This is a genomic window from Pseudoxanthomonas sp. OG2 (assembly GCF_014192765.1).
In the GTDB taxonomy this organism is placed as follows: domain Bacteria; phylum Pseudomonadota; class Gammaproteobacteria; order Xanthomonadales; family Xanthomonadaceae; genus Pseudoxanthomonas_A; species Pseudoxanthomonas_A beigongshangi.
In genome coordinates, this window is sequence record NZ_JACHYM010000002.1 from 570,528 (window position 1) to 1,025,581 (window position 455,054).

435 protein-coding genes, 7 tRNA genes and 2 pseudogenes (2 of these 444 cut by a window edge) are annotated in these 455,054 nt (G+C 65.6%); 198 read left to right on the forward strand and 246 right to left on the reverse strand.

Annotation, left to right across the window (positions count from 1 at the left end):
* The 10 genes from FHW78_RS15625 to FHW78_RS15670 all read right to left on the reverse strand — a co-directional run.
* Positions 1-1,239 carry the 5' portion of a helicase HerA-like domain-containing protein gene (locus FHW78_RS15625; RefSeq protein WP_183642647.1) on the reverse strand. It extends 639 nt beyond the left edge of the window, so 1,239 of the gene's 1,878 nt are visible here — the first part of the coding sequence; it begins with the start codon at positions 1,237-1,239; the stop codon falls past the left edge of the window.
* Positions 1,217-1,981 (reverse strand): ankyrin repeat domain-containing protein, encoded by a 765-nt coding sequence (locus tag FHW78_RS15630; protein ID WP_343205574.1) that lies wholly within the window; start codon positions 1,979-1,981, stop codon positions 1,217-1,219. The genes FHW78_RS15625 and FHW78_RS15630 overlap by 23 nt, the downstream gene beginning before the upstream one ends.
* Before the next feature lie 122 nt (positions 1,982-2,103).
* Positions 2,104-2,192: transfer RNA gene (locus tag FHW78_RS15635), tRNA-Tyr, on the reverse strand.
* A gap of 172 nt (positions 2,193-2,364) precedes the next feature.
* A complete protein-coding gene (locus tag FHW78_RS15640) occupies positions 2,365-2,562 on the reverse strand; it encodes a hypothetical protein (protein ID WP_183642653.1) in 198 nt (65 codons plus the stop codon).
* Between the two features lie 150 nt (positions 2,563-2,712).
* On the reverse strand, positions 2,713-3,231 hold the full coding sequence (locus tag FHW78_RS15645) for a hypothetical protein (RefSeq protein ID WP_183642657.1): 519 nt from the start codon (positions 3,229-3,231) through the stop codon (positions 2,713-2,715).
* A gap of 83 nt (positions 3,232-3,314) precedes the next feature.
* Positions 3,315-6,491, reverse strand: a complete 3,177-nt coding sequence (locus FHW78_RS15650) for a TraM recognition domain-containing protein (protein ID WP_183642660.1) — start codon at positions 6,489-6,491, stop codon at positions 3,315-3,317.
* Between the two features lie 15 nt (positions 6,492-6,506).
* On the reverse strand, positions 6,507-6,842 hold the full coding sequence (locus tag FHW78_RS15655; protein ID WP_183642663.1) for a hypothetical protein: 336 nt from the start codon (positions 6,840-6,842) through the stop codon (positions 6,507-6,509).
* A 65-nt stretch (positions 6,843-6,907) separates the two neighbouring features.
* Positions 6,908-8,101 carry a hypothetical protein gene (locus tag FHW78_RS15660; protein ID WP_183642666.1) on the reverse strand — a complete coding sequence of 398 codons (1,194 nt, stop codon included), beginning with the start codon at positions 8,099-8,101 and terminating at the stop codon, positions 6,908-6,910.
* A gap of 61 nt (positions 8,102-8,162) precedes the next feature.
* Complete coding sequence (locus FHW78_RS15665; RefSeq protein ID WP_183642669.1) at positions 8,163-8,807, reverse strand: hypothetical protein; 645 nt, start codon at positions 8,805-8,807, stop codon at positions 8,163-8,165.
* A gap of 30 nt (positions 8,808-8,837) precedes the next feature.
* Entirely contained in the window at positions 8,838-9,236 is a 399-nt protein-coding gene (locus FHW78_RS15670; protein ID WP_183642671.1) for a hypothetical protein, read from the reverse strand.
* Positions 9,237-10,007: 771 nt separating this feature from the next.
* Here FHW78_RS15670 and FHW78_RS15675 point away from each other — a divergent pair.
* Positions 10,008-11,069: a hypothetical protein gene (locus tag FHW78_RS15675; RefSeq protein ID WP_183642675.1), complete on the forward strand. Its 1,062-nt coding sequence runs from the start codon at positions 10,008-10,010 to the stop codon at positions 11,067-11,069.
* Here FHW78_RS15675 and FHW78_RS15680 read toward each other — a convergent pair.
* The 5 genes from FHW78_RS15680 to FHW78_RS15700 all read right to left on the reverse strand — a co-directional run bounded on the left by FHW78_RS15680 (position 11,066) and on the right by FHW78_RS15700 (position 14,286).
* Positions 11,066-12,262 (reverse strand): ATP-binding protein, encoded by a 1,197-nt coding sequence (locus FHW78_RS15680; protein WP_183642677.1) that lies wholly within the window; start codon positions 12,260-12,262, stop codon positions 11,066-11,068. The two genes, FHW78_RS15675 and FHW78_RS15680, sit on opposite strands and share 4 nt — an antisense overlap.
* A 17-nt stretch (positions 12,263-12,279) precedes the next feature.
* The gene (locus FHW78_RS15685; RefSeq protein WP_255443323.1) at positions 12,280-12,849 is read right to left on the reverse strand and encodes a hypothetical protein; all 570 of its coding nucleotides are present in this window, start codon (positions 12,847-12,849) and stop codon (positions 12,280-12,282) included.
* A gap of 35 nt (positions 12,850-12,884) precedes the next feature.
* Entirely contained in the window at positions 12,885-13,484 is a 600-nt protein-coding gene (locus FHW78_RS15690) for a ParA family protein (protein ID WP_183642683.1), read from the reverse strand.
* A gap of 98 nt (positions 13,485-13,582) precedes the next feature.
* Entirely contained in the window at positions 13,583-14,101 is a 519-nt protein-coding gene (locus tag FHW78_RS15695; RefSeq protein ID WP_183642686.1) for a hypothetical protein, read from the reverse strand.
* Complete coding sequence (locus FHW78_RS15700) at positions 14,098-14,286, reverse strand: hypothetical protein (protein ID WP_183642689.1); 189 nt, start codon at positions 14,284-14,286, stop codon at positions 14,098-14,100. The genes FHW78_RS15695 and FHW78_RS15700 overlap by 4 nt, the downstream gene beginning before the upstream one ends.
* A gap of 174 nt (positions 14,287-14,460) precedes the next feature.
* Between FHW78_RS15700 and FHW78_RS20110 the strand changes: the two genes are divergently transcribed.
* Positions 14,461-16,386: a type 4 pilus major pilin gene (locus FHW78_RS20110; RefSeq protein ID WP_183642692.1), complete on the forward strand. Its 1,926-nt coding sequence runs from the start codon at positions 14,461-14,463 to the stop codon at positions 16,384-16,386.
* A 4-nt stretch (positions 16,387-16,390) separates the two neighbouring features.
* On the opposite strand, the gene FHW78_RS15710 is transcribed toward FHW78_RS20110, so the two are convergent.
* The 13 genes from FHW78_RS15710 to FHW78_RS15770 form a co-directional block, all read right to left on the reverse strand.
* Positions 16,391-17,176: a hypothetical protein gene (locus tag FHW78_RS15710; protein ID WP_183642695.1), complete on the reverse strand. Its 786-nt coding sequence runs from the start codon at positions 17,174-17,176 to the stop codon at positions 16,391-16,393.
* Positions 17,173-18,090: a hypothetical protein gene (locus FHW78_RS15715; protein WP_183642698.1), complete on the reverse strand. Its 918-nt coding sequence runs from the start codon at positions 18,088-18,090 to the stop codon at positions 17,173-17,175. The genes FHW78_RS15710 and FHW78_RS15715 overlap by 4 nt, the downstream gene beginning before the upstream one ends.
* Positions 18,091-18,177: 87 nt before the next feature.
* A complete protein-coding gene (locus FHW78_RS15720; RefSeq protein WP_183642701.1) occupies positions 18,178-18,618 on the reverse strand; it encodes a DUF6573 family protein in 441 nt (146 codons plus the stop codon).
* 259 nt (positions 18,619-18,877) lie between these two features.
* Positions 18,878-19,363, reverse strand: coding sequence for a hypothetical protein (locus tag FHW78_RS15725; RefSeq protein WP_183642704.1), 486 nt, complete (start codon positions 19,361-19,363; stop codon positions 18,878-18,880).
* Positions 19,364-19,437: 74 nt separating this feature from the next.
* A complete protein-coding gene (locus FHW78_RS15730; RefSeq protein WP_183642707.1) occupies positions 19,438-19,761 on the reverse strand; it encodes a hypothetical protein in 324 nt (107 codons plus the stop codon).
* A 122-nt stretch (positions 19,762-19,883) separates the two neighbouring features.
* Complete coding sequence (locus FHW78_RS15735) at positions 19,884-20,123, reverse strand: hypothetical protein (protein WP_183642710.1); 240 nt, start codon at positions 20,121-20,123, stop codon at positions 19,884-19,886.
* A 144-nt stretch (positions 20,124-20,267) separates the two neighbouring features.
* Positions 20,268-20,540: a hypothetical protein gene (locus FHW78_RS15740; protein ID WP_183642713.1), complete on the reverse strand. Its 273-nt coding sequence runs from the start codon at positions 20,538-20,540 to the stop codon at positions 20,268-20,270.
* Positions 20,541-20,786: 246 nt separating this feature from the next.
* A complete protein-coding gene (locus FHW78_RS15745; RefSeq protein ID WP_183642716.1) occupies positions 20,787-21,284 on the reverse strand; it encodes a hypothetical protein in 498 nt (165 codons plus the stop codon).
* Positions 21,271-21,615, reverse strand: a complete 345-nt coding sequence (locus FHW78_RS15750; protein ID WP_183642720.1) for a hypothetical protein — start codon at positions 21,613-21,615, stop codon at positions 21,271-21,273. The genes FHW78_RS15745 and FHW78_RS15750 overlap by 14 nt, the downstream gene beginning before the upstream one ends.
* Positions 21,616-21,845: 230 nt before the next feature.
* A complete protein-coding gene (locus FHW78_RS15755) occupies positions 21,846-22,049 on the reverse strand; it encodes a hypothetical protein (protein ID WP_183642723.1) in 204 nt (67 codons plus the stop codon).
* Between the two features lie 263 nt (positions 22,050-22,312).
* Positions 22,313-22,780, reverse strand: coding sequence for an ABC transporter permease (locus FHW78_RS15760; protein WP_183642726.1), 468 nt, complete (start codon positions 22,778-22,780; stop codon positions 22,313-22,315).
* A 60-nt stretch (positions 22,781-22,840) separates the two neighbouring features.
* A complete protein-coding gene (locus FHW78_RS15765; RefSeq protein ID WP_183642729.1) occupies positions 22,841-23,203 on the reverse strand; it encodes a hypothetical protein in 363 nt (120 codons plus the stop codon).
* Complete coding sequence (locus tag FHW78_RS15770) at positions 23,200-24,057, reverse strand: hypothetical protein (protein WP_183642732.1); 858 nt, start codon at positions 24,055-24,057, stop codon at positions 23,200-23,202. Before FHW78_RS15770 ends, FHW78_RS15765 begins: the two co-directional genes overlap by 4 nt.
* Positions 24,058-24,200: 143 nt before the next feature.
* Here FHW78_RS15770 and FHW78_RS15775 point away from each other — a divergent pair, with 143 nt between their 5' ends.
* Positions 24,201-24,551, forward strand: coding sequence for a helix-turn-helix transcriptional regulator (locus FHW78_RS15775; RefSeq protein WP_080354571.1), 351 nt, complete (start codon positions 24,201-24,203; stop codon positions 24,549-24,551).
* 301 nt (positions 24,552-24,852) lie between these two features.
* Here FHW78_RS15775 and FHW78_RS15780 read toward each other — a convergent pair whose 3' ends face one another.
* Positions 24,853-26,310: a DUF6035 family protein gene (locus tag FHW78_RS15780; protein WP_183642735.1), complete on the reverse strand. Its 1,458-nt coding sequence runs from the start codon at positions 26,308-26,310 to the stop codon at positions 24,853-24,855.
* 234 nt (positions 26,311-26,544) lie between these two features.
* Here FHW78_RS15780 and FHW78_RS15785 point away from each other — a divergent pair, with 234 nt between their 5' ends.
* Positions 26,545-27,675 carry a hypothetical protein gene (locus FHW78_RS15785; RefSeq protein WP_183642738.1) on the forward strand — a complete coding sequence of 377 codons (1,131 nt, stop codon included), beginning with the start codon at positions 26,545-26,547 and terminating at the stop codon, positions 27,673-27,675.
* 147 nt (positions 27,676-27,822) lie between these two features.
* On the opposite strand, the gene FHW78_RS15790 is transcribed toward FHW78_RS15785, so the two are convergent.
* The 5 genes from FHW78_RS15790 to FHW78_RS15810 form a co-directional block, all read right to left on the reverse strand.
* Positions 27,823-28,014 (reverse strand): hypothetical protein, encoded by a 192-nt coding sequence (locus tag FHW78_RS15790; protein ID WP_183642741.1) that lies wholly within the window; start codon positions 28,012-28,014, stop codon positions 27,823-27,825.
* Positions 28,011-28,253: a hypothetical protein gene (locus FHW78_RS15795; protein ID WP_183642745.1), complete on the reverse strand. Its 243-nt coding sequence runs from the start codon at positions 28,251-28,253 to the stop codon at positions 28,011-28,013. Before FHW78_RS15795 ends, FHW78_RS15790 begins: the two co-directional genes overlap by 4 nt.
* Positions 28,234-28,605 carry a hypothetical protein gene (locus tag FHW78_RS15800; protein WP_183642748.1) on the reverse strand — a complete coding sequence of 124 codons (372 nt, stop codon included), beginning with the start codon at positions 28,603-28,605 and terminating at the stop codon, positions 28,234-28,236. The genes FHW78_RS15795 and FHW78_RS15800 overlap by 20 nt, the downstream gene beginning before the upstream one ends.
* A gap of 189 nt (positions 28,606-28,794) precedes the next feature.
* Positions 28,795-28,986: a hypothetical protein gene (locus tag FHW78_RS15805; RefSeq protein WP_183642750.1), complete on the reverse strand. Its 192-nt coding sequence runs from the start codon at positions 28,984-28,986 to the stop codon at positions 28,795-28,797.
* Between the two features lie 49 nt (positions 28,987-29,035).
* Entirely contained in the window at positions 29,036-29,242 is a 207-nt protein-coding gene (locus tag FHW78_RS15810) for a hypothetical protein (protein ID WP_049408821.1), read from the reverse strand.
* A gap of 399 nt (positions 29,243-29,641) precedes the next feature.
* On the opposite strand from FHW78_RS15810, the gene FHW78_RS15815 reads away from it, so the two are divergent.
* Positions 29,642-30,778 (forward strand): hypothetical protein, encoded by a 1,137-nt coding sequence (locus FHW78_RS15815; protein ID WP_183642753.1) that lies wholly within the window; start codon positions 29,642-29,644, stop codon positions 30,776-30,778.
* A gap of 56 nt (positions 30,779-30,834) precedes the next feature.
* Here FHW78_RS15815 and FHW78_RS15820 read toward each other — a convergent pair whose 3' ends face one another.
* Positions 30,835-31,329, reverse strand: a complete 495-nt coding sequence (locus FHW78_RS15820; protein ID WP_183642756.1) for a hypothetical protein — start codon at positions 31,327-31,329, stop codon at positions 30,835-30,837.
* A complete protein-coding gene (locus FHW78_RS15825; protein ID WP_183642758.1) occupies positions 31,302-32,192 on the reverse strand; it encodes a PDZ domain-containing protein in 891 nt (296 codons plus the stop codon). The genes FHW78_RS15820 and FHW78_RS15825 overlap by 28 nt, the downstream gene beginning before the upstream one ends.
* A gap of 208 nt (positions 32,193-32,400) precedes the next feature.
* On the opposite strand from FHW78_RS15825, the pseudogene FHW78_RS15830 reads away from it, so the two are divergent.
* From FHW78_RS15830 to FHW78_RS15840, 3 genes and pseudogenes are all read left to right on the forward strand, one after another.
* A pseudogene (locus FHW78_RS15830) lies at positions 32,401-35,151 on the forward strand (UvrD-helicase domain-containing protein); the annotation flags it as partial.
* A 651-nt stretch (positions 35,152-35,802) separates the two neighbouring features.
* On the forward strand, positions 35,803-36,651 hold the full coding sequence (locus tag FHW78_RS20040; RefSeq protein WP_255443324.1) for an HNH endonuclease: 849 nt from the start codon (positions 35,803-35,805) through the stop codon (positions 36,649-36,651).
* Complete coding sequence (locus FHW78_RS15840; RefSeq protein ID WP_183642766.1) at positions 36,651-37,472, forward strand: GIY-YIG nuclease family protein; 822 nt, start codon at positions 36,651-36,653, stop codon at positions 37,470-37,472. The genes FHW78_RS20040 and FHW78_RS15840 overlap by 1 nt, the downstream gene beginning before the upstream one ends.
* A gap of 152 nt (positions 37,473-37,624) precedes the next feature.
* Here the strand turns inward: FHW78_RS15840 and FHW78_RS15845 are convergent, their stop codons facing one another.
* From FHW78_RS15845 to FHW78_RS15875, 7 genes are all read right to left on the reverse strand, one after another.
* On the reverse strand, positions 37,625-38,023 hold the full coding sequence (locus FHW78_RS15845) for a hypothetical protein (protein WP_183642769.1): 399 nt from the start codon (positions 38,021-38,023) through the stop codon (positions 37,625-37,627).
* A gap of 5 nt (positions 38,024-38,028) precedes the next feature.
* A complete protein-coding gene (locus tag FHW78_RS15850; protein WP_183642772.1) occupies positions 38,029-38,889 on the reverse strand; it encodes a hypothetical protein in 861 nt (286 codons plus the stop codon).
* An 18-nt stretch (positions 38,890-38,907) separates the two neighbouring features.
* The gene (locus FHW78_RS15855; RefSeq protein WP_183642775.1) at positions 38,908-39,438 is read right to left on the reverse strand and encodes an H-NS family nucleoid-associated regulatory protein; all 531 of its coding nucleotides are present in this window, start codon (positions 39,436-39,438) and stop codon (positions 38,908-38,910) included.
* Between the two features lie 77 nt (positions 39,439-39,515).
* Positions 39,516-40,058, reverse strand: coding sequence for a WYL domain-containing protein (locus tag FHW78_RS15860; RefSeq protein WP_183642778.1), 543 nt, complete (start codon positions 40,056-40,058; stop codon positions 39,516-39,518).
* Between the two features lie 2 nt (positions 40,059-40,060).
* Positions 40,061-41,035 carry an SOS response-associated peptidase family protein gene (locus FHW78_RS15865; RefSeq protein WP_183642781.1) on the reverse strand — a complete coding sequence of 325 codons (975 nt, stop codon included), beginning with the start codon at positions 41,033-41,035 and terminating at the stop codon, positions 40,061-40,063.
* 1 nt (position 41,036) lies between these two features.
* Positions 41,037-41,981, reverse strand: a complete 945-nt coding sequence (locus FHW78_RS15870; RefSeq protein WP_183642784.1) for a hypothetical protein — start codon at positions 41,979-41,981, stop codon at positions 41,037-41,039.
* Positions 41,978-42,205 carry a hypothetical protein gene (locus tag FHW78_RS15875; protein ID WP_183642787.1) on the reverse strand — a complete coding sequence of 76 codons (228 nt, stop codon included), beginning with the start codon at positions 42,203-42,205 and terminating at the stop codon, positions 41,978-41,980. Before FHW78_RS15875 ends, FHW78_RS15870 begins: the two co-directional genes overlap by 4 nt.
* Before the next feature lie 161 nt (positions 42,206-42,366).
* Here FHW78_RS15875 and FHW78_RS15880 point away from each other — a divergent pair, with 161 nt between their 5' ends.
* The 7 genes from FHW78_RS15880 (at position 42,367) to FHW78_RS15910 (ending at position 46,998) form a co-directional block, all read left to right on the forward strand.
* On the forward strand, positions 42,367-42,714 hold the full coding sequence (locus FHW78_RS15880) for an HNH endonuclease (RefSeq protein WP_183642790.1): 348 nt from the start codon (positions 42,367-42,369) through the stop codon (positions 42,712-42,714).
* A gap of 116 nt (positions 42,715-42,830) precedes the next feature.
* Positions 42,831-43,274, forward strand: a complete 444-nt coding sequence (locus tag FHW78_RS15885; protein WP_183642794.1) for a hypothetical protein — start codon at positions 42,831-42,833, stop codon at positions 43,272-43,274.
* 23 nt (positions 43,275-43,297) lie between these two features.
* Entirely contained in the window at positions 43,298-43,795 is a 498-nt protein-coding gene (locus tag FHW78_RS15890) for a hypothetical protein (protein ID WP_183642797.1), read from the forward strand.
* Between the two features lie 187 nt (positions 43,796-43,982).
* Positions 43,983-44,444, forward strand: coding sequence for a translesion error-prone DNA polymerase V autoproteolytic subunit (gene umuD / locus FHW78_RS15895; protein WP_183642800.1), 462 nt, complete (start codon positions 43,983-43,985; stop codon positions 44,442-44,444).
* A gap of 1 nt (position 44,445) precedes the next feature.
* Positions 44,446-44,847 carry a hypothetical protein gene (locus FHW78_RS15900; RefSeq protein WP_183642803.1) on the forward strand — a complete coding sequence of 134 codons (402 nt, stop codon included), beginning with the start codon at positions 44,446-44,448 and terminating at the stop codon, positions 44,845-44,847.
* Positions 44,847-45,734 (forward strand): hypothetical protein, encoded by an 888-nt coding sequence (locus FHW78_RS15905; RefSeq protein ID WP_183642806.1) that lies wholly within the window; start codon positions 44,847-44,849, stop codon positions 45,732-45,734. Before FHW78_RS15900 ends, FHW78_RS15905 begins: the two co-directional genes overlap by 1 nt.
* 1 nt (position 45,735) lies before the next feature.
* Positions 45,736-46,998: a Y-family DNA polymerase gene (locus tag FHW78_RS15910; protein ID WP_183642809.1), complete on the forward strand. Its 1,263-nt coding sequence runs from the start codon at positions 45,736-45,738 to the stop codon at positions 46,996-46,998.
* A 15-nt stretch (positions 46,999-47,013) separates the two neighbouring features.
* Here the strand turns inward: FHW78_RS15910 and FHW78_RS15915 are convergent, their stop codons facing one another.
* The 8 genes from FHW78_RS15915 to radC all read right to left on the reverse strand — a co-directional run bounded on the left by FHW78_RS15915 (position 47,014) and on the right by radC (position 57,320).
* Positions 47,014-47,772 carry an abortive infection family protein gene (locus FHW78_RS15915; protein ID WP_183642813.1) on the reverse strand — a complete coding sequence of 253 codons (759 nt, stop codon included), beginning with the start codon at positions 47,770-47,772 and terminating at the stop codon, positions 47,014-47,016.
* 101 nt (positions 47,773-47,873) lie between these two features.
* Positions 47,874-48,941, reverse strand: a complete 1,068-nt coding sequence (locus FHW78_RS15920; RefSeq protein ID WP_183642817.1) for a Shedu anti-phage system protein SduA domain-containing protein — start codon at positions 48,939-48,941, stop codon at positions 47,874-47,876.
* A 13-nt stretch (positions 48,942-48,954) separates the two neighbouring features.
* On the reverse strand, positions 48,955-51,597 hold the full coding sequence (locus FHW78_RS15925; RefSeq protein WP_183642820.1) for a DEAD/DEAH box helicase family protein: 2,643 nt from the start codon (positions 51,595-51,597) through the stop codon (positions 48,955-48,957).
* Between the two features lie 2 nt (positions 51,598-51,599).
* On the reverse strand, positions 51,600-53,120 hold the full coding sequence (locus tag FHW78_RS15930; RefSeq protein WP_183642823.1) for a site-specific DNA-methyltransferase: 1,521 nt from the start codon (positions 53,118-53,120) through the stop codon (positions 51,600-51,602).
* Positions 53,121-53,228: 108 nt separating this feature from the next.
* Positions 53,229-55,445 carry a fimbria/pilus outer membrane usher protein gene (locus FHW78_RS15935; RefSeq protein ID WP_183642826.1) on the reverse strand — a complete coding sequence of 739 codons (2,217 nt, stop codon included), beginning with the start codon at positions 55,443-55,445 and terminating at the stop codon, positions 53,229-53,231.
* A complete protein-coding gene (locus tag FHW78_RS15940; RefSeq protein ID WP_183642829.1) occupies positions 55,435-56,112 on the reverse strand; it encodes a fimbria/pilus periplasmic chaperone in 678 nt (225 codons plus the stop codon). The genes FHW78_RS15935 and FHW78_RS15940 overlap by 11 nt, the downstream gene beginning before the upstream one ends.
* 125 nt (positions 56,113-56,237) lie before the next feature.
* Positions 56,238-56,741, reverse strand: a complete 504-nt coding sequence (locus FHW78_RS15945) for a spore coat protein U domain-containing protein (RefSeq protein WP_183642832.1) — start codon at positions 56,739-56,741, stop codon at positions 56,238-56,240.
* A 99-nt stretch (positions 56,742-56,840) separates the two neighbouring features.
* Positions 56,841-57,320, reverse strand: coding sequence for a DNA repair protein RadC (gene radC, locus FHW78_RS15950; protein WP_183642835.1), 480 nt, complete (start codon positions 57,318-57,320; stop codon positions 56,841-56,843).
* A 273-nt stretch (positions 57,321-57,593) separates the two neighbouring features.
* Between radC and FHW78_RS15955 the strand changes: the two genes are divergently transcribed.
* Both FHW78_RS15955 and FHW78_RS15960 read left to right on the forward strand, forming a co-directional pair.
* Positions 57,594-58,088, forward strand: coding sequence for a GNAT family N-acetyltransferase (locus tag FHW78_RS15955; RefSeq protein WP_183642838.1), 495 nt, complete (start codon positions 57,594-57,596; stop codon positions 58,086-58,088).
* A gap of 7 nt (positions 58,089-58,095) precedes the next feature.
* Entirely contained in the window at positions 58,096-59,064 is a 969-nt protein-coding gene (locus tag FHW78_RS15960) for a hypothetical protein (protein ID WP_183642841.1), read from the forward strand.
* A 38-nt stretch (positions 59,065-59,102) separates the two neighbouring features.
* Here FHW78_RS15960 and FHW78_RS15965 read toward each other — a convergent pair whose 3' ends face one another.
* The 15 genes from FHW78_RS15965 to FHW78_RS16035 form a co-directional block, all read right to left on the reverse strand.
* Complete coding sequence (locus FHW78_RS15965) at positions 59,103-59,555, reverse strand: hypothetical protein (protein ID WP_183642843.1); 453 nt, start codon at positions 59,553-59,555, stop codon at positions 59,103-59,105.
* Positions 59,556-59,578: 23 nt separating this feature from the next.
* On the reverse strand, positions 59,579-59,956 hold the full coding sequence (locus FHW78_RS15970) for a hypothetical protein (RefSeq protein ID WP_183642846.1): 378 nt from the start codon (positions 59,954-59,956) through the stop codon (positions 59,579-59,581).
* Complete coding sequence (locus FHW78_RS15975) at positions 59,953-60,330, reverse strand: hypothetical protein (RefSeq protein ID WP_183642849.1); 378 nt, start codon at positions 60,328-60,330, stop codon at positions 59,953-59,955. The genes FHW78_RS15970 and FHW78_RS15975 overlap by 4 nt, the downstream gene beginning before the upstream one ends.
* Before the next feature lie 55 nt (positions 60,331-60,385).
* Positions 60,386-60,925, reverse strand: a complete 540-nt coding sequence (locus FHW78_RS15980; RefSeq protein ID WP_183642852.1) for a glycine zipper 2TM domain-containing protein — start codon at positions 60,923-60,925, stop codon at positions 60,386-60,388.
* 72 nt (positions 60,926-60,997) lie between these two features.
* Entirely contained in the window at positions 60,998-61,792 is a 795-nt protein-coding gene (locus FHW78_RS15985; protein WP_183642855.1) for a hypothetical protein, read from the reverse strand.
* 62 nt (positions 61,793-61,854) lie between these two features.
* On the reverse strand, positions 61,855-62,877 hold the full coding sequence (locus FHW78_RS20205; RefSeq protein WP_183642858.1) for a zincin-like metallopeptidase domain-containing protein: 1,023 nt from the start codon (positions 62,875-62,877) through the stop codon (positions 61,855-61,857).
* A 64-nt stretch (positions 62,878-62,941) separates the two neighbouring features.
* Positions 62,942-63,157: a hypothetical protein gene (locus FHW78_RS15995; protein ID WP_183642861.1), complete on the reverse strand. Its 216-nt coding sequence runs from the start codon at positions 63,155-63,157 to the stop codon at positions 62,942-62,944.
* Positions 63,158-63,195: 38 nt separating this feature from the next.
* On the reverse strand, positions 63,196-63,918 hold the full coding sequence (locus tag FHW78_RS16000; protein ID WP_343205575.1) for an ankyrin repeat domain-containing protein: 723 nt from the start codon (positions 63,916-63,918) through the stop codon (positions 63,196-63,198).
* Positions 63,915-65,015: an ankyrin repeat domain-containing protein gene (locus tag FHW78_RS16005; RefSeq protein ID WP_183642867.1), complete on the reverse strand. Its 1,101-nt coding sequence runs from the start codon at positions 65,013-65,015 to the stop codon at positions 63,915-63,917. The genes FHW78_RS16000 and FHW78_RS16005 overlap by 4 nt, the downstream gene beginning before the upstream one ends.
* A complete protein-coding gene (locus FHW78_RS16010; protein WP_183642871.1) occupies positions 65,012-66,694 on the reverse strand; it encodes a DUF5906 domain-containing protein in 1,683 nt (560 codons plus the stop codon). The genes FHW78_RS16005 and FHW78_RS16010 overlap by 4 nt, the downstream gene beginning before the upstream one ends.
* Before the next feature lie 130 nt (positions 66,695-66,824).
* Positions 66,825-67,208, reverse strand: coding sequence for a hypothetical protein (locus tag FHW78_RS16015; protein WP_183642874.1), 384 nt, complete (start codon positions 67,206-67,208; stop codon positions 66,825-66,827).
* A gap of 157 nt (positions 67,209-67,365) precedes the next feature.
* Positions 67,366-68,019, reverse strand: coding sequence for a DNA N-6-adenine-methyltransferase (locus FHW78_RS16020; RefSeq protein WP_183642878.1), 654 nt, complete (start codon positions 68,017-68,019; stop codon positions 67,366-67,368).
* Between the two features lie 170 nt (positions 68,020-68,189).
* On the reverse strand, positions 68,190-68,696 hold the full coding sequence (locus tag FHW78_RS16025; RefSeq protein ID WP_183642881.1) for a hypothetical protein: 507 nt from the start codon (positions 68,694-68,696) through the stop codon (positions 68,190-68,192).
* A 68-nt stretch (positions 68,697-68,764) separates the two neighbouring features.
* Positions 68,765-69,541 carry a hypothetical protein gene (locus FHW78_RS16030; protein WP_183642884.1) on the reverse strand — a complete coding sequence of 259 codons (777 nt, stop codon included), beginning with the start codon at positions 69,539-69,541 and terminating at the stop codon, positions 68,765-68,767.
* A 23-nt stretch (positions 69,542-69,564) separates the two neighbouring features.
* Entirely contained in the window at positions 69,565-71,502 is a 1,938-nt protein-coding gene (locus tag FHW78_RS16035; RefSeq protein WP_183642887.1) for a tyrosine-type recombinase/integrase, read from the reverse strand.
* Between the two features lie 26 nt (positions 71,503-71,528).
* Here FHW78_RS16035 and mutS point away from each other — a divergent pair, with 26 nt between their 5' ends.
* From mutS to FHW78_RS16050, 3 genes are all read left to right on the forward strand, one after another.
* The gene (gene mutS / locus FHW78_RS16040) at positions 71,529-74,123 is read left to right on the forward strand and encodes a DNA mismatch repair protein MutS (RefSeq protein ID WP_183642890.1); all 2,595 of its coding nucleotides are present in this window, start codon (positions 71,529-71,531) and stop codon (positions 74,121-74,123) included.
* Positions 74,124-74,563: 440 nt separating this feature from the next.
* Positions 74,564-76,768: a catalase/peroxidase HPI gene (katG, locus tag FHW78_RS16045; protein ID WP_183642893.1), complete on the forward strand. Its 2,205-nt coding sequence runs from the start codon at positions 74,564-74,566 to the stop codon at positions 76,766-76,768.
* 170 nt (positions 76,769-76,938) lie between these two features.
* Entirely contained in the window at positions 76,939-77,550 is a 612-nt protein-coding gene (locus FHW78_RS16050) for a DUF937 domain-containing protein (RefSeq protein WP_141453462.1), read from the forward strand.
* 141 nt (positions 77,551-77,691) lie between these two features.
* Here the strand turns inward: FHW78_RS16050 and FHW78_RS16055 are convergent, their stop codons facing one another.
* The 8 genes from FHW78_RS16055 to ffh form a co-directional block, all read right to left on the reverse strand.
* A complete protein-coding gene (locus FHW78_RS16055; protein WP_183642896.1) occupies positions 77,692-78,102 on the reverse strand; it encodes a S4 domain-containing protein in 411 nt (136 codons plus the stop codon).
* Between the two features lie 4 nt (positions 78,103-78,106).
* Positions 78,107-78,310, reverse strand: coding sequence for a hypothetical protein (locus FHW78_RS16060; protein WP_141453466.1), 204 nt, complete (start codon positions 78,308-78,310; stop codon positions 78,107-78,109).
* 194 nt (positions 78,311-78,504) lie between these two features.
* Positions 78,505-78,909, reverse strand: coding sequence for a 50S ribosomal protein L19 (gene rplS, locus FHW78_RS16065; RefSeq protein ID WP_141453468.1), 405 nt, complete (start codon positions 78,907-78,909; stop codon positions 78,505-78,507).
* A gap of 146 nt (positions 78,910-79,055) precedes the next feature.
* On the reverse strand, positions 79,056-79,814 hold the full coding sequence (trmD, locus tag FHW78_RS16070) for a tRNA (guanosine(37)-N1)-methyltransferase TrmD (RefSeq protein ID WP_183642899.1): 759 nt from the start codon (positions 79,812-79,814) through the stop codon (positions 79,056-79,058).
* 70 nt (positions 79,815-79,884) lie between these two features.
* On the reverse strand, positions 79,885-80,412 hold the full coding sequence (rimM, locus tag FHW78_RS16075; RefSeq protein WP_183642902.1) for a ribosome maturation factor RimM: 528 nt from the start codon (positions 80,410-80,412) through the stop codon (positions 79,885-79,887).
* 37 nt (positions 80,413-80,449) lie between these two features.
* Entirely contained in the window at positions 80,450-80,701 is a 252-nt protein-coding gene (gene rpsP, locus FHW78_RS16080) for a 30S ribosomal protein S16 (RefSeq protein WP_183642906.1), read from the reverse strand.
* Between the two features lie 87 nt (positions 80,702-80,788).
* Positions 80,789-81,586 carry an aminotransferase class IV family protein gene (locus FHW78_RS16085; protein WP_183642910.1) on the reverse strand — a complete coding sequence of 266 codons (798 nt, stop codon included), beginning with the start codon at positions 81,584-81,586 and terminating at the stop codon, positions 80,789-80,791.
* 122 nt (positions 81,587-81,708) lie between these two features.
* Positions 81,709-83,079: a signal recognition particle protein gene (gene ffh / locus FHW78_RS16090; protein WP_183642913.1), complete on the reverse strand. Its 1,371-nt coding sequence runs from the start codon at positions 83,077-83,079 to the stop codon at positions 81,709-81,711.
* 123 nt (positions 83,080-83,202) lie between these two features.
* On the opposite strand from ffh, the gene ccsA reads away from it, so the two are divergent.
* Positions 83,203-83,994, forward strand: a complete 792-nt coding sequence (gene ccsA / locus FHW78_RS16095; RefSeq protein WP_183642916.1) for a cytochrome c biogenesis protein CcsA — start codon at positions 83,203-83,205, stop codon at positions 83,992-83,994.
* Between the two features lie 143 nt (positions 83,995-84,137).
* The gene (locus FHW78_RS16100) at positions 84,138-85,439 is read left to right on the forward strand and encodes a S41 family peptidase (protein ID WP_183642919.1); all 1,302 of its coding nucleotides are present in this window, start codon (positions 84,138-84,140) and stop codon (positions 85,437-85,439) included.
* On the opposite strand, the gene radA is transcribed toward FHW78_RS16100, so the two are convergent.
* Positions 85,375-86,751, reverse strand: coding sequence for a DNA repair protein RadA (gene radA / locus FHW78_RS16105; protein ID WP_183642922.1), 1,377 nt, complete (start codon positions 86,749-86,751; stop codon positions 85,375-85,377). The genes FHW78_RS16100 and radA overlap by 65 nt on opposite strands.
* Positions 86,752-87,099: 348 nt before the next feature.
* Here radA and FHW78_RS16110 point away from each other — a divergent pair, with 348 nt between their 5' ends.
* Entirely contained in the window at positions 87,100-87,957 is an 858-nt protein-coding gene (locus FHW78_RS16110; protein WP_183642925.1) for an AraC family transcriptional regulator, read from the forward strand.
* Positions 87,958-88,005: 48 nt separating this feature from the next.
* On the opposite strand, the gene FHW78_RS16115 is transcribed toward FHW78_RS16110, so the two are convergent.
* On the reverse strand, positions 88,006-89,907 hold the full coding sequence (locus FHW78_RS16115; RefSeq protein WP_183642929.1) for a M61 family metallopeptidase: 1,902 nt from the start codon (positions 89,905-89,907) through the stop codon (positions 88,006-88,008).
* A gap of 126 nt (positions 89,908-90,033) precedes the next feature.
* Between FHW78_RS16115 and FHW78_RS16120 the strand changes: the two genes are divergently transcribed.
* Positions 90,034-90,357 carry a hypothetical protein gene (locus FHW78_RS16120; RefSeq protein WP_183642932.1) on the forward strand — a complete coding sequence of 108 codons (324 nt, stop codon included), beginning with the start codon at positions 90,034-90,036 and terminating at the stop codon, positions 90,355-90,357.
* 247 nt (positions 90,358-90,604) lie between these two features.
* On the opposite strand, the gene FHW78_RS16125 is transcribed toward FHW78_RS16120, so the two are convergent.
* The 3 genes from FHW78_RS16125 to FHW78_RS16135 form a co-directional block, all read right to left on the reverse strand.
* Positions 90,605-90,829 (reverse strand): hypothetical protein, encoded by a 225-nt coding sequence (locus FHW78_RS16125; RefSeq protein ID WP_183642934.1) that lies wholly within the window; start codon positions 90,827-90,829, stop codon positions 90,605-90,607.
* 394 nt (positions 90,830-91,223) lie between these two features.
* Entirely contained in the window at positions 91,224-91,466 is a 243-nt protein-coding gene (locus FHW78_RS16130; protein ID WP_183642937.1) for a hypothetical protein, read from the reverse strand.
* Between the two features lie 257 nt (positions 91,467-91,723).
* Positions 91,724-91,799: transfer RNA gene (locus FHW78_RS16135), tRNA-Thr, on the reverse strand.
* Between the two features lie 617 nt (positions 91,800-92,416).
* Between FHW78_RS16135 and FHW78_RS16140 the strand changes: the two genes are divergently transcribed.
* From FHW78_RS16140 to FHW78_RS16155, 4 genes are all read left to right on the forward strand, one after another.
* Positions 92,417-93,214, forward strand: coding sequence for a hypothetical protein (locus FHW78_RS16140; RefSeq protein WP_183642939.1), 798 nt, complete (start codon positions 92,417-92,419; stop codon positions 93,212-93,214).
* Between the two features lie 70 nt (positions 93,215-93,284).
* Positions 93,285-93,680, forward strand: coding sequence for a hypothetical protein (locus FHW78_RS16145; RefSeq protein WP_183642942.1), 396 nt, complete (start codon positions 93,285-93,287; stop codon positions 93,678-93,680).
* 753 nt (positions 93,681-94,433) lie between these two features.
* On the forward strand, positions 94,434-95,366 hold the full coding sequence (locus tag FHW78_RS16150; RefSeq protein WP_183642946.1) for a hypothetical protein: 933 nt from the start codon (positions 94,434-94,436) through the stop codon (positions 95,364-95,366).
* Between the two features lie 12 nt (positions 95,367-95,378).
* A complete protein-coding gene (locus FHW78_RS16155; protein WP_183642949.1) occupies positions 95,379-95,999 on the forward strand; it encodes a hypothetical protein in 621 nt (206 codons plus the stop codon).
* A 793-nt stretch (positions 96,000-96,792) separates the two neighbouring features.
* Here FHW78_RS16155 and FHW78_RS16160 read toward each other — a convergent pair.
* Positions 96,793-97,131: a hypothetical protein gene (locus FHW78_RS16160; RefSeq protein ID WP_183642952.1), complete on the reverse strand. Its 339-nt coding sequence runs from the start codon at positions 97,129-97,131 to the stop codon at positions 96,793-96,795.
* Between the two features lie 473 nt (positions 97,132-97,604).
* Here FHW78_RS16160 and FHW78_RS16165 point away from each other — a divergent pair, with 473 nt between their 5' ends.
* On the forward strand, positions 97,605-98,222 hold the full coding sequence (locus FHW78_RS16165) for a hypothetical protein (protein WP_183642955.1): 618 nt from the start codon (positions 97,605-97,607) through the stop codon (positions 98,220-98,222).
* A gap of 72 nt (positions 98,223-98,294) precedes the next feature.
* Positions 98,295-99,164 (forward strand): hypothetical protein, encoded by an 870-nt coding sequence (locus FHW78_RS16170; RefSeq protein WP_221189025.1) that lies wholly within the window; start codon positions 98,295-98,297, stop codon positions 99,162-99,164.
* Positions 99,165-100,900: 1,736 nt separating this feature from the next.
* On the opposite strand, the gene FHW78_RS16175 is transcribed toward FHW78_RS16170, so the two are convergent.
* Both FHW78_RS16175 and FHW78_RS16180 read right to left on the reverse strand, forming a co-directional pair.
* Complete coding sequence (locus FHW78_RS16175) at positions 100,901-102,109, reverse strand: hypothetical protein (RefSeq protein WP_183642958.1); 1,209 nt, start codon at positions 102,107-102,109, stop codon at positions 100,901-100,903.
* 256 nt (positions 102,110-102,365) lie between these two features.
* The gene (locus tag FHW78_RS16180; protein WP_183642961.1) at positions 102,366-103,013 is read right to left on the reverse strand and encodes a hypothetical protein; all 648 of its coding nucleotides are present in this window, start codon (positions 103,011-103,013) and stop codon (positions 102,366-102,368) included.
* 97 nt (positions 103,014-103,110) lie between these two features.
* On the opposite strand from FHW78_RS16180, the gene FHW78_RS16185 reads away from it, so the two are divergent.
* Complete coding sequence (locus FHW78_RS16185) at positions 103,111-103,644, forward strand: MarR family winged helix-turn-helix transcriptional regulator (protein WP_183642965.1); 534 nt, start codon at positions 103,111-103,113, stop codon at positions 103,642-103,644.
* Between the two features lie 105 nt (positions 103,645-103,749).
* On the opposite strand, the gene FHW78_RS16190 is transcribed toward FHW78_RS16185, so the two are convergent.
* Together FHW78_RS16190 and FHW78_RS16195 are read right to left on the reverse strand one after the other, a co-directional pair.
* Positions 103,750-104,223 (reverse strand): hypothetical protein, encoded by a 474-nt coding sequence (locus tag FHW78_RS16190; protein WP_183642968.1) that lies wholly within the window; start codon positions 104,221-104,223, stop codon positions 103,750-103,752.
* A 10-nt stretch (positions 104,224-104,233) separates the two neighbouring features.
* Positions 104,234-104,668, reverse strand: a complete 435-nt coding sequence (locus FHW78_RS16195) for a hypothetical protein (protein WP_183642971.1) — start codon at positions 104,666-104,668, stop codon at positions 104,234-104,236.
* Between the two features lie 147 nt (positions 104,669-104,815).
* Between FHW78_RS16195 and FHW78_RS16200 the strand changes: the two genes are divergently transcribed.
* Positions 104,816-105,133, forward strand: a complete 318-nt coding sequence (locus tag FHW78_RS16200) for a helix-turn-helix transcriptional regulator (protein ID WP_255443326.1) — start codon at positions 104,816-104,818, stop codon at positions 105,131-105,133.
* Here the strand turns inward: FHW78_RS16200 and FHW78_RS16205 are convergent, their stop codons facing one another.
* Complete coding sequence (locus tag FHW78_RS16205) at positions 105,134-106,339, reverse strand: site-specific integrase (protein ID WP_183642974.1); 1,206 nt, start codon at positions 106,337-106,339, stop codon at positions 105,134-105,136.
* 422 nt (positions 106,340-106,761) lie between these two features.
* Positions 106,762-107,220, reverse strand: coding sequence for a hypothetical protein (locus FHW78_RS16210; RefSeq protein ID WP_183642977.1), 459 nt, complete (start codon positions 107,218-107,220; stop codon positions 106,762-106,764).
* A 1,761-nt stretch (positions 107,221-108,981) separates the two neighbouring features.
* On the opposite strand from FHW78_RS16210, the gene FHW78_RS16215 reads away from it, so the two are divergent.
* Together FHW78_RS16215 and FHW78_RS20055 are read left to right on the forward strand one after the other, a co-directional pair.
* On the forward strand, positions 108,982-109,434 hold the full coding sequence (locus FHW78_RS16215) for a fasciclin domain-containing protein (RefSeq protein WP_183642980.1): 453 nt from the start codon (positions 108,982-108,984) through the stop codon (positions 109,432-109,434).
* A gap of 565 nt (positions 109,435-109,999) precedes the next feature.
* Positions 110,000-110,152: a hypothetical protein gene (locus FHW78_RS20055; RefSeq protein ID WP_203321524.1), complete on the forward strand. Its 153-nt coding sequence runs from the start codon at positions 110,000-110,002 to the stop codon at positions 110,150-110,152.
* Positions 110,153-111,141: 989 nt separating this feature from the next.
* On the opposite strand, the gene FHW78_RS16225 is transcribed toward FHW78_RS20055, so the two are convergent.
* From FHW78_RS16225 to FHW78_RS16265, 9 genes are all read right to left on the reverse strand, one after another.
* Positions 111,142-111,648, reverse strand: coding sequence for a hypothetical protein (locus FHW78_RS16225; RefSeq protein ID WP_183642986.1), 507 nt, complete (start codon positions 111,646-111,648; stop codon positions 111,142-111,144).
* Between the two features lie 13 nt (positions 111,649-111,661).
* On the reverse strand, positions 111,662-112,057 hold the full coding sequence (locus FHW78_RS16230; RefSeq protein ID WP_183642989.1) for an H-NS family nucleoid-associated regulatory protein: 396 nt from the start codon (positions 112,055-112,057) through the stop codon (positions 111,662-111,664).
* Positions 112,058-112,105: 48 nt separating this feature from the next.
* Entirely contained in the window at positions 112,106-112,582 is a 477-nt protein-coding gene (locus FHW78_RS16235) for a hypothetical protein (protein ID WP_183642992.1), read from the reverse strand.
* 459 nt (positions 112,583-113,041) lie between these two features.
* Entirely contained in the window at positions 113,042-113,482 is a 441-nt protein-coding gene (locus FHW78_RS16240) for a hypothetical protein (RefSeq protein WP_183642995.1), read from the reverse strand.
* 501 nt (positions 113,483-113,983) lie between these two features.
* Positions 113,984-114,313 (reverse strand): hypothetical protein, encoded by a 330-nt coding sequence (locus tag FHW78_RS16245; RefSeq protein ID WP_183642998.1) that lies wholly within the window; start codon positions 114,311-114,313, stop codon positions 113,984-113,986.
* Positions 114,314-114,392: 79 nt separating this feature from the next.
* Complete coding sequence (locus FHW78_RS16250) at positions 114,393-114,758, reverse strand: hypothetical protein (protein ID WP_183643001.1); 366 nt, start codon at positions 114,756-114,758, stop codon at positions 114,393-114,395.
* A gap of 387 nt (positions 114,759-115,145) precedes the next feature.
* The gene (locus FHW78_RS16255; RefSeq protein WP_183643004.1) at positions 115,146-115,775 is read right to left on the reverse strand and encodes a hypothetical protein; all 630 of its coding nucleotides are present in this window, start codon (positions 115,773-115,775) and stop codon (positions 115,146-115,148) included.
* Between the two features lie 938 nt (positions 115,776-116,713).
* Positions 116,714-117,685 (reverse strand): HNH endonuclease signature motif containing protein, encoded by a 972-nt coding sequence (locus FHW78_RS16260; protein WP_183643007.1) that lies wholly within the window; start codon positions 117,683-117,685, stop codon positions 116,714-116,716.
* Positions 117,686-118,163: 478 nt separating this feature from the next.
* Complete coding sequence (locus tag FHW78_RS16265) at positions 118,164-119,228, reverse strand: glycoside hydrolase family 16 protein (RefSeq protein ID WP_221189026.1); 1,065 nt, start codon at positions 119,226-119,228, stop codon at positions 118,164-118,166.
* Positions 119,229-119,919: 691 nt separating this feature from the next.
* On the opposite strand from FHW78_RS16265, the gene FHW78_RS16270 reads away from it, so the two are divergent.
* Complete coding sequence (locus FHW78_RS16270; protein ID WP_343205576.1) at positions 119,920-120,330, forward strand: hypothetical protein; 411 nt, start codon at positions 119,920-119,922, stop codon at positions 120,328-120,330.
* A gap of 9 nt (positions 120,331-120,339) precedes the next feature.
* On the opposite strand, the gene ispH is transcribed toward FHW78_RS16270, so the two are convergent.
* From ispH to murJ, 5 genes are all read right to left on the reverse strand, one after another.
* On the reverse strand, positions 120,340-121,290 hold the full coding sequence (gene ispH, locus FHW78_RS16275; RefSeq protein ID WP_183643010.1) for a 4-hydroxy-3-methylbut-2-enyl diphosphate reductase: 951 nt from the start codon (positions 121,288-121,290) through the stop codon (positions 120,340-120,342).
* Positions 121,291-121,370: 80 nt separating this feature from the next.
* Positions 121,371-121,880, reverse strand: coding sequence for a signal peptidase II (lspA, locus tag FHW78_RS16280; RefSeq protein ID WP_183643013.1), 510 nt, complete (start codon positions 121,878-121,880; stop codon positions 121,371-121,373).
* A 290-nt stretch (positions 121,881-122,170) separates the two neighbouring features.
* Positions 122,171-125,002 (reverse strand): isoleucine--tRNA ligase, encoded by a 2,832-nt coding sequence (gene ileS / locus FHW78_RS16285; protein WP_183643016.1) that lies wholly within the window; start codon positions 125,000-125,002, stop codon positions 122,171-122,173.
* On the reverse strand, positions 124,999-125,946 hold the full coding sequence (locus FHW78_RS16290) for a bifunctional riboflavin kinase/FAD synthetase (RefSeq protein ID WP_183643019.1): 948 nt from the start codon (positions 125,944-125,946) through the stop codon (positions 124,999-125,001). The genes ileS and FHW78_RS16290 overlap by 4 nt, the downstream gene beginning before the upstream one ends.
* Positions 125,947-126,028: 82 nt before the next feature.
* Positions 126,029-127,642, reverse strand: coding sequence for a murein biosynthesis integral membrane protein MurJ (gene murJ, locus FHW78_RS16295; protein WP_183643022.1), 1,614 nt, complete (start codon positions 127,640-127,642; stop codon positions 126,029-126,031).
* A gap of 110 nt (positions 127,643-127,752) precedes the next feature.
* On the opposite strand from murJ, the gene rpsT reads away from it, so the two are divergent.
* Positions 127,753-128,022, forward strand: a complete 270-nt coding sequence (gene rpsT, locus FHW78_RS16300; RefSeq protein WP_141453506.1) for a 30S ribosomal protein S20 — start codon at positions 127,753-127,755, stop codon at positions 128,020-128,022.
* A gap of 535 nt (positions 128,023-128,557) precedes the next feature.
* Here the strand turns inward: rpsT and obgE are convergent.
* The 3 genes from obgE to rplU form a co-directional block, all read right to left on the reverse strand.
* Positions 128,558-129,610 (reverse strand): GTPase ObgE, encoded by a 1,053-nt coding sequence (gene obgE / locus FHW78_RS16305; RefSeq protein ID WP_141453507.1) that lies wholly within the window; start codon positions 129,608-129,610, stop codon positions 128,558-128,560.
* A 179-nt stretch (positions 129,611-129,789) separates the two neighbouring features.
* Positions 129,790-130,050, reverse strand: a complete 261-nt coding sequence (gene rpmA / locus FHW78_RS16310) for a 50S ribosomal protein L27 (RefSeq protein WP_183643025.1) — start codon at positions 130,048-130,050, stop codon at positions 129,790-129,792.
* A 12-nt stretch (positions 130,051-130,062) separates the two neighbouring features.
* Positions 130,063-130,371: a 50S ribosomal protein L21 gene (gene rplU, locus FHW78_RS16315; protein WP_141453509.1), complete on the reverse strand. Its 309-nt coding sequence runs from the start codon at positions 130,369-130,371 to the stop codon at positions 130,063-130,065.
* 380 nt (positions 130,372-130,751) lie between these two features.
* Here rplU and uvrA point away from each other — a divergent pair, with 380 nt between their 5' ends.
* Together uvrA and FHW78_RS16325 are read left to right on the forward strand one after the other, a co-directional pair.
* Positions 130,752-133,676 (forward strand): excinuclease ABC subunit UvrA, encoded by a 2,925-nt coding sequence (gene uvrA / locus FHW78_RS16320; protein WP_183643028.1) that lies wholly within the window; start codon positions 130,752-130,754, stop codon positions 133,674-133,676.
* Positions 133,673-134,092, forward strand: coding sequence for a thioesterase family protein (locus FHW78_RS16325; RefSeq protein ID WP_183643033.1), 420 nt, complete (start codon positions 133,673-133,675; stop codon positions 134,090-134,092). Before uvrA ends, FHW78_RS16325 begins: the two co-directional genes overlap by 4 nt.
* A 121-nt stretch (positions 134,093-134,213) precedes the next feature.
* Here the strand turns inward: FHW78_RS16325 and FHW78_RS16330 are convergent, their stop codons facing one another.
* Complete coding sequence (locus FHW78_RS16330; protein ID WP_183643036.1) at positions 134,214-134,660, reverse strand: copper chaperone PCu(A)C; 447 nt, start codon at positions 134,658-134,660, stop codon at positions 134,214-134,216.
* A gap of 38 nt (positions 134,661-134,698) precedes the next feature.
* On the opposite strand from FHW78_RS16330, the gene FHW78_RS16335 reads away from it, so the two are divergent.
* A complete protein-coding gene (locus FHW78_RS16335; RefSeq protein ID WP_183643039.1) occupies positions 134,699-135,475 on the forward strand; it encodes an enoyl-CoA hydratase/isomerase family protein in 777 nt (258 codons plus the stop codon).
* Between the two features lie 17 nt (positions 135,476-135,492).
* Entirely contained in the window at positions 135,493-135,795 is a 303-nt protein-coding gene (locus FHW78_RS16340) for a YciI-like protein (RefSeq protein ID WP_183643042.1), read from the forward strand.
* 19 nt (positions 135,796-135,814) lie between these two features.
* On the opposite strand, the gene FHW78_RS16345 is transcribed toward FHW78_RS16340, so the two are convergent.
* The 4 genes from FHW78_RS16345 to FHW78_RS16360 form a co-directional block, all read right to left on the reverse strand.
* Positions 135,815-137,152, reverse strand: coding sequence for a substrate-binding domain-containing protein (locus tag FHW78_RS16345; RefSeq protein WP_183643045.1), 1,338 nt, complete (start codon positions 137,150-137,152; stop codon positions 135,815-135,817).
* Positions 137,153-137,263: 111 nt separating this feature from the next.
* Complete coding sequence (locus FHW78_RS16350; RefSeq protein WP_183644755.1) at positions 137,264-138,118, reverse strand: sulfurtransferase; 855 nt, start codon at positions 138,116-138,118, stop codon at positions 137,264-137,266.
* Positions 138,118-138,918, reverse strand: a complete 801-nt coding sequence (locus FHW78_RS16355; RefSeq protein WP_183643047.1) for a CoA pyrophosphatase — start codon at positions 138,916-138,918, stop codon at positions 138,118-138,120. The genes FHW78_RS16350 and FHW78_RS16355 overlap by 1 nt, the downstream gene beginning before the upstream one ends.
* Before the next feature lie 114 nt (positions 138,919-139,032).
* Positions 139,033-139,734, reverse strand: a complete 702-nt coding sequence (locus FHW78_RS16360) for an FKBP-type peptidyl-prolyl cis-trans isomerase N-terminal domain-containing protein (protein ID WP_183643050.1) — start codon at positions 139,732-139,734, stop codon at positions 139,033-139,035.
* A 171-nt stretch (positions 139,735-139,905) separates the two neighbouring features.
* On the opposite strand from FHW78_RS16360, the gene FHW78_RS16365 reads away from it, so the two are divergent.
* The 17 genes from FHW78_RS16365 (at position 139,906) to FHW78_RS16445 (ending at position 154,398) form a co-directional block, all read left to right on the forward strand.
* Entirely contained in the window at positions 139,906-140,688 is a 783-nt protein-coding gene (locus FHW78_RS16365) for an enoyl-CoA hydratase-related protein (protein WP_183643053.1), read from the forward strand.
* 7 nt (positions 140,689-140,695) lie between these two features.
* Positions 140,696-141,070, forward strand: coding sequence for a hypothetical protein (locus FHW78_RS20210; RefSeq protein WP_183643056.1), 375 nt, complete (start codon positions 140,696-140,698; stop codon positions 141,068-141,070).
* Positions 141,071-141,097: 27 nt separating this feature from the next.
* Positions 141,098-141,769, forward strand: coding sequence for an endonuclease III (gene nth, locus FHW78_RS16375; protein WP_183643059.1), 672 nt, complete (start codon positions 141,098-141,100; stop codon positions 141,767-141,769).
* A gap of 344 nt (positions 141,770-142,113) precedes the next feature.
* Complete coding sequence (locus tag FHW78_RS16380; protein WP_183643062.1) at positions 142,114-143,280, forward strand: porin; 1,167 nt, start codon at positions 142,114-142,116, stop codon at positions 143,278-143,280.
* Between the two features lie 334 nt (positions 143,281-143,614).
* Positions 143,615-144,631, forward strand: a complete 1,017-nt coding sequence (gene pstS, locus FHW78_RS16385) for a phosphate ABC transporter substrate-binding protein PstS (protein WP_183643065.1) — start codon at positions 143,615-143,617, stop codon at positions 144,629-144,631.
* 382 nt (positions 144,632-145,013) lie between these two features.
* Complete coding sequence (gene pstS, locus FHW78_RS16390) at positions 145,014-146,111, forward strand: phosphate ABC transporter substrate-binding protein PstS (RefSeq protein WP_225562209.1); 1,098 nt, start codon at positions 145,014-145,016, stop codon at positions 146,109-146,111.
* A 76-nt stretch (positions 146,112-146,187) separates the two neighbouring features.
* Positions 146,188-147,159 carry a phosphate ABC transporter permease subunit PstC gene (gene pstC / locus FHW78_RS16395; protein ID WP_183643071.1) on the forward strand — a complete coding sequence of 324 codons (972 nt, stop codon included), beginning with the start codon at positions 146,188-146,190 and terminating at the stop codon, positions 147,157-147,159.
* Between the two features lies 1 nt (position 147,160).
* Complete coding sequence (gene pstA / locus FHW78_RS16400) at positions 147,161-148,012, forward strand: phosphate ABC transporter permease PstA (RefSeq protein WP_183643074.1); 852 nt, start codon at positions 147,161-147,163, stop codon at positions 148,010-148,012.
* Complete coding sequence (gene pstB / locus FHW78_RS16405; protein WP_183643077.1) at positions 148,005-148,823, forward strand: phosphate ABC transporter ATP-binding protein PstB; 819 nt, start codon at positions 148,005-148,007, stop codon at positions 148,821-148,823. Before pstA ends, pstB begins: the two co-directional genes overlap by 8 nt.
* A 121-nt stretch (positions 148,824-148,944) precedes the next feature.
* Complete coding sequence (gene phoU / locus FHW78_RS16410; RefSeq protein WP_183643080.1) at positions 148,945-149,655, forward strand: phosphate signaling complex protein PhoU; 711 nt, start codon at positions 148,945-148,947, stop codon at positions 149,653-149,655.
* A 132-nt stretch (positions 149,656-149,787) separates the two neighbouring features.
* On the forward strand, positions 149,788-150,324 hold the full coding sequence (locus tag FHW78_RS16415) for a sigma-70 family RNA polymerase sigma factor (protein WP_183643083.1): 537 nt from the start codon (positions 149,788-149,790) through the stop codon (positions 150,322-150,324).
* 66 nt (positions 150,325-150,390) lie between these two features.
* Complete coding sequence (locus FHW78_RS16420) at positions 150,391-150,837, forward strand: hypothetical protein (RefSeq protein WP_183643086.1); 447 nt, start codon at positions 150,391-150,393, stop codon at positions 150,835-150,837.
* A 92-nt stretch (positions 150,838-150,929) separates the two neighbouring features.
* A complete protein-coding gene (locus FHW78_RS16425; protein WP_183644758.1) occupies positions 150,930-151,769 on the forward strand; it encodes a DUF692 domain-containing protein in 840 nt (279 codons plus the stop codon).
* A complete protein-coding gene (locus tag FHW78_RS16430; protein ID WP_183643089.1) occupies positions 151,762-152,511 on the forward strand; it encodes a putative DNA-binding domain-containing protein in 750 nt (249 codons plus the stop codon). The genes FHW78_RS16425 and FHW78_RS16430 overlap by 8 nt, the downstream gene beginning before the upstream one ends.
* Before the next feature lie 121 nt (positions 152,512-152,632).
* Positions 152,633-153,256, forward strand: coding sequence for a ribonuclease T (rnt, locus tag FHW78_RS16435; protein WP_183643092.1), 624 nt, complete (start codon positions 152,633-152,635; stop codon positions 153,254-153,256).
* Between the two features lie 48 nt (positions 153,257-153,304).
* Positions 153,305-153,886, forward strand: coding sequence for an isoprenylcysteine carboxylmethyltransferase family protein (locus tag FHW78_RS16440; protein WP_183643095.1), 582 nt, complete (start codon positions 153,305-153,307; stop codon positions 153,884-153,886).
* The gene (locus tag FHW78_RS16445) at positions 153,886-154,398 is read left to right on the forward strand and encodes an O-acetyl-ADP-ribose deacetylase (protein ID WP_183643098.1); all 513 of its coding nucleotides are present in this window, start codon (positions 153,886-153,888) and stop codon (positions 154,396-154,398) included. Before FHW78_RS16440 ends, FHW78_RS16445 begins: the two co-directional genes overlap by 1 nt.
* Positions 154,399-154,419: 21 nt before the next feature.
* Here FHW78_RS16445 and rhtA read toward each other — a convergent pair whose 3' ends face one another.
* A complete protein-coding gene (rhtA, locus tag FHW78_RS16450; protein WP_183643101.1) occupies positions 154,420-155,310 on the reverse strand; it encodes a threonine/homoserine exporter RhtA in 891 nt (296 codons plus the stop codon).
* A 116-nt stretch (positions 155,311-155,426) separates the two neighbouring features.
* Between rhtA and FHW78_RS16455 the strand changes: the two genes are divergently transcribed.
* The gene (locus FHW78_RS16455) at positions 155,427-155,966 is read left to right on the forward strand and encodes an XRE family transcriptional regulator (protein WP_183643104.1); all 540 of its coding nucleotides are present in this window, start codon (positions 155,427-155,429) and stop codon (positions 155,964-155,966) included.
* 15 nt (positions 155,967-155,981) lie between these two features.
* On the opposite strand, the gene FHW78_RS16460 is transcribed toward FHW78_RS16455, so the two are convergent.
* From FHW78_RS16460 to rnr, 3 genes are all read right to left on the reverse strand, one after another.
* On the reverse strand, positions 155,982-157,175 hold the full coding sequence (locus FHW78_RS16460; protein ID WP_218533611.1) for a P1 family peptidase: 1,194 nt from the start codon (positions 157,173-157,175) through the stop codon (positions 155,982-155,984).
* A 35-nt stretch (positions 157,176-157,210) separates the two neighbouring features.
* A complete protein-coding gene (gene rlmB, locus FHW78_RS16465; protein ID WP_183643107.1) occupies positions 157,211-157,957 on the reverse strand; it encodes a 23S rRNA (guanosine(2251)-2'-O)-methyltransferase RlmB in 747 nt (248 codons plus the stop codon).
* 102 nt (positions 157,958-158,059) lie between these two features.
* On the reverse strand, positions 158,060-160,489 hold the full coding sequence (rnr, locus tag FHW78_RS16470) for a ribonuclease R (RefSeq protein WP_183643110.1): 2,430 nt from the start codon (positions 160,487-160,489) through the stop codon (positions 158,060-158,062).
* 96 nt (positions 160,490-160,585) lie between these two features.
* Between rnr and FHW78_RS16475 the strand changes: the two genes are divergently transcribed.
* From FHW78_RS16475 to FHW78_RS16490, 4 genes are all read left to right on the forward strand, one after another.
* Positions 160,586-160,670: transfer RNA gene (locus FHW78_RS16475), tRNA-Leu, on the forward strand.
* A gap of 134 nt (positions 160,671-160,804) precedes the next feature.
* Entirely contained in the window at positions 160,805-161,182 is a 378-nt protein-coding gene (locus FHW78_RS16480; protein WP_183643113.1) for a carboxypeptidase-like regulatory domain-containing protein, read from the forward strand.
* 117 nt (positions 161,183-161,299) lie between these two features.
* Entirely contained in the window at positions 161,300-163,543 is a 2,244-nt protein-coding gene (gene parC / locus FHW78_RS16485; protein ID WP_183643117.1) for a DNA topoisomerase IV subunit A, read from the forward strand.
* A complete protein-coding gene (locus tag FHW78_RS16490; RefSeq protein ID WP_183643121.1) occupies positions 163,543-164,202 on the forward strand; it encodes a thiopurine S-methyltransferase in 660 nt (219 codons plus the stop codon). Before parC ends, FHW78_RS16490 begins: the two co-directional genes overlap by 1 nt.
* A gap of 52 nt (positions 164,203-164,254) precedes the next feature.
* Here the strand turns inward: FHW78_RS16490 and bfr are convergent, their stop codons facing one another.
* The 7 genes from bfr to map all read right to left on the reverse strand — a co-directional run bounded on the left by bfr (position 164,255) and on the right by map (position 172,721).
* Positions 164,255-164,740, reverse strand: coding sequence for a bacterioferritin (gene bfr, locus FHW78_RS16495; RefSeq protein ID WP_183643125.1), 486 nt, complete (start codon positions 164,738-164,740; stop codon positions 164,255-164,257).
* A gap of 96 nt (positions 164,741-164,836) precedes the next feature.
* Complete coding sequence (gene asnB, locus FHW78_RS16500; protein WP_183643128.1) at positions 164,837-166,510, reverse strand: asparagine synthase B; 1,674 nt, start codon at positions 166,508-166,510, stop codon at positions 164,837-164,839.
* A 292-nt stretch (positions 166,511-166,802) separates the two neighbouring features.
* Complete coding sequence (gene dapE / locus FHW78_RS16505) at positions 166,803-167,939, reverse strand: succinyl-diaminopimelate desuccinylase (RefSeq protein WP_183643131.1); 1,137 nt, start codon at positions 167,937-167,939, stop codon at positions 166,803-166,805.
* Positions 167,936-168,307, reverse strand: coding sequence for a Spx/MgsR family RNA polymerase-binding regulatory protein (locus tag FHW78_RS16510; RefSeq protein ID WP_183643134.1), 372 nt, complete (start codon positions 168,305-168,307; stop codon positions 167,936-167,938). The genes dapE and FHW78_RS16510 overlap by 4 nt, the downstream gene beginning before the upstream one ends.
* A 103-nt stretch (positions 168,308-168,410) precedes the next feature.
* Positions 168,411-169,409 (reverse strand): 2,3,4,5-tetrahydropyridine-2,6-dicarboxylate N-succinyltransferase, encoded by a 999-nt coding sequence (dapD, locus tag FHW78_RS16515; protein ID WP_328805015.1) that lies wholly within the window; start codon positions 169,407-169,409, stop codon positions 168,411-168,413.
* Positions 169,294-172,005, reverse strand: a complete 2,712-nt coding sequence (gene glnD / locus FHW78_RS16520) for a [protein-PII] uridylyltransferase (RefSeq protein ID WP_183643137.1) — start codon at positions 172,003-172,005, stop codon at positions 169,294-169,296. Before glnD ends, dapD begins: the two co-directional genes overlap by 116 nt.
* On the reverse strand, positions 171,927-172,721 hold the full coding sequence (map, locus tag FHW78_RS16525) for a type I methionyl aminopeptidase (RefSeq protein ID WP_141453551.1): 795 nt from the start codon (positions 172,719-172,721) through the stop codon (positions 171,927-171,929). The genes glnD and map overlap by 79 nt, the downstream gene beginning before the upstream one ends.
* A gap of 319 nt (positions 172,722-173,040) precedes the next feature.
* Between map and rpsB the strand changes: the two genes are divergently transcribed.
* From rpsB to FHW78_RS16650, 25 genes and pseudogenes are all read left to right on the forward strand, one after another.
* Positions 173,041-173,844, forward strand: a complete 804-nt coding sequence (rpsB, locus tag FHW78_RS16530; RefSeq protein ID WP_183643140.1) for a 30S ribosomal protein S2 — start codon at positions 173,041-173,043, stop codon at positions 173,842-173,844.
* 132 nt (positions 173,845-173,976) lie between these two features.
* Positions 173,977-174,855 carry a translation elongation factor Ts gene (gene tsf / locus FHW78_RS16535; RefSeq protein ID WP_183643143.1) on the forward strand — a complete coding sequence of 293 codons (879 nt, stop codon included), beginning with the start codon at positions 173,977-173,979 and terminating at the stop codon, positions 174,853-174,855.
* A 205-nt stretch (positions 174,856-175,060) separates the two neighbouring features.
* On the forward strand, positions 175,061-176,551 hold the full coding sequence (locus FHW78_RS16540; protein ID WP_183644764.1) for a GGDEF domain-containing protein: 1,491 nt from the start codon (positions 175,061-175,063) through the stop codon (positions 176,549-176,551).
* Positions 176,552-176,661: 110 nt separating this feature from the next.
* The gene (gene pyrH / locus FHW78_RS16545; RefSeq protein WP_183643147.1) at positions 176,662-177,387 is read left to right on the forward strand and encodes a UMP kinase; all 726 of its coding nucleotides are present in this window, start codon (positions 176,662-176,664) and stop codon (positions 177,385-177,387) included.
* A gap of 84 nt (positions 177,388-177,471) precedes the next feature.
* The gene (locus FHW78_RS16550) at positions 177,472-178,389 is read left to right on the forward strand and encodes a cation diffusion facilitator family transporter (RefSeq protein ID WP_183643150.1); all 918 of its coding nucleotides are present in this window, start codon (positions 177,472-177,474) and stop codon (positions 178,387-178,389) included.
* An 87-nt stretch (positions 178,390-178,476) separates the two neighbouring features.
* On the forward strand, positions 178,477-179,034 hold the full coding sequence (gene frr, locus FHW78_RS16555) for a ribosome recycling factor (protein ID WP_183643153.1): 558 nt from the start codon (positions 178,477-178,479) through the stop codon (positions 179,032-179,034).
* Between the two features lie 8 nt (positions 179,035-179,042).
* Positions 179,043-179,798: a polyprenyl diphosphate synthase gene (gene uppS, locus FHW78_RS16560; protein WP_183643156.1), complete on the forward strand. Its 756-nt coding sequence runs from the start codon at positions 179,043-179,045 to the stop codon at positions 179,796-179,798.
* A complete protein-coding gene (locus tag FHW78_RS16565) occupies positions 179,795-180,652 on the forward strand; it encodes a phosphatidate cytidylyltransferase (protein WP_183643159.1) in 858 nt (285 codons plus the stop codon). Before uppS ends, FHW78_RS16565 begins: the two co-directional genes overlap by 4 nt.
* A gap of 1 nt (position 180,653) precedes the next feature.
* The gene (locus FHW78_RS16570) at positions 180,654-181,847 is read left to right on the forward strand and encodes a 1-deoxy-D-xylulose-5-phosphate reductoisomerase (RefSeq protein WP_183643162.1); all 1,194 of its coding nucleotides are present in this window, start codon (positions 180,654-180,656) and stop codon (positions 181,845-181,847) included.
* Positions 181,848-181,877: 30 nt separating this feature from the next.
* Positions 181,878-183,239 (forward strand): RIP metalloprotease RseP, encoded by a 1,362-nt coding sequence (rseP, locus tag FHW78_RS16575; RefSeq protein ID WP_183643165.1) that lies wholly within the window; start codon positions 181,878-181,880, stop codon positions 183,237-183,239.
* A 107-nt stretch (positions 183,240-183,346) separates the two neighbouring features.
* Positions 183,347-185,824 carry an outer membrane protein assembly factor BamA gene (bamA, locus tag FHW78_RS16580; RefSeq protein ID WP_183643168.1) on the forward strand — a complete coding sequence of 826 codons (2,478 nt, stop codon included), beginning with the start codon at positions 183,347-183,349 and terminating at the stop codon, positions 185,822-185,824.
* 113 nt (positions 185,825-185,937) lie between these two features.
* Positions 185,938-186,954 carry a UDP-3-O-(3-hydroxymyristoyl)glucosamine N-acyltransferase gene (gene lpxD, locus FHW78_RS16585; RefSeq protein WP_183643171.1) on the forward strand — a complete coding sequence of 339 codons (1,017 nt, stop codon included), beginning with the start codon at positions 185,938-185,940 and terminating at the stop codon, positions 186,952-186,954.
* Positions 186,955-186,956: 2 nt separating this feature from the next.
* On the forward strand, positions 186,957-187,415 hold the full coding sequence (fabZ, locus tag FHW78_RS16590) for a 3-hydroxyacyl-ACP dehydratase FabZ (RefSeq protein ID WP_183643174.1): 459 nt from the start codon (positions 186,957-186,959) through the stop codon (positions 187,413-187,415).
* Entirely contained in the window at positions 187,412-188,194 is a 783-nt protein-coding gene (gene lpxA / locus FHW78_RS16595; RefSeq protein WP_183643178.1) for an acyl-ACP--UDP-N-acetylglucosamine O-acyltransferase, read from the forward strand. Before fabZ ends, lpxA begins: the two co-directional genes overlap by 4 nt.
* Before the next feature lie 2 nt (positions 188,195-188,196).
* Positions 188,197-189,378, forward strand: a pseudogene (lpxB, locus tag FHW78_RS16600) (lipid-A-disaccharide synthase); the annotation flags it as partial.
* A 9-nt stretch (positions 189,379-189,387) separates the two neighbouring features.
* Positions 189,388-190,005: a ribonuclease HII gene (rnhB, locus tag FHW78_RS16605; RefSeq protein WP_183643185.1), complete on the forward strand. Its 618-nt coding sequence runs from the start codon at positions 189,388-189,390 to the stop codon at positions 190,003-190,005.
* A gap of 193 nt (positions 190,006-190,198) precedes the next feature.
* Positions 190,199-190,714 carry a hypothetical protein gene (locus FHW78_RS16610; protein WP_183643188.1) on the forward strand — a complete coding sequence of 172 codons (516 nt, stop codon included), beginning with the start codon at positions 190,199-190,201 and terminating at the stop codon, positions 190,712-190,714.
* A 131-nt stretch (positions 190,715-190,845) separates the two neighbouring features.
* Complete coding sequence (gene dnaE / locus FHW78_RS16615; RefSeq protein WP_183643191.1) at positions 190,846-194,409, forward strand: DNA polymerase III subunit alpha; 3,564 nt, start codon at positions 190,846-190,848, stop codon at positions 194,407-194,409.
* Between the two features lie 93 nt (positions 194,410-194,502).
* Positions 194,503-195,462, forward strand: coding sequence for an acetyl-CoA carboxylase carboxyltransferase subunit alpha (locus FHW78_RS16620; RefSeq protein WP_141453570.1), 960 nt, complete (start codon positions 194,503-194,505; stop codon positions 195,460-195,462).
* Between the two features lie 157 nt (positions 195,463-195,619).
* The gene (locus FHW78_RS16625) at positions 195,620-196,372 is read left to right on the forward strand and encodes a tetratricopeptide repeat protein (RefSeq protein ID WP_183643194.1); all 753 of its coding nucleotides are present in this window, start codon (positions 195,620-195,622) and stop codon (positions 196,370-196,372) included.
* A 164-nt stretch (positions 196,373-196,536) separates the two neighbouring features.
* Positions 196,537-196,680 (forward strand): hypothetical protein, encoded by a 144-nt coding sequence (locus FHW78_RS16630; RefSeq protein ID WP_183643198.1) that lies wholly within the window; start codon positions 196,537-196,539, stop codon positions 196,678-196,680.
* 156 nt (positions 196,681-196,836) lie between these two features.
* Positions 196,837-197,022 carry a hypothetical protein gene (locus tag FHW78_RS16635; protein ID WP_183643201.1) on the forward strand — a complete coding sequence of 62 codons (186 nt, stop codon included), beginning with the start codon at positions 196,837-196,839 and terminating at the stop codon, positions 197,020-197,022.
* A gap of 30 nt (positions 197,023-197,052) precedes the next feature.
* A complete protein-coding gene (gene tilS / locus FHW78_RS16640; RefSeq protein WP_183643204.1) occupies positions 197,053-198,351 on the forward strand; it encodes a tRNA lysidine(34) synthetase TilS in 1,299 nt (432 codons plus the stop codon).
* A gap of 32 nt (positions 198,352-198,383) precedes the next feature.
* Positions 198,384-198,644, forward strand: coding sequence for an exodeoxyribonuclease VII small subunit (locus FHW78_RS16645; protein ID WP_183643207.1), 261 nt, complete (start codon positions 198,384-198,386; stop codon positions 198,642-198,644).
* Positions 198,634-199,512, forward strand: a complete 879-nt coding sequence (locus tag FHW78_RS16650) for a farnesyl diphosphate synthase (RefSeq protein ID WP_183643211.1) — start codon at positions 198,634-198,636, stop codon at positions 199,510-199,512. Before FHW78_RS16645 ends, FHW78_RS16650 begins: the two co-directional genes overlap by 11 nt.
* A 69-nt stretch (positions 199,513-199,581) precedes the next feature.
* Here the strand turns inward: FHW78_RS16650 and FHW78_RS16655 are convergent, their stop codons facing one another.
* Together FHW78_RS16655 and pmbA are read right to left on the reverse strand one after the other, a co-directional pair.
* Positions 199,582-200,010 carry a DUF4870 domain-containing protein gene (locus tag FHW78_RS16655; RefSeq protein ID WP_183643213.1) on the reverse strand — a complete coding sequence of 143 codons (429 nt, stop codon included), beginning with the start codon at positions 200,008-200,010 and terminating at the stop codon, positions 199,582-199,584.
* 89 nt (positions 200,011-200,099) lie between these two features.
* The gene (gene pmbA, locus FHW78_RS16660) at positions 200,100-201,458 is read right to left on the reverse strand and encodes a metalloprotease PmbA (protein ID WP_225562206.1); all 1,359 of its coding nucleotides are present in this window, start codon (positions 201,456-201,458) and stop codon (positions 200,100-200,102) included.
* A 109-nt stretch (positions 201,459-201,567) separates the two neighbouring features.
* On the opposite strand from pmbA, the gene yjgA reads away from it, so the two are divergent.
* Entirely contained in the window at positions 201,568-202,125 is a 558-nt protein-coding gene (yjgA, locus tag FHW78_RS16665) for a ribosome biogenesis factor YjgA (RefSeq protein ID WP_183643218.1), read from the forward strand.
* A gap of 44 nt (positions 202,126-202,169) precedes the next feature.
* Here yjgA and tldD read toward each other — a convergent pair whose 3' ends face one another.
* The 4 genes from tldD to FHW78_RS16685 all read right to left on the reverse strand — a co-directional run bounded on the left by tldD (position 202,170) and on the right by FHW78_RS16685 (position 209,748).
* Positions 202,170-203,612: a metalloprotease TldD gene (gene tldD / locus FHW78_RS16670; RefSeq protein WP_183643220.1), complete on the reverse strand. Its 1,443-nt coding sequence runs from the start codon at positions 203,610-203,612 to the stop codon at positions 202,170-202,172.
* 55 nt (positions 203,613-203,667) lie between these two features.
* Complete coding sequence (locus FHW78_RS16675; protein ID WP_183643223.1) at positions 203,668-207,552, reverse strand: YhdP family protein; 3,885 nt, start codon at positions 207,550-207,552, stop codon at positions 203,668-203,670.
* A 75-nt stretch (positions 207,553-207,627) separates the two neighbouring features.
* Positions 207,628-209,115 carry a ribonuclease G gene (gene rng / locus FHW78_RS16680; protein ID WP_183643226.1) on the reverse strand — a complete coding sequence of 496 codons (1,488 nt, stop codon included), beginning with the start codon at positions 209,113-209,115 and terminating at the stop codon, positions 207,628-207,630.
* A 63-nt stretch (positions 209,116-209,178) separates the two neighbouring features.
* Positions 209,179-209,748 carry a Maf family nucleotide pyrophosphatase gene (locus FHW78_RS16685; RefSeq protein ID WP_183643229.1) on the reverse strand — a complete coding sequence of 190 codons (570 nt, stop codon included), beginning with the start codon at positions 209,746-209,748 and terminating at the stop codon, positions 209,179-209,181.
* A 151-nt stretch (positions 209,749-209,899) separates the two neighbouring features.
* On the opposite strand from FHW78_RS16685, the gene FHW78_RS16690 reads away from it, so the two are divergent.
* Positions 209,900-210,640 carry an SIMPL domain-containing protein gene (locus tag FHW78_RS16690; RefSeq protein ID WP_183643231.1) on the forward strand — a complete coding sequence of 247 codons (741 nt, stop codon included), beginning with the start codon at positions 209,900-209,902 and terminating at the stop codon, positions 210,638-210,640.
* A gap of 206 nt (positions 210,641-210,846) precedes the next feature.
* Positions 210,847-211,512, forward strand: coding sequence for an energy transducer TonB (locus FHW78_RS16695; RefSeq protein WP_183643234.1), 666 nt, complete (start codon positions 210,847-210,849; stop codon positions 211,510-211,512).
* 159 nt (positions 211,513-211,671) lie between these two features.
* Here the strand turns inward: FHW78_RS16695 and rlmH are convergent, their stop codons facing one another.
* A complete protein-coding gene (rlmH, locus tag FHW78_RS16700) occupies positions 211,672-212,142 on the reverse strand; it encodes a 23S rRNA (pseudouridine(1915)-N(3))-methyltransferase RlmH (RefSeq protein ID WP_183643237.1) in 471 nt (156 codons plus the stop codon).
* Between the two features lie 119 nt (positions 212,143-212,261).
* Here rlmH and FHW78_RS16705 point away from each other — a divergent pair, with 119 nt between their 5' ends.
* Positions 212,262-213,818: an alkaline phosphatase PhoX gene (locus FHW78_RS16705; protein ID WP_183643240.1), complete on the forward strand. Its 1,557-nt coding sequence runs from the start codon at positions 212,262-212,264 to the stop codon at positions 213,816-213,818.
* Positions 213,819-213,891: 73 nt separating this feature from the next.
* Here FHW78_RS16705 and rsfS read toward each other — a convergent pair whose 3' ends face one another.
* The 5 genes from rsfS to leuS form a co-directional block, all read right to left on the reverse strand.
* Complete coding sequence (gene rsfS / locus FHW78_RS16710) at positions 213,892-214,314, reverse strand: ribosome silencing factor (RefSeq protein WP_183643244.1); 423 nt, start codon at positions 214,312-214,314, stop codon at positions 213,892-213,894.
* Between the two features lie 30 nt (positions 214,315-214,344).
* Positions 214,345-215,022 (reverse strand): nicotinate-nucleotide adenylyltransferase, encoded by a 678-nt coding sequence (nadD, locus tag FHW78_RS16715; protein ID WP_183643247.1) that lies wholly within the window; start codon positions 215,020-215,022, stop codon positions 214,345-214,347.
* A gap of 68 nt (positions 215,023-215,090) precedes the next feature.
* Positions 215,091-216,122: a DNA polymerase III subunit delta gene (gene holA, locus FHW78_RS16720; protein ID WP_183643250.1), complete on the reverse strand. Its 1,032-nt coding sequence runs from the start codon at positions 216,120-216,122 to the stop codon at positions 215,091-215,093.
* Complete coding sequence (gene lptE, locus FHW78_RS16725; RefSeq protein ID WP_183643253.1) at positions 216,112-216,687, reverse strand: LPS assembly lipoprotein LptE; 576 nt, start codon at positions 216,685-216,687, stop codon at positions 216,112-216,114. The genes holA and lptE overlap by 11 nt, the downstream gene beginning before the upstream one ends.
* Positions 216,688-217,030: 343 nt before the next feature.
* Positions 217,031-219,661, reverse strand: a complete 2,631-nt coding sequence (gene leuS, locus FHW78_RS16730; protein ID WP_183643256.1) for a leucine--tRNA ligase — start codon at positions 219,659-219,661, stop codon at positions 217,031-217,033.
* A gap of 148 nt (positions 219,662-219,809) precedes the next feature.
* Here leuS and FHW78_RS16735 point away from each other — a divergent pair, with 148 nt between their 5' ends.
* Positions 219,810-221,099, forward strand: a complete 1,290-nt coding sequence (locus FHW78_RS16735) for an amidohydrolase family protein (protein ID WP_183643259.1) — start codon at positions 219,810-219,812, stop codon at positions 221,097-221,099.
* 4 nt (positions 221,100-221,103) lie between these two features.
* Here the strand turns inward: FHW78_RS16735 and FHW78_RS16740 are convergent, their stop codons facing one another.
* The 4 genes from FHW78_RS16740 to FHW78_RS16755 all read right to left on the reverse strand — a co-directional run bounded on the left by FHW78_RS16740 (position 221,104) and on the right by FHW78_RS16755 (position 223,240).
* Positions 221,104-221,712 (reverse strand): DUF998 domain-containing protein, encoded by a 609-nt coding sequence (locus tag FHW78_RS16740; RefSeq protein WP_183643262.1) that lies wholly within the window; start codon positions 221,710-221,712, stop codon positions 221,104-221,106.
* Positions 221,709-221,909: a helix-turn-helix transcriptional regulator gene (locus FHW78_RS20065; RefSeq protein ID WP_218533674.1), complete on the reverse strand. Its 201-nt coding sequence runs from the start codon at positions 221,907-221,909 to the stop codon at positions 221,709-221,711. The genes FHW78_RS16740 and FHW78_RS20065 overlap by 4 nt, the downstream gene beginning before the upstream one ends.
* Before the next feature lie 11 nt (positions 221,910-221,920).
* Complete coding sequence (locus tag FHW78_RS16750) at positions 221,921-222,559, reverse strand: hypothetical protein (RefSeq protein WP_183643267.1); 639 nt, start codon at positions 222,557-222,559, stop codon at positions 221,921-221,923.
* A gap of 93 nt (positions 222,560-222,652) precedes the next feature.
* A complete protein-coding gene (locus FHW78_RS16755) occupies positions 222,653-223,240 on the reverse strand; it encodes a hypothetical protein (protein ID WP_183643270.1) in 588 nt (195 codons plus the stop codon).
* Between the two features lie 115 nt (positions 223,241-223,355).
* Between FHW78_RS16755 and trxA the strand changes: the two genes are divergently transcribed.
* Positions 223,356-224,213 carry a thioredoxin gene (gene trxA / locus FHW78_RS16760; protein WP_183643274.1) on the forward strand — a complete coding sequence of 286 codons (858 nt, stop codon included), beginning with the start codon at positions 223,356-223,358 and terminating at the stop codon, positions 224,211-224,213.
* 61 nt (positions 224,214-224,274) lie between these two features.
* Here the strand turns inward: trxA and FHW78_RS16765 are convergent, their stop codons facing one another.
* From FHW78_RS16765 to FHW78_RS16775, 3 genes are all read right to left on the reverse strand, one after another.
* Entirely contained in the window at positions 224,275-225,342 is a 1,068-nt protein-coding gene (locus FHW78_RS16765) for an AraC family transcriptional regulator (protein WP_183643277.1), read from the reverse strand.
* A 173-nt stretch (positions 225,343-225,515) separates the two neighbouring features.
* Positions 225,516-228,605: a TonB-dependent receptor gene (locus FHW78_RS16770; RefSeq protein ID WP_183643280.1), complete on the reverse strand. Its 3,090-nt coding sequence runs from the start codon at positions 228,603-228,605 to the stop codon at positions 225,516-225,518.
* Between the two features lie 516 nt (positions 228,606-229,121).
* Entirely contained in the window at positions 229,122-231,281 is a 2,160-nt protein-coding gene (locus FHW78_RS16775) for a TonB-dependent siderophore receptor (RefSeq protein ID WP_183643283.1), read from the reverse strand.
* A 405-nt stretch (positions 231,282-231,686) separates the two neighbouring features.
* Here FHW78_RS16775 and FHW78_RS16780 point away from each other — a divergent pair, with 405 nt between their 5' ends.
* The gene (locus FHW78_RS16780) at positions 231,687-232,157 is read left to right on the forward strand and encodes a DUF4442 domain-containing protein (RefSeq protein ID WP_183643286.1); all 471 of its coding nucleotides are present in this window, start codon (positions 231,687-231,689) and stop codon (positions 232,155-232,157) included.
* A 16-nt stretch (positions 232,158-232,173) separates the two neighbouring features.
* On the opposite strand, the gene FHW78_RS16785 is transcribed toward FHW78_RS16780, so the two are convergent.
* Entirely contained in the window at positions 232,174-233,529 is a 1,356-nt protein-coding gene (locus FHW78_RS16785; protein WP_183643289.1) for a hypothetical protein, read from the reverse strand.
* A gap of 77 nt (positions 233,530-233,606) precedes the next feature.
* On the opposite strand from FHW78_RS16785, the gene FHW78_RS16790 reads away from it, so the two are divergent.
* The 3 genes from FHW78_RS16790 (at position 233,607) to FHW78_RS16800 (ending at position 236,323) form a co-directional block, all read left to right on the forward strand.
* Complete coding sequence (locus tag FHW78_RS16790; protein WP_141453604.1) at positions 233,607-234,275, forward strand: DUF502 domain-containing protein; 669 nt, start codon at positions 233,607-233,609, stop codon at positions 234,273-234,275.
* Positions 234,276-234,287: 12 nt separating this feature from the next.
* The gene (locus tag FHW78_RS16795; protein ID WP_183643292.1) at positions 234,288-235,061 is read left to right on the forward strand and encodes a queuosine precursor transporter; all 774 of its coding nucleotides are present in this window, start codon (positions 234,288-234,290) and stop codon (positions 235,059-235,061) included.
* 230 nt (positions 235,062-235,291) lie between these two features.
* Positions 235,292-236,323 carry a serine hydrolase domain-containing protein gene (locus FHW78_RS16800; protein WP_183644767.1) on the forward strand — a complete coding sequence of 344 codons (1,032 nt, stop codon included), beginning with the start codon at positions 235,292-235,294 and terminating at the stop codon, positions 236,321-236,323.
* A 3-nt stretch (positions 236,324-236,326) separates the two neighbouring features.
* On the opposite strand, the gene FHW78_RS16805 is transcribed toward FHW78_RS16800, so the two are convergent.
* Complete coding sequence (locus FHW78_RS16805) at positions 236,327-237,922, reverse strand: NAD(P)/FAD-dependent oxidoreductase (RefSeq protein WP_183643295.1); 1,596 nt, start codon at positions 237,920-237,922, stop codon at positions 236,327-236,329.
* Between the two features lie 117 nt (positions 237,923-238,039).
* Between FHW78_RS16805 and FHW78_RS16810 the strand changes: the two genes are divergently transcribed.
* Both FHW78_RS16810 and FHW78_RS16815 read left to right on the forward strand, forming a co-directional pair.
* The gene (locus tag FHW78_RS16810; RefSeq protein WP_183643298.1) at positions 238,040-239,695 is read left to right on the forward strand and encodes a FecR domain-containing protein; all 1,656 of its coding nucleotides are present in this window, start codon (positions 238,040-238,042) and stop codon (positions 239,693-239,695) included.
* Positions 239,692-241,362, forward strand: a complete 1,671-nt coding sequence (locus FHW78_RS16815) for a CHASE2 domain-containing protein (RefSeq protein WP_183643301.1) — start codon at positions 239,692-239,694, stop codon at positions 241,360-241,362. Before FHW78_RS16810 ends, FHW78_RS16815 begins: the two co-directional genes overlap by 4 nt.
* Positions 241,363-241,389: 27 nt before the next feature.
* On the opposite strand, the gene FHW78_RS16820 is transcribed toward FHW78_RS16815, so the two are convergent.
* A complete protein-coding gene (locus tag FHW78_RS16820) occupies positions 241,390-242,763 on the reverse strand; it encodes an MBL fold metallo-hydrolase (protein ID WP_183643304.1) in 1,374 nt (457 codons plus the stop codon).
* A 204-nt stretch (positions 242,764-242,967) separates the two neighbouring features.
* Here FHW78_RS16820 and FHW78_RS16825 point away from each other — a divergent pair, with 204 nt between their 5' ends.
* Positions 242,968-245,055 (forward strand): M13-type metalloendopeptidase, encoded by a 2,088-nt coding sequence (locus tag FHW78_RS16825; RefSeq protein WP_183643307.1) that lies wholly within the window; start codon positions 242,968-242,970, stop codon positions 245,053-245,055.
* Between the two features lie 148 nt (positions 245,056-245,203).
* The gene (locus tag FHW78_RS16830; protein WP_183643309.1) at positions 245,204-247,210 is read left to right on the forward strand and encodes a M13 family metallopeptidase; all 2,007 of its coding nucleotides are present in this window, start codon (positions 245,204-245,206) and stop codon (positions 247,208-247,210) included.
* Positions 247,211-247,309: 99 nt separating this feature from the next.
* On the opposite strand, the gene FHW78_RS16835 is transcribed toward FHW78_RS16830, so the two are convergent.
* Both FHW78_RS16835 and FHW78_RS16840 read right to left on the reverse strand, forming a co-directional pair.
* Positions 247,310-247,978 carry a rhomboid family intramembrane serine protease gene (locus FHW78_RS16835; RefSeq protein ID WP_183643312.1) on the reverse strand — a complete coding sequence of 223 codons (669 nt, stop codon included), beginning with the start codon at positions 247,976-247,978 and terminating at the stop codon, positions 247,310-247,312.
* Between the two features lie 43 nt (positions 247,979-248,021).
* Positions 248,022-248,360, reverse strand: a complete 339-nt coding sequence (locus tag FHW78_RS16840; protein ID WP_183643315.1) for an MGMT family protein — start codon at positions 248,358-248,360, stop codon at positions 248,022-248,024.
* A gap of 118 nt (positions 248,361-248,478) precedes the next feature.
* On the opposite strand from FHW78_RS16840, the gene FHW78_RS16845 reads away from it, so the two are divergent.
* A complete protein-coding gene (locus FHW78_RS16845; RefSeq protein WP_141453614.1) occupies positions 248,479-248,889 on the forward strand; it encodes a hypothetical protein in 411 nt (136 codons plus the stop codon).
* Between the two features lie 165 nt (positions 248,890-249,054).
* Here the strand turns inward: FHW78_RS16845 and FHW78_RS16850 are convergent, their stop codons facing one another.
* Positions 249,055-250,176 carry an inorganic phosphate transporter gene (locus FHW78_RS16850; protein WP_183643318.1) on the reverse strand — a complete coding sequence of 374 codons (1,122 nt, stop codon included), beginning with the start codon at positions 250,174-250,176 and terminating at the stop codon, positions 249,055-249,057.
* A gap of 10 nt (positions 250,177-250,186) precedes the next feature.
* Complete coding sequence (locus FHW78_RS16855; RefSeq protein WP_183643321.1) at positions 250,187-250,813, reverse strand: DUF47 family protein; 627 nt, start codon at positions 250,811-250,813, stop codon at positions 250,187-250,189.
* A 253-nt stretch (positions 250,814-251,066) separates the two neighbouring features.
* On the opposite strand from FHW78_RS16855, the gene FHW78_RS16860 reads away from it, so the two are divergent.
* Entirely contained in the window at positions 251,067-252,371 is a 1,305-nt protein-coding gene (locus FHW78_RS16860) for a hemolysin family protein (protein ID WP_183643324.1), read from the forward strand.
* A gap of 3 nt (positions 252,372-252,374) precedes the next feature.
* Positions 252,375-253,007 (forward strand): exopolysaccharide biosynthesis protein, encoded by a 633-nt coding sequence (locus FHW78_RS16865; protein ID WP_183643327.1) that lies wholly within the window; start codon positions 252,375-252,377, stop codon positions 253,005-253,007.
* Positions 253,008-253,152: 145 nt separating this feature from the next.
* Here the strand turns inward: FHW78_RS16865 and FHW78_RS16870 are convergent, their stop codons facing one another.
* The 3 genes from FHW78_RS16870 to FHW78_RS16880 form a co-directional block, all read right to left on the reverse strand.
* Complete coding sequence (locus FHW78_RS16870; protein WP_183643330.1) at positions 253,153-255,276, reverse strand: EAL domain-containing protein; 2,124 nt, start codon at positions 255,274-255,276, stop codon at positions 253,153-253,155.
* On the reverse strand, positions 255,273-256,154 hold the full coding sequence (locus tag FHW78_RS16875; protein ID WP_225562263.1) for a phosphate/phosphite/phosphonate ABC transporter substrate-binding protein: 882 nt from the start codon (positions 256,152-256,154) through the stop codon (positions 255,273-255,275). Before FHW78_RS16875 ends, FHW78_RS16870 begins: the two co-directional genes overlap by 4 nt.
* A gap of 114 nt (positions 256,155-256,268) precedes the next feature.
* Positions 256,269-257,042, reverse strand: a complete 774-nt coding sequence (locus tag FHW78_RS16880) for an RNA methyltransferase (protein ID WP_183643333.1) — start codon at positions 257,040-257,042, stop codon at positions 256,269-256,271.
* Positions 257,043-257,137: 95 nt separating this feature from the next.
* Between FHW78_RS16880 and FHW78_RS16885 the strand changes: the two genes are divergently transcribed.
* A complete protein-coding gene (locus FHW78_RS16885; protein ID WP_183643337.1) occupies positions 257,138-257,968 on the forward strand; it encodes an inositol monophosphatase family protein in 831 nt (276 codons plus the stop codon).
* Between the two features lie 151 nt (positions 257,969-258,119).
* On the opposite strand, the gene secF is transcribed toward FHW78_RS16885, so the two are convergent.
* The 6 genes from secF to FHW78_RS16915 form a co-directional block, all read right to left on the reverse strand.
* The gene (gene secF / locus FHW78_RS16890) at positions 258,120-259,085 is read right to left on the reverse strand and encodes a protein translocase subunit SecF (RefSeq protein ID WP_183643340.1); all 966 of its coding nucleotides are present in this window, start codon (positions 259,083-259,085) and stop codon (positions 258,120-258,122) included.
* Positions 259,086-259,101: 16 nt separating this feature from the next.
* Complete coding sequence (secD, locus tag FHW78_RS16895; RefSeq protein ID WP_183643343.1) at positions 259,102-261,006, reverse strand: protein translocase subunit SecD; 1,905 nt, start codon at positions 261,004-261,006, stop codon at positions 259,102-259,104.
* A gap of 59 nt (positions 261,007-261,065) precedes the next feature.
* On the reverse strand, positions 261,066-261,407 hold the full coding sequence (yajC, locus tag FHW78_RS16900; RefSeq protein WP_183643346.1) for a preprotein translocase subunit YajC: 342 nt from the start codon (positions 261,405-261,407) through the stop codon (positions 261,066-261,068).
* A gap of 224 nt (positions 261,408-261,631) precedes the next feature.
* Positions 261,632-262,753 (reverse strand): tRNA guanosine(34) transglycosylase Tgt, encoded by a 1,122-nt coding sequence (tgt, locus tag FHW78_RS16905; protein WP_183643349.1) that lies wholly within the window; start codon positions 262,751-262,753, stop codon positions 261,632-261,634.
* A 123-nt stretch (positions 262,754-262,876) separates the two neighbouring features.
* A complete protein-coding gene (gene queA, locus FHW78_RS16910) occupies positions 262,877-263,905 on the reverse strand; it encodes a tRNA preQ1(34) S-adenosylmethionine ribosyltransferase-isomerase QueA (protein ID WP_183643353.1) in 1,029 nt (342 codons plus the stop codon).
* Positions 263,906-263,990: 85 nt separating this feature from the next.
* On the reverse strand, positions 263,991-264,422 hold the full coding sequence (locus FHW78_RS16915) for an Lrp/AsnC family transcriptional regulator (RefSeq protein WP_141453627.1): 432 nt from the start codon (positions 264,420-264,422) through the stop codon (positions 263,991-263,993).
* 118 nt (positions 264,423-264,540) lie between these two features.
* Here FHW78_RS16915 and FHW78_RS16920 point away from each other — a divergent pair, with 118 nt between their 5' ends.
* Positions 264,541-266,037 (forward strand): aminotransferase class III-fold pyridoxal phosphate-dependent enzyme, encoded by a 1,497-nt coding sequence (locus tag FHW78_RS16920; RefSeq protein ID WP_183643357.1) that lies wholly within the window; start codon positions 264,541-264,543, stop codon positions 266,035-266,037.
* A 132-nt stretch (positions 266,038-266,169) separates the two neighbouring features.
* Here FHW78_RS16920 and FHW78_RS16925 read toward each other — a convergent pair whose 3' ends face one another.
* Both FHW78_RS16925 and FHW78_RS16930 read right to left on the reverse strand, forming a co-directional pair.
* Complete coding sequence (locus tag FHW78_RS16925) at positions 266,170-266,778, reverse strand: inorganic diphosphatase (RefSeq protein ID WP_183643361.1); 609 nt, start codon at positions 266,776-266,778, stop codon at positions 266,170-266,172.
* Positions 266,775-267,905, reverse strand: coding sequence for a phytase (locus tag FHW78_RS16930; RefSeq protein WP_255443328.1), 1,131 nt, complete (start codon positions 267,903-267,905; stop codon positions 266,775-266,777). The genes FHW78_RS16925 and FHW78_RS16930 overlap by 4 nt, the downstream gene beginning before the upstream one ends.
* 172 nt (positions 267,906-268,077) lie before the next feature.
* Between FHW78_RS16930 and FHW78_RS16935 the strand changes: the two genes are divergently transcribed.
* Complete coding sequence (locus FHW78_RS16935; protein WP_183643364.1) at positions 268,078-270,420, forward strand: TonB-dependent receptor; 2,343 nt, start codon at positions 268,078-268,080, stop codon at positions 270,418-270,420.
* Positions 270,421-270,528: 108 nt separating this feature from the next.
* Positions 270,529-271,161 (forward strand): uracil phosphoribosyltransferase, encoded by a 633-nt coding sequence (gene upp, locus FHW78_RS16940; RefSeq protein ID WP_183643367.1) that lies wholly within the window; start codon positions 270,529-270,531, stop codon positions 271,159-271,161.
* A gap of 257 nt (positions 271,162-271,418) precedes the next feature.
* Here the strand turns inward: upp and FHW78_RS16945 are convergent, their stop codons facing one another.
* From FHW78_RS16945 to rsmD, 7 genes are all read right to left on the reverse strand, one after another.
* A complete protein-coding gene (locus tag FHW78_RS16945) occupies positions 271,419-272,015 on the reverse strand; it encodes a transposase (protein WP_218533621.1) in 597 nt (198 codons plus the stop codon).
* A gap of 41 nt (positions 272,016-272,056) precedes the next feature.
* Complete coding sequence (locus tag FHW78_RS16950; protein WP_183643370.1) at positions 272,057-272,947, reverse strand: MBL fold metallo-hydrolase; 891 nt, start codon at positions 272,945-272,947, stop codon at positions 272,057-272,059.
* A 107-nt stretch (positions 272,948-273,054) separates the two neighbouring features.
* Positions 273,055-274,764, reverse strand: a complete 1,710-nt coding sequence (gene ggt, locus FHW78_RS16955) for a gamma-glutamyltransferase (protein ID WP_225562261.1) — start codon at positions 274,762-274,764, stop codon at positions 273,055-273,057.
* 96 nt (positions 274,765-274,860) lie between these two features.
* Positions 274,861-275,109: a YfhL family 4Fe-4S dicluster ferredoxin gene (locus tag FHW78_RS16960; protein ID WP_141453636.1), complete on the reverse strand. Its 249-nt coding sequence runs from the start codon at positions 275,107-275,109 to the stop codon at positions 274,861-274,863.
* 95 nt (positions 275,110-275,204) lie between these two features.
* Positions 275,205-275,699, reverse strand: coding sequence for a hypothetical protein (locus FHW78_RS16965; RefSeq protein WP_183643375.1), 495 nt, complete (start codon positions 275,697-275,699; stop codon positions 275,205-275,207).
* Between the two features lie 57 nt (positions 275,700-275,756).
* Positions 275,757-276,254, reverse strand: coding sequence for a pantetheine-phosphate adenylyltransferase (coaD, locus tag FHW78_RS16970; protein WP_183643378.1), 498 nt, complete (start codon positions 276,252-276,254; stop codon positions 275,757-275,759).
* Complete coding sequence (gene rsmD, locus FHW78_RS20070) at positions 276,251-276,901, reverse strand: 16S rRNA (guanine(966)-N(2))-methyltransferase RsmD (protein WP_255443329.1); 651 nt, start codon at positions 276,899-276,901, stop codon at positions 276,251-276,253. Before rsmD ends, coaD begins: the two co-directional genes overlap by 4 nt.
* Between rsmD and ftsY the strand changes: the two genes are divergently transcribed.
* The 4 genes from ftsY to FHW78_RS16995 all read left to right on the forward strand — a co-directional run bounded on the left by ftsY (position 276,834) and on the right by FHW78_RS16995 (position 280,755).
* Entirely contained in the window at positions 276,834-278,111 is a 1,278-nt protein-coding gene (gene ftsY, locus FHW78_RS16980; protein ID WP_255443370.1) for a signal recognition particle-docking protein FtsY, read from the forward strand. The two genes, rsmD and ftsY, sit on opposite strands and share 68 nt — an antisense overlap.
* Complete coding sequence (locus FHW78_RS16985; protein WP_183643387.1) at positions 278,108-279,358, forward strand: hypothetical protein; 1,251 nt, start codon at positions 278,108-278,110, stop codon at positions 279,356-279,358. The genes ftsY and FHW78_RS16985 overlap by 4 nt, the downstream gene beginning before the upstream one ends.
* Entirely contained in the window at positions 279,355-280,407 is a 1,053-nt protein-coding gene (gene mutY, locus FHW78_RS16990) for an A/G-specific adenine glycosylase (RefSeq protein WP_183643390.1), read from the forward strand. Before FHW78_RS16985 ends, mutY begins: the two co-directional genes overlap by 4 nt.
* Before the next feature lie 78 nt (positions 280,408-280,485).
* The gene (locus FHW78_RS16995; protein WP_183643393.1) at positions 280,486-280,755 is read left to right on the forward strand and encodes an oxidative damage protection protein; all 270 of its coding nucleotides are present in this window, start codon (positions 280,486-280,488) and stop codon (positions 280,753-280,755) included.
* A gap of 50 nt (positions 280,756-280,805) precedes the next feature.
* On the opposite strand, the gene FHW78_RS17000 is transcribed toward FHW78_RS16995, so the two are convergent.
* A complete protein-coding gene (locus FHW78_RS17000) occupies positions 280,806-281,255 on the reverse strand; it encodes a DUF6491 family protein (protein WP_183643396.1) in 450 nt (149 codons plus the stop codon).
* A 182-nt stretch (positions 281,256-281,437) separates the two neighbouring features.
* On the opposite strand from FHW78_RS17000, the gene FHW78_RS17005 reads away from it, so the two are divergent.
* Positions 281,438-281,513 (forward strand) — tRNA-Phe (locus FHW78_RS17005).
* 256 nt (positions 281,514-281,769) lie between these two features.
* Here FHW78_RS17005 and FHW78_RS17010 read toward each other — a convergent pair.
* The 3 genes from FHW78_RS17010 to FHW78_RS17020 form a co-directional block, all read right to left on the reverse strand.
* Positions 281,770-282,078 carry a hypothetical protein gene (locus FHW78_RS17010; protein ID WP_183643399.1) on the reverse strand — a complete coding sequence of 103 codons (309 nt, stop codon included), beginning with the start codon at positions 282,076-282,078 and terminating at the stop codon, positions 281,770-281,772.
* 290 nt (positions 282,079-282,368) lie between these two features.
* Complete coding sequence (locus FHW78_RS17015) at positions 282,369-283,109, reverse strand: hypothetical protein (protein WP_183643402.1); 741 nt, start codon at positions 283,107-283,109, stop codon at positions 282,369-282,371.
* A gap of 369 nt (positions 283,110-283,478) precedes the next feature.
* The gene (locus FHW78_RS17020) at positions 283,479-284,147 is read right to left on the reverse strand and encodes a hypothetical protein (RefSeq protein WP_183643405.1); all 669 of its coding nucleotides are present in this window, start codon (positions 284,145-284,147) and stop codon (positions 283,479-283,481) included.
* A 498-nt stretch (positions 284,148-284,645) separates the two neighbouring features.
* Here FHW78_RS17020 and FHW78_RS17025 point away from each other — a divergent pair, with 498 nt between their 5' ends.
* Positions 284,646-285,764 carry a serine hydrolase domain-containing protein gene (locus FHW78_RS17025; RefSeq protein ID WP_183643409.1) on the forward strand — a complete coding sequence of 373 codons (1,119 nt, stop codon included), beginning with the start codon at positions 284,646-284,648 and terminating at the stop codon, positions 285,762-285,764.
* A gap of 368 nt (positions 285,765-286,132) precedes the next feature.
* Here FHW78_RS17025 and FHW78_RS17030 read toward each other — a convergent pair whose 3' ends face one another.
* The 3 genes from FHW78_RS17030 to FHW78_RS17040 form a co-directional block, all read right to left on the reverse strand.
* Complete coding sequence (locus tag FHW78_RS17030; protein WP_183643412.1) at positions 286,133-286,549, reverse strand: hypothetical protein; 417 nt, start codon at positions 286,547-286,549, stop codon at positions 286,133-286,135.
* 1,018 nt (positions 286,550-287,567) lie between these two features.
* Positions 287,568-288,098, reverse strand: coding sequence for a hypothetical protein (locus tag FHW78_RS17035; RefSeq protein ID WP_183643415.1), 531 nt, complete (start codon positions 288,096-288,098; stop codon positions 287,568-287,570).
* A complete protein-coding gene (locus FHW78_RS17040; protein ID WP_183643418.1) occupies positions 288,047-292,366 on the reverse strand; it encodes an RHS repeat-associated core domain-containing protein in 4,320 nt (1,439 codons plus the stop codon). Before FHW78_RS17040 ends, FHW78_RS17035 begins: the two co-directional genes overlap by 52 nt.
* Before the next feature lie 357 nt (positions 292,367-292,723).
* On the opposite strand from FHW78_RS17040, the gene FHW78_RS17045 reads away from it, so the two are divergent.
* From FHW78_RS17045 to dxs, 4 genes are all read left to right on the forward strand, one after another.
* Positions 292,724-293,200, forward strand: a complete 477-nt coding sequence (locus FHW78_RS17045; RefSeq protein WP_183643421.1) for an LEA type 2 family protein — start codon at positions 292,724-292,726, stop codon at positions 293,198-293,200.
* 161 nt (positions 293,201-293,361) lie between these two features.
* Positions 293,362-295,152: an acyl-CoA dehydrogenase C-terminal domain-containing protein gene (locus tag FHW78_RS17050; RefSeq protein WP_183643424.1), complete on the forward strand. Its 1,791-nt coding sequence runs from the start codon at positions 293,362-293,364 to the stop codon at positions 295,150-295,152.
* A 146-nt stretch (positions 295,153-295,298) separates the two neighbouring features.
* Complete coding sequence (locus FHW78_RS17055) at positions 295,299-295,949, forward strand: HNH endonuclease (protein WP_141453650.1); 651 nt, start codon at positions 295,299-295,301, stop codon at positions 295,947-295,949.
* 182 nt (positions 295,950-296,131) lie between these two features.
* The gene (dxs, locus tag FHW78_RS17060; protein ID WP_183643428.1) at positions 296,132-298,036 is read left to right on the forward strand and encodes a 1-deoxy-D-xylulose-5-phosphate synthase; all 1,905 of its coding nucleotides are present in this window, start codon (positions 296,132-296,134) and stop codon (positions 298,034-298,036) included.
* 110 nt (positions 298,037-298,146) lie between these two features.
* On the opposite strand, the gene FHW78_RS17065 is transcribed toward dxs, so the two are convergent.
* From FHW78_RS17065 to rpmI, 10 genes are all read right to left on the reverse strand, one after another.
* Positions 298,147-299,667, reverse strand: a complete 1,521-nt coding sequence (locus FHW78_RS17065) for a hypothetical protein (RefSeq protein ID WP_183643431.1) — start codon at positions 299,665-299,667, stop codon at positions 298,147-298,149.
* A gap of 92 nt (positions 299,668-299,759) precedes the next feature.
* Positions 299,760-300,767, reverse strand: coding sequence for a TraB/GumN family protein (locus tag FHW78_RS17070; RefSeq protein ID WP_235996730.1), 1,008 nt, complete (start codon positions 300,765-300,767; stop codon positions 299,760-299,762).
* Positions 300,768-300,868: 101 nt separating this feature from the next.
* Positions 300,869-301,339 carry a cupin domain-containing protein gene (locus FHW78_RS17075; protein WP_141453654.1) on the reverse strand — a complete coding sequence of 157 codons (471 nt, stop codon included), beginning with the start codon at positions 301,337-301,339 and terminating at the stop codon, positions 300,869-300,871.
* Positions 301,340-301,441: 102 nt separating this feature from the next.
* Positions 301,442-301,518, reverse strand: a tRNA-Pro gene (locus FHW78_RS17080).
* 85 nt (positions 301,519-301,603) lie between these two features.
* Positions 301,604-301,960, reverse strand: coding sequence for a MerR family transcriptional regulator (locus FHW78_RS17085; protein WP_079723142.1), 357 nt, complete (start codon positions 301,958-301,960; stop codon positions 301,604-301,606).
* The gene (locus FHW78_RS17090; RefSeq protein ID WP_097121753.1) at positions 301,941-302,240 is read right to left on the reverse strand and encodes an integration host factor subunit alpha; all 300 of its coding nucleotides are present in this window, start codon (positions 302,238-302,240) and stop codon (positions 301,941-301,943) included. The genes FHW78_RS17085 and FHW78_RS17090 overlap by 20 nt, the downstream gene beginning before the upstream one ends.
* Before the next feature lie 52 nt (positions 302,241-302,292).
* Positions 302,293-304,686, reverse strand: a complete 2,394-nt coding sequence (gene pheT / locus FHW78_RS17095; RefSeq protein ID WP_183643437.1) for a phenylalanine--tRNA ligase subunit beta — start codon at positions 304,684-304,686, stop codon at positions 302,293-302,295.
* A gap of 112 nt (positions 304,687-304,798) precedes the next feature.
* Positions 304,799-305,809 (reverse strand): phenylalanine--tRNA ligase subunit alpha, encoded by a 1,011-nt coding sequence (gene pheS, locus FHW78_RS17100; RefSeq protein WP_183643439.1) that lies wholly within the window; start codon positions 305,807-305,809, stop codon positions 304,799-304,801.
* A 141-nt stretch (positions 305,810-305,950) separates the two neighbouring features.
* Entirely contained in the window at positions 305,951-306,310 is a 360-nt protein-coding gene (rplT, locus tag FHW78_RS17105) for a 50S ribosomal protein L20 (protein WP_183643442.1), read from the reverse strand.
* 10 nt (positions 306,311-306,320) lie between these two features.
* Positions 306,321-306,518 carry a 50S ribosomal protein L35 gene (gene rpmI, locus FHW78_RS17110; protein ID WP_141453658.1) on the reverse strand — a complete coding sequence of 66 codons (198 nt, stop codon included), beginning with the start codon at positions 306,516-306,518 and terminating at the stop codon, positions 306,321-306,323.
* Positions 306,519-306,807: 289 nt separating this feature from the next.
* Between rpmI and lepB the strand changes: the two genes are divergently transcribed.
* Complete coding sequence (lepB, locus tag FHW78_RS17115) at positions 306,808-307,431, forward strand: signal peptidase I (RefSeq protein WP_225562201.1); 624 nt, start codon at positions 306,808-306,810, stop codon at positions 307,429-307,431.
* A 125-nt stretch (positions 307,432-307,556) separates the two neighbouring features.
* Here the strand turns inward: lepB and infC are convergent, their stop codons facing one another.
* The 4 genes from infC to uvrB form a co-directional block, all read right to left on the reverse strand.
* On the reverse strand, positions 307,557-308,105 hold the full coding sequence (gene infC, locus FHW78_RS17120; protein ID WP_183643448.1) for a translation initiation factor IF-3: 549 nt from the start codon (positions 308,103-308,105) through the stop codon (positions 307,557-307,559).
* A 26-nt stretch (positions 308,106-308,131) separates the two neighbouring features.
* Positions 308,132-310,030: a threonine--tRNA ligase gene (thrS, locus tag FHW78_RS17125; protein WP_183643451.1), complete on the reverse strand. Its 1,899-nt coding sequence runs from the start codon at positions 310,028-310,030 to the stop codon at positions 308,132-308,134.
* Between the two features lie 276 nt (positions 310,031-310,306).
* Positions 310,307-310,381, reverse strand: a tRNA-Val gene (locus FHW78_RS17130).
* A 189-nt stretch (positions 310,382-310,570) separates the two neighbouring features.
* On the reverse strand, positions 310,571-312,586 hold the full coding sequence (gene uvrB, locus FHW78_RS17135) for an excinuclease ABC subunit UvrB (protein ID WP_183643454.1): 2,016 nt from the start codon (positions 312,584-312,586) through the stop codon (positions 310,571-310,573).
* Between the two features lie 152 nt (positions 312,587-312,738).
* On the opposite strand from uvrB, the gene FHW78_RS17140 reads away from it, so the two are divergent.
* Positions 312,739-313,308 carry a GspH/FimT family pseudopilin gene (locus FHW78_RS17140; protein WP_183643457.1) on the forward strand — a complete coding sequence of 190 codons (570 nt, stop codon included), beginning with the start codon at positions 312,739-312,741 and terminating at the stop codon, positions 313,306-313,308.
* Positions 313,309-313,368: 60 nt separating this feature from the next.
* Positions 313,369-313,445: transfer RNA gene (locus FHW78_RS17145), tRNA-Asn, on the forward strand.
* An 83-nt stretch (positions 313,446-313,528) separates the two neighbouring features.
* On the opposite strand, the gene FHW78_RS17150 is transcribed toward FHW78_RS17145, so the two are convergent.
* The 7 genes from FHW78_RS17150 to FHW78_RS17180 all read right to left on the reverse strand — a co-directional run bounded on the left by FHW78_RS17150 (position 313,529) and on the right by FHW78_RS17180 (position 320,301).
* On the reverse strand, positions 313,529-313,780 hold the full coding sequence (locus tag FHW78_RS17150) for a DUF1272 domain-containing protein (protein WP_183643461.1): 252 nt from the start codon (positions 313,778-313,780) through the stop codon (positions 313,529-313,531).
* Positions 313,781-313,935: 155 nt separating this feature from the next.
* Positions 313,936-314,325, reverse strand: coding sequence for a type IV pilin protein (locus FHW78_RS17155; RefSeq protein WP_183643464.1), 390 nt, complete (start codon positions 314,323-314,325; stop codon positions 313,936-313,938).
* A 26-nt stretch (positions 314,326-314,351) separates the two neighbouring features.
* A complete protein-coding gene (locus FHW78_RS17160; protein WP_255443330.1) occupies positions 314,352-317,510 on the reverse strand; it encodes a PilC/PilY family type IV pilus protein in 3,159 nt (1,052 codons plus the stop codon).
* A gap of 209 nt (positions 317,511-317,719) precedes the next feature.
* Positions 317,720-318,262, reverse strand: a complete 543-nt coding sequence (locus tag FHW78_RS17165) for a PilX N-terminal domain-containing pilus assembly protein (protein WP_183643467.1) — start codon at positions 318,260-318,262, stop codon at positions 317,720-317,722.
* On the reverse strand, positions 318,259-319,206 hold the full coding sequence (locus tag FHW78_RS17170) for a PilW family protein (RefSeq protein ID WP_218533628.1): 948 nt from the start codon (positions 319,204-319,206) through the stop codon (positions 318,259-318,261). The genes FHW78_RS17165 and FHW78_RS17170 overlap by 4 nt, the downstream gene beginning before the upstream one ends.
* A gap of 56 nt (positions 319,207-319,262) precedes the next feature.
* Complete coding sequence (gene pilV, locus FHW78_RS17175; protein ID WP_183644782.1) at positions 319,263-319,727, reverse strand: type IV pilus modification protein PilV; 465 nt, start codon at positions 319,725-319,727, stop codon at positions 319,263-319,265.
* A 16-nt stretch (positions 319,728-319,743) separates the two neighbouring features.
* A complete protein-coding gene (locus FHW78_RS17180; protein ID WP_183643473.1) occupies positions 319,744-320,301 on the reverse strand; it encodes a GspH/FimT family pseudopilin in 558 nt (185 codons plus the stop codon).
* A 161-nt stretch (positions 320,302-320,462) separates the two neighbouring features.
* Here FHW78_RS17180 and FHW78_RS17185 point away from each other — a divergent pair, with 161 nt between their 5' ends.
* Positions 320,463-321,548, forward strand: coding sequence for a histidine kinase (locus tag FHW78_RS17185; protein WP_183643476.1), 1,086 nt, complete (start codon positions 320,463-320,465; stop codon positions 321,546-321,548).
* Here FHW78_RS17185 and ppnN read toward each other — a convergent pair.
* The 5 genes from ppnN to grxD form a co-directional block, all read right to left on the reverse strand.
* On the reverse strand, positions 321,530-322,912 hold the full coding sequence (gene ppnN, locus FHW78_RS17190; protein WP_183643480.1) for a nucleotide 5'-monophosphate nucleosidase PpnN: 1,383 nt from the start codon (positions 322,910-322,912) through the stop codon (positions 321,530-321,532). The two genes, FHW78_RS17185 and ppnN, sit on opposite strands and share 19 nt — an antisense overlap.
* Before the next feature lie 128 nt (positions 322,913-323,040).
* Positions 323,041-326,277 carry a carboxypeptidase regulatory-like domain-containing protein gene (locus FHW78_RS17195; RefSeq protein WP_183643483.1) on the reverse strand — a complete coding sequence of 1,079 codons (3,237 nt, stop codon included), beginning with the start codon at positions 326,275-326,277 and terminating at the stop codon, positions 323,041-323,043.
* A gap of 246 nt (positions 326,278-326,523) precedes the next feature.
* A complete protein-coding gene (locus tag FHW78_RS17200) occupies positions 326,524-327,123 on the reverse strand; it encodes a YhgN family NAAT transporter (RefSeq protein ID WP_183643487.1) in 600 nt (199 codons plus the stop codon).
* Positions 327,120-327,866, reverse strand: coding sequence for an SDR family NAD(P)-dependent oxidoreductase (locus FHW78_RS17205; protein WP_183643490.1), 747 nt, complete (start codon positions 327,864-327,866; stop codon positions 327,120-327,122). The genes FHW78_RS17200 and FHW78_RS17205 overlap by 4 nt, the downstream gene beginning before the upstream one ends.
* Positions 327,867-327,876: 10 nt before the next feature.
* Positions 327,877-328,197 carry a Grx4 family monothiol glutaredoxin gene (gene grxD / locus FHW78_RS17210; protein WP_183643493.1) on the reverse strand — a complete coding sequence of 107 codons (321 nt, stop codon included), beginning with the start codon at positions 328,195-328,197 and terminating at the stop codon, positions 327,877-327,879.
* Between the two features lie 153 nt (positions 328,198-328,350).
* Here grxD and sodB point away from each other — a divergent pair, with 153 nt between their 5' ends.
* The gene (gene sodB, locus FHW78_RS17215; protein ID WP_141453672.1) at positions 328,351-328,929 is read left to right on the forward strand and encodes a superoxide dismutase [Fe]; all 579 of its coding nucleotides are present in this window, start codon (positions 328,351-328,353) and stop codon (positions 328,927-328,929) included.
* 79 nt (positions 328,930-329,008) lie between these two features.
* On the opposite strand, the gene FHW78_RS17220 is transcribed toward sodB, so the two are convergent.
* On the reverse strand, positions 329,009-330,151 hold the full coding sequence (locus FHW78_RS17220) for a 5-(carboxyamino)imidazole ribonucleotide synthase (protein ID WP_183643496.1): 1,143 nt from the start codon (positions 330,149-330,151) through the stop codon (positions 329,009-329,011).
* Complete coding sequence (gene purE, locus FHW78_RS17225; protein WP_183643499.1) at positions 330,148-330,657, reverse strand: 5-(carboxyamino)imidazole ribonucleotide mutase; 510 nt, start codon at positions 330,655-330,657, stop codon at positions 330,148-330,150. The genes FHW78_RS17220 and purE overlap by 4 nt, the downstream gene beginning before the upstream one ends.
* 57 nt (positions 330,658-330,714) lie before the next feature.
* On the opposite strand from purE, the gene FHW78_RS17230 reads away from it, so the two are divergent.
* From FHW78_RS17230 to FHW78_RS17240, 3 genes are read left to right on the forward strand one after another with little or no spacing between them, the layout of a single operon-like run.
* A complete protein-coding gene (locus FHW78_RS17230) occupies positions 330,715-330,984 on the forward strand; it encodes a Trm112 family protein (protein ID WP_183643502.1) in 270 nt (89 codons plus the stop codon).
* Positions 330,981-331,841 carry a carboxylating nicotinate-nucleotide diphosphorylase gene (gene nadC / locus FHW78_RS17235; protein ID WP_183643505.1) on the forward strand — a complete coding sequence of 287 codons (861 nt, stop codon included), beginning with the start codon at positions 330,981-330,983 and terminating at the stop codon, positions 331,839-331,841. Before FHW78_RS17230 ends, nadC begins: the two co-directional genes overlap by 4 nt.
* Positions 331,842-331,864: 23 nt before the next feature.
* Positions 331,865-332,191: a DUF3301 domain-containing protein gene (locus FHW78_RS17240; protein ID WP_183643508.1), complete on the forward strand. Its 327-nt coding sequence runs from the start codon at positions 331,865-331,867 to the stop codon at positions 332,189-332,191.
* A gap of 102 nt (positions 332,192-332,293) precedes the next feature.
* Here the strand turns inward: FHW78_RS17240 and FHW78_RS17245 are convergent, their stop codons facing one another.
* The 6 genes from FHW78_RS17245 to FHW78_RS17270 form a co-directional block, all read right to left on the reverse strand.
* Positions 332,294-332,737 (reverse strand): ClpXP protease specificity-enhancing factor, encoded by a 444-nt coding sequence (locus FHW78_RS17245; RefSeq protein ID WP_183643511.1) that lies wholly within the window; start codon positions 332,735-332,737, stop codon positions 332,294-332,296.
* A 137-nt stretch (positions 332,738-332,874) separates the two neighbouring features.
* Positions 332,875-333,510 carry a glutathione S-transferase N-terminal domain-containing protein gene (locus FHW78_RS17250; RefSeq protein WP_141453679.1) on the reverse strand — a complete coding sequence of 212 codons (636 nt, stop codon included), beginning with the start codon at positions 333,508-333,510 and terminating at the stop codon, positions 332,875-332,877.
* A 181-nt stretch (positions 333,511-333,691) separates the two neighbouring features.
* Complete coding sequence (locus tag FHW78_RS17255) at positions 333,692-334,438, reverse strand: cytochrome c1 (RefSeq protein ID WP_183643514.1); 747 nt, start codon at positions 334,436-334,438, stop codon at positions 333,692-333,694.
* On the reverse strand, positions 334,431-335,693 hold the full coding sequence (locus FHW78_RS17260; RefSeq protein WP_183643517.1) for a cytochrome bc complex cytochrome b subunit: 1,263 nt from the start codon (positions 335,691-335,693) through the stop codon (positions 334,431-334,433). The genes FHW78_RS17255 and FHW78_RS17260 overlap by 8 nt, the downstream gene beginning before the upstream one ends.
* 3 nt (positions 335,694-335,696) lie before the next feature.
* Positions 335,697-336,308 carry a ubiquinol-cytochrome c reductase iron-sulfur subunit gene (gene petA, locus FHW78_RS17265; RefSeq protein WP_141453682.1) on the reverse strand — a complete coding sequence of 204 codons (612 nt, stop codon included), beginning with the start codon at positions 336,306-336,308 and terminating at the stop codon, positions 335,697-335,699.
* Between the two features lie 175 nt (positions 336,309-336,483).
* Complete coding sequence (locus FHW78_RS17270) at positions 336,484-337,443, reverse strand: lytic transglycosylase domain-containing protein (protein WP_183643520.1); 960 nt, start codon at positions 337,441-337,443, stop codon at positions 336,484-336,486.
* A 226-nt stretch (positions 337,444-337,669) separates the two neighbouring features.
* On the opposite strand from FHW78_RS17270, the gene miaB reads away from it, so the two are divergent.
* On the forward strand, positions 337,670-339,094 hold the full coding sequence (gene miaB, locus FHW78_RS17275) for a tRNA (N6-isopentenyl adenosine(37)-C2)-methylthiotransferase MiaB (RefSeq protein WP_183643522.1): 1,425 nt from the start codon (positions 337,670-337,672) through the stop codon (positions 339,092-339,094).
* Positions 339,095-339,200: 106 nt separating this feature from the next.
* Here the strand turns inward: miaB and FHW78_RS17280 are convergent, their stop codons facing one another.
* Genes FHW78_RS17280 through FHW78_RS17295 form a run of 4 tightly spaced genes read right to left on the reverse strand, consistent with a single transcriptional unit; the run spans position 339,201 to position 342,903 of the window.
* Complete coding sequence (locus FHW78_RS17280) at positions 339,201-340,292, reverse strand: ABC transporter permease (RefSeq protein WP_183643525.1); 1,092 nt, start codon at positions 340,290-340,292, stop codon at positions 339,201-339,203.
* The gene (locus tag FHW78_RS17285) at positions 340,289-341,224 is read right to left on the reverse strand and encodes an ABC transporter ATP-binding protein (RefSeq protein ID WP_183644786.1); all 936 of its coding nucleotides are present in this window, start codon (positions 341,222-341,224) and stop codon (positions 340,289-340,291) included. The genes FHW78_RS17280 and FHW78_RS17285 overlap by 4 nt, the downstream gene beginning before the upstream one ends.
* Before the next feature lie 16 nt (positions 341,225-341,240).
* Entirely contained in the window at positions 341,241-342,203 is a 963-nt protein-coding gene (locus tag FHW78_RS17290; protein ID WP_183644789.1) for an HlyD family efflux transporter periplasmic adaptor subunit, read from the reverse strand.
* Positions 342,193-342,903 carry a TetR/AcrR family transcriptional regulator gene (locus FHW78_RS17295; RefSeq protein ID WP_183643528.1) on the reverse strand — a complete coding sequence of 237 codons (711 nt, stop codon included), beginning with the start codon at positions 342,901-342,903 and terminating at the stop codon, positions 342,193-342,195. The genes FHW78_RS17290 and FHW78_RS17295 overlap by 11 nt, the downstream gene beginning before the upstream one ends.
* A 293-nt stretch (positions 342,904-343,196) precedes the next feature.
* Here FHW78_RS17295 and FHW78_RS17300 point away from each other — a divergent pair, with 293 nt between their 5' ends.
* From FHW78_RS17300 to FHW78_RS17345, 10 genes are all read left to right on the forward strand, one after another.
* Positions 343,197-344,180 carry a PhoH family protein gene (locus FHW78_RS17300; protein ID WP_183643531.1) on the forward strand — a complete coding sequence of 328 codons (984 nt, stop codon included), beginning with the start codon at positions 343,197-343,199 and terminating at the stop codon, positions 344,178-344,180.
* Positions 344,177-344,665, forward strand: coding sequence for an rRNA maturation RNase YbeY (gene ybeY / locus FHW78_RS17305; protein WP_183643534.1), 489 nt, complete (start codon positions 344,177-344,179; stop codon positions 344,663-344,665). The genes FHW78_RS17300 and ybeY overlap by 4 nt, the downstream gene beginning before the upstream one ends.
* A 57-nt stretch (positions 344,666-344,722) precedes the next feature.
* Positions 344,723-345,301 (forward strand): hypothetical protein, encoded by a 579-nt coding sequence (locus FHW78_RS17310; protein WP_183643537.1) that lies wholly within the window; start codon positions 344,723-344,725, stop codon positions 345,299-345,301.
* Positions 345,302-345,364: 63 nt separating this feature from the next.
* Positions 345,365-346,228, forward strand: a complete 864-nt coding sequence (locus FHW78_RS17315; protein ID WP_183643540.1) for a transporter associated domain-containing protein — start codon at positions 345,365-345,367, stop codon at positions 346,226-346,228.
* A 1-nt stretch (position 346,229) separates the two neighbouring features.
* Positions 346,230-347,405, forward strand: a complete 1,176-nt coding sequence (locus FHW78_RS17320) for a DUF4105 domain-containing protein (RefSeq protein WP_255443331.1) — start codon at positions 346,230-346,232, stop codon at positions 347,403-347,405.
* Between the two features lie 40 nt (positions 347,406-347,445).
* A complete protein-coding gene (locus FHW78_RS17325; RefSeq protein WP_183643546.1) occupies positions 347,446-349,467 on the forward strand; it encodes a glycoside hydrolase family 97 protein in 2,022 nt (673 codons plus the stop codon).
* Positions 349,468-349,642: 175 nt separating this feature from the next.
* Positions 349,643-350,659 (forward strand): magnesium and cobalt transport protein CorA, encoded by a 1,017-nt coding sequence (locus tag FHW78_RS17330; RefSeq protein WP_183643549.1) that lies wholly within the window; start codon positions 349,643-349,645, stop codon positions 350,657-350,659.
* 117 nt (positions 350,660-350,776) lie between these two features.
* Positions 350,777-352,849, forward strand: coding sequence for a carbon starvation CstA family protein (locus FHW78_RS17335; RefSeq protein ID WP_183643552.1), 2,073 nt, complete (start codon positions 350,777-350,779; stop codon positions 352,847-352,849).
* Positions 352,849-353,073, forward strand: coding sequence for a CstA-like transporter-associated (seleno)protein (locus FHW78_RS17340; RefSeq protein ID WP_141453696.1), 225 nt, complete (start codon positions 352,849-352,851; stop codon positions 353,071-353,073). The genes FHW78_RS17335 and FHW78_RS17340 overlap by 1 nt, the downstream gene beginning before the upstream one ends.
* Positions 353,074-353,255: 182 nt before the next feature.
* Positions 353,256-354,122, forward strand: a complete 867-nt coding sequence (locus FHW78_RS17345) for a hypothetical protein (RefSeq protein ID WP_183643555.1) — start codon at positions 353,256-353,258, stop codon at positions 354,120-354,122.
* Between the two features lie 88 nt (positions 354,123-354,210).
* Here the strand turns inward: FHW78_RS17345 and FHW78_RS17350 are convergent, their stop codons facing one another.
* The 3 genes from FHW78_RS17350 to FHW78_RS17360 all read right to left on the reverse strand — a co-directional run bounded on the left by FHW78_RS17350 (position 354,211) and on the right by FHW78_RS17360 (position 359,714).
* Positions 354,211-355,467 carry a DUF819 family protein gene (locus FHW78_RS17350; protein ID WP_183643559.1) on the reverse strand — a complete coding sequence of 419 codons (1,257 nt, stop codon included), beginning with the start codon at positions 355,465-355,467 and terminating at the stop codon, positions 354,211-354,213.
* 99 nt (positions 355,468-355,566) lie between these two features.
* A complete protein-coding gene (locus tag FHW78_RS17355; RefSeq protein ID WP_183643562.1) occupies positions 355,567-357,633 on the reverse strand; it encodes a S9 family peptidase in 2,067 nt (688 codons plus the stop codon).
* A 110-nt stretch (positions 357,634-357,743) separates the two neighbouring features.
* A complete protein-coding gene (locus FHW78_RS17360) occupies positions 357,744-359,714 on the reverse strand; it encodes an oligopeptide transporter, OPT family (protein ID WP_183643565.1) in 1,971 nt (656 codons plus the stop codon).
* 113 nt (positions 359,715-359,827) lie between these two features.
* Between FHW78_RS17360 and FHW78_RS17365 the strand changes: the two genes are divergently transcribed.
* A complete protein-coding gene (locus FHW78_RS17365; RefSeq protein WP_183644793.1) occupies positions 359,828-361,648 on the forward strand; it encodes a peptide MFS transporter in 1,821 nt (606 codons plus the stop codon).
* Between the two features lie 55 nt (positions 361,649-361,703).
* Here the strand turns inward: FHW78_RS17365 and FHW78_RS17370 are convergent, their stop codons facing one another.
* From FHW78_RS17370 to FHW78_RS17395, 6 genes are all read right to left on the reverse strand, one after another.
* Complete coding sequence (locus tag FHW78_RS17370; protein WP_255443333.1) at positions 361,704-363,686, reverse strand: S9 family peptidase; 1,983 nt, start codon at positions 363,684-363,686, stop codon at positions 361,704-361,706.
* Between the two features lie 41 nt (positions 363,687-363,727).
* A complete protein-coding gene (gene rfbD, locus FHW78_RS17375; RefSeq protein WP_183643568.1) occupies positions 363,728-364,648 on the reverse strand; it encodes a dTDP-4-dehydrorhamnose reductase in 921 nt (306 codons plus the stop codon).
* On the reverse strand, positions 364,645-365,202 hold the full coding sequence (gene rfbC / locus FHW78_RS17380) for a dTDP-4-dehydrorhamnose 3,5-epimerase (RefSeq protein WP_183643571.1): 558 nt from the start codon (positions 365,200-365,202) through the stop codon (positions 364,645-364,647). Before rfbC ends, rfbD begins: the two co-directional genes overlap by 4 nt.
* Positions 365,199-366,086, reverse strand: a complete 888-nt coding sequence (rfbA, locus tag FHW78_RS17385) for a glucose-1-phosphate thymidylyltransferase RfbA (protein WP_183643575.1) — start codon at positions 366,084-366,086, stop codon at positions 365,199-365,201. Before rfbA ends, rfbC begins: the two co-directional genes overlap by 4 nt.
* A 13-nt stretch (positions 366,087-366,099) precedes the next feature.
* Positions 366,100-367,155, reverse strand: a complete 1,056-nt coding sequence (gene rfbB, locus FHW78_RS17390) for a dTDP-glucose 4,6-dehydratase (RefSeq protein WP_183643578.1) — start codon at positions 367,153-367,155, stop codon at positions 366,100-366,102.
* A gap of 250 nt (positions 367,156-367,405) precedes the next feature.
* Complete coding sequence (locus tag FHW78_RS17395; RefSeq protein WP_183643581.1) at positions 367,406-367,891, reverse strand: single-stranded DNA-binding protein; 486 nt, start codon at positions 367,889-367,891, stop codon at positions 367,406-367,408.
* 156 nt (positions 367,892-368,047) lie between these two features.
* On the opposite strand from FHW78_RS17395, the gene FHW78_RS17400 reads away from it, so the two are divergent.
* Together FHW78_RS17400 and FHW78_RS17405 are read left to right on the forward strand one after the other, a co-directional pair.
* Complete coding sequence (locus FHW78_RS17400; protein ID WP_183643585.1) at positions 368,048-369,046, forward strand: polyprenyl synthetase family protein; 999 nt, start codon at positions 368,048-368,050, stop codon at positions 369,044-369,046.
* Positions 369,046-369,318, forward strand: coding sequence for a helix-hairpin-helix domain-containing protein (locus tag FHW78_RS17405; protein WP_183643588.1), 273 nt, complete (start codon positions 369,046-369,048; stop codon positions 369,316-369,318). The genes FHW78_RS17400 and FHW78_RS17405 overlap by 1 nt, the downstream gene beginning before the upstream one ends.
* On the opposite strand, the gene FHW78_RS17410 is transcribed toward FHW78_RS17405, so the two are convergent.
* From FHW78_RS17410 to FHW78_RS17430, 5 genes are all read right to left on the reverse strand, one after another.
* Entirely contained in the window at positions 369,273-370,058 is a 786-nt protein-coding gene (locus FHW78_RS17410) for a dienelactone hydrolase family protein (protein WP_183643591.1), read from the reverse strand. The genes FHW78_RS17405 and FHW78_RS17410 overlap by 46 nt on opposite strands.
* Before the next feature lie 80 nt (positions 370,059-370,138).
* Positions 370,139-371,542, reverse strand: coding sequence for a UDP-N-acetylmuramoyl-L-alanine--D-glutamate ligase (murD, locus tag FHW78_RS17415; protein ID WP_183643594.1), 1,404 nt, complete (start codon positions 371,540-371,542; stop codon positions 370,139-370,141).
* A complete protein-coding gene (gene murL / locus FHW78_RS20075; protein WP_183643597.1) occupies positions 371,523-372,881 on the reverse strand; it encodes a UDP-N-acetyl-alpha-D-muramoyl-L-alanyl-L-glutamate epimerase in 1,359 nt (452 codons plus the stop codon). The genes murD and murL overlap by 20 nt, the downstream gene beginning before the upstream one ends.
* A complete protein-coding gene (locus tag FHW78_RS17425) occupies positions 372,878-373,375 on the reverse strand; it encodes a hypothetical protein (RefSeq protein WP_183643602.1) in 498 nt (165 codons plus the stop codon). Before FHW78_RS17425 ends, murL begins: the two co-directional genes overlap by 4 nt.
* Positions 373,359-375,989: a bifunctional aspartate kinase/diaminopimelate decarboxylase gene (locus FHW78_RS17430; protein WP_183643605.1), complete on the reverse strand. Its 2,631-nt coding sequence runs from the start codon at positions 375,987-375,989 to the stop codon at positions 373,359-373,361. The genes FHW78_RS17425 and FHW78_RS17430 overlap by 17 nt, the downstream gene beginning before the upstream one ends.
* A gap of 106 nt (positions 375,990-376,095) precedes the next feature.
* Here FHW78_RS17430 and FHW78_RS17435 point away from each other — a divergent pair, with 106 nt between their 5' ends.
* Positions 376,096-376,986 (forward strand): PhzF family phenazine biosynthesis protein, encoded by an 891-nt coding sequence (locus FHW78_RS17435; RefSeq protein ID WP_183643607.1) that lies wholly within the window; start codon positions 376,096-376,098, stop codon positions 376,984-376,986.
* Positions 376,987-377,014: 28 nt separating this feature from the next.
* Positions 377,015-377,896 carry a PhzF family phenazine biosynthesis protein gene (locus FHW78_RS17440; RefSeq protein ID WP_183643610.1) on the forward strand — a complete coding sequence of 294 codons (882 nt, stop codon included), beginning with the start codon at positions 377,015-377,017 and terminating at the stop codon, positions 377,894-377,896.
* A 94-nt stretch (positions 377,897-377,990) separates the two neighbouring features.
* On the opposite strand, the gene FHW78_RS17445 is transcribed toward FHW78_RS17440, so the two are convergent.
* The 4 genes from FHW78_RS17445 to FHW78_RS17460 all read right to left on the reverse strand — a co-directional run bounded on the left by FHW78_RS17445 (position 377,991) and on the right by FHW78_RS17460 (position 381,649).
* On the reverse strand, positions 377,991-379,655 hold the full coding sequence (locus FHW78_RS17445) for an amidohydrolase (protein WP_183643614.1): 1,665 nt from the start codon (positions 379,653-379,655) through the stop codon (positions 377,991-377,993).
* A gap of 111 nt (positions 379,656-379,766) precedes the next feature.
* Positions 379,767-380,447: a glycine zipper 2TM domain-containing protein gene (locus FHW78_RS17450; RefSeq protein WP_183643617.1), complete on the reverse strand. Its 681-nt coding sequence runs from the start codon at positions 380,445-380,447 to the stop codon at positions 379,767-379,769.
* Between the two features lie 67 nt (positions 380,448-380,514).
* Positions 380,515-381,219, reverse strand: coding sequence for an alpha/beta fold hydrolase (locus FHW78_RS17455; protein WP_183643620.1), 705 nt, complete (start codon positions 381,217-381,219; stop codon positions 380,515-380,517).
* Positions 381,212-381,649, reverse strand: coding sequence for an OsmC family protein (locus FHW78_RS17460; protein WP_181444101.1), 438 nt, complete (start codon positions 381,647-381,649; stop codon positions 381,212-381,214). Before FHW78_RS17460 ends, FHW78_RS17455 begins: the two co-directional genes overlap by 8 nt.
* Positions 381,650-381,853: 204 nt before the next feature.
* Here FHW78_RS17460 and fusA point away from each other — a divergent pair, with 204 nt between their 5' ends.
* The 7 genes from fusA to FHW78_RS17495 all read left to right on the forward strand — a co-directional run bounded on the left by fusA (position 381,854) and on the right by FHW78_RS17495 (position 387,635).
* Positions 381,854-383,914, forward strand: a complete 2,061-nt coding sequence (gene fusA, locus FHW78_RS17465; protein WP_183643623.1) for an elongation factor G — start codon at positions 381,854-381,856, stop codon at positions 383,912-383,914.
* Between the two features lie 254 nt (positions 383,915-384,168).
* Positions 384,169-384,567 carry an HU family DNA-binding protein gene (locus FHW78_RS17470; protein WP_141453719.1) on the forward strand — a complete coding sequence of 133 codons (399 nt, stop codon included), beginning with the start codon at positions 384,169-384,171 and terminating at the stop codon, positions 384,565-384,567.
* A 200-nt stretch (positions 384,568-384,767) separates the two neighbouring features.
* Entirely contained in the window at positions 384,768-385,394 is a 627-nt protein-coding gene (locus FHW78_RS17475) for a tellurite resistance TerB family protein (protein WP_183643626.1), read from the forward strand.
* A 1-nt stretch (position 385,395) separates the two neighbouring features.
* The gene (locus FHW78_RS17480; protein WP_183643629.1) at positions 385,396-385,974 is read left to right on the forward strand and encodes a M23 family metallopeptidase; all 579 of its coding nucleotides are present in this window, start codon (positions 385,396-385,398) and stop codon (positions 385,972-385,974) included.
* A gap of 97 nt (positions 385,975-386,071) precedes the next feature.
* Positions 386,072-386,377, forward strand: coding sequence for a DUF3861 domain-containing protein (locus FHW78_RS17485; protein WP_183643632.1), 306 nt, complete (start codon positions 386,072-386,074; stop codon positions 386,375-386,377).
* 87 nt (positions 386,378-386,464) lie between these two features.
* The gene (locus FHW78_RS17490; RefSeq protein WP_183643635.1) at positions 386,465-387,040 is read left to right on the forward strand and encodes a DUF1439 domain-containing protein; all 576 of its coding nucleotides are present in this window, start codon (positions 386,465-386,467) and stop codon (positions 387,038-387,040) included.
* Positions 387,030-387,635, forward strand: coding sequence for a DUF1439 domain-containing protein (locus FHW78_RS17495; RefSeq protein ID WP_183643638.1), 606 nt, complete (start codon positions 387,030-387,032; stop codon positions 387,633-387,635). The genes FHW78_RS17490 and FHW78_RS17495 overlap by 11 nt, the downstream gene beginning before the upstream one ends.
* A gap of 66 nt (positions 387,636-387,701) precedes the next feature.
* Here the strand turns inward: FHW78_RS17495 and FHW78_RS17500 are convergent, their stop codons facing one another.
* Together FHW78_RS17500 and FHW78_RS17505 are read right to left on the reverse strand one after the other, a co-directional pair.
* Positions 387,702-389,927 carry a DUF5916 domain-containing protein gene (locus FHW78_RS17500; protein WP_183643641.1) on the reverse strand — a complete coding sequence of 742 codons (2,226 nt, stop codon included), beginning with the start codon at positions 389,925-389,927 and terminating at the stop codon, positions 387,702-387,704.
* A 138-nt stretch (positions 389,928-390,065) separates the two neighbouring features.
* On the reverse strand, positions 390,066-390,533 hold the full coding sequence (locus tag FHW78_RS17505) for an SET domain-containing protein-lysine N-methyltransferase (protein ID WP_183643644.1): 468 nt from the start codon (positions 390,531-390,533) through the stop codon (positions 390,066-390,068).
* A gap of 223 nt (positions 390,534-390,756) precedes the next feature.
* On the opposite strand from FHW78_RS17505, the gene FHW78_RS17510 reads away from it, so the two are divergent.
* From FHW78_RS17510 to FHW78_RS17590, 17 genes are all read left to right on the forward strand, one after another.
* Positions 390,757-391,332 (forward strand): cytochrome C, encoded by a 576-nt coding sequence (locus FHW78_RS17510; RefSeq protein ID WP_183643648.1) that lies wholly within the window; start codon positions 390,757-390,759, stop codon positions 391,330-391,332.
* Positions 391,333-391,405: 73 nt separating this feature from the next.
* Complete coding sequence (locus FHW78_RS17515) at positions 391,406-391,864, forward strand: SUF system Fe-S cluster assembly regulator (protein WP_183643652.1); 459 nt, start codon at positions 391,406-391,408, stop codon at positions 391,862-391,864.
* A gap of 16 nt (positions 391,865-391,880) precedes the next feature.
* On the forward strand, positions 391,881-393,320 hold the full coding sequence (sufB, locus tag FHW78_RS17520; protein WP_183643655.1) for a Fe-S cluster assembly protein SufB: 1,440 nt from the start codon (positions 391,881-391,883) through the stop codon (positions 393,318-393,320).
* A 110-nt stretch (positions 393,321-393,430) separates the two neighbouring features.
* Positions 393,431-394,198: a Fe-S cluster assembly ATPase SufC gene (gene sufC / locus FHW78_RS17525; protein ID WP_183643658.1), complete on the forward strand. Its 768-nt coding sequence runs from the start codon at positions 393,431-393,433 to the stop codon at positions 394,196-394,198.
* The gene (gene sufD / locus FHW78_RS17530; protein WP_183643661.1) at positions 394,195-395,457 is read left to right on the forward strand and encodes a Fe-S cluster assembly protein SufD; all 1,263 of its coding nucleotides are present in this window, start codon (positions 394,195-394,197) and stop codon (positions 395,455-395,457) included. Before sufC ends, sufD begins: the two co-directional genes overlap by 4 nt.
* A complete protein-coding gene (locus tag FHW78_RS17535; protein WP_183643664.1) occupies positions 395,454-396,707 on the forward strand; it encodes a cysteine desulfurase in 1,254 nt (417 codons plus the stop codon). The genes sufD and FHW78_RS17535 overlap by 4 nt, the downstream gene beginning before the upstream one ends.
* A gap of 124 nt (positions 396,708-396,831) precedes the next feature.
* Positions 396,832-397,356: a GNAT family N-acetyltransferase gene (locus tag FHW78_RS17540; protein ID WP_183643667.1), complete on the forward strand. Its 525-nt coding sequence runs from the start codon at positions 396,832-396,834 to the stop codon at positions 397,354-397,356.
* Entirely contained in the window at positions 397,353-397,685 is a 333-nt protein-coding gene (locus FHW78_RS17545; RefSeq protein WP_183643670.1) for a non-heme iron oxygenase ferredoxin subunit, read from the forward strand. The genes FHW78_RS17540 and FHW78_RS17545 overlap by 4 nt, the downstream gene beginning before the upstream one ends.
* A gap of 667 nt (positions 397,686-398,352) precedes the next feature.
* Positions 398,353-400,680, forward strand: a complete 2,328-nt coding sequence (locus FHW78_RS17550; RefSeq protein WP_183643673.1) for a catecholate siderophore receptor Fiu — start codon at positions 398,353-398,355, stop codon at positions 400,678-400,680.
* Positions 400,681-400,734: 54 nt separating this feature from the next.
* The gene (locus FHW78_RS17555) at positions 400,735-401,424 is read left to right on the forward strand and encodes a Fe2+-dependent dioxygenase (RefSeq protein ID WP_183643677.1); all 690 of its coding nucleotides are present in this window, start codon (positions 400,735-400,737) and stop codon (positions 401,422-401,424) included.
* A gap of 149 nt (positions 401,425-401,573) precedes the next feature.
* Positions 401,574-402,002: a hypothetical protein gene (locus FHW78_RS17560; RefSeq protein ID WP_183643680.1), complete on the forward strand. Its 429-nt coding sequence runs from the start codon at positions 401,574-401,576 to the stop codon at positions 402,000-402,002.
* A 215-nt stretch (positions 402,003-402,217) separates the two neighbouring features.
* Positions 402,218-404,551 (forward strand): TonB-dependent receptor, encoded by a 2,334-nt coding sequence (locus tag FHW78_RS17565; RefSeq protein ID WP_328805145.1) that lies wholly within the window; start codon positions 402,218-402,220, stop codon positions 404,549-404,551.
* A 103-nt stretch (positions 404,552-404,654) separates the two neighbouring features.
* Positions 404,655-405,296: a PepSY-associated TM helix domain-containing protein gene (locus tag FHW78_RS17570; protein ID WP_183643687.1), complete on the forward strand. Its 642-nt coding sequence runs from the start codon at positions 404,655-404,657 to the stop codon at positions 405,294-405,296.
* 34 nt (positions 405,297-405,330) lie between these two features.
* A complete protein-coding gene (locus FHW78_RS17575) occupies positions 405,331-405,849 on the forward strand; it encodes a DUF2271 domain-containing protein (RefSeq protein ID WP_183644799.1) in 519 nt (172 codons plus the stop codon).
* Between the two features lie 65 nt (positions 405,850-405,914).
* Positions 405,915-406,721, forward strand: coding sequence for a DUF4198 domain-containing protein (locus tag FHW78_RS17580; protein WP_183643690.1), 807 nt, complete (start codon positions 405,915-405,917; stop codon positions 406,719-406,721).
* Positions 406,722-406,812: 91 nt separating this feature from the next.
* A complete protein-coding gene (locus FHW78_RS17585) occupies positions 406,813-407,766 on the forward strand; it encodes an FAD:protein FMN transferase (protein ID WP_255443334.1) in 954 nt (317 codons plus the stop codon).
* Positions 407,763-409,394 carry a sulfite reductase flavoprotein subunit alpha gene (locus FHW78_RS17590; RefSeq protein ID WP_183643693.1) on the forward strand — a complete coding sequence of 544 codons (1,632 nt, stop codon included), beginning with the start codon at positions 407,763-407,765 and terminating at the stop codon, positions 409,392-409,394. Before FHW78_RS17585 ends, FHW78_RS17590 begins: the two co-directional genes overlap by 4 nt.
* Here FHW78_RS17590 and FHW78_RS17595 read toward each other — a convergent pair.
* Both FHW78_RS17595 and FHW78_RS17600 read right to left on the reverse strand, forming a co-directional pair.
* On the reverse strand, positions 409,388-409,993 hold the full coding sequence (locus FHW78_RS17595) for a HutD family protein (protein ID WP_328805142.1): 606 nt from the start codon (positions 409,991-409,993) through the stop codon (positions 409,388-409,390). The two genes, FHW78_RS17590 and FHW78_RS17595, sit on opposite strands and share 7 nt — an antisense overlap.
* A 273-nt stretch (positions 409,994-410,266) precedes the next feature.
* A complete protein-coding gene (locus tag FHW78_RS17600; RefSeq protein ID WP_141453741.1) occupies positions 410,267-410,599 on the reverse strand; it encodes a ComEA family DNA-binding protein in 333 nt (110 codons plus the stop codon).
* Positions 410,600-410,842: 243 nt separating this feature from the next.
* On the opposite strand from FHW78_RS17600, the gene FHW78_RS17605 reads away from it, so the two are divergent.
* From FHW78_RS17605 to FHW78_RS17615, 3 genes are all read left to right on the forward strand, one after another.
* Positions 410,843-412,333, forward strand: a complete 1,491-nt coding sequence (locus FHW78_RS17605; protein ID WP_141453742.1) for a M20 family metallopeptidase — start codon at positions 410,843-410,845, stop codon at positions 412,331-412,333.
* A 154-nt stretch (positions 412,334-412,487) separates the two neighbouring features.
* Positions 412,488-412,757, forward strand: coding sequence for a GlsB/YeaQ/YmgE family stress response membrane protein (locus FHW78_RS17610; protein ID WP_141453743.1), 270 nt, complete (start codon positions 412,488-412,490; stop codon positions 412,755-412,757).
* A gap of 154 nt (positions 412,758-412,911) precedes the next feature.
* Positions 412,912-414,051, forward strand: a complete 1,140-nt coding sequence (locus tag FHW78_RS17615; protein WP_183643696.1) for a serine hydrolase — start codon at positions 412,912-412,914, stop codon at positions 414,049-414,051.
* Here the strand turns inward: FHW78_RS17615 and FHW78_RS17620 are convergent.
* Both FHW78_RS17620 and FHW78_RS17625 read right to left on the reverse strand, forming a co-directional pair.
* Positions 414,035-415,648, reverse strand: a complete 1,614-nt coding sequence (locus FHW78_RS17620) for a winged helix-turn-helix transcriptional regulator (protein WP_183643699.1) — start codon at positions 415,646-415,648, stop codon at positions 414,035-414,037. The genes FHW78_RS17615 and FHW78_RS17620 overlap by 17 nt on opposite strands.
* A gap of 4 nt (positions 415,649-415,652) precedes the next feature.
* Positions 415,653-417,059 (reverse strand): mannose-1-phosphate guanylyltransferase/mannose-6-phosphate isomerase, encoded by a 1,407-nt coding sequence (locus tag FHW78_RS17625; RefSeq protein WP_183643702.1) that lies wholly within the window; start codon positions 417,057-417,059, stop codon positions 415,653-415,655.
* 69 nt (positions 417,060-417,128) lie between these two features.
* Between FHW78_RS17625 and FHW78_RS17630 the strand changes: the two genes are divergently transcribed.
* Positions 417,129-418,142, forward strand: coding sequence for a phosphotransferase (locus FHW78_RS17630; protein WP_183643705.1), 1,014 nt, complete (start codon positions 417,129-417,131; stop codon positions 418,140-418,142).
* Positions 418,139-418,831: an N-acetylmuramate alpha-1-phosphate uridylyltransferase MurU gene (gene murU, locus FHW78_RS17635; protein WP_183643708.1), complete on the forward strand. Its 693-nt coding sequence runs from the start codon at positions 418,139-418,141 to the stop codon at positions 418,829-418,831. Before FHW78_RS17630 ends, murU begins: the two co-directional genes overlap by 4 nt.
* A 165-nt stretch (positions 418,832-418,996) precedes the next feature.
* Here murU and hda read toward each other — a convergent pair whose 3' ends face one another.
* Genes hda through FHW78_RS17650 form a run of 3 tightly spaced genes read right to left on the reverse strand, consistent with a single transcriptional unit; the run spans position 418,997 to position 421,992 of the window.
* Positions 418,997-419,716, reverse strand: a complete 720-nt coding sequence (hda, locus tag FHW78_RS17640; protein ID WP_183644889.1) for a DnaA regulatory inactivator Hda — start codon at positions 419,714-419,716, stop codon at positions 418,997-418,999.
* A gap of 1 nt (position 419,717) precedes the next feature.
* A complete protein-coding gene (locus tag FHW78_RS17645) occupies positions 419,718-420,887 on the reverse strand; it encodes an AI-2E family transporter (RefSeq protein WP_183643709.1) in 1,170 nt (389 codons plus the stop codon).
* 31 nt (positions 420,888-420,918) lie between these two features.
* Positions 420,919-421,992 carry a DUF2066 domain-containing protein gene (locus FHW78_RS17650; RefSeq protein ID WP_343205579.1) on the reverse strand — a complete coding sequence of 358 codons (1,074 nt, stop codon included), beginning with the start codon at positions 421,990-421,992 and terminating at the stop codon, positions 420,919-420,921.
* A 181-nt stretch (positions 421,993-422,173) separates the two neighbouring features.
* On the opposite strand from FHW78_RS17650, the gene purM reads away from it, so the two are divergent.
* The 5 genes from purM to FHW78_RS17675 are packed head-to-tail and all read left to right on the forward strand — an operon-like array spanning position 422,174 to position 425,893.
* Positions 422,174-423,190 carry a phosphoribosylformylglycinamidine cyclo-ligase gene (gene purM / locus FHW78_RS17655; RefSeq protein WP_183644808.1) on the forward strand — a complete coding sequence of 339 codons (1,017 nt, stop codon included), beginning with the start codon at positions 422,174-422,176 and terminating at the stop codon, positions 423,188-423,190.
* Positions 423,191-423,195: 5 nt separating this feature from the next.
* Positions 423,196-423,816 (forward strand): DUF2238 domain-containing protein, encoded by a 621-nt coding sequence (locus tag FHW78_RS17660; protein ID WP_183643715.1) that lies wholly within the window; start codon positions 423,196-423,198, stop codon positions 423,814-423,816.
* On the forward strand, positions 423,813-424,481 hold the full coding sequence (purN, locus tag FHW78_RS17665; protein WP_183643718.1) for a phosphoribosylglycinamide formyltransferase: 669 nt from the start codon (positions 423,813-423,815) through the stop codon (positions 424,479-424,481). Before FHW78_RS17660 ends, purN begins: the two co-directional genes overlap by 4 nt.
* Positions 424,482-424,501: 20 nt before the next feature.
* A complete protein-coding gene (locus tag FHW78_RS17670) occupies positions 424,502-425,197 on the forward strand; it encodes a DUF3108 domain-containing protein (protein WP_255443336.1) in 696 nt (231 codons plus the stop codon).
* Positions 425,198-425,209: 12 nt separating this feature from the next.
* On the forward strand, positions 425,210-425,893 hold the full coding sequence (locus FHW78_RS17675) for a DUF3108 domain-containing protein (protein WP_183643724.1): 684 nt from the start codon (positions 425,210-425,212) through the stop codon (positions 425,891-425,893).
* A 64-nt stretch (positions 425,894-425,957) separates the two neighbouring features.
* On the opposite strand, the gene FHW78_RS17680 is transcribed toward FHW78_RS17675, so the two are convergent.
* The 4 genes from FHW78_RS17680 to FHW78_RS17695 are packed head-to-tail and all read right to left on the reverse strand — an operon-like array spanning position 425,958 to position 428,282.
* Positions 425,958-426,284: an EF-hand domain-containing protein gene (locus FHW78_RS17680; RefSeq protein ID WP_183643727.1), complete on the reverse strand. Its 327-nt coding sequence runs from the start codon at positions 426,282-426,284 to the stop codon at positions 425,958-425,960.
* Positions 426,285-426,294: 10 nt separating this feature from the next.
* A complete protein-coding gene (gene murA / locus FHW78_RS17685; protein ID WP_183643730.1) occupies positions 426,295-427,566 on the reverse strand; it encodes a UDP-N-acetylglucosamine 1-carboxyvinyltransferase in 1,272 nt (423 codons plus the stop codon).
* A gap of 60 nt (positions 427,567-427,626) precedes the next feature.
* A complete protein-coding gene (locus FHW78_RS17690) occupies positions 427,627-428,049 on the reverse strand; it encodes a GFA family protein (protein ID WP_183643734.1) in 423 nt (140 codons plus the stop codon).
* Positions 428,050-428,054: 5 nt separating this feature from the next.
* A complete protein-coding gene (locus tag FHW78_RS17695; protein ID WP_141453755.1) occupies positions 428,055-428,282 on the reverse strand; it encodes a BolA/IbaG family iron-sulfur metabolism protein in 228 nt (75 codons plus the stop codon).
* A 53-nt stretch (positions 428,283-428,335) separates the two neighbouring features.
* Here FHW78_RS17695 and FHW78_RS17700 point away from each other — a divergent pair, with 53 nt between their 5' ends.
* The 17 genes from FHW78_RS17700 (at position 428,336) to FHW78_RS17780 (ending at position 443,283) form a co-directional block, all read left to right on the forward strand.
* Positions 428,336-429,340, forward strand: coding sequence for a KpsF/GutQ family sugar-phosphate isomerase (locus FHW78_RS17700; RefSeq protein WP_183643738.1), 1,005 nt, complete (start codon positions 428,336-428,338; stop codon positions 429,338-429,340).
* Between the two features lie 126 nt (positions 429,341-429,466).
* Positions 429,467-430,012, forward strand: coding sequence for an HAD family hydrolase (locus FHW78_RS17705; RefSeq protein WP_183643741.1), 546 nt, complete (start codon positions 429,467-429,469; stop codon positions 430,010-430,012).
* Positions 430,009-430,572, forward strand: a complete 564-nt coding sequence (gene lptC / locus FHW78_RS17710; RefSeq protein ID WP_183643744.1) for an LPS export ABC transporter periplasmic protein LptC — start codon at positions 430,009-430,011, stop codon at positions 430,570-430,572. Before FHW78_RS17705 ends, lptC begins: the two co-directional genes overlap by 4 nt.
* Positions 430,550-431,059 carry a lipopolysaccharide transport periplasmic protein LptA gene (gene lptA / locus FHW78_RS17715; RefSeq protein ID WP_141453759.1) on the forward strand — a complete coding sequence of 170 codons (510 nt, stop codon included), beginning with the start codon at positions 430,550-430,552 and terminating at the stop codon, positions 431,057-431,059. Before lptC ends, lptA begins: the two co-directional genes overlap by 23 nt.
* Complete coding sequence (gene lptB, locus FHW78_RS17720) at positions 431,059-431,778, forward strand: LPS export ABC transporter ATP-binding protein (RefSeq protein ID WP_183643747.1); 720 nt, start codon at positions 431,059-431,061, stop codon at positions 431,776-431,778. Before lptA ends, lptB begins: the two co-directional genes overlap by 1 nt.
* 54 nt (positions 431,779-431,832) lie before the next feature.
* On the forward strand, positions 431,833-433,266 hold the full coding sequence (locus tag FHW78_RS17725; RefSeq protein ID WP_183643750.1) for an RNA polymerase factor sigma-54: 1,434 nt from the start codon (positions 431,833-431,835) through the stop codon (positions 433,264-433,266).
* Positions 433,267-433,450: 184 nt separating this feature from the next.
* Positions 433,451-433,768: a ribosome-associated translation inhibitor RaiA gene (raiA, locus tag FHW78_RS17730; RefSeq protein ID WP_141453762.1), complete on the forward strand. Its 318-nt coding sequence runs from the start codon at positions 433,451-433,453 to the stop codon at positions 433,766-433,768.
* Positions 433,769-433,992: 224 nt separating this feature from the next.
* Positions 433,993-434,943: an HPr(Ser) kinase/phosphatase gene (gene hprK / locus FHW78_RS17735; RefSeq protein WP_183643753.1), complete on the forward strand. Its 951-nt coding sequence runs from the start codon at positions 433,993-433,995 to the stop codon at positions 434,941-434,943.
* Between the two features lie 29 nt (positions 434,944-434,972).
* The gene (gene rapZ, locus FHW78_RS17740) at positions 434,973-435,851 is read left to right on the forward strand and encodes an RNase adapter RapZ (RefSeq protein ID WP_183644811.1); all 879 of its coding nucleotides are present in this window, start codon (positions 434,973-434,975) and stop codon (positions 435,849-435,851) included.
* A gap of 118 nt (positions 435,852-435,969) precedes the next feature.
* Positions 435,970-436,362 carry a PTS fructose IIA subunit family protein gene (locus FHW78_RS17745; protein ID WP_183643756.1) on the forward strand — a complete coding sequence of 131 codons (393 nt, stop codon included), beginning with the start codon at positions 435,970-435,972 and terminating at the stop codon, positions 436,360-436,362.
* Positions 436,355-436,624: an HPr family phosphocarrier protein gene (locus tag FHW78_RS17750; protein WP_141453765.1), complete on the forward strand. Its 270-nt coding sequence runs from the start codon at positions 436,355-436,357 to the stop codon at positions 436,622-436,624. Before FHW78_RS17745 ends, FHW78_RS17750 begins: the two co-directional genes overlap by 8 nt.
* Entirely contained in the window at positions 436,624-438,342 is a 1,719-nt protein-coding gene (ptsP, locus tag FHW78_RS17755; RefSeq protein ID WP_183643759.1) for a phosphoenolpyruvate--protein phosphotransferase, read from the forward strand. The genes FHW78_RS17750 and ptsP overlap by 1 nt, the downstream gene beginning before the upstream one ends.
* A gap of 131 nt (positions 438,343-438,473) precedes the next feature.
* Positions 438,474-439,835 carry a magnesium transporter gene (mgtE, locus tag FHW78_RS17760; protein WP_141453767.1) on the forward strand — a complete coding sequence of 454 codons (1,362 nt, stop codon included), beginning with the start codon at positions 438,474-438,476 and terminating at the stop codon, positions 439,833-439,835.
* A gap of 51 nt (positions 439,836-439,886) precedes the next feature.
* The gene (locus FHW78_RS17765) at positions 439,887-440,498 is read left to right on the forward strand and encodes a CPBP family intramembrane glutamic endopeptidase (protein ID WP_183643762.1); all 612 of its coding nucleotides are present in this window, start codon (positions 439,887-439,889) and stop codon (positions 440,496-440,498) included.
* Positions 440,499-440,569: 71 nt separating this feature from the next.
* Positions 440,570-441,343, forward strand: a complete 774-nt coding sequence (locus FHW78_RS17770; protein WP_225562248.1) for a prolyl oligopeptidase family serine peptidase — start codon at positions 440,570-440,572, stop codon at positions 441,341-441,343.
* Between the two features lie 6 nt (positions 441,344-441,349).
* The gene (locus tag FHW78_RS17775; protein WP_183643768.1) at positions 441,350-441,622 is read left to right on the forward strand and encodes a hypothetical protein; all 273 of its coding nucleotides are present in this window, start codon (positions 441,350-441,352) and stop codon (positions 441,620-441,622) included.
* A gap of 89 nt (positions 441,623-441,711) precedes the next feature.
* The gene (locus tag FHW78_RS17780) at positions 441,712-443,283 is read left to right on the forward strand and encodes a GGDEF domain-containing protein (RefSeq protein ID WP_183643770.1); all 1,572 of its coding nucleotides are present in this window, start codon (positions 441,712-441,714) and stop codon (positions 443,281-443,283) included.
* Between the two features lie 18 nt (positions 443,284-443,301).
* Here the strand turns inward: FHW78_RS17780 and FHW78_RS17785 are convergent, their stop codons facing one another.
* The 3 genes from FHW78_RS17785 to FHW78_RS17795 all read right to left on the reverse strand — a co-directional run bounded on the left by FHW78_RS17785 (position 443,302) and on the right by FHW78_RS17795 (position 445,519).
* Positions 443,302-444,246, reverse strand: coding sequence for an aspartate carbamoyltransferase catalytic subunit (locus tag FHW78_RS17785; protein WP_183643772.1), 945 nt, complete (start codon positions 444,244-444,246; stop codon positions 443,302-443,304).
* 171 nt (positions 444,247-444,417) lie between these two features.
* The gene (ruvX, locus tag FHW78_RS17790; RefSeq protein WP_141453772.1) at positions 444,418-444,870 is read right to left on the reverse strand and encodes a Holliday junction resolvase RuvX; all 453 of its coding nucleotides are present in this window, start codon (positions 444,868-444,870) and stop codon (positions 444,418-444,420) included.
* Between the two features lie 85 nt (positions 444,871-444,955).
* Positions 444,956-445,519 (reverse strand): YqgE/AlgH family protein, encoded by a 564-nt coding sequence (locus tag FHW78_RS17795; protein ID WP_183643775.1) that lies wholly within the window; start codon positions 445,517-445,519, stop codon positions 444,956-444,958.
* Positions 445,520-445,556: 37 nt separating this feature from the next.
* Here FHW78_RS17795 and FHW78_RS17800 point away from each other — a divergent pair, with 37 nt between their 5' ends.
* From FHW78_RS17800 to FHW78_RS17810, 3 genes are all read left to right on the forward strand, one after another.
* Entirely contained in the window at positions 445,557-446,096 is a 540-nt protein-coding gene (locus tag FHW78_RS17800; protein ID WP_183643778.1) for a DNA-3-methyladenine glycosylase I, read from the forward strand.
* Between the two features lie 175 nt (positions 446,097-446,271).
* Positions 446,272-446,820 carry a heme NO-binding domain-containing protein gene (locus FHW78_RS17805; RefSeq protein ID WP_183643781.1) on the forward strand — a complete coding sequence of 183 codons (549 nt, stop codon included), beginning with the start codon at positions 446,272-446,274 and terminating at the stop codon, positions 446,818-446,820.
* Positions 446,821-446,835: 15 nt separating this feature from the next.
* Positions 446,836-448,830 carry an EAL domain-containing protein gene (locus FHW78_RS17810; RefSeq protein WP_183643784.1) on the forward strand — a complete coding sequence of 665 codons (1,995 nt, stop codon included), beginning with the start codon at positions 446,836-446,838 and terminating at the stop codon, positions 448,828-448,830.
* A gap of 612 nt (positions 448,831-449,442) precedes the next feature.
* On the opposite strand, the gene FHW78_RS17815 is transcribed toward FHW78_RS17810, so the two are convergent.
* From FHW78_RS17815 to FHW78_RS17830, 4 genes are all read right to left on the reverse strand, one after another.
* Entirely contained in the window at positions 449,443-450,273 is an 831-nt protein-coding gene (locus tag FHW78_RS17815) for an NAD-dependent protein deacetylase (protein ID WP_183643789.1), read from the reverse strand.
* A gap of 114 nt (positions 450,274-450,387) precedes the next feature.
* On the reverse strand, positions 450,388-450,969 hold the full coding sequence (locus tag FHW78_RS17820) for a hypothetical protein (protein WP_183643794.1): 582 nt from the start codon (positions 450,967-450,969) through the stop codon (positions 450,388-450,390).
* Between the two features lie 18 nt (positions 450,970-450,987).
* Complete coding sequence (locus tag FHW78_RS17825) at positions 450,988-452,118, reverse strand: PilT/PilU family type 4a pilus ATPase (RefSeq protein WP_183643797.1); 1,131 nt, start codon at positions 452,116-452,118, stop codon at positions 450,988-450,990.
* Positions 452,119-452,235: 117 nt separating this feature from the next.
* Positions 452,236-453,273 (reverse strand): type IV pilus twitching motility protein PilT, encoded by a 1,038-nt coding sequence (locus FHW78_RS17830; protein ID WP_141453781.1) that lies wholly within the window; start codon positions 453,271-453,273, stop codon positions 452,236-452,238.
* 99 nt (positions 453,274-453,372) lie between these two features.
* Between FHW78_RS17830 and FHW78_RS17835 the strand changes: the two genes are divergently transcribed.
* Both FHW78_RS17835 and FHW78_RS17840 read left to right on the forward strand, forming a co-directional pair.
* On the forward strand, positions 453,373-454,047 hold the full coding sequence (locus tag FHW78_RS17835; protein ID WP_183643800.1) for a YggS family pyridoxal phosphate-dependent enzyme: 675 nt from the start codon (positions 453,373-453,375) through the stop codon (positions 454,045-454,047).
* 655 nt (positions 454,048-454,702) lie between these two features.
* Positions 454,703-455,054, forward strand: partial view of a fimbrial protein gene (locus tag FHW78_RS17840; protein ID WP_183643802.1) — the start only. The gene runs 674 nt beyond the window's last position; the window shows 352 of its 1,026 coding nt (coding positions 1-352); the start codon lies at positions 454,703-454,705; its stop codon lies beyond the right edge, outside the window.

The following is a 455,054-nucleotide window of genomic DNA, read 5'->3' on the forward strand; positions in this document are numbered from 1 at the left end:
GCTTTCGTTGTCCGGCAGCGCAGGCCCGATGAGATCCGGAACCGCCACGTTGATCATGGCGGCGATGTAGGCTTTGGTCAGCGTGGGATCTGGGCCGGATTGAACGATGACTTGCTTGCGGCCGGTGTAGTCATCTCGGATCCATTTGGTGATGGAGAATCGGTGCTTGCCGACGCTGGGCCAGGCGGTTGCCAGATCGTCGATTAGGCGGGTGAACCCTCCTAGCGTCGCAAGGATGCTGGCCGTGGTCTGGCTCTCGGGGTTCACCACCAGAGCTGCTCCGCGCGGGTAATGGGGGCGCAGGCCCTCGCACATAGCGGGAGCGGGACGGCGAAGAAGGCGTGCGAGATCCGTCCAAGACCACTGCTCGGGCACGGTGTTCTGCAGTTCCCGCAGACATCCAATCAGAATCTCTTGAGCCGCCAGGTGCCAATACTTCGAGCTGCCTTCCCCCTCGGGGATGATGGTATTGGCGAACGCAGCAGCCTGGGTGGGGGTGCGCACGTCGGCGGCCACGTCCCATACGTAGGATCGCGAATCGAACGGTGACACGATGATGGGCCGTTTGAAGATCGAGGTGAAATCCCCTTTGATGTCGTAGAGGAACAGCTTCGCGCCCTTCATCCGTGTCAGCTGTTCCAGGATGTGCTTGAGGATGACGCTCTTGCCCGAGCCCACCGAACCAGTGAGGAGCACGTGGCGTGCCCACTGCTTCTTCGACAACACCAGGTCGGGATGCAACGACAAGGCGAACGGGTCGGCTTCAATCTCCTTGGGTGTGAGTGATCGGCGACGCGCTTCCACGATGGCTTCCTGACCTTCCAGCAATTGCGGACCCGCCAGGTGCCATGTGTTGCTCACCGGCTTGGCTTCCTTGAGGAACACGCGCGCGGCTAGGTAACCCGCCAACACAAGCGATACCCCAATGCGGGTCCAAGTGGCCAAGGGGTGGTGAAAGGACACCAACTCAATGAACTCCCGTGCCGGAGCACGAGCCGAGATTCCGGCGGTCAGGAAGTGGTAGCCGGTCACCAGGCCCCCCTTCAGGGCATCGGTGAAGCGAATGAGCTGGCCATCCGGGTTGGGGATGAACCAAGCGACGCCCATGGCGCTGACGTAGACCACCCCGAACGTGAATCCGCCGCCGAGCAAGGCGCGGTGCCAGTAGCGGACCGGTTGGGACGGTGCGACGCTGCCGGGCACCTCACCCAGGGCGTCATAGTGCTTGGGCTTGCTCATAGCTGCGCTCACGCTGGTGCATCCGCGTGGGGGTGCGTCCTCGCCAGCCGGGCTGCTCGGCGTCGGCACCGTTGCGCATCAGTTGGTCGCAGGCGCGGGCGTGCCTGTGGAGCGATGCGAGGTGGAGCGGTGCCCAGCCCTGCCCGTTCAACGCCGAAACGTCGGCCCCGGCATCCACCAAGGGCTTGATCAGGTGGGCATGCCCGAAGCGGGCTGCGTGATGGAGCGGCGTGTTCCCACTGGCGTCGGGCATGCGCACGCTGGCGCCCATGCCGATGCAGGCCAGTAAAGCCGCTTCGTGCCCCGCTCGCGAAGCCCCGGTGAGCCAGGCTTGCCATGGAGCGTTGTCTCTGAGGCATTGGGCGTCGTCCTGTTGTGCGCTGGCCTCTTCAGCAGCCATAGCCAGGTCATGGAACAACCCCGTGTGCTGGCTAGGGGTAAGGCGAGAAACGTGATCTGCGATGGCACTGAACGCCATGGGTTCATTCTTGTCGCCTAGCCGCCGCTCGAAGGCCCTAACCATGTCTAGGGTCGAGGCGTTCTCGGGAGTGTCGAAGGTCAAGCGGTGAAGCCCCCAACGGAGGTCAACCTGGGTAGCCCGGTCGTAGTCGCCTTTCCTCACCTGCCAGACGAGGTCGCCGCTTCGCCCCTCGACGGGGGCCAGGCTCAACGCGTGGACGCGGGCTAGGACGACTGAAGCGTGCTGCTGCTCGGTGCCGAACTCACGCAACAAGGCGTCCACCAGGACCTCTGTTCGGTGGAGGCCCAGGCGGCGCAATTGGTGCTGGAGAGATTCACGGGGGTCCATCCCCATGGTTGTAAAGACGAATCCGCGTCCGTCAAGCGAAAGGCCAACCTCAGCGTTGGTGGGTCAGGTAGGACTTGAACCTACAGGGGACGCGATGCCATCAGTTTTACAGACTGCCCCGGCTGCATTACCGGACTACTGACCCTTGTGAAGCTTCACCGTTCGGAACGATGGTCATCCCGGGATGGGTGCCAAGATCATCCAGACCATCACTGTGATGACCCAGAGGGGGTGAAGCCAGAACATGAACTCGTCGCCATCGAACCGGCGGATGCTCTGTCGGACGTAAATGCGACAACGACGGAACACACTGCCAGTTAGTCGAAGGAGCATTTAGAAACGTAGATGATGCCGACGGCAAAGACGAACCCACCAATCACGGCTTTCAGCAAGTGTGGGATTGCAGCAGGGAACCACATGGATGCGGCGATGAACATCGCCACCAAGAGGAATCCGGCAACTACAACAGGAACGAGGTTCTCGAAAGCGAAATCTTTGAGGGCTTCAATCAACATGTCGGTCTCCTGGGTTGGTATTTTATGAGTAGGTCGGTCTACTCTTGTTACACCTTCAGGAAACCACACCAGAACTGGGTGTCAAGTCGCAAAAAAGCCCGATTCTGTGAAGAACCGGGCAGTTTTTAACTTTAGTCGTTTGACCAGGAATTACTGGCTGAAGACGTTCCGCTGGCGTTGCTTCTCGTGCTTGTCCCAGTCGAAGTTTTTCTCATAGTCCTTCATGAACTCAGCCTCCTTCTGAGCCGTTCGGGCATACTCGGCGTAGCCCAAGCGCCCCGGCCCGTTCTCCTTCTGCTGTTCACGGGTCAGCATCGGAGGGCGTTGCTCTTCCCCCTGACGCTGCTGGCGCCACTGCTGGACCGTCTGAAAGGCCACTTGTTCGTGCTGGTTGTCGGGTTGGCTTTCAGCCTTGGCCTTGTCGGCCTCCTGAATCTTCTTCTGCAGGGCCTCGATCTGCTCCGGGCTGGCCTTCTCGGCCCAATCCAGCAAACGCTGCCGGCGCTCCTCGATGACCTGCTGGTCCTTGTTGACGGACTGATCGTAGGCCGCCCTGGCCTCTTCTTTCTGGAAGGGTGGGCGGTCGCCCAACAGCTTCTCGTTGCGTTGTGCCCGCAGGGTGCGCAGGTCGTCCAGGGTTTCCATGGGTTGGGTAAGGGTGTCGCTCATGTGGGGGTCTCCAGTGGGGGATTGGTTGATGGTTGATCAATCCGGCGAGTTGGCAAGGGGGTTCGCCCCCTCGCCGTTCTCCGTTAGTCCAGGTCAGGAACCAGCTCGGCCAGGTCGATGCGCTTGTGGCCGGCGCGGTTCAAGGCAACGATGGCGTGGCCGCGGGGTTCCAGCAGGGCCGGATACTCTTCCTTGCGGAAGAGGGGTTGGACCTCGCGCTTGCCACCCGTAGGCATGTCGATGTCACGGGCCAACTCCCCTTGCCCGATGACGTCTTCGCCGCCAATTCGCCACGTGTGACCGGTAGCCGGGTCCACACGGAGTGCGGTCAGGCGGCCTGCACCTTCCAAGCGCATCTTGTCGAAGACAGCTGCGTGGGGGTGGTTAGGGTCGTTCAACACCGAGTGACGGTAGTTGTCCAGCCCGCCCTTGTAGTCGATGCCACGCGTCTTCTGCTTGAAGGTGGTCAACATGGCTTCGCCGAACCGCTTGATCAGATACTCCACGGTGTTGAAGGAGCACTTCAGGGCGACCAACGACTGCATGGTGTTGGCCAGCAACTCTGCCCGCGTGCGGCTGCCAAACGCGTCCTCCAAGCTCTCAAACCCTTGCGTCGCCAACACGGGCAACAGCCCCAGCGAACGGGAGATGGAGAAGAGCTTCGTGTCGTCGGCGGTGATCAGCAGGTGCGCCTCGTCCATCATCAGCATGACCTCGACCTGGCCAGGCAATGCTTCTCGCCACTTCTCGCCATGCGCACCGCGCGCCTGGATGCCGTTCGTGACCCGCTGCTTCAGCAAGCGCATCATCATCTCGCCCGCTTCACCGTATTGGGTGGGTGGCAGGAACAGGCCCACCATCGCGCCGTAGAGGGCCTTCGAAACGTCCACCTCGCCCTTCTCGATCGAGTGCCAGGGGATGTCGTTGGCGTCGCGGAGCTTTTCACCCCGCAACAGCTTTTCCAGCAACCCACGGGAGTTCAGCGTGAACGACTGACGCTGCTCGGCGTTCATGGCCGGCACTTCCAGCAACGCCCATTCGAGGGAGCTCTGAAGCTGGGACATGGGACGCTTAAGATCCGGGTGGATCGTTTGCGGCTCGTTCTGCTGGCGCTTCCGGAAAGCGGCCAGATAAGCGGCATGCGCAGCACGGCCCTCCTCGTCCATGCTGATGTCTGGCTCTTCCAGGCCCAGATACTTGACCACTTCCATGATCTTCGGGTTGGGCTTGGGAAGCGTCCCCGTCGGGATGACACGCTCGACGCTAGAGAGCAGCTTGGCGTGATGCATGGGGGTGTAGGCCCAACCGCGATCGGATTCGATCACGCAGGAGTAGAGTCCCATCTCTTGGACCACCTCGGCCAACCGTTCTTCCACCTCGGCGGTGTCCTGCCCCAGCTTGCGGAGCTTGCGCTCTTCGAGCTGCAAGAGCAGGTGGGATTGTTCCAACCCGGAGATCTTGGCCATGCACCAAGCACGGTAAACCTTCTCGTGCTCGACCAGAGCCTTCAGGATGATCCCCGTGTGGTAGAGGAACGCATCGCCACCGTCGGACCACAATTTGGACTTCTCGTCCACGACGCCACCGGACGCACCACGCAACGCCTTCACGATCTGATCCGGCTCCAATCCCTCGTAAGGGCCGACGGACAGGCCTGGCTTCACCACGATGTCGAACAAGCCTTCCAGGTCGGTGATGATCGCGCCGTCCTTGCCGTCGGCGATGAGCGCACCTCCCGCCGTGCTCTTCTTGCCCTGCTTGCGAGCGATGGCCTCCGCCGCACGGCGGTATCGCCTCGCCAGCGGGCGCATCAGGCTGTAGGACTTGCCCGAACCGATGGCGCCGAAGATGATCAAGCCTTGGGTGGCGTCTTTCCAAGACAGCATCATCACGGTGCCCAGGTCGGGGGAGTAGCCAAACCCCTTGTCGGTCAGGTGACCTAGGGCACGGGCCACGGCCATCAGCGGAGTCGTGTCCTTCAGAGCGTTCTGGGCCTGCTGCTCGCGCGCCTTGACGTGTGAGGTGACCAAGGCGCCTTGTGTGCCCAAGTTGTTGTCGTTGTTCTGCAGACAGAGGCGTGCGCCGGTCTGAACGAAGTTGCCCTCGGTGAATTGCATGGCATACATGCAGGCCAGCACGAAAGGAACGGCATCCCCCAAGCCCCACGGCAGGAACTTGGACACCAGCAACGCTCCAAGGATGACACCCACCCACTTCATCGCTTGGATGAACCGGGCGGCGGTGCCGCCGATGACCCCACGGTGGGGATGAGAGGCCGCAGCGACCCAGCAGACAACCAAGATCACACCCACCAGGCCAAAGCCGATCATCAGGGCCTTGTTGAAGAAAGCCATGTAAGCCTCGAAACCTGCCGACCCGGCAGCTGCGCCTCCCAGGCCAACACCGCTCAGCTTGGACATGCTGGCCATTCCCATCGGAATCCACTGGAGCAGCACCAGCGCCTTCAGTGCCTCCTTCATGCTTTCGCCCTGCTTCAAGGCGATGAAGTAAGGAATGGTCAATAAGAAAGCCAAGCCCAGCAAGGCGATCCAAGAGGTCGGATCGGGAAGCGCTTCCGAAGCCCCCTCAGAGTTCCCAGCCCAGCCGATCCATGAGACCAGAAACAAGGTCATAGCGCCGATGGCGGGAAACGCCAGATACATCAGGGGAGTGGCAATGCTGTCGTTGCCCTGACCCATGTCGTTGCCCTGCAGGAAGCCCTCGGCACGGCGCCCGTCCTTGGTGATGGTGATGCGGGACTGGCTGTCGCGCAGATCTTCGGGGACCTTGGGCCACCACACACGGAAGTCGTCCTCGCTCATGCCTTCAGGAACCATGAACGCGTTCTGCTCCTCGTTCCAGACCGCACCGCACTCGGCAGCCAGTTGGGTGTCCTCCGACGGAACGTCCAAGACGCGGCTACGCACCCTATCGCTCAGGTCGAAACGTCCGACCAGGTTCTCGAACTGCGCATTCGACTGGACGATGATGGATTCACGAATGGTCGCGCCCTCGTTGTCCTTGCGGCGGAGGGCCTTGGGCCACCACTTGCGGAAGTCGTCCTCGCTCTTGCCTTCAGGAACCACGAACGCGTTCCGCTCCTCGCTCCAAACCGCACCGCGCTCGGCAGCCAGCTTGGCGTCCTCCGCCGGAACGTCCAGAACGCGACTGCGCACTCCTTCGTTGTTTTCGCGACGGAACTTGCGTCCCAGGCCGGTCGTCCAGTCGATGGCACTCAGAATGTTGATGTTCAAAGCCATGTCTTAGATCCTCCTTCAGTTGCCAAGCCAATGGGCCAGGACGGCCAGCACCGCACACAACGGCGCCACAACCAGGAAGCCCGCTTGGGCTACCCAGCGCTCCGCCACCTGCTCCACCTGACTCGCGTAGAGCCGGTCCTTGGTCCAGGCCTCGTAAGCCGCATCGTTGTCCACCGGCGGCACGCGATCGGCGCGCAGGTAATAGAACGAGCGCCTCACGGGCTCACTCAGATGACCCATGCCCAGCGACTCCGGGCTGCCAATGAACAGTCGCCCATGAAGGCTCATCCACTTCGAGCCGAAGTGGAGCTTTCCTGGTTCCCGGTATTGCGTGAAAAGCCACTGGAACATGTTTCCCCCTTGAATGATGAGTAGGTCACTTCTTTCTAGATCGAATCGGCGAGTTGGCAAGGGGGTCACTTGATCCCGGACTTCTCCGCCCAGGCATCCAAATCGTTGCTCGCCTTTTGCTGCCAGTCGTTCTTCTGCTCCGCGGCTGGTGCAGGGGCCTTCTTCGGCAAGGGGGCGGACGCGAGTTTCCGCGCAGGCATGGACTGGGTAGCAATCGGCGCTGGCGCCTTCACCAGGGGAGCGGCGACAGGCTCAGGCTTCTCGATCGTGTGCTCCGGCCTGGCCTGTTCTGGAAGCACTGCTGGCGCTGGCGCGACCACGGGGGCTTCCAGCACCTCAGGCACCTGTTCGGGAACAACCGGAGTGGCAACGTGTGCCACGGGAGCGGGTGCGCTCGGCGGCGGCTGGTCGTCCTTCCCTTGCAGGAAATTGATCGCCCCAGCGACCAATGCCACCGCCACAACGCCGCCCACGACCCAGGGCCAACTAGAGCGGGGCCTAGACTGCAAGGACACTTGCGGCCCATCTGGAGCCGTGGGGTCAGGTGAATGACTAGGCTCCTCAACAGCACTGAGAGCCAACTCGCTCTGCCCATTCAAAACGTCATCGGTCACTTGGGGCTCTTCCACACCATCTGCTGGCTGGTCCGAAAGAGCGCCCACCTCCGGTGCCAATCCAGGCGCTTCCACGACCGGCAGTTGTTCAATCGGTGCGGCGTCGAGAGTTGCTTCGATCACCTCAACCTCATCTGTTTCACCATCAATTGCCGCTGGCTCCTGGACAGACAACCCCTCGACCACGTCTTCGGCTGCAGTTTCGGTGAAGGGTGCTTTGTCCTCCCATACCTCCCCATCAACATGCACAACGTTCAGAGACATGCCGCCCACCAAGACAGAACCCGCCCGCTCGCTCTTCAACAACTGTGTCGACACCTCGACTTCAGCCAGTTGGACCGTCTTGGGGCTCGACGTATCTTCTTCCGCAGCTTCAACCCGTTCTTCCGCGGCCTTGGCTAGCTTGGCGTCAACGGTCGCCTTGACCTCCCTTGCCTTCTCTGCGGCAGCGAGCGCCCCCTTCTGGGTCAACTCGGCAGCGCGCTTGCCGATCATCCCTGCCCAGTGACCGGCGGCCTTCAATGTCTCCTTGGTGTTCTCGGACACCAACTGCTCCCCATCGGTGGGCGTGGTTGGTTGCGCGGCATTGGCGCGCTTGAGCAGCTCATCGCGCTTGCGCTTGCGGATCAGTTCTTCGGGGGTCATGGGATCTCCTGGGTGATGGGGAAGGAAGCCCGGGCATCGCGAGGCCACCCGGGCAGGCGGCTCAACGGACGTCGGGCACCGGCGTGACGGTGATTACGTGCTCACCCTTGCCGCAGCGGTCGTCCACCGTCACCTTCGAGAGCGCACCGCGCTTGGCGAGCTCTACGATGGGCACCTGGCAGGCGGCCTTGTCGGTGCCCTGGAACACGACCGTGAGCCCGTTGGTCGACTTGGTCAGCAGGCCGGCGAACTTGTCGAGGAACGCCTGGGTGTTGCTGCCCAGCTGCTTCATGTCGGTGGGGTCGTAGTTCAAGCGCAGCGAATCCAGCACCGCCTCTTGCTTGCCTTCGACGGTCTCGGTCTTCGTCACGACCTCGGCCTTCATGCCAGCAGCACGCGCGGCGTCAGCGGCTTCCTCGGCGTGCTCGCGCTGCTGCTTCACGTATGACGCGGTGGCGCCCACGGCTGCACCTGCAGCGCAAGCGGCCAGGGCCTTGTCCTTCTTGCCGGTGACAAAAGCGAGTGCACCGCCGGCCACGCAGCCGATGCCACCGGCCTTGAACAAGCGCTTCTTGTCGGACTTAGGTTTGGCGTCCTCGGTGTTGCCGACTTGAGAGGGAGTGGTTTGGGCCAGGGCCTGCAGCGGGACTGCCCACGGAAGGCAGGCGACCAGGCACACGGTCAGGGTGAGGGAGCGACGTTTCATGGGATGGATCTCCTAGTAGTGGGGGAAGGGTCAGACGCGGGGGGAGAGCATGGGATTGGCCGCGGGCGTCTTGACCGAGGCCTTGCTGGGTGCTGTGGGAGCGATCGCAGCGGAGAGGACACGGCGAAGCGCTTCTTCGTAGCGTTCGATGGCCTGGGCCTGCTCGGCCTTCATCTCGTCGCGCAGCCGTTGGTGGTCCAGCTGAAGGGAGCGGCGCATCGTCGCGTTCTCCTCCCGCAGCTGATCAAGCAGGAACTCCAGGTGGGCGTTCGAGTTCTCCATCGCACTCGTCAGGGTGACGCCCGCGTTGTGCCGCTCGACGGCATCGCGCACGTAAGCGTTGAACGGAACCCCACTCTCACGTGCAAGACGTCGGGCAACCTTCAGCTGTTCACGGTCGAGATTTACGTTTTGACGAACGAACGCCATGGGTTGAGTAACTCCGTTTCTGGATTACTCCACCTCTACCGCGAATCTGGGAGTTGGCAAGGCCCCACCGCAGGAGCCTGAAAAACATGGGTGAAACGAGCTAACAACCTCTGACGCTGTCACCACGGCCTGGTGACACGGTCAAGCCTTGATTGCATTGAGCTTTCGCCCGTCGTGACACCGATTTTTGGGCGCGAAGCGCACACCCACTTCAGTGCGTCATGTGTATGACGAGTCCAGGGCACCCTCCAGGCTTCTGCTTCGGTGCCTGGGCCGACACTGCTTCAACCGACGTGGAGCTGTTGCCGTTGCTTTTCGCCACCCCTTGCGATTCCCCAGTGCAGAGGTATTGGTGGTGCATCCCCCCAACCGGTTCATCTCTCCCCTCGTTCACGCCATGCCTTCCCAGACCCCACGCTCCCCTGCCCCTCTCGCCTTCCGCCGCCCCTCGCACGGAAAGCCAGTTGCGTTCGTTCGGCCACCCGTTTCTTCTCGCCGGCCAACCCTCGTCCGTGACCACCGCAACCCATCGGCGCTGCACTCGAAAACCGGTGAGGCAATCGTTTTAGTCAAACCAGTTGGGGGACGCTGGATGCACCGTGCGGGGCGTTTTAGTCACATGGGAGCAGTCGCCCTCGCAAACCGAAACGCATCTCGGAATTCCGCGCGTCTTATCGTTTTAGTCAGGCGATTGAGGGGGCTGCTGAAGTGCTCGCGCCCCATCAATGACACCCCACTCCTGATCGCATGCAGTTCGTTGGAGGCCACCCCATGACCACCTCCGACTTCCAGGCATTCGCCCAACGGGTGCTGGAGAAACACCGCGCCCGTGCTGCCGATAACCCCCGGTGGGCGCTCGACCTGCTGCGGCGACAAGACAACCCGACGTGTGCGTTCTGCTGCTCGCCCATCGATGTGAGCCGGCGGCAGTCGTGGGGTCTGTCACCCCTCGTTCCGTTCAACCAGGGCGGCCCCGTCGAACCGTCAAACCTGCGGATGGCCTGCAAGGCCTGTGCGGTTGAACGCGGCGCGCGCGACCTTCTGGCGTGGGAAGAGCTGGCAGGCCGGCTGCCCACCGAACACCTCAACGCGCTGAAGGAAGAACGCCTGAAGGTGCTCAAACGCTCGGACAACCACCTGACCTCTGCAGGGCAATACGCCAAGCGTTTAACCGTCCTTGCCCTCCTCCAGGAGCGGTGGAAGCACCCCAGGTTCCTGGCCTACGTAGAACGGCATGGGGACGGATGGTTCGTGGGTTGGCCGGTGGGCCAGCGGACCCTCACGACCCGCAACGAAGCCGCCGCCCTGCTGCGCCAGGTGCACCAAGCCCTATGGGTGGAGCACGGGGAGGTGGTGGGCTTCGACGTGTCTGAAGATGTTTTTCAAACCGCTGTCTGGCAGCTCATCGAGCTCCACGCCCTGGTCATCGACCTGCGCCAGGACAACACCGCCGACGGCGAGCGGTTCGGGCAGAACAGTTGGAAGGCTCGGTATCCGACCTTGCGACAGGTGCGCCAGCGGCGCAAAGGCGCGCACGAGACACCTTGGCCACTGGCTGGCGATGGTCAGATCAGGTCATACAGCGATAAGGCCGGCTCAGTGCGCATGCGAGAGAAACGGCGAGCGTCACGGGAGGCGGAGACGAAGGCCAGGTGGCTGGAAGCCCGTCACCGGCTGGAACACCGGGACGCCGCGGTGGAAGCCGGCCAGGTTCGGCCATGGCTGCCTGGGGAGCGGGCGGCCGTGCAGGCTGACGTGGATGATCTCGCACATCAATGGCTTTCAGCGCGCCAGCGGCTGCTCGAACGCGCTGAGAAACTAATGCAGCCCTAGTCGGCTCCCTTTCCTTTGATGGCCTCATAGACCAGTGACTTCAATCCATCGACGTCGAGGGTCTGGCTTACCCCTTCAACTTCAAAACTGTGCTCAAAGCTCAAAGGCGGATTGAGCTCCTGCGCAAGCAGTCGGATCTTCAGACGATGAGCGCCTGGAATTGCGGGCAGCAATGCCAAGGCTTCATCCCCGAACGCAGACTCACCAGGCAACAGGTTGCCTAAGCGGACACGGCATACGTGATGGCCTTCCTTGGTGTCCACTTCCATCTGGGGCGCATGGTTCACGCTCCGAGCCACGGGCAACATGTGCCTCATCTGTCGATCCATGATGTTCCACCTCGGCGTGGGCATCTCGGGCAGATCATCCACCAGATCAAGTTCGACTGCCGTTTCACCAGGAGCGCTTGCCCAAATCTCAAGCTTGGCACCGCTCAAGGCGAACTCTGATCGGTTTGTCACTTTGACACGAACCGGCACAAGGCGGCTTTGCAGGAACAGATGCTCAGCGGCATCTCTCCAGAACTCCCGATTGTCTTCATGAGTCTTGATGAAAATGGACGATCGGTCGAAGGGATCATATGACCGCTCTTCCGTGCTGAAGTCAGGAAATGGAGAGGATGACTCGTAGAACACCAGTTGGAAGCTCTGAGCCAATGGAAGGTTGTCATCCCCTTTGAGCTCGAGGTCAATCTTGGCCGGTGGCCGGATGGCGTTGCCAGCACCCATCATGGCCACTTCACGTGGGGAAGCTACACCAGTCGAACTTCCCCGCCGGATGTAAACGGTATCCTTAAGCAGCTTCCCGTAGGGCTTCTTCAGATAGAAAGGCCGTGACTGCTTAGGTATAGCAAGGACTGCAACGTGCTTCCCGTCGAAGATCCGCTCTTCATAGCGGAAGTCCAGCTTGCTCTCCAGCTTCTCATTAACGAACTGCTGGATTCTGGAATCATCGATTGCCCCCTCTGCAGGGACACCCACCACTTCAGCAGGATGCGGTGAGTTCTCCTTGAAACCGATCAGGATGTAGGCGGTGCCGTCTCGGTGGGCATTGGCCATGGCCAGAATGTCTTTCAACAGCTCTGACTTCGCATCTTCCGTGGCGGACGCGAACGGGTAGCGATCGGCCTTGTAGTCCAGATCCGAGCCCTCGCCCTTGTATCGAAGCTGCTCCAATTGGTCGTCCGTGAGCATCGCGGGCCCTTCCCCTGTCAGTAGATCTTCCCGTTCCTGGCCTTGCCCCGATTCCTCACGGCCACCCTGGCGGCTTTCCGGTCCTCGGCGTGCGCGTCCGCCGGCGAGCTCACGACCAACAGGGTCTTCTCCTTGATGAGCGTCGCTGCGGCGTAGTCCGCCAGCGCCACCATGGCCGTGGTCAGGGCTACTTCCCGGCCGGCGTCTTCGGAGTCCTCGTAACCGAAGAGTTTGGCGATGTTCTCTCGAAGCTTCGGGGGGATGGTCACCATCGCGCGGTGGTGGCGCAGGCCATCCTCCCGCCGACGGTAGTCGTGGAGGGTGACCGACCGCGGCATGACCATGTGGACGCGCTTGCCTCCCACGGTGCCAGCCCGCTGGCTGTCGTCGTAGTCGAAGTAGGACTTCCGCTCCGGGTAGTCGCCCGGCCCCAGCAGGATGTGCTCGGGAATGCGCCCGATCGACGGCTCGGGCTTCGTGCTCTGGCGCGACGGCTTCGTGTGGGTGACGTTCTTGACGTCGTCCAGTGAGCGCTTGGAAGCCTTTTTCGTCGCCGCTTTCTTGGCGGGAGCTTTGCGAGTGGCCATGGGTAGGTCAGGGAGGGAAACCAGTGGAAGGTCCATCATGCCGCAGCCCTCCCCTTGCCGTCACGCTTGAGCGCGTTACGCACCCGGACGGCCAGGTTGAATATGTCCTGTTGGGCTTCCGGCACCCACTTACCCTGCATTGAAAACACTGTCCGGCCCACGCCGTAGTAGCTCTTCAACGCCGCCCGATCTCGAACGATGACGGCTCCCCCCATTTTGGGATGCGCCAGGTTCACGCGCTGGGAGGTAATCAGCATCCTTCGTGTTTGATTGGCGATGGGCAGGTATGGCTTCCCCTTGCTCTCCAGCACCTCGACGGTTCGGAGAAAGATCACAAAGCTAGCGTCGTCCAGCAGCGTGGGGACGAGGTAGAGGTCAGCCTCGGGAATCACTTCATTGTCCGGGAGCCTGGGCGGAGTGTCGGTGATCTCAATCTGGAACCCCGGTGAGCGCGAGCGGCCCACCGAGAACGGGGTTTCATCCGACAGGGCCGCAAAGGCGCTGGCACCACCCTGGGGGTCCCTATCGTTCACCAGCACACGCATCCTGGGGTCGCGGGCGTAGCACCCGGCCAGGTTGAGGGCCAACGTGGTGCGGCCGACACCGCCCTTCAGGGAGAAGCAGCACAAGCGCATGGGAAACTCCGTCTATATGAGTAGGTAGGGGTAGCCCAACCGACTCTACAGAGAGTCAATCGCAACGCAAGTGCATGTTTTTGCAAATCTTTTAGCCGTTAAGGCGCCGGACTCTTTTCCTTGAACATGGCGCACTGCTGGGGTGACCTCACCCCACACTTGATGGGGGGAAGCGTCCGCTGGGTGATCATGGCTTCGGACGGTGACACGTGGAGATCAAAGGGCTGCTTAGCCATCCAGTCCTTCAACGCGGGTGGAACATCGCCTTCCAGTTCCTCGAAGATCGTTCGGCGCTGTTTGCCGATCCAGTATTCGGCGAAGGGGTCCGCGCCCGCGGCGACCAGGATGAGGGCCATCTGGTCGAACCCATAGGCCAGGTGCGGACTGTCCCGATACGCCTTCCACCCCATGCAGGCCAAGTGGAAAGCGGTGATGCCCTGCGGGCTCACCGGGGCATCAAGGGACGGGAAGATGGCGTTGTCGTCCCCGGATGTCCAGGCGTCGATGCGGGCCTGATGGATGCGGCGCACCAGGTGGCGCAGCAGAAACAGGTTGTTGGCTTGGACCGCGGCGTGGAGCTCACGGGCGAAGCGCTCTTTCGGGTTGAGGGCGCTCATTTCCACTTCGACTCTTTTCGGCTCTTCTGCTCGAAGTGGGCTTTCTCTTTCGCCAGACGAACCAGCCGATGTCGCTTCGAGTTGGGGATGTGGGCGGCTTCAACGAAGCCTCGGCAAGGCTCGTTGGCGGCGTTCATGAACAAGCCCGAGCGGGGTTGGAGCACGGTCAGCAAGATTTGGTGCATGGGGTGATTCCTGTCGGTTTAGGTTTGACCGTTTATGAGTAGGTCGTCCCACTCGTTTAATCGGCTTAACCCCATGCAACCACACCGACAGGTCGAGTCAAGGGGGTAAATCGCAGAAAGTCTGACTAAAAACAGGGGCTTGCCAAACCACCAGTGCATCGCATGCTGAAATGCATGAAGACACGTTCCTCTCTGCGCAAACTTCCCTCCCCCTCTCGCCTTTCCAGCGGGGTTCGCTCTGCGCTGGGCTTCGGCATGGTGGAAACGCTTCTCACCCTGGCCGGGCTGACCGTGCTCTCCGTCGTCGCTTTCGCGAGTTATTCGCACGTGTCTGCTAAGTCGAAGGTCTCGGACGAGACCGATAACCTGCGCGAGCTGTCCACACGGGTGGAGAGCTCCTTCGGATTGCTGGGCACCTTCGCGGGCGTCAGCGCCAACGCGATCGTGCGCGATGGCCTCGCCCCCAACCGGTTGACCCGAGGGGAAGGCTTGCTGACCAACGCCTGGGGCGGTGCAGTAACCGTCGAGCCTTACACCGTGACGCGCTTCGGGGATGGGTTCTCCATCGTCCACCACCAGGTGCCCGCGCGCTCGTGCGCTGACTTCGTGGCCGTCAACGCGCGCGATCCGTGGGACATCCAGGTTTCCGACGTGTCGGTGATCCGCAACCACGGGGGGCGCCTGGATCTTCAAGCTTTGACGGATGCCTGCGCGGGCGGCGATGGGCGCATTGCGTTCGTCTACCACACCGGGCTGGTGGCGGGAGCGGCAGTGGCGGCCTCACCGCTGCAGCTTCCCCCCACCCCGACTTCAACCACCCCTCCCGGCTCTCCTCCCCTGGGCGGTCCCGTGGGTCCAGCTGGGCCAGTGGGTCCCGCCGCTCCCGTGGGCCCCATAAATCCAGCTCCTTCCCTCTCACCTCCAACGCCGGCACCGGTCGCGCCGCCGACGGCCACTCCCGTCGTTCCAGTCACGCCGCCCGCGCCTCCGGCGACACCTCCACTCCCTCCGCCCACCACCGTGGCAGCGTGCGTGGAGAGTTCGGAGAACCGAACGGTGAACTGCCCTGCTGGATCGGTGGGACAGGCATTTCAATCGCGGCGCCATCACTGCGGGCCCGACCCCTCGGTTTACGAAGCGTGGGCTGGAGCGACGACGGCAGGACCATGGACGGACACCAGCAACACCTGCACGCCCTGCCCTGCTCCTGAAAGCCGCACCTTGGCCTGTCCCACTGGCCAACTCGGCGCGATCCAGGAGCAGCGCTCGTTTGTGTGCTCAGGGTCGGGAAGCTGGGGCGCGTGGACACTGACAAGCAACACCTGCGCGCCCGCGTGCGTGTTGCCCACCCCCAGCACGCAGACCGACACCGAAACCCGCAGCGCCTCTCAGACAGCCGCGTGCCCCGCGGGCCAGGTGGGCGAGATCGTGCAAAGCCGCCAAGAGCAGCGCACCCGCGCGCGATCGGCGTATTGCCCCGCTCCCACGGGGCCTTTCGCCTGGAACGGCTGGTCTGGGTGGTCGGCGTGGGCAGCCACCACGCCTTGGGCGACCGTCAGCGACACCTGCACACCGATCACGGGCCCCAGCTGTTCGTGGGAGCTCGACGTCTACTCCTTGGCGCCGAATTTCGGCAACCTGGATGGCGAGACGGTGTCCTACAACGATGGCCTGGGTGGTGGATGCGATGCTTCCTGGGGCGGTCGCAGCGGCATCACCGACCAGAGCGCGTTCAATGCCTGCAAGGACTCCATTCCGAGCCAGCCCTTGAACGCCGGTGCCTATTACGCGCTCAGCGAATACACGAACTGGGGCGGTGGCATGGAGAACAACTTCGGCTACCGGGCCAGCTGCTCGTCGCGTTGGGAGTGGGTGCTCACCGGTGAGAGCATCGGCGGATGCGGCGCCCAAGGCGGTGGCAGCGGGGGCACCATCTGCGTCAGCTCCCAAGGCGATGGCAACGGCTACGGTTGCGGTGGCCAGGTGTGCGACGCGGCCCATGACGGGGTCACCTACGCCAGCGGTTACGCCGAGCGGTGGGACGCGCCGTGGCCGGATTGCGACTACCAGGTTTTCACCTGCATGGAAGTGAACCCATGACCGGTCACTCGGCCGTGGGCTTCCGTTTTGCCACGCCCGCCAATGCGCGCCACATCGCCACACCCTGCTCTGAATGGGTGGAGGCGAATTGCTTGGGATCCCAGTAGGTGTGTGTCAACAACAATCCCAACTCCGACACAATGACCTGGCATTGGTCGCCGAAGGAGAGCACATCGTTGTAGGTCAGTCCCAAGGATTTCACATCGAATGCACCGGGCTCTTCGTCGATCTTGCGCATCTCCAGGTGGGCAAGATACTTGTCCCGATACGTGCCGATCTTGAGCGCTACAGGGTTCGTTGCTAGAGCCGCCATATCAGCGCTCAACTTCTTCCAGCTCTTGTCGAAGAACGCGTAGTTCTTCTTCCTGTCTTGTTGCTTGAACTTCCTCATAAAGGCAGCAGACATTTCAGCTGGAATATTCGAAATGCTTCCCACGTGGAGCTTGTCAAACATGCGGCCATAGCTGCGCCGGTAGTGACTCACGATGGCTGGATCAACGTTGAGCTTGCGCCAGAGATTGATCAGGCTTCCCGACCTCTTGTCCTGGTCCAGAAACAGCCGCGACTGGTCACGCACGAGATCCTGCGCCAGGAGCGGCACCAAGTGGCCCCACGCACCGGCTCCCACCGTCTTATCCAGCTTGGCCTTGAGCCCTGCTTTGACGTCCTCGTCTTGAATGAGCGGCGCCAGAATGTGCCGGCGCTCGTCCAAGATGTGGCACTCTTGGGTCAACACGCGAATGAATCCGTCAATCTGCCGGACTCGCTGATCCAGTTCGCCCTTGGTCACTTCTGCTCTGCCTCCAACGGAACCTGCTGAAACCTCACCTGCAGTCGCTTGATGAGGGCTCGGGTTTCCGCGTTCGGTGCCCGCGTGCAGACCAGGACGGCTTCTCCGTTGGGCACGTAGCGCATGGCTTTCTGCTCCGCTCGGACGATCGCACGATACTTCACCGCCTGGTAGACACCCCGCTGCAGCTCGTCCTCGCTGCACTGGCTCGTTTTCACTTCTACTGCCAACCGCTGCCTGCCGTTGTCGAAGTGTGCGTCCAGTCGATCACCGGAGCTCAGCAACTTTTCGTTGGTGCCCGCGGGGAAACTCCCGTAGTCCACGTATTCCTCGGGGTGGCTGGCCACCCACGCCTTCAAGGCTTTGTGCTCGTCGCTCTCCGGCTTCCCGCCTTCCTGGACTTTCGGAAGGGGAATGGGCGCGTCAGCCGCCACTTCCTCCACCGCTCCCGTTGCTGGGGTCAGCATCGTGGCACCCAGGGCGCGAGCGACCCGGTCCCAGTCCGGGTAGGTGAAGACGTCTTCCATCGCCTCTCGCAGGTGCGCGCGGCGCTCCTCTTTTGTGTCCAACTTCTTGCCGGCAAAGTAAGCTGGGGAAATCTTGATCGCGCCCTCTCCAGGGTGTCCTGTGATCTTGTTAATCACAATCACATGGAGAGGCGGAATGGGTTCCTTCCATTGCTCGCTGAGCCACTGCAGGGCCTGGGCCACGCCACCGGCCACGGTGCCGTAGAGGTCCTTGCGGGGTTTGATCGCATGCCCAAAGTTGTCATGGAGTTCTTGCGCCAGATCGCTGTAGGAATGGGCCTCACCCTCCTGGGCCCACCGGATGAGGATGGGTAGTGCATCCGGGATGACCTGACTACGCCAAGGCGTGCGTGCGAACTCCGCCTTCGACCAATCGAACTTCTCCATCCCCTAACCCCTCCCTTGTCGTCCCACCATGTTAGCCGCAGGACCAGGGCGGGAAAACGAAGAGGGCCGGTTTCCCGGCCCCACTCGTCAATCCTCGCTGGGCAGCATGATGGTGACCACGGGTTCCAGGTTGTCCCCCGGCCCGCACAAGGCTTTCAGGGTGACCAGCCGGTGCGTCGACCGGGTCAGTCCCGAGCGTTCATCCGGAATTGCTTCGTTGGGCTGCCAGTCGCCCACATCGGGCATGGCCACCAAGAGTTGGTAGTGGATCTCGGTCGTGTTGCCGCTCTCGCGCTGGATCGCCACGTGGAGCATGAAGAGCACGTCCCAGAGCCGGCCTTCCACGGACTGCCCACGCATCTCCAGCCCCGCGGGCACTTCCACGTAGCGTGCCCACGCGGCGTGGGTGATGGCCACGGGCAGCTTGAAGCCTGCTTCCTTCGCCACGTCGGACACGTCCACCAGGACGCCGTCCTCAATTGCCTGAGCTCGGGTGTAGGAATGGATGAGATCGGAAGGCTCGAACATGTTGTCTCCTCGCTTGTTGAGTGATGGCCCGCCCAGGGCATCCGGTCGGGATGTCCTGGAATGGGAAACCCACCGCCCCACCGCTCGGCGCGGTCAAGGGAGGAAATGGAAGGGCTGGCGCGGCCCGCAGCGAAGCGAGGACACGGGCCCTGGAATGGCCCTTGACCGGAGAAGCCGGGCGATGGGGCCGCGCGAAGCGCAAAGGGCCCCAATGGCGTGCCGAACGGCACACCGATACGCGGTTGGAATGCGAAAAACGTCAGACCTGGGTGCAGATCAAAGGCACCCGGTCCATCCAGGCGCTTTGCCCAGCGGAGGCCTGCGCGGTGAGCTGGCCCAGGCCGCGGATGAACCGAAGGGAGGCCAGTTGGACGTCGCCCTCGGGCCAATACGGGCCATCTGGGGAAAAGACGAAGTGGTCGCCCTGGAGGGCCCCGCAGGTGGTGCAGTGGTGGGCTAGGTAGATCTGGCCGGATGTGCGCGTGGGAGCGTAGCGAAGCCAGGGAGCGTGGCCTGTTACGAAAGCGGTGGCGCTCTCGTCGAGGTGCTCGATGTAGCGCAGCAAGGCGCCCTCCCCCTGGTCCACCACGCCTTCTTCGTCGCGCTCCTCGAACGAGGGAACCCACACCGCCGCCGTGGGCGTCAGGGCGTGGCAGAAGTGGCAGGTGGTCTGCCCGAGCAGGAGGCCGTAAGCAGGAGCGTGGAGGAAAACGTCGTCGGGTTCGTGGGAGTCAGACTGATTCATGCCCACATTTTGCCTCGCGCTTGTGTCAGTCGGTGAGACGACCTTGACGTCATTCAATGGGCAGGACTCTTGCCCTAGCTTTCGGTGCGATCCAATTCGAGCTGGTAGATCTGAGCCTGCATCAGCAATCGCGCGCGGCTGTAAACCTGAAACCGGTAGAAGGCCGAAGGAGATGGATCACTTTCTACGCACTTCATATCCTCTGCGAAGCATTCCACTGCTTCGATACAACCTTCGGGAGTGTGCTCCAAAAGAACATCTTCGAGCGATCTGCCTGCCAGTTGGTGACGGCGCTCCAATTCGTGACGCATCGCAGAAAGTGAGTCCATAGCCTCTGCACACCAAGCTTGGAACGATGAGAATCCTTCGTCGTTGTAAGGAAAGAATGCTGGGTTCATGGTGGGACCCCTGTTGAAAACCAGATTATGAGCTGCCTGCTACTTGGCCGCAATTTCTCAAACGTCCTGCTCTTGCTCATCCAATCTATCTATTGATGTGATGGCTCTTGGCAGCTACAAGTTCAAGTGTTCGTTGGTCGCACCACTGCCGCCTGACGTGCAAGCAATCGACGCGCGCCCATCCACCCCATGGCCTTGTATTGCTCGGGCGTCAGGAGCTTGCTCACGCCCAGCCATTGCCTTAAGTGGTAATGGCCAATGGTGTGGGGGTAGCGCTGAATGCCTTCGTGCAGAAGCTTCGGTAGGTAACACACGTCGCCGTCTGTGCGCTCGTAAGCGTAGTAGTAGTGCCGTGCTGCCATGGCGGCCTCAGAACGCCCAGGCGGCGTTTTCGATGGCGTCCGAGATGCGAGCCCCGAGCCAAACGCTCAAGGGCAGCATGGTGAGGACCAAGGGGATGAAGGTCGAAATGGTCATGGCTGTCGGTCCAGGTAGAGGTGAGTGGATTAGGCGTTGGCGAGAATGTCGATCAGATCCTCATCGTCCACGCCATAGACAGGTTGAACCTGGCCATCGTCGGTGGTGATCCAGAACGGGGCTTTCATGAAGTCGACTTTCTTAGCGCCATCTTCGTCGCCCCAGTCGGCTTGGTCCGCCACGAGGCTTTCCTGCGAGTTCAAATAGACGCCTGCCGCGACTTCGACGGAGCCACTGTCCTGGGCAACTTTAAGAGCAGCAGCACGAATGGCTTTGGCTGGCGTGTTGGTCTTGATGGTCATGATGATCTTCCTCTATTGAGTTTGGTTGGCAGATTGCCTTCCACAACTTCAAGGTAGATCGCCACATGTAAATGTCCATGGCTGCAATGGATCTTTTCAAGACTAAAATCAAAAACTGCGTAATTTTACGCAAATATTCCTAACATCGAATATGCGCCGAAGGCGTTGCTGCCTTTCTTCCATCGAGTGCTTTTCAGTTCGCCGGTCGCACAGCGGCCGGTGACGGCGTTGTGCAGTTGCTCTTGCTTAAAGACGCAGCCGGCTTACCGTCGGCGTGTCGGCCACGGCCACGAGCTTTTCCTGCAGCAGCTCCTGTCGCAATTCGGCTTCCACTTTCGCCACCATGTGGGGCATCGCATCGCGCAGGGTTCCTGTCCGCCAGAACGGGCTGGCGCGGTAAGCGTTGCCGCCCAGCCTCATCAGCAGCCGCGCCGTCTGTTCCATGCGCCCCCGCTCCACCGGATGCTCGCTGGACTGGTAGTCCGCTGCGAGCTTTTCCAGCGGCCGTTCACTCCAGAAGTTGCGGGCGTGCGGCTCCGCCCCCGCTTCGATCAGGGCTTCAACGATGCGTGGCCAGGCCAGCGCCGAGTGGATAGCCGGACCTTCGTTCTCCCGCCACGCATTGGGATTGGCCCCCTGTCGTAGCGCCTCAAGCACCCCCACCAGGTTGCCCTCGATACACGCGTGAATCAGTTCCGCGCTGGGGCTGCCGGGCGGCGCCGCCGTGCGATCAATCACGGCCACGGCGTTTCCTCAGCGTGCCCCGTATGATCTGACGCAACACTTCGCCGCGAGTGTGGCCCAACGAAGACGCCAGAACAGCAATGCCTTCGACAATGTGGCGCGGGGCCACCATCTCGGGCAGCCGGTCTGTCTTGTCGCCACCCATCCGCTTGTTGGACAAGGGGAACGGCTGGCGAAAGTAGAGCGCCAGCATTTGCCGCACGGCCTCGTTGAACGGGATATCGTGACGCTCGGCCAACCGCCGGATCTCGTCGGCATCGTGGGCGTTGATGAAGGACGTAGGCAGGCGCCCCATGGGGTTGTCCAGGCGGGGGTTGCGCAGGGACAGCATCAGTAATCCTCCAGGCCTAGTGCCCGATTGCGCTCGGCGGCAAAGCTTTCCGCACGCTCGTTTGCACCTGATCCTGAGAACATCACGAAATGCGGGTTGCACCGATCATCATCCACAACCAGAATGACTCCTGGTTTCCATCCACCCTCACGATGACCGTCAACAACAATCTTTCTCGGAGGGATTTTCTCTCCAACAGGGATTGGAGCATTCGCTGAGCGTCTCATGATTCAAGCCGCCGCGGCTTCGCGGACCGTGGCGATAGCCTTCCAGCGGTTGAAGGCGGCGCCCGCGTAGTAGAGCGCGTCCACCAGTTCTTCTGCAGCACCCTTGGCGCGCAACTCGTCGTTGCCGCGGGCGAAGCCGGCCAGGATGGCGTAGCGCTCCTGGTCATCGGCGGCGTTGTTCATCGATTGGGCGATTTGGACGTTCATGTGGGTTCTCCTTGGCTTGGGAAGGCGTGATTGCCTCCTACGATTTCAAGGTAGATCGCCACCCGATATTGTCCATGCGATCCATGGATCTTTTTTCGACTAAAGTGCAAATCTGCGGCCTTGGGAAGCAAATATTCCTAACATCGAACCCGCGCCGAAGGCGTTGAGCCTTCCACCGCAGGTGGTGCTTTTCAGATGCTTTTCGCTGGGCACAAAAAAGCCCCCTTTCGGGGGCTTCAACTTTCTCACTGGCCCTTCTTCTCTCAGATGCGCGTGGCCCGCACGAAGCGCGTCAGGTAGCCGGTCACGATGGGCACCACGGTGTAGAGGACCGCATACGGAAGCAGCGCGATGGACGCGATGGCCTTCACCGCTTCTGGTGCTGCAGGCGTGAACGCCGCGAAGAACAACACCACGTGGACCACGAAGACACCCAGCAGCCCGAACAGGAAGCCCTTGAGAAAGCCGCCTTTCTGGCCAGTCTGGTCATACAAGCCCCAGCGTGAGGCGCGGAAGCGCGCGGCACGCCAGTTCATCCAGGTCAGCACGGCCAGCACGCCAAACAGGGCGGCGCTCGCGAACAGCGCAAGGGCCACGCCGAAGGGGTGCCCATTGTTCTGGCTGATCTCCTGCGCCCCGCCCAAGGCCAGCAGGGCGGCACCGCCCAGGATGACGTAGGCGGGCAGCAAGGCGCCCCAGTTCATGTGCTGCGACGTCGATTTCATGTTCATGTGGACCTCCGTGATGGATTGCTTCCCCTACTCATACCGCGTCCTGGCGAACTGGCAAGGTCAGTTCTTCTTCTGCGCGCTGATCGGCACCCAGTCGTTGTTCTGCTTGGCGAAGGTGAGGTCGAACTCAACCGGCACGGGAACCGGCTCGGGCTTCAACTGAACGCCGCCGTGGAACCCCACCAGGTCCAGCGTGCCACCGGTCACGCAGGTGACCCGTTCGGGACCACTGGACGTGCAATCCACCTTCAGGTCGTCCCAGCCTCTGACTTCCATCCGCTGCCCCAGCTGGGCAACCAGATTCGCATTCAGGTGCGTTTCGTAAGCCTTGGCCACCTGCTCTGCCGTGGGCACGTCCGCCTTGCTCCCGCACGCTGCCAGCGTGAGCGTCAAAACTGCCAGTGCGATTGCTGCGTTCTTCATGCGCCTGCTCCCTGCTTCTTGGTGAGATCCACTTCGATCGTTTCGTTGCGGTAACCGACGCGCACCCGCTCGACGGTCACGTCCATCTTCGGCACCGCGTCCTCGACCCACACGCGGTTGACGGTAAACACCACCAGGTCATCGCGGGCGTCGCGGCCTTGCCGAGCGAGGTTGGCCGCCTCGGCAGCGTCCATGCGGATGAGCAGCTCGTAACGCCCGGCATGGCGTGGACTGGAGACACCCGTGGGGGTGACCCGATGCCAAGGCACGAAACCTTTGCCCGTCACCGACAGCCCGGAGGCGGAGATCTGCGGCATGGGGACGTAGACCTCCATGACACCTCGGGCAGCGTTGTATTCGATGCCCCCCAGCGACACGAACTGAGGGCGCACGGCGAACCGGCGCGTGGCCTTGAACTTCTCCAGCCGTGCATCGAATGCCCGCCCATAGCGGCGTTCGATGGCGTCCGTCTGCGTCTTCTCGATCCCATTGGGGCCGTTGATCTTCGTGTCGGCCACCCACCACTGGTAGAGGCACCACTGGCGACGCTTGGGGTCCTGGCGGTAGTTGGAGTGCGCCATCGCGAGCAGGTCCGTGTCGCACATGTCCGAACCAGCCCCACCGGTCGCTGTCTGACCCACCCGGAGGTGCTGCGCCCCCTCCAGCGTCTCCCGGTCCAGATCCCAGTAGGTTCCGGCGGGTTCCTGGTAAGGACTGCGTGCCTTTTCAGTGGCCACCCGGGGGGTGTTGCCCAATGCCCGCCCGATGGTCTCCAGCAACCCCTTCCCGTCCCCGGCATGGGCCTGGAACGCCAAGGCCAGCGTCAGCGCGCCGGCCCACCCTTTGCTTGCCATAGAACCCCCTGTTGGCTCCTTGCCACGGACTTACGTGGTGCGTAGAGTCTACCCGGGGCGTAGGGCCTGGGTCATCCTGTCGGCATGCCTGCATTGCATCCGTTCAGCCCGTGAGCACTCCCCCGCCGGTCCCTCGGGCTGTCGTGGCGGCGCGCCTGCGCCAGGCCCGCCAGCTGCGAGGCCTGAGCCAACGCGAGGTCGGGGTGCGCATGGGGTTGGACAAGGACACCGCGTCCGCGCGGATCAGCCGCTACGAAAGCGAGAGCATGGCGATCAGCCTGGAATCGCTGTTCGAGCTGGCCTTGGCCTTGGACGTCCCACCCGCCTACCTGTTGGCCAGTTCTCCGGCCATGGCCAACGCCATCCTGGCCCTGGGCGAGCACAACGAGGCCCAGCAAGTCCGGTTGGCGGAGGTTTTGGAGAAGCTTTCAGAGTTGCCACCGAAAAAGCGCAACGTGCTCATTGAGCAGTTGTCACATCTCACCAAGGAATAGCAGTCACAACAAGGAATGATCCCGATGTGGAAATGGATTTCCCGTCTGCTGAGCCCCACCCCCACCGATCAGGCGCAACCCTCCCCCAGGGTCGAACTCGCCACACTCGTTGATCTGAACATGGTCGAGCTCAACGCGGCCGAAGCCCGGGCACTGCTCGTCCAGGACCTCGCGTTGCCGGATCGGCTCCGTCGGCGCCTCGTTGTGTTTTCAAGCACCGCTGACGCGCTCATGGATAAAGCACGGACGATCCCTGCGCAGGCCCCCGACTGGGAGGCCATTCGGCGAACGGCCCGGTTACTCAACGGCGAGTTTGAGCTTCTGCGAAGCGATCTTCACCGCTCTCTTCGACAACTCGCTTTCTAGCGCCCTGCGAGGCCGGCAGGCGCAACACCGCTTTGGCGACGTGCGATGGATCAGCCCGCCATACGTCCGCCACCTCGGGGAACAGGCGCATCAACAACCCGTCCCATGTGCGATCGGGCTGAAAGCTGCTCTCGCCCTTGGCCAGGCTGGACAACACGTCCTTCATCTTGCCCTGGAGTTTTCTGGTTCGGTCCTGCTCCAACACGGTCTTCAACTGGCCGTGCGCGCGGAGCATGCAGCGGTAGAACCAGAGCGTCTTGGGCCACACCTTGTGGATGTGATGACCGAGTTCGGCCAAGGTCTCGAACCCGATGCCGATGGGTTTTCCTTCACCGTGCTTGGCCGAGTAGCCGGCCACCAACAGCCGGTCCAGCTCTCCTTGCCCCTTGGCGTATTGAGGCAGGGTGATTCCCACCTGCGCGAACGAGCGGCGCAGTTCGTCCCACCGCCGGTCACGCACCTTGTAGTCCTCGATCTCGCCCCGGAGCATGGCCACATAGAACGTCTCGAAGGCCTCCCGTCGCTTGGCCCACACCTGCTCCTCCCGCCAAGCCTCACGGGCTTGCTCGGCAAGTGCCTTCTCCGTTTCGTAGTCGAAGGCGTAGGCCCTGGGAACGCCTCGGCTGCAGGTGTCGAATGTCAGCTCGTCGAAGGCCACCTCTCGGCGCACTTCCACGTCTTCCATGACCCCATCGGTAAGGCGAGGTTCAAGCCAGGCGCCCTCCAGGTAGAAGCGCCCCTCCCGTTGGGACCTCGCCACCGTTTGCGGGGTGACGCGAAAAGCATTGCGGTTGTTGGAGAAGAACAGATCGTCTTCGGCCAACCGGAACTTCGACAGGTCCAGATCTTTGAACAGCCAGAGCATGTGCCCGGTGTTCTCGCGGTAGAACTTCATGCGTTCGGCGATGACGTGCACGAACGTGGTGGACAGCTGGATCTCGATGGCCCACCGCTGACCGTCCCGCTGGGTCTGAATGTCGGGCTGGCGCCACTTCGCGCCGTCCACGTCCCACCACCGCCGCTCCAGCTTGGTGTTGGAGAAGGACGCGTCGGCAGCCAGGCTGTCGCTCACCCACTGCTTGAAGGCTTTGTGGAGCGACCCTTCCTTGTGTAGCCCGAACTTGCGGGCCAGGATGGCTGCGGGCGAGTGGCCTTTGCGACCCGTGCAAGTCTCCCGCAAGCGCGCCGTGAGGTGATCGAAGTAGAACCGGATTTCCGTGCGCGCCCGAATCGCCTTGGACCTAACCCCCATCGCATCCTCGCAGTGGGGGCAGACGTAGCGCGGCGTTCCGTCGAGCAGCTCAAGCTCCGCTGCCAGCCGACCGTCCCGGACCACCTCCCCGTAGTCGCGGCCTTCCATGAAGCCTTCGAGGGTGAGGGTGTCACCGCTCACCCTGTCCCAGACGTGGTCATGGGATCGTTTCGAGGCCGGCAAGTATCGGACGGGACTTTCCATGCCACCACGTTACCGTGCATCCGTCGCAGGAGACGAGACGGGTTCGCGTCGTCTTCGCCGGCTTGTTGAGACCGGTTCTTATCGCCTAAAAACTGCCTACAAAAAGTGGTTGCCGGCACTCTGTTCGTGGCTTAACTATAGGGCCCTTCGAAACACCAGACGGGGGCGATCATGACAACACAACACGGCTGGCAGCCATGCCGCGCCTGCCATCAGGCGGGACAAGAGGTGCGCGTTGAGGGGGATTGGCACCTGCGGGCCAACCCTGGGTATTGGGGCGCTCAAGCCCCAAAGGTTCTCGTGCTGGGATTCTCCAAAGGCGCCACGCAGATCGCCGCGGCGGTGGGAGGCCAGTTCGATGCGGTGGCCTTCGCGGGCATGCGTCCCCGCTTGAAGGCAGTGCTAGACGGGCTTGGCCTGGATCTCAATGGGCAGAGCATCGACGAAGCACTGTCAGCCAGCGGGCGCGTCTTGGGCGCGGCATCGCTGATTCGTTGCGGGTTGTCGGTGATGGAGCAAGGCCAGCTCAAGAGCAGCGGAACCATCATGCCGAAGGCAGCCAAGGCTGCCTTCCCGCTCCAGGCGATGAAAATGTGCATCGGCCGCCACCTGAAACCCCTTCCGGAGAGCGTGGAAACGGTGGTCATGCTGGGCACCACCGACGCTTACGTGAAGGGGGTGAAGGGGCTTATGCGGGAACAGTTTCCCGACTATCAGGACTTCAACGACGTGGCCTTTCGCGCGCAGGGGCGCACCTGGGTGTTCGCATCGCACCCCAGCGGGGCCAACGGCACGTTCGGGGAGTGGGTGGCCGGGGATGGGTCGACCGAGTCGGGCCGCAAGCGCCTGCTCGCTTTGGCCGCCCTCGGCAAATCATCTGACGCCATCCCATCCCGAGCGTCAGCTCCTGCCCGCGCTTTACCGACAGACACCCAACTTGTCAGCGCTCCCCTGCCGTCTCGCCCCATGCCTCTTAAGCCGACATCACCCCCACCTCGAGAAATGGTCACCACCATGCTTGACGCTCGCTTCGCCCAGACCTTCCACCTGGTCAGCAACGAGGGCCGGAAGGTGGTGCCGGTGCGCATGAAGAACCAGGACAGTGGCCTGGTCGCCTTTCGTCTGGCGAAGATGGGCAACACCAAGGATGGCCAGCGGGAAGTCACCGACGAAGCCGAACTGCTGCGGTTGTGCGAGACCGGGCAATACCAGGTCAGGGCGCAGCCCTTGGACAAGTCGGGTCCTGCGAACTTCGTTCGCCCCCTGCTCAACCACCGGATCGTGAAGTCACCGGCGGCTTGATGGGGGCTCCCCTGGCTCTCACGCCATCCAGCAGCAGCTCACGGATGAGCTCGCTGACGTGCTTCCCCTGCTCGCTCGCCAGCATCTCCAACTGCAACTTCAACGCCTCCGGCAAACGAACGGCCATTTGAACGTAGGCTGGCCGCGTCATGGCAACGCCAAGGACAGGACCACCGCCACCGCCAATCCCGCGATGATCGCGGCTTTCAGCAGCGATTGGCGGCGGGCCTGCCCCGTCTGTCGCCTCGCACTCTTCCAATGAATGCCAGCGATGCAGAAGACGATGAAGAGGAACAGGACCACCCAAGCGGTGGTGACGATGGCACCGAAGGTGATCATGCGCCACCTGCCAGCATCACCGCGGGCACCATCACCCACGCGCTGATCACGGAATAGGTGATAACCAGTCCGCCCAACCCGATTGCCAGATCCGGCAGCTTGGCATTGGGGTCGAGCAGCGTTTGCGCGCAGAGCTTGAGCAAGACCCATCCGCTCAATCCTGCCAGGAGGAACACGGCGAGATCACGCCAGTCGCGCAGCGTGATGCGTGCGAGGGGCTTAATCGGCGAGACGGTCATAGGGGCTCTCCAGGTTCTCGTTGCTGCCGTAGGGCAGCCCTTCTTGTGGGGTGTCGGACAAACCCAGGCTGCGCAAGGTGCCCCTGAGCACATCGGCCAAGGAACGGCTGTTCTTCGCATCCGCTTCTGCCTTTTCCATGTATTCATCTGCTACCGACGGCAGGTATGAACGGGCGTGATCGAGCCCGTCGCGCATGGCGCTGGCGTTGGGCATGTTGGCGCCAAACGTTCGGTTCCAATCGCTTGAGAATTGATCCCAGCGATTCATCCCCAGGTAGAGCAAGCTCACCAGGTAGACAAGGATCAACACATTGACCACGCCCCTCCACGTCATTCTGAAATTGATAAACATCTCGTTCCTCCTCAGCGTTTCGTTTGTCGGTGTATGACGCTCGTATCCCGTTCGTCATACATCTGGGATACACCTGCACGACAAAGCCACAAGGGGACGTTGCAGACTAAAGGTAAGATCCGCGAAGCACCGCGCGCATTTCTGTTAGGTAAGTCGCCGATGAGGGGGCCCGAAGGCCCCGTGCGTGTATCAGCGCCACCCTCGGTCGACCCGGTCCAGGTCGTAGTCCTCGCCGAACTGCAGGGCGGCTTGCTCGGGCGGGAGATCGGAATACCTTGCGAGGTCTGTATCTGTAAGGCCGGCGTCGTTGATGGTGATGGCGAAGTGCGACTGAAGAGCGGTGTTGAAGCCGTTGCGCCACTGAGCGGTGATGGTCGTCATGATTGTTCTCCTTGAGGAAGAGAAAGGGGCCCCGAAGGGCCCCGATGGGTCAGTCTTCCTTCGGTTCCGGAAGGCGAAGGACCACCACCCCACTCACCGGCACCGCGTTGAGGACCAAGCGGTAGCCCTTGCCGTCCTGATGCGGCCAGGCCGCGCCGATCTTCGACCAGTTGCTGCGCTTCTCGCCCTGGACCTCGTATTCCTCCACCAGAAACGCATCGAGGCGGTCGTTGGCGGGCTGGTTCTTCTTGGCCATGGTCTTTCTCCGTTGGGTTCGAGCGGATTGCTCGCGAACCGGTGAAGGAAGCCGTCCAGGACTTGCAGCACCCCGTCAGCGACGCAGCGGCAGCGCAGGCGCCCCAAGGGGCCGCAACGAAGAGGAGGAGTGCAACGCACTTGCGCAGGGACGAGGCGACCGACCCTGTCGCGATTAAGCAACCGCGCCCAACGGCGCCATGACATGGCCTACCCCACCCGTCCTCGTCTTGCTCACCAGTTGAGGAGGGTCCTGGCGATTCAGCGGTCGAAAGGGGGTTGCCGCTCAGGGCGGGGGCTGCGTCGGTCGTTGGGTGCTGCTGAGAGGTGATCTCTGCCCAACCCATGCGACCGTAGGGGGCCTCGGGTATCCTTTCGCTGTCAGGGGATGAACACATTTATGAGCCAACGGATCATTGGCCTGGCCCTAGTGGCCATGCTCGCAGGATGCAACGCGCCCACACCGCCGACACCGCCGGTGGCGGCACCGACTCCCCCTCCGGCTCAATCCGAGCCGGAGCCTGTTACTGAGCCGGTTCCCGAGGCTGCGTCCGTCACTGATGAGCCGAAGGCCCACGTCGATGACCCGGCGGTGGTCGCGCGGCTGCGCAAGCTGGCGGAAGAACGCGAAGCGTTGGGCACCAAAGTGTTCCAAGCCGGCGTTGCGATCGACGGCTTCACCCATGCTGGCACTGCCTTCAATGAAATTCACGTCCCCGAGCACAAGTGCTTCGTGCTCGGTCAACTGCTTGGCAAAGCGGACATCGTTAGACCGGTGGAAATCACCTACGAACCGGATTACGAAACGCAGACCACGGAGAATGCATCTGACCTGCGGATCATGAGCAACTCCCTCCACAACTTCGCCGGCATGGCGGAGCATGTTCTGGAAATGCCCCATGACGAACGCGTGGTGACCTGGAACCTGGACTGCGCCGGACAACTGGGGTTGCCGAAGGACTACATCAAGCAGGAAGGCACATCGTCCTTCTATGTAGTCATCGGGGACGGCAAGACCTTGAAAGTGTTGGGAGATATTGAGGAGGGTTACGCCCAGAAAATCATCGATGCCATCGAAGCGAACCCGCGCATCGAAGAGGTGGCCTTGGGCAGTGGCGGTGGCTTGGTTAAGGAGGCCATGCGCGCTGGGGAGTTCATCCGTCTTCGAGGCCTGGAGACCACCCTCTACAACAACTGCTACTCCGCCTGCCCCTTGGTGTTCATGGCGGGTGTCCAACGCTCCAATTGGTCGCCTTATGCCGACCTGGGCTTCCACCAGATCTCCACCTCCGACGGAAATCCGGTGGCCTTTGACAACCCGGTGTATCGGCACATCTACAACTATCTGGTCCGGATGGACATTGAGCCGCGCTACGTGCTCCAGAAAATGTGGTCTGCGCCGCCGCAGGACATGGCCAACGTGGACGGGTATTCGGACGAGCTTTGCGACGCCAATATCACCACCTGGGTCCAACGTGGCTGCACGAGCAGGGATTTCCAGGACTACGAGACCCGCCAGCGCAACCGCACGCCGTGATATCCCTTCACGTGCTTATGCACGTTTGAAGCTGCGCTCGATTGCCAAGCACAGGCTCATCGTTCAATACGCGCCGCCTGACCCTTCTGTTTCCACTCTTCGAAGAAGCGCATTGCCAAGACGTAATTCAGCTCGATTGCCAGTGCGTTCGCGCTGGTTCGCTGATCCCCTCTTAGCGATGCCGTTTCAAAGGGACTTACTTTTTCTCGCAACACCAGGCGTTCCACTTCCGGTCCGTCGCGCTGCTCCACAGCCAGCAGAAGTTCCTTCAAGCCGTTCTCCCTTCTTTGGTTTGAACGCTGCCATTGGCGTTCATCCTCGGGCGAGAGTTGACCGGGAGGGGTAACAGCAGGCGGTCGGATCAACCCCATCTTGGCCAGCAAACCAAGGACCTGCCAGAGAATGGCGATGCCAATAAGCACCCACACCAGCACGGTGAAGGCGGACTCGCCAATGGCCTCTAGCAGCCAACCGGCCGCCACCAAAACGATGATGAGGCTCCACCCCATCCCTCTCATGGCGATCAGTCGCCCTGCTTCTGTTTCTGCCACCAGCCCTGACCACCTTCCTGGGGAGGGTCAGCAGAAGAAGGTGTCGCAGAACTCGCTGCCGCGGGAGCGATGGGAGTTGCAGGCGCAGGAGCAACCGCAGATGCCATCGCACTGGTAACGGTGTTGGGAGCGGGTCGCTTTTGCACCACGACTTCGCCCTTGTTAAGCACCTGAAGCTTGGCTTCCCCGATCTGAAGGTAGCCAAGCAACTGGATCGCTGCGGGGCTTTGCTCGGACAGCGGCACTCCGCCGATGTGGGTGATGACGTCACCGGGACGCAACCCCGCCAGCTCGGCCGGCGCCCCGGGCACCAGCTTTTCGATGACAGCACCGACCTTTCGCGTCTTGCGGGTGGGCTTCTCATAAGCCTGGATGCCCAGCGCATTGTGTTCCCCGGGCACCATGCGCCCTTCGGCAAAGGCCGCCACCAACTGCAGCCCCAAGTGGTTCTCGTTGTAGACCACTGGGTTGGTGATCTCGACCGAATTACTGGCGTTGAACATGTTGGTGGCCACGGTCTCGAACTTGTTGCTCACCATCACGTCGGAGCCCATCTGGGCCATCGTGAAGGTCAGCCGCCCTTTGGGCTCCTGCCAACCGCTATTCCCCTGCGCCATCTGGACGCCAATGGATTGCCAGAACGAGAGGGGGAACTCATAGACCATGACGTTCTGGTCCTGCCGGGTCGGTGTTTTCCCTGCCGGCAGCATCATCGCCACGATCGCGTTCTGAACGTCCTGGACGCTACGCCCTTTCACCGTCACCACCGGTGCCGGGGTGGAGCCCAGCTTCACCGGATCGGCGTGGGCCTGGCCTGCAATCAACGCCAGCGCCAACGCGCCAGCCAAGACTAAGTGCTTCATCCCCTTCCCCTATTGTTCGGACCTTGGATCCGCTCCCCGGCCCAGTTTACGGGGGTCAGGATGCCTCCGGCAGCTCTCATGGGATGAGAGGCACCGTCGCGCCCCCCCAGAACGGCATGACCCCGGCGGCTGCCCGGCTTACCATGGAGAAGCAGAAGATAGGGGCAGTTTTGCACTGCGGCATACCAAGGAAAACATGGGACAAGGAATGGCAAAGGAATGGAGCCCTTCGTGGCTGGGCCGGCACCTGACCGGATCATCGGATTGGCGGTTGCGACTAGAGGGCATGGAACTTGTCCTGACGCTGGACGGCCGCACCTACCGGGTCAACGTTGAGGACGCGGCCACCTATCGCATCCAAGCGGGAACGTTCTGGACGGACATTTCCCTCAGGCAGCTCGAAGGCCCGGAGGTGAAGGCCGATGGGCTGCCCAACACCCAAGGTGCCGCCCTCTCACATGCATTGGAAGTTGCTTTAGCCGATAAGCGCCTCCGAGATGACGTCGCGTTCCTGGAATCCGAGCGCCGACCCATCGAACGGTGGCTGGCGCTCATGGCCATTGAGGAAGAGCGCTGCGCCCAACTGCGTCGCTGGTTCACTCACGAAGAACAAGCTGCGGTCATTGCCGCGCGCCCCACCATTGATGCTCAAGGGGTGCGTGCTCGCCTTAAGAAGCCCGGCGTGCAGATGCGTTTGGGCCCGACGGCAAATGAGATTGAGCGATTGATGGCCTCCTGGGAACGAGACCATCGGCAAGCCTGGGCGGCGCTCAACGCCGCCCACGTAGAACGCGAATTGGTGGCCTGCAAAGACTTGCTGGACCGGGTGGAGAGCAAACCGCTCACCCCGGAACAGGCAAGGGCCGTGGTGTGCTTCGACAACCGTGTGCAGGTGGTGGCCTCGGCCGGCTCGGGCAAGACCTCCACGATGGTGGCCAAGGCGGCTTACGCCATCCACCGCGGGATCGTAGATCCCCAGCGGATCGTTATGTTGGCCTTCAACAAGCAGGCCGCTGAAGAGCTCAAGGAGCGCGCTACCAAGGCCTTCGAGCGGCTGGGCATGGCGGATGTGACCGTGGAGGCCTCAACCTTCCACGCGTTGGGCCTGCGCCTCATCGGGAAGGCCACCAGAGAAAAACCCGACATTCCTGATTGGGCCACGGATGCAGCCGGCGGGGTGCGCAAGCTCACCGAAATCGTTGACGAGTTGAAGGATCGCTCCTCCGAGTTTCGCAACCAATGGGACTTGTTTCGATTCGTTTTCGGGAAAGACCTGCCGGCCTTCGGCTCCCCGGAATCTGCCGACGTCTGGGACGCCGAGGGCAAGGGAGCGCTCGTCACCACACGTGGTGAGCGGGTCAAAAGCCAAGAGGAAGTGATGATCGCCAACTTCCTGTTCTTGAACGGTGTCGACTACCAATACGAACCCCCCTACCAGCACCGCACCGCCGACGAAACCCATCGCCAATATAGACCCGATTTCTACTACCCCGAGCTGGACCTATACCACGAGCATTTCGCACTCAACGCCCAGGGCCTTCCCCCACCGGACTTCGAAGGCTATCTGGGGGGCGTCCAGTGGAAGCGACAGCTGCACAAGGACATGGGCACCACGTTGTTTGAGACCACATCCCACGGTCTTCGGTCCAAGGTTGATCTCCCTCGCCTCGAGGCCGAGCTGACATCGCGTGGGGTGGTGATGGATCCCAACCCCGAGCGGGAAATTCCCCTGGGCGGGCAGAAGCCGATGGATTCCGTGGAGCTTATCGGACTCGTTCGCACGTTCATGAGCCATGCCAAGAGCAACTGTCTCAACATTCCCATGCTTCGGCAAAAGCTGAGTTCACTTCCTGCAGATGCCTTCAAGCACCGCTATGAGATGTTCCTCGACATTGCCGCCCCGATCATGGACGCCTGGGACCAAGCGTTGGCCACCGAGGACGGAATCGATTTCGAGGACATGCTCAACCAGGCCGCCGAACATCTGGAGAGCGGTCGCGTGGAATCGCCCTACGACTTGGTGATGGCCGATGAGTTTCAAGATGCGTCACGGGCGCGGGCGCGATTGTGCCGCGCCTTGGTCCAGGCGCCGGGCCGGTTCCTGTTTGCCGTGGGAGATGACTGGCAGTCCATCAATCGGTTTGCCGGTGCCGATGTGTCGGTGATGACGGGCTTCCGGCAATGGTTTGGCCACGGCCAGGTGCTTAAGCTGGAGCAAACGTTTCGTTGCCCCCAGGCGTTGTGCGATGTGTCCAGCGGGTTTGTCTCCAAGAACCCCGCTCAGATTGCCAAACGCGTTCATTCGACGACGCCTCCCCAGGGCCCGGTTCTTCAAGCATTCCAGGTGGACAGCAAGGAAAAACTGGCCGATGCAATCGATCGGTTCGTGATGAATCTGGGCGAACTGGTGAGGGACGGGAAGATTCCACCTGGCCGACACGGAAAGGTGTCGGTTTACGTGCTGGGCCGATACAACGCCGATCGGCAGTATGTGCCCACCAACCCGCACCGCTTCAACCGCTGGGTGGAAGTGTCGTTCCTGACCATCCACCGCTCCAAGGGCAGCGAAGCTGACTACGTCATCTTGCCGGAGATGCTCACCGTCCTGAAGGGACGCAGCTTTCCCAATACCCGCACCGACGATCCCGTGCTGGCCTTGGCCATGCCCGAAGGAGACACCTTCCCGCTGGGCGAGGAACGCCGGCTGTTCTACGTGGCCTTGACCCGTGCCAGGCGCAGCGTGGCGATGTTCACCGCTCGGGGACAGTGTTCGACGTTCCTTCGGGAACTGGAGGAGGACGGCGCCGTGATGTTGACCGACACCGAAGGCAAGGCTGTCCAAGAGGAAAATTGCCCCGCCTGCAAGCAGGGCGTGCTCGTGCTGCGCACGGGGCCCTACGGAGAATTTCGCTCCTGCTCCAACTTCCCCTCGTGCAGCTACAAGCCAAAGCGGCGTGGCGTGGAACCGTCTTCGCTCGTCATACCACGCCCTGCCACGAGCAGTCGGGCCATGCCTCCCGCCGCGCCCCGTGTTGCGACCCCAAGTCGTATGCCACCTGCCCCAGATGAACCCAAGAAGGTCCCGGTGTCTTTCCTGGATAAGGTCAACCAGGTGGTGGGGGAGATCTCGCACTCCTCCAATCGCGCCTTCCTGCTGCAATCGGCAACAGCCGAATTGTCACGTCATCTCCAAGCAGAGAGGAGAGCGATCGAAACCGCGCTCAAGTCGTCCCAACAGGCTTTGGACCTGGAGACCCAGCTGACAGTCAGAGGTCCGGAGTTCCGTGCGCTGTTTGAACAGTCGTATGCCGAACTCCTGAGGGTCCAAGCATCCGAACCGAAGGCAGTCGAAGCAACGATCGAACGCCACCCCTTGCCGAATTTCAAACGCGTCGGTTCCCACGATCACCCTGAAATCCAGCAGGCGATCTCCGCCAAGGTGGACGGACTGCGCAAGGACCGCGATGCCTTCTTGTCCACTGCCCACGCCCAGTTGGCCCGCAACCCGGCACTGCTGGCGTCCTTCGCTGAAACGCTTAGGCAACTGAACGGAGATCACTACTGGGCCACACTTGACCCCCACGGGACACTGAAACGAGGGACGTAATCGATGCCGCAGGCACGCACTAAGCGAGATGGGGTGAAGTATTGGCGGGTGGCCGATGCCATCGCCGAGTTGGGAAGTGCCACTTTGGCCGAGGTGGAGGCCTGGGACCGTGCCCACTTCCCCAACGATCCATTAGGCAATGCCCGCGCGGACTTGGAGTTGTTCACGGTGAACAGCCCCAGCCGTATGCATTACAACTATTCGCGCACAAACTGGCGAAGCGACCAGGACCATCCCCACGATCGGTTGTTCAAGGTGGTGGAACTGGGCCCGCCACGCCGCACACGCTACGTGATGTTCAATCCAGCCACGCATGGACACTGGAATCTGCTCCAGGGTGAAAACAAGAAGTGTCAAGCGGTGCCCTTGGCCCTGGACGACCAGGCGCGGGCAGAAGCTCAAGCACAAACCGAGGCTTTCGCCGCGCCGCTGAACAGCGACCACGATGCACGTGTGTGGGCAATGCGCGCGGTAGCCCAGCGCCGTGGTCAACCGCTTTTCCGAGCCAAACTACTGGATGCCTACGGAGGCCGCTGCGCGGTCACAGGGTGCTCTGCGGCAGAAGTGTTAGAGGCGGCGCATGTGCTCTCTTACAAGGGCGAGCACACAAACCGTTTGGACAACGGCCTACTCTTGCGTGCTGACCTCCACACGCTCTTCGATTGCGGGCTGCTCTGGGTAACACCCGAGAATACCGTTGCTCTAGCCCCATCGCTGCTCACCACCGATTACGCGGTCTTGGTTGGTAAGGGCTTGGCCCTACCTTCCGAGTTGGCCTATCGGCCCAACCCAGGCCATCTTGCAGAGCACGCGGCCGCGTGCATGGCCCGTCACGCCCGAGGTTTGCTTTGATGAATCTGTTCGACTTGCTCAAGGTATGGGAACCAGCCTTCGAGGTTAAGAAGGCCAAGGTCCATCTGGCGCGCTACAACGGCAACGAACGCCCACTGGACGTTTTCCTGGAAGGTCAGTTCGACGAATGGCAACGCTGGCAGAACAAGCGAAACTTCCAACGCGAGTTTGTCGTGTCCTTGATAAGCGCGGGATCTCCCACGCGCTGGCTCTATGCCGGACTTTTCCGCTCCCTCGACCACGTCGAGGAGTTCTATCCAAAGCCTCACTACTATTACACGTTGGAACGTGTGCCCTCGTGCGAGGAATGGGTGGGGCGTCTCTACCTCCAAAGCCGATACACAGAGCGCCACTCCTACCCCAAGGGTGAAACGCTGGCAGATGACTTGACGGTGACAGAGCTGCTAGCCGAGAGGTTGTCCATTTCAGACTTCCCAGGCTTCAAGGCGGTGAATCTGACCAAGGCGCAGTTGGACACGGTGGTGCGCCACCAAACAGCGGCATGGCGCGCCGCCTTGTCCTCCGTGAAGGGAATCTACGTCATCACCGACACGACCACCGGTCGGCTCTACGTTGGGAAGGCATCAGGGGCAGACGGGATCTGGGGCCGCTGGTGCGCCTATGCGGCCAATGGGCACGGCGGAAACGTGGCCTTGCGAAAGGAATTTGGCATCGAGGCCACGGAAGAACGCCGGCACGCTTTGCGCTTCGCCGTCTTGGAAATCGCCGACCTTTCCGCCACCGAAGAAGACCTCTGCGAGCGGGAGAGCCATTGGAAATCCGTGCTGCTGTCGCGCGAGCACGGCTACAACCGGAATTAACAACAAAGCCCCCAGCTGGGGGCTCCGGTCGTCGGCGCTTGAATGGGGATTCTCGTCCCCGTCCCCCGTTGCCGGGTGAAGTGGCCAGGACGACGAGATCATGGTCCGCATTCCTGCGTTTCCTCGCCATTGGCCGTCGGAGCGGCGTGGGGTCAGACTTCTTCCCGCTCTGCATCAGACTTCTCAGCCAGCCACTGTTCCACGGTCTTTCCTTTCAGCTCCTCGGCCAGATGACTGGCACACAGCATGGTGCCATCGGACCTCAGGTTGGCCACGGTCTGCGCGGCCAGGATGGCAGCTCCAAGCAGATGAAGCTTGGTGCGCCCCTGCTCAGTCCAACCGTTGGGCAACGCCTTCAGGGCACCCAGGGCTTCCTTCCCTGACAGGTATTGAATGCAGGTGAGGTAGGTCCACTGGAGCCCTACCTCCTCGCGCAAGCGTCTGCCGGCGGCTTTCTCATCGAGCGTGCCTTCGGCGCTGTCCAACAGCACATGGGCTGCCGCGACCGCCTTTGCTTGCGCGGACAGTCGGCTCTTCTTCCTCGGAAACATCCCCCTCACGCTCGTTCCTTCGCGGCCTGCTCCGGCCACCGTTCGATTGAATCCAGAAATCGCCCCACCCCATCGTTGCTCTTCGAGAAGCAAGCGGCAACCGGCAGGTCGACCCCGGTTTGGGCAATCCGCTGACGGAGTGAGTTGACGCGCCGCTCCCATGCCTTGTCCAGCAGCACCAGATCGCAGTAGTCCACGGCGTCCACGGCGTGCATCAGATCCAACGCATCGTTGTTGGAGATCGGCGCGTTGGTGTCGAGGACCAGTTCCCGCAGCAGATCGCCTGAGATGACCTGCTGCCGCGTTCGCCCATCGTCTGGCCTTGCTTCCTTTGCATTGCGCCGGTAGTCGTCAAACTGCCGATGGCGGGACAGTAACGCCACCACCTTGGAAGCAATCTCGTCCAACGTCACCTTCATCTCCTCGCGGCGCTCATAGACCAAGTTGAACATCCCGCGGAACGTGTCCGGGAACGTCTGCTCCTTGGCCCAGCGGCGCGAAAAGTAGTCCATGTTTCGTTCTTCCGAACGCGGCAAGGAGCGCAGGGACAAGTCCGTTTCGCCCCTAGCTTCCCTGTCTGCATCAGGTTCGGAACGGAAGAGGTAGATGCGGGGCACCACCTGCGCAAGCAACCTTTCGGCGCGCTCGACGTGGCGGGGGTCGGCGAACCGGGCGAACTCGCCCATGGAGAGCGAGGCCAGCAGCCATGTGCCCCCGCTCAACGTCAATGCTCGGGCGAACCGCGCCGACAACTCGTCGCTGTCGGCGATCTCACGGATGGCGAAGGTGTCCAGGTAAACGGCAGGTCGTTCAAGCCGTTGGGTCCACACCACGTCATTGCCATCGAACGTGAAAGAGACGGCCACCGCCCGTGTCCTCTTGGCTTACTTGGCGGCCTTTTTGGCGGCCCTCTTGCCCGCTTTCTTCGCCACCTTCTTGGCCGGCTTCTTTACCGCCTTGCCGGTCGCCTTCTTCGCAGCCTTGGCCACCTTCTTGGTCGCCTTTGCAGGGGCCTTCGTCGCCCCACTGGCCGGCGGGAACTTGCTGCCCGGGTTGGCCTGGGCCCATGCCTTGCCCTCAGAGGACTTCGCCCACGCGGCAAACGCCTTGGGGGTCAGCCCGCGGCCCGCCCAGGTCTCGCCGTTAGGAAGGCGATACTTCGGGGCCACCTTGCCGAGCTTGCGGCCCTTGCGTGACGCAGGAGCGGCCTTGGGCGCGCGCGCCGGATGGTTGTCGAGCGTCTCCCCGATGAGCTTTGCCACTTGGCGACGCTGCGCGGGGCTGAGGACCTTCGCATACTTCTGGAGCACGGCCAGCGCCTTGGGCACTTCGCCGTCGCGCTTCTCAACCAGCTTGCGCTGCGCTTCCAGCTGTTTGATTTCGGCGTTGATCGACTGCAGGGTGGTCAGGGCCAAGGGGCACCTCCGTTCAAAGGAACCATGGGTTATAGCCCATAGCCTGGATAACGGCCAAATAGTGGCCGAAAGTTAGATTACGAGCGCACGGCCGCGACGCGGCTTATCTGCTCGATGCGGGACAGGACGAAGTGGCGTTTGGCTTGCCTCAGATGGCAGTAGGCCAATACGCACCGCGACGCATGGCTGGCCTGGTGCAGATGGGTCAACTCCAAGGGCGTGACAGTGCGCCACTGCGGCGCCTGGTCTTCTTTTGCGTAGAGGAAGCGAAGATCGCTGCCCTCCTCCATCGCGTGGCGAATCACCAGCGACACCGGATCGGTGAAGGCGGCCATGGGGTCATGCGTCTGGCGTCCAAACGCCCCATTGCGCCAAGCAGGCACCAGGTAAATCACCAGCCCGGCCCCGATCGGCAGCGCCCGCTTCCACCATGGCGTTGGATCGTCGCCGGCCACTACGCCCCCGTGATGGGAACACGCGCCGGTTTCCCCGATCGACGGAGAGCGCCACCCGTCTGCGCATCGGGACGGCAGGTTGGGCTCGTCCAACAACGCGAACAGCAGACCGCCCACGGCCAGAGCAAGCACCAGTGGGCCGATCTCGCGCTCACTCAATCGCATGCTTACGCGGCTTCCTTGACCAGCTCGTAGTAGGGATGGCGCTTGTCGTCGAAGATGGCGAACAGCGCCTCCAAGTTGTTGGGATCCGGGTTGAGCCAGGCGTCCACGTGCTCGGGCTTGATGTTGATGATCGTGCGGTCGTGTCCGGCCGCGGCGACTTCGGGTTCTGGCTCATCGGTGATTGCGGCAAAGGACCACAGGTTAGGTTCCTCCCCCTTTGGGTCCACCCAGTGGGAGTAGAGGCAAGCGATATACATGGTCTCCCCGGTGCGCGGGCGGAACTGGATCTCCTTCGATCCGCCCTTCCCGTCATCCACGTTCTCGTAGAACGTTTCGGCCAGCATCAAGCCATGCGTGTGGCCAAACAGCTTCCGCCAGAACAGGGTCAGCTTGTCTCGGCGGGCGTTGTAGGTGCCCGAAACGCGTCCGTCCTTCGTCCAGTCGATCGACGGGTCCATGCCGGCGGGGCGGCAGTGGTAACGCATGGGCCTCACGACTTTGCGCCCGTTCTCTGAGATCAGAACAGGGACATACCAGTCGGGGAAGATGCGGTTGTCCTTGGCCGTATCCAGCTTGGTGCGCTTCGCATCCGCAATCCAGCGCTCCATCTGCTTGATCTTGTTCCCCGCAATGCGCTGATCGTTGAGCGCGGCCTTGGTCTCCTTCTTCGCCAACTTCGCTTCGGCGGCGGCCAGGCGTGCCCTCTGCGCGTCAAGCTCGGCCTCGCTCTCAGCGAGTTTGCGCCCATTCCATTCGGAAATGAGGTCCTGAATCTTCCGCTCCAGGTCTGACTTCGGGGGCAGGAAATTCAGGTCCATGCCCTTGGGGATCTTGGGCGTGAATTTGGCCGGCTTGCGGACGCGGTAGGCCTCGTCTCGTTTGAGGTAGACCTCCCAGAACTCGCGGATGTCGATGTCGGCGCTGAATTCCTTTACGTAGTTGTCGTAGAGGGTCCAGGCTTCAGCGGAGTAACACACGTCAATGCCCTCTTGCCGCAATGCGGGCGTTCAAGTCTTCAGCGAAGGTCTGCACCGCATTTGCTAAAGCCACTACTTCATCGGTGGTTGCATAGACCGCCGCGGTGCGGTCCTTGTTCTGACCGAACCGATGAACGATATCGTGCCGCTTCGTCGCCACCGCCGTGAGCCCGTATTGGTCATAGCCTGGCATCTCTATGCCCAACAAGGCAGCGAGAAACGGCCAGTTGCTGCGCCAGCGGTGCCAGACCACGTCCTTCATGCCATCGTGGATGCGCCGCCGACGCACCTCAAGTTCCAACTGCTCACCGCCCACCATGTCTTTCAATCTGCGATCGCTAGCGAAAGATGGGCGAGCAGCCACCAGACGTTCGACGCTGTCATCGTCATTGGCCAGCCACCACACGGCCGTTTCCCACAGGAAGGTTTCTAAGGCGGTGATGAGTGCGGCGTAGACCAGATTCCGTGCCTGAAACTTGGCTCGTTCAGACCCCTCCATTGCCAACACTAGGCGAAGATCCTCAACCCTTTGCCGCAGTTCCTGAATTGGGCTTTCGGCCGTTTCGACCTCAACATCCCAGTCTTCCTCTGCGGTGAGTGCCGTCGGTGCCAGCTCGTCGCCGATCTCGGCGAAGATGTCAGCGACCAGCTCCTCTATCGTGTCGAAGTCGGCAATCCCTTCGAAGCGTTCCATGAGCACGTCGTGCGGATGCCAGGGCCCACCTCGGGTGTAGATGTAGCCCACGTCGGAGTGATAGGGCGTTTCGTAGGCCGGATTGCAGTAGCGAGCCATCAGCCAGTGCCGCATCGCAGCGGCCTGCTGGTCCGGCTCTGCCTCGCGAAGCCAATCGTCATCGACCTCGCAGGTGGCCGGGTCACTGAAAGCTGCCGGGTCAACCTCCGGCAACTCGTCGTCCAACCCCATCATTCGCTTGGACAAGCTCATGCGTCCGGTTCCAATGCAACCAAATAGCGCCCGTGCCTGGCCAGCATCGCGTTGATGCGCTGATTCACAACTCCCACATGCTCGGCGGCCTGGTCTTCGATCGCATCGGCCTCCCCGGCAAACGCCATCCAGAAGTCGCCATCGGCGGGATAGGCCTCGAGCAGGTCCGGAAGCTTGGCTTCCAGGGCTTCGAGCTGGGCCGTGAGCTGGTCAAGGGTGGTCATGGGCCTATCTTGACACCGCCCACCGGACGGCGCGATAAATCCCCTGCCGCGTGGGAACTTACCCCCGGTGTATTGCCTGCTTAGCTCAAGGCAACAGGTGCCCGAACCGATCTCGCCAAGAGACGTCGGGAAGCTATTTCCTGTTTTTCCCGAGACTAAGCATGCCCAAAATCCAACGCCTAAGAACCGATGCATTCCACGCCCAGAAGGGCCGCTGCTGCTACTGCAGCCTGCCCATGTGGAACGCCTCCCCCGATGAACTGAAACCCTTCGGCCTGCCAGCGCGCACGGCCAACCCGCTTCGCTGCACCGCGGAACACCTGGTGGCCCAACAGGACGGCGGCAAGGACGTGGTGGGCAACATCGCCGCGGCCTGCTGGCTCTGCAACACGCGCCGGCACAAACGGAAGTCCCCACCCTCTCCCGAGACCTACCGCGCCTTCGTCCAGAAGCGGCTGGCGAAAGGGAAGTGGCACCCACCGGAGGTGGCCAAGCTGCGTCGTAAATAACCTGCAGCGAAAACGATGGGAGAGTTGCTGCTCTCCCATCGATGAACTGAAAAACTGTTGTCCTCCCCCTTGCGCGTTTCCGCTGTCGCGGTAAACCAGTGAAAAAAGGAGGACGCATGACCAACACCGACCTGCTCGCCGCCATCCAACAACGCAACCCCGCCCAAGTGACCGCGGCGATCGCACGCGGCGCCCAACCCAACGCGCACGACGCCCGGGGCTACACCCCGTTTCACGTTGCCTTGCTCACGGCCGACGCTGCCACGGCACGGGCTCTGCTGGACGGGGGCGCCGATCCGCGGGTGGTCACGAAGCTGGCCCAGGGACGGGACATGGGCGCGAAAACCTTGGTGGCGTATCGCCACGGTCGGGCGCACGCGCACCCACCGGGCAGCCGGGAGCGGGAGGCAGAGTTCGCCACGTGCGAAGGGCTGGATCGCCTGCTCGATGAGCGGGGTGTCGAGGCCACCCTGGATGACACCCATTGGTGGATGAAGGGGGTGGAGGACGCGGCGGACATTGCTGACCGGCAGGGGAGGCCGTGGAAGGCTGCGGGGTAATCGGAGTCGGACTAAGATGGGTCATGCCAGTCTCTGATCCCCTCGACGCTGACCTACTCCGCGCTTTCGGGCGCCTGGAGTTCAAGCTCAAGCAGCGCGCTCGCTTCCTCCGTCCCAACCAACGGGATGCAATGGTCAATTGGCGTGCGGTGAATGCCTTGGTGTCAGCGTTGCGGCGAGAAGATTTCGTAGACCAGGTATCGGATGAAACGCGCCGCAAGATTCTGACCAGGTCACGTGATCGACCAAAGGTCCAGGAGGTGGTCATGGTGGGTGCCCTGCCGAAGGCAGAATTTCGCCGTCGCGCCCTAGACATTCAAGGCCAACCTCCGTCGGATGCCATCGCGCTGGTTGAAGCAGCTCGACGGGTTCGCAACAACCTCTTCCACGGCGGGAAGGACGATCCGAACGAACAACCTTTTGACGACGACGACGACGAGTGGGCGCTGGCTGCCATCGACGTAGCGGAGCGCCTCTTGGCCTTGGTAGACCGAAACGCCTTCGGACCACCCGAGCCTTGAGATCCTGGCTGCGCGTGAAACCAACTCGGCGCGAACGCGGGGCGGTTTCACGCCGTCTCGCACCCTCGCTGGGACAAGGGGTTGGGCCCGTTCAGCGAAATACTAAATGACGAGGGTCTGGAGGCGGCGCTAGCCTGTCTCCCCGGTGCGTCTCACCGGGTGATTCTGACTTGTAGAGACTTCCGCCATGCTCGACGCCACTCTCCCGCCCGGTTACCTGGGCGCCGCCCATCTCCATCCCCTGCCGTTGCACCTGCCTCTGCTGCCGGTAAGGGCCACGTGCGGCTTCCCCTCGCCCGCCGAGGACTTCTACGGCTCCCAGGACGTGCTGGACATCAACCAGCGGGTCGTTCGAAACCCGGTAGCGACGTTCTACGTCGAAGCCGACACGGGCACGTCGATGGTGGAATTCGGGATCTTCCCCGGGGACACCCTGGTGGTCGATCGCTCGCTCACCGCCCGCCATGGGGACATCGTCATGGTGTGCTGGGAGGGTGGCTTCACGGTGAAACAGCTTCGCCTGCGCGCGGGCCGCTATGAGCTCCATTCTGGTAACCCCACCCACGCACCGATCCTCGTTCCGGAAGACGTGGAGCTGGACGTGTGGGGCGTGGTGACGTGGTCCTTCCGCAAACAGTTGAGGCGCTGACATGGACGATGCAAGCCGCTGGAGCAAGCTCAAACCAATGGAGGGACCCCGCTGGCCCATCCGATGCGGGCACGTGTTCACTGCCGAGGATCTGGTGCGCCTGCGCGAGGGCCTCTGGCCGCGCGACATGGACGACCGGTGGGCGGTCCATCTGGAGGGCAACACGCTGCGCTGCTGGCGTTCATGGACCGGCACCTGCATCTACGAAAGCCTGGTGACCTTGTCCGACGACGGCACAGGGGTGGCCGTGGTTGTGGACGTGCTCGACGACGGGGAGACCTACCGGCGTGCGGCCACCGACGAAGGCGAACTGGAACGTTTCGAGGGCGTGCTTTCCCAGGTGCGGCGGCGCGACAGCGAGGGCGAGGCACTGGCTGGGGTAACGGTGGTCCAGGAGGCGTGATGCGCGATCGCATCGAGCTCTGGAAACGCATCTACGACACCGACGACAACGCCATTTCCAAGGCGTTGTCCAAACTGACGTGGGATCTGGCCGCGTTCTCCTGCGTGGTGGAAATGGTGCGCCAAGCCCACGATGCCGATGGACGCAAGCGGCTCAACGGAATGATGCTGGAAATGCTCATATCGGGCTTCTGGAGCACCACCATGCAAGGCGTTCGACGGCTGGCCGAGCGAGAAACCATCCACGGTCAACGTGGGGTGTGCTCCCTGGGCGGCCTGCTGATGGATGCAAGAGCGGTTCGGCAGCGCGTCACCCGCCGGGTGTTCGTGGAAGACATCGCGGGCCTCGAATACAACTACGCGGCCACGGAAGATCGGTATTGGCGGTTCCTGCGCGCCCAAGCGCCTGGCCAAGCCCACTGGGTGCCTCGCGAGTATCACTACGAACCGTCCGTCCAACGGCATGCCGTTTTCGACTGGTTGAGCGGAACCACTCCCGCGACATCAACCCCAGACGATCTGATTCGGGAAGACGTGTTCGACACGCTGGACCGGCGCCTGGCACAACTCGATGGAGTGGTGGAACACGTCAACGTGGAGATCGCCCATGCGGCCACGGAGTTCAGCCGCACCGGCCGCGTGCTCGCGCAATGGAACTTGGACGACGCCAAGGGCGCCATCAAGGAACTCGCTCAGATTGCCCAGCTGGTGGGCGAATGGTTTTGCTTCAGTGGCATCGGCACTGTTCTGCCCCATCCTCAGTTCGACCAGTTCGCGCACCTGGACCAACCGCTTTTCACCGGGGACAGGCGACGCCTTCAGGCGACCTGGGATGGCCTGGAACAGGAGATCAGCGAGTGGCACAACGTGGATCCCAGGACCCTTTGACATGTTCGGCTTGGTGGATGGGAACAACTTCTACGCCTCCTGCGAGCGGGTGTTCAACCCCGCGCTGCGCGGCCAACCGGTGTGCATCTTGTCTTCGAACGACGGGTGCGCGATCGCTAGGTCTGACGAGTGCAAACGGTTAGGCGTGAAGATGGGCCAACCCATCCACGAGGTGCCGCCCCACATCCGCCGGCAGTTGCGAATCTTCTCGGCCAACTTCGGGCTGTATGGCGACCTGTCAGGGCGCGTGGTGTCGGTGCTGCGGGAGTGGTTCCCGCGGGTGGAGGTCTACTCCATCGACGAATCGTTCGTGACGTTCGACGGTGTGCCGGCGGAGCAACGCGAGGCGATGGCCCGCCAGGCGCGCGCCCAGATTCTTCAGTGGGTCGGCATCCCGTGTTGCGTGGGCATCGGCCCGACGAAGACCCTGGCCAAGCTCGCCAACAAGCTGGCGAAGAAGACCCCGCACGGGGTGGTCACCACCCTGCCCGGCTCGCCGGAACTGGAAACCTATCCGGTGGAAGACGTGTGGGGCGTGGGGCGCAAGCTCACAGCCAAGCTGGGCGCCGAAGGGATCCTGACGGCGGCCGACCTGGTGCGCGCCGATCCCGACACGCTGCGCGCCCGATACGGCGTGACGCTGGCCCGCACCCAGCGGGAGCTCCAAGGCGTGGTGTGCAGCGACCTGGAGGAAGTGGAACCGGAGCGCCAGCAGATCGTGGTGTCACGCTCGTTCGGGCAGGAAGTAACCTCCCTGGACGACCTTCAACAGGCGGTGTCCACGTTCGCCCAGCGGGCGTGCGAGAAGTTGCGGGTGCGCTCGCTGCAGGCCGGCGGGGTGTGGGTGTGGCTCAACACCAACCCGTTCAAGCCCGGCGCTCCGCAGTATCACCCCAGCAAGGCGTTCAATTTCATTGGTCCGACGAGCGACACGCGCGAAGTGCTGCTAGTGGCCCAGCGGCTGGCCAAGGCCATGTGGAAGAACGGCTACCGCTACAAGAAAGCCGGGGTGGGCCTGCTGGATCTGACGCACGGCGATATCTACCAAGGCGATCTCTTTGCCGGCATCGATCCACGATCGCAAGCGCTCATGAAGGTGATGGACCAGGCCAACGCCAAGTTCGGACGGGGCACGATGGGCATGGCGTCCTCGGCGTGGCGATCGAAGGGGCCTGCGCTGGCCAAGCCCGTGTGGGCGATGAACCAGAAAAACTTGTCGCCGGCTTACACGACCCGGTGGGATCAGCTGGTGCGGGTGCGGTAGCAACCCACCGGGCACCTAGAACGGGATGTCCAAATCCTCGGCAGCAGCCGCTTCTTGCTGGCGTGCGAGCTTCCACCGCTCCTCACAGGCCTTGATGAAGCGCACCGTGCTGGCGACGTTGCTGGCGATCAGGAGCGCCTCGTCGTATGCCAGCACCGGATTGTCATGGGCCATGGTGTGGTTGTTCCGGACGTAGTCGTATTGACCGAAGATCGTGGTCGCGCCTTTCAGGATGTGTTCTGCCATCTGGGAAGTCAGAAGACCTTCTTCCTTGACACGCTTCACGTAGGCACCCATAAGGCCACCCAACGGCACCGAACGGTCTCTCGGTATGCCGTGCTCCTCGCAAAGCTTTCGGAGAAACTTGACGAGGAAAGTATGCAGTCTGTCTAAGCCTTGCTCAGGCTCGTTGCGCTCGAAGCATTCTCTCGCGGCTTTTGCCACCTTCTGAAAGTCCTCCGTGTCACCCTCGATGGCCTCGATGTCCTCCACCGGCTTGGCTTGCGCAAGTCTCGCGGCAATGGCTTCGCAATCCCTGAAGAGTGCCTGCCGCTCCAACGCCGAATGCCCAGTATCTCGGCAGTGCTCCAGCAGTCCGTGGATGACCCGCCCTACCAAGGAGTCGTCTTCTTTGGTCCAGAAGCTGCGCAGGTGGTTGGCTTTGGACGGACCGTTGCCACTGTATGCGCCGCCATAAATGTCTCGATTGACCTCCTCTTCGAAAAAACGAGCAAAGGAGTTGTTTGAAAAATCGAGGACGTAACCACTGCTCATGCCGAACAGGTCTTCAAGCTTCCGTCTCTCGCGAGGACTCAAACTGGACATAAGTGGCTTTGCGAAGTCTCAGGACAGGACGCGACCAAACGGATGAATGATCACCATGGGATATCGTCCTCCTCAACCGCCGGCTCCGCATCATCACCTACTGAGGGGCTCATCATTTCAACAAGCCGCTCGCCTTGAGCCAGCAGGTGGTCGTAGGTCATGACAGAGATACCGTGGAGGCGGCGATTGAGACCATGTAGTGCACGCTGCTGCTCATCCGTCCATCCGTGGGATCGGCCAATCACAATGGTGGCGCGGGGGTGATAGGCCACAACCTCTTTGTGGTCGAGGAGCCCATCTTTCGCAGCCTGGTGGAGGATGTCCAGATACCGGTGGCATTGGCCGATGGCCCGGGAAACGTCTGCCGAAAAGTAGTAATTCTTGTGGGCCGCATCGTAGAGCAGAACCTCTTTGTCGGGCCGCTTCAACTCAACGATGTCCCGATAGCCCGCGATCACGTTGGGCAACAACAAGTCAAGGTTGTCTCCGGTGGAAATGGCCCTGACTTCGTCGCGGACCACATAGGCATTTCCGAACGCCCAACAGTGCTTCTCACACCAGGCCTGATAGGTCTGCTCCCCTGCCTCACCGCTGCCCAAGTTCGAGCGCAACTCGGCCACCGCCGATCGCATCTCGCTCAGACGGATTGAACCACGTAGCGCCGTGCTCAACTCATGCGTGAGTTCAGTGCTGGACAAATGGCCCAGCAACTCCGCCTGGGATAGAACCTTTGTTAGGGCACCCACGAGTTCTTGAGGATCGTGGCCCGTCAGGTTGGCCTCGCCGTTGGCCACCCGAATCAAGATGAACTCACCCGTTTCCGACTGAGCAGCAAGGGGCAGATGTGTCTGCAGGTATTTGAGCAACTGGAGGGACGATGTTTCCGACAAAGTGAGGGTCTTGGCCTTGTCCTCGATCCACGGCTGGTCCTTCGCCTTCACGAAACCTTCGAGCTTCAGCGAAAACGTGGTTCGACCGTCGCTATGTGGAATGAACCAAGCCAGGGCGTGCAGCTTGCTCTTGCTGGTCTCATTGAGCACAACTGGTGGTGCGTAGTCCACCTTGCCACTGCTGGCCGTCTTCCTGACGACCTTCTGGACTTGCCCTGGCTTTTCCATATCGCGTCCCCGCTTAAGCCCCGATCGCCGCCTTCAACTGCTCAGTGACGCTGTTGCCCTTCTCATCCTTCAGCTGGGCCATGAGGTAGATCCCCTTGCCCTTGCTCTTGCTCGCCCAGAGGTCGCCCACCATCCGCTTTTCCTTCTCCGTGTCGGAGGAATAGCGGTCCCCGCCCTTGTATTCGACGACCAGTAGGCGCCCGTCCTTGAGCCGGGCGACGAAGTCCGGGTAAGTGCGCTGTTTGGCCGTGGGCATCCAGAACTGGCTGCGATCAACCAGGTTGCGCACCCAGAACTCCACCTCGTCCAGCTGATCGATGGCTTGGGCGCAAAGGAATTCCTCACCGACCTTGCCACCGGCGGTCTTCCATTGCAGATCACCGACGAATGGGTAGTAGTGCTTGCGGAACCGGTAGGTGCCGCCCTGGTAATAGGAGTGCGCCGGATACAGCGTCATGTCCGCGGGGTAGGTGAACATCGCGTCCGGCTCGTCGCTGACCACGACGTCAGCTTCCGGTCCAAACAATGCCTGCTGAAAGCCGTCCTTCAGCGCCTCGGCCTTGGCCAGTTGGAGCTGCTCACTCAGCTTGCGCCGGAGGACGAACTGTCCATTGAGAAGCTGGGACAGCGAGAAGCCCCGGTCCTGAGACAGGCCGCTGATGGCTCGGCGCACCCATTCCCGAAGCACCGGCTGCTTCACGGCCGGGTCGCGGATCTTCTGGTCCAACCACCCCACCAGGTCTGACTCAGTCCGGTCCTTGGCAAAGCCCGGCAGGTAGGTGTTCACGTCGTCGTCGATCTTGGTGTAGGTGACCTTCTCGTCGATCAGATCAACTTCGAAGGTCTGGCTGTCGGCGTTGAACTTGAGGCTGGACAAGTCCGGCGGGTAAGCCAGCAGATCCCAGGCAAACCCGGGCGGCACCGCGCCACTTTCGATGAACTCGAGCTCGCCCTGCTCCATGACGCAGAGGCGCGGCACGCTGAAGACCGCTCCGTTCTGGCTGGGGGCTTTGACCGCCTTGGAAGCGATCTGGTGACGCTCGATGGTGGCCACGGCGTCCTCCCGCTCCTTGGCGGGGACGGCCAGGGTGATCGCTTCCACCGTGGAATCGTCCACCTCCCCCGTGATCTCGACCGTGCCACCCTTGCCTTCCTCGTTGGGCACGAATACCACGTTGCCCTGGTCGCGCTCGGGCACGTTGGTCAGGTCCGGCTGCTTGCTGACCGCCACGGTGGTCTTGGGCGGCGTGGGCACCGGATTGGCACCGCCCTGCAGCTCCAGGCCTGGCCCCGGCGTCGGTTCACGCTGCACCGCGCCCACGGCTTCCAACGGATTGAACCCGATGTCGATGAGCGATTTGGTCAGCTCAGCTGCCGCCAGGTTGAAGTGGGAGGTGGTGACATGGGCATAGGCCTTGTTCATGGCCTCCTGCTTGCGCCGGGTGGCATACGGCATGCGCAGCACACGGCCCAACAGCTGCTGGATGTCCTTGTCGCTCTTGACCTGGGCCACTGAGCAGAAGACGTAGGCGAACGAACAGTCCCAGCCTTCCTTGAGGGCCTGTTTGGTGATGATGACCTCGACGGGGCAATCCTTGGCAAAGAGGTCGACGCCGTCGATTTCCCTTTGGTCACCGGTGGCGATGGCGATGGCCTTTTCCGGCACCTTCTCGTTGTCGATGAGGTGGCGTTTGACCTCCTCCACCGTCGCGGTGCCCTTGGCGTTCTCGGCCTGGATCAGCAGGATGGGACGAATATAGTCCGGTTCATTGAGCGCGGTCTTGCCCAGCTCGTTGCGTCGAGCCACGGCACTGCCCACCGCCACCTCCCATTGCCCCACGTGCTCCTTGAGCACGACGGGGAACTTGATCATATTGGCCACCTTCAGCTCGAAGGCGCTGACGCTGACCAACACGTTGCTCTTGCTGGCTTCGGGAGTGGCGGTCAATTCCACCACCACCTTCGCACCTAAGCGTTGGTAGACCTCGTAGGACAACGGCGTGTTGGCGTTGTGCGCCTCGTCGGTGATGACCAACGGCCCGTGGAGTTTGAGAAGGTTGGCAAAGGAGGCAATCGCCTTGCCCGCTGCGTTCTGCTCCAGGTAAGGCAGATCGGACACGCTTCCCGCGAAATGTGCCTCCAAGTCCTCGTGGTGCTCGTAGACTTTGCGGCCGTCCTGGTTCTCCACGCGAAGGGCTGCCATCGTGGAAATCACCACGCACACCTTCGTGCCCAAGTCGGCAGGCCGGATGTGGGTGAAGTCTTCCACGTCGAACACCGCCACCTTGCCACCGAAGGCCTCATCCAACTCCTGACGGTAGGGGTGGCGGGGATCCTTGAACGCCTCCAAGGTCTGGGTCTTGATCTGGGTGGTGGGCACCATCCACATGACCAGGGGATACGTGCGCTCCAAGTAAGCGTCAGCTGCTGCTTGAATGATGTGAGCGCCCATCACGGTTTTGCCACCGCCCGTGGGGATGCGCAGGCACGCGTAAGGCGTGGCTTCCATGCCCGGCATGGGCTTGTAGGTCGTGACCAGGCCCGGATCCACGTTCTTCTCGAACGCAGACGCAGGGCCGGTCAGCCGTGCGTCTTCCAGGAACTGGGCTAGGCTGGCCAGGGCCCGCTGCTGATAAACCTTCAGGGAGAGAGCCATGATCAACGCGCCTTGATGTCGTAGGGGGTCTGTTTGAACGTGATCTGGAGCTCTTCCAGCCGCTCCTTCGGCAAGTCGCAGGACTCACCGTAAATCACCTTGGGTCCGTCGAACGGCTCAATTCCTCGCAACACCCTTTTGGTCAGCACGTTGCCGCCGGTCTTACTCTCGTCGCCAAGGATCCCGTTGAACAGCAAGTAGTAGCCCACACCGTGGTGCTCCCCCAGGAATGCCGTCTTGGGCGCACGGGTGGAGCGCGCGGTGCCGGTCTCAGCAAACCACACGTGCGCGGCCAAGTGTTCGAAGCGGATGCCGTCTCGGATGTGACCGCTCACATCGAACACGGGCACCCCCAGCTTGTAGAAGCGGAAGCCGCCTCCCCCTCTCCACTCGAGATCTTTCGACACTCCACCTTGTTCGCCGTCCACCACTTTCAAAAGCCTCGGTTGGCAGTGAGTGCGTGCGTGCTCACCCATCTCAATGCCAATCCACTGCCGGCCCATCTTGTGGGCCACTGCGGCCGTGGTGCCGGAACCCAAGAAACTATCGAGCACCAGCTCTCCCGGCGCAGAACCAATTTCCAGGACCCGCTGCATCAGCTTCTCCGGTTTGGGAGTGCCGAAAACATCACCGCCGAACAGGCTCACGATTTCCTTCTTCGCGTCCTGCGTGTGTCCCGCTTCGTCGTAGTGCCAGTAGGTCTGGGGCACCCTGCCCTGCTTCACGTCGGTGAGGAACCGCTTCAAAGAGGGGGCGCTGTTCCCATCCTTGCCCCACCAAATGCGATTGTCGGCATCGAGCTCTTCCAGCTTAGCCATGGAGATGGACCAGTAACGACCCGGAGGGGGCCCGGGGATCTCTCGACCGCTAGGAGTGGTGACCGGGTAGACGCCCAAGCTGTAGGAATTGCGCGCGGAAAGATCGCTGGCCTTCCAAGGCCCACGGGGATCGTTGTCCTGGTTCTTGTAGGCCTTGTCCTGAGCCGCTGTTCGCGGCACCAGATTGGGAATCCACTTTTCAGCGTTCTTGGCGTAGACGAACAGATGATCGTGGTCTACGGAAAAGTGGCGAGCGGAAGACTTGGGCGAGTAGTTCTTTCGCCAGATGACATTTGCAATGAAGTTCTTTCGCTGAAAAATCTCGTCGGCGATAACCTTGAAGTAATGGGCTTCGTTGTCGTCCAGCGTGATCCAAATGGAGCCATCCTCGGCCAAGAGCTCCTTCAACAGCTCGAGGCGGGGATACATCATCGACAACCATTGGGAGTGTTCAATGTTGTCGTCGTAGTGCTCACTGACCGCCGATTGGGTGTTGTAGGGCGGATCAATGAAAATGCATTTGACCTGCCCACCGTAATACGGGAGCAAGGCCTTGAGCGCCTCCAAGTTGTCCCCCTCGATGAGCATGTTCGGGGAGTCCTCCTCCCCGTAGGAAAGCTTGGCGACCGGCTCCAGTAGCCGGTAGGGAGCCAGGGCGGCGCGCGTGAGATCCGCGTCGCGGTTGAACCAAGAAAGCAGTGGCATCCAGTGATCCCCTAAGACAGGCCCCCAGTATCGTTCAGCAAAAGGATGCAGGGCCAGTTTCGCAAGCCGTGAGACACCCCAACCCTTTGTTTTCCAAGGGTTGGCTGATCACTGACAGGTGAGCTGCACCACCGTTTGCGCAGACCCGAGGTCCGCGGGCAGCTGGGCCTTACAGACCCCCGTCACTTCGATCACCAGTCCCGATTCGGGGTGCTGCAAGTAGAGCGCCCCGTCGAACCCCACCTGGGTTGTCTCGCGGGCGGTCCGGGCGATGGTCCCGGGTGGGATGGCGGTGCCGGTCAGGGTGTAGGCGCGGGCCGTTTCGGTGAGGACCGGGAAGGCCACGTGCATGCCGGCCAGGCGACCGGGCATCGCGGTCTTTTCGGTCTCGCCCACTTGGGTTCCCAAGGGCAACGCCTTGTCGTCGATGCGCACGGTGGTGGGCACCAAGGCCGCCACGTCGCCGGTCACCAGCCTGCCCTTGGCGTCGGTCTGGCCCACCACCCGGCCGCCCACCCGAACGGGGACGTTGGGCTGGCCCGGCACGTCCACCACGGCGAAGCCCTGGGGGGCCGGGCGCAGGAAGGTCACGCCCTTGCCGTCGATGTGGACCGCGCCGCTGTAGCCCCCGCTGACGTAGGGCGTGCCCAGCCCGCTGCCGGCGTCGAGACGGGCCATGCCGGTGTCAGTGTTCCAGGACGCGGTCGCGCGCAGTTCCTGGCCCCGCTCGCCGGTCTCCCATTCGGCCGCCACGCTAACCGGGGTTTGACCGAAGGTGGGCCGTCCGGAGTAGCGAAGCGCAAGGGCATCGGCGTTGGGGGCGGATCGCGCCCTCACCCCCACCCGGTTGGACCCGAACGCGTAGGTGTAGCCGGCCTCCACGCGGGTGTCGCCACGCCCGATGTCGCGCAGCACGCTGGCCCCCAGCTGGTGGGGCCCTTTGCGCCAGTTCACGCCCACGTCGGCGAAGGTGACGCGGCTGCGGTCGGTGGTCAGGTCGGTGTAACCGGCACGCACGGACAGGTCTCGGCTGGGCCGCCAAAACAGGGAGGCGCGGGTGCGCTCTTGCACGTCCGTGGCCCGTTCCGGGCGCAAGCGCCAGTAGCCGTCGTTGCGCTCGTGCTCCAGGCGCACGCCAAACGTGGGGCTGCGGTAGTCGTAAGCGGCGGCGATGCGTTGGCCGCCCCCACTGGAGCGCCCCACTTCCAGGTCGAGCGTGCCCAAGGTTCCCAGCGGGGTGGTGGCGCCTACGGCCAGGTTGGCATGCCCTTCCCCATCGGCTTGCGCGTGCGTGCGCAGCGTCCACCGATCGGACGCACCCCAGGTCAGCGATGCGCTGGCGCCTGTCTTGCCGTAGCGGTTCTCGTCCTCGCGCACCTGCCCCACCGCCACGTCCCACGTGGTCAGGCCCGGGCGAAGCAAGGTGGGCGCCACGTAGTAGCGCTGATCGCTGACCACGGTGGTGCGCCCGAACCGGTCGCGCACGACGACCTGGGCCTGGTTGGCGCCGGCCGACAACGGGCTGCCTTCGACGACGAACGGCCCGCGCTCCACGTCCCTCTGGAGCACCCGGGCCTGATTGGCCATGACCTCCACCGTGCCCGGATCCAACGCCAAGCCACCGAGGGTGGGAATGGGATACGTGGGCGTCATCGGGTCGAGCGCCTTGGGGTCCTTGGCGATGCGGACACCGCCCAGGTTCACCACCGCCGACGGCGGGCCAGCGAACACGTCGCCGGCTTCGTAGGTCACTTGGCGCGTCAGGTCGTCTTTCTGCCAGCGCGTCATGCCGCGGCGATACTCGCCGCCGCGCGACGTGTCGGCGTTGAGTTGCCCGGTGGTGGCGAGCACGCCCGAGCGTCCAGCGGTGCGCACCTCGTGGGACAGGGACCCGCCCTGGGCTTGTTCGGTTGCGCGGCCAGAGAGCGAGTAATTGATCAGCACACCCGGCGCCGCGGGCGAAAGTGAACCGGTGGTTTCGTGGCGCTTGACCGATTGAACCGGTGCGCGATCGGGGGGAATGGTGATGGCCACGGTGGCGTCTTCGTCGTTGACCTTCAGCGCCACGCCCAACGCTTGAGCCGACAAAGCGTCCGTCTCGCCCGCCTGCAGCACCACCCCAAGGTTGGCCCAGGTTTCAGCATCGGCGAACCATTGGCCGTTGTGCTGCCAGAAGACGGCCGGTTCCTTTGAGATCTTGCCGCCGACGGTCGGCAGCAGCACGCTGGGCTCCACGCCTTGGGGCACAGCAGCGCCGGCCGCATGCGCGGCCAGCATCAACGCGAGAAGAATCCCCCAGCGGCGCACGGTGTGCTCAAGGAGCAACAGTGAGCGTCACCGGCTGACCGTTGACGGTCAGAGTCAACGCCGAGGCGCGGTGCTCCGGCTTGAGGGGGATGTCCTTGCTCAAGCCAGGCAGCACCCAGCCCAAGGCCCCTTCGCGCCAGGAGGCGCCGGAAGCCGGTCCAATGTTGGTCACGCGCGCGGCGGTGGTGCCGGTGTTGGTCAGGCGGTAGCCCGAACCGTCCGGCGACAGCGACACGCTCAGGCGCACGTCAGGCGTCGAAGCTTCAAACGCCAGCGGCAGGGAATGATTCACGAGCAGCGAGACGTTCGACCGCCCACCGTTCTCGATGGGAGGTGACGGCAGCTGTTTGAAGATGACGCGGTAGTAGCCCACCGCCCCACTTCCACTGACCCTCACCACCCGCACCACGCGCCGCCCTTTCGGAGGAATGGAGATGATCGATGGAGAAGCCAGCACATCACCGGTGTTCACCAGCTGGTCGACTCCATCCTTCTGCAGCCACTGGTAGGCAGTGACTTGATAGCTCACCGGCATGTCGTCTGAATTGATCAGCGTGACCGCATGCGCTTTCGTTGTGGGCTCACCCAAAAGCGCCGTTGGAGTCAACGACACTTGGGATGCGCCCGCAGAAAACGGGAGCAAGAGGGAAATCAAAAGAGTGAAGAGAGAAAATAACGATCGCATGGAGGCATCTCCTGTCGGGGGATACCTTTCAAGCTAGAGACGATCCACGTTTCGTCAACCCATACCCACTCACAATGAAAAGCCCCGCTGGTGCGGGGCTTCTCTTCGTGCGGATCACGTGACGATCAGTTGTAAGTCAGGGTGACCTGGACGGTGTCGCTGTAGAACCCGTTGGGCGCCTTGTTCGCTCCCAGGAAAGCGATGGAGTAAGGCATGAACTGCCACTCACCATTCCCGACCCCGGAAATCTGATCTGCGCCCGTGCCCCACGTTTCACCACCCACCATGTCACGATGGAGCGAGTAAGCCAGGAAGAAGCCAGGGCCAGACAGACTGCGGTGATTGGGAAAATCGGCGTTCAAGCCGTAGTTCAGCCCGTCGCCGGGGGCAATCTCGTAAGCGGTGCCGGTGTTGCAGCGGGCGCCGATGCCCGTCGGCGAAGAAGCCACCTGCGAGAGCGACAGCGAGTTGATATCCAGGTTGTCCAACGGGGAGATCTGCAGCTGACAACCGGGCAGCACTTGGCCGTTGATCATCAGGTTCTCCGACACGTCGTCGGCGAAGGCCGGTGCAGCCAGAGCGGCCAAGGCGATGGGAAGGATGGAACGGAGGGTGGACTTGCGATTCATGGGTATCGGCTCCTTGTTAGGAATATGAGTAGGGGTGAGTGGCCCGACATGGACCATCCCTCTACCGATACCTGGAATCGGTGAGTTGGCAAGGGGTGGTCACACCCACCCCCGTGCGGCCATCGACGCATGCGTGTTGCCAGCGACCACCAGGTGGTCCAGCACCCGAACGTCCAGCAGTGCCAGGGACTGCTTCAGGCGGGCCGTCAGGGCGCGGTCTGCCGCGCTGGGCTCCGGGTTTCCACTCGGGTGGTTGTGGAAGAAGATGACCGCCGCGGCGTTATGGTCCAGGGCCTTCTTGGCCACGATGCGGGGGTGAACTTCGCAACCGTCGATGGTGCCTTGGAACAGGTGCTCGGTGGCGATGATGCGGTGGCGGGTGTCGAGAAAGACCACGCCGAACACCTCGTGCGCCAGGCCGGCGCAGCGGGCCTTGAGGAAGTCGGCAGCGTCGCTGGGATCGGTGATCGCGCCTTGGCGTTGCAGGCGGCGTTCAAGGATTTGCGAAGCGGCCAGCAGGATGCCTTCCTCGTCCATCGTCAACTGATACTGGGCCCGGATGTCGTTCGCTCGCTTCATCTGCTTTCTCCACCGGCGCGGGATGCGCCTCGCGGGAACCGATGGGCGGAGCGATCGGCCCCTCCCGCACCCGGGAGCGAGCACCGTCAGGCGCGCAGCGAAGGGCCGGAACACCGTGGAGGAGGCCTGCCCTTGTGGGAGGGGCAAGCGGAGCCAGGATTCCCAGTCAAGAGGCCACTGCCCCGGTGAACGCCCGAAGCAAACGAATGACTTGAGGGATGAGATTGGAGGGGCGACGATGGGCACACTCGCCTACTCATGGATGAAATGCCCATGCCCGGAATGACTGACCCGAGCGACGCACTGAAAATTTTTCAAGATGCAATGCTTGCCGGTCCCGTTGAGTTGGAACGGGGCCAGGTGGATCCCAGTGTCTACATGCACTTGCACCGTGGGCACCGGATACCGCAAAACACGTTCGTATTCCTCGACGGCAAAACGGTGCGAGCATTTGCGACGTTTGCCTTGAACGGCATCTATAAGGGCAGCCCGAACCTTGCGGTGGGCTATGCAGTCCCCGAGGCTTACCGGAACAAGGGACTGGCCACGGCCATCCTTCGCGCTGGGATCGCTGAAATGCAGAACGGCTTCAAGGGCATGCCCCCGTTCTACGTCGAGGCCGTGGTGAGCGAACAGAACACGGCATCTTTGAAAGTGGCCGAGGCCGTGCTCGGGGAAGAGATTGAACGGATCAACGATGACCACACGGGTGAGCCCGCAGTTCGATTCGCGCGCAAGTTTGAAACCGGCCCATCCCACACAACCTAATCCAATGATGGATCTCAAAGACCTGACAAAGCTGGGTGACCTCTCCGGCCCCCTGGAACTCCTGTCGAAGGGCCCGAAAGCCCTGGCGGCCTGGATGGAAAAGCGCACAGAACAGCGATACGCCGAGTTCGTGCGCGCGGCGCTGGAGGGTGTCGTGTTCCCTGATAACGCGGAAGCCATAACGCCGGAAGACTTTCTGGCTATGCTCCGAGCCTTGGAACTGGACATCGAAGCCGAGAAGGCCACCGTTTACGGTCGCTTGGCCTCCTCCATTGCCACCGGCAAGGTCAAAGGCCACCTCAAGCGGCATTTCATCAAGTTCCTCAGTGAACTGTCGTTCGGTCAAGTGGATCTGCTCCGGATGGCATGGATCGCCAAGCGCTTCGACGTGTATCCGGGTGTCGGTGGTGGGCGCCGTGACCCCAAGGAGTTCTTGGGAGCCGACTCGAAGACGAGCATCAATCGCCTGACTTTTGAACGAATGGGCTTGCTCGATGAGAAGGACTTGAGCTTGACAGGTAACCAGTTCGTGGAAGCCTGCTTCCGCTCCGAGGAACTGAAACCATCGTCGGTGGGATTCCGCTTGTGGGCCAAGGGCATTGTCCATTTGGTGTGCAACGAAATGGGCACGCCTGGATGCGATCCCTTCCTGCATCAACTGTCAGAAGGCTGCCACCGCGCAGCCATTCGCAACCCGAAGACGGCGGCCCTTCGCGGACACTCCACTTGCGCGATGAGGTTCGGTCCCGTGATGGTCGTCCTGCTCACTGAGGATCCCCAGAAACTTATTACAGAATGGACTGCCGTTGAGGATGTCATTCGCGGGGCAGACACGGTGCTGGTGGCGACGACTGATCCAACCACGGTTATTCCGCCCGAGATGACTGGTTTCGAGCGCCTTGATGCGTCGAAGGAGAATCTCACCTCCGCGGTAAACACCGCGCTCGCCAAGTTCGAGGAAGCGGGCTTACGTTAGCCAACCTCGATGAGCACACTTTGTCGAGCATCGCCGGCTCAGCGGATGGACACGGCCATACGTAGTTTTTCGTAAGCCGCCTGAGCATCGGGACTAAGAACCGACATGTAGCGGGCCAGCGCATCGATCTGACGCATCGCGAAGGCTCGGGCGATCATCTCCGCGGGGAGTTCACCTTCGGCGACGAGAGCTTGAATGTCGGACTTGACTCTGTCCACGGCCACGTGAAGTTGCTGGGCAATGGCCCGGGGAGATTCACCTGCAAGCATGCGCGTCATGACCTCCTCGCGCCTGGATTTGGTGGCCACCCGTCGCCGCTCAGTTCCGTTGGCGGGCGTGAGCCCTATTTCAAGCAGATCATTTCGAACGGTGGCGATGGAGAAGGATGTCCCGAGCGCCATGGCCAGCGCATCGGCCGCCTCACGAACAGTCATGCCGGGCACAAACACTTCAGCCAAGATGGCCCTGCGGTTGCTCTGCCAACGCTTCACCGCAGCAGCGTATTCCGCTGATCTCATGCGCTGCCTACCCCGAACCGGTCCTGAAGCTCGCACTCCCTCTGGGTGACCGGGTTCCACGCGCGGTGTTCCTCCATGTAGCGCTGGAGCCCAACATCGCCGACGCCCCCATCGCTGCTCACCAATGGCAATGGCCGGTCATGTAGGCCGTCCCGCTGCTGAGCGTAGTCCACCTGCTCCGGCTCGCCGTGAGCCGCCCGGTGGGCGTCCAGCAGCCGATCGATGGCGTCCACGTCCCGCCGGTGGACCAGCGAGGTGACGTAGAGGGCCTGGAGCAACGCTTCGCGCTGCCCGTCGGCCTCGAACAGGAAATCGGAAGGGTCGCGCAGGTCGACCGGGTCGGGCCGGAGATGGCCGTGGGAAAAGCTAATCATTTACGGACGGCACTCCGGAGAGGCTCACTCATGGCAGCGCTGAAAGCCATCAGTAGGAGCATGGAGAACATTAGCGTGGCGAAAGCCATTGCGATGAATGCGTAAGTAGTTCCCACTGCAATCGCTTGAAGGGCGAAGTATGAAACGACGAACAGGACGAACAGGAAGCGCAAGAGATCAACCGCCATCATCCAACATAGCGTCATTACTCCCTTGCGAAACGATGGCTTGAGCGAGGAAGGCGCATTGCTCGAGAAGACGAGATAAGCGTATGTGACGGTTTGTGCGAACCCGCGCCCCACCATTACAGGCACGATGAAGAAGGCTGGTATGGCCACCACTGCAAGCAGAGCCAACAGAAGAAGTGAGCTCACTTTGGCACCCCCTTTCTTGAGGGAGCAGCCATTGGCCTGAATATTGAGCAGCGCATCACTGGGCCTCCCTACCACTGGTGGATCCCATCTGCGTCGTTCCACATGCAGTGAAGCATTCAATTCCCTCCCGCGGCGTCAGCACCAGACGGGTCTTGTTCCCCTTGCCCACCAGGAACACCCGATCCCCTTCGCGAAAGCCCAGATCGCCCTCATGGATGAGCACAACGACCCGATCACCCTTGCCCGTCAACTCGCGAACGGAAACCTCGTATGCCTTGCGGTGGCTGACAGCATTCTGGATGGCCGTGCCGGCCACCCCACCGATGACCCCACCGGCCACCCGAGCTGCGTTGCGGTAGTCGCCTTTGACTTGGCGTGCCGCGCCGTAACCAACGGCCGCACCGACAACGGAGCCCACGTTCGCCTTTCTACTGGGCTCCAACTGAATTTCCCGAGCCATGAGCACCTCGCCCAGGCGCGCGTCTTCCACGCCAATGACTAATGAGGAACGGTAGGGACCCACGGACGACGGGCCGGCAGCAAGGGCCGAAGGCACAGCAGCAGAGAGAGCAAGTGCAAGAACGATGGATTTCAAGGGACACCTCCATTTCGTGAGTAGGTATCCCTATACATAACTCGAATTGGAGAACCCGCAAGGGTCAGATCATTACCTCGCTCCACGCCCTTTCTGAGATGCCCCTAGCTTTAGCTTATTTCGCCGGCAGTAGTCAGAAATTCCCTGTCTACTGACGCCAAGGTGCCGCGAAATTTGACTTAGTGAATGCCCTTGATCAATCAGCGCTTGCAGAGCCACCGGCCCAACGCTACTCGGCATGAGACCGCGAAACCTCTCCGGAATTGGGGCGGTTGGTTGCGGCCAATCCCACCCGATCTTGCCCAGCGCACTCCTCAAGCGTGTGATGGTCACTCCTTTATGAGCAGCCAGTTCACCTAGGCTCTTTCCTTCCGCGACCCACGCATCAATATCGGCCTTGGCCAGTTCAATCGGCTGCATGAAGTTCCTCTTCTGCGCACCCATTGCCCTCTTGTCGGCCTCAACAGTCTCGCGCTTAACCTTCAATGTCCTGGCAATTTCTTCAGCCGTCTGACCTTCTGCAACCATTGAAGGAATGAGAGCTCTTCGCTGCGCCAGCTCTGTTCGATCCGATCGGTGGCGGATGGGAAGTCCGAGTGATTTTCGCCGCATGTAGATATAGAAGGGGGAGATGTTGAACTCCTTCTGGATCGTTTGATATGAAGCCCCCGCCAGCAACCTCTCGTCAATCTGGCGTTGCTTCTCAATTGGAACTCGAGTCCTGCCTTTTGAGGCGGTAACGCCCATTGCCTTGCGATCCGAACGGACCGTATTGACTGACGTCCCCACGAGCCCCGCAATGGCTGATAGTGATCGCCCCTCCTCAGTCAGCTTGGCGACTTCTTTCCTTCTCTGGCCGATGTTCATGCAGACTCCATTACGAGTGGTTCTATCTACTCATAACGCATAATCTCGAACTCGCAAGGGGATCAGACCACCATCGTGTGCTCTCGCTGCTTCATGCGACTGCGCGTGCTAGTGCGAAGCTTGGTGTTAGCTTTTTCGAGCTCCTGTTGGTTGGCCGCTACCGTCGTCTGTTCCCGCTCCACCTTGGGTAGGGGCTCATGCACGAACTCGGGGACCTTCAGGAACTCCACCACCCGTTCAGCAGCGGCAGCGGCGCGGAAGATTTCGCGTGGGTCGTCGCGCAGGATCTTGATCCACGACTTCACGTAAGCCGCGTGCTGGGTGGGGTCGTGGCCAATGCCCAGGCGCTCGCCCATCAACATGGAAGACACCTCGGCCACCAGCTCTTCCTTGGCGTAGTCTTCGCTGCCGAAGCCGCCCTTCATGGGCCGGTTCAAGCGCGACGGAAATCCCGTCCAATGCCCCAGTTCGTGGAGAGCGGTAGCGTAGTAGCCACTGGCTGAGTGGAAGGCCTCGCGCTCGGGCAAGTGAATGCTGTCGGTCATCGGGCGGTAGAACGCCTGGTTGCCCCCGTCGTGATGGATCACCGCTCCACTGTCCCGGATCACCTTCTCACACGCCTGTTGGATCTCCGGTTCGGGCCGCGGCGTCGCCAACAACAGTTCCGGCAAGCCGTCGATCTGAGAAGCGTTGAACACGCGGGGGAAGAACACCTTGGGGTGGGCCTTGGCGATGAGCCCGGGATCGCCGCTCTTCTTCGCCTCCTCCACCGGTGACCAGTCCCAATACTCGATGACGCTGGCCTTCTCACCCTTGCGAACCTGGGCGCCCACGGCCGTGGCTTGCTTGTAGGTCATCCACCGGTTGTCCCTCACGTCCCAGGCGTTCTGAAGGGCCCAGAGGTGGAGCAAGTTGCCGCCCCGATAGCTCCTGCCGGTGGTGGGGTTCATCGGCAGCCCGAGGTCCATGCGCGCGTCCCACGGCTGGACGAAGGGCCCGGTCCCCTCTTCCATCTGACGGATCAGGCGTTCGGCGACGTCGCGGGAGTGGCGCTGGAGGAAGCTTTCAGAGGTGGAATCGGACACGACAGGGCTCTCCTGGGAAAGGAAAGGCGCCCTGTCGGCGGCGCCGGATTGGGGAATGGATACGTCAGGCGTGGATGGTCACTGCGCTGCCTTGCTCTAGGGCGTTTACCAGCAGCTCCAACGCCCGGTCGATGGTCAGCCGGCTGTCGGGGTCCCCGCCGTCATCCTGGAGTTGGAAGCGGATGCCGGCGGGGGTCTTCAGGACCACGAAACGGGGGGAGGCCGTCAGGGCGTCTTTGCGGTCCATGCTGTCGTCAACGAAAGCGTCGGAAGTCGTCATGGATCCAGCATGCGACGGCGTCGGGATTTGGCAAGCCCCTACAGTCTCAGCCTGATTCTGGGAGCTTCAACTTCAAATGCTTTCCCGTCCGTGATGCCGGCGCTTCTCAGACTGGTCGCCACCAGATACTTCTCCAGCGCCGTCGCGGGGGCTTGCCAATCGGCAAGGCAGGCGGCTCTAAGCTGAAGCTCTTCAACTGGCGTCCTGCCTTGGACGTTCCTCTTGTATGGATCCGCCCCTGCCTCAAGCAATGCAAAAACGTTTGCTGGGCTGACAGCATAATGTAGCGGGTTGTCCCCTTCGACGGAAACCGCATTGGGATCGGCGCCAGCTCTGACAAGAAGTCGAATCGCCTCTGGACTACTTGCGATATGGAGCGGTGTGAGGCCGCTGAAGTTCGTTGCCCTCGGATCAGCACCAGCCGCCAAAAGGATATCCATGATGGATGCGCTCCCATCCGACACTGAGTGCTTTGAATACAAGCTTGCGACGTGAAGAGCCGTGTTTCCGACGGCGTCTTGCAGGGCTACGTCACTACCCGCTGATACTAGGAGTTCAACGGCGCCCCTATTCCACTGGGACGCTGACATTAGAGGTGTCTTGTAACCGAACCCATGGCGAGAGTTAGGGCATGTTCCGCCTTCAAGCAATGTTCGCAATGTGACCAGATCACCGCGAAGGACACTCTCGAACAGCAAATGTTCATTAGGGTCTTTTGACGCTTTGAGGCCACGAGATACAACGTCAAACATGTCCGTCATAACCGCAACCTCTGGCGGAGCGATTGCTGGACAGCCGTCGGCTGCACCTGGACATCCTCACGCGCATTCCAGACCTCACCCCCGATCACCATGGAAGGCGTGGACGGGCTGCTCGCATGGAGAGCCGCGGATGGAGCCTGGTTCAACCGTTCTTCCAAGTGCTGCTGCCGTTCGGTGGCGCGCATCTCGTGGGCTCGATGATCGAGCACGCCCTGCTCCATGCCCACTTTCGCCATGAGCTTCTGATCGTATTCGGTGGGCTGGTAGCCCTGGTTCAATAGGAACGCCGCGATGTCCATGCCTTGCTGCCCCTTCACTACCCCCACGGCAGTGGCAAACGGGGATGGATTACCTTCCAAGGGTGCCCCGTGGGCGATGAGCAACTTGGCCATGTCCAGTGTGGTGGCCGCGTTGAGCGGCAGCAGAGAGAAGGAATGATCAACTACATCACCTGTAGGCAGCACGTTCTTCAACGTTGCTTTCACCCTTGCCTTTACGTTGATGTCCGCGCCCGCAGCCAGCAACGCTGCTGCACACCCCTGGTGGTCGGGCCGGTTAGGTGATGAGCAGTAGGCGCCAGCTTGCGCGGCAGCGTGCAGCGCCGTGAAGTTGCTGAACGTCGTTTCCCGCAGAACTTTGGCGTCGTAGAGGAGCTTCCGGGTCACGGTGTCCCACTGCGTGTGGCCGATGCGGGCCTGGATGTCGGCCCCTCTGGCAATAAGCGCTTCTAGGGCATCCTTGGACCCGTAGATCGCAGCTTCATATAGCGGAGTTGCTCCTTCGTATCCGGGGCGCTCGAGACTTGCTCCCGCGTTGATAAGAGACATCACTGCTTGGGGCTGGTTGAACCGAGCGGCTTCGTGGAGTGGGGTGTTATTCGTCTTGTCGACGGCGTCCACCTGAGCCCCCTGGCTGATCAGCCACTCGCACACCTCTGGATGCCCGCCCTGGGCGGCTTCGTGCAGAGGGGTGAACCGGTCCTTGTCGGCATGGTTCACGTCGGCCCCCAATGCATGGAGCCGCTGGCATTCGGCGAGGTTGCCGGCCAGGGCGGCTTCGGCGAAGCGTGATTGGAGATCGTCGGATGAAGCGCTCATACAGGCATCTCCAGATCGGCCAAGTCCCTCAACGGCTTGATCCCCGCGACCCTAATTTCCGCCACACGGGGCTTCTTTCCGCCGTGGGAGATCTGGTAGATGCCGGCCTCGGGAAACTTTTCGCGAACGCGCTTCCAGAAGTCTTCCGCGTTGACGGGCTTCTTACCCAGTTCCTCCAACACGTATTGGCGGTAATCGGCATAGATGGCGGTTTTGTCAGTGCAAACTCCGCTGTCATAGGTGGCATCGCGGTCCGCCATGTAGGCCATGGTCGTGTCCGACTCCATTCGGTTCTGCTCGGCCAGTGCGACCACGGCGTCCGGCAGCTTCTCGGAGAACCCGCCCCGCTCCATGAGGCGTAGCGCTCCTTCCAGCACCCAGTCCAACACCTGGGCCATCTCCTCCTCGCTTTCGGTGATCTGCAGGTGGAAGTCGGGCTCGCGCTTCTTTTCACTTCCACCGTTCGCACTCTCGTGGGTCTTCTCCCCCATTCGCACGTTGAAGGGGATGGCCAGGACCTTTCTCCAGAACCCGTGCTCGTGCCCTGACACCGTGAACCAGGAGTTGACGCTGGCGAACAGGGTGCCGATCGGCAGCGTCGTGTAAGCATCCTTGCGCTTGGCCTCGACTTGAATGGGGTCACGAGAAATGAGCGCTTTCAGCACTTCCTGGATGGATGCGGCAAGGACCTTGGGCGTCTCCGTGACGATGTAGGCGCTCTTGCCCACCAATGGGGCCATGGCGAAAGTTCCGTCCAGCTTCTCCAGGCGCAGCGACACGTTGCGGGGGTGAAGGGCACGCAGGATGTGGAGGAACGTTGACTTACCATTGCTGCCCGACCCGACCAGGAAGAAAGCCTTCTCAAAGCAGATGGACATGAGGGAGCTTGCCACCGCCTCCTGAAGAAGTGCGCGCACCTCCAGATCGGGCTGGAAGAGATCCAGATATTGACCGAACTTCGAATGGGGGTCCAAGGGCTTGGGGATGTAATGCCCCTCTCCATCCACTTGGTCCATCCTCAGCTTCGCCGGGACCTGGTAAGTGATGCCATGTTCTTTACGCGGCGCCAGCACCCGAATGCTCGCCCTGGACGGCGCCACGTCTTCGGGGAACAGAATGGCCTGCCGCAGCCCTAAGCTCTGTCCATAGGTGGGAGAGAAGACGTCTTGATCGAACACTTCTTCACTGCCAGCCGCACCTGGAGCACGGATCGGTTCGTCCGGCTTGACGATCTCAAGGTAACCCCCTTTGAGGGGAACGATGGCTCGGCGATCGGACTTCTTTGGCAGCCAGCATTGCCGATCCCCCATCAACTCCAGCACGGCGGTGTTGATGCAGCTGGCGGCATGACCGGCGTTCGCCTTGTCCTTGCGCTCCAATCGGAGCCAGGAAAGCGCCTTGGCGGCCATGTCTTTCTCGGAACACCGGTCCCAATAACCCTGCTCAGGCAGCCATCGAAAGAAGCTGCAATCGTCGTCGCCATCTGGCAGCTTGCCGCCGATCGCATACTCCTCCGTCGCTTTCAGATGGTCGGCGAAATCAGCCTCAAACGCTTGATCGCTCAAGGTTGCTTTGGGCGCTGGTGCGCCAAACGCGGCCTTGGGCGCCGCATTTCCTCGAAAGGAGAGGACATTGTTGGGGCGCCCATTGACACCCGAGGTTGTCGCTGTATCGTTCATGTGTGTGTTGTCCGTTTTAGAACCCCGGTTGGCGCCGGGGTTTTTTATTGATTACGCGGCCTGCTGGACGCGACTCATCCATTCCACCAGCGCTTGGCGCATGGCTTCCGATGGAGTCTTGCCCTGGGCATCAGCCGCCGCTTGTAGCCGCTGCTTGAACGCTCGGCTTACCCGAGCCTTCAACAATTCGTCTCGCGGTTGAGTCGCCTTCTTCGAAGTCGGGATGCTCGTCATTGCTCGTGTCCTGGGTGACGTGGCCTCGTTGTGGCCACAACTCCATCCAAACAGAGCTCACGAACTTGTCCAGACCGTTCTTTTGACTAAAACCAATTTCTGCTGCCTCAACAGCATTTTTTGCAAATCCGTGAGGTAGTTCGCGCTTTTTACCCAAGGTGTAACGGGTGCTTGTTACACCCCTTGTTACCGCTGAAACCCTTACCAGACAAGGCTTGTCACGGGTGTAACAGGTGTAACAAGTGGATCCATCGATTTGAGAAACCCATGAGTCACTCAAGCCCACGCTCCCAATGCACTGGGAAGTAATACCCACCTACCCGTTACACCCGTTACAAGCACTACCACGACTGCAAAGCCGTTGAATCAGCTGGAGATTCCTCCGTAACAAGCACCCGTGCCGGCTGTAACGGGTGCTCGTTCTTTCTCCGAGAGGATCATTCGTCGTTCGCACTGTCGGCATCGGCGCAAGCCACCTTCGTCACCCGCTGGATCGCAAAGAACTTCCCACGCAGCACACCGTCTTCCTGCGCCTTCTTGAGGTTGCGGGCCGCCCGCTGGCCGTAAGCCACGAACACCGACCCGGTCGGCGCTGCGGTTCCGGTGGTTCCGTCGGGTCGCATGAACTTCAGCCGGCCACGCGTGATGAGGATGGCAGTCGTGTTGGTGTGGTTGAGCACGAACTCGTGCATCCAGCCGGGATCCATGTGCGCCGGCACCAACGCGATGCCACCACCAGGGTGGTGGGCCAGCTTGGCCATCCACTTGTCCATGCCCTTCCCATACGGCGGGTTCATCCACACGAAGGCCGCGGGCCACCACGGCGTGGTCAAACCATCCTCACTGGGCGTGATCATCCGGCGGGCGGTGCGCGTCGGCAGACGGGTGTGGTCTTCCGGCGTGCAAGGATCGAGGTCAAATCCTTCCTTGCCGCCCATCGCTTTGACGATGGCCGAGGGCGTATACCAATCGACGGTCGAGTTGTCTTTGTCGCAAGCCTTGTAGCAAGCGGTGGTGATCCGGGTGGCCTTTGGCGAAGTGCGACGATCGCGGCGGGTAGCCGGTTTGAATTGTAGAACGTTGGACTGCATGTAGGTCTCGCCTGTCGTTCCCGATCGGAACGGATGCGAGATTGCGGGTGTGCCCCTGTAGGCCGTCCACGCGAAAACGTCGCTTTATCGGGACATTTGTCCCGATAACGGCCGGCATGCATTGGTGCGCCTCACCTAAGCGTTTCCCGATAAGAAATCGGGAACGAGGTTTAATCGGTGGCTTTCGCTGCGCTCTCGGCGGCGGACTGGAGCAGGCCCATGGCCCAGTCATGGAACGGCTGGCGCGCCTCGCTGCTCACCCACGGGGCATCCAGGGCTTCGAGCACCGTGAGCGCACGCGCTGGCAGGTGGAGGTGAAGCGAAGCAAACCCCACCAGGCGATCGGCTTGGTTGTAGGCCCAGGGAAGGTCCTGCTCCAGGCCTTCGAGGCCTCGTCTTTTCAACGCGGCAACGATGTCATCGAGGCGTTGCGCCAGGACGTCGGATTGAACGCGTTCGGCACCGGCGCAACGCACCACCGATGACCACCGGTATTGCGCCCCTTGGCGATTGCTTTTCGCTGGTCGGTGCTCGGGAATCAACCCTTCGTTGCGCTGGCGACGCTTCTTCAACGCGTCCTTGGAGATGCCCAGCATGTAGGCCGCCACGCCCGGGCCGACCCATTCGCGCCCGCCCGCTTTCGCCTTGGCCAGCTCTTCTTCCTCGGTGGCGGTCAACGCAAGGGGGGCCGGCGCTTTCGGGGGACGGCCAGGCCGTCCCCCCATGAGTCCATTTTCGCGCGGGCTCAAAGCCGACCGCTCCCTTTCCCAAAGGGTCGCACCGCCTCAACGTCTATTACGTCACCGCTCAACCGCTCTTCCAGGTCGCTGGCGCGCTGGCGCGACCGTGCCGCCTCGATGGCGTGCTGTGTGGAGGTGAGAACGCCCAGGAACGCGTCCTGGTAGGGCTGTCGGCTTTGGGTGCTGGTCCAGGGTTGGGCCAGGGCTTCTTCGAGCGAGCCTTCCCACTGTTCCTCGTCCGCCGCGTTGAATGTGGCGTCGTCCACGGCCCACGCGTGCCCGTTGAGGCGTCCGTTGACCGTGGCCCACGGCTGGATTTCCAACGCGTCGGAGAGGGACTGGAAGCAGACGATGCCCAGGCGCCGCGCGCGGGCCTTGGACTTGGCCAGCCGATCCTCGGCTTCCCTCAGGGCGATCAGTGCTTCGATGCGCTCGGCTTCTTTGAGCACGTCGCCGGTGTCGGTGCGCTTGCCGCGGGTGATGGGCTCGCCGCTTCGGGTGGCCAGGAAGGTGTCCAGCGATTCCAGTGTGAACCCCAGATGCTGGTTCTGCGCCGTCGTGCCAGGCTTCCCAGGGTTCTGAATCGGCTGGGGTCCCCTGCCTTCGCGCACCCAGTCGCGCAGGGTCGTGTAGTGAACACCGATGTAGAGCGCTGCCGCCTTGGTGCTGACCTTGGCACGCACACCGGCCTTGGCGTCGGCGATCTCCTGGCGCCACTTCTGGGCGTCGGGCGCCGGTGAGGCCAGATCTGGGTCGCGTTGGAGGGGAAAGGAGCAGTCCATGGTCCCAGTGTATCGACGGCGGGCTACTCCTCGGAAGAAGCGGGTTCCTGACGGGTCGGCAGGAGGGGCCAGTCAGCGGGTTTGAGCATGTTGTAGAAGGTCGGTGCGCTCGACGCCATCAGGTGCTCCACCTTCTGCAACGCGTCTTGCAACTCAAACCACTCGGGCTCCTGGTAGCGCACCGTGGACTTGGCGCCCTCGTCCTCGTCTTCCTTCTTCGGCGGCAGGTGATTGAACAGCCGGCTGATGATGCGATCGGAAATTCCTACGCGCGTGGCGTAACGGCCGAGGGTGCGGCGCAGATCGTGGGGGGTGGGCCCGAACTCCACCGACAGCGTCTCGCCCAGCCCCTTCATGATCGCCTTGCTGTCCTTGTAGTGCCCTTCCGCCGCCCGCTTGCTGCGCGCCGGGTAGACCCACCGCGCCCGTGGGTCATCTTCGGGCAAGCGCATGTCGAATCGACGCTTGATGAGTTGGACCGAAATCGGCCCCAGGGGCATGGAATGGTCACGCCGGTTCTTCGTCCTGGCGAAGAACACTTGAGGACCTTTCTTCTTGGTCACTGGGTTGACCGACGGCACTCCAGCTCGCCATGCCTTGGGATCCATTTCGTCCAGCCATACCCAGGACTTCGTGGACCGCTCGGCTTCGCTCAACCGATCAAACCACGCCAACTTGGCGGTCTCGTTGCGCCGGGCCCCAAGGAACAGGGTCGTCAGCAGGTAGTAGACCCCGCTTTCGTTCTGACCCCGCTGGGCCTGCCGTCGACTCCAGAGGTATTCGATGGCGTTGCCCAGGGTGTTGTCCTCGCTGCCCAGTGGGTTCCGCACCCTCGCCTTCTCGTAATAGTCGTGGAGGCCTGCGGCGTCGCGCATCTTGCCTTCCTCCCACAACACCCCGAAGTCGTTGCCGAACAGCACCGCCTTGCGCTGGGCCTTCTTCGCCGCGCGCGCTTCCTTGTCCACCACGTAGTTGACGGCGCGGAACGCGGTGGCGAACGTCTGCTCGGCCGCGGACACGCCCGCGGCACGGATGCGCGTGCGCATCGCCTCGCTGGTCACACCCAGCTTGGCCAGTTCCACGTCGGTGAGATCCACCCGCCCTTTCAGCTCCATGAAGTCCTTCACGGGCTGGGGCAACCGATTGGAATTAAGAGCCGCGGACACCCGGGTGGCTTGAAACGCGTTGGTCACCTGCTCCTCGTCGAGGTCCATGATCGGGATGTTGCCGATCCCCACCTCCGGACGAGCCAGGCGCGCTATCGAGTTGGTCAGGGTCTTGAGGGTGCCCTCGGTGGCCGGCCGGGTTCGCCGGGCCAGCATGTCGTGATACAGCTGGATGGCCTGGTTCACCGTCAGCGCCTTGGTGGCCTGGATCGACAGTTCCTTCTCCGCCAGAACCTTCGGGCGCTTACCCTCCTTCTTCGCTCCGGCGACTTTGACGCCCGCCAAGTCGTGAGCGTCCTTCAACGACAATTCGCTCGTGTCCCCGATGCTGATCCGCATGACCTTGCCGCCGATCTTGCGTTGAACTTCGTAGGTGGATTTGAGTTTCCCTACGAAGACGCCGAACCCCGTGGGGGCACCCGGCGAGGCGTCGAGGAACCTCCACTGCTTGCCGTCGGGGTTGGGTTCGAGGACTGCAAACCCCTTTGCACCGGTGACGATGGCCCCTGCTTTGTCTAGCTTCGGGCGCTGGGTGCTGCGAAGCTGTCGCAGCTGTTCTGGGTTGAGCTTCAGTCGGAACGCCACGGCGGCCACCTTTCCCTGTTCAACGTCATCGATCGCGACCCTGTCGCGGGTAGCCAAATTCTGGCACGAATCGACGGATGCAGGGGTTTGGCTACCTTTGGCTACTAAAATGGTCTCCACACCCTTCCACTTACGCTCACTGACCTCCACTTTCGCTAGACTGAAATACGCGCTAAATGTCTGATAAAAAAGAACAATCAAAAAAATCAACGGGTTCAGTTGAGCACACCCCGCTCATGAAGCAATTCTTCGCCGCCAAGGCGGAGTATCCGGATCTGCTGCTGTTCTTCCGGATGGGGGATTTCTACGAACTGTTCTACGACGACGCCCGCAAGGCCGCGCGGCTGCTGGACATCACCCTGACCCAGCGCGGCAACTCCGCCGGCGCGCCCATCCCGATGGCCGGCGTGCCGCACCACGCCTACGAGAGCTACCTGGCCCGGCTGGTCGCGCTGGGTGAATCGGTGGCGATCTGCGAACAGATCGGAGACCCCGCCCTGGCCAAGGGACTGGTCGAACGCAAGGTCGTGCGGGTGGTCACGCCGGGCACGGTCACCGACGAAGCCCTGCTCAACGAGCGCCGCGACACCCTGCTGATGGCGATCGCCCGTGGCCGCACGGGCTACGGCCTGGCCTGGGCGGATCTGGCCGGCGGCCGCTTCGTGGTCAACGAGGTCGACGGCGAGGACGGGCTGGAAGCCGAGCTTTCGCGGCTGGAACCGGCGGAAATCCTGCTCGCCGACGAGGACGGCTGGCCGGAATTCCTGCGTAGCCGCCACGGCCTGCGCCGGCGGGCGCCCTGGCTGTTCGATCCGGAGAACGGGCGGCGGCAACTGCTGCAGTTCTTCCAGGTGCGCGATCTCAACGGCTTCGGCATCGAACGCATGCCGCTGGCGACCGGCGCGGCCGCCGCCCTGCTCGGCTATGTCGAGGAAACCCAGAAGCAGCGGCTGACCCACCTGGGCGCGATCAGCACCGAATCGGCCGGCGACGCGATCGCCATGAACGCCGCCACCCGCCGGCACCTGGAGTTGGACACCCGTATCGACGGCGACACCGCCAACACCCTGCTCGGCGTGCTCGACAGCACCATCACCCCGATGGGTGGCCGCTTGTTGCGCCGCTGGCTGCATCGCCCGCTGCGCGATCACCACACGCTGGGCGAGCGCCACCAGGCGGTCGAAAGCCTGATCGAAAGCGGGCTGGACACCGGCCTGCGCGAACGCTTCCGCGCCCTCGGCGACATGGAGCGCATCCTGACCCGCGTGGCCCTGCGCTCGGCGCGTCCGCGCGATCTGTCCACCCTGCGCGACGCACTGGCGCTGTTGCCGGACATCCGCCAGACGCTGGCCGGCGCGACGGTCTCGTCCACCACGCTCGCGGGTTCGCCACGCCTGGCCGAACTCGCGGCCGAACTGGGCGAGCATGCCGACGTCGCCGCGCTGCTGGCCCGCGCGGTCGCACCGCATCCGGCGCTCAAGCTGGTCGATGGTGGCGTCATCGCCGACGGCTTCGACGCCGATCTGGATGAACTGCGCCGGCTGAGCACCCACGCCGATCAGTTCCTGGTCGATCTGGAGGCCCGCGAACGAGAGCGCAGCGGCATCGCCACCCTCAAGGTCGGCTACAACCGCGTGCACGGTTACTACATCGAGATCAGCAAGGGACAGGCCGACCGCGCGCCGGTCCACTACACCCGCCGGCAGACCCTGACCAACGCCGAACGCTACATCACCGAGGAGCTGAAAAACTTCGAGGACAAGGTGCTGTCGGCCCGCGAACGTTCGCTGGCGCGCGAGAAGGGCCTGTACGAGGGCCTGCTCGACTCGCTCAACCAGAACCTGGAACCGCTCAGGCGCTGCGCCGCGGCGCTGAGCGAACTGGACGTGCTGGCCGGCTTCGCCGAACGCGCGCAGGCGCTGGACTGGTCCCGCCCCAGCCTTACCGCCGCCCCCGGCCTGCGCATCGAACGCGGGCGCCACCCGGTGGTGGAAGCGGTGCGCGCCGAACCGTTCGAGCCCAACGATCTGCACCTGGACGAAGCGCGCCGGATGCTGATCATCACCGGCCCCAACATGGGCGGCAAATCGACCTACATGCGCCAGAACGCGCTGATCGTGCTGCTCGCCCATATCGGCAGCTTCGTGCCGGCAACGCGCGCGGACATCGGTCCGATCGATCGCATCCTCACCCGCATCGGCGCCGGCGATGATCTGGCGCGGGGGCAGTCGACCTTCATGGTCGAGATGGCCGAGACCAGCTACATCCTCCACCACGCCACCGCGCAATCGCTGGTGTTGATGGACGAAATCGGCCGCGGCACCTCCACCTACGATGGCCTGGCCCTGGCCGACGCGGTCGCCCGCCACCTGGCCAGCCAGAACCGCTGCTACACCCTCTTCGCCACCCACTATTTCGAACTCACCGCGCTGGCGGACGGTTCCGCCGAAGGCGGCGAGAGCGGCATCGCCAACGTCCACCTGGATGCGGTCGAACACCACGACCGCGAACGCGGCGATACCCTGGTGTTCATGCACGCGGTGAAGGACGGTCCGGCCGATCGCAGCTTCGGCCTGCAGGTCGCCGCGCTCGCCGGCCTGCCGCGATCCACCGTCGCCCAGGCGCGCCGGCGGTTGGCCGAACTGGAAGCGCGCGGCCGGGAAAGCCATGCCTCGGCGATGGCCCCGCAGGCGCTCGACGCCCCGCAGCAGATCGGCCTGTTCGCGCCCGTTCCCTCCGCCGCGATGGAAGCGCTGGCGGCGCTGGAACCCGATGAACTGACTCCCAAGCAGGCCCTGGAAGCACTGTATCGGCTCAAGCATCTGCTCTGATCCGACGACCTGCCGCGACACTTCGCGTCGCAACGGGCATCCTCCGCTCGACAACATGCGCGTAACGCTCCCCGGGTATCGTGACGCGGTCCGGGTCGCTGCCTTGCGCACCGCACCATTGAGCGGTGCTATCGGATTGTTCGCCAAAAACGATTTTGCTTAATCGCAAAGCCTGCCTAGTCTGGCCGTGTCCCTTTCATCGCCAACGAGATCGTCAGCCATGAACACGTTCCCGACCCTTCCGCGTCCGTCACGTCAGCAGACACCGCGACGACGATAGCGCCCGCTCCAGCACAGATCCGCATCCGCGCCCGGCGCCCGCACGTGCAGTGCGGATGTCGCCCTTGATCCCTTTCCTCCCCAGGCTATCCGGTTTCCATCGAAACCGCGCGCCGTTTTCCCATTCCACTTTCCCAGGACCACAGCCCAGGAGCACGACCATGAATCTCGAAACCGCCAAATGTCCCTTCAATCATCCTGTCGGCGGCGGCACCACCAATCGCGACTGGTGGCCGAAGCAACTGCGCGTGGATCTGCTGCACCAGCATTCGTCCAAGTCCGATCCGATGGACAAGGACTTCAACTACGCCGAGGCGTTCAAAAGCCTGGATTACGAAGCGCTGAAAAAGGATCTGGCCGATCTGATGACCGACTCGCAGCCGTGGTGGCCGGCGGATTTCGGCCACTATGGTCCCTTGTTCATCCGCATGGCCTGGCACAGCGCCGGCACCTACCGCATCGGCGACGGACGCGGCGGCGGCGGACGCGGGCAGCAGCGCTATGCGCCGCTCAACAGCTGGCCGGACAACGTCAGCCTGGACAAGGCGCGCCGGCTGCTGTGGCCGATCAAGCAGAAGTACGGCAACCGGATTTCCTGGGCGGATCTGATGATCCTCACCGGCAACGTCGCGCTGGAGACGATGGGCTTCAAGACCTTCGGTTTCGCCGGTGGCCGCGAGGACGTGTGGGAACCGGATCTGGACGTGTACTGGGGTTCGGAAACCGCGTGGCTGGGTGGCGACAAACGCTACTCCGGCGAGCGCGACCTGGAGAACCCGCTGGCCGCCGTGCAGATGGGTCTGATCTACGTGAATCCGGAAGGCCCCAACGGCAATCCGGATCCGGTCGCCGCCGCGCGCGACATCCGCGAAACCTTCGCACGCATGGCGATGGACGACGAGGAAACCGTCGCCCTGATCGCCGGCGGCCATACCTTCGGCAAGACCCACGGCGCGGGCGAAGCTTCGCATGTCGGCGCGGATCCGGAAGCCGACGACATCGTCGCCCAGGGCCTGGGCTGGCGCAGCACCCACGGCACCGGCATCGCCGGTGATGCGATCACCAGCGGGCTTGAAGTCACCTGGACGACGAAGCCGACGCAATGGAGCCAGGATTTCTTCAAGCACCTGTTCGGTTTCGAATGGGAACTGACCAAGAGCCCGGCTGGCGCGCACCAGTGGAAACCGAAGAACAATGCCGGCGCCGACACCGTGCCAGACGCCCATGACGGCACCAAGCGGCGCGCACCGAACATGCTGACCACCGATCTGTCGCTGCGCTTCGATCCGGCGTACGAGAAGATCTCGCGGCGCTTCATGGAGCATCCGGATCAGTTCGCCGATGCGTTCGCCCGCGCCTGGTTCAAGCTGACCCATCGCGACATGGGGCCGCGCGCGCGCTATCTCGGCCCGGAAGTACCGAGCGAGGAACTGATCTGGCAGGACCCGGTCCCCGCCGTTGATCATCCGCTGGTCGATGAAGCGGACATCGCCGCGCTGAAGAAGAAGATCCTTGAATCCGGCCTGTCGACGGGCGAGCTGGTGTCGACCGCATGGGCCTCGGCCTCCACTTTTCGCGGTTCCGACAAGCGCGGCGGCGCCAACGGCGCGCGCATCCGGCTGGCGCCCCAGAAGGACTGGGAGGTCAACGAGCCCGCGCAACTGGCGAAGGTGATCAAGGTGCTGGAAGGCATCCAGGCGGGCTTCAATGGCGCGCAATCCGGCGGCAAGAAGGTCTCGCTCGCGGATCTGATCGTGCTGGGCGGCGCGGCGGCGGTCGAGGACGCCGCGAAGAAGGCCGGGCATCCCGTCGCGGTGCCGTTCTCGCCGGGGCGCACCGATGCCTCGCAGGAACAGACCGACGTGGCCTCGTTCGCGGTGTTGGAACCGGCTGCCGATGGCTTCCGCAACTACCTCAAGGGCAAGTACAGCGTGCCGGCCGAAAGCCTGCTGATCGACAAGGCGCAGCTGCTGACCCTGACCGCGCCGGAGATGACCGTGCTGGTCGGCGGCCTGCGCGTGCTCGGCGGCAACGTCGGGCAGACGAAGCACGGCGTGTTCACCGACCGCCCGGGCGTGCTGGGCAACGATTTCTTCGTCAACCTGCTCGACATGCGTACCGAGTGGAAGGCCACCTCGGACAACGAGGCGGTGTTCGAGGCACTCGATCGCAAGACCGGCGAGCGCAAGTGGACCGGCACCCGCGTGGATCTCATCTTCGGTTCGCATTCCCAGCTGCGCGCGCTGGCCGAGGTGTATGCCAGCGCGGACGCGAAGGAGAAGTTCGTGCGCGATTTCGTCGCCGCCTGGGCCAAGGTGATGGAACTGGATCGCTTCGACCTGCGCAACGCCCGCAAGGCGGCCTAGAAGACGCCGCCTTGGCGCCCCGTCCGTCCGGACGTGCCGGACGGACGGGGCGCTTCCATCAGCAGGCGCCAGCTGCTGGCGCAACGTGCCTTCTCCCCGGGTTAACCACCAACGTCACGGTTTGGCGCTAGCATCGGCGGTTCCAACCCGCGTCCAGGAGGACGGCCGTCATGAGCAACCAGTCTCTCGCGCAAGAACTCTTCGCCCAGCTCCAGGGCGCGCCGTTGCAGCAGGTCTCCCAGCAACTGGGCATCGGCCAGGCCGAGGCGTCCGGCGCGGTCGGCGCGGCGCTGCCGCTGCTGATGGGCGCGCTGGGCCGCAACGCGGAGCAGCCGCAAGGCGCCGAGGCGCTGTTCGGCGCGCTCCAGCGCAACCACAGCGGCCTGGATATCGGCAGCGTGCTGGGTTCGGTCCTGGGCGGAGCCTCCACCCCGGAAGCCAACGGCGCCGGCATCCTCGGCCACATCTTCGGCGGCAACCAGCCGCGCGCCGAAGCCGGCCTGGGCCAGGCCACGGGCCTGGACAGCAATCGTGCCGGCCAGCTCCTCAAGATTCTTGCCCCGATTGTGCTGGCCTTCCTCGCCCAGCGCATGAGCCAGGGCGGCCAAGGCTCGCCCGGCGCGCTCAGCCAGGTACTCGGCCAGGAGCAGCAGCAGATCCGCCAGCAGGGTGGACTGGGCGGCGGTCTGCTCGGCGCCGTGCTGGATCAGGACGGCGACGGCCAGTTGGGCCTGGGCGACCTGCTGAAGGTCGGCAGCGGATTCCTCGGCGGCGGCCGCTGACCGTTGGAGCCGAGCTCGCTCGGCTGCTTTTTTCCTCGAAGCCCCAGCGGAGCAAGCTCCGCTCTACATCCGCGTAGAGCCGAGCTTGCTCGGCTGCTTTTTTCCTCGAAGGCCAAGCGGAGCAAGCTCCGCTCTACGCGCTTACATCGCGTCGATATCGCCGAGGGCACGGATCAGGCGACGGGCGCGCTTGTCTGGCTTGGATAGCGGAGCCTGATAACCCGTGCGTTCGGCGCGTCGCGTGGCGGCGGCGGCCTCGCGGCGCTGCCTCGATTCATCGCTTTCTCGGTACAACGCCTGTGCCACGGGTGCGGAGCCACGCTGCTCGCTCAATCCCTCGACGCGGATGCTGTAGGTGTCCTCGCCACGCACGACCTTGAGTTCATCGCCCACGCGCACGATGCGCGATGGCTTGGCGCGTTGCCCCGCAACGTCCACCTTTCCGGTTTCCACCGCCTGCTTGGCCAGGCTTCGGGTCTTGTAGAAGCGCGCGGCCCACAACCAGATGTCGAGGCGGACGCCGGGCGCGGCGACGGGTGAATCGGAACTCATCGGATCAGGGTTTGCGTGGCAATGGATGGCTCAAGGGAACGGTGACGCTGTGTTGGTCGGCCTGCTGGCACGCCTTGGAAACATGGTAGTCGCGCACGGCTTGCCGCTGCTCCGGCGTGGCCTTGTCCGGCATGGGCTGCTGGGCGGCGGCACGCAACTCGTCGGCGCACCAGGGGAACGGCAGATCCGATCGGGTATCCAGGCTCATCGCATCGCCGCCGGCGCAGCCGGTCAACACGCACGACAGTACAACCGCATTCCATCGCCCACCGTGAAAACCCATCATCGTCACGCTCCGCCGTGCCACGAATTAAAGACAGTCTGCATCGGCGCCAATGCAGACGCCAGAAACGCGAACGGCCACCCGAAGGTGGCCGTCCAGCGATGGCGCCTGCGAGTGGATTACTCGGCAGCGGCGGCCAGGCGCGCCTTCTTGGCGGCGGCGTTGGCGGCCAGGTCTTCCTTGATGCGGGCGGCCTTGCCTTCCAGATCGCGCAGGTAGTACAGCTTGCCCGAACGGACCTTGCCGCGACGCTTCACTTCGACCGAGTCGATGGAGGCGCTGTGGGTCTGGAACACGCGCTCGACGCCATAGCCGTGCGAAATCTTGCGCACGGTGAAAGCGGAGTTCAGGCCGGCGTTCTTCTTGGCGATGACCACGCCTTCGTACGCCTGCACGCGCTCGCGGTTGCCTTCCTTCACCTTCACGTTCACGACGACGGTGTCGCCGGGACCGAAGGCGGGCAGCTCACGCTGGATCTGGGCGGCTTCGAATTCCGCGATGATGGACTTGTTGAGACTGCTCATGGTGGCACCGTTCTGTATGCGTGGGTGTGTCGTTCGACAGCAATGACTGATGCAGTCGCCGGATTGCGCTGCACGATATTGTTATGGGGTTCCGGGCCGGTCAGGCGCTGGAAGCCCGCCATCTTACTGATTTTTCTTGGTCCTGGCTAGCTTTCGTCCTGCCCGCCCCGGGCGGCCCGGAACGCCGCCAGCAGGGCCCGGTCGGCCTTGGACAGGCCGGACTCGTCCAGCAGGTCCGGCCGCCGCAGCCAGGTCCGGCCCAGCGATTGCTGGCGGCGCCAGCGGGCGATGGCGGCGTGGTTGCCGGAACGCAGCACGTCCGGCACGTCGCCCAGTTCGGGGTGCTGGGCCGGATGGGTGTAGTGCGGGCAGTCCAGCAGGCCGTCGTTCTCGAAACTGTCCTGAACGGCCGATTCAGCATCGCCAAGCGCTCCGTCCTGCAACCGGGCCACGGCGTCCACCACCACGGCCGCGGCCAGCTCGCCGCCGGACAGCACGTAGTCGCCGATGGAGATTTCCTCGTCCACCTCGGCGTCCAGCAGGCGCTCGTCCACGCCTTCATAGCGGCCGCACAGCAGGACCAGGCGCGGCCTCGTCGCCAGTTCGCGGACCTTGCGCTGGGTGAGCGGCCGGCCCTGCGGGCTCAGGTAAATCACCGGCGCTGGCGCCGGATCCGCCGCGCGCGCCGCGGCCAGGCAGGCACGCAGGGGCTCGATCATCATCACCATGCCCGGGCCGCCGCCGAACGGACGGTCGTCCACCCGCCGGTAGCCGCCCTCGGCGTAGTCGCGCGGATTCCAGCCCTGCAGGGTCAGCAATCCGCGTTCCTGCGCGCGCCCGACCACGCCCACCGCCGCGGCCTGGGCGATGAACTCGGGAAACAGGGTCAGGACGTCGATGCGCATGGAAAACCCGGAGGGGAAACACGTGAATCGGGAAAGGAGTATTGCCCAGCCCCGATGCCGGCTCCAGCGATCAGAACTCGGGATCCCAGTCGACCGTGATGCGCTGGGCATCGAAGTCGACGGATTGGACGACGTCGGGTTCGATGAAGGGAATCAGCCGCTCCCGCTCTCCCCGCACCACCAGCACGTCGTTGGCGCCGGTGGAGAACAGGTGCGAAACGGTGCCGAAGTCCACGCCGTCGATCGTCACCACGCGCAGACCTTCCAGGTCCACCCAATAGAATTCGCCGGGTTGCGGTGGCGGCAGTGCGTCGCGCGGGACCAGGATTTCGATGCCCCGGAGGGCGTCGGCGGCATCGCGATCGGCGATGTCCGGCACGTTCGCGATCAGGTGCTTGCCGGAAGCCTTGCCGCGAACGCCCGACAGTTCGCGCTCGGCGCCGGAGCCCTCGCGGAGAATCCAGGGCTGGTAGCGGAAAATGGCATCGCGCGGTTCGGTCCAGGATTCCAGCTTGACCTGTCCGCGAACGCCAAAAGCGCCCGCGAAGCGGCCCAGCAGGATGGTCTTGCCGGGACGCGGCGGGCGCTCGTTATCCATGCGTCAGCATGGCCGCGCCGGGGCGCGGCCCGAGGGATCAGGCCGAAGCCTTGGTGGCTTCCTTGTACAGGTTGCGGACCTTTTCGGTCAGCTGCGCGCCGTGGCCCACCCAGTGGTCCACACGGGCGACGTCCAGCTCGATGCGCTTCTCGTTGCCGGCGGCGACCGGGTTGTAGTAACCCACGCGCTCGATGTTGCGGCCGTCACGGGCGCTGCGCGAGTCGGTGACGATGATGTGGTAGAAGGGGCGCTTCTTGGCGCCGCCACGGGTAAGGCGGATCTTGACCATTGCTCTATTTCCAGTGTTGCCCAGTCGCCAGGATGGCGAGGTAAGCCGGCTATTCTAAGCCATTGAACGGCGGAAGGAAACCGCCCCTCAGGCCGGGTTTTCCCAGGGCATGCTGCCCAGCGCCGCACCGAGCCGGTCCATCAGGCCCGTGTCCGGGGCGTATTCGACCCCGTCGATGCCCAGGAGGGGCTGGATGCCGCTGGCATTGGCGGCGAAAGCGGCGCGGAAGCCGCCGGCCTCGGCCAGCGCCACCGGGCGGGTTTCCTGGGCAATCCCCTGCCCGGCCAGGCCGGCCTGCAACAGTTGCTCGCAGGTTCCCCGCAAGGCGGGGGCCAGCGGCCAGATCACGGCCTGGCCGTCCCAGAACCCGATGTTCCAGATCGAGCCCTCGCTGACGTGTCCGTCCGGGGTGACGAACAGCGCGTCGTCGAATCCGTCCAGCAGCGCCTGCCGCCGGTAGTGGAACAGCGGGAAAGTGCCGACATGCTTCAGGTGCGGCTGCGACCGCTCGAATGGATACGATTTCACCCGCAACGGCGGCTTGTCGGCCGGAGCGGCCGGCCCGAGCGTGATCAGCACGTCCGGATCCACTGGCCGCAGCGGCTGGCGGTAGTCGAATCCGCGCGCGAACACGGTGAAGCGCAACGAGGCGTCGGCCGGGCCGGCCCGCAGTGCGGCAACCAGTTCGGCGACGATGCGCCCGCGCGGCAACTCGGTGCCGAACAGTTCACGGGTGGCGCGCTGCAATCGCGCGACGTGGAAATCCAGTCCCTGCACCGCCCGATCGCGCACCTGCATCGCGGTGAAATGGCCGTAATTGACCACCGCCAGCGCGCGCAGCGCGTCGGTGTCGGCGGGCTGTCCGTTGAGCAGGGCGATGGACATGGTTCCGTCTCAGCCGTTGTTGTCGAACACCATTGTGGGAGCGACGTCAGTCGCGATTCGACGGCGTTGGAACATCCGGGATTTCGCGACTGACGTCGCTCCCACAGGATGAGCCACCAGGACTAGCGGAACGGCAGGCCGCCGCGCGCGCCCATCATGCCCTTCATGCCGCGCATCAGGCCCTTCATGCCGCCACCGGCCATCTTGCTCATCATCTTTTCCATCTGCTGGTACTGCTTCATCAGCTTGTTGACGTCGGCCGGCGTGGTGCCGGAACCGCGCGCGATGCGGGCGCGGCGCGAGCCGTTGAGCAGCGCCGGGTTGCGGCGCTCCTTCTTGGTCATCGAACCGATGATGGCGATCATCCGCGGCACTTCCTTGCCCTGGCTGACCTGCTGCTTCACGTGGTCGGGGATCTGGCCCATGCCCGGCAGCTTGTCGAGCAGGCCACTGATGCCGCCCATGTTCTGCATCTGCTCCAGCTGATCACGCATGTCGTTGAGGTCGAACTTCTTGCCCTTGGCGACCTTGGCGGCGAGCTTCTCGGCCTTCTCGCGATCGACGTTCTGCTCGACCTGCTCGACCAGCGACAGCACGTCGCCCATGTCGAGGATGCGGTTGGCCACGCGCTCGGGGTGGAACACGTCCAGGCCGTCGGGCTTCTCGCCCACGCCGATGAACTTGATCGGCTTGCCGGTGATGTAGCGCACCGACAGCGCGGCGCCACCACGCGCGTCACCGTCGGTCTTGGTCAGCACCACGCCGGTCAGCGGCAGCGCCTCGCTGAAGGCCTTGGCGGTGTTGGCGGCGTCCTGGCCGGTCATCGCGTCGACCACGAACAGCGTTTCCACCGGCTTGACCGCCGCGTGCAGCGCCTTGATCTCGGTCATCATCGCTTCGTCGATCGCCAGGCGGCCGGCGGTGTCGACCAGCAGCACGTCGACGAACGACTTGCGCGCATCGTCGATGGCGGCACGCACGATGGCTTCCGGCTTCTGCGAGGCCTCGGAGGGGAAGAACAGCACGTCCACCTGCTCGGCCAGGGTCTTGAGCTGCTCGATCGCGGCCGGACGGTACACGTCGGCGCTGACCACCATCACCTTCTTCTTGCGGCGTTCCTTCAGGTGCTTGGCGAGCTTGCCCACGGTGGTGGTCTTGCCCGCGCCCTGCAGGCCGGCCATCAGGATGACCGCCGGCGCCGGCACGTTGAGGTTCAGATCGGTGGCCTGGGCGCCCATCACCGTGGTCAACTCGTCGCGGACGATCTTGATCAGCGCCTGGCCCGGGGTCAGCGACTTGAGCACTTCCTGGCCGACCGCGCGCACCTTGATGCGCTCGATCAGCGCCTGCACCACCGGCAACGCCACGTCGGCTTCCAGCAGGGCGATGCGGACCTCGCGGGTGGCCTCGCGGATGTTCTCCTCGCTCAGGCGGCCACGGCCACGCAGCCGCTCGATGGTGCCGGAAAGACGCTGGGTGAGGGACTCGAACATGGGAAGCGGGAACCTGGGAAAAGCGGAGGCGGATTATAGCCCGGCGGGGCGGAAGGTCCCGGCGCGCGGCTTTCCCGCGGCCTCGCGCTGTTCCCGGTTCCGGCCCTATGCGACACTTCGCCGATGACAATCGTTCTCATCGCCATCCTCGGCTACCTGACCGCCACCGCCCTGCTGGTCCGCGCGGCCGCGCAATCGGCGCTGGACGTGCGGCGGGGCTGGCTGTGGCCGGCGCTGATCGCGGTGGTCCTGCATGGCGGCTACCACCTGCTGGTGGCCTGGCGCACGGCCGGCGGACCGGACATGCATTTCTACTCGGCGCTGTCGCTGGTCAGCCTGGGCATGGCCGCGCTGACCGCGCTGGCCGGCGCGCGCGGGCGGATGGCCACGCTGGGCGTGGTCGCCTTCCCGCTGGCGGCGGTGCTGCTGCTGGCCTACCACGAGTTCGGGCACGCGCCTTCTCCCGGCCTGGACTGGCGCCTACAACTGCATGCCTGGCTGGCCCTGCTGGCTTACGCCACGCTGGCGGTCGCGGCGCTGCTGGCGATCATGCTGCTGGTGCAGGAACGCGCGCTGCGGCGACGCCAGTTCCATGCCTGGCTGCGCGCCCTGCCGCCGCTGACCGAACTGGAGGATCTGCTGTTCCGGACGATCGCGGTCGGTTTCGCCCTGCTCACCGCCACCCTGCTGACCGGCGTGCTGTTCGTGGAGAACCTGCTGGCCCAGCACCTGGTCCACAAGACCGTGCTGAGCGTGCTGTCGTGGCTGGCCTTCGGCGCGTTGCTGGTCGGCCGCTGGCGCTACGGCTGGCGCGGCAGCAAGGCCGCCGGCTGGACCCTGTTCGCGATGGCCCTGCTGCTGCTGGCGTTCTTCGGCAGCAAATACGTGCTGGAACAGGTGCTGCACCGCGCTTGAGGCCGGAAAGGCGGCACCGCCGCCAGTTTCATCCCTTCCGCGACCGGGTTCGTCGCCCGGCACCGGCTTCCATCGGATCCGCCCGCTTTCCCGCATCCGCCCTCGCTATGGTCGCGTCTTCCGCCGTCAAGGAATGAACGCGCATGGCCGCATCGAATACTGTTGCCCGCCCTCCCCGCCGCCGGCGTTGGTGGAAGCGGTTGTGCCTGACCCTCTTCGCGCTGGTGTTCGCGGCGGCGGCCTGGGATGTCACCACTTACGACGCACGTCCCTGGCTGGCCGACTACCGGCGGCTCAAGCACGACATGGCGCAGGGCTATGCGAACCTGGACTGGATCGCCACGCACCGGCAACTGGATCTGGCCGCGCTGGATCGCGACACCACCGCCGCATTGAACCGCGCGCATTCGCGCGTGCGTGCCTTTCTGGCGCTGCGCGGCTTCGTCAAGCGTTTCGGTGACCCGCACCTTCGGCTGGAACCGGCGCAGCGCCCGGCGACACAGCCGTTGGCCTCCACAACCGACAGCGCGATCGAACCCGCCGATCCCGCGGCCGGTGCCGACTGCGAAGCCGCCGGCTACGAAGAAGACGAACACGCCTTCATCCTGCCGTTCGCCAAGCTGCCGGATTGGCGCGCGCTGCCGGACAAGCACTTCCCCGCAGGCCGTTTCGGCGACATCGGCGTGCTGCGCATCGCCCAGTTCGGCGAGCAGCGTTATCTGGCCGCGTGCCGGCAGGTGTTCCGGGCGGGCGTCGGCCAACGCGCCCTGCAACTGAAGGTGCGCGCGTACCTGCAATTGGAACTGGCCCGCACACTGGCCGCCCTGCATGGGGGCGGTGCCCGCCGGCTGCTGGTCGACGTGACCGGCAACGGTGGTGGCAGTGAATGGGTCTCCGAGGTCATCGCCCTGCTCGCCCCCGGTGAACTGCAACGCGCCCCGCCGCGCATGAGCGCACCAAGGTGTGATCGCGGCCGCGTCTGGTACGGCGAAACCGAATGCCCGGTGCTGGCACCGGACGGAGAACGCGAACGCATCTCCGGGCGCGGCGCCTGGCCCGGCCGTATCTTCATCCTTGCCGATCACGGCACCGCCTCGGCGTCGGAGGATCTGGTCGCCTGGCTGCAGCAGAACCAGGCGGCCACCATCCTCGGCGAACGCACGCTCGGCGCGGGATGCGGTTACGTCGACGGCGGTGGGCGCACGGCGCTGAGCGTCGCGCCCTTCGATGTGGTCATGCCCAACTGCGCGCGCTTCCTCGCCGACGGCACCAACGAAATCGAAGGCATCGCGCCCGACGTGGCGATCGCGCTGCACGATGAGGACGGCATGCAGCGCCTGGTTACCGCGCTCGCCCAACCGGCACTGCGCGCGGCGCCGGTTACTCCGCCGCCGCCTCCAGCGCCTGTGACAGCCGTTCCACCGCGATCACCTCCAGCCCCTTGAACGTGCCCGACTTGGGCGCGTTGCCCTTGGGCACGATGGCGCGCTTGAAACCGTGGGTGGCCGCCTCGCGCAGGCGTTCCTCGCCGTTGGGCACCGGACGGATCTCGCCGGACAGCCCGACCTCGCCGAACGCCACCGTCTTCTCCGCCAGCGGCCGATCCCGCAGCGACGACAGCACCGCCAGCAGCACCGGCAGATCCGCCGCGGTTTCCTGCACGCGGATGCCACCGACCACATTGACGAACACGTCCTGATCGCCGACCACGATGCCGCCGTGGCGATGCAGCACCGCCAGCAGCATCGCCAGCCGGTTCTGCTCCAGGCCGACCGCGACGCGACGCGGATTCGACAGCGGCGAGGCATCCACCAGCGCCTGCACTTCCACCATCAGCGGACGGGTGCCTTCGCGGGTCACCAGCACGCAACTGCCGGGCTGCTGCGCGCTGCCGCCGGACAGGAAGATCGCCGAAGGATTGGACACTTCCTTCAGGCCCTTCTCGCCCATCGCGAACACGCCCAGTTCGTTGACCGCGCCGAAGCGGTTCTTGAACGCGCGCAACAGGCGGAAGCGGCTACCGCTCTCGCCCTCGAAATACAGCACCGCGTCGACCATGTGTTCCAGCACGCGCGGGCCGGCGATGCCGCCTTCCTTGGTGACGTGGCCGACCAGGAACACGGCGGTGCCGGTTTCCTTCGCATAACGCACCAGCCGCGCCGCGCTCTCGCGCACCTGGCTGACCGAACCGGGCGCGGCGGTCAGCGATTCGGTCCACAGCGTCTGCACCGAGTCGGCCACGATCAGCCGCGGCCGCGCGGAGGACGCATGCTGGAGGATGTTCTCGATGCCGGTCTCGGCCAACGCCTGCAGATTGTCCAGCGGCAGATCCAGGCGCACCGCGCGCCCGGCCACCTGCGCCAGCGATTCCTCGCCGGTCACGTACAGCGCCGGGAAGCTGGCCGACATCTTCGCCAGCGCCTGCAGCAGCAGGGTGGACTTGCCGATGCCGGGATCGCCGCCAACCAGCACCACCGCGCCTTCGACCAGTCCGCCGCCGAGCACGCGATCGAACTCGCCGATGCCTGTGCTGACCCGCGCTTCCTCGCTGTGGCGAACATCCTTGAGCGCGGTGATCTTCGGCGCGTCGGCCTTGCCCGCCCAGCCGCTGCGGCGGGTCGCCGGCGGACCGGCGGCCGCTTCCAGCGCGATCTGGGTCAGCGTGTTCCAGGCATTGCACTCACCGCACTGCCCCTGCCACTTGCTGAATTCCGAGCCGCACTCGTTGCAGACATACGCGGTCCTGGCCTTGCCCATCGTCTCGCCTTGCCAAACTGAAGGCGCTCAGGATACCGGAGCGGGATCGCAGGGATGGAGACGGGGTTGGCGCCGGAGCATCCCGCGCAAATCCCCCGTCGCCCGCTGCGCGGCCGCCCGCCCCCTTTTTCAGGCGCTTCTCAACAGCCGAATGGCTGGTCAAGGGGGCTAAAAAACAGTCCTTCGGCCTCCGGAGCGTTCACGATGCTCAAGAAAACCTGGCTTTTGCCTCCCCCTTTGCAAAAGGGGGATTGAGGGGGATTTGCTCCCCCCACCCGCCACAATGCGCAACCCGGGTCAACGCCATCCCGGCAGGCTGTCCCCGCGCCCCGAGGAACCCCGGACCGAATGAAACGCCCCGCCACCCGCCGCAGCTACGCCGCCCGCATCGAGAAAGTGGTCACCCACCTGGTCGCCCACCTCGACCAGCCACTGACCCTCGAACACCTGGCGGAGATCGGCCACTTCTCGCCCTATCACTTCCACCGCATCTACCGCGGCGCGATGGGCGAGACCGTGGCCGACACCCTGCGGCGCATGCGACTGCACCGCGCCGCGGTGGAACTGCGGCACGGCACCCGCTCGCTGTCGGCCATCGCCGGCCGCTGTGGCTACGGCAGCGCGGCCGCCTTCAACCGGGCATTCGCGCAGGCATACGGGGTTCCTCCGGGCGCATTCCGCCAGCGCGGCATGGAAGCGACGCTTCCGCCGCGCCTCGACCTGTCAGAACCCGAGGATTTCCCCATGTACGACGTCAGCATCCAGACCTTCCCCGCTCTCACCGTCGCCGCCCTGCCCCATCGCGGCAACTACCAGGACATCGGCGAGAGCTTCGAGAAACTCGCCGCCTGGGCGGCCGGCCAGGGAGTGCCGCCGCAGGCGCGATCGTTCGGCCTGTACTACGACGATCCCGAAAGCGTGCCCGCCGACGCGCTGCGCTCGGACGCCTGCGTGGAAATCGCCGCAACCGCCGACGTGCAGGCACCGTTGCGCCCGCTGACCCTCGCCGGTGGCCGCTACGCGGTGCTGGTGCATGTGGGGCCGTACGCGGAGCTGGATCGCCCCTATCGCTGGCTGTTCAGCGAATGGCTGCCGGCCAGCGGCGAGGAAGCCGCCGACGCGCCGGTGATGGAGGAATACCTCAACGATCCGCGCAGCGCGCCGCCCAGCGAATGGCGCACGGCGATCTGCCTGCCACTGCGCTGAGCGAAGTTGAACGGCGCGGCGGCGACACCGCCGCCGCGCCTTCGCGCCTCAACGCGCCTTGTACAGCTCGGCCAACCGATCCGGCTTGCCGGCGATGCGCTCCAGGTGCGGATACTGCAGGCCGTCGAAGTACGGGATGCGCACGGTCTCGATGCGGTCAAAGCGCTTGACCACCAGCTCGATCGGCGTCTTGCCGCCCTTGGCCGCGGTCACCGCGTCCTTCAGCGCCTCGGCGCTGTACTCGCGCCCGTTGACGCCCAGCAGGGTCATGCCTGGTGCCAGCCCGGCATTGAACGCCGGACCATCCCAGCGTACGTCGCCGAGCACGCCGGTACTGTTGGCGGACAGGCCCAGCGAATAGGTCAGGTTGGCGTCCTTGCGCTCGCTTTCCATCGCCTTGAATGCATCGCTGGGCTTGTCGGTGTAGACCAGCTTCCAGCCCGCCGCTTCCAGCCCGCCTATCAGCGGTCCGTGCCCGTCCACGCGCGAACGCAGGAAGGTCGCCCAGTCGAACGGTGCGATGCCATTGAGGGTGGCGACGATGTCGTCGAAGGTGTACGGATTCACCTCCCACACGCCGTTGTCCATGCCGAAGAACGCCTTGGCGAAATCGTCGATGGAACGCTTGTTGCCACTCAGCTCGCGCAGTTTGCCGTCCACTTCCAGCCAGATCATCTGTCCGCCGGAGTAGTAGTCCTCGCTCATCTGGTAATTGCGGAACGGCAGCGAGCGGCGCGAGGCGATGGTCGGATCGTTGGTGGTGTCCTGGATATTGCGCCAGGCCAGGCCGGGACGGCCGCGGTCGTACACTCCGGCCACCAGCGCCAATGAATCGCGCGCCTGCTCCTGGCTCCACAGGCCCGAGCGCGCGGCCAGCAGGTGGCCCCAGAACTGGGTCTGGCCTTCGTACAGCCACAGCAGGCTGTCGCCCATCGGCACGTTGAAGCTGGGCGTGGCCAGATCCGCGCCACGGCGGTACTTGCCGTTCCAGGAATGGTTGAACTCGTGCGGCAACAGGTCCCGGCCCTGCCAGGTCTTGTCCCAGTCGGTGAAGTAACCGCGGTCGCCGCTGTTCTCGCTGGAGCGGTGATGCTCCAGGCCGATGCCGCCCAGCTTGTCGGTCAGCGCGAGCAGGAATTCGTAGTGATCGAAATGGCGCGCGCCGTAGAGCTTGCTGGCCTGGGTGACCAGCGCCTGGTGCGCCTTGATGTGCTCGGGCTTGGCTTCCAGATCCTTGGCCTCGTCGGCGAACACGTTCAGGTGCACCGGCTGCTTCGCACCCGGATCCAGATCGATGCGCTTGTAGTGCTTGCCGGCGAACATCGGCGAATCAACCAGATCGTCAAAGCGGATCGGCTTGAAGCAGACCGTATCGCCGTTACGGGTGTCGGTGGTCAGCGCGGTGGCGTACGACCAGCCCGGCGGCAGCTTCACGCAGGCCTGCGCCTGCACGTTGCGGCTGTAGTAGCCCGCCGGATAAAGCGAGGTCGAATCCCATTGCAGGTTGAGCATGTCCGGGGTCATCACCACCCGCCCCTGCGACCCGCCCTGCGAGGACAGGAACTGGAACTCGGCGGTCACTTCGCTCACGCCCGCCGGCACCTCCACGTGGAAGGCATACACGTTGAACTGATCGCGCACCCACGGCAGCCGCTGGCCATTGGCGGTGATCACCAGGCCCGCCATCTTCTCGATGGGACCGGCCGGCGAATGCTTGCCCGGCAGCCACTGCGGATACAGCAGGGTCAGCCGGCCCGCCTGTGCCGGAATGGTCTCGCGCACGCGAAAAATGCGGCGATTGAGATCGGTGGCATCCACTTCGATACGCAATTGCCCGTTGAACGGCACATCCTTCGGCGCGGGCACTTCGTCCGCGCGAGCGGCGGACGGCGCCAGTCCGGCCAGGGGCATCAACAGGGACAACGAGACGGCAAGGGCAAGCGGCTTCATCAAGGATTCCACGAAACGGTAACCGCCCGATGCTAAGGGCTGGGTCCGGACGGGTCCGTAGGCCATTGGTCATGGTCGCCGCGACGGACTACCCTGTTGTCGACAACCGTCCCGACAGGAGTTCCCATGGCAGAGTGGATCTGCACCGCCTGCAACGCCAGCAACGAAGGGGCATTCGACATCTGCTGGCAATGCGGCACCGGCCGCGATGGCACGCCGCCCGACCCGGCCTTCAACCGCAACCAGGAAGCCGTCCATGAGTCCTCCCGGACGCTGCAATGCCTGCGCTGCCAGTCGCCCATGCGGCTCATCGGCACCCGGCGCTTCCACGAAGGCTCGCGCATGGCCCCCTTCCTGCTCGCCGAACTCGGCGAACTGCTGGTCAACCGCGAAAGCTTCGACCTCTACGCCTGTCACCAGTGCGGCAAGGTCGAATTCTTTCTCTCGTAGGGTGATACAGGGCATACGCGCAGATGAAGAAAGCCGACAGGAGTCCACGTTGCTGTCGATGGCGTGAGACGTAATCCTTGGAAGCCATTTTTCAGATGCACCGCGCTGCAAATGGCGGGCCAGCGGAAAGGTAGAAAGCACCCCGCAAGCCACAACAGACCCCGGACGGCAAATAGCCCCCTTTTACAACGGGGGCAGGCGCTTGCGAAGCAGGCGACGGGGGATTTGCGCGATCAACCGCCCCAGCTCAATGCCGATCCGCAGGCAAATAAACCAACTCGCCAAGAACCCCGTCCACCTCGTCGGCCATCCGCTCGAACTGCGACATCAACACTTCATCCGGAATCTTGAGCAGGGCCGCCGCCTCGCGGAACTGATCGGACCCGGACAACTGCCGGAAGGTATCGCGCATCCGCACGAGTTGCGCGTGGGCTTCCTCGCTGATGATGTAGGCACTGTGGGAATGGGACATATCGCCTCCTGTTCTGTGGACCGCCGTGACCGGCGCACGGCATGTGCGCCGGGATGTCGGGAGGTCGAAAAACCGCACACACAGAACGGCGGACCTGTTTCCCGCAAGCGGGTCTTGTATTCGGTCCACTCCCGACGCGGAAACGCATCGGCCCAAGCCCGCAGGCGAGGAAGTCCACCGGCGAACCCGCCCTGGACCCAGGCTGTGTGTGAGGAGTTTCGACACTCCTTGGTCAGCGATTCTTGTCGGGACCAGGCGCAAGCTCAACTAACATTGGCGGTTTGGAGCTGGAAGGACAAAGCCCGCAAACCCGGGTGTCCGCGGCCCCGGAAAAGCGTGTCATTCAACATCGACGCAAACAAAAGACCCGCCTTCACAGGCGGGCCTTCGGACGTCACTTGTCCCGCAGGGACATCCACTGCATTCGCCGGAGCACCCGGCCCAGATCATCGGACATGCCGGCAAAACAATCGGCCATCGCCTGCAACTTGATCGGCAGCCTCATGTGTTCGTCCTGCGGATTGCGCGGACTGCTGAGGTCCGACATCAGCCGAAGCTGATCCCTCAGTTGCACCAATCGGAGCTGGTGCTCTTCACTCATCCAGTAACCCATGCTTGTATCGGACTTGCGGCTCATTGCATTGCTTCCTTGAAAAAGCCGCCGGATTTCGGTGGCGGCTTGCCGCTGTCTATCGGAGTTTCGACGCTCCAGGCCGGAAGTCTGCTCATGCCGGCAAAACCATTCAACGGGCTTTCCGGCCTGGACTGCGACTCAACAACAAATGCAAATGCATGCGGACAGACGCCGCACGTCCCCTGTTTCCTGGTGAGCCATACGCGGTTTGCCCGGCCCGGAAAAACAAAAGCCCCGCCGAAGCGGGGCTTTTATCGATCTGGTGCCGGAAATAGGAATCGAACCTACGACCTACGCATTACGAATGCGCCGCTCTACCAACTGAGCTATTCCGGCGGAACCGCGAATTCTAGGGGGCGGCCTGAATCCGGTCAATTGACCCTGCACAAGTGCTTGATGCCAAAGGGTTCCAGCCCGGGCGAAGGACGGCGCTGGCCGGCAAGGGTTCTGGTCCGCCCCGATGCCTCGAACACCAATGGCCGGGCAAGGGTTTGGCGCCCTCGGCAATCTCGGGGCATTATTGGCGTTGGGGATGGCTGTTCGTGCCGGTGGTCGACGAGGCTCAAATAAGCCTCTGGTAAGCCGGGCCGTTCGTGCCACGACGCTGATTGCCAAGGGGACAAAAGGATGCGTGCCAGATTTGCTGCCGTGGTTGCGGGCTTCACAATTGCGCTGTGCTCGACAACATCTGTCGCGGCCACCCTGAAAGAACCTACCCCGATATCGGTAAACCCGCAACGACATCCATTGCAGCTACTCGGTGTCGCCGTCGAAGCCGTCAAAGCATCCAAGAACGACTGGAAAATGGACGAGTCATACGCGATGACTGAAGTTCCAGGCGGCTACCGCATGCGGGTCACAAAGGAATGGAATAACCGGCACGTGATCTACGCCTACCTGACGACCACGCCCCAGTCCGTGTCCATTACCTATCCTATGCTGACAGTCGGGAGTTGGACTTCAAGCAGGGGCAAAATGGCGAAAGGAAAATACATCGCTCCTACAACGAGTTCACGGAGCTTCTCACGAACGAGATCGCCACGGCACTCCCAAAAATGTGTGGCGACTACAGTTTCCTTCAAGACTTGAAGGATGCAACCTATACGGCCATTTCGACAGGCCAGCCACTCGCCCGTATGCCCCGAGCGACAGAACACATCCCCGGCACGAGCTATGTCATCCGTGAATACACGGGTTTTCTATCCAATGGTTTGGCCTACAACTGTGGGCCAGTGGTTGCCGTCTTTCAGAACGACAAGCTGATAGATGCCTATGGTGGGACCGCCGCACTTGCAAAGTTGAACATCCAAGGGGAGTTGATTAGTCAACGGCATGCCGCAGGCCAGATTTCGTATGGTCAGGCCGCCGTCGAGTACAAGGAAGCGGAACTCGACTTTTCGCAAACATTGGAAGCTCATCGTCAGAAGCAGCTAATCAGTTACTACCGTCTGCTGGCGTCTCGACTTGCCAAAAAGGAAATTTCGGTCGAAGAGTTCGACTACCTTGCCATCGAGAAGGAAGCCGAACTGAAAGACCAACAAGACGCCGTCCAGCAGAAGCAGATGTTCGAAAGAGGCTTGATTGCTGCCGAGCGGGAAAAGGCCATAGCAATGCGGGATCAAGCCGCTGCCATGCAATCGCAAGCACGCGCCCAGCACCAGGCGAACTTCCAGAGCTTTCTGAACAGCCTAAAGACAGTGACCTGTAGAACCGTTGGTTTCGGAAACTCAACAACCACGACCTGCAATTGACCCGAAAAAGACCGGAATCAGAGTGGAGTCCACGGTGTCTAGCTCATCCAGCGACCGGGAAGGTCAGGCCATGATCTACCAGATCACCGTCAGCGACCTGACTTACTTCAAATCCCAGCAATGGTCTCTCACCAATCACTCGTTTCTGCTATTGGCCGCACTGGTAGGGACGACACAGCTACTCGGCGGAACCATCACCCGCGTTGAACGCATCATCCTTGCGGGACTCGCCGTGCTTGTAGTCATTGCCAGTCAGGTTCTTCTGACAAAGCTTCAGAACTCCATTGTCGTCAGGCAGGCCCGGCTTGACGCTGCGCGCGAGAAGTTGGGCTTCCAGTTCTATAAGACCTGGGCTGCCAAGGACAAAGGTGCTGAGTACATCCACTCCATCTGGATACTACGGGCGGCGCTATCGATTGGTGGCTTGGTGGCATGCTGGATTCAGCTAAGACCTTTGCTTCATTGACGTCCCCACCACTAAATATGGCAATTCATTCACCCGCCGTTGCATGCGTTTACAAAATCCCGAACACACTTGACGTTCGTCACATTTAGACGGAGGATCGATTGGGGCGCTTGAAGCGCCTCATTGCTGGGGAGCAATTGCTACGCCGACTACATGCAGCCGCTTGGCGAATGTGGCCGGTCGACAAGGAGGGAGAATGGCGAAACGTGGCGCAAGCGCATCGGGCCTATGGATCATCGGCGGCTTCGTCCTGCTTATCGCAATGTGTCGGGGTGGCGAGGATGACCACCGCAAGCAGGACACTACTCCCGTCACCACAGCAGCAACCTCGCCGTTACTGGTACAGACACCCGTAGCCGAGCCTGCTGAGCCAATGTACGTTGCGGCGACTTCGCTGAATCAGCGCTCTTCACCCAATGGAACCTTAGTGGACAAGTCGACTGGTGGCGACTCGGTCCACGTATACGAACGTAGAAATGGCTGGGCCCGGATCACTCCCACGGGTTCACCAGAACGCTGGGTGTCATCGAAGCTGCTTTGCTCAGGGCTCGGCTGTTATTCGCCAAAGCCAAGACCGCGTACCAACTACCAACCAGCCCGATCCAACTATTCGGATAGCAATTGCCCCTGTTCGGGCAACCGGGTGTGCATTGGCCCTCGGGGTGGACGCTACTGCATCACCTCGGGTGGGCGGAAGCGATACGGCGTCTAACTGTTCAACGATCATGACTCCATAAAAAGGATTCCTGAGTTATGGATAGGGAAGAAGGCGTTGGCTATGTGAAGTTCGTTGGAAAATCCGTCCCCGATGGGTCTATTGGCGCAGACGCCGCCGGGAAATCGCTACTGGCAGTAGACGAGTTGCTCAAATTTTTCAACAGACAACAGTCTCGTGATCTAGCTTCGACGGACTACGAAATCAATGTAAGGACTAAACAGGGCTCTTGGGAGATTGTGATACTTGGCGGAATCGGAATCTTTACGGCCTCTTACGTAAAGAAGGCTGCCGAGAAGATGGCCGAGCGAGACTTCGCTGACGTTGGGTTGAAGGATGTCCTAAAGAAATCTATAGACGCGCTCAAATGGCTAGCACGCGTTCTCAAGCACACCAAAGGTTCGCTCGACTTCAGTTCGACTGACATCTCTTGGAGAGCCAATGAAGGCAAGGTCGGAATACCGAACCAAGAAGGCGAGGTAATCTACGTACCCTTCGAGTACCTGAAATGGTATCTAAGTCTCCCGACACAGCCGCTGCGTAAGCTGACACAGCCCATTGAAGATGAGAGGAAACTTATCATCGCAAGCAAGACTGACGGCGCCATAGATGAGGTAGAAATATCAACGTCTGACAAGATCTACCTAGGACACCAGCAGGAGCCCCAAGACGAGGACTTCCTGTTCCCCGAGCTCGAACACGGCCAGCAGGTTCAGTTGGAAGGAAAGTTGACCCGAGGAAACGAGAATACGAACTCGCTCGGACTTGAGTACGCTGGACATGTTCTCAACTGCATTCCAGAAGCTGGAAGCATTGTCCAGTTCAAACCGGCACTCTTTCTGCGATGCAGAGTCTTCGCAACTGTCAGCCGACTCGCCAAACAACACGTGGAGGTCGAACGTCGGCCTACATTGATCGTAAGTCACGTAGTCCCTCTAGAAACAGATGACCAACTCACGCTCTTCGACTAGTAGAAACTCTTCATGTCGACCGATAAGACCTGGTTTGATGACAAGCTAAAATCCAACTTGTTTCTTGACCTTGGCTTTCGAACCCTAGTTTGGCTTGCGGTCGCATCTCTTGCCTTCCGACACGCTTCGAAGAAGGCAGATTTCTCGCCAATAGATGCATTTATTGGAAGTCAGGAAAGTCTGATACCGGTCATTGTCGACGTAATGGTGGCCTGCTTCATCTTCTGTGTACCAGCAATGCTGCTTAAAGATCTGGAGCACGTGGCACCCAGATACTGGGGCCAAGACACCGTTGCAGGCATGATAGGCGGAGTGATTCGGCGACTAGCAGGGGATCTGACGCTCTGGATCCTCGGCGCGCAGGTCACCCTTCTAGCATCACTTTCGGTTGTCGCATTCTACATTCACAAACGGGATGCTTGGTCCGACGGCGCGATCCAGTTCATCACCATTTTTTCTTTCATTTTCGTTATCTCAACTGCGGTGTTCTCTGTGGTCAGCGTGTGGGTGAGGAAGAAGACCTCACTTGTCACCTCGCACGAGAAGTTCCTAAAGATCTTCGACACGGGCTGGAAGGTGCTTGGCTTCTATGTAGGATTGATCGCATTCACAGTCATCGCCGCACGCCTCTAACCCAGCGTAAAGTGCCTGTATGGAGTGCATCCTCCCTACCCTCCACTTCGGCGCGCTCGGGGTAGCGTTTCCGGCACCTTTCTAGGACTTCCATGCCCCGTAACACGGATCACCCGCATTCGGGTCAGTCAGGGGAGCTGACATTGGCCCCGCCCAGCATTTGGCTAGTCTTCGGACGTCCGAACAATGCTGTAGCCATCTTTGGCGTAAAGGCCCTCAGTCTTGCCGTCCGCTGAGCACAAGCGAACAGAATAATTCTTGCCAAATACATAGCGATACACGTCTTCTACATCGTCCAGCTGCAACTGGTTTACCAACTTGTTTGCGCCTGCCCGCCCCACGGCGACACGGTAGGTCACGCGCCCCGTCTTGCTATCCCGCATCTTGTAGGGATACAAGCGTTCCCCAGAACTGTGCTCAAACCAGAATCGACGGCTAAGGCGTTCATCTAGAGCTGTGGGCATCTGCTTGCCATAATGAGGATCATCCTCATTGGGATGATACGGCAGAGCGGCGCACCTATGATGCGTCGCCCCGAACGCTGGGTTGGTTCCCTACCCCCTTATGGATCAAGCACTACCGCACCCACCCAACGCCCCTACCCGTCTTGGGTGACGTCCCTTAAGCCGGCGCCGATACGCCCTTTCTCAGCAAGCGTAACTTACCACTGACCTCGCCTTGTCCATGGATGCACCCCAAAGCGCACCAATCGCTGTCTGGCGCGTTCCGATGCATCAAGCGCTATCGGCACGTCAGGCAGCACAAAGCGGCCCAGACGCGCGCTGGTTGCGTTCTAACGGTCGCCTTCGGCTTTTGCCGCACCCTGACAAGCGGCATTGTCAGCAGTTAACTGGGCCATCCGGCTGACCTTGTCGTCCGGCACCTTGTCGATGTCGTCCCCCAATGAAGCGAGTTCCTTGGCGATGTCTTCACACGATTGTTCGCGCTGGTCCTGACCCAACTTGGACTTCTGCTTTACGGGCGCGCCACCTACATTGCCGACCAAGACCGTGACAGCACCCTGATTCTGCGACACCACCGACACACGATAAGTGAACTGTCTTCCATCGCAGCCCGCGATGGTCCAGCGCTCCTCGTTGCCGTTTTCAGCCTCAGCGCGGACCGAACCCACCGGCCCTGTGTACCTGCAGTCGGGGTACTGGAAGTCATGCCACTGGGCTACGTCGCGCAGGACATTGGCTATCTGGGAATTGGGTACCGCTGTATCCCGATACTCTTGTGCTTGTGCGCAAAGGGCTACCCCGATAGTTACTGCCAGTAGTCCGGCCCATCTGGTACCGGTCGTCCTACGCATGGATTCCCCTTCCTGTCCTTGTACACCGGCAGGATAGCCAACGTTGACTGGCCTGCCAACACGCCCATTGAACCAGGTGTAATGTCCGCTTTCGACCCAAAGCGGGCATTCGCCTGAGCGCATGCCTTGGACGTTTCAGGGTCCAGCCATACGTCCGGTTGTTGGCCGCACCCAGTCGCCCTAAGATCGACCCGTATCAAGGGGACAGCGCGCCTTACCGGCGCTGTGTATTGGTCGTGTAACCGGAGCTAGGGATCCGGCTATTGGATAGTCAAACGGGGAACATAGATATGGGGTTTGCGAAACATGATTTCGTCGCATTACGGCTCCGCTTCCTTAAGCAGGATGACTTCGAGCAGATAGATCACCTGGTGGCGGCGGTCGGCTCGTATGTGAGCCGTGCCAAGGCCGAGTTGGCTGACAAGCACGCATCACTTGCAGCGGATGCGGAGCTAGATCAGTCCCTGCAAGGGTTTGAGGAGATGCTCATAGATGATGAGGTTGGCTTTTACGAAGAATTGAAACCACTCGCCAGCGAGCTCTCCATCGTGGCGCTGTACAAAAGGATTGAAATATTGACCAAACGAGCAGTTACGACTGCGCACCCCAGTATCAATCCCGCGCAGCTGTTCAAGTTCAATCAGCTCAAGGCCGCGCTTCTAGCAACCGGCCTTGATTTGCAAACCGTAAGCAACTACGTAGCCGCCGATGAGACACGCGCCCTGAACAACTGCGTGAAGCACAGCGGAAAGGTGTCGGAGGAACTCGCTGCATATCCAGGCTGGACGCTTGGGGAGCCACTGGGAGATCTCGAACGTGCATATGTCCGCTTGGCTCCGCTATGTTTGGATTACATCAATGACCTGATCGAAAAGCTCATTGAACAGCGCTTAAACAGCAGTGTATAAGGATTCGCCTAAGCCGGCGCCTCTTCGTGGGTCGGCTTAACTAAGGCGCTAGGCGCCAACGGAGAACACATAGTGGGACTTCGCTTCCCAGGTACTTGGCGCTTCACTCCGCCACCCGATGGAGCGTTCATCAATTCAAGCATTCCTGACACAGCCGTCTGGGAGTTCGCTGAAGTTATTGAGAAAGTAATCAGTCAGGGCACTGATCGTTGGCTGCTTCTTGAGCACTTCAAGGGCTCCTTCGGAACATCCTCAAGGAGCTCAAGCGAGAGCTGGGCCGAGTCGGATCTGCACAGTGCAATGAGGCATGCAGCAGAGAACGCAGCGTTATTCGTTGAGCAATTGGTCAACGGATTTGAACAGCTTCAGACTCGACAACCGCAGTGGTTCATTCCCAATGCTGATTTCATCAATAGAGTTTTGGCAAAGAACAACATCGGATACGAGATACGCCCGCCTGACCTAGTGGCCCGCGAAGCGGGCAGCAAACCCGTTCCGGTTTCGGTTCCAGAGCCATCGATGGAGCAGAGAGCCAGGGATAAGATTGAGAAGTCTCTTAAGAGGTCTGAAGAACTCCTCACTGAGGGCAGGCCACGAGAAGCTGTTCAGGAATCGCTGTGGCTGCTTGAGACAGTAGCCACTGCTTTTAGAGGGCTGGAAACCGGCTCCGGAAAGATTGAAGGAAAATACTTCAATAACATCGTTCGCGATATCCGCTCCAAGCACTCGGGGAGCACGCTTGAGCAAGTTCTAGGTTGGATCACTACTATGCACGGCTACCTCTCATCCCCTACCGGCGGAGGAGTGAGGCATGGTACTGATCTAGATCGAGGGGTTGACCTTGATCAGAATCAAGCCCTCTTGTTCTGCAATTTGATTCGCAGCTACGTCCAGTTCCTGCTGAGGGAGCATGGGACATTAACTGCTGCAAGAGATGCGTAGGTCTTCGCCCACAACACGTGGTAGCCGACATCCACGCATCAGGGTACAGGGTAGTGGGTCAGTTTGATGGGCTACTGTGGTCGCGTCCCGGCTGAACGTGAGCATTGGTCGATGTCCGCTTCTGGCCGATAGCGGCCATCAGGCAATTTCCGTTTTCGGTAAAGGAGTAGCAGGTGAGATCACGAGAGCTCGCAATCGTTGTGTTCGCCTTGGCTTCTGCGCTGGCAGCTTCTGCGTGTAGTTCCGTGCCGAAGATCGATGGCAGTTCGGACGCCGCGTTTGATAGCAGCCATGCACGATTGGTCGAGTCCCTTGCACCAGAAGATCGCCTCCGCTTGGCACTGGCCGAGGGAATTATTCTTGCGCCGCTTGGGTGCCTCACCTCTGAGCCGATTCCCGGCCAACAGTTTCTGACTGACACCTTTGGCGGCCAATCCGTACTCCGGTCATGTCGCAAGGAGCTGGACGGCCTGACGTTTGGAGACGTCATGAGCCGCGCCTATCCTGCTGGTGTGCCAGGGCGGTGATGCCCGCTTCTGGCCGATAGCGGCCATCGGAAACGCGGTTACAATCGGAAACGTGTCTTCGATCGGCATCGGTGGACAGGCGGGGTGGGATGCGTCGGCAATGTACTTGGTTGGAACGTCTGAAATTTCAGGCGGAGAAAATGGTGTTTCTTGGGCCCAATGTGGTTGCTCGGAATGAATATTACGCACGTGTTCTCTGTATTTCTGCTGTCCCTGGCGACGGCCATTGTATCAAGAGAGTATCTAGTAGCCAGACTGAGAAGCGCAGATAAAGACCTTTGGATTGATCTGGGGTCGCCAGAATTCCTAGAGCGAGATTATTTCCTTGATAAGTATCCCTACAAGGGATGGACGCATGTTTTTCGATTAGCCTCCACTCTCGATAGATGCGCGCTTGTTATTTTTGCGATCTCCCATATTGTCTGCGCGGTATTTTTGTTAATCGGGATCGGCATTTGGTTCTTTGATAAATGACACCCCCGCGGATTACATGGGAAATGGGCTTTAGATAATTATTTGAATACGCTTTGGCTTTAAATATCCCCACCTAAGGCTGATTAAACCACCTAGCCGACTGCCTATTGGGTGTTCGCTAGGCTATGCAGCAAGTTTTCTCGATGTTGGGTAACTGGGCAAGCGACAAGCAATGCCGTTGGTGTAAGGCAAAACTTGGGCTGGCACTTCATACAAGCCTGAACGCCCTCGTCAGGTGTAGGTCTCCGATTGAATGCCCGCTCAGTCAGGTGGATGCGACATTGGACAAGCACTACTAATGGCATGGGGTTTCTTTGCGTTCGGCATGGAGTTGCTTCGCAATTTATGCCTAGAACGCAACAGGAAGCGCCCTAAGCCCCGCGTGGTTCGTCCCGTGAGATTGCGCAACGAAAACACCGGAACGCCCTGTAGGAGTTCCGGTTCGATCGTGGAGGCATTCCGGAAGTTGGGGCGGGTGGTGTACTACTTCTGCTCCTCTTCTCTCCAATCTCGGTCTAAAAAGCCATTGCGTGCCCCGCAGGGGCGCGCAATACATATCCAGATGGTGGCAAGGGGCCGTAGGCCCCGATGACACCGAAGGGAAATGGGGAGTGCGAGCGCAAAAGAACCCCGTCTGATGTCACGAATTTTGCTTATTTATAACTACCCTTCTAAGTAGTAATTATAAATGTATAGGATTCGTGACACCCTACCGGACTGGAAAGCAGGCTTAAATCAGCCCTTTTCCCGTCCCTCCTCGGCGCCACCTTTCCGTCCAGCCTCCCGGTCCAATCGCTCACGTTTCCGTTGACGGCGTTTGCGTTCGGTCGCATCGCTGGTCTCCTTTGCCGCTCTCGGCGTGTCAGTGCCGTACCGGGCTACCAAGGCGGCACGAACATCGGCGTCTAACGTCCTGCATGAAGGTGCTGCTGGACATGCGCGGCAAACATCGGAAGCCGCACGATACGTCCCGAAGCAACCCAGCATTGGATGTGCATCCGCAGGCAATGGCTCGCCCATCTCGCGCGGCTTGAACGGGACGTATTCGGATAGCGTTCTGTCGACGCGCGCGTCCCCGAACCGTTCGCGCGCAATGCGCTCCGGGATAATTTTGTCCTGCATCAGTAACGCGCCGAGCTTGAATTCATCAGGAAACTGTTTGACTTTCTCGGCCAGGTCTTCATGCGCGGCCACCTGCACCGGGTGGCCCTGATAGTTCTCGGCAAGGAACATGGGGTCCAATCGGTCTGGCGAATACTCCCTGCTGGCCGCCAGACTGACACCGCGCTCGGCCTCGGCTTCCACAGCCTTAAGTACCGGGTCACGCCATATCTGGTTCGGTGCTGGACACCGCTTGTATCCTGCCGAGAAACAATACTCGAAGGCCCGTCGCAAGTAGTACCGATACGGCAGACCCAGAAAATCCGCATGCTGGCGTGCCTGCCATAGGGCTACGATGTCGTTATCTGGCCATGCATAGAGCTGCGCCCTCGGGGCCAGCCGCGTATCTTTTGCCCAGTAGTGCTTCCGGTATTCTCGATACATTTCATCGAAAATACGTCCAAACTCTTGCGTTCGCCGATACGGAGACATGAAGCGATATGGCACGAACACCATGTTGGAGAGCTCCGGCTCGGCATCGAGATGTTCGCCCGGAAGAATGGTTCGCACGAGGACCAATTCCTGTAGCGCGACCTGTCGTGCATCACCAGATTTGCGAGCCCTACCCAGATCTATGGCTTGCCCCCAGTGGCGCATGTTCCGGATGGGCTTTCGCTTGGCTCCTGACCGGCGCAAGGCTGCGTCGGGCGGATATCCCTTGGCTGCGTTGTAGCGCATGCGCTCCCTGTGTGTTGTTCGGGAATCTTGCTTTGAACCCGGCTGCACGGTGCTGGCTGGTTGCGCCTGCACATCTGAATACTGGGATGGATCTTCGTTATTCAAGTGAAACTCCAAATTTCGGCAGCCGGCAACTCGTCCGTAGCTGCACATCGTGCTTCGGAGAATGGGACTTAGGAAGGAAACCCGAAAGGCGCCTTTCGGGTTCCGTGCATTGCGATTAACAAGAGATGGGCATGACCCGCGTACGCATGTTCGATGCTGGCAGTGCACGTTCGAAGCTGACCTGACACATGCCTGGCGGTTCGCGCTTCCGCTCGCCCTTCCGTCTCAGACGCTTACAACTTGCGTCATCCACATTTCATTTGTATGGGACATATGGGACATCCTCGCCCAGAATTTCGGCCTCAATTTCTACGGGGAGCGGCATCCCCGCATGCGGGCTACGTAGCTGACGATAGGCCAGCGCCAGACTCAAGGGACCGCTCAGGGCAGATATCTCCAAGCCAGCACGGGGCCCATCTGGCCCGTAAATTAGGTTCATGGCTTCGATATACGCCCTGTACTCCACGCCCAGAAAATCGGCGTTTTGCCTTGCCTTCCAGATGCATTCAAATTGCTCGGTGTCGAGGTCTTCAACTGCGTCTTTGAAGCTGTATCCATTGTGGGCAGCCCAAGCTTCGACAAAGCAGATTGTCGCCGTGATTGAAGAATGTCCTTTATAGCGCGCATGGCTGGTCTGCCTTGCGAGGGGGTCAATCTTGGTCACGTCCGCCGGAATTAGATAACGAAACAGGTGCTGCCATGTATGCGCCAGCACTGGGTCGTACATTTCCATCCTCATGGCAATGAGGCATTCATGCAATAGGCCGTTGTAGCTAGCTGGTCCATTCCCAAACTGCTCGTCTCCTGGACGCTTGTTCTTATCCTCCGAACTCTGAGCCTCATCGCTGCTCGGCTTCACTTCCTTGGTTGTTTCTGACTTTGTTTTTGAACGTTTTTGCTTCATTGGCAGTAGACCTCAAAAAACCCGCTTGCGGAATGCTGCGGGGCGCCGAGATATTGCCCAGGTACAATGACGGTACATCCTTGCTGAGAACAACTAGATGCCAACGAAGAAGCCTGTTAGAGAGCTGCACGGCTCATGGATGGCGTTCTCTTTTGCAGCGCAACTGGAATCCCGTTACGAAAAGTTGATGAATCGCGCGCTACGAAAGAAGCGCATCGGCATTAGCCTGCGCGAGTGGCAGGCTATCTCCTATATCGCTAGCACTCGCCCGGAAGAAATGTACGTCACCGGGAGGTGGCTCCCTACCCGTTCCGGGGTTATGCGCGCGCTGGATATAGACAAAGCAGCGGCGTCCAGACTGGTAGGCGGTCTAGTGCGCAAAGGTCATCTTGCGGAGCTTCCAGCCAAAGGATTTGATATGCGCATGAAAGTTCTTGTCCCAGGAATGAAAGGCAGGCTTCTTATCAAGCCCGTTCTGAAACTCGAAGATGAAGTAATGGCCAGATTGTTAGCGAGCATGGGAGGCCACGCAGCCAAAGATGCCAAAATCGCCCTGGAAAAGCTGAAAGGCGCGTTCGTGAGAGTTGATGCCCTGCGCTGGGACGGGGTTATCGGAGATGACCAAACGTAAACGCATTAGATACCAATAAATGGGGAGCTAATGCGCAGAGTAAGTCGTCATGTATGCATCGACGCGAGAACCGCAGGATCCTCGCGTCGATACTGAGCGAGCACATCAATTCTGTGTGCTTTTGGCTTTTGCGTTCCGCTCTGCGCCCTCAACAGCGCGGGCCAGTTCCCGATAGGAGCCTTCCGCGATGGCGTTCGGGTCGAAGTCCGGTTCGATGCTGGGTTCGACCTCGGCTTCTTCTACGGCGACTGCTTCGACGGGCGACCGGCAATGGCGACAGAGTGTCGCCTCAAGCCGGATGGGCTCTGCGCAATGTGGGCAGGGGCGATAGTCGTCCATGCCTCCGTCGGGCGCATCCGTCCTTTGCCATGACTGCTGCATCGCACTGAGGGCAGCCAGTAGCACACCCACCACCACCGTCACTATTGCAAGGATGAGGTGGGTTTGTCGCCTTTCCATCAGGGCGAGGTTCTGAACCCTGTCGCCCCGGAAACCAACGACAACGCTTGTCTCCAGGTTGAAGGCATAGAGCAGCCAGAAGGCGCCCACGCCCATCAGCACGTATCCAATTGCGCGCATTGGTAGAACCTCAGAAGGCAGTGGGTGTGACTTGGTAGACGCCATCGCGCGTCAGCGCTAAGCGAATCTTGGACTGGCTCCCCGGCTCAATGGTGTGGGCAGTCTCGCGGCGGTTTGCTTCTTCGTTGGTCCAAGCGCACATGCCTTTGCCCGTCGGGCCAGCGCCTAGGATGTGGCTGCCGGCTGGTACGGTCAGCGCCGTAGCTTCCCCGGTACGCAGGTGAGCGGTCAGCACGCCGTCTATGTAGAACGCCAGTGGGCAGCCCCCGGCCATGTGGCCGACGTCTCTGACGACCACGAGCGTCCCGCTCGGGGTATCGATGGGCTGGTTGTAGGCGAACACCCGCTCAGCGGGAACGGGCTGTGTGTCGGTCAGGGCTACGGGGCGCGTCGCGCACCCCATAGCCAGCACAGGTATCAGGCAAAGCAAGGCGAAACGCTTCATAGAGACCCCCTAGGTCGACGAATCAAGGGCTTAGCCGGTCTCCCCTTCCTCGGACCGCTTTACACCCCCTCTTCATTAAATGTAGAGTCTTCGCACAGTGAGGCGCAAGGGTCAACATGCGGGAGGTTCATAGACCGTTGATCCCGCTTGCCCAACAAGGCGACTGCCATCTTTGCGCAACGACTGAAGGACGCCCGTGCAATGCGGGATGTTTCACAGCGCGCGCTGGGAGCCATGCTCGGGATGACGAAGAAGAACGGTAGCGTTCGAATAAATCGATACGAGCAACAGACGTCGCGTGCTGATATGGACACGGCTGCGGAGATGGCGGCCGCACTGGATGTGCCCCTCGCATATCTGTTTGCCGAAAGCGAAGACTTGGCTGAGTGGATACTGGCCTTTGGCAAGCTCGCTCCCGAGGAGCGAGCAAAAATACTCTCCAAGGCGAGAAAGCAGCCGAAGTAGTTACGCGACCAGCTTTTCCACTGCCGATGCCAGATGCTCTGGCCCTAAGTGGGCATAGCGCAGCGTCATCGCGATGTCCGAATGACCCAATAGCTCCCGGACGGTATTCAAGTCCACCCCAGCCATGACCAGCTTGCTGGCGAAATGATGGCGTAGGTCATGGAAGCGGAAGCCAGTGATATTGGCTGCCGTCAGCAGCGCACCCCAGCCCTTTTTTACATCCTGCGATTCGAACACCTGTCCTGCCCTTTCCGACTGCTCGCGCCACCTAGTCACGACACGCAACACTTCGGCGTTCATGGGAATATGGCGCTGCTTGCCGCTTTTGGCGTTGCGGGCCTGCACCGTGATGACCTTCGCACCAAAGTCAATATCCGCCCAATTCAACGAAAGCAGTTCCCCCCGACGCATGCCAGTGTTCATGGCAAGCAGGACGATAGGCGTCAGATGGTCGGTGTATCCGTCCTGGGGAAAGTCAGGTAACACGGCTTGCCCGTAGCGCCTGCGCTCAGCATTGGCGTTCGCCCTACCCTGCACGCCCCTCTTATCGCGCGCTACCAGGGCAGCCCGCAGCCGAGATTCTTCGTCGAGAGACAAGAACCGGACGACCTTGCGGCCCTGCACCGACTTCTGACGCATCCCCAGCAGCGGGTTCCGCTCAAGTAGGCGCCATTCCACGGCATACGACAAAGCCGCCCGAAGCGTCGCAAAGTCCCGATGGGCCGTGATGCGTTCAACGGCACGCTTGCCGTCACCGGGTGTTAGGCGGTCAGACCACCAGCGATTGATAGTCGCTACATCGATATCAGACATGGACCGGTCCAGCAGGTCAGGAAAGTGCGTCTTGATGCGCATAACGTACTTGCTACCCCGGCGAAGCTCGGTAGCGGCCCAAGGGGCGTAGTGGTCATCAAGGAACTCGCGCAGGGTGCAGGCCCGTTGCTTGATCGTCGCCAATGCCGGCAAACGCTGCTGGACGGCCTCAGCGACGGCCTGAGCCGCGTGCGCCCGGGCCTGCTCCAGCGTGAGGTGGTCAACTGAACCGAGCGTACGGCGCTTCCCATGCTGCCAGGTAACGACCCAAGCTTTGTGCCCGCTGGGCTGGACACGCAGGATTAGACCCCTAACGAGGATGTCCCGCATTTCGTAAGGTTTAGGCTGGGGCTGGGCTTTGGCGATAACGCGCTTTGTCAAGGTGATACGCATGCTGGGCACCGATGTGGGTTCGATGCCCAGAGCGTAGGATGGCCCGGCTTACGGTGTTTGGATGAGGACCGTCCGCAACGGGATGATATGAATCTTCTTTGGCAGGACGGACCGACGAACGGCGTCCCGAGGACGCGGTCAGAAAGTCATGTCAGCGAGACCGAACAAGTATCCCTTTGACTCCAACAACCCCCTCAGCCGCCTTTCAACGGCATCCTTGTCATGAAGATGCCAAGCCCATAGCTCGTAATAGGGTTGCTTTGCCTGTTCGTAGACTGGAGTCCGCCGACCGACACTTACATCGGACGATTGCGCCGCCTCCTGCCACATGGACTGGAGTTCGGCAGGGCCAATCGACTGGCGATTCCCCACATGCAGGGTAAATGTTAGTTCGTGTCGATGTCGCATAGGCGCCTTCATGGCTAAGGGTTGAATTGGGTTCGAAGCAATGGAAGGTCCAGCCAGACACTCAATTCCGAGGAATCTCCTGCGTCTCCAATGATGAGCGCATTACAGGTTGCATCCAGCCCACGATTTTCCCTCATCTCCCGAAGGCACTGACGCACGCTGTCAGCCTGTAGGAATCCAGCTTTCTGTCCTTCGATGTATGCCGCAACAGCACCTTTGCCATATGTGGCTCCGCGTTCTTTACGCAAGGTAGCTATGCATTCGTGGTAAACATATCCACTGCCTGCGATCTCGCGAAGTTCTTTTCTGAAGTTCGCACTACCCACCAGAGCGACAGGATAACTCCAGTCGCCACGTGCCAACCGGAAGGTCTTTTCAGACCGAAAATCCCGGACTCGATAGATTAGAAGCGCAACGATAACCACCGCTGCAAGCGAGACAATAGCGAAGACCCCAGGGCCGGCTAGTGCCATGAATTTCTTCGAGTGGGCGCAGGCATATGGCCCTCACTGACAACAGGCACCAACTTCCCAAGCCTTACACGGGTGAACTCCCCGGCTCCGTGGAAATCAAGCAACCCGCTACTCTTAGAATTCAGCGCATCGCTCCCAAGAAACACCTCCCTGCCGACCGCCACGGGCCTGACCGTGCTGCAAACGGCCTGCGAGACCCGTAGCACACTGACGCCTGCCTGCTTCCACGCGACATCCGGAAGGAGTCTTTGGACAACCGAGCTGTCTACCCAAACATCTACCATCCCTCCCGTCATCGAACGGCATTTGCCAATTCCAATATCAAATGCCATATACCCTCCTACAGGGCGGTATGCCTTAGTGTGAACAGATAGCCGCGCGTCATGAGAAGCTGCCGCATCCGGGCCTCCGCCGACCGTCTATCAAACGCATCGCCAACCCATAAGCCATAGCTGGGGCGACTGGGTTCAACTCCCCCATGCACCTGCCGCGTCACTTTGGTATCCAACGAATCGCAGGCAGTGGCCCACATGACCCGCAACTCGTCCGGACCGACGGACTGCGCGGCGCCTACATGCAGGACAAACACCTGACGACGACCTCGGGGCACGATGCATCCTTGGCCACAAGGCCATGAGTGTGTGCCGAAAGGAAGTGTGGTCGCCTTGGGTGGCTGGCGAGAATGAGCTGCCGCTCAGCATGTGCTACACATATACGCCCTTGTCCACCATTGCACAAGAAGCATAGCGAGCCGGCTCAATCGCTCATTGCCAACCTTGTAGACGCATGAAAATCTACCTACTCAACTTCCATGCGTTTCCGTCCACCCCCAGACGAAGCCAGACGGCTTGTACCACCTGTTCGGCATAGAACCAATCGAGCCTTTTTCCGGGCTCGATTTGGCGATCGTATGCGCACTTGAGACCGTCCGCTAGAACCTCCAGCCTCTCTCCTTTCCAGGCAAGGTAGGCGTCATAGGAAAACTTCAGCGTTGGACGTAGCTGCCTAAAATTGTGGTCTAGGCCGGGGAGGCCACCTCTCTGGATGACCTGTTCCCAATGCAACAACTCGGCCTCAATGTCGATGACAACTCTCTCCGCCGCTTTCGACACATCCAAGGCGCAGCCGGCCCCACCGCCGACAAGAACGTCACGCCCTGACCTGTCTTTACGACCCCAAATGTTGCCCTAGTGTGCCACCCGACGTACGGACTCAGGCCGTCCAGACCAGAACCTATATTCGTTGCAGAAGTGATTTATCACGTGCTTCGCAGCACGCCGCACCGCCCCAGAGCGGGCAACGGAAGATGGCCCTTCCGTTGCGATAGGAATGATGGGCCAGCCTTCGTTCTCGGCCCTTTCCACAGCCACTGATGTCTGCAGGGCGACAATACTCTCGCCGAAGTTGGCACTCACGACACGGTGCCCTTTGTATGTCTTCATGACGTCCTCGCTTTCGTACAAGCCGGCACGATACGGACGTTGGAGATAGGCGAGTTTCGCATTCCAGCAGCAGCTCAACATAGCACTCCTGCGATGCAGTCGCTGATGTATATGGGGCCATTCAGACCGACGGCAGAACTCACGGCACAGTAACAACCATGGGGCTATGGTCATTGGGTTGCCGCGCAATGCCGCAACGGCTCCTCAAGCCGCGCCGCACTTCCACCCACTCTCCGCATTGAGTTCTCGCCCCGGCAATCGGGGCTTTGGCTTCGGCCATCTTCGATTTGCAATCCGCAAATCACACCAAGGCTCACCCATGAACACGACCCAAGAAAACAAGTCCCAGGAGAAGAACCTCCTGGATACCGCCGCTGCCAACGGTTCCTTCAAGACCTTCGCCCGCGCCGTGAACCAATCAGGGTTGAAAGACACCCTGGCTGGACCAGGCCCCTTCACGATCTTCGCTCCTACCGATGAAGCGTTCGCCAAACTGCCTCCGGGCAAGCTGGAAGAATGGTTCAAGCCCGAGAACAAGGCGGAGCTCACTTCGGTGCTGAACTATCACCTGGTCAATGGTCGCCGCAGCAAGGCGGACATCGGCAAGTGGGAGGCTGCGCGGACCGTGAACGGCCAACCTGCCCCTATCCAACTGGCAGGCGACAGGCTCAGCATCGATGGCGCCGAGGTCACCCAGGCGGATATCGCCTCGACCAATGGCGTTCTCCATGGCATCGACAAGGTCAACATCCCGACTCCAGTCAAGCACTGACGAGAATCCACAAGGGACTGTGGACGGCAGGAAAGGACTCCTGCCGCGTTGTTGGGTCGAATCACTGGAATGACGTGTCACACGAATACCGACCGCGCACGCGGAAGATGAGGCTCCTATGAAAGCTGCACTGAAGTCTGTCCGGGACTATCTCCGGCGAAAACTTGGCCTCATCGCCCCCGCCTTCTTGGCGCATGTCGCATCCGACCCGAAGCGAACGGGATGGCCACCAACACCACAGCAGGGCATCCAGGACAAAGAGGACGCTCCCCCTCCTTGGCATCCGAATGGACCGCCAGAAAAGTGGCGAAAGAGCTGGAAATCAAAGTGAGGAAGTAAAAATGGACAAGTCCAATAGACGCGGCAAAGCCAAACACGCTCCTCGTGTTTCTCGCCCCCCAGTCAACGCTTCCGCCCTTCCCAGAACGGAAGTTCGTCTCCCCATCAAGCCACCGGGCAAAGGGCAGTTGCGAAACCCTGGCAAGTACCAGTAACCCTATCTTCCCCTATAAACCTGACGCGACATCGTCAATCTGACGATGGATGCGCCAAACAGGAGAACGTAATGCAGAACCATCAGCCACAAGACAAAGACCAGAAGAAATCCGCGCCGTCAGCGCCTCAGTCCCAGCCGGACAAAAAGGAGGCCAAGCAGGGAGACCAGCAGGCGAAGGAACGTCAAGCCAATGAAGGCGGCCCGCAACATAGCAAGAAGTAGTTTCCGAATAAACTTCACCAAGGGCTGCGCAGATGCGCAGCCCTTCTCACTGTCCCACACCAGAGAACTGAAATGAGTGTGTCCGACCAAGCCACCGCATTGATGGTCAAGATTGTCTACCAGCTTAGGCCGCCGGCCACCACGACGGTGGCTCCATGCCTTCGTTGCAGCAGCCCGAGCCCTGGAGGACAAGTCTGCGCCGCGTGTTTGGACGATGATTTGGGTGGTTTGATTAAGAACAGAGGCGCCGCCGTACGCTGGCTAAACTCGGTGAAGCAGGCTGCTCAGGACGAGCGAACTGTCATTTCATATGCGCAGAAGATGGACGAGGCGAGAAGCAGATAGACCTATTCGAACGCCCTACGCCTGCCAGACCCGGCAGGGGCACCACTCATGCTGGGCCAAGAGCTCCATGTGCCACGCCGTCCTGCCCTTTTAAGGAATCCATCGCGCCCCGTCCAGTTGTAGTACGGGCCCAACCAGTAGCCAGAGAACAGTAAGAACAATCGCTACTGAAACAACGATGGCCAGAGCCGTCAAAACCTCGCCTGTTGTCGTTTTCACCGAGGCGCCCTCTGCATGAAGGCAGAGAATGCGCGCAAGTCAGTGAAAGGCGAATGATGGCATCGAAAGTAGCGGAAGAGCTAGCGAGCCCCAGCTATAGGCAGAACATCTGTCGTGGCATCATGGACTTTGCCAGGCTCCATGCACCAGTAAACGCCGTATGCAATGGCAAGCAGCGCCACGGCAATAAGAATGCCTAGAGCAAGCCTTCGTTGGGTCCTAAGCTTCATACCCGGACCGTAGCACCCTCCCGTTACCGTGGCGTCCGGAAAGGGTTGCCATTACGTATCGACGTGAACTGCGTGCTTATTCAGCAACTGCTCGTGAGATTGCATGGCTCAATTTCAGTACGAATGAATAGCCCGGCTTACGGTGTTTGGATGAGGACCGCCCGCAATACGTATCGAACGCAGTGCAACTGCCTATTAAGTGCCTTCGGGAGCGGTCGAGGGCCCTATCGGCATGCGTAGTAGGCCGGTAAGCGCGTAGTAAAGACCAATCGTCGCCATGTCGACGGGTAGGTACATTGCAGCGGGCTGGCCATGCCCCTCATTCTGCGAAGTAGTAAGTCCAGGAACCGGAAGTGGAACGCCGGAGTTGTCTACGACATACCTGACGTATTCATCCAACTTCTCGGTCATATTGGTTGGTGCTGCTTCATGGGAAAGCATGTTCCTCAGCTTGTTCAGCTTAGCAACTGCCACCCAGCACCAATAATCAGGCGAGACGTCACTGCAAGCACGAACCAATGCAAGCAACTGCGCGAAGGTTAGTCGCGAACCTGACAATGCCTCAGGATGCGGAAGCACCCTACGAAGTTGGATGCGCAACAGCTCTTCAACCAGAAGATGTGCTTTAAGAATCGAATATGTTGGATCGCCCCAGACCGGCGTTATGAACTTTAAGTACCTGTCGAAAGAATCGTCAGCCACTGGTGCATCCATCTCAACCGGGGAACTTCGGGAACTTCTCATTGGGATGCTTTGCCTTCCATTCCTTGTAGGCAGCTGTCCCTTCCCAAGCCGTAAAGGCACGGGGCGACCGACCCCGACCCGTCCAAGTCTCCCCGGAATGCGGCAACCAGTATTTGGGAGCGACCTCTTTGGCTGCCGCAGCCTTCTTGGGACGGCTTGGGCTGGACGCCCCCACAGCCGTAACAATCTCGGCCTTCTGCTTGGCCGTGAACAAGGCCCCATATTGGCCAATCAAGCTCATGATCTCGGAGTACGCGTCAGCCGACTGTTGCTGGCGTAGCTGGACTTCCTGTTCTTCCAGCTTGCGGAGTTCCTCCTCCAACTTGGCCTTAGCCGTGGCGATGGAGTCGAGGGTTGGCTTAGTCATTCAGTTGAAACCTCATGTTGCACGCTAACTGGGACAACCTCACTGCCGTCAGTTCTTCTCTCGAACGACTGGTAGGTAGGCTCGATATGTGTCCTGAACCACTTGGGTAAGCTTATCTATCGTAGCGCCTCGGATGTTTTCCAGGACTGTCGGGCATACGACTGCGGGGTCATACTGCTTAAACTTGCCGAGTGCGCCATCGTTGAAGGTCTGTACGCGCTGTCGTATCACTTCTTGCACAGGCGCATTGAACTCAGGGTCGTCATTCAATCGCGCCATTAGGGGCTTATTCGCCTCGCTAAGTTTGACGACGAATCCCGCCCTTTCCTTCATCAACGCTTCCCTTAGCTCGGGGAGCTTCTGGGAACAGTGTTCAATGATTGGATCCAACGTGCGTGCAGGCATCGAAAGCAGGTAGCGACCGACTGTTTCGGGCTCCCCATCAAGTTTCTGCAAATCCTGTGCATGCAGGCTTCCCGTGAAGACCGCGAACGACCAACCAAGGATCGACGAGACTCGGATCATTGTTCCCCCCCACTTTGAATTATGCCAGCAGTCCAGCTGCAGTCTGAGGCGAATCTTAGGTGGCAACTGGCCGAAAATGCGAAGCCGGAACTAAGCCAACTTACACCCCAAACGTCGACTTCCCACCTGGACGCATACATCCGCGTCTGCTGGAAACACCTGTAAAAACAAAGGCCCGCGAACGCGGGCCTTGTTCGGTGATGCTTGAAAGTGTCGCTTCGGAACTGCGCTGGAGGCATTACGAATGCGCCGCTCTACCAACTGAGCTATTCCGGCGGAACCGCAAATTCTAGGGGGCCGCCTGAATCCGGTCAATTGGTCGAATGCAAGTGGTTGATGCAAAAGGGCTCAGACGAGAACCAGGACGGAGTTGGCTGATGCTGGGTCCGGCCTGGGGGCCTCTGGGAGGGTGGTAAGCCTCTGGGAAGCCGGGTCAGACGTGCGCCTGCCATCGGGGTGCTATTTCCTGTGGGCGCTCGGCGAGCTGTGGGCCGGCTCCTGCTGCACCCAATCGGGCGCGCAGTCCAGACACATATTTCCCCTGTCACTTGGCGTGACGGACCACAAGCGGCTGTTTGGATCGTAGCGAAGACAAGCACTCCCATTGGGCGTCCGCTTGAAATCGACTTCCAGAATCTGTGTCTGCTGACCCTTGTTGCCAAACTTAGCCTGATGATGTGCAGCAACATCGACAAACACCGCTAAGTGCGAGTCGGCGTTGAGGGGCAGAACTTCCATATCGTTCACTTGGAAGGTTACATCCCCCTCCTGCGTACTGACAGGCAGTCCCTGACCGGACAGGCAGACCATGCCGTCTTTATCGGTGATAGGACGAGAAGCCGACGCAGGCGTAGACGCCAGCAACAGGAGGATCGCAAGACCAGTTGCTTGTATGTCCATATGGCTCCCTCTGTCTGGACCGAAGTATGGCAGGAATCGGGGCGGGGACGGATCAATATAGGGGCGGTTCGGGGATGGGTGGTAAGCCTCTGGGGAGCCGGGAGGCAGAGGCACGGATAACGCCTGAATTAAGCCGAGCCGCGAAGCAGGTTCGGCTTGAATCAATTGCCTACGCCCCGGTCTGCGACTGCCAAAACCCGGACCACTCTTGCGGCTCGGGATACTTTGCCCGAACCGATAGACGAACCTGACGTGGCTGACGGGACCACCATGTATCGAAGCCATCCCGGTATGTCTCGCCAATACCCATGCGCCAGCCGGAAGACATGCGAGGAAGATTGGGGAATTTGATCCACGGTGGGCACATGAGTCCATCAGCGTCAAAGTCCGGAATCGGCGGATCCGGCCAAGGGTCTACCTTGATGTTCTCGTCATGGCTCATACGGGACCTAACGCCTGAATTAGGCCGAGCCGCGAAGCGGCTTCGGCTTGAATTAACTGTTAGGTGCCTTCTTCGTAATCAAACCAGTGTGCTAGTTCATCTACTGCGGTTGATATGCGAATCTGGTCATCAGTCGTGAAGGTGCGAGCCTTGACGACCCAGGCTCCTTCGCTGTCGGGATCGCTGACTCCAGTTGTATCCATGTAGCCCTGAAGGATGGCAATCCACCTCTTTGCGCTCTCGTTGAGTTTGCTCACATCAAGTTGGTGGAGCGCTAGGGAAATCTCATGAAAAGCATCAGCAATGGACTGCGCCTCGCCCAGCGAATGAGGGAGCATCAGCGCGTGACGCGCGGAGGACAGCTTCTCTGCTTGATACGAGTACCGCATATATTCTCCTATGACACCCAACGCCTGAATTAGGCTGCCCCGCGAAGCGGCACCAGTTTGAATGAACTGTCATGCGATACTAGCGGCGAGGCCGCAAACCGGCTGCCAAAAATACTGCACCCATAATTGAGAATGTTTGACCCAAGGTCAGCTTATGGATGTTTGCGACCTTAGGCAGGTCGATGGATCCATAAGGAGATGAGGAATTCGTCGTCGGATCGATAAGAAAATACAGCCCAATCAGTAAAAAAACGACGCCTAACACGAGGCAGGCAGATACACTTCCCTTCTCTTGAGCGAAGGACTGTGCTGCAGGTGGGGATTGAGCAGGGGCTGAAAAGCTCTGCACCGATGGACTAGGAGTTACTCGTTTGTCCATACAATTGCCACACAGGTCTGACATGAAGTTAGCTTTTTCTATTCCACATGCCTTGCAGATAGCCATCCAATTCTCCCTGGCGATTAACGATGATGCCCGACGTGCGTTCTAACGTTGAATTAAGCCAAGCCGCGAAGCGGCTTTGACTTGGATGAATTGTTAGGCAGGCACAATGAGGCTGTAATCACATGTCCCACAGCGGCGAATAGTTTGACCGCCTGAGAGTTGACCAACACCATGAAGAGTCAGTTTCTCGCAGTTTGGGCAAGTCTTTCCGCGCCCTTTACCAACGTCCGAAATTCCTTTCCTCCAAGACCAGCCAACGGCCCGGCAGTTACTGCACTCACTAATGCTGCCATTGTCATGAAACGTCAGTTCCCCGCAATGCGGGCATGTTGCTCCTCTTGCCATAACATTCTCCTTTGAATTGCGTTGACCTATATAAAACTCGAGTTAAATCGACCCGCTAGGTCGCGTCGTCTTGAATGAATCGTCATACCCCATAGCCTCCGCCACTAACAGAGGGGCGGGCGGCGTATAAGCAACCTGGTGCCACTCGGCCTCAGACCGGAGATAAGCCGCGACTCGCGGCGTCTCAACCCCCGCGACTTTTGAGAGTTGAAACAGGCAGCTATGAATATGGAACCGAAGCAACTCTAGTGCCTGGAAATAGTTCTCTCGGACAAACATCTCTCTAGATGAATCACCAGAACGTAAGATGACCTCGCGTGCATGATGCTCCGTTGCAGTTAGGAACTGCCGGATACCCTCAGCGATGTACTCAGTCAGAAGAAATACACTGCCGTCATTAAGGGCTGAAAGCTCAACTTGCTTCTCGACAAGCACCGAGCGAATCTCTTGCAAAGAGGCTAGCGAGTTGTCGATGCAATTATCACAGCATTCCTTGGAACTAAGGACGCGCTTGTCTGCAAGACGAATAAGGATTTCACGAGCTACCCGACGCTCGATGTCATCAGGCGCGACGGAGAAAGAAAGGAACGGAAGGTTGACCGTGATATCTCCGCCGTGCTTTTTCGCGAGGCGGCTGGCTTTGGTCAGCAGTGCGTCAAAAGAAAACTTCATAGAACTCCCCCGTGATGCCCCAACCACGACTAGACACCCAAAATGGAGCTTAGCGCGTATTCCTGGCATGCGCCCGTGCCGTCGTCAATCAGATTTTTCCTACACAAATTCGAGGGTTGCACGGGTAGTACGTCTCGCCGGTGACGGGGCAAAACCGACCCCAACTTGGCGCCTCCTCCCAGTCACGCCCCCTAAGCAGCCCGACCTTAGGATGGGTGGGACTAGGACTAAGCCCTGTATGGAGTACCCCTACCCCGCCCTCCACTTCGACGCACTCGGGGCAGCGTTCCGAACACCGTTCTAAGACTTCCATGCCCTTAGTCCGCGTTGGAACTTCGCCCCATCCTGCTAGGTCTCGGATGTACTGATGATGCTGTGACCCTTCGCGCTGTAGAGTGCTGCTAAAGACCCATCCATGGCTTTCATTCGAACTACATAGCCCAGCTCGAAAACATATCGATAGACCTCCTCAATATTGTCTAGCTGAATTTCGAATCGCGCGCTGCTATTCCCAGACCGGCTTTCAGCAACACGAAACCTGAGCTGACGGGTGACTTGATCTTTCAACCTGTACGGATAAAGGCGTTTCCCCGTCTTATGTTCGAACCAGAACCGGGTGCTAACTGAATCTGCTGTCATTGAGGCTTCGTGGAGACACTGGATGAGGATCATCCTTGTCAGAATGATACGGCAGAGCGGCGCATAGTGTATGCGTCACCCCTATAGTTGGCCTCGGCCCTAATCCCCTTACGGATCAAGAAATACCGTGCCCCACCAAGGCCCCTGACTGCCACGGATGACGTCCCCTAAGCCGGTGCCGACTTAAGGCTACAGCAGCGAGGGACGCCACCTGGCTGGCCCACCGATCAACCGCTAGGCTGACAGCATAGAAGCGCCGGAGACGCACCAGTCATCATTGGGAGCGTTTGGCGCACAGGCTATTCGTTCGCCTTTTCCGCCCAAGCAATGAACTTCCCTTCGTAGTCAGGATAGTGGTCCAGGGCGGCATCCTTCAATGACACGACACCCGCCTTGTCGATCATCAGCAGCCCAGAGTCGTAGAGCGCATGCAGGTCCTTCCGCAGTAGAAGGCCATCGCTGGCTTTGTTGTGCCCTTTATGCCAATCCCTACCCTTGAAATGAGCTGCATCAAGAGCGCGCCCAATACTGCACCCACTGACTGCGCACATGCCATTGTTTGCCAGATAGACCCGCTTCCGGAAAACCGCTTGTTCTGGACGCACAGCCTGCCTCGCAAACTTGCTTGCACGCTGCTCCAACGAGTTCCCAACTGGTTCAAGGTCAGTCATCGACGTCTCTAGGTTGCGACGCCAATGCTGATATAGCTTCTGACGCTCCGCTTCGTCGTCAGCCACACCAAACTCTCTTTCAAGTCCGGAAGAACAACGGCCGGTAGCTGCATTGACTACTAGTGCTGTCAGAATCGGCTCTCCCCTATGACGTGCTTCCTGCCCAAGCGCGCCCAACGCCGCTCGAAGATTGAATCGATCCAGGGAGAAAGCGGCCATCAGGGCACCATAAGTCGCCACGTCAGCGTTGCGCGCAACTTCGATCAGCCAAGATCTCATTGCAGGCAGCTTCGCGTGGTAAGGAGGCGTACCACCTGGCTCAAGCAGCTTGAGTAGCTTGGGAGTAACGCGAGGCCCAACGTTGGTTAGAGGAGCGAGCCCCTTCAGCCATGGCTGCCCCATATCGCGCAACAAAGCTGAAATGTTCTGCATCCGTCGCTCGAACGCGCCGGCATCACGCCCGAACCTGGACCCCAGGTCTCTGTAGACTTTGCTCTTGTTGTATGAGACTCCCGCTGCATCAAGCTCCTGCATCTTTCGATAAGCAACCACGGCTGCAGCAAGCTCGCGGTCGCTCCAGCTAGTTCCTTCTTCTGCCATCACTTACCCCTCCGAGCCGACCCGAGAACGATACCTGGATGACCTACCTGTCGTCACCTGTAGCTGCGTCTTATCAAGCCGTGGGATTGCCTTCTCTACCATCACTTCATGGACGACGAAGCCATCGGCTGGACCTACTTGGAACGCAAAGACCAGCATTGGCTGTAAATCGATGGGCGCGAAGTAGTTCTGATATCCAGGCGTGTTCCCGATAATTGGCTGGTTCACGTGAACCGGCACGGGAATGGAGGCCCGGTTCGCGCTGTACCGAGGCGTCCCCCACCGTTGCCCACGGGAAACGGATGACAGAGAGGTGGGACGTGGTTCTGGTACGGGCCCAGCTTGGCCGTGCCGACGTCGCCAGGCCCGTCCGTGTGAGCGGACCACAGCCGACATTCGGCTCGACGCATTCACGACGCACGAAGACTACGGGGATGCCTGGGGCATCCCCGCGACAAACACCTTCAGGCAGTGCGACTCAAAGCCCGCAAGGCGACGGCAGCACCGGGTTCTGTTCCTTCACGTTGTCGATGTGCGCCACTTTCTTGCCGCGCAGGCCGGCGACCTGGGCTTCCACGTCGGCGGTGGACAGGGCGACGCCTTCCTGGAAGAACACCCAGTCGATGTCTTCCTGGTACTCGCGCATTTCCGGGGAGTCGACTGGGCCCAGCGAGCCGTCCGCGCCCTTGGGCATGAACCACAGGTTGAAGTTGATCGACATGAAGTCCTCCGGGTACACGGCGCTGCTGTGCTCGGAGAACAGTTGGCCGTCGACGTAGTAGGTGACTTTGTTGTCGGCGACGGTGAGCACCAGCGTGCGCCAGCCGGCGTAGCTGCCTTCCTTGCGGGAGAACTCGTTCACCTTGGTCCAGGGTTCGAGCTGGAAGGTTTCCCAAGTGGTGGTCCACATCGCCGGCTTGGTGTTTTCGCCCCAGCCGCCGTTGGGCAGGTACTCGAAGTCGGTTTCGCTGTAGTCCTTGTCCATCGGCGCCTTCAGCGGGCTGATGGCATAGAAGGTCTGGATGACTTCATCGCCGTCCGGACCGTAGCTCGGTTCATCGCGGAAGAAGATGCGTGCGGCGTAGGTGCCTTCGCGGTATTTGCGGGAATGGCAGAACTGGGTCTGGCGGGTTTTCTCGGGAGTGCCGTTGGTGATCGAGCTCATCCGGACGGCGCCGCCTTCTGTTTCCGGAATGTCCGCATGGAACGTCAGGCCATCGCCCGACCAGGTCGCGCCCTTGATGCCGGGATGGCCGGTTTCTGTCCGGACTTTCCAGCCATTTTTCTGGAACGCGGCGAAATCCGGATAGCTGAAATCATCGAAGAAAACCGGCGCCGTGGTGGGCGCTGCGGCAGTCGCGTCGGCCTTGGCTTCCGCAGGTGCGTTTGCCTGCTCCGTGGCCGTTTCGGTTTTTGAATCGCAGCCGACAACGGCGAGCGATGCAGCAAGCAGGCTTACGACGAAGATACGATTCCGCGCCATGTTGTTCCCTTCCCTTCTCTTGATGATTCGTGATGGTTGAAGGGGGCGAATCTGGCGCATTGCGGACAACGTTGTCAAATGATCGGTGCGGTCTTGTATGCGGCGTTGGAAGCAATGCTTTCTTGTGGAATTACATCTGACACGATCCAAAATTCCGCTCGGGATCCATCGCGTTCAGATCAACTTCGCAGTCCGGATTCGCTTGTTTCTCGAATTGTCCATTCAATGGAAACAGAATGACTCATCTTGTCGCCAATGAGCGCATTCACCTGACTCCCGAGACAAGCGACAGGCCAAGGCAGGAACCGTGCGGGACGCTCTACCGATGGCAGACGTTGTTGATGCTGGTTCCAGACGAAGGGAGCCTTGGCGGACATGCATCGACTACGAGCGATGGGAGCGTTTGCTGAAAGCGCCCCCATCCCAGCCTTCCCCCGCGAGCGGGGGAAGGGGCAAAAAGCTCGCGGCGGAACACGGTACGGCCCCCTCACCCATCCCAGCCTTCCCCGCAAGCGGGGGAAGGGGTAAAAGCTTGCGGCAGTATGTGCACGCCCCCTCCCCCGCCTGCGGGGGAGGGTTGGGGTGGGGGCAAGCGGAACAATCGGCTGATGGGACGATCCCGCGCTGCGCTGCTACCGCAGCGCCAATGGCCTGACCCGCGCCTTCCTGGCGCCGCCCATCGGCTTCGCCGCGTACTTCATAATCGCGGTCATCCTGCGCCTGGCATCCACCTGAAAAAGGACACCGATACGTGAGCACGCAACCCACACTGATGCGCAGGCTGGGCCTGGGTCGCATGTCGACCGGCGAGTATCAGGCCAACCTCAACGGATTGAACATGTTTTTCGGCGCGGTGCTCGGGCTGGTGCTGACCGGCACGGAAAAGCTGGACGCGTGGCAATTCGGCGTCATGCTGTTCTGCCTGGCCGGGAACGTCATCACGATCCTGTTCATTTCATCGAGCCGTAACCGGGTGAGCTACGCGATCTTCGGGCTCGTCAACGCGCTGCTTTTCCCTTACGTGATGGGTTTTCTCCTGCGGGCGCCCGATCTGGTCCCGGACAAGATCCAGCCGACCCTGCTGGTCTGGACAATAATGACCATCGTCGTGGAATTTTGGGCGCGGCAGAAGGAACCGGAAGCGACCGCGCAGGAAAACTGAGCGGCGCGCTCAGCTGACCAGCTGCAGCCGCAATTCCTTCGGCAGGGCGAAGACCATGTTTTCCGGTTCGCCGTCGAGTTCGCCGATGCTGGCGGCACCCAGATCGCGCAGGCGCTGGATGACGCCGTCGATGAGGATGTCCGGCGCGGAGGCGCCGGCGGTCACGCCGATGCGCTGCTTGCCCTGCACCCAGGCCGGGTTGATCTCGTGGGCGCCGTCGATCAGGTAGGACTCCACGCCATCGCGCTCGGCCAGCTCGCGCAGGCGGTTGGAGTTGGAGCTGTTCGGCGAGCCGACCACCAGCACCAGATCGCATTGCTTGGCCAGATCGCGCACCGCATCCTGGCGGTTCTGGGTGGCGTAGCAGATGTCGTCGTTCTTGGGGCCCTGGATGGCCGGGAAGCGCGCCTGCAGGGCCTGGATGATGCCGATGGTGTCGTCCACCGACAGCGTGGTCTGGGTGGTGTAGAACAGGTTGCCTGGCTGGCCGACTTCCAGTTGCGCGACATCGTCGATGTCTTCGACCAGATAGATGCGACCGGTGCTGCCCTCGCGGCTCCACTGGCCCATCGTGCCTTCCACCTCGGGGTGGCCAGCATGGCCGATCAGCACCACGTCGCGGCCGGCACGGCAATGGCGGGCCACTTCCAGATGGACCTTGGTCACCAGCGGGCAGGTCGCATCGAACACCTTCAGGCCGCGGCGGTCGGCTTCGGCTCGGACCGCCTGCGAGACGCCGTGCGCGCTGAAGATGACGGTGGCGTTGTCCGGCACTTCGTCCAGCTCCTCCACGAACACTGCGCCGCGGTTGCGCAGGTCATCGACGACGAAGCGGTTGTGCACGACTTCGTGGCGCACGTAGATCGGCGCACCGAGGGTCTCGATGGCGCGCTTGACGATTTCAATGGCGCGGTCGACGCCGGCGCAGAAGCCGCGGGGGTTGGCGAGCAGGACATCCATGCCGGCGATTTTACCGGAGCCGGCGGCGGGAACGGTGAATCGGCGCTTCCGGCCCGGAATCCCCTTCACCCGGCCCTGGCTCAAGCCTTGGCGGGCTTGTTGCGCTTGCCGTCGAACAGGCCGAACAGGGCGATGCCGACGGCGCCGGCGACGATCGCCGAATCGGCCAGGTTGAACGCCGGCCAGTAATGGTCGCGCCAGTACCACTGGATGAAGTCGATGACGTGGCCGTGGATGAGGCGATCCACCACGTTGCCCAGCGCGCCGCCGATGATCAGCGAGTATGGCAGCGCCTGGCGCCAGTCGCCGCGCGGGGTGCGGCCCAGCCAGAAGGTCAGCAGGCCGCAGATGCCGATCGCCAGCGCTGTGAAGAACCAGATCTGCCAGCCGCCGGCGCCGCTGAGGAAGCTGAACGCCGCGCCGGTGTTGTAGGTGCGGAACCAGTTCCAGAAGCCTTCGATGACCGGCACGGCGGTGTACTCGGGCAGCGAGGCCAGCACCCAGGCCTTGGTCCACTGGTCCAGGCCGATGATGACAGCCGAGAGCAGCAGCCAGATCAGGGCGTTGGGTTTGACGGCGGTTTGGCTCATGGGTCGGGTCGCGGTTTCTGGAGGGTGTGTTCTGGAGAAGTGAGTATGCCGGGTAAAGCGGCACGGTTACGGCGCTTGATGCCCTTCCGCCGGGTGTTTGGAAGGAGGACCGAAGGCGCCGAGCCGGGCCTATCGGGGAGGCATTCTGGGAAGGGGTGGCTGGAGGGGGGCTGACTTGTGGGCTTGGGTGGGCGGTTCCGGGGTTCCGGGTGGGGACTTCGGAACCGTCGCGCTGCCCCCATCCGGCGCTGAGCGCCACCTTCCCCCGCTGGGCGGGGGAAGGGGTTTGGTCAGAACCAGCGGCGGTCTTCGCCGGGGCCGTCGACATTGCTGGCGCAGCGGCCGCACAGTTCCGGGTGGGCCGGGTTGGCGCCGATGTCGGCGCGGTGGTGCCAGCAGCGCACGCACTTGGCCTTGTCGGTCGGCTGGGCCAGCACGAACACCTCGTCCGCCTCCACCGCGCCGACGCTGACGTCGCCGCTGATGAGGAAGAAGCGCAGTTCCTCGGCCAGCGGCTGCCACTTGGCGGCCAGCGCGGCGTTCACCGACACCGCGATCTCCGCTTCCAGCGCCGCGCCGATCTGGCCGTTGGCGCGCATCGGCTCAAGCACCTTGGCGACCTGTTCGCGCAGGGCCAGCAACTGGTCAAAATCGGCCGCCGTCAGGGTGGCGTCCGCCGGCAGCGGCGCCAGCCCGTCGTACCAGGTGGCGAACAGCACGTTGCCGGTGCGCTCGCCGGGCAGGTAGCCCCACATCTCGTCGGCGGTGAAGCTGAGCACCGGCGCGATCCAGCGCACGAACGCCTCGGCGATGCGGTACATCGCGCTCTGCGCCGAACGACGGCCGCGCGAGTCCTCGCGCATCGTGTACAGGCGGTCCTTGGTGACGTCCAGGTACAGCGAGCCCAGATCCACGCTGCAGAAATTCAGCAGCGCCTGCACGATCTCGGCGAAGTCGTAGCGATCGTAGGCGGCCTTGATCTTCTCCTGCACTTCCCAGGCACGGTGCACGATCCAGCGATCCAGCGCGACCATGTCCTCCAGCGGACGCAGGTCGCGCGCCGGATCGAAGCCGTGCAGGTTGCCCAGCAGGAAGCGCGCGGTGTTGCGCAGGCGGCGGTACGCGTCGGCGTTGCGCTTGAGGATTTCCTGCGACAGCGACATCTCGTTGCTGTAGTCGGCCGAGGCGATCCACAGGCGCAGGATGTCCGCGCCCAGGTTCTTCATGATGTCCTGCGGCTCGATGCCGTTGCCGAGCGACTTGGACATCTTGCGGCCGTGTTCGTCCACGGTGAAGCCGTGGGTCAGGCACTGCCGGTACGGCGCATGCTTGTCGATGGCCACGCCGGTGAGCAGCGAGGACTGGAACCAGCCGCGGTGCTGGTCCGAGCCTTCCAGGTACAGGTCCGCCGGCTTGCCCAGGCCGCGTTCCAGCAGCACGCCTTCATGGGTCACGCCGGAGTCGAACCAGACATCGAGGATGTCGGTGATCTTCTCGTAGTCGCCGGCCTCGTCGCCCAGCAGTTCGGCCATGTCCAGGGTGTACCAGACATCGACGCCGCCCTGCTCCACCCGATCGGCCACCGCCTGCATCAATTCGACGCTGCGCGGATGCGGCTCGCCGGTCTCGCGGTGCACGAACAGCGCGATCGGCACGCCCCAGGTGCGCTGGCGCGAGATGGTCCAGTCCGGGCGGCCGTCGACCATGCCGGCGATGCGCGCTTCGCCCCACTGCGGGAACCAGCCGACCTGCTTGATCGCGGCCAGCGCGTCGCGGCGCAGGTGCGCCTGCTCCATCGAGATGAACCATTGCGGGGTGGCGCGGAACGCGATCGGCGTCTTGTGCCGCCAGCAATGCGGGTAGCTGTGGGTCAGCTTGGCGAACGCCAGCAAGGCGCCGCTGTCGCGCAGCACCTCGACCAGCGCCTCGTTGGCCTTCCAGATATGCAGCCCGGCCAGCGCGGTTTCGCCTGCCGGCGGCGTGGACGGCAGGTACACGCCGCGACCGTCGACCGGATTGAGCTGGCCAGTGGTGTATTTGTCGATCAGGCCATAGCGCTGGCCAACCACGAAGTCTTCCTGGCCATGGCCGGGCGCGGTGTGCACGGCGCCGGTGCCGTCCTCGGCCGACACATGATCGCCCAGCAGCACCGGAATCTCGCGCTCGGCATAGAACGGATGCGACAGCACCACGCCCTCCAGCGACGAACCGGCGGTACGTGCGTGCACCACCGCTTCATTCACGCCGTAGCGTTGCAGCGCGCGCGCGGCCAGCGCGTCGGCCAGCACCAGCCAGCGACGCTTGCCGTGGTGGGCCGGTCCCTCGACCAGCGCGTATTCCAGATCCGGCCCCAGCGAGACCGCCAGCGAAGCCGGCAGCGTCCACGGCGTGGTGGTCCAGATCGGCACCGCCACTTCCACATCGTCGGGAACCTCGATGCCGAACGCCGCCGCCAGCGCCTTGCGGTCGCGCACGGTGTAGGCGACGTCGATGGCAGGCGAGTCCTTCTCCTGGTATTCGATTTCCGCCTCGGCCAGCGCCGAGCCGCAATCGAAGCACCAGTGCACCGGCTTCACGCCGCGGGTCAGGTGACCGTTGGCGACGATCTTGGCCAGCGCGCGGATCTCGTTGGCCTCGAAGCGGAAATCCAGGGTCTTGTACGGGTTGTCCCAGTCGCCGATCACGCCTAGCCGCTTGAAGTCCTTGCGCTGCAGATCGATCTGCGATTCGGCGTACTCGCGGCACTTCTGCCGGAACTCGACCGCGTCCAGCTTGACGCCGACCTTGCCGTATTTCTTCTCGATGGCGATTTCGATCGGCAGGCCATGGCAGTCCCAACCCGGGATGTACGGCGCGTCGAAGCCGGCCAGGTACTTCGACTTGACGATGATGTCCTTGAGGATCTTGTTGACCGCGTGGCCCAGGTGGATCGCGCCGTTGGCGTACGGCGGGCCGTCGTGAAGCACGAACAGCGGGCGGCCCTTGGCGTTGGCGCGCAGCTGCGCGTACAGGCCGTCGGCTTCCCAGCGCGCCAGGGTGTCCGGCTCGCGCTTGGGCAGATCGCCACGCATCGGGAAATCCGTCGCCGGCAGGTGGAGGGTGGCTTTGTAGTCCTGGCTCACGCCGTTGCTCGTTGGTTGTCGTTTGAAAGAAGGGCGCGCGCCTGTTCGGCGTCGCGGTGCATCTGCTCGGTCAGGCTGGGCAGATCGGGGAATTTCAGTTCATCGCGCAGCTTGGCGACGAATTCGACTTCGATGTGGCGCCCGTACAGGTCGCCTGCGAAATCGAACAGGTGCGCTTCCAGCAGCGGCTCCACGCCGTCCACGGTGGGACGGGTGCCGAAACTGGACACGGAAGCCCATGGTTGTTCCGCCACACCATGCACCCAGGTCGCGTAGATGCCCGACAGCGCGGGCGTCTTCGGAAAGCGCAGGTTGGCGGTCGGAAAACCGAGCGTGCGGCCGAGCTGCTGCCCGCGCACCACCCGCCCGCCAATCGCGTACGGCCGGCCGAGCAGGCGCGCGGCATCGGCGAAGTCGCCCTGCTTCAGCGCTTCGCGGATGCGGGTGCTGGAAATGCGCTCGCCCTGCGACTGCACCGCTTCGATCTCGTTGGCGGTGAAGCCGAGCTCGGCACCCATCGCCTGCAACAGCGCCAGATCACCGCCGCGCCGGTGGCCGAAGCGGAACTCGGGACCAATCCAGACTTCGCGCGCGGACAACCGTTCCACCAGCATCCGGCGGACGAAATCCTCCGCGCTCATCGCCGCCATCGCCGCGTCGAAGCGCAGCAGGCCGACCGTATCAGCACCCAGTTCGCGCAGGCCTTCGACCTTGGCGCGGGCCAAAGTCAGGCGCGGCGGCGGATTCTCGCGGGCGAAGAACTCGCGCGGCAGCGGTTCGAAGGTCAACGCGACCGCGTCCACGCCCATTGCGCGCGCGCGCGCGGCCGTGTGGCGCACCAGCGCCCGGTGACCGCCATGCAGGCCGTCGAAAGCGCCGATGCAGACCACGCTTCCCCGGGGACCCAGCGGTCCACCGTCGACGTCACGAAACAGCCTGCTCATAGATTCCTGGTTGGATGGCCGCCATTGCGGGCAGGCCGGCGCGAAACGCGCGAATCCCGAAGTATAGCCGCCCTGTCCGGTCTCAATGCCCTCGCAGATCGCGCGGACGGATGCCCTGCAGCCACAGCAGCGCGCCATACAGGGCTCCACCACTGCCCACCAGTACCGCCAGCCGCCAGCCACGTTCCCACCAGGCCCAGTGGGACCAGTCGGGCCAGACCCAGCGCAGCGCCAGCAGGACCACGGTCATCGCCAGCGAGGCCAGGCCGATCTGGCGCAGGAACCGGCCCCAGCCCGGCTGGCGCCGGTAGACCCCGGCCCGGCACAGGTACCACGCCAGCTGCACCGCGTTGGTCCAGCCGGCGATGGCGATGGCCAGCGCCAGCAAGGCGTGCGCGCCCGGGATATGCGCCAGCGCGTCCAGGTACTGGCCGTCGGCCTTGGCCAGGGCGGCCTGGCCGATGTCGGTGAACTGCAGCAGGCCGGCGAACAGCAGGATCGTCGCGATCGCGTTCACCACTACCGACACCACCGCCGACTTCACCGGCGTACGGGTGTCCTGGCGCGAGTAGAAGGCCGGCGCCAGCACCTTGACCAGCAGGAACGCCGGCACCGCGGTGGACTGCGCCATCAGGCTCCAGGTGCTCATCTGGGCATGGAAAGCGGTGAATTTGTTGTACTGGAACAGCGTCGCCATCAGCGGGCCGGCGCAGACGATCAGACCGATGCAAGCCGGTACGCCGATCATCAGGCACAGCCGGAAGCCCCAATCCAGGCCCTTGGAGAAGCCCTCCGGATCGGTCGCCGCGTGGCGGCTGGAGAGATGCGGCAGGATCACCGTGCCGATGGCCACGCCGAACATGCCCAGCGGGAACTCCAACAGGCGATCGCTGTAGTACAACCAACTGACGCTGCCGCTCAGCAGGAACGCCGCCACCCAGGTGTTGAACAGCAGGTTGAACTGCACCACGGAGGAGCCGAACAGGGTCGGCACCATCAGCGTCATGATCTTGCGCACGCCCGCATGGGCCAGACCCAGCTTCGGGCGCGGCAGCAGGCCCAGCTTCGCCAGCGCGGGCAACTGGAAGACCAGTTGCAGGATGCCGGCGATGAACACGCCCCAGGCCAGCGCCATCACCGAACCGCCCATCAACGGCGCCAGCCAGAACGCCGCCGCGATCATCGACAGGTTCAGCAGGATCGGCGACAGCGCCGGAATCGCGAAGCGCTGGTAACTGTTGAGGATGCTGCCCACCAACGAGGCCAGCGAGATGAACAGCGCATACGGGAAGGTAATGCGCAGCATCTCGGTCAGCATGTCGTGGTGCGCGCCCGTGTACTTGGACGCGATCATGAAGGCCAGCTGGGGAGCGAACAGGAACACCACCGCGGTCACCACCAGCAACGCGGCGGTCAGGGTGCCGGTGACCCGGTCAATCAGTTCCCTGACCTCTTCCGGGCTGTGCTTTTCCTTGTACTCGGCCAGGACCGGCACGAAGGCCATCGAGAACGAGCCTTCGGCCGAAAGCCGGCGCATGAAATTGGGAATCCTGAACGCAACAAAGAACACGTCCATGGCGGCGGTGGCGCCGAAAACATAGGCGTAGACCTGGTCCCGAACGAGCCCTGACAGGCGGGACAGGAAGGTCATGGCGCTGAAAATGGCGCTGGAGCGCAGGAGCCGGTTGCCGCTCATCGGGCGGCCTCCCCTGCCGATTGACCCAGGTTGACGCAAGCTGCTGAATAGTCCATACTTTTTTGTCTATTTTCCCGTAACCCCATTATCCCAGCTTTCAGGAACCCATCGTGGCCAATATCAAGTCCGCCAAGAAGCGCGCCAAGCAGACCGTCGTGCGCAATGCGCGCAACTCTGCCCAGCGCTCCATGCTGCGCACCGCCGTCAAGAAAGTGCTCAAGGCGCTTGACGCCAACGACGCCGCCGGCGCGCAGGCCGCTTTCGCCGTCGCCCAGCCGATCCTGGATCGCTACAGCTCGCGCGGCCTGATCCACAAGAACAAGGCTGCCCGCCACAAGAGCCGCCTGACCGCCCGCATCAAGGCGCTCCAGGCCGCCTGACCAGGCGTCCACGGGAAAGCAAAAAAACCCGGCTCCGGCCGGGTTTTTTGTTGCCCGGAATCCAGCCCCCTCCCCCGCTTGCGGGGGAGGGTTGGGGTGGGGGCGGAACGGAGTCGGCTCGCTTCGCGCGGACGAAATCCTGCGAGCGCCCCGAGCCTTCCTCACTCGAAATGTGGTTGGCTGCACGCCTGCCACGGGTTCCGGCTTGCCCCCATCCCGGCCTTCCCCCGCGTGCGGGGGAAGGGGCAAGGCGCGGTGTCGGGGAGGCGCTGCCTCAGCCCGCATTCCGGGCTTTTTCATGCTGACGGTTGCGCCGGAAGAATCTGCTCCCTCCCCCGCGTGCGGGGGAGGGCTGGGGTGGGGGCGGAACGGAGTCAGCTCGCTTCGCGCGGACGAAAACCTGCGAGCATTCCGAGCTTCCCTCACTCGAAATGTGGTTGGCTGCACGCCTGCCACGGGTTCCGGCTTGCCCCCATTCCGGCCTTCCCCCGCATGCGGGGGAAAGGGCGAAGCGCGGTGTCGAGGAGGTGCTGGCTCAGCCGGCATTCCGGGCCTCTTCGGCCTCTTCGCGTTGGCGATCGAAGAACGCCATCACGTCCTGCATGATCGGCCAGGTGCCCTCGCGCGAAATCGCGGAAATCTGGTACCAGGGATGCATCCAGTCCAGCTCGGCCACAATCTGCTCGGCGCGCTCGCGGGCCTCGTCCTCGAACATGAGGTCGGCCTTGTTGAGCACCAGCCAGCGCGGCTTCTCCAGCAGCTCCGGATCATGCTTCATCAGTTCCTGCTCGATGGCACGGACCTGTTCGGCCGGGGCGATGCCTTCCACCCCGCCTTCCATCGGCGCCATGTCCACCAGGTGCAGCAGCAGGCGGGTGCGCTGCAGGTGGCGCAGGAACTGCGCACCCAGGCCGGCGCCGTCGGCGGCACCCTCGATCAAACCGGGAATGTCGGCGATGACGAAGCTGCGGTGCGCCTCGACGCTGACCACGCCCAGGTTCGGATAGAGGGTGGTGAACGGATAGTCGGCGACCTTCGGCGTGGCCGCCGAGACCGCGCGGATGAAGGTGCTCTTGCCGGCGTTGGGAAAGCCCAGCAGGCCGACGTCGGCCAGCAGCTTCAACTCCAGCTTCAGCAGGCGCTGCTCGCCCTCTTCGCCCGGCGTGGCCTTGCGCGGAGCGCGGGTCACCGAACTCTTGAAATGCATGTTGCCCAGGCCGCCCTTGCCACCCTTGGCCACCAGCAGGCGATCCCCGTGGCGGGTCAGGTCACCGATGACCTCGTCGGTCTCGACGTTGGTGATGACGGTGCCGACCGGCACGGTGATGGTCAGATCCTCGCCGGCCTTGCCGTACATCTGCCGACCCATGCCGTTCTCGCCGCGCTGGGCGCGGAAGTTCTTCTCGTGGCGAAAATCCACCAGGGTGTTGAGGTTCTCGTCGGCAACCAGCCAGACGCTGCCACCGCTACCGCCGTCGCCACCGTCCGGCCCGCCCAGCGGGATGAACTTCTCGCGCCGGAAGCCGATGCAACCGTTGCCGCCGTTGCCGGCGATGACCTGGATTTCCGCTTCGTCTACGAGTTTCATGGGATTGGGGATTCGGGATTGGAGATTCGGACAAGCAAGGCTGCTTCTCCGGATGGACCAGGAAGGGAACCGGCGCGGAATCCGCCTTTCGCGAATCCCGAATCACCCATCCCCAATCCCGGCCCTGAAACGAAAAGCCCCGCACGCGGCGGGGCCCTTCGCTACGTGTGCGCGGAGCCTCAGGCTTCCGTGACCACGCTGACGGTGCGGCGCTTCTTCGGGCCCTTGATCGAGAACTCGACCTTGCCATCGACCAGCGCGAACAGGGTGTGATCGCGACCCAGGCCGACGCCCGAACCCGGATGGAACTGGGTGCCACGCTGACGGACGATGATGTTGCCGGCGTCGATCGCCTGGCCACCATAGACCTTCACGCCCAGCATCTTCGGATTGGAGTCGCGGCCGTTGCGCGATGAGCCTACGCCCTTTTTATGTGCCATGACTGATTCTCCTTACTTGTTGATGCCGGTGATTTCGATTTCGGTGTAATGCTGCCGGTGACCCTGGCGCTTCATGTGGTGCTTGCGGCGGCGGAACTTGATGATGCGGACCTTGTCGGCGCGGCCGTGGCCGACGATCTTGGCCGAGACGCTCGCGCTCTTCAGCGCGTCGCCCAGGGTGACGCTTTCGCCGTCGCCCAGCATCAGGATGTTGTCGAACGTGACTTCCTTACCGGCTTCCGCATCGAGCTTCTCGACGCGCAGAGTCTCGCCCTTCATCACGCGGTATTGCTTACCGCCAGTGACCAGAACTGCGTACATTGGTGAATCCTCTTCTGTAGTTATTCTCTTGAACCCGACCACCATCGAGGGCGGTCAGAAGCGGAATTGTAGGGCTTTCAGCAGCTTAGGGTCAAGTCACCCCCCTTCCCGCCCGCCCGGTGGCTCCGTGGCCCGGCGTGCCCGGGTCGCAGGCCCTGAGACGCCACCGGGTTCCACTGCCCGGAAGGGCCCGCCAGCCGGGCCGGCAACGGCGTGAACGGGAGCGCAGCGGGCGCCCTCGGCGTCCGCTGCCGGGTCTTTGCTGGCGGCGATTTGCCCCCAAATACCGGAATCGCTACGCTGGGCGATTCGCTGGCGCGACCGGTCGCGCCGGCGGATCCGGAGCCCTTCCCTCCCTTCTGAACAGGCCACCCCACGGCATGGACAGCATCCGCATCCGCGGCGCACGCACCCACAACCTCAAGAACATCGACCTCGACCTGCCCCGGGACAAGCTGATTGTCATCACCGGGCTGTCCGGCTCGGGCAAGTCCTCGCTGGCGTTCGACACCATCTACGCCGAAGGCCAGCGCCGCTACGTCGAGTCGCTGTCCGCCTACGCCCGGCAGTTCCTGTCGGTGATGGAAAAGCCGGACGTGGACCACATCGAGGGCCTGTCGCCGGCGATCTCCATCGAGCAGAAGTCGACCTCGCACAACCCGCGCTCGACGGTCGGCACCATCACCGAGATCTACGACTACCTGCGCCTGCTGTACGCCCGCGTCGGCACCCCGCGCTGCCCGGACCACGGCTACCCGCTGGAGGCGCAGACGGTCAGCCAGATGGTCGACCAGGTCTTGGGCCTGGACGGCGAGCAGCGCTACATGCTGCTGGCGCCGGTCATCCGCGAGCGCAAGGGCGAGCATGCGCAGGTGTTCGACCAGCTGCGCGCGCAGGGTTTCGTGCGCGTGCGGGTGGACGGCCAGTTGCATGAAATCGACGCGGTACCGCCGCTGGCGCTGCGCCAGAAGCACACCATCGAGGCGGTCATCGACCGCTTCCGGCCGCGCGATGACATCAAGCAGCGCCTGGCCGAGAGCTTCGAAACCGCGCTGAAGCTCGGCGACGGCATGGCTTCGGTGATGTCGCTGGACAAGCCGGAAACCGATCCGCTGCTGTTCTCGTCCAAGTACTCCTGCCCGGTCTGCGACTACTCGCTGCCGGAACTGGAACCGCGCCTGTTCTCGTTCAACTCGCCGGTCGGCGCCTGCCCGACCTGCGATGGCCTGGGCGTGGCCCAGTTCTTCGATCCGGCGCGGGTGGTGGTGCATCCGGAACTGTCGCTGGCCGCCGGCGCGGTGCGCGGCTGGGACCGCCGCAACGCCTACTATTTCCAGCTGATCGCCTCGCTCGCCAAGCACTATCGCTTCGACGTGGATGCGCCGTGGCAGTCGTTGTCGGAGAAGGCCCGCCAGGCGGTGCTGTACGGCAGCGGCGAGGAAGTCATCACCTTCACCTATCTCACCGAATCGGGCGGGCGCACCCAGCGCAAGCATCGCTTCGAGGGCATCGTGCCGAACCTGGAGCGCCGCTACCGCGAGACCGAATCACCGGCGGTGCGCGAGGAACTGGCCAAGTACATCAGCGAGCAGCCCTGCCCCGACTGCGGCGGCGCCCGCCTGAACAAGGCCGCGCGCAACGTGTTCGTCGCCGATCGGCCGCTGCCGGCGCTGGTGGTGATGCCGGTGGACGAGGCGCTGTCGTTCTTCCGCGGCCTGGCCCTGCCCGGCTGGCGCGGCGAGATCGCGGCCAAGATCGTCAAGGAAATCGGCGAGCGGCTGGGCTTCCTGGTCGATGTCGGCCTGGACTACCTGACCCTGGAACGCAAGGCCGATACCCTGTCCGGCGGCGAGGCGCAGCGCATCCGCCTGGCCTCGCAGATCGGCGCCGGCCTGGTCGGCGTGATGTACGTGCTGGACGAACCCAGCATCGGCCTGCACCAGCGCGACAACGAACGTCTGCTCGGCACCCTCACCCGCCTGCGCGATCTCGGCAACACCGTGATCGTGGTGGAACACGACGAGGACGCCATCCGCGCGGCCGACTACGTGCTGGATATCGGTCCCGGCGCGGGCGTGCATGGCGGCGAGATCGTCGGCGAAGGCAGCCTGCAGGACATCCTCAAGGCACCGCGCTCGCTGACCGGCCAGTACCTGTCCGGCAAGCGCAGCATCGAGGTGCCCAAGGCGCGCCACAAGGCCAACCCGAAGATGATGCTGCATCTGCGGGGCGCCAGCGGGAACAACCTGAAGGACGTGGACCTGGACATCGCCTCGGGCCTGTTCACCTGCGTTACCGGCGTGTCCGGTTCCGGCAAGTCCACCCTGATCAACGACACCCTGTACGCGCTGGCCGCCAATGAAATCAACGGCGCCTCGCACAAGCCGGCGCCGTACCGCGACGTGGTCGGCCTGGACCTGTTCGACAAGGTGGTCGACATCGACCAGTCGCCGATCGGCCGCACCCCGCGCTCCAACCCGGCCACCTACACCGGCCTGTTCACGCCGCTGCGCGAACTGTACGCGCAGGTGCCGGAAGCGCGTGCACGCGGCTATTCGCCGGGCCGCTTCAGCTTCAACGTGCGCGGCGGCCGCTGCGAAGCCTGCCAGGGCGACGGCCTGATCAAGGTCGAGATGCACTTCCTGCCGGACGTGTACGTGCCCTGCGACGTCTGCCACGGCAAGCGCTACAACCGCGAAACGCTGGAGATTCTCTACAAGGGCTTCAACATCAACGACGTGCTGGAGATGACCGTCGAGGACGCATTGAAGCTGTTCGAGCCAGTGCCGGCGATCGCCCGCAAGCTGGAAACATTGATGGACGTGGGCCTGAGCTACATCAAGCTGGGCCAGAGCGCGACCACGCTGTCCGGCGGCGAGGCGCAGCGCGTCAAGCTGTCCAAGGAACTGTCGCGCCGCGATACCGGCCGTACCCTGTACATCCTGGACGAGCCGACCACCGGCCTGCACTTCCACGACATCGAACACCTGCTGGCGGTGCTGCACAAGCTGCGCGACGAGGGCAACACCATCGTCGTCATCGAGCACAACCTGGACGTGATCAAGACCGCCGACTGGGTGGTGGATCTGGGTCCGGAGGGCGGCCATCGCGGGGGACGCATCCTCGCCAGCGGCACGCCGGAAGACATCGCCGCGCATCCGGATTCGCATACCGGCCGATTCCTGGCCAAGCTGCTGCCGGCCAGCAAGGCACCCAAGGCCAGCAAGCCGGCCGCGGTCGCCAAGCCCGACGTGCTGCCGCCGCGCAAGTCCGAGAAGAAAAAGAAAGCGGTGAAAGCCAAATGACCTCGACGCCCGAGAGTTCCCCCGACCGCAAGATGCTGGCGGCGATTCCGATCAGCGTGCGCTGGCGCGACATGGACAGCATGGGTCACGTCAACAACGCCAAGTACGTGTCCTATCTGGAAGAAGCGCGCGTACGCTGGATCCTCGACATTCCGGGCGTCTCGATGACCGACCGCATCGCGCCCGTGGTCGCCGCCAACAACATCAACTACCGCCGTCCGTTGACCTGGCCGAACGACATCCTGGTAGAACTGTACGTGGATCGGCTGGGCACCAGCAGCGTCACCATCGGTCATCGCATCGTCGACCAGAACGGCGTGCTGTACTGCGACGGCAACGTCGTGGTGGTGTGGATGGATACCCACACAGGCAAGAGCGCGCCGCTGCCGGACGCCGTGCGCAACGCGTCCGTTTGACGACGTCAGGTTCGTCTCTGTGGGAGCGACGTCAGTCGCGAATGCTCTTTGCCGGATCGGAAAGCATCGCGACTGACGTCGCTCCCACAATCAAGCTGCCCTTGGCATCGAAACGGACAGGCTACGGCGCCGTCTTGCGCACCTCGAAGGTCACCGGCAGGCTGCGGCCGTCCTTCAGCTTGAGCGTGATCACCGGCTTGTCGCCTTCCTTCACCGGGGCGTAGGGCTTGTACAGCATCAGGTGCAGGCCACCGGGCCTGAACTCGACCGATTTGCCGGCGGCGACCGGCAGGGTTTCCAGTTCGCGCATCTTGTTGACGCCATCGACCTGCCGCGATTCATGCAGCGACACCTCGGCGAAGGCCAGGCTGTCGGCGCCGGCGACTTCCACCGCCTTGGCGCAAGTGTTATCGATGCGGAGAAAGCCGGCCATCATCGGCATGGCCGGCGATGGCGGCAGCCGTATCCACGCCTGGCGGGCCGTGGGCAGGCACTCGGCGGCATGGGCGGAGACGCTGCCGGCCAGCAGCGCGACGGGGACGAGAGCGGATACAAGGCGGCGATTCATGCGCCTATCATAGGCCCACACGCCCTTGGAGCAGATGAATGTCCTCGTTGATTGAAACCCGGGACCATGGCAGCGTCCGCGAGATCCGGCTGGCGCGTCCGCCGGTCAACGCCCTCAACACCGAACTGTGCCGCGCCCTGATCCACGCGGTCGATACCGCCGTGGGCGATGGCGTGCGCGGCATCGTGCTGGCCGGCAACCCGAAGATCTTCTCCGCCGGCATGGATGTGCCCTACCTGCTGTCGCTGGGCGAGAACCGGCACGCGCTGATGGACGCCTGGCAGGCGTTCTTCGGCGCGGCGCGCGCGCTGGCCGATTCGCGGGTGCCGGTGGTGGCGGCCATCGGCGGTCACGCGCCCGCGGGCGGCTGCGTGCTGGCGCTGTGCTGCGACTACCGGGTGATGGCCCGCAGCGTGGATCCCGCGCGTCCCTTCGGCATCGGCCTCAACGAAACCCAGGTCGGCCTGGTCGCGCCGGAAGGCATCCAGCGGCTGATGCGGCGACTGGTCGGCCCGCATCGCGCCGAACGCCTGCTGGTGGCCGGCGAGATGGTGCCGGCCGAGCGTGCGCTGGAACTGGGGCTGGTGGACGAACTGGCCGATCAGGAGCAGGTCGATGCGCGTGCGCTGGCCTGGCTGGAGAACCTGCTGCGCCTGCCCCACCACCCGATGCTGCAGACCCGTGCCATCGCCCGCCGCGACGTGGTGGAAGCGATGTCACCGGAATTCATCCAGTTGGACCGCTTCATCGACGCCTGGGACGCGCCCGACACCCAGACCGCGCTGAAGGCGCTGGTGGACAAGCTGAAGAAGTAACGCCGCGCGAGGCGTCCATGCATGTCCTGCTCTGTTACGACTATGCGCCCGACTATGCACAGCGGCGCGGGCAGTTCCGAGACGAACATTTGCGCCTGGCCTGGGAATCCCAGGCGCGCGGGGAAATGCAGTTGGGCGGCGCGGTCGACGATCCACTGGACATGGCGGTGATGGTGTTCCGCTGCGACTCGTCCGCGCCGGTGGAAGCGTTCGTTGCCGCCGATCCCTATGTCCGCAACGGTATCGTCACGCGATGGCGCATCCGTCGCTGGCACACCGTGGTGGGCATCGAGGCGAGCGAGCCGACCCGGCCCGGTTGAGCCGGGGTCATCGGTTGGCTCATCTCACCCACACTTCCACGCGCTCGTTTCGATAACGCGTGCCGGCGTCGGCGCCGCCGCCCAGTGCGCGGGTGGCGCCCATGCCGATGGATCGCTGCACCGGAATGCCCTGCTTGACCAGATGGTCGGCCACCGTGTCGGCATGCTGGTTGCTGCGCACGGTGGCGATCAGGCGGTTGCTGCCGTCGTCGTGCGAGAAGCCCACCACCGTGACCTGGCGTCCCTGGTTCTGCGGCAGCCGCATGTAGGCGATCAGGCGTTCCAGATCATTCGCACCCCGGCTGTCGAAGAACGTGGTCAGCGACGCCGCGTTGAAGCGCAGGCTCAGCGGCAGGCGCTCGGTGCCGGCCACCGCCTGCCCGTAGGGTTGTGCGGCATCCGGCGCGCGCGGCTGGCTTGCCGGACGCAGCGTCATCGCCAGGAATCCCGCCCGTTCCACCGCCTGCTGCGCTTCGCGGCCGACGCTGTACTGGGCGAAGCTGCGGCCCAGCGCCGACATCAGCGGCCCCCCGTAGAGCCGGTAGCGCCGCACCAGCGGATAGTCCTCGCTCATCACGTTGATCCGGGTCGGCAGGATGGCCAGGCCGCCATCGGCGATGGCGAGCGTGCGGGTGCCGCGCGGGATCGCGCTGGCCACCCCGACCACCGCGACCGCATCCGGATCCGCCGCGACCGCGCGCGCGGCCTGCGCCAGGGTCGCATGCGTCTGCGCGTTCGCGGCCGCCGGCGCCGCCCCCAGCACACGCTCGCGCAGGAAATCGCGGTTGCCGCTGGGCGCGCGCGCCAGATGCAGGTGGATCGGCGCGTTGCGTCCCCCGAGCCCGGACCAGTCGCCGATGCGACCGGTGACCAGCTCGCGCAACTGCGCCACCGACAGGCGGCGGACCGGATTCCGCTCATTGACCACCACCGCCAGGCCGTCGACGGCGACGACGAATTCCTGATCCGGCGATTCGAGGTCCCCCAATTGCCAGGCGGCCTCGCGTTCCGCCGCGTCCGGCGCGCGCGCCAGCATCGCGATCTCGGCGTTCCCCTCGACCAGATCGCTGAACCCCGCCGCCGAGCCGCGCTTGCCGATTTCCACGATCAGCGGCATCCCGTCGCGGGTCGCGCGGATCTCGGTCTGCTGCGCGGATACGGCCTTGCGGCGGATTCCGGTATAGCCGATGTGATGCAGCCAGGATTCGACCATCGCCGGGACCAGCGCGTCGCCCAGCGTATTGGAGCCATGGATGCGCAGACGCTCGGCGGAGCCATCATCCTGCGCGGACGCCGGCAGACAGGCCGGCAACAACAGGCACATCGCCAGTGCGACGCGCGGCAAACGGTGCAGCATCGATCATCCCCCTGTGAAGCGCGGCAGAGTGACCGCGTCCGGTTACAGGGCGATGACGGTGAACGCGACTTCGGAGGGAACGATGACGCCGGACTGATGCCGACAGCGGCGTCAGCGCGCGCCGCGTTCGACCGGACGCGCCGGATCGGTGATCCAGCCGCTCCAGGAACCCGCGTAAACGCGCGCGCCCGACAGGCCGGCGTGTTCGAACGCCAGCAGCAGGTGGCAGGCGGTCACGCCGGAACCACACATGAGCACCAGATCATCCGGCCGCCTTCCGGCCAGCATCGGCGCCAGTTCGGCATGCAGTTCCGCGGCGGGTTTGAACTTGCCGTCGCGCAGGTTGGCGCCGAAAGGACGATTGAGCGCGCCGGGCACGTGGCCGGCCACCGGATCGATGGGCTCGACCTCGCCACGGAAACGCTCGGGCGCGCGGGCATCGAACAACCAGCCGCTGTCCTCGTCGAGGCGCCGGCGCACTTCGTCGGCGTCGGCGATGAGCCGCGCATCGAATCCGGCGGGATACGCCGGGAGGGCGTTGATCCGGGGTGGTTCCGCGGTCTCCGGCAAGCCGCGCGCGCGCCACGCGGCGAGGCCGCCATCGAGCACCGCCACCTGACGGTGGCCCAGCAGCCTCAGCATCCACCACAGCCGTGCGGCGGCCATGCTGCCGTCACCGGCGTCGTACACCACGACCTGATGTTGGGGCCCGATGCCCCACTCGCCGAGGCGTCGGGCAAAAGCGGCATCTTCCGGCAGCGGATGCCGGCCCAGGCCGGAACGCGACAGATCGGACAGATCTTCGTTGAGATCGGCATGCACCGCGCCTGGCAGATGCGACTCCGCGTACGCCGTTCGACCGGCGCCGGGATCCATCAGGGCAAAGCGCGCGTCGACGATCCGCAGGCCGGGATCGTCCAGCGCCGCTGCCAACGCATCCACGTCCACCAGCGTCGTCCAGTGCATCACGCGCCCTCCAGTCGTTGCCTCAGGTTGTACAGGATCGCGGCGGTGGCGCCCCAGATGCGCTGGCCGGGCCAACCGTACTCAAGCACCGCACGGCGACGGCCGCGATAGTCCACTTCCACCCGACGCAGGTTGGCCGGCGCCATCAGGTAATCGAGCGGTACTTCGAACACGTCCGCCACCTCGCCAGGTTCCGGGGTGGCGACGTAGGCCGGATCGATCACCGCGACCACCGGCACCACCCGGAAACCGCTGATCGTCGTGAAGGGATCCAGGAAACCCAGCGGCGCGATCTGGCTGGCGGGAATGGCCAGTTCCTCCCAGGTCTCGCGCAGCGCGGCGGCAACCACGCCCGCGTCTGCCGCCTCGATGCGGCCCCCGGGAAAGCTCACCTGCCCGGCATGGTGGCGCAGGCCATCGGTCCGCTTGGTCAGGATCACCTGCGTGCCCTGCGGGCGCGGCACCAGGCCGGCCAGTACCGCGGCTTCCGCCGGTTCGCCCGGCGGCAACAGGTCCAGCAGTTCCTCGTGGTTCCAGCCGCGCGCGGTGGGTATGTGGTCCAGCGGATGCAGCACGTGATGCAGGCGCGCGGCCTCGGGCAGGCGCTGCTCGAACGGCAGCTTGCCCTGCTCGCGCGCGGGCAGCACCGTTTCCATCAGACGCAGGCGTTCGTCATCGTTCATTCGGGACCAGCGGGCGATCTCGGCGGTCGTGCGCAGACAGCCTTCGCACAGCCCGTCGTCACCCAGGGTACAGACGCCGATGCACGGGCTAAGCACGGCGCGAAAAGCGGAATTCATGAACCTTCATACCTGCGCAGCCTAGCGCGAAAACCGCGCCCGTGCCGCGCAAAACGCACTACGCCGGCCTGGGGCCGGCGTAGCGGGACTGCTGGGAAAAATCGACTGCTGGAATTACTTGGTGCTGAGCAGCTTGATTTCGAAAACCACCGCCACGTTCGGCGGGAAGCCCGTGCGCGGATCCGCGCCGTAGGCCTTGTCCGGCGGCAGCGCGACTTCCCACTTGGCGCCCGACGGCATCTGCAGCAGCACTTCGCGCATGGCCTGCATTTCGATCTCGCTGACCTTCACGTTCGGCATCTGCTGGGCGGGACGCGCCTCGGCCGGCTTCTGGCCGAACGGATACGGACCGGCGACTTCCAGGCTGACCGTGCTGGCCTGGGTCGGCTTGGCGCCGGCGCCGGCTTCGATCACGCGGTACTGCACGCCGCTGGGCAGCGACTGCACGCCCTGCTTGGCCTTGTTCTGGGCCAGGAACTGATCGCTCTTGGTCTTGTTTTCCGCGGCGACCTTGTCGTACTCGGCCTTGGCCTGCTGGGCACGCTGCTGCTCGCGCTTCTGGAACGCTTCCAGCGCGGGCTTGAGCTGATCGGCGGTCAGCGCCGGCTGCTTCTTGGCATACGCATCCTGGAGGCCCTTGATGACGGTGTTGATGTCGAGCTGCTCGCCGCGACCGGTCAGTTCCGCCAGGTTGTTGCCGTAGTCGTAGCCGAAGTAATAGCTCAACTTGCCTTTCTCGGACGTGGTGTCCTGAGCCAGGGCGCTACCGGCCATGGCGAATGCCGCGACAGCGACCACTAACGAACGCAACTTCATCAACGATTTCTCCAGGGTGGTGGTACAGGGCGGACGTACCGCCTCGAATGGACGCGCTAGGATAGCGGCCAGGGCGCTTAACCGCCACTGACAACCGCCGGCTACGACCGACGGGGCGGCCCAAGAGTTCAATTTCACTTAAAATTCACGAATTTACCGGGATTCCCGCGCATGTCCGACACCCCCGTTTCCGTCACCGACCAGGGCGCCATCCGGCGCATCACCGTCAACCGCCCGGACAAACTGAACGCGCTCAACGCGGCCACCCTGGACGCCCTGCTCGTGGCCTTCGAAGCGGCGGCGGCGGACCCGGCGGTACGGGTGGTGGTCCTGACCGGCGCCGGCCCCAAGGCGTTCGTGGCAGGCGCGGACATCGCCGAGATGTCCGCCCTGAGCGCGGTCGAGGGGCGCGACTTCTCCCTGCGCGGCCAACGCCTGATGCGGCGCATCGAAACCCTGCCCAAGCCGGTGATCGCGATGATCAACGGGTTCGCCCTGGGCGGCGGCCTGGAACTGGCGATGGCCTGCCACCTGCGCATCGCCTCGGACAACGCCAAGGTCGGGCAGCCCGAAATCAATCTCGGCCTGATCCCCGGTTTTGGCGGCAGCCAGCGGCTGCTGCGCCTGGCCGGCCGCGCGGCCACGCTGGAACTGTGCCTGCTGGGCGCGCCCATCAACGCCGAACGCGCGTACCAGTTGGGCATCGTCAACAAGGTGGTCGCCGCCGACACGCTGGAAGCCGAAACCACGCAATGGGCCGAACAGTTGGCGCAGGCCGCGCCGCTGGCGCTGCGCGGCAACCTGGACGTCATCCACGTCGGTGGCGAATGCGCGATCGAGGAAGGCCTGCAGTACGAATCGGCGCAGTTCGGCCTGATGTTCTCGACCGAGGACATGCGCGAAGGCACGCGCGCGTTCCTGGAACGCCGCAAGCCGCAGTTCGCCGGCCGCTGAAACCTTCATGGGCGAGGCATCTTCCTCCATCTGCCGGCAGGCCGCGCGCGGGGAAAGCCTGCTGGCGTTGCTGGCGCGGGACGACCTGGATGCCGCCATCGACGCCGGACTGATGGACATCGCGCCCTGCTCCGCGGACTGCGCGTGCGTCACCCGGCTGGCACCCATCTGGGATGCCCAGCGCCGGCTGCGCACGGCATGGGAGGCGCGCGAGCGCCATCGCGCGCGCCAGGCGCGGCTGCTCCGGCGTGCCGCCGAACGCGATGCCCGGCGCATGCCGGCACCGGCGGCGCCGCAGGCACCCCGCCCGTCACTTCCCCCTTCCGCCGCCGCCATCCTGGCGCGCGCCAAGGCGCGTGCGGCGGGAAAAAGCGGTTCCTAGCCGCCGCACACCAAGCCCCTGGAACGCATGACAGAACGCCGCAAACGCCGCAGCCGCACCCTGAGCAAGGCCGAGGTGCAGGAACTGTTCTCGCGCCTGCGCGAACTCAATCCCAAGCCCACGACCGAACTGGAATACAAGACCCCGTTCGAGCTGCTGGTGGCGGTGACCCTGTCCGCGCAGGCCACCGACGTGGGCGTCAACAAGGCCACCCGGCGCCTGTTCCCGGTCGCCAACACCGCGGAAAAGATCCTGGCCCTCGGCGAGGAGGGGCTGAAGAAGTACATCTCGACGATTGGCCTGTACAACGCCAAGGCGAAGAACGTGATCGCCACCTGCCGGATCCTGGTCGAGCAGTATGGTGGCGAGGTACCGCGCTCGCGCGAAGCGCTGGAAGCCCTGCCCGGCGTCGGCCGCAAGACCGCCAACGTGGTGCTGAACACCGCGTTCGGCGAACCGACCATGGCGGTGGACACCCATATCTTCCGCGTCGCCAACCGGACCGGCCTGGCGCCGGGCAAGAACGTGCGCGAAGTCGAGGATGGACTGCTGAAGACGGTCCCGGCCGAATTCCTGCACGACGCCCACCACTGGCTGATCCTGCATGGCCGCTATGTCTGCAAAGCGCGCAAGCCGGATTGCCCGCAATGCGTGATCCGCGATATCTGCCGTTATCCGGACAAGACGGTGGCGGATTGAGGGGGAAGGCAACGATGCATCGCGATGGCGACGGCTTGCCGTGTGCGGCAAGCTGCATGACGGCTATCGGAAGCTGACAGGCGCCTCGGGCGACGTTGGGCGCCTGCCGTCTGCCAGGAGCGAATCCCCCTCGGTCCCCCTTTTTCAAAGGGAGAGGCACAGCCGAGCTTTTACCGAATCCCGGCTTTCAACGGCCGCACGGCCGTTCATCCCGAATCCCCAATCCCGGCCCCAACCGCCATCAAACTGTCATCCCGACGAAATAAGACAGCGTTGTAACAATAACGCAACTTTTACCAACTAGCCTGCGCAGCGTCTTCCACACCTGCCCCAAGGGCTAACCCATGAAACTCTCCCGCAGCACCCTGACTCTCGCACTGCTGGCCGCGGTCGCGGCGCCTGCCGCCCAGGCCGAGATTCCGATCGACGTGATCGGCGGTTCCGAAGTCTCGTTCGAAGGCCTGGTCCAGGCGGACTTCTACAAGTTCGACACCGACACCATCGACTACGGCGCCGATTCGTCTTCGGATCTGGATGGCGACGACTACTTGAACGAACTGCGCCGCGCCGAACTGGTGCTCAAGGGCAAGGGCCCGGGCAACATCGAGTGGGTGCTGGGCTATGACGCCAAGGACGACAAGTTCCTGGACGCCAACGTCAAGTACAAGATCGGCGGCAACGCCAACCACTTCCTGCAGATCGGCCAGTTCAAGCAGCCGGGCGCCACCCTGGAAGAACTGTCCAGCACCAAGAACAACGACTTCATCTCCAAGTCGTCGATCACCAACTCGCTGGGCACCCCGCGCCGCCTCGGCCTGCAGTACAACATCGGCGACGCCAACTGGGGCGTGACCGCCAGCTTCTTCGGCCGTGAACTGACCCGCAACCGCGAACATGGCGGCGGCTATTCGGCCCGCGGTTACTGGGCGCCGATCAATGAGGCCGGCAGCATCCTGCACCTGGGCCTGTCGTACACCGACAAGGACACCGATGGCGACGTGATCCGCCTGCGCGCCCGTCCGATGGCCGACATGGTCCCGACCCGCTTTGTCGATACCGGCAGCAGCGGCCTGCGCGCCAGCGACCGCAGCAGCGTGCTCGGCGCCGAAGCCATGTGGGTGAACGGTCCGTTCAAGCTGCAGGGCGAATACATGAAGACCGACGTCAAGCGCTACGGCAGCTTCGACGACTACAGCGGCGACGGCTTCTACGTGTCGGGCCTGTGGAACATCACCGGCGAGACCTGGGGCTACAAGGCCGGCGTGCCGACCACCGGCCTGCCGAGCGACCCGACCAAGGGCATGTGGCAGCTGGGCCTGCGCTACGACACCATCGATCTGACCGACGGCGCGGTGGTCGGCGGCGAGATGGACAGCTGGACCGCCGGCGTGAACTGGTACTGGCGCTCCAACTTCAAGTTCATGCTGAACTACGTCGCGGTCAAGCAGGAGAAGGGCGTGCTGAAGGACGACCCGAACGTGGTCGAAGCCCGCCTGCAGTTCTACTGGTAAGCCGGAACGATCCCGAACGGGATTCGCGGAGGGCGCGGCGCAGGCCGCGCCCTCTTTCGTTTTGCGGGAGGGGGGACCGGGGGAGCGCGGGTATTGTCGGGAAAAGCTCGCGCCGGGACGGCGCTCCTACCTTGGTTTGGTGGAAATCCGTCCGGGTAGGAGCGCCGTCCCGGCGCGAGCTCTTGGCCTCCGTACAAGGGGCTCCCCGACCGGCTGAGGACCCCGGTCGCCTGTCATCCGGCTGTCATGAAGGCGACATGGCGCTGTCACGCAAACGTCGTGAAATGCACGCCGACGGCACACCGTGCCGCTACGCCACTCCCAGGAGCCATCCGTGTTCAACTCGTTCAAGACCCGCGTCGCCGTGCTGGCCATCGCCGGCGCGCTCTCGGCCCAGGCCGCCGCTGCCGACGTCACCGGCGCCGGTGCGTCGTTCGTCTACCCGGTCATGACCAAGTGGTCGGCCGACTACGCCAAGGCCACCCAGAAGAAGGTCAACTACCAGTCCATCGGTTCCGGTGGCGGTATTGCCCAGATCAAGGCCGGCACGGTCGACTTCGGTTCGTCCGATGCCCCGCTGAAGCCGGACGAGCTGGCCAAGTTCAACCTCGCCCAGTTCCCGTCGGTGATCGGCGGCGTGGTGCCGGTCATCAACGTGCCGGGCGTGCCCTCGGGCGCGCTGAAGCTCGACGGCGACCTGCTGGCCGACATCTTCCTGGGCAAGGTGAAGATGTGGAACGACCCGCGCATCGTCGCGCTCAACGGCGGCGTGCAGCTGCCGGCGCAGAAGATCACCGTCGTCCACCGTTCCGACGGTTCGGGCACCACCTTCAACTTCGTCAACTACCTGTCCAAGGTCAGCGGCGAGTGGAAGAGCCAGGTCGGTGAAGGCACCTCCGTGCAGTGGCCGACCGGCATCGGCGGCAAGGGCAACGAAGGCGTCGCCGCGTACGTCAAGCAGATCAAGGGTGGCATCGGCTACGTCGAACTGTCCTACGCGCTGCAGAACAAGATGGCCTACTCGCGCCTGAAGAACGCCGCCGGCAACTACGTGCTGCCCAGCGACGAGACCTTCTCGGCCGCCGCCGCCAGCGCCGAATGGGGTACCGCCAAGGATTTCTACCTGGTGATGACCAACGCCCCGGGCGCCAATTCCTGGCCGATCACCGCGACCAACTTCATCCTGGTCAGCAAGCAGCCGAAGAACCCGGCCGGCACCAAGGCCACCCAGGAATTCTTCAGCTGGGTCTACGCCAACGGCGACGGCCAGGCCAAGGCGCTGGACTACGTCCCGCTGCCGGATCCGCTGGTCAAGCAGATCGAAACCTACTGGTCGCAGAACCTGAAGTAATCCTCTCCCCGATCCCGGCCGCGTACCCCTCTCTCCCGCGCGGTCGGGATCCCCTCTCTCAAACCAACTGGCATCTTTGTCCAAGCGGGCCTTCTGGCCCGCTTTTTTTATGCCGCGGGAAATATCCCTTGTCGGCGGCGGGAGCGGCCTCCGGCCGCGAGCTTTTCCGCGCCAATCGGAGGACCCTGCCTCACCCCATCCAGGGTCACCGGGTACCGACCAGGCGGCGGGTCGGAAGAGCTCGCGCCGGGGACGGCGCTCCTACCTCCCGGTCCGTGGCGAGTGCCGGAAATCCGACGCCGGCCACAATGTCATCACGCTGTAACAAAAACATCATTTCATAGCCGGCATGACACAAACCGCCCACGTTATGGAGCCCGCCATGTCCTTCGCTTCGCCGGTCCGCCTCGCGGCCCTCGCCGTCGCCGCCACCCTGTTCGTCGCCGGCTGCAAGCCCGCCTCCGACGCCCCGGCGGCCTCCGGCACCACGCCTGCCGGCCAGGACGCCGGCACCGGCGCGGCCAAGGTGACCGCCGAGATCACCGGCGCGGGCGCCTCGTTCATCTATCCGCTGATGGCCCGCTGGTCCAGCGACTACAACCAGAGCACCGGCGCCAAGATCAACTACCAGTCGATCGGTTCCGGCGGCGGCATCGCCCAGATCAAGGCGGCCACGGTCGATTTCGGTTCCTCCGACAAGCCGCTGTCGCCGGAAGAACTGGCGCAGGCCGGCCTGGGCCAGTTCCCGTCGGTCATCGGCGGCGTGGTTCCGGTCATCAATGTCGCCGGCATCGAGTCCGGCCAGCTCAAGCTGAGCGGCCCGGTCCTGGCCGACATCTTCCTCGGCAAGATCACCACCTGGAACGACCCGGCCATCGTCGCCCTCAACGCCGGCCTGAAGCTGCCGGCCGAGAAGATCAACAGCGTGCACCGCTCCGACGGCTCGGGCACCACCTTCAACTTCGTCAACTACCTGTCCAAGGTCAGCCCGGAGTGGAAGAGCAAGGTGGGCGAAGGCACCTCGGTGAACTGGGCCGGCGGTGTCGGCGGCAAGGGCAACGAGGGCGTGGCCGCCTACGTGCGCCAGCTGAAGAACTCCATCGGCTACGTCGAACTGGCCTACGCCGAGCAGAACAAGATGGCCTACGCCTCGCTGCAGAACGCCGCGGGCAACTTCGTGCAGCCGACCGCGGAAAGCTTCGCCGCCGCCGCCGCCAGCGCCGACTGGGCCGGTGCCAAGGACTTCAACCTGGTGATCACCAACGCGCCGGGCGCGGACGCCTGGCCGATCACCGCGACCAACTTCATCCTGGTCTACAAGCAGCCCAAGGATGCGGCGCGCGCGAAGAACACGCTGGACTTCTTCAAGTGGGCCTACGAACAGGGCAAGCCGCAGGCCGAACAGCTGGACTACGTGCCGCTGCCGCCGGAACTGGTGAAGCAGGTCGAAGCGTACTGGGCGGCGGAAATCAAGCTCTGATCCGTGCCCCGCGCGTGGCCGACTGACCGCGGCCACGCCTCCCCCCACGCAACGCCGGCCCGGACTTCCCGACCGCATGAATACCGCCGCCCTCCCCGCTTCCCTGGTCGATCTGCGCACCGCCCGCGACGCGCGCGCCGATCGCCTGTTCCGCTGGACGCTCACCGCCGCCGGCCTGTTCGTCCTGATCTCCCTGATCGCCGCCGCCTTGTCGATGCTGTGGGGCGGCCGTGAAGCCCTGCAGACTTTCGGCCTGGGCTTTTTCACCAGCACCGAATGGAACGTGGGCACGCGCGAATTCGGCGCGCTGGTACCGATCTACGGCACCCTGGTCAGCGCCACCATCGCGATGGTGATCGCGGTGCCGGTCAGCTTCGGCATCGCGCTGTTCCTGACCGAGGTCGCGCCCACCTGGATGCGCGGGCCGGTCGGCATGGCGATCGAACTGCTGGCCGGCATCCCCTCGATCATCTACGGCATGTGGGGCCTGTTCGTACTGGCGCCGCAACTGAGCGAATACGTCTATCCGTGGATTGACGAGAACCTGGGCCAGATTCCCGGCATCGGCCTGCTGTTTTCCGGCCCGCCGCTGGGCATCGGCATGCTGACCGCCGGCCTGGTGCTGGCGATCATGGTCATCCCGTTCGTGTCTTCGGTGATGCGCGAAGTGTTCCTGACCGTGCCCGGCCGGCTGAAGGAATCGGCCTACGCGCTCGGTTCGACCCGCTGGGAAGTGATGTGGGACATCGTGCTGCCCTACACTCGCTCGGCGGTCATCGGCGGCGTGTTCCTCGGCCTGGGCCGCGCGCTCGGCGAGACCATGGCGGTGACCTTCGTCATCGGCAACGCCTACGCGATCAGCGCGGCGCTGCTGGAACCGGGCACCTCGATCGCGGCGACCATCGCCAACGAATTCGCCGAAGCCACCGACCCGCTGCACCGCGGCTCGCTGCTGCTACTGGGCTTCACCCTGTTCCTGCTGACCTTCATCGTGCTGGCCGCCGCCCGCCTGATGCTGCGCCAGCTCGCCAAGCGCGAGGGCAACTGACATGTCCGCCTCCCTGTACACCTGGCGCAAGGTCAAGAACGTCATCGCGCTGACCCTGTCGATCGCCGCGGCGATCTTCGGCCTGATGTGGCTGGTCTGGATCCTGTGGACCACGATCACCAAGGGCCTTGGCAGCCTGAACCTGGACCTGTTCACCATGATGACGCCGCCGCCGAATGAACCCGGCGGCCTGCTCAACGCCATCTTCGGCAGCGTGGTGATCAGCCTGCTGGCGATCGTGCTCGGCACGCCGATCGGCATCGCCGCCGGCACCTACCTGGCCGAGTACGCCAACAAGCATTGGCTGGGCGAGACCATCCGCTTCGTCAACGACATCCTGCTGTCGGCGCCGTCCATCGTGCTGGGCCTGTTCATCTACACCGTGATGGTGGCGCAGATGGGACACTGGTCCGGCCTGGCGGGCGCGGTCGCGCTGGCCTTCATCGCCCTGCCGGTGATCGTCCGCACCACCGACGAGATGCTGCGGCTGGTGCCGCAGCAGATGCGCGAAGCCGCGCTGTCGCTGGGCGTGCCGCAATGGAAGGTGACCACCCAGGTGCTGCTGCGCTCGGCCCTGCCCGGCGTGGTGACCGGCGTGCTGCTGGCGCTGGCGCGCATCAGCGGCGAAACCGCGCCGCTGCTGTTCACCGCCTTCAACAACCAGTTCTGGAGCACCGACCTGATGCAGCCGATGGCCAACCTGCCCATGGTCATCTACCAGTACGCCATGAGCCCGTACGACTCCTGGAACTCGCTGGCCTGGGCCGGTGCGTTCCTGGTGACCGCGCTGGTGCTGCTGCTCAGTCTGTTGGCCCGGACCATCCTCCTGCGAAACAAGGTGACCCATGAATGACGTGGCCCGTATCTCGGTCGCGACCCCGCAGCGCGAAGTCGAGGCCGGCGCGCCGGCCCGCGTGAAGCTGGCGGCCAAGAACCTGGATTTCTACTACGGCGGTTTCCATGCCCTGAAGGGCATCAACCTGGAGATCCCGGAAAAGCGGGTCACCGCGCTGATCGGCCCGTCCGGCTGCGGCAAGTCGACCCTGCTGCGGATCTTCAATCGCATCTATTCGCTGTACCCGAAGCTGGAAGCCAAGGGCGAGGTGCTGCTGGACGACCAGAACATCCTGGATCCCAAGTACCCGATGAACCGCCTGCGCAGCAAGGTGGGCATGGTGTTCCAGAAGCCGGTGCCGTTCCCGATGACGATCTATGAAAACGTCGCCTACGGCATCCGCCACCACGAGCGCATCGGCCGTGCCGACATGGACGTGCGCGTGGAGCAGGCCCTGCGCCAGGCGGCGCTGTGGGACGAGGCGAAGGACAAGCTGAAGCAGAGCGCGCTGGGCCTGTCCGGCGGCCAGCAGCAGCGCCTGTGCATCGCCCGCGCGGTCGCCCTGCGTCCGGACGTGATCCTGCTGGACGAGCCGACCTCGGCGCTGGATCCGATCTCGACCAGCAAGATCGAACAGCTGATCGAGGAGCTGAAGCAGGACTACACCATCGCGATCGTCACCCACAACATGCAGCAGGCCGCGCGTGTTTCCGACTACACGGCCTTCATGTACCTGGGCGAGCTGATCGAGCACGATGCCACCGCGACGATCTTCTCCAAGCCCAGCAAGCAGCAGACCGAGGATTACATTACGGGACGTTTCGGATGAAACGCCCCGCGGGATTGGGGATTCGGGATTGGGGATTCGCAAGCACGACTCCCCGCCCCTCCCCGCTCCCGTCCGCTCCTGCCCATCCCGAATCCCCAATCCCCAATCCCGGCCCTCATCCATGAACACCCAACCGCACGAGCACATTGTGAAAAGTTACGACGAAGAACAGCGCCGGCTGGTGGCCGAGATCGTGCGCATGGGCGAGATCGCCGTGGCGCAGTTGGAAGCCGCCCTCGATGTCATTGAACGCCGCGACGACCGCGCCGCCCAGCGCATCATCGCCAACGACGAGGCCATCGATACGCTGGAACAGCAGATCAGCCATGACGTGATGCACCTGGCCCTGCGCGGCCCGATGGCGCGCGACCTGCGCGAGATTCTCGCCGGCCTGCGCATCCCGGCGGACATCGAGCGGATCGGCGACTACGCCGCCAACGTGGCCAAGCGCTCCATCGCCCTCAACGTCTCGCCGCCGATGCCGCAGATCACCGGCCTGCGCGCGCTGGGCAAGCTGGCCGCGCAGCAGGTGCGCGAAGTGCTGGTGGCCTACCAGAACAACGACGACGCCCACGCCCTGCAGGTCCGCGAACGCGACGCCGAACTGGACGCCCATTACACCGCGCTGTTCCGCGAGCTGCTGACCTACATGATGGAAGACCCGCGCAACATCACCCCGTGCACGCACCTGCTGTTCATGGCCAAGAACCTGGAACGCATCGGCGACCACGCGACCAACATCGCCGAGAACGTGTGGTTCCTGATCCACGGCGACCAGCCGCTGCCGGCCCGCGACAAGCGCGACGAGACCAGCACCACCGGCGCGATCTGATCCCTGCTCCAGGGCTGAATAGCGGCTGACCCAATCCGGGGGCGGGCGAATCCTTTCGCCCGCCCCCGTTCTCTTTCCAGCTGGCGGACATGGCGCGGACGCGCGATGCTGACCGACGGAGAACGACGACGGATGAGTGGAGCAGCCATCGCAAGCATCGAGGACCTGATGGCCGCGCGCGCCGGCGACGCGGCGGCGTTGCAGCGCGTGCTGGCGATTTCGCGGCAGAACCTGCGCCGCTACGCGGAATACCATTGCGTGGTCAACGACGCCGAGGACGCGGTGCAGGAGAGCCTGCTGCTGGTATCCCGCCGGATCGGCGACCTGCGCGCGGTCGAGGCCTTCGCTTCCTGGCTGTTCCGCATCGTCAAGCGGGAGTGCAACCGGCTCAAGCGCGGCCTGCGCCTGTTGACCGGAGAGGCGGTGACCGAGGACCTGCTGCCTCCCATCCATTTCGAACCGGTCGAGCTCGGCCATGACGTCGCGCGGGTGCTGGAAACGCTTCCAGCCCACTACCGCCAGATCCTCCTGCTGCGCGACCTGGAAGGCATGACCATCGAAGAGCTTGCCGAACAGCTGCAGCTGACCCCGCAGGCGGTCAAATCCCGCCTGCACCGGGCCCGCGCGCTGGCCCGCGAATACCTCGGCGCAGACCCCACACTTCCCTAACAACGCCGGATTACACTGGCGCCCCCTGCCGTGCGGAACCCCCGCACCTCAACTGGAGAAACTGCAATGTCCAAGTCCAACCAGAAGCCCGTCGCCCTCGCCATGTGCACCGCGCTGGCCGGCGGAATCGTTCTCGCGGGTTCGGCTTTCGCGATGGAACCGCTCTCGCAGGGTTACCTGCTTGCCGCCCAGGATGCCAAGGCCGCCGATGCCAAGACGGCCGAGGGCAAGTGCGGTGAAGGCAAGTGCGGCATCGAGAAGGCCGACACCGACAAGGACGGCAAGGTCTCCAAGGCCGAGTTCGACACCGCCCATCCCGGCAAGAGCGACAAGTTCACCGCCATCGACACCAACAAGGACGGCTTCATCGATGCCGCCGAGGCCAAGGCCCATCACGAGGGCAAGTGTGGTGAAGGCAAGTGCGGCGGCGACAAGAAGGATGGCGCCAAGGCCGACGGCAAGGCCGCGCACGAAGGCAAGTGCGGCGAAGGCAAGTGCGGCGGCGCGGCCTGATCCGACCGGCCCGTGTTCCGTGCCCTCCCCCGTCCGGGGGAGGGTGATGGCCGGGCCACCGCTTCCCCGCTGCCGACGTGGTTTCCTCCCACCTGTCTCCCGCGCCCGTCTCCGCCGGCCTCGGCCTGCGCCGCGCGCTGCTGGATCAATTGCTGGCCGCCGCGCCCGGCGATTTCGATTTCCTCGAATGCGCGCCGGACAACTGGATCGGCGTGGGCGGACGCCTGGGCGAAGCGCTGGAACAACTCACCTCGCGCGTGCCGCTGACCTGCCATGGCCTGTCGCTGTCACTGGGAGGTGTCGAACCGCTGGACGATACCTTCCTGGCGCGCACCCGCCGTTTCCTGGATCGCCACCAGGTCGCGCTGTACAGCGAACACCTGAGCTACTGCGCCGACGATGGCCATCTCTACGATCTGATGCCGATTCCGTTCACCGAGGAAGCGGTGCACCACGTCGCCGCCCGCATCCGCCAGGTGCAGGACGCGCTGGGCCGGCGCATCGCGGTGGAGAACGTGTCCTACTACGCGGCGCCGTACCAGGCCATGGCCGAAGTCGATTTCGTCAACGCGGTGCTGGACGAAGCCGACTGCGATCTGCTGCTGGACGTCAACAACATCTACGTCAACGCGATCAACCACGACTATGACGCGCACGGCTTCCTTGCGCGCATGCCGTCGCGGCGCATCGCCTCGTACCACATCGCCGGCCACTACGACGAGGCCGACGATCTGAAGATCGACACTCATGGCGCCGACGTGAAGGAAGACGTCTGGACGCTGCTGGCGGACGCCTATCGCCTGCATGGTGTGCGCCCGACATTGCTGGAACGCGACTTCAACTTCCCGCCGCTGGCGACGCTGCTGGGTGAACTCGGCCACGTCCGCGAATTGCAGGCGCGGGCGGCCCCGCGCGAGAGCGCGCATGGCTGAGCATCTGCGCGAGCAGCAGTTCGCGTTCGCGCGGCACCTGCGTGATCCGCAGCGGTATCCCGCGCCGCCCGGCATCGAGGATCGCCGCATGGCGATCTACCGGGATCTGTTCTTCAACAACATCGAAGGCTTGCTGGCCGGCAATTTCCCGGTCATCCGCCAGACCCTGGGCGATACGGACTGGCGCGCACTGGTACGCGGATTCTATGCGCGGCACCGCAGCCACACGCCGCTGTTTCCGGAGGTGGCGCGGGAATTCATCCGCTTCCTGCAGGATTGTCCGGTCCGCGAAGACGCGCCCTGGCTGGCCGAACTGGCGCATTACGAATGGGTGGAACTGGCCTTGCAGATCAGCGACGAGCCCGCGCCGCGCCATGATCCGGATGGCGATCTGCTGGACGGCATGCCCGTCACTTCGCCATGGGCGTGGGCGCTCGCCTACCAGTGGCCGGTGCCGCGCATCGGGCCGGAGTACCGGCCGTCGGTACCGCCAGCCACACCAACCCTGCTGCTCGTTCGCCGCGACCCGGACCACGCGATCCGTTTCGCGGATCTGTCGCCGCTGGTCTATCGCCTGTTCGAGCTGCTCGGCGAACGTCGCCTGAGCGGCCGCCAGGCCCTGCGGCAACTGGCGGCCGAAGCCGGCGTACCGGCCGATGACGGCTTCATCGCGCAAGGCGAGGCGATGCTGGTGCGGATGCGCCGCGAAGGCAGCCTGCTGGGTACCGCCCTGCCCGGCTGAGTTCGTCGCCGCGCGACCATCGGCTGCCCGCCGGTTTCGATATCGGGTACGGCGCGCGGCACCAATCCGCATTCATCCGCGCGCAGCAAAAGCGTCGTCGCGCTCTGCTACCCTGTCGCCCATGAACGCCGCCGAGTTGCCCGCCACCACGCCCATGGCCCGCCGCTTCCGCGGCTACCTGCCGGTGGTGGTGGACGTGGAGACCGGCGGCTTCGACTGGAACCGCCACGCCCTGCTGGAACTGGCGGCGGTGCCGATCGAGCTCGACGAGAACGGCCTGTTCGTGCCCGGCCAGACCACCAGCGCGCACCTGCATCCCGCGCCCGGGCTGGACATCGATCCGAAATCACTGGAAATCACCGGCATCGTCCTGGATCACCCGTTCCGCTTCGCCAAGCCCGAGCGCGAGGCGCTGGATCACGTGTTCGCGCCGGTGCGCGCGGCGGTCAAGCGGCACGGCTGCCAGCGCGCGATCCTGGTCGGCCACAACGCGCATTTCGATCTCAACTTCCTCAATGCCGCGGTGACCCGGGTCGGCCACAAGCGCAACCCGTTCCACCCCTTCAGCGTGTTCGACACGGTGACCCTGGCCGGCGTGGCTTACGGCCAGACCGTGCTGGCGCGCGCGGTGCAGGCCGCCGGTTTCGAGTGGAGCGCCGAAGACGCGCACTCGGCGGTGTACGACGCCGAGCAGACCGCGCGGCTGTTCTGCAAGATCGCCAACGCCTGGCCTTCGCCGGTCTGATTCCTCGCCCGCGATGCGCCCGGCGCTTCTTCCAAGCCGGAGCATGCGATGTACGAAGCAATCCCGGGATGGCTGCATTACCTGCCCTGGCTCGGCTTCCTGCTGTACTGGATTGCCAGCGCGCGCGACACCAAGCCGGTCGTCCGCGCCGAGCCGCTGTGGCTGCGCCTGTGCGCCTACTGGTTGCCGCTGGCGCTCGCCATCGTGCTGCTCGGCCCCGGCGAATGGTTCGGCGACAGCCTGTTGCAGGAGCGGTTCGTCCCGAAGAACGTTTCGGTCAAAACGGTCGGCCTGCTGTTGACGCTGGCCGGGCTTGGCCTGGCGTGTTGGGCGCGGTTCCTGCTCGGCCGCAACTGGAGCAGCGAAGTGCAGATCAAGCGCGACCATGAACTGATCCAGGCGGGGCCATACCGCCATGTGCGCCATCCGATCTACAGCGGGCTCCTGCTCGCCTTCCTCGGCACCGCCATCGCGGTGGGCGACTGGCGCGGCCTGCTGGCCCTGGCCATCGTCGCCGCCTCGTTCTGGTACAAGCTGCGCCACGAGGAGCGCTGGCTGCGCGAACGCTTCGGCGAGCCTTATCTCGCCTACCAGCGTCGTACCCGCGCGCTGATTCCGGGACTGTTCTGATGACCGCTCGCCTGGACGCACGCCACGCCGACATCACCACCCTGGCGATGGACGCGATCGTCAACGCGGCGAACAGCTCGCTGTTGGGGGGCGGTGGCGTGGACGGCGCGATTCATCGCGCCGCCGGGCCGGCGCTGGTCGCCGAATGCCGCCTGCTGGGCGGCTGCAAGACCGGCGACGCGAAGATCACCGGCGGCCATCGCCTGCCGGCGCGGCATGTCATCCACACGGTGGGGCCGGTCTGGCGTGGCGGCGATCACGATGAAGCGGCGTTGCTCGCTTCCTGCTACCGGCGCAGCCTGCAACTGGCGCGCGCGCACCGCCTGCGCAGCATCGCGTTCCCGTGCATCAGCACCGGTATCTTCGGCTTTCCCGCGGAACCGGCCGCGCGCATCGCGGTCGACACCGTGCGGGTGGAACTCGCCGGGGAGGAAATGCCCGACCTCGTGCTTTTCTGCTGTTTCTCCGCGGACGACCTGGCGATCTACCGACGCCTGCTGGCATCCGGCTGATCCGCGCGAAGTCGCGGGTTGTCAGCCCTCGCCCGCGCCGGGCTCATGCACCGGCGCCCGCGCGGTCATCGCGGTGCCGGCGGAGGCCAGGATGATCGCGCCGATCGCCAGCCACTGCATTCCGCTGAGCTGCTCGTGCAGGAACAGCAGGCCGGACATCGCGCCGAACGCGGGCTCCAGGCTCATCAGCATGCCGAAGGTGCGGGTCGGCAGCCGCGTCAGCGCGACCATTTCCAGGCTGTACGGAATCGCCGTCGACAGCAGCGCGACCGCCAGCGCCACCGGCAACAACGCCGGCGACAGCAGATCGGTGCCGGCATGGGCGATGCCGAACGGCACCGCGACCGCGGCGGCGATGATCGATCCCAGCGCCACGGTCTGCGGGCCGTGTTCGGCGCCGGCCTTCTGTCCGAACAGGATGTACAGCGCCCAGCACAGGCCCGCGCCCAGCGCATAGGCCATGCCGACCGGATCCAGCGCCTGCTCCTGCCCCTTCGGCAGCAGCATCAGCAGGCCGGCGACCGCCAGCGCGACCCAGGCCACGTCCCGCAGCCGGCGCGAGCCGAACAGCGCGACCGCCAGCGGGCCGGTGAACTCCAGCGAGATCGCGATGCCCAGCGGAATGGTTTCCAGCGCCTTGTAGAACAGCAGGTTCATCAGGCCCAGCGACGCGCCGTAGACCAGCAACGCCGGCCATTGGTCGCGCTGGACCCGCACCCGCCACGGCCGGAACGCCACCGCCAGCAGCACGGTCGCCACGCCCAGGCGCAGCGCGGTCGCGCCAGCGGCGCCCACGGCCGGGAACAGGCTCTTGGCCAGCGAGGCGCCGAGCTGGATGGACGCCATCGCAATCAGCAGCAAGCCAATCGGCAGCCACAGCGAGTGATGGGAGGAGGTACGGACGGTGTTCACGACATGACCTGCGATCGCCGGGCCCGGCTTGGGTCGGCGCTTGAGGAGGAGGATTAGGTGCACTATATTGCACAAGGGCAGCTTAACCGCTGTGCAACATATTGCGCAATTACTTCATGAGCGTTCTGGAACACGTCGCCGAAAACGTCCGCCGCCTGCGCCAGGCCGCGGGCCTGAGCCAGCAGGCCCTCGCCGACGCCTCCGAGGTCAGCCGGCGCATGCTGGTCGGCATCGAGTCGGGCGACGCCAACGTCAGCCTCAACACGCTGGATCGGATCGCCGAGGCGCTGGGGGTGAAGTTCGCGGATCTGGTCCAGGCGCCGGTCGGGGCCAGCCGCGAGCGCATCGAAGCCCTGGCCTGGAGCGGCCGCGATCCCGCCTCGCAGGCGGTCCTGCTGGCCAGCGTTCCGGCCCGCGGCGAAGTCGAATTCTGGTCCTGGACCCTGATGCCGGGCGAGCGTTACACCTCGTTCGCCGATCCGGCCGGCTGGCACGAGATGTTCTACATCATCGAAGGTTGCCTGACCTTGGAATTGCCGGAAGGCGAACAGCGGATCGACGCGGGCGATTTCTTCGTCTTCCCCAGCGATCGCGACTACGCCTACCGCAACGACGGCACCGTTCCGCTGCGTTTCGTCCGCAACGTGGTGCACTGAGCCCGCGGCGGAATCTCAGCGCGGGCGGATGCCGTACTTCGCCAGGATGGCCCGCACGCGGTCCAGCGGAATCGCCTCGACCGTCTGGCCATTGCCGTGCGTGGTGGTGGCCATGAACAGCGAGTTGTAGATCGCTTCCTCCACCGCCTCGGTAGTGGCCTGGAACACCGCGCTCATTTCGTCGTTGGCCAGTTCGGTGGTGGTGCGGCGAGGTTCGCCGAAGCGGCGGCGCACCGATTCGGCGGTGGAGAATGCCAGCGCATAGTCGCCGCTGCCATTGGAGGCCGAACTGCCGGTCCTGCCCAACCCCATCATCGCGCGGGAGGCAACCCGGCCGAGGTTGCGATCGCCCAGCGGCGCATCGGTGGCGATGATGAGGATGATCGACCCGTCACCGCGATCGTCGGCCAGCCCCGGATCCGGCAGCTTGGCGGCGACCGCTTCCTGGAAGGCGAACCGTTCCAGCTCACGGCCGACCGGCGCGCCCTGCACCTGCAACACGCCGCCGAAGTTGCTCTGCACCAGCACGCCCACCGTCCAGCCACCCAGCGAGGCCGGCAACACCCGCGACGAGGTTCCGATGCCGCCTTTCCAGCCGAACGCGACCGTGCCGGTGCCGGCGCCGACACTGCCTTCCTGCACCGGTCCGTCACGGGCGCCGGTCAAGGCCTCGCGCACCGCCTCGGCCGTCACCGGTCGCGCGCGGATGTCGTTCAGGCCGCCATCGTTGGTCTCGCCCACCACCGGATTGATCGATTGCACCTGCAGCATGTCCGGTTGTTCCAGCAGCCACGCCGCCATCGCGTCGGCGGCCTTCCACACGCACAGCGTGCAGGTCAGCAGGATCGGGGTTTCCAGTTCGCCCAGTTCGTTCACCTGGGTGGCACCGATGAACTTGCCGAAACCGTTGCCGACATGCAGCGCCGCCGGAACCCGCGAACGGTAGGCGTTGCCGGCATGCGGCAGGATCGCGGTGACGCCGGTGCGCACGCGCTCGCCCTCGCGCAGGGTCACCTGCCCCACCCGTACCCCGGCCACGTCGGTGATGGCATTATGCGTGCCGGTGGGGAAGATGCCCGGTGCCACGCCCAGATCACGGGCGCGCACGCGTTCGGACGACTGCGCCGACGCGGCACAGGCAGCGGACATCAGCAGGGCGACGGCGAGCAGCCGCGCGAGGACGGAACGGAAGGGGCGCATGGTAGGCATGCGCGCCATCCTATCGTCTTCGCCGCCGACGCGGCTCAGCCCAGGCGCTGGCGAACCGCCTCGAACAGGGTGATGCCGGCGGCCACCGACACGTTGAGGCTTTCGATGTCGCCCGGCATCGGGATCTTCACCAGGCCGTCGCAGTGCTCGCGGGTCAACCGGCGCAGGCCATCGGCCTCGCCACCGAGCACCAGCGCGACGTTGCCACGCAGGTCGGTGGCGTACAGCGACGCGTCGGCTTCGCCGGCCAGGCCGTAGATCCACACGCCCTGCTTCTGCAGATCGCGCAGGCAGCGCGAAAGATTGGTCACCGCCACCACCGGAATCCGATCGGCCGCGCCGGCCGAGGTCTTGCGCACGGTCGCGTTGACCGTGGCCGACTTGTCCTTCGGAATCACCACCGCGGTCACCCCAGCCGCCGCCGCGCTGCGCAGGCAGGCGCCGAGGTTGTGCGGATCCTGCACGCCATCCAGCACCAGCAGCAGCGCCTTGCCTTCGGCCGCCTCGACCAGGCCTTCCAGTTCGTTCTCGTCCCAGGTCCGCGCGGCCGCATAGCGCGCGGCGACGCCTTGATGGCGCACGCTGCCGCCAACGCCGTCCAGCGCCTGCGCGGTCACCCGCCGCACCTCGATGCCCTTGCGGCGCGCGTTCTCCTCGATCTCGGTCAGGCGCGCGTTCTTGCTGCCGCCCTCGACCAGGACCTCGCGCACGTTATCGGCATCGTTCTCGATGGCCGAGGCCACCGCGTTGACGCCGACAATCCATTGGTTCTGTTTGCTCATTTTGATTGGGGATTCGGGATGAGGGATTCGGGATGGGGACTCGTCCTGGAAGATCCGCGGCAAGCCACCAATCCCCAATCCCGAATCCCCAATCCCGGCTATTCAGTACGCCTGCTTTTTGCGACGGGCCGGCTGGCCGCGCGGCGGGGGCGCCGGCACGCCCTGCTCCGCCTTGTCCTCGACCAGGCGGAAGTCGATCTTGCGCTCTTCCAGGCTGGCCTTGAGCACGATGATGCGCACGCGATCACCCAGCCGGTACTGCTTGCCGCGGCGTTCGCCGGACAGGGTCTTGCGGATGGGATCGAAGTGGTAATAGTCGTGCGGCAGCTGGGTGACGTGGACCAGGCCGTTGACCTTGGATTCGTCCAGTTCGACGAACAGGCCGAAGCTGGTCACGCCGCTGATGACGCCTTCGAACTGGCCGCCGATGTGCTTTTCCATCCACGCCGCGCGGTAGCGCTCGTCGACCTCGCGTTCGGCCTCGTCGGCACGGCGCTCGCGCTCGGAGCATTGCAGCGCCAGCGCGGCCATCTCGTGCGGCGGATACAGGTACTTGTCGGGCTTGCCGCCCTTGAGCGCGTACTTGATCGCACGGTGCACCAGCAAGTCCGGATAGCGCCGGATCGGCGAGGTGAAATGCGCGTACGCCTCCAGCGCCAGGCCGAAGTGGCCGACGTTGTCCGGCGCGTAGACCGCCAGGCTCTGGCTGCGCAGCAGCACCGATTCCAGCAATGCGGCATCCGGACGGTCGCGGATCTTCTTCAGCAGCCTGGTGTAGTCGCGCGGCTGCACCTTGCCCCAGGCCGGCAGGCTCAACTTGAATTCCTTGAGGAACTCCAGCAGATCCTCGAACTTGGATTCCGGCGGTTTCTCGTGGATGCGGTATGGCGCGGGAACGCGTTTCTGCAGCAGGTACTTCGCCGCCTCCACGTTCGCCGCGATCATGCATTCCTCGATCAGCTTGTGCGCGTCGTTGCGCTGGAGCATGCCCGCCTGGGTGACCTCGCCGCGGTTGTCCAGCACGAAGCGGACCTCGGAGGATTCGAACTCGATCGCGCCGCGCTGCTGGCGCGCCTTGGCCAGCACCTGGTACAGCTGGTGCAGGCGCTCGACCTGCGGCAACTGCGCGCCGACCTGGCGCTTCGCCTCCTCGTCGTCCAGGCCGACCGCGTTCCAGACCTGGGTATAGGTCAGGCGCGCATGCGAGTTCATCACCGCTTCGTAGAACTTGGAGCGGGTGACCTGGCCGTCGTGATCGATCTGCATGTCGCAGACGAAACACATGCGATCGACCTTCGGGTTCAGCGAGCAGATGCCGTTGGACAGGGTCTCCGGCAGCATCGGCACCACGAAACCGGGGAAGTACACCGAGGTCGCGCGCTTCTGCGCCTCGTCGTCCAGCGGCGTCCCGGGACGGACGTAATGCGACACGTCGGCGATGGCGACGATCAGGCGGAAGCCGGTACGGCTGGTCTCGCAGTAGACCGCGTCGTCGAAATCCTTGGCGTCCTCGCCATCGATGGTGACCAGCGGCACGGCGCGCAGATCCACGCGTCCGTCCAGCATGCCTTCCTCCACCACCAGCGGCACGGCGGTGGCCTCGGCCAGCACTTCCGGCGGGAACTCGTGGGGAATGTCATGGCCGTGGATGGCGGCTTCCACCACCAGCGACGGCGTCAGCTTGTCGCCAAGCACCGCCAGAATCCTGCCGATGGGCGGACGCCGCACGTCCGGCGGCTGGGTCAGTTCGCAGACCACCAACTGGCCGTCGCGCGCACCCTGGGTCGCGTCCGGCGGAATCTGCACGTTGCGTTGCACGCGCTTGTCGTCCGGCGCCACGTAGGCAATGCCGGCTTCGAAACCGAAGCGCCCGATCAAGCGGGTCAGGCGGTGTTCGAGCACCCGCGCGATGCTGCCTTCGCGGCGGCCGCGGTGATCGATGCCGGTGACGTTGGCCAGCACGCGATCCCCGTGCATCACCTTGCGCATCTCGTACGGCGGCAGGAACAGATCGTCGCCGCCGGCATCCGGGCGCAGGAAACCGAACCCGTCCGGATTGGCGATGACCACGCCGGCGACCAGGTCGGTCTGCTGCACCGGCGCATAGCCGCCGCGGCGGTTCTGCACCACCTGGCCGTCGCGCAGCATGGCCGCCAGGCGCTTGCCCAGCGCCTCGAAACGGTCCGGCGCGGTCAGGCCCAGCCGGGGGGCGATCTCTTCGGCCGTCTGCGGGCCGTCCGACGCTTCCAGCAGGCCGAGGATGGCCTCGCGGCTGGGAATGGGGTTGTCGTAGCGCGCGGCTTCGCGCGCGGCATGGGGATCGGTGAAGGAGGAGCCACGCCCGCCGGGCCGCGGGCCACGCCCGGGAGACGGTTTCGGCGCCGCGGCCTTGCCGCGCGACGGCGGCAGATCCGGCATCCAGGGTGGGAGCGCGGCCTTCTTGCGCGGACCACCCGATGCGGCTCCGGCGCCGCCCCTGCTGCCCTTTCCGGGTGCGGCCTTGCCGCCTTTCCTGCTTGTGTTTTTGCTCATGCGGCCATGTTACACCCCGCCTGAATGCCGGCCGTGAGAAAAACAACCGTTGACAAAGTCCGACGCGACCTCCAGAATTCGCGGCCTGCACACCTCGCCCAGGTGGCGGAATTGGTAGACGCACTAGTTTCAGGTACTAGCGGGTAAAACCGTGGAGGTTCGAGTCCTCTCCTGGGCACCACTGCAAACCGGCGGAATCCGCCGACACGAAACCCCGCTCCGGCGGGTTTTTTTGTATCTGTAACCATGACTTCCGCCACTGTCCCCGCCCCGGGGCGGCGCGTGAATGTGCGCTCTCCTCAGGGAGAGAAGGACATGATCAAGGCATTCGGCAAGAAGGCGGGACTGTTCGCTGCGGCGACGGCACTCCTGCTGGTGGCATTCACGGCGTTTGCGCAGCGCGCCGACGGCAACATCAACGGCGACGCGTCGCCCGGCGACAAGGTGTACGTCGCCAATACCGGCACCGGCCTCAAGCGCGAGACCGTGGCCGATGAAGACGGCAAGTACCGGTTTCGCTCGCTCCCGCTGGGCACCTATGAGGTGAAGATTGTCCGTGGCGAGGAGAACGTCCTCAATGCCACGGTCACCCTGCGTCCGGGCGGTACCGCGCGGCCGCCGACCCCGAAGGCCGGCGACGCCGCGACCGGGGCGGATCCCGCGCCGTCACCGGCACCGTCCGCCGGCAATTGAGTTCCACTCGCTTCGCCAGGAAGGCCCCGCATCGCGGGGCCTTTTCTTTTGGGCATGGATCAGGCCGTTGACCGGTAGAATTGCCCGATTGGAACAACCCGCAGACCGACGCAACCGATGAGCGACACCATCCGCACCTCCTTCCACGGCTTCGAACAGATCCCCCTGCGCGAGTACGCCGAACGCGCCTACCTGGACTACTCGATGTACGTGGTGCTGGACCGCGCCCTGCCCTTCATCGGCGATGGCCTCAAGCCGGTGCAGCGCCGGATCATCTATTCGATGAGTGAACAGGGGCTCAGCGCCGCCTCCAAGCCGAAGAAGTCCGCGCGCACCGTCGGCGATGTCATCGGCAAGTACCACCCGCACGGCGACAGCGCCTGCTACGAGGCGATGGTGCTGATGGCGCAGCCGTTCTCGTACCGCTATCCGCTGATCGAGGGCCAGGGCAACTTCGGTTCGCCCGACGATCCCAAGTCGTTCGCGGCCATGCGCTACACCGAGGCCAAGCTGACCCCGATCGCCGAAGTGCTGCTGGGCGAGCTTGGCCAGGGCACGGTGGACTGGACGCCCAACTTCGACGGCACCCTGGAAGAGCCGACCTGGATGCCGGCGCGCTTGCCGCACCTGCTGCTCAACGGCACCACCGGCATCGCCGTGGGCATGGCCACCGACGTGCCGCCGCACAACCTCAACGAGATCGTCAGCGCGTGCATCCGCCTGATCGATGATCCGGACGCCACCGTCGCCGACCTGTGCGAACACGTGCATGGCCCGGACTATCCCACCACCGCGGAGATCATCACGCCGCTGTCGGATCTCCGGGCGATGTATGAAACCGGCAACGGCAGCGTGCGCGCCCGCGCCACCTACGCCAGGGAAAACGGCAACCTGGTCATCAACGCCCTGCCCTACCAGGTCTCGCCCTCGAAGGTGATCGAACAGATCGCCACCCAGATGCGCGCCAAGAAGCTGCCCTGGCTGGAGGACATCCGCGACGAATCCGATCACGCCAACCCGGTGCGGGTGGTGCTGATTCCGCGTTCCAACCGGGTCGACGTCGAACAGTTGATGGGCCATCTGTTCGCCACCACCGACCTGGAAAAGAGCTACCGGGTCAACCTCAACATCATCGGCCTGGACGGGCGTCCGCAGGTCAAGAACCTGAAGATGCTGCTGACCGAATGGCTCAGCTTCCGCTACGAAACCGTCACCCGCCGGCTCAAGCACCGGCTGGAGAAGGTCGATCGCCGCCTGCACCTGTTGGAAGGCTTGTTGATCGCGTTCCTCAACCTGGACGAGGTCATCCGCATCATCCGCACCGAGGATGAGCCCAAGCCCGCGCTGATTGCGCGGTTCAAGCTGACCGAGGATCAGGCCGACTACATCCTCGACACCAAGCTGCGCCAGCTGGCGCGGCTGGAGGAAATGAAAATCCGCGGCGAGCAGGACGAACTGGCCGCCGAACGCGAAAAGCTGCAGTCCATCCTGGAATCCAAGGCCAAGCTCAAGAAGCTGATCAAGGACGAGCTGACCGCCGACGCCAAGAAGTTCGGCGACGCCCGCCGCTCGCCGCTGGTGCAGCGCGATGCCGCGCAGGCCCTGGACGAAACCGATCTGGTGGCCGCCGAGCCGATGACCGTGGTGCTGTCGGAGAAGGGCTGGATCCGCGCGGCCAAGGGCCATGAAGTCGACGCCGCCGGACTGTCCTACCGCGAAGGCGACAGCCTGCTGGCGGCGGTGCGTTCGCGCAGCACCCAGCAGGTGGCGTTCCTGGATTCGGAAGGCCGCAGCTACTCCACCCCCGTGCACACCCTGCCTTCCGCGCGCGGCAACGGTGAACCACTGACGGGCCGTTTCTCGCCGGCCGCCGGCGCCTCGTTCCAGGCCCTGGCCAGTGGCGACAACGACACCCGGCTGGTGCTGGCGTCCTCGCATGGCTACGGCTTCGTCACCCGCTTCGAGAACCTGACCGGCCGCCAGAAGGCCGGCAAGGCGATGTTCAACCTGACCACCGGCGCGCGCGTGCTGCAACCGGCCCCGATCGCCAATCCTGACACCGACCGCATCGTCGCGGTGACCACCGCCGGCCACCTGCTGGCGTTCCCGATCAGCGAGCTGCCGGAACTGGACAAGGGCAAGGGCAACAAGATCATCGACATCCCCAAGGCCAAGCTCGGCACCGAACGGGTGGTCGCGATCGCCGCCGTGTCTCCGGGCAACACCCTGCAGGTACGCAGCGGACAGCGCACGATGTCGCTGTCGTTCAAGGATCTGGACGCCTACCTCGGCGCGCGCGCGACCCGTGGCGGCCTGCTGCCGCGCGGCTGGCAGAAGGTCGACGGGCTCGGGGTGGAGTGATGCAGCCGGAGTTCTGGCTGGAACGCTGGCGCGAGGGCCGCATCGGCTTCCATCGGGAAGAGGTGATGCCGCTGCTGGTCCAGCACTGGCCGGCGCTGGCGGTGCCCGCCGGCCGTCGGGTGTTCGTGCCGCTGGCGGGAAAGACGCTGGACATGATCTGGCTGGCCGCGCAGGGCCATCCGGTGCTGGGCGCCGAACTGTCGCCGCTCGCCGTGCGGCAGTTCTTCGAGGAAAACGACCTGCGTCCGCAGGTCACCGACACGCCGGCCGGTCGCCTGCACGCGGTCGATGGCATCGAGCTGATGCTCGGCGACGTGTTCGCGCTGGACGCCGCCACCCTGGCGACATGCGAGGCCGTCTACGATCGCGCCGCGTTGATCGCGCTGCCGCCGGAACTGCGCGCACGCTACGCCAACGAGGTCTACGGCCGGCTGCCCGCCGGCTGCCGCGGCCTGCTGATCACGCTGGAATATCCGCAACCGGAAAAGAGCGGCCCGCCGTTCTCGGTCGACGAAGCCGAAGTCCAGCGCCTGTTCGCGAATCGCTGGGACATCGAGCGGCTGGAGCGCCGCGATATCCTCGCCAGCGAGGCCAGCTTCCGCGCCGAGGGCGTCACTGCCCTGCACACCGCGGTCTACCGGCTGCGAAAGCGCGCCTGAAAAAAAAACACCCCGGCGTCGCCGCCAGGGTGTTTTTCATCTTCCAGCGAGGTCACTCGGCCGAGGATTTCTGCGCGAGTCGCGCGGTCAGGTAGTTTTCCAGTCCGATGCGCTTGATCAGGCCCAACTGCTGTTCCAGCCAGTGCGCGTGATCCTCCTCGGTATCCTTCAGCTGGGTCTGCAGGATCTCGCGGCTGACGAAGTCGCCGTGCCGTTCGCACAGCGCCACGCCCTTGGCGAGATTGGCGCGGACCTCGTACTCCACTTCCAGATCCCGCTGCAGCATTTCCTCGACCGTGCGCCCTGAAGTGAACGGCGTCGGGCCCATGTCCGGATCGCCCTCCAGGAACAGGATCCGCCGCAGCAGCGCGTCGGCATGCTCGGTCTCCTCCTGCATCTCGTGGTCGATGCGTTCGTAGAGCGCGATCAGTCCCATGTCCTCGTAACGACGGGAATGGATGAAGTACTGGTCACGCGCGGACAGCTCGCCACGCAGCAACTGCTTGAGGTAATCGACAACTTCGGGATGGCCTTTCATGGGTTCAACTCCTTGCAACTGCCGCGCATGATGCCCGAAGCCGGGCGCCGGTGTTCTAATCGGAATCAGTCGCACTCGCAGCCGCTTTCGCGGCCCTCACAGGGCCGCGTTGTGCACCCCCGCCACCGCCCGGCCGGACGGATCGGCGGCCGCCGCGAAACTGGCGTCCCAGGCAATCGCCGCCGGCGAGGAGCACGCAATCGACTTGCCGCCCGGCACCGTCTCGGCGCAGGCCTGGCCGGGGTAGAAGCGCTCGAACAGGCTACGGTAGTGATAGGCTTCCTTGGTCTGGGGCGGGTTGATCGGGAAGCGCTTGTCCGCCGCCGCCAGTTCGCGGTCGCTGACCTGATCCTCGGCATGCGCCTTCAGGCCATCGATCCAGCCGTAGCCGACGCCATCGCTGAACTGCTCCTTCTGCCGCCACAGGATCGAATCCGGCAGGTAACCCTCGAACGCCTCGCGCAACACCGCCTTCTCGATCCGGCCCTTTCCGGCCATCTTGTACTGCGCGTCCATCCGCATCGCCACGTCGAGAAATTCGACGTCGAGGAACGGCACGCGCGGCTCCACGCCCCAGGCCATCATCGACTTGTTGGCGCGCAGGCAGTCGTAGTTGTAGAGCGCATCCAGCTTGCGCACCAGTTCCTCATGGAACTCGCGTGCGTTCGGCGCCTTGTGGAAGTACAGGTAGCCGCCGAAGATTTCGTCCGAGCCCTCGCCCGACAGCACCATCTTCACGCCCATCGCCTTGATCCGGCGCGCGAGCAGGAACATCGGGGTGGAAGCGCGGATGGTGGTGACGTCGTAGGTCTCGATGTGGCGGATCACTTCCGGCAGCGCGTCCAGGCCTTCCTCGAAGGTGTACTCGAATCCGTGGTGGACGGTGCCCAGCGCCTGCGCGGCAACCTCCGCGGCGGCCAGATCCGGGGAACCCTTCAGGCCGATCGCGAAGGAATGCAGACGCGGCCACCAGGCTTCGGAAGTGTCATCGTCCTCCACCCGGCGCCGCGCGAAACGCGCGGCCACCGCCGCGACCAGCGAGGAATCCAGCCCGCCGGACAACAACACGCCGTATGGCACGTCGGTCATCAGTTGGCGATGCACGGCGCGCTCGAACGCCTCGCGCAGTTCCTCGCGGGTGACTTCCACGCCCTGCACCGCGTCGTAGCTGCGCCAGGCCTTGCCGTAGTACGGCTTCAGTTCGCCGCTGGCGCTGTCGTAGTAATGCCCCGGCGGGAACTGCGCGACGTCCGCGCACAGATCCGCCAGTGCCTTCATCTCCGAGGCCACGCACAGGCGGCCTTCGCGATCGTGTCCCCAGTACAACGGGCACACGCCGATCGGGTCGCGTGCGATCAGGAAACGGCGCGCGGCCACGTCCCACAGCGCGAACGCGAAGATGCCGTTGAGGCGGTTGAGGAACGACTCCGGGGTGTCTTCGCGGTACAGCGCATTGATCACTTCGCAGTCCGAACCGGTCTGGAACGCGTAGGGCTGGCGCAGTTCCTTCTTCAGCTCGCGGTGGTTGTAGATCTCGCCGTTCACCGCCAGCACCAGGCCGCCGTCGGCCGAGCGCAGCGGCTGCGAACCGCCGGCGGGATCGACGATCGCCAGGCGCTCGTGGACGAGGATGGCACCGTCGTCCAGATGCACGCCGCTCCAGTCCGGGCCGCGATGGCGCTGCCGCTGGGAAAGTTCCAGCGCCTGCCGGCGCAGGACGGTGGCGTCGTCACCGGCCTGCAGGCCGAAAATACCGAAGATGGAACACATGGGAAACTCCTGGGAAATGGGGTTGGGAGAGGAAGGGCTGGCGAAGGGCGAAAAAAAACCCGCATCTCGCGATGCGGGTTTTCTGTGTCCGGCTGGTACTTCTATGCCTAGTCGCAGACCCGCAGCGTCCACGCACGATTATTCGCACGCGCATTGTTGCGGCGGTTCGAATTGTTCGCGGCGGCGGTGGCGAGACGAAGCATGGAAGCGACCCTAACCGGTCCCGGCGGGGCTTGGCAAGTACCGGGCGCGTTCCTCGTCATGGTTTCAGCCGCAACCATTCCCGGACCACTCAGGCGGCCGGCAGCAGGAGCCGCTCCAGCAATCGCTGGTAGAGGCCAGGAAGCGCTTCCAGCTCCGCCACCACGATGTTCTCGTCAACCTTGTGGATACTGGCGTTGACCGGGCCGATCTCGATGCACTCGGCCCCGAGCGGCGCGATGAAACGCGCGTCGGAGGTGCCGCCCGCCGTACTCTCTTCCGGTGGCGCGCCCGAGAACTCGGCCAGCACCTGGCGCGCGGTGGCGCGCAGATGGCCTTCCGGGGTGTAGAACGGCTCGCCGCCGCGGTGCCAGTGGACGGCGTAGTCCAGTTCGTGCCGGCGCAGCACCGACTCGATCTCCTCTTCCAGGCGCGCGGCGGTCCAGCTGGGATTGAAGCGCAGGTTGAACACCAGCTTCAGTTCGCCCGGAATGACGTTGCTGGCGCCAGTGCCGGCGTTGATGTTGGAAATCTGCAGGCTGGTCGGTGGAAAGGTCTCGTAGCCATCGTCCCAGACCCGCGCGGCGAGTTCGGCGAGCGCCGGCAGCGCCTTGTGGATCGGATTGAGCGCCTTGTGCGGATAGGCCACATGGCCCTGCACCCCGCGCACGCTCAGGGTGCCAGTGAGCGTGCCGCGACGGCCGACGCGCAGCAGGTCGCCCAGCACCTCCTTGGAGGAAGGCTCGCCGGTGATGCACCAGTCGATGCGCTGGCCGCGCTCGCGGAAGGTTTCGGCCACCAGCTTCACGCCATCCAGGGCGTCGCCCTCCTCGTCCGAGGTCACCAGCAGCGCGACCGTGCCGGGATGATCCGGATGCGCGTCGACGAAGCGCTCCAGCGCGATGGTGCAGGCGGCGACACTGCATTTCATGTCGGCCGCGCCGCGCCCGTACAGCACGCCGTCGCGCAACGTCGGGATGAAGGGATCGCTGGTCCAGGCGTCCAGCGGGCCGGGCGGAACCACATCGGTATGGCCGAGCAGCACCAGCACCGGCGCACCGCTGCCGTGGGTGGCCCAGAGATTTTCGACATCGCCGAAGCGCAGGGATTCGCAACTGAATCCGGCGGCGGTCAGGCGCGTGGCCAGCACTTGCTGGCAGCCCGCGTCATCGGGAGTCACCGAATGGCGACGGATCAGTTCGCTGGAAAGCTCGACGACATCGCTCACTTGCCGACTCCGAACAGCTTCTTGAAGCCATTGTCACTGAAGCCCTGTGAAAACACGGTTTCACCGCCTTTCTCCCGTACGACCACGGGCCGGCGGATCAACTGCGGGTATTCCTTGAGCAGCAGTTTCCATTCCGCTTCGGAACCGGGCGACTTGCGATTCTCCGGCAACTGCCGCCAGGTGGTGGAGGACTTGTTGATCAGCGCGTCCCAGCCCCCGGCGTGATCGGCCCAGTCCTTCAGCACCTCGGGCGCCTGCCGGTTGTCGCGGTAGTCGATGAAGGCATGGGCGACTTCGAAGCGATCAAGCCACTTGGTGGCCTTCTTGCAGGTGTCGCAGTTCTTGAGTCCGTAGATCGTCGTGGTCATGCTCGAATCCTTTTTCACGGCCACGCGTCCCGCGATGGATTCCGCGTGTCCGTGCGCAACGTCATGCCGATGGGCGCCTTCGCGTCCACCGGCTCGGAAAAAATCAGTCGGCCAGCCCGCGCAGCAGTTCGTTGACGCTGGTCTTGCTGCGGGTCTTCTCGTCGACCTGCTTGACGATCACCGCGCAATACAGCGAGTGCGAACCGTCGGCGGCCGGCAGCGAACCGGATACCACCACGCTGCCCGGCGGCACATAGCCGTAGGTGATTTCCTTGGTCATGCGGTTGTAGATGCGGGTCGACTGGCCCAGGAACACGCCCATGCCGATCACGCTGTGATGGCCGACCACCACGCCTTCCACGACTTCCGAGCGCGCGCCGATGAAGCAGTGGTCCTCGATGATCGTCGGCGAGGCCTGCAGCGGCTCCAGCACGCCGCCGATGCCGGCGCCGCCGGACAGGTGGCAATGCTTGCCGACCTGCGCGCAGGAACCGACCGTGGCCCAGGTATCGACCATGGTGCCCTCGCCCACATAGGCGCCGATATTGACGAAGCTCGGCATCAGCACCACGTCCTTGCCGAAGTGGCTGCCGCGGCGGGCGATCGCGCCCGGCACCACGCGCACGCCCAGCTTGCGGAAATCGGCTTCGTCGAACGCGCCGAAGCGCGCTTCCACCTTGTCCCAGAACGGCGCGGGATAGGCTTCGACCAGTTCCATCTCGTTGACCCGGAAATACAGCAGCACCGCTTTCTTCAGCCACTCGTTGACCTTCCAGCCGCCCTTGCCGTCCGGTTCGGCCACGCGCAGCTTGCCGCTTTCCAGGCCGTCGATGGCGCGCTCGACCGCGGCGCGGGTGGAGCCCTCGATCTCGACGGTGGTCAGTTCGGCGCGGCGTTCGAACGCGCTCTCGATGGTCGACTTCAGTTCTTCAACGGCGGTGGCTTTCTTCGGGCTCATCAATCCGGGTTCCTTGGGGGAGTGTTCGTCAATGGGTTTCGAGCCCCGCGCGCAATGCGTCGCGCAGGGCCTGTTGCTGTTCTTCCGACGCCAGCGGCATGTCGCCTTCGTCGGTGATCTGGAAGATGTCTTCGGCGCGTTCACCGAAGGTCGCGATGCGGGCGTCATGCACCCGCAGGCGTTGCGCGCGCAGCACCTGGGCCACGTCCGACAGAAGGCCCGGGCGATCCGGCGCGATCAGGCTGAGCACGGTGCGTCGGCCATCCGGCGTGCGCCCGAACTCGATGCGCGGCGCGAAGCGGAAATGGCGGAGCTGGCGCGGCAACGCGCGCCGCGAGGTGCGCACCTTGTCCAGCGCGCCGGCCAAGGCGACGCTCAGGCCATGCTCGACGTCGGCCGGATCGCGGGTGGCGTAGCTGTCGGCGGGCAGCACCTCGAAGGTATCGAACACCGTGCCCTGCGGCCCCACCAGCACCCGCGCCTGGTGGATGGCGTAGCCCATGCGATCGAGGGTGGACAGGATCGCGGCGAACAGGCCATCACGATCAGGCGAATGCACGAATACTTCCATCGCGTTGGCGTCCTCGGCGATCAGCCGCGCACGCACGCGCGTCTCGCCCGGTCCCACGCCTCGCAACGCCTCGGCCTGCCAGGCCAGTTGCTCCGGCCGGAAACGCAGGAAGCTCTCCTCCGGCATCGCCGCGAACAGCGCGTCGGCGTCCACGTCCCCGATGGCGTGCAGGCGCAGCAGCACCCGCACCGATTCGCGCGCCTCGGCCAGCCGCGCGTCGACGTCGACCGGATGTTCCAGACCCTCGCGCAGCACCCGGCGGGTGGCGAAGTAGAGATCCGCCAGCAGCCGATCCTTCCAGGCATTCCACAGCTTGGGGCTGGTGCCGGCGATGTCGGCGCAGGTCAGCAGGTACAGGTAATCGAGCCGCTCGCGATCGCCAATCAGGCGTGCGAACGCGTGGATGACGTCCGGATCGGAAATGTCCTGCTTCTGCGCGGTCACCGACATGCGCAGGTGCTGTTCCACCAGCCAGGCCACCAGATCGGTGTCGGAGGCGCTCAGGCCATGCGCGGCGCAGAACTCCCGCGCATCGACCGCCCCGAGTTCGGAATGATCACCGCCGCGGCCCTTGGCGATGTCGTGGAACAGGCCGCCCAGCAGCAGCAGTTCCGGCTTGCGCAGGCGCGGCCAGACCTCATGGGCGATGGAGAAGCGTTCGTCCGCGCGGCCGGAAGAGAACGTGGCCAGGTTCTTCAACACCATCAGGGTGTGCTGGTCCACGGTGTAGACATGGAACAGATCGAACTGCATGCGCCCGGACACCCGGGCGAACGCGGGCAGCCACTGGCCCAGCACGCCCAACCGCGCCATCCGGGTCAACGTTTCCACTGCGCGCGGCCCGCGCAGCAGGCCCATGAAGGCATCGCGCTGGGCGCCCGTCGCAGCCGGATACGCGGTCAATTTCGGCAATGACTCGGCCAGCGCGCGCGCGGTGAGCGAATGCAGTCCGCGCACCTGCGGCTGCGCGGCCCACATCGCGAACAGGGCAAATACCTGCGACACGTCATCCTGTGGCCAGGCCGGATCCCGCGCGGCCAGGTAGCCGCGGCGCAGCGCGAACGCGTCGTCCAGCGGCTCCGGCAACGCCTCGCCGTCGAACTGTTCCTCGAACCGCTGCAGCAGCCGATCGCTGATGCGACGGACAATCGCGGCGCTGCGGTAGAAGCCCTGCATCATCTTCTCGACGCCCAGGTTCTCGGCGTCGTCGACGAAGCCCAGGCGCTGCGCGAGCGCTTTCTGGAAATCGAAGCGCAGGCGTTCCTCGGGACGACCGGCGATCAGGTGCAGGCCGTGGCGCAGGCGGCCCAGCGCGCGGCGCTCGCGTGCCAGCGCGGCCGCCTCGTCGGGTCCCAACTGGCCCATGCCGACCAGCGGTTCCAGATCCCGCACGCCGAAGGTACGCAGCGCCATCCAGCCCAGCGTGTGCAGATCGCGCAGACCACCCGGGCCATCCTTGATGTTCGGTTCCAGGTTTTCGGAGGTATCGCCGAAGCGCGCATGGCGGGCACTCATTTCCTCGCGCTTGGCGAGGAAGAAATCGCGCGCGGGCCAGACCCTTGCCGCCGACACCGCATCGATCAGGCGCGCCTCGTCGACCGGTTCGGCCACCACCGGCCGCGCCTCGATGAGCGCGGTCAGCACGGTCTGGTCGGCGGCGGCCTCGGTGCACTCGACGGCCGAACGCACCGCATGGCTGATCGGCAGGCCGGCATCCCACAGCAGCGCGAAGAAACGCGCCAGCGCCTCGTGGTATCGCGCCTGCGCCGGCGCTTCGGCCAGCACCAGCAGGTCCACGTCCGACTGCGGGAACAGTTCACCACGGCCGTAGCCGCCTACCGCGAACAACGCCATCAGGCTGTCGGCGGGGAAGCAGCGCTGCCAGGCGTCCCGCAGCAGGTGATCCACGCCGCGCGCGCGCAGCGCGAGGATCCGGTCCATGCCGTCGCCGTGGTCGAAGCGCTTGCCCAGCCGCGCGTCGTTGTGGCCGAGCGCGGCGCGGGCGGCGGCCGACCAGGCCGCGTCATCCGCGATTCCCGGGCCGATCCCGGTCAGCCGCGGCAATGAATCAGTCGCGGCCTGGGGACTGCTCACAGGTCGTTGTCGTCGCCCGGCAGGCGGGTCAGGATCTCGACGCCGTCCTCGGTCACCGCCACGGTGTGCTCCCATTGCGCCGAGAGCTTGCGGTCCTTGGTGACCACGGTCCAGCCATCGGGCAGCACCTTGGAGAAGCGGGTGCCCTCGTTGATCATCGGCTCGATGGTGAAGGTCATGCCCGGCTTCAGCACCACGCCGTCGCCCGGGCGGCCGTAATGCAGCACCTGCGGCTCGTCGTGGTAGACCTTGCCGATGCCGTGGCCGCAGTACTCGCGCACCACGCTGAAGCGCTCGGCCTCGGCGAACTGCTGGATGGCGTGGCCGATGTCGCCCAGGGTCGCGCCCGGACGGACCGCCCTGATGCCGCGGAACATCGCCTCGCGGGTGGTATCCACCAGCCGCTTCGCCATCACCGAAGGGGTGCCGACGAAGTACATGCGGCTGGTGTCGCCATGCCAGCCATCCTTGATGACGGTCACGTCGATGTTCAGGATGTCGCCGTCCTTCAGCACCTTGCCCTCGCTGGGCATGCCGTGGCAGATGACGTTGTTGACCGAGGTGCACACCGTGGACGGGAACGGAATCCGCCCGTGGCCGCCGCCGTAGCCGATGTTGGCCGGGATGGCTTTCTGCACGTTGACGATATGATCGTGGCAGATGCGGTCCAGTTCGGCGGTGGTCACGCCCGGCTTCACGTGCGGCGCGACGATTTGCAGGACCTCGGCGGCCAGCCGGCCGGCGACGCGCATCTGCTCGAGTTCTTCGGGGGTCTTGAGGGTGATGGCCATGGCCGGGATTATCGCCGATTTCGCCCCCCTTTGAGCGCCCGGCAGGGGGCTTGTTGCCGGCAACTCATTGTTCCCGCTATACTTCCGCAGCTTGGCCGGACCCGTCCGTCCAGGCTGCCCACGCCGGGCGTCACCGGCGAATCCACACCTGCTGCCAACCTCCGTGCCGGGGTGCCTGAAAACTCCTTTGGGATCATTCCCTTAGGGTCGAAGGTTCGGACACGGAAGCCGCAGGGAGGCCCAACCCCGGAACCCTGCCCTCGCGGGCAACCGCCATCCCATTTCCGGCGGCCGGTTCCACGTTCATGGAGTTCAAGCAATGCCCCAAGTCACCATGCGCCAGATGCTGGAAGCCGGCGTCCATTTCGGCCACCAGACCCGCTACTGGAATCCCAAGATGGCGCCGTACATCTTCGGTGCCCGCGGCAAGATCCACATCATCAACCTCGAGAAGACCGTTCCGCTGTTCAACGACGCGATGAACTTCCTCTCGGGCGTGGCCCAGAAGCGCGGCACCGTGCTGTTCGTCGGCACCAAGCGCAGCGCGCGCGAAGCCATCAAGGAAGAAGCCGAGCGCTGCGGCATGCCGTACATGACCCAGCGCTGGCTGGGCGGCACCCTGACCAACTTCGCCACCGTGAAGAAGTCGGTCGCCCGCCTGAAGGAACTGGAAGCCGCCGAAACCGATGGCACCTTCGAGAAGCTGGTCAAGCACGAAGTGCTGGGCCTGCGCCGCGAGCGCGACAAGCTGGAAGCCTCGCTGGGCGGCATCAAGGACATGAACCGCCTGCCGGACGCCCTGTTCGTCATCGACATCGGCCATGAAGACATCGCCATCAAGGAAGCCAAGAAGCTCGGCATCCCGGTGATCGCGGTGGTCGACTCGAACTACGACCCGGCCCTGGTCGACTACGCCATCCCCGGCAACGACGACGCCATCCGCGCCGTGCAGCTGTACGCCCGCGCCGCCGCCGACGCCGTGCTGGAAGGCAAGGCCGCTTCGCCGAACGCCGCGACCGTCCGCGAGGAAGAGTTCGTGGAATCGGACGAGGAAGGCAAGGGCCGCCGCGCCCCGGCCAAGAAGGCTGGCAAGAAGGCCGACGAAGCCGCCGCTGCCGAGTAATCGCGCTGCAATGCCGCCGCGCCACAGTGCGCGGCGGCATCCGATGCCTGCAGGCGGGCCATGGCCCGCCTTGTTCAATCCGTCGGCGGGCTCCCTGCCCGCCCAACGAAATCCGAAATCTGAGGTAATCCCGTGGAAATCACCGCTTCCCTGGTCAAGGAACTGCGCGAGCGCACCGGCGCCGGCATGATGGAGTGCAAGAAGGCGCTCACCGAGAACAACGGCGACATCGACGTGGCCGCCGAATGGCTGCGCAAGTCCGGCCTGGCCAAGGCCGACAAGAAGGCCGGCCGCGTGGCCGCCGAAGGCCGCATCGCGGTCGCCCAGGACGGCGGCAAGGCCGTGCTGGTGGAAATCAACTCCGAAACCGACTTCGTCGCCAAGGACGGTAACTTCGTCGGCTTCACCGACACCGTCGCCCAGGTCGCCCTGGCCTCCGGCGCCGCCGATGTCGAAGCCCTGAAGACCGCCAAGTTCCCGTCTGGTGAAACCGTCGAGGAAGCCCGCGCCGCCGTCATCTCCAAGGTCGGCGAGAACGTGCAGGTCCGTCGCCTGGTCCGCGCCGACAGCAGCAACAACGTCGCGGCCTACGTGCACGGCGGCCGCATCGGCGTGCTGATCGAGGTCAAGGGCGGCGACGCCGAACTGGCCCGCGGCCTGGCGATGCACGTGGCGGCGATGAACCCGCCGTACATCAAGGCGTCCGACGTGCCGGCCGACTTCGTCGCCAAGGAAAAGGAAATCGAGCTGGCCAAGATGTCCGACAAGGACAAGGCCAAGCCGGCCGAGATCCTGGAGAAGATCATCAGCGGCAAGATCGCCAAGATCGTCAACGAGGTCACCCTGTACGGCCAGCCGTACGTGCTGGACACCAACCAGACCGTCGAGGCGGTGCTGAAGGCCGCCGGCGCCGAAGTCGTCAGCAGCCAGCGCCTGGCCGTGGGCGAAGGCATCGAGAAGGTGGTCGAAGACTACGCCGCCGAAGTGATGAAGCAGGCCGGCCTGGCCTGATTTCCTTCTCGGAAGGAATCGGAAAAGCCGCGGGAAACCGCGGCTTTTTCGTTTTTCAGAACTACGTTCGAGACCGCTTCCAGCCGCGCTTTCGCCGTTCGTCGGCGGGATTTCGCGGACCGCTAAACTTCCGCGCGTGCCGGCCGATAGCGAGGCGAGGGTGGCAGGAACGCCGCCGCCATACGACAAGGTCCAGCCGCGCGCGATGCGAGCCGAATTCGAAGCCAAGCTATCTTGCTGCCGCGATCTGCCCTCTCCGCCGGGGGTGGCACTGCGGATCCTCGCGCTTGCGCGGGATCCCGACGTCGTGATGGCCACCGCGGCCGACACCATCGGCCTGGACGCGGCGCTGACAGCCCGCATGCTGCGCATCGCCAACTCGCCGCTCTACGCCAGCCGCCGGCGGGTGGAGAACCTGAGCCAGGCACTCACCCTGCTGGGTCTCAATGCCACCCTGACCCTCGCGCTCGGTTTCTCGCTCGCTTCGGGAATGCGCTCGCGTCACCATGCCGACGCGCAATGCGAAGAGAAGGTCTGGCGGCGCAGCGTGATCGCCGCGCTCGCCAGCCGCCTGCTGGGCGAACGGACCGGCCAGCGCCGGCTCGAAGAGCTGATGCTCGCGGGGTTGCTGCAGGACATCGGCATCCTCGGCCTGCTGCAACTGGATCGCAAAACCTATGCGCCGCTGTTGGCGGCCAGCCCGGACAACGCCAGCCTGCTGGAACGCGAGCGCGAACAGTTCGGCTGCGATCACGCCGAAGTCGGGCACTGGATGGCCCGCCACTGGAACCTGCCCCCGCTGCTGCAGGACGCCATCGGATCCAGCGAGTCGAAACGCGTCCCCACGCCTTTTGACGCCTGCGTGGCCGTTTCCGGCTTCCTCGCGGATCTGTGGATCGAGGAGGACGCCGACGCCGCTCGCCTGCGCGCCATCGATGCCGCGCACAGTCACCTGTCGCTGGACGTGGTCGCCGTGGATGGCGTCATCGAGCAGATTGGCAAGATGCTGCCCGAAATCGCCACCATGTTCGAAGTGCGCATCACCCAGCCGCGCCGCATCGCCGCGCTCCTGCAGGAGGCGCGCGAACTGCTGGTGCTGCGGAACCTGCGCGAGATCCAGGACGCCGCGCGCGCGCGCAAGGACGCGGACGAATTCGAACATCGTGCCCGGCGCCTGGCCGAGGAGGCGCGGCGGGATCCGCTTACCGGCGTCTACAACCGCGCCCAGTTGGAAAGCGTGCTGGAGAAGGAATTCGAAACCTCCTCGCGGCACGGCTGGCCCCTGTCCATCGCCTTCGTCGACCTGGACGATTTCAAGAAGATCAACGACGGCTGGGGCCACCTGGTCGGCGACCAGGTGCTGCGCAGCTTCGCCTCCACCCTGCAGCAGCATCTGCGCGGCAGCGACATCGTCGCCCGCTATGGCGGCGAGGAATTCCTGATTGTCCTGCCCGGCACCGACGAGCGCGCGGCGCTGGGCGTGATGCGCCGGATCCTGGCCGAGGTCGGGCAGGCGCCGATGACCCGGGTGGATGGACGTCCCCTGCACGTGACCTTCTCCGCCGGACTGGCCACGCATGGCGCGCTGGAACAGTTCGCCCACGTCGATCAGCTGCTGCAGGCCGCCGACGAGGCCCTGTATGGCGCCAAGCGCGAGGGGCGCAACCGGGTCGTGGCCGGGCTCGTCGAGGACTGAACCGCGCGCGACCGTGCCGGCTCCCGTCAGGCGCGATCGCGCGATTGCGCCTGACGGCCCCGCTCGGCTCGGCTAGAATTGCGGCGTTTGCCCCTTCGCCGAGAGCCCCCATGACCGCACCCCTCGCCTATCGCCGCATCCTGCTCAAACTTTCCGGCGAGGCGCTGATGGGGTCCGAGGACTACGGCATCGACCCGGTCGTGATCGGGCGGATCGCACGTGAAATCATCGAGGCCCGCGACGCGGGCGCCGAAATCGGCCTGGTCATCGGCGGCGGCAACATCTTCCGCGGCGCCGGCCTGGCCGCCGGCGGCATGGATCGGGTGACCGGCGACCAGATGGGCATGCTGGCCACCGTGATCAACGCGCTGGCGATGCAGGACGCCCTGGAAAAACTGGGCGCCAAGGTCCGGGTGATGAGCGCGATCAAGATCAACGACGTGTGCGAGGACTACATCCGCCGCCGTGCCGTCCGCCACCTGGAAAAGGGCCGCATCGCGATCTTCGCCGCCGGCACCGGCAATCCGTTCTTCACCACCGATTCCGGCGCCGCGCTGCGCGCGATCGAGATCGGCGCGGATCTGCTGCTGAAGGCCACCAAGGTCGATGGCGTCTACGACAAGGATCCGAGCAAGCACGCCGACGCCCAGCGCTACGAGCAACTGACCTACGACGAGGTCATCGCCCGCGATCTGCAGGTGATGGATACCGCCGCGTTCGCGCTCTGCCGCGACAGCGATGTGCCGCTGCGCATCTACGACCTGTCGGTCCCCGGCAACCTGATGCGCATCCTGCGCGGCGAAAACATCGGCACCCTGGTGAAGGGCCGCGGCTGAGCTGCCCGTCCCATCCCGAATCCCGAATCCCGAATCCCCTTGCTGTAATAGTGTCCGCGGCATCCACGCGGCACCCTGTGCGGCATGGGACATTCACACGGCTCGCACGGCCACTCGCACGGTTCGGCCACCCGCACCTTCGCGCTGGTCACCCTGATCAACCTGGCCTACACCGCCCTGGAGGCGGGCTACGGCTTCTACACCAATTCGCTGGCGCTCCTGTCCGACGCCCTGCACAACCTGGGCGACGTCCTCGGACTCGGCCTGGCCTGGGCGGCGGCGGCGCTGGCGCGCCGTCCCCCGACCAGCAGCCACACCTACGGATGGCGCCGCGCCACCCTGCTTTCCCCGCTCGCCAACTCGGTCCTGCTGATGGTGTTCTCCGGCGCGCTGGGCTGGGAGGCGATCCGCCGCTTCAGCGCGCCTCCGGCGATTCCCGCCACCCCGGTGATCGTGGTCGCCGCCATCGGCATCGCCATCAATTTGGGCGCCGCCTGGCTGGTCCGGGATGGCCACGCGCATGACCTGAACAAGCGTGGCGCCTTCCTGCACCTGATGGCGGACGCGGCGGTCTCGCTCGCGGCGGTGGTCGCCGGTCTGGGCATGCTGGCGTTCGGCTGGGCCTGGCTCGACCCGCTGACCGCCCTGCTGATCGGCGTGGTCATCGCAATCGGCACCTTCGGCCTGCTGCGCGACAGCTTCAACGCGGCCATGGACGCGGTCCCGCCCAGCATCGACCAGGCCCAGGTCCAGGCCTTCCTGGCCGGCCAGCCCGGCGTGCAGGCGGTCCATCACCTGCACATCTGGCCGCTGGGTGCCGGCGAAATCGCCCTCACCGCACACCTGGTGCGGCCGGAGGGCGAGGATCACGACGCCTTCATCGATGCCACCCTGCACGCGCTGGACCACCGGTTCGGCATCAACCACGCGACCCTGCAGATCGAGCGCGGCAGCCAGTGCGGGCACGACCTGCACGATGCCGCGCCGCACCATTCGCATTGAGCCCAGCCCGGCCCCGGGGCCGGAACGTCCGCAAAGGTGCCAGGAACGCCTATAATCGGGCGTTTAAGAATTGCCACGGAACCGCTGATGCTCAACGACATCAAGAAAGACGCGCAGGCGCGCATGACCAAGAGCATCGACGCCTTGCGTCACACCCTGGTCAAGGTGCGTACCGGCCGCGCCTCCACCGCCCTGGTCGAACACCTGAAGGTCAACTACTACGGTTCCGATGTGCCGCTGAGCCAGGTCGCCACCGTCGCCGTCTCCGACGCGCGCTCGCTGACCATCACCCCGTGGGAAAAGCAGATCGTCGGCGCGGTCGAGAAGGCCATCCTGGCCTCCGACCTGGGCCTGACCCCGAACACCGCCGGCACCACCATCCGCCTCAACCTGCCCGCGCTCACCGAGGAGCGCCGCCGCGAACTGTCCAAGGTCGTGCATGGCGAAGGCGAGGACACCAAGGTCGCGATCCGCAACATCCGCCGTGACGCCAACCAGCAGGTCAAGGATCTGCTGAAGGACAAGCAGATCACGGAGGACGAGGAGCGTCGCGCGGAAGAAGAGATCCAGAAGCTGACCGACAAGTCGATCAAGGACGTGGACGACGTGGTCAAGGCCAAGGAACAGGAATTGATGGCGGTCTGAGGACTGCCATGTCCACCGCCAGACCCGGTATTCCACGTCATCTGGCCGTCATCATGGACGGCAACGGACGCTGGGCGGAACGCCGCCGGCGTCCGCGCGTGATCGGCCATCGCGCCGGCGCCCGCGCGGTGAACGTGTGCATCGACTTCTGCCTGGAGCGCGGGATCGAGGCGCTGACCCTGTTCGCCTTCTCCAGCGAGAACTGGGGCCGGCCGGAGGAAGAGGTCGGCGCGCTGATGAAGCTGTTCCTCAACGCGCTGGACCGCGAAGTCGACGAACTCGACCGGCGCGGCGTGCGGGTGCGTTTCATCGGCGAGCGCGGACGCTTCCCGCCGGCGATCCGGCAACGCATGGAAGCCGCCGAGGCGCAAACCGGCGCCAATGCCCGGCTGACCCTGGTCATCGCCGCCAGCTACGGCGGCCGCCAGGACATCGCCCAGGCCGCACGCGCGCTGGCCACCGAGGTCGCGGCCGGCCGGCTGCGGCCCGAGGACATCGACGAGGCGGCGATGGGCCGCTGCGTCGCGCTGGCCGATCTGCCGCCGCCGGATCTGTTCATCCGCACCGGCGGCGACCATCGGGTCAGCAACTTCCTGCTGTGGCAACTGGCGTATACCGAACTCTGGTTCACCGAACAGCTGTGGCCGGACATGGACGCGGCGACCCTGCAACGCGCGCTGGACGACTATGCCGGCCGCGAGCGCCGCTTCGGCCTGACCAGCGCCCAGATCGCGCAGAGCGCGACGGAGAACACTTCCGCATGAGCAATCCCGGCGGCACCAAGGTCCGCGTGATCGCGGCATTGACGATGGCGCCGATCGCCATCGCGGCGATCCTACTGCTGTCCACGCCCTGGCTGTCGGCGCTGGCCGCGCTGGTGTTCCTGGTCGGCCTGTGGGAATGGTTCAAGCTGGCGGAAATCGACGACACCCTGCCGCGCACGCTGCTGCTGCTCGCCAACCTGCTGCTGATGGTGCTGCTGGTCTGGGCTTCGGCCGGCTCGCCGGACCTGGTCCCGTTGCGGCTGGTCTCCCTGCTGGGCGTGTTCTGGTGGGTGCTGGCGCTGCTGTGGTTGCGCTTCTTCGATTTCGCCTCGGATCACGAGACCTGGGCCCGCGGTTTCAAGCTGGCCGCCGGAACCCTGGCGATCGTGCCGGCCTGGTGCGCGCTCTGCCTGATCCATGCCGGCCAGCCCTACGGCCATCGCTGGCTGTTCGTGGCCCTGGCGATCGTCTGGGCCGCCGACAGCGGCGCCTACTTCGCCGGCCGCCATTTCGGCGGCCGCCTGTTCAGCCGCAAGCTGGCGCCCCGCATCAGTCCCAACAAGACCATCGAGGGCGTGTTCGGCGGCATCGTGGCCGGCCTGCTGGTCGCCGCGGCCGGCACGTTCTTTGCCGGTGCCGGCCTGGTCGAGCTGCCCTACGTGCTGATCGTCTCGGTGGCGACCGTGCTGTTCTCGGTGGTGGGCGACCTGTTCGAAAGCCTGCTCAAGCGCCACGTCGGCGCCAAGGACTCAGGCGACGTCATCCCGGGCCATGGCGGCGTGCTCGACCGTGTCGACGGCGTGCTGGCCGCGCTGCCGATTTTCGCGCTGGGCAAGGAACTGTTCGGGTTCTGACATGGCAACCGGCAGCACGCTCCAGCGGGTGGCGGTGTTGGGCGCCACCGGTTCCATCGGCGCCTCGGCGCTGGACGTGATCGCGCGCCACCCGCAGCGCCTGCAGGCGACGGTGCTGGCCGCCGGCAGCCAGGTGGAAGCGCTGCTCGAACTGTGCCAGCGCCACCAGCCGCGCCATGCGGTCATCGCCCGCGATGATCTTTATCCCGCCCTGCGCGACGGCCTGCGCGAACGCGGGCTGGCCACCGAGGCCCACGCCGGCATGGCCGCGCTGGATCGCCTGGCTGCCGACGGGGAATGCGACACCGTGGTGGCCGCCATCGTCGGCGCGGCCGGCCTTTCCTCGACCCTGGCCGCCGCGCGCGCGGGCAAGCGCCTGCTGCTGGCGAACAAGGAGTCGCTGGTCCTGGCCGGCGAACTGATGACCCGCGCCTGCGACGCCGCCGGCGCCGAAATCATTCCCATCGACAGCGAGCACAACGCGATCTTCCAGTGCCTGCGTTCACGCCAGGCTAAGGACGACGTTCGCCGCATCGTGCTGACCGCTTCCGGCGGGCCGTTCCGCGGCCGTGGCCGTGCCGAGCTGGCCGGGGTCACGCCGGCACAGGCGGTCGCGCACCCGAAGTGGTCGATGGGACCGAAAATCTCGGTCGACTCGGCGACCCTGATGAACAAGGGCCTGGAACTGATCGAGGCGCATCACCTGTTCGGCCTGTCCGGGGACCGGCTGGGCGTGCTGGTCCATCCGCAGAGCCTGGTGCACTCGCTGGTGGAATTCGTGGACGGCTCTACCCTCGCGCAACTGGGCCTGCCGGACATGCGGACCGCGCTGGCGGTGGGCCTGGGCTGGCCGGATCGGATCGACTCGGGCGTCGCCGGCCTGGATTTGCTGGCCCACGGACGGCTGGACTTCGAGGCCCCGGATACCGACGCCTTCCCTTGCCTGCGGCTGGCCTGCGAAGCGCTGGATGCCGGCGGCACCGCACCCGCGGTCCTGAACGCGGCCAACGAAGTGGCCGTTTCAGCCTTTCTTCAGGGCAAAATCCGTTTCCTATCCATTCCCGCGCTGGTCGAGGAAGCCCTCGCCGCGCTGCCTGCCGCGCCCGCGGATTCACTGGAGGCGCTGCTGGAAGCCGATGCACGGGCCCGACGCATCACCGAAACCACCATCGCAGGTCGTGCCGCCCGTGCTTGAGTGCCCTTTCACAACCCGTGAGCGGTTCCGATGAGCGAGGTGCTGGGTTCCCTGCTGTGGATGATCGTCGCCATCGGCGTGCTGGTCACGTTCCATGAGTTCGGCCACTACTGGGTGGCCCGTCGTTGTGGGGTCAAGGTACTGCGCTTTTCGGTCGGTTTCGGCCGCCCGCTATGGTCGCGCCGGAACCGCCACGGCACCGAGTTCGCGATCGCCGCCATCCCGCTGGGCGGTTACGTGAAGATGCTGGACGAGGCTGAAGGCGACGTCTCCATCGCCGAACAGCCCCAGGCCTTCAACCGCAAGCCGGTCCTGCAACGGATCGCCATCGTCGCGGCCGGTCCGATCGCCAACCTGGTGCTGTGCGTGGCCCTGCTCTGGGCAATGTTCGTCATCGGCCGTCCGGACTATTCCGCCACCCTGGGACCGACCACCGGTATTGCCGCCGAAGCCGGCCTGCACGGCGGCGACCGTATCGAGGCGGTCGACGACCGGACCATCAACACGTGGATGGAAGCGCTGCAGACCCTGACCATGGCGGCGATGGACGGCCGCGATGCGCGGTTGCGGGTCATCGACGCCGATGGCAACGAGCAGGACCGGACCCTGGCCCTGTCCAGACTGCCGGTCGGCTTCAATCAGGAAAACGTGGGAGGCGCCGCCGGACTCTCCTGGCGCCACCTGCTGCTGCCGGCGACCGTCACTGCGATCAAGCCTGGCAGCGCCGCGGACGGCGTGCTCAAGCCTGGCGACACCATCACCGCGGTGGATGGTCAACCCGTGCACCAGTTTGGCGACCTTTATCCGCTGGTCGACCAGTTGGGCCAGCGCGGCGGCGCGGCCATGATCGAGGTCGACCGCGAGGGTGCGCGGCATGCCTTCGAACTGCAACCCCGGCAAATCCGGGATCCGGAAACCGGCAAGGTGACCTGGGCGCTGGGCCTGGAGCCCCCCAAGTCGGTGCCACCGGCCGAGTACGACGCCCTCCAGCAGTTCGGCCCCCTCGCCGCCGTCCCGGCGGCCCTGCGCGAGACCGGCAAGATGACCGCCGATTCGCTGGGGATGATCCGGCGCATGCTGACCGGGCACGCCTCGGTCAAGAACGTGTCCGGCCCCATCACCATCGCCCGGGTCGCCAACAACACCGCCAAGCGGGGCGTGGCCTGGTTTCTCTATTTCCTGGCGCTGGTGTCGCTGAGCCTGGCCATCCTTAACCTGCTGCCCATCCCCGTCTTGGACGGCGGACACCTGCTGTATTACCTTATTGAGTTGGTCAAGGGCAGTCCGTTGAGCGAACGCAGCATGGTGACCGGGCAGTACATCGGCCTGGCCCTGCTGGCGGGCCTGATGGGTCTGGCGTTCTACAACGACATCCTCCGTCTGGTGACTTGATGCTTTTGAACTTTTTTGTGCCGGTCTGCTCAAAGCCCGCCAGCCCCCAGCATGACTTTTCCCGGCAAACGCCTGCCCTGCAGGCCCGCCACCTACCGGATGTGATGATGACGCGACAGCCCACCCGCCGCCTGCTCGCCCTGGCCCTGGCCTCGGCCCTTACCGCCCCCGCCTGGGCGCAGACGGCCCTGCCCCCCATCGTCGCCCCCGCCGAAGCGGAGGCCGGCAGCTTCACCGCCAGCGACATCCGCATCGATGGCCTGCAGCGCATCTCCGCCGGTACCGTGCTGACCTACCTGCCGATCGAACGTGGCGATACCGTCACCTCCTCGCGCGTGGGCGACGCCATCCGTGCGCTGTACAAGACCGGCTTCTTCCAGGATGTGCGCCTGGACCGCCAGGACAACATCCTGGTGGTCACCGTGGTCGAACGACCCGCCATCAACAAGCTGACCGTGACCGGCAACAAGGACATCAAGACCGAACAGCTGATGACCGGCCTGAAGGACATCGGCCTGTCCGAGGGCGACACCTTCGATCGCCTGAGCCTGGACCGCGTCACCCAGGAGCTGATCAAGCAGTACAACAACCGCGGCAAGTACAACGTCGAAATCACCCCGACGGTCAGCCCGCTGGACCGCAACCGCGTCGACATCACCATCGCCATCAAGGAAGGCAAGGCCGCCAAGATCCGCCACGTCAACCTGGTCGGCACCGAGAAGTTCCAGAACGAGGACATCCTCAAGACCTGGGAATCCAAGGAACACAACTGGCTGTCCTGGTACCGCCGCGACGATCAGTACTCCAAGGAAAAGCTCTCCGGCGACATGGAGAAGCTGAATTCCTGGTACCTGGATCGTGGCTACGTCGACTTCAGCATCGATTCCACCCAGGTGTCGATCAGCCCCGACAAGCGCGACATGTTCCTCACCGCGGGCATCACCGAGGGCGAGCAGTACAAGGTCTCCGAGGTCAAGGTCACCGGCGATACCGTGCTGCCGCAGGAGAACGTCGAGCGCATGGTGATCGTCAAGCCGGGCCAGATTTTCTCGCGCCGGCTGCTGGAAATCACTTCCGACGGCATCACCGCCACCCTCAGCAACATCGGCTACGCATTTGCCCAGGTCAACCCGATTCCGTCGGTGGACCGCGAGAAGCGCACCGTCGCCCTGAACTTCCAGGTCGTGCCCGGCCCGCGCGTCAACGTCCGCCGCATCGTCTTCAAGGGCAACGCGCGCACCTCCGACGAGGTCATGCGCCGCGAGATGCGCCAGTTCGAAGGCTCCTGGTATTCGCAGGCGGCGATCGACCGTTCGAAGATCCGCCTGCAGCGCCTGGGCTACTTCGAGACCGTCGACGTCGAGACGCCCGCGGTTCCCGGCACCAACGACCAGGTCGACGTCGTCTATACGGTCAAGGAAACCACCTCGGGCAGCTTCGTGTTCGGCCTGGGCTACTCGCAGTTGTCCGGCATGACCACCTCGATCCAGCTGTCGCAGAACAACTTCCTCGGCAGCGGCAACCGCGTGTCGGTCGAGGCGCAGCGCAGCGACTACCTGCAGCGCTACTCGTTCTCGTTCCTGAATCCGTTCTTCACCGACGAGGGCATGTCGCTCGGCTACAACCTGTGGTGGCGCGAGTATGACTATTCCGACTTCAACACCGCACAGTACTCCAGCACGAGTGCCGCGGCGCAGGCGGTCCTGGGCCTGCCGTTGACCGAAACCGACAGCGTGTCGCTGCTGTTCGGCATCGATCGCAACCAGATCAACTACAACAGTGCGACTCCGAGTTCGATCGTGGATTACATCAACGCGATCGGCCAGCGCACGTTCCACGCCTGGCGCTCGGAAATCGGCTGGGCGCGCGATACCCGCAACGACTACTTCATGCCCACCGCCGGTACCTACCAGCGCGTGTCGGCTGAAATCACCCTGCCCGGCTCGACCGTCGAGTACTACAAGCTCAATTACGAATTCTCCAAGTACTGGCCGCTCACCCCGTCGCTGGTCCTGAACACCCGCTTCGATTTCGGCTACGGCGACAGTTGGGGCAACGACACGTCGCGCAACGTCTGCCGGATGCTGCCCACCGACCCGTCGATTCCCGGCCAGGCCAATCCGGCGGCGGCAGCCGACAGCACCGGCGCCTGCGCACCTGGTTCGGTGCTGGATCGCACCCTGACCGCCACCGGCCTGCCGTTCTTCGAGAACTTCTATGCCGGCGGCGTGCGTTCGGTGCGTGGCTTCAGCGACAACACGCTGGGTCCGCGTTCGGAAGCCAACGGCTACTACTGGCGCGGCCAGCCGCTCGGCGGGTCGCTGAAGACGGTCGGTTCGCTGGAAATGTATTTCCCGCGCCTGTTCGATTCCAACGCCGCGCGCATTTCTGCGTTCTTCGACTTCGGCAACGTGTTCGACGGATACGACAACTTCGACGCCGGCGAACTGCGTGCTTCCGCGGGCGTGGCGCTGCTGTGGCGCGCGCCGGTCGGTCCGATCTCGATCAGCTATGCGTTCCCGCTGAAGAAGAAGGACGGCGACGAAATCGAGCGCCTGCAGTTCACCTTCGGCGGCGGCTTCTGATCGAAGGCGCCGCGTGCGGGGGGCTCCATCGCCCCCCGTATGGTGTAGCCCGTATTTCCGGCGTGTCCGGGGGTACGGCGACGAAACTGGGCGAGGCGCTACAATTGCGCCCCATGACCGTTTCCCCCCTTTCCGCCGCCGCGCTCGCCGAGCGCTTCTCGCTGGGCCTGCATGGCGACGGCACCGTGGCCGTCGACGGCGTGGCGACCCTCGCCCGCGCCGGCCGCCACCAGCTCGCCTTCCTTGCCAATTCCCGATACCGCTCGCAGCTGGCCGAATCGGCCGCCGGCATTGTCGTGCTGCGTGCCGATGACGCGGAGGCGGCGCCGGGCACGGCACTCATCGCCAAGGACCCGTACACGGCCTTCGCCAAGATCGCGGCGCTGTTCGAACAACGCCCCGCCCGCCCAGCGGGCATCCATCCCAGCGCGGTGATCGACCCCTCGGCCCGGGTATCGCCCGGCGCGCATGTCGGTCCCTTCGTCAGCATCGGCGCCCGTGCCGAAATCGGCGAGGGTTGCATCATCGGCCCGCACTGCGTCATCGGCGACGATTGCGTCGTCGGGGCCGGCAGCGAGCTGATCGCGCGGGTCACCCTGGTCGTCCGCGTGCGCCTGGGCCAGCGCGTGCTGATCCACCCGGGCGCTGTCCTGGGCGCCGACGGTTTCGGGCTGGCGATGGATGCCGGCCACTGGATCAAGGTACCGCAGCAGGGTGGCGTGGTGGTCGGCGACGACTGCGAGATTGGCGCCAACACCACCATCGATCGCGGTGCGCTCGACGATACCGTGCTGGAAGAGGACGTTCGCCTGGACAACCAGATCCAGATCGGCCACAACGTGCGCATCGGCGCGCATACCGCGATGGCCGGCTGCAGCGCCGCCGCCGGCAGCGCGAAGATCGGCCGCTACTGCCTGATTGGCGGCGCCGCCGGCGTCCTCGGCCATCTGGAAATCTGCGATCGCGTGGTCATCACCGCGATGTCGCTGGTGACCAGTTCCATCCATGAGCCGGGCGAATACTCGTCCGGCACCCCGCTTACCGACAACCGGACCTGGCGCAAGAACGCCGCCCGGTTCAAGCAACTCGACGCACTGGCACGCCGCGTGCTGGCCGCGGACAAGGAATGAACATGACCGAACCCGAAGTGAAGCTCCCCATCGACGTCGTCACCATCCAGAAACTGCTGCCGCACCGCTATCCGTTCCTGCTGGTGGACAAGGTGGTGGAGTTCGAAGCGCACAAGCGCATCGTCGGCATCAAGAACGTGACCATCAACGAGCCGTTCTTCCAGGGCCACTTCCCTGGCCATCCCGTGATGCCCGGCGTGCTGGTGATCGAGGCCTTGGCCCAGGCCGGTGGCGTGCTGACCCAGATTTCGCGCGGCCTGTGCGGTGGCGACCGGCTGTTCTACCTGGTCAAGGTCGACAACGTCCGCTTCTCGCGCATGGTGGTGCCCGGCGACGTGCTGGAACTGCACGTGGAAATCAAGCGGGTCATCCGCAACATGACCCTGTATACCTGCGTGGCCAAGGTCGCCGGCAACGAGGTCGCCAGCGCCGAGGTGCTGTGCGCCGAGACCCCGGCATGAGTACCGATATCCATCCGAGCGCGGTCATCGATCCGGGCGCGCGCCTGGGCGCGAACGTGCGCGTCGGTCCGTTCAGCCTGATCGGCGACGGCGTTGAAATCGGCGATGGCACCGTCATCGGCCCGCATTGCAGCGTGACCGGTCCCACCCGGATCGGCCGCGACAACCACCTGGTCGGCCATGTCGCCGCGGGCGGGGATCCGCAGGACAAGAAGTTCGCCGGCGAACGCACCGAACTGGTCATCGGCGATCGCAACATCATCCGCGAGTTCGTCACCCTCAACCGCGGCACCGGCAGCGGCGGCGGCATCACCCGCATCGGCGACGACAACCTGCTGCTGGCCTATACGCACGTCGCGCACGACTGCGTGATCGGCAACCACTGCGTGTTCTCCAACAACTCGACCCTGGCCGGACACGTCACCGTCGAGGACTGGGTGATCATGAGCGGCTTCTCCGGCGCCCACCAGTTCTGCCGCATCGGCGCGCATGCCTTCATCGGCATGGGCGCGCTGGTCAATGGCGACGTCCCGCCGTACACCATGGTCGGCAGCGATTCGCTGGGCCGGCCGCGTGGCATCAACAGCGAGGGACTGAAGCGGCGCGGCTTCGACAGCGAACGCATCTCCGCGATCAAGCGTGCCTACCGCACGTTGTACGTCGCCGGCCTGCCGCTGGCCGAGGCCAAGCAGCAACTGGCGGAACAGGCCCAGGCCAGCGAAGACGTTCGTGCCCTGCTCGATTTCATCGAACGCGGCGAGAGGCCGCTGCTGAGATGAATTCCCCCGCGCGCCGCCCGCGCATCGCGCTGGTGGCCGGCGAGGCCTCCGGCGACGGGCTGGGTGCCGGCCTCATCGCCGCATTGCGCGAACGCTGGCCCGACGCCGAATTCGCCGGCATCGGCGGCGATGGCATGCGCCGCGAAGGTTGCCAGACCTGGTTCGACGCGGGCGAACTGGCGGTGATGGGCCTGTCCGAGGTACTGCGCCACCTGCCCCGCCTGCTGAAGCTGCGGCGTGCGTTCCGCGAGCGCGTGCTGGCCTGGCGGCCGGATGTGTTCATCGGCATCGATGCCCCCGACTTCAACCTGGGCGTGGAGCGCTGGCTCAAGCAGCGCGGGATCCGCACCGTGCATTACGTCAGCCCCTCCGTCTGGGCCTGGCGCGAGAAGCGCGCGCAGAAGATCGGCGCCAGCGCCGACCGCGTGCTGTGCCTGTTCCCGATGGAACCGCCCATCTACGCCCGCCATGGCGTCGATGCGCGCTTCGTCGGCCATCCCATGGCGGACGACATGCCGCTGCAACCGGACCGCGCCGCCGCCCGGCGGGCGCTGGACCTGCCGGCCGACGCGCCGGTGCTGGCCCTGCTGCCCGGCAGCCGGCTGGGTGAAATCCAGCGGCTCGCGCCGCCCTTCCTGGAAGCGGCGCAGCGCGTCGCGCGCGTAGTACCGGAACTGCGCGTGTGCGTTCCGGCCGCCAACGCCGCCTGCCGCGAACAACTGGAAACCCTGCTCGCCGATCCGCAACTGGCCGTGCCGAACCTGCATCTGCTCGACGGCCATGCCCGTACCGCGCTGTACGCGGCCGATGTGGTCCTGCTGGCTTCCGGCACGGCGACCCTGGAAACCATGCTCGCCAAGCGCCCGATGGTGGTGGGCTACAAGGTCGCGCCGATGACCTATCGCATCGTCAAGGCGCTGGGCCTGCTGAAGGTGGAGCGCTACGCCCTGCCCAACGTACTGGCAGGCGAGGACCTGGCGCCGGAACTGATGCAGGACGACTGCACGCCCGACAAACTGGCCGATGCCGTGCTGCACTGGTTCCGCGCGCCGCAGGAAGCCGCCGCCCTGCAACCGAAGTACCTGCACCTGCACGAGCAACTGCGCCAGGATGCTTCCGCGCGCGCCGCCGACGCGGTGTCCGAGCTGCTGGAACCGGCCGCCGCGCCCGCGGGCATCCGCTAGAATCGCGTCATGCTTCCGAACGGTTCGCTGTTTCCCGCCCCCGTGTTCCGCCTGATCGCCGGCGTGGACGAAGCCGGCCGCGGCCCGCTGGCCGGACCGGTATCGGTGGCGGCGGTGATCCTGGATCCGGATCGCCCCATCGACGGCCTCAACGATTCCAAGCAACTGACCGAAGTCCAGCGCGAGGCGCTGTATCCGTTGATCATCGAGCGCGCGCTCGCCTGGCGGGTCGAGTTGGTGCAGCGCGAGGAAATCGACACGCTCAACATCCTGCAGGCCACGATGGAAGGCATGCGACGCGCGGTTCGCGCGTTGCAGCCGGCGGCCGAACTCGCGCGCATCGATGGCAACCGGATTCCCACCCGCCTGCCGTGTCCGGCCGAGGCGCTGGTGGGCGGCGATCGGCTCGATGCCGCGATCATGGCCGCATCCATCCTCGCCAAGGTCACCCGCGACCGCGCGATGGTGGCATTGCACGCGCAGTTCCCGCAGTACGGTTTCGCCAACCACAAAGGCTATTCCACGCCCGAGCACCTGGCCGCGCTCACCCTGCATGGCCCCTGCCCGCTGCACCGCCGCAGTTTCGCGCCCGTTCGCGTCGCGCTGGAAGCGCACGGCATGGCCTGAGCGCGGAGTTCCCGCGCCTCCCCGCCGCCGGTCGGATGAACAGGACGCCCTGTCCTTGGTCACGCCGACTTCCAGCAGTCGAAACAATCCTCGCAACCCTGCAGGCTGTTATCGCATCTCCTCCATGAGGAATGCCGTCTTCCAAGGATCACGGTGACACGCCCCGGCCCCCGACGGTCTCGCGAGAACTGCCATGAACCTGCATCCCGACCATGCCGCTCCGGAACCCGGAGCGCCGTCCCCCGAATCCCGTTGCGGCTCCCGCACCGGCAACGGCCCCGCCTCCCATCAACACCTGGCCGCGCTGGTACGCGGGATCTGTCCGGATGCACCGTCGCCGGGCATCGACGGTCCGCAACGCATCGCGGCGCTGCTGGAAGACACCGCCTGGGACTGCGAGCCCGCGATCAGGGCTGGCCTGGCCGCCGTGCTGGCGCGACTCGCCCAGCCTGCCGGACAGCCGATGGGCGCCCTGCCATCGGACCTGTCCTGGCCCCGCCTGTGGCGGGAGGTCGAGGCCCACGATGATTTCCTGCGTCTGCGCGATGTCGAGTCGAACCTGCGACATGCGGAGGTTGGCGCCTTCCCGTTCGATCGGCACGACTGGGAACACGCACGCGAGGAGGAATGCGCCCTGCGCGAACACCATCGGCAGGTCCGTGAAACCAGCTACGCGCCCGCGCAACCGGCGGTGTTCCGGGTGCATTGAGCCGGCCGCCGGGACGCTTCGCGCCCGCCATGCGCCCAGGCAGCCCGGGCTCGCCGGCCCGGGCGCCGATGTCAAGCCTTGCCCCTCCCCACCCCCGCCGGTAACCTGCCCGGACAGTCTTCCGAGCCGGCATGTCCTCCCGCTTCGTTCATCTCCACCTGCACACCGAGTTCTCGATGGCGGATTCGATCATCCGCGTGCCCGAGAAGCCGGATCAGGCCGACCCCAAGAAAGCCAAGCAGGCCAACCTGCTCAGCCGCGCGGTGGAACTGCGCATGCCGGCGCTGGCGGTCACCGATCGCAACAACCTGTTCGCCCTGGTCAAGTTCTACAAGGCCGCCGAAAGCGTCGGCATCAAGCCGATCGCCGGCGCCGACGTGCTGGTGGCCGAGGGCAACGAGACGCCGTGGCCGGTGACCCTGCTGTGCCGGGATCGCGAGGGCTACCTGTCGTTGTCGCGCCTGCTCACCCGCGCGTGGATGGAAGGTCACCGCAACGACGGCGTCGCCATCGATCCGCAGTGGTTGCACGAGGATCGCCAGGGTCTGTTCGCGTTGATGGGCCGCCAGAGCCACGCCGGCCGGCTGGCGCTGAGCGGACGGCATGAACTGGCCGAGCAGCACCTGGCCGAATGGCAACGCAGTTTCGGCGAGGATCTGCATCTCGAACTGACCCGCACCCAGCGCGATGGCGAGGAGGCGTTCAACGCTTTCGCGCTGCACGCTTCGGCCAAGCGCGGCCTGCCAGTCATCGCCAGCAACGACGTGCGGTTCCTGTCGCCGGACGGATTCGACGCGCACGAGGCGCGCGTGTGCATTGCCTCCGGCCGCGTGCTGGACGACCCGAAGCGGCCCCGCGAGTACAGCCCCGAGCAGTACATGAAGTCGGCCGAGGAAATGGCCGCGCTGTTCGCCGACGTGCCCGACGCCATCGACAACACGCTGGCGCTGGCGCAGCGCTGCAACATCGAGATGCGGCTGGGCACCTACTTCCTGCCCGCCTATCCGGTGCCGGAAAACGAGACCCTGGACAGCTGGATCCGCAGCCAGGCCCGGACCGGCCTGGAAGAACGGCTGGAGAAGAACCCGCTCGCCCCCGGCAAGTCCCGCGAGGATTACTTCGAACGGCTGGAGTTCGAGCTGGACACCATCATCAAGATGGGCTTCCCCGGCTACTTCCTGATCGTGGGCGACTTCATCCAGTGGGGCAAGAACCACGGCATCCCGATCGGTCCGGGCCGCGGTTCGGGCGCCGGTTCGCTGGTGGCGTGGGCGCTGAAGATCACCGATCTGGATCCGCTGCCCTACAACCTGCTGTTCGAGCGCTTCCTCAACCCGGAACGCGTGTCGATGCCCGACTTCGACATCGACTTCTGCATGGACCGGCGCGACGAGGTGATCGACTACGTCGCGCGCAAGTACGGCCGCGACCGGGTCAGCCAGATCATCACCTACGGCACCATGGCGGCGAAGGCGGTCGTGCGCGACGCCGGCCGCGTGCTGGGCTTTCCCTACGGTCTGGTCGATGGCGTCGCCAAGCTGATCCCGAACATCCTCGGCGTGACGCTGAAGGATGCGATGGGCGAAGGCAACAGCGAAATGGCCTCGCAGGAGCTGATCGAACGCTACAACAGCGAGGACGATGTCCGCGATCTGATCGACCTGGCGCGCCAGTTGGAAGACCTGACCCGCAACGCCGGCAAGCACGCCGGCGGCGTGGTCATCGCGCCGTCGCCGCTGTCGGACTTCTGCCCGCTGTTCGCCGAACACGACGAGGGCATGCTGGGCCGGAACCCGGTCACCCAGTTCGACAAGAACGACGTCGAGGAAGTCGGCCTGGTGAAGTTCGACTTCCTCGGCCTGCGCACGCTGACCATCATCGACTGGGCGGTCAAGGCCATCAACCGCCGCCACGAACGCGCGGGCGTGCCGCCGATCGACATCGCGACGATTCCGCTGGACGACGCCGCCACCTATCGCCAGGTGTTCGCTTCCGGCAACACCGGCGCGGTGTTCCAGTTCGAATCCTCCGGCATGCGCCGGCTGCTGAAGGACGCCAAGCCCGACCGCTTCGAGGATCTGATCGCGCTGGTATCGCTGTACCGACCCGGCCCGATGGACCTGATTCCCAGCTTCGTCGACCGCAAGCACGGGCGCGAGGAAGTCGAGTATCCCGATCCGCGCACCGAAGCAATCCTGAAGGACACCTACGGCATCATGGTGTACCAGGAGCAGGTGATGCAGATGGCGCAGATCGTCGGCGCCTACTCGCTCGGCGGCGCCGACCTGCTGCGTCGCGCGATGGGCAAGAAGGTGCCGGCCGAAATGGCCAAGCACCGCGAGATCTTCCGCGAGGGCGCCGGCAAGGGCGGCGTCGACGAGAAGAAGGCCGACGAAATCTTCGACCTGATGGAGAAGTTCGCCGGCTACGGTTTCAACAAATCGCACGCCGCGGCCTACGCGCTGGTGTCGTACCAGACCGCGTGGCTGAAGTGCCACTATCCGGCCGAGTTCATGGCCGCGGTGCTGTCCTCGGACATGGACAACACCGACAAGGTGGTCGGTTTCCTGGACGAGGCGCGCGGGCTGTCGCTGACCGTGCTGCCGCCGGAGATCAACCACTCGGACTACATGTTCGAGGCGACCGATCCGCGCACCATCCGCTACGGCATCGGCGCCATCAAGGGCGTCGGCCAGGGCCTGTGCGAGACGATCGTCGCCGAACGCCGGCAGGGCGGCGAATTCCGCGACCTGCTGGATTTCTGCAAACGGGTCGATTCCTCCAAGCTCAACCGGCGCGCGCTGGAAGCGATGGTGAATGCCGGCGCGCTTGACGCGCTGGGCCGCAATCGCGCCTCGCTGATGCTGCAGTTGCCCGAAGTGCTGAAGGCCACCGATCAACTGGCCAAGGAGCGCGCGGCCGGACAAAGCTCGCTGTTCGGCGGCGGCGATGCCGCGCCCGCGCTGGAAGTGGTGCTGACCGAATCGGACGAGTGGCCGCTGAGCCAATTGCTCAATGGCGAGCGCGAGACACTGGGGCACTACCTCAGCGGGCATCCGATGGATCCCTATCGCGAGGATCTGCGCGCCCTGGTCGGCAGCGACCTGGGTGATCTGGAAAAACTCTGGAGCAACCAGTCGCCGGGCGAAAAGAAGGGCTGGCGCCCGGAAGTCAGCGCGCTGATCGCCGGCCAGGTGGTCGGCGTGCGCCGCAAGGGCGACAGCCAGGTGTTCGTGCAACTGGAGGACGGCCGCGGCCGCATCGAATGCAGTGCGTTCTCCGACGCGATGGCCGAGTTCGGCCCGCTGCTGACCCGCGACCGCATCCTGATCATGAAGGGCGGCCTGCGCGAGGACGAGTTCAACGGCGGCTTCAGCCTGCGCATCCGCCAGTGCTGGGACTACTCGCAGCTGTGCACGCAGCAGGCGCAGCGGCTGTCGCTGCGGCTGGACCTGCGCGAACCGGGGCTGTGGTCGCGGGTGGAAGCCCTGCTCGCCCGCCACCGCCCCGGCAACACGCCCCTGCGCCTGGATCTGGTGCTGCCCTCCGGCAAGTCGGCCACCGCCGGCATGCTTGACGTCAATGGCAGCCTGTCGGTGCGGGTCGATACCGAACTGGTCGACGCGCTGCGGGCCACCCCTGGCGTGCGCGCGGTCAAGCTGGCGGTGGGCCGCCCCTGGGCGCAGAACCACTGAGGCCCGGTTCCGGGCTCCGGACCGTACTGCACGGCTCGGTATGGAGGCCCCGGCTGGGATAAACTCCCCCCTTTCCGGCCCACGGCCCGCTTGATGAACCCGAACTACCTCGATTTCGAACAACCCATCGCCGATCTGGAAGCCAAGATCCAGGAGCTGCGCAACGCCAGCGCGGGACCGGCGGTGAATGTCGATGCCGAAGTCCATGCCCTGCAGGACAAGCTGCGCGTCCGCACCGCCCAGATCTTCCGCGACCTGACCCCGTGGCAGGTATCGCAGCTGGCCCGCCATCCGGCCCGCCCCTACACCCTGGATTACGCGCGCGTGATCTGCGACGAGTTCCAGGAACTGGCCGGCGATCGCGCCTTCGCCGACGACAAGGCGATCGTTGGCGGCCTGGCCCGCATCAATGGGCGCTCGCTGGTGATCATCGGCCACCAGAAAGGCCGCGATACCAAAGAAAAGATCAAGCGCAACTTCGGCATGCCCAAGCCGGAGGGTTACCGCAAGGCACTGCGGCTGATGAAGCTGGCCGAACGCTTCCGCCTGCCGGTGCTGACCTTCATCGACACCGCCGGCGCCTGGCCGGGCATCGATGCCGAGGAACGCGGTCAGTCCGAGGCGATCGCGCGCAACCTGCTGGAGATGTCGGAACTGAAAGTCCCGGTGATCTGCACCGTGATCGGCGAAGGCGGCTCCGGCGGCGCGCTCGCCATCGGCGTGGGTGATCGCACCCTGATGCTGGAATACAGCACCTACTCGGTGATCACCCCGGAAGGCTGCGCCTCGATCCTGTGGAAGTCGGCCGACAAGGCCAAGGACGCCGCCGAGCAGCTCGGCCTGACCGCCAAGCGCCTGCATTCGCTCGGCCTGGTGGACAAGGTGGTGCGCGAACCCATCGGCGGCGCCCACCGCAATCCGCGCCAGATGGCGACCCGGCTGAAGGCGGTCCTGCTCAACGAACTGGACGCGCTGGAACAGATTCCGGTCGAACAACTGCTGCAGCGCCGTTACGAGCGCCTGCGCAGCTACGGGGCCTACGAGGCCGCCTGAGGGCAAACGCGATGAGCTGGCAGAAATGGATATCTGCCCTGCTGCTGGTGCCGGTGGTCGGTCGCGTATCGTCGTGTATGCGTTTCTGCCTTCCGAGCGCGAAAACATGCGCTCGGTTCACTGATGCGCCTTTCATTCCCGCCATACGCCAAGCCGCATGAGCCCGTTCATCATCCTGTCGCTGATTCTCCAGGTCGCCTGCTGCGTGCACGTCGTGCGCACCGGACGGCCGCTGTACTGGGTCTTCATCCTGCTGCTGTTTTCGTACATCGCGGTGCTGGTGTACTTCATCGCCGAAGTGCTGCCGGATCTGCGCCACAACCCGTCGGCGCGCCGGGCCGCGCGCAGCGTGCGCTCGCGCATCGATCCCGAGCACGAGAAGCGCAAGGCGGATCGCAAGCTGGGGCTTTCCGATACACCGGAAACCCGTCGCCAACTGGCCGAGGAATGCCTGCGCAGCGGGGATTTCGCCCGCGCCGAGGATCTGTTCGGCAACGCGCTCAAGGGCCTGTACCGCACGGATCCGGACCTGATGCTCGGCCTGGCCAAGGCCCAGTACGGACAGGGCAAGGCACGCGAGACGCGCACGACCCTGGACGCGCTCATCGCCGCCAATCCGAACTTCCGGTCCTCAGACGGGCACCTGTTGTATGCGCGCGCCGTGGAAGACCTGGGCGATGCGACCGCCGCCCTGCACGAATACGAAGCCGTCGTGCAGGGCCATCCCGGCGAGGAGGCGCGTGCCCGCTATGGCCTGCTGCTCAAGCGCCAGGGCGATCTGGTTCGCGCCCGCGCGGTATTCCAGGAAATCCTGACCCGCTCCGACGCCCTGCCGAAGTACTACCAGCGCGATCAGCGCGAGTGGATCGCGTTGGCCCGCAACGAACTGGCCAACCTGCCCTCGTCCTGATTCAAGTAAAGAACGGCAGTCCTGGCTGTCTTACCGCGAATACTGCTAGCAAGCACTGCGTTGGAATGCCCTGGCGTTCGGGCCGAACCAACAAACGGAGTCATTTCCGCTCAGAGCTGCCGGGTGTTCAATGATCGTTGCCCCTCAACGACGTGGATACACCCATGTTCGAAGCCATCGCCCAACTGCTGGCACATTGGCTTGACTTGTTCGGTCAGGCGGGCAGCCGCCGCGCATGGCCGATCATGGTCGGATTGCTCCTGTTGATTTCAATCTTGTGCGCGGTGGCATTCTGGACAAATTCCTGAGCCATGCCCACCGCTTCACTTCCGGCGGCGCACATGGTGGCGTCCCGGATCTGAGCCTTGTCTTCCTCCTCCCGCGACGATTCGCCGCAGGCGCGGACGCGCCGACGGCGCTAGGATGAGATCGCCGGCACCGGCCGGCTCACGGGGGAAAACGTGATGGACCTGTTGCATCCATGGTGGCTGGTTCCGCTCATCCTGTTCGTCCTGCCGATGGTGGTGGGCCTGTTCTACAACCGCCTGCGCTGGCACCGGAACGGGGTCAACCAGAACTGGGTTCTGGGCCTGTTCGTCGGTGTCTGCTGGCTGGCCGCCATCATCGTCATCCTGAACAAGCTGCGCTGAGTCGCAGGCCTGCCGGCTAGACTGGGCGGCATGTTCGCCCTGCCGCCCGCGCCCGCCGTCGTGCCGTCCCTGCTGATCGGCTTCAGCGGTGGCCTGGATTCGACGGTCCTGCTGCACCGCCTCCATGCGGAACCGGCATTCCAGGGCGTCCTTCGCGCCATCCACGTCCATCACGGCCTGCAGTCGGCGGCCGACGACTGGGCCGCGCACTGCCAACGCACCTGCGATGCCTGGGAAGTTCCGTTGCGGATCGTGCAGGTACGGGTTTCCGCCGACGCCGGCCAGGGTATGGAGGCGGCCGCCCGCCACGCGCGCTATGCGGCGTTCGCCGAGGCGATGTCGTCCGGCGAGGTGCTGGTGACCGCGCATCACCTGCAGGACCAGGCGGAAACCTTCCTGCTGCGTGCCCTGCGGGCTTCGGGCGTGGATGGGCTGGCGGCGATGCGCGACTGGCGCGCCTTTGCCGGTGGATGGCATTGGCGCCCGCTGCTGGACACCTCGCGTGCCGTGCTTGAAAGCCATGCCAGCCAGCATGGTCTGGCGTGGATCGATGATCCGAGCAACCTGCACACCACCCACGACCGCAACTTCCTGCGCCGGCAGGTCATGCCGCTGCTGGAACAGCGTTGGCCGCATGCCGCGGCCGCATTCGCGCGCAGCGCTTCGTTGGCGCGGGAAACTGCCGACCTGCTCGATCGCGACGACGCGCTGGCGCTGGCGACAATCCGCACGCTGGATCCGGCGGCCTTGTCGGTGACCGCCCTGCTTGCGCTCCCGCCCGCGCGGCGCGCCCGCGTACTGCGCCACTGGCTGTGCCAGCTGGATCTGCCGCCCCTCCCTACCGAAGGTGTGCGCCACATCGAGCGGGATCTGCTGGCCGCGGCGGCGGACGACGAAGCCGAATTCAGCTGGCGGGGCGCGGTCGTACGCCGCTGGCGCGATCTGTTGCATGCCGAGTCGATGCGACCTCCGCTGCCGGCCGACTGGCAAGTCGAATGGGACACGCACCAGCCCCTGCGGCTACCGACCGGCGACCGGCTGGTCATGGAAGGCGCGGCCTGGCCGACGCCGCTGCGGGTCGGCGCGCGTCTGGGCGGCGAGCGCCTGCGCCAGCCCGGTCGCGCGCACAGCCAGGCGCTGAAGAAGCTGCTGCAGGCCGACGGCATTCCCCCATGGGAACGCCGCCTGCTGCCGCTGCTGCGGGACGCCGACGGCGAACTGCTCGCGGCCGGCGACCTGTTGCTGGATGCGCGCCTGGACGATTGGCTGCGCCGGCATGGGGCGAGCCTGCGCTGGGAACGGGCAGCCGCCCTGACCGCCGCGCGTTGACCTTCACGCGGCGGCTCCGCACACTTTCCCGCATGGCCAAGAAAAACACCCCCGACGCGTCCCCGGTGGCGAACTTCGAACAGTCGCTGGAAGAACTCGAACGCCTGGTCGACCGCATGGAACACGGCGACCTCAGCCTGGAAGATTCGCTGGCCGCCTATGAGCGCGGCGTCGGCCTGTACCGCCAGTGCCAGGCCGCGCTGGAACAGGCGGAACTGCGGGTCCGGCTGCTCAGCGATCCCGCCAATCCGGAAAGCGCCGAGCCGTTCGCGCCGCTGCCCGATGGCAACTGAGGCCCGCTTCGCGGCCTGGGCCGCGCGTACCGAAGCCACCCTCGAGCAGGCCCTTCCGTCCCCCGACCAGGCACCCGGACGCCTCCACGCGGCCATGCGCCACGCCGTGCTCGGCGGCGGCAAACGCATGCGCCCCCTGCTGGTCTATGCCACCGGCGCCGTTTCCGGCGCGCCGGAAGCCATGCTGGACGCGCCCGCCGCCGCGGTCGAACTGATCCACGCCTATTCGCTGGTCCACGACGATCTGCCGGCCATGGATGACGACGATCTGCGCCGGGGCCGGCCGACGGTGCACGTCGCCTTCGACGAGGCCACCGCCATCCTCGCCGGCGACGCCTTGCAGACGCGTGCTTTCGAAGTGCTGGCGCAGGCACCCGCCGACGCCGATATCCGGCTGGCCTGGGTGCAGGCGCTGGCCGGCGCCTCCGGCGTGGCCGGCATGTGCGGCGGGCAGGCCCTGGACATCGACGCCACCGGGCGCCAGCAGAGCCTGGAAGAACTGGCCCGCATGCACGCCTGGAAAACCGGCGCGCTCATCCGTGCGGCGGTCCGCCTCGGAGCCCTGGCCGGCCGCGCCGCGCCGGATGTCGTGGAACGCCTGGACGGATTCGCCTCGTCGCTGGGCCTGGCTTTCCAGATCCGCGACGACATCCTGGACGTGGAAGGCAGCTCCGAACAGCTCGGCAAGACCGCCGGCAAGGATGCGGCCCAGTCCAAGTCCACCTATCCGGCCCTGCTCGGCATGGACGGCGCCAAGGCGCGATTGAACGAACTCGACGCGTCGATGCGCGAAGCGCTGTCGCCATTCGGCGAGGCCGCCGATGCGCTGCGCGCGTTGGGCGAACTGGCGGTCCGCCGCGATCATTGATCGCGGCAATCCGCGCACAAAAAAAGGCCCGGTTTTACCGGGCCTTTTTCATTGACTCGCGAACTTCGCTTACTTGATCAGGCGCAGCGTCAACGGATAGCGATAGGCTTCGCCGTTGTTGGCCTTGATCGCGGCGATGATGGTGAACACCAGCCAGGCGATGCCGACGATCACCATCAGCGGCAGCGTGATCAGCGCGCCGATGCCCAGGGTCACGATCGTCAGCAGGAACAGCGCCAGGAAGATGATGCCGACCGTGATGTTGAAGTTCAGCGCTTCCTTGCCCTGGTCATTGACGAAGGGCATGGTGTCCTTCTTGACCAGCCAGATGATCAGCGGACCGATGAAGCAGCCGAGGCTGCCGGCCCAACCCGAGGTGAGGATGCCGCCGACCAGCGCGGACAGGTGTGCGAACAGGGCCCACTGACGCTCTTCCGCACTCGGGCTTCCCGAAGTCGGCGGCGGCGGCGGTGCGGTGACGTTCTCGAACTCGCTCATGCGTGTATCCCCATTCCTTGTTGACGTTGATGGTATGGAACAACCCCGGCGGCCACTTTCGGGGCCCCGGGGGATCCTGTCAAGACACGTCAATCGGATCCGGCAACGGTCATGCGCCCGAGCAGGATGGAACCGCAGGCCACGTGCGAACGCGGATCGACATCGTTTCCGACCGCCTCCACGCCCGCGAACATCTGCTTGAGGTTGCCGGCGATGGTGATGCCGTCGACCGGATGGGCGAGTTCGCCGTTCTCCACCCAGAACCCGGCCGCGCCGCGCGAATAGTCGCCGGTCACCGGATTGACGCCCTGCCCCATCAGCTCGGTGATGACCAGGCCGCGTCCCATGCCGCGCACCAGTTCATCGAAGCCACCGGCATTGGCCGAGACCTGCAGGTTGTGCACGCCACCGGCGTTGCCGGTGCTCTGCAACCCCAGCTTGCGCGCCGAATAGCTGCCCAGCAGGTAGCGCTCCAGCACGCCGTCGCGCACCAGTGGCGCATCGCGGGTGGCGACGCCCTCGGCGTCGAAGGCGGCCGAGCGCCAGCCATGGCGCAGGAACGGACGTTCCTCGATCGAGAACCATTCCGGGAAAACCCGCTGGCCGGCGTGATCCAGCAGGAAGCTGGCCCGCCGGTACAGCGCCGAACCGGCCACCGCGCCCAGCAGGTGGCCCACCAGCGATCGCGCCACCTCGGCGGCGAACAGGACCGGGTACTGGCCGGTGGCGACCGTGCGCGGTTCCAGCCGGGCGACGGTTCGCTCGGCCGCCTTGCGTCCGACCACCTGCGCCGCTTCCAGCGCGGACGCCGCCAGCGCCGTCGTGTACCAGCCGTCGCGCTGCATGCCGTCGCCCTCGCCCGCGATCAGCGCGCAGCCCAGGGTGTGCTGGGTGCTGCGTTCACGTCCGACGAACCCGTGCGAATTCGCATACACCGAAAGACTCTCCGAACTGCCCACCGAGGCGCCGTCGGAATTGCCGATGCGCGAATCCGCTTCGCGCCCGGCGTTCTCGCAGGCCAGGGCCAGATCCAGCGCCTCGTCGGCCTGCACCGGCCAGGGATGCCAGAGGTCGAAATCGGGGAACTCCGCCGCCATCCGGTCCACGTCGGCCAGCCCTGCGGCTTCGTCGTCCTCGGTGTAGCGGGCGATGGCGCAGGCCTGCTCGACCGTGGCCTCCAGGCTTTCCTCGCGCAGATCCGCCGTGCTGGCGCTGCCCTTGCGCCGGCCGAAGTAGACGGTCACGCCGATGCCGCGATCACGGGTCGATTCGACCGTCTCGACCTCGCCCAGGCGCACGTTGACGTTCAGCCCGCGCTCCTCGCTGCAACTGACCTCGGCCTGGCTGGCGCCACGCGCGCGGGCGGCCGCCAGCAGGCGCTGCGACAGCTCGGCAAGGGTATCCAGCCGGGCCAGACTGTCGTCGGCGGAAACGGTGATGGCGTTCAATGGCTTATCCTTATGCAATGCAGGAAGCCGGACGTCCCGGCCTCCCCCGTGAAAGATGTCCCGGCGCGCCGTGCAGGCACCGCCGCGTGACCGGCAACCGAGATCGACCATGCGCGGACGCGACCCCGAAACCGGCGAATTTTTTAGCCCCAGCCGTACCCAGCAGCGCGAGGAAGCGCTGGAGGTGCGCAGCCTGGCCGAACAACTGGTGGCGCTGACGCCGGCCCGCCTGGCGAAGCTGCCGATTCCCGAAGACCTGATGCCGCATATCCTGGAAACCCAGCGCATCACCTCGCACATCGCGCACAAGCGCCAGTTGCAGTACCTGGCCAAGCAGATGCGCCGCGAGGATGACGACGTCCTGGCCGCGATCCGCGACGCGATGGACGAAGGCGGCGACGCGGCCCGGCGCGAGGCGGCGCAACTGCACCGTGCCGAGCAGTGGCGCGAACGCCTGCTCGCCGACGGCGACAGTGCACTGGGCGAGCTGCTGGAGGAGTTCCCGCAGGCCGACCGCCAGCGCCTGCGCCAGCTGATTCGCAACGCCGGCGAGGAACGCGCGAAGAACAAGCCGCCGCATGCGTTCCGCGAACTGTTCCGCGAGATCCGCGAACTGCTCGCCGACGGCGACGACGCTCCCGGCGATACGGACACCGACGAAGACTGAGCCGCGTGCCGGCGCCCGCGCGGCGCCGTCCACCCGCCCGCGGTTCACGCGCGGGTGCCGCCCACCGTCAGGCCCTCGATCAGCAACGATGGCTGGCCGACGCCCACCGGCACGCTCTGTCCGTCCTTGCCGCACACGCCCACTCCGGCGTCCAGCGCGAGATCGTGGCCGACCATGCTGACCTTCTGCATGGTTTCCGGTCCGTTGCCAATCAGGGTGGCGCCCTTGACCGGCGCGGTGACCTTGCCGTCCTCGATCAGGTAGGCCTCGGTGGCCGAGAACACGTACTTGCCGCTGGTGATGTCGACCTGCCCGCCGCCGAAGTTGACCGCATACAGGCCCTTCTTCACCGAGCGGATCATCTCTTCCGGATCGTGCTGTCCGGCGAGCATGTAGGTGTTGGTCATGCGCGGCATCGGCAGGTGCGCGAACGATTCGCGGCGACCGTTGCCGGTCGGCGCCATGCCCATCAGGCGCGCGTTGAGCGTGTCCTGCATGTAACCGACCAGCACGCCATCTTCGATCAGCGTGGTGCAGTTGGTGGGCGTGCCTTCGTCGTCGATGTTGAGCGATCCGCGCCGGCCCGGCAGGGTGCCGTCGTCGACGATGGTCACGCCCGGCGAGGCGACCCGCTGGCCCATGCGGCCGGCGTAGACGCTGGTGCCCTTGCGGTTGAAATCGCCTTCCAGGCCGTGGCCGACGGCCTCGTGCAGCAGCACGCCGGGCCAACCGGACGCCAGCACCACCGGCATGACGCCGGCCGGCGCATCGATGGCGTCCAGGTTCACCAGCGCCTGCCGCAGCGCCTCGCGCGCCAGTTCCTCGGGGCGGCCGCCACCCAGCAGTTCGGCATAGGAATAGCGACCGCCCATGCCGGCGTAACCGGACTCGCGACGGCCGTTCTGCTCCACCAGCACCTGCACGTTCAGGCGCACCAGCGGACGCACGTCGGCGGCCAGCACGCCGTCGCTGCGCGCCACCAGCACGGTATCCAGGCCGCCTGACAGGCTCACGGTCACCTGCTGCACGCGCGGATCGGCCGCGCGCAGGAAACGGTCCACCGTGCGCAGCGCCTCGACCTTGGCGGCATTGTCCATCGCGTCGATGGGATCGTCCGCGCCGTAGAGCGCGCGTCCACCGCCCCGCACCAGCGCGCGTGGCGCATGCGCCGCGCCGTCACGGGCGATCGCGCGCGCCGAGCGCGCGGCGTCCAGCAAGGCGACCGAATTGATATCGTCGGAATACGCGAAGCCGGTCTTCTCGCCCGAAATCGCCCGCACGCCGACACCCTGCTCGATCGAATGCGCACCGTCCTTGACGATGCCGTCCTCCACCGTCCAGCTTTCGCGCCGGGCATGCTGGAAATAGAGATCGCCGAAATCGATACCCGGTCCCAGCAGCGCCCCGAAGGTGCGGTCCAGGCCGTGCTGGTCGAGGCCGGCAGGCAGCAGAAGGCGGGTTTCGGCGAGCGTCAGGGAAGCAGTCATGGCAGCAAGGTGGGGGTTGGGACGGGCCAGCGCAAGGCGGTGCGGGCGCCGCGGTTCAGGGCAGGCCGGCGCGCGCGGCCGAGGATGGCGCCTGTTCGCGTGATTGCTCGCGCGAAATGGCCTCCACCTTGGGTTCCTTCCAAGGACCAGTCACCCGATAGGTCTTGGCACCCATTTCGCCCAGCGGGCGCTTGAGCACAGCGTTGGCGACCGCGCCGACCGCCGCGCCCAACGGTCCGGCGGCCACCGCGCCGACCGCGGTCAGCACGTTGGCCGACTTGGGCAGCACATCCACCACCTGGTCGAACTGTTCGGCGCGCAGATCGGTCGTGCCGCCGATCCGGATCTCGGCGGCGGGACCGTCGATCACCAGCGCGTCGGTGCGGGCCAGGCCGTTGCCCAGGGCCACCTCGCCTTCCATCCGGTTGAACGCGAATCCCTTGGAAAAGAAGTCGCTGAAATCCAGGGTCAGCCGGCGACGCAATTCGGCCACGCTCAACAGACCGAGCACGCGGCCCGCACCGGGCTCCAGTTCCAGCAGATGGCCATCGCGCGCATCCACGCCGACCTTGCCTTCCAGTTCGCTCAGCCGGAACGCGCCGGGACTGCCACGCCAGCCCGCGGTGGCCTGGACGGTGCCGTGGCCGCCGCGAATGCGGCCACCGTAGCCGGCATCGGCCAGCAGCGCGCCGAAATCGCGGCTCGCCACCTTGGCCTGCAGTTGGGTCCGCGCATGCGCGCCCTTCCCCAGCCAGGTACCTGCCACGTCGATGTCGTGCTGCGGGGAACGCAACTGCAGCTGTTCGATCTGCATGCCGGCGGGCAACTGGCGCGTACGCAGGCGGGCGTTGCCGAGTTTCGCGCTGCCGACGCGCAGTTCATCGACGTCCAGCGACAGCGGCGGAATCGCCGACGGATCCAGGCCATCGTCGGCGGGTACCGGCGGCGCGCCGGGCATGCCGATCGGCGCGCCAGCGACCGCCCTGGTCGGGACCGTGGCCGCCGCGGTGGCGGTGCCGGCGGGCGACGCGTTCTGCCAATACAGGCGCGAGAGCCGCCCGACGATCGCGGCGCCCCGCGTCTCCGGCACCAGCAGGCCACCGGACAGCGCGGGACCTTCCAGGGTCACCGCCAGTGCATTGGGGGCCGGCGCCAGTTGCAGACGCGTATCGGGGAACACCGATCCGATCATCAGCAGGCGCGTAGCGGTGACATCGACATGGCGCAACTTCAGGCCATCGTCGTCACCCTCGTCCTCGCCACCCTTGAACAGCGCGATCCAGTCCATCGCATCCAGTTGCCGCGTGCGGCCGCTGACGATCAACCCGGACGCGGGCGGAGCCTCGGCGACATTGTCGCTCCCCAGCACCACCCGCACGCCGGTCTGCTGGCCGTTGTTGCGCGCGCGCAACGCCAGGCGCTGGCCGAACGCGACTTCGATCTGCCCGCTGCCCAGCGGCATCGAGGTGCGTACCACCGTCGGCAGCGCGGCGAATGCCGGTTTTTCCAGCGGTGCCGGCAGGCTCAGGGCGGTGCCGACCAGCTGCGAACGCAGCTGCAGCTGGCTGGGCGCGTTGCTGGCCGCGCCCTTGGGAATGGTGACCGCGACGTTCCAGTCCGAACGCCCTTCGATGTACGGCTTCAACCAGGCCATTTCCGGCGCGCGATCCAGCAGTTCCTTCGCATCCAGGCGCGCAGCGAGCTCGGCCTCGAACGCCTGCTGCGGATCCCGCGCGCCGCTGCCCGCGCGCAGCGACAGCACGCCGGGCTGGCCCTGCAACATCACCTTCATCGGTTCGGAAGCGAATCCGCCGTTGTCGTAGCGCGCCTTGCCGGTGACATCGGTGAAGGCGAGGTTCCAGCGCTTTTCGGCCAGCTTCGCCGCGGTCAGTTCCACCTCGCCTTCCATCCGCTGACGGGTGGGCGAATCCTTCTTCAGCGGCTGCAGCAGATGGAAGCTGGCGCGGGTGGCGCCGGAGGCTTCCAGATTGGCGAAGGTGTCGGCATGGGTTTTCTGCAACGGACTCTGCCGCAGCATCGCCAGCAGTTTCCCCGCATCGGTGTGCGTGTCGGCGTCGACACGCAGGTTGGATTCGCGGAAGTCCGCGATGCCGGCGCTGAAATGCTCGACCGCCACGCCGGCCAGGCTGCCGTGCCCGTCCAGGGAGAATCCGTTGCCGATGAAGGCGACATCCGCGTCCACCTGCTCCAGCGCCGGCCAGTCGCGCTGGAACTTGAACTGCCCGCCGTTGATGCGCGCGACCGCCTCGAAGCGGCCGTTGTTGCGGACGAAGGGCCAATCGTCGAGATCGCCCGAGACGATGGCGCGGCCATTGTTCACCTGGCCGCCGACCAGCGCCGCGTTGAGCCAGTCCACCGCCGCCTTGGGCATCTGGTGGTGAACCCAGAAGCGCTGCGCTGCGGGCACCGGCGCCTGATCGAGATCGGCGGCCAGATCGATCCACGGCCGGGTGCCGTCGTTCTGGAACCACAGGCCGCCGCGCACCTGCGCGCCGTAATCCTTGCCACGCACGCGCAACGCCGGAGTGCCGACGCGCCAGCCGGCGCCTTCGCGCCAACCGACGATTTCGCCATCGAGGGTGACGTCATGCACCACGCCGAATCCGCTGGGCCAATTGAACTGCAGGCGCGATGCCGGTTTCAGGCGCAGGCGCAGGCCTTCGGCGTCGCCCTCGAAATCGCCCGCCAGCCCGCTCATTCCCGGCGCGCGGCCGACCGGCGCGAAGCCGACTTCCAGCAGTTCGCCGCTGGCGCGCAGGCCGCCCTGGCGATTGCCGGCGACCTCCACCCGTGCCAGCCGCGCGGTCGGACGTGCCTGGCCCAGCCAGCGGCGCATGTCGTCGCCCACCTGATCGCTCAACCCCAGCACCGCGAACAGCGGCGCCGCATCCAGTTGGCGCGCGACCAGCGCGGTCTCGCGACCACCGGCCAGCAGCAGCCCGTCCAGTGTCTGCGTGCTTTCGCCACTGCCGACCCGCAGCAGCGGCGCATCCAGTCGCCAGCCGCTCCGGACCAGGCGCCAACGCAACCTGCCGTCCAGTTGTTCGAAGGCCGCGCGCGGCAGCGCCCCGCCCCCCACCAGCGGCGCACCGCGCAAGCCCAGTTTCTGCACGTGCGCCTCGGCGGTGACCATCACCACGCGATGCCGGTACAGGGATATCCAGCCTTGCAGCCGCCCGCTGCCGGAATCGGCCACCACACCCGCGTAGCGCAGCAGCGGCGACCACACGCCGATGTCGGCGGCGGTCACCTCGGCGTAGGCCTGGCCGTCGCCCTTGCGACGATTGAAATCGACGGCAACGTTGAGCGGCGCGCTATCGGCGCGGATATGCGCACGCGCACCGACCCGCACGCGATCGCCGTTCACCCGCAGGCGCATGTCGATATCGGGCACCCGCAATTGCCAGCCAATGGACGGCGCGTCGATGTCCAGGCGGCCGTCGATGATCTGCAGTTCGCCCAACCCCTCCAGGCTGGACAGCGGATCCCCGCCCGGCTGTTGCTGCCCGGGCAAGCCGCGCACCGACCAGGTGCCGTCGTCGGCGCGCTGCAGGGTCAGCGACAAGCCGCGCAGGCGCAGTTCGGTGAACGACCGGCCCGGCAGCAGGCCACCGTACATCGACACCAGCACCTCGGCCTGGCCGATACGGACGCCACCCTCACCCTCGCCGATCCGCAGCCCGTCCAGTTGCAGCAGCGGCCCGCGCCGGGTCCACTGGGTTTGCACCCGATCGAATGCCACCGGCCGCCCGGCCCGCTCGCTCAACCACGCGGCGACACGCTCGGGATGACGTTCGGCCAGCGGCAGCACCTGGCTGGCGATGCCCAGCACCACGGCCATGCACACCAGCACGATCGCGATGCCGTAAACGGCACCACGTCGGGCAAGGCGCAGGCGGCGGCGCATCGGGGTGGGCATCAGCGGCAAGCCGGGATTGGAGATTGGGGATTGGGGACGGGGCGAATCACGATTCCCCAATCCCGAATCCCGGCCTCAAAGCAGCACGACATCGAACTGCTCCTGCAGGTATTGCTCGTCGGCCTGGAAGCGGATCGACTTGCCGAGGAATTCCTCCAGTTCCGCCACCGACTGCGATTCCTCGTCGGTGATGCGCGCCACCACCTTGGGCGATGCGATCACCAGCAGGCGCGCGGCCTCGAACTGGCGCACGGCACGGGTGATTTCGCGGAAGATCTCGTAGGTGACGGTTTCGGCGGTCTTGATGCTGCCGCGGCCGCCGCATTCCGGGCACGGCTCGGACAGTTGCCGCTCCAGGCTCTCGACCGTGCGCTTGCGGGTCATCTCCACCAGCCCCAGCGGCGAGAACTCGTACACCGTGGTCTTGGCGTGATCGCGCGAGAGCGCCTTCTCCAGTGTGCGCAGCACCTGGCGGCGATGCTCGGGATCGTCCATGTCGATGAAATCGATGATGATGATGCCGCCGAGATTGCGCAGGCGCAGTTGCCGCGCCACCGCCTGCGCCGCCTCCAGGTTGGTGCGGTAGACGGTTTCCTCCAGGTTGCGCTGGCCGAGGAAGGAACCGGTGTTCACGTCGATGGTGGTCATCGCCTCGGTCTGGTCGATGACCAGGTAGCCACCGGATTTCAGCGGCACTTCCTTGTCCAGCGCGCGGCCGATTTCGTCTTCCACCCCGTACAGATCGAAGATGGGACGTTCGCCGCTGTAATGCTCGATGCGCTCGGCCAGGACCGGCATGTACTTGGCCGCGAACGCCTGCAGCCGCTCGCTGGTCTCGCGTGAATCCACCCGTACCTTCTCGACATCGCGCCGCATCAGGTCGCGCACCGCGCGCAGCGGCAGGGTCAGGTCCTCGTAGATGCAGGTACCCACCGCGGCATCGCGGCTGCGCTGTTCCACCAGCGCCCAGACCCGCGCCAGGTAGGAAATGTCCTCGGCCAGCGCCTCGGCCGGCTGGCCCTCGGCATTGGTGCGGATGATGTAGCCATGACCGCCATGCGCCGCCGCAAGATCGCTCACCAGCGATTTCAGGCGCTGGCGTTCGGCCTCGTCCTCGATGCGTGCCGACACCCCGACCACCTTCGACTGGGGCAGCAGCACCAGGTAGCGCGAGGGAATGCTGATCTGGGTGGTCAGGCGCGCGCCCTTGCTGCCGATGGGATCCTTGACCACCTGCACCACCACGTCCTGGCCGTCGCGCAGCAGGTCCATGATCGGCACCGACGGCGGCGGCGGCAGCGGCGTCTCCACCGCCTCGCCGTTGGCGACCGGCGCCGGGCGCACGATGTCGTTGGCATGCAGGAACGCCGCGCGATCCAGGCCGACTTCGACGAACGCCGCCTGCATGCCCGGCATCACCCGCTGCACCTTGCCCTTGTACAGGTTGCCGACCACGCCCCGGCGCCAGCCGCGCTCGATGTGCAGCTCCTGCAGCATGCCGTTCTCGATGACGGCCACGCGGGTTTCGCGGGGGGTGACATTGACCAGGATTTCTTCGCTCATGTCACCGTCCGTTGGAAGGAAAAGAAGGGGAGCGACGGCGGGCGGCCAGCGCCGCGCCTGCCGTCATGCCAGCACTCCGAACGCGCGCAGCAGGCGGGCGGTCTCGTGCAGGGGCAGCCCCATCACGCCCGAGAAGCTGCCCGAGAGGCGGGTCACGTACTGTTCGGCGCGGCCCTGGATGCCGTAGGCCCCGGCCTTGCCCATCGCCTCGCCGCTGCCGACATAGGCGGCGATGTCCGCGTCCGAAAGCTCGGCGAAGCTCACCTCGGAAATGGACACCGCCTGCTCCTCGCGGCCGGCGTCGACCACCGAGACCGCCGAGATCACCTGGTGGGTCCGGCCCGACAGCCGGCGCAGCATGGCGGCCGCGTCGTCGGCATCGGCCGGCTTGCCGAACACCTCGTCGTCCAGGATCACCTCGGTGTCCGCCCCCAGCACCACCGCGCCCGGCACGGTCATCACCTTCAGCAGTCCGGCCCCGGCCTTTTCGCGCGCCACCCGACGCACGTAATCTTCGGCAGACTCGCCCGGCTGGCGATGTTCGGGGATATCCAGATCAATGCGCCCGAAGGTCAGCCCCAGGCGGGTCAGGAGTTCGGCGCGGCGGGGGGATTGGGAGGCCAGATGCAGCATCGGGAAAGAATAACCTGAGGCGACTGACTGAACGCCGGTTGAGTGTTCCCGTGGACGGCGAAACCCGATTCGACTCACAACGCGTTCATCGTGTACTGAACACGCTTCACTCCCACTGGCCCCCGGCCACCGACGCATACAAGGAGATCCCATGCGCCACCACCCGTTCCGCCCGCTGCTGCTCGCCCTGTCCCTGGCCCTAGGAACCGTCACGATGACCGCCCAAGCCCAGACCGCTCCCGCTTACACCGTGCCCGCCGACGGCACCCTGCTGAACGTGTCGGCGCAGGCCGAGGCCTCGCGCGTGCCCGACGTGGCGACCCTGTCCGCCGGCGTGGTCACCCAGGCCGCCGACGGCAACGCCGCCATGCGCCAGAACGCCGAGCAGATGGCCAAGGTGGTCGCCGCCATCAAGGCCGCGGGCATCCCCGAGAAGGACGTCCAGACCAGCGGCATCAGCCTCAACCCGCAGTACCGCTACGCCGAGAACGAACCGCCGAAGATCACCGGCTACCAGGCCAGCAACACGGTCAGCCTGAAGGTCCGCGACATCGCCAAGCTGGGCAAGGTGCTGGACGCGCTGGCCGCGGTGGGCGCCAACCAGATCAACGGCCCCAGCTTCGAAATCGACCAGCCCGAGCCGGTCTACGACGAAGCCCGCCTGGCCGCGCTGAAGAAGGCCCAGGCCCGCGCCGAGACCTACGCCAAGGCGTTGGGCCTGCGGGTCCGCCGCATCGTCAGCATCTCCGAGGGCGGCGGCGGTTTCCGCCCGGTGCCGATGATGGCGATGGCGATGGACGCCAAGGCCGGCCGGATGGAGTCCACCCCGGTGTCCCCGGGCGAGACCACCCTCTCGGTGAACCTGGACGTGGTGTTCGAACTGGGCCGCTGAGCCCCGCCACCCCGCTCCAAGCAACGGTGCCTCCGGGCGCCGTTGCCGTTTCCGGCGTCCGGAACGGCATTCATTCGACCTTGGTCGCCCCCCTCTTGCGGCCACCACACGGCGGAGTACAGTCTGGAACTGCGGCGCGGGGGCGTTGCAACCCCACTCCTCGCGGCCGAGCGTTGTTCCTGTCACAGCCCTTCAGGAGGTGGACCATGGTTCGCGCACTACCCTTCCGCACCCCGACCCGTCTGGACATCGGCCGCATCCTGGCCATCGCCGCGGCCATCGCCCTGCACGTGTTCGCCCTCCTCCTGCTGCTGATGCCGATGGCGGCGCCGCAGATCGCGCAGATTGTCGAACAGCGGATACCGGTACCGCTGCAGGCGGATCCCATTCCGCCGCCGCCGTTGCCGCCGCAACCGGTGGAGCCAACACCCCAGGACAAGCGCGTTCCCACTCCGGTAACCCCTCCGGCCGTGACAACGCCGGCCAACGTCCCCGATACCGCACCGATCATCGATCAGGGCACGATCGCTGCCACCAGCGATACGATTGATTCCGCGCCAACCAGCGATATCGGTTCGCCGGACACCTCGCCGATGGTCGGTTCGCAACTCCAGTATGTGACAGCGCCTGCTCCTCCCTATCCGCGGGTCGAAGCACGCGCCGGCATCGAAGGCACCGTCGTACTGAAAGTGCTGGTGGATGTCGATGGCGCACCGCTGGAAGTGGTGATCGAGACCAGTAGCGGCAACCGCAACCTTGATCGCGAAGCCCGTCAGCATGTGCTGAAACACTGGCGCTTCAAGCCCGCGGTTCGCGACGGCATCGCTGTGCAGGCCTACGGTTTGGTCCCGATCGATTTTGTACTGCGTTGATTCGTTCGGGTTGATCCGCTCGATCACAGGTATCAAGAGGCCCGCTTCGGCGGGCCTCCACTTTTCCGCAATCGCTTGGCAAGGATGCTGAACGCCATTCGGCGGATTGCCCGAGCGATTACTCGCGGCAGCGTGTCTCGAAGATTCGATGAATCCGACTCAAGCGCGATGGTAAGGATGATTCGCCAGCATCGCCGCGGCGCGGTAGATCTGCTCGGCCACCACCAGCCGCACCAGCATGTGCGGCAGGGTCAGCGGGCTCAGTGACCACTTCTCGTGCGCGGCGGCCAGCACGTCGGCGGCGTGGCCTTCCGGACCGCCGATCAGGAAGGCGAGATCCCGGCCTTGCCCACGCCAGTGTTCCAGGCGTTGCGCCAGTTGTTCTGAGGAATACGGCTTTCCGGTGACTTCCAGCGCGATGATGTGCGCGTTCTTCGGCACCGCCGCCAGCACCCGCTTGCCCTCGTCCTCGATGGCGCGCTGCGGGTCCCGGCCCTTGCCGCGCAGGCCGGGCTCGATTTCCACCAGTTCGAACGGCAGCCAGTGCGAAAGGCGCTTCTGGTATTCGGCGAAGCCCTGCGCCACCCAGGCCGGGGCGCGTTCGCCGGTGGCGATCAACCTGCTCTTCATGCCGCAATGATACCGGCGCCACGCTTTCGTCGGACCGCATGCAAGCGTCATGCCTTTGTCATCCAGCGGTTACACGCAGTGCCTAGCGTCACCGGCTCCCCGCCAGCTGGAGTCGCATGATGACCGTCTTCGATCCTGCCCGCCGCAACGTCCTCAAGGGCAGTGCCGCCGCCATGGCCATGGGCGCCATGGGCAGCCTGGGCGCGCTGTATTCGCGCCAGGCCCTCGCCGCCACCGAATCGGTGCGGCTGTCCCCCGTTCCCAGTCGCTACGGGCCCATCGCGCCCGTCGCCGACCGCACCACCGGCCTGCCGCTGCTGCAATTGCCGCGCGGCTTCAGCTATCGCTCGTTCGGCTGGACCGGCGATCGCATGGACGACGGCCAGCCCTGCCCGGATCGCCATGACGGCATGGCCGTGGTCGCCACCCGGATCGCACGCCCGGGCCGCGGGCACGGATACGGACGTGGCCATGGCCATGGCCACGGTGGGCTGGAATACGTGCTGATCCGCAACCACGAACGTGGCGCGGGCGCCCCCATCCAGGCGCCTGGCATGTACGACACCGGCCTCGTCGACGGCAGCCAGGTGGCCGGTGGCGGCACCACCACCCTCACCTACCGTGCCGGTACCGGCTGGAACGCGCTGGAGCCCAGCCTGGGCGGCACCCTGGTGAATTGCGCCGGCGGCCTGACCCCGTGGGGCACCTGGCTGAGCTGCGAGGAAATCAAGACCGATGCCACCTCCAGCGCCGGCCGCAAGCACGGCTACGTGTTCGAGGTGGATCCGGACAACGAGCGCACCACCGGCCGTCCGCTGGTCGGCCTGGGCCGTTTCAGCCATGAGGCGGTCGCGGTGGACCCGCGCACCGGCATCGTCTACCTGACCGAAGACGACCGCAACAAGGCCGGGCTGTACCGTTTCGTCCCCAACGATCGGCGAGGCCGCAACGGCTCGCTGGAAAATGGCGGCCGCCTGCAGGCCGCGCGCGTGCGCGGCAAGCGCAACGCCGACCTCACCGTGGCCAGCATCGGCGACCGCTACCAGTTGGAATGGGTCGACGTGCCGGAACCGGATCTGGACACCATCGCCGCTCCCGCCGGCTTCCCCGACATCTCCGCCGGCGAGACCCTCAGCGGTCCGTTCGCCCAGGCCTGGAGCGAGGGCGCGCTGCGCATGAGCCGCGGCGAGGGCATCTGGTACAGCTACGGCAAGATGTTCATCGTCGACACCAGCACCGGCGTCGATGCGCAGGGCCGCAAGGGACGTGGCAACGGCGCGGTATGGGTGCTGGATCTGTTCACCCAGCAGATCAAGGCGCTGTTCGTCAGTGGCCACCAGCTGGCCGCGCACAATCCGGACAACATCACCGTGAGCGCGCGCGGCGGCGTCGTACTGTGCGAGGACGGCGGCGAGAGTCCGGACGAGTACGGTCCCGGCGCGCGCCTGATCGGCCTGACCCGGGCCGGCGAATCGTTCTACCTGTGCAAGAACAACATACAGGTGACCTCGACCCAGATCGCCAACGCCGGCAAGACGATCGAGGAAGGCGACTACCGCGAAAGCGAGTTCTGCGGGGCCTGCTGGGATCCGCTATCACGCACGCTGTTCGTCAATATCCAGACCCCGGGTATCACCTTCGCGATTACCGGGCCGTGGGAGCGCGGGCCGCTCTAAGGCGCAACGCACGCCACGTAAACGACAACGGCGCCTTTCGGCGCCGTTGTTTCATCGCGGAACCGAAAGCCGCTTACAGGCGATCTTCCGCACCGGTTTCGACTTCGTCCTGCTCCGGCGGCTGGTCGCCCACCGTCCACAGCCGCTCCAGCGCGTAGAACTCGCGCACCCGCGGCAGCATGATGTGGACGATCACGTCGCCCAGGTCCACCAGCACCCACTCGGCCTCGCGCTCGCCTTCCACGCCCAGCGGCATGACGTCGAGCTTCTTGGCGAACTTGACCACTTCGTCGGCGATCGACTTGACGTGGCGGGTGGACGTGCCGGACGCAATCACCAGGAAATCGGCGACGCTGGATTTGCCGCGCACATCGATTTCAACGACATCCTTGGCTTTCAGTTCTTCCACCGCCGCGTGCACGTTGGCGAGCAGGACCGGCACGGCCGGCGGGGGGCTGGGAAGACGGGTCTTGATGACTTGCGCTTGGCTGGACAAAGGTCTGGTGACTCCGGGAACTCGGCCCGATTATACCGGACCGTCCGCCGCCGCCGACGTGAAGTAGAGCCGCTCGTCCGCGATATAGGCGGACACGGCGGGCGGGACCAGGTCTTCCCAGGGCCAGCCTTCGGCGATCCGCCGGCGCACGTCGCTGGCCGACTCCGGCTGCAGCGGCTGGTGCAGCCGATGTATCCGCCCCGCGGGAGACGCACGCAGGTCGCCGGCATCGGTCGTCCAGCGACCGGCAATCGTGGCGGCGAGTTCAACCGGCAACTCGCCGTCCAGCGGACTGCCCGGGCGCTCGGCCACCACGAAATGCGCCAGTTCGAACAAGTCCCGCCATTCGTGCCAGGTGGGCAGTCCGACCAGGCTGTCGGCTCCCACCAGCCATGCAATCGGCGTGCGCGCGCCGAGTTCGCCACGCAGTTCGCGCAGGGTGTCGACGGTGTACGAGCGGCGCTCGGGCTGGCGCAGCGCGCGGCGCAGTTCGCGGCGATCGACATGCAGGCCGACCTCCCCGTCGATGGCCAGTTCCAGCATCCGTGCGCGCTGCGCCGCGTTGGCGCCCGGCGGGGCGCGATGCGGCGGATCCGCCGCGGGCGTGAGCGCGACCAGGGTGTCGAGTTCGTCGCGGGCCGCCCGCGCAATGGCCAGATGCCCGTTATGGACGGGATCGAAGGTGCCGCCGTAGAAAAGGTGGAGCATGCGGTGTCAGGGCCGTCGCGGAGACCGTGGCAGTGTGCGGGGATTGCCGGCGCGGGAAAAGATCCGCCTCAGGCCACCAGCAGGCGCACCGCGCGCGCCTCGGCCACGGCCAGCAGCAGCCGTTCCATCGCCACCCAGGCGTCGCCCGGCGCGCGGCCCTTGGCGATGCGGTCGATGCGCGAGGCCTCGGCGACGAAACGCTCCCAGCGCTGCGGTGCGGCGTGCCGCTGCAAGGCCCGCTTGAACGGCGCCTGTTTGGATTCCCAGATGCCCTGCGATTTCATTTCCGCGGCCAGGTTGCCGCCGGACGCCTGCACCCTCGCCAGATGGGCGGTGCGCAGCAATTCCTTGACCACCATCGGCATCAGGCCGGCGACCACGTCGCCCTCGGCGCGCAGGCCGGCCAGCATCCGCGACACCTGCGGCCCCTGCCCGGCCAGCATGGCGTCGGTCAGGCGGAACACGTCGTAGCGCGCGGCGTCGGCCACCAGCGATTGCATGGTTTCCGCCGACAGGCTTCCGCCCTGCGCCAGCAGCGCCAGCTTGTCGATCTCCTGCGCCGCGGCCAGCAGGTTGCCTTCCACCCGCTCGGCCAGCGCCTGCACCGCGTCGCGGTCGGCCCGCAGCCCGCGCGCGCGCAGCCGGCTCTCGATCCAGCCAGGCAGTTCGTGCGGCTTGATGGCCCAGGCGACGGCGAGGACGCCGATCTGCGCGACGGCGTCGGCCCATTTGCCCTGATGGGCCTTCGACCATTCACCGGCGGTGATCAGCAGGACCACGTCGGGCGGCGGATTCGCGCAGAACCGGCTGATGACCTCGGCGCCCTCCTTGCCCGGCTTGCCGCCTGGCAGGCGTACCTCGACCAGGCGCCGCGCGCTGAACAGGCTCGGGGCGTGGAAGCTGGCATCGAGCTCGTTCCAGTCGAAATCGCGCCCGTCGGCGTCGAATACCTCGCGCTCGCCGATGCCCTGCGCACGTGCCTGCGCGCGCACCGCGTCGGCGGCTTCCAGCACCCGCAGCATTTCCGGCCCGGCGATCAGGTACGCCGGGAGCAGCGGCTCATCGGCGCGTGCGGCGATCTGTTCGGGCTTAAGTTCCATCGGCCGGCTTGACCATCTGGCCGGCGCGCACCACACCGTCGACCCGGCGCAGGATCGAAGCGGACATCTCGCGCCGCAGTTCGTCGGCCAGGATCTCGCGCTCGGTCGTGGTACCGGTGGCGTTCTCCGGCGGCGACACGTAGTCGCGCGAAAGCTCCACCACCTGCTGCGGCACCAGATCGGTGCCGTCGGCCTTGCGGAACACGAACACGACGGCGTAGCGCAGGCTGTACTCCTGGGCGCGGCCCAGTGCGTCCACCGCGATCGGCAGATCACCCCAGCGCTCGGAGACGATGACCAGTTCCGCCTTCCTGGGGACCATGTCGCCGCTGGCGGCGGCGGCTTTCGCCGCCTCCAGGTCCGCCGTCGTGGGCGTATGCGCGTCGGCACCGGCCGCCTGCAACCCGCGCACCAGCTTGTAAGCCAGGTCGCTGTAGGTCGCGGCAGAGCGGACCAGGACCGGTCCCAGATCGGAAGGGAGCGCGATGCGGCTGCGCAGGTGGAATCCGCAGCCGGCCAGCAACAGGGCCAAGGCGGCGGCGGCAAGGAATCGGGTTCGGATCATGGGCGAAGTCTGGACGAGGCCGCGAAAGGCGGCAATAGCCTAGCCGGCCCGCAGGTGAATACGGGGGATTCGGGATTGGGGATTGGGGATGTCGATGCGGCAATGCGCGGCTTCTACCGTCATACGCATCTTCATCCAGCGGCCTTCGACGGCCAAATGGCAAGCCAAGCCGGAATCGGGTGGCGCGTGGGATTCACCCTTTCGGGGAAACGGATCCCGGCCTTCGCCGGGATGACGGCGAAGGGGAGATGACGCCGCGCACGTCTGGAACGGTCCCCCCGCGAACGGCGGCGATCGCGGGGCGGGGTTGGACGACGCGGATCGCCCACGCGTCCAAGCCGGCTCAGCCGGCGACGATATTGACGATCTTGCCCGGCACGATGATCACCTTGCGGATGGTCGCGCCTTCCAGGAACTTGGCGGTGTTCGGTTCGGCCCGGGCCAGCCCCTCGATGTGCTCGCGGGCGGCGTCGGCGGCGACCTCGATGGTGCCGCGCAGCTTGCCGTTGACCTGCACCGCCAGGGTCACCGAATCGCGCACCAGCGCGGCCGGGTCGACCTGCGGGAAGGCGACGTCTTCCAGCAGCGTTTCCGGATGGCCCAGCGCCTGCCACAGCGCGTGGCTGGCATGCGGCGTGATCGGGTTGAGCAGCAGCACCGCCGCTTCCAGCGCCTCCTGGCGCACCGCGCGGCCACTGTCGCTGGCGTCGTCGAATTTCGACACCGCGTTGGACAGCTCCATCACCGCGGCGATCGCGGTGTTGAAACTGTGGCGCTTGCCATAGTCGTTGCCGACCTTGTCGATGGTTTCGTGGGTCTTGCGGCGCAGCGCCTTCTGCCCGGCGCTCAGCGTGGCCGGATCCACCGCGGGCGCCGGACCGTCAGCCGCATGCTTCTGCACCTGCGTCCACAGGCGGCGCAGGAACCGCGCCATGCCTTCCACGCCGGCCTCGTTCCACTCCAGCGACTGCTCCGGCGGCGCGGCGAACATCGAGAACAGGCGTACGGTGTCGGCGCCGAACCGCTCCACCATCGCCTGCGGGTCCACGCCGTTGTTCTTCGACTTGGACATCTTCTCGACCGCGCCAATCTGCACCGGCGCGCCGTCCGCGCGCAGGGTCGCGCCGGTGATGCGGCCGCGCTCGTCGCGCTGCACGTCCACGTCGGCCGGATTGATCCAGTCCTTGGAGCCATCCGGATTGTCGCGATAGAAGGTCTCGGCGATGACCATGCCCTGGGTCAGCAGGTTGGTCGCCGGTTCGTCACTGTCCACCAGCCGCGCGTCGCGCAGCAGCTTGTGGTAGAAGCGGAAATACATCAGGTGCAGGATCGCGTGCTCGATGCCGCCGATGTACTGATCCACCGGCAGCCAGTAGTTGCCGCGCTTGTCGACCATGTCCCTGGCGCCCGGCGAGGTGTAGCGCGCGTAGTACCAGCTCGACTCCATGAAGGTGTCGAAGGTGTCGGTCTCGCGCTCGGCCGCGCCGCCGCATTCCGGGCAGGTGGTCTTGCGCCATTCCGGATCTGCCTTGATCGGCGATTTCACCCCGTCCAGGGTGACGTCTTCCGGCAGCACCACCGGCAGTTGCGAATCAGGCACCGGCACCGCGCCGCACTTGTCGCAGTAGATCACCGGAATCGGACAGCCCCAGTAGCGCTGGCGGCTGACGCCCCAGTCACGCAGGCGGTAGTTGACCCGGCGCTGGCCGCGGCCCTGGCGTTCGAAGCGCTCGGCCAGCGCCTCGAAGGCGCCCTGGTAGCCCAGGCCGTCGAACTCGCCCGAGTTGACCAGTTCCAGGTCCTCGCGGGTCTTGTCGCCATACCAATCGCGCCAGATCGTCGGGTCGTAGCTGGCCTCCTCGTCATTGCGCGGCGACTTCAGCGCGATGACCTGCTGGATCGGCAACTGGTACTTGGTGGCGAACTCGAAATCGCGCTGGTCGTGGCCGGGCACCGCCATCACCGCGCCGGTGCCGTAGCCCATCAGCACGAAGTTGGCCACCCACACCGGCAGCTTTTCGCCGGTGATCGGATGCACGGCGCGCAGGCCGGTGTCCATGCCGCGCTTTTCCTGGGTTTCCAGCTCGGCCTCGGACACGCCGCCCTGCTTCAGTTCGGCCAGGAACGCGGCCAGCGCGGGATTGGACGCGGCGGCCTTCAGCGCCAGCGGGTGCTCGCCGGCGATCGACACGAAGGTCACGCCCATCAGCGTGTCGGGACGGGTGGTGAATACGGTCAGCGGATCATTGCCTTCGACCGCGAACTGGATCTCCAGGCCCTCCGAACGGCCAATCCAGTTGCGTTGCATGGTCTTGACCGCGTCGGGCCAGCCCGGCAGTTCGTCCAGGCCATCCAGCAGTTCCTGGGCGTAGTCGGTGATGCGCAGGAACCACTGCGGAATCTCGCGCTTCTCGACCACGGCGCCCGAGCGCCAGCCGCGGCCGTCGATAACCTGCTCGTTGGCCAGCACGGTCTGGTCGACCGGATCCCAGTTCACGACCGAATTCTTGCGGTAGGCCAGGCCCTTGCGCAGCAGGCGGGTGAACATGCGCTGTTCGTGGACGTAATAGTCCGGACGGCAGGTGGCGAACTCGCGCGACCAGTCGATGGCGTAACCCAGCAGTTTCAGCTGGCTGCGCATGTGGTCGATGTTGGCGTAGGTCCACTTGGCCGGCGCGGTGCGGTTCTTGATCGCCGCGTTCTCGGCCGGCAGGCCGAACGCGTCCCAGCCCATGGGCTGCAGCACGTTGTGGCCGGTCATGCGCTTGTAGCGGCTGATCACGTCGCCGATGGTGTAGTTGCGCACATGGCCCATGTGCAGCGCGCCGGACGGATACGGCAGCATCGACAGGCAGTAGTACTTGGGCTTGTCGGACTGTTCGTCGACCTCGAAGGCCCGGCGCGTCTCCCAGAACGATTGGGCGGCGGATTCGACGGATTTCGGCTCGTAGGCGACGGGTTCGGCAGCGGACATGGCAGGCGTAGGCGGGAAAGGCGACGGCAAAGTCGGCAAGGGTACCGCAGTGCAGCAGAGGGCTCCACTCCGGAAGGTCACGGGCCGACTGCCGGATCCACGCCAGGACGCTCGGCTACCATGGCCCGGACCCGCCCCGGAGCCCCGCATGTCCCGTCCCGCCCTGCCGCTGGCCTTGGCTATCCTGCTTGTCCCGCTGTCCGCTCGCGCCGCGGAACCGCTGGCGCTCCAATGCGAACGGCTGTTCGAGTCACGCAGCGGCAAGCTGCTCCCGGCGCGTACCGTGGTGGTCCGCCAGGGCCGCGTCGCCGAGGTGCTGGAAGGCCGGGTCGAAGTGCCCGGCGCCCGCACGGTGGACCTGGCCGGTCACACCTGCCTGCCCGGCTGGACCGATCTGCACGTCCATCTGGGCAGCCAGTCCAATCCGCAGAGCTATTCGGAGGGATTCCGCCTGGATCCGGTGGATTTCGCCTACCGCTCGGTGGGTTTCGCCGAAAAGACCCTGCTGGCCGGCTTCACCAGCGTGCGCGACCTGGGCGGCGAAATCGCCCCGCACCTGCGCGATGCGATCAACCAGGGCCTGGTGAAGGGGCCGCGCATCTTCGCGGCCGGCAAATCCATCGCCACCACCGGCGGCCACGCCGATCCCAGCAACGGCTACAACGATCACCTGTCGCACCTGATCGGCCCGCCGGGCCCCACCGAAGGCGTGATCAACTCCGTCGACGACGCGCGCCAGGCGGTGCGGCAGCGCTACAAGGACGGCAGCGATGTCATCAAGATCACCGCCACCGGCGGCGTGCTCAGTTACGCCAAATCCGGCGACGCGCCGCAGTTCACCGTGGACGAGGTCAAGGCGATCGTCGAGACCGCGCGCGACTACGGTTACAAGGTCGCCGCGCACGCGCACGGCACCGAAGGCATGAAGCGCGCCGTGCTCGGCGGGGTGACCAGCATCGAGCACGGTACCTACATGAGCGACGAGGTGATGCGGCTGATGAAGCAGCACGGCACCTGGTACGTGCCGACCCTCTACGCCGGCCGCTTCGTCGCCGAGAAGGCCAAGGTGGACGGCTACTTCCCGGAAGTCGTGCGCCCCAAGGCCGCCCGCATCGGCGCGCAGATCCAGGACACCGCCGCCAAGGCGTATCGCAACGGAGTGAAGATCGCCTTCGGCACCGACATGGGCGTGGGGCCGCACGGCGACAACGCGCGCGAGTTCGTTTACATGGTGGAAGCCGGCATTCCCACCGCCGAGGCACTGCAAGCGGCGACGGTACGCGCGGCGGAAGTGCTGGGGGTGGACGATCAGGGCGTGATCGAGGCCGGCAAGCGCGCCGACATCGTGGCCGTGCCCGGGGATCCGGTCGCCGACATCCAGCGCGTGCTCGAAGTCGCGCTGGTGATGAAGGACGGCGTGCTGTTCAAGCAGCCCTGAGGGGTCAGGCGCCCCTGACGGCGGCGCGCCACGCGGCCCAGCCCGCCCAGGCGACCCAGATCCACCAGATCCCGAAGCCCAGCCGCTGGGCGACGCCGGCCGGCAGCGTATCGACCGCGAACAGCACCGCGTACAGCATTCCCACCGCCGCCAGCACGCTGGCGCGGCCGACGCCCCACCAGCCCGCGCGGCCGCGCAGGCCCATCGCCAGCAGCAGCGCGCCGGGCACGAAGGCGACCCACCACAGCATCCACGCGGTGGCGTGGTAACTGCTGCTGGCGTTGTGCAGATCCTCCGGATCCAGCGGCAGCAGTCCCAGCGCGACCACGCCCAGCGTGGACAGGAACAGCAACTGCGCGCCGATCCGCCCCGGCCAGCCGGCGTCGCGCGGCAGCCGCTGGCGCAGCGACAGCATCGCCGCCGAGGCCAGCAGTCCCGGCAGCATCAGGCCCAGCAGGTTGAAGGCATTGGCGTGCGGGATGCCCTTGGCGCCCAGCACCGCGATCGGGTGGGTCACGTGCGAATACCCCGGCAGGGCCCATCCGAAACCCACCGCGGCGGCGGCGAACACGACCGCGCCGGCGATGCCGGCCAGCGGCAGCCAGCGATTCATTGCATTTCCCAACGGAACACCTCTTCAACACCCATGCCAAACGTCCGCGCGATGCGGAACGCGAGTTCCAGCGACGGCGCATAGCGCCCCGCCTCCAGCGCAATGATAGTTTGCCGGGTGACCCCGCAGGCGTCGGCCAGCGCCTGCTGGGTCATGTCGCCGCGTTCGGTCCGCAGGCGGCGGATGTCGTTGGCTATGGGCGTTCCGCTCACCGGCGATCGCGCCAGTAGTAGACGGCGGTGGCGGCGTACTCGCACAGCCACCCCAGCATCAGGACCAGTACCAGCAGGTTGGCGAGCAGGAAGTGGCTGGCCCATTGCAGCCGGTGCGCGGGTGAAAAGCCCAGCGTGACGGCCAGCGCGATCACGCAGAACACCAGCGCGCCGTATCCCCAGTGAGCGGCCCGGCGCGCGATCTCGCGATCCCGTTCGTCTTCCTGGATCTGGCCCTTCCAGCGTGCCGCCAGCACCTGTCCCAGTACCGCCCAGGCGATGCCCAGCATCACCAGGTTGCGGGCGACCGCGCGGGCGTGTGCGCTGCCCATGCCTTCCGGTCCTGTGAACAGGTCCAGCCTGGCCAGGAAATAGGCCACCGCCGCCGCCATGAACCCGACACCGATCCAGGCGCGCCATTCGCCCGGCGAAACCGTCTGTCCGCGCTCGTCGCGGGGCGCGTGGCGTACGAAGTACAACGCGATCCATGTCGTGGCGACCAGCAGCGCCATGCCGATCTGGCCGGGGTCCAAGCCCAGCACCCGGCCCGGCCCGGCCAGCAGCAGCCAAAGCGCCAGTCCCGCCGCCGCCAGCAATCCGTAGCGGACCGCCCTGTTCCCCCGATATCCCTTCATTGATGACGCCCTGGCCGAATGTAAAGTTAACCTTACATCGGCCGATCAACATGTCAAGTCTTTTTTACATCAGGGCGACCCGGGATGGCGACCCTACTCTTCCCACCCCGTCGGTCCTCCCGCCTGCGCGGTGTAGTTGGCCGTCACGTAGTCCCCGGCGAGGCTGGCGACCCGCGCCAGCATGGCGTTGTCGGCGCCGCCCACGGTCCAGGCGCCGGCCATGCCACGCGCATGCTGGTAGAACTCGGGCTGGGCCACCACCTCGCCGGATGCCGCGTCGGTCAGGCGCAGCCGCAGGAGGACGCGTGAGCTGCCGGCGAAGGCACCGGCGAAGAATCGCTTGCCACCGCTGATGAAACGTACTTTCTCGATCACCGGCTCGATCACCAGCGTCTGCGCCGGCTCGGCCTTCACCGCTTCGGCGTTGCGCTGCGCCACCCATTGCCCCAGTCCCTGCCGGAGGTTTTCCTGCACCGCGTTGCGGGCCTTCTCGTTGGTCTCCTGGCCCGCATAGGGCGCATCCATCCGCACCGGCTTGAGTTCGAAGCGGGCGTAGTGGTCCAGTTGCACGGACGGTGCGGCATTGCGCTCGACCGAGGGCCGGATTTCCTCGCCCGCCCAGGATGGACGGAAAGCGAACAGCAGCAGGCCGGCGGCGGCCACGCGGGACAGCGGGTTCATGCGGTGAATCTCCAGGCGGAAGGGGGGCGGCAGCGACGACCCGCTGCCCGTGCTTGAAAGCAACGGCAATCGCCGCCATCTCAGGCCGCATCCGTCCACGACCGCCCTCTTCCCCATGACCGACCTGCCCCACGTATTCGACGCCACCGCCGAAACCTTCGAAACCGACGTCCTGCGCAAATCGCTGGAAGTTCCGGTGCTGGTCGACTTCTGGGCGACCTGGTGCGGTCCCTGCAAGACCCTGGGCCCGATCCTGGAAAAGCTGGCCGGCGAGTACAACGGCGCATTCCTGCTGGCCAAGGTCGACGTCGACAAGGAGCAGCAGATCGCCGCGGCCTTCCAGATCCGCTCGGTGCCGACCGTGTTCCTGGTCAAGGACGGGCAACTGGTCGACGGTTTCCCCGGCGCCCTGCCCGAGGGCCAGTTGCGTGAATTCCTCAAGCAGCACGGCATCGAACCGGCGGCCGCCGACGAAGCGGAGGCCGCCACCGAGATCGCGGTGGACCCGCATGCCGCGGTGGTCGCGCTGCGTCATGCGGTGGAAGCCGAGCCGGACAAGGACGAATTGAAGCTGGACCTGGCGCTGGCGCTGCTGAAGACCGGCGCCGCCCACGAGGCCGAGCAGTTGCTGGACGCCCTGCCCGCCAATCTCGCCACCGACGATCGCGCCGTGCGCGCCCGCGCCCGGCTGGGATTCGTATCGGCGCTCAAGGATGCGCCGCCGGTGGAGGTGCTGGAAGCAGCGGTCGCCGCCAGTCCGGACGATCTGCGCGCGCGCCATCTGCTGGGCGTGCACCGCCTGATCGCTGGCGACGACGAAGCCGCGCTGACGCAGTTCATCGAAATGCTCGCCCGCGATCGTGGCTACCAGGAAGGCCTGCCCAAGAAGACGCTGATCGACGCCTTCCGCGTCATCGAGGACGAGGACCTGGTCGGCCGCTACCGCCGCCGGATGTCGTCGCTGCTGTTCTGAACCACGTAGAGCGGAGCTTGCTCCGCTGGCCCGGACACCGCCCCGCCGAGCAAGCTCGGCGCTACACGTGGAGCGGAGCTTGCTCCGCTGCCCGGACACCGCCCCGCCGGGTTTGCTCGGCGCCACAGCCCGCGTCGCGACTGCGCGCACGCGCCTGCGTGGGCGTCACGCCATGACGGCCCTTGAAGGCACGACTGAAGGAGCTCTGGCTGTCGAAGCCGGTGTATTCGGCGATATCGCAGAAGGCCAGCCCGGTCTGCTCCACCAGCCATAACGCACGCTGCAAGCGCATCCGGATTGCGCATTCGCTGGGAGTCTCGCTGAAGACGCTGTGGTAAACCCGCGCCAGGTGTCCGCGGGAATAGCTGACCTGGCGGGACAGCCGATCCAGGCTCATCCGCCCGTCGTGATGACCGCTGACGATCGCGTGACGGATGCGCAGCAGGCGCTGCATCGACCAGCGCTTGCGGCGATGGCTGCGTCCCGGGCAACGATCAATCAGCGCGCGCAGTCCCTGCTGCTGCGCGTGCATGCTTTCCGCGACACCGAACACGCTGCGGACGATCGCCGCTTTCCCGCGATGTCCCATGCCCGGTCCTTGCGCGACATCCCGCGTGTGTTCCGGTGCGGCCAACATCGCCCTGAGCGCCACGAGCCGCGTCACCAGATCCGGAGGGCACGCCATTTCATCCGCCAGCAAATCCGCCATCACCCGCGATTCGCAGCCTCCCCGGATCCAGGCTTCCATCGGGCCGCACAGGCACAGCCAGCGGCCGTCCGACCGACCTCCCATCATCCGCAAGGGGCGATCCCAGAGCAGGCATCGGCCCGCGTCGATGTCCCAGCGCAAGCGCTCGCCGGCGGCGCTGACCGTACCCGCAAGCGGCACCAGCACCGACCACCAGCCCGCCGGCAGTTCGACGAAGGCGCCGGGCCGGGCCGCGTGGATCAGATACAGCGTGCTATTGCCGATGCCAGCGCGCGGCAGGAGGATGTCGGCGCCTTCCGCGTCCATCAGTACGACGCCGCATGCGTGGCCGGGAAACTCCCGTTCCCCGTCGTCTTCCCGCAGCGGCAACACTCCCGTTTCCCAGTCCTGCTTGCCGGCTGACACCGTGTCGTCGCGCATGACGCATCCCCTTCAAGACGGGACCATGCTGTCCCCCGCCCCGTCCCCCCTCAACCCGGTCGTGACGAATCGCCGTTCGCAGGTGATGAACGTCATCCCGACATGGGCGGAAACGACGATGGCCGCCGGGAAGGCGGCCATCGAAACGGCATGGAATGCAAACCGGACGCGGGTCAGAAGTCGTACTGCACCATGAAGCGCACCGAGCGCGGCGGCTGGTAAGCGGTGGGCAGCAGGTAGGCGTCCGACGGCAGGCCGGTATCCGGATCCTCCGCCTGTTCGACCACCGACACGACCCGCTGCTTGTTGAGCACGTTGAACACGTCCACCTTGAACGACAGTCCCTTGGCCCAGGCGGGCGCGTAACGCAGGTTCAGATCCAGCGAATAGGTCCATGGCAGGCGGCCTTTGGTGCCGCGCGGCACCGCCTCGACCGGACCGTTCAGTTCACCGGTGTCGGGGTTGACCGACTGTCCCGCGGACGTCGTGCCGCAACGCATGAACGACGATCCGTAGACGTGGAAGTCGCCGTGGTAGGGATAGAGCACGCCCAGGCAGTTGATCGGCCGGCCCGACTGCACCAGCAGGTTGCCGCCCACCGACCATTCGTCGCTGATCTCGTAGTTGCCGAACAGCTTCAGGCTGTGCCGCCGATCATTGGGCAGGTAACCAAAGGTATCGGCGGTCAGTTCGATGTAGTCGAAGTCCTGGGTGACACTGGTGTTGACCTGGCCGATATCCGACTTGACGCCGCCTTCGGTGTTGCCCTTGCTCTTGGCGTAGGTGTACGAACCCTGCAGGAACACCTTGTCCCAGTTGCCGTCGAGGAAGATCTCGACCGCCTGGTACGAGCGCTTGGCCTTCGGCGCAAGACGATCGCCCTTGACCTTCACTTCGGTCAGATTGCCGTCGCCGTACAGGTCGGTCAGGAACACCGCGTCCTTGCCCGGGTTGAACATGCGGCAGTACGGGAAGCCGGCGCTCGGCAGCGCCGGGCTGCGACCCTGTCCGTCCAGCCAGCCGTCGTCCTCGTCCAGGTGGAAGCCCGCCGCCTCCAGGATCGCCGTGTAGTCGCAGTTGTCGTCGATCGCGGCCTTCAACTTGCGGTAGATGCCGCGTACGCCCAGCGACAGGTGATCGCTGAGTGCGGCCTGGAAGCCCAGGATGAATTCGTCCTGGTACATCGGGTCCAGATCCTTGGCGGCCACCGTCAACGGATTCTTGGGCTCGCCGAACTCGCCATTGATGTATTGCAGTTGGCCCGGGGGACCTTCGCGGGGCACCAGCCCGGTAGGCGCGCCGGTGTCCGGATTCACGCCGGTGAAGGTGAACTGCTGACGGGTGAAGATCGAAGCCGACGCGCCGCGGGTCGCCACGTCCGAAGTCAGCGGCAGCGCATAGCGGCCCGCGTTGCCGAACAGCTTGAAGCTCGAATCGCCGTTCACGTCCCAGGCGAAGCCCAGACGCGGGCCGAACTGGTTGCTCACCTTCACGAAGGTGTTGCCGAAACCATCGCGGTTGTCGAAGGTGTCCCAGCGACCGCCCAGGTAGGCGATGAAATTCTCGGTGACGTTCCAACTGTCCTGGACATACAGGGCGCGCTGCTTGACCTCGTTCACCGATCCCTGGTTGACGATCTGCTCGCGCACGATGTCGGTGCCGTCGGCCAGGGTCGAATAGCGCCACACGCGTCCGCCCTCGGTGGAAGTGCCCGACACCGACTCGAAGTTGTCGATGTCCACGCCGAACTGCAGGCGATGGTTGCCCAGCAGCCATTCCGCATCGAGGCGGAACTGATCGCGGGTGTCGCCGGAATCCGAACGCGGGATCGCGCCGCCGGTGAGGTTGCACTTGCTGGCGTACACACCGGTGGCCTGCTGGCGCGAGGACGGTCGCGCATCAACGATGATCGGGCAGCCGGTGGCCGGCGTGTGCAGATCGCCGTTGTAACGCACGTCCACGCCCGAGGCCGTGCGCAGGTACTGGCCACGCGAGAACTCGCCATGCCCGTACAGTGCGGACAAGGTGAAGTTGTCGGTCAGGTAGCCGGTGTACTTCAGCACGTAGTTCTCGCCACCCTGCTCGCCGTACGAGGTACCAATCAGGGCCTGCCTATCCAGCACGCCGATGGTGTTGCCGTAGACCGCCGTCTCGGTGTCGGCCTTGTCGGAGAAACCGGTGAATTCCAGCAGATGGTTGTCGCTGATCTGCCAGTCCATCTTCAGCAGCCAGGTCGGCGTCTTGACCGAGTTGTCGACGTTGGTGCTGGACAGCACGTTGCCCCACAGCTCCTGTTCCTGCCGCTTGTAGCCGATCAGGCCGTAGGCGAACAGGCGGTCCTGGATCAGCGCGCCGCTGGCCCAGACCGAACCTTCGACGTCCCAGGTGCTGTCGCGGCTGCTGTCCTGGCGCAACTGGCCTTTCGTGCACGCGGTGTAGGGCGCCGGGCCGCAGGCCAGCGGGTTGGCAAGATAAGTGTTGCGGGTCTTCTCGCGCAGCGAATCGGGCGTGTAGTAGATGCTCGCGCCCGCATGGAAGTCGTTGCTGCCGCGCTTGGTCACCTGGTTGATCACGCCGCCCAGCGAACGCCCGAACTCCGCGCCGTAACCACCGGTCTTGACCTGCTGCTCGGCGATTGCCTCGAACGGCACTTGCGAGAAGTTGAGGCTGCGGAATGAATTGGTGATGTTGAAGCCGTTGACGAAGTACTGGTTCTCAGCCACCGACGATCCGCCGAACGAAGCCAGGTTGCCGAATGCCACATCACCGCGCACGGTACCCGGCGCCAGCAATGCGACGCTGGTCGCGTCGCGCGCCACCGGCACCTTGGCGATCTGCTCGGCGGTCAGGATGGTGGTGGACTCGACCGAGGACACGTCGATCGGATTGATCGACGAGCCACCGACCACCGTGATGGTGTCCAGGGTCGAGGCGTCGCGCGCGGCGAAGTCGACGGTGGAGGCGGTGCCGACGCTGACGTTCACCGTGCGGTTGCCGCCGCTGCTGGAGGTGATGGTGTATTGCCCGGTGGGCAGCGCGGAGAACCGGTAGCTGCCATCGCTGCCGGCAGTGATCGCGCGGCTGAAGCCGGTGGCGGGATTGGTGATGGTGATCGTTTCGCCGGCGGCGGCGCGACCCACGATCGCGCCGGACGAATTGGACTGCGCGTGCACGCCGCCGGCGAAGCACAGGCCAAGCGCGGCACACAGGGCGGTACGGCGCAGTCCTTTGGAGAGATGTTTCGGGTTCCGTTGGTTGGTCATTGGCGCTCTCGGCAGTGAATCGGTGGATGAGATGGACGTTGTCGGACCGCGCTGCGGACAGGCATGCGACGGCCCGGCGTCCTGCCGAGAAAACTAACGGGAACTTCACATTGACGTTGTGCAAGAAAAACGAATTGGCACGGCAGATTCCGTCAGGAACTTCGTGCGGGAATCCCTGCGGGGGAACGGAGACGGATCCGGTGGCGGAAAGAAGGGCATGCGCTGCGAATTCCCTTTCGCGGATAACCCAACACGCAAATCATGCACAGCCGGATCGTTATTCCGGGGGCAAAGTATCTCCACCCCGACCACTCTCTCTCTCGGTCACCCATGTACCTGACGGACGCAACGCCACAAGCGTCCGCAAGAGGGGCTGCCCGGCCACGCCGGGCTCTTTTTTTTGGAAAATTTCTGAATGGCGGCGATGCCTTCCCATCGCGGCCATCGGCAAGTCCACCACCGGCAAGATCCGGTGGTGGCCCGGTCCACCGTCCGCTCCGGCGATCGGCGGCTCGCTCAGAACAGGTAGTTCACGCTCAGCAGCAGGCTGCGCGGCGTTCCCGGCATGCTGGTGGAACGCCAGTACCGGCTGTTGGCGAGATTGGTGGCCGCCAGCGTGATCGTCCACGGCTGCGCCCGCCAGCCCACCGAAGCGTCCCAGCGCGCATATCCCGGACGCCTGCTGGTGTTGGCAAGGTCGTTGTAGATCGGACCGCGGAAGGTCACGCCCGTTTCGCCGTACCAGGCGCCAGCCGGCGCGTAGCGCATGAACAGGTTCCCGGTCTTTTGTGCCGCCCCCTGGCGGTGACGGCCTTCGTTGGCGGGGTTGGCCCGGTCCTGCACGATCCGCACTTCCTGCAGACCAACGCCGCCACGCACGTACCACGCCTGGCCCAAACGCCCGGTGAGGCTGCCTTCGATACCGCGCGAACGTTCGCGTCCCCGTACCGCCCAATGGAAGGGATCGTTCTCGGGGTCGGGCTGATAACGAACGTTGTAGAGCTCGAGTTCGTAGATCGACCAGTGCGAGGACAGGCGTCCCTGCGACCAGTCATTGCGGCTGCCGACTTCGTACTGGCGTGAATACTGCGGCCTGGCGTCGAACACCGCCTCTTCGCTGACGGCAACGCCCATCAATCCGCGCCCGCCATAGGGGGCGAAGTTGCGGCTGTAGGAGGCGTACAGGCTGTGCGCGTCGGTGGGCTGCCAGATCACGCCCAACCGCGGGCTGGTGGTCGAACCTTCATAGCGCCGCTGCTTGCCATTGATGCGATTGTGCGACCGGAACATGAAGCGATCGAACCGGAGCCCGGCCATCATCTTCCACTGCGGCGCCAGGGCCACGAGATCCTGCACGTAGAGGGCCCGCGCCTCGGCGGCATGCCGATTGGACGTGGTGGCCCGTCCGCGCGGCGTCTTCGGCCCCGGCCAGACCGGATGAAACGGATCCACGCCATGCGGATAGCGCAGTGACGGGTCCGAACGCGGCGTCGACATCGCCAGATCCGGGTTGCGTTGTTCGCGGCTGTATTCCACGCCCACCAGCAGGTCGTGGGCAATCCTGCCGGTGGAGAATTTTCCGATTACGTCGATCATGCCGGTCGCGGTGGTGTTGTCTGTTTCCTGCCAGGCGCGGGTGAAGGTCATGGCGGCCGGCGTCGGGCAAGGCCGGCCGTTGGCCAGGAGGGTACCGTCCGGCCGGCAATAGCTTCCGGCGTAAAGGTGATCGAAATCCTGGCTCGACCGGTTCCAGGCGGCGGTGACGCGCGCCGTCCAGTCATCGGACAGGCGCTGGTTCAGCACGGTCCGCAAGGTGCGCGTCCTGTCCGCGACGAAATCGTCCGGATGCGCATACGCCGTGCGGGTGGATACGCCGGCCGGCAGGCTGTCGTGGGCCGGCGCGCGATCCGGCCGGCGCCAGATCCGTTCGTCGGTGTACTGAAGCAGCCAGTCCAGGCCGTCGCCGTTGTCGAACAGGACACTGGGCGACAGCATCCGGCTGTGGCTGGAGATGCCGCGACGGAAGCTGTCCGCGTGTTCGTGATCGGCGGTCAGGCGCACGGCGAACCTCGGTGACAGCACCCGGTTGATGTCCACGGTCGCGGCCCGGCTGTCCCAGGATCCGGCGCGCGTATTGACGCTGCTGACGGCATCGAAGCTGGCCTGCTTGCTGATCAGGTTGACCACGCCGCCGCCCAGCCCGCGCCCGTACAGCACCGATGCGGGCCCCTTGACGATCTCGATACGCTCCACGTTCGCGGTACCGCGCCGAATCTGCCCGGCGTTGCGGATGCCGTCGCGATATATGTCGTTGGAGTCCGCCGCAAACCCGCGAATCATGATGCCGTCGCCGCGCATGTCGTAGGAGGTGTCCACGCCCGGGGTGCCGTCCAGCAGCACGTTCAGGTCATTGAGGCCATACACCTTGAACTTGCTCATCTCCAGTACGTTGACCGTCTGCGGCACATCGCGGGGCTCCATCGCGATGCGGGTTGCGCTGCTGACGGTTTTCGCCCTGCTGTCATCGGGATCGATGGCGTCGGCGGTGACCTTGATCGTGTCCAGCGTGGTCGCGCCGGGCACATCCTCGGCGGCGCGAGCAGGAAACACGCCGAACAGCGCGATGCCGGCAAGAAGCGGGAGACGATCGGAAGTAAAGCGGAACTGCGCGAACATGAACTGCTCCATCGGTGTGGGGAACGTCGTGAACCCCATCCGGAGCCGCACGCCAATGGAAATGATAATCATTACCAAATATGAGTCGTCGCGGATTGGCGCGCGTTGCGACGCGTCGCACGTCGTTTCTGCAACCGCCTGTGGGATTTCCGGAGACGACGCCTCCACCGCCCTGTGTGAGCGGTGCGGGTCGCCATCCGGCGCGCTGCATTGGCGCTGCGGGTCGCGGGTTGATCACCTGGCGTCATGGAGATGTCGTCGTTCCACGCCTCGTCCCGGCCCGCCAGCGCTGCGGTGCCTGCGAATGACCCGGCCCAGCAAGCGACAACCGTCATTTCTGGCCAACAACAAAACCATACCAGTGCGTATGGTAGGCTGTCCGCCGGTTTCCCCCGCCGCCCCCGCATGAAAGCCTCCACGCTCCGCCACATCTTCAATGTCTGGCCGCCATTCCTTTTCAGCGGCATCCACGTCACCCGCATGGCCGACGACTGGCGCAGCGCGCGGGTGGAGATGCGGATGCGGCCCTGGAACCGCAACTACGTCGGCACCCACTTCGGCGGCAGCCTGTTCTCGATGACGGATCCGTTCTGGATGATCCTGGTAAAGGAATGCCTGGGCGCCGATTACTTCGTCTGGGACAAGGCCGGCGAAATCGAATTCGTCAAACCCGGCAAGGGCACCGTGCATGCCGAGTTCCGCGTGGACGAAGCCATGCTCGACGCCATCCGCGCCGAGGCCGCCAACGGCGAGAAGCACCTGCGCTGGCTGCCGGTGGACGTGATCGACGCGCACGGCGACGTGGTCGCGCGGATCCGCAAGCAGATCTACGTGCGGCTGAAACCAAGGGCACGCAACGGCGAGGCGGCGGCGTGATGCACCACGTCAGCGGTCAGCGCAGTTCCGCGGGCATCGCCAGTTCCCAGTAGGCCGCGTTCCGCCGTTCGAACAAGGGCATGCGCAGGTGCCCGTCGATCACCCGGATATCGCGCCCCTGTTTCAGCGCGACCGGGCGGGCCGCCACGCGTTGCGCCAGCGAGCGACCCTCGCGGGGCTGTTCGCGCAACCACAGCAAGGTGGCCATCAGGTTCTGCCTGGCGCGCTGGTCCTGCATGCGGTGCTGGTACTCCGTCATGCCGGCGTGATCCATCGCGGCCAGTTGGCAACCGAACCAGTTCGCCGCGCATTCCAGCCGCCACGGAGAAGGCGGCGCAGGCGCACTCACCGGCTGGTCCGCAAGCAGTTCGCGCCGCACGACCGCGCCGCAGTGCCAGGCCCGTGCCTCCGCCATCATCGCCAGCGTTGCGTCCTTTCGATAAGCCAGCGAGGTGAGCCATCCCGGTTCCCCCGGCTGCATCACCGCCCCGTCGCCGGCCAGTTCGATCAGCGAGCGGGTGAACTCGAACTCCCGCTGGACCACCCGGCAGAACGAACGTTCGTCCAGCGACGGCGGATCGCGCAGCGAGGCGCATGCCGCCGGCAAGGGAGCATCGGCGGGCAGCGATGCCAGCATCTGTCCCTGCAAGGCCAGCCAGCCCGTCAGCGCCGAGTCGCCCATCATCAGATCGATCAGCAGATCGGGCTCGCGCATCCAGCGCCGCCACGCGTCCGCTGCCCGGCATGCCCGGGTCAATCCAGCATCATGATCACCCTGTACGAACAACCGCGCGGCGTCCGTCCGCATCAGGCGCATTCCGTCGCTCATCGCAGTGATCGCGAAAGGCGTTTCGTAGGTCAGACGAAACGGCATCCTCAGGTAGTCACTGTTTTCCAGCGCGTCCCGGGTCCGCTGCAGCAAACCCGCATGCGCATCCAGCAATGCGCGCACCTGTTCCGGCTTCGCGCGCACCTTGTCGAGGCAATCGACGTCGGTGCTTTCGCACAACACACGATCCGGGTCCTGCAATCTCTCCGCCGGGTATCGTCCTTCCGCCGCGGAGGCGAATCCCGGCGTTTCCGCCGCAACGGTGCCGTCGGCTCCGAACGCCGGCGCTCCACGTCGATTGAATCGCTCCACATCGCCGGCGGTGATGCGGGCGCGCTCGGCATGCGTCAGGTCATAGCGCAGCAGCCACACGTCGGCGAACGCGTTGCGTCCCGCGGGCACCGGCAAGGGGGCGGTCATCTCCGCCAGCGCCTGTTCCTGTGCCCGGGTCGGCCACAACAGCCACGACGCGGCGTACAAGGCTCCCGTCAGGATTCCCAGCGCCAGCACGATCCCCGACAACGTCCGCAACATCCGTTTCATATCGCTCCCCACAGCGTTCCCCCGCCCAGCGTAGCAAAGCCCGCACGCCGGCCCGGGCTGGTCCTACAATAGCCGCCATGCCCCCCGATGCCTCCTCCCGCCCTTCCCTGCAGCGCCTGTTCCTGACCGGACTGCTCACCCTGCTGCCGATCTGGCTGACCTGGGTGGTGGTCAAGTTCGTTTTCGTGCTGCTGTCCGACATCAGCAAGCCCTTCGTCGGCCCCGTCTCGCACCAGATCGCCGCTTCGTTCCCGCAGGCGCTGGGCTGGTTCAACGCGCAGTGGGTGCAGAACACAATCGCGCTGGCCGCCACCCTGCTGGCGATCCTCGCGGTCGGCATCCTCGCCCGCCGCGTGATCGGCCAGCAGTTGCTGCGCTGGTTCGAACTGCTGGTGCTGCGCATCCCGCTGGCCAGCACCATCTACACCAGCGCGCGCCAGTTGCTCGACATCCTGCAGACCAAGCCCGGCAGCACCCAGCGCGTTGTGCTGATCGACTTCCCGCATCGCGACATGAAATCGGTGGGCCTGGTGACCCGGGTGATCCGCGAGGAAGGCACCGGCCGCGAACTGGCGGCGGTATACGTGCCGACCACGCCCAATCCCACCTCCGGCTATCTGGAAATCGTGCCGGTGGAACTGCTGACCCCGACCGACTGGACGGTCGATCAGGCGATGAGCTTCATCATCTCCGGCGGCGCGGTTTCGCCGGAATCCATGCCCTTCACCCGCGCGGGAGAGCGCTGACCGATGGCAGTGATGAGTGGCCGTACCCTCGACGATCGCGCGGTACGGCTGTTCATCGCACTGGCGGCGTTCTTTTGCGTCAACGCGGTGCTGGCGGAGTTCATCGGGGTCAAGATCTTCGCCCTCGAGGACACCCTCGGCATCGCGCCACTGGAATGGAACCTGTTCGGCCAGACCGGCTCGCTCAATTTCACGGTCGGTACCTTGCTGTGGCCGTTCGTGTTCATCCTCACCGACACCATCAACGAGTTCTTCGGCCGCCGCGGCGTGCGTTTCATCTCGTGGATGGCGGTGGCGTTGATCGTCTACGGCTTCGTGTTCGCCTTCCTCGCGATCGCCACCGCGCCGGCGGGCTGGTGGGTCAAGGCGGCCGAGCAGCAGGGCGTGCCGGACTACCAGGCCGCATTCGCGGCCATCTTCGGCCAGGGCATGTGGTCGATTGTCGGCTCGATCATCGCCTTCCTGATCGGGCAGCTGATCGACGTGGCGGTGTTCCATCGGATCCGGGTCGCCACCGGCGAGCGCATGGTCTGGCTGCGCGCGACCGGTTCGACCGCGATCTCGCAGCTGGTCGACAGCTTCGTGGTCATCTGGATCGCGTTCGTGCTGGGCCCGCAGAAGTGGCCGACGTCGCTGTTCCTGGCGGTCAGTTCGGTCAACTACGTCTACAAGATGCTCGCCGCGATCGCCCTGATCCCGTTGCTGTACCTGATGCGGTATGCCATCCGCCGCTATCTGGGCGAGGACCGCGAACGGCAGCTGCGGCAGGAAGCGGCGGCGGACTGAGCGGCTCGAACGCGGCGTTGCCAGCGGAGCAAGCTCCGCTCTACGTGGAGCCGGATGCCGTATCGCGTGAAGCGGAGCTTGCTCCGCTTCGCCATCCGGACCTCGCGCTGCGCGCGCCACCCCAACCCGCTATGCTCCGGCTTCCATTCAAACCGGGGAGAGGCTGGATGAATCTGTCGCGGACCGCGTGTGTGCTGCCCCTGTTGCTGGTGGCGGCGCTGTTCCCGTCGATGACCGTGCATGCGCAGGCGGACGCGGCCGGTGACGCAAAGGCCCGCCGTGACGCCGCCATCGCCAGCCTGATGCAGCGCTACGACGGCCAGGTGCCGGGCGCGTCCCTGCTGGTCCTGAAGGACGGCCAGCCGGTGGTCGATCGCGGCTTCGGCCTGGCCAACCTGGAAGATCGCGTGCCCGCCACGCCGGAGACCAACTACCGACTGGCCTCGATCAGCAAGCAGTTCACCGCCGCCAGCATCCTGCTGCTGGCCGAGGACGGCAAGCTGCGGCTGGACGATCCGGTCAAGCGCTGGCTGCCTTCCCTGCCGGCCGCCGCCGACGCCATCACCATCCGCCAGCTGCTCAGCCATACCTCCGGACTGATCGACTACGAAGACGTGATGCCCGCCGATCTGAAGGGCCAGCTGCACGACATCGACGTACTGCACATCCTGGAAGGACAGGACCGCACCTATTTCGCGCCCGGCAGTTCGTACCGCTACAGCAACAGCGGCTACGCGTTGCTGGCGCTGATCGTCGGCAAGGCCTCGGGGCAGGATTTCGCCAGCTTCCTGCGCCAGCGCATCTTCCTGCCGCTGGGCATGGCCGACACGTTGGCGCTGGAGGAAGGCGTCTCCACCGTGGTCAACCGCGCCTACGGCTACAGCGAAACCGATGGCCGCTGGGAGCGTACGGACCAGAGCCCGACCAGCGCGGTGCTGGGCGACGGCGGCATCTATTCCTCGATCCGGGATCTGGCGCGTTGGGACGCGGCGCTCTACGACGAGCGCCTGTTGAAGAAGACATCGCTGGACCTGGCCTTCAGCCACGCCACGCCCACGCCGGAACCGGACGTGCCGTACTACGGCTTCGGCTGGCGCATCAACGGCGACGCGGTCTGGCATTCCGGCGAGAGCATCGGCTTCCGCAACGTGATCGTGCGCTATCCGAAGGAGAAGCTCACCGTCATCCTGCTGAGCAACCGCAACGATCCGGAGCCCTATCGCACCGCCGTCGCCATCGCGGATCTGTTCCGCCAGCGCTGAGCCTCACTTCAGATCGGCCAGGATCACCTGCGCCGCGTTGTGCCCGGGCGCGCCGGTGACGCCGCCGCCCGGATGGGTGCCCGCACCGCACAGGTACAGGCCGGGAATCGCACCGCGATAGCCCGCCTGCCCCAGCATCGGCCGGGCACTGAACAACTGGTTGAGCGAGAGCGCACCGTGGAAGATGTCGCCGCCGATCAGCCCGAAGGTGCGTTCCAGGTCCAGCGGGCTCAAAACCTGCCGGCCCAGCACCGAAGCGGCGAAGCCGGGCGCGAAGCGATCCACCGTGGCGATCATGAGATCGGCGACTTCCTCGCGGTGATCGTCCCAGCTGCGTTCCCCCGGCAACACCGGCGCCACGTGCTGGCAGAACAGGCTGGCGACGTGCTGGCCCGGCGGCGCGAGTGAATCGTCCAGCGTGGAGGGAATCAGCATCTCCACGATCGGCTCGCGCGACCAGCCGTGCGCCAGCGCGTCGCGATAGGCGCGATCCATGTAGTCCAGGCTCGGCGCCAGGATGATGCCGGCGGTCAGGTGATCACCCTCGCCCGGCAAGGCGGTGAAATCCGGCAGGCGCGACAGCGCCACGTTCATGCGGAACGTACCCGAACCGCAGCGCCAGTTCGCCATCCGCTCGCGGGTGGGCGCGGGTACGTCGTCCGCGCGCATCAGTTGCTCGTACAACAGCTTGGGATTGACGTTGGCGACCACCGCGCGGGCGCGCAGCGTCTCGCCGTCGGAGGTCACCACGCCGACCGCGCGGCCCCGTTCCACCAGCACCTCGCGCACGCCGGCACCGGTGCGCAGTTCCACGCCGGCCGCGCGCGCGGCGCCGGCCATCGCCTGGGTGATCGCGCCCATGCCGCCAATGGCGTGGCCCCACGCGCCCTTGACCCCGTTCACCTCGCCGAACACATGGTGCAGCAGCACGTACGCCGAACCGGGCGTGTACGGACTGGCGTAGTTGCCGACCACGCCGTCGAAACCGAACAGCGCCTTGACCGGTTCGCTCTCGAACCAGCGGTCCAGGTATTCGCCGGCGGAGATGGTGAACAGATCCAGCAGTTCCTGCCGCAGGGTCTCGTCCAGCGCATGCAGCTTCCGGCCCAGGCGCGCGGTGCGCAGCAGTTCCGGCAATGCTTTCCACCAGCCGCCATCGGTCAGGTTGGGCGGCGGCTCCAGCGCCAGCGCGCGCAGCACGTCGGCGATCGCGTCCAGGCGGGCCTCGTAGGCCGGCAGCCGCTCGGCGTCGCGGGCGGAGAACTTGGCGAACTCGGCCCGGGTCTGGCCGCCGCCGGTCAGCAGGTAGCCGCCGTCCGGCAGCGGCAGGAAGTTGTTGCGTCGGCGCTCGACCACCCGCAGGCCATGGCGGGCAAGCTCCAGCTCGGCGATGACCCGGGGCTGCAGCAGCGAGACCGTATAAGACGCCACCGAATTGCGGAAACCGGGGTGGAATTCCTCCGTGACCGCGGCGCCACCCAGCACCGCGCGGCGTTCCAGCACGGTCACCCCCAGGCCCGCCCTGGCCAGATAGGCCGCGCAGACCAGGCCGTTGTGGCCTCCACCGACCAGCAGGACGTCCCGGGAGGAGTCGCTCATGCCCCCGCTCCGGCCGGAACGCCTAAACGGAAGCCGGGGCCCGCAGCGGCCACAGCCGGGAGGCCGGCTCGCCTATAATTGTGATTCAGCACGCAAACTGGATGGCAGGGAACAGGCTTGGCGATCACGACGTTGGTCCGGGGAATGGGATTCCGCGCGGGGCTCTTGCTGGTCCTGGCGTTGGCCTGCGTCCCCGCGTTCGCCGAAGACTGGGTCTACCGGGTCCGCCCGGGCGACACCCTGTGGGATCTGGGCGGCGCCTATCTCAAACCCGGAGTCGACTGGCATCGGCTTCAACAGCATAACCGCATCGCCGATCCCTACCGGCTGGCGCCGGGCACCCGCCTGCGCATTCCCCTGACCTGGCTACGCCAGCAGCCGGCGCGGGCGCGGGTGGTGGCGTTGATCGGCAAGGCCACCACCGTGACCAGCGCCGGCACCTCGCAAGCGGTGAACGAAGGCATGGAACTGGGAGCAGGCAGCCGCCTGCTGACCGCCGCGGGCGCATCGCTGAGCCTGCAGTTCGCCGATGGCTCCCGCCTGCGCCTGCGCGAGGGCAGCGAACTGGTGCTGGACCGGCTGACCCGCTACGGCCGCACCGGCATGGTCGACACCCGCCTGCGCCTGCAGCGCGGCCACGTCCACAACGAAGTCCGCCATCTGCGTGGTCCGGGTTCCCGCTTCATCGTCGACACGCCCACCGCTTCCTCCGCCGTGCGCGGCACCCGTTTCCGCATCCACAGCGGTGACCAGGGTACCCAGGCGGAGGTGCTGGACGGACGCGTCGCGGTGACCGTCGGCCGGCACGCGACCTTGCTCAAGCCCGGCTTCGGCACGCACGCGCAAACCGGGGGAGGCGATTCGCTGCAGCCGATCGCGCTGCTGCCCGCGCCGGACCTTTCGTCGATCGCCGCGCACCAGGACAGCGTGCGCCCGCAGTTCGCCTGGCCCGCGGTCGCCGGCGCCGCGGGCTATCGTGTCCTGATCAGCCCGCACCCGGATTTCGCGGCGCTCGTCGCCGATCTCGCCAGCGGCACGCCTTCGGTCACCGCCCCGGTGCTGGAGCCGGGTCAGTACCACCTTCGGGTCAGCGCGATTGATGGCGGCGGCCTGGAAGGCCGCGATGCCGACGCCGCGTTCGCCATCGAAGGCCGGCCCGTGCCGCCGTATGCCATCACTCCCTCGGCCGGCGGCCTGGTCCGCCAGAACCGTCCGGCATTGCGCTGGACCCAGGCGCCGGAAGCCCACCGCTACCGCTACGAAGTGGCGGACAACCCCGAGTTCCGCGACCCGGTCGCGCGAGGGGACGAGGTGCGCGGAGAAGCGATCACCGTCGCAGAGCCGTTGCCGCCCGGCGCGTACTATTGGCGGGTGGGCAGCATCGATGCCCAGGGGAAGAAGGGGCCATTTGGAGACGCCATCGAGTTCACGGTCCGCCCGCTGGATCCGATCGACGACATCGATCTGGACAAGGATGGCGCACGCGCCGGAGGCATCAGTTTCCACTGGCGCGCGGGCCAGCCGGGCCAGCGCTACCGCTTCCAGATGTCGCGTTCGCCGTCGTTTGACAAGCTGCGCGTCGACGAGGTCGTCGAACAGCCCGAAATCACCGTGTCCAAGCTGGCCGGCGGAACCTGGTACCTGCGCGCGCAGGCCATCGACACCGACGGGGAAACCGGCGAGTTCGCGCCGGCGCAGAAGGTCAAGCTGCCCTGTCGGCTGTGCCGGATCGGTGCCGGAGCGGGCGCGGTCCTGCTCCTGCTGAGCCTATGATCCCCCCGCCCTCGACCTCCAAGCCCAGGAGCCGCCTGCTGATCGCGCTCGGCGCATCGGCAATCGTGGCCTGCCTGATCCTGACCGGCCTGGTCGCGCGGATGGATCAATGGCTGTACGACCGGCTCGGCCCGCTGGTCTCGCAGGAAGCGGACAATCGCATCGTCGTCGTCGCCATCGACGAAAAGAGCCTGGGCGAACTGGGTCGCTGGCCGTGGTCGCGGCGCCAGCATGCGCGCCTGATCGACGAACTCGGACGCATCGGCGTGCGTGGCATCGGCCTGGATCTGCTGCTGTCCGAACCGGCGCTGTTCGACCCCGAGGGCGATGCGTTGCTGGCGCGTGCCATGAGTCGCCACGGCAAGGTGGTGTTGCCGGTGCTGGCCGAGGCGACCCAGGCCAACGGGCCGCTGGTGGAACTGCTGCCAATCCCGGAATTCTCCGCATCGGTCGCTTCACTGGGTCACGTGGACCTGGCGGCGGACGACGATGGCGTGGTGCGCAGCGCCTATCTGCGCGCCGGCCAGGGTTCTCCGCGCTGGCCGGCCCTGGCGCTGGCGCTGAGCCAGTTGGATCAGCCGCTGGCCCAGAACGATGATCTGCCCGGCGAACGCCTGTCGGATCAGGACCAGGCCTCGCTGCAGCGCTGGGTGCGCGATCACCGCGTGCTGGTTCCCTACGCCAGTCCTCCGGGCGGATTCGCCCAGGTTTCCTACACCGACGTCATCCACCAGCGCGTGCCGGCCTCGCTGTTGCAGGGACGCTGGGTGCTGGTGGGCACCACCGCGATGGGAATGGGCGACACCGTCAACGTGCCGGGCCAGCGCGGCGGACGCGGACTGACCGGCGTTGAGTACGAGGCCAACGTGCTCAACATGCTGATCCAGGGCACCGCCATCACCCCGATGTCGCTGGGCGCGCAATTGCTGCTGTCGATCCTGCTGGTATCGCTGCCGATGGTGTTGTGCGGCTTCCCGGCGTTCCGCCAGATCTGGCGGCCGGCGCTGGCCACGATTGCCCTGACCTTGCTGCTGTCCCTGCTGCTGCTGCAGTTCGCGCGGCTGTGGTTCCCCGCCTCGGCCACCCTGCTGGTGCTGGCGACCGGCGCGTCGGTATGGGTATACCGCCTGATTCGCCGCACCCAGCGCGCCGCCCAGACCGACCCGCTGACCGGGCTGGCCAACCGCAACAAGTTCAACCATGCGCTGGAACAGGAACTGCGCGCGATCCAGCGCACCCACCTGCCGATGTCGCTGCTGCTGCTGGACATCGATCATTTCAAGCAGCTCAATGACAGCCAGGGACACGCCAGCGGCGACGCGGTGCTGCGGCTGCTGGCGCGCGTGCTGCGCGGACGCGCGCGCCGCCCGCGCGACGTGATCGCGCGATTGGGCGGCGACGAATTCGCGGTGCTGCTGCCGGAAACCTCCGCGCAGGCGGCCGCCACCATCGCCACCACCATCCATGTCGATCTGGCCAATCTCGCCGCCCGCACCGAGCGTGCCCTCGATGCGCCGCCATTCACCGCCAGCATCGGCATCCACACCACCCAGGCCGGCGACAACCTGGATTCGGCGGAAGTGTTCGAACGCGCCGACGCGGCGCTGTACCAGGCCAAGCAGGCCGGTCGCAACCGCAGTGTGAGCCACGCCGCCGCGACGCCCTGACGACCGGCGCACCGGTCGCGAGTGTTTTCAGACGTCCAGTTGCATGCCCGGCCGCGCCAGTTCCGCAGTCACTCCGAAGCGTTCGCCGATTTCGCCGGCCAGCGCCTCGCGCGCGCGGTCCTCGCCATGCACCAGCACCACCGGAGGCGAAGGTTCGAAGCCGCCGTACCACGCCAGCAATCCGGCCTGATCCGCATGCGCGGACAGGCCGCCGATGGTGTGGCACCGCGCATTGACCCGGTGGTCGCGACCGTGGATGCGTACCCAGCGCGCGCCATCGACCAGCCGCCGTCCCAGCGTGCCCTCGGCCTGGTAACCGACAAACACCACGTGCGTGCGCTGCCGATCCAGGTTGTGGGCCAGGTGGTGCTGGATGCGACCGCCGTTGGCCATGCCCGAGCCGGCGATGATGATCGCGCCATTGGTGATCTGGTTGATCGCCATCGATTCGGCGGTGCTTTCGGTGATGTGCAGGTTGGGCAGCCGGAACGGATTGGGCGAGCCGCGCCAGACTTCCTGCGCTTCCATGTCGAACAGTTCGTGGTGGCGTCCGTATATCTGCACGACCTTGCCCGCCATCGGACTGTCCAGGAACACGCGCCAGCGCGACAGGTTCCACTCGTCCCAATGGCGCGCGAACCAGTACAGCAGTTCCTGGCTGCGGCCGACCGCGAACGCGGGTATCAGCACATTGCCGCGATCGGCCCAGGCCTGCTCGAGGATATCGCCCAGTTCGCGTACCGTGGCCGGACGATCGCGATGGTTGCGATCGCCATAGGTGGACTCCATCAGCACCAGGTCCGCGTCGCGCACCGGCGAAGGATCGCGCAGGATCGGCGTACCCTTCTGGCCCAGATCGCCGGAGAACACCAGCTTGCGATCATCGGCCCAGATCTCGACGATGCTGGAACCGAGGATATGGCCGGCATCGCGGAAGGCGATGTCCACGCCCGCCAGGATCGGCTGTCGCTGGTCGTATGCAAGCGGCCGTACCTGTGCCATCGCCGCCTGCACGTCCTCGCGTCCGTATAGCGGCTGGATCTCGGGCTCGCCGTCGCGGCGGCGCCGGTTGGCGCGTTCGGCGTCCGCTTCGGCCAGCGAGGCCGAGTCCATCAGCATCACCGGCATCAGTTCGGCGGTGGCCGCCTGCGCATGGATCGGCCCGCGGAATCCGCGCCGCACCAGCAGCGGAATCCGGCCGATGTGATCGATGTGGGCATGGCTTACCACCAGCGCGTCCAGCGACGACGGTTCGAACGGGAACGGATCGGCGTTGCGGGCCTCGGCCTCGCGGCTGCCCTGGAGCATCCCGCAGTCCAGCAGGATCCGCCTGCCGCCCGCGTGCAGCAGATGCATCGAGCCGGTCACCTCGCCGGCCGCGCCATGGAATTCGATCCGCATTCTCGGCTCTCGCAATGTCCGCCCAACCCTAGCATGACCGGCCATCGTGGCCATGACGCCCCGGCAATGGCCGGCCCCGTACCATGACCTTCGACACCCCCCGCCTTTCCGGGCGGGGAGTAGAGTCCGCGCACGTCCGTCTGGACAGACCTATCCCAATGCCCACCCGGGCCGGAGTTGAAAGTGACCTTCCGTAAACCGCAGATGCTTCTCTTGTCCCTGGCCGTCACCGCGGCCCTCGCCGGCTGTTCCAAGCCCAACGAAGCCGCCTCCCCCGACGCCGCCGCCAAGGCCGGCGCCGACAGCGGCGAACTGCAGCTGAAGCTGGACGAGAGCAAGCTGCCGCCGGTGAACCGCTTCCTGGTCTCGGATCTGGACACCAGCAAGAACGCCTGCGCCGATTTCACCGGCTACGCCAACGGCAAGTGGCTGGCCGCCAACGCCATCCCGGGCGATCGCACCAGCTGGGGCGCGTTCGAAATGCTGGATGAGCGTTCCACCGCCGTGCAGCGTCAGCTGGCCGAACAGGCCGCCGCGCATGCCAACGCCACCGGCGTGGAGAAGATCGTCGGCGACCTGTGGGCCACCGGCATGGACGAAGCCAAGGTCAACGCCCAGGGCATCGAGCCGATCAAGGCCGATCTGGCCGCGATCGACGGCCTGGCCGGCAAGGAAGCGATTGTCGAATACCTGAGCGCCAATGCCGCCAAGGGCCGCAACTTCCTGTTCGGCTTCGGCGGCGAAGCCGATTTCAAGGATTCCTCGATGGTGCTGGCCTACGCCTCCCAGGGCGGCCTGGGCCTGCCGGATCCGGAGTACTACACCAAGGCCGAGAACAAGGAAAAGCTGCAGGCCTACGAGGCCCACATCGCCAAGGTGCTGGAACTGTCCGGCGTGGCCGTCGCCGACGCCGCCAAGCAGGCCAAGGACGTGGTCGCGTTCGAAACCCGCCTGGCGAAAGCATCCAAGACCAGCGAGGAACTCTCGCGCGACGTCTCGCTGTACTACAACCCGGTCACCCTGGCCGACGCCGACAAGCTGACCCCGAATTTCTCCTGGACCCGGTTCTTCGAATCGCAGGGCGTGAAGGCGGACAAGTTCTCGCTGGCGATGCCGGGCTTCCACCAGGAAGTGAGCAAGATGCTGGGCGACACCGACCCGGCGATCTGGCGCGCCTACCTGCGCTTCCACACCGTCGACGGCGCCTCGCCGTACCTGAGCGACGCCTTCGTCAACGAGAACTTCAACTTCTACGCCAAGACCCTGCGCGGGCAGAAGGAAATCAAGCCGCGCTGGAAGCGCGTGCTCGACACCGTGGAAGGCGAGGCCGGCGAAGCGCTGGGCCAGATGTACGTGAAGGTCGCCTTCCCGGCCGAGTCCAAGGCCAAGATGGAAACCCTGGTCGGCAACCTGCGCACCGCGCTGAAGACCCGCCTGGAAAACCTGCCGTGGATGAGCGCGGAGACCAAGCAGAAGGCCATCGCCAAGTGGGAAACCTTCACCCCGAAGATCGGCTATCCCGACAAGTGGCGCGAGTGGACCGGCCTGGCCACCAGCCGCGACAGCTACATCGGCAACGTGCTGGCCGCGCAGGAATTCAACTACAAGTGGAACCTCGGCAAGATCGGCAAGCCCGTGGACAAGACCGAATGGGGCATGCCGCCGCAGATGGTCAACGCCTACTACAACCCGCTGCAGAACGAGATCGTGTTCCCGGCCGCCATCCTGCAGCCGCCGTTCTTCGATCCCAATGCCTCGGATGAAATGAACTACGGCGGCATCGGCGCGGTGATCGGCCACGAGATGATCCACGGCTACGACGATCAGGGCTCGCGCTTCGGGCCGACCGGCAACATGGAAGTGTGGTGGACCGACGGCGACGCCAAGGCGTTCTCCGGCCTCACCGGCAAGCTGGTCAACCAGTTCAACGGCTACACCACCGAAGGCGGCGGCAAGGTCAACGGCAGCCTGACCCTGGGCGAGAACATCGCCGACCTGGGCGGCCTGGCGACCGCGTACGAAGCGATGAAGAAGGCCACCGAGGCCACCCCGGATCCGAAGACCGACGGGCTGACCCGCGACCAGCGCTTCTTCCTGAACTGGGCCACGGTGTGGCGTCGCAATTTCACCCCGGAAGAACTGACCGTGCGCCTGAAGACCGACCCGCACGCGCCGGCCAACTTCCGCGCCATCGGTGCCCCGTCCAACCTGCCGGCGTTCGCCGCGGCGTTCCAGTGCAAGGCCGGCGACGCCATGGTCCGCGACGGCGACAAGCAGGTGGTGATCTGGTAATCCGGACTACGTCCGGCGGTACCCTCGAAGGCCCGGGAATTCCCGGGCCTTCCTCGTTTCCGGACCTGCCCTGGAAGTGTGCGCCGCGTTCAGGGAGTGCCAGCCCTGCTTGCTAGAATCCGCCAACTCCAACACCCCGGATTCCCTGATGTCGAAGACCCGCGCCGCCCTTGGCCATCCCTCCCTGCTCGCCTTCGCCCTGGTCGCCGCGCTGGGCATCCCGCAGGCCGAAGCCGCCAAGAAGAAGGCGCCGCGCGCTCCCGCCGTCAGCCCCGCCTGCAGCGATTTCTATGCCCATGCCAATGCCGACTGGCTGAAGGCCAACGCCACGCCGGGCACCAGCGCGTTGGGCCAGCTGCGCGAGCGCGCGGAACAGCAGCAGCGCGACCTGCTGCAGGCGGCGATGCAGTCGCCGCAGGGACACGTGCAGAAGCTGCTCGGCGACTTCTGGGCCAGCGGCCTGGACGAAGCCGCGGTGGAAGCCGACGGCGCCAAGCCGATCGCGCCGCTGCTGGATCGCATCAACGCCATCAAGAAGGCCAAGGACGTCGCGCCGGCGATCGCGGCGCTGCACCAGGTCGGCATTCCGGTCGCCTTCAATTTCAGCCCCGACGTGGACCTGCGTGCGCTGGATCGCCACATCGGCTACTTCATGCAGGGTGGCCTGGGCCTGCCGGATCCCGCCTACTACACCCGCAATGACGCCGACACCAAACAGGTGATGGATCGCTATCGCGCCTACGTGAAGCAGATCCTCGCCCTCACCGGCACCGCGCAGAATCGCCTGGACGCCGACACGCAGGCGGTGCTGGATCTGGAAACCCGCCTGGCGCAGGTTTCCAAGCCGCTGCTGGACCTGCGCAATCCGCTGTCCAACTTCGCCCCGGTCGCCACCAAGGAACTGGGCAAGCAATACCGCAACCTGCAGATCGATGCCTTCCTCAAGGCCCAGGGCGTCAGCGACGACACCGTGTCGATCGCCGATCCGGCGCTGTTCAAGCAGATCGACACGCTGGTCGCCAGCCTCAAGCCGGACCAGTGGAAGGCCTACCTGCGCTGGCGCGTCGGCGATGCCATGGCCCCGTACCTGGCCAAGTCGTTCCGCGACGCCGAATTCGAGTTCCGCGGCAAGGTCCTGCGCGGGGAGACCACGCCGCCGGCCCGCTGGCAGCAGGTGCTGGGCGCAATCAACCTGGCCGCCGGCCCGATGCTGGGCAAGGAGTACGCCGAGCGTTACCTGCCCAGGTCCAGCGACCAGCAGGCCGAGGCGATCGCCGCCCAGGTCCGCGACGCGCTGGGCCGCGCGGTCGAACGCGCCACCTGGCTCAGCGATGGCGCCAAGGCCGAAGCCAAGGCCAAGCTGGGCAAGCTCAAGATCGAAGTCGGCACGCCGCACCGCGACGTCGATTACAGCGTGCAGCCGATGGGCCGCGGCAGCTTCGGCGGCAACATGCTGATCGCCTCGACCTGGCGCCATCGCGAGGAGATGAAGCGGATCGGCAAGGGCAATGCGGATCGCCGCTGGGACGTGCTGCCGCAGCAGCCCGCGCTGGCCTACGACCTGGCACAGAACCGCCTGATCGTCACCGCCGCGGTGCTGCAGGCACCGGTGTTCGATCCGCAGCGCGATGCCGCCGGCCAGTACGGCGCCTACGGCGCGCTGGTGGGCCACGAGCTCAGCCGCGGCTTCGACAACAAGGGCCGCATGGTCGACGCCAAGGGCGAACTGCGCGACTGGTGGACCGCCTCCGAGCTGACCGCCTGGAACGCCATCGGCGCGAAGATCGCGGCGCAGTACGACGCGTTCGCCTATCCCGAACTGAAGAACGTCAAGGTCAACGGCAAGCTGGTCCAGGACGAGGCATTGGCCGACCTGGCCGGTGTCGAACTGGCGTGGGATGCCTTCATCACCGCCGAGCCGCAGGCCGCCGTCCCCGCCAAGCAGTCGTTCTACACCGCCTGGGCGCAGTTGTGGGCGCAACGCATGGACGCCGCCGAGGCCGCCCAGCGCGCCGCCACCGACGTGCGTGCGCCGGGCGTCTGGCGCACCAACGCGCCGCTGTCCAACCAGGCGACATTCGGCCAGGCCTTCAGCTGCAAGCCGGGCCAGCCGATGCAGCGCAAGGACGCGGATCTGATCGGCAAGTGGCGCTGAAACGGCGGGCCGGAAAAGCCAACAAAAAACGGCGCGGAAACGCGCCGTTTTTCTTTGTGCGGCTTCCTCCCCGGGAGGAGTGCCGTCCGTTCGGATCGATTACTTGACGATCCGCATCCTCGGCCCCGGCGGCCGGCGCTTGCCGAACGGCGGCTGCCCGCGCCAGTAGCGGATCATCAGCCAGCCGAAAATCATGCCGCCGAGATGGGCGAAGTGGGCCACGCCTGACTGCATGCCGGTGATGCCGAACAGCAGCGTCAGCGCGCCGTAGATGATCACCAGCGTGCGGGCGCGGATCTCCATCGGAATCGGAAACACGATCATGCGCTGGTTCGGGAACAGCATGCCGTAACCCAGCAACAGGCCGAACACCGCACCCGAGGCGCCCAGTGAGGGAACCGCGGGGCCACCGCCGGACAACACCCACGAACTCACCAGCAGCTGGCACAGGTTTGCGCCGATGAGGCAGACGAAGTAGTAGGTGGTGAAGCGTTTCTCGCCCCAGGTCGCTTCAAGCGGCGAGCCGAACATCCACAGCGCGAGCATGTTGAACAACAGATGGGTCAGGCCGGCATGCATGAACCCGCTGGTCAGCGGTTGCCAGGGCATGAACGCATAGCGGGCGAAGTCGTCCGCATTTCCGGTGAAATCGATCGGCCACTGCAGGAAGGGGACCGTGACGGCATCGCCCAGGAAACTCTGGAGCAGGAACACCACCACATTGGCGATCAGCAGCGCGCGGGTAACCGGCAGCACGGGAGGGAACATGGCTCGCATCCTTCGGGAACGGGCCCATGATAACCGCGGAGTTTCAGCCGCCCGGCGGTCCCCACAACGCCTCGTCCAGCGTGCGTGCAGCTTTTACCCCGCGCACCCGCCCCTGCTCGACCCTCACGCCTTCGGCACGCAGCCGCTGGCTCTGTTCGCGGTAGCCCTTCGAACCCTCGGGAAACGCGATGCGGCCGTCCGAACGCAGGACCCGGTGCCAGGGCAGCCGCGCGTCATCGTTGTTGCTGAGGATGCGCGCCACCAGCCGCGCCCGGCCCGGCAGCCCCGCGCGACGCGCGACCTCGCCATAACCGGCCACCTGGCCGCGCGGAATCGCGCGGATGGCCGCGAGGATCTTCGCTTCAGGCGTGGCTTCCGCCATGCGGGGCGTTCCGGTCGGTGAATGCCGGAAGTGTGGCGCGTGCCCCGCCCGCTGGCTACCCCGGCCACCGCAAACCGGCCTACCATACGGTTCTGGAATTTCCCGAGTCCGCCACGCCATGAAGAATTTCGAACAGATCCGCAGCCACCTGACCACCTCCGGCTACCGTGTGTCGGTGCAGGAACCCTATGTGGCCTGCGTGGAACTGTCGCTGGACAGCGGTAGCCGGCACCAGGCCATCTTCCTGTCCGAACTGAGCAACGACGACGAGCGCAGCTACCTGCGGGTCAGCACGGTCATCGCGCCGATCACCGGCGTCGACGCCCGCCGCGCGCTCGGCTTCAACTGGCACAGCAGCGTCGGCTACCTGGCCATCGGCGAACTCGACGGCGTGCCGTACCTGCAACTGTGCGAAAACCGCCCCTACGACGGCCTGACCCCGGCCGAAGTCGACCGCCTGGTGCTGGAAATCGGCGGCCTGGGCGACCGCATGGAACGCGCGCTTTCCGCCGAAGGGGATTTGCTCTGAGGGCGGGGAGTGGGGATTCGGGATTGGGGATTCGTTGAAGCGGATCCCGTCTTTGGAACATCGGGCCCGAGATTCACCCGAAGCGGCAGGACGCGATCAGATCACAGGCAACACGCCTTCGCTCCTGCCAATCCCGAGTCCCCAATCCCGAATCCCGGCCCCTCATCAGGCCCACCCAATCGCCTGCAGCAACTTCAACAGGCCATAGGCGATGCCGCCGGCGGCGGGGATGGTCAGGATCCAGGCCCAGATGATCCGCTCGACCACGCTGAACTTCAGCGCGCGCGGGTTCTTGGCGAAGCCAACGCCCATGATGGCGGTGGAGATGCTGTGGGTGGTGGAGACCGGCATGCCGAAATGCGCGGCCACGGTCAGGATGGTGGCCGAGCTGGTTTCCGCGGCGAAGCCGTTGATCGGATGCAGCTTGACCATCTTGTGGCCGAGGGTCTTGATGATCTTCCAGCCGCCCGAGGCGGTGCCCAGTGCCATTACCACCGCGCAGGTCAGCACGATCCAGGTCGCGATGTCCTGCTCGCCGGCGCTGCCCGGATGCAGGAACGCCAGCCAGTCCGGCAGGTCGTTCAGCGCGCCCGAGGCCTCGGCGCCGAACAGGGTCAGCGCGATGATGCCCATGGTCTTCTGCGCGTCGTTGTGGCCGTGCGCGTAGCCCATGTAGGCCGCGGAAATGATCTGCGCCTTGCCGAAGAACTTGTTGACGAAGTTCGGACGGGCCAGCCGCCGCAGCCAGCCCGTCGCCCGCGAGAGCAGCGCGATCAGGCCCCACAGCAGCAGCATCACGCCGATGCCGAGCAGGAAGCCGGCGATCGGCGAGCTGATCATCGGCACCACCACCTTCCACAGGATGCCCTTGTTCTTGGTCCAGTCGCCAACCGCTTCGGACCAGATCAGCGCGCCCCAGTCGTTGTGGGCCGCGGCCAGCGCGGCGCCGCACAGGCCGCCGATCAGCGCATGCGAGGAGGAGGACGGCAGGCCCTTCCACCAGGTGATGAGGTTCCAGACGATGCCGCCCAGCAGCGCGCACAGGATCACCTGCGAGGTGACCTCGACCACGCCGGTGTCGATCAGGCCGGAGGCAATCGTCTTGGCGACCGCGGTGCCGGTCAACGCGCCCACCAGGTTCATGATCGCCGCCAGCATCACCGCCTGTCCGGGCGAGAGCACCTTGGTGGCGACCACGGTGGCGATGGAATTGGCGGTGTCGTGGAAGCCGTTGATGAACTCGAACACGAGCGCGGCCAGGATCACCACCAGGACCAGGGTCAGCATGGGCCGGTCCTCAGCTGTTCTTCAGCACGATCTGGTAGGCCACCACGCCGGCTTCGCGGCAGCGGTCGATGGCCTTTTCCAGGATCTCGAAGAACTCCTTGAGCAGGAACATCTGCAGGTGGTCCAGGCGACCGGAATAGATGTCGCGGTACAGCTCCAGCATCAGCCGGTCGGCCTCGTTCTCGATCGCGCGCAGCTTCTCGTTGAGCGCGGTCATGCGATCGATGTTCATCTTCTTCAGTTCGTGGACCATCTCCACCACCACCGCGGCGGCCTGCTCCAGCATCGCCGCGCGCGGCGCGAAGTCGATGCCTTCCAGGTGCTGCAGGGCCAGCGAGTAGCGATCGGCGAACTTCTCGATCTGCTTGGGAATCTTGTACAGGGCCGAACCCAGCGCCTCGATGTCCTCGCGCTCGATCGGGGTGATGAAACTGTCCACCAGCGCCTGGCTGATCTTGTCCGAGGTGGCGCGCTCGCGCAGGCGGGCCAGCTTGAAGGCGTCCAGCGCCGGCTGGCGGTCGCTTTCCTTCATCATGGCGTGGAGGGCCTTGGCGCTGTCCAGGGCGGCCTGGGAAGCCTCTTCGAGCAGGGTGTAGAACTGCTGGCCGGAGCCGAAAATGGTCTGCAGCGAGAACATCGGGGAAATCCCGCCGTCACGGGGCGGACGGCTTTAGGGGCGGAATTATGACCGTTTAGTGACCGTCCTGGCGACGGCCAGGCCCCATCCCGGCCCCGGAAAGCCCCCTCTGCGGCCCTCCGGTCCGGGTTTGGTACACTCCTCCGGCACCCGAGGGTGCACCCTATGGAAGACGACCCTACCTCCCCCTCGCACTGTCGCCCGCGATACGCATCCCCGGCGGCGCCCTCTCCGGCCATGACGGAGGGCCGCCGTGCTTGAACTGCTGATCGTCATCGCCCTGATCATCCTGAACGCCTTCTTCGCCCTGTCGGAGATGGCGCTGATGACCTCGCGCAAGCTCAAGCTCAAGCAGATGGCCCAGGAAAGCCGTGGGGCACGCGTGGCCCTGCACCTGGCCGAGCACCCGGACAACCTGCTGTCCACGGTCCAGATCGGCATCACCCTGATCGGCATCCTGGCCGGCGTGTTCGGCGGCGACGCCATCGGCGCGATCATCGCCGGCTGGCTGGCCGAGCTGGTGCCGGGCGTCCAGCAGTACGCCCGCCCGATCGGCATCGGTACCGCGGTCACCCTGATCACCGCCGGCTCGGTCATCTTCGGCGAACTGATTCCCAAGCGGCTGGCGCTGACCAATGCCGAGGCCATCGCGTCGATGGTGGCCATCCCGCTGGACTGGCTGTCGCGCATCGCCCGTCCGGTGGTGTTCGTGCTGGGCGCGATCAACCGCGCCGTGCTGCGCATGCTCGGCATCCGCGACGACAACCGCGGTGCGGTGACCGAGGAGGAAATCCGCCTGCTGGTGACCGAAAGCCACGAGCAGGGCGTGATCGACGTCGACGAGCGCAACATGATGAACCGGGTCATGCGCCTGGGCGATCGCACCGCCGACAGCCTGATGACCCCGCGCAAGAAGATCGTCTGGCTGGATACCGCCGCCGACTACCAGGAAAACCTCGAGGTCATGCGCGAATCCCAGTTCTCGCGCTTCCCGGTCTATCGCGCCGGCGACCAGGACGTGGTCGGCGTGCTGGAGGTCAAGTCGCTGCTGGACCGCTTCGCCGACAAGTCGCCCGAGATTTTCCGCAACCTGCGCGAGCCGCTGTTCGTGTCCGAATCGACCCATGCGATGAAGCTGCTGGAGATTTTCCGCGAGGAACAGCAGTCGCTGGCGCTGGTGGTGGACGAGTACGGCGAAATCCAGGGCCTGGTGACCATCAGCGACCTGATGGGCGCGGTGGTGGGACGCCTGCAGTCCGCGGAGAACAACGAGGACGCCGCGCTGGTGGTCGTGCGCGACGACGGTTCGCTGCTGGTGGACGGCTCGCTGCCCAACGATGACCTGCGCGAACTGCTGGGCGTGACCCTGCCCGACGATGACGAGTACAACACCATCGCCGGCCTGGTGATCGAACGCTTCGGCCGCATCCCGCACGTGGGCGAATCCTTCCAGCTGGACGGCTGGCGTTTCGAGGTCGTGGACCTGGACGGCGCGCGCGTCGACAAGCTGCTGCTGCAGCGCTTGCCGGAGGAAACCGGCGAAGACGCGGCGGCCTGACCCATGGATTCCACCTCATCCCACCCGCCCCACGCGGGGACCCGCGCCCTGCTGGACGATTTCGCGCTCGGCGATCCCAACCAGGTCCTGCAACTGGGCGATCTCCTGTCCGGTTTCGGCCAGAGCGCGTTCGGCCTGCTGCTGTTCATCGGCGTGCTGCCCGCGTTCATTCCCATCCCGGGCGTCGGCGGCGCCATCGGCGGTCCGCTGGTGATCCTGGTCGGCGTGCAGTTGCTGGTCGGCCTCTCCCGGCTGTGGCTGCCCGGCTTCATCGCCCGGCGCGGTCCGCACCGCAGCGCGCTGATCACCTTCCGCAGCCTGCTCTCGCCCTGGCTGGCACGGCTGGAAAAACTGATCCGCCCACGCCTGCACGCGGTGCTCGATCACAAGCTGGCGCTCTCCTTCACCGGCCTGCTGCTGATCCTGCTGGGATTGCTGCTGGCCCTGCCGATTCCGTTCACCAACTACGTGTTCGGCGTGCTGTTGCTGCTGTTCGCGCTGGCCCTGCTGGAACGCGATGGCGCGTTGATGCTGGTGGCCTGGGTGGCGGGCGGGACCGCGGTGATCGTGTTCGGCTTCCTGTCCGGACACCTGGTCGCCGCCACCACCGAATTCCTCGGCCGCTGGTTTTCCTGATCCGCGTGAGCCTGTTGTAGGAGCGACGTCAGTCGCGACCGTCAACCCGATTCGGCCATGAAAGCCGGATACCGTTCCATACGGACAGGTGCAAGCGCACGGTCGCGACTCACGTCGCTCCTACAGGAGAATCGATCCGGGTTGCTCAAGCAATGAGCTGGGCGAACTCGGCAGCCGTGACCGGGTAGCCCAGCCAATAGCCCTGGGCCAGATCGCAGCCGCGTTCGCGCAGGATGTTGAACTGGCCTTCCTTCTCCACGCCTTCGGCCACCACCGTGATGCCCAGCGAATGGGCCATGGCGATGATCGCGCTGGTCAGGGCCAGATCGTCCGGATCGCGCAGCATGTCGGCGATGAAGCTGCGATCGATCTTCACGCCGTCGACCGGTACCCGGCGCAGGTGGCTCAGTCCGGAGAAGCCGGTGCCGAAATCGTCCAGCCAGACCTTCACCCCGGTGCGGTGCAGGGTCGCCAGCAGCGCACTGGCGTGCGCCTCGTCGGCGATCACCGCGGTCTCGGTCAGTTCCAGGTGCAGCCGCGAGGAAGCCAGCCCGGTTTCGCGCAGGCATTCGGCCACGACCTCCGGCAGATCGCCACTGCGCAACTGGCGCGGCGAGACGTTGACCGACACGAACAGCTGATCCATCGGATCCCGATCCGCGCTCCAGTGCGCGGCCGCCGTGCACGCCGCGCGCAGAACGCGCGGGCCGATGCTCTCGATCAGGCCGCTCTGCTCGGCCACGTCGATGAATACCGAGGGCGCCACCATGCCCAGCTCCGGGTGCTGCCAGCGCAGCAGCGCCTCGGCGCCGACGATGCGGCTGTCGGACAGCCGGAACACCGGCTGGTACAGCAGGCTGAGTTCGCCGCGCTCCCAGGCGCCGCGCAGTTCCTGCTCCATCCGCACCCGCCGCTCCACCGCCTGATCCATCGCCCGGCTGTAGAAGCGGTAGCAATTCTTGCCGGCCACCTTGGCCTGGTACATGGCGATGTCGCCGTTCTTCATCAGCGCGGTGGCGCCGGAGGCGTCCTCGGGGAACAGGGTGATGCCGATCGACGTGCCCAGGAATACCTGTCGATCCTGGATCACCAGCGGCCGGCCCAGCTCGGTCACCAGCTGTTCGGCCAGCCGGGTCGCCACCGAACGCACGTCGCCGTCCTGGATCAGGATGACGAACTCGTCGCCGCCGAAGCGTGCCAGCATCGCGTCGTCGCCGCCCAGTTGCTCGACCGCCTCGCGGATGCGGTTGGCGAACTGCTGCAGCACCTCGTCGCCGGCCTCGTGGCCGAGGGTATCGTTGACCCGCTTGAAGTCGTCGATGTCGGCGAACAGCAGCGCCAACTGGCGGCCGGCGCCGCGCAGCATCATCAGCCGGTGGTCCAGGCTCTCGCGGAACGCCAGCCGGTTGGTCAGGCCAGTCAGCGAATCGGTGTAGGCCATGCGCCGCACGTCGCGATCGTGGCGGGCGATGCTGTCGCTCATGCTGCTGAAGGCGCGCACCAGTTCGCCGACCTCGTCGTTGCGGTGGCTGACCGGGCGTTCGCCGTTGTAGTTGCCCACCTCGATGGCGTGCGCGGCTTCGGCCAGTTGCCGGATCGGACGCACCAGGGTGCGCTGGGCGTAGACCATGATGGCCACGCAGGCCACCACCAGCGCGGCCAACAGCGCCCACACCCAGATCAGGTGGCGGTGTCCCAGTTCCTCCAGCCGTGTACGCGCCGCGGCGACGGCGCGATCCTCGTGTCCGCGCACCGAATCCAGCGAGTAGCCCACCCGCACCCCGCCGATGCGCTGGTTGCCGATCATGATCGGCTCCGAGATATCGACGATCTGCGGCGACCACTGGGTATGCAGTTCCGGCGTGCTGATCGCCTCGTAGGCCAGCGGGTCGCTCATCTGCTGCCCGTAGACCGCGATTTCCTCGGAACCATCGTGGATGATCCGCCCCTGCGGGTCGTAGACCAGCACATAGCTGACGTCCGGCTCTTTCTGCGCGGAGCGGACCAGCGTGCCGATGGTGTCCAGATCGAAGTAGTACAGCGGATTGGCCAGGGCGTCGGCCAGTTGCTCGACGGTGGCGCCGCCGTGCCGGCGCAGGCTGTCCTCGGCCATGCCGTGCATGGCCTCGCGGGCCACGCCCGCCACTTCCTGCTGCATCGCCTTCTGCCGGTGCAGCAGGGTCGCCAGCAACCCGATGACCACCGCCAGCATGATGGCCATGGCGGTGAGGAAGCGCGCTTCCAGGCCAAAACGTAGGTTGTTCTTCATTCGACCTGCTCGCGCACGCGGCCCACGCCCTGCCGCAGGTGCTCCAGCGCACGCCGCGAGTCGGGATCCACCGGCAGGAAGGCGGTGGTGCGGAAGAACAGCCGCATCGCCTCGCGCGCCTGCGGATCTTCGGCGGCCTGCAGCAGCACCTCGCGCAGGCGCGCCTCGACCGCCGGCTCCAGATCGCCACGCACCATCTCCAGCGCGCGCGGATACTCGGGGGTTTCGTGGATGATGCGGAAGTCGTTGCGGAACGAGGGCGGGATGCGGCGGGCGTCGTTCCAGTCCAGGCTGCTCACCACGCCGGCATCGACCAGGCGCTTGTGGACCCAGGCCGCGATGTTCAGTTCGGTGCGGGCGAACACATAGCCGACCGAATCCGGGGCCGGCCGATCCATCGGCGACAGCAGGATCTCCAGCCGCTGGCCGGCATCCAGCAATTCCACCGCCGGCGCGAAATAGGCGCTGGTGGAAGCGGTGTTCTGGAACGCGATCGCCTTGCCCTTCAGGTCCTGCAGGTTCTCCAGGCCGCTGTCGCGGCGCACGAAGAACACGCCGTGGTAGCGCCCCACCCCGCCACGCTCGGTCAGCACCAGCGGCTTTGCGCCGGCCCGGTCCTGCAACCGCATCGCGGTGCCGGCGGTTTCAGTCACCCAGTCCACCCGGCCCCGGCGCAGGTAGCTGATCATCTGCTGGGTGTCGCGCGCCATCAGGATGCGGCCCTCGGTGATGCCGACATCGCGCATGCGCGGGATCACGTAGTCCAGCAGCGGCTTGAGCTGTTCGTAGTGGGCCTTGGGATCGTCGCTGATGCGGCCCAGGACAAGCACGTGATCATCGCCACCGGCGGCATCGGCCGGCGCCACGGCACCCGGCAGGAGGAACGCCCCGATCAGCGTCAGGACGAATGCGAACCGGGACGTAGGCAACGAGGAGAATCCTTCGAAAAGGTGGTGGGAGCCTAGCCGAAATTGTGACTTTGGGACAGTAGATTACGTGCGCCCGTCGGCCAAACGGGCCATCCGCTGGGCGTCCGCCAGCACGCCCCGCAACAGCCTCACCTCCTGTTCGCTCAGGTCCGCGCGCAGGAACAGGCGACGCAGTTTGCGCATCGCCGAATCCGGCGTGCGGCCCTTGTGGAAATCGATCTCATCCAGGGTCTGCCCCAACTGGGCGAAGAAGCCTTCCAGTTGCGCGTGGCTGGCCGGCGCGTCGTCGGGGTGGCGGCTTTCCGGCGCCGGCGACGAGGCCTGCCCGCGCAATGCCAGGCGCAGCTCATATGCCAGTACCTGCACGGCGGCGGCCAGGTTCAGGGAGCTGTACTCGGGATTGGCCGGAATGTGGACGGCGGCGTGGCACAGCTGCAGTTCCTCGTTGGTCAGGCCGGTGCGTTCGCGGCCGAACACCATCGCCACCTCGCCTTGCGCGGCCATCGTCACCGCCCGGGCGGCGGCCTGGCGCGGCTCGAATTCCTCCAGTTGCACCCGGCGGCTGCGGGCGGTGCAGCCCAGCACGTAGCGGCAGTCGGCCACCCCTTCGGCCAAGGTGGCGACCACCCGGGCGTCGGCCAGCAGATCGTCGGCCCCGGCGGCGCGGCGGCTGGCCTCCTCGGCCGGGAACTGTTCGGGGGCCACCAATACCAGCCGGGCCAGCCCCATGGTCTTGAGGGCGCGCGCGGCGGCGCCGATGTTGCCGGGATGCTGGGTGCCGACCAGCACGATGCGCAGCCGGTCGGCCGCGGGAAGCGGGAATTCGGGAGTGTTCATGGGCGCAGATGTTAAACTGTGCGCGCCGGCCCCTGCGCCGCGCCGTTCTTTTCCACCGTCCATACCGCCCCCTGCCTGTTCCGAGGTCCGAAGCCATGCAGAAACCCGCCGTCACCGTCATGGTCAAAGCCGCCCGACTGGCAGGCAACGTCCTGTTGCGCAGCATCAACAAGCTGGACGCGCTGAACGTGGTGCAGAAGGACCGGATGGACTACGCCAGCGAAGTGGACGCCGATGCCGAGAAGGTCATCGTCAAGGAACTCCGCCGCGCCTATCCCGATTACGCCGTGGTCGGCGAGGAAGGCGGCATCCAGGGCCAGAGCCGTTACACCTGGGTCATCGACCCGCTCGACGGCACCAGCAACTACCTGCGCGGCTTCCCGCACTACTGCGTGTCGATCGCGCTGGTCGAAAACGGCGAGCCCACCGACGCGGTGATCTTCGATCCCCTGCGCAACGACCTGTTCACCGCCAGCCGCGGCGCCGGCGCCCAGCTCAACGAGCGCAAGATCCGGGTAGCCGATCGCAAGGATCTGGCCGGCACCGTCATCAGCACCGGCTTCCCGCCGCGCGAGCGCGCCCGTGCCGGCGCCCAGTTGGAATGCGTGCGCGAACTGCTGGTCCAGGCCGAGGACGTCCGCCGCACCGGTTCGGCCGCGCTGGATCTGGCCTACGTGGCCTGTGGCCGCCTGGACGCCTACTTCGAAGCCGGCGTGAAGGACTGGGACATCGCCGCCGGCGTGCTGCTGGTGCGTGAGGCCGGCGGCCGCATCTGCGACTTCCGCGGCGCGGCCACCCCGCGCATGGACGGGCGTGGCCCGGCCTCCCGCCAGATCGTCGCCGGCAACATCAAGGTGGCCGAAGCCCTGCAGAAGACCATCGTCAGCTCCGGCTACGCCGCCAGCTTCGACCCGCCCAAGGGCTGATGCGGTAGAGCCGGGCTTGCTCGGCTTCGCCTTGCCCGGATGAACATCAGCGGAGCAAGCTCCGCTCTACAAAAAAAGGCCGCGCGATGCGCGGCCTTTTTCGTTCCGGAAAGGGGAGACTTCTCGAATCCCCAATCCCGAATCCCGGCTCTCAGGGCCTGCGCGCCAGCGCCGCTTCGTCCTTGGCCTTGGGCATCAGATCCTGCTTGGTGACCTTCATGAAGCCCATCGTCAGCAGCGGGCAGGCGATGAAGATCGAGGAGATGGTGCCGATCACGATGCCGATCATCTGCGAGATCGCCATGCCTTCCAGCGAACCGCCGCCGTAGATGTACAGCGCCAGCACGGTCAGGAACGCCACGAACGAGGTGATGATGGTGCGCGACAGGGTCTGGTTGACCGAACGATTCAGCACCTCGACCGGATCCACGCGCAGCGAGCGGAAATTCTCGCGCACGCGGTCGAACACCACGATGGTGTCGTTGATCGAGAAACCCATCACCGACAGCAGGCCCGCCAGCACGGTCAGGTCGAACTCCCGCCCGGTCAGGGCGAAGAAGCCGGCGCAGATCAGCACGTCGTGCAGGGTGGTGAAGATCGCCGCCAGCGCGAATTTCCATTCGAACCGGAATGCGATGTAGATCAGGAAGCCAACCACCACGAAGATCAGCGCGTACAGGCCGTTCATGGCCAGTTCCTTGCCGACCTGCGGGCTGACGATTTCGCTGCGCAGCTTGGTCGCCGGGTTCTCCGCCGAGGACGCCAGCTTCACCACCTCGGTGGCGGTGCGGTTGGCGGCTTCCGAATCGGTCTGGCCTTCGCGCGGCTGCAGGCGGACCAGCAGATCCCGGCCGCTGCCGAAGGTCTGGACCTGCGCGCCCTGGTAACCGGAGGTTTCCAGGCGCTCGCGCACGCCATCCACGTCCGGCGGGTTGTCGAAGCGCAGTTCCACCATGATGCCGCCGGTGAAATCGAGCGCGTAGTTGAAGCCCTTGAACGCCATGGCGCCGACGGCGACCACCGCGAGGATCAGGGCGACCGCCAGCGACACCCAGCGCAGGCGCATGAAGTCGATGTTGGTGTCGTTGGGAACGAGATGCAGCGGAAAGAGTTTCATGGTTCGGTTGCTCTCGTCAGATGGCCAGCGACTTCAGCTTGCGGCGGCGGCCGTAGATCAGCGTGGCCAGCGCGCGCGACACGGTCACGGCGGTGAACACGGAGGTCAGGATGCCGACGATCATGGTGACGGCGAAGCCCTTCAGCGGGCCGGTGCCAAAGGCGAACAGCGCCACGCCGGCCAGCAACGCGGTCATGTTCGAGTCGAAGATGGTGCCGGAGGCCTTGTCGTAGCCGGTGGCGATGGACGCCAGCGGTGGCACCCCCGCCCTCAATTCCTCGCGTATGCGTTCGTTGATCAGCACGTTCGCGTCCACCGACATGCCGATCGACAGCGCCAGGCCGGCAAAGCCCGGCAGCGTCATGGTGGCGCCGAACAACGACATCACCGCCACCACCATCACCAGGTTGAGCAGCAGCGCGATGCAGGTCAGCAGACCGAACACCCGGTAATAGACAAGGAAGAAAGCCAGTGCGAACAGGAACGAGAACATCACCGCCTTGGTGCCGCGCTCGACGTTCTCCTTGCCGAGGCTGGGACCGACCACACGCTCGTTGATGAAGTCCATCGGCGCGGCCAGCGAGCCAGCGCGCAGCAGCTTGGCCAGGCCGTCGGCCTCGGTCTTTTCCAGGCCGGTGGTGATGAAGTTCTTGCCGAACACGCCATTGATGTTGGCCACCGAGATCACTTCTTCCTTGATCCGGGTGCTGCGCACTTCCTCGCCGTTGACGATATCCACCTGCGGGATGCGCTCGATGTAGACCACCGCCATCGGCTTGTTCACGTTGGCGCTGGTGAAGTCGAACATGCGCTGGCCGCCGATGTTGTTCAGCGTGACGTTGACCGCCGGCAGGCCGTTCTGGTCGGTCGAGGTCTGCGCGCCGACCATCTGGTCGCCGGACACAATCACGCGCTTGTTCAGCAGGATCGGGATCGGCTTGCCATCGGGGCCCAGCTCGCGGCGGTAGTACACCCGCGCCTCCGGCGGCACGTTGCCGCTGGCAACCGCGTCGTAGGCGTTGCCGTCGACCGCTGCGCGGTACTCCAGGGTGGCGGTCGCGCCGATCATGCGCTTGGCCTCGGCGGTGTCCTGCACGCCCGGCAGCTGCACGACCACGCGATCGTTGCCCTGGCGCTGGATGATCGGCTCGGCCACGCCCAGCTCGTTCACGCGGTTGCGCAGGGTGGTGATGTTCTGCTCGATGGCGCTGCCGGCGATCTGGTTCAGTTCGCTCTCCGGCAGGACGATGGTGATGCGCTCGCCTTCCACGTCATAGGTCAGGGCGCCGCCGCCCGCCAGCCCGGCGCCGCCGGCATTGGACGAGGCGACCAGGGTCTTGGCCAGCAGGTCGCGCGCCTTGTTGGCGTCCTCGCCCGGGGCCAGGGCGATGGCGATGCTGTTGTCCGGACGGCGTTCGACCGACTGGTACTTGATGCGGTTGTCGCGCAGGGTCAGGCGGGCGTCCTCGACGTAGGCGTCGACGCGCTTGTCCAGCGCGGCCTTCTGGTCGACCTGCAACTCGAAGTGCACGCCGCCCTGCAAATCCAGGCCCTGCACCATCGGGCGGGCGCCGAACCGGCTGAGCCAGTCCGGGACCGTCGAGGCCAGGTTCAGCGCCACCACGTAGTTCTCGCCCAACGCGCCGCGCAGGACGTCGTTGGCCTTGGTCTGCGCATCCAGGCCCGGCAGGCGGACCAGCAGGCTCTTGCCATCTTGGTCGTCCAGCGCCTTGGTGGCCACGCCGGCCTCCTTGAGGCTGGCCTCGACCTTCTGCCGCAACGCCGCGTCCACCGCGTATCCGCGGTTCGGGGTGATCTGTACCGAGGGATCCTGCGGGTAGATGTTGGGCAGGGCGTAGAACACGCTCAGCGCAACGACCAGCAGGATGACGACGTATTTCCAGCGAGGGAATTCAAGCATTGCGGCAACCCGCGCACACCCGTCCCGGGTGCGCGCTCAACGATGGTCGGAAGGGAAAATCAGGCGGACTTCAGGGTGCCCTTGGGCAGGACATTGCCCACGGCGGCCTTCTGCACGCGCACCCGCACGTTGTCGGCCACTTCGATGGTGATGAAGTTGTCGCCGATGTCGGTGATGGTGCCGGCGATGCCACCGGTGGTGATGACCTCGTCGCCGCGCGAGAGCTTTTCCAGCATGGCCCGATGTTCCTTCGCACGCTTCATCTGCGGGCGGATCATCAGGAAGTACATGATGGCAATCAGGATGATCGGCATCAGCAGGCCGAAACCACCCAGGCCACCCTGGGGAGCGCCGGCGGCCTGTGCATGCGCCGGGGCGATCAGAAAATCGAGCAGATTCATGGAGTTATCCGTTCTTATGCGAAAGCAGCCGGGAATTATGCCACGCGGCAGGCATCCCCGTCCCGGCGCCGCGCCGGACCCGGCGGGCTTCGCCGGGACGGTGTGAAGACCGTCCCGGCCCGGAAAGGTTCCGCATCACCCTGTAGAGCGGAGCTTGCTCCGCTGCTTTCCCCTCACCCGGGCATCCCGCCAAGCCGAGCAAGCTCGGCTCTACGCGATCGCGGTTACCGGGGGGCTTCCGCCCCGCGGGCGGCATAGAACGCCTGGCGGAAGTCGCCGAAGCGGCCCTGTTCGATGGCGACGCGGATGTCGGCCATCAGCTTTTCGTAGTACCAAAGGTTGTGCAGGGTACCGAGCATCGGCGCCAGCATCTCGTTGCAGCGGTCCAGGTGGCGCAGGTACGAGCGGGTGAAGCCGTTGCGGCAGGCATGGCAGCCGCAACCCGGCTCGATCGGCTGCATGTCCTTCTCGTACTTGGCGTTGCGGATGCGCACGGTGCCGAACGAGGTGAAATAGTGGCCGTTGCGGGCGTTGCGGGTCGGCATCACGCAATCGAACATGTCCACCCCGCGCGCCACGCCCTCCACCAGGTCCTCCGGCCGGCCCACGCCCATCAGGTAGCGCGGGCGGTCCTGCGGCAGGATCGGATGCATGTGTTCGAGGATGCGGTTGCGCTCCTCCTCCGGCTCGCCGACCGCCAGCCCGCCGATGGCGTAACCATCGAAACCAATCGCCTGCAGCCCCGCCGCGGAACGCTCGCGCAACGGCTCGTGCACGCCGCCCTGGACGATGCCGAACAGCGCCGCGTCGTTGCCCTCGTGCGCGCGCTTGCTGCGCTCGGCCCAGCGCAGGCTCAGTTCCATCGACTTGCGCGCGACTTCCTCGGTGGCCGGATACGGCGTGCACTCGTCGAAGATCATCACGATGTCCGAGTCCAGCACCTTCTGGATGCGCATGCTCTCCTCGGGACCGAGGAACACCTTGCTGCCATCCACCGGCGAGGCGAAGGTCACGCCCTGTTCGGTGATCTTGCGGCGGTGCGCCAGCGAGAACACCTGGAAGCCGCCGGAGTCGGTGAGGATGGGCCGGCTCCAGCGCGCGAAGCCGTGCAGGCCGCCGTGCTGGGCGATGACCTCCAGGCCCGGGCGCAGGTAGAGGTGGAAGGTATTGCCGAGGATGATCTCCGCGCCCAGCGCCTCGATCTGGTCCGGCAGGATGCCCTTGACCGAGCCATACGTCCCCACCGGCATGAAGGCCGGTGTCTCCACCGTGCCGCGCGGAAAGGTCAGGCGGCCGCGGCGGGCGTTGCCGTCGGTGGTGTCGAGCTGGAACTGGAGTCGGGACATGGGAGGGCGGGACTGGAAGAAGGAAAGCCGGATTGCAATCTTTGGTGTGGGAGCGACGTCAGTCGCGATGGCTTGAGCACATCGGAAACATCATCGTCGCGACCGACGTCGCTCCTGCAGGAATCATATGGACGGAAACAGCAGCATCGCGTCGCCGTAGGAAAAGAAGCGATAGCGTTCGCGCACCGCGTGCTCATAGGCGGCGAACACGCGTTCCTTGCCGGCGAACGCCGAAACCAGCATCAGCAGGGTGCTCTCCGGCAGGTGGAAATTGGTGATCATCGCGTCCACGCTGCGGATGCGATAACCGGGGAAGATGAAGATGCGGGTCTCGCCGGCGAACGGTTGCAGTTGACCATCGCGCATCGCCGATTCCAGCGCGCGCACCACGGTGGTGCCCACCGCGATCACCCGCCCGCCGCGGGCGCGGGTGGCCTGGATGCGTTCGATCAGCGCCGCACCGACGTTCAGCCATTCGCTGTGCATCTGGTGCTGGCGGACGTCATCCACCCGCACCGGCTGGAAGGTGCCGGCGCCCACGTGCAGGGTGACGTGGCCGAATTCGACGCCGCGTTCGTGCAGCGCCGCCAGCAGCGGCTCGTCGAAATGCAGGCCGGCGGTCGGTGCGGCGACCGCGCCCGGCTCGCGTGCGAACACGGTCTGGTAGCGCTCGTCGTCGTCCTTCCCCGCTTCGCGCTGGATGTACGGCGGCAGCGGCAGGCGGCCAGCCTGCAGCAGCCAGCTTTCCAGCGCCGCGGGCACGTGGAAGCGCAGGCGGTAGAACTCGCCGTCCCGGCCCAGCACCTCGGCCTCGCCGCCGGCGTCCAGGGCAATCCTGCTACCGGGCTTGGGCGACTTGCTGGCACCCACCTGCGCCCGCGCCTCGTTGTCAGGCAACAGGCGCTCGATCAGGATTTCGACCCGCCCGCCGGTCTCCTTCTGGCCGAACAGCCGGGCCGGAATCACCCGGGTGTCGTTGAACACCAGCAGATCGCCCGGCGCCAGCCATTCCGGCAGATCGCGGACCTGGCGATCGGCGAAGGCGGCGTCGCCCGGTGGCACCACCAGCAGGCGGCTGGCCGAACGCTCCGGCAGCGGCGCCTGGGCGATCAAGGCCTCGGGCAGGTCGAAATGGAAATCGGATTTCTTCACAGGGGGACGGCTCGGGGAAGCCCGCCATTGTAAGGGAGCCGGTCGCCACGGGCGTTTGCGTCCCCTGCCCGGCGCGCGCCGCCGTTCAGCGCTCGAACTTGGTCGACAGCACGATCGACGAGGTGGTGCGCTCGACGCCGTCAATCGCGCCGATCCGATCGGTCAGCAGATCCATGCCGTCCACCGATGGCACCACGCCCACCGCGATCAGATCATAGGCGCCGCTGACCGACTGCAGCAGGCGCACCTCGGGCATCGCGCGCAGGGAGGCGACCACCGAGGTCATCTGCTTGGGATGCACGGTGATCATGATGTGCGCGCGGATGTGCCCGCGCTCGTAGTCATCGTGCACCCGCACGGTATAGCCGCTGATGACGCCCTCGCGTTCCAGCCGCTCGATCCGGCTCTGCACCGTCGTTCGCGACAGATTGAGCCGGCGCGCGATCTGGGCGGTCGAGGCGCGCGCGTTGTCGCGCAACAGGCTGAGCAGCAACTGGTCGGTCGCGGAGATCTTCATTTCAGGGCGCTCGCCTCGTCGATTCGACGAAATCTACAGAAAATTCGTGCAAATCATAACTGTCAAACGACGAATTTATCCACATAATAGAGGTTTGCCATCCTTTCCGGAGAACACCATGGCCCTCCTCGACCTGCTCGCCCCCCTCCGCGCCCATGCGGGCAAGCGCCTGACCACCGGACTGGACGACGCCACCCTCGAGCGTTTCGCCGCCAGCCAGCCGGCCCTGGTCGCGGCCATCGAGGCCGCCGCCGCCGAACACGCCCGCCTGAAGGACGAATTCGCCGAGCTGCTGGATCTGGACGAGGAAGCGCAGCTGCGCGCCGTCCAGGCCGGCTACGTCAATTTCTATCCGGACGACGCGGTCAACCCGTACGTGGCGCTGGCCGCGCGCGGTCCGTGGGTGGTGACCCTCAACGGCGCGGTGCTGTACGACGCCGGCGGCTACGGCATGCTCGGCTTCGGCCATACCCCCGAGCCGATCCTGGCGGCGATGGCGCGGCCGCAGGTGATGGCCAACATCATGACCCCGAGCCTGTCGCAGTTGCGCTTCGACCGCGCCCTGCGCAAGGAAATCGGCCAGACCCGCGGCGGTTGTCCGTACGCGAAGTTCCTGTGCCTGAACTCGGGCTCCGAGTCGGTCGGCCTGGCCGCCCGCATCGCCGACATCAACACCAAGCTGCAGACCGACCCGGGTGCCCGCCACGAAGGTCGCGCGGTCAAGCGCGTGGTCGTGAAGGGCAGCTTCCATGGCCGCACCGAGCGTCCGGCCCTGTATTCGGACTCTTCGCGAAAGACCTACCAGCAGCACCTGGCTAGCTACCGTGGCGAGGATTCGCTGATCGCCATCGAGCCCTACGACGTCGAGGCGCTCAAGCGGGCGTTCGCCGACGCCGAAACCAAGGGCTGGTTCATCGAGGCGGTGTTCCTGGAGCCGGTGATGGGCGAAGGCGATCCGGGCCGCTCGGTGCCGCCGGCGTTCTACGCCGCCGCGCGCGAGCTGACCCGCCAGCACGGCAGCCTGTTCCTGGTCGACTCCATCCAGGCCGGCCTGCGCGCCCACGGCGTACTGTCGATCGTCGACTACCCCGGTTTCGAAGGCCTGGACGCGCCGGACATGGAGACCTACTCCAAGGCGCTCAACGCCGCGCAGTACCCGCTGTCGGTGCTGGCGGTCAGCGAACGCGCCGCCGGCCTGTACCGCAAGGGCGTCTACGGCAACACCATGACCACCAATCCGCGCGCGCTCGACGTGGCCTGCGCCACGCTGGAACAGCTGACCCCGCAGGTCCGCGAGAACATCCGCGCCCGCGGCGTCGATGCGGTCGCCCGCCTCGAGAAACTGAAGGACGAACTGGACGGCCTGATCACCAAGGTGCAGGGCACCGGTCTGCTGTTCTCCTGCGAACTGGCCCCGCAATTCAAGTGCTACGGCGCCAACTCCACCGAGGAATGGCTGCGCCAGCACGGCATCAACGTCATCCACGGCGGCGCCAACTCGCTGCGCTTCACCCCGCATTTCGCGATGGGTGCCGAGGAACTGGAACTGCTGGTGTCGATGGTCGGCCGCGCGCTGCAGGAAGGTCCGCGCAACACCCAGGCCGCGGCGGCCTGATCCTCCCGGATCGCGTTTTTCCTCGTGGGCGGACACCCCTGGCGGTGTCCGCCTTTTTTGCGCGCGGCTCGCGTAGAGCGGAGCGTGCTCCGCTGCCCGGGCTCCCCACATCCCGCGCCGGCAACTCCGGCGCTACGGCGTGCGCTTCGCCTCGTTGAACCGCACCATCACCGCCTGGATCAACGCCCTGGCCTCGGCGGCGTCGCCATAGCCGTTCAACCGGACCGGATTGCGCCCCCTGGGCAAATCCTTGTACACACGGAAGAACGCCTCGATGCGATCGCGCTCGATGGCGGGCAGGTCGGCGAGATCACGGATGCCGGCGTAGGTGGGATCCACCTTGTCCGTCGGCACGCCGATGATCTTCTCGTCGGTCTTGCCGTCATCGACCATCCGCAGCACGCCAATCGGCCGGAACCGGATCAGCACGCCGGGATGCAGCGGCTCGCGGGTCAACACCAGCGCATCCAGGGGATCCCCATCCCCTGCCAGGGTGCGCGGCATCGAACCGTAGTTGGCCGGATAGGCCACCGGCATAGACTGGAAACGATCGACGAACAGCAATCCTTCTTCGTTGATCTCGTACTTGGTGAAACTGCCGGCCGGTATTTCCACCGCCAGCACCGCTTCTTCCGGCACCTTCGGCGATTGCGCGGCCAGGAACGGGTGGACCACCGTATCGCCGGCCTGCGCCAGCGATGCGGCCATCAATCCCGCAAGCAGGACGACCGCGCGGCTCATTGTGCCGGCTTGCAGGCGGGCAGCTTCAACGCGCGGGCAATCGCCTGCCAGTCGAACGCGGCGACGGCCTTGTCGTCATCCACCGCGTAGAACACGCCTTCCGGGAAGCGCTTGTCGACGGTCTGATCGAGCCACACGCCGTCGGTGTTGGCGGTGCGCTCGCCGGTGAAGGCACCCAGGTGTTCCAGGCTGAGGCGATCGAACACATGGAACACGCTGCGATCCTTGAACTGATCGGTGGCGATCCAGAAGCCCGTGCCACCCGCGCACTGCGCCAGCGCCATGCCCTCGGCCTGCGCCTTGAACAGGTCGGCGCCGATGTCGCGGCCGCGATAGCGACCGTCCAGCCCGTACTCGCGCAGGCGGGTGCCGGTGGCGACGTCCTCTTCCGCCAGCAGCAGGCGATCGTTGGCGATATCGCCGAACACCGACTCGGCGATCCGGATCGCGCCGGCTTCGGAGGTGTCGCCGAAGGTGCCCGTCAATGTCGCCGCCCAGCCCTGCGGCACGCGCCGCAGCTGGTAGCGCTTGAACCGGCGATCCAGCTCCGCCAGCGGCGGCGGCAGGTCCTCGTTCTGCGGCGACATGTAGTTGTCGCTGACGATGACCTCGTAGCTGTCCTTCTGCGGGCGAACCCACAGGCCATAGGGCTGCTTCAGGTCCTCGGCGCCGAAACTGAGCAGCGGCTGGAATCCCGGCAGCTGGAACAGTTGCACGCGATGGTTGTCGCGCTCGACCACCAGCACCAGATCGTCAATCACGGCGATGCCGTTGGGACGCTGGAGCTGGCCGGCACCCGTGCCCGGCCCCCCGACCGTGCGCAGGCGTTCGCCGCTGACACCGTCATAGACGATCAGCTGATCCGTCGCCTTGGCGGTGGCGATCAGCCAGCGCTTGCCGTCCGGCGAGCGCCAACTGGCCGGCGAGTCGACGTTGTCGGCCGGCGTGTCGGCGGTCAGGAAAGCCTCGGGCACCACCACGTGGGGGATCTTCGCTTCGCTCAGCAGCGGATCCTTTTCCACGTTCTCGTCCGGCTCGCGGTCGGCCACCGTCGGCGCGACGCCGGCGCAGCCGGCCATGGACAGGATCGCCAGCAGGCTGGCCATTGCGTTCAAGCGGTGCGACATGCGTTATCCCCTGGAGCGGTTGACAGTCAACAAACCGCAATGTTCTACGCATCGATTATGACGTTTTGGTTGCATCGTCGAAGGTTCGCCGACGTGCCATCTGATGGTCATATTGCCGCCATCTAAGCCCCGTAGAAATCGCCGTTTATCTTCACACGGGGAAAACACGACGATGAAACGCACCGCCCTGGCCATCGGCCTGTCACAGGCATTGCTCTGCGCCGGCATGATCAGTGCCATCCCGCTGGCGCGAGCGCAGGCCATGCCCGATGGCGGTGGCGGCGCGTCCGCCGTGCCGGCGGAGGACCCCAAGCAACTGGACACCATCGTCGTCCAGGGCGAAATCGCCTACCGCAACCGCACCGACGACATCTCCCCCACCCTGTCCTACGACCTGGAGTACTTCCAGCGTTTCGAGCCGAACACCGTGGGCGACATGCTCAAGCGCGTGCCCGGCGTGACCTTCGTCGGCTCGGACATCATGGAATTCGACGGCGCGATGATGCGTGGCATGGCCGCCGGCTACACCCAGGTGTTGATCAACGGCAAGAAGGTGCCCGGCGCCGGTGACGATCGCTCGTTCTGGGTGGACCGCATCCCGGCGGAAATGGTCGATCACATCGAAATCCTGCGCAGCAACAGCGCCAACCGCAGCGGCGACGCCATCGCCGGCACAATCAACATCGTCCTGCGCGACGCCTACGTGTTCGACGGCAGCTACCTGCGAATCGGCGTCAATCGCTGGTACGACGGCGAGGTGAACCCGACCTTCGGCGCGGTGACCAGCGTCGACGCCTTGGGTGGCCGCCTGCTCGCCGGCATCAACGTGCAGGACCGCTACCGCTCCAAGGTCAAGCGCTCGGACCGCTTCGCCGACCCGTCCCGGCAGGAACTGGTGAGCTGGGAAGACCAGACCGAGGTCAAGGACGGCCGCGACTACTCGGCCAACGTGTCGTACACCGCCGACGTCGGCGAAACCGGTCGCATCAGCATCGACGGCTTCTACGTCAAGACCGACCGCGACGTCACCGAGGTCTCCCATGAAGTGGAGTACGACGACGAAGACGTCATCGACTCCCGCGTGCCCGGCTTGAATCCGATCGACCAACGCAACTGGGGTGTCGGCACCGGGTACAGGTTCGACATGGCCGGCGGCACCACCGAGTTCGACCTCGATTACGCGCGCTTCGAGGACGACAGCGCCGTCAGCGAGGAAAAGCACGAGTACGTGAACGGCGAATGGGACGCTTCCGAAGCCGAATCCCAGGCCGTGGACGCCAAGGACACCGAGACCAGCTTCAAGATCGCGCACAAGCGCCCGGCGGGCGGCGCCGAACTCGAATTCGGCGTGGACTGGCGGCGCAAGAAACGCGACGTCACCTACACCAACTACGCCTGGGAAGCCGAGAATGAAGGCGATCCGGTGGCCTATGAACCGGACGGCGTCATCGGCTCGCTGATCGAGGAAACCCGTGTCGACCCCTACCTGATGCTTTCGGGCAAGGGCCAGGCGTTCTCCTGGGAAGCCGGCCTGCGCTACGAAACCACCCGTTCGGACATCCGCTACCAGGAGGACGGCGACGTCGCCGGATCCGCCAGCAAGGACTACAACGAGCTGTTGCCCTCGCTGCACCTGAAGTGGGATCTGGATGAAGCCACCCGCATCAGCCTGTCGCTGGCCAAGAGCGTGAAGCGCCCGAACTTCAACGAGCTGATTCCCGCCCTGCTGGACGGCGAGTACGGCGACAACGATTACATCGGCAATCCGGAACTCGACCCGGAAACCGCCAACGGCATCGACCTTGGCTTCGAGCGTCGCCTCGGCAAGCATGGCGTGGTGGGCTTGAACTTCTTCTACCGCGATGTGAAGAACCTGATCGAACTGGTCAACACCGGCGAACTGAGCGAGGACGCGCAGGACAAGTACGCCGAGGACCTGGAGGAATTCCTGGCGGAGAATCCCGGCGCGACCGAGGACGATTTCCAGTTCGACGCCGAAAGCTGGCTGTTCACCTCGGCCAACGTCGGCGACGGCAAGGTCTATGGCGTCGAGTTCGATCTGTCGACCCCGTTGACCGCGCTGGGCATGCCGAACACCGGCGTGTTCCTCAACTACTCCTACCTCAACAGCAAGGTCACCGATTTCATCGGCGAGCGCCGCTTCAACGACCAGGCCAAGAGCGTCTACAACGTCGGCTTCATCCAGGACCTGCCGTCGCTCGGTGCCAGCTTCGGCGCCACCTATCGCAAGCAGGGCGACGCCTTCAGCCGCATCCTGGCCGAGGAAGTGACCGTCAAGTACGGCGACGATCTGGAAGTGTTCGTGGAGAAGCGCTTCGGCAAGACCATGTCGATGCGCCTGACCGCCGCCAACCTGCTGGACGCCTCCAAGGACGAGTTCTTCCACAAGTTCGACAACCAGGCCGACCAGATCGATCGCGACTACGACGAGTACGAGCTGGAAACCGAGGAGGCCGGCCCGAGCTATCAGTTGGTCATGCGCTGGGCGTTCTGAGCGCGGCCCTCCCCGCGTCCCGTGGAAGCCGGCGCAAGCCGGCTTCTTTTTTGTGGGACGGACGGGTTTGATGCAGACTTCCGCCACCCGTCATCGCCGCAGGCCGCCATGAAGACCGTCGAAGTCCGCCACCCCCTCGTCCAGCACAAGATCGGCCTGCTGCGCGACGCCTCGCTCAGCACCAAGGGCTTCCGCGAACTGGTGACCGAACTGGGCACCCTGCTGGCCTACGAGGCCACCGCGGATCTGGAAACCGAGGAAGCGACCATGCCGGGCTGGGCCGGACCGGTCCAGGTACGCAAGATCGCCGGCGCCAAGATCACCCTGGTCCCCATCCTGCGCGCCGGCCTGGGCATGCTGCCGGGCGTACTGGCGCTGATTCCCGCCGCCAAGGTCAGCGTGGTCGGTCTGCAGCGCGACGAGGAGACCCTGCAACCGGTGCCCTACTTCGAACGCCTGACCGGTCGCCTGGACGAGCGCGACGCGCTCATCCTGGATCCGATGCTGGCCACCGGCGGCACCCTCATCGCCACCATCGACATGCTCAAGCGCGCCGGCGCCAAACGCATCAAGGGCATCTTCCTGGTTGCCGCGCCCGAGGGGCTGGCCGCGCTGGAAGCGGCCCACCCCGACGTCGAGGTCTATACCGCCGCCATCGACAACCATCTGAACGACAAGGGTTACATCCTGCCTGGCCTCGGCGACGCCGGTGACCGGATCTTCGGCACCCGCGTGGGCTGAGCCGAAGCCCAGGCTGCGCGGATTCTCCCGGATTTGCATCGTGCCCCGGAGCCGAGCAAGCTCGGCCCCTCCGGATTTCCGACACGCCCGAAGCGGAGAGCTCCGCTCCACACCCCGCGTAGAGCCGAGCTCGCTCGGCTGCTCCGGATGTCCGGCACGCCCGAAGCGGAGCAAGCTCCGCTCTACAGCCCGCGTAGAGCCGAGCTTGCCCGGCTCCTCCAGACGTCTGGCAAGCCCGAAGCGGAGCAAGCTCCGCTCTACGCGTCGGCTGGCCATTCGCAATGCCAGTGCGGATAGTGATCCAGTCGTTCCACCAAACCACGGCGCAATGGGTTGCGAACGATGTAGCGCGCCTGCGAACGCAAGTCTTCATGACTGCGCACCCGGTGATCATGGAAACCCGCCTGCCAGACAGGTCCCGCGCGCCCGACGATTTCGTTGACCGCGCGTGCACTGCGTGATTTGAATGCCTGCAGACATTGACTGATGGAGCCGTCACCAAGCTCGAACAACCAGTGCACATGATCGGGCATCACCACCCAGGCCAACGACCTGAGCCGCTCTTCGTCCTCGCAACGCTTCAATTCGCCTGCAATGCAATGCGCCGGCCGAGGCTCGCGGAACCAGGGCGTCCGGCTGGCCGTCACCACGGTGACGACGTAGTAGGCGCCCTTCTCCGACCATCTTCCCTTGTTCAATGCTGGACTTGCCATGACCGAAGCATGGCGTGGCCGCTTCATCGCCGCCGTCGGAACAAAGTCCATCGGCGTGTCGGATTCAAACGTTGCGCGTTGTAGCGGGATCCCTACGGATGACGTCAACCACGTAGAGCCGGGCTTGCCCGGCTCCTTCATGACCTGCTTCTCGCGCGAAGCGGAGCAAGCTCCGCTCTACGTCATGCGGCCAGCGGACGAGCGTGCAGCTCCGGCAACTCGTGCGCCACGCCGAACCTGCCGCGCTCGTCGCGGGTGACCTGGGCCAGTGCGCAATCGGGATCGTGGGTGAAGAACAGATGCACGTTGCGGGCCAGCTTGTCTTCCAGGAACGCGCGCTTCTCGTCGATCAGCAGTTCCGCGTTGCGGTCATAGCCCATCGTGATCGGCACGTGCACCCAGGAACGTCCGGGAATCAGATCGGCGCAGAACACCACGCCGCCATGCGGCGCGCCATCCACGCGTTCCGGACCCACCACTTCGGCCAGCATCAGCCCCGGCGTGTGGCCGTCGCTGAAACTGAAGCGCACGCTGTCGCCCAGTGCGCGCGAATGTTCGCCGTCCACGAGCTCGAGCCGGCCGCTGGCCTCCAGCAATCCCTGCAACTCGGGAATGAAGCTCGCGCGATCGCGCGGATGCGGCTTCAGCGCCCGCTGCCAGTGCGCCTTGCCGACCACGAAGGTGGCGTTGGGAAACAACAGTTCCGGTGCCTGGCCTTCGCTCCACGGCGCCAACAGTCCACCGGCGTGGTCGAAATGCAGATGGCTCAGCACCACCACGTCGATGTCGTCGTGGCCGAAGCCGGCTTCGCGCAGCGAGTCCAGCAGGACATGCCGCTCCTCCTGTACGCCGAAACGCTCGCGCATCTTCGGATCGAAGAACGCGCCGATGCCGGTTTCGAACAACACCGTCTTGCCATTGAGCGGACTCGCTAGCAGCGCGCGGCAGGCCAGCGGCACCCGGTTCTGTTCGTCGGGCGCCAGCCATTTGGACCACATCGCGCGCGGCGCGTTGCCGAACATCGCGCCGCCGTCGAGCTTCTGGGAATTGCCGAGAATGGACCAGAGTTTCATGGCACCGATTGTACGCCGGTGCGCGTGTAGAGCCGAGCTTGCTCGGCTGGGTGGTCTCCAGCCCGCCCAGCAGCGGAGCAAGCTCCGCTCTACGGACGGGATCCTTCTCAGCGCGTGGCGGCTTCGCCCGGTTCGACTTCCGCCTTGCCCACCGGATTGCGTGGATCCGCGCCACCGGTGAGGGTGTTGGCCTTGCGATCCCACAGCACGGTCTGCAAGTTGCCCCAGACGTGGCTGGAACCGCGACCGCCGGCGGCGGTGTCGCCGGGCAGATCGACCTGGTGGCCCATTGCCCGCAGTGCCTCGGCCACCTGCGGGCTGAACGCGCCGCTTTCGGCGGAAATCACGTCCGGCAGCCATTGGTGATGGAAGCGCGGCAGCGCGGCGACCTGTTGCGCGCCCAGCCCCTGGTCGTAGCCGAGCATGCCCAGCAGGACCATGGTGATGATGCGGCTGCCGCCGGGCGTGCCCAGCACGGCGATGCGATCCGGCGACTCCATGAAACTGGGCGTCATCGAACTGAGCATGCGCTTGCCCGGCTTGGGCGCGTTGGCATCGAAGCCCATCACGCCGAAGGCATTCGGCGTGCCGGGCTTGAGCGCGAAATCGTCCATCTCGTTGTTGAGCAGCACGCCGGTGCCGGGCGGAATCAGGCCCGAGCCGAACAGCAGGTTGACCGTCTGGGTGGCCGCGACCCGGTTGCCCTCGGCGTCGATGATCGAGAAATGGGTGGTTTCCTCGTCTTCCAGCGGCGTGGGTTGGCCCGAAAACAGGTTGCTCGGCGTGGCCTTGTCCGGATTGATGGTCGCGCGCAGACCGGCGGCGTAGTCGCGGCTGGTCAGCGTCTTCAACGGAATCTCGACGAAATCGGGATCGCCCAGGTAGAAGGTGCGATCGCGGAAGGCGCGGCGCATCGCCTCCACCGTCAGGTGGGTGCGGTGCGTTTCATCGAGCTTCGCCAGGTCCCAGCCTTCCAGGATCTGCAGCATCTGCGCCACCGCCACGCCACCGGAGGATGGCGGTGGCGCGGTGGTGATCTGCCAGTCGCGATACTTGAACTTCAGCGGTTCGCGCTCGCGCACCTGGTAGGCGGCCAGTTCGCCGGCGGTCCAGCGACCGCCTTCGGCCTTCACGCCCTTGATCAGCTTGCCCGCGATCTCGCCCTTGTAGAAACCGTCGTGGCCGCGCTCGGCCAGCAATTGCAGCGTGCGGGCCAGGTCGGGCTGCTTGAGGATTTCGCCTTCCTTGGGCGGATCACCATCGGCCAGGAACACCGCGCGGGTACCCGGGAAACGTTCCATCACCTCGCGGCGCGAGGCATAGCCACGCGCCAGCCGGCCATAGACAGGAAAGCCATCGCTGGCGATGCGGATGGCGGGGCCGAGCGAGGTCTCAAGCGGCAGCTTGCCGTAGTTCTTCGCCAGGTGGACCAGCGCGGCGGGCAGGCCGGGAATGCCGGCGGCCCAGGGACCGTTCTCGGCGCGATCGCGATTGAACTCGCCGTTCGCCAGCAGATAGGCCTCCGGCGTGGCGGCGGCCGGCGCGGTCTCGCGCGCATCGACGAACACGTCCTTGCCGGTCCGCGCATCGTGCAGCAGGAAGAAGCCGCCACCGCCGATGCCCGAGCTGATCGGTTCGACCACGGACAGCACCGACGATACCGCGACCGCCGCGTCGAAGGCGTTGCCGCCGGCGTGCAGGATTTCGAAGCCGGCTTCAGTCGCCAGCGCATGCGCGCTGGCAATGGCCGATCCGGGCGGATGGGTCGCCGCGTTGGCGACGCGCTGGCCGGCGTCGCCGGCATCGGCGGCATGCAGCGCGGGAACGAAAAGGGAAAGCGCAAACAGTAGCGCGGTGACTCGACGTGCTTTCACGACATCTCCTGACGGGTACCTGTTGGCGGCCCTCCCGCGTCAGCCGCCTTGCAGCCGGCGCAACTTGGCCAGCAGCTGCTCCTGGGTCTCAGGATACGCCGGATCGGGGTCGATGCACTCCACCGGGCAGACGACGACACATTGCGGTTCGTCATGATGGCCGACGCACTCGGTGCAGCGCGCCGGATCGATCACGTAGATCGTCTCGCCCATCGAGATGGCCTGGTTGGGACAGGCGGGCTCGCAGACATCGCAGTTGACGCAGAGTTCGTTGATCTTGAGTGACATTGCGGGGGACTTCTCGATTCCGGGAGCCCCGCTTTCGCGGGGGCGCGATGCCCCCGCAAAGGCGTGGCCGCGAAGGCGGCCACGCGCGGAGCCTGTTACTTGGCTTCGACGAAGACGTAGTCCACGCCGGCCGGGGCCACGGCCGCCTTGACGCGCTCGCCGTCGGCGGCTTCGCCGATGAAGACCACGCGCACGCCCTTCATGGTGTCGGGTTCGACGCCCTGGAACGAAGCGACCACCAGATCCGCCATGCGGGTGGAAGCGGAGGAACCGAACGCTAGCAGGTTGCCGCCGACGATGCCGCGCGCGATCGCGTTCTTGGCCTGTTCCAGCGAACGATCGTACTTGGCCTGGAACTCCGGATCCGATTCCGGCGGGAGGTAGTACAGGAACGGGGTGTTGGTGATGGTGCCCATGTTGCGGGTCACCACCTCGGACAGATAGGTGCGCCAGCCGGCGTCATCGTCCTTGGCGGGAACGACCAGCGGTGCCTCGGCGGCCTCGACCGGCTTGGCCTCTTCCTTCTTGCACGCGGCGAACGGCACGACCAGGCAGGCAATCAGCAGCAGTCGTGTGGCGATGTTGGTCATGGTTCTGTCCCCTCAATAAGTCGATGTAGGAAGGATCGTGCCACAAAAGCACGCGGTTCAGGTGCGCCGCCACTGGGCCTTCATGGCGGCGGCCACGTCGGCGGTGACGAAACCGGACACATCCCCGCCCAGACGCGAGATTTCGCGCACCAGCGAGGACGAGATGAAGCCGTACTGCTCGGCGGGGGTGAGGAACAGGGTTTCCACCTCGGGAATCAGATGGCGGTTCATGCTGGCCAGCTGGAATTCGTATTCGAAGTCCGAGACCGCGCGCAGGCCGCGCAACAGCACGCCGCCGCCGATTTCCTTGACGAAGTGGGCAAGCAATCCATCGAATCCGCGCACTTCCACATGCGGATGGTGGGCCACCGCCTTGCGGGCCAGTTCCACCCTCAGCTCCAGCGGCAACGCCGGCCCCTTCCCGGGGCTTTCCGCCACGCCGATGATCAGGCGCTCGAACAGCGGCGCGGCGCGATCGATCAGGTCGATGTGCCCGTTGGTGATCGGGTCGAACGTGCCGGGATAAACCGCGGTACGGGTACGGGACACGCTCATTCGGAATCGGGTCGATGGGAGTCGCCGCGCAGTGTAGCAGCGCCCTGCCCGCCGGGAACCCGATAGAGCGCGTAGCGGACGTCGCGGGTCTGGCCATCGCGGTGCGGTCGCCAGTCCGGCGGTACCGCGAGTACCTGTTCCCGCGGGGATTCCACGTATACCCAGGCGTCACCGGAAAGATGCCGCGGCAGTGCCCGCAACGCAGCGTCCCACAGGCCATCGGCGAAGGGCGGATCCAGGAACACGATGTCGAACGGCTCTCCGGGCGCGTTCGCCAGCCACGCCAGGGCGTCGGCGCCCTCCACCCGCACCTGCGACGCGGCCCCCAGCCGCTCCACCGCCTGCCGCAACGCCTCGGCCAGGCCGGCGTCACGCTCGACCAGCACCGCCTGCGCCGCACCTCGCGAAACCGCTTCCAGCCCGAGCGCGCCGCTGCCGGCGAAGGCATCCAGCACGCGGGCGCCGGCGAGTTTCGGCATCAGCCAGTTGAACAGGGTCTCGCGGACGCGATCGGAAGACGGACGCAGCCCGGGCCGATCCGGCACCGCCAGGCGGGTATTGCGCCAGCGTCCGCCGATGATGCGGACGCTGCCGGCCGGGGGGGCGGCGCGTGGACCGCGCGCGGGTGGCGTGCGGCCGGGTTTCATCGGGGCGGAAAGGGGGCGGGTGATACCATGGCGCCCATTCTCCGCGATTGCCCGTGTCATGGTCAGCTGGTTCCGACGCAAGAAGCCTGACGCGCCCGCGAGCCTGCCCGAGACGCAGCGCCCGGCGCCCCAAAATCCCGTTTCCGACACTTCCCACCCCGTTTCGCAGGACGATGCCGCCGCATCGCCCGCACCGACCATGTTCGAGGCACCCGTGCCGGCTTCCGCCCCGACGGTCGTCGCGCCCGCCGCTACCGTCGCATCCGGAACCGAGCCGCCCGCCGCCCCCGCCGGCAAGCCGGGCTGGCGCGAGCGCCTGCGCAACACCAGCTTTGCCCGTGGCCTGGGCGGCCTGTTCTCGCGCAACCCGCGCCTGGACGACGACCTGCTGGATGAAATCGAGACCGCGCTGCTGACCGCCGACGTCGGCGTGCCCGCCACCACCGCGCTGGTCGAGGGCCTGCGCAAGCGCATGAAGGCGCGCGAGTTCGCCGACGCCCGCGCACTGCTGGCCGCGCTGCGGACGGACCTGATCGCGATGCTGGCGCCGGTGGCCAAACCGCTGGAGATCCCGCGGAACATTCGCCCCTTCGTGCTGCTCACGGTCGGCGTCAACGGCGTCGGCAAGACCACCACCATCGGCAAGCTGGCGCGCCGCTTCAAGGACGAAGGCCGCAACCTGATGCTGGCCGCCGGCGATACCTTCCGCGCCGCCGCGGTGGCGCAGTTGCAGACCTGGGGCGAACGCAACGGCGTGCCGGTGGTGGCGCAGGGACAGAACGCGGACGCGGCCTCGGTCGCGTTCGACGCCCTGCAGGCCGCGCAGGCGCGCGGCACCGAAGTGCTGATCGCCGATACCGCCGGACGCCTGCACACCCAGCAGGGCCTGATGGCGGAACTGGGCAAGATCAAGCGCGTGCTGCAGAAACTGGATCCGGCCGCGCCGCACGAAGTGCTGCTGGTCATCGACGGCACCACCGGCCAGAACGCGCTGTCGCAGCTGCGCCAGTTCCACGCCGCGGTGAACATCACCGGGCTGGTGGTGACCAAGCTGGACGGCACCGCCAAGGGAGGCGTGGTGTTCGCGCTCGCACGCGAGTTCGGCATCCCGATCCGGTTCGCCGGCATCGGCGAACGTTCCGAGGATCTGCGGGTGTTCGACGCCGAAGCCTTCGTTGACGCGCTGCTGCCGGAAACGCTGGGCGCGTGAGCCGGCGCCGCAGGCTGGCGCTGCTGTCGCTGGCGGTCCTGCTGCTCGCAGGCATCGGCCTGCTGCACTGGCTGTTGCAACCGCAGCGGCTGGCGCCGGCGCTGCTGGGCATGGCCGGCAATGCGCTGGGCCTGGAAATTTCCGCATCCGGCGTTGGCGAATACCGCCTGCGTGGCACGCCGCAGTTGATCGTCCGCGGCGTGACCGTGCGGGAACCGGGCGCCGCCACGCCCCTGCTGACCGCGGACCGCGTCTTCATCTCGGTGCCCTGGTCAACGCTGCGCGCGCGTGGCCGCGAGCTGACCGCGGTGCGGCTGGAGCTGGACGCGCCGGTCCTCGATCTGGCTGCGCTGCAGTCATGGCTGTCGCGACGCCCTGCGGGTGAGACGCGCATCCCCACGCTCACCGATGGCATACGCGTCGACGGCGGTCGGATCCGCGGCGATGACTGGTCGCTCGAACGCATCGACCTGCGCATTCCCCGCCTGGAAGCCGGACAGCCCCTGCGCGGCCAGGTGCAGGCGCACTATCGGGGCGGCGAACTGCAAGCGCCGCTGGATCTGGCCTTCCATCTGCGCCGGCTGGGCGAGGATGGCGGACTGGGCGTCGCCGGACAGGCCACGCCGGCGGGCAAGGATTGGCGGCTGCCGACCAGGCTGCGCCTGTCCGCCTACCTGCGCCAGGCCGAATCGCGCCTGGAACGCGCCGTGCTCGGCGCCAGCGCGCACTACCTCGCGGGCGCGACCCGACAGCCGTTCGCGCTCGGCGTGGCCGGACCACTGGAATTCGCCGATGGTCTGCGCCTGCGCCCGGCCGCGTTCGCCCTGCGCGGGCAAGGGGCCATGCCCTCGCTGGACGCCGCCGGTGAACTCGGCCTGGAAGACGGCCTGCTGCTCGACTGGCGCGGACGATTGGCGGGCTGGCCGGACGCATGGCCGGCGTTGCCGCCGCCGCTGGGACGCTCGACCTCCTCACTTCCCTTCGCACTGGCCTATCGCGGCACCACCGACCTGGCGGACATCGCGCACCTGCGCTTGCAACGCGAAGACGCCCGCTTTGACGCCCGCTTCCGGCTGTTCGAAGTCATGGACTGGCTGCATGCGCTGCAGGCCGGTGGTGGCTCGCCGCTGCCGCCGCTGAGCGGCCGCTTCACCGCCCCCCGCCTGGAAGTGTCCGGCGCCACCCTGGAGGGCGTGGATCTGCAGCTGGACGATCCGGCCCTGCCCGCCCCCGAATCCGCGCCATGACCAGCACCACCGAAGACCGTTTCGCCGACCACCTGCTGGCCTGGTTCGACCAGTCCGGCCGCCACGACCTGCCCTGGTTGCATCCACGCACGCCCTACCGCGTATGGCTGTCGGAGATCATGCTCCAGCAAACCCAGGTGAAGACGGTGATTCCCTACTTCGCCCGCTTCCTGGAAGCCTTTCCGACCCTGAAGGATCTGGGCACCGCCACGCTCGATGAAGTGCTGGCGCAGTGGTCCGGCCTGGGCTACTACGCCCGCGCCCGCAACCTGCACGCGGCCGCGCGCATCTGTGTGGAGCAGCACGCCGGCGACCTGCCGCGCGATTTCGACGCCCTGCTCGCGCTGCCCGGCATCGGCCGCAGCACCGCCGGCGCCATCCTCTCGCAGGCCTGGGGCGACCGCTTCCCGATCCTGGACGGCAACGTCAAACGCGTGCTCTCGCGCTACCACGGCGTCACCGGCTGGCCGGGGACCCCCGCGGTGGAAAAGCAGCTGTGGCAATTCGCCGCCGCCCATCTGCCGGCAGGCCGCATGGCCGACTACACCCAGGCACAGATGGATCTGGGCGCCACCCTGTGCACGCGCCACGATCCCGCCTGCATGCTCTGCCCGGTGCACGTGGACTGCGTGGCGCTGCGCGACGGACAGGTCGACGAACTGCCGACCTCCAAACCCGGCAAGCCGCTGCCCGAACGCATCGCGATCATGCTGCTGGCCGAAAACGACGACGGCCAGGTATTGCTGCAACGGCGCCCCCCGACCGGCATTTGGGCTTCGCTGTGGTCGCTGCCCGAGGCCGACGATCACGACGCCGCGCGGCACTGGTTCGATGCCCATCTGCAGGGCGACTACGACCGCGCCGAGGCTCTGCCGGAACTGCCGCATGTGTTCAGCCACTATCGCCTGCGCATGCATCCGCTGCGCTGGCGCGGACTCGCGCCACGGGCGGCGGTACGCGCCGGCGCCGATCTGCGCTGGGTGGCACGCGACGAATTGGCCCGGATCGGCCTGCCGGCACCGATCCGCAAGCTGCTGACCACGACCTGATCCGGGGCTCGTCCCGCCATTTGCCGGGAACCAGCTATCCTGTCGCCCACGACGACGAAGACACATCCACATACCTACATGGCACGCACCGTTTACTGCGAATACGAAAAGCGCGAAACCGAGGGCCTGGATTTCGTGCCTTACCCCGGCGAACTCGGCAAGCGCGTGTTCGCCCACATCGGCAAGGCGGCTTGGGCGGCCTGGCTGGCGCACCAGACCATGCTGATCAACGAGAACCGGCTGTCGCCGCGCGACCCGAAACACCGCGCCTTCCTGGAAGCGGAACTGGAGAAGTTCCTGTTCGGCGGCGGCGCCGACAAACCGGCCGGCTACGTGCCGGAAGCATGAAAAAAGGCGGGGATATCCCCGCCTTTTTCGTGGACCGGACCAATGGCCGACTAGTTGGCCGGCTCGCCTTCCTGGCGCGCCTCGATCTTCGCCTCGCGCATTTCCTTCTCTGCCGCCTTCAGCGACTTCAGGTCCAGCGGGCTTATGGTCTTGATCCGGCAGGACATCCGCATCATCCCGCTGCCACCGCCCAGCGGGCGCACGCGGTCGAAGTTGGTCACCCGCCCCATCATGCTGCTGATGCTGATGGCCGGCGCGAACTCCAGATCCGGACAGGGGCCGGCCAGATCCAGCAGGTAGGCTTCATTGGGTTTGGTCCAGACGGCCAGCGCGGAATCACCCAGCGGCTGCCAGCCGTTGAGGCTGCCGAAATAACTGAAATCCTTGACCGGCGCGGCGGCATGCTCGCGGTACAGGGCAAGGCGTTCGGTGGAACTCATCTTGGTGGTGGCGCACGCGCTGAGCGCGGCCAGGGCACACAGCAGGAACAGACGTTTCATGGCGTAACTCCCGGTCGGGTCGACGTTTTTTCTCTTCCCGGCAGCATCATGCACCAGCCGCCGACCGCCGGCGCGGGCGCGTCCCCGGCACGTTCAGCCATCGTCCGGCTTGCCAGTCCGCCCGCCCTTCCCGTATCATGCGCGGCTCGCACCGGCCACGTAGCCGCAAAGCGATAAAACCTGGCCGGGTAGCTCAGTTGGTAGAGCAAGGGATTGAAAATCCCTGTGTCGGGGGTTCGATTCCCTCCCCGGCCACCATTTCAGGGGCCTGCAGAAATGCAGGCCCTTTTTCTTTGGTCGCGGCATGGCTTTGGTTGCCATAGGAAAATTCCTTGCCTCTGCCCAAACAGACACCCTGTTTCGGTGCCCCGCCTTCGACATTCGGTCATCGCGGCGCGTCTGACCGCGCTTGAACCACGGAGCATGGCCATGTGACGTTGCCGAGGTAGCCTCTGGCGCCAAGCCTATGCTTCGCCCCACCTATCTACTTTGTGTGGGACTGGACCCAATCCCACTAAAGGAAGTCCACGAGGAGAGGCGGATGGGTTCCATTGCAGACCTTGCCTACCCCTCGTGTGGAGGCCCAGTCCCACCCCACCAAGGGGTCGTCGGATTCCGGCCCCGAGAGGACTTTGGAGAGGGCACCGCCCGCGGACTCTTCTTCAGGCTGGTCCCAGCCAGGGTCCAACTTCATGGCGTACCGGACCGTCTTGTCCGCGTACTTTACGAACCGGACGTACATCTTGGCGATGAGATGTTCCTGGTGCTCCAGGTTGGAGAAGTCGAACGGCTCCTCCATGCCATCGCCGATTTCGATTGCCACCACCCATGCCTCTTGGATGAGGTCATCTGCCTCCATTTTGCCCTGGGTTGCATAGGCAATCCTACGAAGGTCACCACGTCTTGCTTCTACGAAAGTATCGAATCGATGCATCCACCGCTTGCTCTTCGACAAGAAGGTACGCGGAGCATATTCGTCATCTGGTTGGTTAGTGATCTAGCAAGTTGCTAGATTGATCAGCAGATCACGCTGGAAACGGATCTGCGTCACTTGGCTAGCAGCGAGCCGCGCTCTAGAGAACGGCCGGCCTCCACTAAAGCAGCAATAGCTGACTAGAAACGGCGCTGGCCTTTTCCGAAGTTCCCGATATCGCACTGACCAGAGAACTTCGTTCCGCCTTCGATGGTGATTTGCCCCGAATTCCGGTTCACGGTAACCCGCGGCTTGTTCATACCATTCAAACGGTAGCCCGCCGTAATCCGGTCTTCGCCAACTTGCAGGTTGTCCAGTTCCCACCAGCCATGGTCGCCCCCCGAATTAATCGGAGGCACAAGTCCTTGTCCCAAGTGGATTCGACCATGGTCGCCATACAGTTCGATTTGAACGTCGCTATTGAAGCCTTGCGCGCTGCTGACCACCGAATTCCCTTCCTTCCACTTGTTGTCCTTGTGGTCCCAGCTATAGGTTTGCTCTGTCTTGGCGACGGGCCGGGTTCCCGCCCCGTAGCAGACCAGAACCAGGGAATTTGGGTCCTGTTGGGCGGATACATCTGCCGGCTCTGCCGACCCTGTACCTCCGCAGTTCGCACCTGGAACCGCTTGTATGGCGGCATAGCGTCCTTCGGAGGTGGATACCGAGATGCACTGGCTGCGCTTCGCGCTCCACCAGAAAGTAAAACGCTGGTCACGCACAGTACTCGAATCACGCAGCTCATAGCCGCGGGACAGCAGTTGGGTCTCACCGCCGGCAGCTCGAGCTCCTACCAAGTCTGCCACGTCCGGGGGTGCAGTCTGCGCGAGTGCCGAGAAAGGCATGGTGGCAACAAGACACACTGCAAGCAGGCTGACGCGCATGATTAATCCCTCCGGTTGGATAGTAGGCCGTACAGCGTGTACAGGATGATATCGAGTTCGCCCAGACACAACACTTCGCAAGATGGTTCTGGCGTCACAGATTGGTGCTGGAGGCAGTAGTGCCTTGCTGGCGGCCATCGGCCGACGAGTGCATTGGCCAAACGTGGCACTGATCCTGGAGACTAGTGGGGCGTCCTGCTCGCCTTCCGTGACCTCCAGCCAGCTATGGCCAGCCAACTCTGATCGGACGCAGGGTGACCGGGAGCACTGGATCGCTCTGCTTTAGAAACCCTCGGAAGGCCTGATTTCCTTTGATTGTTTATCAGCCATCCGGGAACTCCCCGCGCGCGTCCACGCGGGGTGAAGGACTCAATTCAGGACTAGCACTGCGCCGATAGTCAGGTTGATGATGCCGCCCAGCACCAGCACCCCAAGCGCCGATAGCCCACTGCTCCACCAGTTTGCCCGCAGAGTGTCGCGCAGCCAGCGCGCCTGCACGCACAGGTACCAGACCGCCGCAACGGCAGCCAACGCCCAGCCGATCCGGGTGGACGTCACGCCCGGCTTGATTACCAATTGCATCGCCATCGACACGGTTATGGCGAAGGGCGCCGCCAGGTAGCACTGCGCGTAGAACGGACGCCGCAGGCTTTCGCGGTCCAGTCGCTGCCCACGCCGCCGCTGGCAGTGGATAGCCATCAGCAAGGGCCACAGTGCGAAAGTCAGGGTGCGGAACAGCAACAGGCCCTGTTCGTTGCCCACTACCTGGCGGGACAGTTCGCTAGTCGCCTGCACTCGCTGATGCAGAATGAGTTCGAGCACATGCGCGGCCAGGATGGCCAGCATCAGGAACAGCGGCGGACTCAGTGCGTCGTCGAACTGCTTCTCCAGCTTGTCCCTCAGCTCGGTCTCCGCGTAGCGCGCCATCCGTTGCGGGTGGCGCGCCACCCTCCACAGCGTGAGCGGGAAGAACACCAGCCAGGTGATTACCTCGTAGAGGAACTCTTCCAGCGATTTGAGCAGCTTGAGGAAATCCATCCGCGTCTCTTCCTTGCAGCGAACGCCTGCCGACCGTCCGCTTCGTCGTGGTGCGTGCCGGGATGGTCCGCGGGTGCCGCCGACGATGCGGGAAGCGTAGCCGGTCGCCACGCGGATGCCCAGCGGATTCCCGGACCTGGCCCGTGTCCTTCGTCCCGGTTCGCCGCACGCGAGTGGCGGTCGGGTATCGGCTGTGCGACCTTCGCCCTGGTTGGTCAGCTCGCTTCGTCGGAGGAGATGACAGCTCCCATGATGTCAACCATGAGCGACGACATGCATTCGGTATCCAGCATGAAACTGCGGCCCGAACCCAGGCGACGGATGGGCGGCACGCGGCCTCCGTACTGACCCGCTCCAGCACCGCCAACTCACGCCAGTTGGAGAAGTTGTGGTCGCCGTCGCCGGAGTACCGGACATTGATTTTCCGGTCCTTCGGGTAGCCGAAGCCTCCTTTGCCGCTCTACCATCGCCGATTACGGAACCAACAGCACACCGCCGATGCAGAACGATCCGACACGACGCCGCTTGTGTACCGCGCTGCTCGCCGCAGGTGCCGGACTTATCGTGCCTGGTGCCCGTGGAGGCGGCCGACAACCGGAGAACTGCAAATCCCTGCCTGTCCTTCTCGAGGCCGAGCGACAGCCGGGAATGGCCGCGGTCGTGGTGGACCGGGGGCGGATAACCGAAATGGCCACGGCAGGACTGCGCAACGATGCCAGCAGTGCGCGGGTCGAGCGCAACACGGTGTTCGAAATAGGTTCCATCACCAAGGTATTTACTGCCCTGCTGGTATTCCGGCTTCGGCGGCGTGGGCTGCTTGATATAGATGCTCCCATCGGCCGCTACGTGGATGCCCTGCCGACGGCATGGGAGCTGATTTCCCTGTCACGGCTGCTCAGCCATACGTCCGGTGTCCCGAACTATCTCAACGAGGGAAACTTTCTCGAATTGATGCCGACGGATCCCACGCCCAGGGAATTATTGGCGATGGTCGCGCAGGCGCCTCTGGACTTTGCACCGGGAACCCGACACGCCTATTCCAACACCAACTACATCCTGCTCGGGCTCGCCATTGAGCAGGTGACTGGCGCGGACTACTGGCAGTTCCTGCGGGACGAAATCCTGGGCCCGTTGGATATGCGCGACGCCGGACCGCGTCGCGCCGACGACCGCCGCATCGTTGCCCAAGGACACCTCTACCAGGATGGCCGCTGGCTCGACCCGCCCATCACCGCCCCCGGCTCTGCCTGGGCCGCCGGAGGGCTGCTCGCCAGCATCGACGACATGACTCGTTTCGCCGTCGCACTGGACCAAGGCGAGCTATTGCCCGATGACCTTCTCCGCGAGATGTGGCGCAACACGCCGCTTGCCGACGGTACTACGGCCGGCTGGGGCGCTGGCTGGGAATTGGCTGACGGCGGCCAGGTGGTGGGGCACGGCGGGGGAACGGCTGGCTTCACGGGATACCTGCGTCACGTCCCCACTCTGCGGCGAACTGTCGTGGTGCTTATCAATCGTGCCGGAGATATCGGCCCGCAGGGCATCGCCGAGCGGCTGGACCTGGGTTCGCGCCCATGCAAAGGCAAGATCGACGGGCCGACTACAGGCAACATGTGACGCAAAGAACAGGCGCCGGCCAGGTGCCACCCTTACCCATCCTGCTACCCGCCATCAAGCCCCCACCATGCCCCAGAAAGCAATGACGAGAATCGCAAGAATCAAGACGAACACCTGATAAAAGAAAATCCTCCGAGCCCTTCTTCCAAGCCTGACGTCAGCCGATATTCGATACGCCTCCTTAAAGGCATACTTCACTGGATTTAGCTCCACAAGCGGGGCTACGACTGCAATAAGCCAATGTTCCATGGTCACCCTAAAAATAGACATCCTTAGTCATATATATCAGTGCGCACGAGCTCTTACCGCGACAACAGCGTCAACAGCAGAAGCCAAGAAGAAGCCCCGCATGAGCGGGGCCTCGAGAACTAAATGTTATTCAAAGATCGAGTAATTTCTTCGATCAGCTGCTTGGTCGATGCATCTTCGCGACTTGACAATGATTGCTCGGCAGCCTTCAAAGCGCCCATAAGCATCTCGCGTTTTTTTGCCGATTCAGTTTCAATTATCGCTCCTGTGAATTGCCTTTTTGCAAAATAATAGAGCTCCTGTGCATCACCAAGCGCCCTAGCCTTTGCCCGCCACTCTTCGGCAATCGCATCATTTTCAGGTGATGCTTCATAGTGCGCGATCAGACGCTTTACGGCATCCACGTCGCCGAAATTTGCTTGCTTAGTGATAGCTTCTATTTGATCTTTCGGAATCAGGAAGACATCACTTGGGCTCTTTAAGCCGCCATCACAAGCCGCCACAGAAAATGACATCACCAGCAGGAGCGTTGGCATCTTCATGCTCACTGACGCACCGGCGACATGGGATAGAAAGGCGTGTGTTGCCCGGGGTTGGAATAGTCCGCACCGCCTGCGCCGCCGATCCTAGGCATAGGACCAATAACACCGCTGGTGTTGAGCCATCTGTACGAACCCATCATTAATCACGCACCACAGACGGCTGGCCTGGATACCCCTCAATCGACTCACTTCGCCAGAAAACCGCCACTCAGCCGAAATCAACGGACCATAGAACCTGGTTCCATTAAGCGCATACATTGTTCAAACCAACAACACCAGATTCGGTCATGCCACTCTTTACTCGTCTATTTACAATCTGCCTATCAGCAGAAGCTAGAGAGCCAACTTTCTCACAAAAAAAACTTTTGTTGTTCGCATACACGATCCAAGATATCTCACTCACCTCTTCATTAGAAAATGAGTCTGACACTAGGATGAAATCGACAACCGCTTCAACCTGCCCCTTCGATAGAGCGCCTCCACCTACCTCACGCCTAATCGCTGGAATCAAAAAATCCTCGATAAACTCTCCATCTCGATCGCCCGCTTTGTGGGCGACCTTCGTATAAGAAGAAACGTATCTCGTCGCTATAATCAACAAGTCCGTCTTTCCATCTCTTGCGGACGCGTCCGCCGACGACAGGAAAGATGACGCCCAGGCAATCAAGAAAAGTGCAGCTCTTGTTGACATAATCACTTCCCATAGTCCACTTCTAATTCTATTTCACCGCCATTCCTTAGAAGCCATTCCATAAGGGAATCATAGATCTGCTTGTGGTATCCACAAGCAATTCCAACACACCCTTCGGTTCCAGGCACATTTCCGTCCGGATGTATGCGAAGTAGCGACCTGCCATCCTTATCATCCAGATCTAGACTTCAACCGTTTCCATCTGAGCATGTCATCGCCCGATTTCCAGACCGGCTTCTTAAGTTTCTTTAACCCACGCTCCCTCTGGCAAGTGCCCACGCCCCGTGATCCCGCTCCACGCCCTACCCCATCACCTATCGGTCATTGCCTTCCCACCCAGTACCAGATGACCCTACCCGGATGATCAATCGCTACCTGAGCCGGCAATTCGGTAGATGCATGAATCATTCTCGGACACCAATAAAAGGTGTACCCAACCAAAACCTCATTCTCCTTTCCCTGCATCAATCTCTCTGGCCACCACGGGGCATTTCTACGCGTCCTTCTCGCGTTCGGAAATAATGGATTTGACCTCACCTCGCACCCATCAATAAATCCAGACATCCCTTCATTTTCGTAATTAAAACGAACCCACATCTCATTAGAGTCAACGTTATGACTCTCAACAATTTCATGGGCGGACACAGGAATTTCTCGAGGTAACCAGCCCGATTCAAGAGCTCCTTCTTTGGAAGCATAGATGTAGTCGCCATAGGCTCTAGATACGGTCTCATTTGGCCCAAAAACCTCTGAACAGGCCAACAAAGAGAGCATCACCAAAACTGCGACAGAAAAGAATCTCATGGAAACGAAAATCCGGGTGGCATCAAACTTGAGCAAGAAGATACGCAATTCTGATTCCTAAGCCCTGCCGCGATTCCCAGCCCGTTTGCTGCATTGTCGGCTGCGCAGTCCTGAGGATCCTCTCCTTTTATGTGCTGTTGGTACAGCTCACGCGCAACGCCCGATGTCAGCGCAAATGATGCATCGAGTGCGCCGCGCGCAGATACTTCGCACATCGCTAGGCAGTGGTAAAACTTATCGGCCTCAACAAAATTCCTAGAAACCAAGTCATTAGCTCTCCCACGAAGAGTGTCAAGCGTATCGGCCAGGGCAGACAGCACTGGGATACGCGCACCACGTTCCCAGGTTACGGCATGTCCACCATTGTTGAATGATCCGGTCCCCTCCAAACCCCATGGATCAACAAATCTCGCGGGGCTTCCATTCGCATACGCATACGTATTCATTCCTGCCAACAACCCAATCGGATCAGACTGCGTATACCGCCCCAAACGTGCGTCGTAATAGCGATTGATGTTGTACCAGAGATTGGTTTCTGCATCGTAGTACTGCCCCGGGAAGCCCAGGTTGAGTCCACCTATCGCGTCCAGGGTCACCCGTCGGTCGAAGGCGTGGTTGTCCGCGCGCCAGACCACGGCTCGCGCGCTGTTCGTCGCGAGTTCGGGGCGTCCAAGATGATCGGTATGCACGTGGTAGACCTGGGTGCCGCGCACCATCCCGACCAACTGGTCGCCAAACCACAGGTAGTTGGTCCAGACGCCGGTCCCGTCAGCCCGCTCGGCCAGCAACCGGCTGCCCGGTCCATACACGTATCGATGGCCACCCTGCCCGGGCGCGCGCTTGCGCACGCGTTCGTTGAAGGTGTTGTAGGCATAGGTTGCGGTACCGGCAGGCAGGCTGACGGTTGCGTGGTTGGGCTCGGCTGACCGGATGGGTCTGTTCCTGGACACGCTGGTCATCCGATTGAAGGCATCGTAGGCGTAGGTGGCCGTTGAACCTCCCCATGCGTGGCTTGCGCGGTTTCCCAGTCGGTCATGCGTATAGGCATGCGACGTCATCGCGCCAATCCGGTTGCTGCCGCGCTCGAGGGTCAGTGCCTCATCGAAACTCCAGACGTGCCGCAACTTGTTGCCATTGGGGTCGTAGGAGAAGCGCTGGTTGCCCGCCGGTGAATCTATCTCGGTGAGCCGTTCCACGCGGTCGTAGCGGAACCGCTGGCTCACACGGGGGTTGGCTGGATTGGCGATGCCCACAATGGCATCCGATACGTCGTAACTCATATCCAGTGCCTGCAGTGCACGGTTGCCATTCAGCGTGCGTATTCCGGTCAGGCGGCCATCGCCCGTCACCTGTCCCTGGTCATAGCCGAGTGTCCTTTTCAGGCCATTGCCATGATTCCATTCGGCCATCGTGCCAGGACCGCGATATCGCGCATCGGTGACGATGTGCTGCACTTTCCCGCCGATATTGAGCGTCATCGCCACCAGACGGCCACCCGAATAGCCATATCCCACCGCCATGCCATTGGGATAAACCACGGCATCCAGTCGGCCCATGCGGTCATGACGGTAGCGTGTCCGGTCATCCGCGTCGAACCGGCCATTGGCGATCAATCGCTCGCGACGCGCGGTCACTTGGCCATCCACGGCATAGGAGAAATGAACACTGCTTTCGGGACTGTCTGCATTGCAGAGCCTGGCCTTGCCATGTGTGCACCAGTCATAACCGAACCGATGGATGCTCCCGCCTGCCGCTATCTGGCTGGTACGTCCGAGGGCGTCGTAGCCGTAGGTCGTCACCGTACCGTCATTGCGGGTCATCCGGACACGTTGGCCGCTCGGGTTGTACTCGAACGTGCTGAGTCCGGTATCCGGGCTACGCTGCGCCCACAACTGTCCCAAGCCGTCATGCACGTAGGTCGTCGCGTTCCGGTTGGGATCGACAATCCTGCTCAAGCGGCCGCCCCCGTCGTACTCGAAGCGCGTCCAGTGACCTGCCGCGTCTCGCACGGCGACGACCCGCCCCAGTACGTCATGTGCCAGCGTGGTGCTCCTCCCCAGCGCATCGGTCATGGTCCGCAGCTTGCCGTTGGCGTCGTAGGCATAGCGGACAATCTGCCCATTGTTGCCCCGACGGGCGCGAATCCGCCCCAGTTCGTCATAGTCCGTATGCTCGCGCGCCAGCAACAGCGTGGAAGGGACGGCGGGCCTCGACGGCGGCAATGGTTCCGGCAGTTCGGGGCCGCAATCCAGCCGTCGGGGCCGACAGACAATCGTGATTGCCCGACCTGTCCCCTGTCTGGGCGCGTTGTATTCAATCCCGACGTCGGTACGGACGATATTGCCGGCGGCGTCGTGGACGTTCAGGCGATACTCCCTGGCGTTTCGGCCCAGCGCCCGGTATTCGGGATTCGCGGTGGGCCGGGAAACCTTGATGAGGCGATCGGACGAATCGTACTGATACGTCGTGTCCGTTCCTTCCGGATCCAGCGTCCGGATGAGACGGCCTCGCTGATCGTAGGTATGTTGGCTGATACGGATGATTCCGCCCGTGGTTTGCCTAACCGCAAGTACCCGCCCACGGGCGTCGTAGGTGTACTCGGTGACCTCTCCATTCACGCCGGTGATGCGGCCCGGCTTCCCCAACCCGTTGTGCGCTGCGTAGGTCGTCCGGTGTCCGAGGCTGTTGGCGATGCCGGTCAGGTTCCCGAATTGGTCGAACGTCCGCGTGATCGCATCCCCCGCACCCGCCACGGGCCCATCCTCCACCACCGTGTGCAACATGCGATTGGGGTGGAACGTATAGCCATATCGCGTGACCAGGGTCTGGCCGGCAATGCCATGCCTGGTGAGATTACGGACCGAGATCGACGCTATCAGGCCGTCCGGACGATACACGTAGTCGGTCTGGGATACTCCACTCACCACTACACGCGTGTTCCGGTTGTTGGCGTCCCAGCTGTAGCGGGTCTCCTGTGCCAGTGGTGTTCCCGCACCGACGACCTTGCGGGTCAGGCGCCCTTTCTCGTCGTGGTCGTAGTCGGTGATTCCGTCCGCGGAATCGGTGACCAGATCGCGGTTTCCGTATTTGTCGTAGGTAATCTCGCGGTAGGTGCCGGGACAGTGCGCGGAAGGGTGTCCGGTGGCGGATAACAGCTTGCCGTTCCTGAAGAGGTAAGTCGTCTTCTTGCCCAAGGGATTGGTCACCACCGACTTCAGTTGCCCTGCCCCTGGGAAGCTGTACGAGAACGTGTACTTTTCCGCACCATTGGCGTGCATCGAACTGGTGGCGCGGCTGTAGCTGTCATAGGTGAAGTTCGCAAAGCGCTCGCCATTGACCGATTTTCCGGTAAGGCCCGTTCCCGGTTGTTCATAGTGATAGCCGATCACCGTGGCGGGCGTTCCGGGCAACGTCGCGGTGCTCAGGAGCTGGACCTGGGCGGCCTTTCGCTGATAGCCGTAGCGGTACACGTTCCCTGCCGGATCGATGACACTGGTCAGCAGTCCGTTGGACCAGCCGAATCGAACGACGCGGCCGGAGGTGTGTGTCGCGGTGGTCAGCAACCCGCCCACGTAGCCGAAGGTGATGCCGACACCACGCGAGTTCTTCTGGCTGGTTATCTGGCCGATGCTGTTGTACGTCTCGATGCTGTTGTCCGACGCGTGATAGATGTAGCCGCCGCGGCCGTCAGCGCGGATGTACGCGCTTGTTCCGGCCGCATGCCAACCTGCCATTGGCTTGTCGGCGTATGCAAAGCCAAGCATCGTGGCGTCGTTCCTGGACAGCGTGATCCGCTTGCCGTCGGCACTCCTGGACAACCGCAGATCAAAGTTGCTCACCCAGTTGTAGCCAAAAAGCCCCTTGTGGGTCCAATAGCGGTTGTAAGAGCGCTGCAGGTACAGCGGCACTTCTCCCGCCGTGGTGAAGTCATAGGCGAATTCGAGCAGGTTGCCATTGGAATAGTCGATCGGATCCCCCGCCAGGGTGACCGCTCCCTTGGCGGCTTCGTCGCAGGGGCCGGGAGGCGCTTTTGCGTCGGCCTCGACAGGCTCTCCGGGCATCTGGGTTTCCGGGAGATCATCGCGCCTGTGGGGACCGGTTTGCCCACGGAACAGACTGTCGTAGATGTACCGATCGTAGATGGCTTCCCAAGCCGGAGGTCGTACCCCGATTACGGTGGTTGTTTCCAGGGTGTTGGGCGTGGGCGCCTCGGACTGGCAGCCGTTCGGTCCCTGTACGCCATTTGGACACCTGCTCCTGTCCGCCATCATGATGGCGCCCGCACCGGTCGACCACAGCGAGGCAAGCAGCAGCATCGACGCAATCCCCACACTTCGTATTGCACGCATTCCCTATCCCTCCATTGGACCTGCCGGGTGAGGCCATGCGCTTCCATGCGACAGGAGCCGGCTCGCAGGCAGGCACCGGGGGCGGGATACGAAAGGCCGAACAGACTTCGCTCGATCACCAGCAGCCCGACGATGGCGTCGCCAAGGGGCGTGAATGAATAGGATTCGTCTGAATCTGCCGCGTGCGGCGGAACGAGGCCCGGCTGTTCTTTCGCAACTTCCGCCATCCGCGGGTCAACCACGGAAAAGCGCGTACTCCTGTTCCCTTGGAAGCCCCGCCCCTCGACGCGTACTATCCGCATCTACTCGGCATGGAGTGACGGGATGATTCGGCGTGGTCTTTTGGCGGTGGTGTTTCTGGCGACGGCATTGCTGGCCGCGTGCAGCGGCGGTCCGGTTCGGCGCGTATCGGAACCGGCGGCCAGCATCCAGCAGTTGACGGTCAGGGCCAACGGCAGTTGGTCGGTGGACCTGCGCCTGCAGAACTACAGCAGCATCCCGATGCGTTTTGATCGGGTCAGCCTGGCGGTGGAAGTGGACGGTCACAACGCCGGCACCCTGGAATCCAGTCCCGCGTTGTCGGTCGGACCGGAGTCCGCGGACGTGGTCACGGTGCCGTTCATGCCCAGCGCGGAAGCCAAGATGGTGCTGGCCGACGCGCTGGCTGGCCGGCGTTCGCTGCCCTACAGCCTGAAGGGAACGGCCAATGCCACGCCGGAGGAGGCCAAGCCGCGCGATTTCCAGATCACCGGTCGCAGCACCCTCAATCCGGTGCCCGGGCTGGACGGCGTCATGCGCTGATCCTTGCCTTCCGGTTTGCAGCAACGGCCCCGCGTGGGGCCGTTGTCGTTTCCGGCCCCACGCCCCTGGCCGCGGCATGCTGCGGCGCGCCATCCGCCACCGCCATACGCCGTAGTATGCTGAAGGCTTCCGGCCCCCGGGCCGCCGTCCCGACATCCCCCATGAGTGCCTATCGCGCCCCCTTGAATGACATCCGCTTCGCCCTTTACGACGTGCTGGGCGCCGAAGCCCTGTTCGCCCGGCTCGGCTACGCCGACGCCACCCGCGACGTCCTGGACGCGGTGCTGGAGGAAGCTGCCCGCTTTTCGGAAACCGTCCTGGCGCCGCTGAACAGCGTCGGCGACGAGATCGGTTCGACCTACGACCAGGCCACCCAGACGGTGACCACGCCGCCTGGCTTCAAGGCTGCGTACGAGCAGTTCATCGAGGGCGGCTGGACCGGCCTGACCGCGTCGCCGGACTTCGGTGGCCAGGGCCTTCCGCACGTGATGGGCGTACCGCTCAACGAAATGGTCAATGCCGCCAACCTGGCCTGGGGCAATTTCCCGTTGCTGTCGCACGGCGCGGTCGAGGCGCTCAAGCAGCATGGCGAATCCTGGCAGCAGGAGGTCTTCCTCAAGCCGCTGGTGGAAGGCCGCTGGACCGGCACCATGTGCCTGACCGAACCCCATTGCGGCACTGATCTGGGTCTGCTGAAGACCCGCGCCGAACCCAACGCCGACGGCAGTTACGCGATCACCGGTACCAAGATCTTCATCACCGCCGGCGAACACGATCTAACTGACAACATCGTGCACCTCGTGCTGGCCAAACTGCCCGACGCACCGGCGGGCGCGAAGGGCATCTCGCTGTTCGTGACGCCGAAGTTCAAGGTCGATCGCGACGGCAAGGTTGGCGAGCGCAATGCGCTGCATTGCGGGTCCATCGAACACAAGATGGGCATCAAGGGTTCGGTCACCTGCGTGATGAACTTCGACGGTGCGCAGGGTTACCTGGTCGGCCAGCCACACAAGGGCCTGCAGGCGATGTTTACCATGATGAACACCGCGCGCCTGGGCGTCGGCCTGCAGGGCATCGCACTGAGCGAGCGCGCCTACCAGAACGCGCTGCGCTACTCACGCGAGCGGTTGCAGACGCGCGCACTGAGCGGCCCGAAGTTTCCCGACAAGCCGGCCGATCCGATCATCGTCCATCCCGATGTGCGCCGCATGTTGCTGACGGTGAAGTCGCTGGTGGAAGGCAGCCGGCTGCTTGCGCTGCACGCCGGCACGCTGATCGACGTGGCCGGCCATTCGCCGGATCCGGCCGAGCGCGAACGCGCCGACACGCTGGTGAGTTTCCTGACCCCGATTTCCAAGGCCTGCCAGACCGAGTGGGGCATCGAGAACACCTACCACGCTCTGCAGTGCTTCGGCGGCCACGGCTATATCCACGAACACGGCATGGAACAGCTGGCGCGCGATGCGCGCATCACCACACTCTATGAAGGCACCACCGGCATCCAGGCACTGGATCTGATGGGGCGCAAGACCGCGTCCACCCAGGCGGCCGGACTGAAGATTTTCCTGACCGAGATCGAGGCGTTCCTGCGCGAGCACGAAGGCAACGCGGCCATCGCCGAATTCATCGCGCCGCTTCGCGAAAAGACCAGCGAATGGGCCGTGCTGACCCGCGACATCCTGCAGCGCGCCAGCCAGGATCCGGAAGAGATCGGCGCCGCCAGCCATGACTACCTTTTCTATTCCGGCTACGTCACTCTGGCTTACTGGTGGGCGCGCAGCGTGGCGACCGCGGAAGCGTCGTCCCAGTCCGAGGCGTTCAAGCAATCCAAGCGGGAAACGGCGCGGTTCTACTTCGCCCGCATCCTGCCGCGTACCCTCGCCCACGCCGCCGCGATCGGCTCCGGCGCTTCGCCGCTGATGGCGATGGCCGCGGAACGGTTCGGCGAATGAGACTCGACAGCGGCATTCCCACCCGGACCAAGGGTGGGAATGCCCATGCATTCGCGGTGCCGGCGGCGGTTGCCGGTCGATAGCCACCGGCATTGCCAAAGCGGCGCTATCCAAATTGTCATCAATCAGGTATAACCTGATTCCCCATGGAAGCAGACACAGCTCAGCTTCACCTGGTCGACACCGGCAGCGCATCCGGCCCGGCGGTCATTGCTCCGCAATCCCCCTCCCGCTTCACTCCGCGCCTGCTGTCGCTCGACGCGCATGGCCGCGTGCTGGACTGGATCAACTGGCAGGACGCGACCTGCCTGTACGCGCGCGGCGCGGTGGCCTGGACGCTCGGCGAGCCCTGCCTGCGGGTGCATGGCGGCACCAGCCGCATGACCGGCGAACAGAGCGTCATCGAGCTGCACCCCATCGTCGCTTCCCGCGGGCATGCCCGTGCACACGCGCTCTCGCCCACGCCGACGCTGACCAATACCGCGTTGTTCGCGCGCGATGCTTATCTGTGCCTGTACTGCGGCCAGGATTTCAGCCGCCAGCATTTGACCCGCGATCACGTGCTGCCGCTGTCCAAGGGCGGACGCGACACCTGGGAGAACGTGGTCACCGCGTGCTTCCACTGCAACTCGCGCAAGAGCAACCGCACCCCGCAGCAGGCCCACATGCCGTTGCTGGCGGTGCCCTACCGGCCCAGCTGGATCGAGCACCTGATCCTGTCCAACCGCAACATCCTGGCCGACCAGATGGCCTTCCTGAAGGCCCACCTGCCCAAGAAGTCCAAGCTGTCGGCCTGAGCCCGGCCGTTCCGGCCTGCCCGGCCCCTTATGCCCGAAAGCACCCGAACGCCACGGCCGGCAAATGAACAGGTCGTGAGTTTCGCCCGCCCGGGCCGCGTCGCTTCGCCCCGGCTTCACCCGTTCGCTTGCCCCGCCTCACACAAGGGGGGGAAAATAGCGGGCCAGATGAAATCAAGCCCATGATCGATCCCGCCCGCTACCCCCGCCTTTCCCGCATCGAGACCCCCGCCGACCTGCGTCGGTTCGAGGAGTCCGAACTGCCGGCCATCGCCGAGGAGCTGCGCGGCTACCTGATCGAATCTGTCGGCAAGAGCGGCGGCCATTTCGGCGCCGGTCTGGGCGTGATCGAACTCACCGTCGCCCTGCACTATCTGTACGAGACGCCGGTCGACCGCCTGGTCTGGGACGTCGGCCACCAGTGCTATCCGCACAAGATCCTCACCGGCCGCCGCGACCAGATCCACACGGTCAAGCAGAAGGACGGCGTCGCGCCGTTCCCCAAGCGCGAGGAAAGCGAATACGACACGTTCGGGGTCGGCCACTCTTCCACCTCGATCTCCGCCGCCCTGGGCATGGCCGTCGCACTCGCGCAGAAGGGCGACGACCGCAAGGTGGTCGCCGTGATCGGCGATGGCGCGATGACCGCGGGCATGGCCTTCGAAGCGCTCAACCATGCCGGCGGCATGGAACCCGAACCCAACCTGCTGGTCATCCTCAACGACAACCAGATGTCGATTTCGGAGAACGTCGGCGGGCTGACCAAGATGCTGGGACGGCTGAGCAGCAGCCGCACCCTCAACGCACTGCGCGAGGGTGGCAAGAAACTGCTGGGCGACAAGAAGAAGCCGCCGGCGCGCTTCATGCGCCGCTGGGAGGAGCACTGGAAGGGCATGTTCGTGCCATCCACCCTGTTCGAACAGATGGGCTTCCATTACACCGGCCCGATTGACGGCCACGACGTGGAAGCGCTGGTCGGCGCGCTGAAGACGCTCAAGACCCTGAAGGGACCGCAGCTGCTGCACATCCTGACCACCAAGGGCAAGGGCTACGAGTTGGCCGAGGGCGATCAGATCGGATATCACGCGGTCGGCCCGTTCGATCCGGAAAAGGGCCTGGTCAGCAAGAGCGGCGCCAAGAAGCCGACCTATACCGACATCTTCGGCGACTGGCTTTGCGACATGGCCGCGGCCGAACCCAGGCTGCTGGGCATCACGCCCGCGATGCGCGAAGGCTCGGGACTGGTGCGTTTCAGCAAGGAATACCCCGAGCGCTATTTCGACGTCGCCATCGCCGAGCAGCACGCGGTGACGCTCGCCGCCGGCATGGCCTGCGAAGGCGGCAAGCCGGTGGTGGCGATCTACTCCACCTTCCTGCAGCGCGGCTACGACCAGCTCGTGCATGACGTGGCGATCCAGGATCTCGATGTCCTGTTCGCCATCGATCGCGGCGGCGTGGTCGGCCCGGACGGCGCCACCCATGCCGGCAACCTGGACCTGAGCTATCTGCGCTGCGTGCCGAACTTGGTGGTGATGGCGCCGGCGGACGAGAACGAATGCCGACGCATGCTCAGCACCGGCTATCACCACGCCGGCCCGGCTGCGGTTCGCTATCCGCGGGGCACCGGCCCCGGCGTGGCCGTGCAGACGGATCTGGACACCCTGCCCATTGGCAAGGCCGAACTGCGCACGCGCGGCAATCGCGTGGCGCTGCTGGCGTTCGGATCCACGGTTGCCGCCGCCGAGCAGGTTGGTCGCGAACTGGGCCTGACCATGGTCAACATGCGCTTCGTCAAACCACTGGATCGCGCATTGGTATTGGAGCTTGCCGCCAGCCACCAGGGTTTCGTCACCGTGGAGGACAACGTGGTGATGGGCGGTGCGGGTTCCGGCGTAGCCGAACTGCTCAATGCCGAGGGCATCGCCCTGCCCGTGCTGCATCTCGGTCTGCCCGACGAATTCCAGCATCACGCCAGCCGCGAGGATCTGCTGGCCGAAGCGGGCATCGACGCGGCAGGCATCCGCGCCTCCGTGCTGCGCCGCTGGCCGCAACTGGCGGCCAGCGCGCCCCTCAGCGCGGCAGGCTGATCCCGGCCAGAAATCGAAACACCCGCGCCTAGGAACACGGTTCACGGCTACCGGGCCACCAACCGGGTCGTGGTTACCCCTGATAACGCATGCTTGTCGGGCTTCCCGGATTAGTGGTCATCCCACCCCCAATAAAGCGGGTAGTGCTCGATACGGCCAAGCCGGGCAACCACGGCCTGTACATCGGCTCGCGCAACCAGCGCTTTCCACTGCGCATGGGACTCGACGTCACCAGGCATGGGGTCATGCTCTTTCAGTTCCTGTATCGACAGCAGGGTTTCGGCGCGGGTATCGAGCGCCTCCAGCTGCGCGATGAGTTCGACAGCCGCCTCGTCCAGCCGCCCCGTGCTCACGAGGCCGTCCAGCAGGAGGTCTTCTCCGTCCGCGCGATGCTTGCGCAGATAGCCGAGTGTCCGCTCGATTCCACGCGTGTCCCGCTTGAGCGTCGCGGCACACAGTTGCACGGACGCCTGCACCATCTTTCCGTAGCCACTCATCTCCCCCACCGGGGCAATCGCGGCAAGCGCGTCATCCGGCCTGCCCAGCGAGCAGTACAGTCCCCCCAGGTTGAGAACCTGGTTGACGTTGGTCTGCCCGCGGTCCGGCGTGCGCGCGGCCTCGGCCAATTCGGCGACGGCCTCGTCCCAGCGTCCGAGCGCGCGCAACGCGGTACTGCGTCGGTTCTGCACCCATAGGTACTGGTCGACATCGTCGAATGGCGGCGCATCGACGGGCGCCTCCTTCAGGCGCGCCTTGACCTCACCGCTGAGACGGACCACTTCGTCCCATTGGCCGACGACCAGCAACGCCCCCATCAACTCGCTGAGCGGCTCCAGCCGGCGAGGCTGTTCGGTTGCCAGGCGCCGGAGCCGTTCAACGCGCCGTTGCGCGGCCTGCTCCGGAGACGGCAGACCTTCCAGTTCCGACATCACGCCATCGAAGCGGCGGTCGATGCGCAGCTTGATCAGCGCCATCGCGCCATCGATGCGTTCAATCGGCCCACGTGCCTGCGTTGGTTCTCCGCGCCGCAGGTATTCCTCGGCCAGCTTGAACCAGGTATCACTGGCCCCCAACCCGCGCTGATCCCAGCCAGCCTCATAAAGAGCCTGCAATAGTCCGAACTTCGCATCGGATCCCGCCGTCGAGGCCCGAAGGATCTCGGGCACGATTTCCTCGGGGAAATCGGCCAGTTCACCGGGACTTTCCGCCAATGCCCGGCTCAGATAGAGCGCTGCCTGATCATTCTGTCCATCTTCGATTTCGAGCATCGACAGCATGTACCACGCATAGCCGGTGGGCTTGATCTGGATGCTGCGCAGGAACAATGAGCGCGAGCGCTCGCCTTCGTCCTCGAACGCGGCGGCGGCCGCGGCCATGATCAGCAGGCCGTGGCGCTGCGCGTCGGGCAACGCGTCAAAACGCCTGTCGGCAAGAATGGGCTTGAGTTCCCGGTTCAGGCGGCGGGATTCTGAAAGCTGGAACCGCCCTGCAACGTCCTGGATGCGTTGTTGATAGGGATCATTGACCGTGTGTTGGGCCGGCGAAGCCTTTCGCGTGCTTTCCCAAGCACCGACGGCACCCGTCATCGACAGGCACAGGATCGTGGTGAGTGCCATTCCGGCAAGGCGCATGCGGTCATCCCCAGGACCGTGGACGGACGTCCATTAAACGGGAACCAGATGCGGGTAGCCAGTGCCGAAGCACCGGGTGGCCATTTCGATGGCTATTCCGGTGCCTCGACCTGGTATCCCTGCGCCCGCAACTTCGCCAGTGGCCCATCGCTTCTGAGCAACTCGGCGATCGGCAAGGTCGCGAAAGTGGAAGCGTTGGTCCGCAGCGCATTTTCCGCGGCCTCCAGCCATTGGTCCTGCAGTGCAGCGGCGACATTGGCGACGCCGCGCTTGCGGGCGAACTCGGTTTCGGTCAGAACCTGTGCGCAAGTGCGGTTCTGATCGCCATAGGGCAAGGCGCGAAGCGCGGGAATGTCACCGACCGCCCAGGCATTGGCGCGGGCAGTCATCAAGGGCAGATCGTTTTCCACGCGATCCAGGGTCGCCCTGAAACAGGCGCTGTCGTCCAGTTGGGTACCCGCAAACTCCTTCAATGCCTGCCTGGGCTGTTCGACCTTGAAGCTGAGCAATGGCGTGGTGACTTTCAGGCCGTGTCGCTTGATGGCCTTGTCCACCACCGGACTGACGATGCCGGACTCGGCCAGTCCCGCCCGCTTGAGCGCGGCTTCGTAGAGCTCCCGTGCCGCAAAGATCGGGCGCCATTTCTCCACGCCCTTGTCCCGCCCCAGGTAGCGCGCCTTCTGGATCAACCAGCGTGCGTGGAGGTCCGGGGGCAATACATCCCGCAAGGTCCGATCGTCGGGATTGCGCCGGGCCTTGAGCATGGAAGGAATGAGCAGTGCACCGCGAATGATGCCGATGTCGGCATCCACCTTGACCCGTGGTGGCTTGATGGCTTCCTGCGACGAGGCAATGACCTGTTCCACATCGCGCGACTGCCAGATCATCTGCTTGGGCAACGGGGATTGCGTGCCCAGGATGTACAGCACGTGTCCGTCACGGCTGACCCGCCACAGGCCCGGGCCCGGCTGCGCGCCGCTGACCACGACGGTGTCCATGTCGATGACCGGCCCCGCGGCCGGGGTTTCGGTGTCCTTGATGACCGGCCGTTGCGGTTGCTGGGCCAAGGCACCCCACGACCAGCAGGAAACCAGAATCAAGCCTGTGCAAATCGACAATCGCATTCCCTGCACTCACGGAAAGGCGCCAGGTGCGCCGGGCGGCGATTCAGACCACGCGACCAACCGCCGGTTCCCGTGACTCAGGCGACCTTGCCGCCGGCCTCGCGCAGGTGCCGTGCGGTTTCGCTGTCGTGCTCCAGCAGCTGGAAACCCTTCCAGACGAAGCCCGGCGACACCGAGCAATCCATCAGGCTGTAGTCGCCCAAGCTGCGCGCGCTCTGCCAGATGCCGGCCTTCACCACCTGGACCTGCTGTCCGCCGCGCGCGGACGTGTCGAGCTGGGCACGGCTGAGGGTGCGGTTTTCCGGGTCGAACATCGACAGCTCCAGCGGGCTGCCTTCGGACCAGTCCCAGATCTCGGTGGCGTCCACCCGGTGCCAGCGGCTGGTGACGCCGGCGACCAGCAGGTACTTGATGGCGGTGAGCGTCGGCCGCTCGATGCCATTGACCTCGGTGCGCTTGGTCGATTCGAAGATGCGACGGTAGTACCCGCCCTCCGGGTGGGGAGCCAGGTCCAGCGACTGGATCAACTCTTCGGCGCGCGGGTGCATGAAGGAATACTAAACATGAGCATGGGGTTCCCCGCAAGGTGGCCCGCAACAGGCCGGCACGAAAAAGCCCGCGCTCGGCGGGCTTTTTCGTCTCTTGCGAGTTGGTCGGGGTAGCCGGATTCGAACCGACGACCACCAGTCCCCCAGACTGGTGCGCTACCAGGCTGCGCTATACCCCGAATCCTGGAAAACGTCCGCCTTGCGGGCGGTCGCTGATTATAGCGGCAACGCGCCCGGCTTTCCTAGGCGCGTCCGCGGAAGGGCTCAGCGGCGAAGCAGCTGCAGGATTTCTTCCAGCTCCATCCGCACCTGGCGGACGATCTGGTTGCTGAGCGCCGATTCCTGCTTGGCGCCTTCGCCTTCCAGCCGCAGGCGCGCGCCGCCGATGGTATAGCCCTGTTCGTACAGCAGGCTGCGGATCTGGCGCACCATCAGCACGTCGTGGCGCTGGTAGTAGCGACGGTTGCCTCGGCGCTTGGCGGGTTCGAGACTGGGGAATTCCGTTTCCCAGTAGCGCAGCACGTGCGGTTTGACGTCGCACAGTTCACTGACCTCACCGATGGTGAAGTAGCGCTTCGCCGGAATCGGCGGTAGCTCGCGATTACTGCCCGGATCCAGCATAGGCTTCCACACGCTCCTTGAGTTTCTGCCCCGGCCGGAACGTCACCACAGTCCGCGCCGAAATGGGAATCTCTTCCCCGGTCTTGGGGTTGCGGCCCGGCCGCTGGTTCTTGCGGCGCAGGTCGAAGTTGCCGAAACCGGACAGCTTGACCTGCCGCCCCTGCTCCAGCGCATCGCGCAGCACGTCGAAATAGGCGTCCACGAACTCCTTGGCCTCGCGCTTGTTGAGACCCACCTCGTCGAACAGCCGTTCGGCCATCTCGGCCTTGGTCAGCGCCATTTCTGCCTGTCCCCTATTTCTATTCCCAGTCCTGCCATTGCCTTCACGCCGTTCATCCGCGGATCTTCGCTCCATGGGCCGCCTCGATGGCGGCCACGATGCCTGCGACCACGGTTTCCACGTCGCGGTCAGTCAGAGTGCGTGAGTTGTCCTGCAAAATCAAGCCCATAGCGAGACTCTTTTGACCGGATTCGACGCCCTGCCCGACATAGCGGTCGAACAGCTGGACGTCCCGCAACAGCGGGCCCGCGGCCTCTCGCGCGGTCTGGCGCAGGGCATCCCAGGGCACCTGATCCGCGACGACGAACGCGAGATCCCGGCGGACGGACGGGAACCTGGACAGCTCCGATGCGCGCGCGACCGCGCGTTCAGCCAGCGGCGCGAGATCCACTTCGAAGGCCACCACGTCCGCATCCAGGTCCAGCTGTCGCTGCAGGCGCGGATGCAGCTGGCCGATCCAGCCCACGGGCCGCCCGTCGCGGTAGATGTCCGCCGAGCGTCCCGGGTGACCGAACGGCCGGGTGGACGGCCGATATTCCAGCACCGCGCCAGCCGTGGCCGCCAGGCTTTCCAGATCACCCTTGAGGTCGTGGAAGTCGACCTTGCGCGCGGGCTTTTCGCCCCACTGTTCGGCGCGTGCGTCGCCGCAGGCCGCGGCGGCGATGCGCAGGGTTTCCAACGGCGCCTTGCCTTCGCCGGAGGCGCTGAAGACGTTGCCCAGCTCGAACAGGCGCACGCGCCCGGCCTGGCGCGCCACGTTGCGGCCGAGGGCGGCCACCAGGCCCGGCAGCAACTGCGTCCGCATCACGCCCAGTTCGGCGCTGAGGGGATTGGCCAGCGGCACGGCCCCGTCGGAAACCTGCCAATGCGCCAACCACGATGCATCGACGAAGGCATAGTTGATCGTTTCCAGATATTCGCGCGCGGCCAGCTGGCGGCGCACGGTCGACGGTTCGACCCGGGTTTCGGTCTGCACGGCTACGCGCGTGGCGCCGCCGGGCAGCGTGGTCGGGATGCGCTCGTAGCCATGGATGCGCGCCAGTTCCTCGATCAGGTCCTCCTCGATCGCGATATCAAAGCGACGGCTCGGCGGTACCACCCGCCAGCCTTCGCCATCGCGCGAGACCTGCATGCCCAGCGCCTGCAGGATGCGTTCGATCTCGACATCGGCGATTTCGATGCCCAGCACGCGCGCGACGCGCGCGCGGCGCAGGCCGATGGCCTTCGGCGCCGACAGGTGTTCCGGCAGCACGGTCTCGGTCACCGGCCCTGGCACGCCGCCGGCGACGGCCAGGATCAGCCGGGTCGCGTATTCCACGGCGATGCGCGGCAGTTCCGGATCGACGCCCCGCTCGAAACGGTGGCCAGCGTCGGTGTGCATGCCCAGTCGGCGGCTGCGGCCGATGATGGCGGACGGAATCCAGTGCGCCGCCTCCAGGAACACGTTGCGGGTGGCATCGGTGACGCGGGTGTCGTATCCACCCATGATGCCGCCAAGCGCCACGGCCCGCGCGGCCTTGCCGCCCTGGCTGTCGGAAACGACCAGGAACTCTTCGTCCACCGTCACGGTGCGGCCATCGAGCAACTTGATCTGTTCTCCCGCACGCGCCGGCCGCACGACGACCGTGCCGTCCAGCAGATCCTGATCGAAGGCGTGCATGGGCTGGCCCAGCTCCAGCATCACGTACTGGGTGACATCCACCAGCAGGCTGATCGGACGCACACCGGCACGGCGCAGGCGCTCGGCCATCCAGACCGGCGTGGGCGCGGTGGCGTCGACACCGGATATCACCCGGCCAGCGAAACGCGGCACCCGCTCGCCGGCTTCAAGTTCGACCACCCGCGCCGCATCGTCCCGGGCGGGAACGGGATCGGCATCCAACGGCTTGACCTGGCTGCCGACCGCGGCGGCCACGTCGTAGGCGATGCCGCGAACGCTGAAGCAATCCGCGCGATTGGGCGTCAACTTGATTTCGATGCTGGCGTCCGGCAGGCCCAGATAATCGCCGATGGGCGTACCGACGGGCGCGTCATCCGGCAGTTCCAGCAGGCCGGAAGCATCGGCGTCGATACCCAGTTCCTTGGCCGAGCAGAGCATGCCGTTGGATTCGACGCCACGCAGTTTGGCGGCCTTGATGGCGATGCCGCCGAGGTTGGCGCCGATCATGGCCAGCGGAGCGACCAGTCCCGGGCGCGCATTCGGCGCACCGCACACGATCTGCAGGAGCGCGCCCTGCCCGGCGTCCACCTGGCAGATCTGCAGGCGATCCGCCTCCGGATGCCGCGCGCATTCGACGATGCGAGCCACCACGACGCCGGCCAGGCCGTCGCCCAGCGCCGTCACTTCCTCGACCTCCAGTCCGATCGCGGTCAGCACCGCCGACAGTTCGTCGCGGGTGGCTTGGGTGGGAACATGGCTGCGCAGCCAGTTTTCGCTGAATTTCATCGTGTCACCGTAGGGTGGGCCTCGGCCCACCGTTGCCATCTGTCCATTGTCGTCGACGTGTGCCGAAGCATCGCCGCATCATCGCTTCCACACCGGTGGGCCGAGGCCCTCCCTACGCAAACTGCCGCAGGAACCTGACGTCATTGTCGAAGAACGCGCGCAGGTCGTTGACGCCGTATCGCAGCATCGCGAAACGCTCCACGCCCATGCCGAAGGCAAAGCCGGTATAGCGCTCGGGATCGATGCCGCAGTTGCGCAGCACGTTCGGATGCACCATGCCGCAGCCCAGCACTTCCAGCCAGCGGACACTGCCGTCGGGCTGCTGCCAGGCGATGTCGACCTCCGCGCCCGGTTCCACGAACGGGAAGTAGCTCGGACGGAAGCGCATCTGGAAATCGCGCTCGAAGAATGCACGCACGAATTCGGCCAGGGTGCCCTTCAGATCGGCGAAGGTCGAATGCTCGTCCACCAGCAGGCCTTCCACCTGGTGGAACATCGGCGAGTGGGTCTGGTCGCTGTCGCTGCGGTAGACCTTGCCGGCGGCGATCATGCGCAGCGGCGGCTGGTGGCCTGCTTTCAGCAGGTTGTCCATGTAGCGGACCTGCACGCCCGAGGTATGGGTGCGCAACAGGCGACCGTCACCGAAATAGAAGGTGTCGTGCATGGCGCGCGCCGGGTGGTGCGGCGGGAAGTTGAGCGCCTCGAAGTTGTGCCAGTCGTCCTCGATCTCCGGACCGTCGGCCAGCTCATAGCCCAGCCGCCCGAAGATCTCGGCGATGCGTTCCAGCGTCCGGCTGATCGGATGCAGGCCACCGCGGAAACCGTTGCGGCCCGGCAGGCTGACGTCGATGGTTTCGCTGGACAGGCGCGCATCCAGTACCGCGTCTTCCAGTACCGTCCTGCGGGCCCCCAGGGCATCGCCGATGGCGTCGCGGACGCGGTTGATGGCTTCACCGGCGCTCTTGCGCTGTTCGGCCGGCAGGGTGCCCAGTTGCTTGAGTTGCGCGGTGACGCTGCCGCTCTTGCCCAGCAGCGCGACACGCAGGTGTTCCAGCGCGTCCGGTGTCTGCGCGGCGGCGATGTCGGCCAGCGCCTGGGTGGACAGGGATTCGATGTCGCTCATGGATCGTCCAGATGAGGTTCGGCTTGTCCGTGGCCCGGAATCGAATCCGGGACCACAAAAAACAATGGGGAAGGACTCGCGCCCTTCCCCACGTGTTCGGCGGTGAACTGCCGGTACTGCGTTTACGGTGGAGATCGCAGCTTAGGCTGCGAGTGCGCCCTTCGCCTTTTCAGCCAGGGCCGCAAAACCCGTCGCATCGTGCACGGCGATGTCCGCCAGCACCTTGCGGTCCAGGGTGATGCCAGCCTTCTGCAGGCCGTTCATGAAGCGGCTGTAGCTCAGGCCGTTGATGCGGGCCGCCGCGTTGATGCGGGTGATCCACAGCGAACGGAAGTTGCGCTTCTTCTGCTTGCGGCCGATGTAGGCGTACTGCTGCGCCTTGATGACCGCCTGCTTGGCGACGCGGAAAACCTTGCGACGGGCGTTGTAGTAGCCCTTGGCCAGGTGGAGAACTTTCTTGTGACGGCGACGCGCCGTCACGCCACGCTTAACTCGTGCCATGGTTCAGTCCTCAGAGGTAGGGAAGCATGCGGTCCAGACGGCTGCTGTCCTCGGCGCGAACAATGTTCGTCGCACGCAGGCCGCGCTTACGCTTGGTCGCTTTCTTGGTGAGGATGTGGCTGCGGTTGGCGTGGCCAGCCTTGTACTTGCCGGAGGCGGTCTTGCGGAAACGCTTGGCCGCCGCCCGGTGGGTCTTGATCTTGGGCATTGCGATGTCCTTGATGGGTTTATGTCACTGACCTGGGCGGCGGCACTTCGTGCCACGCTTTCCATCCATGCCCCAGTCGGCTTGTAAGCCATTGATTCCAAATGGAATAAACAGCGGGTCCTGGGCTGCGAGCAGCCAATCCCGGAGAACCGGGCCGCACATTATGCCGGGACTTGGTTTCCCTTGCAAATCAGCGGGTTCGGCCGCGCCTTCGGCCCCCGCGCCGGCGTACAGGAACTCACCGCCCGGCGACCGGTCCAAGCCGGCCTCGTCCCATGGAGCGGCAAGCTTGCAGACCGTATCCCGAACGCCGGGGCCGCGCGCCCGGGCCTGGCTGAAGAAGGAAGCCCTGCCCGTGCTGGCCATGCTCGGCCTGCTCCTTGCCGCCCGCGACACCTTGGCCAACCACTACCGCGTACCCAGCGGGTCGATGCAGCCGACCCTGCAACCGGGCGACCGGGTGGTGGTGGACATGCGCGCCTATGGCCTGCGCCTGCCGTTCACCTCGCACACCCTGCTGGCCGCGGGTACCCCGCAGCGCGGCGACGTGGCCGTGTTCGACTCCCCGGCGGACGGCACGCGCCTGATCAAGCGCGTGGCGGCGGTGGCCGGCGACCGCGTGGACCTGCGGGACGGCCATCTGAGCATCAACGGCCGCCCGCTGAGGCTCGACGGCGCCATGCCCCGCGAGGATTTCGGCACCCGCGCCGCCCGCCTCGATCTCGATCTTGGCGGCGGCCCCGACATCCACGGCATGGTGGTGCCGGCCGGCAAGCTGCTGGTACTTGGCGATCACCGCGGCAACAGTCTCGATGGCCGCTTCTTCGGCTTCGTCGACGCCGACAAGGTCTATGGCCGCGCGGTGGCGGTGTATTACCGCCGCGATGACGGATTCGGCTGGCAGCGGCTGTAAGCAACGCGCCTCCGCCGCACTCCCGTCACGAAAACGAGAAGAGCGCCTCGCGGCGCTCTTTTCCCCTTCTTCCCGGAGGGGAGAAGGAAACAACGACATGGCCTTCGCGCCCATGGCGCGGAAGGTCACTTCTTCTTGGGAGCGATCATCATCACCATCTGCCGGCCTTCCAGGCGCGGACGCGATTCGATGACGATCTCGTCGCCCAGTTCGGCCTCGATGCGTGCGGCCATTTCGCGACCCAGTTCCTGATGGCTCATCTCACGGCCACGGAAGCGGATGTTGACCTTGACCTTGTCGCCTTCTTCCAGGAAGCGGCGGATGTTGCGCATCTTGATCTGGTAGTCGCCTTCGTCGGTGACCGGCCGGAACTTGAGTTCCTTGATCTCGACCTGCTTCTGCTTCTTCTTGGCCTCGTTCGCCTTCTTCTGCTGCTCGAACTTGAACTTGCCGAAGTCCATGATCTTGCAGACCGGCGGTTCGGCGTTGGGCTGGATCTCGACCAGATCCAGGCCTTCGTCCTCGGCCATCGACAATGCCTCGTCGCGCGTGAGCACGCCGATCATTTCGCCATCGGAACCGATCACGCGCACGCGCGGCACGCGGATTTCGTGGTTCTTGCGGTTTTGCTTGTTGTCAGGGGTGCTGATGTTGCGGTCTCCAGAGAGAATCATGCCGGCCCCAACCGGGGCCGGACCCTTTACGCGCCCTCGCTGCGCAGGCGCTCGGCGAAGTCGGCCACGGACATTGTGCCCAAATCCTCACCTGAACGCGTGCGAACGGCAACGGCGCCATTTTCCTTCTCGCGGTCTCCGACCACGAGCAGGTACGGGACCCGCTGCAGCGTGTGCTCGCGGATCTTAAAGCCGATTTTTTCGTTCCGCAAATCGGCCGTCACCCGGAAGCCTTGATTTGCAAGGGTTTTCCGGACCTCGTCCACATAATCGGCCTGGGCGTCGGTAATGTTCATTACGACGGCCTGCTGGGGGGCCAGCCAGGCCGGGAAGGCCCCGGCATGGTGCTCGATCAGGATGCCGATGAAGCGCTCCATGGACCCCACGATGGCGCGGTGCAGCATGACCGGATGGCGGCGCTGGCTGTTCTCGTCCACGTACTCGGCGCCCAGCCGGCCCGGCATCATGAAATCCACCTGCATCGTGCCCAGCTGCCAGGTCCGTCCGATGGCGTCCTTCAGGTGGTACTCGATCTTGGGGCCATAGAAGGCGCCCTCGCCGGGCAGTTCCTTCCACTCCACCCCGCAATTGCGCAGGGCCGCCCGCAAGGCGTCCTCGGCCTTGTCCCAGGTGGCGTCGTCGCCCAGGCGCTTCTCCGGCCGCAGGGCGATCTTGATCTGGATCTCGTCGAAGCCGAAATGCCGGTAGACCGCCAGCGCCTGCTGGTGGAAGGCGGTCACTTCGGACTCGATCTGCTCTTCCGTGCAGAAGACGTGGCCATCGTCCTGGGTGAAGCCGCGCACGCGCAGGATGCCGTGCAGGGCGCCGGATGGCTCGTTGCGGTGGCAGGAGCCGAACTCGCCATAGCGGATCGGCAGGTCGCGGTAGCTGTGCAGGCCCTGGTTGAACACCTGGACATGGCCCGGGCAGTTCATCGGCTTGACCGCGTACGTGCGCTTCTCCGACTCGGTGAAGAACATGTTTTCCTGGTAGTTGTCCCAGTGGCCGGACTTCTGCCACAGCGACACGTCCAGGATCTGCGGGCAGCGCACTTCGCCGTAGCCGCTGTCGCGGTAGACCTTGCGCATGTACTGCTCGACCACCTGCCAGATGGCCCAGCCCTTCGGGTGCCAGAACACCAGGCCGGGCGCCTCTTCCTGCAGGTGGAACAGGTTCTGCTGCTTGCCGATGCGGCGGTGATCGCGCTTCTCGGCTTCCTCCATCCGTGTGATGTAGGCGTCGAGCTGCTTCTTGTCGGCCCAGGCCGTGCCGTAGATGCGCTGCAGCTGCTCGTTCTTGGCGTCGCCGCGCCAGTAGGCGCCGGAGATGCGGGTGAGCTTGAACGCCTTCAGGAAGCGCGTGTTGGGCACGTGCGGGCCGCGGCACATGTCCACGTACTCCTGGTGGTAGTACAGGCCCATTGCCTTCTCTTCCGGCATGTCGTCGATCAGGCGCAGCTTGTAGTCCTCGCCGCGGGACTTGAAGACCTGGATGACGTCCTCGCGCGGCGTCATCTTCTTGATGACGTCGTAGTCCTGCGCGATCAGCTCCTGCATGCGCTGCTCGATCGCGGCCATGTCCTCCGGCGTGAACGGGCGCTCGCTGTAGATGTCGTAGTAGAAACCCTCGGCGATGACCGGGCCGATGACCATCTTCACTTCCGGATACAGCTGCTTGACCGCGTGGCCGACCAGGTGCGCGCAGGAGTGGCGGATGATTTCCAGGCCCTCCTCGTCCTTGGGCGTGATGATGCGCAGGCTGGCATCGTGATCGATGACGTCGCTGGCATCGACCAGGCGGCCGTCGACCGCGCCGGCCAGGGTGGCCTTGGCCAGGCCCGCGCCAATGGACTGGGCCACCTGCATGACGGAAACGGGTTTTTCGAACTGGCGGCTGCTGCCGTCGGGAAGCGTGATCGTGATCATTGGAAGGCCGGGATTCGGGAATGGGGAATCGGGATTCGCAGAAGCGAGCGGGAACTGATACAGCGAATCCCCAATCTCGATTCCCGAATCCCGTGGCCGCTTCGCGGCCAACAAAAAAGCGCCACGAGGGCGCCTACGGGATGCAGTGCCTCGGGCAGTACCGGATTCAGGCGGTGGTAGTGCTCATGTCGCACGCTCGGCCAGCGTTTCCGCGGGCCACCTCGTGATATCGGAGTGGCGTACAAAGGAGGACTTCGAACCCACGCTCTGGAAGCGTGGTGGGCGGTACAGGGTTCGAACCTGTGACCCCTACCATGTCAAGGTAGTGCTCTACCGCTGAGCTAACCGCCCGGTCTGCCCTTTGCAGGGGCGCGAATTCTAGCCCGGAAACCGGTGCGCCGACAACCATGTCCCCGCAACACCGCGGAAACACCCGCCCCATCATGGGCAACAGGCGACAGGCGGCCCGGGCATCCATCGGATTGCGCGGCTTCTAGGCAACCGCCGCACCACCCTGCCGCTTCCGCCCCGCCGGCCGTCTCAGCCCGCCAGGCTGGCCTCCTTGAGCTTGCGGATCTCGTCGCGCAGGCGGGCGGCATCCTCGAACTCCAGATCACGGGCGTGCTGGTACATCTGCTGCTCCAGCGTCTTGATCCGGGCCACCGCCTGGGCGGGATCCAGGACGGCGTACTCGCTCCTTTCCTCCGCCACCCTGCGCTTGCCGCGTCCCGATCTGGCCTCGGCGACTTCGGTGCGGGCGCCCTCCAGGATGTCGACGATGGGCTTGGCCACCGATTTGGGGGTGATGCCGTGCTCGACGTTGTATTCCAGCTGCTTTTCCCGGCGGCGGCTGGTCTCGTCGATCGCCGCCTGCATCGAACGGGTGATCTTGTCCGCGTACAGGATGGCCTTGCCGCGCAGGTTGCGGGCCGCGCGGCCGATGGTCTGGATCAGCGAACCGGTCGAACGCAGGAAGCCCTCCTTGTCGGCATCCAGGATCGCCACCAGCGACACTTCCGGCATGTCCAGGCCTTCGCGCAGCAGGTTGATGCCGACCAGCACGTCGAACTTGCCCAGGCGCAGGTCGCGGATGATTTCCACCCGCTCCACCGTGTCCACGTCCGAGTGCAGGTAGCGCACCTTCACGCCGTGCTCGCCGAGATACTCGGTCAGGTTCTCGGCCATCCGCTTGGTCAGGGTGGTGACCAGCACGCGATCGCCCCAGGACACCCGCAGGTTGATTTCCGACAGCAGGTCGTCGACCTGGGTGCCGACCGGGCGGATTTCCACCTCGGGGTCGACCAGGCCGGTCGGGCGCACTACCAGTTCGACGATTTCGCCGTTGGACTCGCGCAGTTCGTAGGGCCCCGGGGTGGCCGACACGTAGATGCTGCGCGGCGAGCGCTCTTCCCACTCCTCGAACCGCAGCGGCCGGTTGTCCAGTGCCGACGGCAGGCGGAAACCGAACTCGACCAGGGTCTCCTTGCGCGAGCGATCGCCCTTGTACATGGCGCCGATCTGGGGAATGGTCACGTGCGATTCGTCGATGACCAGCAGCGCGTCGGCCGGCAGGTAGTCGAACAGCGTCGGCGGCGGCTCGCCGGGCGCCTTGCCGGTCAGGTGGCGGGAGTAGTTTTCGATGCCCGAGCAGTAGCCGACCTCGGCCATCATCTCCAGGTCGAACTGGGTGCGCTGGGCCAGGCGCTGGGCCTCGACCAGCTTGTTCTGCGCGTACAAGAGCTCCAGCCGCTCCTTCAACTCGATCTTGATGGTGTCGATGGCGGTCAGCACGCGGTCGCGGGTGGTCGCGTAGTGGGTCTTCGGATAGACCGTGTAGCGTTGCAGCTTGCGCAGGGTTTCGCCGGTCAGCGGGTCGAACAGGGTCAGGTTCTCCACGTCGCCGTCGAACAATTCGATGCGCAGCGCCTCGCTGTCGCTTTCGGCCGGATGCACGTCGATGACCTCGCCCCGCACCCGGAAGGTGCCGCGCTGCAGTTCGTACTCGTTGCGGGTGTATTGCAGCTCTGTCAGGTGCTTGATCAGCTGGCGCTGGTCCATGTGCTCGCCCAGCGACAGGATCAGGCGCAGCGACAGGTAGTCCTCGGGCGCGCCGAGGCCGTAGATCGCCGAGACCGTGGCCACCACCAGCGCGTCGGGACGGGACAGCAACGCCTTGGTCGCCGACAGCCGCATCTGTTCGATGTGCTCGTTGATCGAACTGTCCTTCTCGATGAAGGTATCCGACGACGGCACGTAGGCTTCGGGCTGGTAGTAGTCGTAGTAGCTGACGAAGTATTCCACCGCGTTGTGCGGGAAGAACGACTTGAACTCGCCGTACAACTGCGCCGCCAGGGTCTTGTTCGGCGCCATCACCAGGGTCGGTTTCTGTACCGCCTGGACCACGTTGGCGACGGTGTAGGTCTTGCCGGAACCGGTCACGCCCAGCAGGGTCTGCTTGGCGAGGCCGGATTCGAAATTCTCCACGAGTTTCCGGATGGCCTGCGGTTGATCGCCGGCCGGAGAGTAAGGCGAAACGAGTTGGAAGCGGTCGGTCATGGGGGCATCCCGAAAGCGATCGCTGAGTATAGCCATCCGACGATGACCGACGCCGGGTAGATTTCCTACCCGGCCTCACGGCGCCGTCCGATGGCACGCGATCCGCGCCTGGACAAACCTGAACAACCCTTGCACGGATGTCAGGAGACCCCATGCGCCGGACGCGCGCCGATATCACCTTCCCAACCGACACGGGCCGTTCGCAGCGAGGGGTGACCCTGCTGGAACTGGCGGCCACCATGGCCATCGCCTGCCTGCTCCTTGGCCTGGGCCTGCCCTCGTACCTGCAGATGACCCAGCAATGGCGCGCCGACGCCACGCGCAACCTGCTGCTGTCGCACTTCGCCAGCGCCCGCCTGACCGCCGTCAGTCACCGCAGGATCACCGCCGTCTGTCCTTCGAATGGTCCCGACAGTGGCTGCCGCCAGGACGGCGACTGGAGCCACGGCTGGCTGATGTTCTTCGACCCGGATGGCGACCGCCAGCCCAACCTCCCGGAAGACCTGCTGCGTCACGAGGCTGTGTCGCTTCCGGACGCTTTCAGGATCCGCTCCTCTTCCGGGCGGCCGCAGCTGCGCTACCTGCCGAACGGCATGAGCACGGGCAGCAACCTGACCGTCCGGATCTGCCTGCAGGAACGCCTGATGACGGAAGTCATCGTCAACAACGCGGGCCGCGCGCGCAGCCGCCGCAACGGCGGTGGCGAGACCTGCCCGCCCTGAGCCCGCCAGGCCCCGGAGACTTGCCCCGCTCCCGCGGGCCTGATTACAATAGCGGACCCCGCCCGAATAGCTCAGCCGGTTAGAGCACTTGACTGTTAATCAGGGGGTCGTTGGTTCGAGTCCAACTTCGGGCGCCAGATTCGAAAGCCTCGCAGCGATGCGGGGCTTTTTTGTTGGGCCGGCATATGCCGCAATGCGGCGCATCCGCGGAGTCGCCGCCCTATTCCGGCCGTGACCGGCAACCACCTGCCTTGACAACGCGTATTTCCGACGGCGGGTACTTGGCCAGCAGATGCGCCGGGCGTATGGGACGCGCGCTGAAGTTGCCGCCGCAATTGGGGCATATCCCGTTCAACACCTCGCGGGCGCAGTCCATGCAGAATGTGCATTCGAAGGTGCAGATGACCGCTTCCGGCGATTCCGGCGGCAGCGCTTTTCCGCAGCATTCGCAAAAAGGGCGCAGTTCAAGCATGGCTCGTACCGAGGTCGGGCGCTCCGGGAAATCGTATCCCGCCGCGCACGGATGGATGGTCGCGTGTCAACTCCTGTCGGCAAAGCGCGACGACCACGCCGTGCCCGTGCTTCATCCCCTTGACGCGACGGCGGGCCAGCGGCCCGCGGCGCGTGTCACCAGCAATCCGCCACCGTCCCGGTTCCGCTCTCGCCCTTCTCTCCTCTGGAGTTCAGCGTGAGCGTGCCGCATTTGGGATCCGGCTGATCTTCTGTCGGAACAGCCTCGATCGCATAACTGGTGTCGTCGAAATCGCCGACCGGTTCAATATTGTAGAACTGCGCCACTTCCGCATCGCACTCACCGAGTGGAGCTTCCCGGTAGGTCATATTCGTCGTGTAAAAACGCTCCAGGTACTGGGCCCGTTCCTGCAGGCAGGCGGCGCCCGCCGATCGCCGTGACTTGATGACCTGATCCCGATAACTGGCGTAGGCAATCGTCGCCAGGATGGCGGTGATAGCCAGCACGATCAGCAGTTCGAGCAGGGAGAATCCTCGTTGCTTCATTCCGGTTTCCTCAGGTTCGAACTTGGCTAGTCACGGACAATCTCGCGCCACGAGACCCGTCTGGGTGCGCCCATGTCGGGATCGATCGCGGTATCGTTCAGCGTGCCCTTCGAGCCGCCCACCACCATCAACTTGTCGATCACCGTCGGCAGTGTCGGCATGCCGACGCCCGGATCGAACGATCCCACCGGCAATCGTGTATTGCCATTCGCGATCTGATCGGAGCTGTTGACGGTACCGTCATTGTTGGCATCGAAGAACGTCTTGCTGGTGCTGGTACCGGTGAACGCATCGATCGCGTTCAGGAAGCCGGAACCGCCGGCGGCGCAGGGGTTGTCATCCTGTGGCGGGATGATGCTGCTGAAGATCAGCACCTTGCCCAGGATCGCGGGTCGACTCACCACGCGCTCGCCCGCGGTGGGCGTGCCCAGGTTGAGGTACCAGCCCTTCGCGGTGTCCACCAGGCCACCATGGGTTTCGAAGCCGCGCACCACGGAGCCATTCATCGTGCCGGTCACCACGATGTCCCGGCTGATCAGGTCGTCACGCCCAATCGGCTCGCTCGAACTGTCGATGAGCGCGTACACGGACTGGGTCGTCGTGTTGTCCACGTCGTCTTCGCTGATGAAGCTGCCGGTGCCGACGAATACCCAGCGCCGTCCCGACTGCGGCTCGCGAGCAAGCGCGAGACCCGTCGTGATCGGCTGGCCGGAAGCGGTGGTGAACATCGGTTGGCCGCTGAAGGCGATCGAAGCGGTCGCACCGGTGAAGTCGAATTTCCACAGATTGCCGCGCATGTCGCCGGCATAGATGTAGTCGACCGTGCCGTCGCCATTTTCGTCCCAGCCACGCGGCGCGGCCATGCCGTTGTCGCCGCTCACGCCGGTATCGATGGTCTGGATAACGGCGCCGGTAGCGATGTTGATCACGAACAGGACCGCATTGCCGCTGGTGCTGTTGATGCCGTTGCCGACCACGATGGCCTTGGTGTGGTTGGCGTCATTCAGCGTGACGATGAGCGGCTCGCCCAGGACGTTGCCCATATGGGTACCGCTGGTGAGTTCCCACTTCACGTCGGTGGCGCGGAAGCGCGCGGGGTCGGTGACGTCCAGCCCGAACAGGCCCTTGCCGCCGCGCCCGAGCGCGCCAACCAGGTAGTTGCGGCCGCCGGTCTGCGCGCGGGTGGATACCACGATCGGGCCATCCACGAAGTACTTGTGCTGGTAGTTCGGGTTGCTCAGCGAAGCCAGGTCGGTGAAGTTCACCCCGGCCGGAACGTAGGCGAACAGCTCCCGCCCTCCCGGAATCGCATTATTGCCGCTACCCACGCTGATGGCCGAGAATGCGTGCAGCATGCCGTCGTTGGCGCCCACGAAGATCGTCTCGCTGTCCTTCACGTACATCGGCGACGAGTTGACGATGTCGCCCAGCAGCACATCCCGGTTGCGCAGGGTGCCATTGGTGTTCTTGCGCTCGCGCGACGCGTCGCCCTTGATGTAGTTGGCATTGTCCGTGCCATTGACCGGAGCGACCAGGCGCGAACTCTGGTTGAGCAGGGTGACCTGGCCGCTGGTCGGGAAGGTCGCCCCCTGGGTCCCGGTCCAGGTGAAGATGCTGCGGGAACTCCATACCGGGAACTGCCGCGAGGCCTCCCAGGCCGGGTTTCGCGCCACGCCCGCCGCGGTGGCGTCATAGGCGGACAACTCGCCGGTCCAGCTGCCCGACATGTACTTGGCCTGGTAGACACGCGTGTCCGAGACGAACGAGGTACTGTTGGCGGTCACGTTGGATGCCGACCCCTGGCGCTTGGCCATGGTGTTGATGGCATCCTGCAGGCCCTGGACGAAGTTCTGGGTATTGTTGGCCACGATGAAATCGCCACGCCCGTTGACCGCCGCGTGCCAGAGATCGTCGATGCGCTGTGCGCCGCTGTTGCTGATGGGGTCCGGCCAGCGCGTGCTGCCGTTGGTGATTGCATCCAGGGTAGCCTGGGTGGGATTCAGGGTGCCCTTCTGTCCGATGGAGACGCCGAAGGTGACCATGTGCTGCCAGAACGCCGGATCGTCGTCCGAATCGGGGACATCGTTTTCCAGGTCGCGCAGGTCGCGCTTCCAGTAGTACATGGCGATATCGGCCAGGGTGTTGCCCCGGCTGCCGGGCGAGGTCGCGAAATTGTCCCGGTAGGGCGAGGCGACCGCGTAGGTATAGCTCTTGTCGTTGGGACCGGTAACGGTAGGGCCCGCCGTGCCATCCGCATCACCGACGGCATCGAAGCCCGAATCGCTGTTCCAGTAACCGTCGGTGGTCAGGATGGTGAAATTCTGGCGGCAGCTCAGCATGGAACCTTCGACCACCGGTCCCATCGGATCGGGCGCCCCCGTGGCCAGGCCCGAAAAATACTGTCCGGCCCGGTGCAATGCGCGCCGCAATGGCGTATTGCCACCGCCCGTCGCCGTTTGCAGGTAGGTGAACCAGGTTGTCTTGTTGGCGCCTTCGAACCGGCCGCCACTGGAATCGACGGGAATGTAATACGGCAGGCCGCTGATGTTGCGGTTGAGCGTGTCCAGGCCCACGCGGATGTTGCTTTCAAGCTGCGCGAATGCCTCGCTGGCGCCGGCCTTGGCGACCTTCATGCGGGTGCGGTGATAGGAATACCAGGTCGCATAATTGATCTTCTCGGCGGCCGCATCACGCCCCGTGGTCGGGGTCGTAACCATGCAGGCTCGCCAATAAACGCGGTTGGTGCTGTCGTAGCCGCCATTCCGGTTGTTGCCGCAACCCGAATCCGCCACGCCGTTCGCATCGTTGCTACTACCCACGGCGCTACGGATGATGCGCCCGTCCGTCAGGATCTGGAAACGATAGTAGTCGCCGAGACCGGTGGCCGTTGTCGCCGTGGCGGGATTCTTCGGCACGAAGAAGGTCTGTACCTGCTCCCCCAGGTCGATGGCATCGGTCAGCGCGCTGGGATTCCAGTAGGCCGAACCGTAGGTGGTGCCGCCGGTGTAGCGGGACCGATTGGCGCCCATCCACGCGTTGTACGTCACCGCCGGGTTGTAGTAGATGCTGTTGTTGATATAGGACTTGTCGGCAAGGTTGTCGCGCAACCCTATCCGCACACCGTAATCGTCGCGCTGCGGATCCCAGGGGTCCGCCACGTCATGCGGCATGGCGATGAAGTTCATAGAACCGGAATCGTCCAGGATGAACATCATGTTCGGCGGAGGGTATGGCCGGCCAGACTGCAAAGGCACGTCCGGAACCGTGATCGCCCCGCCGGGCAGCGAAACAAGCGTGGCCGCGCAGGCCAGCAGCATCGGCAACAGGCGGCCACCACGGCTCCCCTTCCTGTTTCCACGCGGTTTGTTGTTGGGGATGTTCATAGGAATGTCCGTCACGGCACGGCGTAAGTGGATTGCAGCAGCACTTCGGCACGATCGTTGGCCTGGCTGCGCGCGGTGATGCGGTAGCGGTACTCGGTGCCCGTGCAGCCGCTGGTCAGCGACACGTCGCCGGTGGTGGTGCAGGTGCCCTTGGGAGGCACGTTGGTGGCCAGCAGCTCGATGATGTACTTCGGCTGCGCGGTCTGGTCGCCCAGTTGTGTCTGCGCTACCGGCGCCGCGGCCCAGACGTCCTCGCTGGTCCACACCGGCGCTGCCTGGGGATCCGGGATGCCGCAGCGTCCGTTGGCGCATCCGGCCGCATATATCTGCTTCTGCGCGGCGATGGCCTCACCTTCGCGCAGGGCGGCTTCGACGGCCTGGAAAGACAGACTGCGATCGCGCTGGTTGGCGCTCATGCGCTCCTCCAGCAGCGTACCGCGCATGCTCGCCAAGGCCAGCAACGTCATCACCAGCAACAGGATGAGCACGACGATCAGGGTGGCGCCGCGCTGGCGTCCGGCACCCCGGCCTCGAGTGGAATGTTGTCGATTCATGGCGCGCGGTTCCTCAATGCCACGGTATGCTCGAGCCGGCGGTTGATCGGGTTGCCATCCGTGCCGACGTTCTCGTTGGTTCGCAGGGTCAGGACGATCTTGACCGCGACCACATTGGGCCAGTCGGGACTGGGGTCCGCATCGACATATTCATCGTCCCCCCGCACCAGGTATTCCAGTTGCATGTCGGTGACGCCGTCGGCGATTTCCTCGGCCTGGGCCTCGGGCGCGGCCCCGTTGAAGCGCAGCGTGCGGCGATACAGCGATCTTCCCCCGCGCGCATTGTTGCCGACGTACCATTGCATGGCGCGATACACGGCGATGACCGCGTTCTGGTCATACAGGTAGGGGCTGTTGCCCGCACCATTGGTGCAGACCACCGGATAACCCAGGTGCTTGGTGCAGTTACCCGGTGTGCCCGCACCGCTGTTGTGCTGGATCTTGAGGCCGGCCGGGGTCTGGGTGACCTGGACGATCGAGGCCTGGTTGAAATCGCAGATCATGATGACGTCGTTGTTCTGCAGGCCCGTGGTCGTGTTGACCTCGATGTCCGCCGAGGGTTCGGGCATCTTGACCACCACCCGGATGCTGCTGTCGACGCTGGCCTTGATTTCAATCGCATCCGTGCCCGCGACGCGCTCTGCGGTGCCACCACCGGTATTCAGTCCCTGGGCCGCGGTTCCGCCGTCGTAACCGATCAGCCCGCCGTTCCAGTTGGACCACCACGACGCCGCCGGGTCGTTCAGCACATTGGCTATGGGCAGGTCGTTGGCGCATGGGTTGCCGCCGGCTTCGCGCACGTCGCGTGCCATCAGCTCGAACGAGGTGCGAAGGTTCTCTTGGACGCGTCCCAGGTTGTCGGTCGCGCGATAGGTCTCGCGGTTGCTCATGAAGATGGTGATGGCCGCGCCCGCGACCAGCATGCCCAGCAGCATGGAGATCATCAACTCCACCAGCGAAAGGCCGCGGATGGAAAACCGGCGTTGGGGTTGCACGCGCCTCATAGCCGGGTCCTCGTGGTGACCTGCTGGGTGGTCTCTTCCTGTCCGCGGGCACTGCGCGATTCATCCCATTGCACCGTGATCTCGCAGCTCACGCCGCCACAATTGATCTGCCCGCAGGTTGTTTCACCGATCGTGGCGTGCAGGGACTGGATCCAGTTGTGCAGATCGGTGGCGGCCAGCGACGCACCCCCATCGGGGGCATTGCAGGTCATCGCGGTGAGGTTGTATCCCCCGATCCGCGCGACGTCGATGTTGGCCCGCATCGCATCCAGGATGGCGTAGGTCTGGATGATCGCCTGACTGCGCTCGAGCGAACTCTGGCTGTTGCGCAGGGCGGTTGCCTGCATCGCGGCGATGCCAAGCAGGCCGACCCCGAGAATCAACACGGCGATCAGCACTTCCAGCAGGCCCGCGCCGATCTGCTGCGTTCTGGCGGGAAAAGCATGACGCAATCGATTCATGGAAATGCCCATGGTTTCAGGGACAAACGCCGTTGCCATTGTTCGACGAGGTGGAAATGCGGCTGCCGCTTCCCATGTTGATGACGCGACGGTTTTCCGCGGGTTGCGTGGTGGGAATGCAGACGGTGACGATGTCGGCGGAAACCAGGGCGCCCCCCGTGCGGGCAAGACCATCGGCACGGAAGGTGATCGTTCCCTGCCCGCCGCTCAGGCGCAGCGGAGCGGTCGCGGTTCCCGAGCGAAGCACCTCGCCGTCGCTGGCCACCACCACCAGCCAGCGTCCCCAATTGCCGGCATCGTTGGCGCAGGTGGCGCCGTCGGTGGTCCGGCAGACCGAGACGCTGCCATTGCGCCGGATGGCCTCCATGCGCGCCTGCTGGAACGCCGCGATGATCTCGTTGGTCCCGCTGGCCAGCCGGTTGTTGTTGACCACGGCCAGCAGGTACGGCGATGCCACCGCCGCCAGGATGGCCAGCACGGCCGCGGTCACGAGCAGTTCAATCAGGCTGAAACCCGCTTGGCCGGCACCCCTGCCAGCCCATCTCCGGGCCTCACGCTTGCATCCAGATGACATAGGTTGCTTCCCCGGTGAGCAGGCGCACCGTAGACCCGGTGCGCCGCGACCGCCAGTCGGGAGCCGATGGGCGGCGGCGTTGAAGGCATCAACGGGCGGACGCTGCCAATCGCCGGTCCTTCGGGCATCATGCGGCCGGGTCTCCCCTTTTTCGCCGGTCCATGAAGGCAGTCCAGCAGAACGCGCCACTCGATGCCCTCTGGCAGGCCCCGGCCATCATCTGGGTCGTGCTTGCGGGCGAAGGCGTCGCAGCGGTACTGACCCTGGCACCGGGCGGAGGCGTCAGTCCCTGGGTCTATTTCGGGCTCACCTCGCTGGTCGTCCAATGGATCTCGCTGACCACCCTGGGTGCCTTGTATCTGCTGCGGCGCCCGTTGGGCAGGCTGCGTCCGCCCTATGTCGCATATACCGCGCTGTGCCTGCTGGTACTGACCACCTGGCTGTTCTGCGCAGCCACCTGGTTGTTGCTGGGCGATCTGTGGTCAAGCCTGAAGGACGACTGGAAAGACATGTTCCTGCGCTTCACCGGCGTGGCCATCACCGTCGGCCTGCTCGGTCTGGCCGCCTTCCAGAATCATTGGCGCGCGCGCCAGATGGCGGTGAAGGCCAAGCAGGCGGAGCTCGAGGCGCTGCAGGCGCGGATACGGCCGCACTTCCTGTTCAACACGCTCAACACCGCCACCGCGCTGGTCCATCAACGACCGCAGGATGCCGAACGGATGCTGCTGGATCTGTCGGATCTGTTTCGCGCGGCCCTGGCCGGTCCCCGCGAGATCCCGCTGGCCGAGGAGTTGGCGCTGACCCGGCGCTACCTGGAGATCGAGGGCCTGCGCTTCGGCGAACGCCTGCACGCACGCTGGGACCTGCCCGACACCGTGCCGGAGGTGAGGGTTCCTACCCTGTCCATCCAGCCGCTGGTGGAGAACGCCATCCGCCACGGCATCGAACCCAGTCCGTCCGGCGGCACGCTCGACATCGGCGTGAAGGCATCGGTGCGTGACATCGTCATCACCATCCGCAATCCGATCCCGGAACGGGCGATGCCGACCCGCGGGCACCAGGTCGGCCAGAGCTCGGTGCGCGCCCGCATCCACGCGCTGACCCAGGGCCTGGGACAACTGGAAACCCGCCAGGAAGACGGCCATTACCTGGCCGTCATCACCCTACCGCGCGAGGGCGGGAATGAAGCCGGGAAAGCGGCGCTTTCCGCTTTCCCGGATGGGCCTGATCAGGTCAGCACTCGGTAGCAGGGCTTGTACTCGCCGGCGATCTTCATGCGCCGCTGCTCGACGAAGGCGCGCAGGAGCGCGTCCAGCGCCTGCATCATGTCGGCGTCGCCATGGATCTCGAACGGACCGAACTCCTCGATCCGGCGCATGCCGTCTTCCTTGACGTTGCCGGCGACGATGCCGGAGAACGCGCGGCGCAGGTCCGCCGCCAGCGCGTGCGCGGGACGGCCATGGTGCAGATCCAGCGCGGCCATCGCTTCGTGGCTGGGCACGAACGGCTGCTGGAAATCGCCCGGGATATCCACCGCCCAGTTGAAGAAGAACGAGTCCTTCTGCTGGATTCGGTACTCGCGCACCTTGCGGATGCCGGCGCCCATCTTCTTCGCCACCGCGACCGGGTCACCGATGATGATTTCGTAGCGCCGGGTCGCTTCTTCCCCCAGGGTCAGGCGAATGAACTGATCGATCTGCTCGAAGTACGGCGCGGCGATGGTCGGTCCGGTCAGGATCAACGGGAACGGCAGTTCGGCGTTTTCCTCGCGCAGCAGGATGCCCAGCAGATAGAGGATTTCCTCCGCCGTACCGACGCCGCCAGGGAACACGATGATGCCGTGGCCGATGCGCACGAATGCCTCCAGGCGCTTCTCGATGTCCGGCATGATCACCAGGTGGTTGACGATCGGATTCGGCGATTCCGCGGCGATGATGCCCGGCTCGGTGATGCCGATGTAGCGCGTGGTGCGGCGGCGCTGCTTGGCGTGGGCGATGGTGGCGCCCTTCATCGGCCCCTTCATCGCGCCCGGACCGCAGCCGGTGCAGATGTCCAGCCCGCGCAGGCCCAGCTCGTAGCCGACCTGCTTGGTGTACAGGTACTCGTCGCGCGAGATCGAGTGGCCGCCCCAGCACACCACCAGGTTCGGGTCGGCCGGGCGCAGGATGCGCGCATTGCGCAGCAGTCCGAACACCGCGTTGGTGATGCCCGAGGAGGTGTCCAGGTCGTCCTTGCAATCCGGCCCCAACTCGATGGCGGTGTAGGCCAGGTCGCGAACCACCGCGAACAGCAGTTCGGCCACGCCCCGGATGATCTCGCCGTCGACGAAGGCCATCGCCGGCGCATTGAACAGATCGATGCGGACGCCACGGTCCTGCTGCAGCACCTGGATGTCGAAATCCGGGTACAGGTCGCGGGCGGCGCGCGGGTCGTCCGACGCGCTGCCGCTGGTCAGGACGGCCAGCGCGCAGCGGCGCAGCAGGTCGTGCATGCCGCCCGCCGAAGCGTCGCGCAGGCGGGCCACTTCGGCCCGGGACAGCACATCCAGCGCCCCGCGGGGGTGGATCTGCGCGTTCTGTACCGGCAACGCCCTCGATGGCGCTTCACTCATATGTTTGTTTCCCGTCGTTTTTTCGTGTCATGACCCGATGACTTTAGCGCAGTCCCGCGCTCAAGGCATTCCCATAAAAAAACGGCCGGGTTGCCCCGGCCGTTTCTGGTGTTCCCTGGCCTTGCGGCTTAGAACTTGTACTTCAGGCCCAACATGACCGACCAGCGCGACACGCCGGTGTTGCCCTTGTCGTTGTTGTTTTCCTGGATCTGCGAGCTGTCGGTGCTGCCGCTGAAGTGGTAGACGTACTTGCCGGTGGCCGGATCGATACCGGCGTAGCTGGCCACGCGGCGGGTCGAGTTGAAACCGTAGTCGTCGATCAGGCCCCACTTCTTGTTCAGCAGGTTGCCGATGTTCATGATGTCCAGCGACAGCTCGGTCTTGTGGCCCTTCATGAAGCCCGGCAGTTCCTGGCTGAAGCGCACGTCAAAGCTGTTGACCCACTTGGCGCGGAACGCATTGGCCGGCGCGATCTGGCCGCGATACTTCTGCAGTTCCGGGTTCTGGCTCAACCAGTCGAAGAACGCCTGCTCCATCTGGGCGCCGCCGGTGAACAGCACGTCGCCCGGGGCCGCCGGCACGTAGAACAGGTCGTTGAACAGACCGGCGTTGCTGGTGCTGGTGGTCGGGTTGCTGTCGCCGTTCAGATCGTTGTAGTAGATGTAGCTGTACGGACGGCCGGTGCGGCCTTCGTAGAACAGGCCGATGCGGGTGTCGTAGTCACCGAAGAACTGGTGCTTCCACTCCACGGTACCGGTGATGCGATCGCGGATGGCATAGCGCGAGTCCCACGCGGTATCGCCGTTGACCGCACCGATCAGGGTGCTGCCCCAGTTCGAGGTGTTCTGCGAGCTGGTCAGCGGGCTGACTTCGGTCGCCTTGGTGTAGGTGTACGCCAGCGACCAGGACCAGTCGTTGAGCATCGGCTTGTTCAGGCCGAAGGTGTACTGGCGGCTCTTGCCCTCGTCGGTGTTGCGCAGAAGCATCACATCGCCGATGCCGGCCGGGCGGTTGGCCTTGGGAGACGGGCCATTGGGCGTGTAGACAATGCCCCGGGTCGGATTGGCGTTGGCCGGGTTGAGGCCAGCCGCGTTCCAGAAGATTGGACGACCATCCTGACCGTAGGCGGTCGGGCCCTGGCCGGTGGCGTTGTACATGTCCAGGCGGTCCACCACGATGCCGTCGTTGACCTTGGTGAACAGCAGCTCGGCCGAGGCGACAATGCCGTACCACGGCAGTTCGTGATCCAGGGCGATGTTCGCCTTCCACACCGACGGCAGCTTCAGGCCGGGCTCGACGATGTCGACGTTGGCGCGCGCGTTGCCGGCCTGGCAGTTGGCCGGGATGTTCGGCGCCGGGCTCGGCGAGAACACCGGGGCCTGGTCGCCGGAGCAGCTGTATTCGACGTAGTTCAGGCCGGTGTTCTGGTAGGTGCCGGCCAGCCACACGTTCGGGGCAGCGCCACCGAACAGGCCCACGCCACCACGCAGCTGGGTCGGACGGTCGCTGTCGAAGGTGTAGTTGAAGCCGAAGCGCGGCTGCACCAGCTTGTCATCGACGGTCTGGGTGTTGTCGTAGCCGTAGGTCTGCTCGATCAGCGGGTTGTACAGGCGCTGGTCGCTGAAGTCCGGGATATCGACGCGCAGGCCGAAGGTCAGGGTCAGGTTGTAGTTGACCGCCCAGGTGTCCTGCGCGAACAGGCCGACGTTCTTCAGGGTGTACTCGGCCGGGATGTCGTTGATGCTGCCGCCCGGACGCGGGGCACGGATCTGGTAGTTGCTCGGCGTGCCGGCGCGGAACGCGTCGATATTGTCGAACGAATAGACGCCGTTCACCGCGCGGCCGTAGAAGTTCAGGATGTCGTTCTTCGAGTAGTCGAAGCCGAACTTCACGGTGTGGTCACCGATGTACCAGTTGGCCGCACCGAAAGCGGTCGTTTCCTTGGTCTCGATGATGTTGACATGGCTGTTGATCTCGGTGCCCAGGAACACCGACGACTGGCCGTTGGAGCCAAAACCGCGGACTTCGATCTGCGGCAGGTTCGAGAAGGTGCTGCGCACCGCCGAGTAGTCCTTGTAGCCGACCTTGAACTCGGTGGAGAAGTTCTCGTTCCAGTCGCTGAACAGTTCGCCGACGTAGCTTTCGAAGGTCTTCGGCAGCGCGTACCAGAAGCTGCTCAGCGAGACGCTGTTGTTGTCGATTTCCGGGAAGCGCAGGACGCTCTGCTCCAGCTTGCTGTAACGCAGGGCGGCGCGATGGTTTTCGTTGATGTTCCAGTCCAGCTTCAGCGCGTACTCTTCGATCTCGGTCTTGTTGGTGCCCGGCAGCGTGAAACCGCCCGCGCTGATGCCGTGGTCGTTGGCCGCCGAAACGAGGTCGGCGATGTCGGCGTCGGTGATGTTGCCGGTGCCGTAGGGGGTGTTGGTCAGGCTGGTGCCCGGCGCGCTGCGCTCGTACTTCTCGTAGTTGGCGAAGAAGAACAGCTTGTCCTTGACGATCGGGCCGCCGAAGGTGGCACCGTAGGTCATTTCGTCGTCGAAGCCGTTGAACTTGACGCCTTCCAGTTCCTCGCGCACCCAACTCTTGTCGCGATAGGTGCCGTAGACGGTGCCGTGGAATTCATTGGTACCCGACTTGGTGACCGCGTTGATCACCGCGCCGGTGCCGCCGACGATGGTCACGTCGTAGTTGGCCAGATCGATGTTGATTTCCTCGATGGCGTCCATCGAGACCGGCTGGCGTTCGGTCGGCAGGTTGTTGGATTCCAGGCCGAACGGGTCGGCGACGCTGACGCCGTCGATGCGGATGGCGTTGTAGCGCGTGTTCTGGCCGCCCGCGGAGATCGCGCCGTCCGCCTTGCTGACCTGCGAGATGCGCGGATCCAGGCGGATGTAGTCCTGGATGTTGCGGTTCGCCGACGGCAGCGCTTCGATGCTCTCGCGGTTGATGTTGGAACCGGTGCCCATCTTGGTGGCGCTGAACACTTCCGAGCCGCCCGCCACGCCGACCGCGGTGACGGTCTCGAGGGTGGTGGTGGCATCGCCGGTCAGCGCGGCATTGACCGTGTTGACCTGGTTGAGGTTCAGGTAGACGTTGTCTTCGGTCTTGGTACCGGAGCCGGACTTGGTCACGGTGATCTGGTACGGGCCGCCCACGCGCAGGCCGCGGGCGCTGTAACGGCCGCTGGCGTCGGTGGTGACGCGGCTGGTCGTGCCGGATTCGACGTGGGTGATGACCACCTCGGCACCGGTGACGGGCTGGCCATCGGCACCGGTGACCACGCCGCCGACGCCGGCGGAGGTGCTCTGGGCGAAGACCGGGGCGGCCGCGAGCGCGGCGACGAGGCCAAGGGTGAGCTTGGACATCCGGAGACAACGGGATTGATTCATGGGTATGAGCCTCGGTACGGGAATTGGCGTTGCGAAACTGGCTGGCTGAATGCGGACGCGCAGGCGGCCCACCTCTCGGCGGGTCGTGGGGGGCATTTCTGGGGTTCCCTGAGCCTACGCGGAACGGCCGCGTTGGTTAATAACAGGTTAACACGATAGGACCATTTTGTGACCGCCGCGTGACAAAAATTCCGCGCTGCAGCACTTTTTCCCGGCGCCGGCTCAGATGCTCGGCGGCAGCTTGAGGTAGGTCCCGATGCCGTCCAGGAACATCTGCACGGAAAGGGCCACCAGCAGCATGCCCATCAGGCGTTCGACCGCGGTCAGGACGCGCCGGCCAAGCCATTTGTAGAGCAGTGTGGCGGAGAAAAGGATCGCCGAGGTCGCGCCCCAGGCCAGGATGAGGGCCAGGCTCCAGTCCGCCAGCCGGGCCGGCTCGTTGCTGCCCATCAGCATCACCGCCGCCATGCCGGACGGGCCGGCCACCAGCGGGATGGCCAGCGGCACGATGAATGGCTCGCCGCCGGGGATTTCCCCCATCAGGCCTTCCGGCCGCGGGAAGATCATGCGGATGCCGATCAGGAACAGCACGATGCCGCCGGCGATCGCCACCGACTCCTGCCGCAGGTGCATCATTTCCAGGAAATATTTGCCGCCCCACAGGAACATCATCAGCACGGCCAGCGCGATCAGCAGTTCGCGGGCCAGCACGACCCGCTGGCGCTGCGGCGTCAGTGGTTTGAGCACGCTCAGGAACACCGGGATGTTGCCCAGCGGGTCCAGGATCAGGAACAACAGCAGTGCGGCCGAAAGGATGGTCATGCCCGGACGGTCCAGACGCGGCCCCGGTGTTCGGCGCCCGCGGATGACAGCAATGTGACACAGGCGGCGCCGTACCGGGCCGGATCACAGGCCTGGCCGTCGCTGTCGTCGGCATAGGCGCGCGAGCGCAGGCCGGTGCTCATCGGCCCGGGCTGCAGACCCGAGACCCTGACCGGTCCACCGGCCAGTTCGGCCGCCAGCATGTCCACCAGGCCGGCCAACCCATGCTGGGCCACGCCGTAACCGCCCCAGTAGGCCTGCCCCACCCGGGACAGGTCGTCCATGGTGAATACCAGCGCGCCGTCATCGGACTGCTTGAGCAACGGCAGGCAGGCCTGCGACAGCCACCACGGCGCGGTCAGGTTGACGTGGAGCGCGCGCGCGAACGCCGCCGGATCCGTGTGCTCCAACGGGGTCAGGCCACGGAACTCGGCGGCGCAATGCAGCACGCCGTCCAACCTCCCCAGTTCCGCGTACAGGCGGTCGACCAGTTCGGCATAGTCGTCGGGCGAAGCGCCTTCCAGATCCAGCGGATACAAGAGGGGCTCCTGTCCCGCCTGCGCCACCGCGTCGTAGATGCGGTTCAACTTGGGCACCTTGCGTCCCAGCAGCACCAGGGTCGCGCCCGCTTCGGCGCATGCCAGCGCGGCGGCGGCGCCAAGGCCACCATGCGCGCCGCTGATCAGCACCACGCGGTTGTCCAGCGCGCGTATCGCGCGGGTAGGCAGATCGATGAGGCTCACGGACCTGGCCTCACGGCGACAGGGCTTCGGCGACGATGCGCCGCAGTTCGCCGGACTCGTGCAGTTCCAGCGTGATGTCGCAGCCACCGATCAGTTCACCCTGTATGAACAGTTGCGGGAACGTCGGCCAGTTGGAGAAGCGCGGGAGGTTGGCGCGGATTTCCGGCTCCTCCAGCACGTTGATGGTGTACAGCTGTTCGGCGCCGGCATCGCGCAGCGCCTGCACGGCGCGGCTGGAAAAGCCGCACATGGGAAATTCCGGCGTGCCCTTCATGAAGAGGACGATCGGATGGCTTTCGACTTCGGCCTGGATGCGTTCCATCACCGGCATGCTGTTTTCTCCTGCTTTTACGGTAACCCAACCGGTGTCGGGTACACTTCCGCCCGTCCCGACGGACCGCGTCCGCCGGGAACGCCATTGTAAGCCCCCGTGCGCCGCCCTGCCGACGCCCCCCTTCCACCGCCTAGCGCAAGGATCCCAGCCATGGCCATCGAACTGCCCCCCCTGCCCTACGACCGTACGGCGCTCGAGCCGCACATTTCCGGCGAAACCATCGACTACCACTACGGCAAGCATCACAAGACCTATGTGGACAACCTCAACAAGCTGATCGAAGGCACCGAGTTCGCCGATCTTTCGCTGGAAGAGATCGTGCGCAAGTCCCAGGGCGGCATGTTCAACAACGCGGCCCAGATCTGGAACCACACCTTCTACTGGAACTGCCTGAAGCCCAATGGCGGCGGCGAGCCGACCGGCAAGCTGGCCGAGCTGATCAACAAGGCGTTCGGCGATTTCGCCAAGTTCAAGGAAGAGTTCACCAAGACCGCCATCGGTACCTTCGGTTCCGGCTGGGGCTGGCTGGTGCAGCGTCCGGACGGTTCGCTGGCGCTGGCCAGCACCTCCAACGCCGCCACCCCGCTGACCGGCGAGGACAAGCCGCTGCTGACCATCGACGTGTGGGAACACGCCTACTACATCGACTACCGCAACGCGCGTCCGAAGTACGTGGAATCGTTCTGGGCGCTGGTGAACTGGGACTTCGTGGCCGGCAACCTGCGCTGAATCCAGAGTTTCACCGCCGCAAACCAGGGAAGGCCGGGGCATGCCCCGGCCTTCTGCTTTTCACGCAACCCGCCCGCGCTCAGCCGCGCAGGCGTTCGATGACCGGCGCCACCTGCGCCTCGCGGCCCAGCGCGCGGCCGGCACGCTCCAGCGCCTGCGCAAGTTCCGCCACGTCGTCGGCGCGCACGGTGGCGTGCCCGACCTTGCGGCCGGCGCGCGGCAGCTTGCCGTAATCGTGCCAATGTCCGCCGGCTTCGCCCAGCAGTGCCAGCGCATCCGGCATCTGGCCGATCCAGTTGAGCATGCACGCATGCCCGAGCATGCGCGTATCGCCCAGCGGCAGGCCGAGCACCGCGCGCAGGTGGTTCTGGAACTGCGAGGTTTCCGCGCCTTCGATGGTCCAGTGCCCGGAGTTGTGCACGCGCGGCGCCATCTCGTTGGCGAGCAGTTGGCCGTCGCGGTAGAACAGTTCCAGCGCGAACACGCCCACGTAGTCGGTGCGCTCGGCCAGGCGGCGCGCGTAATCGATCGCGGTCCTGGCGACCGCGTCATCGGCCCGCGCCGGCGCCAGGCTCGCCGACAGCACGCCGTCGACGTGCCAGTTCTCGGTCAGCGGCCAGGTGCGGAACTCGCCGTCGCGCCCCCTCACGGCGACCACGGAGAGCTCGCGCTCGAACGGCACGAAGGCTTCCACGATCAGGCCGACCTTGGCCGCCTGCGCGCCCAGCGCGTCCCATGCCGCGTCGGCATCGGCCAGTGCACGGATGCGGAACTGGCCCTTGCCGTCGTAACCCAGGCGGCGGGTCTTGAGGATGCACGGCACGCCGACACTGGCCAGCGCCGCGTCCAGTTCCGCGCGGTTGGATACCGGCGCGAAATCGGGTACCGGGATATCCAGTTCGCGAAACAGCGTCTTCTCCGCCAGGCGATCCTGCGCGGTCGCCAGCGCGCGCGGGTTGGGGAACACCGGCACCCGCGCGGACAGCCATTCGGCACTTTCGGCCGGCACGTTCTCGAAATCGAAGGTGGCGACATCGACCTTGCCGGCGAACTCGGCCAGTGCGGCCTCGTCGCGGTAGTCGCCCACCAGCAGCGGCGCGAACTGGCCGGCGCAGGCGTCGGCCTCGGTGTCCATCACCAGGAAACGCAGGCCCAGGGGAGCGCCGGAAAGGGCGAGCATGCGGGCCAGTTGCCCGCCGCCGAGGATGCCGACCGTGGTCATGCCGGCAGGCGCGGATCGTCGTGCGCCATCACGTCGTCGGTCTGGCGCGCGCGGAACGTCGCCAGCGCGGCGCCGATCGCGGGGTATTCGGGAGACAGCAGGGCCGCGGCGAACAGCGCCGCGTTGGCGGCGCCGGCATTGCCGATCGCGAACGTGGCGACCGGGATGCCGGCCGGCATCTGCACGATCGACAGCAATGAATCCATGCCGTTCAGCGCCTTGGACTGCACCGGCACGCCGAGCACCGGCACCGCCGTCTTGGATGCCAGCATGCCCGGCAGGTGGGCGGCGCCGCCGGCTCCGGCGATGATCGCGCGCAGGCCGCGAGGACCGGCGGTCTCGGCATAGGAGAACAGCACGTCCGGGGTCCGGTGCGCGGACACCACCTTCACCTCGTAGGGCACGCCCAGCGCGTCGAGCTTCTGGGCGGCGTTCTGCATGGTTTCCCAATCCGAACGGGAACCCATCACGATGCCCACGACGGGGCTGTCAACGGTGGCGGTCATGGCCGTCCTCTGTCGCAAAGACGTATTCTACCCTCCTTGCCGAACGACGTTGGACCCATGGACCGCAAACTGCTGGACATCCTCTGCTGCCCCACCACCCGCCAGTCCCTGTCGCTGCTCGACGGCCGTGGGCTGGACGCGGCCAACCGCGCGATCGCGGCGGGCGGGGTGACCCGCGCGGACGGTTCGCCCCAGGCCGAAACGCTGCGTGAAGCGCTGGTCACCCAGGACCGACGGACGCTCTACCGGGTCGACGACGGCATTCCGGTATTGCTGGCCGAGGAGGCCATCGCCACTTCGCAGTTGGCGGATTTCCCCGCGCGATGAGCGGGTTGCAGCCGCCTCCCGCCGAGGTCGTCGAAGGCGACGTTCGCCGCGCGCTGGCCGAGGACATCGGCGATGGCGACGTCACCGCCGCGCTGCTGCCCGACCGTCCGGACAGCGCCTACCTGCTGTGCAAGGAGGATGGCGTCATCGCCGGACGCCCGTGGTTCGACGCGGCCCATCGGATGCTCGACCCGCAGGTGCGGATCGATTGGCGCGTGGCCGAAGGCGATCGCATCACCGCCGGCACCGTGCTCGCCACCCTGCAGGGCCATTCGCGTGCGCTCGTCACCGCGGAGCGGACCTCGCTGAACTTCCTGCAGACCCTGTCCGGCACCGCCACCGCGACCGCGCGCCATGTCGAGGCGGTGGCGGGAACCCGCGCGAAGATCCTGGATACCCGCAAGACCCTGCCCGGCCTGCGCCTGGCGCAGAAGTACGCGGTGCGCTGCGGGGGCGGACACAATCACCGGATCGGCCTGTACGACGCGGTGATGCTGAAGGAGAACCACATCCGTGCCTACGGCTCGCTCGGCGGCGCCATCCGCGCGGCGCGGGAAGCCCGGCCCGGCCTGCCGTTGATCGTGGAAGTGGAAACGCTGGCGCAACTGGAAGAAGCGCTGCGCGAAGGTTGCGATCGCATCCTGATCGACGATTTCGACGCGCCGACGCGACGGGAAGCCGTACGCATCGCCGCCGGCCGCATTCCGCTGGAGGTTTCCGGCGGCGTGGACATGGGCACGCTGCGCGGCATCGCGGAGGACGGCGTCGACTGCATTTCCATCGGCGGGCTGACCAAGCACGTCCACGCCATCGACCTGTCGCTCAAGCTCGGTCCGCCGCCGGGCGAGCGCGGCTAGTTCCCGCCCGGTTCCGCCATCCCATGCCCAGCCTGATCCTGCTGATGATCGCCGGCGCCGCCGCCTTCGCGTACTGGAACGCCGCGCGCGCGGCCGCCGAGCGCGCCGAAGCGCTCGGCCGCAATGCCTGCTCCGCCGCGGGCGTCATCTGGCTGGACCAGACCGTGCACGCCGCCGGCCTGCGCCTACGGCGCAACAAGGACGGCCGGCTGGGCTGGGAACGCACGTTCCGCTTCGAGTACTCCTACGACGGCATGGACCGGCATACCGGCCGGCTGGTGCTGCGCGGCGAAACGCTGGTCTCGTTCGTCGGTCCGGCGCGGCCCAGCGTGGTGCCGTTCGAGCACTGAGTCCCGGTCGGGCTCCCTTCCTGTAGGAGCGACGTGAGTCGCGACTGCACCAAGCGTCGCGACTCACGTCGCTCCTACAGTCGTTACCGGGGATGGCCTCGCCTACTTGACCACCCGCAGGTGTGGACGCTTCGGCGGCGCGGGGGTGTCGTCGTCGCCCGGGCTGTCGGGACCGGCACCGTCATCGCCACCGTCATCGTCCGGTCCGGGTGAATGACCATCGTCGGGCAGGGCCATGCCCTGTCCGGTCTCGCGCGCATAGATCGCCAGCACGGCGGAAATCGGCACCATCACCGGGAAACTCACGCCACCGAAACGCGCCGTGAAGCTGACCGAATGATTGTCGATGTGCAGCTGCACGACCGCGCGCTCGGCGATGTTGAGCACCACCTTGCCTTCCTTCACCGCGCTGGCCGGCACCTGCACGCCCGCCTGGGTCGCGTCGACCAGCAGGTGCGGGGTCATGCCGTTGTCGGCGATCCATTCCACCAGTGCCCGCAACAGGTACGGACGGTGGCTGGTCATGCGGGGGGTTTCATCATTCATCGGTACTGCCTGGTGAAGTCGTCCGCTGCACGGACGTCGGAGCCGGCGGCATACGCCACCGACCTAGGATAAGTCACGACCGTCCCGCGGTTCCATGCCAGCGCCGCGGCAGCGACTTCACTCGCGTCGTCCCGGATTCAGTTCGGGATGTCGCGCAGCTTCTTCTCCGCGTCGGTGAGACTGCGGATGAAGCCGGGATTGCGGAAGATGCGGTTGCCGTAGTCCTCGATGGCCTTGCCATCCTTGGGCAGCGGGATGTCCAGCGACGGCAGCCGCCAGATGATCGGCGCCATGGCGCAATCGGCCAGGCTCATTTCGGGGTTGAGGAAGAACTTGCTCGCCTTGAACAGCGGCACCGACGCGGTCAGCAGTTCCTTCAGGCGCTTGCGGCCGGCCTCGGCCTGCTGCTTGTTGCCCAGCTGGATGGCCTGCACCTGCGGCACCCAGTCGTGCTCGATGCGCAGCATCGCCAGGCGCAGGCGCGCGCGCGAAAGCGGATCCACCGGCATCAGCGGAGGATGCGGATAGCGTTCGTCCAGGTATTCGCTGACCACCGAGGCGGCGTACAGCACCAGATCCCGTTCCACCAGCGTGGGCACGGAATGGTAGGGATTCAGATCGATGAGATCTTCGGGCGGGTTCTGCGGATCCACCGGCACGAAGTCGTAGCTGACGCCCTTGGCGGCCAGCACCAGCCGTACCCGATGGCACAGCACGTCATCGATGGAGGAAAACAAAGTCAGTGTATTGCGCATACGTGGACTCGCAGCCATCAGGCTCTCCGACGATCGGAATCCGCCGATCGCACCGACGCCGCCAGCCCCTTGCCGGCGGTCGCCACGGTCCCCGAGTGTGCAATCCCTTCAGGAAAATGCCAAGCGGCTACCATGCCACCGGGCATTGCCCCGCCGCCCGGCGTATGCGGCCGGACGGCATCAGGGAGCGCCGGACGTGTCAGTGCACGTCCTTCCAGTACTCCTGCTTGAGCAGATAGGCCAGGAACGACAGCGCCGCCAGGAACAGCACGACCCACACGCCCAGGCTCTGGCGCTTGAGGGCCGCCGGCTCGCCGGCGTACTCGAGGAAGTTGGTCACGTCGCGCGCGACCTGATCGAACTCCTGCGTGCTCAGGCGACCCGGCTGGGTCAGCTTCAGCGATTCGACGTGGCGTTCGCCGGTGGCCGCGTCGGGCTTGCCATACTCGGCGTGCTGCAGGCCCTGCAGTTCCCAGAACGGGTTCGGCATCGAGGCGTTCGGGAACAGCTTGTTGTTCCAGCCCAGCGGACGCGACTCGTCCAGGTAGAACGACTTGAGGTAGGTGTAGATCCAGTCGCTGCCGCGGACACGCGAGATGGTGCTCAGATCCGGCGGCATCTTGCCGAACCACTTGCCTGCCGGGTCGTGCGGCATCGATACCTGGATCTGCTCGCCGAACTTGGCGCCGGTGAAGTTGAGGTTGTTCATTACCTCTTCTTCGGTCAGGCCCAGATCCTCGGCCATGCGCGAATAGCGCAGGTACTTGAGCGAATGGCAGCCCGAGCAGTAGTTCATGTACAGCTGGGCGCCACGCTGAAGCGAGGCGCGGTCGCTCAGGTCGTTGCCGGCCTGGAGCTTGTCGCCGCCCTCGGCGGCCAGCGCGGAGAACGAGATCAGCAACCCGCTGGCGAATACGGCTAGCCGGGAAGTCAAGGTCTTAGTCATGCGTCGTCACCCGTTCCGGCACCGGCTTGGTCTTGTCGAACTTGGTCCACAGCGGCATGGTCAGGAAGAAAAGGAAGTAGTAAACGGTCAGCACGCGGCCGATGTAGGTCTCGACCATGTCGGTACCCGGGCCGGCGCCGATCTTGCCCAGCCACAGGAAGCTGACGGCGAAAGCCAGCAGCAGGGCCCACGACAGCTTGCCGCGATAGCGGTAGGACTTGACCTTGGCGCGGTCCAGCCACGGCACCAGGAACAGGATCGCGATGGCGCCGAACATCACCAGCACGCCGCTCAGCTTGTGCGGGACCACGCGCAGCATCGCGTAGTACGGGGTGTAGTACCACACCGGCTTGATGTGCTCCGGCGTCACCAGGCGGTTGGCCTCGGTGAAGTTGTCATGTTCCAGGAACCAGCCACCGAAGGCCGGCGCGAAGAAGATGATGAACGCGGCGACCATCACCAGCATGCACACGTAGAACAGGTCCTTGCCGACCGTGTAGTACGGGTGGAACGGGATGCCGTCGGCCGGCGCGGTCGGCGACCAGCGGTTGCCCTTCGGGCCCTTCTTGATTTCCACGCCGTCGGGGTTGTTGGAGCCGACTTCGTGCAGGGCGAAGATGTGCAGCACCACCAGCAGCAACAGCACCAGCGGCAGCGCGATCACGTGCAGGGCGAAGAAGCGGTTGAGGGTGGCGTCGCCGGGCAGGTAGTCGCCCATGATCCACTCGGTCAGGCCGTTGCCGATCACCGGGATGGCACCGAACAGCGAGATGATCACCTTGGCGCCCCAGAACGACATCTGGCCCCACGGCAGCACGTAGCCCATGAAGGCTTCGGCCATCAGCACCAGGTAGATCAGCATGCCCAGGATCCACACCATCTCGCGCGGCTTCTGGTAGCTGCCGTACATCAACCCGCGGAACATGTGCAGGTAGACGACGATGAAGAACAGCGAGGCGCCGGTGCTGTGCATGTACCGGATCAGCCAGCCCCACTCCACGTCGCGCATGATGTACTCGACCGAGGCGAACGCTTCCGCGGCGCTCGGCTTGAAGTGCATCGTCAGGAAGATGCCGGTCAGGATCTGGTTGACCAGCACGATCGAGGACAGGACGCCGAAGATGTACCAGATGTTGAAGTTCTTCGGAGCGTAGTACTCCGACATGTGCTTCCGGTAGAACGGCATGAAACTCGGCGCACGCGCAGTGAACCAATCCATCACGCCATCGGCGGTACGGGTAATGATGTTCGACATGGCTTACGCAGCTCCCTTCGGATCGACGCCGATCACGATCGTCGTGTCGTTCTCGTAGTAGTGCGGCGGCACCACCAGGTTGGTCGGGGCGGGAACGCCCTGGAACACGCGGCCGGCCATGTCGAAACGCGACTTGTGGCAGGGGCAGAAATAGCCGCCCTTCCAGTCCGGGTCGTACGGCTCGGGACGGATTTCCGCGACCATTTCCGGCGAGCAGCCCAGGTGGGTGCACAGGCCGACCAGCACGGAGATTTCCGGCTTCAGGGAGCGCGTCTCGCCCTTGATGTAGGCCGGCTGCTGGTCCGTGTTCTTGGACTCCGGATCCCGCAGGCGGCTGTCCAGGGTCGGCAGCGCGTCCAGGATCGCTTTGGAGCGCTTGACGATCCAGATCGGCTGGCCGCGCCATTCCAGGATCAGGCGTTGCCCTTCCTGCAGGCCGGTGAGGTCGGCGGTCACCGGGGCGCCGGCCAGCTTGGCCCTCGCACTCGGATTCCACGACTTGATAAACGGTACTGCTGCGAAACCGGCTCCGACCGCACCAACCACAGCCGTGGTCGCAGTCAGAAACCGGCGTCGGCCTGTATTCACAGGCCCATTGACCCCATCGTTGGCCATTCCGGCACTCCGCAAAACAATCAGGTAGCTAAAAGGCTGCCAGCACCCGCGCCCGAAGCTCGGGGCGGGCCGCAAAGACAGCAAAGTGTAGCGGAAGCCTTAACCGACCGACAACGTTTTGCCGTGGATCAAGGGTTTGCGACGGTCCGAACCCGCCGCGCGGCGGGATTCCGCGTCAACGCGCGGCGGCGATGTTGCCGCGATAGCGATCCGCCAGGACCGCCACCCGCTCGACGTAGCGCTGGGTTTCCCGGTATGGCGGCACCCCGCCGTGGCGGTCCACCGCGCCCTCGCCGGCGTTGTAGCCGGCCGCGGCCAGGCGCAGGTCGCCGTTGAAGCGCTTGAGCAACCAGGACAGGTACTGCACGCCGCCGCGGATGTTCTGGCCGGCGTTGAAGGCGTCGCTGACACCGAACCGTCGCGCGGTGGCCGGCATCAACTGCATCAGGCCCTGGGCTCCGGCGTGGGAAAGGGCCATCGGGTTGTACGAGGATTCGGCGTGCATGATCGCGCGGATCACCGCCTCGTCGACCCCGAATTCGCGGGACGCCGCGGCGATCTCGGCCTGGTAGGCCGCGGTGTTCAGGCGCAGGGTCCCGAAGTTGAGTCCCGGGTTGCCGCAGGCGAAGCAGGTTTCGATGAAGCTGTACTTGATGGTGCGCAGGCTGGCGACCGCACCGGCACCGCCGCGCGGACGGGCACTGGTGTAATGGCGCACGCCATCCTTGATGTAGGAGTAGACCTGTCCGCTGACCACCCGGCGGGTTCCGCCCGCGGGATTGGCGGCCGGCAGCGGTGCCGGGGTGATCGCCGTCGGTGTCGCCGATGCCGCGGTCGTGACCGGAGCGGCCGCGCTGGTCGTGCCGCCCATCGCGGTTCCGGGCCGGGTCGGCGGGGCCGCCGGCGCGGACAGGGTGGAAGCATCGGCCGGGCGGGACACGGACGAAACCCGGCGGCCGCCACGCTCGGGCGTGTACTGGCTGATCACCTCGCAGCGGGCACCGCTGACGCGCTTGCTGACATAGGCGGGAACGCCATCGGCGCCGGTGCACTTGTACAGCGTGCCGGCACTCGCGGCCGGCACCGCGCAGGCAAGCGCGGCCAGCATCCCCAATGGCAGTAGCGTCCCCCTCATGCGGGGCAGTGTCCCGGATCCGGGAGTGATTGCCAAGTCCTTGTCCAAGAAAGGAATCCTCGAATCTGTGCAGTGGGTCCGGGATCCGGATATCCACTCCGCATCCCGCCCGCGCGTCCGCCCCGACGGGCGTGTTCCTCACCTTCAACGCCGAATCGGCGCGGAACCGGACCGCCCCGCGTAAACTATGCGGTTTCCGCCCGCCCACCCGACTGGAATAAGCGCCATGACCGGGACGCAAGCCCCCGATACCGCCCTGACGGGCGAGCCGCCCGTCGCCTCCCCCGCCCGTCCGGCCGTCGCGCCGGCCCGCGGCAAGCTGTTCATCAAGACCCACGGTTGCCAGATGAACGAGTACGACTCGGCGAAGATGGCCGACGTGCTGGCCGCCGCCGAAGGCCTGGAACTGACCGACAACCCCGAAGAAGCCGACGTGGTGCTGGTCAACACCTGTTCCATCCGCGAGAAGGCGCAGGAAAAGGTGTTCAGCCAGCTTGGCCGCTGGAAGTCGCTGAAGAAGGACGGCAAGCCGGTCCTGATCGGCGTGGGCGGCTGCGTGGCCTCGCAGGAGGGCGAAGCCATCGTCAAGCGCGCGCCCTACGTGGATCTGGTGTTTGGTCCGCAGACCCTGCATCGCCTGCCCGAGCTGATCCGCGAGCGCCGCCAGTCAGGCCGGCCGCAGGTGGACATCAGCTTCCCGGAAATCGAGAAGTTCGATCGCCTGCCCGAGCCGCGCGCCGAAGGCCCGAGCGCGTTCGTCTCGATCATGGAAGGCTGCTCCAAGTATTGCTCGTTCTGCGTGGTGCCCTACACCCGCGGCGAGGAAGTCAGCCGGCCGTTCGAGGACGTGCTGGTGGAAGTGGCGCAACTGGCCGCCCAGGGCGTGCGCGAGATCAACCTGCTGGGCCAGAACGTCAACGCCTACCGAGGTCCCTATGGCGACGGCGAAGTGGCCGACCTGGGCCTGCTGATCCGCGCCATCGCCGAGATCGAGGGCGTCGGCCGGATCCGCTTCACCACCTCGCACCCGCTGGAGTTCAGCGATTCGCTGGTGGAGGCCTACCGCGACGTTCCGCAACTGGCGAACTACCTGCACCTGCCGGTGCAGGCCGGCAGCGATCGCATCCTGGCGGCGATGAAGCGCGGCTACACGACGCTGGAGTTCAAGCAGAAGATCCGCAAGTTGCGCGCGGTGCGGCCGGACATCTCGATCTCCTCTGACTTCATCGTCGGCTTTCCCGGCGAGACCGATGCGGATTTCGAGAAGACCATGAAGTTGATCGAGGACGTCGGCTTCGACCAGTCGTTCTCCTTCATCTACTCGCGCCGGCCCGGCACCCCTGCCGCGGATCTGGAAGACGACACCGCCGAGTCGACCAAGCACGCCCGCCTGGAGCAGTTGCAGGCGCATATCAACGCCTACGCCGCCGGCATCTCGCAACGGATGGTCGGCAGCGTGCAGTCGGTGCTGGTGGAAGGTCCCTCGCGCAAGAATCCGAACGAACTGACCGGCAAGACCGAGAACATGCGCTCGGTGAACTTCCCAGGCCACGCGCGGATGATCGGCCAGTTCGTCGACGTGGTGATCACCGAGGCGCTGACCAATTCGCTGCGCGGGCGGGTGGCCACGGTGGACGAGAACGCGGCTTGAAAACCTCTCTTGTGGGAGCGACGTAAGTCGCGAATTCGGACTCCGCGAGCGAAGAGCATCGCGACTTACGTCGCTCCCACAGGAGTTGTTCCGAAAAGAAGGGTGTTCAATCCAGCCGCTTGCGGAAGCGCAGGATGGCGGCGGACATCATGACCGTGGTGAAGGCCAGCAAGGCCAGCACGTCGGGCCACAGCTCCCACAGGCTGGCGCCGCGCAGCATGATGCCGCGGATCAGGCGCAGGAAATGGGTCAGCGGCAATGCTTCCGCCAGCCACTGCACCGGCCGCGGCATGCCCGAGAACGGGAACATGAAGCCCGACAGCAGGATCGACGGCAGGAACACGAAGAAGGTCATCTGCATCGCCTGGAACTGCGACTGCGCGCGGGTCGAAATCAGCAGGCCCAGGGTCAGGTTGGCGGCGATCAGCAGGATCGCCGCCACGTAGACGTGCCAGACGCTGCCGTTGAGCGGCACGTCGAACAGCCACATGCCCAGTGCCAGCACCACCGTGGTCTGGATCAGGCCGATAGCGATGTAGGGCAGCACCTTTCCGATCATCAGCTCGGCGCTGCTTACCGGCGTGGCGATCAGCAGTTCCATGTTGCCGCGTTCGCGTTCGCGCACGATGGCCACTCCGGTGAACAGCACCATGGTCATGGTCAGGATCACGCCAATCAGGCCCGGCACGATATTCACCGCGGAGCGTCGTTCCGGGTTGTAGAACGCCACCACACTGATCGGGCGCTCGACCGGAACCACCGCGCGGACCGCGGTATCGGCGGGCATCTGGGCCAGTTGGGCGGCCGCGCTCTGCACCGCGTTGTCGCTGCCGTCGACCAGGATCTGCACCTGTTCGCGGCCCTCGGCGCGACGGCGCTCGAAATCCGGCGGCACCACGATGCCCAGGCTGATCTCGCCGCGCCGGATGGCTTCCATCAGTTCCTGCGGCGTGCGTGCGGCCAGGGTCGGCTTGATCACCGTGGTCGCGACGATATCCATGACCATCGCGCGCGAGGCCGTGGTGTTCGCCTGGTCGGCCACGCCCGCCTTCAGGTCGCGCAGGTTGGTGTTGATGGCGTAGCCGAACAGCAGCAACTGCATGACCGGGATGGCGACGATCATCGCCAGGGTGATGCGATCGCGGCGCATCTGCCGCACTTCCTTCAGCATCACCGCCGACAGCCTGCGCCAGATCATGCCGCACGCTCCTGCCCGTCCTGATCGGGGCGGCCGCGGGTGGCGGCGACGAACACGTCTTCCAGGTTGGCCTGCGAAGGCGTGACCTCCGCCTGCATGCCCGCCTGGCGCAGTCCCGCGGCGACCCGCCCGGCGGCATCACCATTGCCCGCCATCAGCACGCGCAGGGTATTGCCGATCTGGGCCACGCTGATCACGCCGGGCAGGCCCAGCAGGACCTTCTGCGCCTGGCGCGGCTGTTCCGCGTCCACCGCCAGCGTGCGTCCGGCCAGTTCGCCGGTCAGATCCGCCGGGGTGCCATCGGCCACCAGCACGCCGCGATCGAGGATGGCGATGCGGTGGCAGCGCTCGGCCTCGTCCATGTAATGGGTGGACACGAGGATCGTGGTGCCGGCGTCGGCCAGTTCGAACAGCTTCTCCCAGAAATCGCGGCGCGATTCCGGATCCACCGCGCTGGTGGGCTCGTCCAGGAACAGCAGTTCCGGCTGGTGGATCACCGCGCCGGCCAGCGCCAGGCGCTGCTTCTGGCCGCCACTCATGGTGCCGGCCAGTTGCTTCTGCCGATCCTGGAAGTGGTATTGCTCGACCAGTTCGTCGATGCGCTTGCGTGCCTCGGCTTTCGACAGGTTCTGCACGGCGGCGAGGAATTCCAGGTTCTCGCGCACGCTCAGGTCCTCGAACAGCGAGAACTTCTGGGTCATGTAACCGATGCGCGTGCGCAGCTGCTCGGCCTGTTCGGGAATCCGCAGGCCCAGCACCTCGATCTCGCCCGCGCTGGGCGTCAGCAGGCCGCACAGCATGCGGATGGTGGTCGATTTGCCGGAACCGTTGGGCCCGAGGAATCCATACACGTGGCGTCGCGGCACGCTCAGGTCCACCGCGTTCACCGCGACCAGTGGGCCGAAACGCTTGGTCAGCCCGCGCGCCTGGATCGCCAGGCCGTCGGCGTCACTTGCCGTGGCCATCGCCGAACTCCACGCGCACCGGGAAACCCGCCGGCAGTTCCGCCGCGTCCTTGCCCAGGCTGACTTCCGCCAGATAACTCAGGCGCGCGGCGTCCTTGCCGGTCAGCGCGTAGTACGGGGTGAACACCGGCTCGCTGCGAATCATCCTGACCTTGCCGGCATACACCTGTTCGCGGCCGTCCACGTGCACGCGCACCGCGTCGCCGACCTTGACCCGCGCGCGCAGCGGTTCCGGCACGTAGATGCGCGCATACGGTGCCTCGCCGACCAGCATCACCGCCAGTGGCGCACCAATCGGCGCCTGATCGCCCAGGCGATACGGCAAGCTGTCCACGCGCCCGGCGCGCGGCGCCACCACGTTGAGCTTGTCCAGGGTGACGGCCTGCACCGCCGCCTGCGCCTCGGCGGCGGCAAGCGCCGCTTCGCCCTGCGCGACCTGCTCGCGGCGGGTGCCGCGCTCCAGTTCCAGCAATGCCGCCTGCGCCGAACGCACCTGCGCGGCGGCGTTGTCGGCGGCGGCGCGGGCGCGATCCACTTCGGAAGCCGCGACCAGTTGCTGCCTGCCCAGCGGTTGCAGCCGATTGAAGTAGGCGCGGGTGTCACTGGCCTGCGCCTGCGCGGCGGCCAGCGCGGCGCGCGCCTGCGCGATGGCTTCCACCCTTGGTCCCGCCTGCAGCTCCGACAGCACGTCGCGACTCTGCCTGGCCTGCGCGCGCGCCGCTTCCAGTTGCGACTGCGTGCGGGTCAGTTCGAGCTGCAGCAGGGGCGCGCCGGCCGCGACCTGTTGGCCTTCGCGCACGTCGATGCGCACGATTCTCTCGGCCACCGGCGCGGGCAGGGTCACCCGGTCCCATTCCAGCGTTCCCAGCGCCTGCGGCGTGGCCGGCTTGCAGGCCGCCAGCGCCAGCAGCGCGCAGGCGGCGATCAGGTTGCGCTCACTTCGCATCGTCAAGCTCCAGTCCACGATCAAGCAGCACCAGCGTGTGCCGGCGCAGGTCATCGAAATCGACATCGCCGGCACCGAACAGCGCGCGCCAGATCGGCGCGCTGGCCAGCGGGAAGAAGGTCAGCCCGACCAGCGAGACCATCAGCAGGCGGGGATCGAGATCGGCGTTCAACCGCCCCTGCCTCTGCGCTTCGGCGAAGCGCCCGGACATCATCCGCGGCAGCATCGGACCCACCTGTTCGATCAGCAGGTCGCGCAGCGCGCCGCCCTCGCACAGCACTTCGCGCACCCACAGGGTGGGCAGCCAGGGATGGCGCGCGACCAGCCCGCCAACGCCTTGCACGAACGCGGCGATCAGGGCGGCCACGTCGTCACCCGCCTGGCTGACCGGCTCGCGCAGTTGCGCCACCACCGGCAACAGCCGCTCGGCCACCACCGCCTGCTGCAACTGCGGCTTGTCGCCGAAGTAGTAATGCACCAGCGCCGGGGTCACCCCGGCCTCGCCGGCGATGTCGCGCAGCGAGGTCGCCGCGATGCCCTGGCGGACGAAGCAGGCCAGCGCGGCGTCGAGCAGGCGTTCGCGTTGATCGGCCTGATCGGCTCCGGGCCGGCCGGGGGCGCGCTTGCGGCGTCCGGCGGCGCCGCGCGCGCTTTCGGCGGCGGACGTGCGGGAACGGGAGGGAGTGGGTGATTTCGGCATGCGCGCATTATTTAATTCATCATTTAATTAATGCAAGACCGAGCCGACGGACGGTCGCCGTCCGGCCTTCCATGTGGCGCGGACGGGGTCAGCGGTTTAACCTTCCGCTCCAGACACCTCGGTCGAGAACGCCGCCGTGATCCCGCACTTCCGCTGATCTGCCGCTTGCAAATCCGCCGTGCCCGCTCCACATCGAAGCGGCCGTTCCCCATTTCCAATTCCGCCCTGCCCGTCCGGCACCGCCGGCCGTCTTCGGCCCGTCCGCCGCGGCAAGGCCATTTCCTCCGCTTCCCATGACTGCACCCAGCAAACGCGAATTCACCCTGGAACCCGAAACCGCCGAACGCCTGGCCAACCTGACCGGCCCGTTCGACGCCCACCTGCGCCAGATCGAGCTGCGCCTTGGCGTGGAGATTGCCAACCGCGGCGCGGTCTTCCGGGTCACCGGCCCGGAAAAGGCGGTCGCCGCCGCCGAGAAACTGCTGCGCTCGCTCTACGAGGAAACCGCCAGCGAAACCTTCGACAGCGAGGCCATCCATCTGCGCCTCAACGACGCCAACGTCGACCACGTCGCCGCCGGCGGCTTCGAACCGCAGGAAGTGGCGATCAAGGTCAAGCGCGGCACCGTGCGCGGGCGTGGCGCCAACCAGGCCAACTACCTGCACGCCATCGCCACCCACGACATCAATTTCGGCATCGGCCCGGCCGGCACCGGCAAGACCTTCCTGGCCGTGGCCAGCGCGGTCGAGGCGCTGAACGAATCGCGGGTGCAGCGGCTGATCCTGGTGCGCCCGGCGGTGGAGGCCGGCGAGAAGCTGGGCTTCCTGCCCGGTGATCTCACCCAGAAGGTCGATCCCTATCTGCGCCCGCTGTACGACGCCCTGTACGAGATGCTGGGCGTGGAGAAGGTGGTCAAGCTGCTCGAGAAGAACGTGATCGAGATCGCACCGCTGGCCTACATGCGCGGACGGACGCTTAACGATGCGTTTGTCATCCTCGACGAGGCGCAGAACACCAGCATCGAGCAGATGAAAATGTTCCTGACCCGCATCGGCTACGGCAGCACCGCGGTGGTCACCGGCGACCTGACCCAGATCGACCTGCCGCGCCACCAGAAGTCCGGGCTGAAGGACGCGCTGGACGTGCTGCGCAACGTGGACGGCATCTCCTTCACCTTCTTCAGCAGCCGCGACGTGGTCCGGCATCCGCTGGTCGCGCGCATCGTCCAGGCTTACGATGCGCGCGAGGGCAAGGATTCGGAGACAGGTCCGGCATGACGCAGGGTCCGACACGGCTGGAGGTTTCGGTCAGCTACGCGCTGCCGCGCGCGGGCCTGCCCGCGGCGGTCAGCTTCCGCAAGTGGGTGGCGGCGGCGCTGCACGGGCGCATCCGCGAGGCCGACCTGGCCATCCGCATCGTCGACAGCAAGGAAGGCCGCGCGCTCAACCGGCACTACCGTGGCCGCGACTACGCCACCAACGTGCTGAGTTTCCCGGCCGACGTCGCCGAGGGCGTCAAGCTGCCCAAGGGCGTGAAGATGCCCTTGCTGGGCGACCTGGTGATCTGTGCGCCAGTGGTGGCGCGCGAGGCGCGCGAGCAGAAGAAACCCCTCGCCGCCCACTACGCCCATCTCACCGTGCATGGCACCCTGCACCTGCTGGGCTGGGATCACGAGGACGACAAGGAAGCCGAGTGCATGGAGCAGTTGGAACGCGAGATCCTGGCCGAACTGGGCATCGACGATCCCTACGCCGAGCAGTAGTCCCGGCCGTGCGCAGCCGCTACGCTTCGCGCTTTCCCGATGTTCCGGATCCGTCACATGCGTCCTGCCCGTTCCGCTCTCGTCCTCCTGCTGCTGGCCGCGGCCGGCGGCGCGCCTGCGCAGGCATCGGAACAGGCGGCGGAGCCGGATCCCGCCAAGGTCGACCTTGCCCGGCTGATCGCCTGCCAGGGCCAGCCGGAGGAATTCATGGCGCTGGCGGTCGCGCAGCAGGATCCGCTGAAGGCGGTCGCGCTGGGCTGGCGGCCGCTGCCCCAGGCCAACATGTTCCTCAGCGAATACGAACTGGCCGCGCCGCTGACGGTGTTCGGCCATCCCACCCGTCGCATCGCCTTCGCCGGTTCCAGCGTGATGGCGGTGCTCGACCTGCCGGACCCGCGCCCGCTGGCCCGGCAACTGGAACTGGAAACGGCGGTCGATACACCCGACAAGGCCATGTTCGGCAAGGAACTGGTCAGCGAGGAGGTCCGCGATCCGGCCACCGGCGCGGCCCTGGTCCGCTCGGCGGTACTCAACGTCTCCAACGTCACCTCCCACCCCGGCAAGACCCTGGTCGGCTGCACCTACAGCATTGATCCGCTTGAGGAAGAGCCGGCCGAGGCGCCCGCCGCCGGCTGAGCGTCCGCCGCGCCTGCTAGACTCTGCCCCGTCGCCCGCACCGCGGGCGCCCCTTTCCGAGAGATGTCAGAAGACGACAGTACCCCCGCGCCGGAGCACCACGAAAAACGGCGCAGCTGGCTGGAACGCCTGAGTTCGGCGTTTTCCGGCGAACCCACCTCCCGCGAAGACCTGGTCGCGATCCTGCGCGATGCGCAGAGCGACGGCCTGATCGGCGGCGACACCCTGCGGATGATGGAAGGCGCGCTGACGGTCGCCGAGCTGACCGTGGGCGACGTGATGGTGCCGCGCGCACAGATGATCTCGCTGCCGGTGGACGGCCGCTTCCTGGACCTGATGAAGCTGGTGGTCGAATCCGGCCATTCGCGCTTCCCGGTGCATGGCGACAACAAGGACGAGATCCTCGGCATCCTGCTGGCCAAGGATCTGCTGCGCGGCGTGGTCGCTGACAACGGCCCGGGCAGCATCCGCGAACTGCTGCGCCCGGCGGTGCTGATCCCCGAGTCCAAGAAGCTCAACCTGCTGCTCAAGGAATTCCGGCTGTCGCGCAACCACATGGCGATCGTGGTGGACGAGTACGGCGGCGTCGCCGGCGTGGTCACCATCGAGGACGTGCTGGAGCAGATCGTCGGCGAGATCGACGACGAGCACGACGAAGCCGAGGACGGCGCCTCGCTGATCGCGGTGCAGGCCGACGGGCAGTACGTGGTGGATGCGCTGACGCCCATCGCCGATTTCAACGAACGCTTTGGCGCGGATTTCCTGGATGACGAATACGACACCATCGGCGGCCTGGTCACCGCCGCCATCGGTCACCTGCCGGAAACCGGCGAGGAACTCACCCTGGGCCGTTTCGCCTTCCGTGTCGCCAAGGCCGACGCGCGCCGCGTGCATGCGTTCCACGTCGGCATCCTGGCCGACGCCTGACATGCTGCGCCGCCTGATCCTCGTCGCCGCGCTCTGGCTGCTGGCGGCGTCGGCCTTCGCCGCGCCGCGCATCGGGGTGGCGACGATGCAGCCGGGCGAGGTGTTCTTCGAACGCTTCGGCCACAACGCCATCGTGGTGGTGGATCCGGCCACCGGCGCGGCCACCTCCTACAACTTCGGTTATTTCGATCCGGGTGAATCCGACTTCGTCGGCAACTTCGCGCGCGGGGTGATGCAGTACTACCTGGTCGACCTGCCGCTCGGCGAGGATCTGGCCCAGTACCGCGACAGCGGCCGCGGGGTGCGCCTGCAATGGCTGGACCTGCCGCCGGAACAGGCGCAGGCGCTGGCCGCGGCGCTGGCCGTACGGGCCAGGCCGGAAAACGCGCGCTACCGCTACGACTACTTCACCGCCAACTGCTCCACCCAGGTGCGCGACGCGCTGGACGCGGCGATGGGCGGCGCGCTGAAGCCGCAGCTGGCCGGCCGCTCGCGCGGCAACACCTACCGCAGCGAAAGCGTGCGGCTGGCCTCGCCGGCGACCTGGATGTGGCTGGGTTTCGATCTGGGCCTTGGGCCTTCGGCGGACCAGCCGATGTCGCGCTGGGAGGAAGCCTTCATTCCGATGCGCCTGGCCGACAGCCTGCGCGAGGCGAAGAACGCCGCCGGCCGTCCGCTGGTACAGGCCGAGGAAGCCCTGCTGCCGCACCGGATCGCGCCGGAACCGGCCGAAGCTCCGCGGCGCTGGTGGCCATGGCTGATCGCCGGCCTGGCCCTCGCGGCCTTGCTGGTGCTGGCAGGTCGCCGCCATCCGCGCGCAGTAGCTGCGGCCGCACTGCCGTTCTGGCTGCTGTGCACGATCGCCGGTGGCCTGCTGGCGTACCTGTGGGGTTTCAGCGAGCACTGGGCCGCCTGGCGCAACCACAACCTGTTGCTGCTCAACCCGCTCTGCGTACTTCTGCTTCCCGGCGCAATCGCCGTGCTGCGCCGCCGCAATCCGGGCCGGCTGTTCCGTTCCACCCTGCTGATGGTCGCGTTGTGCGCGCTGTTCGCGTGGTTCGTGCAGTGGCTGCCTTTCGCCTTCGGCTACCAGTTCAACCAGCCGTGGATTGCATTGCTGCTGCCCGTCCACCTCGCGCTCGCATATGTATTCAGACGGTCGCCTCACGCCGGCTGACGCAGGATGCGGCCTTTCCCGCCGCATCCGCAGGGTCCGCATGCTGATTCGACTGTTCGCCCTGACCGTCCTGTCGCTTCCGCTCACCGCGCTGGCCGCGCCGCCGGTACGCGTCAGCTCGCCCGATGGCCGCATCGTGGTGGAACTGGATTCCGATCCCGATGGCCGCCCGACCTATGCGGTGCAACGCGACGGCAAGCCGCTGCTGGCGCCATCGCGGCTGGGCTTCCTGCTGGTCGACACGCCCAAGCTGGATCGCGCCATCGCGGTGACCGCGCCGCGCACGCGCAGCTTCGACGAGACCTGGGAACAGCCCTGGGGCGAGCGCCGCCGTATCCGCAACCATTACAACGAACTGCGGGTGACCCTGGCCGAGAACGCCAAACCGCGCCGGCACCTGGATCTGGTGTTCCGCGTGTACGACGATGGCCTCGGCTTCCGTTACGAGTTCCCGCGCCAGGAGGGACTGCCGACGGTGAGGATCCGCGAGGAGCTCACCGAGTTCACCCTCGCCGGCGATGCCACCGCGTGGTGGATTCCGGCCGGCGAATGGAACCGCGAGGAGTACCTGTACCACCGCACGCCGGTGGAAGCCGTCGGCGACGCGCAGACGCCGATTACCTTCCGGCTGGCCGACGGCACCCATCTGTCGATCCATGAAGCCGCGCTGGTCGACTATTCCGGCATGAACCTCACCCGCGTCGAAGGCCGGCGATTGAAGGCATCGCTGACACCCGGCATCGACGGCGCCAAGGTCACGCGCGAGGCACCGTTCAACACGCCCTGGCGCACCGTGCAGATCGCCGATGACGCGGGCGGACTGGTGACCTCCAGCCTGATCCTCAACCTCAACGAACCGAACGTGCTGGGCGACGTGTCGTGGGTCAAGCCGATGAAGTACGTCGGCGTTTGGTGGGAAATGCACCTGGACACCAAAACCTGGGCGTCGGGCCCGCGCCACGGCGCCACCAACGAGAACGTGATGAAGCACATCGACTTCGCCGCGAAGCACGGCTTCGGCGGGGTGCTGGTCGAAGGCTGGAATGTCGGTTGGGATGGCGACTGGTTCGGCAATGGCGAGGACTTCAGCTTCACCCGCTCGTATCCCGATTTCGATCTGGAGAAGCTGAGCGCGTACGCGAAGTCCAAGGGCGTGGTCCTGATCGGCCACCACGAGACCTCCGCCAACGCCGCCCACTACGAATCGCAGATGGGCGCGGCGTTCGATCTGTACCAGCGGGTCGGCGTTCCGGCGGTCAAGACCGGCTACGTGTCCGACGCCGGCCAGGCCAAGGTGACCGGTGCCGATGGCAAGGTCCACTACGCCTGGCACGAAGGCCAGGACCTGGCCCGCCATCACCTGAAGGTGGTGACCGAGGCGGCCAGGCGCCACATCGCGATCAACGCCCACGAGCCGATCAAGGACACCGGCCTGCGCCGCACCTATCCCAACTGGATCTCGCGCGAGGGCGCACGCGGCATGGAGTACAACGCCTGGGGCAACCCCGGCAATCCGCCCGAGCATGAAGCCATGCTGGTGTTCACCCGCCTGCTGGCCGGGCCGATGGATTTCACCCCCGGTGTCTTCGGCATGAAGACCCGCGCGCCGGACGGCGTGGCGACCACCTGGGCCAAGCAACTCGCCCTCTACGTGGTCATCTACAGCCCGATCCAGATGGCCGCGGATCTGCTGGAAAACTACGAGGCCAATCCGGGCCCGTTCCAGTTCATCAAGGACGTGCCGGTCGATTGGGAAGAGACCCGCGTGCTCAATGGCGAAGTCGGCGACTACGTGACCCTTGTGCGCAAGGAACGCGGGGGCGACAACTGGTACCTGGGCGCCATCACCGACGAGGAACCGCGCACGCTGAAGGCGCCGTTGTCGTTCCTGGATCCCGGCCGCCGCTATACCGCGCAGATTTACCGCGATGGTCCAATGGCCGACTGGAAGGACCGGCGCGAGGACATCGTCATCGAGGAGCGCGAGGTCGGCTCGACCGACACACTGGAACTGAAACTGGCGCCCGGCGGCGGCCAGGCGATCCGCTTCGTGGCCCGGTAAAGCCAGCCTCCTGTAGGAGCGACGTAAGTCGCGACCGTCATCCCACCGTACAGGGGTTCCCGGCCGCGCTGGCAACGTTTGGCGGTGGGGACCGCGGGTCGCGACTCACGTCGCTCCTGCACGGCATGCCGGCGACCGCTTGCCGCTCAAGGTCAACTGGCGCACGATCCGGCACATGAACCAATCGCCTTCGCTGAACCCCGTCCAGAACGCCCTGCCCTCCTGCGTCATCAACTGCGTGGTCTATGACCAGCACGGCAAGCGCCGGGACATCGGCCTGGATGAAATCAGCGATGTGCTGGCGGTGGACGACGGCACGTTCATCTGGGTGGGCCTGTACGAGCCGGCCGATTCGGTGCTGGAGAAGCTGCAGGAGGAATTCTGCCTGCACGACCTGGCGGTCGAGGATGCGCAGAACGCGCACCAGCGGCCCAAGCTGGAAGCCTATGGCAACTCCCTGTTCATCGTCATGCAGACCGCGCAGGTGGTGGACGACCGGATCCGCTACGGCGAAACCCACGCCTTCCTCGGGCCACGCTACCTGGTCACCGTGCGCCATGGCGCCTCGCTGTCGTATGCGCCGGTGCGCGAGCGCGTGCAGCGCGAACCGGACCTGCTGGGACTGGGCCCTTCGTACGGTCTGTACGCGGTGCTCGACTTCATCGTCGACAACTACCGCCCAATCGTCGACGAGTTCCGCCAGACCCTGGACACGCTGGAAAAGGACATCTTCGCCGACACCTACCGGCGGGTGACCGTGGTCAAGCTGTACGAACTCAAGCGCGAGCTGACCAAGATGCGGCTGGCGGTGGCGCCGCTGCAGGACGTGCTGGCGCAACTGTCGCGTACGCAGAGCGCGCTGATCCCGGAAGAGGTACGGCTGTATTTCCGCGATGTCCACGACCACGTGCTGCGGGTCAACGAATCCACCGACACCCTGCGCGAGATGCTGACCACCGCGTTGAGCGTCAACCTGTCGCTGGTGACCCTGGCCCAGGGCGAGACGGTCAAGCGCCTGGGCGCCTGGGCGGCGCTGCTCGCCGCGCCCACCCTGATCACCAGTTGGTACGGCATGAACTTCGAGCACATGCCCGAACTGGCGGGCCGGTTCTCCTATCCGCTGCTGATGATCGGCGTGGCGGCGGTCTGCATCGGCCTGTATCGCCTGTTCAAGCGCGTGCGCTGGTTGTGACGATCCGGTGACCGCCGGCCGGTTTCGACCAAAGTCGAAGGCGGGAATCCGGCTTACGGATTGACCCTCCCCCGGCATCGGAGGACTCTAGCGGCAGTCTCCGTGGAGGGTGGATTCATGAAAGGTCTGTCGAAACTCGGCTGGGCGGCGCTGGCCGTACTCGGCGCATTCGCGCTGGGCACGGTCGCGCTGCGCCGGGGCGAGCACATCAACGCGATCTGGATCGTCACCGCGGCGGTCTCGATCTATCTGATCGCGTACCGCTTCTACGCGCAGTTCATCGCCAGCCGGGTCATGCAACTGGATCCCACTCGGGCCACGCCGGCGGTGCTGCGCAACGACGGCCTGGATTACGTGCCCACCAACAAGCACGTGCTGTTCGGCCACCATTTCGCCGCCATCGCCGGTGCCGGCCCGCTGGTCGGCCCGGTGCTGGCCGCGCAGATGGGCTACCTGCCCGGCCTGTTGTGGCTGGTGGTCGGCGTGGTGCTGGCCGGCGCGGTGCAGGACTTCATGGTGCTGTTCATTTCCAGCCGCCGCGACGCGCGCTCGCTGGGTGACCTGGTGCGCGAGGAAATGGGGCCGATTCCCGGCACCATCGCGTTGTTCGGCGCCTTCCTGATCATGATCATCATCCTGGCGGTGCTGGCGATGGTGGTGGTCAACGCGCTGGCCGAAAGTCCGTGGGGCATGTTCACCGTCGCCGCGACCATGCCGATCGCGATCCTGATGGGCATCTACATGCGCTACATCCGGCCCGGCCGGATCGGCGAGATTTCGGTGGTCGGCCTGCTCCTGCTGCTGGGCGCGATCTGGCTGGGCGGCAAGGTCGCCGCGGATCCCACCTGGGGGCCGGCGTTCACCTTCTCCAAGGAATCCATCACCTGGATGATGGTCGCGTACGGCTTCATCGCCTCGGTGCTGCCGGTGTGGCTGCTGCTGGCACCGCGCGACTATCTGTCCACCTTCCTCAAGATCGGCACCATCGTCGCGCTGGCGATCGGCATCCTGATCGTGATGCCGGATCTGAAGATGCCGGCGGTGACCGAGTACGCCCGCACCGGCATGGGTCCGGTCTGGACCGGCGGCCTGTTCCCGTTCCTGTTCATCACCATCGCCTGCGGCGCGGTGTCCGGCTTCCATGCGCTGATTTCCTCCGGCACCACGCCCAAGCTGCTGGCCAGCGAGCGCCACATGCCCTACATCGGCTACGGCGGCATGCTGATGGAGTCCTTCGTCGCGGTGATGGCGCTGGTCGCGGCCTCGATCATCGAGCCGGGCGTGTACTTCGCGATGAATGCGCCGCCGGCCGCGGTCGGCAAGGACGTGATCGCGGTGGCCGCCAAGGTCAGCGAATGGGGCTTCGCGATCAGCCCGGACGTGCTCACGGCCACGGCCAGGGACATCGGCGAAAGCACCATCCTCAACCGTGCCGGTGGCGCGCCGACCCTGGCGGTGGGCATTGCCCAGATCCTGCACAGCGTGCTTCCCGGCGAAGACACGATGGCGTTCTGGTACCACTTCGCGATCCTGTTCGAGGCGTTGTTCATCCTGACCGCGGTCGACGCCGGCACCCGCGCCGGGCGCTTCATGCTGCAGGATCTGCTCGGCAACTTCGTCCCGGCGATGCGCCGCACCGAGTCCTGGACCGCGAACATCATCGCCACCGGCGGCTGCGTGGCGTTGTGGGGCTACCTGCTGTACACCGGCGTCACCGATCCGTTCGGCGGCATCAAGACCCTGTGGCCGCTGTTCGGCATCTCCAACCAGATGCTGGCGGGCATCGCGCTGATGCTGGGCACGGTGGTGCTGTTCAAGATGAAGCGCGATCGCTACGCCTGGGTCACCGCGGTTCCGGCGGTGTGGCTGCTGCTGTGCACGACCACCGCCGGACTGCTGAAGATCTTCGACAGCAATCCGGCGCAGGGCTTCCTGGCGCAGGCGCACAAGTACCAGGCCGCCATCGCGACCAACACCGTCACCGCGCCGGCGCAGAACATGGGCGAGATGCACAAGATCGTGGTCAACGCCTACGTCAACACCGGCCTGACCGCACTGTTCCTGTTCGTGGTCGCGGCGATCCTGATCTACTCGATCAAGACCATCCTCGCCGCGCGCCGCAGCACGGTCCGCACCGATCGCGAGACGCCCTACGTGCAGGTCGATCCGCAGCAACTGGCGAACCTGTGATGGGTACCGCGCTCGTTCCCGTCAGCCACTACCAGATGCACCGCCGGGTGTGGCGCCGGCTGGTGCAGACGGCGCGGCTGTGCTGTGGCGTGCCGGACTACGACAACTATGTCCGGCACATGCTGGAGAAGCATCCGGATCGCGAGATCATGGATTACCGGACCTTCTTCCGCGAGCGCCAGGAGGCGCGCTACGGCGGCAGGAGCGGCTTCCGCTGCTGCTGAGGCCATTTCCGTTCCAGGCCGGGGCGGGACCATCAGGTCCCGCCCTTTCTGTTTCCATCGACCGCTCATCGGCTGAACCGACATGCGCTGGCCGTATCGCCGACGGCCCGGCGTTTCCCCAGTCACCAACGGAACTGCGCGCCGCGTAGCCGCCGTTTCACTCGACGCCAAAGGGGTTCGCCATGAATGCACCGTCCCGCCGCAAACCGGCGCGCACGCTCACATCCTTCCGCAGGTTCCTGTCCACCGTCACCGCCACCGCCGCGCTCGGCCTGGTGCTGTCAATGCCCGCCCACGCCACCGGTACCATCGGCACGCCGACGCCGGTCGACGTCGGCCTGAGCTGCAAGGACTTCGATACCGCTGGCATCCTCAGCGAGCTGGTCATCAATCCGCTGCCGGACGGCGTGCAGGCGCACACCGACGGTGTCCTGACCGTGGATACCATCCATTTCGAATCCACCAGCGGCTGGCTGCTGTACTGGGAGCAGCTGAGCACCGGGCAATCCATCCACAGCGTGTCGATCAGCGACGACAACGGCGGCGTTCTCTACAGCTACGATCCGCCGGTCACCAGCGACGCCGGACTGCACCTGCCCGCCGCGCCGGGATTCACCATCCTCACCAACAATCCGTATCCGCACATCAGCCGCGCCAGCTTCTGCTACTCCATGCCGGATCAGACCGGCTTCGAGGGTTGCACGCTGGGCTACTGGAAGGTCAAGAAGCACCACGATTCCTGGCCGGCACCGTTCACCATCAACACGTCACTGCAGAGCTACTTCGGCAGCAGCGCGCCCGACGTGACCTTCCTGACCGCGCTCAACTTCCAGGGCGGCCCGGGCGTGGATGGCGGCGAGCGCATCCTGCTGAAGCAGGCGGTGGCATCGTTGTTGAACGCGGCATCGTCGGGCGTGGACTTCCCGCTGACCGCCGCCCAGGTGATCCAGCAGGTCACCTTCGCGCTGGACAGTGGCGATCGCGACGTGATGATCTCGCTGTCCGCCACTCTGGATGCCTACAACAACCAGGGTTGCCCGCTGAACTGAAACGCGATACCCCTGAAAAAAACACGGCGGCCTGATGGCCGCCGTGTTTTTTCATGGTTCCAGTATCCGCATGGCCGGCGGCCTCCGGCTATCCCTGCCCCGCCATCGCGCGCAGGATGATGCCGACCAGATAGGCCGCGCCGGTACCGGTGGCGTAGCCCAGCGTGCCGAGCAGCACGCCCACGGGCGCCAGCGCCGGATGGAACGCGGTGGCCAGCACCGGTGCCGAAGCCGGACCGCCGATATTGCTCTGCGAGGCGATCGCGAAATAGAAGAACGGCGTGCGCAGCAGCTTGCCAATGCCCCACAGCAGCACGATATGCACTGCGATCCACATCACGCCGAGCAGGAACAGCCACGGACGTTCCAGCAGCGCCAGCAGATCCATCTGCATGCCGATGCAGGCGATCAGGAAATACAGGAACAGCGAGCCCCACTTGGACGCGCCCACGCCTTCCAGCGTGCGCATGCGGGTGAAGCTCAGCAGCAGACCGGCGAAGGTCGCCAGCAGCACCACCCACACGAACGGTTTGTCCAGGCTCACCATCGGTGACCATGCGACGTTGGCAGCGAACCAGTCCGCCAGCGGCGCGGCGACCGCATGTGCCAGGCCCACGGTGCCGAAGGCAACGCCGCCCAGCACCATCAGATCCGTGAGCGTGGGAATGCGTGCATGCTGTGCCTGGTAGCTGGCGATGCGCTCGCGCAGCTCGTCAATGGCCGAAGTGTCTGCTCCGCTATGGCGATCCAGCGCCGGCGCGCGGGCGGCGAAGAAGATCAGCACTGCCATCCACACGTAGCCGACGCCGACATCGACCACGGCGAACTGGCCGAAAGTGGTCGCGTTGACCTCGAAGATCTCCTTCATCGCCAGCATGTTCGCACCGCCGCCAATCCAGCTGCCGGCCAGCGCCGCCATGCCGGCCCAAGTGTCGCCGGCGACGGTTTCGGGATGGAACCAGCCCATCAGCTTGAAGGCCACGACCGCGCCCAGCATGATGCTCAGCACCGCGGCGACGTACATCACCAGCATCTTCCAGCCCAGGCCCAGGATGCCCTTCAGGTCGATGCTCAGGGTCAGCAGCACCAGCGCGGCCGGCAGGAACACGTCGCGCGCCACCGGGTTGTAGAGCTTGGTGTTCTCGCCATCGATCAGGCCGATGGTGTTGTAGACGCCGGGAATGAAGTAGCACAGCAGCAGCGCAGGCACGAAGCCGTAGAACTTGCGCAGGAAGCGGTTCTCGCTGCTCGAGGTCCAGAAGATCGCGCCGAGGGTGGCCGCGATCAGGCCGAACACGGTGATGTCGTTGGTGATGAGTGCGCCGCCGGTGCCTGCTGCCGCCATCCGGTATGTCTCCCCTGGTGATGAAAGCGTGCCCCCGGCCCAGCCGTTTCCCTGGCACGAAAAAAGGGCACGCCGCGATCGCGGCGTGCCCTGCGTGCGTCACTGGCCGATGTGCTGCTTCAGCCAGGCGTTGACGGTGTCGTGCCACTGCACGCTGTTCTGCGGCTTCAGCACCCAGTGGTTCTCGTCCGGGAAGTACAGGAACTGCGACTTGATGCCCTGGCGCTGCAGCGCGGTGAACGCCGCCAGGCCCTGCTCGACCGGAATGCGGTAATCGAGCTGGCCGTGCACGACCAGCATCGGCACCTTCCAGTCCTTGACGTGGTTGACCGGATTGAACTTCTCGTAGTTGGCCGGCACCGCGTACGGCGTGCCGCCCTGCTCCCACTCGGTGAACCACAGCTCCTCGGTGGAGTAGCCCATCATGCGCTGGTCGAACACGCCGTCGTGGTTGACCAGGCACTTCCACGGCTGGTTCCAGTTGCCGGCTATCCAATTGACCATGAAGCCGCCGTAGCTGGCGCCCAGCGCGCAGGCCTTGTTGCCGTCGAGGAAGGAATACTTCTGTTGCGCCGCGGCCCAGCCCTTCTGCAGATCCTCCAGCGGGCGATCGCCCCAATGCTGGCTGATCGCGTCGGTGAAGGCCTGGCCGTAACCGGTGGAGCCATGGAAGTCGATCATCACCACCGCGTAGCCCTGGCCGGCGTAGGTCTGCGGGTTCCAGCGATAACTCCAGCCATTGCCGAAACTGCCCTGCGGACCGCCGTGGATCAGGAACGCCACCGGGTACTTCTTGCCTTCCTGGTAGTTGTGCGGCTTGACCACGTAGCCGTGCACGGTTTCGTCGTTCCAGCCCTTGAAGCTGAATTGCTCGAAGTCGCCGAACGACACGTCCTTCAGCATGTCCTGCGCGCTGGGCGTGATCGCGCGTTCCGGCGCACCGGCCAGCGACGTGGTGAACAACTGGTCGCCGCTCTTGAGCGAGTTGCGGGTGAACGCCAGGGTATCGCCGGCGATCTCGAACGCGGAAATGCTGCCGTTGCCGATCACCTTCTCCGCCTTGCCGCTGGCGATGTCGACGACGAACAGCGGATGCTCACCCATGTCCTGCGCGGTGGTGTAGATGCGCTTGCCGTCGGCCGAGAGGGTGATGCCGTCGGCGGAACGATCCCAGTCCGCGGCGATTTCGCGCGCCGCGCCGCCGGCGGCATCCATCGCCATCAGCGCGAAGCGATCGGCTTCGAAGCCGGGGCGCTTCATCGCGCGGTAGTAGAGCGTCTTGCCATCGGCGCTGAATGCCGGGCCGGTATCCCAGGCCGGGTTGGCGGCGGTCAGGTTGGCCGGCGTGCCCTGGCCGTCGGCGGACAGGCGATACAGATCGAAGTTGGTCGACCACGGCTCACCCTTGGACTGCACGCGCAGGCTGGCGACCAGCGACTTGCCATCCGGCGCCCAGGTGTATTCATCGGCGCCGCCGAACGGTTTGGAAGGCACATCGCCATCCAGGCTGTCGGTCAGCGAGGTCGCGCTGGCGACCGGCTGGGCGCCGGCGGCCGGCAAGGCGGCCACGAACAGGCGGCTGCGACGGCCATCGGCCCAGGTGTCCCAATGGCGCACGAACATGTTTTCGAACAGCACGCCGGTGTTCTTTTTCGCGGAAGTGGCTTCAAGCTTCTTCCGGGTGCAGGCGAAGTCGGCCTTGCAGTCGGCGAAGGTGTCGGCGCTGAAGGCGATGCGGCTGCCGTCCGGGGAGATCTTGTAGCTGCCCACGTCCAGCGCGAACCCGGTCAGCTGGCGCGGCTCGCCGCCGCTGGTCGGGATGGCGTACAGCTGCTGGCTGCCGGACTTGCCGCTGAGGAAGTAGACCGTCTGGCCATCGGCCGAGAAGGATGGGGAATTGACGTTCCAGCCTTCCGGGGTCAGCCGCTTCGGCGGCGCCAGGTCGCGGGTGAGCAGGTTGCGCACGTACAGCGCGCTGCCGGCCTTGGTCAGTTCCTTGTCGATCTGGCGCTTGGCGAACACCACCGCGCGGCCATCCGGCGACAGCGTCGGCGAGGAGACGCGATCCAGCGCGGCCAGATCGCGGATGTCCAGGCCCCGCTGGGCGGCAAGCGCCGGCAGGGTCGCCAGCAGGCAGAGGGGCAGTACGGCGAGACGCAATTTCATCCGGGGCTCCGGGCAAACAGGAAAACCCCGATGTTAGGCCGATACGGCGGCCCGGCGCAAAGGCATGAGGTCATGCCCCTGCGCCGCTATGGCGCGGCCAGGCGCCGGTTTCAGGCCTTTTCGCCGCGCTGGCCGGTCCGGTACAGCAGCCAGCCGACCACCGCCAGCACGGCCAGGCCGATCCACTGGCTGAAGTGCCAGGCTTCCGGCAGCGCCAGCACGTCGGCGCGGGCCGAGGCGACAATCGGAATCGCGATGGCGATGCCCATCAGCGCTTCGCCGGTGATCAGGCCGGCCGAGAACAGCACGCCCGGGCGATGCACGCGATCGCGCCCTTCCTCGTCGTCGGCGCGGACCTTGTGGAAACGTTCCACCAGGTGCGCCAGCAGGCCACCGAGGAAGATCGGCACCATCAATTCCAGCGGCAGGTAGATGCCGATCGCCGCGGCCAGCACCGGCACGCGGAAGCGGGCCTTGCGCGACTTCAGCCATTCGTCGAACGCAATCACCAGCGCACCGACCACCGCACCGATGCCGATCATCGCCCACGGCAGTTCACCGCCGAACAGGCCGCGCGCCACCGACGCCATCAGGTTGGCCTGCGGCGCGGCCAGCGAATTGGGATGCTCCGGGGTCGGCGCGCCGATGCCGTAGGCCTGCGCCAGCAGGTTCAGCACCGGCGCCATGATCAGCGCGCAGGAGAACGCGCCGATGCCCAGCATCAACTGCTGCTTCCACGGAGTCGCGCCGACCAGGTAGCCGGCCTTGAGATCCTGCAGGTTGTCGCCGCCCACTGCCGCGGCGCAGCACACCACCGCGCCAATCATGATCGCCGCGACCGCGCCCAGCGGGGCGCCGCCGGCACCGACCGGCGACATGCCGCTCTTGCCCAGCAACAGCACCAGTACCGCCGAGGCGAACAGGATGGTGGAAATCGTGATGCCCGAAACCGGGTTGTTGGAGGAACCGATCAAGCCGGCCAGGTACGCCGACACACTCACGAACAGGAAGCCGGCCGCGATCATGATCAGGGTCATCGGCACGCTGACGTGCCACTGGCCGACGATGGCCTGGTACAGGCCCAGCAGCGGCAGGGTGAACACCACCAGGGCCACCAGCATCCACTTCATCGGCAGATCGCGTTCGGTCTCCAGCAGCGCCTGGCCACCGGCACCGCTGCTACGCGCCGCGGCAAAGCCGCTCTTGATGCCCTTGAGCAGCGACTTGCGCAGCGAGAACAGCGTCCACACGCCGCCGACCAGCATCGCGCCCACGCCCAGGTAGCGGACCTTGGCGCCCCAGATGGCGAACGCCGCGTCGGCCGAGGCGGCGTTGGCGATCGAGGCCGCCAGATCCGGATCCGAACCGATGAAGAACGCCTGGTACAGCGGGATGGCGATATGCCAGGACAGCACCGCGCCGGACAGCACCACGATGCCGACGTTCAAGCCGACGATGTAGCCCACGCCCAGCAGCGCCGGCGACAGGTTGGTGCCAAGGAAGGCGGTGACTTTGGAGCTGCCGACGTAGGCCGACTGGGTCCAGGTATCCGGAATCATCCGCAGGCCGCTGGCCGCGGCCAGCTTGACCACCGCGCCGATCACGCCGGACAGGGCCAGGATCTTCAGGCCCGGGCCGGGGTTGTCACCGGCCTTGAGCACTTCCGCAGCGGCCTTGCCTTCCGGGAACGGCAGCGGGTCCTCGACGATCATCGAACGGCGCAGCGGCACCGAGAACAGCACGCCCAGCAATCCGCCCAGCCCGGCGATGCCCAGCACCCACCAGTACTTGAAATCCGGCCAGTAGCCCATGATGACCAGCGCCGGGATGGTGAAGATGACGCCGGCGGCGATCGACGAGCCGGCCGAGGCGCCGGTCTGGACGATGTTGTTCTCCAGGATGGAGCCGCCTCCCAGCACCCGCAGCACGCCCATGGACACCACCGCGGCCGGGATGGCGGTGGCGATGGTCAGGCCGGCGAACAGGCCCAGGTAGGCGTTGGCGGCGGACAGGACGACCGCCAGCACGACGGCCAGCAGCACGGCACGAAAGGTAAGTTGAGGCGTCGCAGCCTGGTTCATGACGCGGTTCCGGGGATACAGAAGCCCGACAAACTATCGGCTACGCCCCGGCAAGTCCAGCCGGAAAGGTCCGCGTGGCTATACTCGGCCGGTTCCGCATCGCCCGTCCGCCCATGGCCCAAGCCTCCGTTTCCGCCACGCCCCTGCCCGCCCGCGAGGACTTCCTCGGCCATCCCAAGGGCGTCTACATCTGCTTCTTCACCGAGATGTGGGAGCGCTTTTCCTTCTACGGGATGAAGGCGCTGCTGCTGCTCTACCTGACCAAGTACCACCTGTTCGGCGACAAGGCCGGCCTGGATCTCCTGGGTGCCTACGGGGGACTGGTGTACTGCATCCCGGTCATCGGCGGCGTGCTGGCCGATCGCTGGCTGGGCATGCGCAAGGCGGTGGTGTTCGGCGGCCTGCTGCTGGTTGCCGGCCATGTCGGCATGGCGTTCGAGGGCCATGCCGCCACCTACGTGGACGGCGGCGTCGTTCGAGACGAGGGATCGCTGCGCATCACCTACCTGTCGCTGGCGCTGATCATCATGGGCGTGGGCTTCCTCAAGCCCAACATCTCCACCATCGTCGGCCGGCTCTATGCCGAGAACGACTCGCGCCGCGACGCAGGCTTCAGCCTGTTCTATGCCGGCATCAACCTGGGCGCGCTGTTCGCCTCGCTGGTCTGCGGCTACCTGGGCGAAACCCTGGGCTGGCGCTACGGCTTCGGCGCCGCCGGCATCGGCATGCTGCTGGGCCTGTGCATGTTCCTGTGGGGCCAGAAATACCTGCACGGCCATGCCGAACCAGCCATACCCGAACAACTGCGCGAGCGCGTCGCCGGCATCCCGCGCGAGTGGTTGATCTACCTCGGCGCGCTGCTGGGCGTGCTACCCGTGGCATGGCTGATGTGGGCCGCCGCCAACGGCGCGTTCTCGCTGGGTGGCGAAATCTCGCTGGCGCTGCTGTTGATGCTGGCGGTGCTGGCTTGCGTGCTGGCGTGGTTCGGCTGGTTCCTGTCGACCCAGTGCACGCCGGTGCAGCGGCAACAGATGCTCGCGCTGATGGCGCTGATCTTCATGGCGCTGATCTTCTTCACCCTCTACGAGCAGACCTACGGTTCATGGGTGACCTTCACGGATCGCCTGTTGACCAAGGATGTCGTCCCCGCACTGGTGCAGGCGCCCCTGGCGGTGAACTGGAGCGGACATTGGGGTGCGGATGCGATCACGTTGTTGGCGCGCGCGCCCTGGTCGACCTGGTCGCTGCTGCTGGCGCCGCTGGGTTTCGTGATTGCCGCGCGGCTGTCCGATCGCGATCCCGGTTCCTCCGCGCCGCGTGCCGTGTTCATCGCGGTGGTGGTGTTGATGCTGGTTTTCCTGTTGCGCGATTGCGTGGTGCTGCCGCAGACCGCCGGCTCGCTGACCTATCTCGGCGCGTTGTTCCTGGTGCTGCTGGCGCCGCTGTTCGCCGCGCTGTGGGCCTGGCTGGGCCGGCGTGGCCGGGATCCGTCCAAACCGTTCAAGTCGTCACTGGGCCTGGTCATCGCCGGCCTGTCCTTCATCCCGCTGGCCTGGGCCGCGCATCTCGTCGGCGAAAGCGGACAGATGGCCAGCGTGTGGTGGCTGGTGCTGGCCTACCTGGTGCTGGAAATCGGCGAGATGTGCCTGTCGCCGGTGGGCCTGTCGGCGGTCACCCAGTTGTCGGTCCCGCGCGTGGTCAGCCTGATGATGGGTACCTGGTTCCTCGCCACCGCCTTCTCCGAAGCGCTGGCGGCGCTGTTCGGCAAGCTCGCCGCCATCGACATTCCCGAGGGTGGCAGCCTGGTCATGGCCGACGCCGCCGGGCGCTATGCCGACCTGTTCTGGCTGATGACCGCGATCGGCGTGGGCTGTGGCCTGATCGCCTTCCTGTTCTCGCCACTGCTCCGGCGGATGATGCACGGGGTTCACTGAAAAAAGAACGGCGCCGCGAGGCGCCGTCCTGGTATTGCAGGCGAGTCGAACGACCTTACTGGGTAGCGCCCTTGCCGCCGATGTGCTGGGCGAAGAAATCCAGCATCTTGCTGTACAGGTTGAGGTTGTTCTCTTCCTTGTAGAAGCCGTGTCCTTCGCCCGACTGGATGATCATGCCCTGCGGCGCATTGCCGGCTGCGGTCAACGCCTTGGCCATCGCCTCGGTATGTTCCGGCGGGCAGCGCGCGTCACGCGCACCGGCGGCCAGGTAGATCGGCAGCTTCAGCTTGTCGACGTGGTTGATCGGCGACATCGCGTCCTGCTCGGCCTTGGTGCTGCCGTAGGCACGGATCAGGTACTTCATGCCGTCCTCGCGCTTGCTGGTGTCGCTGAGCTTCATCTGGATCGCGGCGCTGTAATTGCCCACGTAGCCGAACGCGCACTTGTACAGCCCCGGCTCGCGCGCCGGTGCCATCATCGAGGCATAGCCGCCGAAGCTGCCGCCGTAGATGCAGATGCGATCCTTGTTGGCGTAGCCCTGCTGGATGGCCCAGTGGGTGCCGTCGAGGATGTCGTTCATGATGCCCTCGGCCCACTGCCCGTAGGCCATTTCCTCGAACGCCTTGCCGAAGCCGCCGGAACCGCGGTAGTTCACCTGCAGCACCGCGTAGCCGCGGTTGGCGAACATCTGGTTCTCGAACTGGAAGCCCCAGTTGTCACGCGGGCCCATCGGACCACCGTGGACGTTGACGATCATCGGCAGGTTCTTGCCGTCGGACCCATTGGGGATGGTCAGGTAGCCATGGATGGTCAGGCCATCGCGGGACTTGAAGCTGACCGGTTTGACCGAGGCCATCTTGCTGGCATCGAGCCACTGGCGATTCTTCATCAGGAACCGGGCCTTGCCGGTGTCGCGGTCATACAGGTAGAGCTCGCCCGGGTTGGCGTCGCTGCGCACCGAGACGACGATCTTCTTGCCATCCTGGGTGGCGCTGGCGAAGTCGACGAACTGGCCCGGGAACGCCGCCGCCAGGGAGGCGTACAGCTCCGCGTCCGGATGGTCCTCGTTGATCAGCTTGACCTGCGGCGCACCGGCCTCGGTGACCGTCGCGATCACGGTGTCGCCGTCGGCGGCCTGGATCAGCGTGGAGATTTCCGACACCGGATCCTGGTGCAGCACCGTGAAGCTGCCATCGTTGGTGTTGAGGGTGCCGAACGCCGAGGGCTTCTTGCCGTCGCCCTGGGTCGCGTAGACGGTGCCGTCCGCCGCGGTGCCGAGGATTTCGATGCGCTTGCCACTGGCCTTGGAACTGTTGATCAGCGTCCACTTGCCGCTGGCGTCGCGCCGATACAGTTCGTTGTGCGCGTCGGAGAAATTGCCTTCCTCGTCATAGCGGTCGTAGCAGACCGCGAAGCGCGGCTCCTTCTTCTCGTCCAACGCGATACCGCAGTCGTCGCGCGGCGCGCGCGCCAGCGACTTGCGACGTCCGCTCAGCGTGTCCATCAGCACGATTTCGGTTCCGGCGCCGGTGGAGGACCTTGCATACATCGCGGTCATCATGACGTTGTCCGGATCATCCTTCAGCGTGTCCAGCAGGTCGAAGCTCTCGTTGCCGACCTGCTTGCCACGCTGTGTGGCATCGCGGGTGCCGTAGAAAATCAGCGGCCGCGGCTGCGAACCGTCGGCATTGACGGCATACCATTCACCGGTGCCGAACGGCCGCGCATAGCTGCCGATCTTCTTGATCGAGTTGAACAGCAGGCGATCCGGCGAGGTCCAGTAGAAACTGCCGACGCTCTTTTCTTCCGGCAGCTGGTTGATCTTGACGATGCTCAGGTCCTTGGTCCGCAGCACGGTCAGGACATCCTGGTCGCCGCGGTCGACGGTCATCGCCAGGTATTCGCCATTGGGCGAAATCTTCACGCTGCTGTAGGTCGGATGCTTGACGAAATCCTGCACCGGGATCAGCTCGACGGCCTGCGCGGCGCACGACATCCCCACCGCGGCCGCGACGCCAGCCCACTTCCATTTCCCCATTTTCATTGTTCCCCCATGGTTGAAATCCGGCAGAAGCCGGATTACAGGGAGTCTAACGGCAAATCGGGGGAAATGTGATCCAGTACCGCTTCCAATCCGGTTTCCCAGGCGGGCATCGGCCGGCCCAGCAGCGCTTCCAGCTTTCCCGTATCCAGCCGCGAATAGGCCGGGCGCGAAGCCCGTGTGGGATAGGCGGAAGAAGGAATCGGCAGCACCCGCGGCAGGCGCGGAATCAGTCCGCGGCGATGCGCACCGGCCAGGATGGCCTCTGCGAATCCGTGCCAGCTGGTTTCGCCGGCGGCGGTCAGATGCAATATCCCTTGAGCATCCGGATGCGTAGCCACTATCTCGGCGGTCACGTCGGCAACCAGATGGGCCGGGGTCGGCGTTCCCCGTTGATCCGAGACCACTTGTAGTTCGGCGCGCTCACGCGCCTGGCACAACATCGTCTGCAGGAAATTGCTGCCGTAAGCGCTGTAGACCCACGACGTGCGGAGAATCACGCCTGGAGCGCCGGATTCGAGAATGGCCACTTCTCCCGCCCGCTTGGATGCGCCATACACGCCCAACGGCGAGGCCGGATCCTCTTCGCGATACGGCCGATCACCCGTGCCATCGAACACATAGTCCGTGGAGTAATGAATCAGGGGGATGCCATGCTCAAAACAATAACCGGCGAGCAGGGCCGGGGCTTCCGCGTTGGCGCGGTAGGCGGCATCGACATCTTCTTCGGCGCGATCCACCACCGTAAAGGCGGCCGCGTTCACGACGATTCCCGGCCGATGCCGCTCAAGCAGCGCGGGCAAGGATTCGGGGCGGTCGAAATCGGCGACTTCGCATGGCATGCCGTCGGGCAGCAGCCCCGTGCGGTTCGCCGGAATGATCATGCCTTGCGGAACCAGACTGCGTCTCAGTTCATGGCCGACCTGGCCGTTGGCGCCCAGCAGCAGGATCTTTTTCATGCGACGAACAAGGGCAACCGATCCGGGGCCAGATCATCCAGGAAGGGAGCACCGGCATCCTTGTCCGAGAGCACGGGCTCACGGATGGGCCAGTCGATCCCGATGCGCGCATCGTCCCAGCGAATGGCCGCATCGCTGGCCTTGTCATAGCCGGCGGTGCAGAGATAGCTGAACGTGGCTCGTTCGGAGAGGACGGCGAAACCGTGCGCGAAACCTTCAGGAATCCACAATTGCCTCTTGTTGTCCCCGCTCAGCACCGCCGCGGCCCAGCGCCCGAAATGCGGTGAACCATGGCGAATGTCCACCGCCACGTCATACACCTCCCCTTCGAGCACGCTGACCAGCTTGCCCTGCGGATTCGGCCATTGGTAATGCAGACCTCGCAAGACGCCACGGGTGGATGAGGATATGTTGCTCTGCACGAAACGGGTGGGCAGGCCCTGCTCGCCGAACCGCTCGGCGTTCCATGCTTCGTAGAAGAAGCCGCGGTCGTCACTCCAAACCGCTGGCTCGATCACCAGGCAACCGGGCAACGAGGTCTCGACGATCTTCAAGGGACGATTCCCCGGTCCAGCAGCGCCAGCAGGTATTCGCCGTAGCCGTTTCTGGCCAACGGTGCCGCGAGACGCCGCAATTGCTCGCCGTCGATCCAACCATTCCTGTAGGCGATTTCCTCCGGACAGCAGACGCGCAGTCCCTGCCGGGCTTCGATGGTTTCGATGAAAGCCGAGGCGTCCAGCAGCGACTGGTGGGTACCCGTATCCAGCCAGGCATATCCGCGGCCCAGCGGCTCCAGGTGCAGGCTGCCATCTTCCAGGTAACGGCGGTTGAGATCCGTGATCTCCAGTTCACCGCGCGAGGACGGCCGCAGTGAACCGGCATAGTCGCTGGCACGGCCGTCATAGAAGTACAGGCCGGTGATCGCGTAATTCGACCGGGGGTTGGCGGGCTTCTCCTCGATGTCGACGACGGTCCCATCCGCTCCAAACCGGGCCACGCCATAGCGTTCCGGATCCCGTACCCAGTAACCGAACACGGTCGCGCCTTCCGTCCTCGCGTCGGCGCGCTTGAGAATCTGGCTGAAACCGTGTCCGTGGAAAATGTTGTCGCCCAAGACAAGGCAACTGGGTCCGCCGGCGAGAAAATCCCTGCCGATGAGGAATGCCTGCGCCAATCCATCCGGACTGGGCTGCACGGCATACTCGATCCGCATTCCCCACTGTGAGCCATCCCCGAGCAGGTTGCGGAACAGGATCTGTTCGTGCGGCGTGTTGATGATCAGGACTTCGCGGATTCCCGCCAGCATCAGCACGCTGAGCGGGTAGTAGATCATTGGTTTGTCATAGACGGGCAACAACTGCTTGCTGATGGCCTGGGTGATGGGATACAGGCGCGTGCCGGTTCCACCGGCCAGGATGATGCCCTTGCGTGTGCTCATGCGGGTTTCCTGCTCAAGCTGCGGTGCCGATGCGTTCCAGACGATAACTCCCGTCCAGCACGCGATTCACCCAATCCTGGTTCGCCAGGTACCAGTCCACGGTTTCGGCGATGCCCTGTTCGAAGGTGTGCTGCGGTTCCCACCCCAATTCGTCGCGCAATTTGGATGCGTCGATGGCATAGCGGCGATCGTGCCCGGGGCGATCCGCCACGAATCTGATCTGGCTGCTGCGCGGCTTGCCATCGGCCCGTGGATGACGCTCGTCGAGCAGACGGCAGATGGTTTCCACCACGTCGAGATTCCGGCGCTCCGCGTTCCCGCCAACGTTGTAGGCCTCGCCCGCCCTTCCCCTCAACAGGACATCGCGGATGGCCGAGCAATGGTCGCCGACGAACAGCCAATCCCGGACATGCTGGCCATCACCGTAGACCGGCAGAGGTTCACCCGCCAGTGCACGCTGGATGACCAGGGGGATCAGTTTCTCGGGGAAATGGTAAGGGCCATAGTTGTTGGAGCAGTGGGTGGTGAGGGTTGGCAACCCATAGGTGTGATGGAATGCGCGCACCAGGTGATCCGATGCGGCCTTCGAGGCCGAATAGGGTGAATTCGGCGCATATGGCGTGGTTTCGGTGAATTTTCCCGTTTCACCCAGCGAACCATAGACCTCGTCGGTGGACACATGCAGGAAGCGGAAACGCTCCCGCTCCCCGTCGGGCAGCGAACGCCAATAATCACGCACGGCTTCCAGCAGGCCCAGGGTGCCGACCACGTTGGTCTGGATGAAGGCGCCGGGTCCGTCTATCGAACGATCCACGTGGCTCTCGGCGGCAAAGTTCAGAACGGCTTCGGGCCGATGTTCCGCCAACAGGGACGCAACGAGTCTCGAATCGCCGATGTCGCCCTTTACGAAGACATGGTTGGCATCGCCTGCCAGCGAGGAAAGCGTGTCCAGGTTGCCGGCGTAGGTCAGTGCATCGAGATTGACCACCCGGATGCCATCGGCAACGGCACGAAGCACGAAGTTGCCCCCGATGAAACCGGCCCCGCCGGTTACCAGCCATGTCGTCATCTCTCACCTCGTCCAGTTCTGTTGTTCCGCGGGACATCGGTCGGGCGGCATCTTCTTCGCATGCCTTTCCGACGGCCCTGCCGCAGCAAAAAAGCCTTGCCGGCACGCCATCCTGGCGCACACATGAAGATTGTAGTGAACGGGGCCGCCAAAAGGGCATCACGAGGAAACGTAGCCCGGGAAGCACCGAAAACAGAAAACCCGCCAGCTGGCGGGTTTTCCGAAGCATCGCCTGAACGCCGGGGCCGCCTCAGAACGGAATATCGTCGTCGGCGAAGTCGTCCATCGGCGCGGGCTGCTGGGCCGGGGCCTGCCGGCGCGGGGCCTGCTGGGAATATTCCTGCCGCTGCGGGCGCTGCGGGCGGTCCATGCCGCCACCGCCACCGCCACCGCCGCCTTCGCCGCGCCCACCCAGCATCTGCATTTCATCGGCGATGATGTCGGTGGAGTACTTCTCCACGCCGTCCTGGCCGGTGTACTTGTCATAGCGGAGCGAGCCTTCCACATACACCTGGCTGCCCTTGCGCAGGTACTCGCCGGCGATTTCGCCCAGCTTGCCGAAGAACACCACGCGGTGCCATTCGGTGCGTTCCTGCTGGTTGCCGTCGCGGTCCTTGCGGACGCTGGTGGTGGCCAGGCTGATCCGGGTGATGGCCATGCCTCCCTGGGTGTACTTGGTTTCGGGGTCGTTGCCGAGATTGCCGACCAGGATGACTTTGTTGATGCCGCGGGCCATAGCGCTGATTTCCGTTAGTGATCGCCCGCCGGACGCGGGCATGGACCAGTGAAGTATACCCATGCCGGCCTGACCATCAGGTGGCTCCGTGACGTCCTGTAGGAATTCCCCGTCCCGCCCGCCTTATAATTCAGGCACTTCCCTGCCCGATTTCCCATGTCCGTCGTCGAATCCCCGCGTTCCGCCCTGGCCCTGCCCCAGATCCAGTCCCTCGCCGCGGCGGACATGGCCGCCATCGACGCCCTGATCCGGCGCCGGCTGGCCTCGGACGTGGTGCTGATCAACCAGATCGCGGACCACATCGTCTCGGCCGGCGGCAAGCGCCTGCGCCCGATGCTGGTGGCGCTGGCCGGGCGGGCCACCGGCGCGATCGGGCCGGATCACCACCAGTTGGCCGCCATCATCGAGTTCATCCATACCTCCACCCTGCTCCACGACGACGTGGTGGACGAGTCGGACCTGCGCCGTGGCCGCAGTACCGCCAACGCGCTGTGGGGCAACGCGCCCAGCGTGCTGGTCGGCGACTTCCTGTATTCGCGCAGCTTCCAGCTGATGGTGGAACTGGACCGCATGGACGTGATGCGGATCCTGGCCGACACCACCAACCGCATCGCCGAAGGCGAAGTGCTGCAGTTGCTGCACGTGCACAACCCCGATACCGACGAAGCCGCCTACCTGCGCGTCATCGAGCGCAAGACGGCGGTGCTGTTCGCCGCCGGTACCCAGTTGGGCGCGCTGGCGTCGCGGGTCGACGCCGCGACCCAGCAGCGTCTCTACGACTACGGCATGAACCTCGGCTATGCCTTCCAGATCGCCGACGACGTGCTGGACTACACCGCCGACGCCACCGACCTGGGCAAGAACCTGGGCGACGATCTGGCCGAAGGCAAGGCGACCCTGCCGCTGATCCACGCCATCCGTCATTCGGATGCCGCGACCACCGCCCGCCTGCGCGTGATCGTGCAGGAAGGCGACGCCGCGGCGATGCCGGAAGTGCTGGCGGCCATCCACGCGACCGGCGGGCTGGAATACAGCCAGCGGCGCGCACGCGAATACGCCGACGCCGCCGAGCGCTGCATGGACGGCCTAGCCGAAAACGAAGCCGTCGCCGCATTGCGCGGACTGGCCCGCTACGCGGTCGAACGCAGCCACTGATGCCGTTCGCCACGCACGAGCGGGAACGGTTGCTGGCCGCGCACGGCGTGGGTCCCACCGTGATCGCGCGACTGGAACAGATCGGCTACCACACCTTCGCCGATCTGGCCCAGGCCACGCCCGCGGACATCAACGCGCAGATTGCGGCGATGCTGGGCACCACCTGCTGGCGCAACAGCCCGCAGGCGCGCACCGCGATCGCCAACGCGATCGCGGTGGCACAGGCTCAGTCGCCGAACACTTCCTCGAAGAAGTCATCCATCATCCGGTAGGCGCGCTTGGCCGCGCGTGCGTTGTAGACGCATCCCGGCGGCCGGTTGGCATTCTCCAGCGCGAAGCAGTGCACCGCGCCGCTGAAGTTGACGAACTGCCAGTCGGCGCCCGCCTCGTTCATTTCCTTCTCGAACGCCGCGATGTGCGGTGCGGTGCCACGATCCTCGGCGCCATTCAGGACCAGGATCGGCGACTTCACCGTACCCGCCTTCGCTGGCGATTGCGTGTCCAAGCCGCCGTGGAAGCTCACCACGCCGGAGACCGCGGCGCCACCGCGAGCCAGTTCCAGCACCGACGAGCCACCGAAGCAGAAACCAAACGCACCGATTTTCGCAGCATCCACGGGTGCCTTGCCGGCCTGCCCCTTCAGCGCCGCGAGCGCCGCGTCTATGCGCGTGCGCATCGTCGCCGGATCCGCGTACAGCGGCTTGACCTGGGCCAATGCCTGGTCCGGGTTCTGCGGCCGCACACCCTTGCCGTACATGTCGACCACCAGCACCACGTAGTCGTCGCCGGCGACCTGCTTGGCCTTGGCCACCGCATCGTCGGTCACGCCCAGCCAATCCGGCACCATCAGCAGGCCCGGACGCTGTTCCTTGCTGGCGTCGTCGTAGACCAGGAAACCGGAAAAGGTCTGCTTGCCGACTTTCCATTCCAGCGGTTTGGCCTGCGGCGCGGCAAGCAGCGGGAATACCCACAACGCGGCCAGCAGGGCCGCCAATACGGACAACGGACGCATGACAGTTCCTTGCGAGGAAAGACCGGCGGAGTGTACGCCGGTCCGGGCGCCGCGAGTGTGCAGTGGCGGACCTGTTGTACTCAGGCGATGCCGATGCCGGGAATCGCCGAAATCAGCGCCGGGTCGAACCCCGCCAGCTCGGCGAAATGACGCCCGCGCGCCACGTAGTCGCGATACGGACCGTAGCTGGGGGCGCCCGGCGACAGCAGGATGACGCCGGGCGCGGACAGATGCGCGCGCGCCTGCGCCATCGCATCCGGCAGGCTTTCCGCCGCCAGCAGGACGAAGCGGCCCGCCGCCGCGAGCGGCGCCAGCAACGCGTGGATGCGTGGCCCGTTGGCCCCCATGGTGACGATCACCCGTGGGGCGTCGTGCTCCATGCGGGCGGCGAATCCTTCCCACTCCAGGCCGCGATCATGGCCACCGACCAGCAGCGCGATCGGCTTGCCGGCGAAGCATTCCAGCGCCGCCAGGCTGGCGTGCGGCGTGGTGCTGATCGAGTCGTTGACATAGGTGTAGCCATCCCGTTCGCCCAGGGTCTGCAGGCGATTGGGCAACGGCCGGAAATCCCGCGCCGCCGCGGCGACCCCGCCGCCATCGATGCCCAACGCTTCCAGCGCGGTCAGCACCGCGCACAGGTTGCTGCGGTTGTGCCGGCCGGGCACCGGCACCGAAGTGGTATCCATCACCCGCTGCTCGCCGCGGTACAGATCGTCGCCGCGCAGGTGCCAGCCCCGCGGCGTGTTGAACCAGTGGATCTCGCTGTGCGGCAGCGACAACGTGGCCAGTTGCGGATCGGTCGCGTTGAGCACGGCCACGCGCGGATGCGCGCGGGTCACCAGGGCCAGCTTGTCCTCGACATAGCGCGCCTGGCTGCCATGCCAGTCCAGATGCTCCGGAAACAGGTTCAGCACCACCGCCACGTCCGGACGCGCGCCGCTGGCGGCGACATCGCCGGTCTGGTAGCTGGACAGTTCGATGGCCCAGTACTCCGGCGCCGGCCGCGGTTCCAGCACTTCCAGCAGCGGCAAGCCGATGTTGCCGGCCAGCGCGGTGCGATGTCCGGCCGCGCGCAACAGGTGGGCCAGCAATGACGTGGTGGTGCTCTTGCCCTTGGTGCCGGTCACGCAGAGGGTATGCGCGGCGACACCGTCGGCGCCGGCATGTTCGGCGAACCACAGCGCGGTGCCGCCGATGAAGCGGGTACCCCGCGCGGCGGCGGCGAGTGCCTCGGGCTTGTTGGGGCTGATGCCCGGCGACTTCACCACGATCTCGAAGGCGGACAGCGCGTCCGCATCGATCGTGGTGACGATGCGCAGTTGCCCGTCGCCGAGCGCGGCGGCGTCATCGGCCTCGCCCGTGCCGCAGAACAGCGTCAGTGGCAGCGCGGGCAGTCGCGCGCGAATCGCGTCATGCGCGGCGCGGCCTTCCCGGCCCCAGCCCCACAGCGCGACCCGGCGTCCCTCAAGCTGCGAAATTCGCACGCAGTCGCTCCCACAGCGCGACGGGGATGCGGTGTTCGCCCCCCACTTCCAGCAGCGGCGCGATCGCCAGTTCGGCCGGATCCAGCTGTGGCCGGATTTCGCGGTTGAAACGCGCCACCAGCGCGTCCTCGCGCCATTCCGGGCGTTCGCCCAGCGCGGCCATCGCCGCGCGCGATTCCTGGCCTTCGCCGACGCATTCGAACGGCTTGTGGTCCTGGTATTCCAGCAGCGCGTCGAAGCCGCCGATCTGGCCCGGGTCATCCAGCAGGTTGCGGCCGAAGATGCCGACCAGGCGCGGCTTGGACATGAACGGTGCCAGCGCCAGGAACACGAAGTGGCACTTCGGGCAGACGCCGCACCAGCGGTTCACCGGGCGCTCGCCGAGGATGTGGAAGTTGCGGTTGCAACTGGAGAAATGCGCGTCGTAATGATCGGTGCGGGCGAACTGCCGCGCCACCGCCAGTTCGGACAGCGGCCGCAACAGCGAGTAGTAGTGCAGGTCCGCGGCCACGTGCCGCTGCACGTAGTCGCCCAGCAACTGCTCGCAGCGCCAGCCCTTGGACCACTGGTGGTTCACTTCGCCGGTGCCGGGGATGACGCTGCCGTAGCTGGCCGAGCGCTCATTGGAGAACACCACCTGGTCGGCGTCCTGCAGCAGCGCCGCCAGCACCATGATCGCCGAATTGATCGCGGTGACCGGGATATGGCCGTTCCAGGCGCCCTGCCGGTTGTACTCGAACAGTTCCGGCGCCAGCGCGCGCCCCAGGTTGAAGGTCGGCAGACCGGTGCGCGCCGCGCAGGCGGCGATCAGCTGCGAACCACCCACCCAGGTGACGGTCTGCCCGACGCCCGCGCCGCGCAACGCCTCGATGCTGACCAGCGAATCCTTGCCGCCGCCGATCGCGACCAGCGCGTGCCGGCGCAGGCCCAGCGCCGGTGCGGGCGCATCCGGCTCGGTCTTGCCGATCGGAAAGCGCACCCGACCATGCAGGTCCAGGCCGTTGCGGTAGGCGAACTCGCCCAGTCCATTGACGTAGATCTCTTCCATCATCGCCGCGGTATCGGCGTCGATGGCGTAGTCGTCGATGCGGATTTCCGGCGGCACCGCGGCCTTGTAGTAACTCACGCCGGTCAGCAGGTGCAGCAGCCGCAGCGCCTGCTGCGCGGCCTGCGCCCGTTGCGTGTCCAACGTGAAGGGGGCGCCGGGGAAAGTGACGATCTCGATCAGTTCGGGACCGTCGTCGAAAGCGTAGACCAGGCGCGCGACGCCGGTTTCCGGATCGAGGGAACAGCGGACGAACCGGAAACAGCGGATGGAGGAACGATCGAAATTGCTCATGCGGAACCTGTGGTGACGGCCGCCTGCCGGCGCAGGTAACGGCGGCTGACGAAGTATTCGAGGATGAAAGCGGGCACCGCGCCCAGCACGATGGCGAACACGGTGAACAGCAGCATGGTCAGCGGCAGCCAGGACAGGCTGTCTTCCACCGGTGCCGGGCTGGCCGCCCAGAGCTGGTCGCCGGCGGAGACGGCGGCGACCCACGCACCCAGCAAAAGCGGGAACGCCAGATAGGACAACAGCAGCGTGCGCAGGGTCATGCCCCCAGCCGACCAGCGCCGCTGGCGCGCCAGTGCGCGGCGATGCCAGGCCGTGGTGCCCAACGCCCCCAGCAACGCGGCGAAGAACGCCGCCGGCGCCCATTTCAGCGCCTCCACTGCTCCTGCCGCCCATTGCGAGACATTCCACTGGTGAAGCATCGCCACGAAGGCGATGATCGCCAGCGCCAGCGCGATGACCGCCGTGGTCAGCACGAACTCAGCGCGCGGTTTCATCGCCCACAGCCTCGTCAAGTACTTCCTCCGCCGGCAGATCGCGGAGGTTATAGGTGTTGGCCATCGAGAAGCCGTAGGCGCCGGCATCGGCGAACACCAGCACGTCGCCCTCGGCGGTCGCCGCCGGCAGGCGCCGGCGCTTGCCGAACACGTCGCTGGATTCGCAGATCGGGCCGACCACGTCGAAGCTGTCCTCCAGCGTGTCGCCCAGCCGGCTCAGATTGGCCACGTCGTGCCAGGCGTCGTACAGCGCCGGGCGGATCAGCGCGTTCATGCCGGCGTCCGCGCCAACCCTGCGGATGCCCTGCTTCTCCACCACCTGGGTGACATGGGTCAGCAGCGCCCCCGATTCGGCCACCAGGTAGCGGCCCGGTTCGATGATCAGCTGATAGGCGGGATACGCGGCCTTGATTTCGGCCAGCCCGGTCGCCCAGGACTCCAGATCGAAGGGCTCGTCCTCGGCCGCGTAAGGAATCGGCAATCCGCCGCCGATGTCGATGCTTTCGATGGTGCCGATCTGATCGGCCAGCCCGCCCAGCTCGTCGCTGACCTGCTTCCAGTGCAACGGCGTCTCCACTCCGCTGCCCAGGTGCGCATGCAGGCCGACGATGCGGATGTCGAGCGCGCGCGCGGCGGCGAGGAACTCGTCCAGGCGCGCCAGCGGCAAGCCGAACTTGGAGGTCTTGCCGCCGGTCTTGACCTTGTCGTGGTGACCGTCGCCTCGCCCCAGATCGATGCGCACCCACAGCCTGTGGCCGCGGAACACCTCGGGCCAGTTCCGCAGCGCCTCGACGTTGTCGAGGGTGACGATAACCCCGCGCGACAACGCGAATTCGTACTCTCCCCGCGGCGCGAAGCTGGGGGTGAACAGTACGTTCTGCGGCGCCAGCGAAGGCACTTCCGCGAACACGCGCTCCAGTTCGCCCTGCGACACGCATTCCAGGCCGAAGCCCTCGCCGGCGATCGCGCGCAGTACGGCCGGATGCGAGTTGGCCTTGATCGCATAGAAGCGGCGATCGATGGCGGCGATGCCAGCCAGCGCGCGGGCGCGCGCCCGCACGGTCGGCAGGTGGTAGACGTAGCGCGGGGTGCCGACGCCGGCGAGCGACAGCAGGCGTTCGCGTTCCTTCGGCGCCTGCCACCACGGCATGCCGCGGCGGCGGATCGCGCCGTTGATCTCGCGCCAGCTCGGACCGAACACACTGGTCTCGTCGGTCGGCATCGCGCCGCTGTCGATCAGCGCCGCGTGCAGCACTGGCAACATGCCGTCGGCGGTGGCCTCGTCGATGACGAAGGTCAGGTTGAGGTCGTTGGACGACTGCGAAATCAGGTGCACGCGTTCGCGGCCGAACATCGCCCACACATCCGACAGCTTGTGCAGCAGCGAGCGCATGCCGCGGCCGACCAGGGTGATCGCGGTGCACGGCGCGATCACCTTGACCCGGCACACTTCGGCCAGATCCGCCGACAGCGCCGCCAGCACGTCGGTGCTGACCAGGTTCTCGCTGGGATCCAGCGACACGGTGACGTTGGTTTCCGACGAACCGATCAGGTCCACCGACAGGCCATGCTTCTTGAAGCGCGCGAACACGTCGGCCAGGAAGCCGACCTGCTGCCACATGCCGATGCCTTCCATCGACACCAGCACGATGCCGTTGCGCCGGCTCACCGCCTTCACGCCGGGCACCGTCGCGGCCTTGTCGTCGATGCTGGTACCCGGCAGATCCGGACGCTCGGTGTCCAGGATCGCCATCGGCACGCCGGCGTTGCGGCACGGCTTGATCGAACGCGGATGCAGGACCTTGGCGCCGGTGGTGGCGATTTCCTGCGCTTCGTAATAGTCCAGCCGGGTCAGCAGGCGCGCATCCGGCACTTCGCGCGGGTTGGCGCTGAACATGCCGGGCACGTCGGTCCAGATTTCCACCCGGCGCGCGCCCAGCAGCGCGCCGAAGTAGGCCGCCGAGGTATCCGAGCCGCCGCGGCCCAGGATCGCGGTGCCGCCATCGCCGTGACGGGCGATGAAGCCCTGGGTCAGCAGCATCGCGCAGTCCTGGGCGGCAAAGGCGCGCCGCCAGTCCTGATCCGGCGCGGTCGCGCAGGACACCGACAGGCGCTGCGCCCACGGGCTCTGGTTGGGCAGGATGCTGGCCTGCAACCAGTGGCGCGCGTCCATCCAGCCGAAGTCCAGTCCCTGCGATTTCAGGTAGGCCGCGCCCAGCGTGGAGGACAGCAATTCGCCCTGCGCCATCACCTCGGCCTGCCAGTCGAGGCTGCGGGCCGCGACGCGCGAATCGGCCAGCAAATCGCGCAACGCCGCCAGCCGGGTACCGAGCACCGCGTCGGCGTCCAGTTCCAGTTCGACGGCGAATTCGCGGTGGCGCTGCTCCAGTTTCTCGACACGCTCGGCGCTGTCGGCCGCGCCATCGGCAATCGCGGTCAGCTCGTTGGTGACGCCGGACAGCGCCGACACCACCACCAGCACGCGCGCGCCCTGCTCGTCCGCCCGTTTTTTCGCCAGCCGGCCAATCGTGTCCCAACGATGACGACGGGACACCGAAGTGCCACCGAACTTGAGGACGATCCAGGGATCAGGCGCGATAGGGGCGGAGGGCATGGATAGAATGGCGGGGAAATGCCCGAAACATTCGGGCGTGAACCCTCGATTCTAGCCGAACGCCCCGCCGAATTTGGCCCGGACCGGCACCGAAGGACAGCGACCCATGCGCCCTCGCCGCTACCTGCAGCTCGACGTCTTCGCCGACCGCCCCGGCGCCGGCAATCCGCTGGGGGTGGTGCTGGACGCGGCCGATCTGGACACCGCGGCCATGCAGGCGTTCGCGGCCTGGACCCGGCTGTCCGAAACCATCTTCTTCCTGCCGCCGACGTCGGCCGAGGCCGACTACCGCATCCGCATCTTCACCCCGCGCCGGGAACTGCCGTTCGCCGGCCATCCCAGCATCGGCGCGGCCTGGGCGGCGCTGGAGACCGGGCTGGCGCCGGAAAACGGCGCGCTGGTGCAGGAATGCGAGGCCGGCCTGCTGCCGGTGTCGGTGGAAGGCCGTGGCGCCGACCGGCTGGTGCGGTTGCGCGCGCCGGCGGCGCGTCCGCAGCCGGTATCCGCACCGGCGCGCGACCTGCTTGCCGCGGTGCTCGCGCCGCTCCCGCTCGGCCCGCTGCCCGCCGCGCTCTGGAACAACGGTCCGGCATGGTGGCTGGTGGAACTGGAGGATGCCGACGCGGTCCGCGCGCTGGTGCCCGACCTTTCCGCCATCGACGCACTGAGCAGGGCCAGCGGCGCGATCGGCCTGGCGGTGTTCGGCCAGGCTGCGACGAATCAGGCCGCAATGGATCAGAAGCACGCGCTCGCCGTGCGTGCGTTCTGTCCGGCCGACGACATACCGGAGGATCCGGTGACCGGCAGCGCGAACGCCGCCATCGGCGCGTTGCTGCACGCCGCGGGCCGCTTTCCGGGCCTGCACGGCCGCTACATCGCCAGCCAGGGCCGCGAACTGGGACGCGACGGGCGGGTCACGGTGGAGCTCGATGCCACCGGCGGCATCTGGATCGGCGGGCAGGTGCAGGCGGTCATCGCCGGCAGCGCGACTTGGTAAGCTGCGCGCCCCCACCGAGATTCCCCCGATGACCCTTCGCCGCTACGTCCAACTGGACGTTTTCGCCGACCGCCCCGGCGCCGGCAATCCGCTCGCCGTGGTCCTGGACGCCGAGGGCCTGGACGACGACGCCATGCAGGCGATCGCCCGCTGGACCCGCCTGCCGGAAACCACCTTCGTGTTTCCCGCCCCGTCGGCGGAAGCCAGCTACGGCCTGCGCATCTTCAGTCCGCGCCGCGAGGTGCCGTTCGCCGGCCACCCCAGCGTGGGTACCGCACACGTGGTGCTGGAAGCGGGCCTGGCGGAGCCGCGCGAGGGCGTGCTGGTGCAGGAAGGCATCGCTGGCCGCCTACCGCTGCGGGTGGATGGCGAGGGCCACGGGCGCAGCATCGCCGTGCGCACTCCGCGCGCCAGCGTGCTGAAAACCGGCGAACCGGCCAACGATCCGTTATTGCGGGCGGCGCTCGCCAGTTTGCCCGCCGGTGCCTTGCCCCCCGCGCTGGTCGACGGCGGCCGCCGCTGGTGGCTGGCCGAGGTTCGCGACGAACAGACGCTGCGCACGGCCGCGCCCGACTGGAACGCGATCGCCACGCTGGCCAAGGCCACCGACAGCATGGGCGTGTGCGCCTACGCGCGCGCCGACGCAGGTCAGGACTACGACCTGGTGGTGCGCGCCTTCGTCGGCGCGCCGGCGGTGTTCGAGGACGCCGCGTCCGGCGCCGCCAATGCGACCCTGGCCGCCTGGCTGGCCGAACGTGGCGCGCTGCCCGCCGGACGCACCCGCTATACCGTCAGCCAGGGCCGCGAGGTCGGCCACGATGCCCGCCTGCAGCTGCACGTGGACGAGCATGGCGACGTCTGGTCCGGCGGTCACGTCCGCACGGTGGTCAGCGGCACGCTGGACTGGTGATCGGAGCCCCCCCGCACCGCATCGTCCCGGCAAACGGGATGAGTCCAGCAAAGTAAAGACGGCAGCACGCGCCACTCGCGTGCTGCCGCCGGTTTCAGCGCGCTTCGTAGACCGGCTTGCCGTCCACCCAGGTGGAACGGATATGCAACTCGTCCAGCTGCGCGGCCGGCACCGCCAGCGGATCCTGGTCGAGGATCACGAAATCCGCGCGCAACCCCGGCGCTAATTGGCCCACTTCCTTCTCGTCGCGTCCCGCCCAGGCGGCATCGGCGGTGAACCCGCGCACCGCCTCGGCGGCGCTGAGCCGCTGATCCGGCTGCCATCCACCGGGCGGCTGGCCGTCGCGATCCTGGCGGGTCACCGCCGCATACAGGCCCAGCCGCGGATCCACCGATTCCACCGGGAAATCCGAACCCAGCGCGAGCCGCGCGCCGCTATGCAGGAACCGCTGCCAGGCGTAGGCGCCGAGGATGCGCTGCGGGCCGACGCGGTCCTCCGCCCAAGGCATGTCGGAGGTCGCGTGGGTCGGCTGCATCGAGGCGATCACGCCCAGCCTGGCGAACCGCGGGATGTCCTCCGGCGCGACGATCTGCGAGTGTTCGATGCGCCAGCGGTGATCCGAGCCGGCGCCATCACCCAGCACCTTCTGGTAGGTGTCCAGCACGATCCGGTTGCCGCGATCGCCGATTGCGTGGGTCGCCACCTGCACGTCGCATCCGCGCGCCTTGCGCACCGCGGTTTCGTAGCTCGCCGGATCGGTGACCAGCAGGCCGCGATTGCCGTGATCATCGCTGTATTCCTCCAGCATGGCCGCGCCCCGGCTGCCCAGCGCACCGTCGATGTACAGCTTCACTCCACGCATTTCCAGACGTCCGCCGGAGTGGCGGTAGAGTCCGTTGGCGCACAGATCCGCCAGCGCGTTTCCGTCACCGTCGGCATAGGCGTCCACCCTCAGCGGGAGGCGGCCCTGATCGGCGAAGCGCTTGAACAGGGCCAGATCCTCGCGCGACACGCCCATGTCGTGCACGCCGGTCAGGCCATGCCGCACCGCCGCATCGAACGCCTTGGCGGCCGCCTGCTCGCGGGTCGCGTCATCGGCGGGAGGAATCACCGCGTACACCAGTCCCATCGCGCCATCGACGAATACGCCGTTCGGCTTGCCGCCGGCGCGCTCGATGCGGCCGCCATCCGGTTGCCAATCCCCTTCCAGCGACCTGGCGGATTTCGCCGCCACCGCGCGCAATGCAGCCGAATTCGCCCAGCCGGCATGCCCGTCCACGCGTTCCAGCCAAACCGGGCGATCCGGGAACGCGGCATCCAGATCCGCGGCGGTCGGGAACCGCTTCTCGGGCCAGTCGTTCTGATCCCAGCCACCGCCCAGCAACCAGGCGTCCTTCGGCAATTGCGACGCGTAGGCGCGCAGGCGTTCCACGATTTCCTGCTTGCTGCGGGTACCGGTCAGGTCCGCGCGCATGAGCGCGAAGCCCAGCCCCATCAGGTGGCCATGCGCATCGATGAGTCCCGGAATCACCGTCTTGCCGGCGGCCTCGACGCGCTCGGCCTGTGGATACTTCGCGCGCAGTTCCGCCGCATCACCCAACGCCAGCAACCGCCCCGCCGAATCCCAGGCCATGGCCTGGACCTGCGGCCGCCGCGGATCGGAGGTATGGATGCGATCGGCGGTCAGCACGGTGACCTCCGCCGCCAGTCCCGCTCCGGACATCGCACCCAACACCATCGCCAGCAAGCATCTGCGCATTCCCCGCTCCCGTGTGTTTGAACCCGGGCGACTATGCGTTCGACGGCCGGTGCGTTCAAGCGCCGGAAAACGGAAAGGGCCCCGCGGGGCCCCTTCGCGTGATGCGCCGGCTTACTCCGGCCGCACGTCCACCCTGACCCGGATCCGATCACCGGGGTGGTAGCTGGTGCGGGTGTGATAAGTGCGATTGGCGTATTCGTAAGTCACGTCGTAACCGGTGACCCGGCCATCGCCGCTGTAGCCGTCGTAACCGTTGTAACCACCATTGGCCGGCTCGGGATCGCAGACCCGGACCGTGCCGCGCCGTGCCTGGCGGTTGCGCTGGGTGTTGTCGTAGATCGAACGCCCAGCCATCCCGCCGACCATCGAGCCCACCGCGGTACCCACGTAGCGGCCGCTGCCGTCGCCGATCTTGCTGCCGAGCACGGCACCGGCGATGCCGCCGATCACGGTGGCCACGGTGCGGCCGGTGTCGGTGCCGCGGTAGCGATCGTCGCCATAGCGGTCATCGCGATAACGATCATCGTCGCCGTAGTAACCATCGTTCCGGTAGCCGCCGTCGTCATGGACATACTGGTCGTCCGCATCGCGGTAATAGCAACGCTGCGAGGTGCTGACGGTGCGGCCGCCGTAGCGATCGCCTTCGATGATCGGATCCACCCGGACGACCCTGGCGTAGTCATACTCGGCGGTGGAATAGCGATCCCCGTAGCCGCCGGAATAGGACTGCGCCGAGGCGGTGCCGGAAGCCAGCAGGCCGAACGCCAGCAGGGATGTGGAAAGGCGGTTCATGTGGAGCTCCCCACGCCGGGATGGCGTGCGCGCATCGTCGATTCGGACGGGTGAAAACAGACTGAACTCAAACGGTCGCGGCGGCGGCGTTTAGCCATTCGACAGCTTGCCGCGCGGCCCGCGGCGCGTTCCGGCCCATCAGCGGCGCCAGATGGTCGCCGGCCAGTTCGACGAACGCGCCGCCGGCCTGCCCGGCCAATCGCCGTACCGCCTGCGCGGGAACGTCCCCGTCCCGCCGCGAGGCCATGAACAGCGCCGGGCAGTCCGGCATCGGAATCTCGATGCCGGACTGGGCCGCGCGCAGCACCGCGCCGGATTCGTCGCGCCAGCGTCGCAGCGCGTACAGGATCGAGGCGGGATCGGATTCGGGCATCGCCCGACGCGTGGAAGCCAGCCGCGCGTGCCGCCGCCAGGCCACCCGCGCGGGCCATTCGCGGGCCGGCAACGCCGTGTGCAACGGTGCCGGCGGCAACGGATTGATCGCGACAAGCGCGTCGGCCTCCGCCGCCGCCTGCAACGCGAGCAGGCCGCCCATGCTCGCCCCGACCAGCACGCGCGGGCGCGGCAATGCCGCCAGCCATGCCGCGGCCTGCCGTCGATAGTCTTCCCATTCCGTCGCCTCGAGTCCGGCATCCGCCGGCTGCAGATCCGGCGCGTTCACGGCGATGCCCTGCGCGCGCCAGATGCCGCTCCAGACGTTCCATTCCCAGCCACCACCGCCCGCGCCGTGCAGGAACAACGCGCTCCAGGCCGACGCGCACCGCTCAGGCAAGCAGGGTCGCTTCCATCGACACCGGCACTGCCAGCGCGCGCGAGATCAGGCAACCCGCCTTGGCCTGGTTGGCGATGTCATCGAACTGGGCGCCGCTGATGCCGGGTACGCGGGCCGACACGATCAGCTTGATGCCGGTGATGGTCGGTCCCGGATCCATGCCCGGCTCCATCGTCGCCTCGGCGCGGGTCTGGATGATCTCCGGGGTGAATCCGGCCTTCCCCAGCACCGCCGACAGCGCCATGCTGAAACAGCCCGCGTGCGCCGCCGCCAGAAGTTCTTCCGGATTGGTGCCCTTCTCGTCGCCGAAGCGGGTCTTGAACGAATAGTTCTGGGCGTCGAAAAGCCCGCTCTGCGGCGTGCTGATGTTGCCCTTGCCGGCCTGCAGGTCGCCCTTCCACACCGCGTCCGCGTAACGTTTCAAAGCCATGGCTGTCGCTCCTCGTCCAGGGGGAGCCCGGAGCTTACACCCGCGCGCGTGTAGCGCCGGTTGCGCGTTGCGACTTGACCCCGCCGCCGGTGCGTCCGATGCTGGCTCCCCGCCATGACCGCCCGCCGAGCGCACGCTCACGGGTCGCGCCGGCCCGGACAGCCATGACGGCCCTTCGACCCAACTCCCGGGAGGAACGGCCTCATGTCGTACAGCACACCCCAAATCCGCAACGTGGCCCTGGCAGGCCACCCTGGCGCCGGCAAAACAACGCTTTTCGAAGCCCTGCTGCATGCCGGCGGCACCCTCCAGACGGCAGGCACCATCGAGCGCGGCACCACCGTGTCCGATCACGATCCCATCGAAAAGGCCCGCGGCCACTCCATCGACACCGCCATCGCCAGCACCGACCATCTCGCGGCCTCCGGCGAACGCATCCATCTCAACCTGATCGACACGCCCGGCTATCCGGAATTCCGCGGCCCGGCGCTGTCGGCGTTGTCGGCGGTGGAAACCGCGCTGATCGTCGTCGATGCCGACACCGGCGTGGCCCACGGCACCCGCCGCCTGATGGAACGCGCCCGCCAGCGCAATCTGTGCCGGGCCATCGTGGTGAACAAGATCGACCACGAAGGCGCCGACTGCGCGCGCGTGCTGGCCGATTTGCGCGAATCCTTCGGCCCGGAAGTGCTGCCGCTCAATCTGCCGGCCGACGCCGGCCAAAAGGTGGTGGACTGCTTTGGCCATGCCCAGGGCGACTCCGATCTGGGTCCGGTGGCCGACTGGCACCAGAAGATCATCGACCAGGTGGTGGAGATCAACGAAACCGTGATGGAACACTTCCTGGATGCCGGCGAAGGCGGTCTGTCCGGCGCGGAACTGCACGACGCGTTCGAGCAGTGCCTGCGCGAGGGGCATCTGGTGCCGGTCTGCTTCGTGTCCGCGCGCACCGGGGTCGGCGTGCCCGAACTGCTGGATGTGGCCGAGCGCCTGTTCCCGCATCCGGGCGAGGGCAATCCGCCGCCGTTCCAGCGCACCAACGGCGCCGGCACCGAAGCGGTGCGGGCGCAGCCGGATCCGCAGGCGCATGTCATCGCCGACGTGTTCAAGATCGTCAACGATCCCTTCGTCGGCAAGCTGGGCATCTTCCGGGTCTACCAGGGCACGGTGAAGAAAGAGGGCTCGCTGTTCGTCGACGACGGCAAGAAGGCGTTCAAGGTCGCGCACCTGTTCAAGCTCAAGGGCAAGGACCACGCCGAAATCGACCAGGCCGTTCCCGGCGACATCGCCGCCGTTCCCAAGATCGAGGAACTGCATTTCGACGCCGTGCTCCACGACAGCCACGACGAGGACCACATCCACCTGGCGCCGGTGGATTTCCCCCGGCCGATGTTCGGCCTGGCCATCGAAGCGGCCAGCAAGGGCCAGGAGCAGAAACTGTCCACCGCCCTGCAGAAGCTGGCCGAGGAGGATCCGGCCTTCGTGGTCGAGCATTCGGCCGAGCTCAACGAGACGGTCATCCGCGGCCTGTCGGATCTGCATCTGCGGGTGATGCTGGAGCGGCTCAAGGATCGCCATGGCGTCGAGGTGAAGACCCGGCCGCCGCGCATCGCCTACCGCGAAACCATTTCCGCGAAGGCGGATGGCCACTACCGGCACAAGAAGCAGACCGGTGGCGCCGGCCAGTTCGGCGAGGTGTCTCTGCGGGTTGAACCGCTGGCGCGCGGCCAGGGCTTCGAGTTCGTGGACGAGGTCAAGGGCGGCACCATCCCCGGCCAGTTCATGCCCGCGGTGGAAAAGGGCGTGCGCCAGGTGCTCGCCAGCGGCGCCGTGGCCGGCTATCCCCTGCAGGACCTGCGCGTGGTGATCCTGGATGGCAAGCACCATCCGGTGGACAGCAAGGAGGTCGCGTTCGTCGCCGCCGGCAAGAAGGCCTTCCTGGATGCCATCGGCAAGGCGCGTCCGCAGGTGCTGGAGCCGGTGGTGGACCTGGAGGTCGCCGCGCCGGAAGCCCAGGTCGGCGACATCACCGGCGGGCTTTCCAGCAAGCGCGCGCGGATCAATGGCACCGATACGGTGCGCGGGGAAATCGTCGTCCGGGCGCAGGTGCCGCTCTCCGAACTGGACGGCTACGCAGCGGAACTGAAATCGGTGACCGCCGGCAGGGGTCGCTACAACCTGGATTTCAGCCACTACGAACCGGTGCCGGCCAACGTCCAGCAGAAGCTGGCCGAGGCCTACAAGCCCAAACCCGAGGACGACTGAGTGCCGCAGCGGGGCGGATCGCCAACGACGATCCGCCCGCCCGTCCACCCGCATCCGCACCGCAACCGCCACGTTCGTTGGCTGTTTCCAGGGCGGATTCCACGCTTCCCATCGCGCCATCCGCCGGAAACCGCAAAAAAAAGCGGTGAATTTGCACTTTGCTACTTGTGCGACGCGTTTTCTTTGTCCTACATTGCGCCTGCCGACGCGGTCGGCCCGATTACCCACCTACAGACTGTAAAAACAGGACACTTATGGCAAAGAGCACCAAGAAGGCAGCGCCGAAAAAGGCCGCCAAGAAAGCCGCACCGAAGGCCGCTGCCAAGCCGGCAGCCCCGAAGCCGATCAAGGAAGCGCTGAGCAAGTCCGGCCTGGTCGCCCACATCGCTGAAGCCACCGCCGTGGCTGCGAAGGACGTGCGCGCCGTGCTGGCTTCGCTGGAAAGCGCCGTGCACGCCTCCATCAGCAAGAAGGGCGCTGGCTCCTTCACCCTGCCGGGCCTGCTGAAGATCAGCGCCATCAACGTGCCGGCCAAGCCGAAGCGCAAGGGCATCAACCCGTTCACCAAGGAAGAGCAGTGGTTCGCCGCCAAGCCCGCCTCGGTGAAGGTGAAGGTCCGTCCGCTCAAGAAGCTGAAGGACGCCGCGGCCTGATCCAGGCGCGACACCCGCATCGAAAACGGGACGGCCCAGCCGTCCCGTTTTTTTTTGCCCGGTGGCGTCCCATTGTCGCCACCCCCATGCGATGGGCTGACGCCGGCTCCGCCCTGCCATCGGTCATGCTTGCGCCGCGCGCCGATCATCCCCATTGCAGGGGAGTCATTCCCTTTCCGCACAACCGAGGATCGACCCGCATGAAGATTCAAGGCTTCCTGGAGCAGCTGCTCAAATCCCAGACCGGCGGCAGCCTGCTCAATGCCGACTTCGGCAAGGGCGCGGTGGCCGGCGGCGCGCTGGGCCTGCTGCTCGGCAAGAACCGCAAGACCCGCAAGCTGGCCACCTATGGCGGCCTGGCCGCGATCGGCGTGATGGCCTACCAGGCCTACCGCGACCACCAGCAGCAGACCGCGGCCACCGCCACCGAACCACGCACCGTCGATCGCCTGCCGCCGCCGGAGGCCGAGCAGCACAGCCAGGCCATCCTGCGGGCGCTGATTGCCGCCGCCAAGGCCGACGGCCACGTCGATGATCGCGAGCGCGCAGTGATCGAAGGCGAGTTCCGCCGTATCGGCGACGATGCCGAACTGCAACGCTGGCTGCAGGCGGAACTGCAGAAGCCGCTGGATCCGGCCGAGGTCGCGCAGGCCGGCGAGACCCCGGAAGTGGCGTCGGAGATGTACCTGGCCAGCCTGATGGTGGTCGACGAACAGAACTTCATGGAACGCGCCTACCTGGACGAGCTGGCGCGGCAACTGAAGCTGGATGCCGACCTGAAGACCCGCCTGGAGCGCCAACTGGCGGAACAGGCCGCACGCGCCTGACATGCACGTGCCGCCCTCGCCCCGCCGCCATCGCGCGCGTCGCGTCCTGGTCGTGCTGGCGGTGGCGGCACTGCTGGCCTGGCTGGCGGCGTGGTCGTGGCGGCAACCCTTCCTGTTGCCGCTGCGCACCCTGTGGGAACTGTCGCGCCTGCCCGCGTCCACCTCGTTGCCGGTGCCGGTGCATGGCGTGTCCGCGCGCGACATCGCGGCCACGTTTGGCGCTCCGCGCGGCAACGATCGCCAGCATGCCGGCGTGGACATCTTCGCGCGCCGCGGAACGCCGGTGCTCAGCAGCACCCGCGGCGTGATCACTACCATCCGCGACGGCGGCCTGGGCGGTCGCCAGGTCTGGGTGCTGGGGCCGGGAATGGAACGCTACTACTACGCCCACCTGGACGACTGGGCCCCCGGCCTGGCCAGCGGCGACGTGGTGGCGGCCGGGACGCCGCTGGGCACGGTGGGCACCACCGGCAACGCGAAGGGCACGCCACCACATCTGCATTTCGGCATCTATGCCCGCGACGGCGCACGGGATCCGCTGCCCAGGCTGCGCGCCGGCGCGGTATCGGGACGACGCTGAATCCGCGGCCCGGCGGAACACTCCATCGCGGCGGCGGGCCTCGTGCCGACACCGGGGCGCGCCTATCTTGCCCCTGTCTCCCCGCGGTGCCCCTTCCATGGCCAATCGTCCCCAACGCTATCGCATCACCGTCACGCCCGTGGAGGCGGACGGGCTGCCCTGCACCAGCCGGTGCACCATTGAATTCGAGCATCACTGCCACGACGACTGGATGCGGGTGCTGGAGAACGTGCAGCGGCTCCGCGGCTTCACCGGCGACGAGCGCACCGCGCTGGTGATCGGCGCCAAGCTGCTCGGTGGCCTGATGGCCGACCACCGCAACGATCAGGACGATCTGTTCGCTTCCCTGCGGCCGCATGTCGAGGTGTTCCTGCAGGACCTGAAGCAGCGCGCGCCCGGTTGACTGAAGATTGCCGCCACCGGTTAGCCGGCGGACAGAATCCCCGCGTTATCGTGCGATGACTCCCTTTTTCATGGATCCCGGCAACGCATGACTCCACGCTTCCGCCCGCTGGCGTCGACCGCCCTGCTCGGCCTGCTGTTGCTGCTGGCCGGCTGCGGCACCATGAACGCCGTCACCGGTTTCTTCGGCGATCAGATCAGCTTCACCGAACCCCAGTTGCAAAAACGGCTCGACCGCAGCTTCCCGCGCGAGTTCGACAAGCTCGGCGGACTGGTGTCGGCCACGCTGAGCCATCCCCGCCTGTCGCTGGCCGGTGGCGACGATCGCCTGCGGCTGGATTTCGACATCGGCGTCAGCGCGATTGGCGCGGGCGACGTCGCCCGCGGGCGCTTCGCCGTCGCCAGCCGCCTGCGTTACGACCCGGCCACCCAGGGCCTGCATCTGGACAACCCGGAACTGCTGAGCGTGGATCTGCCCGGTTCCGGCAGCGTCATGAAGGGCGGCACCCGCGAACTCATCAACGCGGTGCTGGTCGAATACGCGCGCCAGGAACCGATATACCGCATCGACAGCGACGTGCTGGATCGCCTGCCGCGCGGCAAGCACATCGGTGCGACCCTCATCGAAAACGGAAAAATCGTGGTGAAACTGGATGGAAACTGATACCCGCACCCTGCGCCGACTGCGGCGCTCCCGTCGCCTGCTGGCCGCCGCGCTCGCCGCCAGCACGGCCGCACTGCCCTTCCCCGCGTGGCTCGCGCATGCCGAACCGGCCGCCGCCATCGCGGCGGACAGCCTGACCCTCACGCCCGCGCAGTTGCAGAGCGCCGCCGAACCAGCGTTTCCGCGCAAGGAGACCTGGCTGGGTGGCCTGGCACGCCTGACCCTCAGCCGGCCGGTGATCGCCATTCCGGCCGGCGGCGATCGCATCCAGATGGATCTCGACTACGACGCTACGCTGGCCGGCAGCGGCAACCGGCAGGGACGCTTCCGGGTTGCCAGCGGACTGCGTTATGACCCGGCCACCCAGGGCCTGCACCTGGAGCGCCCGGAACTGATGGATCTGCAGGCGGATGGCCAGGGCAAGCCGATGGACGCGCAGACCCGCGAGATGATCAACGGCCTGCTGGAGCAATACGCGCAGGACGAACCGATTTATCGGCTCGACGCCGAGGCGCTGGCGCAAATCCCCGGCACCCTCTCGTCCGATGCCATCCGCATCCAGGACGGGCAGGTCCACCTGCGTCTGGGCCAGTGAACGCGAAGCGGCGGGGCGGCCCGCCGCTTCGAATTCCCGATCGCCTCGCCGCGACCGGCCAACAGGTCACAGCTCGAAGCGATAGCTCAGCTTGACCAGCAGTTGTTCGTCGTCGCGCAACCCGAACGCATCGCCCAGCAACGCGCCTGCGCTATCCCCGAAGCGGTTGTTCTCGCGTCCGCCACGGCCGTAGACGACATACAGGTAGGACAGCGGCGCCAGCTCGTAGCGATAGCGGATCTGGAAACCCAGATTGCTCAGGCTGAAATCGTTGATCTCGTCGTCGCTGCGCAGCGCATCGCCGCCGGCCATCACCCGGTAGGCCTGGCGGGCACGGGCGTCGAGCGCGATCGACTGCAGCTTGACGCGCAGTTCCTGGCGGTCGCTGATGGTCCAGTTGAGGCCGGCATTCACATGCCACTCGCGCCCCTCGAAGCTGCCGATCAGGTTGTCGTACTGCCAGACCAGCCAGTCCGGGGTGCGATCGGCATAGAAGCCGCCGTACAGGCTGAAGGCGTCGTTGATGAAATAGGTGGCCTGGTATTCGAAGGCGTAGCCGATCTCGTCGTTGCCGGCGAGGCCGCCGCTGACCAGATCCGCATAGACGTCGTGCGCCCAGTGTCCCTTGCGCGGACGTTCGTACTCGTAGTGCGCATTGAAGCGGGCCGGCACGTTCACCGAACCATGGCCGCGGGTCAGCAGGTCCTCGACGCCCGAGGTGTTGATATTGATCTGGGCGTACTCGCTGGCACCGTTGCGCAGTTGTCCCTGCCGGCTCATCCGGAACTGGTTGTTCAACCGCTCGCCGTGGTTGTTGTAGACCGAACTGACCCGCCAGCGCCATTCCTTCGATGAGTAACGCGAGCTTTCGGGCTGGTCGGCGAAGCGCCGCTTCACCTCCCAGTGCAGGTAGTTCATGCTGTTGCGCGACAGGTAGCCGGCGTCGTTGATCTGCAGGTCGTTGCCGAAATGCATGGCGATCCACTGCTGGCGCCAGCCATGATCCATCTCGTAGTCGGCCCAGACCGTGGCGCCCAGATCGCGGGTGGTGTCGCCATGCTCGTCGATCTGGCTGCCGAACACGCGCGTGCGCACGTTCCAGCGCGCGGTCGGACGCCAGTTGTGGTCGATGCCGAACACGGTCGCCTCGCGATCAAGGTACGGACGATCCACGCGGGTCATCATCATGCCCAGGTTCTGGTCCTTGAAATCACGCACCAGCCGCAGCGCGTAGAACGAGCGCCCCACCTCGTCCGCCTCGTCGGCGGCAAACACGCCGTACTTGGTCTGCCCGAACGAGCCGTTGAGCTTGACCGCGGCGGTGATGTCGCCCGCGCCACGGCCATCGTCGGCCGGCCCGCCGACCCGGCGGGTATACAGCAACTGGCTGAAATCCGACGGCGTGGTGTATTCGAACAGCCCCTGGTTCTCGGTGAAGAACGGTCGCTTGTCGCTGATGAAGGTTTCGGTGGCGCTGAAGTTGACCACCAGGTCATCGCTTTCCACCTGGCCGAAATCGGGATTGAGCGTGGCGGTCATCTGGAACTGGCCGTTGGGCTTCCAGAACAGATCCACGCCGCCGTCGAAATCGCTGTCACCGCGAATGTTGTCGTACAGGCCCGATGCGTACGGCGTGATCGCCAGCAGCGACTGGCTGTACCGCGGCACTTCGACAGGCGTGAACTCGGACAGGAACCGTGACCGCTCGAAGCTCGCCACCGGCCAGGCCACGCGTTCCCCGGTGGAGCCGACGACGCGATCCAGATAGATCTTCATCCGGCGGACATCGCCCTCGCCACCGCGCATCGGTGCGATGTACCAGGGAATCAGCATTTCCGCCGACCAGCCGTCGGCATCCTCGCTGACCGCGTGCTTCCAGTTGCCGTCCCAGTCGTCGTTGAAATCGGACTCGTTGGTGATCACCGCGTCGGCGACGCCATCGGTCGAGGAAATGGTGAAGTTGTAGCCGGTGCGGCCGTCACCGTCGAAATCGATCATCAGGTTGACCCGGTCCACCTGATCCTCGAAATCCCGCTGCACGCGCTGGCGGGTACGACTGGCGGCCGGCTGGATATTGCGGAAGCCGATGGCAAGCCCATCGGGCGTGGCCAGCACCCACGCCTCGGTCGGGTGGGTCGCCGGCGTGCCGGTCAGCGGCTGCACCTTGCGGAAATCGGTGATGTGCCGCGCGCCCTGCCATTCGGCCGGATCGATGCGGCCGTCCACGTCGATGGCCAGGGCCGGCGCGGACAACGCCATCAGGATGGAGAGACTCAGGATTGCCGCGCGCATGTCGGGAGTTCCGTTGGGCTCGTGCCCGTTGGACGCCACCCTAGCGTTCCGGTGACCGGTCACCGACTGGCGTAGGTCATGTCAACCATTTGGCCGCCGCCTGCATCCCGTCACAGGCGGCACCCGGTGTAGCGGCGATTACGATTTGGGTTGCAGCATCGTGCCCGTGCACTTCTTGCTGCCGCACCGGCAGGCCCAGACCTTCTTCAGGCGGGCGGTGTGCGGCTCGTCCAGGACGATGCCGTAGTTGTAGGTCAGTTCCTCGCCGGGCTTGATGTCGCGGATGGCCTCGATGAACACCTTGTCCTTCTTGCGGTTCTTGCCGTCGTGTTCCTCGATGACCGCTTCGCAGTTGGGATCGCAGCTGTGGTTGATCCAGCGCGCCTTGTTGCCCTTGTGGTTGGCGTCGATGACGTATTCGTCGTTGAGGGTGAACAGGAAGGTGTGGCCGGATTCCACGTCGCCGCTGTCGTCCTCGTCCACTTCCTCGTGGGTGCGCCGCTTGCCCTTGTACTCGACGACGCGTTCGCCCTTCTCGAGGGGCGCGATGGCGAATACGCCATTGCCATGGATGTCGGACTTGCGGGCTTCAATCTTGCGGGGCATGCGGGTTCCGGTGGAGGGCGGGAGGGAGGATTCTCGCTCAGACCGCCGGGGATCCCAAGCATCCGCGATTCCGGCGAATCCCCGCCAACCGCAAACCGGGGCCGGCACGTGCATGGCCGGCGCATGAATCCCGCGCGCACCGCTTGTCCGGTCGCCCCGGAACCGCGCGTTAAACCGCCTGCTTCCCAACCACCCTTCTCCGCAACCACCACGAGCCGCCGCCATGCCCAACCCCGTTTCCTCGCCAGGACTGCGGTCCTGCCTGCTGTCATCGATCGTGCTGCTCGGAGGCTGCCAGGCGCAGGCCGGCAAGCCGGGAACCTCCCCCGCCGCGCTCCCGCCCGTGGCGGACGCGGCCGCTGACGTCATGGCGCGTGGCGAATACCTGGTCCGGATCGGCGGGTGCAACGATTGCCATACGGCGGGCTACGCCGAGCGCCAGGGCGACGTGCCGACCGCGCAGTGGCTGACCGGCTCGCCGCTGGGCTACCACGGCCCGTGGGGCACGACCTACGCCAGCAACCTGCGCCTGCGCATGCAGGAGATGAGCGAAGCCCAGTGGCTGGCCTACAGCGGCAACCTGCGTACCCGGCCGATCATGCCGGACTTCACCCTGCGGGCCATGAGCGAAGCCGACCGCCGCGCGATCTACCGGTTCGTGCACTCGTTGGGCCCGGCAGGAGAAACCGCGCCGGCCTACCTGCCGCCCGGCCAGACCCCGCCCGCCCCCTACTTCTCCCTGGTCCTGCCGGAAGCTCCGGCCGCGCCAGCCACCGCCACGGCCCCGGCGCGAAACTGAACAAGTTCATGCTTGGCGGGGCGCCGGGTTAAAGCGTACAATTTCGGTACGTTTTTAATTCCCCCATCCCGCCATGCTCCGCGTCACCAAGCTCACCGACTACGCCACCGTGGTGCTGACCGTGCTCGCCGCACGGCCGGGCGAGGTGCTGAGCGCCACCGATCTGGCCGATCACTCCGGACTGGAATCGCCCACCGTCAGCAAGGTCCTCAAGCCGCTGGCCCAGGCCGGCCTGGTCGAGGGCCTGCGCGGCGTGCATGGCGGCTACCGGCTGAGCCGGGCCGCCGCCGACATCAGCCTGATCGAGATCGTCGAGGCCATGGAAGGGCCGCTGGCGATGACCGAATGCAGCCAGGCCGACAGCCACTGCGGGATCGCGCACCAGTGCGGCGCCCGCGCCAACTGGCGCCTGATCAACGACGTGGTCGCCGACGCCCTGCGCGGCGTGACCCTGGCGCAGATGCTCCACCCTCCCGCTTCCCCCGACGACGTCCGCCGGCGCCCGATCGCCGTGCGCGTCGCCAGCAGTTGAGTACACAGGCAGCCCAATGGCCACCGAGAACGCAGAAATCCTGGAACAGCTGGGACGTCGCTATGACGCCGGCTTCATCACCGACATCGAATCCGATTCGCTGCCGCCCGGCCTCAACGAGGACGTGGTGCGGGCGCTGTCCGCCAAGAAGGACGAACCGGAGTGGATGACCGAATGGCGGCTGGCCGCCTACCGCCACTGGCTGACCATGCCGGTGCCGCACTGGGCCAAGCTGAAGATCGCCCCGATCGACTTCCAGGCCATCAGCTATTACAGCGCGCCCAAGGCCAAGTACAAGTCGCTGGACGAGGTGCCGCAGGAACTGCTCGACACCTATGACAAGCTGGGCGTGCCGCTGCACGAGCGCGCCAAGCTGGCCGGCGTCGCGGTCGACGCGGTGTTCGACTCGGTCTCGGTGGGCACCACCTTCCGCAAGGAACTGGCCGAGAAGGGCGTCATCTTCTGCTCGATGAGCGAGGCCATCCGCGAGCACCCCGAACTGGTCCGCCAGTACCTGGGCAGCGTGGTGCCGACCGGCGACAACTACTTCGCCGCGCTGAATTCGGCGGTGTTCTCCGACGGCAGCTTCGTGTTCATCCCCAGGGGCGTGCGCTGCCCGATGGAACTGAGCACCTACTTCCGCATCAACGCCGGCCACACCGGCCAGTTCGAACGCACCCTGATCATCGCCGAGGACAAGAGCTACGTGTCCTACCTGGAAGGCTGCACGGCGCCGATGCGCGACGAGAACCAGCTGCATGCGGCGGTGGTCGAGCTGGTGGCGCTGGAAGACGCCGAGATCAAGTACAGCACGGTGCAGAACTGGTACCCGGGCGACGAGGAAGGCCGCGGCGGCATCTACAACTTCGTGACCAAGCGCGGCGAATGCCGCGGCGCGCGCAGCAAGATTTCCTGGACCCAGGTGGAGACCGGCTCGGCCATCACCTGGAAGTACCCGTCCTGCGTGCTGCTGGGCGACGACTCGGTCGGCGAATTCCACTCGGTGGCGCTGACCCATCACCGCCAACAGGCCGACACCGGCACCAAGATGATCCACATCGGCAGGAACACCAAGTCGAAGATCATCAGCAAGGGCATCAGCGCCGGCCGCGGCCAGAACACCTACCGCGGCCTGGTCAAGGTGGACCGCAACGCCGCCAACGCGCGCAACTACACCCAGTGCGACAGCTTGCTGATCGGCAAGCAGTGCGGCGCCCACACCTTCCCCTACATCGAGGTGAAGAATCCGAGCGCCACCCTGGAGCACGAGGCCACCACTTCCAAGATCTCCGACGACCAGCTGTTCTATTGTCGCGCCCGCGGCATCAGCGAGGAGGACGCGGTGTCGATGATCGTCGACGGCTTCTGCAAGCAGGTCTTCCGCGAGCTGCCGATGGAGTTCGCGGTGGAAGCCAAGAAGCTGCTGGAAGTGTCGCTGGAAGGCAGCGTCGGCTGACGCTTTCTTCCCGGGATTCGGGATTGGAGATTGGGGATTCGCAAGAGCGAAACCCGCTCCCCCGCTTCCCTCCTGCATTCAACGAATCCCTATTTCGAATCCCCAATCCCATGCTCAAGATCGAAAACCTCCACGCCAGCGTCGCCGGCAAGGAAATCCTCAAGGGCCTGTCCCTGGAAGTGAAGCCCGGCGAGGTCCACGCCATCATGGGCCCCAACGGCGCCGGCAAGTCCACGCTGGGCAACATCCTGGCCGGCCGCGAGGGCTATGAGGTCACCGCCGGTTCGGTCGAATTCGACGGCAAGGCGCTGCTGGAGCTGGAGCCGGAAGAACGCGCCGCCGCCGGCGTGTTCCTGGCCTTCCAGTACCCGGTCGAAATCCCGGGCGTGAACAACACCTACTTCCTGCGCGCGGCGCTCAACGCCCAGCGCAAGGCGCGCAGCGAGGACGAACTGGATTCCATGCAGTTCCTCAAGCTGGTGCGCGAGAAGCTGGCCGTGCTGCACCTGCGCGACGATCTGCTGCACCGGGGCGTCAACGAGGGTTTCTCCGGCGGCGAGAAGAAGCGCAACGAGATCTTCCAGTTGGCCGTGCTGGAGCCCCGGCTGGCCATCCTCGACGAGACCGACAGCGGCCTGGACATCGATGCGCTGAAGAACGTCGCCGACGGCGTCAACGCGCTGCGCTCACCGGATCGCGCCTTCCTGGTCATCACCCACTACCAGCGCCTGCTCGATTACATCAAGCCGGACGTGGTGCACGTGCTGGCCGATGGCCGCATCGTCGAAACCGGCGGTCCGGAACTGGCGCTGGAACTGGAGCAGCACGGCTACGCCTGGATCAAGGATCGGGTGGCCCCCGAAAAGGTCGCCGGATGAGCGCCCTGCTGGATTCCCTCGCCACCGGCTTCAGCGGCGACGCCGCGCGCCGCGCGGTGCTGGACGAGGCGCTGCGCGACGGCCTGCCCGGTCCGCGCGCCGAGGCGTGGAAGTACACCTCGCTGCGCCAGCTCGAACGCCGCAGCTTCGCCCCGGTCGAAGCCCTGCCCGCGCTGGATCCGATGCTGCTGGCCGGCATCCCGGGCCCGCGCGCGGTGTTCGTCAATGGACGCTATTCGGTCGCGCTTTCGCTGACCAGCGACTTGCCGGAAGGCGTCAGCCTGCAGCTGTTGTCCGAGGCGCTGGCCGAGGGCGGCGAATCCGCCCGCTTCCTGCAACGCCGTTTCGAACGGAGCGATGAAGTGTTCGCCCGCCTCAACGCGGCCCTCGCCAATGAAGGCGTGCTGCTGCGGGTGGCCGAGTCCGTCGAAGTCGAGGCGCCGCTGCACCTGGTGTTCATCGGCGCATCCGACGACACCGACCATGCCTGGCATCTGCGCAATCTCGTCGAACTGCGCGCGGGTGCCTCGCTCAAGGTGTTCGAACATCATTTCGGCACCGGCTCGCACGCCCATCTGGCCAACACGCTGGTCCATGTCCATGTCGGGCGCGGTGCGCGCCTGGCCCACGCGCGCGTGCAGGAAGACGGCGATCGCGCCACCCACCTGTTGCGCACGGATGCCGTGCTGGCCAGCGATGCCGAATACCGCCGCATCGATCTGGAACTGGGCGCGGCGCTGTCGCGGCATGAGTTCAACGTGCGGCTGGAAGGCGACCGGGCCCGCCTGATTGCCAACGGCGTGCTGCTCGCCGACGGCCGCCGCCATCTGGATACCCGGCTGGGCATCGACCACATCGCCCGCGACACCGCCTGTGAGCTGACCTGGCGGGGCCTGGGCGCCGGACGCGGACGCGCGGTGTTCCATGGCGGCATCCTGATCCGCGAGGGTGCCGACGGCACCGACGCGGCGCTGTCGAACAAGAACCTGCTGCTGTCCGACAACGCCGAGATCGACACCCAGCCGGTGCTGGAAATCCATGCCGACGAAGTGAAGGCCGCGCACGGCGCGACCGTCGGCCGGCTGGACGCCAACGCGCTGTTCTACCTGCGTTCGCGCGGCCTTCCGGAAACGGAAGCGCAGCAGTTGCTGACCGCTGCGTTCTGCCGCGAGCCGATGTCCATCATCACCAACCCGGCGGTGCGTGAGCAGTTGTCGCAGCGCATCGACCAGGCCCTGGCCGGGCTGGGTGCGCCGTGAACGCCGGTCCCGCGCCACATCGCGATCCGGCCGGCACGCCCGACTGGGCGCGCGTGCGCGCCGACTTCCCGCTGCTGGAGCGCCAGGTCCACGGCAAGCCGCTGATCTATTTCGACAGCGCCAACACCGGCCAGAAACCGGCCTCGGTAATCGCCGCCACGGATGCGTTCTACCGCCGCCACAACGCCAACGTCAGCCGCGCGGTGCACACGCTCGGCACGGAAGCCACCGACGCCTATGAAGGCGCGCGCCGCAAGCTGGCCCGCTTCCTCAACGTGCGCGCCGACGAACTGGTGCTGTGCAGCGGCACCACCTTCGCGATCAACCTGGTCGCCTACTCCTGGGCGCTGCCGCGCCTGGGCAAGGGCGATGTCATCTTGGTTTCGCGGATGGAGCATCACGCCAACATCGTGCCGTGGCAGCTGGTCGCCCAGCGCACCGGCGCCACGCTTCGCGTGGCCGAGATTCTTCCGGACGGTTCGCTGGACCTGCCCGGCCTGTACGCGGCGATGACGCCGGATGTGAAGCTGCTGGCGATTACCCACGTGTCCAACGTGCTGGGCACGGTCAATCCGGTCCGCGAGATCTGCCGGGAAGCGCGCAAGCACGGCATCGTCACGATGGTGGACGGTTCGCAGGCCACGCCGCACCGCCCGGTGGACGTGGCCGCGATCGGCTGCGATTTCTATGCCCTGACCGGCCACAAGATGTGCGGGCCCACCGGCACCGGCGCGCTGTGGGCCCGGCGCGAGCATCTGCAGGCCATGCCGCCCTTCATCGGTGGCGGCGAGATGATCAAGGAGGTCAGCTTCGACGGCACGGTGTTCAACGACCCGCCGCACAAGTTCGAGGCCGGCACGCCCAACATCGCCGGTTTCATCGGCCTGGGCGCGGCGGTGGATTACCTCGAGTCGGTCGGCATCGCCAACATCGAGGCGCGCGAAACCGAACTGCTGGCCCACGCGACCGAGGAGCTGCGCAAGATCGACGGCCTGCGCATCTTCGGCACCGCGCCGGAGAAAGCCGCGGTCATCTCCTTCCTGGTCGAAGGCGCCCATGCGCACGATCTGGCGACCCTGCTGGACCTGGAAGGCGTGGCGATCCGTTCCGGCCAGCACTGCGCGCATCCGCTGCTGCAGTTCTTCGGGGTCGCCGCGACCTGCCGGGCCTCGCTGGCCTTCTACAACACCCACGCCGAAATCGAAGCCTTCGCCGCCGCGCTGAAGAAAGCCCGCAGCCTGCTGGCCTGATTGCGGCGCGCATCCCCCTGTAGGAGCGACGTCAGTCGCGACCGGATACCTGGGCCGCCCGGAATCCCGGTCGCGACTGACGTCGCTCCTACAGTTGGGGGGCGGTTTTCCGTAAGATCGGCGCATGAGCACGCTGACTTTCCGTACCGCGACCGCCGCGGACATCCCCGCCCTCGTCTCGCTGGTGACCTCCGCCTACCGTGGCGAGGTCAGCAAGCAGGGCTGGACCACCGAAGCCGATCTGCTGGATGGCCAGCGCATCGATCCCGAAGGCCTGCTGCGTGACATCGAACGCGCCCGGAGCCGCATCCTTGTCGCCGAACGCGATGGGCAGATGCTGGCTTGCGCGCATGTCGCGGTGGAGGACGGCGCCGGCTACTTCGGCATGTTCTCGGTCCGGCCCGATCTGCAGGGCGGCGGCGTGGGCAAGGCGGTGATCGCCGAGGCCGAACGCGTGGTTCGCGAAGACTGGCGACAACCGGCCATCCGGATGAGTGTCATCGACGTGCGCGACGAACTCATCGCCTTCTACGAGCGTCGTGGCTACGCGCGCACCGGCATCAAGAAGCCCTTCCCCTACGGCGACGAGCGCTTCGGCATTCCCAAGCGCGACGATCTCCGCTTCGAGGTGCTGGAGAAAGCGCTGTGAGCGAGAACTGGACCTTCGTCTGCGCGCTGGGCGAAATGCTGCCCGGCGAGATGCGCACGGTGTTCGACGAAGTCACCGGCACCCCGATCCTGGTGATGAACTACGACGGCGATTTCTACGCGCTGGAGGATCGCTGCAGCCACGAGGATTTCGAACTGTCCTCCGGCAATTACGACGGCGACGAGGCCACCATCGAATGCATCCTGCACGGGGCCAAGTTCGACATCCGCGATGGTCGGGCGCTGTGCGCGCCGGCCTATTCGCCGGTACCCAAGTTCCCGGTCAAGCAGGAACACGGCGGGCTCTGGACCCGCGACGACCGCGGCTGATCGGCACGCCGGCAGCGGCTTTCCAAAAGGGCGGATTCCCCGGAATCCGCCTTTTTTGTTTCTTCCGCACCGCCATTCGGCGAGGCGTCTTTGCGAAAGAGAACAATTATCATTAAGATTATAAATTCGTTATCCGGCTGACCCGCCCCGCTCCCCTTGCCCCTTCCGACCCGCCCCCGTGACGAACGTCGCAGCGCCCTCTTCTGGGCGCTGCTGGGACTGTTGTGGTCGCTGGTGTGGCTGCTTCCGGTCGCATCGGCATCCGTCGCGGCCGTCACCGGCCCGACCGTGGTGGCGGCCGCGTTGTCCGAGGGGACTCCGGCAGCGGAGGCAAACACCCGGGACGCCGAAGAGAGAAGTCCCGCCACAGGCTGGCAACTCCCGTCCGTGGACTCGATCGCCGCCGTCGAACCTTCACCCGAAGGCGAGTTCGACCCTGCGAGCGGCCCCGCCCCCGCTGACCGCCCCGGCTTCCAGCCCGCACGTTGCGCGTCCGTCCGTTCCGGCGATGTCCGGTTCCGGTCCGACGCCTGCCGTCTGCCGCACGGCCACGCGCCCCCGCGCGCCTGAATCCGCACTGGCGATCCGGATGCCCGGGCCGCCAGCGCCCCCGCTTCCCCATCGCCCGTCGCCACGGGGATTCCCTTCCGAAACCGCCAAGACACCCATGAACCCGATCAAGTCGCGCAAGCACGCCACTCCCGCATCCCGTTCCCCGAACGGCCTGACCACCGCCACCCTGCTGACCAGCCTGGCGCTGGCCGTCCCCGCCGCCGCCCAGGTCGCCTCCGACACCGCGCCCAAGCCGGATCCGACCACCCTGCCGGAGGTGCACGTCGAAGGCACCTCGGTCGGCGAATACAAGGCGGACAAGCTGGCCTCGCCCAAGTTCACCCAGTCGCTGCAGGACACCCCGCAGACCATCCAGATCATCACCGACGATCTGTTCAACCAGCAGGGCGCGACCACCCTGACCGAGGCGCTGCGCAACAGCCCGGGCGTGGGCACCTTCTTCGTCGGCGAAAACGGCAATACCGCCACCGGCGACACCTTGTTCATGCGCGGCTTCGACAGCTCCAGCAGCATCTTCGTCGACGGCGTGCGCGACCTGGGTTCGATCTCGCGCGACGTGTTCAATGTCGAACAGGTCGAAGTCGAGAAGGGGCCGGCCGGCACCGACAACGGCCGCAGCGCACCGACCGGCGCAATCAACATGGTCAGCAAGCAGGCCACGCGGAAGGACGCGATCAGCGCGACCGTCTCGATCGGCAGTGACGACCAGAAGCGCGTCACCGCCGACTGGAACCAGTCGCTCGGCATCCCCGGCGCGGCGTTCCGCCTCAACGTGATGGCGCAGGACAGCGACGTGCCCGGCCGCGATCTGATCAACAACAAGCGCTGGGGCGTGGCGCCGTCGCTGGCGTTCGGCCTGGGCTCTGATACCCGTTACTTCCTCAACCTGCTGTACGTGAAGCAGGACAACGTGCCGGACGGCGGCGTGCCGACCATCGGCCTGCCGGGCTACAGTTCGCCGGACCCTGCCCGTCCGCAGATCGCGCTGGCGCCGCGCGTGGACAGCGAGAACTTCTACGGCACGCGCTTCGATCACGACGACGTGACCGCGCAAATGGCCACGTTCCGCTTCGAGCACGACTTCTCCGACACGCTGAAGCTGACCAATACCGCACGTTGGGGCAAGAACGAACAGGACTACATGCTGACGGCATTCATGCTGTCCGCCACCGGCACCACGCCCACGCTGACCATCCCCGACATCAACAATCCTTATGGCTGGACGGTCAACCGCAGCCTGCCAACCTTCAAGGATCAGGAATACACCATCGCCACCAACCAGCTGAACCTGCGCGCCGACTTCTCGACCGGCCGCGTGCAGCACAACCTCAGCACCGGACTGGAGTTCGCGCGCGAGGAACTGGAAAGCTGGGGCGTCGCCACGATCCCGGGGACCGCCTGGCCGGCGGCCAATCTGTACAACCCCGACCCTGACGTCAGCGGCCTGCGCTGGGGCCGCAATGGTGCGCATAGCAAGGGCAAGATCACCACGTCGTCGCTGTACGCCTTCGATACCCTGAAGTTCAACGAAGCCTTCCTGCTGACCGCCGGCATCCGCCTGGATCACTACAAGACCGACTTCAGCAGCCTGGTCGCCTGCGGCGGTCGCGGCGGTCCCGTCTGCGGCAGCCTGCCCACCGGCACCATCGTGCCGGGCGTGGATCGGGATGCCTCCGATACCCTGGTCAACTGGAAACTCGGTGCGGTCTACAAGGTGGGCAACGTCGCCAGCGTGTATGCCAACTACGCGCTTTCGCAGCAGCCTCCGGGCGGTACCGCGCTGGAACTGAGCAACGCGGACAACAGCGCCAACAATCCCAAATACGACCCGCAGAAAGCCAAGACCTTCGAGGTCGGCAGCAAGTGGAACCTGCTGGGTGACGATTTGCTGCTGACCCTGGCGGTGTTTCAGACTGACGTGAGCAACGAAGTGATCACCGAGAACGGGGTGACCTTCCAGGGCGGCGAGAAGCGCGTGCGCGGCGTGGAGGTTTCGGCGGTTGGCAAGCTTACCGACGACTGGTCCGTGTCCGCCGGCTACACCGCGATGGACGCCACCGTGAAGGATGGCCCGGTCGTGGCGAACGACAAGACCCGCGATCTGGGCTACACCCCGGACAGCGCCTTCACCGCCTGGACCACCTACGAACTCCCCTTCGGCCTGACCGTCGGCGGTGGCGTGCGTTACTCCGGCGAAATGAAGCGCGGCACCGACGGTGCCGTGGGCACGCCGAACTTCGTCAAGTCGTACACGGTGTGGGACGCGGTTGTCAGTTATGCCTTCAGCCCGAACCTGGATCTGCGCTTGAACGCCTACAACCTGTTCGACAAGGACTACGTGGCGGCGATCAACAAGAGCGGCTACCGTTACACGCCGGGTGCGCCGCGTTCGGTGCTGCTGAGCCTGAACCTGCGGTTCTGACGCGGTCGTGGCGGGGAGGCGCGCGCCTCCCCGTTTTCCTCCAAGGAGCAAGACATGCTGCTGCATATTCCCCAGGTGCTCGCCCCACAGGAGGTCATGGCGATGCGGCAGGCGCTGGACCAGGCCGACTGGACCGACGGCCGCGAGACCGTCGGCGTCCAGGGCGCGCAGGTCAAGCGCAACGAGCAGTTGCCGGACGCCTCGCCGCTGCGCGAACAACTGGGCCAGCGGATTCTGGCCGCGCTGGAACGCAATCCCCTGTACTTCGCCGCGGCGCTGCCGCTCCACGTCGTACCACCGCGTTTCAACCGCTACCAGGGCGGCGGTGAATACGGCTTCCACATCGACGGTTCGGTGATGCTCACCCGGACCCCGGATGGCCGCAGCCAGGCGGTGCGCTCCGACGTGTCCTGCACGCTGTTCCTGTGCGAGCCCGGCGAATACGACGGCGGCGAGTTGATCGTCAGCGACACCTATGGCGAGCACGAAGTGAAGCTGCCCGCCGGCGACATGGTGCTGTATCCGTCCAGCAGCCTGCACAAGGTCCAGCCGGTGACGCGTGGCGCGCGCCTGGCCTCGTTCTTCTGGGTGCAGAGCATGGTGCGCGACGACGCCTGCCGGCGCCTGCTGTTCGAGATGGATACTTCGCTGGAGACGTTGCGGCAGACCGGCGCGGACAACGCCGCGGTGGTCCGGTTGACCGGCGTGTACCACAACCTGCTGCGGCGCTGGGGCGAAACATGAGCGGCAAGATGCCTCTCATTTGCATTTGATAATGGTTCTCATTAAAATCCCTGCGCTTGCCGTCCCCTTGGGGCGGCCATCCACGCAGGGGTAAGTTTCTGTTCCAGGCGATCCGCCAGGCTGTCCAATCCCGCCGGTCGCGCCGCGAGGTGCGTCCGCGTGCGGCATGGCTGGCCGTGCTGGCCTCCGTATGCCTGTTGCTGTCCACCCTGCACTTCGGCGCCATGGCCGGGCAGCGTCCGCATGGTTTCGGCCACTGGGACAACCGCGCCAGTCCCGTCGGAATGCTCCAGCAGGCGCCGGAAGATGGAGCGCCCGATGCGGGGCGCCATGACGATCAGCCGGCCAAGAAGCGGCGCGTCACCCTGCAGCCGGTTTCCCAGCACGCCGAACCGGAACCGGTGGCGACGCCGAGGGAGCTCCTCCCCGTCCTGGCATTCTCCTTGTCCAGGCAACCGCCTTCCGGCGGCGCATGCCTGCGCACTTCCGGTCGCGTGCCGAGCAAGCCGGCGCCGCCATGCCAGCGCCATCGCGGCCAGGCGCCTCCCGTGCTGGCTTCGCTGCTCCAGATCGCCTGACCGGCTGACGCGCCAGACGCGTCATATCCGCCGTCACGTCTGCGGTCCGCACCGCGCCTTCTCCCAACCAGTCCCTTCCTTCTCCTTCGCGGGGGAGGGAACCACATGCCTGTCCGACGACCATGACCCAGCCCCGCTTCCCGCTTTCCCCCCGCCACAACCGGCTCGCCGCCTGCCTGCTGCTTTCCCTTTCCGCACCCGTTGTCGCCCAGCAGATGCCCGACGGTTCCGACCGGCCCAACACCCTCGACACCGTCGTCGTCACCGCGGCCGGCTTCGAGCAGAAGATCGTCGACGCGCCGGCCAGCATCAGCGTGGTCACCCGCGAGGATCTCAGCCAGCGCCCCTATACCAGCCTGATCGACGCACTGCGCGATGTGGAAGGCATCGATGTGGGCATGGAAACCACCGACAAGAATGGTGCGGCCACCGTCAGCATGCGCGGCATGCCCTCCGAGTACACCCTGGTGCTGATCGACGGTCGTCGCCAGAGCAACGTCGGCCAGCTCTACCCGAACAATTTCGGCGGCGGCCAGTTTGCATACGTGCCGCCGCTGGACGCGATCGAACGCATCGAAGTGGTCCGCGGCCCGATGTCCACGCTGTACGGCTCCGACGCGATGGGCGGCGTGATCAACATTATCACCCGCCGCAACAGGGAAGAATGGGGCGGCTCGATCACCCAGGGCTTCACGATCCAGCAGGAAGATCAGTTCGGCGACGCACGCACCACCGATCTCTATCTCAGTGGTCCGCTGGTCAAGGACCGGCTGGGCATGGCGGTGCGCGGCAGCTGGTACGACACCGACGAGTCGAACCCGGAGTGGCCGGCGCTGCCGCTGCCGGACGGTTCGATGTGGGAACGCACGCTGGGCTTCGGCGGCGGCGGCAAGGCGGTCGCGAACACCCGCTGGAACGCCGGCGTGCGCCTGGACTTCAGCCTCGACGAGCACAATGATTTCTGGCTGGACTACGACATCTCGCGGCAGAAGTACGACAACCGCAAGGGCCAGACCGGCACCCTGGACAGCCTGGAAAGCCTGTGGCGCAGTGGCAACGCCACCCTTCCCAATCCCGATGGTCCGGGCACGGTCAGCCGTCGCGTCGTGCAGCCGCGTGTCGGCTATACCGCATGGCAGCGCTACGAGCGCGATCAGCTGTCACTGACCCACCAGGGCCGCTATGACTTCGGCACCTGGCAGACCAGCTTGACCCACGCCACGAGCAACAACCTCGGCCGCTCGCTGCCGCTGACGCTGGAAGAACGCGCCAACCTGCAGACGCTGTGGAACGATGTCTGCGCACGTCGCGGCCAGGCCGCCCGCTGCAACATGGCCAACGGCAACCTGGGCGTGCTCAACGACGCCGAGCGCGCGCGCCTGTCCGCGTTCCTGCCGCGCCCGCTGCGCACGATGGAGCTGGAAGGCTACGTGCTGGACACGATGCTCGACATGACCTTCGGCGCCCACAAGCTGACCGTCGGTGGCCAGTACAACGACACCGACATGACCGACGGCGTGTTCGGCATGGACGGCGGCGGTTATCGCGACGGCGTGAAGCAGAAGCACCGGATGTGGTCGGTGTTCGCCGAGGACAACTGGTCGTTCACCGACACCCTGACCGCCACGCTGGGCGTGCGCTACGACGATCACAACGTGTTCGGCAGCCATGTCAGTCCGCGCGCCTACCTGGTCTGGAACGCCAGCGACGCCTGGACGGTCAAGGGCGGCGTCAGTACCGGCTACAAGACGCCGCGCCCGGATCAACTGTTCCCGGGCGTGACCGGCTTCGGCGGCCAGGGCGTGCTGCCGCTGGTCGGTTCGCCGAACCTGAAGCCCGAGACCAGCACCAACTACGAGCTGGCCGCCTACTACGAGGGCGACCGCTTCGGCTTCAACATCACCGGCTTCTTCAACAAGTTCGAGGACAAGATCGCCAGCGGCGGCACCTTCCCGAACTGCGAGGTCGCGCCCGCCGGCAGCGGCTACTGCGTGGATGTCGGTCCCGGCTGGGCCGAACTGGGCTACAGCACCTTCAGCCAGAGCGTGAACATCGACGAGGCCGAGACCCGCGGCGTCGAACTGGCCGCGCATGTGGACCTGCGGGACAACCTGGAGCTGCGCGGCAACTACACCTACACCAAGTCCGAGCAGACCAGCGGCGCGGCCAAGGGCATGCCCATCGCCGGCAACCCGGCCAGGCACATGGCCAACGCCAGCCTGAACTGGCGGATCAGCGACGCCCTCAGCCTGTCGCTGATCGGCGAGGGTCGCTACGACCGCTATCGCGACACCGTGGTCACCTCGGTCAACGGCGCGACCGTCTCCAACGTTCGCTATTACGAGGACTACACCGTGTTCCACCTGGGCGGCAGCTGGAAGGCCACCGACGCGCTGACCATCAATGCCCGGGTCAACAACGTGTTCGACAAGGATTTCGTGTCCCAGTCCTGCCTGCTGATCAGCGACAGCGAGTACAGCTGCGTGGACGACTACGCGGTGAAGGAACAGCGCCGCAGTTTCTGGGTGTCGCTGAACCTGCGCTTCTGACGCGGTATCCGGCCGGTCCGCCCATCGGCGGGCCGGCCACCTCAATTGAGAGGCATTCTCATTTGTGGTCTAATTCTCCCTTCCTTCGACCCGTCCCGCCCGCTTGAGCCCAGCGCCCGCACAATCCGTCACCAGCCAGCAGCAGCGCCGGGGTTACTGGCTGCGCACGCTGCACCAATGGCATTGGATCAGTTCGGCGATCTGCCTCATCGGCATGCTGCTGTTCGCGGCTACCGGCATCACCCTCAATCACGCCTCGAAAATCGAGGCCAAGCCCGAGGTGGTCAACCGGCAGGCGCAGTTGCCGCCCGCGCTGCTGGCCAAGCTGGGAAGCCGCCAGGAAGGCAATGCGCCGCTGCCCGCTCCGGTCGCCACCTGGCTGGGCGACGAGTTCTCCGTCGGCATCGGCCGTCGCCAGGCCGAGTGGTCGGACGTGGAAATCTATCTTTCGATGCCGCGCCCGGGCGCGGACGCCTGGCTGAGCATCGATCGCGAAACCGGCTCGGTGGAATACGAAAGCACCGACCGCGGCTGGGTGTCCTACTTCAACGACCTGCACAAGGGCCGCAACGCCGGCGCGGCGTGGGGATGGTTCCTGGACATCTTCGCGATCGCCTGCCTGGTGTTCTGCATCACCGGCCTGTTCCTGCTGCAACTGCACGCGCGCCAGCGCCGCCTGACCTGGCCGATGGTCGGCCTGGGCCTGGTGGTGCCGCTGCTGCTGGCCCTGATCTTCATCCACTGATCCTTCGACGAGCCCGCCCATGACCAAGACCACCGTGTCCCTGACCCTGACGTTCGCATTGAGCGGGTTGCTGACCGTTCCGGCGTATGCCGGCGAACTGAACATCAACGTCGAAGTGCCCCAGCTCAACGTCGCCGAGTACCACCGGCCCTACGTCGCGATATGGCTGGAGGGCGCCGACCAGAAAGTCGCCGCCAACCTGTCGGTCTGGTACCAGCAGCGCGATACCGCCGAAGGCCACGGCACCAAGTGGCTGCCGGACATGCGGCAGTGGTGGCGCAAGTCCGGCCGCACCCTGAAGGTGCCGGTGGACGGCGTCACCGGCCCGACCCGTCCGGTCGGCAAGCACGCGCTGAAGTTCACCGACAAGCAGCCGCAACTCGCGCAGCTGGCACCGGGCCAGTACACGCTGGTGGTGGAAGCCGCGCGCGAAGTCGGCGGCCGCGAACTGCTGAAGATTCCCTTCACCTGGCCGGCCAAGGGCGCCGCGCAGAGCGGCAAGGCCCAGGGCAGCAGCGAACTGGGCGCCGTCACCCTGACCGTCAAGCCGTAATCAATCCCGCGCGGATGCCGATGCATCCGCCCCTTCCCATACCCGACGAAAAGCTGGAGAAACCGATGAAGCGTTCCCTGACCCTCGCCATCGCGCTGGCGTCCGCACTGCCGCTGAGCGCGTTCGCGCACAAGGCCTGGCTGCAGCCGTCGCAGACGGTGATCGCCGGCCAGAATCCGTGGATCACCGTGGACGCCGCGGTGTCCAACGACCTGTTCTACTTCAACCACGTGCCGCTGCGCACCGAGGGCCTGGCGATCACCGCGCCGGATGGCAGCAAGGTCGATGCGCAGAACCTGGCCACCGGCAAGTACCGCACCGTGTTCGACGTCGAGCTCAAGCAGCAGGGCACCTACCGCATCGCGGTGGTCAACAGCGGCCTGTTCGGCACCTGGGAAGAAAACGGCAAGCCCAAGCGCTGGCGCGGCACTCCCGCCACCTTCGCCACCGAAGTGCCGAAGGACGCCAAGAACCTGCAGGTTTCGCAGTCGGTCGGCCGCATCGAGACCTTCGTGACCAACGGCTCGCCCAACGACACCGCGCTCAAGACCAGCGGCGAGGGCTTGGAACTGGTGCCGGTCACCCATCCGAACGATCTGTTCGCCGGCGAGCCGGCCAAGTTCCGCATGCTCAAGGACGGCAAGCCGGCCTCGGGCCTGGAGTTCGAGATCACCCGCGGCGGCACCCGCTATCGCAACGCGCAGGACGAGATCAAGGTCACCACCGATGCCAACGGCGAGTTCAGCGTGACCTGGCCGGAAGCCGGCATGTACTGGCTGGAAACCACCGCGCAGGACGACAAGACCTCGTTGCCGCAGGCCAAGCAGCGCCGCCTCAGCTACGTGGCCACGCTCGAAGTCCTGCCGCAGTAATCACCAAGACCGGCGCGTCCCCCGGGACGCGCCGCGGGTCATGAGTTCCCCTTTTCCCTCCGTGTCTCCCCCGTCCTTCCCCGCTCCGGACATGGCGCTGCACGCGCTGCATGGCGAAACCATGGGCACGAACTGGTCGGTCCGGCTGGTCGCGTCGCCACGCGAGGATCTGCATGCGCTGCACGCGCTGATCCAGGCCGAACTGGATCGCGTGGTGGCGCAGATGAGTACCTGGGAAACGGAATCGGACATCAGCCGTTTCAACCGCGCGCAGGCCGGGCATTGGCAGGTGCTTCCGGACGCGTTCTTCACCGTGCTGCGATGCGCGCTGGATATCGCCGAGGCCAGTGAAGGCGCCTTCGATCCCACGGTCGGGCCGCTGGTGGGACTGTGGGGGTTCGGCGCCCATGCGCAATCCCGCACGGTTCCCGACGACGACCGCCGCGATTCGACCCGGCAACAGGTCGGCTGGCGGCGATTGGTGCTGGACACCGACCACCGGCGCCTGCTGCAGCCCGGTGGCGTGCAACTGGATCTGTCGGCCATCGCCAAGGGCCATGCGGTCGATGCGGTGGCCGAAACCCTGCGCGCGCGCGGTTTCGCCGCCGCTCTGGTCGAAGTCGGCGGCGAACTCTTCGGTTATGGCCGCAAGCCGGATGGCGAGCACTGGCGGGTGCTGATCGAATCCTCGCCGGACGAGGAGGAAGCCGCCGGCCTGGAGCCACGCATCGCGATCATCGACGAACGGGCGGTCGCCACCTCGGGCGATCGCTGGCACTGGTTCGAACAGGCCGGCGAACGCTACACGCATACCCTCGACCCGCGCACCGGCAAGCCGGTGTCCAGCGCTCGCGCGGCGGTCACCGTGCTGGCGCCCACCGCGATGGAAGCCGATGGCTGGGCCACCGCATTGACGGTGCTCGGCGCCGACGCGGGACTGGCGCTGGCCGAACGGCGCGGGATCGCGGCGCGCTTCATCGTCCGCGAGGGCGACACGCTGACGGAACGGGCCAGCAGCCGGTTCGCCTCGCATCTCGCCGCATGAGCGCGCAGTCCTCTCCCTCGCCGGTTTCCTTCGCCTGGCTGGGCAATGCCGCGGTCCTGCTTGCCCTGCTCGCCATCGTGGCGGCGATGGCGCTGCTGCAGGGCGAAACCTGGTGGCCGGCGTCGCCGCGCAGCGGCCGCTGGTTCGGCGCGGGCGCGGCGCTGCTGGCCTACGTCGGTGCGTGGGCGTGGCTGGCCGCGCGGCACCGTCGCCAGGATCGCCGCGCCATCGTCGACACCTCGCTGGAAGCGCTGCGGGTGGTATACGCCAGCCAGACCGGTTTCGCGCACATGCTGGCCGCGCGCACGGCCGACAGCCTGATCGCCGCCGGGGTCGCCGCGCGCGCGCAGGCCATCGATACGCTGCAGGCCGGCGATCTCGCGCAGGGGCGGATCCTGTTCGTGGTCAGTACCACCGGCGAAGGCGATCCGCCCGATCACGCGCTGGGCTTCGTCCGCCGGATCATGTCGCAGGCGCTTTCCCTGCACGGCCTGCGCTATGCCGTGCTGGCGCTGGGCGATCGCGAATACGCGCAGTTCTGCGCCTTCGGTCATCAACTCGATGACTGGTTGCGCCAGCACGGCGCGCAACCGCTGTTTGACCGCGTGGACGTCGACAATGCCGACGAAAGCGCCCTGCGTCATTGGCAGCATCACCTGGGTCAATTGGGCGGTGTGGCCGAACTGCCGGATTGGGATCGGCCGCGCTACGAGGACTGGATTCTCGCCGATCGGCGCGTGCTGAATCCCGGCAGCCAGGGCGAAGCGGCGTTCCACATTGCCCTGCGCCCGGCCACCGGCGCGTTGCCGGCATGGCAGGCCGGCGACATCGCCGAAATCGGTCCGCGCAATCCGCTGCCGGCCGTGGGTACCTTCGTCCAGGCCGTGGGCTGGGATCCGCAACGCCCGGTCGAATGGCAGGGGACGCGCCAACCGCTTGCCGACGTCCTGGCCCAGGTCCATCTGCCGGATCCGGAAACGCTGCGCGGCCACGCGCCCGAAACCGAGATCGCGGAACTCACCGCCCTGCCGCACCGCGAGTACTCCATCGCCTCGATTCCCGCCGATGGCAGCCTGCAATTGCTGGTCCGGCGCATGCGGCGTCCGGATGGACGACCCGGGCTGGGCAGCGGCTGGCTGTGCGATCACGCGGCCCTCGGCGGGACGATTGCCCTGCGCGTCCGCGAGAACGCCAATTTCCATCCACCCGGCAACGATCGTCCAATGATCCTGATCGGCAACGGTACCGGCATCGCCGGCCTGCGCGCGCACCTGAAGGCTCGGGTGGCGGCGAAGGCGCAACGCAACTGGCTGGTGTTCGGCGAACGCCAGGCGGCGCACGATTTCTTCCATCGCGACGAGATCCTGGACTGGCAGGCGCGAGGCGCGCTGGAACGCCTGGATTTGGCGTTCTCGCGGGATCAGCCCGAGCGACGCTACGTCCAGCACGCCCTGCGCGAGGTCGCCGACGAACTGCGGCGCTGGGTGGACGATGGCGCGGTGATCTATGTCTGCGGCAGCCTGGAGGGCATGGCCCCGGGCGTGGACGCCGCCCTGAACGATGCGCTCGGCGCGGAGCGGTTGGAGGAACTCCGCCTGGCCGGCCGCTATCGCCGCGACGTCTACTGATCCGTCAAGGCGCTCCGCTTCACCGGCGACACGCGCGCGGCCAGCAGCTCTCCCCCGCCCTGCAGGGCGAAACGGCGGCGTTCCGGACCTGCGGGCAGTAGCGCGGTGTCTCCGGCAAACAGCGGCGGCAAGCCACTCGCCGCCTCGAATTCCGCCTGCCCGGCTAACAGGTGGATGGCCCAGGTGGTATCGGCATCCACGAAGAACAGCATCGAGCCGACCAGCGGACGGTGCAGCAGTTCGGCATCCACGACATCCCGCTTCCACATCAGGTTGAAATCGTGGGTGAATCCGTCCCGCAGGTAGCCGGTCACCTCGCGTTCCCCGGCGAAGCGAATCCGGCCGTGCGGCGGTTCCAGTTCGACCTGTTCGCCCTCCGCGAACGCCAGCCGCAGCCCATTTCCCTGCAGGAGGATCAGCTCGCGATCGATGCCCGGAAACGACGAGAACGCGGCGTCCTGTTCGATCTCCGCAATCGACAGCCGCCACGTCCAATCGTCGCTGTCGGGCATGCGCAGGATTTCCCGCGTCCAGCCCTGGCCGTTCTTCCAGCGGGTCCTGCGGTACTCGTTGGCGGGAATGACGCGCGCTTCGGACACGATGGCTGCTTCGCTGTAGGCCGGAACCGGATTCTAACGCCCCAAAAAGCATCGCCCGGACATGCTCCCTGCATGTCCGGGCGATGGATACATCCCTGTCGGCTCCTGCCGATCACAGGCGTCCTGCCTGCTCCTGTTCCCGTGCGTCCTGCACGCCGATACGAAATGGGTACATCCCTGTCGGCATCCGTGCCTGTCCCCTGGCATCCTGCCCCGTCAGCCGGGTCGATCTGCATCCTGCAGAAACCACGGCATGGGTTTTTCGTGCTGCCGTCAGCGCCGGGTGACCGGTGCCGGGCGTGCAGCCGTCGCCGGCTTGTTTGCCGGCTCGGCGGAGGAACGCAATTCGATCCGTTCGCGATTCCTTTCCACCGTCTTCAAACCGATGCCCTTGACCATCGCAAGTTCCTCGGGACTCTTGAACGGGCCGTTGGTCTTGCGGTACTCGATGATGGCTTCCGCCTTCGCCTGGCCGATCCCGATCAGGACCGTCTGCAGCGTGGCCGCATCCGCGGTGTTGATGTTCACCTTGTCGGCGGCGTGGGCGCTCAGGGCCAGGACCAGCGACAGGGCAACCGACTTCAACACGGTGCTCAGCGATTTCATGGGCAACTCTCCTTGTGGCAAATGGGTGATTCCTTTCGTACAGAGGTTTTGTCCCCTGTGGCTCCTGCCGGCGTCGAATCGCTTCGTTGGCCGGCGGAAACAGTCTCATCCGCCACTGCTGCAAAACATATCGCCCGCCACCGTCAAAAGCTGCCGGGAAACCCCGCAGCGTCATGTAGGAAAATTCCTACCCCATGGGGAGGCGTAGAATGGGCGTCTGATTCCGTACCGATTGGAGACTCCATGGATACCGCCAAGGTCGACCGCTACGTCGCCGAGAAATGGGACGACGACATCGTTCCGCAGCTGGTCGAATACATCCGCATCCCGAACAAGTCGCCGATGTTCGACAAGGACTGGGTGGCCAACGGATACATGGATGCGGCGGTGCGCCTGATGGAAGACTGGGCGCGCGCCCAGGCCATTCCCGGGATGCAGGTGGAAGTGGTCCGGCTGGAAGGCCGTACCCCGCTGATTTTCATCGAGATTCCCGCCAGCGGCCCGGAAACCGGCGCCGATACCGTGCTGCTGTACGGACACCTGGACAAGCAGCCGGAAATGACCGGCTGGGATGCCGACCTGGGTCCGTGGACACCGGTGCTGAAGGGGGATCGCCTGTATGGCCGCGGCGGCGCCGACGACGGCTACGCCATCTTCGGTTCGCTGGCCGCCCTCCAGGCCCTGCAGGCCCAGGGCGTGCCGCATGCGCGCTGCGTGGTGCTGATCGAAGCCTGTGAGGAATCCGGCAGCTACGACCTGCCGGCCTACGTCGATCACCTGGCCGATCGCATCGGCAAGCCATCGCTGGTGGTATGCCTGGATTCGGGTTGTGGCAACTACGAGCAGTTGTGGTGCACGACCTCGCTGCGCGGCCTGGCCGGCGGCAACTTCACGGTCAAGGTGCTGGAGGAAGGCGTGCATTCGGGCGACGCCTCCGGCGTGGTGCCGTCCAGCTTCCGCCTGCTGCGCCAGTTGCTGTCGCGGCTGGAGGACGAGAACACCGGCCGGATCCTGCCGGAGGGCCTGCAGGTCGAGATTCCGGGCGATCGCCTGGCCCAGGCGAAGGAAGCCGCGCGGGTGCTGGACACGGCGGTGTTCGACAAATTCCCGTTCCTGCCCGGGATGACCCCGATGGCGGAGGACCTGACCGAACTGGTGCTCAACCGCACCTGGCGCCCGGCGCTGTCGGTGACCGGCGTGGACGGCATGCCGCCGCTGTCGTCGGCCGGCAACGTGCTGCGTCCGCACACCTCGGTCAAGCTGTCGCTGCGCCTGCCGCCGACCCTGGACGGCAAGCGCGCCGGTGAACTGCTCAAGGAACTGCTGCTCAAGGATCCGCCCAACGGCGCCCAGGTCAGCCTGGATCTGGAGAAGGCCAGCACCGGCTGGAATGCGCCGGCGATGTCGCCGTGGCTGGAGAAGGCGATCGACGCGTCCAGCCGCGAGTTCTTCGGCGCGCCGGCCATGTACATGGGTGAAGGCGGCACCATCCCCTTCATGGGCATGCTGGGCGAGAAATTCCCGGGTGCGCAGTTCATGATCACCGGCGTGCTGGGCCCGCATTCCAACGCCCATGGCCCCAACGAGTTCTTGCACATCCCGATGGGCAAGAAGGTCACCGCGTGCGTGGCCCGGGTCATCGCCGAGCATCACGCGGCCAGCGTGCGTGGCGAGACCACCGGCGTGGCAGCCGTCGCCGGCGGCGACCAGCACGGCGATCACGGCTGCTGCTGACGCGGGCACACGCGGGTACGGGAAAAGAGCCGGGTCATCCCGGCTCTTTTCGTTTTCGCCCGTATTGACCGCGGCCGGGCGGGACGGATGTGCGTCGGGCATGGCTTGGGTTACCCTGCGGACACCCCCCACTTTTTCCGACCGGAGTGTTCAGATGGAACAGATCTTTGGTGGCGGCATCCTGTGGACCCTGCTCATCGGCTTCCTGGCCGGCCTGTTGGCCCGGGCCATCAAGCCCGGCGACGACAAGCTCAACCTCATCTGGACGATCGTGCTGGGCGTGGCCGGGGCACTGCTCGCCCGTTTCGTCGGCGGCGCACTGGGATGGTACGGACCGGAGGAACCTGCCGGCTTCATCGCCTCCGTGGTCGGCGCGATCATCCTGCTCTTCATCTACGGCCTGGCGAAGAAGAAAAGGGCCTGAGCCCTGCCGGACGACATTCCCAAGCCCCGCTCCGGCGGGGCTTCTTCTTGGGAAATGACGTGGAAACCGCCGGCTTCACAATTCTTCATTCGGGTTTCAGGCGCTTCATCCGCGGACACCGTGCAATCCGGCTCCCAACCCAAGGAGCCGCACCATGTCACCGTCCCTGTCCCGCCTGATCCTGTTGTCCTGCCTGGCCTTCGCCACGCCGGCGCCCATCTGGGCCGCTCCGGCCACTCCCACTTACCGTGCCCCCGCGTCGGCAGGCGACGGCTGGGCGGTGGCCGACGCCGCCCGACAGGGCTGGAAGCTGGAGCGCTTCGGCGCGCTCGAAGCCGCCATCGCCCGCGGCGATTTTCCGGGCGTCACCAGCGTGCTCGTCGCGCAGGACGGGCACCTGCTCTATGAGCGCTACTTCAACGGCGGCGGTCCCGACGTGCTCAACGACACCCGCTCGGCGACCAAGAGCGTGACCGCGCTGCTGGTCGGCGCGGCCATCGATCGCGGCCTGATTCCGGATGCGCGGGCGCGCGTGCATGACTACTTCCGCGACCTGGCACCCTGGCAGCACGATGGCCCGCGCAAGCAGGCGATCACCGTGGAAGACCTGCTGACGATGAGTTCGGCCTGGGACTGCGACGACGAAAACCCGTTTTCCTCCGGCAACGAGGAACGCATGTACGTCAGCGAGAACTGGACCCGATTCGCCCTGGACCTGCCGCTGCGCGGCTACGCGCCGTGGGTGAAGCGTCCTGAGGACAGTCCGCACGGGCGCACGTTCTCCTACTGCACCGCCGGCAGTTTCCTGCTCGGCGCGGTGCTGGAGCGCGCCACCGGAAAGCCGCTGGCCGCTTTCGCCGCGGAAGCCCTCGAGCGTCCGCTGGGCATCAGCCAGGTGCAATGGAACCGTTCCAGCGAGGGCGTGGGCATGGGGGGCGGCGGCACCCGCTACCGCAGCCGCGATCTGGCCAAGCTCGGCCAACTGGTGGCCGCCGGCGGTGTCTGGAACGGCAAGCGGGTCATCTCCGCCGACTGGATCCGGCAGGCCCTGACCGTACATGCGCAGGCCCGCGAGGACGCCGACTACGGCTACCAGTTCTGGCGCTTCCGCTTCACCCGCGACGGGCGGGAACAGCCGGCCTGGACGATGTCGGGCAATGGCGGCAACTACGTGTTCATCGTTCCCGAGAAGAAACTGGTGGCGGTGATCACCCGCACCTCGTTCAACCAGCGCGACGTGCACCCGCAGTCGCAGCGGATGTTCGGCGACTACGTGCTTACGGCGATGCCGTGAGCCGGGCCAGCAACGCCGGCGGCACCTTGGCGCGTTCGGCGGCGTTGTGCCGGTGGATGGCATCGATGCCACGGGCGAAGGCGGGTTCGTCCGCCATCGGCTTGAACAGGGGCGATACCTGCAGGTAGTCGGCGTCGCTGTAACCCTCGTCTATCGCGCGTTGCAGCGCACGCAGCGCGGCGGCGCGGTCGCCACCGGCATCGCGCAGCAGCGCCACCTCCAGCCAGTCGGAGGGGTAACCGGCGCCGGCGTCCAGTTCCGCCGCCAGGGTTTCCGCCCGCGCACGCGCCCAGGCGGCATCGACGCGGCCGGCGTCGATGCGCGCCAGCGTGGTCGGCAGGCTGGACTGCGGCCGCAGCGCCACCGCTTCCCGGTAGGCGCCGGTGGCGGTGGCGGCATCGCCTTGCAGGCGCGCGAGTTCGGCGGCCAGCAGATGCAGGTCGGCGTGCGCGGTGCCGCGCTTCTGCGCCACATCCAATGCCGCCTGCGCCTCGCTCAGGCGGCCATGCCGGAACAGGTAGCGCGGCCAGGCGAGGTTGGAGAACACATTGTCCGGGTACAGCTCGAAACTCTGCCGGTACTGGGTCTCGGCCGCCTGCGGATAGCCAAGCAGGTCCAGGTTGTTGGCGATCTGCAGTTGCAGGAAACGCACCCGCGCCGGATCTCCGCGCAGCGAGGTGTTGGCGATCAGCGCGTCGGCCAGGCGTCCCTTGCGATCGTAAAGATACGCGGCCGACGCACGGCTGCCATCTGCGGCCGGATCCAGTGCGACGGCGCGCTCGTAACCGGCCAGCGCTTCGTCGATGCGGCCGCGGCAGTCATGCGAATAACCGAGCGCGGCGTAGGCCGCCGCCTGGTCCGGATGCGCATGGATGACCCGTTCGGCCAGCTGCTGCGCGCGCGCGGCCCATTCGGGCGGGAAATTGAACAGGCATACCCGCGCGCCGTAGCTCCGGCTGAGGCCGACCAGCGCGCGGGCATTGTCCGGCTGTTCCTTCAAGGCGCGCTCGTACAGTTCGATGGCGCGCTCGTTGTTGTCGCGCTGGCCGATGCCGGCGTAGTAGTCGGCGCGCTCGATCAGGCTGGCGGTACCCGATGCGCCGGAGGGGACGGAGGACGCCGTCGCATTGGTTTTTGTCTTCTCCGCGTCACCGGACGTCCAGGCAATCGCCAGGCCCACGGCAACCGCCGTCACGATCACTACCGCCACCGCCGCCCGCGACCACCGCCGGGACGCGGCGAACGATGCCTTCGGGACAGGCTCGACGTCATCGTCCAGCGGCTGCGGCCGCGCGCACAGTTGATAACCCTGTCCGCGCACCGAGCGCAGGTAGCGCGGCTGTCGTCCATCGTCGCCCAGTGCCTGCCGCAGCAGCTTCACCCGCTGGGTCACGGTTTCCTCGTTGACGACGGCCGGTGCCCAGACCCGCTCGATCAGCTCGTCGAAACCCACCACCCGATCGCCCTGGAGCACCAGGTAACGCAGCAGCTGGAAACTGAGTCCGGCAACATTGAGCACCTCGCCGGCGCGCTCGACGCGCTGGCGCTCCAGGTCGATCGCCAGATCCTCCAGGCGGAAGCGCGTGGGGTCGCCCACGGGATTACTCGCTGCGCCCGTAGATGTCCGAATAGCGGACGATGTCGTCCTCGCCCAGGTAGTCGCCGGACTGCACTTCGATCAGTTCCAGCGGTTCCTTGCCTGGATTCTCCAGGCGGTGCTTGGCGCCGATCGGAATGTAGGTGGACTGGTTCTCGTACAGCTCGAACACATCATTGTCGCGCGTCACCCGCGCCACGCCCTTGACCACTATCCAGTGCTCGGCACGATGCGCGTGCGATTGCAGGGACAGCTTGGCGCCGGGCTTGACCTTGATCCGCTTGACCTGATGGCGCTGGCCCATGTCCACCGAATCGTAGCTGCCCCACGGGCGATGCACTTCACGATGCAGGACCGCCTGGCTGCGCTGGCCGTCCTTCAGTTGCGCGACCACCTGCTTCACTTCCTGCACGCGGTCCTTGCGCGCGACCAGCACCGCGTCGTCGGTTTCCACCACCACGATGTCATCCACGCCCACCAGCGCGACCAGACGCTGCGCGTAGGCATAGCTGTTGCGTGTGTCGACCGCGATGACATCGCCATGGTGGGCATTTCCGCCGGCATCGCGCTCGGCGACGTCCCACAGCGCGGACCAGCTGCCGACATCGTTCCAGCCAATGTCCACCGGCAGCACCATCGCATGCGCGGTCTTTTCCATGACTGCGTAGTCGATGGAATCGGACGGGCTGGCGGCGAACGCATCCTTGTCCAGGCGTACGAAATCGCCATCCTGCCGGGCCTCGGTGAAGGCGGCGCGCACCGCGGCGACGATGTCGGGACGGAAGCGTTCCAGTTCCTCCAGGTAGCGGCTCGCGCGGAACAGGAACATGCCGCTGTTCCAGTAATAGCCACCGTCATCCAGGTACGACTGCGCGGTCGCGGCGTCGGGTTTCTCGACGAAACGCGACACCTTGCGCAGGCCTTCGCCGGACTCGGCATGGATGTAGCCGAAACCGGTCTCGGGCGCGTCGGGCACGATGCCGAACGTTACCAGCGCACCGTCCCCGGCGGCCGGCATCGCCGCCTCCACCGCACGCCGGAAGCCTTCCGCATCGCGGACGACATGATCGGACGGCAGCACCAGCAGGATCGGATCCGCACCTTCCGCCATCGCCTGCAATGCCGCCGCCGCGATCGCCGGCGCGGTGTTGCGCCCCACCGGCTCCAGCAGGATGTGCGGCGCCGGCGCACCGATCTGGCGCAACTGCTCGGCGACCAGGAACCGGTGCTCCTCGTTCGCCACCACGATCGGGGGGGTTGTCGCCAGCGGCGCGATCCGCAGCCAGGTGTCCTGGACCATCGTCCGTTCGCTGGCCAGCGGCAGGAACTGCTTGGGATAGGCTTCGCGCGACAGCGGCCACAGGCGCGTGCCGGAGCCGCCAGACAGCAGGACAGGTTGGAGTATGGCCATGGAGCTCTCGCACGAAATGAGGACGGCAGTTTACCCTTTAGTCCGCAACCACCCCTGTCTGGACACCGCATGCCCCCCGAGACGCACGACGACGTCCGTGCCACGCAACGCCTCGCCTGGACGAGGGCCGCCATGGACGCGCCCGGACTGGCGCTGGAACGGGCTTCGGTGGACGCCGGATTCCGCAGCTACTGGCGCACGCGGGGCGTGGAGCCCAGCCGGATCGTGATGGATTCGCCGCCGGGACTGGAGGATGTCCGTCCCTGGCTGCGGATCCGCGATCTGCTGGAGGCCGGTGGCGTGCGGGTGCCGCAGGTACTCGCGCGCGATGTGGAGTCGGGGTTCCTGCTGCTGGAGGATCTGGGCGGGCCGACCCTGGTCAAGACCATCGACGCCGACAGCGCCGACGAGTGGTTCGGCCTGGCCATCGGCGAACTGATCAAGCTGCAGGCGATCACGCCGCCAGCCGATGCCGGCGAGTTCGGCGAGGCGCTGCTGCAACGGGACGCCGGCCTGTTCGAGGAATGGTTCCTCGGCCGCCACCTGGGCATCACCCTCGACTGCGATGAAAGCGAGCGGCTGCAATTGGCGCAGCGCCGCCTGATGGACAACGCGCTAGGGCAGGCCCGCGTGCTGACCCATCGCGACTTCATGCCGCGCAACCTGATGCCTACCCGGCCGCTGCCGGCGGTGCTGGATTTCCAGGACTGCATCCGGGGGCCGGTGGCCTACGATCCCGTCAGCCTGTTCAAGGACGCCTTCCTCAGCTGGCCGCTGGAGCGCGTCGACGGCTGGCTGGCCCAGTACCACGCGCGTGCGCTGGAAGCAGGCATTCCGGTGCCGGGCGACTTCGCGGTGTTCCTGCGCGACGCCGACTGGATGGGCATCCAGCGACACCTGAAAATCCTCGGCATCTTCGCCCGCCTGCACTACCGCGACGGCAAGACCGGCTACCTGCACGACGCGCCACGCTTCATCGCCTTCCTGGACGAGGTGCTGCCCCGCCACCCGCAACTGGCGGAACTGGGCGATCTGCTGGAACGGCGCATCAAGCCCGCGATGCGGGCAAGGGACGCGGCATGAAGGCGCTCATCTTCGCCGCCGGACTGGGCGAGCGCATGCGCCCGCTGACCGATCACACGCCCAAGCCTTTGCTCGAAGCCGGCGGCAAGCCGCTGATCGTCTGGCACCTGGAAAAGCTCGCGGCGATGGGCATCCGTGATGTCGTGATCAACATCAGCTGGCTGGCCGAACAGTTTCCGCGCACGCTGGGCGACGGCGGACGCTGGGGACTGCGGCTGCACTGGTCGCACGAGGGGCCGACGCCGCTGGAAACCGGCGGCGGCATGCTGCACGCGCGACCGCTGCTGGGCGAAGAGCCCTTCCTGCTGGTCAACGGCGACGTCTGGACCGATTACGACTTCGCCCGCCTGCCCGCCGAACCGGACGGACTGGCACACCTGGTCATGGTGGATACACCCGCGCACAAGACCCGCGGCGACTTCACGCTGGAGGACGACGGCACGATCCGCGACGACGGCGCACGACGCCTGACCTATGCCGGCCTGGGTATCTACCGCCCCACCCTGCTCGACGACTGGAACGCGATTGTTGGCGATCAGGTCGGCATGCCGCCGCGCTTCGCGCTCGTGCATCTGTTGCGCGCGCACATGCCCGAGGGCGCCATCCATGGCGAGTACTGGGGCGGGCGCTGGACCGACGTCGGCACGCCGGAGCGGCTGGCGCAACTGGATGCGTCCCTGCGCGCCTGAACGGCGTCGAAGGATTGTCCACAATCGGTGTGGATGAAAAACCGGCAAAGATGTGGATAAGTGACGGACCGCCCCACGGGGCGGGCGTGTCAAACCGGTTGGCTATTTTTTCACCAGTGGAGGGAACGGCGGCGCACCGTCACGCCGACCACCGCGCGCGATGGCTCAGCGCGGCTCCAGCACGCTGCGCAGGAACGGCACGGTGATCCGGCGCTGGGCCGCCAGCGACGCCCGATCCAACTGCTCGAACACCGTCACCAGGCGGCCCAGATCGCGATCGGTGCGGGTCAGCAGCCAATCGATGGCCGCATCCTCCAGCACCAGGCCGCGTCGCTGCGCGCGTTCCCGCAACACCTCGCGGCGCCCGTCGTCATCCAGCGGCACCAGCATCACCCGCGTGCACTGCGACAACCGCGAGCGCAGGTCCGGCAATACCAGTCCGATCTCGGCGGGCACGTCGCGCGCGGTGTACAGCACACGGATGCCGGCGGGGCGCGCGCGGTTGTGGAAATCGAACAGCGCGACCTCGTCCTCGCGGTTGCCCGCGATCAGGTCCAGTCCGTCCAGCGCCACCACGTCATGGCCTTCCAGCGACTCCAGTGCCTCGCGCAGCCGGCCCGCGGCGGCGGCCATCGGCAGGAACGCGGCACGCGCGCCGTTCTGTTCGGCATGCGCGCACAGCGCGAGCGAGAGATGGGTCTTGCCGGTCCGCGGCGCGCCGCCCAGGTACAGCCAGTCGGTCGAGCTACCCTCGGCCAGCGCGCGCAGCTGCGCCAGCGTACCTTCCGGCGCGCCGATGAAACTCTCGAAACGCTGATCCGGCGGATAGCGCAATGCCAGCGGCAGCTGTGGCGTCAGCCCGCCGGGAGACGAGGAACGGCTCACTTCACTTGTCTTCCGTCTTCGGCTTGTCGCCGGCGTCCTCGTCCAGCACGTTCTTGTCGACGTAGGAGTCGAGCAGGATGGTCGGGTGGTCGCCCGCGTAAAGCTTGCTCTGCGTGTAGCGCTCATGCGCATAGCGCAGCAGCACGTTGGCGACCGCCGCCACCGGCAGCGCCAGCAGCATGCCGAGGAAACCGAACAGCTGGCCGCCGGCCATGATCGCGAAGATCACCGCCACCGGATGCAGGCCGATGCGATCACCGACGATGCGCGGGGTCAGCACGTAGCCTTCCAGCATCTGGCCGATCACGAACACCACCAGCACCAGCGCCACCAGGCTCCAGTCGCCGCCGGTCTGGACCAGCGCGGCGATCACGCCCAGCACGATGCCGGTGGCGGTGCCCAGGTACGGGACGAAACTGATCAGGCCGGCGATGATGCCGATCAGCAGGCCCAGCTTCAGTCCCACCACCGACAGGCCCACCGCGTAGATCGCGCCCAGCGCCAGCATCACCAGGAACTGTCCGCGCAGGAACGCGCCCAGCACATCGTTGGATTCCAGCGCCAGCCGATCCACGGTGGCGACGTGATCGCGCGGTATCAGCGCGGCCACGCGTTCGACCAGCTTGTCCCAGTCGCGCAGGAAGTAGAAGGTGAGGATCGGCAGCAGCACGATGTTGGCCACCCAGGCCATCATCGCGAAGCCCGAGCGCGACAGGTAGCCGAAGAACGTCGCCGCCACGCCGCCGGCCTGCTGCCAGTGGCCGCGCAGCCATTCCATGATCCGGTCCGGATCCAGCCAGGCCACCAGTTCCAGTCCGGTGTGCTGTTCGATCCACGGCAGCGCGCGCTGCACGAACCAGTCCCGATACTCCGGCAGCGATTCCACCAGCGTCACGATCTGCCGTTCCAGCATCGGCACCAGGATCAACAGCGCCAGCACCAGCAACAGCAACATCAGGGTGAACACCAGCACCACCGAGGTCGTGCGCGAGCGGCCGGTGCGTTCCAGCCGGTCCACCCAGGGATCGCCCAGCCACCCCAGCAGCGCCGCGCACACGAACGGCGTCAGCACCGGTGCCAGCAGGTAGATCACCCAGCCGACGATGGCGGCGATCAGCAGCCATTGCCAGCGCCTCGCCAGCGTGCCGACCGGAGTGGAAGAAAGATCCATGCGAATGAACGTCCTGTAGGTGCGGGTGGAGTTACTTCAGGCGGAACACCGGCGGTTCGCCTTCGCCGCCGACCAGCGGGCTGTCGTCGCCCAGCATGCGGCGGAAACCGGACAGGCCGGAAATCAGTTCCAGATCCAGTTCCAGGGTGTCGCCGCTGGCGCGCACCGGGGTGATCCGGCGCACCACCGCCATCTTCTGCAGTTGCCCCATCAAGCGCAGGTAATCGTCGGTGCTGCGGATGCCGGCGAACACCACCCGGTAGGTACCGGCCGGACCGGCGGTGCCCCGCTTGGCGTAGCGCTTGACCAACGCATCGGCGGTGCCGTCCGCGCCGCCGGCCATGGCCCGGCGCGCGTCGATGTCACTGGTCGACCAGGTGGACAGGACCTTGCCGCCGTCGACGAACACCCAGTCGGCGGTCCAGCCGCCCTTGGCGCGGTAGAGCTTGCCGATCAACTGCATCGGCGGGCTGTAGCGGGACGAGGCGCGGGCCACGGCGGCGGTGTCCTGGCGCCAGATCGCGCCCACCAGCGCCTGTTCGGCGGCGTTGCCGGTGGGCAGGCCCAGGCTGTAGCCGCGATCCTGCGCGCGGCTGAGCAGCGGGCGCACCGCGTTGGCCTGCTGCAGGCCCACCAGGCGCGGGCCGCTGCCGTCGTTGATGGCCAGCCACACCACCGGCTTGGGCCGCGGCTGCGGCCACACCGGCAGGCCGAGCACGGCCGCCATGCCGTCCACGCCTTCGGGATCGAAGCGGACGATCAAAGTGGTTCGGAAGGTCGGCGCGCCGCTGGGCGAGGTGCCCTGGTCCTGCCGGTAGTCGTAGCTGTCGACCAGGTTGCGCGCATTGCGCAGTTCCTGGCCCACGCCGGGCCGGCCGGTCACCGCGCGGTCGCCGGACATCTTGGCCAGCACCTGGCCCAGCGCGCGCGCGAACGCGCCGTTGCGTTCGGCCTCGCCCTGCCCGTTCACCGGCACCTCAGCCTCGTAGGTGCCGCGCGCGGCGGCGACGTCCCCCTCGGTCCGCAGCCCGCTCTGGGCCTGGGCCGGGATGGCCGTCCATGAGGCGGCCACCAGCGTGGCCGCGGCGAATACGAAAGCTCTCATCCAGCGCATCGAGCGTCCCTGTGCTCCGCAAATCGAGGGAATTGTTGCCCGAATGGATGCCCGGCGCCAACGCCAGCCGTTCAGGGAACGTCCGAACCGGGCACGGATTCCTTTAAAATCACGCGCCTTGCCCTTCCGATGCATGCCCGTGACCCAGCCGACGCCTCCCGCCTCCACCCCGATGACCTACCGCGACGCGGGGGTCGACATCGACGCCGGCAACGAGGTGGTCGAACGCATCAAGCCGCTGGTCCGGCGCAGCTTCCGCCCCGAGGTGATGGGCGGCCTAGGCGGTTTCGGCGCGCTGTTCGACCTGTCCGGCAAGTACAAGGAGCCCGTGCTGGTGTCGGGCACCGACGGCGTGGGCACCAAGCTCAAGCTGGCCCAGCAGTTGAACCGCCACGACACCATCGGCATCGACCTGGTCGGCATGTGCGTCAACGACGTGCTGGTCCAGGGCGCGGAACCGCTGTTCTTCCTCGACTATTTCGCCACCGGCAAGCTGGACGTGGAGACCACGGTCGCGGTGGTCGGCGGCATCGCCAAGGGCTGCGAGTTGTCCGGCTGCGCGCTGATCGGCGGCGAGACCGCCGAGATGCCCGACATGTACCCGCCGGGCGAATACGACCTGGCCGGCTTCACCGTCGGCGCGGTGGAGAAGTCGAAGCTGCTTGATGGCGCCAGGGTGCGCGCCGGCGATCTGCTCATCGGCATCGCCTCCAGCGGCCCGCATTCCAACGGTTATTCGCTGATCCGGCGCATCTACGATCGCGCCGGCCGTCCGGGCGATCTGGATCTGGGCGGCGTGAAGCTGGTCGACGCGCTGATGGCCCCGACCCGCCTGTACGTCAAGCCGGTGCTGGAACTGCTGAAGACACACGACATGCACGCGATGGCGCACATCACCGGTGGTGGCCTGACCGAGAACATCATCCGCGTCATTCCCGACGGCCTGGGCCTGCGCATCGACGCCACCGCCTGGACCCTGCCGCCGGTGTTCGACTGGCTGCAGCGCGAGGGTGCGGTGGAAAACAACGAAATGTGGCGTACCTTCAACTGCGGTATCGGCTTCGTGCTGGTGGTCGCGCCCGGCGATGCCGCCGCGGTGGAAGCCGACCTGGCCCGCCTGCAGTTGCCGAACTGGCGCATTGGTGAAGTGACCACCGCCGGCGGCCCCGAGCGCGTGTCCATCGGCTGATTCCGATGCAGCCCGGCAAGCGGATCGCCTTCGCCACGGCGCTGGCGATCTTCGCCCTCAGCTGGATCGCGCCGCGCTGGCCGTTCGAGCAGGCGCTGCACAGCAGCCTGACCGTGGTCGGGCTGGTCTGGCTGTGGCTCCATGACCGCCGCTGGCCGATGCACACCTCGCACTTCGCGCTGATCTGCTTCTTCATCGCCCTGCACTGCCTCGGCGCGCGCTGGCTGTATTCCAACGTGCCCTACGACTCGTGGGCGCACGCGCTGACCGGGCATACGCTGAGCGAACTGTTCGGCTGGCGACGCAATCATTTCGATCGCCTCATCCACCTGCTCTACGGCATCTGCTTCACCCCGGCGGTGTGGCACTGGCTGCGCCAGCGCTGGCCGCTGGCGGCCGGCCAGGGCTTCGTCATCGCGGTGATGCTGATCATGTGCACCAGCCTGCTGTACGAATGGCTGGAATGGGCGATCGCGCTGGGACTCTCGCCGGAAGCCGCCGAGTCCTACAACGGCCAGCAGGGAGATGTCTGGGATGCCCACGCCGACATGCTGCTTGCCACCCTCGGCGCGTTGGCGACGTGGCCACTGATGCGGCGCGAACGCCGGGAACCAGTCCATCCATGAGCAAGAACCGCATCGCCATCCTGGTCTCCGGCCGTGGCAGCAACCTGCAGGCGCTGCTGGACGCCATCGATGCCGGCCGGCTCGACGCCCGCATCGTGGGCGTGTTCTCCGACAGGCCCAGGGCGGCGGCGCTGGAACGCGTGCCGGAACCGCTGCGCTGGAGCGCGGACGCGCGCCGGTTTCCGGATCGCGCCGGCTTCGACGCGACGCTGGCCGATGCGGTGGAGGCGGTGCGGCCCGACTGGGTGATCTGCGCCGGTTACATGCGCATCCTCGGCGAAGCGTTCATCAGCCGCTTCCGCGGCCGCCTGCTCAACATCCATCCGTCGTTGCTGCCGAAGTACCGTGGCCTGCACACCCACGCGCGCGCCCTGGAAGCGGGCGATCGCGAGCATGGCGCGAGCGTGCACTGGGTGGTGCCGGAACTGGACGCCGGGGCGGTGATCGCCCAGGCGGTCATTCCCGTGCTGCCGGGCGACAAGCCCGAGGACCTGGCCGCCCGCCTGCTGCCAAGGGAACACGCGCTGCTGGCGGCGGTGGCCGCGTTGGCGGTTTCCGGCCGTCTCACTGAACAGGGAGACGAAGTCTGGCTGGATGGTCAGCCGTTATTAAAACCCCTGTCCCTAGATTCTGCCGGTCAACTGACCCTCCCCTTCGCGACATGACGCCGCTTCCGACCCGCGCAATGCTGCTGGCCACCCTGCTGCTGATCAGCGCCCCCACGTGGGCGCTGGAGCCGTTCGTGGCCACCTACGACGCCTATCGCGCCGGCAAGCTGGCCGGCAGCGCGACCATGAAGGTGGCGCAGGTGGCCGGTGACAACCGCTGGCAGGTCGATCTGGGCGTGCGCGGTACCCGCGGCCTGGCCCGGCTGTCGGGACTGGATATCCAGCAGAGCACCCTGTTCGACACGGTCGGCACGGACTTCCGCCCGCTCAGCCAGGCCACGACCCAGAGCGCGCTTTTCACCGGCAAGAAAGTGGTCGGTGTCTATGATTGGAGCGCGCGATCGGCCCAATGGCAGGGTGATCTGAAGAAGAACCGCCGCGCGCCCGTGCCGCTGCAGCCTGGCGACATGAGCGCGTTGCTGGTCAACCTGGCGGTCATCCGCGATGCCGAACCCGGCCGCCATTTGAACTACCGGGTGGTCGATTTCGGAAAGACCCGCGATTATCGGTACGCGGTCGCGCCGCAGACGGAAATCGTCGCGGTGGACGATCTCAGCTATGACGCCATGCGGGTGGATCGCACCAATGGCGGCAACGACGAAACCATTTTCTGGGTGGCCCAGGGCGTTCCGACGCCGATTCGCATCCTCCAGCGCGAGGATGGCGAGGACAAACTGGATCTGCGCCTGGTCGAGTACCAAGGAGTACCGTAAGCCATGAAAAAAATGTCTCCCCTCCTCCGTTTCCGCATGCCGGCGCTGGCCCTGGTGCTGGCCGTGGCCACCGCACCGGCGTGGGCCGTGGATGCCTTCACCGCGCAGTACCAGGCGAGCGCGCTGGGCATGCTCGGCGAAGGCCAGATGAGCGTTGCCGCGCAGGGCAACAACCGCTGGCAGTACAGCCTGAGCATCCGCAACCAATTGGTCGACCTAAGCCAGAAGACCGTGTTCGACGAACAGAACGGTCGCCTGCGCCCGCTGTCCAGCAGCGACAGTTCGCGCATCCTGGTCAAGAAGAAGTCCGTCGACACGGTCTACGACTGGAGCAAGTCGCAGGCCACCTGGACCGGCGACATCAAGCCGGACCGCGCCGGACCGCTCAAGCTGCAGCCCGGCGACATGGACGCGCTGCTGGTCAACCTCGCGATCGTGCGCGACGTCGCCGCCGGCAAGCCGCTGCGCTACCGCATGGTCGAAAACGGCCGCGCCAAGCCGATGAGCTACCAGGTCGCCGGCAAGGAGCAGATCACCGTGGCCGGCAAGTCCCAGGAGGCGACCAAGCTGGTGCGCACCGACGGCAACAAGCAGATGATCGTCTGGGTGGTGCCGAACATGCCGGTGCCGGCGCGCATCCTGCAGCGCGAGAACGGCCAGGACTCCATCGACCTGACCATCAAGTCCTGGCGCTGAGCCTGGCTTCAAGGCAGAAAAAAGCCCGGCATTGCCGGGCTTTTTTCTTGCGTTAGTCCCGCCGTCATTTCTTGGCGCTGGCTTCGGCTTCGTCGGCGACGGTGGTCCGGCAGTCCACCCGGATCGACTGGCCGTTGCTGCGCCAGGCATAGGAACGGCACTCACGCCGGCCTTCGGTCTGCTTCTCCACCACCACCGCGTAGAAGGCCTGCATGATTTCCTGTTCGGTGACGGTGCCGTCGCCGTTCCAGTCCATGTCCTTGTTGGAAATGCCGCTGGTGCCGGCGGCACCGGTGAAGTGCAGATAGGCCAGGATCGCCAGCAGCAAGGCGAAAAACACCAGCAGGGCCTTGCGCCGGGGCGAGAGACGGGTGCGTTTGGTTGTCGACATCGTGGCGTGCTCAGGAAATCCGGCGGATCTTGGCGCCCAGCGCGCCCAGCTTTTCTTCGATGTTCTCGTAGCCGCGATCCAGGTGGTAGATGCGGTCGATCACGGTGTCGCCCTCGGCGACCAGGCCGGCGAGGATCAGCGAGGCCGAGGCACGCAGGTCCGTGGCCATGACCGGCGCGCCACTCAGCTTCTCCACGCCGCGCACGATCGCCGTATGCCCTTCCACGCGGATGTCCGCACCCAGGCGCAGCAGCTCGTTCACGTGCATGAAGCGGTTCTCGAAGATGGTCTCGTTGATCACGCCCACACCCTCGGCCACGCAATTCAGCGCCATCAGCTGCGCCTGCATGTCGGTCGGGAACGCCGGATACGGCGCGGTGGTCAGGCTGACCGCGCGCGGACGCCTGCCCTGCATGTCCAGGCTGATGCTGTCTTCGGTCGTCTCGATGGATGCGCCGGCCTCGCTCAGCTTGTCCAGCACCGCGTCGAGGGTATCGCCACGGGCGCGGCGGGCGATGATGCGGCCGCCGGTCATCGCCGCGGCCACCAGGAACGTGCCGGTCTCGATGCGGTCCGGCAGCACCGCGTGGCGGCCACCGTTGAGGCGCTCGACACCACGGATGACGATGCGCGGCGTACCGGCGCCCTCGATGTCCGCGCCCAGCGCGATCAGGCAGTTGGCCAGATCGGTGATTTCGGGTTCCATCGCGGCGTTCTCGAGCACCGTGGTGCCGTCGGCCAGCGTGGCGGCCATCAGCACGTTCTCGGTGCCGGTGACGGTGACCATGTCGAACACGTAGCGACCGCCCTTCAGGCGCTTGGCCTTGGCCTTCACGTAGCCGTTCTCGACCACGATATCGGCGCCCAGCGCCTGCAGTCCCTTGATGTGCTGGTCGACCGGACGCGAACCGATCGCGCAGCCACCCGGCAGCGAGACTTCCGCCGCGCCGTACTTGGCCAGCAACGGGCCCAGCACCAGGATCGAGGCGCGCATGGTCTTGACCAGTTCGTACGGCGCCACGTGCTGGTTGACGCTGCGTGGATCGACGGTGATGCCGCTGCCGCGCGACAGCGTGCCTTCGTCGATGCTGATGCCCGCGCCCAGCTCGCCGAGCAGCTTGATGGTGGTGACCACGTCATGCAGGTGCGGCACGTTGGTGATTTCCACCGGCGCGTCGGCGAGCAAGGTGGCGCAAAGAATCGGCAATACCGCGTTCTTGGCGCCGGAAATGGTGACTTCACCCTGGAGCGGGATACCGCCGGTCACTACGATTTTCTGCATGGATCACTCGAATGGGATGAGGGTGACGGGAAGATGCGATTGAAGAGAGGAGCGCCCGGCTCATTCGCCGGGACGGGTCCGGTGCTGCTCGGCGTCGTCGTGGATGTCGTACCACTCCGCCTTGGAACCGACAAAGATGTGCATCGACGGCCCGGCCGACAAGGGGGTATCCAGCGTTCCCACCCGCAGCCGCAGCATTTCCGGCATGGTGTCGCGACGACTGTACAACGGCGACGCGCAGCGCCGGCAGAACATCCGGTGGACGCCGGGCGAGGATTCGTAGCCGGCCAGCCATTCCGCGCCTTCCAGCAACTCGAAATCACCGGTGGCGATCGGCACCACCGCCTGGAAAGCCGAACCGTTGGCCTTGCGGCAGCGCGAGCAATGGCAGACCACCATCGCCCCCGGTTCACCGCGCACCTGGTAGCGGATGCCTCCGCACAGGCAACTGCCGGAAAGCGCGGGTGCCGTTGGCGCGGTCATCCGGCTTATTTGCCGTCCGGGGTGACCGTCTTCAGGGCCAGCGCGTGGATGGCGCCTCCCATCAGATCGCCCAGGGTGGCGTAGACCATCCGGTGCCGGGCCAGCGGCAACTTGCCGCGGAAGGCTTCCGCCACCACCGTCGCCTCGAAGTGCACGCCGTCCTCGCCCTCGACCTGCGCCTGCGCGCCGGGGAGGCCGGATTCGATGAGTTTACGGATGGTTTCGGCGTCCAACGGGCATTTCCTAATAAAATGGCCGCCTATTCTACTCCCGGCACGACGCGCGCATGCCCCAGACGCTTCCCCACAACCCGGCCGTGCAGGACGCCCAACTGGCCGCCAGCGGGCGACGCGTGATCGACATCGAGGCACAGGCGCTGACCGCGCTGGCCAGCCGGCTCGATGGCAGTTTCTCCACGGCCTGCCAGGCGATCCTGGCCAGCCGCGGCCGGGTCGTGGCGACCGGCATGGGCAAGTCCGGGCATATCGCCCGCAAGATCGCCGCCACCCTCGCCTCCACCGGCACCCCGGCCTTCTACGTGCATCCCGGTGAGGCCGGACACGGCGATCTGGGCATGATCACCGACGCCGACGTGGTGCTGGCGATCTCCTATTCCGGCGAATCGGACGAACTGCTGATGTTGCTGCCGGTGCTCAAGCGCCAGGGCAACACCGTCATCGCCATGACCGGCCGGCCGGGTTCCACGCTCGCGCGCGAATCCAGCCTGCACCTGGACGTGAGCGTGCCGGCCGAAGCCTGCCCGCTCGACCTGGCCCCGACCAGCAGCACCACCGCGACCCTGGCAATGGGCGACGCGCTGGCGGTGGCCCTGCTGGAAGCCCGCGGCTTCACCGCCGACGACTTCGCCCGCTCCCACCCGGCCGGCAGCCTTGGCCGCCGTCTGCTGCTGCACATCACCGACGTCATGCACGCCGGCGCCGACGTGCCGCGGGTCGGCGAAGACGCCACCCTCAGCGAAGCCCTGATGGAAATGAGCCGCAAGCGCCTGGGCATGACCGCGGTGGTCGACGCCGACGGGCGCCTGGCCGGGCTGTTCACCGATGGCGACCTGCGCCGGACCCTGGACAATCCCGGACTGGACATCCGCCACGCGCGCATCGCCGAGCTGATGACCCGCCAGCCCAAGACCATCGGCGCCGACCAGCTGGCCGTGGAAGCGGCCCGGATGATGGAAACCCATAAAATCAGCGGCCTGATCGTGGTCGACGCTGAACAGCGGCCGGTCGGAGCCCTTAACATTCATGACCTGTTGCGCGCGCGCGTGGTCTAAGGTGCGCTGATAGCCGGAAGGGGTTGCCGGGGATCGCCATTCCCTGTCCTTCCGGCCCTTTCCCGTCGCGCCGCGCCCGCTTGCCCTGATTCACGGCTCCCTGATTCCCCTCTTCCAGCACACGCCATGCCCCTGTCCCACCTCGCCGACGTCGACGATGCCCTGATTGCCCGCGCCCGCCAGGTGCGGCTGGCCTGCTTCGATGTCGACGGCACGCTGACCGACGGGCGCCTGGTCTACGACGACGAGGGCCGTGAATCCAAGGCGTTCCACATCCACGACGGCCAGGGCCTGGTGCTGTTGCGCCGGGCCGGCATCGAAGTGGCCCTGATCACCGCGCGCCACAGTCCCGCCGCCGAACGCCGCGCGCGCGAACTGGGCGTACGCATCCACGCCGGGGTCAAGGACAAGCTGGCCCAGGTAGACGCCCTGTGCGCCGAACTGGGGCTGGAACGCGTCCAGGTGGCCTTCATGGGCGACGATCTGCCGGACCTGCCGCCACTGCGCGCGGTCGGACTGGCCATCGCCCCGGCCGACGCCCACGCCTGGACCGCCCGCCACGCCCACTGGCGCACCCGCGCCCGCGCCGGCCGTGGCGCCGCCCGCGAGGCCTGCGACCTGTTGCTGGGCGCGCAGGGTCAGGCCGCTGGCCTGCGGGAAGGCATCGCATGAACTGGCGCCTGAGCCTTGGCCTGGTCCTGCTGGTGGCCGCCATCTTCAGCGGCTGGTCGGCCTGGAAGCAGCGCGCGCGCCCGGAAGCCGCCGCCGGCGGGCCGGACCGATCCGACTACGTGATGCACGATTTCGAGATCGTCGCCCTCGACAAGCAGGGCAAGGAAGCGGTCACCCTGCGGGCGCCGGAAATGCACCGCAATCCCGCAGACCAGAGCCTGTCGATCACCACGCCGCTGTTCCTGCTGCCCGACAATGCCGGCAAGTACTGGCAGATGCGCTCCAAGACCGGCTGGATGAGCCCGGACCACTCCCAGTTGCGGCTGCTCACCGACGTCCAGGGCACCAGCCCGTCCGATGCGCCGCCGCCGACGGCCTTCCGCACCGAGCGGCTGGACATCTTCCCGGACAAGAACCTGGCGACCACCGAGCTTCCGGTCACCATCACCCGGCCCGGTTCTATACTCAGCGGGGTAGGCTTCGAAACCCACCTCAAGAACAAAACCTACGAATTCAAATCCCAGGTCAAAAGTGTCTATGCACCCAAGTCTGCGCGCTAGCGCCCTGCTGCTTCCGCTCCTGCTGGCCTGCGCCGCGGCCTGGGCCAAGTCGTCCGATCGCAACCAGGAAATGGTCATCGATGCCGGCCACCAGAACGGCTCTTACGAAGGCAACAGTAAGATCATGCTGAGCAAGGGCGTGACCGTCACCCAGGGTTCGCTGGACATCCGCTCCAGCACCGGCGAGATCTACATGAACGACGGCGAGATCTCGCGCGCCGTGTTCACCGGCAAGCAGGTCAAGCTGAAACAGCAGATGGACGATGGCTCCTGGATGGACGCCACCGCCGATCGCGTCGAATACGACATGACGTCAGAGACCATCACCTTCATCGGCAACTACACGGTGAAGTCGCCGCGCGGCTCCAACAGCGGCCAGAAGATGGTCTACAACACCAAGACCGGCAACATGGAAAGCGGCGGCGACGGCACCCGCGTGCGCACCGTGATCAAGCCGAAGTCGGCGCAGCCGCAGGGCACCAAGTGATGCTGACCGCAAATGGGCTGCGCAAGACCTACCGCCAGCGCAAGGTCGTCAGCGACTTCGGACTGAGCCTGGAAGCCGGCGAAGTGGTCGGCCTGCTGGGCCCCAACGGCGCCGGCAAGACCACCTGCTTCTACATGATCGTCGGCCTGGTCGCCGCCGACGCGGGCAAGATCGAACTGGACGGACAGGACATCACCGCCGAGCCGATGTACCGGCGCGCCAAGCTCGGCGTGGGCTACCTGCCGCAGGAACCCTCGGTGTTCCGCAAGCTGACCGTGGCCGACAACATCCGCCTGGTGCTGGAACTGCGCGAGGACCTGGACCAGGCCGGCATCGAGAAGGAACTGGCCTCGCTGCTGGACGAACTGCAGATCGGCCACGTCTCCGAGCAACTGGGCGCCAGTCTGTCCGGCGGCGAACGTCGGCGCTGCGAAATCGCCCGGGCGCTGGCCGCACGGCCGCGCCTGATGCTGCTGGACGAGCCGTTCGCCGGCGTGGACCCCATCTCGGTCGGCGAGATCCAGCGCATCGTCAAGCACCTCAAGAACCGCGGCATCGGCGTGCTGATCACCGACCACAACGTGCGCGAGACCTTGGGAATCTGCGACCGGGCGTATATCCTCAACGAAGGCAGCGTGCTGGCGCAGGGGGCACCGGACGCGTTGCTGGCCAATCCGGACGTGCGGCGCGTGTACCTGGGGGAAACTTTCCGTCTCTGAGGGCGATGCCGCACCATCCGGACCGCAGGCCATGCCGTCGCCTTCGGACATCGGATGAAACCACGCCTCCAGACATCGCTGGGACAGCAACTGGTCATGACGCCGCAGCTGCGTCAGGCCATCCGCTTGCTGCAGATGTCGACCGCGGAGCTGGAGGTGGAAATCACCCAGGCCGTGGAATCCAACCCCCTGCTGGACTGGGCCGACGACGCCCCCGCCACCGGCGAAGACGGTCCGCCGGCCGAGGCCGAGCGCGGCAGCCAGGAAGAATCCCGCCACGACGGGGATGGAAGCTCCGGCGATGACGACTGGGCGCCGGACGAAGGGCCCTGGGCCTCTTCCGGCGGCGGTTCCTTCGACGATGACGATCCCGGCAGCGCCGCCGAGCGGATCGCCGAAGCCGACACCCTGCGCGACCACCTGCTCTGGCAGCTCCACCTGTCGCACCTGTCGCCGCGGGATCGCCGCATCGGCAGCGCGCTGATTGATGCCCTGGAAGAGGACGGTTACCTGCGCGAACCGCTCTCCGGCATCGCCGAAACCCTGAAGCCGGATCTGGAAGCAAGCGAGGACGAGATCAGCGTGGTGCTGCACCAGTTGCAGCGCTTCGATCCGGTCGGCGTGGGCGCCCGCAACCTGGGCGAATGCCTGCGCCTGCAATTGCTGGTGCTCAGCGACGACACGCCCGGCAAGGCACTGGCGATGCGCATCGCCGACGGCCCGCTGGATCGGCTGCCGCGCAGCGGCGTGGCCGGCATCGCCACCGAGCTCAGGCAACCGCTGGTCGAGGTGGAAACCGCAGTCGCCCTGCTGCGCACCCTGGATCCCAAGCCCGGCGCGCAGATCGGCGAGCTGGGCAGCGATACCTACGTGGTGCCCGACTGCGTGGTCTGGCGCCAGCGCGGCGTCTGGCGGGCGGCCCTGGCCGGCAACAACCTGCCCCGGATCGGTATCCATCGCGGCTACGAACAGATGATCCGGCGCTGCGGCGAGAGCGACGCCGGCTACCTCAAGGGGCAACTGCAGGAAGCCCGCTGGCTGCTCAAGAGCCTGGAGGCGCGCGGCGAGACCCTGCTCAAGGTCACCCGCTGCCTGATCCGTGAACAGGCCGGCTTCCTGGAATTCGGCGAACAGGCGCTGCGCCCGCTGACCCTGCGCGAGGTCGCCAGCGAGGTCGGCCTACACGAATCCACGGTTTCACGGGCGATCGCGCGCAAGTACGTGCGTACGCCGCGTGGAACCTTGCCGCTGCGGGCCTTCTTCGCCTCCGGCATCGACACCGAGGGCGGCGGCGAGGCGTCCAGCACCGCCATCCAGGCCATGATCCGCCGCCTGATCGAACAGGAAAATCCGCGCAAACCCTTGTCCGACGCCAAGCTCGCGGACCTGCTGAAGGCCTCCGGCATCCCGGTGGCGCGGCGTACGGTCGCCAAATACCGTGAAGCCCTGCACATCCTTTCGTCGCACGAACGCGTGCGCCTGGACTGAATCCGCGTTTTTCCTTCGCACCGCTTGATCACGGTCGGGATCAGGCCCATCTTGTCATTGCGGCGTTTGGCCGCGTTGACGGGGATGTCCTGGAACCCAAGCCTGATTCCGTTGTCACAGATACACGACAACGCGTTCTCAGCAGTGCCGACAGCACTGCATCACCGACAGAAGGAGGCAAGCGATGCGTATCGAGACCTACGGGCATGAAATCGAAGTCACCCCCGCCCTGCGCGAATACGTGGAAACCAAGCTGAAGCGCCTGGAGCGCCATTTCGACCAACCCTTCGAAGTCCGTACCCAACTCTGTACGCGCAAACCCGACTACGTCGCCGAAGCGACCGTCTCCCTCGCGGGCCGTACCCTCCATGCCGACGCCGGTGCGCAGACCATGTACGCCGCCATCGACATCCTGGCTGACAAGCTCGATCGCCTGCTGGTCAAGCACAAGGAAAAGAAGACCGACGTGCAGCGCGGCCTCCGCGTGGAAGCCGTCGGCTGAGGCAATTCCCGCCCCCAACCGCCCTTGCCTGCGACCATCGCGGTCCGGGCAGGGGCGCAGTAGCAGCATTCTTCACGCTGCATTAGCAGTTCCCATCCCTCCGGATTACACTCCCCCTGCCTGCGCCGTCCGCGCCCGGCGGGTCGCACCGACGCACCCGTCCCGTGCGCACGCCAGTACGACGACGCGCCGCATCTTCCCACTTCCCCGTCCGTCCTCGCATGATGAACACCAGTATCACCGCACGCGAACTGTTCGAGCAGCAGAAGGAGAAGCTGGCCCTGCGCTGGGTGGCCGGACAGAAGGGCGAGAACCGGATCCTCGAAGCCGGCGACACGATCGCGCGGCGTCCGTCGCTGGCCGGCTATCTCAACGCGGTCTATCCCAACAAGGTGCAAATCCTGGGTACCGAGGAACTGACCTGGCTGGATTCGCTGGATTCGCGCCAGCGCTGGGAAACCATCGAGAAGATCGTCCAGTTCCGGCCGTTGGCGCTGGTCATCAGCAAGAACCAGCAGTGCCCGGAGGATCTGCGCGAGGCGGCGAACGAAACCGATACGCCGCTGTGGATCTCGCCCAAGCGCGGCCATGAGCTGCTCAACCACCTCTCCTACCACCTTGCGCGCACGCTGGCGCCGCGGGTGACGCTGCACGGCGTGTTCATGGAGATCTATTCGATCGGCGTGCTGATCACCGGCGAAGCCGGTTCCGGCAAGAGCGAACTGGCGCTGGAGCTGTTGAGCCGCGGCCACCGCCTGGTCGCCGACGACGCGCCCGAGTTCACCCAGATCGCGCCGGACGTGCTCGACGGCACCTGCCCCGAGCTGTTGCAGGATCTGCTCGAGGTACGCGGGCTGGGCGTGCTCAACGTGCGCGAGATGTTCGGCGACACCGCGGTGAAGAAGAACAAGTACCTGCGCCTGATCGTGCACCTGACCCGGCCGATGACCGAACCCAACCCGCACGGCTACGAACGCCTGACCGGCGATTCCGGCACCCGTCACGTCCTGGATCTCGACGTGCCGCTGATTACCCTGCCGGTGATGCCGGGCCGCAACCTGGCCGTGCTGACCGAGGCCGCCACCCGCCTGCACATCCTGCGCACCAAGGGCATCGATCCCGCGGCGATGTTCATCGCCCGCCACAGCAACCTGCTGGAGCGGAGCACGCCATGAACCTGCCGGAAGAGGACATCCCCCCGGCGGTGCGCGCGGCACCCCCGACCGTGGTCATCGTCAGCGGCCTGTCCGGCTCGGGCAAGTCGGTGGCGCTGAAGACCTTCGAGGATCTGGACTACTACTGCGTCGACAACCTGCCGGTGGAACTGCTGCCGCCGTTCGTGCGCAGCCTGATGAAGGGCGACACCCTGCCGCAGAAGATCGCGGTCGGCATCGACGCCCGCAGCGGCCACGCCGAACTGGGCAAGCTGGCGCAGTGGCGCGCGGCGCTGGCGCAACTGGGGCTGGAAGGCACGCTGATCTTCTTCGACGCCGCCGACGACATCCTGCTGCGGCGCTATTCCGACACCCGCCGCCGGCATCCGCTCAGCCACAGCCATACCGGCCTGTCGCTGCAGGAAGCCATCCGCCGCGAGCGCGAGGTCACCGCGCCGCTGCGCGAGGCGGCCGATGTCGTCATCGACACCAGCCAGCTCAACGTGCACCAGCTGCGCCGCCGCATCATCGCCGAATTCGCGCTCAACCGCGGCGCGGCGCTGTCGCTGCTGTTCGAGTCCTTCGCCTACAAGCGCGGCGTGCCGGCCGACGCCGATTTCGTGTTCGACGCGCGGGTGCTGCCCAACCCGCACTGGAATCCGGAACTGCGCCCGTATTCCGGGCGTGATGCGAAGGTGCGCGAGTACCTGCGCTCCCAGGCGGAGGTCTCCGAATACGTCGGCCAGGTCAGCCAGTTCCTCGATACCTGGTTGCCGCGCCTGCGCGGGGAGACCCGCAGCTACGTGACCATCGCCTTCGGTTGCACCGGCGGCAAGCACCGCTCGGTCTACCTGGCGGAGACCCTCGCCCAGCACGCCCGCAACCAGGGCTGGGAAGAAGTCGCCACCTTCCACCGGGAACTCGACTAGGCATCCACCAGCGCCGAGGGCAACCGTCCCGCCTCGTCTTGACCCACCCTTCACGCGCAACGCCGCGTCCCGCGAAAACCGCTTCCGGCTTGTCATCCCGGTCTGTTAACGTTCCGGAATGGCTTGTGGCATCCTCCTGATCACCCATCCCGGCATCGGCGCGTCGGTCCTGGCCGTCGCGGCGACCCTGTTGCGCCAACTGCCGTTGAAGGCGGAAGCCTTCGAGGTGCCGTTCGACGCCGACCTGGACGCCTTGCTGCCGCAGGCATCGGCCGCGCTGCGACGGGTCGACGCTGGCGATGGCGTGCTGGTGCTGACCGATCTGTACGGCGCCAGCCCCAGCAATCTCGCCGGCAGGCTGGCGCGCCTGGGCACGCCGATCCGGCGGGTGTCCGCATTGAGCCTGCCGATGCTGTTGCGGGTGATGAACTATTCGGAACAGGGACTGGACGAACTGCCGGCGACCGCGGCCGCCGGCGCACGCAACGGAGTCATCCACGACGATGCTTGAACGCGAACTCACCGTTTCCAACCGCCTGGGCCTGCACGCCCGCGCCACCGCCAAGCTGGTCCAGGCCCTGGCCGGCTTCCGCTGCAACGTGACGCTGGCCGCCAAGGGACGCGAGGTCAACGCCAAGAGCATCATGGGCGTGATGCTGCTGGCCGCCGGCCAGGGCACGCCGGTGATCGTGCGCGTGGACGGCGAGGACGAGAGCGCCGCGATGGACGCGGTCGCCGCTCTGTTCGAACGACGGTTCGACGAGGACGCCTGATGCGGACGCTGCTGTCGGGCCATGGCGCATCGCGCGGAAGCGCGCTGGGGCGCGCCCGGGTCCGCATGCCGCACGCACTGGAAGTCGCCGAGCAGCGCATCCACGCCAACCAGGTGGAAGCCGAGCTGCAACGCCTGCACGTGGCGGTCGACGCCACCCGCGAGGAGATGCACCGGCTGCGCGATCGCCTGCATGGCGCGCTGGCGCGGGAAGTCGGCGAGTTCCTCGACCTGCACGCCCTGCTGCTGGACGACCCTGAACTGCTGTACGGCCTGGACGAGCTGATCCGCACCGGCCGCTATAGCGCGGACTATGCGCTGCGCCTGCAGCGGGATCGGCTGGCGGCGGTGTTCGAGGGCATGGACGATGCCTACCTGAAGAGCCGGATGGACGATCTCGACCACGTGATCGGCCGCATCCACGCCCATCTCCAGCAGCGCGCGGTCGATGCCGAGGGCGTGGCCGGCGACATCCTGGTCTGCGACAACATCGCCCCGTCAGAACTGGCGCAGCTGCAATCGCAGGGCGTGGTCGCGATCGTCACCGCCGCCGGCAGCACGCTCTCGCACAGCGCGATCCTGGCGCGCAGCCTGCACATGCCGTTGGTGGTCGGCGCGGCCCAGGCGCTGCAGCGGGTCAATGATGGCGACGCCCTGATCGTCGACGGCGCCACCGGCCGGGTGGTGGTCGAACCGAACGCGTCGGACCTGCGCGGCTACCGCGATCGCCTGCGCAAGGCCGCGCGCGAGGAACGCGAGCTGGGCCGGCTGCGGTCCAAGCCCAGCCGCACCCGCGACGGCATGGACATCGCGCTGTACGCCAATGCTGAATCGCTCGACGACGTGGCGCGCGCGCATGCGCTGGGCGCGGCCGGCGTGGGGCTGTACCGCACCGAATTCCTGTTCCTGCAGCGCAATGAGTTGCCGGACGAGGACGAGCAGTTCCGCGCCTACCGCGACGTGGTGCTGGGCATGAGCGGCCGGCCGGTCACCATCCGCACCCTGGATCTGGGTGCCGACAAGGCCGACCGTACCGGGCTGGTGCTGGACGACGAGGACAACCCCGCGCTCGGCCTGCGCGGAGTGCGCCTGTCGCTGGCCCGGGACGGCGTGTTCGATACCCAACTGCGCGCCATCCTGCGCGCGTCGGCCTACGGCCCGGTGCGCATCCTGATCCCGATGATCAGCAGCCGCGAGGAGATCCTGGCCATCCGGCGGCTGATCAAGCGCGTCTCCACCCAGTTGCGCAAGCGTGGGCTGGAGATCGCCGGCCAGGTGCAACTGGGCGCGATGATCGAGGTGCCGGCGGCGGCGATCGCCATGCACGGCTTCGTCGACGTGGTCGATTTCGTTTCCATCGGCACCAACGATCTGGTGCAGTACCTGTTGGCCGCCGATCGCAACAACGAGGCCCTGGGCGAACTGTATTCGCCGCTGCACCCGGGTGTGATCCGGCTGCTGCGGCACGTGATCGCCATTGGCCAGGCCCATGAAGTGCCGGTGGCCGTGTGCGGCGAAATGGCCGGCGACCCGCGGCTGGCACCGTTGCTGCTGGCGCTGGGGCTGCGGGAATTCAGCCTGCACCCCAACACCCTGCTGGAACTGCGCCGGGTCATCCGCGGCAGCGACTGGGAAGCCCTGCAGGCCTCCACCGACAAGCTGCTCAAGGCCCGCGATCGCGCCGGCATCGAGCGCTGGCTGAAGTCCGCCTCCGCCTGATCGCGGCGGCCGCGCGGAAAATGCCCCGCATGGGGTGTCCATAATCTCAATGGCAAGCGATAATGGCGCGATGAACATCTGATGCCACGGTCGCATCCGTCCCGCGGATCGGCCCCGTTTCGGAGCACTGCATGGCCGAAGCCGTCCGCCACGACAAGACCGCGCGTCAACTGCGCCTGCTCTCCGACGCCCTCGACAGCGGCCGGCTGGGGCCGGTGCGTCGACTCGTCAACACCCTCGCCCCCGCCGAAATCGGCAACCTGCTCGAATCGCTGCCGCCCGGCAAGCGCGAGGTGGTGTGGGGCCTGGTGGACGCCGAGGACGACGGCGAGGTGCTGGTCCACGTCGGCGACGAGGTCCGCGAGAGCCTGCTGGCGGAGATGGACCCGGACGAAATCGTCGCCGCGGTCGAAGACCTGGACATCGACGATCTGGCCGATCTGGTCGAGGACCTGCCGGACACCGTCATCGACGAAGTCCTCAAGTCGATGGACCGGGAGAACCGCGAGCGGCTGGAGCAGGTGCTGTCCTACCCGGAGGACTCCGCGGGCCGCCTGATGAACCCGGACGTGGTGACCGTGCGCGCCGACGTCAACGTCGACGTGGTGCTGCGCTACCTGCGCCTGCGCGGCGAACTGCCGGACCACACCGATCACCTGTTCGTGGTCAGCCGCCGCCACCAGTACCTGGGCCGGGTCTCGCTGGCCTCGCTGGTCACCCACGAGGACAGCACGCCGATCAATCGCCTGATCGACGACGAGCAACCGGCCATCGACGTCGGCGAGAGCGCCGAGGAAGTCGCCCGCCAGTTCTCCGACCACGACTGGATTTCCGCGCCGGTGGTGGACGACAACAACATCCTGCTCGGCCGCATCACCATCGACGACGTGGTCGACATCATCCGCGAAACGGCCGAGCACCAGGCGCTGGGCGCCGCCGGCCTGGACGAGGACGAGGATCTGTTCTCGCCGGTGCGGCGCGCGTTCCGGCGCCGCCTGATCTGGCTGGGCATCAACCTGTGCACGGCCTTCCTCGCCGCCAGCGTGGTCGGCCAGTTCGAGGGCAGCATCGCCAAGCTGGTCGCGCTGGCCGCGCTGATGCCGATCGTCGCCGGCATGGGCGGCAACGCCGGCACCCAGGTGCTGGCGCTGATGGTGCGCGGCCTGGCGCTGGGCCAGATCGGCGCGTCCAACGTGATGACGCTGCTGAAGAAGGAATTGGCGGTCGCGCTGATCAACGGCCTGTGCCTGGGCGTGGGCCTGGGCATCATCGTGTTCCTGTGGTTCCGCCAGCCCGGCCTGTCGCTGGTCATCGGCAGCGCCCTGACCATCAACCTGTTGACCGCGGCGACCGCCGGCGTGCTGGTGCCGCTGACGCTCAAGCGGCTCGGCTTCGACCCGGCGCTGGCCGGCGGCGTCATCCTCACCACCGTCACCGACGTGATGGGCTTCCTCAGCTTCCTGGGCCTGGCCACGGTCATCCTGTTGCAGTGATCACGCGGCTGCGCCACCCTGCGCCCGGCGGCGCATACGGGAGGCGACGGCATGCTGGCGAAGATCGCGACATCCGGCCTGGCCAACCTGATCCTGCTGGCCGGCATTCCTTTCCTGCTCTACTGGGGCTGGCACCGCTGGCGGCACCGGCGCGCCTTGGCCGAGGTCGCCTGCCGCGCCGGGCTGCGGCTCGGCGCGCCCCGCTATCTGGCCTATGCGGCGGTTGCCGCGCTCTTCAACATCGCCGTCCTGCTCGCCTGGTCGCCGCCGATCTCGTCCTTCACCAGCCACGATTCGCCGCAACGGGTGTTTGAAGGACTGGGATTGAGCGGAACTTCGCTGCTGATGGCGCTGATCTACGGCGTCGTCACCACGGGCTTCTGCGAGGAATTCCTGTTCCGCGGCCTGCTTGCCGGCAGCCTGTCGCGGCGACTGCCGGCCTGGCTCGCCAACGGTTTGCAGGCTTTCCTGTTCCTGCTGCCACACCTGCTGGTGCTGCGGGTACGGCCGGAGCTGTGGCCACTGCTGCCGGTGGTGTTCGTGGCCGCGCTGTTCCTGGGCTGGCTGCGAATCCGTTCCGGATCCATCATGGGGCCCTGGCTGTTCCATGCCGCCATCAACGTCGCCACCTGCCTTTACGTCGCCCTGGGAAGCTCCGCATGATCACCCCCGCATCGCCCGGCTCCACCCGCCCGTCTTCTTTCCGGATTCCATCCCTTCGCCTCGCCCTGCGAATGCTCGCCCTGCTCTCCACCGCCATGTTGCTGGCCGGCTGCGCCACCCGGCCGGTGTCCCCGCATGGCGGGTTCGTCGAGCGCCAGGTCGAGGTCGCCGGCAAGACGCATCGCTACCAGGTGTTCGTGCCGGCCGGCCATGGCCGCGGCAGGATGCCGGTGATCCTGTTCCTGCACGGTTCCGGCGAACGCGGCGAGGACAACCAGTTGCAGATGAAGGTCGGCCTGCCGCCGCACCTGCGCCAGCACCTGGATGACTTTCCCGCCATCGTGGTGATTCCGCAGGCGCCGGCCGAAACCGAATGGACCCAGGAGGCCGGTACGATCGCGCTGGCCGCGCTGGATGCTTCGATGAAGGAATTCGACGGCGATCCCGATCGCGTCTACCTGACCGGCCTGTCGATGGGCGGTTATGGCACCTGGGAACTGGCCTTGCAGCAGCCTCAGCGCTTCGCCGCGCTGGTGCCCATCTGCGGCGGCCTGACCGTGGACTGGACCGACCAGCGTCCGAGCATGGTCGCGCACAGCGTGGCCAACGTGCCGGATCCGTTCGCCGAAGCCGCGCGCCGGCTCAAGCACGTGCCGGTCTGGATCTTCCACGGTGGCAAGGATGATCTGGTGCCGCCGGTGCAGTCGCGCCGGATGGACGCGGCGCTCAGGCAGGCCGGCGGCGACGTGCGCTACACCGAATTCCCCGACGCCAACCACAACTCCTGGGATCCGGCCTACGCCACCCCGGAACTGTGGACCTGGCTGTTCCAACAACATCGCTGAGATTCCATGGCCGAACTGCTCCACGACTACTTCACTCCCGGCTGGCGCGAGCGCGCGCAGGCCTGCGCCTGCGGCTGGCAGGGCGATTCGCGCGCCATGCAGATGGATCTGCAGGACGAAGTCACCGACTACGCCTGTCCCGAATGCGGCAACCTGCTGCTGATCGTCAGCCATCCGGATCGGGAGCAGGTCCGGCGGGCCGCCGCCGCCGGCCATCCCGAGGCCATCCAGCAACTGGCCCTGCTGGAAGAGGCGGAGCGCTTCCTGGGCGAACGCTGACGCCGTCCGTCGCCCGGCCCTCAACCGGCGCCCGCCGCCGCCGATAACCCGGCGCCCCTTCACGAAAAGATCCGCGCCGAGCACTGTCCATGGCCGAACCTTCCGATGCCCCTCCCGGCCTGACCGGCGGTTTCCGTCGCCTGTGGGCGCGCGGCCACAAGCGCGCGCAGCCGTCGGCCGGCACGGGACTGGCGCCGCACGACGCCGCGCGCCCGCTCATCAATGCCGCGCAGTTGCAGGCCCTGTTCGCCCACGCCGACACGCCGCCGGCGCTGGTCGCCGCGTTCGCCGATGGACTCGCGGGCCTGGGCGGCGAACTGCGCGGCATGGGCCAGCGCCTGCAGGCCGCCTGCGCCGACGGTGACTGGAATGCCTACGGGCGCGCCATGCGCCAGTTGATCGACAAGTACATCCGCACCATTCCCGACGAACCGGTACCCGGTAGCGATGTTCCCAGCGAATCGGAGCAACTGCGCGGCCTGCTCCACCACACCCTGGTGATGGCGGTGGAAACCCTGCTGCGCGAGGACGCGCGCCTGTACCCCCAGGCCCAGTCGGTGGCCGATCAGCTCAAGGGCTGGCAACCGGGCCAGCCGCTGGCCGCGCTCGAGGGCCAGCTCAAGGATCTGTGCCACGCCATCGGCCAGGCCAGCCACGAGACCAGCGACGCGCAGGAATTGCTGCGCAGCCTGTTCGATCTGTTGCTGGAGAACGTCGGCGAACTGCTGGAGGACGGCAGCTGGCTGCAGGATCAGATCGCGGCCGCGCGCAGCCTGCTGTCCGGCCCGCTGGATCGCGAACGGCTGGAGGAAACCCGCAGCGGCCTGCGCGAGGTGATCTACAAGCAGGGCCTGCTCAAGCAGGGACTCAACGAATCGAAGGCGGCGATGAAGGACATGATGGTCACCTTCGTCGAACGACTCGACGGGATGGCCAGCAGCACCGGCGAATTCCACGACCGCATCAGCTTCCACGCGCAGGCGGTCCGCGACAGCCGCAGCATCGCCGAACTCGGCAAGCGGATGGAGGACATCCTGGAAGACACCGCCCAGCTGCAACGGCAGGCGCTGCGCGCCCGCGACGATCTGTGCGCGGTGCGCGAGGAAGCCGAGGCGGCCGAACGCCGCGTCGCCAGCCTGGAGCAGGAATTGCAGTCGGTGTCCAACCTGGTGCGGATCGACCAGCTCACCGAGGCGCTGAACCGGCGCGGCTTCGAGGAACTGTTCCGGCGCGAATCCAGCCGTGCCCTGCGCAGCGGCCAGCCGCTGTGCCTGGCCCTGCTGGACCTCGACGACTTCCGCCTGGTCAACGCCACCCACGGCCATCTCGGCGGCGACGCTGCGCTGCGCCATGTGGTCGCGGTGGTGCGCGGCGCGCTGCGCGGCAGCGATGCGATCGGCCGTTTCGGCGGCGAGGAATTCGTGCTGCTGCTGCCGGACACCTCGTTGCGCGAGGCGGAGGCGATCGTCGCGCGCGCCCTGCAACGGCTGGCGCAGCGTCCGCTCCTGCACGAGGGCGAACGATTGGCGGTGACCTTCAGCGCCGGCGTGGCACCGTGGCGCGCCGGCGAAACGCAGGACGCGCTGGTCGAGCGCGCCGATCGCGCGATGTACGAGGCCAAGGCCGCCGGCAAGAACCGGGTGGCGGCGGCGCGCGACTGAAACGCGCCGCCTCCGGACTCAACCGAGCAGCGTTTCCAGCACCGCCATGCGGATGGCCACGCCGTTGCTGACCTGGCGCAGCACCAGCGACTGCGGGCCGTCGGCGACCTCGTCGGTGATTTCCACGCCGCGGTTGATCGGGCCCGGATGCAGCACCACCGCGTCCCTGGCCGCGCGGCCCAACCGGGCCTGGGTCAGGCCGTAGTCGCGGTGGTAGTCGTCGAGCGAGGCGACCAGGCCCTCCTCCATCCGCTCGCGTTGCAGGCGCAGCATCATCACCGCGTCCACGCCTTCGAGCATGGCGTCGAAATCACCACCCACGGTGCAGCCGGCCAGGGTGTCGTCGTCGGGCAGCAGCGACTGCGGGCCGCATACCCGGATCTCGCCGGTGCCCAGCGTGCGCAGCGCATGCAGGTCCGAACGCGCCACGCGCGAATGCTTGACGTCGCCGACGATCAGCACCTTCAGGCGCGAGAAATCCGCGCCCTTGGCCTGGCGCAGGGTCAGCGCGTCCAGCAAGCCCTGGGTGGGATGGGCGCTGCGGCCATCGCCGGCGTTGACCAGCGTCGTGCCCTCGCCCGCCACTTCGGCCAGCGCGTCCACCGCGCCGTCCTCCGAATGCCGCACCACGAAACCGCGCACGCCCATGGCTTCCAGGTTGCGCAGGGTGTCGCGGGCGGTCTCGCCCTTGCGCGTGGAGGAGGCGGAGGCGTCGAAGTTCAGCACGTCCGCGCCCAGCCGCTGCGCCGCGATCTGGAACGAACTGCGCGTGCGGGTGGAAGGTTCGAAAAAGAGCGTGCACACCGTGGTGCCGTCCAGCAGGTTGCGGCGCTGGGTGCGGCCCAGCGCGGTGTCGCGGATCTGGCCGGCGCGATCCAGCAGGCGGCAAAGGGTTTCGCGGGGAAGACCGTCGAGGGTCAGCAGGTGCCGCAGGCGTCCATCCGAATCGATTTGCTGGGTCATTGGCTCAGTTCTGGAATGCAAGGGTCGGGACCGGCATGCCGCGGCGACGCCGGGTTCCGGAGGGTGGGTGGAGGGCGGGTTTGCCGGTCGCGGCGACGGAAGCCGGGGCCGGAAGCAATGAAAACGGAACGGGAGCGTGCCCGGTGATGGCCAGGAGGATCGCCGCCTCGCTCAAAGGGTCACCTGCGTGGCGTCCTGCGGCGCCGCCAGCCAGCGCTCGATGATCACCGCTGCGGCCACCGCGTCCAGCGCCGCCGCGTCGCGCTTGCGCTTGCGGCCTTCGGCGCGATCCAGCGCGAACCGCTGCGCGGCTTCGACCGAACTGGCGCGTTCGTCCACCAGCACCACCGGCAGCTTGTAGCGCGCATGCAGTTCGCGCGCGAACGCCTGCGCGCGCTTGCGGTTGGGCTGGTCGCCGCCTTCCAGGGTCATCGGATCGCCGACCACCAGGCCGTCCGGCCGCCATTCCGCATGCAGGCGATCCAGCGCCGGCCAGTCCGGTCCGTGCGCGTGCACGTCCACCACCGCCAAAGCGCGCGCGCCGCTGCCGAAGGCGCTGCCCACGGCCACGCCGATGCGTCGCGCACCGACGTCGAACCCCAACACCGTGCCATCCAACTTCATGGCCGACTCCGGGAACGCCGGCCGGACTCCGGCGGCGGGCAGGCTTGCCTTCCGGGAGCGGCGTGGCGGTTCCGGCGACAGGGTTTCATGCGTGCCCGCTGTAGTCTGTGAGCCTGGTCATGTCTACACCGATCAGGCCGCCAGCGGCCTGCCAGCGCCGTTCCAGCGGCATCCCGAACAGCACGCCCGCATCGGCCGGCGCGGTCAGCCAGGCGTTCTCGCCCAGTTCGAATTCCAGTTGTCCTGCGCCCCAGCCTGCGCAGCCCAGGGTGACGATGGCGTGTTCCGGCCCGTTGCCGGCGGCCATCGCCTCCAGGATGTCGCGCGAAGTGGTCAGGTACAGGCCATCGGCGACGGTCAGGGTGGAATCCCACGCCCGCGCATCATCGTGCAGCACGAATCCGCGCTCGGGATGGACCGGGCCGCCGTTGAGCACGATCTGCTCGCGCAGGCCCTCGTCCGGCGTGTCCAGTTGCATCTGCTGCAGGACTTCGCCCAGGGTGTACTCGGAGGGACGATTGACCATCACTCCCATCGCCCCCTCCCCGTCGTGCTGGCAGATCAGGGTCACGCTGCGGGCGAAATTGGGGTCATCCAAGGCCGGCGAGGCGATCAGCAGCTGGTTGGCGAGGAAGGGTTCGGCGGACATGGGCGCCATTTTAGCCCGACCGCGCTACCCTGACCGCATGAGCGGATACTGCGACATCGCCCCGGGCCATCCGGTCCACGGCCCCTATCACGACCACGAATACGGCTTTCCCCAGCGGGAAGAGGCGGTCCTGTTCGAGCGCCTGCTGCTGGAAATCAACCAGGCCGGGCTCAGCTGGGAAACCATCCTGCGCAAGCGCGAGGGGTTCCGGCGTGCCTACCACGGCTTCGACGTGGATACCGTGGCCGCCTATGGAGATGCGGACCGGGCCCGGCTGCTGGCCGACCCGGGCATCATCCGCAACCGCCTGAAGGTGGACGCGGCGATCCACAACGCCGGGGTCATCCAGGCGCTGCGCGGATCCCATGGCGGCTTCGCCGCCTGGCTGGACACCCACCACCCGCTCGGCAAGCCCGAATGGATCAAGCTGTTCAAGCGGACCTTCCGCTTCACCGGCGGCGAGATCACCGGCGAGTTCCTGATGAGCCTGGGTTACCTGCGCGGCGCGCATCGCGACAGCTGCCCGGCCCATGCGCGCATCACCGCGTTGTCCCCGCCCTGGCAGACAGCGGGCTGATCCGGACGCCGGAAGCATGCGTCCGGCGCTCCGTTGAAAACTGGTAAGCGCTGCTTACCACCCTGGGTTCAATCTTCCCCGCCCGCGTCCGATATCGGAAGGGCGCGTCGCGCATTGGTTGATGCAGCGGTTGCGGGCATACTCCGGCCATCATGGCCACTCGGGGGAGACAGGCATGAAGGGAGTCGTGTTCACCGAGTTCATGGAGATGATGGACAGCCGCTTCGGTCCCGAACTGACCGAACGCGTGCTGGAAGCCGCGCATCTGCCCAGCGGCGGCATCTACACCGCCGTCGGCACCTACGATCACACCGAACTGCTGGCCCTGGTCGAGCAACTCAGTCTTGCGGTCGGATTGCCCGCAACCACGCTCGTGCGCGAATTCGGCCACTACCTGTTCGGGCGTTTCGTGAAGAGCTATCCGCGCTTCTTCCAGGGCGTGCACTCCGCGTTCGATTTCATCGAACAGGTGGACAACCACGTGCACGTCGAAGTGCTGAAACTCTATCCCGGCGCCGAGTTGCCAAGCTTCCGCAGCGAACGCCCCGATGATCGCCGGATGCTGTTCGACTACCGCTCCAGCCGCCCGCTGGCGGATCTGGCCGAAGGCCTGATCGCCGGATGCGTGGATCACTACGGCGAACGCGTGCGCATCGAACGCATGCCGCTGGCCGCCGACGGCGGCGGCACCGCGGTCCGCTTCCAGCTGACCCGGATGGACTGATCCCCGACGCCCCGCATGGACGAACTGCAACTGCTCAGACGGAGACTGGAGCGCGAAAAACAGGCACGTCGCGCGGCTGAACTGTTCATCGAGGAAAAGAGCCTGGAGCTGTACATCGAGCAGCAGAAGCGCGAGCAGGCATTCCAGGCCCTGCAGGCGCAGACCGTCGCCACCAACACGCTCAACCGGCAACTGCAGGAAGAAATCAGCCGCCGCATCCAGGCCGAAACGCTGGAGAGTTTCCTCGAACGGATCGTGCAGGATCATCCGCTGCACAGCATCCTGGTCGAACTCACCCGCATGGTCGAGGCACAGACGCCCGGTGGCCGCTGCTTCATCGCCGTGCACGCCGACGGCGAACTCTTCCACGCCGAGCGCGAATCCTCGGAAGGACGCGCCCCGCTCATCCAGGCGCCGCTGCACTGGTTGCCCGGCGGCGCCCACGAACAGCGCCATATCCAGCGGGTCGAGGACGTCCGCCGGCATCCGGTCTGGCGCCGCCATTGCGACAGTGGCCTGCTCGACGGCCTGGGCAGCGCGTGGACGGTGCCACTGACCACCGCGCATGGCGAGCACATCGGCGAGTTCGCCCTGCATCCGCCGGACGGACGCGCGCCCAGCGAATCGGAGCTGGAATGGATGATGATGATCAGCGGCCTGGCCGCGCTGGCGATCGGCCATCGGCAACTGGCCGACAACCTCAATCACCAGGCCCACCACGACGCCCTGACCGACCTGCCCAACCGCTTCCTGTTCCGCGACCGGCTGAACCAGGCCATCGCGCACGCGCGTCGCGAGGATCACCGGGTCGGCGTGCTGTTCCTGGATCTGGACGGCTTCAAGCACATCAACGACACCCTCGGCCACCAGCAGGGCGACAACGTGCTGATGGCGACCACCCGCCGCATCCGCCGCCTGCTGCGCGAAACCGATACCCTGGCGCGCATGGGCGGCGACGAGTTCACCCTCATCCTGCCGGGCATGAAGAGCGTCGCCGACGCCACCCGCATGGCGGAACGCTGCCTGGAATCGCTGCGCCGGCCCATCCCGATGGACGGGCACGAGCTGTATGTCACCGGCAGTATCGGTATTGCCCTGTTTCCCGATGACGCCCGCGATGCCGAACAATTGCAGCGCAACGCGGACGCGGCGATGTACCGCGCCAAGGCGCGCGGCAAGAACTGCTTCGAGTTCTTCACGCCCGCCCTGACCGCCGGCAGCCGCGAGTTGCTCGACCTGCGCGCGGATCTGCACCACGCGCTGGAAGAGGGCCAGTTGTCGCTGCATTACCAGCCCCAGTACCGCGCCGACGGCGTGCTGCTCGGCTTCGAAGCGCTGATGCGCTGGCACCATCCGCGCCATGGCGCCATCCCGCCCAGCCGCTTCATTCCCATCGCCGAGGAATCCGGGCTGATCCTGGCCATCGGCCAATGGGCGCTGGAACACGCCTGCCGGCAGATGGCGCAATGGCAGGCCAGCGGCGTCGCCCACCTGCTGATGGCGGTCAACCTGTCGGCGGTGCAGTTGCAGCAGGAGGACTGGACCCGCACCGTCGCCCGCATCCTGGACGCCACCGGCCTGCCGGCCGCATCGCTGGAACTGGAACTGACCGAGAGCCTGGTGATGCAGGACGTCCAGTCCACCGCCCGCCACCTGCGCGAACTCCGCGAACTGGGCGTGCGCGTGGCCATCGACGACTTCGGCACCGGCTATTCGTCGTTGAACTACCTGCGCCAGCTGCTGGTGGACACGCTGAAGATCGATCGCTCCTTCATCAGCGAAATCGAGGCCTCCGCCGATACCGGACTGCACTATCCGATCATCCGCAGCATCATCGAACTCGGCCACAGCCTGGGCCTGTCCCTGATCGCCGAAGGCGTGGAAACCGAACACCAGGCCAGCATCCTGCGCGCGCTCGGCTGCGACGGTCTGCAAGGCCACCTGTTCGCCCCGCCGATGACCGCCAGCGACTGCGAAACCCTGCTCCGCCAGCTCCGCGCCCTTCCGTAGAGCGGTCCAACCGCGCACAGACCCCCAACATCCCAGCGCGCGTGATTTCCCTTCCCCCGCTTGCGGAGGAAGGTGCCGAAGGGGATGGGGGCAAATCCGTCCGCACATGGCGACCCCACATCAGGCGCAGCACCCCGACGTTCCCCCATGCGGGCAGATGACGCCTGAAGCGCCCTCTTCCGGCGCTTCGCGCCACCTTCTCCCGCAGGCGGGAGAAGAGTTTCACCCTGCATCGCCAGCAGCCCCGCCACGCAGTCCACATCGAACACCAACAACTCCCTTCCCCCGCAACGCGGGGGAAGGTGCCGAAGGCGGATGGGGGCAAATCCGTCCGCACATGGTGACCCCATATCAGGCGCCGCACCCCGACGTTCCCTTATGCGGGCAGATGACGCCTGAAGCGCCCTCTTCCGGCGCTTCGCGCCACCTTCTCCCGCAAGCGGGAGAAGAGTTTCACCCTGCACGGCCAGCAGCCCCGCCACGCAGTCCACATCGAACACCAACAACTCCCTTCCCCCGCAGCGCGGGGGAAGGTGCCGAAGGCGGATGGGGGCAACACCGATAGCGCACAAAGCACCTCTTCCCGCGCCGCGCGCCACCTTCTCCCACACCCTACACGGCAGGCAACACCGCCACGCAATCAGCATCCAGCTTCAAATCCGCCAGCGCATCCGCTCGGGTCTGCCCACGATTGAGCAAGGCAATCGGCTTGCCCGCCTCATGCGCGATGCGGGCGAAACGGAAGCCCGAATAGACCATCAGCGAAGACCCCACCACCAGCAATGCCTCCGATGCGTCCAGCGCCGCCAACGCCCGCTCATAACGCTCACGCGGCACGTTCTCGCCGAAGAACACCACGTCCGGCTTCAGCATGCCGCCGCAGACATCACACGGCGGCACCCGGAACCGGCTGAAATCCAGCCCCTCCAGATCCGCATCGCCATCCGGCGCGGTCGCCGCCTCCAGTCCATGCCAACCAGGATTCGCAGCGTGCAGGCGTTCCTGCAACGCCGCCCGCGCAGACAACGCCCGGCATTGCAGGCACACCACCTGATCGATGCGCCCATGCAGATCGATCACATCGCGGCTGCCCGCGCGCTCGTGCAGGCCATCGACGTTCTGGGTCAACAACTGCGACAACCGCCCGCCCTGCCACGCCGCCAGCGTCCGGTGCGCCGCATTCGGCTGCGACTGCGCCATCCGCGGCCAGCCCACGAAACTGCGCGCCCAGTAGCGCGCATTGGTCAACGGATCCCCGGTGAACGCCTGATACGTCACCGGCGGCGTGCGCTTCCACTGGCCGTCGGCGTCGCGATAGTCGGGAATCCCGGAGGCTGTGCTGCAACCGGCTCCGGTCAATACGAACACACGGTCGAACGGAAGCAACCACTCGCGCAGGCGATCAGCGGCGTCGGTGTGCGGGGCGGTCAGGGCGATCGACATGCCGTCATCATACGGTGGGCCAGGCACGGGAGCTGTCTTTGAACCGCGCGCCGCCCCGCCGTCATGAATCTCCTGCCCCGGCAATCATTGAGAAGGTACTGCGTCCTGCTTCCGCTAAGCCGCTGGCACAAGGGTCGACAAAAAATAAATCAGCAAACCCAGCAACAGGATGGCCCAGCAGGCGCCACCGACGACGATCCCCAGCCAGTTCCAGGCATTGAAGCCGTCTTCGTCCCGATACACCGTGGCGTCGATGAACTGGTTGTAGCGACGTGCCCTCGCGTTCATCGGCAACAGCGGCAGCACCGATAGCGGAGACAGCAACCACAGCGGGCCGGGCAACAGCACGGAGAGCGCCAGCACGACATAGGCGATGGCCAGCAGTCCCGCCGGAGCCCTTTTTTCCCGCGTGCCATCGGCGGCGATTCGGTTGATCGCACGGAAACAGGCGTAGGCATAGAAGAGGGCGAAGATCGAGCGCCAGGCAGGATTGAATTGCCTGCGATCATGCTGCCTGACCGCGCGCCAGGCGCGGTAGAACCACCAGACGGCGTACCAGCCCAGGGTAAACACCATCATCACCACCAGCTTCAAGGTGGGTGGTGCGAGGAAAAATGGCTTGGCGCGCGTGGCCGGCCGCTCTTCGATGGCCCCATCGGGTGCCCGATAGGGGCTGCTGTCCAGACCGGTATCCATCCCGTCAGATCATGCGCCTCAGCGCACTTCCGCCACTTCCACCCCATCCAGCCCCTGCGCCAGGGTGCGGGCGTCGCCGCCCTGGGAGAGTTTGATGCGCAGGCGGACTTCGTTCTGGGAGTCCGCGTAGCGCAGGGCGTCCTCGTAGGAGATTTCGCCGGCCTGGTACAGCTCGAACAGGCTCTGGTCGAAGGTCTTCATGCCGAGGTTGGTGGATTCCTTCATCAGTTCCTTCAGCTTGTGGATCTCGCCGTCGCGGATGTAGTCCTGGACCAGCGGGGTGCCGAGCAGGATTTCCATCGCCACGCGGCGGCCCTTGCCGTCCGGCGTGGGAATCAGCTGCTGCGCGACCACGCCCTTGAGATTGAGCGAGAGGTCCATCAGCAGCTGGGTGCGGCGGTCTTCCGGGAAGAAGTTGATGATGCGGTCCATCGCCTGGTTGGCGTTGTTGGCATGCAGGGTGCACAGCACCAGGTGGCCGGTTTCGGCGAAGGCGATGGCGTGGTCCATGCCCTCGCGGGTACGCACCTCGCCGATCATGATCACGTCCGGCGCCTGGCGCAGGGTGTTCTTCAGCGCGGCGTCCCAGCTGTCGGTGTCGATGCCGACCTCGCGCTGGGTGATGATGCAACCCTCGTGCTTGTGCACGAATTCGATCGGGTCCTCGATGGTGATGATGTGGCCGGTCGAGTTCTGGTTGCGGTAGCCGATCATCGCCGCCAGCGAGGTCGATTTGCCGGTGCCGGTGGCGCCGACGAAGATGATGATGCCGCGCTTGGTCATCGCCAGCGTCTTGATCACCGGCGGCAGGTTCAACTCCTCCACCGTCGGGATGCGGGTCTCGATGCGGCGCAGGACCATGCCGACCTGGTTGCGCTGGTAGAAACAGCTCACGCGGAAACGGCCCACGCCAGCCACGCCGATGGCGAAGTTGCACTCGTGGGTCTTTTCGAATTCCTCGCGCTGGGCCGGCGTCATCACGTTCAGCACCAGGTCGCGCGACTGCTGCGGCGTCAGCGGCGTCTGGGTGATCGGCGAAATCTTGCCGTGGACCTTGATCGACGGCGGCATGCCGGCGGTGATGAACAGGTCCGACGCCTTCTGGTGCGCCATCAGCTTGAGGAAGGAGGTGAAGTCGATGCTGCTCATGGGTGGCTCCCTGTGGGAGCCGGGATTGGGGATTGGAGATTGGGGATTCGCATCCCGTCTCGACTCTTGAATCCCGGCTTTTGCGAATCTCTAATCCCGAATCTCGAATCCCGGCGCTTACTCGAACAACCGCTTGTCCTTCGCGTATTCCTTCGCCTGCTGGCGGGTGACCAGGCTGCGCTTGACCAGGTCCTGCAAGTGCTGGTCGAGGGTCATCATGCCGTACTGCTGGCCGGTCTGGATGGACGAATACATCTGCGCCACCTTGTCCTCGCGGATCAGGTTGCGGATGGCGGGGGTGCCGACCATGATTTCCCAGGCCGCGGTACGTCCGCCGCCGACCTTCTTCAGCAGCGCCTGGCTGATCACCGCGCGCAGCGATTCGGACAGCATCGAGCGGACCATCGGCTTCTCGCCGGCCGGGAACACGTCGATGATGCGGTCGACGGTCTTGGCCGCCGAACTGGTGTGCAGGGTGGCGAACACCAGGTGGCCGGTCTCGGCGGCGGTCAGCGCCAGCCGGATGGTTTCCAGGTCACGCAATTCGCCCACCAGGATGTAATCCGGGTCCTCGCGCAGCGCCGAGCGCAGCGCCTCGTTGAAGCCGTGGGTGTCGCGGTGCACTTCGCGCTGGTTGATCAGGCACTTCTGCGAGGTGTGCACGAACTCGATGGGGTCTTCCACCGTCAGGATGTGCGCGTATTCGTTCTTGTTGATGTGGTCGATCATCGCCGCCAGCGTGGTCGACTTGCCCGAACCGGTCGGGCCGGTCACCAGGATCAGGCCCTGCGGCTGGGCGATCAGGTCGCGGAACAGCGGCGGGCAGCCCAGGTCTTCCAGGGTCAGCACGTCGGAGGGAATGGTACGGAACACGGCGCCGGCGCCGCGGTTCTGGTTGAACGCGTTGACGCGGAAGCGGGCCAGGCTGGGAATCTCGAACGAGAAGTCCACTTCCAGGAATTCTTCGTAATCGCGCCGCTGCTTGTCCGACATGATGTCGTAGACCAGCGCGTGGACCTGCTTGTGGTCCAGGGCCGGGATGTTGATGCGGCGGACGTCGCCGTCGACGCGGATCATCGGCGGCAGGCCTGCCGACAGATGCAGGTCCGATGCCTTGTTCTTGACCGAAAACGCCAACAGCTCGGCGATATCCATAGGTTTGCCTTCCCCCGAAATAGTGCTGCAAAACTGGAACGATGCTGCCCCTGAAGGCAGTATAGCGCTCCCCAATGACCTTCCAACCGCCCCCGGATGATGCTCGCCGACACCCTTCGCGACACCCTGCAACGTATTGAAAACGCTGCGGATGCCGCCCATCGGCCAGCCCCCCGCCTGCTGGCCGTGTCCAAGACCCAGCCGGGCGCGGCGGTGGCCGCGCTGGCCGCCGCCGGACAGCGGTCGTTTGGTGAGAATTATGTGCAGGAAGCGGCCGCCAAGGTCCGTGATCTGGTCGAGCTTTCGCTGGATTGGCATCTGATCGGGCACCTGCAATCCAACAAGGCCGAGCTCGCCGCGCAGTTGTTCGACTGGGTGGAAACGGTGGACCGGCCCAAGCTGGTGGCCGCGCTCGCCCGCCATCGCCCGGCCGACCGACCGCCCTTGAACGTGCTCATCCAGGTCAACATCGACGACGAAGCCAGCAAGCATGGCTGCGCGCCCGCCGATGCGCCCGCGCTCGCCGCCGCCATCGCCGCCGAACCCCGGCTGGCCCTGCGTGGACTGATGTGCATCCCCATCCCGCATGCGGATCCGGAGCTGCGCCGTCCGGCGTTCGTGCGCATGAAGGCGCTGTACGACGCGCTGGCGACGGCGCATCCCGGCGTGGACACGCTGTCGATGGGCATGAGCGACGACTACCCGATCGCCATCGCCGAAGGCGCCACCCAGATCCGCATCGGCACCGCGCTGTTCGGGCGCCGGCCGGGCTGATGCTTTAGGCCGGATACACAGTCTCTAGAACTCCCCGTGGTCATGCCCCTCCCCCGCTTGCGGGGGAGGCTGGGTGGGGGCGGGGTCCGAAGCACGTAATGCATCCACGCACGGACAACAGCGATTGCAGCTCACTCGCCCGCTTGCCCCCATCCGCCCTTCGGGCACCTTCCCCCGCAAGCGGGGGAAGGACGCACGAGGGAAAGGAACTCATTCCCCCCACAAGATGACACTGCCCCTCCCCCGCTTGCGGGGGAGGCTGGGTGGGGGCCGCATCCGAAGCACGTAGCACACCCGCACAGAACAACCGCGAACACAACTCACTCGCCCGCTTGCCCCCATCCGCCCTTCGGGCACCTTCCCCCGCACGCGGGGGAAGGACGCATGCGGAGAAGAACTCATTCCCACACCGCAACATGGAACTACCCCTAGGCCGGGTGGGGGCCGGCTCCGGAGCACGCAGCCATTTCGCGCCTCGGCCCGACGAATGAACCCATGCCCCACACCAAGCCGACAATCAACTCACTTTAGGATTCTTCCTATATCGGGCCGCACGGTGCCCAACAAGAATTCCTGCGCTCCGTCCCGACACCCCACAAGCGGCATACGCGTCATCGCGTCGGCGGACGGCATTCCTCCGAACCAGGAACCGCGCGTGAAATTCCCGAACATCCCGCTCCGGACATGTCGCGCATGGCCACTGCTGTTGATGTTCGGCGCGCCCGCATTGGCCGAAGCCAGCTGCAGTCCGTGGGGCGCGCTGGAGAACCTGAGCCAGACCATCCCTTCGCCGCCCACTACCCCCATCAACCTCAAACTCGTCCCCATCGGCCAGGTGATGGCGAGCAAGGAACTCCTGCTCCAAGGGGGCCAGCGCATCTACACCTGCCGCCGCGGCACCGTCTACGGCATGACGGTGGCGAACATGACGCTCCCGGAAAGCGGCCAACCCAAGGTCTATCAAACCCCGGTCGAAGGCGTCGGGGTCCGTATCGGCTTCCGCGAAA

Bases quoted from the DNA above. Each gene is read 5' to 3' on its own strand.
- FHW78_RS15640 (WP_183642653.1), bottom strand. From the start codon at position 2,562: ATGTTGATTGAAGCCCTCAAAGATTTCGCTTTCGAGAACCTCGTTCCT.
- FHW78_RS15645 (WP_183642657.1), bottom strand. From the start codon at position 3,231: ATGAGCGACACCCTTACCCAACCCATGGAAACCCTGGACGACCTGCGC.
- FHW78_RS15650 (WP_183642660.1), bottom strand. From the start codon at position 6,491: ATGGCTTTGAACATCAACATTCTGAGTGCCATCGACTGGACGACCGGC.
- FHW78_RS15655 (WP_183642663.1), bottom strand. From the start codon at position 6,842: ATGTTCCAGTGGCTTTTCACGCAATACCGGGAACCAGGAAAGCTCCAC.
- FHW78_RS15660 (WP_183642666.1), bottom strand. From the start codon at position 8,101: ATGACCCCCGAAGAACTGATCCGCAAGCGCAAGCGCGATGAGCTGCTC.
- FHW78_RS15665 (WP_183642669.1), bottom strand. From the start codon at position 8,807: ATGAAACGTCGCTCCCTCACCCTGACCGTGTGCCTGGTCGCCTGCCTT.
- FHW78_RS15670 (WP_183642671.1), bottom strand. From the start codon at position 9,236: ATGGCGTTCGTTCGTCAAAACGTAAATCTCGACCGTGAACAGCTGAAG.
- FHW78_RS15675 (WP_183642675.1), top strand. From the start codon at position 10,008: ATGACCACCTCCGACTTCCAGGCATTCGCCCAACGGGTGCTGGAGAAA.
- FHW78_RS15680 (WP_183642677.1), bottom strand. From the start codon at position 12,262: ATGCTCACGGACGACCAATTGGAGCAGCTTCGATACAAGGGCGAGGGC.
- FHW78_RS15685 (WP_255443323.1), bottom strand. From the start codon at position 12,849: ATGGCCACTCGCAAAGCTCCCGCCAAGAAAGCGGCGACGAAAAAGGCT.
- FHW78_RS15690 (WP_183642683.1), bottom strand. From the start codon at position 13,484: ATGCGCTTGTGCTGCTTCTCCCTGAAGGGCGGTGTCGGCCGCACCACG.
- FHW78_RS15695 (WP_183642686.1), bottom strand. From the start codon at position 14,101: ATGAGCGCCCTCAACCCGAAAGAGCGCTTCGCCCGTGAGCTCCACGCC.
- FHW78_RS15700 (WP_183642689.1), bottom strand. From the start codon at position 14,286: ATGCACCAAATCTTGCTGACCGTGCTCCAACCCCGCTCGGGCTTGTTC.
- FHW78_RS20110 (WP_183642692.1), top strand. From the start codon at position 14,461: ATGAAGACACGTTCCTCTCTGCGCAAACTTCCCTCCCCCTCTCGCCTT.
- FHW78_RS15715 (WP_183642698.1), bottom strand. From the start codon at position 18,090: ATGGAGAAGTTCGATTGGTCGAAGGCGGAGTTCGCACGCACGCCTTGG.
- FHW78_RS15720 (WP_183642701.1), bottom strand. From the start codon at position 18,618: ATGTTCGAGCCTTCCGATCTCATCCATTCCTACACCCGAGCTCAGGCA.
- FHW78_RS15725 (WP_183642704.1), bottom strand. From the start codon at position 19,363: ATGAATCAGTCTGACTCCCACGAACCCGACGACGTTTTCCTCCACGCT.
- FHW78_RS15730 (WP_183642707.1), bottom strand. From the start codon at position 19,761: ATGAACCCAGCATTCTTTCCTTACAACGACGAAGGATTCTCATCGTTC.
- FHW78_RS15735 (WP_183642710.1), bottom strand. From the start codon at position 20,123: ATGGCAGCACGGCACTACTACTACGCTTACGAGCGCACAGACGGCGAC.
- FHW78_RS15740 (WP_183642713.1), bottom strand. From the start codon at position 20,540: ATGACCATCAAGACCAACACGCCAGCCAAAGCCATTCGTGCTGCTGCT.
- FHW78_RS15750 (WP_183642720.1), bottom strand. From the start codon at position 21,615: ATGCTGTCCCTGCGCAACCCCCGCCTGGACAACCCCATGGGGCGCCTG.
- FHW78_RS15755 (WP_183642723.1), bottom strand. From the start codon at position 22,049: ATGAACGTCCAAATCGCCCAATCGATGAACAACGCCGCCGATGACCAG.
- FHW78_RS15760 (WP_183642726.1), bottom strand. From the start codon at position 22,780: ATGAACATGAAATCGACGTCGCAGCACATGAACTGGGGCGCCTTGCTG.
- FHW78_RS15765 (WP_183642729.1), bottom strand. From the start codon at position 23,203: ATGAAGAACGCAGCAATCGCACTGGCAGTTTTGACGCTCACGCTGGCA.
- FHW78_RS15770 (WP_183642732.1), bottom strand. From the start codon at position 24,057: ATGGCAAGCAAAGGGTGGGCCGGCGCGCTGACGCTGGCCTTGGCGTTC.
- FHW78_RS15785 (WP_183642738.1), top strand. From the start codon at position 26,545: ATGACAACACAACACGGCTGGCAGCCATGCCGCGCCTGCCATCAGGCG.
- FHW78_RS15790 (WP_183642741.1), bottom strand. From the start codon at position 28,014: ATGATCACCTTCGGTGCCATCGTCACCACCGCTTGGGTGGTCCTGTTC.
- FHW78_RS15795 (WP_183642745.1), bottom strand. From the start codon at position 28,253: ATGACCGTCTCGCCGATTAAGCCCCTCGCACGCATCACGCTGCGCGAC.
- FHW78_RS15800 (WP_183642748.1), bottom strand. From the start codon at position 28,605: ATGTTTATCAATTTCAGAATGACGTGGAGGGGCGTGGTCAATGTGTTG.
- FHW78_RS15805 (WP_183642750.1), bottom strand. From the start codon at position 28,986: ATGACGACCATCACCGCTCAGTGGCGCAACGGCTTCAACACCGCTCTT.
- FHW78_RS15810 (WP_049408821.1), bottom strand. From the start codon at position 29,242: ATGGCCAAGAAGAACCAGCCCGCCAACGACCGCCTCGATGCGTTTCTG.
- FHW78_RS15815 (WP_183642753.1), top strand. From the start codon at position 29,642: ATGAGCCAACGGATCATTGGCCTGGCCCTAGTGGCCATGCTCGCAGGA.
- FHW78_RS15825 (WP_183642758.1), bottom strand. From the start codon at position 32,192: ATGAAGCACTTAGTCTTGGCTGGCGCGTTGGCGCTGGCGTTGATTGCA.
- FHW78_RS20040 (WP_255443324.1), top strand. From the start codon at position 35,803: ATGCCGCAGGCACGCACTAAGCGAGATGGGGTGAAGTATTGGCGGGTG.
- FHW78_RS15840 (WP_183642766.1), top strand. From the start codon at position 36,651: ATGAATCTGTTCGACTTGCTCAAGGTATGGGAACCAGCCTTCGAGGTT.
- FHW78_RS15845 (WP_183642769.1), bottom strand. From the start codon at position 38,023: ATGTTTCCGAGGAAGAAGAGCCGACTGTCCGCGCAAGCAAAGGCGGTC.
- FHW78_RS15860 (WP_183642778.1), bottom strand. From the start codon at position 40,058: ATGCGATTGAGTGAGCGCGAGATCGGCCCACTGGTGCTTGCTCTGGCC.
- FHW78_RS15870 (WP_183642784.1), bottom strand. From the start codon at position 41,981: ATGAGCTTGTCCAAGCGAATGATGGGGTTGGACGACGAGTTGCCGGAG.
- FHW78_RS15875 (WP_183642787.1), bottom strand. From the start codon at position 42,205: ATGACCACCCTTGACCAGCTCACGGCCCAGCTCGAAGCCCTGGAAGCC.
- FHW78_RS15880 (WP_183642790.1), top strand. From the start codon at position 42,367: ATGCCCAAAATCCAACGCCTAAGAACCGATGCATTCCACGCCCAGAAG.
- FHW78_RS15885 (WP_183642794.1), top strand. From the start codon at position 42,831: ATGACCAACACCGACCTGCTCGCCGCCATCCAACAACGCAACCCCGCC.
- FHW78_RS15890 (WP_183642797.1), top strand. From the start codon at position 43,298: ATGCCAGTCTCTGATCCCCTCGACGCTGACCTACTCCGCGCTTTCGGG.
- umuD (WP_183642800.1), top strand. From the start codon at position 43,983: ATGCTCGACGCCACTCTCCCGCCCGGTTACCTGGGCGCCGCCCATCTC.
- FHW78_RS15900 (WP_183642803.1), top strand. From the start codon at position 44,446: ATGGACGATGCAAGCCGCTGGAGCAAGCTCAAACCAATGGAGGGACCC.
- FHW78_RS15905 (WP_183642806.1), top strand. From the start codon at position 44,847: ATGCGCGATCGCATCGAGCTCTGGAAACGCATCTACGACACCGACGAC.
- FHW78_RS15910 (WP_183642809.1), top strand. From the start codon at position 45,736: ATGTTCGGCTTGGTGGATGGGAACAACTTCTACGCCTCCTGCGAGCGG.
- FHW78_RS15915 (WP_183642813.1), bottom strand. From the start codon at position 47,772: ATGAGCAGTGGTTACGTCCTCGATTTTTCAAACAACTCCTTTGCTCGT.
- FHW78_RS15920 (WP_183642817.1), bottom strand. From the start codon at position 48,941: ATGGAAAAGCCAGGGCAAGTCCAGAAGGTCGTCAGGAAGACGGCCAGC.
- FHW78_RS15925 (WP_183642820.1), bottom strand. From the start codon at position 51,597: ATGGCTCTCTCCCTGAAGGTTTATCAGCAGCGGGCCCTGGCCAGCCTA.
- FHW78_RS15930 (WP_183642823.1), bottom strand. From the start codon at position 53,120: ATGCCACTGCTTTCTTGGTTCAACCGCGACGCGGATCTCACGCGCGCC.
- FHW78_RS15940 (WP_183642829.1), bottom strand. From the start codon at position 56,112: ATGCGATCGTTATTTTCTCTCTTCACTCTTTTGATTTCCCTCTTGCTC.
- FHW78_RS15945 (WP_183642832.1), bottom strand. From the start codon at position 56,741: ATGAATCGCAAGTCCACCCTCCGTTCCATCCTTCCCATCGCCTTGGCC.
- radC (WP_183642835.1), bottom strand. From the start codon at position 57,320: ATGAAGCGAGCGAACGACATCCGGGCCCAGTATCAGTTGACGATGGAC.
- FHW78_RS15955 (WP_183642838.1), top strand. From the start codon at position 57,594: ATGCCCGGAATGACTGACCCGAGCGACGCACTGAAAATTTTTCAAGAT.
- FHW78_RS15960 (WP_183642841.1), top strand. From the start codon at position 58,096: ATGGATCTCAAAGACCTGACAAAGCTGGGTGACCTCTCCGGCCCCCTG.
- FHW78_RS15970 (WP_183642846.1), bottom strand. From the start codon at position 59,956: ATGATTAGCTTTTCCCACGGCCATCTCCGGCCCGACCCGGTCGACCTG.
- FHW78_RS15985 (WP_183642855.1), bottom strand. From the start codon at position 61,792: ATGAACATCGGCCAGAGAAGGAAAGAAGTCGCCAAGCTGACTGAGGAG.
- FHW78_RS15995 (WP_183642861.1), bottom strand. From the start codon at position 63,157: ATGACGACTTCCGACGCTTTCGTTGACGACAGCATGGACCGCAAAGAC.
- FHW78_RS16000 (WP_343205575.1), bottom strand. From the start codon at position 63,918: ATGACGGACATGTTTGACGTTGTATCTCGTGGCCTCAAAGCGTCAAAA.
- FHW78_RS16005 (WP_183642867.1), bottom strand. From the start codon at position 65,015: ATGAGCGCTTCATCCGACGATCTCCAATCACGCTTCGCCGAAGCCGCC.
- FHW78_RS16010 (WP_183642871.1), bottom strand. From the start codon at position 66,694: ATGAACGATACAGCGACAACCTCGGGTGTCAATGGGCGCCCCAACAAT.
- FHW78_RS16020 (WP_183642878.1), bottom strand. From the start codon at position 68,019: ATGCAGTCCAACGTTCTACAATTCAAACCGGCTACCCGCCGCGATCGT.
- FHW78_RS16030 (WP_183642884.1), bottom strand. From the start codon at position 69,541: ATGGACTGCTCCTTTCCCCTCCAACGCGACCCAGATCTGGCCTCACCG.
- mutS (WP_183642890.1), top strand. From the start codon at position 71,529: ATGAAGCAATTCTTCGCCGCCAAGGCGGAGTATCCGGATCTGCTGCTG.
- katG (WP_183642893.1), top strand. From the start codon at position 74,564: ATGAATCTCGAAACCGCCAAATGTCCCTTCAATCATCCTGTCGGCGGC.
- FHW78_RS16050 (WP_141453462.1), top strand. From the start codon at position 76,939: ATGAGCAACCAGTCTCTCGCGCAAGAACTCTTCGCCCAGCTCCAGGGC.
- FHW78_RS16055 (WP_183642896.1), bottom strand. From the start codon at position 78,102: ATGAGTTCCGATTCACCCGTCGCCGCGCCCGGCGTCCGCCTCGACATC.
- FHW78_RS16060 (WP_141453466.1), bottom strand. From the start codon at position 78,310: ATGAGCCTGGATACCCGATCGGATCTGCCGTTCCCCTGGTGCGCCGAC.
- rplS (WP_141453468.1), bottom strand. From the start codon at position 78,909: ATGAGCAGTCTCAACAAGTCCATCATCGCGGAATTCGAAGCCGCCCAG.
- trmD (WP_183642899.1), bottom strand. From the start codon at position 79,814: ATGCGCATCGACGTCCTGACCCTGTTTCCCGAGTTCATCGCCCAGGCC.
- rimM (WP_183642902.1), bottom strand. From the start codon at position 80,412: ATGGATAACGAGCGCCCGCCGCGTCCCGGCAAGACCATCCTGCTGGGC.
- rpsP (WP_183642906.1), bottom strand. From the start codon at position 80,701: ATGGTCAAGATCCGCCTTACCCGTGGCGGCGCCAAGAAGCGCCCCTTC.
- FHW78_RS16085 (WP_183642910.1), bottom strand. From the start codon at position 81,586: ATGTCCATCGCCCTGCTCAACGGACAGCCCGCCGACACCGACGCGCTG.
- ffh (WP_183642913.1), bottom strand. From the start codon at position 83,079: ATGTTCGAGTCCCTCACCCAGCGTCTTTCCGGCACCATCGAGCGGCTG.
- ccsA (WP_183642916.1), top strand. From the start codon at position 83,203: ATGACAATCGTTCTCATCGCCATCCTCGGCTACCTGACCGCCACCGCC.
- FHW78_RS16100 (WP_183642919.1), top strand. From the start codon at position 84,138: ATGGCCGCATCGAATACTGTTGCCCGCCCTCCCCGCCGCCGGCGTTGG.
- radA (WP_183642922.1), bottom strand. From the start codon at position 86,751: ATGGGCAAGGCCAGGACCGCGTATGTCTGCAACGAGTGCGGCTCGGAA.
- FHW78_RS16110 (WP_183642925.1), top strand. From the start codon at position 87,100: ATGAAACGCCCCGCCACCCGCCGCAGCTACGCCGCCCGCATCGAGAAA.
- FHW78_RS16115 (WP_183642929.1), bottom strand. From the start codon at position 89,907: ATGAAGCCGCTTGCCCTTGCCGTCTCGTTGTCCCTGTTGATGCCCCTG.
- FHW78_RS16120 (WP_183642932.1), top strand. From the start codon at position 90,034: ATGGCAGAGTGGATCTGCACCGCCTGCAACGCCAGCAACGAAGGGGCA.
- FHW78_RS16125 (WP_183642934.1), bottom strand. From the start codon at position 90,829: ATGTCCCATTCCCACAGTGCCTACATCATCAGCGAGGAAGCCCACGCG.
- FHW78_RS16130 (WP_183642937.1), bottom strand. From the start codon at position 91,466: ATGAGCCGCAAGTCCGATACAAGCATGGGTTACTGGATGAGTGAAGAG.
- FHW78_RS16145 (WP_183642942.1), top strand. From the start codon at position 93,285: ATGATCTACCAGATCACCGTCAGCGACCTGACTTACTTCAAATCCCAG.
- FHW78_RS16150 (WP_183642946.1), top strand. From the start codon at position 94,434: ATGGATAGGGAAGAAGGCGTTGGCTATGTGAAGTTCGTTGGAAAATCC.
- FHW78_RS16155 (WP_183642949.1), top strand. From the start codon at position 95,379: ATGTCGACCGATAAGACCTGGTTTGATGACAAGCTAAAATCCAACTTG.
- FHW78_RS16165 (WP_183642955.1), top strand. From the start codon at position 97,605: ATGGGGTTTGCGAAACATGATTTCGTCGCATTACGGCTCCGCTTCCTT.
- FHW78_RS16180 (WP_183642961.1), bottom strand. From the start codon at position 103,013: ATGAAGCAAAAACGTTCAAAAACAAAGTCAGAAACAACCAAGGAAGTG.
- FHW78_RS16185 (WP_183642965.1), top strand. From the start codon at position 103,111: ATGCCAACGAAGAAGCCTGTTAGAGAGCTGCACGGCTCATGGATGGCG.
- FHW78_RS16190 (WP_183642968.1), bottom strand. From the start codon at position 104,223: ATGCGCGCAATTGGATACGTGCTGATGGGCGTGGGCGCCTTCTGGCTG.
- FHW78_RS16195 (WP_183642971.1), bottom strand. From the start codon at position 104,668: ATGAAGCGTTTCGCCTTGCTTTGCCTGATACCTGTGCTGGCTATGGGG.
- FHW78_RS16205 (WP_183642974.1), bottom strand. From the start codon at position 106,339: ATGCGTATCACCTTGACAAAGCGCGTTATCGCCAAAGCCCAGCCCCAG.
- FHW78_RS16210 (WP_183642977.1), bottom strand. From the start codon at position 107,220: ATGGCACTAGCCGGCCCTGGGGTCTTCGCTATTGTCTCGCTTGCAGCG.
- FHW78_RS16215 (WP_183642980.1), top strand. From the start codon at position 108,982: ATGAACACGACCCAAGAAAACAAGTCCCAGGAGAAGAACCTCCTGGAT.
- FHW78_RS20055 (WP_203321524.1), top strand. From the start codon at position 110,000: ATGCAGAACCATCAGCCACAAGACAAAGACCAGAAGAAATCCGCGCCG.
- FHW78_RS16230 (WP_183642989.1), bottom strand. From the start codon at position 112,057: ATGACTAAGCCAACCCTCGACTCCATCGCCACGGCTAAGGCCAAGTTG.
- FHW78_RS16235 (WP_183642992.1), bottom strand. From the start codon at position 112,582: ATGATCCGAGTCTCGTCGATCCTTGGTTGGTCGTTCGCGGTCTTCACG.
- FHW78_RS16240 (WP_183642995.1), bottom strand. From the start codon at position 113,482: ATGGACATACAAGCAACTGGTCTTGCGATCCTCCTGTTGCTGGCGTCT.
- FHW78_RS16245 (WP_183642998.1), bottom strand. From the start codon at position 114,313: ATGCGGTACTCGTATCAAGCAGAGAAGCTGTCCTCCGCGCGTCACGCG.
- FHW78_RS16250 (WP_183643001.1), bottom strand. From the start codon at position 114,758: ATGGCTATCTGCAAGGCATGTGGAATAGAAAAAGCTAACTTCATGTCA.
- FHW78_RS16255 (WP_183643004.1), bottom strand. From the start codon at position 115,775: ATGAAGTTTTCTTTTGACGCACTGCTGACCAAAGCCAGCCGCCTCGCG.
- FHW78_RS16260 (WP_183643007.1), bottom strand. From the start codon at position 117,685: ATGGCAGAAGAAGGAACTAGCTGGAGCGACCGCGAGCTTGCTGCAGCC.
- FHW78_RS16265 (WP_221189026.1), bottom strand. From the start codon at position 119,228: ATGCGCCAGATTCGCCCCCTTCAACCATCACGAATCATCAAGAGAAGG.
- ispH (WP_183643010.1), bottom strand. From the start codon at position 121,290: ATGGATGTCCTGCTCGCCAACCCCCGCGGCTTCTGCGCCGGCGTCGAC.
- lspA (WP_183643013.1), bottom strand. From the start codon at position 121,880: ATGAGCCAAACCGCCGTCAAACCCAACGCCCTGATCTGGCTGCTGCTC.
- FHW78_RS16290 (WP_183643019.1), bottom strand. From the start codon at position 125,946: ATGAGCAGGCTGTTTCGTGACGTCGACGGTGGACCGCTGGGTCCCCGG.
- murJ (WP_183643022.1), bottom strand. From the start codon at position 127,642: ATGAGCGGCAACCGGCTCCTGCGCTCCAGCGCCATTTTCAGCGCCATG.
- obgE (WP_141453507.1), bottom strand. From the start codon at position 129,610: ATGAAACTCGTAGACGAAGCGGAAATCCAGGTCATCGCCGGCAACGGC.
- rpmA (WP_183643025.1), bottom strand. From the start codon at position 130,050: ATGGCACATAAAAAGGGCGTAGGCTCATCGCGCAACGGCCGCGACTCC.
- rplU (WP_141453509.1), bottom strand. From the start codon at position 130,371: ATGTACGCAGTTCTGGTCACTGGCGGTAAGCAATACCGCGTGATGAAG.
- uvrA (WP_183643028.1), top strand. From the start codon at position 130,752: ATGGACAGCATCCGCATCCGCGGCGCACGCACCCACAACCTCAAGAAC.
- FHW78_RS16325 (WP_183643033.1), top strand. From the start codon at position 133,673: ATGACCTCGACGCCCGAGAGTTCCCCCGACCGCAAGATGCTGGCGGCG.
- FHW78_RS16330 (WP_183643036.1), bottom strand. From the start codon at position 134,660: ATGAATCGCCGCCTTGTATCCGCTCTCGTCCCCGTCGCGCTGCTGGCC.
- FHW78_RS16335 (WP_183643039.1), top strand. From the start codon at position 134,699: ATGTCCTCGTTGATTGAAACCCGGGACCATGGCAGCGTCCGCGAGATC.
- FHW78_RS16340 (WP_183643042.1), top strand. From the start codon at position 135,493: ATGCATGTCCTGCTCTGTTACGACTATGCGCCCGACTATGCACAGCGG.
- FHW78_RS16345 (WP_183643045.1), bottom strand. From the start codon at position 137,152: ATGCTGCACCGTTTGCCGCGCGTCGCACTGGCGATGTGCCTGTTGTTG.
- FHW78_RS16350 (WP_183644755.1), bottom strand. From the start codon at position 138,118: ATGCACTGGACGACGCTGGTGGACGTGGATGCGTTGGCAGCGGCGCTG.
- FHW78_RS16355 (WP_183643047.1), bottom strand. From the start codon at position 138,918: ATGAATTCCGCTTTTCGCGCCGTGCTTAGCCCGTGCATCGGCGTCTGT.
- FHW78_RS16360 (WP_183643050.1), bottom strand. From the start codon at position 139,734: ATGAAGTTGCGTTCGTTAGTGGTCGCTGTCGCGGCATTCGCCATGGCC.
- FHW78_RS16365 (WP_183643053.1), top strand. From the start codon at position 139,906: ATGTCCGACACCCCCGTTTCCGTCACCGACCAGGGCGCCATCCGGCGC.
- FHW78_RS20210 (WP_183643056.1), top strand. From the start codon at position 140,696: ATGGGCGAGGCATCTTCCTCCATCTGCCGGCAGGCCGCGCGCGGGGAA.
- nth (WP_183643059.1), top strand. From the start codon at position 141,098: ATGACAGAACGCCGCAAACGCCGCAGCCGCACCCTGAGCAAGGCCGAG.
- FHW78_RS16380 (WP_183643062.1), top strand. From the start codon at position 142,114: ATGAAACTCTCCCGCAGCACCCTGACTCTCGCACTGCTGGCCGCGGTC.
- pstS (WP_225562209.1), top strand. From the start codon at position 145,014: ATGTCCTTCGCTTCGCCGGTCCGCCTCGCGGCCCTCGCCGTCGCCGCC.
- pstC (WP_183643071.1), top strand. From the start codon at position 146,188: ATGAATACCGCCGCCCTCCCCGCTTCCCTGGTCGATCTGCGCACCGCC.
- pstA (WP_183643074.1), top strand. From the start codon at position 147,161: ATGTCCGCCTCCCTGTACACCTGGCGCAAGGTCAAGAACGTCATCGCG.
- pstB (WP_183643077.1), top strand. From the start codon at position 148,005: ATGAATGACGTGGCCCGTATCTCGGTCGCGACCCCGCAGCGCGAAGTC.
- phoU (WP_183643080.1), top strand. From the start codon at position 148,945: ATGAACACCCAACCGCACGAGCACATTGTGAAAAGTTACGACGAAGAA.
- FHW78_RS16415 (WP_183643083.1), top strand. From the start codon at position 149,788: ATGAGTGGAGCAGCCATCGCAAGCATCGAGGACCTGATGGCCGCGCGC.
- FHW78_RS16420 (WP_183643086.1), top strand. From the start codon at position 150,391: ATGTCCAAGTCCAACCAGAAGCCCGTCGCCCTCGCCATGTGCACCGCG.
- FHW78_RS16430 (WP_183643089.1), top strand. From the start codon at position 151,762: ATGGCTGAGCATCTGCGCGAGCAGCAGTTCGCGTTCGCGCGGCACCTG.
- rnt (WP_183643092.1), top strand. From the start codon at position 152,633: ATGAACGCCGCCGAGTTGCCCGCCACCACGCCCATGGCCCGCCGCTTC.
- FHW78_RS16440 (WP_183643095.1), top strand. From the start codon at position 153,305: ATGTACGAAGCAATCCCGGGATGGCTGCATTACCTGCCCTGGCTCGGC.
- FHW78_RS16445 (WP_183643098.1), top strand. From the start codon at position 153,886: ATGACCGCTCGCCTGGACGCACGCCACGCCGACATCACCACCCTGGCG.
- FHW78_RS16455 (WP_183643104.1), top strand. From the start codon at position 155,427: ATGAGCGTTCTGGAACACGTCGCCGAAAACGTCCGCCGCCTGCGCCAG.
- FHW78_RS16460 (WP_218533611.1), bottom strand. From the start codon at position 157,175: ATGCCTACCATGCGCCCCTTCCGTTCCGTCCTCGCGCGGCTGCTCGCC.
- rlmB (WP_183643107.1), bottom strand. From the start codon at position 157,957: ATGAGCAAACAGAACCAATGGATTGTCGGCGTCAACGCGGTGGCCTCG.
- rnr (WP_183643110.1), bottom strand. From the start codon at position 160,489: ATGAGCAAAAACACAAGCAGGAAAGGCGGCAAGGCCGCACCCGGAAAG.
- FHW78_RS16480 (WP_183643113.1), top strand. From the start codon at position 160,805: ATGATCAAGGCATTCGGCAAGAAGGCGGGACTGTTCGCTGCGGCGACG.
- parC (WP_183643117.1), top strand. From the start codon at position 161,300: ATGAGCGACACCATCCGCACCTCCTTCCACGGCTTCGAACAGATCCCC.
- FHW78_RS16490 (WP_183643121.1), top strand. From the start codon at position 163,543: ATGCAGCCGGAGTTCTGGCTGGAACGCTGGCGCGAGGGCCGCATCGGC.
- bfr (WP_183643125.1), bottom strand. From the start codon at position 164,740: ATGAAAGGCCATCCCGAAGTTGTCGATTACCTCAAGCAGTTGCTGCGT.
- asnB (WP_183643128.1), bottom strand. From the start codon at position 166,510: ATGTGTTCCATCTTCGGTATTTTCGGCCTGCAGGCCGGTGACGACGCC.
- FHW78_RS16510 (WP_183643134.1), bottom strand. From the start codon at position 168,307: ATGACCACGACGATCTACGGACTCAAGAACTGCGACACCTGCAAGAAG.
- glnD (WP_183643137.1), bottom strand. From the start codon at position 172,005: ATGGGAGCACACCGTGGCGGTGACCGAGGACGGCGTCGAGATCCTGAC.
- map (WP_141453551.1), bottom strand. From the start codon at position 172,721: ATGGCCATCACCCTCAAGACCCCCGAAGAACTCGAGCAGATGCGCGTC.
- rpsB (WP_183643140.1), top strand. From the start codon at position 173,041: ATGCCCCAAGTCACCATGCGCCAGATGCTGGAAGCCGGCGTCCATTTC.
- FHW78_RS16540 (WP_183644764.1), top strand. From the start codon at position 175,061: ATGCGAGCCGAATTCGAAGCCAAGCTATCTTGCTGCCGCGATCTGCCC.
- pyrH (WP_183643147.1), top strand. From the start codon at position 176,662: ATGACCGCACCCCTCGCCTATCGCCGCATCCTGCTCAAACTTTCCGGC.
- FHW78_RS16550 (WP_183643150.1), top strand. From the start codon at position 177,472: ATGGGACATTCACACGGCTCGCACGGCCACTCGCACGGTTCGGCCACC.
- frr (WP_183643153.1), top strand. From the start codon at position 178,477: ATGCTCAACGACATCAAGAAAGACGCGCAGGCGCGCATGACCAAGAGC.
- uppS (WP_183643156.1), top strand. From the start codon at position 179,043: ATGTCCACCGCCAGACCCGGTATTCCACGTCATCTGGCCGTCATCATG.
- FHW78_RS16565 (WP_183643159.1), top strand. From the start codon at position 179,795: ATGAGCAATCCCGGCGGCACCAAGGTCCGCGTGATCGCGGCATTGACG.
- FHW78_RS16570 (WP_183643162.1), top strand. From the start codon at position 180,654: ATGGCAACCGGCAGCACGCTCCAGCGGGTGGCGGTGTTGGGCGCCACC.
- rseP (WP_183643165.1), top strand. From the start codon at position 181,878: ATGAGCGAGGTGCTGGGTTCCCTGCTGTGGATGATCGTCGCCATCGGC.
- bamA (WP_183643168.1), top strand. From the start codon at position 183,347: ATGACGCGACAGCCCACCCGCCGCCTGCTCGCCCTGGCCCTGGCCTCG.
- lpxD (WP_183643171.1), top strand. From the start codon at position 185,938: ATGACCGTTTCCCCCCTTTCCGCCGCCGCGCTCGCCGAGCGCTTCTCG.
- fabZ (WP_183643174.1), top strand. From the start codon at position 186,957: ATGACCGAACCCGAAGTGAAGCTCCCCATCGACGTCGTCACCATCCAG.
- lpxA (WP_183643178.1), top strand. From the start codon at position 187,412: ATGAGTACCGATATCCATCCGAGCGCGGTCATCGATCCGGGCGCGCGC.
- rnhB (WP_183643185.1), top strand. From the start codon at position 189,388: ATGCTTCCGAACGGTTCGCTGTTTCCCGCCCCCGTGTTCCGCCTGATC.
- FHW78_RS16610 (WP_183643188.1), top strand. From the start codon at position 190,199: ATGAACCTGCATCCCGACCATGCCGCTCCGGAACCCGGAGCGCCGTCC.
- dnaE (WP_183643191.1), top strand. From the start codon at position 190,846: ATGTCCTCCCGCTTCGTTCATCTCCACCTGCACACCGAGTTCTCGATG.
- FHW78_RS16620 (WP_141453570.1), top strand. From the start codon at position 194,503: ATGAACCCGAACTACCTCGATTTCGAACAACCCATCGCCGATCTGGAA.
- FHW78_RS16625 (WP_183643194.1), top strand. From the start codon at position 195,620: ATGAGCCCGTTCATCATCCTGTCGCTGATTCTCCAGGTCGCCTGCTGC.
- FHW78_RS16630 (WP_183643198.1), top strand. From the start codon at position 196,537: ATGTTCGAAGCCATCGCCCAACTGCTGGCACATTGGCTTGACTTGTTC.
- FHW78_RS16635 (WP_183643201.1), top strand. From the start codon at position 196,837: ATGGACCTGTTGCATCCATGGTGGCTGGTTCCGCTCATCCTGTTCGTC.
- tilS (WP_183643204.1), top strand. From the start codon at position 197,053: ATGTTCGCCCTGCCGCCCGCGCCCGCCGTCGTGCCGTCCCTGCTGATC.
- FHW78_RS16645 (WP_183643207.1), top strand. From the start codon at position 198,384: ATGGCCAAGAAAAACACCCCCGACGCGTCCCCGGTGGCGAACTTCGAA.
- FHW78_RS16650 (WP_183643211.1), top strand. From the start codon at position 198,634: ATGGCAACTGAGGCCCGCTTCGCGGCCTGGGCCGCGCGTACCGAAGCC.
- FHW78_RS16655 (WP_183643213.1), bottom strand. From the start codon at position 200,010: ATGAGCGAGTTCGAGAACGTCACCGCACCGCCGCCGCCGCCGACTTCG.
- yjgA (WP_183643218.1), top strand. From the start codon at position 201,568: ATGCGCGGACGCGACCCCGAAACCGGCGAATTTTTTAGCCCCAGCCGT.
- tldD (WP_183643220.1), bottom strand. From the start codon at position 203,612: ATGACTGCTTCCCTGACGCTCGCCGAAACCCGCCTTCTGCTGCCTGCC.
- FHW78_RS16675 (WP_183643223.1), bottom strand. From the start codon at position 207,552: ATGCCCACCCCGATGCGCCGCCGCCTGCGCCTTGCCCGACGTGGTGCC.
- rng (WP_183643226.1), bottom strand. From the start codon at position 209,115: ATGAGCGAAGAAATCCTGGTCAATGTCACCCCCCGCGAAACCCGCGTG.
- FHW78_RS16685 (WP_183643229.1), bottom strand. From the start codon at position 209,748: ATGCTGCATCTGGCCTCCCAATCCCCCCGCCGCGCCGAACTCCTGACC.
- FHW78_RS16690 (WP_183643231.1), top strand. From the start codon at position 209,900: ATGCGCCACCACCCGTTCCGCCCGCTGCTGCTCGCCCTGTCCCTGGCC.
- FHW78_RS16695 (WP_183643234.1), top strand. From the start codon at position 210,847: ATGGTTCGCGCACTACCCTTCCGCACCCCGACCCGTCTGGACATCGGC.
- rlmH (WP_183643237.1), bottom strand. From the start codon at position 212,142: ATGAAGAGCAGGTTGATCGCCACCGGCGAACGCGCCCCGGCCTGGGTG.
- FHW78_RS16705 (WP_183643240.1), top strand. From the start codon at position 212,262: ATGACCGTCTTCGATCCTGCCCGCCGCAACGTCCTCAAGGGCAGTGCC.
- nadD (WP_183643247.1), bottom strand. From the start codon at position 215,022: ATGCTCCACCTTTTCTACGGCGGCACCTTCGATCCCGTCCATAACGGG.
- holA (WP_183643250.1), bottom strand. From the start codon at position 216,122: ATGGAACTTAAGCCCGAACAGATCGCCGCACGCGCCGATGAGCCGCTG.
- lptE (WP_183643253.1), bottom strand. From the start codon at position 216,687: ATGATCCGAACCCGATTCCTTGCCGCCGCCGCCTTGGCCCTGTTGCTG.
- leuS (WP_183643256.1), bottom strand. From the start codon at position 219,661: ATGTCCGCTGCCGAACCCGTCGCCTACGAGCCGAAATCCGTCGAATCC.
- FHW78_RS16735 (WP_183643259.1), top strand. From the start codon at position 219,810: ATGTCCCGTCCCGCCCTGCCGCTGGCCTTGGCTATCCTGCTTGTCCCG.
- FHW78_RS16740 (WP_183643262.1), bottom strand. From the start codon at position 221,712: ATGAATCGCTGGCTGCCGCTGGCCGGCATCGCCGGCGCGGTCGTGTTC.
- FHW78_RS16750 (WP_183643267.1), bottom strand. From the start codon at position 222,559: ATGAAGGGATATCGGGGGAACAGGGCGGTCCGCTACGGATTGCTGGCG.
- FHW78_RS16755 (WP_183643270.1), bottom strand. From the start codon at position 223,240: ATGAACCCGCTGTCCCGCGTGGCCGCCGCCGGCCTGCTGCTGTTCGCT.
- trxA (WP_183643274.1), top strand. From the start codon at position 223,356: ATGACCGACCTGCCCCACGTATTCGACGCCACCGCCGAAACCTTCGAA.
- FHW78_RS16765 (WP_183643277.1), bottom strand. From the start codon at position 225,342: ATGCGCGACGACACGGTGTCAGCCGGCAAGCAGGACTGGGAAACGGGA.
- FHW78_RS16770 (WP_183643280.1), bottom strand. From the start codon at position 228,605: ATGACCAACCAACGGAACCCGAAACATCTCTCCAAAGGACTGCGCCGT.
- FHW78_RS16775 (WP_183643283.1), bottom strand. From the start codon at position 231,281: ATGTTCGCGCAGTTCCGCTTTACTTCCGATCGTCTCCCGCTTCTTGCC.
- FHW78_RS16780 (WP_183643286.1), top strand. From the start codon at position 231,687: ATGAAAGCCTCCACGCTCCGCCACATCTTCAATGTCTGGCCGCCATTC.
- FHW78_RS16785 (WP_183643289.1), bottom strand. From the start codon at position 233,529: ATGAAACGGATGTTGCGGACGTTGTCGGGGATCGTGCTGGCGCTGGGA.
- FHW78_RS16790 (WP_141453604.1), top strand. From the start codon at position 233,607: ATGCCCCCCGATGCCTCCTCCCGCCCTTCCCTGCAGCGCCTGTTCCTG.
- FHW78_RS16795 (WP_183643292.1), top strand. From the start codon at position 234,288: ATGAGTGGCCGTACCCTCGACGATCGCGCGGTACGGCTGTTCATCGCA.
- FHW78_RS16800 (WP_183644767.1), top strand. From the start codon at position 235,292: ATGACCGTGCATGCGCAGGCGGACGCGGCCGGTGACGCAAAGGCCCGC.
- FHW78_RS16805 (WP_183643295.1), bottom strand. From the start codon at position 237,922: ATGAGCGACTCCTCCCGGGACGTCCTGCTGGTCGGTGGAGGCCACAAC.
- FHW78_RS16815 (WP_183643301.1), top strand. From the start codon at position 239,692: ATGATCCCCCCGCCCTCGACCTCCAAGCCCAGGAGCCGCCTGCTGATC.
- FHW78_RS16820 (WP_183643304.1), bottom strand. From the start codon at position 242,763: ATGCGGATCGAATTCCATGGCGCGGCCGGCGAGGTGACCGGCTCGATG.
- FHW78_RS16825 (WP_183643307.1), top strand. From the start codon at position 242,968: ATGCTTCTCTTGTCCCTGGCCGTCACCGCGGCCCTCGCCGGCTGTTCC.
- FHW78_RS16830 (WP_183643309.1), top strand. From the start codon at position 245,204: ATGTCGAAGACCCGCGCCGCCCTTGGCCATCCCTCCCTGCTCGCCTTC.
- FHW78_RS16835 (WP_183643312.1), bottom strand. From the start codon at position 247,978: ATGTTCCCTCCCGTGCTGCCGGTTACCCGCGCGCTGCTGATCGCCAAT.
- FHW78_RS16840 (WP_183643315.1), bottom strand. From the start codon at position 248,360: ATGGCGGAAGCCACGCCTGAAGCGAAGATCCTCGCGGCCATCCGCGCG.
- FHW78_RS16845 (WP_141453614.1), top strand. From the start codon at position 248,479: ATGAAGAATTTCGAACAGATCCGCAGCCACCTGACCACCTCCGGCTAC.
- FHW78_RS16850 (WP_183643318.1), bottom strand. From the start codon at position 250,176: ATGCTGACCCTGGTCCTGGTGGTGATCCTGGCCGCGCTCGTGTTCGAG.
- FHW78_RS16855 (WP_183643321.1), bottom strand. From the start codon at position 250,813: ATGTTCTCGCTGCAGACCATTTTCGGCTCCGGCCAGCAGTTCTACACC.
- FHW78_RS16865 (WP_183643327.1), top strand. From the start codon at position 252,375: ATGGATTCCACCTCATCCCACCCGCCCCACGCGGGGACCCGCGCCCTG.
- FHW78_RS16870 (WP_183643330.1), bottom strand. From the start codon at position 255,276: ATGAAGAACAACCTACGTTTTGGCCTGGAAGCGCGCTTCCTCACCGCC.
- FHW78_RS16880 (WP_183643333.1), bottom strand. From the start codon at position 257,042: ATGAACACTCCCGAATTCCCGCTTCCCGCGGCCGACCGGCTGCGCATC.
- FHW78_RS16885 (WP_183643337.1), top strand. From the start codon at position 257,138: ATGCAGAAACCCGCCGTCACCGTCATGGTCAAAGCCGCCCGACTGGCA.
- secF (WP_183643340.1), bottom strand. From the start codon at position 259,085: ATGAAACTCTTTCCGCTGCATCTCGTTCCCAACGACACCAACATCGAC.
- secD (WP_183643343.1), bottom strand. From the start codon at position 261,006: ATGCTTGAATTCCCTCGCTGGAAATACGTCGTCATCCTGCTGGTCGTT.
- yajC (WP_183643346.1), bottom strand. From the start codon at position 261,407: ATGAATCTGCTCGATTTTCTGATCGCCCCGGCGCATGCACAGGCCGCC.
- tgt (WP_183643349.1), bottom strand. From the start codon at position 262,753: ATGTCCCGACTCCAGTTCCAGCTCGACACCACCGACGGCAACGCCCGC.
- FHW78_RS16915 (WP_141453627.1), bottom strand. From the start codon at position 264,422: ATGAAGATCTCCGCGACCGACCAGTTGCTGCTCAGCCTGTTGCGCGAC.
- FHW78_RS16920 (WP_183643357.1), top strand. From the start codon at position 264,541: ATGGCCCTCCTCGACCTGCTCGCCCCCCTCCGCGCCCATGCGGGCAAG.
- FHW78_RS16925 (WP_183643361.1), bottom strand. From the start codon at position 266,778: ATGAGCCGCGCGGTCGTCCTGCTTGCGGGATTGATGGCCGCATCGCTG.
- FHW78_RS16930 (WP_255443328.1), bottom strand. From the start codon at position 267,905: ATGTCGCACCGCTTGAACGCAATGGCCAGCCTGCTGGCGATCCTGTCC.
- FHW78_RS16935 (WP_183643364.1), top strand. From the start codon at position 268,078: ATGAAACGCACCGCCCTGGCCATCGGCCTGTCACAGGCATTGCTCTGC.
- upp (WP_183643367.1), top strand. From the start codon at position 270,529: ATGAAGACCGTCGAAGTCCGCCACCCCCTCGTCCAGCACAAGATCGGC.
- FHW78_RS16945 (WP_218533621.1), bottom strand. From the start codon at position 272,015: ATGAAGGAGCCGGGCAAGCCCGGCTCTACGTGGTTGACGTCATCCGTA.
- FHW78_RS16950 (WP_183643370.1), bottom strand. From the start codon at position 272,947: ATGAAACTCTGGTCCATTCTCGGCAATTCCCAGAAGCTCGACGGCGGC.
- FHW78_RS16960 (WP_141453636.1), bottom strand. From the start codon at position 275,109: ATGTCACTCAAGATCAACGAACTCTGCGTCAACTGCGATGTCTGCGAG.
- FHW78_RS16965 (WP_183643375.1), bottom strand. From the start codon at position 275,699: ATGACCAACATCGCCACACGACTGCTGCTGATTGCCTGCCTGGTCGTG.
- coaD (WP_183643378.1), bottom strand. From the start codon at position 276,254: ATGAGCGTGTCCCGTACCCGTACCGCGGTTTATCCCGGCACGTTCGAC.
- ftsY (WP_255443370.1), top strand. From the start codon at position 276,834: ATGCGGACGCTGCCGGCCGGGGGGGCGGCGCGTGGACCGCGCGCGGGT.
- rsmD (WP_255443329.1), bottom strand. From the start codon at position 276,901: ATGAAACCCGGCCGCACGCCACCCGCGCGCGGTCCACGCGCCGCCCCC.
- mutY (WP_183643390.1), top strand. From the start codon at position 279,355: ATGACCAGCACCACCGAAGACCGTTTCGCCGACCACCTGCTGGCCTGG.
- FHW78_RS16995 (WP_183643393.1), top strand. From the start codon at position 280,486: ATGGCACGCACCGTTTACTGCGAATACGAAAAGCGCGAAACCGAGGGC.
- FHW78_RS17000 (WP_183643396.1), bottom strand. From the start codon at position 281,255: ATGAAACGTCTGTTCCTGCTGTGTGCCCTGGCCGCGCTCAGCGCGTGC.
- FHW78_RS17015 (WP_183643402.1), bottom strand. From the start codon at position 283,109: ATGCGCGTCAGCCTGCTTGCAGTGTGTCTTGTTGCCACCATGCCTTTC.
- FHW78_RS17020 (WP_183643405.1), bottom strand. From the start codon at position 284,147: ATGGATTTCCTCAAGCTGCTCAAATCGCTGGAAGAGTTCCTCTACGAG.
- FHW78_RS17025 (WP_183643409.1), top strand. From the start codon at position 284,646: ATGCAGAACGATCCGACACGACGCCGCTTGTGTACCGCGCTGCTCGCC.
- FHW78_RS17030 (WP_183643412.1), bottom strand. From the start codon at position 286,549: ATGCCAACGCTCCTGCTGGTGATGTCATTTTCTGTGGCGGCTTGTGAT.
- FHW78_RS17040 (WP_183643418.1), bottom strand. From the start codon at position 292,366: ATGCTGCTGCTTGCCTCGCTGTGGTCGACCGGTGCGGGCGCCATCATG.
- FHW78_RS17045 (WP_183643421.1), top strand. From the start codon at position 292,724: ATGATTCGGCGTGGTCTTTTGGCGGTGGTGTTTCTGGCGACGGCATTG.
- FHW78_RS17050 (WP_183643424.1), top strand. From the start codon at position 293,362: ATGAGTGCCTATCGCGCCCCCTTGAATGACATCCGCTTCGCCCTTTAC.
- FHW78_RS17055 (WP_141453650.1), top strand. From the start codon at position 295,299: ATGGAAGCAGACACAGCTCAGCTTCACCTGGTCGACACCGGCAGCGCA.
- dxs (WP_183643428.1), top strand. From the start codon at position 296,132: ATGATCGATCCCGCCCGCTACCCCCGCCTTTCCCGCATCGAGACCCCC.
- FHW78_RS17065 (WP_183643431.1), bottom strand. From the start codon at position 299,667: ATGCGCCTTGCCGGAATGGCACTCACCACGATCCTGTGCCTGTCGATG.
- FHW78_RS17075 (WP_141453654.1), bottom strand. From the start codon at position 301,339: ATGCACCCGCGCGCCGAAGAGTTGATCCAGTCGCTGGACCTGGCTCCC.
- FHW78_RS17085 (WP_079723142.1), bottom strand. From the start codon at position 301,960: ATGCTGGATCCGGGCAGTAATCGCGAGCTACCGCCGATTCCGGCGAAG.
- FHW78_RS17090 (WP_097121753.1), bottom strand. From the start codon at position 302,240: ATGGCGCTGACCAAGGCCGAGATGGCCGAACGGCTGTTCGACGAGGTG.
- pheT (WP_183643437.1), bottom strand. From the start codon at position 304,686: ATGAAATTCAGCGAAAACTGGCTGCGCAGCCATGTTCCCACCCAAGCC.
- pheS (WP_183643439.1), bottom strand. From the start codon at position 305,809: ATGAGCGACATCGAATCCCTGTCCACCCAGGCGCTGGCCGACATCGCC.
- rplT (WP_183643442.1), bottom strand. From the start codon at position 306,310: ATGGCACGAGTTAAGCGTGGCGTGACGGCGCGTCGCCGTCACAAGAAA.
- rpmI (WP_141453658.1), bottom strand. From the start codon at position 306,518: ATGCCCAAGATCAAGACCCACCGGGCGGCGGCCAAGCGTTTCCGCAAG.
- infC (WP_183643448.1), bottom strand. From the start codon at position 308,105: ATGATTCTCTCTGGAGACCGCAACATCAGCACCCCTGACAACAAGCAA.
- thrS (WP_183643451.1), bottom strand. From the start codon at position 310,030: ATGATCACGATCACGCTTCCCGACGGCAGCAGCCGCCAGTTCGAAAAA.
- uvrB (WP_183643454.1), bottom strand. From the start codon at position 312,586: ATGACCGACCGCTTCCAACTCGTTTCGCCTTACTCTCCGGCCGGCGAT.
- FHW78_RS17140 (WP_183643457.1), top strand. From the start codon at position 312,739: ATGCGCCGGACGCGCGCCGATATCACCTTCCCAACCGACACGGGCCGT.
- FHW78_RS17150 (WP_183643461.1), bottom strand. From the start codon at position 313,780: ATGCTTGAACTGCGCCCTTTTTGCGAATGCTGCGGAAAAGCGCTGCCG.
- FHW78_RS17155 (WP_183643464.1), bottom strand. From the start codon at position 314,325: ATGAAGCAACGAGGATTCTCCCTGCTCGAACTGCTGATCGTGCTGGCT.
- FHW78_RS17160 (WP_255443330.1), bottom strand. From the start codon at position 317,510: ATGAACTTCATCGCCATGCCGCATGACGTGGCGGACCCCTGGGATCCG.
- FHW78_RS17165 (WP_183643467.1), bottom strand. From the start codon at position 318,262: ATGAATCGACAACATTCCACTCGAGGCCGGGGTGCCGGACGCCAGCGC.
- FHW78_RS17170 (WP_218533628.1), bottom strand. From the start codon at position 319,206: ATGATCTCCATGCTGCTGGGCATGCTGGTCGCGGGCGCGGCCATCACC.
- pilV (WP_183644782.1), bottom strand. From the start codon at position 319,727: ATGAATCGATTGCGTCATGCTTTTCCCGCCAGAACGCAGCAGATCGGC.
- FHW78_RS17180 (WP_183643473.1), bottom strand. From the start codon at position 320,301: ATGTCATCTGGATGCAAGCGTGAGGCCCGGAGATGGGCTGGCAGGGGT.
- FHW78_RS17185 (WP_183643476.1), top strand. From the start codon at position 320,463: ATGAAGGCAGTCCAGCAGAACGCGCCACTCGATGCCCTCTGGCAGGCC.
- ppnN (WP_183643480.1), bottom strand. From the start codon at position 322,912: ATGAGTGAAGCGCCATCGAGGGCGTTGCCGGTACAGAACGCGCAGATC.
- FHW78_RS17195 (WP_183643483.1), bottom strand. From the start codon at position 326,277: ATGTCCAAGCTCACCCTTGGCCTCGTCGCCGCGCTCGCGGCCGCCCCG.
- FHW78_RS17200 (WP_183643487.1), bottom strand. From the start codon at position 327,123: ATGACCATCCTTTCGGCCGCACTGCTGTTGTTCCTGATCCTGGACCCG.
- grxD (WP_183643493.1), bottom strand. From the start codon at position 328,197: ATGCCGGTGATGGAACGCATCCAGGCCGAAGTCGAAAGCCATCCGATC.
- sodB (WP_141453672.1), top strand. From the start codon at position 328,351: ATGGCCATCGAACTGCCCCCCCTGCCCTACGACCGTACGGCGCTCGAG.
- FHW78_RS17220 (WP_183643496.1), bottom strand. From the start codon at position 330,151: ATGACCACGGTCGGCATCCTCGGCGGCGGGCAACTGGCCCGCATGCTC.
- purE (WP_183643499.1), bottom strand. From the start codon at position 330,657: ATGACCGCCACCGTTGACAGCCCCGTCGTGGGCATCGTGATGGGTTCC.
- FHW78_RS17230 (WP_183643502.1), top strand. From the start codon at position 330,715: ATGGACCGCAAACTGCTGGACATCCTCTGCTGCCCCACCACCCGCCAG.
- nadC (WP_183643505.1), top strand. From the start codon at position 330,981: ATGAGCGGGTTGCAGCCGCCTCCCGCCGAGGTCGTCGAAGGCGACGTT.
- FHW78_RS17240 (WP_183643508.1), top strand. From the start codon at position 331,865: ATGCCCAGCCTGATCCTGCTGATGATCGCCGGCGCCGCCGCCTTCGCG.
- FHW78_RS17245 (WP_183643511.1), bottom strand. From the start codon at position 332,737: ATGAATGATGAAACCCCCCGCATGACCAGCCACCGTCCGTACCTGTTG.
- FHW78_RS17250 (WP_141453679.1), bottom strand. From the start codon at position 333,510: ATGGCTGCGAGTCCACGTATGCGCAATACACTGACTTTGTTTTCCTCC.
- FHW78_RS17255 (WP_183643514.1), bottom strand. From the start codon at position 334,438: ATGACTAAGACCTTGACTTCCCGGCTAGCCGTATTCGCCAGCGGGTTG.
- FHW78_RS17260 (WP_183643517.1), bottom strand. From the start codon at position 335,693: ATGTCGAACATCATTACCCGTACCGCCGATGGCGTGATGGATTGGTTC.
- petA (WP_141453682.1), bottom strand. From the start codon at position 336,308: ATGGCCAACGATGGGGTCAATGGGCCTGTGAATACAGGCCGACGCCGG.
- FHW78_RS17270 (WP_183643520.1), bottom strand. From the start codon at position 337,443: ATGAGGGGGACGCTACTGCCATTGGGGATGCTGGCCGCGCTTGCCTGC.
- miaB (WP_183643522.1), top strand. From the start codon at position 337,670: ATGACCGGGACGCAAGCCCCCGATACCGCCCTGACGGGCGAGCCGCCC.
- FHW78_RS17280 (WP_183643525.1), bottom strand. From the start codon at position 340,292: ATGATCTGGCGCAGGCTGTCGGCGGTGATGCTGAAGGAAGTGCGGCAG.
- FHW78_RS17290 (WP_183644789.1), bottom strand. From the start codon at position 342,203: ATGCGAAGTGAGCGCAACCTGATCGCCGCCTGCGCGCTGCTGGCGCTG.
- FHW78_RS17295 (WP_183643528.1), bottom strand. From the start codon at position 342,903: ATGCCGAAATCACCCACTCCCTCCCGTTCCCGCACGTCCGCCGCCGAA.
- FHW78_RS17300 (WP_183643531.1), top strand. From the start codon at position 343,197: ATGACTGCACCCAGCAAACGCGAATTCACCCTGGAACCCGAAACCGCC.
- ybeY (WP_183643534.1), top strand. From the start codon at position 344,177: ATGACGCAGGGTCCGACACGGCTGGAGGTTTCGGTCAGCTACGCGCTG.
- FHW78_RS17310 (WP_183643537.1), top strand. From the start codon at position 344,723: ATGCGTCCTGCCCGTTCCGCTCTCGTCCTCCTGCTGCTGGCCGCGGCC.
- FHW78_RS17315 (WP_183643540.1), top strand. From the start codon at position 345,365: ATGTCAGAAGACGACAGTACCCCCGCGCCGGAGCACCACGAAAAACGG.
- FHW78_RS17320 (WP_255443331.1), top strand. From the start codon at position 346,230: ATGCTGCGCCGCCTGATCCTCGTCGCCGCGCTCTGGCTGCTGGCGGCG.
- FHW78_RS17325 (WP_183643546.1), top strand. From the start codon at position 347,446: ATGCTGATTCGACTGTTCGCCCTGACCGTCCTGTCGCTTCCGCTCACC.
- FHW78_RS17330 (WP_183643549.1), top strand. From the start codon at position 349,643: ATGAACCAATCGCCTTCGCTGAACCCCGTCCAGAACGCCCTGCCCTCC.
- FHW78_RS17335 (WP_183643552.1), top strand. From the start codon at position 350,777: ATGAAAGGTCTGTCGAAACTCGGCTGGGCGGCGCTGGCCGTACTCGGC.
- FHW78_RS17340 (WP_141453696.1), top strand. From the start codon at position 352,849: ATGGGTACCGCGCTCGTTCCCGTCAGCCACTACCAGATGCACCGCCGG.
- FHW78_RS17345 (WP_183643555.1), top strand. From the start codon at position 353,256: ATGAATGCACCGTCCCGCCGCAAACCGGCGCGCACGCTCACATCCTTC.
- FHW78_RS17350 (WP_183643559.1), bottom strand. From the start codon at position 355,467: ATGGCGGCAGCAGGCACCGGCGGCGCACTCATCACCAACGACATCACC.
- FHW78_RS17355 (WP_183643562.1), bottom strand. From the start codon at position 357,633: ATGAAATTGCGTCTCGCCGTACTGCCCCTCTGCCTGCTGGCGACCCTG.
- FHW78_RS17360 (WP_183643565.1), bottom strand. From the start codon at position 359,714: ATGAACCAGGCTGCGACGCCTCAACTTACCTTTCGTGCCGTGCTGCTG.
- FHW78_RS17365 (WP_183644793.1), top strand. From the start codon at position 359,828: ATGGCCCAAGCCTCCGTTTCCGCCACGCCCCTGCCCGCCCGCGAGGAC.
- FHW78_RS17370 (WP_255443333.1), bottom strand. From the start codon at position 363,686: ATGGGGAAATGGAAGTGGGCTGGCGTCGCGGCCGCGGTGGGGATGTCG.
- rfbD (WP_183643568.1), bottom strand. From the start codon at position 364,648: ATGAAAAAGATCCTGCTGCTGGGCGCCAACGGCCAGGTCGGCCATGAA.
- rfbA (WP_183643575.1), bottom strand. From the start codon at position 366,086: ATGAGCACACGCAAGGGCATCATCCTGGCCGGTGGAACCGGCACGCGC.
- rfbB (WP_183643578.1), bottom strand. From the start codon at position 367,155: ATGACGACATGGCTGGTAACCGGCGGGGCCGGTTTCATCGGGGGCAAC.
- FHW78_RS17395 (WP_183643581.1), bottom strand. From the start codon at position 367,891: ATGGCCCGCGGCATCAACAAAGTCATCCTGGTCGGCAATCTCGGCAAC.
- FHW78_RS17400 (WP_183643585.1), top strand. From the start codon at position 368,048: ATGTCCGTCGTCGAATCCCCGCGTTCCGCCCTGGCCCTGCCCCAGATC.
- FHW78_RS17405 (WP_183643588.1), top strand. From the start codon at position 369,046: ATGCCGTTCGCCACGCACGAGCGGGAACGGTTGCTGGCCGCGCACGGC.
- FHW78_RS17410 (WP_183643591.1), bottom strand. From the start codon at position 370,058: ATGCGTCCGTTGTCCGTATTGGCGGCCCTGCTGGCCGCGTTGTGGGTA.
- murL (WP_183643597.1), bottom strand. From the start codon at position 372,881: ATGAGCAATTTCGATCGTTCCTCCATCCGCTGTTTCCGGTTCGTCCGC.
- FHW78_RS17425 (WP_183643602.1), bottom strand. From the start codon at position 373,375: ATGAAACCGCGCGCTGAGTTCGTGCTGACCACGGCGGTCATCGCGCTG.
- FHW78_RS17430 (WP_183643605.1), bottom strand. From the start codon at position 375,989: ATGCCCTCCGCCCCTATCGCGCCTGATCCCTGGATCGTCCTCAAGTTC.
- FHW78_RS17435 (WP_183643607.1), top strand. From the start codon at position 376,096: ATGCGCCCTCGCCGCTACCTGCAGCTCGACGTCTTCGCCGACCGCCCC.
- FHW78_RS17440 (WP_183643610.1), top strand. From the start codon at position 377,015: ATGACCCTTCGCCGCTACGTCCAACTGGACGTTTTCGCCGACCGCCCC.
- FHW78_RS17445 (WP_183643614.1), bottom strand. From the start codon at position 379,655: ATGCGCAGATGCTTGCTGGCGATGGTGTTGGGTGCGATGTCCGGAGCG.
- FHW78_RS17450 (WP_183643617.1), bottom strand. From the start codon at position 380,447: ATGAACCGCCTTTCCACATCCCTGCTGGCGTTCGGCCTGCTGGCTTCC.
- FHW78_RS17460 (WP_181444101.1), bottom strand. From the start codon at position 381,649: ATGGCTTTGAAACGTTACGCGGACGCGGTGTGGAAGGGCGACCTGCAG.
- fusA (WP_183643623.1), top strand. From the start codon at position 381,854: ATGTCGTACAGCACACCCCAAATCCGCAACGTGGCCCTGGCAGGCCAC.
- FHW78_RS17470 (WP_141453719.1), top strand. From the start codon at position 384,169: ATGGCAAAGAGCACCAAGAAGGCAGCGCCGAAAAAGGCCGCCAAGAAA.
- FHW78_RS17475 (WP_183643626.1), top strand. From the start codon at position 384,768: ATGAAGATTCAAGGCTTCCTGGAGCAGCTGCTCAAATCCCAGACCGGC.
- FHW78_RS17480 (WP_183643629.1), top strand. From the start codon at position 385,396: ATGCACGTGCCGCCCTCGCCCCGCCGCCATCGCGCGCGTCGCGTCCTG.
- FHW78_RS17485 (WP_183643632.1), top strand. From the start codon at position 386,072: ATGGCCAATCGTCCCCAACGCTATCGCATCACCGTCACGCCCGTGGAG.
- FHW78_RS17490 (WP_183643635.1), top strand. From the start codon at position 386,465: ATGACTCCACGCTTCCGCCCGCTGGCGTCGACCGCCCTGCTCGGCCTG.
- FHW78_RS17495 (WP_183643638.1), top strand. From the start codon at position 387,030: ATGGAAACTGATACCCGCACCCTGCGCCGACTGCGGCGCTCCCGTCGC.
- FHW78_RS17500 (WP_183643641.1), bottom strand. From the start codon at position 389,927: ATGCGCGCGGCAATCCTGAGTCTCTCCATCCTGATGGCGTTGTCCGCG.
- FHW78_RS17505 (WP_183643644.1), bottom strand. From the start codon at position 390,533: ATGCCCCGCAAGATTGAAGCCCGCAAGTCCGACATCCATGGCAATGGC.
- FHW78_RS17510 (WP_183643648.1), top strand. From the start codon at position 390,757: ATGCCCAACCCCGTTTCCTCGCCAGGACTGCGGTCCTGCCTGCTGTCA.
- FHW78_RS17515 (WP_183643652.1), top strand. From the start codon at position 391,406: ATGCTCCGCGTCACCAAGCTCACCGACTACGCCACCGTGGTGCTGACC.
- sufB (WP_183643655.1), top strand. From the start codon at position 391,881: ATGGCCACCGAGAACGCAGAAATCCTGGAACAGCTGGGACGTCGCTAT.
- sufC (WP_183643658.1), top strand. From the start codon at position 393,431: ATGCTCAAGATCGAAAACCTCCACGCCAGCGTCGCCGGCAAGGAAATC.
- sufD (WP_183643661.1), top strand. From the start codon at position 394,195: ATGAGCGCCCTGCTGGATTCCCTCGCCACCGGCTTCAGCGGCGACGCC.
- FHW78_RS17540 (WP_183643667.1), top strand. From the start codon at position 396,832: ATGAGCACGCTGACTTTCCGTACCGCGACCGCCGCGGACATCCCCGCC.
- FHW78_RS17550 (WP_183643673.1), top strand. From the start codon at position 398,353: ATGAACCCGATCAAGTCGCGCAAGCACGCCACTCCCGCATCCCGTTCC.
- FHW78_RS17555 (WP_183643677.1), top strand. From the start codon at position 400,735: ATGCTGCTGCATATTCCCCAGGTGCTCGCCCCACAGGAGGTCATGGCG.
- FHW78_RS17565 (WP_328805145.1), top strand. From the start codon at position 402,218: ATGCCCGACGGTTCCGACCGGCCCAACACCCTCGACACCGTCGTCGTC.
- FHW78_RS17580 (WP_183643690.1), top strand. From the start codon at position 405,915: ATGAAGCGTTCCCTGACCCTCGCCATCGCGCTGGCGTCCGCACTGCCG.
- FHW78_RS17585 (WP_255443334.1), top strand. From the start codon at position 406,813: ATGGCGCTGCACGCGCTGCATGGCGAAACCATGGGCACGAACTGGTCG.
- FHW78_RS17590 (WP_183643693.1), top strand. From the start codon at position 407,763: ATGAGCGCGCAGTCCTCTCCCTCGCCGGTTTCCTTCGCCTGGCTGGGC.
- FHW78_RS17600 (WP_141453741.1), bottom strand. From the start codon at position 410,599: ATGAAATCGCTGAGCACCGTGTTGAAGTCGGTTGCCCTGTCGCTGGTC.
- FHW78_RS17605 (WP_141453742.1), top strand. From the start codon at position 410,843: ATGGATACCGCCAAGGTCGACCGCTACGTCGCCGAGAAATGGGACGAC.
- FHW78_RS17610 (WP_141453743.1), top strand. From the start codon at position 412,488: ATGGAACAGATCTTTGGTGGCGGCATCCTGTGGACCCTGCTCATCGGC.
- FHW78_RS17615 (WP_183643696.1), top strand. From the start codon at position 412,912: ATGTCACCGTCCCTGTCCCGCCTGATCCTGTTGTCCTGCCTGGCCTTC.
- FHW78_RS17625 (WP_183643702.1), bottom strand. From the start codon at position 417,059: ATGGCCATACTCCAACCTGTCCTGCTGTCTGGCGGCTCCGGCACGCGC.
- FHW78_RS17630 (WP_183643705.1), top strand. From the start codon at position 417,129: ATGCCCCCCGAGACGCACGACGACGTCCGTGCCACGCAACGCCTCGCC.
- murU (WP_183643708.1), top strand. From the start codon at position 418,139: ATGAAGGCGCTCATCTTCGCCGCCGGACTGGGCGAGCGCATGCGCCCG.
- FHW78_RS17645 (WP_183643709.1), bottom strand. From the start codon at position 420,887: ATGGATCTTTCTTCCACTCCGGTCGGCACGCTGGCGAGGCGCTGGCAA.
- FHW78_RS17650 (WP_343205579.1), bottom strand. From the start codon at position 421,992: ATGAGAGCTTTCGTATTCGCCGCGGCCACGCTGGTGGCCGCCTCATGG.
- purM (WP_183644808.1), top strand. From the start codon at position 422,174: ATGACCTACCGCGACGCGGGGGTCGACATCGACGCCGGCAACGAGGTG.
- FHW78_RS17660 (WP_183643715.1), top strand. From the start codon at position 423,196: ATGCAGCCCGGCAAGCGGATCGCCTTCGCCACGGCGCTGGCGATCTTC.
- purN (WP_183643718.1), top strand. From the start codon at position 423,813: ATGAGCAAGAACCGCATCGCCATCCTGGTCTCCGGCCGTGGCAGCAAC.
- FHW78_RS17670 (WP_255443336.1), top strand. From the start codon at position 424,502: ATGCTGCTGGCCACCCTGCTGCTGATCAGCGCCCCCACGTGGGCGCTG.
- FHW78_RS17675 (WP_183643724.1), top strand. From the start codon at position 425,210: ATGTCTCCCCTCCTCCGTTTCCGCATGCCGGCGCTGGCCCTGGTGCTG.
- FHW78_RS17680 (WP_183643727.1), bottom strand. From the start codon at position 426,284: ATGTCGACAACCAAACGCACCCGTCTCTCGCCCCGGCGCAAGGCCCTG.
- murA (WP_183643730.1), bottom strand. From the start codon at position 427,566: ATGCAGAAAATCGTAGTGACCGGCGGTATCCCGCTCCAGGGTGAAGTC.
- FHW78_RS17690 (WP_183643734.1), bottom strand. From the start codon at position 428,049: ATGACCGCGCCAACGGCACCCGCGCTTTCCGGCAGTTGCCTGTGCGGA.
- FHW78_RS17700 (WP_183643738.1), top strand. From the start codon at position 428,336: ATGCCCCAGACGCTTCCCCACAACCCGGCCGTGCAGGACGCCCAACTG.
- FHW78_RS17705 (WP_183643741.1), top strand. From the start codon at position 429,467: ATGCCCCTGTCCCACCTCGCCGACGTCGACGATGCCCTGATTGCCCGC.
- lptC (WP_183643744.1), top strand. From the start codon at position 430,009: ATGAACTGGCGCCTGAGCCTTGGCCTGGTCCTGCTGGTGGCCGCCATC.
- lptA (WP_141453759.1), top strand. From the start codon at position 430,550: ATGCACCCAAGTCTGCGCGCTAGCGCCCTGCTGCTTCCGCTCCTGCTG.
- lptB (WP_183643747.1), top strand. From the start codon at position 431,059: ATGCTGACCGCAAATGGGCTGCGCAAGACCTACCGCCAGCGCAAGGTC.
- FHW78_RS17725 (WP_183643750.1), top strand. From the start codon at position 431,833: ATGAAACCACGCCTCCAGACATCGCTGGGACAGCAACTGGTCATGACG.
- raiA (WP_141453762.1), top strand. From the start codon at position 433,451: ATGCGTATCGAGACCTACGGGCATGAAATCGAAGTCACCCCCGCCCTG.
- hprK (WP_183643753.1), top strand. From the start codon at position 433,993: ATGAACACCAGTATCACCGCACGCGAACTGTTCGAGCAGCAGAAGGAG.
- FHW78_RS17745 (WP_183643756.1), top strand. From the start codon at position 435,970: ATGGCTTGTGGCATCCTCCTGATCACCCATCCCGGCATCGGCGCGTCG.
- FHW78_RS17750 (WP_141453765.1), top strand. From the start codon at position 436,355: ATGCTTGAACGCGAACTCACCGTTTCCAACCGCCTGGGCCTGCACGCC.
- ptsP (WP_183643759.1), top strand. From the start codon at position 436,624: ATGCGGACGCTGCTGTCGGGCCATGGCGCATCGCGCGGAAGCGCGCTG.
- mgtE (WP_141453767.1), top strand. From the start codon at position 438,474: ATGGCCGAAGCCGTCCGCCACGACAAGACCGCGCGTCAACTGCGCCTG.
- FHW78_RS17765 (WP_183643762.1), top strand. From the start codon at position 439,887: ATGCTGGCGAAGATCGCGACATCCGGCCTGGCCAACCTGATCCTGCTG.
- FHW78_RS17770 (WP_225562248.1), top strand. From the start codon at position 440,570: ATGCTCGCCCTGCTCTCCACCGCCATGTTGCTGGCCGGCTGCGCCACC.
- FHW78_RS17775 (WP_183643768.1), top strand. From the start codon at position 441,350: ATGGCCGAACTGCTCCACGACTACTTCACTCCCGGCTGGCGCGAGCGC.
- FHW78_RS17780 (WP_183643770.1), top strand. From the start codon at position 441,712: ATGGCCGAACCTTCCGATGCCCCTCCCGGCCTGACCGGCGGTTTCCGT.
- FHW78_RS17785 (WP_183643772.1), bottom strand. From the start codon at position 444,246: ATGACCCAGCAAATCGATTCGGATGGACGCCTGCGGCACCTGCTGACC.
- ruvX (WP_141453772.1), bottom strand. From the start codon at position 444,870: ATGAAGTTGGATGGCACGGTGTTGGGGTTCGACGTCGGTGCGCGACGC.
- FHW78_RS17795 (WP_183643775.1), bottom strand. From the start codon at position 445,519: ATGTCCGCCGAACCCTTCCTCGCCAACCAGCTGCTGATCGCCTCGCCG.
- FHW78_RS17800 (WP_183643778.1), top strand. From the start codon at position 445,557: ATGAGCGGATACTGCGACATCGCCCCGGGCCATCCGGTCCACGGCCCC.
- FHW78_RS17805 (WP_183643781.1), top strand. From the start codon at position 446,272: ATGAAGGGAGTCGTGTTCACCGAGTTCATGGAGATGATGGACAGCCGC.
- FHW78_RS17810 (WP_183643784.1), top strand. From the start codon at position 446,836: ATGGACGAACTGCAACTGCTCAGACGGAGACTGGAGCGCGAAAAACAG.
- FHW78_RS17815 (WP_183643789.1), bottom strand. From the start codon at position 450,273: ATGTCGATCGCCCTGACCGCCCCGCACACCGACGCCGCTGATCGCCTG.
- FHW78_RS17820 (WP_183643794.1), bottom strand. From the start codon at position 450,969: ATGGATACCGGTCTGGACAGCAGCCCCTATCGGGCACCCGATGGGGCC.
- FHW78_RS17825 (WP_183643797.1), bottom strand. From the start codon at position 452,118: ATGAGCAGCATCGACTTCACCTCCTTCCTCAAGCTGATGGCGCACCAG.
- FHW78_RS17830 (WP_141453781.1), bottom strand. From the start codon at position 453,273: ATGGATATCGCCGAGCTGTTGGCGTTTTCGGTCAAGAACAAGGCATCG.
- FHW78_RS17835 (WP_183643800.1), top strand. From the start codon at position 453,373: ATGCTCGCCGACACCCTTCGCGACACCCTGCAACGTATTGAAAACGCT.